Below are 461,373 nucleotides of genomic sequence, written 5' to 3' on the forward strand. Positions count from 1 at the left end.
CCATCGCATCCTTGATCGCGCTGTCAGCGAAGATCGCCAGCGACTCGATGGCCCGCTGCCCGTAATGCCGCGCCCGCGCCAGCGTATCGTCGACTGCACGAGTGCGGCGGACCAGATCGATCGAATGCGCGAAATCGGCGTCGCTCGCGCGCCGCCCCTCGACCGCGTCGCGCCAGAACGCCCGCTCCTCGTCGCCGCCGCGCGCATAGGCGAGGATCACCGGCAGCGTCATCTTGCCCTCGCGGAAGTCGTCGCCGGCATCCTTGCCCATCGTGCCCGCGTCGCTGGTATAATCGATCGCATCGTCGACCAGCTGGAACGCGATCCCCAAATTGCGCCCATACGAATCGAGCGCCTGCTCCTCCGCCGCCGGCCGCTCCGCGACCACCGCCGCGATCCGGCACGCCGCCGCGAACAGCGCCGCGGTCTTGGCGTGGATGATGTCGAGATAGCGCTCCTCGGGCAGATCGACGCGCCGCGCCGCGGTCAACTGATTGACCTCGCCCTCCGCGATCACCGCCGAAGCGTTCGACAGGATCTCCAGCGCGCGCATGTTGCCACCCGCCACCATCAGCTCGAACGAGCGCGAGAACAGGAAATCGCCGACCAGCACGCTGGCGGGATTTCCCCAGATGATGTTCGCGGTGCGCTTGCCCCGCCGCAGGTCCGATCCGTCGACAACATCGTCGTGGAGCAAGGTCGCGGTGTGGATGAACTCCACCGCCGCGGCGAGCAAATGGTGACGGTCGCCATCATATCCGACCAGCTGCGCGCCCGCGAGCGTCAGCATCGGGCGCATCCTCTTGCCCCCGCCCGCAATCAAATGCCCGGCCAGCTCCGGGATCAACGGAATCTCCGATCGCATCCGTTCCACGATCACGGCATTGACGTGATCCATGTCGGCGGCGACCAGCCCGATCATCGGATCGAGCGAGGGCGTGTGCCCGGGAAGTCGGTGCAAGGTAGCGCTCATCTGTTCCTGCCCTTAGGGGGAGGCACGCGCGCAACGCAAGCGCGGGCTGCATGACGATTATCGCTTTGACGGGGAAGCCGTGATGACCGACGACGTTCTGAAGAGCTATCGCAAGAGCATCGACAACATCGATGCGGCGCTGGTCTGCCTGCTCGCGGAACGCTTCAAGATCACCCAGGCGGTCGGCACCTACAAGGCGCAAACCGGGCTACCCGCTGCCGATCCCGGCCGCGAGGAGGCGCAGATCGCGCGCCTGCGCCAATTGAGCGAGGATGCCGAGCTTGACCCGGAATTCTCCGAAAAATTTCTGCGCTTCATCATCGACGAGGTGATCCGCCACCACCGCGCCGCCGCCGGGGGCTGAGTCGTTACCCCTCCGACCGCGCGGCGCGACGCACCGTGAGCCGCGCGATGACGGCATCGGCCATCTGCTTCAGGTGCATCTGCTCATACGCGCCGAAGTCGGCACGTGGCGTCCGGTCGAAGACGCAGAAGGCACCGATCGGCATATGCTGGGCGTCGACTAGCGGCGCACCGGCGTAGAAACGCACCTGCCCGCCATCGATCAGCAACGGATTGTCCGCGAAGCGTGGATCGGCGCGCGCATCCTCGACGCAAAAGACGTCGCGCGGCGTGATGATCGCATGCCCGCACAGCGACATGCGGCGACTGTAGGTGCGCGAGGTGACGCCGGACACCGCGATCAGATAGGCCCAATCTTGCGATAGGATCGAGACCGCCGCCATGCCGGTACCCAGCTTCTGCCGCGCCTGTTCGACCAGATCCACCAACACGACGTCGTCGCGCGCGTCGAGCGCGCCGGACGCGATCACCGCGCGTTCGCGCGCCGCTTCGTCATTGGGCGTCGGTGCCGGCGCATAAACGGTAATCCCCATGACCCCGACGTTCCCGAGCCTTCACTTCACTCTCGAAACGACTTTCGCGGTAATGCCTTACGCGTCGTTCTTGAGAATGGAGCTACAATATTCAGCTGTCGCGGGCAACGATCGGCTTGTTTTCAAAAGCGTTTTGTAAGAATTCGCACATGCCTTGCCAGCTGCGTGCGTCTGCTTTGGCATCATAGCCGAATCCTTCATGCCCGATCGGCATGTTGCGATCGGTAAAGGCGTGACCGGCGTGGCCGTAAGCGTGAAGCTGCCAGTCGGCCCGCGCAGCGGTAAATTCCTCGGCCAGCGCGACAACTGCCGATGGCGGCCCCAACGGATCGTCCCAGCCGTGGCAGATCAGCAACGGCACCGTGATCGGATCGACGCTCTGCCAGTGGGGTCGGTCGTACACGCCATGGAAGCTCACTCCGCCGCGGATCGGCAACCCGGCCCGCGCCATATCGAGCACGCACTTGCCGCCGAAGCAGAAGCCGATCGCCGCGACGTTCCCGACATCTACCTCGCCCTGCGCCGTCAGCGCGTCCAGCGATGCACGCAGTCGCTCGCGCAGCAACGCGCGATCAGCGTTGAGTTCGTCCATATAGCGGCTGGCGCCCTCGCCTCGTTGCGTCCGCTTGCCCTGCCCGAACACATCGCAGGCGAATGCGGCATAGCCGAGCGCTGCCAGCGCCTCCGCCTTCAGATTGTCCGATTCCTTCTGCCCCAGCACATTGGGGATCACGAGCACCGCGGGGCGCGCGCCGCTCTGCGCATCGTCCCACGCGAAGACGCCCTCGAAAGGCCCACCCGGTCCGTCATAGACGATGGTACGGCGACGGATCGTCATCGGCGCTCTCCTGTTGTGTCGGTCGCGCCTTTCGCTAGATCGGGTCCATTCGCCGGACAAGCAGCGGGAGGCATGATGCAGATCAGGGAGGACGATCCCGCCGCGCCGCACGTCGTCGCCCTCCTCGCGCATCATCTCGCCGAATTGCGGGGCCATATGGCGGAATTCGCCTTCGCGCTCGACGCGGCGGGGCTTTCCGCGCCCGAGGTGACGTTCTGGACCGCGTGGCGCGACGACGTGTTGGTCGGGTTCGTCGCGTTGAAAGAGCTTGAGCCGCGTCACGGCGAAATCAAATCGATGCGCGCGGCGCCGGCGGCACGCGGCACGGGCGTCGGCCGCGCCCTGCTGGATCACGTGATCGCCACCGCCCGCGCGCGCGGCTATGATCAACTCAGCCTCGAAACCGGCACGGCCGCGCTGCACCAGCCGGCGGTCGCGCTATATCGCAGCGCCGGCTTCGTGCCGTGCGATGCCTTCGCCGACTATCGCCCCAGCCCGCATAACCAGTTCCTGACCCTTATCCTCTGAATGGGAGAACCCGATTGCCAACGCTCGTCCTGATCCGCCACGGCCAGTCCGCCTGGAACCTCGAAAACCGCTTCACCGGCTGGTGGGACGTCGACGTCACCGAAAAGGGCGCGGCCGAGGCGCGGGCCGCAGGCGAGCTGATGGCCGCCAAGGGGCTGGACTTCGACCAGACCTTCACCTCGCTGCAGACCCGCGCGATCAAGACGCTCAATCTCGCACTGGAGGCGATGGGGCGGCTGTGGCTGCCGGTCGAGAAGGACTGGCGGCTCAACGAGCGGCATTACGGCGGGCTGACCGGGCTCGACAAGGCCGAGACCGCCGCCAAGCACGGCGACGAACAGGTCCACATCTGGCGCCGCAGCTTCGACGTGCCGCCGCCGCCGATCGAAGCGGGCAGCACCTACGATCCGTCGGCCGACCGCCGCTACGCCGGGATCGACGTCCCCGCGACCGAAAGCCTCAAGGACACGATCGCGCGCGTCCTGCCCTATTGGGAGGGCCGCATCGCCCCCGCGCTCAAGGACGGGCAGCGCGTGCTGATCTCCGCGCACGGCAATTCGCTCCGCGCGCTGGTCAAGCATCTGTCGGGGATTTCGGACGACGAGATCACCGGACTGGAGATCCCCACCGGCCAGCCGATCGTCTACGAGCTGGACGCCGACTTGAACGCGACCGACCGTTACTATTTGAGCGAGCGCTGACTCTCCGTCGCCCCGGACCTGATCCGGGGCCCCGCTTCTTCTCTGGCACGACAGTGAGAAGGAGCGGGACCCCGGGTCGAGCCCGGGGTGACGGATTATCGTTGGTGGAGCAGCCTCCACCACCCCCTCAAACCGCCGCGCGCACCGCGTCGCAGATGCGGTCGACCACCTGCTCGACCTGCGCCGGATCGTCGCCCTCGGCCATCACGCGGATCACCGGCTCGGTCCCCGACGGCCGGATCACCAACCGCCCGCGCCCCGCCAACTCCGCCTCGGCATCGGCGATCACTGCCTTCACCGCCTCGGTTTCCAGCGGCTTGCCGCCCGAAAAGCGCACGTTCTTCAGCAATTGCGGCAGTGGCTCGAACCGCCGCAGCACCTCGCTCGCCGGCGCACCCGCCCGACAGATCTCCGCCAGCACCTGCAACGCCGCTACCAGCCCGTCGCCGGTCGTCGCGTAATCGCTGAGGATGATATGCCCCGACTGTTCGCCGCCGACGTTATAGCCGCGGCGACGCATCGCCTCGAGCACATGCCGGTCGCCAACCGCGGTGCGGATCAGCCCCAGCCCCTGCGCCTTCAGATGCCGCTCCAGTCCGAGGTTCGACATCACCGTCGCGACCAGCCCGCCGCCCGCCAGCCGCCCGGCACGCGCCCAGCCGGCGGCGATCGTCGCCATCAACTGGTCGCCGTCGATCACCCGGCCCTTTTCGTCGACCACGATCAGCCGGTCGGCGTCGCCGTCCAGCGCAATGCCGATGTCGGCCCGATGTTCGGTCACTGCCGCCGACAGCGCCTCCGGGTGGGTCGAGCCGATCTTGTCGTTGATGTTCAGACCGTTCGGCTGCACCCCGATCTGGACGAGATCCGCGCCCAATTCCCACAAAGCCTCGGGTGCGACCTGATAGGCGGCGCCGTTCGCGCAATCGACGACCACCTTCATCCCGTCGAGCCGCAGGTCGTTGGGAAAGGTCGACTTGGCGAAGTGGATATAGCGACCGCGCGCATCGTCGATCCGCTTGGCGCGCCCGATCTCGCCCGCCGGGGCCAGCGCGACCTCACCATCGATCGCTGCCTCGATCGCCAGTTCGTCCTCATCGGACAATTTGTAACCATCCGGCCCGAACAGCTTGATACCATTGTCGAAAAACGGATTGTGGCTGGCGGAGATCATCACCCCCATATCGGCCCGCATCGACTTGGTGAGCATCGCCACCGCCGGGGTCGGCATCGGCCCCACCAGCGTCACGTCCATCCCGACGCTCGTGAACCCGGCCTGCAACGCGCTCTCCAGCATATAGCCCGATAGCCGCGTGTCCTTGCCGATCACCACCCGGTGGCGGTGTTGCCCCCGCAGGAAGTGTCGTCCGGCCGCCATCCCGACCTTCATCGCCATTTCCGCGGTCATCGCGCCCGCGTTGGTCAGGCCGCGAATGCCGTCCGTGCCGAAATATTTCCTTGCCATCGTGTCTTCCGTTCGCTTGGCCCAGACAGGTCCCATAATCGCGGACGAGCAAAAGGCGAAGATACCGCATGTCGCAAGCTACCCGCATCCTGCTGTCGCTGCTGATCGGGCTGGCCGGCGGCGTCGCGCTTGCCAGCTTCGTGCGCGATGCAGTCCCCGGCACGATCGCGGTCGCGGAGCCGATCGGCGCGGCATGGCTTCACGGCTTGCAAATGACGATCGTGCCGCTGGTAGTATCGCTGCTCGTCACCGGAGTCGCCTCGACCGCCGAGGCGGCACGCGCCGGGCGGCTCGCCGGGCGCGCCATCGCACTTTACGTCACCTTCCTATTCCTCTCGGCGACGATCGCCGCGGTCGCGACTCCCCTGATCCTCGCGATCGCGCCGCTCCCCGCCTCCTCGGCGCAGGCGTTGAGGGCAGCGCTGGTCGGCGCGGGCAAGGTGCCGACCGTCCCGCCGCTTGGCGAGTTCTTCGCCGGCATCGTTCCCACCAACATCGTCCATGCCGCCGCCAGTGACGCCTTTCTGTCGCTCATCATCTTCACGCTTGTCTTCGCCTTCGCGATCGCGCGGATCGATCCCGAGGGGCGTGCCTTGCTCGTCCGTTTCTTCACCGCGCTGCGCGATACGATGCTGGTCGTGATCGACTGGGTATTATGGATCGCGCCGCTCGGCGTGTTCGCGCTGGCGCTGGTGGTCGGGGCCCGGGCGGGCTCGGGGGCGTTTGGCGCGCTCGCGCATTACATCCTTGTCGTCGCCAGCGTCGGGGTGATCGTCACATTGCTCGCCTATCCGGTCGCCTGGGCCGGCGCACGGCTCAACCTTTTGGACTTCGCCCGCGCCGCGCTGCCCTCACAAGCGGTGGCGATCAGCACCCAGTCCTCGCTCGCCTCGGTGCCCGCGATGCTGGAAGGCGCACGCACGCTCGGCGTGCCGGTACGCACCGCGGGCGTGACGCTCCCGTTGGCGGTCGCGATCTTCCGCGCGACCGGCCCGGCGATGAACCTCGCGGTGGCGATCTATGTGGCGACCTGGTTCGGCGTCGCGCTGTCGCCCGCGACGCTCGCGATCGGTGTGGTGGTGGCGACGCTCACCTCGCTCGGCTCGGTCAGCCTGCCCGGAACGGTGAGCTATGTGAGCGCGATCGCCCCGATCGCAGGCACGATCGGCGCCCCGATCGCCCCGCTCGGCCTGCTGGTCGCGGTCGAGACGATCCCCGACATCATTCGCACCGTCGGCAACGTCACGATGGACCTCGCGACCACCGCATGGCTGGGGCGGCGCGAACCTAGGGAGTAGCGCGTCGAGGGCGGCTGCCGAAGGCGTAGAGCGCGCAGCCGGACCAGATCAGCGCGAAGGTGATGATATGCACCCCGCGCAACGGTTCGTGGAACACCAGCACCGCCAGCAGGAATTGCAGCGTCGGCGCAAGATATTGCAACAGCCCCAGCGTCGAGTACCGCAACCGCCGCGCCGCCGCGGCGAACATCAGCAGCGGCGCGGCGGTCACCGCGCCGGCCAACACCAGCAGCAGGTCGACGTGGCCGCGCCCGAACACCGGCTGGGGACTGAGCCACAGCACCGCAAGCGCGGGCCCGACCAGCAACGCGGTCTCCACCGTCAGCCCGCCCAGCGCATCGATCGCCGCCACCTTGCGGATCAGCCCGTAGAGGCCGAAGCTGAACGCGAGCGTCAGCGAGATCCACAACGCCCCGCCCCCGACGATCGCCAACACCGCGACACCGATCGCCGCCACCGCGACCGCCGCCTTCTGCACCGTGCCGATCCGCTCGCCCAGCACGATCGTCCCCAGCGCGACGTTGAGCAGCGGATTGATGAAATAGCCGAGGCTCGCCTCCAGCACGTGCCCGCTCTGCACCGCGAAGATATAGACCAGCCAGTTGACTGCGATCAGCGCGGCGGACGCGCACAGCAGCAACAGGGTCCGCCCGCGCGCCGCCGCCACGATCGCCGGGCCGCGCCGCATCGCGAGCACGATCGCGGCGAGCAGCAACAACGACCAGACCACGCGATGCGCCAGCACCTGCAACGCCGGAACGCCGGTCAGCAGATGCAGATAGAGCGGGAGCAGCCCCCAGGAGACATAGGCGCCCACGCCGAGAAGCAGGCCGGAGCGATGGGAGTTTTCGGTCATGCGCGCCGTGTCGCGGCAGATGCGACGCGATGCAAGCGCGCGCCTACCCATCGCGCCGGGCGAGCAAGGAAACAGTCGCCCTCCCCGCGCTTTGTCCGTACCAGCGTCGCGCCATCATGCTATCCCGCCTCGTCCTCACCGATGTCCGCAATCACGAAGCGCTGTCGATCGCACCCGAAGCTGCGCCCGGCTTCGTCGTGCTGTACGGCCCGAACGGTGCGGGCAAGACCAACGTGCTGGAGGCCGTGTCGCTGCTCGCACCCGGCCGGGGACTGCGCCGCGCCGCCTTGTCGGATGTCGCGCGCAGTGGCGGGCCGGGTGGCTTCGGGGTCGCTGCGACGCTCGACGATGGCGTAACGCTCGCCACCGGTGCGCTGGCGTCCGCGCCCGAGCGGCGCGTGGTGCGGATCAACGGCGCCCCCGCCCCCGCCACAGCGCTGGCCGAGCGCGTAGCGGTGCTGTGGCTCACCCCGGCAATGGACCGGCTGTTTACCGAGGCCGCGGGCGGTCGGCGGCGCTTCCTCGATCGGCTGACGCTGGCGATCGAGCCCGGCCATGCCCGCGACGGCGCGCGCTACGAAGCGGCGATGCGCGACCGCAACCGGCTGCTCGCCGATCCGCTCCCCGACCCCGACTGGCTCGCCGCGCTGGAGGCGCAGATGGCGCAGCACGGCGCCGCGCTCGACGCCGCGCGCCGCCGCACCGTCGCCGCGCTCGACACCGCGCTCGCCGCCCAGCCCGCCGGAGAGATCGCGCGGGCCCGAATCGCTCTGGACGGGTGGAGCGGCGACGCCGCGACGCTGGCCGACGCGCTCCGCGCCGGTCGCGGGCGCGACGCCGCCGCCGGCCGCACGCTCGTAGGCCCGCACCGCGCCGACCTGATCGTCACGCATGTCGACAAGGCACGCCCCGCCGCTACTGCCTCAACCGGGGAGCAAAAGGCGCTGCTGCTCGGGATCGTGCTCGCGCACGCCGAACTGGTCGCACGCCTGACGGGTCATGCCCCGGTGCTGCTGCTCGACGAGGTGGCCGCGCATCTCGATCCCGTACGCCGCGCCGCCTTGTTCGCCCGCCTCGCCCCGCTCGGGCAGGTATGGATGACCGGAACCGAGCGGGCGCTGTTCGACGGGATCGATGACGCCACCTGGATGGCACTACATGACGTCGTTACGCCCACAACATTTTCGCCGCCGCCGCGTTGAGCGATGATTCGCCGCTTTCTCGCCTGGGATATCGTCCGCTGACCGCTCTCGCCGTTCCTGCCGATGACACCCCGCGCACGCTGACCGAATGGCGGCGCGGCTGGCCGGTGGTGACCGCGGCGATGCTGGGCGCGGGGTTCGGACCGGGGCTGTACCAGAATCTCTCCAGCCTTTTCACGCCCGGGCTTGAGGCGACGTTCGGCTGGTCACGCGGCGACATCGCCACCGCCGCCGGCCTCGCGCTGGGCGGAGCGATCGCCGCCCCGCTGATCGGGCGCGCCGCCGACCGCTTCGGGGTGCGCCCCGTCATCATCGCCTCGATGCTGCTGCTCGGCGCCGCCTATCTGTGGCTGGCCGCGATGGGATTGCACGGCGGCCGCGCGATCTGGCGCTACCAGCTCGGCGTCGTGCTGCTGGTGCTGGCACTGCCGGGAACCAGCAGCCTCGCCTATGGCAAGCTGATCGCGGCGCGCTTCGTGCGCGGGCGCGGGATGGCGCTGGCGCTCGGCACCTCGGGGCTGGCGCTGGCAACGATCGTCGCCGCACCCCTTCTGGGCGCCACCATCGCTAACTTCGGCTGGCGCGCGGGGTTCGTCACCTTGGCAGGCGGCTCCGCGCTCCTCGCGTTGCCGCTGATCGTGCTCAGCCTGCGCGCGGTGGCGTTGCCCAGCCGGTCCGATCCGCGCTCCACCGTCTTGCCGGGGACCAGCGCGGCGGCGGCGCGGCGCGACCGGCGCTTCTGGATCATGGTCGCTTCGGCCTGGCTCATCAACGCCGCGACGACCGGCTTCGTGACCCAGCTCGTGCCGATCGGGCTCGAATTAGGACTGCGCCCGGCGCAAGCCGCGCTGCTGCTCACCAGCTTCGCCTCCAGCGCAATTGCGGGACGGCTGCTGGTCGGATGGCTCGTCGATCGGCTGCGCCCGCAACCGGTCGCGGCGGCGTTCGCCATCCTGTCCGCCGCTGCTTTCGTCGCTTTGGCGTTCGCGCCGTCGGGGCTGGCGTTGCTGCTGGCGCTCGTCTTTTTCGCCGGGCTGATGAACGGCGCCGAGAACGACTTGCTGCCCTTCTTCGCCGCGCGATTGTTCGGGCTGCGCGCCTATGCCGAGATCTACGGCACCGCGATGCCGATCGCTTTGTCGGGCACGGCGGTCGGGATCATCGGCTTCGGCCGGCTCCACGATCTGACCGGCGGCTATACGGGCGCGCTGACGCTCGGCTGCGGGGCGCTGCTGCTCGCGGCGCTGTGCTTCCTGATCCTCCCCGATCGCACAGGGGATGACGTCGACGGCGCCGCCCGCTAGCGCGCGTCGATGCTGGACCCCGCGCCCGTTCCGAATCGCAGCGAGTGGCGCACCGGATGGCCGATCGTGCTCGGCGCGGTGATCGGCAGCGGCGCGGGCCCGGCGTTGTTCCAGAACCTGTCGAGCATGTTCGTGCCGGGCATGATCGCGGAGTTCGGCTGGAGCCGCGCGGGCATCGCCGCCGCCAGCGGGCTGGGCTTCGCGGGCAGCCTCGCGGTGCCGTTGCTCGGGCGCGCGGTCGACCGGCTTGGGGTACGCCCGATAATCGTCGGCTGCATGATCGCGCTCGCCGCCGCCTATCTCGGCATGGCGACGATGCGCGGCCAGCTCTGGCATTACCACCTGCTGGTGCTCGCACTGGCGATGACGGTGCCAGGCACCAGTGCGCTCGCGTATGGCAAGCTGATCGCGGCGCGCTTCGTCGCGCATCGCGGTCTGGCGCTCGGGATCGCCACTTCGGGGCTGCCGCTGACCACGTTGCTGCTGCCGATCGTGTTGGCGGAAGTGATCGACGATTTCGGCTGGCGCGGCGGGTTCATCGCGCTGGCAATCTATTCGGCGCTGATCGCCTTGCCGATCGCGATGGTCGCGATCCGCGCCACGGGCCCCGTCACTCATGCCGCGGTCACCGACGCCACGCAGGTTTCCGGCGTCACTGCCCCGCAGGCGCGGCACGATCCGCGCTTCTGGCGGCTGGGGCTGACGGGCTTTTTCGTCAATCTCGGGACGGTGGGCTTCGTCACACAGCTCGTACCGTTCGGGATCGACCACGATCTCACCGGCAAGCAGGCGGCGCTGCTGCTCACCGCGTTCGGCGCGTCGCAGGTCGCGGCACGCGTCACCTTCGGCACGCTGATCGACCGCTTCGCGCCGCAGCGGATCGCGGCGACCGTCGCGTGCGTCTCCGCGTTCGGATTCGCGGCGCTGCAATGGCCCGGGCTCACGCTGCCGGGGCTGGCGGCCAGCGTCTTCTGCGCCGGGCTGATGAACGGCGCGGAAAACGATCTTTTCCCCTTCTTCGCCGCGCGATTGTTCGGGTTACGCGCTTACGGCGAGATCTATGGCACGCTGATCGTCGTCGCGCTGATCGGCAGCGGCGCGGGGATCATCGGCTTCGGCGCGCTGCATGATCGGACCGGCGGGGACGCGGCGGGGTTGGCGGTGGCGAGCGCCGCGCTCGCGATCGCCGGGTTGCTCTTCGCCGGCCTGCGCGACCGCCCCGCGCAGGGCTAGGTTTCGCTTTCGCTACACCGCCCGGCTGCCTATATGCTCCGGCATGGCAGAACCTCAGAATACCAGCGAATACGGCGCCTCTTCGATCAAGGTGCTGAAGGGCCTCGACGCCGTCCGCAAGCGTCCGGGCATGTACATCGGCGACACAGACGACGGCTCGGGCCTCCACCATATGGTGTTCGAGGTGAGCGACAATGCGATCGACGAGGCGCTGGCCGGGCATTGCGACCGGATCGACATCACGCTGAACGCCGATGGTTCGGTGTCGGTGACCGACAACGGCCGCGGCATCCCGACCGGCATCCACCCCGAGGAAGGCGTCTCGGCGGCGGAGGTCATCATGACCCAGCTCCACGCCGGCGGCAAATTCGAGAACACCAGCGACGACAATGCCTACAAGGTCTCGGGCGGCCTGCACGGCGTCGGCGTCTCGGTCGTCAACGCGCTATCCGAATTCCTCGACCTGACGATCTGGCGCGACGGCGAGGAGCATTACATGCGCTTCGCGCACGGCGACGCGGTCGCCCCGCTCAAGGTCGTCGGTCCCGCCGACGGCAAGAAGGGCACGCGCGTCACCTTCCTGCCCTCGCCCGAGACGTTCAAGATCACCGAATTCGACTTCGAGAAGCTTGAGCATCGCTATCGCGAGCTGGCGTTCCTCAACTCGGGCGTCCGCCTGTTCCTGAACGACGCGCGCCATGAAGAGCCGAAGTCGATCGAGCTGTTCTACGAAGGCGGGATTGCCGCGTTTGTGAAATGGCTGGACCGCAACAAGCAGCCGTTGTTCCCCGATCCGATCTCGGTCGCGGGCACCCGCGATCACGTGACGATCGAGGTCGCGCTGGAGTGGAACGACAGCTATTACGAGAACGTCCTCGCGTTCACGAACAACATTCCGCAGCGTGACGGCGGGACGCATATCGCCGCCTTCCGCGCCGCGCTGACCCGCACGCTCAACAATTACGCCGAAAAGTCTGGGCTCCTGAAGAAGGAGAAGGTCTCGCTCACCGGCGACGACATGCGTGAGGGGCTGACCGCGATCGTCTCGGTCAAGCTGCCCGATCCGAAGTTCAGCAGCCAGACCAAGGACAAGCTCGTCTCGTCGGAGGTCCGCCAGCCGCTCGAAAGCCTGATGGCCGACAAGATGGCGGAATGGCTGGAGGAAAACCCGCAGCACGCGCGCTCGATCGTCGGCAAGATCATCGACGCCGCCGCCGCGCGCGAGGCGGCGAAGCGCGCGCGTGAGCTGACGCGGCGCAAGGGCGTCATGGACATCGCCAGCCTGCCCGGCAAGCTCGCCGACTGTCAGGAGCGCGATCCCGCCAAGTCCGAGCTGTTTCTCGTTGAAGGCGACTCGGCCGGCGGTTCGGCCAAGCAGGGCCGCGACCGCCATTTCCAGGCGATCCTGCCGTTGCGCGGCAAGATCCTCAACGTCGAGCGCGCGCGCTTCGACCGGATGCTCGGCTCGAAGGAGATCGGCACGCTCATTCAGGCGATGGGCACCGGGATTGGTCGCGACGACTTCAAGCTCGACAAATTGCGCTACCACAAGATCGTCATCATGACCGACGCCGACGTCGACGGCGCGCATATCCGCACGCTGCTGCTGACCTTCTTCTACCGCCAGATGCCCGAGATCATCGAGGCCGGGCACCTCTATATCGCCCAGCCGCCGCTGTATAAGGCAACCAAGGGCCGCTCGGAGGTCTACCTCAAGGACGATCACGCGCTCGACAATTACCTCGTCGACGCCGGGCTGGGCGCGATGGCGCTGGAGCGCGGTGACGAGAAGCTTACCGGCGCGCACCTGCGCCCGCTGGTCGAGCACGCGCGACGGATGCGCACGCTGATGCGCTACGTGCCGCGCCGCTACGATCCGGTCATCATCGAGGGGCTGGCGATGGGCGGCGCCCTCGATCCCGAAGCGACGCGCGACACCCGCGCCGCTGCCGTCACGGAGGTCGTCCGCCGGCTCGATCAGGGCGACAGCGAAGCGACGTGGAGCGCACGCGTCACCGAAGAGGGCGGCATCCACTTCGAACGGCTGTGGCGCGGCGTGACCGATCACCACATCGTCGAGGCGGCGTTCCTCGCCTCAGCCGAGGCGCGCAAGCTCCACACGCTCGCCGCCGAACAGGCCGAAACCTTCGCCCATGCCGCAAAGCTGGTGCCGGTGAAGACCGCCGCGGTCGAAACACCGGTCGACGCGGTCGCCACCGACGAGGAAGGCGAGGAAACCGTCTCCGTCGGCCGTGGCGAGTCGCTGGTGGCGCGCCCGTCGCAATTGCTGGAGGCGATCCTCGCTTCGGGGCGCAAGGGTCTGGCGATCCAGCGCTACAAGGGTCTCGGCGAGATGAACGCGGAACAGCTGTGGGAAACCACGCTCGACCCTTCAAACCGCACGATGCTCAAGGTCGCGATCGAGCAGGCCGACGTCGCGGACGAAATTTTCACGCGCCTGATGGGCGACGTCGTGGAACCGCGCCGCGAGTTCATCCAGGAGAATGCGCTGAGCGTCGCGAACCTCGACGTTTAAAGCCTACCCTCTCTCCATCGCCCCAGACTTGATCCGGGGCCCCGCTTCTTACCGACCGCGCGAAGAAGAAGCGGGGTCTCGGGTCAAGCCCGGGACGACGCAAGTGGATGACGGCTCACCCCCACCCGTCATCCCCGCGAAGGCGGGGATCCAGACGCGCAGGTTCTCGTAAAGGCCACAGGCGTCAGAGGTTCTGGATTCCCGCCTTCGCGGGAATGACGATAGGTCAAGGTGGCTCCCAGCCGAATTGCCCCCGTCATTGCGAGCGTAGCGAAGCAATCCAGTGCCGGATCAGAACGCGCTGGATTGCTTCGCTACGCTCGCAATGACGGACAAACCTATCCCTCGACCCACGCCCGCAACAACGAATGCGCGATGGCATAGCGCGGCGGTGCACCGAACGCCCCGGCCTCACCCGCCAGCGCCGCGCGCACCTCGTTACGCGTCACCCAGCGCGCATCCTCCAACTCGTTGGTGTCGAGCGTGATCGCATCGTCTTCCGCCTCGGCCACGCACGCAATCATCAACTGCGACGGAAACGGCCACGGCTGGCTCGCAACATAGCGCACCGCCCCAACGCGCACCCCGGCCTCCTCGAAAATCTCCCGCGCCACGGCCTCCTCGATCGACTCGCCCGGCTCCAGAAAGCCAGCCAGCGCCGAATAGCGCCCCGCCGGAAACGCCGCCTGCCGCCCGATCAGCGCGCGCCCGTCATGCTCGGCGATCATGATGACCACCGGATCGACCCGCGGAAAATGCTCCGCCTTGCAATTCGGACAGCGGCGCCCCCAGCCGGCGCGAAACGGCGCGGTCGCGTGCCCGCACCGCGCGCAGAACGGATGCCGCGCATGCCAGTCGATCAGCGCGCGCGCCGCGGCGAACGTCGCCGCCTCACCGCCGCGCAACCGGTCGAGCAACGCGAACAGCGTCGGCGATCGATACGGCGGCGGCGGCATGTCGCCGGGGATGATGGCCGCAAAATGCGCCCGCCCCTCCGCCAGCCCCAGCAACACGAATTCCGCCCCGTCCGGCGCATCGGCGACCACGCCCCACGCCAGCGAGCCGTCCTCTTCCACGACCGGCTCGAACGCAGCGAGCCGCAACAGCCGCGACGTCGGGTCGGCCAGCAACGGCGCGATCGCCGCCGGATCCTGCCGCAACGCGTCGGCGCGATCCAGCGTGCCGCCGGTAAAGCCGGTTTCGATCACCATTGCCCTCCGTGCAGCCGCGCGGCGTCGCGCCGGATCGCGGCATAGGTTTCCTTGCCCAGCGGCCACTTCTCGGCCGGGAAGTAATTGACCATGATCGTGCTGCGGAAGCGCTTCGCGGGATCGACCAGCGCCAGCGTCCCCGCCGCACCCGCCCAGCCATAGCTGCCCTTCGACGCGCCGTTCGGATCGTCGTTCAGATACACGACCCCGCCCGCGCCAAAGCCGCGCTGCTGCCCGTCATTGTCGAAGAACACGCCCGCCGGCATCAGGTTCGACATTGCCAGCCGCGCGGTCTGCTCCTTCATCACGCGCGTGCCCTCCAGCATCCCGTAATTCTGGAGCATATGGAGGAAGCGATCGTAATCGCGCGCGCTGCTCACCAGCCCCGCGCCACCATAAGGAAAGCTCGGCGGCTGCAACCACGGCGAGCGCGCCGCGGGATCGAGCGGGGTCAGCTTCTCCTCGACGAACGCATAATTGGTCGCGAACCGCCCGACGTCGCGCTGCGGCACCTGCCAATAAGTCGAGTTCATCTTGAGCGGATCGAGCAGCCGCGTCTGGACGAAGCGCTCGAACGACATGCCGCTCGCTTTCTCGACCACCGCCGCCAGCACGTCGAGCCCCATCGAATAATGCCACGTCGTTCCTGGCTCAGCGACCAGCGGCGCCTGCGCGACCCGCTCGGCGAAGGCAGTCAGCGACGCCGGGCGCGTCCGCCGCGCCTGCGCCTCGATCTGCGCATTGACGGTCGCGGGGACCAGACCGAGCCGCTCATATTCCTTGAGCAGCGGCCCCTTGGCGTTGATCTGGTAACCGATCCCCGAAGTATGCGTCATCAGTTCGCGGATCGTGATGGGCTTGGCGGCGGCGCGCGTCTCCAGCGAGGTGTCGGGGCTGGTCAGCACGCGCATCTTCGCGAACGCCGGAAAGTATTTCGACAGCGGATCGTCGAGCGACAGCTTGCCGTCCTCGACCAGCAGCATCGCCGCCATGCCGGTGATCGGCTTGGTCATCGAATAGACGCGCCACAGCGAGTCAGGCCCGGCCGCCGCCGCACCGGGGTCGAGCGAGATCTTGCCCGCGCTGACGAACACCGTCGGCAACTCGCCAAGCCCGAATGCGCCGACGATCCCCGGCATCTTCCCCGCCGCGATATAGCCGTCGTACAGCGCCTTGGTCGCGGGCAGCAGCGACGCCGCGGCGGCGGCATCGGGCGTCCGTTGCGCGGGCTGTGGCGCCGACGCGCGCATCTGCGGCTGCGGTTGCTGCGCCGAGGCCGCGACCGTTGCCAGCAGCGCCGCGCCAAGCCCAACAGCCTTCACCGGCTTCATCGTCCACCGCTTCAATGTCATGCCCGTCTCCTCACCACATCTGCCGCTTTCGCGAACACCGTCGGCAATCCTGCTTCGTCGAGCCGATCGACCGGCCACCACTCACCTTCGTTGCTCGCGACGTCCGTGTGCGCCACCGCAATCGCAAGGTCGATCGTGAAATGCGTAAAGCCATGACTCACCGCCTCATCCAGCATCTTCCAGCCTGCGTCGGCGGGCGCATCGACCAGCAGCGGCGGCGCATCGCTCCACGGCCCAGTGGGCAGCGCACGCATCCCGCCGAGCAACCCCTTGTCGGGCCGCCGCACCAGCAGCACCGCGTCGCCTCGTTGCAGCCAGAACAACGTCCCATGCCGATGCGGCCGCGCCGGCTTCGGCTTCTTGACCGGATAGGCCTCGGGCGTCCCCGCCGCCTGCGCCGCGCATGCCTGATTGAGCGGACACAGCAGGCACCGCGGCCGCCGCGGCGTGCAGATCGCCGAGCCCAGGTCCATCATCGCCTGTGCGAAATCGCCCGCGCGCGCGTCCGGGGTGATCGTGTCCGCCGCCGCCCGGATCGCCTTGCGCGCCGCCGACAAGGGCGTGTCGATCGCGAACAGCCGCGCGACGACCCGCTCGACATTGGCATCGACCACCACCGCGCGCCGCCCGAACGCAATCGCCGCCACCGCCGCCGCGGTATAGTCGCCGAAGCCCGGCAACGCCCGCAGCGCCGCCTCCGTGTCCGGCAACCTGCCGCCATGTTCGGCCGCGATCCTCCGCGCCGCCGCCAGCAGATTGCGTGCCCGCGCATAATAGCCGAGCCCCGCCCACGCCGCCATCACCTCGCCCTCGTCCGCGGCGGCGAGGTCGGCGAAGGTCGGCCAGCGCCGCGTCCATTCGGTGAAGCGCGGCCGCACTGTCGCCACCGTCGTCTGCTGGAGCATCACCTCGCTCAGCCACACGCGATACGGATCGGCGACTTCGCCCGCCCTCGCGCGCCACGGCAAATCGCGGCGGTGACGGTCGTACCAGTCGAGCAACGGAGTCGCGATATCGATCCGGTGCTTGGCGTCCATGCCCCGGCTATGGCATGGGCGACGGAATGAGCAAGCGCGCCGGCGATCCCCCTTCCGAATCCCCGCGCCACAATCGCTCGCGGCAGGTCGCCGAGCTGTTGCCGGCGGTCGGCGGTGCGGCCTTCCGCCGCTTCGGCTTCGTGCAGTCGGCGATCGTCACGCGCTGGCCGGAGATCGTCGGCGAGCGACTCGCCGCCGCCAGCACGCCCGAATCGATCCGCTTTCCCGCCGGCAAGAAGCAGGACGGCGTGTTGACGCTGACGGTGCGCGGCGCCCATGCTGCGATGATGAGCCATCTGACGGCCGAGATCATCGAGCGCGTGAACCGCTTCTTCGGCTATGCCGCGGTGGTGCGGGTCGCGATCCGGCATGGCGAGGTCACGCGTCGTCCCGAACGCCGCGCCCCGCCGTCGCTCGTCCCCGCCCCGCCCGAAATGGGGCAGAGCCTGCGCACGATCGCCGATCCCGAGTTGAAGGCCGTGCTGGAGGCGCTCGCCTCCGGCGTCGCTGCCCCCCGCCCTGTGTTGCCGAAGGTCCGATGACGCGCTTCCTCATTCCCCTGCTCGCCGCCGTCGCACTGACCGCCGCCAGCGCCCCGCGTCCGTGGACCGCGGTCGCAACGCCGGTGGCGAGCGGCAGCTATCTGATCGGCAATCCGAAGGCGCGCGTGAAGCTGGTCGAATATGTCAGCTACACCTGCCCGCATTGCGCGCACTTCACGCAGGAATCCGACGCCACGCTCGGTGCGATGGTCCGGTCGGGCTCGACCAGCGTCGAATACCGCAATCAGGTTCACGACGGGATCGACCTCGCCGCCGCGACGCTCGCGCGCTGCTCGGGCGCGGCGGCCTTCCCGCGCGTCCATGCCGCCTTTTTCCGGAAGCAGGAGCAATGGCTCGATCGCGCCGCCGAGTGGGCGCAGGCCAATCAAGCACGCGTCGCGAGCTGGCCGCAACTGGCGCAGCTCTCCGCGATCGCCGACGGGGCCGGCCTGACCGCGATCGCGCGCGAGGCAGGCGCGCCGGCGGCCGCGATCAGCGCCTGCTTCGCCAATGATGCCGCGGTGAAGAAGACGATCGCTGTGTCGGAAACCACGTCGAAGGTCCAGGGCACGCCCGCCTTCGAGATCAACGGGCGGCTGGTCCAGAATGTCGGATGGGCGCAGTTGCAGCCGCAATTGCGCGCCGCGGGTGCGAAATGAGCGACGGAGTGACACGATGAAGCGTATGGCAACCCCCTTGCTGGCGGCGGTCGCGCTGCTCGCCGGCTGCGGCAGCGGCGCGGGCGACGGCAACAGCAGCACGCCGACCGCCCCCGCCGGATCGGTGAAGGCGGTCGCGGCCCCCGCCGGTCAGGACTGGACGCAGGTCGTGTCCGCTACCCCGGCGGGCGGCTATGTCGTCGGCAATCCCGACGCCAAATTGAAGCTGGTCGAATACGGCTCGCGCACCTGCCCGACCTGTGGCGCGTTCGGTCAGACGGGCATGCGCCCGCTCGAGGACAATTACGTCAAGGCCGGCAAGGTCTCGTATGAATTCCGTGACTTCCTGGTTCACGGTCCGCCCGATCTCGCCGCGGCGCTGCTCGGGCGTTGCGCGGGGCCGCAGCCGTTCTTCCCGATCCTTGAGCAGATGTATATCGACCAGCCCAAGTTCCTCGATACGCAGATGAAGATCGCGCAGGATCAGGCGTTCCTGCAACAGACGCAGAACGCCGCCCCCGCGCAGGTCGCCACCGCCTGGGCCGAGAAGATGGGCTATCTGGAGTTCATCAAGCAGCGCGGCGTGCCGGAGGCGCAGGCGCGCGCCTGCCTGACCGATGCGAAGGCGATCGACCAGCTCACCAAGATGATGCAGGACGGCACTGACAAGAACGGCGTCACCGGCACGCCGACCTTCATCCTCAACGGCGCGAAGGTCGACGGCGTTACCTGGGCGCAGGTCGAGACGGCGCTGAAGAACGCGGGCGCGTGATGCCGGCGGGCGTCCGTCGCCACGGACGCCCGTTGCGGGCGGGTGCTGATAGCGCCCGTCCTGCGCTCACCTCGTCATGCCGCCGTTCCCTTCCGTCATTCCCGCGCAGGCGGGAATCCAGAACCTCTGACCTCACCGCAAGAAGCGCGACGTTCGCGCGTCTGGATTCCCGCCTGCGCGGGAATGACGAAGATGGCCGCCCCGGCCTGACGCGATGCGGATAAAGCGCCTCCGCCTCACCGGCTTCAAGAGCTTCGTTGACCCGGCCGACCTCCGCATCGAACCGGGCCTGACCGGCGTCGTTGGCCCCAATGGCTGCGGCAAGTCCAACCTCCTCGAAGCGCTTCGCTGGACGATGGGCGAGAACAGCGCCCGGTCGATGCGCGGCGCGGGGATGGAGGACGTGATCTTCGCGGGCACCGCCTCGCGCCCACCGCGCGACTTCGCGGAGGTCGCGCTGCTCGCCGAGCGCGACGGCCCCGACGGTCCCGAGGAAAGCGAGATCGTCCGCCGCATCGAACGCGGCGCGGGCTCCGCCTATCGCATCGACGGCCGCGACGTCCGCGCCCGCGACGTGCAGTTGCTGTTCGCCGATGCCGCGACCGGCGCGCACTCGCCCGCGCTCGTCAGCCAGAACCGCATCGGCGCGGTGATCGCCGCGCGCCCGGTCGAACGGCGCGCGATGCTGGAGGAAGCCGCCGGGATCGCCGGGCTCCACGTTCGGCGCAAGGATGCGGAGACGCGGCTGCGCGCCACCGAGGCCAATCTCGCGCGGCTCGACGAGCTGCTCGCCGACCAGACGACGCGCATCACCGCGCTCAGGCGACAGGCGCGCGCCGCCGAACGCTACCGCCTGCTCTCGGAACAGATCCGGCTCGCCGAAGCGCGGATGATCTTCGCGCGCTGGCGCGACGCCGCTGCCGCTGCTACCGAGGCCAAGGTCGAGGCGGACGCCGCCGAGGCGGCACTCGCCACCGCCACCGCCGACAGCACCGGCGCACAAGCCGAACAGCAAGCCGCCGCCGAACGCCATGTCGCCGCCCGCGATGCCGCGCTCGCCGCCCGCGATGCCGCCGCCGATATCGCGCACCAACTCACCCGGCTTCAGGAACAGCGCCTCGGCGTCGAGCGCCGCCTGTCCGACACCCGCGCCGCTCGCGCGCGGATCGACGAGGATCGCGCGCGCGAGGATGCGCTCGCGCACGACGCCGCCGCCGCCATCGCGCGGCTGGCGGAGGAGCGCGACGCCCTGAAGCAACGTATCGCTCAGGCCGGCGCGGCGCGCCCCGCGCTCGACGCCGCGCTGACCGAGGCCGAACGCCGCGCGCGCGATGCCGAAGTCGCGCTGGCGCAGGCGATGTCCGCTGAGGCAGCGGAAGCCGCCGAACGCCGCGTCGCGCTCGCCGCGCGGGCCGCCGCGGCGGCGCGCTACGACCGCGCGCGTCGCGAGGCGGTGCAGCTCGCCGCCGCGATCGAGGCGCTCGATGATCCCGCGGCGCTGGAGGAGCAACGCGCCACCGCGCAGGCCGCGCTCGCCGCGGCGCAGGACAAGGCCGAGAAGGCCGCGGCAGCGCTGACTTGGGCCGAAACCAACGAGGCCGAGGCGCGCGAGGAACGCGACCCCGCCGAGGCGAGCCGCGCCGCCGCGATCGCCGCGCTGGCGGCGCTCGACGGCGAACTCGCCGCGCTGCGCCAGTCGACCGTACGCGACGGCGACCGGCTGATCGACGCGGTCAGCGCCGAGCCGGGGTTCGAGCGCGCGCTGGCGGCGGTGCTCGGCGACGAACTGGAAACTGCGCTCGCCGACTGGACCGGCGCGGCGCTCGACCCCACCGATCCCCCCGCCCCGGTCGGCACGCTGCCGCTCGCCGCACGCGTCACCGCGCCCCCCGCGCTCGAACGGCGGCTGTCGCAGGTGTTTCTGGTCGAGGGCGATTCCGGTCAGGTCCTCCAGGTCGGCCAGCGGCTCGTCACCCGTACTGGTCATGTCCGGCGCTGGGACGGCTATGTCAGCGAGATCGGCGGGGTGGCAGCGGCCGAGCGCTTGCAGCGCCTCAACCGGATCACCGCGCTGGAGGCCGAACGCCCCGCCGTAGAGCAAACCGTCGAGGCCGCCACGACCCGCCGGACGCGGATCGACGAGCGAATCGCGCGCGCCCGCGTCGCCGCGCAATCCTCACGCGCGCTGGTAACCGAGGCCGAGGCGGCGGCGCGCGCCGCACAGCGTGACGAGGATCGTGCGACTGCCTTGATCGAACGGCTGGCGGCGCAACAGGCCGATCTCGCCGCGCGCGCCGCTCGCGTCACCGCCGAGGCCGGTGAGGCCGATGCCGAGCAGGCACAGGCCGCGGAAGCTATCGCCGCGCTTCCCGACGGCACCGCCGCCGCAGCCGCCACCGCCCGGCTGCGTGCCGAGGCGGAGGCGGCCCGCGCACATGTGGCGCTTGCCCGCACCGATCGCAGCACGCACGACCGGATGCTCGACGAGGCGCGGGCCCGGGCGGCGGGGGCGAGTGACGAGGCGCTTGGGTGGCGCGCCCGCGCGGGCGAGGCGGCGCGGCGGCTCGACGAAATGGCGGAGCGTGCCGCCGCGCTGGATGTCGAACTCGCCGACCTGTCGGAGCGCCCCGCTGCGCTCGCCGCCGAGATCGCGACGCTGGAGGCGGAGCATACTGCCGCGCGCGCCACCGCCGACGCGACCCACGAAGCCGAGCGCGAGTCGGACGTCGCATTGCGCGTCGCCGACGCCGCGCTGACCCGCGCTGCCGAGACGCTGGCGCAGGCGCGCGAACGACGCGCCGGTGCGATCGCACGGCTCGAAGGCCACGAACTGCGCCGCGTCGAGATGGGGCGCGTCTCGGGCGAGCGCTTCGAATGCCCCGCGCCGACCCTGCCGTCACGCGTCGGGTTCGAGAGCGACTCTGTCGCCAGCCCCGCCGACGAATCCGCGGCGCACGAGCGGCTGGTCATGGACCGCGAGCGTCTCGGCCCGGTCAATCTGGTCGCCGAACAGGAACTCGCCGAATTGGAAGCCGCCGGCACCGCCACCGCCGCCGAGCGCGACGAACTGGGACAGGCGGTCAACCGGCTGCGCGGCTCGATCGGCACGCTCAACCGCGAGGGCCGCCAGCGGCTGCTCGCGGCGTTCGAGGCGGTCGACGGCCATTTCCGGCGCTTGTTCACCACCTTGTTCGACGGCGGGCAGGCGCATCTCGCCTTGGTCGACTCCGACGATCCGCTCGAAGCCGGGCTGGAGATCATGGCGCAGCCCCCCGGCAAGCGGCTGCAATCGCTGACCTTGCTGTCGGGCGGCGAACAGGCGCTGACCGCGATCGCGCTGATCTTCGGGCTGTTCCTGACCAACCCCGCGCCGATCTGCGTGCTCGACGAGGTCGACGCCCCGCTCGACGACGCCAATATCGAGCGGTTTTGCGACCTGCTCGACCGCATGGCGCGCGAAACAGACACCCGCTACCTGATCGTCACGCACAATGCGGTGACGATGAGCCGGATGCACCGCCTGTTCGGCGTCACGATGATCGAAAAGGGGGTCAGCCGGCTGGTGTCGGTCGATCTTCAGGCGGCGGAGCTGCTGGCCGCGGAATGAGCGTCCAGGTCGGCGCGTCATCCTGCACCGCGCCGTGGATCAGCCACAGCATCGCCACCCCGCGCACGATCGCGGCGGCGAGGATATCCGACTGCGTCGCCGACGGCCACGCGCCCTCCAGCCCCGCGAACATCCAGAATTCGGCAAAATAGGCGAGCAGATCGCCGAGCAGGAACAGCGCCATCGCCCGCACCCGCGTGCCGGTCAGCACGATCATCGGCCACAGCCACAGGTCGAACTGCGGCGAATAAACCTTGTTGGTCAGCAGGAACCACGCCAGCACCGGCATGAACAGCAACCACGGCCGCGCGCCATGCCTGCGCCAGCCCACCGCGACGATCGTCGCCGCGCCGCCCGCGAACAGCACGAACGACCAAAAATTGCGTGTCGGAATGTCGGTCGCCCACCAGCCGAATTGCGCCATCAGTTCCCAGACACTCGCCGCCGTCCCGCTCCGCTCGCTGGAGAAAGCATAGAATTCGCGCCAGTTCTCGAACGTCCGCGCGGCAACGGGCACATTGACGGCCGCCCATGCGATCACCGCAACCGCCACCAGCACCCCCGCCGCCGCGATCCGTCGCGGCCAGCGCCAGCCGGGGCGGAACAACGCCCCCAACCCGAACAGCGGCAGCATCAGCACCGGAAACAGCTTTGCCGCGCCGCCGAGCGCCGCCAGCGCGGTCGCCTTCCGCTCGGCCCCGCGCCGCGCCGCCAGCAGCGCCGCGACCGCGAACGTCACCGCCAGCAGGTCCCAATTGTGCCCGAGATACAGCACCAGCGGCGGCGCGAGCGCCCACGCATATTGCCGCCGCACCCCGACGCCCGCGTTTCGCATGAACTCCAGCACCACGAACGCGAGCATCGCATTGCCGAGCGTCACCGCGTTCAGGAAATCGGCCGCGTCCGCGCCGCGCCCGCCGATCACGCGCGCGACCAGCCCCTCGATCCAGATCAGCGCGCCGGTCAGCACCGGATATTCCATCCGCGCCTCGAAGTAGGGAAGCTGCCCCGCCGCGACCCCGCGCAAGCCCCAGAAGGGCACCGCATCGCTATAACAGCCGGTAATATACTGCTCCGAGCCGCTCCATCCGGCCCCACAATGCGCCTTGAACCCCCAGCCGAGCAGGCACGTCAGTGCCAGCGCGAGATACGGGCCGTTGGGGCCAAGCCGATCGATCATCCTTTGCACGGGGCTGATCCATGGCAAAGCGATCGGCCCTCGACAAGCCACCCCGGCGAACATACATCGAACACATGGCGCAACTGGATGTCCGACAGAAGCTGGAAATCCTTGCGGATGCGGCCAAATACGACGCGTCCTGCGCATCGTCGGGCACGGCGAAGCGCAACTCTGCCGACGGCAAGGGGATCGGCTCGACCGAGGGCATGGGCATCTGCCACGCCTATGCGCCCGATGGTCGCTGCATCTCGCTGCTCAAGATCCTGCTGACGAACAGCTGCATCTTCGACTGCCATTATTGCATCAACCGGAAGAGTTCGAACGTCCGTCGCGCACGTTTTACTGCGCAGGAAGTGGTGAACCTCACCCTCTCTTTCTATCGTCGCAACTACATCGAGGGGCTGTTCCTGTCGTCGGGGATCATCAAATCCTCAAACTATACGATGGAGCAACTGGTCGAGGTCGCGCGCAGCCTGCGCGAAGAGCATTACTTCCGCGGTTACATTCATCTCAAGACGATCCCCGACGCCGATCCCGAGCTGGTGCATCAGGCCGGTCTCTATGCCGACCGTGTCTCGATCAACGTCGAACTGCCGACCGTCGGCGGTCTGAAGCGGCTTGCACCGGAGAAGGACAATGGCCGCATCGAAGGCGCGATGGGTGAGATGAAGGCGGCGATCGTCGACACCGCGGAGGCGCGCACCAAGTATAGATCCGCGCCGCGCTTTGCGCCCGCTGGCCAGTCGACGCAGATGATCGTCGGCGCCGATGCCGCCACCGATGGCGATATCGTCACCAAAGCCTCGACACTCTACGATCGCTTCGGTCTGCGCCGCGTCTATTATTCGGCGTTCAGCCCGATCCCGGATGCGTCGAGCGTACTACCCTTGCAGCGTCCGCCGCTGATGCGCGAACACCGGCTGTACCAGTCCGACTGGCTGATGCGCTTCTATGGCTTCCAACCGCGCGAAGTCGTCGCGGCGACCGACGACGCCACCGGCATGTTGCCGCTCGATATCGATCCCAAACTGGCGTGGGCGCTCAAATTTCGTGACCAGTTCCCCGTCGACGTCAACCGCGCGCCGCGCGAATTGCTCTGGCGCGTTCCCGGCCTTGGCACGAAAGCGGTCAAGAGTATTCTCGCCGCGCGCCGCTGGCGGCGGCTGCGGCTCGACGATGTCGCGCGGCTAACCGTGTCGATCGCGCGCATCCGCCCGTTCATCGTCGCCGAGGACTGGCGACCGGTGACGCTCACCGACCGTGCCGAACTCAAGCCGCTCGTTGCGCCGCGGCCCGCCCGCCAGCAACTGGAATTGTTCGGCGCGTGAGAATGAATCGCGGGTGAAACGGCGTGACGCCTCATGCGCTTCGGCCTCGAAGGAGATCGATATGGCGCACGCAGAAATCTACGCGGACCTGAAACGAGATCACGACAAGCAACGCGATATGCTCAAGCGCCTCGACGGCATGGACGGCGATAGCGCCGACCGTCGCGAGCTGTTCGACGCGTTCCGGCTCGAAGTGCAGAGCCATGCCGCTGCCGAGGAGGAATCGCTCTACGCGACGATGCTCGGTCGCCCCGACCTGCGCGACGACGCCCGCCACTCGGTTGCCGAGCATAAGGAAGTCGATGATCTGATCGGCGAGTTGCTCGATATGGAATTCGGCTCGGACGCGTGGGAGCAGAAGTTCGCGCACATGCGCCATCGCTACGAGCATCACATCGACGAGGAAGAGGAAGAGATGTTCCCCGCTGCCGAGCAGAAGCTCGACGACGCCACCGAGCAGCGGCTCGCCGACACTTACGAGGAGCGCAAGCCCGCCGAGCTGGAGCTGGCGCGCGACAACCCGCCCGGCGGCGACGAGCGCGAGTAATCACGGTCCATGCGCGTCGCCACGCTTTCCGCGCCCGATGATATGGACGCCTGGCGCGAGGCGGCGCGTGCGCTGATCGCCGCCGATGTGCCGCCCGACCGCGTCGTCTGGCAAGTCGGCGCGGCCGCGGAGGACTTGTTCGCAACCGGGGCAGAGCCCGCCCCGACGTCGCCTGCCAACGCTTCGCCGCTGCGCGTGTCCCGTGCGTTCATCGCGCTGGCGGGTGATGCGATCCTTCACCGTGACCCGGAACGGTTCGCGCTGCTCTATACCCTGTTGTGGCGGCTGCGCGAGATGCCGCGGCTGGTCGAAGACCATGCCGACCCGCTCGTGCGCCGCCTAGAAGGTTTGGCGAAGGCCGTGCGTCGGGACATTCACAAGATGCGCGCCTTCGTGCGGTTCCGCACCGTGACCGACGACGACGGCGACCGCTATGTCGCGTGGTTCGAGCCCGAGCATCATATCGTCCGCGCCAACGCCGCCTTCTTCGTCAACCGCTTCGCATCGATGCGCTGGTCGATCCTCACACCGGACGTGTCGATCCACTGGGACGGCGCGCGGCTCAGCGAAGGGCCGCCGGCGGTGCGCGGCGACGCGCCGGAGGGCGATCCGGTCGAGGAAGTGTGGAAGACCTATTACGCCAGCATCTTCAATCCGGCGCGCGTCAAGGTGAACGCGATGCTCAAGGAGATGCCGCGCAAATACTGGAAGAACATGCCGGAAACCGCGCTGGTCCCGCAATTGCTGGCCAGTGCGCAGGCACGGGAGAGCGGAATGATCGAGCGGGCCCGCGGCCGTGAGGAAATCGGCGGCAATGCGCAACTCGCCTGGGAGGCGCTGCGCGACGAGGCGGCGGCATGCACGCGCTGCCACCTCCACAAACATGCGACGCAGACGGTGTTCGGCGAAGGGCCGGTGTCGGCGCCGATGATGTTCGTCGGCGAACAACCCGGCGATCAGGAGGATCTGGCCGGTCACCCGTTCGTCGGGCCCGCCGGACAGGTGTTCAACCGCGCGCTCGCCGCGGCCGGGATCACCCGCGAGCAGACCTATGTCACCAATGCGGTCAAGCACTTCAAATTCGAGCCGCGCGGCAAGCGCCGCATCCACGCCAAACCCGACGCTGGCGAGATCGAGGCATGCCGCTGGTGGATCGAGCAGGAGCAATTGCTCTTGCGCCCGAAGGTCACCGTGGCACTCGGCGCGACCGCGGCGCGCAGTCTGTTCGGCAAGGTAATGACGATCGGTCGCGAGCGGGGTCGCGAGCAACGTCTGCCAGATGGCGGCGCAGCATGGATCACGGTGCACCCCAGCTATCTGCTGCGGCTACCCGACGAGGATGCGCGCACGGCGGAGTTCGCGCGGTTCGTCGACGATCTGAAGCTGGCGCACGCGGCTTTAGGCTGACGCTCGTCATTGCGAGCACAGCGAAGCAATCCAAGCCCGGATCAGGACGCCCTGGATCGCTTCGCTGCGCTCGCAATGACGAACAATAAGGTCCCGACTCCCGCCCTTCACATCTCCCGCGGATCAGGCCCCATCCGCCCGTCGGGATCGTCCATCGCATCGATCGCCGCAATCTGCTCTTCCGACAGCCGCACGTCCCGCGCGCCCCAGTTGCTGGCGAGATGCTCCAGATCCCCCGCCTTGGGAATTACCGACAACCCCTTCGCCAGATGCCAGGCGATGATGACCTGCGCCGGCGTCGCCCCGACCTCATCGGCGATCCGCACGATCCGCTCGTCCTTCAGCGTCGCGCCCTGCCCCAGCGGGCTCCAGCTCTGCGTCACGATACCGTGCGCGCGATTGGCGTCCTGCACATCACGCTGCTGGAAGGTCGGGTGCAACTCGATCTGGTTGACCGCCGGCACCACCCCGGTGGCTTCGACGATCGCTTCGAGATGCTCGGGCAGGAAGTTCGACACGCCGATCGACCGCGCCAGCCCGCGCTCGCGCAATTCGATCAGCGTCTTCCATGCATCGACGAACCGCCCGCCCGCGGGATGTGGCCAGTGAATCAGGTACAGATCGACCTGTTCGCGCCCGAGCAGCGCCAGACTGGCGTCGAGTGCCGCAGCGGCATCGCCATGCTGGTCGTGCCACAATTTGGTGGTCACCCAGACATCGTCATGCCCGAGCCCTTCACCGACGCCGCGCTCATTATGGTAGAGCGCGGCCGTGTCGACGAGGCGGAAGCCGAGATCGAGCCCGGCGCGGACCACCGGCGCGACCTGCGCATCGGGAATTTGGTAGGTGCCAAGGCCAAGCTGGGGCATGGTGCGGCCATCGTTCAAGGTCAAATCTGTCATCTGCGACGAACCATTGCTGTCCCAACGCGGTTCCCGGATTCCCGCTTCCCTTTCTTGCCGCAGTGCCGCAAGCGCAGCGCATGGTCGAGAAGATCCTTGCCGCCCTCGCGGGCTTTGCCATCGCCGTCATCTCTGCCGGCGGTTACTGGGGTATCGCGCTGCTGATGGCGATCGAGAGCGCGTGCATCCCGCTGCCCAGCGAGATCATCATGCCGTTCGCAGGCTATCTGGTGTCGACCGGCGAGCTGAACCTGTTCCTCGCCGCGACCGCGGGCGCGCTCGGGTGCAATCTCGGCTCGATCGTCGCTTACGAGATTGGGCGGCGCGGCGGGCGGCCGATGGCGGAAAAATTCGGACGCTACGTGCTGCTCGGGCCGGGCGAGCTGGACCTCGCCGACCGCTTCTTCAATCGCTGGGGCGCGTGGGCGATCCTGATCGGGCGAATGCTGCCGGTGATCCGCACCTTCATCGCCTTTCCCGCCGGGGTCGCGCGCATGAAGCTGATCCCGTTCCACCTCTATACGTTCATCGGTTCGTGGCCGTTCTGCCTGTTGTTGGCGTGGATCGGCATGACGCTCGGCGACAAGTGGAACAGCGATCCGCGGCTCAAGGCGTTCTTCCACCGCGCCGACGCCGCGATCGGCGTCGTCCTGGTCGCGGCGATCGCCTTCTATATCTGGCACCGCGTCAAGGGGATGAAGGCGAAGGGCTGATCCTCGTCGCCGGGAAGTCGCGGACTTCTATAGCTCCGGCGTCTCCCGCTTCGCTTCGGCGCGGCGTTCCTTCTTCCACCGCGTCGCGTTCTGCGTGACGCAGCCGGTCGCGCTTGCCGCGCCGACCGTCGAGCAACTCCCGACCCCGACCGTCCCGACATCGCGATTGGCCTGCTCGCGCGCCGCCCAATTCTCGTTCTCGGGCGTCACCTCGAAATTGCGCAACTCCTTGGGTATACGGAACTGCTCCTCGGCCGGCCGGCGGGTGCAGACCACCACCTCGTTGCCGTCATTGTCGGTCGGGCAGCGTTCGTTGCCGTACAGCACGATCACGCCGTTCACCGGCGCACTGCGCGACACGCCCTCGGCCACGGTGACCTTCGGCACGCGGGTCGTGCTGGCGGGCGGACCGACCTGCGCCACGGCGGGCGTGGCGCACAGCGTCAACAGGATCGGCGAGAGGCGACGACGCATCGAACAGACCTTCTACAAACGTTTGGCAGTGGCGATCGCAACACGGCACCCAAGCCGGATCGCCGCCGACAGCAAGGGATAGGCCGGCGCATTCTCCGCGCCATTGGCCAGCGCGGTGTCGCGATGCTCCAGTTCTTCGGCCTGAAACTCGCGGATCGCCTCGGACAGCTCGGGATCGCTGTCACCCAGCGCGACCAGCTGCTCCTCGTAATGTTTGTCGATCTCGGTCTCGACCGCGGCGGTGCACGCCATCGCCGCCTCCGGTCCGATCGCGGCAGTCACCGCGCCGAGCGCGAAGCCCGCGACATCCCAGAACGGCTGGAACAGCGTCGGCCGCACGCCGCGCTCGACGATCATCCGGTCGAAGAACGCGCGGTGCTTTTCCTCCTGCAACGCCATCGCGGAGATCTTGCGCGCCATCGGCGAGCGCTGCCCCATGATCGCGAGTTGCCCCGCATAGATGCGGATCGCCCCGAACTCGCCGGCCTGATCGACACGAATCATCGACGCGGACGGATGCGGACGGTCACCGGGCTTCCAGGTCATCCACGCCTCCTCAATTGCGTCGCGATCAGCAAAGCGCCGACCAGCGAGATCACCGCATTCCACCCGGCGAGCGACACGCCGAGCAACGACCATTGCGGCGCATCACACCGGACGATGGGGGCGGCGAGCAGGTCCTTCAAGGCCTGATCGGTCGACAGGCCCGACAGGTTGGTGGTCTGCGTGCAGGCGGTGATCCCCTGCCACCAATGATATTCGACCCCGGCGTGGAAGACGCCGATCAGCCCGGACACCGCGATCAGCGCCGCCGCACCCGCCACCAGCGTCGCCTTCACACGCGGCCCGCCGGTCACGAACGCCAGCACCGCCATCGCCAGCGCGCCATAATGCGGCCACCGCTGCCAATGGCACATTTCGCACGGATACAACCCGCCGATCAGCTGGAACGCCCACGCCCCGCCCAGCAGCACCGCCGGGATCAGCAGCGCGAGCAGCCGCGCGTTGCGCAGGCCGGTTGCCATCACTTCTTCACCGCCGCCGGCGTGGCGGTCGCGCCCGGCTTGACAGTCATCGCCTGCGTCACCGCCGTGACCTGCGTCGCGCCACCCAGCCGCGCGATCGTCTTGAGCGCATACCAAAGCTGGAAATCCTCGATCCCCTGCTTCTTGAGCGCGTCGGGCGAAGTCGCGAAGCGCGGATCGTCTTTCACATCCTCTTCCAGCACCGCGTTATCCGGCGACTTGATCTCGTTGATCAAATGCCGGCGCAGGTCGGCCTCGCGGAACACCGGGCGCGACTTGTAATCGGGGTCAGAGATCTGCGGCACCTTGATATCGGGCTCGATCCCGCCCTCCTGCACGCTCCGCCCAGAGGGGGTGAAGTAGCGCGCGGTGGTCAGCCGCAGCGCGGTGCGCGGCCCCAGCTGCAGCAACGTCTGCACCGATCCCTTGCCGAACGTACGCTCACCCATCACCAGCGCGCGGTGATGATCCTGCAACGCGCCCGCGACGATCTCGCTGGCCGAGGCGGTGCCCGAATCGGTCAGCACGATGATCGGCAGCCCGTGCGCATCGTCGCCCGGCCGCGCGAAATAGCGCTCGATATCGTCCTTCTCGCGCCCGCGCTGACTGACGATTTCGCCATGATCGAGGAACGCGTCGGACACTTCGATCGCCTGCGTCAGCAACCCGCCGCCATTCTCGCGAAGGTCGACGACATAGCCGAGCGGACGATGCCCCAGCGACTTGTCGATCGCCATGATCGCGGCGCGCGTGTCCGCGCCGGTCTGTTCGGAGAAGGTGTTGATGTTGATGTAACCGACATCGCCCTTCACTTCCCATTTGACCGGGCGCTGCACGATCACCTCGCGCACCAGCGTCACCACGATCGGCTTGTCGCGACCGGAGCGGATCAGCGTCAGCGTCACCTTCGTGCCCGGCTTGCCGCGCATCTGCGCGGTCGCCTCGTCGAGTGTCCCGCCGTAGATCAGCTTGCCGTCGATATGCGTGATGAAGTCGCCGGACTTGATCCCGGCGCGTCCGGCCGGCGTATCCTCCTGCGGCGCGATCACCTTCACTGCGCCATCCTCCATCGAGACGGTCAGGCCCAGCCCGCCGTAATTGCCCTCGGTCTGGATGCGCAGATTGTCGAAGTCGGAGGCGTCGACATAGCTGCTGTGCGGATCGAGCGCCGCCAGCATCCCGTCGATCGCGCCCTTCATCAGTTGATCGTCGGTGACCTTGTCGACGTAATCGGCCTTCACGCGATTGTAGACGTCGAGGAACTTGTCGAGCTGGCGATAGGTGGCGGTGTCCGACGCGGCCATCGCCCCGGTGGCGACCGGCACGGTGGCGATGGCGGTGACCAGCGCGACGGCCGGGAGCAGCTTTGACTTCATGACGGGCGAAACTGTTCCTGCGAATGGACGATCCCGCGGTGTAGCGGAATTTGCCGGGACGATCAAAGCGCCCGCGCGGCTGAATGGTGGCTTAGCGCGCGGCGCGCTCACCCGACGAGCTGCGCGATATCCACCGGGCGTCCCCGGCGCCGCAACTCGACCGTAACGCGCGCGCCGTCGACCTTGGGCGCGGCCCCCAGCGGCGCACCCGCCGCGACGCTCGCCCCGGCCTCCACCGCGACGGTGCCCAGCCCCGCGATCAACGATGTCCAGCCGGCGCCGTGATCGACGATCACGATCCGTCCGAAGCTGCGGAACGGCCCCGCGAACCGCACCCGCCCGCCCGCTGGAGAGACGATCGCCGCGGCGGCGGGCACCGCCAGCGTCAGCCCGCGCGCGCGGACGCCATTGCCCGACACCTCGCCCATGCCGGTCACCAGCCGCCCCGTCACCGGCAGGCGGTAGGCGCTGCCCTTCGCCGCCGGCACTTCGTGCGGCACCGGCGGCAGCGGCAGCGCCATAAGATCGGCGAGCACCGCCTGCTCGCTGCCCAGTGTCGTCAGCCGCTCGGCGGTATCGCGAACCGCTTCTTCCATCGCCAGCGCGCGATCGTCATCGCCGCCGGTGACCGCCGCAAGCTGCTCGCGCGCCTCGACCAGCCGGGCGCGGGCGGCGCGCAGCCGGCGCTGCGCCGTCGCCGCACTCGCCTGCATCACGCGGCCATGCGCCACCGCGCGGCGCAACGCCGCCGATCGCGCGCGCAGCACCGGCAGGATCGCCGTCGATACCGCCTGCGCATGCACGATATCCGCGACGCTCCCCGGCTGCGCCAGCGTCGCGATCGCGGGCCGGCGGGCGAGCGCGGTCAGCGTCGCGAGCAATCGCGCGACCGGCGCCTCACGCGCGGCGAGCAGCGCACGCTGCGTGGCCAGCCGCCTGTCGATCACCGCCGCCTGCGCCTGCAAGATCGCAAGATCGGCCTCCGCCGCCGACACCCGCGCGGCAACCGCTGCCTCGCGCAGTTGCGCGCGCTGTGCCGGGTCGGCGATCGTATCGGCGCGCTCCTCCAGAGATTGCGCGCGCCGCTTGGCGACCACGCCCGGCTGCGCGGTGGCGAGCGCCGCTACCCCGCACAGGCCGACCAGCGACACCGCCGTCCATGACGATCGGCGCGACATCATCCCTCGCGATGATAGGGGTGATTCGCCAATATGCTGGTCGCGCGAAACAGTTGCTCGGCGAGCATCGCGCGCGCGAGCAGATGCGGCCAGGTCGCCCGCCCGAACGACAGCAGCATGTCGGCCTCGCCACGTTCGGCGTCGGAGAAGCCGTCGGCTGCCCCGATCAGGAACCGCGCCTCGCGCACGCCATCGTCGCGCCACCGCCCGATCCGCTCGGCAAAAACCGTCGAGCCCAGCACCTCGCCCTTCTCGTCGAGCAGGATACGGCGACCCTGCACGGGCCGATCGGGCTCACGCCCACCACGATCGGGCAATTCGCTGACGCGCGTCGGCCACGCGATCCGCTTGAGGTAGCGATCGACAAGTTCGGCCTCTGGCGACCGCCCGATCCGTCCCCGCGCAACGATGTGCAGCAACATTGGCGCTCTCTACCAGAACGAGCCGACGCGAAGCACCGCCCAAACCCTTCTACCATCGTCGCCACGGACTTGATCCGGGGCCCCGCTTTTTCTTGGCGATGAAAGAAAGAAGCGGGATCTGGGATCAAGTCCGGGACGACGACCGACAAAGCGACGCGTCGGCCCTGAAGCCGCGACCGAACCTCAGTTCGGCGCACCACCCGGCGCCGGCGCATCGCCGAACGACCACATTCGCTCCAGATTGTAGAAGCTGCGCACCTCGGGGCGGAACAGGTGGACGATCACGTCGCCGCCGTCGATCAGCACCCAGTCGGCATTGGGCAGCCCCTCGATCCGCGCGGGGCGGCCGGTCTCGCCCTTGATCCGCTCGGCCAGCTTCTGCGCCATCGACGCGACCTGCCGGGTCGAGCGCCCGCTGGCGATGACCATATAGTCGGCGATCGACGATTTGCCCGCGAGCGGGATCGAGATCGTGTCCACCGCCTGATCGTCGTCCAGCGATTGCAGGACCAGACGATGCAGCGCCTCGACATCCGTGGAATCGGGCGAGCGGCGGGCGGGTTCGGTGGCGGGCAAGGTTACTCCTGGGGTTGCCGCGACGACGACGCGGCGGGGGTTGAGGTCACAGATATCGGGTTGGCGTAGCGAACATGCCAGTCGGGATCGACGGCGCGCAATTGCGTCGCGGATGTCCGGTCGGGGCGGAAACGCAGCAGCACCAGGGCTGGCACACTCCACTCGGCCCAGTTCGTCGCCTGGCGCGCGGGCCGCCGATAGCGCCGCAGCCAGCCCATCGCGGGACCCGCGAGAGCGCCGTCATCATAGCCCGGACGGGTCAATACCGCAATCGGCATCGTGCGCGCGATCGTCCGCCACCGTCGCCACTCATGAAATTGCGCGAGATTGTCCGCGCCCATGATCCAGATGAAGCGATTGCGCGGATAGCGCCGGACGATCGTGCGCAGCGTGTCGACGGTGTAGCGGGTGCGCAGCCGCGCCTCCAGATCGGTCGCGCGGATCGGCGCGCGCCGCGCCATCGCGCGTGCCGAGGCGAGCCGCGCGGCAAGCGGCGCCATGCCCGCGCGCGGCTTCAACGGATTGCCCGGCGACACCAGCCACCACGCCTCGTCCAGCCCCAGCAGCCGGATCGCCTCCAGCGTGACGTGCCGGTGCCCGCGATGCGCGGGATTGAACGAGCCGCCGAGCAGCCCGATGCGCCGGATCGTCAACCGCGGATCTGCCCGCTGCCGCGCCCCAGCCACTTGTAGGTGGTCAACCCTTCCAGCGCGACCGGCCCGCGCGCATGGAGCCGCCCGGTGGCGATCCCGATCTCCGCGCCCAGCCCGAACTCGCCGCCGTCCGCGAATTGCGTCGAGGCGTTCCACAGCACGATCGCCGAGTCGACGTCGCGCAGGAAGCGTTCGGCAACCGCGCGATCCTCGGCGACGATCGCATCGGTATGGTGCGATCCATGCGCCGCGATATGCGCCAGCGCGCCGTCGATTCCCTCCACGATCGCCACCGACGCGATCGCATCCAGATATTCGGTGTCCCAGTCGGCCGGCTCGGCAGCGTCGATCGACGGCACCAGCGCGCGCGCCGCCTCGTCGCCCCGCACCGCACAGCCCCGCTCAGCCAGCGCACCGATCAGCGACGCCGCGTGCGGCCAGTCACGGTCGACCAGCAACGTCTCCATCGCGCCGCAGATACCCGTCCGCCGCATCTTGGCATCGAGCACGATCTGCTTCGCCATTTCCGCCTCGGCGGAGCGGTGGACGAAGACGTGATTGATCCCGTCGAGGTGGGCGAGCACCGGGACGCGCGCCTCGTTCTGGACGCGCTCGACCAGATTGCGCCCCCCACGCGGAATGATCAGGTCGATCGCACCGGCCGCCGCCAACAGCGCGCCGACCGCGGCGCGATCGGTGGTCGGCACGAGTTGCACGGCGTCGCCCGGCGCCCCCGTCGCCTCCAGCCCGCGCACGAACGCCGCGTGGATCGCGCGGTTGCTCTCCACCGCCTCCGATCCGCCGCGCAGAATCACCGCATTCCCCGACCGCACGCACAGCGCCGCCGCGTCGGCGGTCACGTTCGGCCGGCTTTCGTAGATGATCCCGATCACCCCGATCGGCACCCGCACCCGGCTCAACACCAGACCGTTCGGACGCTCGGCGCTGTCGATCACCTGCCCGACCGGATCGGACAGATGGGCGACGGTCGCGACCGCGATAGCAATCCCCTCCACCCTGGCTTCGTCCAGCCGCAAGCGATCGAGCATCGCATCGGACAGACCGTCGCGCCGGCCACGCTCCAGATCGAGCGCGTTGGCCGCCAGGATCGCCGGGCTCGCCTGACGCAGCGCTTCCGCCGCCGACAGCAGCGCCGCCGATTTCTGCGCGTCGCTCAGCCCGGCAAGTTGATGGGCAGCGGTGCGCGCACGGCGCGCGAGCGTGGCGATCAGGGTGGTGGCGTCCTCCGACATGCGCGCGCCGTAGCACGCACCGCGCCTGACGCCCAGCCGCAGGTCAGCTCGGCACCTCGACCGGCTCGCGCCCCCGCGACGATATTCCGACAATCCCGGCGGACGCGCCCGCCCCATCGTCCGATTGGCCTGAACCGCACCCCCGGGTTCCGGCGCTGGCGAATTGCGCAGTCGTCACCATATCTGCGGGATGAACGATGCAGCTCTCGACCGCCGCCGCTTCCTCGCCGTTGCCGGCAGCGGCGTTCTCGCCACGACCTTGCTCGCGTGCGGATCGCGAACAGCAGACGCGGCGGAGCGTTTCCCCGTCACCCGCACCGACGCGCAGTGGCAGGCACAACTCGGACCAGCTGCGTTCGAGGTGCTGCGTCGCGAAGGAACCGAACGTCCCTACAGCAGCCCGCTCAACAACGAGCATCGCAACGGGACGTTCGCGTGCAAGGGCTGCACCCAACCGCTGTTCTCATCGAAAACGAAGTTCGAAAGCGGCACCGGTTGGCCCAGCTTCACCGCGCCGCTGCCCCGTGCGATCGGCTATCATCGGGATTCGACGCTCGGGATGGTACGGACCGAGGTGCATTGCAGCCGGTGCGGCGGGCATCTCGGCCACGTCTTCGACGATGGGCCGCGCCCGACCGGAAAACGCTATTGCATGAACGGCGTAGCGATGACCTTCCGCCCCGCCTGACCAAAACTCAGCGCGCGGCGGGCACCGCGCCGCCGACCGGCACCACTGCCGAGGTCGCGATCGTCAGCGGCGCCAGCGGCGCTTCGCTCTCGATCGTCGTCGGCGCCTTGCCGGCATAGATGAACCCGGCCAGCGGGTAGCTGCTCGTGCCCAGATCGCCGATCCCGGCGAACCACACGCGCACTTCGCTCCAGTCACCCGCTGCCGAGACGTCGACTGCGCGAACGTCACGCTCGATCCCGCCGCGCCGCGACCAATTGGCATGGGTCAGCAGCACTTCGCGGCCGCTGACGACCTTGCTGACCATCGCGACATGCCCGACCGGCATCGCACGCGTCGCCTTGAACGCCATCACCGCCCCGACCTCGGGCGCGGTGCCGCGGTCGTAACGGCCCGCCGCCTGACCCCACCAGGTGTTGGCATTGCCGTGGATGTCGATACCCGACACTTCACGCGCGAACGGCGCGCACTGCAACGAGCGCGCCTGCGCCGGAGCGATGCCCATCAGGGCGCACGAAACCACCAGCGCAAATCGCGCTGTCCATACCTTGGCGTTCACGGGTGACCCCCCGGTCAACAGGATTGATGACCGTCGGCTAACCAGAAAGATCTGAATCAACAAATGCCGCGGGAACCTTTTCGGATGAACCGAAGATGACTGACGACGAACCGAACATCGCCCCGAAAATCATGTCAGTGATGCTGCCGCTGAGTCTTACCGGGGTCTTAAAATCAGCTCCAATCGAGCGAGACCATCGATTCGCGGGCATGAACCGTCCGCATTTCAGCGATGCAGTACGCCGGATGCAGTTAGCCGCGCACCGGCTTTCGAACGTCGAGTATCGATTGTCGCTTGCCGATCCTTTGATCGGCATTTAAGCCGACCATCTGTCCGCGCGAAGGAAGAGACGGAAGCTATGGCGCTGGATTCCGACACGTTCGATGCCCTTATCGCCGCCGTCCGGCGCTTCGTCGCGGAACGGCTTCGCCCGCTGGAAGCGCAGGTCGAGGCCGACGATGCGGTCCCCGATGCGGTCATCGCCGAGATGCGCGACCTCGGGCTGTTCGGCCTGTCGATCGACCCGGACTACGGCGGCCTGGGGCTGACGATGGGCGAGGAAGTGCGCGTCGCGATCGAACTCGGCCGCACCACCCCGGCGTTCCGCTCCGCGTTCGGCACCAATGTCGGGATCGGCAGCCAGGGGTTGGTGATCGCAGGCAGCGCCGAGCAGAAAGCCGCCTGGCTGCCGCGGATCGCTAGCGGCGAGATCATCACCAGCTTCGCGCTCACCGAGCCCGACGTCGGCAGCGATTCGGGCAGCGTCACGACCCGCGCGGTGCGCGATGGTGACGTCTATCGGCTGACCGGCACCAAACGCTACATCACCAATGCCGATCGCGCCGATCTGTTCACGGTGATGGCGCGCACCGGCGAGGAAAAGGGCGGGCGCGGCGTATCGGCCTTTCTCGTGCCGCGCGACCTGCCCGGCGTGACGGTCGGCGCGCCCGAGAAGAAGATGGGCCAGAAGGGCGCGAAGGTCGCCGATGTCGTGTTCGACGACGTCCCCGTCCCGGCCGCGAACCGGCTGGGGGCGGACGGCGATGGTTTCCGCATCGCGATGCAAGTGCTTGATCGCGGGCGACTGCACATCGCCGCGGTCTGCGTCGGGGTCGCCGAGCGCCTGATCGCCGACGCGGTCGCCTATGCCACCAGCCGCCGCCAGTTCGGCAAGGCGATCGCCGAGCATCAGCTCATTCAGGCGATGATCGCCGATTCCAAGACCGAGGCGCTCGCCGCCCGCGCGCTGGTGCTCGATACCGCCGTGAAGAAGGATGCCGGCGAGGACGTCATTCTCGAAAGCGCCGCCGCCAAATATTACGCCAGCGAGATGGTCGGCCGCGTCGCCGATCGCGCGGTGCAGATCCTCGGCGGCGCCGGCTATATCGCCGATTACGGCGTCGAGCGGCTGTACCGCGACGTGCGGCTGTTCCGCATCTACGAAGGCACCAGCCAGATCCAGCAATTGATCATCGCCCGCGAGACGTTGAAGCGCGGCGAATAAGGGAGAGGATTGATATGGATACCGGCAAGCTGTTCCGGCTCGACGGCCGCGTCGCGCTGGTCACGGGGGGCAGCCGCGGAATCGGCAAGATGATCGCGGCTGGCTTCGTCGCGCAGGGTGCGCGCGTCTATGTCTCCAGCCGCAAGGCCGAGGCGTGCGCCGAAACCGCCGCCGAACTGGGCGAGAAGTGCATCGCGCTCCCGCAGGATATCTCGACCGTCGACGGCTGCCGCGCGCTCGCCGCAGCCTTGGCGGATCGTGAGGAGCGGCTCGACATCCTCGTCAACAATGCCGGCGCGGCCTGGGGCGTCGCGTTCGAGGAATTCCCGGAAAGTGGCTGGGACAAGGTCATGGACCTCAACGTCAAATCGCCATTCTTCCTGACCCAGTCGCTCCATGCGCTGCTCAAGGCTGGCGCTCGCGCGCAAGGCCCCGCCAAGGTCATCAACATCACCTCGATCGACGGGCTGCGGCTCAACCCGTGGGAGACGTACAGCTATCACGCCTCCAAATCGGCGCTGATCTACCTGACCAAGCGACTGGCGGCGCGGCTCATCCGCGAGGGCATCAACGTCACCTCGATCGCCCCCGGCGCCTTCCCGAGCGAAATGAACCGCGCCGCGCGCGACCACGGCGATTCGGTCGCCAAGGCGATTCCGGCGCGCCGCATCGGCACCGACGAGGACATGGCCGGCACCGCGATCTATCTCGCCAGCCGCGCGGGCGATTACGTCGTCGGGGAAACGATCGCGGTGGACGGCGGGCTGGTCCACGCCGCGCTGGGCGGCAGCATCGACGGCTAGGCGGCGGCCCCCGCCCCGTCATCCCGGACTTGATCCGGGATCTCGCTTCTACCGACGGTCGCGAAAAGCGGCCTTCGAATAGAGTTCTGACGAAGGAACGCCCTCATCCGTCATTGCGAGCGCAGCGAAGCAATCCAGAGCCGGACCAGGACGCCCTGGATTGCTTCGCTACGCTCGCAATGACGAGCCGATGTGCCGTCATCCCGCCCAAGCCACGGGAACGGCGGCACGATACGGTCCGTTGATCTGCGCACGAGGAGACGATCCGATGACCGAAGACCCAATCCACCCGACCACCGAGACCAAACGCCCCAACCTCTCGACCGAACATCAAAAGGAAGGCGACGCCCGCCGCCCCTCCGATCAGCTCGACAAGGGCCAGCCAAACGAGGAAACAATCCCGCGCAAATCGTCGCTGCTCGGCAACGACTGACACCTGCGACGCAAATGGTAAGTGGGGAGCTTCTGTTGCCCGGTGCTCCCCGTACCGCTGGAATCCCCTTCTGTTGCCCGGTGGGGTCCAACCGCGCTATTTTGGTGTAACGTCAGGCCGTTAGGCCCTCAGTTACGCCGCAATCGCGAGTGCTTCGTTATCGTTGGCACTTGTGTAATGGGCCGTTGCGGTGGTCCCATTCCGAGCGAAAACAGCGCCTTTCAACACACGTCGATCCTGGTTCGGCCCCGTCAGAAACGGTGTCCAGATACACCACCACTTATGGTGGAGCCGCCGGGTACTGCCCCCGGGTCCGCTGCGTCTATTTTACGCCGCAGTTTATCGCCATAGCCGGGTAGAACCCGACAGAGGGTGATATAGGGCGCCCGAAGCATTTGGAAAAGGGGCGATCGGCCATTTGCCCGCCACAATATCCCTGTATATAGTGGGTCATGCTTACCCAGCGCTCCCGTTATGCCCTGCGATCGATGCTGTTTCTGGCCACCGCCCCGGCTGGTGCGCCGCCGACGCCGATGACGCGCATTGCGGCCGAGGCGAATGTTCCGCGCAAATTCCTCGAGTTGATCCTCGCCGACCTGCGCGACGCCGGGTTGCTGCACAGCTATCGCGGCAAGATGGGCGGCTATGTCCTGTCGCGTCCTGCGCACCTGATCTCGCTCGGCGAGGTGATCCGCGTGATCGAGGGGCCGCTCGCACTCGTCCCCTGCGTCAGCCGTACCGCCTATCGCCCGTGCAAGGATTGCAAGAGCGAGGCGGAATGCGCGATCCGGCTGGCGATGATGCGCGTGCGCGATGAAACCGCGCGCATCCTCGACGGCACCAGCCTCGCCGATGCGACCGCGGAGAAGCTCGCCGCGGCGTGAAGTGATGGACGCTGGCGCGCGGGTTTTCTAACCCGGTGCGATGACCGACGCGCCGCTGCCCGAGAACGACACCGCCGCCGCTGCCGAGCTGGCGCGGCTGGCCACCGAGATCGCCTACCACAACCAGCGTTACCACACCGAGGACGCGCCCGAGATCAGCGACGCGGCCTATGACGCGCTGGTGCGCCGCAACCGCGCGATCGAAGAAGTGTTTCCCGCGCTGATCCGCGACGATTCGCCCAGCCGCCAGATCGGTGCCGCCCCCGCCGCGCATCTCGCCAAGGTCGCGCACGCGCGCGCGATGATGAGCCTCGACAACGCTTTCGCCGACGAAGGGGTTTTGGAGTTCGTCGCGCGCGTCCGCCGCTTCCTCCGGCTCGGTGCCGAAGAGCCGGTCGCGCTGACCGCAGAGCCCAAGATCGACGGCCTGTCCTGCTCGCTGCGCTACGAAGACCGCCGGCTGGTGCAGGCGCTGACCCGCGGCGACGGTGCTGTCGGTGAGGACGTCACCGCCAATGTCCGCACGATCGCCGACATCCCCGCCACCCTCCCCGCCGACGCGCCCGACGTCTTCGAGGTGCGCGGCGAGGTCTATATGGAAAAGGCAGCGTTCGCAGCGCTCAACCGCCGGCTCGCCGACGAGACAGCGGCCACGGGCAAGGAGGCGCGCCAGTTCGCCAACCCCCGCAACGCCGCGGCCGGCTCGCTGCGCCAGAAAGACCCCGAGGTCACGCGCGCGCGCCCGCTCCGCTTCCTCGCGCACGGCTGGGGCGAGGCGAGCGCGATCCCCGGCGACACGCAGGCGGCGGTCGTCGCGGCGCTGCGCGACTGGCGCTTTCCGATCGCCGAGGCCTTCGCGCGCTGCGACGATGCGGCGGGCGCGCTGGCGGTGTATCGCGCGATCGAGGCGCAGCGCGCCGATCTGCCCTTCGACATTGACGGCGTCGTCTACAAGCTCGATCGTCTCGACTGGCAGGAGCGGATGGGCAGCGTCGGCCGCGCACCACGCTGGGCGATCGCGCACAAATTTCCCGCCGAACAGGCGCAGACCACGCTGGAGCGGATCGACATCCAGGTCGGCCGCACCGGCAAGCTTACGCCCGTCGCGCGGCTCACCCCGGTGACGGTCGGCGGCGTGGTGGTCACCAACGCCACGCTCCACAACCGCGACGAGATCGCGCGGCTCGATGCGCGCGAGGGCGACCGCGTGATCCTGCAACGCGCCGGCGACGTCATCCCGCAGATCGTCGCGGTGCTACCGCGCACCGCCAACCTGCCGCCGTTCGCCTTTCCCGATCACTGCCCGATCTGCCACAGCGAGGCGGTCGCCGAGGAGGGCGAAGTCGATGTACGCTGCACCGGCGGGCTGGTGTGTCCGGCGCAGCGGCTCGAACGCCTCAAGCATTTCGTCAGCCGCGGCGCACTCGACATCGACGGGCTCGGCGAGAAGACGCTCGTCGAACTGCTCGATCTCGGCTGGATCAAGGAACCCGCCGACATTTTTCGCCTCGCCGCACACCGCGACGAACTGGTCGGGCGAGAGGGCTGGCAGGCGCGCTCGGTCGACGCGCTGCTGGAGGCGATCGAAGCGCGCCGCGCCCCCGACGCGGCGCGCCTGCTATTCGGGCTCGGCATTCGCCACGTCGGGATCGTCACCGCGCGCGATTTGCTCAAGCGTTATGTCACGCTCGACGCGCTCGCCGACAAGGCGCGCGAGGTTATTTCGCTGCGCGACGCGTCACCCGCGGTGATCGGCGAGACACCGGAGCGCCACCGCACCCGCCTCGACAAGGCGATCGCAGAAGCGATCGGGGTCGAAAATGTCGGCGCGGCCGTCGGCCACGCGCTCGCCGACTTCTTCCACGAGCCGCATAACCAGTCGGTATGGGACGACCTGCTCGCGGAAGTGACCCCGCCGCCGTTCGTGGTCGAGACGCGTGGCTCGGAGGTCACGGGGAAGACGGTGGTGTTCACCGGAAAGCTCGAGACGCTCAGCCGCGACGAGGCGAAGGCGCAGGCCGAACGGCTCGGCGCGCATGTCGCGGGTTCGGTGTCGAAAAAAACGGACCTGCTCGTCGCCGGCCCCGGTGCGGGATCGAAGGCGACCAAGGCTGCGGAGCTGGGGATCACCGTAATCGACGAAGCCGGCTGGAACGCGATCGTCGCCGGCGCGGGCGAGTAACGCTTAACCCCGGTGTCATCCTTTCTCCCATGTCGTGAGAAGGATGTAGCTCCCACCTAGCCAGACTCCGTCATCCCGGACCTGATCCGGGATCCCGCTTCTTCCTTCCTGCTGCCCAAGCACAAGGAAGCGGGGCCCCAAATCAAGTCCGGGGCGACGAAGGTCACACCTTCAATAACGACGCGACACCAGCAGCCCGCCTGTCGCCGTCTTTGCGAGCGTAGCGAGGCAATCCAGAGCGTTCTGGTCCGGCTCTGGATTGCCTCGCTGCGCTCGCAGTGACACCCCTCCCCCACCCCGCGCGCACAAAAAAAGAGGCGACCCGCAGGCCGCCTCCTTCTTCACCCATCAACCGAAGAAATCACGCCCCGGCAGGCGACGGATTCCCGAACGGCCCCGATGGCCGCTTGGTCTTCGGGATCGACGTCCCCACCGCCGGCATCAAAGGCGTCTTCGGTCCCTGATCGCGCCGGTCGAGCTCCTCGCCCGCAATCAGTCGCTTGATCTCGTCACCACTCAGCGTTTCATATTCGAGGAGCGCTCCCGCCAGCGTGTGGAGCTGGTCGAGATGATCGGTCAGCACCTGCTTGGCGCGGTGCAGCCCGCCCTCGACGATCGCCTTGATCTCGTCGTCGATCAACTGCGCGGTCGCGTTCGACATCCGCACCGGCTGGCTCGACGAGTAACCGAGGAAGCTCTCGCCTTCGGGCTGGGCGTATTCCACCGGACCGACTTTGTCCGACATGCCCCACTTCGTGACCATGTCGCGCGCCAGACCGGTGGCATACTGGATGTCGCCGCTCGCGCCGCTCGACACCTTGTCATAGCCGAAGATCACTTCCTCGGCGATCCGCCCGCCCATCGCCACCGCGAGGTTCGCGTACATTTTGTCGCGGTGATAGCTGTAGCTGTCACGCTCCGGCAGCCGCATGACCATACCCAGCGCGCGACCGCGCGGGATGATCGTCGCCTTGTGGATCGGGTCCGACGCCGGCTCGTGCAGCGCGACGATAGCATGGCCCGCCTCATGATAGGCGGTCATCCGCTTCTCGTCCTCGGTCATGACCATGCTGCGACGCTCCGCGCCCATCATGACCTTGTCCTTGGCCTCTTCGAACTCGGCGTTCGCGACCAGACGCTTGCCCTTGCGCGCCGCCATCAGCGCCGCCTCGTTGACGAGATTGGCAAGATCGGCGCCCGAGAAGCCCGGCGTGCCGCGCGCGATCGTACGCGCATCGACGTCGGGGGCCAGCGGCACCTTCTTCATATGCACTTCGAGGATCTTGACGCGGCCATCGATGTCCGGCCGCGGGACCACGACCTGCCGGTCGAACCGGCCCGGACGCAGCAGTGCAGGGTCGAGCACGTCGGGGCGGTTCGTCGCCGCCACGATGATGATGCCCTCATTGGCCTCGAACCCGTCCATCTCAACCAGCAGCTGGTTCAGCGTCTGCTCGCGCTCGTCATTGCCGTTGCCGAGCCCGGCGCCACGATGGCGACCGACCGCGTCGATTTCGTCGATGAAGACGATGCACGGCGCGCTTTTCTTGGCCTGTTCGAACATATCGCGCACGCGGCTCGCGCCGACGCCGACGAACATCTCGACGAAGTCCGAGCCCGAAATGGTGAAGAAGGGCACGCCCGCCTCGCCCGCGATCGCGCGCGCCAGCAGCGTCTTGCCGGTGCCCGGCGAACCAACCAGCAGCGCGCCCTTCGGGATCTTGCCGCCCAGTCGCGCGAACTTCGTCGGGTCCTTGAGGAAGTCGACGATCTCGGTCAGCTCGGCGCGCGCCTCGTCGATGCCTGCGACATCGTCGAAGGTGACCTTGCCTTCCTTCTGCGTCAGCATCCGCGCGCGGCTCTTGCCGAAGCCCATCGCACCGCCCGCGCCGCCGCCCTTCTGCATCTGGCGCAGCACGAAGAAGGCGATGCCGAGGAACAGCAGGAACGGCAGCGACTGGTACAGCAGCACCATCCACACCGACGGCCCTTCCTCGGGCTTGCCCGCAACCTCGACACCCGACTTGCGCAGCCGGTCCATCAGGCCAGAGTCCTGCACCGGATAGGTGCGGAACTTGTCACCGCTCGAAAAGCTGCCCGAGATCATGTCGCGGCTGACGTTGACGCTCTTCACCGTGCCTTCGTCGACCTTGTCGAGGAAGGTGGAATAAGCGATCGTATTGCCCTGCGCAGTGCTCGTCCGGCCATCGAACAGCGTGACCACCACCGCGAGCGAGAGCAGCACGCCGACCCAGATCAGCAGGCTCTTCATCCACGGATTCGGACCGCCCGAACCGTTATTATCGTTGCCGCCGTTTCCGGGCTGCCTGTCGTTGTCGTTCATCGGCTACCTTTCCGTCGGCTATAATGTAGGCTCGGACAGGTTAATGGCAATGGAACAACGTCGGTCAGAGTGATCGACGCGGCGGCGCTGTAGAAAAGACCCACCCTTTCGGGCCGGCACGCACGATAATCCCGGCCTGGGTCGCACTTCGCCCCACCTCCAGCGCGTTGAGCAACGCCTCGACGTTGGCCGAATCACGCTCGAATGCCGGCAGGATAACTCCGAGTCGCGATCGCGTTTCCGCCAGCGCGCGGCGAACCAGCCGCCGCCGCAGATCGCGCGGTTCGTCGGCGATCGACAGGCCGCGATCCGGTCCGTGCCATCGCTCGGCCCATAACCGCTCGGCTTCGCGGGCGAGCACCTCCTCCGCCTCGGCGAGATATCCGGCCGACGCCGCCAGCGCGACCGGGTCCAGCGCCGGCGTCGCAGCAAGGAGCGCGCGCACCCGCGTGCGATCGTGGCGCGGATCGTCGTTCGAGGGATCGTCGACGAACGGCGTCGCGCTCTTCGCGACTAGCACCCGCAATTCCGCGCGCCGCCACCCCAGCAGCGGCCGCAGGACGACACCGAAATTGTCCAAGCGCACCGCGCGAATCGCCGAGAGCCCCGACAGCCCACAGCCGCGCTGCAACCGCATCAGCATCGTCTCTGCCTGATCATCGGCGTGGTGCGCGGTCAGCAGGAACGACAGGCCCTCCGCACCTGCCCACTCGCCCATCGCGGCATAGCGCGCTTCTCGCGCCCGCATCTGGACGCTGTTGCCGGCGATTGGCGCGGAGGGGGCAAGAATGTGATGCGGAACGCCAAGCGTCACGCAAACCCGGCCGACCATCGCCGCCTCGGCGGTTGATTCCGGGCGGAGCCGATGATCGAAGGTCACGGCGACCATCCGTCGCGGGAAAGCCGCCGCGCCCAGCCGCAGCATCGCCATGCTGTCCGCACCGCCCGACACGGCCAACGCCAGCCGCGCCGCCTCCGTCAGTGTCGCGTCGCCGGACCCACGCGCCACCAGCCGCTCGACATCGGCGCGAAACCTTGCGACCGCCGCCTCCGGCAGCGGGCGCAGCGTCACCTCACTTGCACTTGGCGGCGGCACGGGCCTTGACGATGTCGGCTTTCATCTTGGCGGAAATGGTCGCGCCATAAACGTCGCTCAGCTCGCCATAGACCTTGCAGGCATCTGCGGCCTTGTCGAGCTTCACCAGCGCGCTGCCCAGATAGAACAGGCTGTCCGGCGCACGTTCGCCATCCGGCATCTTCTTGTAATTGTCGTAGAAGGCGATCGACGCGAGGCTCGGCTTCCCGTCATCCAGATAGGCGCGCCCGATCAGGTTCTGCGCATAGCTGGCGCGGCGCGACTTGGGATAATCGGCAACGACCTTCTTGAGCGCCGTCACCGCCTCGCCGTAGCGCTTGGCCTCCCACAGCCGGAAGCCATAGAGATAGCCGTCCTCGGCCGCATCACCCGTGCTCGGCTTCGCGACCGCGGCGGTGCCGGCGGCTTTGTCGGCCGGCACAGGCGCTTCGGGAACGGTCACGTCCGGGCCGCCGACCGGCGCAGCCGGAGTGGCGACCGGCGGCGCGGCGAGCTTGGCGTCGGTCGCCTTACGGTAATCGGCGAACTGGCCCTCCAGCTGGCGCAGCCGATATTCGTTCTGCTCGATTTGCCCGGTCATCGATGCGAGCTGCTGTTCCAGCGACGTGACGCGCGACGTCAAGTCGGTGATCGCGCCCGATGCGGGCACCCCGGCGGCCTCGACCGGCGTCGGCGCGCTCGGGGCGATCTGCGGCTCGACCATCATCCCCGCACCGCCCGGGAACACCTTGCGCTGCACCGCGCGCATCTCGCTCTCGAGCTTGCCGACGCGCGCCTCGACCGGTGCGTCGCGCTGCGCCAGCGCGGGGCTGGCGAGAGTAAGGGCGATCGCCGCGCCTGCTAGAAACTTGGTCATCTTCTCGTCCCCCGATGCATCGGCACCGGATAATGTTCTGGATTATCACTGCTGTCGCCAGCCTTAAGCGGGCGACACCAATACGTCATCCGCCGTTGTTCTGGAACGCGGGCGGCACCGTCGCACCACCCGCCGCAGTCGGCGGGCTGGTGACGGCGGACGGCGTTGCGGCCGGGGCGGGCGCACCTGCGAAGCGCGCGGTGAGCGCCTCGGCGCTGACGCCGACGTCCTTCATCGCACGCTTGCCGTCGCCCAGCGGCGGCAGCGCGCGGCCGTCGACCGTCACCTGCAACTGGTCCGGTCGCCCGATGTTGAGCATCGGCCGCTCGGTGCCCGCAGGTACCTCGAAGGTCTGCCCGGGCTGCAACGTGCCAGTGAACAGCGTCTTGTTCGTGCCGTCATAGACGCGCAACCACACCTCGTTCTTGGCGGTCAGCACCACCTTGCCCGTCGCCGGCGTCGGACTTGGCGGCGGCACCGGCGCACTGCGCGCCACCGTCGTCGGGCTGGCGGCCGCTTCCGGCGACTCCTGCGTGCCGCGGAACATGCCGGTCGACAGCCACAGCACGCCGAGGATCAACAGCGCCAACGCGACCCCGGCCGCGACGATCACCGTTCCGCGCGATGGCCCGCGTGAAGGATCGGCGATCTCCTCGATATGGTGCTGCCGCATCGGCATCGCACCGCGCGCCAGCTCGCCGCGGATACCACGACCGATCTCGGCCTGGTCGAGCCCGACCGCGCGGGCATAAGCGCGCGCAAAGCCCGAGGCGTAGGTCGGCGACGGAAGCAGATCGAGCCGGTCGTCTTCCAGCGCCTCCAGGAAGCGCTGCGTCACGCGGGTTCGTGCCGCTACCTCGGCCACCGACAGCCCCTGCGCCTCGCGAGCGGCCCGCAGACGGGCGCCGACCGTGCCGGGCTGCGGAGCGCCGCTCGGCGACGTCGCCTGCGCCGGATGCTCGCCTTCGCTCATTATTGTCTCCGACCCCTGCGTTTCCCGCGATGCACACATCGTCTTTCAAAGCGTCACGGACGTGTCAACACGCCGCGCCGTCAGACGCTGACTCGATTCGTCGGATCGCTATGCCAGTTCGACGCCCTGATCCGCCGCCCAGCGCGCCAGCGCGCCCCGCATATCGCGCGGCGGATGGGCGAGCAGCGTTTCGATGAACGCGGTCAACGCACCGCGATCGAGCGAGCGGATCATCGCCTTGACCGGCCCGACCGCAGCGGGGGTGATCGACAGCCGGTCGATGCCGATCCCGATCAGCGCCATCGCCTCCAGCGGCCGCCCGCCCATCTCGCCGCACACGCCGATCGGCACCCCGGCCTGCGCCGCCGGCACCGCGACCCGGCGCAGGAAACGCAGGATCGAGGTCGACAGCCAGTCGTAGCGCTCGGCCAGTTTGGGGTTGGCGCGATCGGCCGCGAACAGGAACTGCGTCAGGTCGTTGGTGCCGATCGACAGGAAATCGACCGCGGGCAGCAACAGATCGAGCTGAAAGGCCAGCGCCGGCACCTCCAGCATCGCCCCGTACTTGACCTCCAGCGGCAGCCGCTTGCCGCGCGACGCCAGGAAATCGCGCTGCTTTTCGAACAGCGCGCGCGCCTCGTCGAACTCCCATGCCTCCGACACCATCGGGAACATCACGTTCAGCGTCCGCCCCGCCGCCGCCTCCAGCAACGCGCGCGCCTGCGCCTTCATCAGCCCGTCGCGCTCCAGCGCCAGCCGCAGCGCACGCCAGCCCATCGCAGGATTTTCTTCATCCTCGGCATGGATCAGATACGGCAACGCCTTGTCGCCTCCGATGTCGACGGTGCGAAAGATCACCGGACGCGCGCCCGCCGCATCCAGCACCTCGCGGTACAAGCGCTGCTGCCGCTCGCGCTGCGGCAACGTTGCGGAGACGAGGAACTGGAATTCGGTGCGGAACAGCCCGATCCCGTCCGCCCCGGTCACATCGAGCGCGGCGACATCGTCGCGCAGCCCGGCATTGACCATCACGGTCAGCCGGTGCCCGTCCTTCGTGACCGGCGCGACATCGCGCAATGCGGCATAAGCGGCCCGGCGCTTTTGTCGCGCGGCGAGGCTCGCCTCGAATGCCTCCTCCATCGCGCCCGTCGGGCGGACGGTCAGCGTGCCTTCGGTGACGTCGAGCAACAGCAGGTCGCCCTCCGCGATCAACCGCCGCACGTCGCGGACGCGCCCCAGCACCGGCACCCCCATCGCGCGCGCGACGATCGTGACGTGCGCGGTCAACGAGCCCTCTTCCAGCACCACGCCCTTCAACCGGCGGCGATCATATTCGAGCAATTCCGCCGGCCCGAGGTTGCGCGCGATCAGGATCGTGTCCTGCCGCAGCCCCATTTGCGCCGCCGTCCCCATCTGGCCGGAGACGATCCGCAGCAAACGGTTCGACAGATCCTCCAGATCGTGCATCCGGTCGGCGAGCAACGGATCGTCGATCTCGCGCATCCGCTGGCGGGTGCGCTGCTGGACGCGCTCGATCGCCGCCTCAGCGGTGAGGCCGCTGTCGATGGCCTCGTTGATGCGACGCGCCCAGCCCTCGTCATAGGCGAACATCTTGTAGGTGGCGATCACCTCCTGATGCTCGTCGCCCACGCCGAACTCGGCCTCGCGCGCGATCCGGTCGATCTGTTCGCGCATCTTGTCGAACGCGGCATAGACGCGGTGTCGCTCGGCCTCCGTATCCTCGGCAACCGTGTGCTCGATATGGATGCGCGGCTGGTGGAAGACGGCACAGCCCACCGCCATGCCGTCGACCAGCTTCTGCCCCGCGATCCGCGTCGGAGCGGTCGATTGCGGCCGGTCGCGCGGCCCTGCCTGGTCGATCAGCCCGGCATTGGCGATCAACTCGCTCAGCACCATCGCCACGGTCTGCAGCGCTTCGATCTCGACATCCTCGTAGCGGCGCGGATCGGCATGCTGCACCGCCAGCACCCCGACCGCGCGCTCGCGCCGGATGATCGGGACACCCGCGAAGCTGTGGTAGCGATCCTCGCCGGTCTCGGGCTTGTAGGCAAAGTCGGGGTGGCTGGCGGCCTCGTCGAGATTGAGCACCTCGTTATGCTGCGCGATCGTGCCGACCAGCCCCTCGCCCAGCGCCAGCTTGGTGACGTGGACAGCGGCGGGATCGAGCCCGCGCGTCGCGAACAGCTCCAGCACGCCTTCGCGCAGCAGATAGATCGAGCAGACTTCGCTATCCAGCGCCTCGCCGATGATCTCGACCACTGAGTTCAGCTTGGCCTGCGCATTCGATCGCGCCGCCATCACGTCGTGCAGATTGACCAGGATTTCGCGGGCGGAGCGGGCGGCGGACACGGGCATGGACGCGTGGCTATCAGACCTGTGGCTTGGGTGCCACGCAGCAATTTTCTTTTATACGTGGCGCCCGACCGCCGACGTGCTCGGCAACCCTTCCCCTGAGACAGTCCCGCCCGATATTTACATTCTGATGGCCGCCGGAACCTTTACGGCTAACATCTATTTCACGCGATTATAAACGGTGGGTGAGGTTACGATAATGCTGGGGAAGATAGCTGCACGTCGCATCACAGTAGCTATCCTTCTTTCTTCTATTTCGGTCGTGCCTGCTGTCGCAGAACCAGGCGCCGTTCAATTCAGCAAGGCTGTCATCGACCCCGCGATTCCTAAGGAAAATCAGAAGGTAAAGGGCGGAACGATCTGCCTGTTCTCCGCGCCACCCTTAAACTTCGGTGACAACCAACGGTCCGTAAGCTTCGAGAGGTACGAACGACTGTTCGCCAACACGATGCAGCGTCGAAAGATAGACGTCGTCCCCATTTCATCAAAGATGTTCGAGGACGGTGCCGACAAACGTAGCGCCGATTATCTTGTCGCTGTGACACTCCGTCCCGAGCACGTCGACGTCTGCGACTCGATCAAGGGATTCAAGGGTAAGATCTCCATCGCCGTAGATTGGCAAATCTATGACCGTAAACAGCATAGGGTCGCTGCGACCACGACCACGCGCGGTGTCGGTCAAGTCGACAAATTCAACGACAACGGCTTGTTTATGATGCTGTCACGAGCGTTCGAGGCCGCAACCAACGCCCTTGTTGACGAGGGGACATTCGAGCCTTTCTTCCGGAAGACCATAGCCGCAGATGAAGCAGCTTCCTGAGCGACGCCCCTCGTCAGTCAAACAACCCGTCCTGCGATCCCGCGGGCGGGTTGAGCCCCAGATGCTTCCACCCGCCCGCATTCAGCACGCGCCCGCGGGCGGTGCGCGCGACCAGCCCGAGCTGGATCAGATACGGCTCGATCACTTCCTCGATCGTGTCGCGCGGCTCGCTCAGTCCGGCCGCCAAGGTCTCCACGCCGACCGGCCCGCCCCGATAGATGTCGGCGATCATCGTCAGATAGCGGCGATCCATCGCATCGAGCCCGAGCTTGTCGACCTCCAACCGGTTGAGCGCGCGATCCGCGACCATCGCATCCACCACCGGCGAGCCTGCGACATTGGCGAAGTCGCGCACGCGCCGCAGCAATCGACCCGCGATCCGCGGGGTGCCCCGCGCACGCCGCGCGATCTCCATCGCGCCGTCGCGCGCGATACCCAGATCAAGCAACTGCGCCGCGCGCGACACCACGCGCTCCAGTTCCTCGACGGTATAGAATTGCAGCCGCACCGGAATGCCGAAGCGATCGCGCAGCGGCGTAGTCAGCAAGCCCTGCCGCGTCGTCGCGCCCACCAGCGTGAAGCGCGGCAGGTCGATCCGCACGCTGCGCGCCGAGGGCCCCTCCCCGATCATCAGGTCGAGCGCACGATCCTCCATCGCCGGATAGAGCACTTCCTCAACGGCGGGTTGCAGCCGGTGGATCTCGTCGATGAACAGCACGTCGCCGTCCTCGAGATTGGTGAGCAGCGCGGCCAGATCGCCCGATTTGGCGATCACCGGCCCCGATGTGGCGCGGAACCCCACGCCCATCTCGCGCGCGACGATCTGCGCCAGCGTCGTCTTGCCCAGCCCCGGGGGGCCGAAGAACAGCACATGATCCAGCGCGTCGCCGCGCCCCTTCGCCGCCTCGATGAACACGCGCAAATTCTCGCGCGCCGCCTTCTGCCCGACGAAATCGTCCAGCGTCTTGGGGCGCAACGCGGCATCGACGTCCTCGACGCGGCGCGCGGGCGAGATCAGGCGGTCGTCATCGGTCACGCTTCGTTCCGTAGCGAAGCCGGCGGCGGGGGCAAGTCCCGACGCGTTCCGGCGCCTGGGGCCAGACGGTAGATCCTCGCCGGACATCCGTCTTCGTTCGTCATCCCGGACTTGATCCGGGATCCCGCTTCTTCGTCGACAGTCGCGCGGAGGCGCGGAGCGCGCAGAGATGTTGCGCTCGCCGCACCGTAATCTCAGCCGCTCGCGATTTGGAATGACAGGCCGCCGCGTGCCTCACACGGCACGAATCCACGTGCTCAGCGCCTCGGCGTAATTCCAATCTCTTCTTACGGTCAGCGTGCCGACGGTGAACCTCGACCGAGCCTAGGCCAGCCGGTCGACGATCTGCCCGGACTGGCCAACGCTTGGCCGCCCGCCGTAGGTCACGGCCCCCGACGACATGCTGTTGCGCAGCTTCTCCATGACGCGGTCGAACTGGTCCAGTTGCTCGCTGGCGGTGCGGATCAGACTTCCGGTCGATTCGTCCGCGAGTACCGTCGTGGCGGGCCTGGCGGGCGTCGCGACAGCAACCTGCGCGACCGACGCCGCCTGCGCGCGCGCGATCGGCATCGGCCGCACGCTCGGCAAAGGGCTGGCAATCGGCGACAGGCTGCTCACGTCTACGTTCCTTCGGCAGCGATCATCGGCTGCCGTCCGGTCACGTCATACTCACCCGAACCTTGCACAAAGATTGAACCGCCGAAACAATCCGCAACATCGGGTGAAATATTCGCCTGACCGCGGCTCAGCGCGTGGCGTTGTACCGAAGCTGATCCTGCGTGAGCTGGAAGCCGATCAGCGCCTCGAACGATGACGAGGCGACCGCCTGCCGCACCTTCGGATCGGCGAGCGGATCGACCGCGGCATCCTCGTCGCCCGCCTTGCGGCGGCGCGTCAGCCGGTCGCGCACTTCCTGCGGCAACGTCGCGGCGCTGCGCGCCACTGCGCTGCTCGCCTCCGCGCTGGTGCTGGCCAGCCCCTGCCCAGCATCGAAATGCAACCCGACCTGCGACACGCGTTTGGCGACCACCTGGCTGCCGCCGCGCGTGACGACGATGAAATACGGCAAGGTCACGTCGCGCGCACCATCGGTGCGGGTGCGCCGCGCGCGGACGTCGAAGGTGACGCGCGTCGTCACGTCAGCGCCCTGATCGTCGCAGGTCGACCGCACGTTGCTGATCGTCGCGACCACGTCGATCGCGCTGGCGGCACGGCTGGCGGGCGGATCGAACAGCGTCACGTCGCCGGTGCCCGCGGGCACGCCGACCGTCGGACAAGCGCTGCGGACCGCGGTGATGCCCGCACCCCCGCCGGATACATCGATCTCCCCGCTCTTCGCGCATCCACCCACGAGCAGGAGGATCAGCGGAGCGGCGATTTGGCGAGCGTTCACAAACACAATCCCGGGCAATGGGCACAGATGATACGGCGCCGCGAAACGGCCCCGGGTCGTCGCCAGCATAGGAACCGTCTATCGCCGGAGCAAGCATTCGCGTAGAGCCGCCGCATGGCCGATCCCGTCACCGACCCCGCCGCCACGCCCCGCCGCCCGCTGGAATTGCTGATCGCCGCGCCGCGCGGCTTCTGCGCTGGCGTCGACCGCGCGATCCGCATCGTCGAGCTGGCGATCGAGAAGCACGGCGCGCCGGTCTATGTCCGGCACGAGATCGTCCACAACAAGTTCGTCGTCGATTCGCTTAAGGCGAAGGGCGCGGTGTTCGTCGAGGAGCTGACCGAGGTGCCCGATGGCGCGCCGGTCGTCTTCTCCGCCCACGGCGTCCCCAAGTCGGTCCCGGCCGAGGCGCAAGACCGTGGGCTCGACTATCTCGACGCGACCTGTCCTTTGGTGTCGAAGGTCCATCGCCAGGCCGAGCGGCTGGTCGACTCCGGCCGCCATATTCTCTTCATCGGCCATGCCGGTCACCCGGAGGTGATCGGGACGTTCGGACAGGTGCCCGAAGGCGCGATGTCGCTGGTCGAGACGGTCGGGGACGTCGACGCTCTGGTCGTTCCCGATCCGCAGAACCTGTCGTTCCTGACCCAGACGACGCTGTCGGTAGACGACACCGCGGCTATCGTCGCCGCGATCCATCGCCGCTTCCCCGCCGTACAGGCGCCGCGCGGCGAGGACATCTGCTACGCCACCTCTAACCGCCAGGCAGCGGTCAAGGCGATCGCCGACGCGTGCGACGCGGTGTTGGTGATCGGCGCGCCTAACTCGTCGAATTCGGTGCGGCTGGTCGAGGTGGCCGAGCGGCAGGGCATCCGCGCCGCGCTGATCCAGCGCGCCGCCGATCTCGACTGGTCGTTCCTCGACGGTGTCGGCACGCTCGGCATCACCGCCGGTGCCTCCGCGCCGGAATTGCTGGTGCGCGAGCTGGTCGACCGGCTGGCGACCCGCTTTGACGTGACCGAGCGCGAGGAGGAAACGACGCGCGAGACGATCGCGTTCAAGCTGCCGCGCGGGCTCGACGCCGCCGCCTGACGCACGAACGATGGCCGTCTACACGCACGTCTCCGCCGAGGCGCTCGCCGCTTTCCTGCTTCGCTACGACGTGGGCACGCTCGTCTCCGTCAAGGGCATCGCCGAGGGGGTGGAGAATTCCAACTACCTCGTCGACACCACATCGGCGCGATTCATCCTGACGCTCTACGAGAAGCGCGTGGCGGCGGACGATCTGCCGTTCTTCATGGCGCTGCTCGATCATCTCGCCGCGCGCGGGCTGGCGGTGCCCCCGGCGATCCCCGATCGCGACGGCGCGGTGATCCAGACGCTGGAGGGCCGCCCGGCGTGCTTAATCCGCTTCCTGACCGGCGTCTCGGTCTCGCACCCGACCCCCGCTCAGGCACAGGCGGCGGCGACGGCGATGGGCGAGATGCACGCCGCGCTCGCCGACTTCCGTCAGACCCGCGTCAACTCGATGGGCATCGCGACATGGCGGCCGCTGCTGGAGAAATGCGGCTGCGACCTCGACACGATCCAGCCCGGCCTGTTCGACCGCGTCAATACCGCGCTGGCAGCGGTCGAGCAGGCATGGCCGCTCGACCTGCCGGTCAGTGCGATCCACGCCGACCTGTTCCCCGACAACGTCCTGATGCACGGCGACGCGGTCACCGGGCTGATCGACTTCTATTTCGCCTGCACCGACACCCGCGCCTATGATCTGGCGGTGATGCACTCGGCATGGACGTTCGACGCGAAGGGCGAAAATCCTGACGCTGCGATTGGCGCGGCGCTGCTGGCCGGCTATACCTCCGCCTTCGGGCTCAGCGATGCGGAGCGCGCCGCGCTGCCGCTGCTCGCGCGTGGCGCGTGCATCCGCTTCCTGCTCAGCCGCGCATGGGACTGGCTCCACACCCCGGCCGACGCGCTGGTGATGCGCAAGGACCCGCTCGCCTATCTCCGCCGGCTCGACTGGTACGAAGCCCACCCGGAGGCGTTCGCATGACCGAGCTGACGCAGGTCGAGCTGTTCACCGACGGCGCGTGCAAGGGCAATCCCGGCCCCGGCGGCTGGGGCGCGGTGATCCGCGCCGGCAAGCACGAGAAGGAGCTGGCCGGCGGCGAGCCGCTGACCACCAACAACCGCATGGAGCTGACCGCCGCGATCCAGGGCCTCAACGCGCTGACCCGCCCGTGCCGCGTCACGCTGTCGACCGACAGCCGCTACGTCATGGACGGGCTGACCAAGTGGATCCACGGCTGGCAGAAGAACGGCTGGAAGACCGCCGACAAGAAACCGGTCAAGAACGCCGACCTCTGGCAGGCGCTGCTCGAAGCGGCGCGGCCACACCGCGTCGACTGGAAATGGGTCAAGGGCCACGCCGGCCACCCCGAAAACGAACGCGCCGATCGGCTGGCGAGCGACGCTGCGGTCGAGGCGGGACGGACAAGGGCTACGGTCTGATCCGGCACCCCGAACCAAGCATCCTCGTCGTCCCGGACTTGATCCGGGACCCCGCTTCTTCCCCACGCACGCGACGTAAAGCGGGACCCCGGATCAAGTCCGGGGCGACGATCTAACCCACCGCCGCCGCCGCAAGCCCGCGCACGTCGACCCGCGCCTTCAGCCGCGCCGCCAGCAACGCCGTTCCGCTCACCTTGCGCTGAACGAACAGCGTCTCGACATGCGGGACGTGCCACGTGGCGCGATCCGCGATCATCGCCTTGGCCTCCTCGCGCACCACCGGCACGAACGCACGGTCGCCGAAGTCGAACGGACCCGGCCGGTTGAGCGCATCGTCGATCGCCGTGATGATACGGTCGATCGCGGGACGGTGCGCATCCGCCGCCGCCGCACCGACGAACCCCACCTCCACCGCCGTCTCGCGGATCGCCTCGCGGTCGCGCGCCAGCCCGGCCTCGATCAGCCGCCGATAGCCCGCCGCCGTCTCCGCCGGCACGCGCCGCGCCGCGCCGAAATCGAGCAGCACCAGCGCGCCCGTTTCCGGCTGCCAGCGATAATTGGCGAAATTCGGGTCGGTCTGCATCACCCCGAACTCGAACAACTCGCGCAACACCAACGTAATGAGCGACGTCATCGCCACATCACGCTCGTCCTGTGACGCCTCGGCCAGCGCCTCAATCGGCCGCCCGGCGACAAACTCCATCGCCAGCACGCGCTTCGTGGTCAGCGCCTCCTCCAGCGCCGGCACGACATAGCGCGCATCCCCCGCGAGCCGCTCGCGATAGGCGCGCAGTTCCGCGCCCTCGCGGACGTAATCCGCTTCCTCAGCAAGCTGCCGCTTGGCCTCCGCCAGCAACGGCTTGAGGTCGAGCGTCGCAGGCAACAGCCCCGAGACGCGCAACAGCGTCGCGACATTGTCGACATCCGCCCCGATGCTGTCCGCAACACCCGGATATTGCACTTTGATCGCCAGCAGCCGCCCGTCGGGCAATGTCGCGCGATGCACCTGCCCGATCGACGCGGCGGCAACCGGCGACGCCTCGAAATGCCGAAAGCGCCGCCGCCAGTCCGCACCCCATTCCTCCCGCATCACGCGGTCGAGCTGTTGCGGCGGCATCCGGTACGCCTGATTGCGAAGCTGCGCGAGGATCGTCTGCAACTCGGGGGGCAGCACGTCGCCCGCGTCCATCGAGATCATCTGCCCCAGCTTCATCGCCGCGCCGCGCAGATGCGAAAGCCGGTCGGCAACGCGCGCGGCATTGCCGGGCGTGAGGATCAGGTCGCCGACCTTCGGGCGCTCGCCCGCCGCGAGCCGCCGCGCGCCCTCGGCGAGCATCCCTCCCGCGACCCCGCCCGCCAGCCGCCCGAACCCGCCGAGCCGCGCCAGCCGCCCGCTCGGCACCGCGCGGTGGCGGGCCTTGGAAAGATCATCATCCTGCATCCCGGCAGAGCGCGGGAGACGGGCGCACGGTTCCCGCCCCTACCGTCATCCCGGACTTGATCCGGGATCCCGCTTCTTCTTACCCGGACCGCCCGAAAGAAGCGGGGCCCCGGATCAAGTCCGGGGAGAAGAATTGACCCTAAACCCGCGCCAGCAACCGCCGCGCCTGCACGAGATGCGGCGCGTCGATCATCTTGCCGTCAAGCTGCAACACTCCCGCCCCCGGCGCCGCCTCGAACGCCGCTACCACCGCTCGCGCGCGTGCCACCTGCGCCTTAGTCGGCGTGAAGGCGGCGTTGATCGTCGCGACCTGCGCCGGGTGGATCGCCATCATCCCCGTGAACCCATCGCGCGCCGCCCGCGCCGCATAGCCCGCCAGTCCCACGTCATCCCGAAACGCCGGATAGACCGTCTCGATCGCCGCCACCCCCGCGGCATGCGCCGCGAACAATGCCAGCGACCGCGCCAGCTCATAGGGTGCGGTGAACCGTCCGTCCTCCTCACGGCTGGTCGCCGCTCCGATCGCGGCAGGCAGATCCTCCGCGCCCCACGTCAACCCGGCAAGCGGCACCCCGCACCCGGCATAGCTGCCAAGCTGAAAGATCGCCGCCGCCGTTTCGGTAGCGATCGGCAAAACCGGCGCGTCGATCCCCGCCGCCGCCAGCCGCGCCGCGAGATCGCGGACGCTCTCCGCCCCCTCTGCCTTCGGCAACACCACCGCATCCGGCGACAATCCGCCGAGTGCCGCCAGATCCTCCTCAAGCAACGCCGTCGCTAACGGGTTGACCCGCACGAACACCGCCACGTCTCCACGCGCCGCGAGCAACCGCGCCGCCACCGCCGCGCGCGCTGCCGCCTTGGCCGCAGGCGCGACCGCATCCTCCAGATCGAGGATCAGCGCATCCGCCCCGCTCGCCGCGGCCTTGTCGAACCGCTCGGGCCGATCGCCGGGCACGAACAGTAGCGAGCGCAGCCTCATGCCGCGCGCCGCTTGAGCAATGCGGTGCGCAGGCACTGGCAGACCACCTCGTCACGCTGGTTGAGCAGCCGATGCGTAAAGGTGACGATCCCCGCCTCCGGCCGCGAGCGGCTGTCCTTCAGCTCCTGCACCTCGGTCTCGGCACGCAGCGTGTCGCCGATGAACACCGGCTTCGGCATCACCAATTTGTCGTAGCCGAGGTTGGCGACCAGCGTCCCGAGTGTCGTATCCCCGACCGACAGCCCGACCATCAGCGCGAAGGTGAAGGTCCCGTTGACGAGAATCTGGCCGAACTCGCTCGCCTTCGCCGCCTCCGCGTCGAGGTGGAGCGGCTGCGGATTGTGCGTCATCGTCGTGAACAGCAGATTGTCGGTCTCGGTCACGGTACGGCGAATGTCGTGAACGATCCGGTCGCCGACCTGCCATTCGTCATAATGCCGCCCGGCCATCATTCGTCTCCCGCGCTGATCCGCGCCAGCAACATGCCCTCGGTCACCTGCGCACCCTCGACGACCTTCAGCTCGGCGACTACCCCGTCGAACGGCGCGAGCAGCGCCTGCTCCATCTTCATCGCCTCCAGCACCAGCAACCGCTCGCCGCGCGCGACACGTTGCCCCTGCGACACCGGCACCGCGATCACGCGCCCCGGCATCGGCGCGAGCAACGCGTCATCGCCGTCGGTCGCCCCGCCGAGATGATCCGCACGCCGGGCGTCGAACGGCCACGCCTCGCCGCCCGCGAACAGCACGCCGCCTGCGACTTCGGCACCCGGCAACAGCGCTGGCTCCGCGACATACGGCCGCCCCGCCACCTCGACCGCCACCTGCATCGCCGGCGCGGCATTGGTGCGGAATCCGCGCAGCGCCGTCCACGGCGTCGCACCCGCCGCCGGCAACAGCGCCGCCGCCGCCGCCGCGACCACCGCCGGTGATGGCTCGGCCGCCGCGATCAGCGTGTCGGCATGACGCGCGATGAACCCGGTATCGACGCGCCCCGCCACGAAGTCGGGATGCGCCGCCGCGCGCGCCAGAAACGCAGCGTTCGTCCGCACCGGCCACACCTGCGTCCCCGACGCCGCCGCCGCCAGCCGCTGCGCCGCCTGCGTGCGCGTCGCGCCCTGCACGATCAGCTTGGCAATCATCGGGTCGTAGAAAGGCGTTACCGCCCCGCCCTCCTCGACCCCGCTGTCGACGCGGACGCCCTCAGGAAAGCGCAGCCGCTCCAGCGGCCCGGTCGACGGCAGGAACCCGGTCGACGGATTCTCGGCATAAAGCCGCGCCTCCATCGCCCAGCCATTGATCGCCAGTTCGTCCTGCGTCTTCGGCAACGGCTCGCCACTCGCGACGCGCAACTGCCATTCGACCAGATCCTGCCCGGTGATCGCCTCGGTGACGGGATGCTCGACCTGCAACCGCGTGTTCATCTCCATGAACCAGATGCGATCAGCGCGCAGGCCTTCGGAGGCGTCGGCGATGAACTCGATCGTCCCCGCCCCGACATAATCGACCGCCTTCGCGGCACGCACCGCCGCCTCGCACACCGCAGCGCGCGTCGCCGCGTCCATCCCCGGCGCGGGCGCTTCCTCGATCACCTTCTGGTGCCGCCGCTGGAGCGAGCAATCGCGCTCGAACAGATGCACCACCTGTCCGTGCGTATCGCCGAACACCTGCACCTCGATATGGCGCGGCGACAGGATGTATTTCTCGATCAGCACGCGGTCGTCGCCGAACGACGCCGCCGCCTCGCGCTGACAACTCGCCAGCGCCTCGGCGAAGTCGCCCGGCGCATCGACCTGCCGCATCCCCTTGCCGCCGCCGCCCGCGACCGCCTTGATCAGCACCGGATAGCCGATCGCGTCCGCCTCGGCCCTCAGCCGGTCGGGCGACTGGTCTTCGCCCAGATAGCCCGGCGTTACCGGCACTCCCGCCGCGATCATCCGCGCCTTGGCGGCGTCCTTCAGCCCCATCGCGCGGATCGCCGCGGGCGGCGCGCCGACCCACACCAGCCCGGCCGCGACTACCGCCTCGGCGAACTCGGCATTCTCGGACAGGAAGCCGTAGCCCGGATGGATCGCCGCCGCGCCGGTCGCGCGTGCCGCGTCGAGCAGGCGGTCCTGCCGCAGATAGCTGTCGGCCGCCGCCGCCGTCCCGATGCACATTGCTTCGTCCGCCTCGCGCACGAACGGCATGTCGGCATCCACATCCGAATGCACCGCGATCGTGCGAATGCCCAGCGCCCGCGCGGTGCGGATGATCCGCCGCGCGATCTCGCCACGGTTCGCGATCAGCAGCGAGGCGATCATGGCGCGCATCCCTCGGTGCGCGCCGAATAGCTGACGTTGAGGACCTTCCACCCCGCCGCCCCGCGCACCACGTTGAACAGGTTATAGCCGCATTGCACCGGCTTGCCGGAAACGGTGACGGTGTACGGCGCCCAGACCATCGCGACATTGTCGTCGATCTCGATCGCCGGCGTGCCCTGCCTCTCAACGACCGGCCCCGCCTCGGGGGTCAATTCCGCGGCCCACTCCGCCCAGCGCAGCGTGCGCCGTTGCGGCGTGCCGTCCGGCCCGGCGCGCGTCGCGGTGATCGTCCCCTCTGGCAAGGTCGCGGCTAGCGCGGCGGCGCGGTCGCTCGTCTCGATCGCGCGCAGCAACGCCTCGACCGGCGCCATCACCTGCGCCTCTTCGCTGCCCGGCGGCGGCAGCGCGGTACCCTTGACGATCGGGGCGACGGGGGTGGTCTGCGCCAACAGCATTAGCAGGATCATCATCGTCTCCCCGATCACATCCGGAATAGGCCGAACTGCGCAAGCTCGGGCACCGGCGCGTTCAGCGTCGCGGCGAAGGCCAGCCCCAGCACGTCGCGGGTCTGCACCGGGTCGATGATCCCATCGTCCCACAGCCGCGCGGTCGCGTAATAGGGATTGCCCTCATCCTCATACTTCTGGCGGATCGGCGCCTTGAAGCGCTCGGCCTCCTCCGCCGTCCACGTCTCGGCATCGCGGTGCACCGTCGCCAGCACGCTCGCCGCCTGCTCGCCGCCCATCACCGAGATCCGCGCATTCGGCCAGCTGAACAGGAAACGGGGAGAATAAGCGCGCCCGCACATCCCGTAATTGCCCGCGCCGAAGCTGCCGCCGATCAAAACAGTGATCTTCGGCACCGAAGCAGTCGCGACTGCCGTCACCAGCTTCGCGCCGTTCTTGGCGATCCCCTCCGCCTCATATTTCCCGCCGACCATGAAGCCGGAAATATTCTGGAGGAACAGCAACGGGATGCGTCGCTGGCACGCCAGCTCGATGAAATGCGCCCCCTTCAGCGCCGACTCGCTGAACAACACGCCGTTATTGGCAAGGATCGCGACCGGCATCCCCCAGATATGCGCAAAGCCGCACACCAGCGTGGTGCCGTACAGCGCCTTGAACTCGTGAAAGTCCGAGCCGTCGACAATCCGCCCGATCACCTCGCGCACGTCATAGGGCGCGCGCACATCCTGCGGCACGATCCCGTACAGCTCCTGCGCGTCGAGCGAAGGCGCGCGCGGCTCGGCGAGCGCCACGTCGGGCACCCGCGGCTTGCCCAACGTCGCGACGATGTCGCGCACGATCAGCAGCGCATGTTCGTCATTCTCCGCGACATGATCGACCACGCCCGAGCGCCGCGCATGCGTCTCCGCCCCGCCCAGTTCCTCGGCGGAAATCACCTCGCCGGTCGCCGCCTTCACCAACGGCGGTCCGGCGAGGAAGATCGTCCCCTGATTGCGGACGATCACGCTCTCGTCCGACATCGCCGGCACATAGGCGCCACCCGCAGTGCAGCTCCCCATCACGCACGCGATCTGCGCGATCCCCTCCGCCGACATCTGCGCCTGGTTGAAGAAGATCCGCCCGAAATGCTCGCGATCGGGGAACACCTCGGCCTGGTGCGGCAGGTTCGCGCCGCCGCTATCGACCAGATACACGCACGGCAGCCGGTTCTCGCGCGCGATCTCCTGCGCGCGCAGATGCTTCTTCACCGTCATCGGGAAGTACGCCCCGCCCTTCACGGTCGGGTCGTTGGCGACGATCATGCACTCGCGCCCAGACACCCGCCCGACGCCGGCGATCATGCCCGCGCCCGGCGCACCGTCATCGTACATGCCGTTCGCCGCCAATGCGCCGATCTCCAGAAACGGCGCGCCCGCGTCGAGCAGCCGGTCGACCCGCTCGCGCGGCAGCAGCTTGCCGCGTGCGACATGCCGCGCGCGATGCTGCTCGGACCCGCCCAGCGCGCTCGCCGCCGCCTTTTCGCGCAACGCCGCCGCCAGTGCGCGATTGTGCGCGTCATTGGCCGCGAACGCGTCCGACCCCGCGTCGACCAGCGAGCGAATCGCGGTCATTGCGCCCTCGGCGCGTCATGCCCGATCAGCTCGCGCCCGATCAGCATCCGCCGCACCTCGTTCGTCCCCGCGCCGATGTCGAGCAACTTGGCGTCGCGCCAATACCGCTCGACCGGCCAGTCCTTGGTATAGCCCGCGCCGCCCAGCGCCTGGATCGCCTCGCCCGCGACCTTCACCGCACTCTCCGACGCCAGCAGGATGCACCCTGCCGCATCGAAGCGCGTCGTCCGCCCCGCATCGCACGCCCTCGCCACCGCATAGACATAGGCGCGCGCCGAATTGAGCGCGACATACATATCGGCGACCTTCGCCTGCATCAGCTGGAACTCGCCAATCGCGCGCCCGAACTGCTTGCGCTCGCGAACATAGGGCAGCACCGTGTCGATACACGCCTGCATGATGCCCAGCTGGATGCCCGACAGCACGACGCGCTCGTAATCGAGCCCCGACATCAGCACCTTCACGCCGCCGTTCAGCGGCCCCATCACCTGTTCGTCGGCGACGAAGCAATCGTCGAACACCAATTCGGCGGTCGGCGAGCCGCGCATCCCCAGCTTGTCGATTTTCTGCCCGATCGAGAAACCCTCGAAGCCCTTCTCGATCAGGAAAGCGGTGATCCCCTTCGACCCCGCCTCGGCATCGGTCTTGGCATAGACGACCAACGTATCGGCATAGGCCGCATTGGTGATCCAGAACTTGGTGCCGTTCAGCCGCCACCCGCCCTCGACCTTCGTCGCGCGCAACTTCATCGACACGACGTCCGACCCAGCGCCGGCCTCGGACATCGCGAGGCTGCCGACATGCTCGCCAGAAATCAGCTTCGGCAGATATTTCGCCTTCTGCTCGGCCGAGCCCCAGCGCCGGATCTGGTTGACGCACAGGTTGGAGTGCGCGCCATAACTCAGCCCGATCGCTGCCGAGGCGCGGCTCACCTCCTCGCACGCGATCACATGTTCCAGATAACCGAGCCCCAGCCCGCCATCGACTTCCTCGACGGTGATCCCGTGCAGCCCGAGCGCACCCATCTCGGGCCACAGCTCGCGCGCGAAGCGATCCTCGGCATCGACCTCGGCCGCGATCGGCGCGATCCGGTCGGCCGCGAAACGTCGCACCGTGTCGCGGATCGTATCCGCCATCTCGCCCAGACCGAAATCGAGGTCCATCGCTCTCTCCTATGCGTCGTTGCCCGCCATCCTAGAGCGTCGCGGCACCCCGGCAAAATTGAAACGCACCGAAGCTGGGTATAGATATCGTCTATGATCGACCGCTATCACCTGCGCTATTTCCTCGCCGTGGTCGACAGCGGCAATTTCTCGCGAGCCGCCGCCGCATGCAACGTCGCGCAGCCCACGCTGTCGGTCGGCATCGCCCGGTTGGAGGCGTCGCTCGGCCGAACGCTCTTCAACCGCACCAACCGCCGCGTCGCATTGACCGAAGCCGGTGCGAGCCTGCTCGCCCACGCCCGCGCGATCGAAAGCGGGTTCGCCGCCGCCGAGCGCGCGGTCACCGGCGCCGCCTCCGCCCCGCTCCTGCGGCTCGGCGTCCTCACCACGATCCCGCGCCACTGGATCGAGCACTGGCTCGCCGCGCGCAGCGGCGACCGCGTCGAGCTGGTCGAGGGCAACGAACGCGACCTGCGCGCACGCCTCGCACGCGGCCGGATCGACGCCGCGCTGACGATCCTGCGCGACGGCGACGATCGCAGCGCCGGGCAGCATCTGCACACCGAGGGCTATGCGCTGGCGATCGGCGCGTCCCATCCGCTCGCCGGACGCGCCTCGCTCAGCGCCGAGGAAATCGCGCACGAACCGATGATCGTCCGCCGCCATTGCGAGATGCTGTCGGAGACCAGCCGCTTCTTCACCGCACGCGGCGTCCGCCCGTTCTTCCCCGCCCGCACCACCAGCGACGACCGCGCTTTGTCGCACGTCCGCGCGCGACTGGGGATCACGGTGATGCCGGACAGCTTCCACGCCGCTGGCGTCGCGCGCGTGCCGCTGGAGGATTTCGACGCCACCCGCGACGTCGGTCTGGTCTTCGCCGCGCACGCCCCACCCGACGCCGCACTGATCGCCGCCTTGCGGGAAGCGCTGACCTGATAATCCGTCATCCCGGACTTGATCCGGGATCCCGCTTCTTCTTTCTCCTCACCAGCAACCGGCAACGAACAAACCCATCCGTCATTGCGAGCGGAGCGAAGCAATCCAGTGCCGGATCAGGGCGCCCTAAATTGCTTCGCTACGCTCGCAATGACGACGAAAATCGCGACGCCCTACCCCGACGACCTACCGTTTCCCCCGCGTCATCAGGTCCGGCTTCCGCGGCGGCTTCCACCCCTCCGGCGGCACCACCTGCTGGCGACTGGTCCCCAGCCCCATTGCCCCGGGCCGTTGCCGCGTCAGCCCATCCACCGCCGCCGCGTCCGCCACCGAAGCACCACTCTGCAACAGGCTGATCCGATCCCGCAATCGCCGCGCTTCCTCGAAATCGAGCGCCGCCGCCGCCGCCTCCATCTGGGCTCGCAACGCGCGGATCACGCTCGCCTGTGCTTCACCGTCTCCCATCCCGAACCAACCGGTCGACCCGCCCGGCGTTCCGCTCAATCGATCAAACCGCGCAACACCTGCCGCAACTTCTCGCCATACCCATTCTGCGGATCGAAGAAGGCAGCCCGCAACGGCTCCGCCGCCGCCACCTTGCGCGCATACAGCGACGGATCGGTCGACAGCGCGCGCAACGCCGCGACATAGCCCGCGACATCGTCGGGCTCGACCTCGATCGCCGCCTCATGCACCAGTTCCAGCGCCGGGCAGACCCGCGACGTGACCACCGGCCGGCGTGCTATCACGCCCTCGGCGACGATCATCGCAAAGCCTTCCTCGAAATCGCTGCGCGTCGGCACCACCACCGCGTCACATTCGTCCAGCCGCCGCGACAGCGCGTCGCGGTCGCAGAAACCGTGGAGCAGGAAGCGATCGCCCATCCCGCTCCGGTCCACCGCCTCCTGCAACGCCTCGCTCGCGGTTCCTTCGCCACAGATGTGGAACACGATCCGCGGACCGCCGTCGTCGCGCAGCCGCCGGCACGCCTCCAGCATGTCGAACACACCCTTGTTGTGCTCCACCCGCCCCGCGAACAGCACATGGAAGTCGTCGCGCACCGCCGGCACCGCCTCCGGCGGCGCGATCGCCGCGAATTGCGCGGGCGTATAGGTGGGCAGGAACAGGATCGACTGGATCCGCCCGCCGGACAGCGCCGCGACCTGCTCGACGATCAACGGCGACGCGGCCAGCGTCGGGTCGGCAAAGCGATAGTGGAACCACCCCAGCAAGCGCACCAGCACGCGCCGGGTCAACGGCTCGCGCGCCGCCGGGCGCTGGATCGAACAATGCAGCGCGTTGACGAACCGCACGCCGCGCCACCGCCACGGCACCAGCGCCCACCAATGGTACATCGCATCGGTCAGCACGATCACCCGCGCGCCCGCCGCCACCGTCTCGCGCACCCTGCCCCACAGCCACGCGACCTCGGCCAGATGATAGCCGAGCCCGCTCGCCGCGCGCCGCGGCCGGTTCATGATGTGGACGCCGGGACGCACGTCGTCATAATGCGGCTGCGCGGCGCTGGTCGTAACGATCAGGTCCTGCCCCAGTTCGTCGGCGACGTCGAAGAATTGCAGCAGATAGCTGGTGCCGAAATAGCCGAGCGGCACCCCGCTCCGCCAACTATCGTGCACCACCCGCGCGTCGACGGGGCCGCTTATATAGCCGATCTTCGCCTTGTCCTGCCGCGACACCGCCCGCCCCTTCAGCAACGACGCATCGCGCCGCGATCGTCCATCGTCGCTGCGCGCGCCTGCGTCAAATCGCGTCGTCGCTGCGCAGCCGATAGCCCACCCCCAGCTCGTTCGCGATCACGCTGCCGACCGGTGCCGGCGCTTCCAGCTTCTGGCGCAGGTTGCGGATCACGATGCGCAGATATTCGATCCGCGCGTCCTCATCCCCGCCCCAGCAGGCGTCGAGCAACTTGTCGTGCGTCACGATCCGCCCGACGTGCCGGACCAGCATCGCCAGCACGTCATGCTCCTTGCGCGTCAGATGCACCTCCACGCCGCCGCGCCGCACGATCCTGCGATCGAGATCGATGTCGAGGTCGCCGCGCGTCACCACCTTCTGCGCCTCGACCGGCGGCCCGCGATGCCGCAACGCCACGCGCAGCCGCGCCAGCAATTCCTCGGTATCGAACGGCTTGCCGACGAAGTCGTCCGCGCCCAGGTCGAGTGCGGCGACTTTCTCGTCGACCGCATCGCGCGCCGAAACCACAAGGATCACCACCTCGCCCCCTGCATGGAGCAGCGGGATCAGACTTAATCCGTCGCGGTCGGGCAAACCGAGATCGAGCAGGATCGCCGCCGGATGCTCCGCCGCCGCCTGCTGCAACGCGTCCCGCGCGTTGCCGGCCTCGACCACCTCATAGCCCGCGCGCGCCAGCGTGTTGCGCAACAATCGCCGGATCGCCGGCTCGTCGTCGACGACAAGGACCTTGGCCGGCATCAGGACCGCCCCTCGACCTCGGCATCGCGCACGATCGACGCCGCCGGAAACACCAGCGCGAATGATGCACCGGCTCCGTCGCTCCGGTTGCTCGCCTCGACCATTATTCCCATCGCCTCCGCAAACGCCTTGACGATCGCCAGCCCCAGCCCGGTGCCGCCGATCGCGCGATCCGACCCTTCCAGCCGCGTAAAGGTCTCGAACACCTCCGCCTCGCGCCCCGGCGGCAGGCCCGGGCCGTGGTCGAGCACGGCGAGCCGCAACGCGCCGAACCGGTGCCGCCCCTCGATCACGATCTCGCTGCCCGGATCGCCATAGCGCCCGGCATTGTCGAGCAGATTGAGCAGGCAATGGTGGAGCAGCTGCGGATCGGCACGCACCAGCGGCAGGTCGGGTGGCACGTCCAGCCTGACGCCATGCCCCTCCAGCGCCCGTCGCGCGTCATGCGCCGCGCCCGTCACCGCATCGCTCAGGTCAATCGCCTCGACGTTCAGCCGGATCGCCCCCGCCTCGACCCGCGCCATGTCGAGCAGGTTGGCGACGAAGCGGTTCAGCCGCGCCGACTCGCCCTTGATCGTGCCGATCAGTTCCGGCGTCGCGCCATGGTCGAGCTGGTCGGCGGCGGCCATCACCGCGGTCAGCGGCGTGCGCAAATCGTGGCTGACCGACGACAGCAGCGCCGCGCGCAGCCGGTCGCGCGTCCGCACCACGTCCAGATCGCGCATCTCCGCCTGCAACCGCAGCCGCTCCAGCACCAGCGCCGACTGGTCGAGCAGGCTGCTGAGCAACGGCAACTGGTCGGCGCGCACCGGGTTGGTGCCGCCATCGTTCGCGACCCCCAACACCCCCAACGTCCGTGCGCCCGCCTTCAGCGGCTGGAACAGCCATTCGGAGGCGGTCAGCGTCCCCGATCCCTTGCCTGCCGCGCTGCCGGTGTCGAACGCCCAATTGGCGGCGGCATTGTCCATCGCGTCCAGCCGGTAGCCGGGATCGCTCGCCGCCAGCACCTCCAGCGCACCGCCCGCCGCCGCGCCCAGCAGCACGACATGCACGTCCAGCAGCCGCCGCACGTCGTCGCAGATCATCCGTGCCGCCTGATCGACGTCGTTGACCGCCGCGATCTGGCGCAGGAACCCGGCGAGCGTCGCATTGGTGCGCGCGCTGGCGGCGGCGAGATCGGCCTGCGCCCGCACCCGCGCGGTCAACTGGCTGGTCGCGAACGCGATGCCGAGCAGCACCACCACCGAGATGACATTTTCGGGATTGTTGATGCTCAGCGTCCCCACCGGGGGCAGGAAGAAGAAATTGTACGCCAGCGTCGAGGCGAACCCCGCGAACAGCCCGGTGCGCAGCCCGTAGAGGCTCGCCGCCGCCATGACGGGGAGCAGATAGAGCAAGGCGACGTTGCCGAGGTCGATGACATGGACCAGCGCGCTCCCCGCCGCCGTCACCCCCGCGACCATCGCGCCTGTCACCGCATAGCCCGACGGCGCCCCCCACCGCGCCGGCCGCCGCGCGCCACGCTCGCTCCGCCCCGCCGCCACCGGCAGGACGTGCACGGTCACATCGGGCGTATCACGCACCAGCCGGTCGACCACCGATCCGTGCCGCAGCTCGAACCAGCGCGAGCGCGGCGACTTGCCGAGCACCAGTTGCGTCGCACGCGCGTCCGCAAGAAACCCCTGTATCCCCTCCACCACATTGGTCGCCGGCACGGTCGCGACCGCCGCCCCCAGCTGCGTCGCCAGCGTCATCGCCGCCGCGACGCGCGCGTGCTGCGCATCGGTGAAGTGCGCGGCGCGCGGCGTCTCGACGAACAGCGCGGTCCACGGGCCCCGCAGGCCATCGGCGATCCGCTTGGCGGCGCGCACCAGCACGTCGCTGCCGGGCAGCTCGCTGATCGCGACCACGATCCGCTCGCTCCCCGCCCATGTCCCGCCGAGCCCGAGCGCGCGCACGTCGTCGAGCATTCGCGCATCGACCGCCTGCGCCGCGCGCCGCAGCGCCAGCTCGCGCAACGCCGACAGGTTCGAGCGCGAGAAGAAATGCCCCAGCGCGCGCGTCGCCTCCGCCGGCAGATAGACCTTGCCCGCCTTCAGCCGCTCGATCAGCTCGTCGGGCGGAATGTCGACGACCTCGATCTCGGCGGCCTCCAGGATGCTGTCGGGCACCGTCTCGCGCACCCGCACCCGCGTGAAGCTGGCGACGACGTCGTTGAGGCTCTCGACATGCTGGATGTTGATCGTCGAATACACGTCGATCCCGGCGGCGAGCAGTTCCTCGACATCCTGATAGCGTTTCGGATGCCGGCTGCCCGGCGCATTGGTGTGCGCCAGCTCGTCGACCAGCACCAGCCGCGGCGCGCGCGCCAGCACCGCGTCGAGATCCATCTCGTGCAGCACATGCCCGTCGTGGTTGACCGCGCGCCGCGCGACGATCTCCTGCCCGCGCGTCAGCGCCTCGGTCTCGGCGCGGCCGTGCGTCTCGACGACGCCGACCACCACATCGACCCCGTCGCGCCGCCGCGCCTTGCCCTCGGACAGCATCTCATAGGTCTTGCCGACGCCCGGCGCCGCGCCGAGGAAGATCTTCAGCCGCCCGCGCCCCTCCTGCGCGGCGGCGCGCAGCAGGGCGTCGGGATCGGGCCGGGCGTCGCCGTTTGGCGGCATCAGCGCGCGGCGGCGTCCAGCGCGCGGTTGAGCGCCAGCACGTTGACATGCGCGTCGCCCAGCAGCGACGTCTTGATCTGCGTCGTCACCAGCGCCCGCACGCGATCGACCGGCACGCCCCGCACCCGCGCGACCCGCGGCGCCTGCGCCAAAGCGGCCGCGGGCGACAGATCGGGATCGAGCCCCGACCCGCTCGCGGTCACCAGATCGGCGGGCACCGCCCCCGTCACCCCCTCGCCACGCCGCGTCGCGACGTCCTGCGTCACGCGCTCGGCCAGCGCCCTGCTGGTCGGCCCGAGGTTCGACCCCGACGACGACAGCCCGTCATAGCCCTTGCCCGCCGCAGACGGCCGCGTCTGGAAATAGCGTTCGGCGACGAACGCCTGCCCGACCACGGTCGAGCCGATCACGCGCCCCGACGCATCGCGGACGAGGCTGCCGTTCGCCTGCGCGGGGAAGATCATCTGGCCAATGCCCGTCATCGCAACGGGATAGACCAGACCGAGCAGGATCGCGAACAGGATCGTCATCACGATCACGGGACGCACGGCGGTCTTGATATCGGTGTTCATCTCTGTTTCCTCTCTCTCCCCTCCCCCTCGGGGGAGGGGCTATGATCGTCACGCCAGCCCCAGCCCACCGACGACGAGATCGATGATCTTGATCCCCACGAACGGCGCGAGCAGCCCGCCCAGACCATAGACCGCCAGATTGCGCGCCAGCAGCGGCCCGGCCGCCATCGGCCGGTACGCCACGCCCTTCAGCGCCAGCGGCACCAGCAACGGGATGATGATCGCGTTGAAGATGATCGCGCTCAGGATCGCCGATTGCGGCGACGCCAGCCCCATCACGTTCAGCACCCCCAGTCCCGGATACAGCGCGACGAACATCGCGGGGATGATCGCAAAGTACTTCGCCACATCATTGGCGACCGAGAAGGTCGTCAGCGCCCCGCGCGTCATCAGCAATTGCTTGCCGAGCCCGACCACCTCGATCAGCTTCGTCGGATCGCTGTCGAGGTCCACCATATTGCCCGCCTCGCGCGCCGCCTGCGTGCCGGTGTTCATCGCCACGCCGACATCGGCCTGCGCCAGCGCCGGCGCGTCGTTGGTGCCGTCGCCGCACATCGCGACCAGCTTGCCGCCCTGTTGCTCCTTGCGGATCAGCGCCAGTTTGTCCTCGGGGGTGGCCTGCGCGAGGAAGTCGTCGACCCCCGCCTCGGCGGCGATCGCCGCGGCGGTCAGCGGATTGTCGCCGGTGATCATCACCGTGCGGATCCCCATCGTCCGCAGCTCGCCGAAGCGTTCGCGAATGCCCGCCTTCACCACGTCCTTCAGGAAGATCCCGCCCAGCAACCGCCCGTCGCGCGCCACCGCCAGCGGGGTGCCGCCCGCGCGCGCGATCTCGTCGGTGATCCGCCGCAACTCGGTCGCCGCCGCGGTCGCGCCGCTGCCGTCATTGGCGCGCAGGATCGAATCGACAGCGCCCTTCTGGATCAGCGCGCCGCCGGTCTTCACGCCCGAAATGCGCGTCTGCGCGGTGAACGGGATCACCTCGGCATCGTCGGCCAGCCGCGTGGTCGTGACATGGAACGTCTCGCGCGCCAGCACCACGATCGAGCGGCCCTCGGGCGTCTCGTCGGCAAGGCTGGCGAGCAACGCCGCCTCGGCCAGCTCGGCCGCGCTCGCGCCGCCGACCGCGCGGAACTCCGACGCCTGCCGGTCGCCGATCGTGATCGTGCCGGTCTTGTCGAGCAGCAGCACATCGATGTCGCCTGCCGCCTCGACCGCGCGCCCCGACTTGGCGAGCACGTTGAACCGCACCAGCCGGTCCATCCCCGCAATCCCGATCGCCGACAGGAGCGCGGCGATCGTCGTCGGGATCAGCGTGATGAGCAGCGCGGCGAGGATCGCGACCGGGATGCTGCCCCCGGCATAGCGCGCAAAGCCCGGGATCGTCGCGACCGCGATCAGGAAGACGATCGTCAGCCCGACCAGCAACAGCGTCAGTGCGATCTCGTTCGGCGTTTTCTGCCGCTCGGCGCCCTCGACCAGCGCGATCATGCGATCGAGGAAGCCCTTGCCCGGCTCCACCGTCACCTTGACGCGGATCTCGTCGGAGATGACGCGCGTCCCGGCGGTCACTGCCGAGCGGTCGCCGCCGGCCTCGCGGATCACCGGCGCACTCTCGCCGGTGATCGCGGCCTCGTTGACCGAGGCGACCCCCGCGATCACCTCCCCGTCGGACGGGATCAGGTCGTTCGTCTCGACCAGCACCAGGTCGCCAATCTTCAGCTGGCTGGCGGGCACGTCGTCATATTCGCGCCCGTCGCGCTTCAGCCTTTTGGCGGTCAGCTCGGCCTTGGCGGCACGCAACGAAGCCGCCTGTGCCTTGCCGCGCCCTTCCGCCAGCGCCTCGGCGAAGGTGCCGAACAGCACCGTCAGCCACAGCCAGATGACGAGTTGCACCTTGAACCCGGTGCCGAGCCCGTCGTGACCGATCACCAGCAGCACGGTCATCAACGCCGCGACCGCGGCGGTGACGAACATCACCGGATTGCGCACCAGCTGCGCGGGGTTGAGTTTGAGGAACGAGGCCGAGATCGCCGGAAGGACGAGGTCGGCGGTAAAAAGGCTTTTGGTCTGCTTGGCCATGATGCGCCCGATCAGAAGAGCTGGCCGCGGATCATCGCGAGATGATCGGCGATGGGACCGAGCGCGAGGCTCGGCAGGAAGGTGAGGCCGCCGAGGATCAGGATGATGCCGACCAGCAGCCCCACCCACAGCCCGCCGGTGGTCGGGAACGACCCCGCGGTTTCCGGCGTGTATTTCTTGGCGGCGAGGCTGCCCGCGATCGCCAGCATCGGCACGATGATGAAGAACCGCCCGACCCACATCGCGACGCCCAGCAGCCCGTCGTAATAGGGCGTGTTGGCGGTCAGCCCGGCAAAGGCGGAGCCGTTGTTCGCGACCGCGCTTGTGAAGGCGTACAGGATTTCGCTGAACCCGTGCGGCCCCTTGTTCAGCGGCCCTGCCAGCCCCTGTTGCAGCACCGACGATAGCGCGGTCAGGCCGAGGATCATCAGCGGCAGCACCGCGATCGCCAGCACCGCCAGCTTCACTTCGCGCGCCTCGATCTTCTTGCCGACATATTCCGGCGTCCGCCCGACCATCAGCCCGGCGACGAACACCGCGAGGATTGCGAACAGCAGGAAGCCGTAGATGCCCGCACCGACGCCGCCGATCACGACCTCGCCCAATTGCATGTTGAACAGCGGGATCATTCCGCCAAGCGCGGTGAAGCTGTCGTGCATCGCATTGACCGCGCCGCACGATGCCGCGGTGGTGACGACGGAGAACAGCGCGGAGGCGGCGATGCCGAACCGCACCTCCTTGCCCTCCATGTTGCCGCCGGCGACGCCCAGCTGGTGGAGCACCGGATTGCCCGCCGCTTCCGCCCAATAGGTGACGGTCGTGCCCGCGAGGAACAGTATCATCATCGCCGCGAGGATCGCCCAGCCCTGCCGCGTGTTGCCGACCGCCTTGCCGAACGTCCACGTCAGCCCGACGCCGATCACGAAGATCGACAGCATCTGGATCAGGTTGGTCAGCGCGGTCGGATTCTCGAACGGATGCGCCGAATTGGCGTTGAAGAACCCGCCACCGTTGGTGCCGAGCATCTTGATCGCTTCCTGGCTGGCGACCGGGCCGAGCAGGATGGACTGGCGCGCGCCTTCCAGCGTCTGCACATCGACGACGCCGGCCAGCGCCTGCGGCACGCCGCTCGCGACGTAGAAGAGCGTCAGCGCGATGCAGAGCGGCAGCAGCAGGTACAGCGTGATCCGCGTCACGTCGGCCCAGAAATTGCCGACCGATTTGGCCTCGCGCCGCGCGAACCCGCGGAACAGTGCGAACGCCAGCCCGATGCCCGTGGCGGCCGACAGGAAATTGTGGATCGTCAGCCCCACCATCTGGCTGAGGTTCGACATCGTGCTCTCGCCACCATAGCTCTGCCAGTTGGTGTTGGCGGTGAAGCTGATCGCGGTGTTGAACGACAGATGCTCGCTCGGCGCGGCCAGTCCTTGCGGATTACCCGGCAGCACCGCCTGCAACCGCAGCACCGCATAGGTGAACAGCATCAGCGCCGCATTGAACAGCAGCATGTGCACCGCATAGCGCCGCCAGCCCTGCTCCTCGGCGGGGTCGATGCCCGACAATCTGTAGAAGCCGCGCTCGACAGGGCCGAGCACGACGTGGAGCGGCGTGCGCCGTCCTTCGTACAGCGCGAACAGCCACAGGCCGACCGGCTTGGCGAGCGCCAGCAGGATGCCGACGAAGGCAAGGATCAGGAACCAGCCCTGAAGTGTCATGGGATCGCCTCCTTCTAGAAGCGTTCGGGGCGGATCAGCACCGCCACCAGATAGATGAGCAGCCCGGCCGCGGTCAGCGCGGCGAGCCAGAGGTCGAGGGTCATCGCGTGGTTCCTCAGGCGTTGTCGCACAGCCGGACGAAGGCGAGCGTCGCCGCCACCAGCCCGATCATGATCGCGATCCACAGCAGATCCTGCATGGTGTCGGCTCCCGGTTCAGAAGGCGGCGGTCAGCGAGGCGACGACGGTGCCCCCGGCGATCGACCCGGTCCCGTCCTGCCCCTCGCTGAAGCTGGGTTGCAGGTAGCGCGATGCGCGACGCGTGATGTCGGTGTCGACATAGCTGACGTTGAGGGTCAGCCGGTCTAAGGTGACGTCCGCGCCCAGCGACCAGTCCCAATAGGCGCCAGTCGGCGCGACGGCGGTGGCGTTCGGCCCCAGCCCGTCCTGTCCCCAGCTATGTCCGACATGCGCCTTGGCCGTGACGGGCGTCCCCGCAACCGCCACCGCGCCGTCGCCCCACAGATAGAGGTTGTCGTCCTTCGCGCCCGGACCGGTGTAGGTCCCCGCCGCGGCGTCCGCGCCGGTCGCATACCATTTGCCGATCGCCTGTTGTTTGGGCGCATAGGCCGCGCCGGCGGTCAGCGTCGCCGGGCCGGTCATGCCGCTCAGCTTGACATAGGGCTCGGCGAAGTCGGTCTTCGCCGCACCGCCCGGATACATGTACCAGGTGAGACCGACGTCGATCGTTCCGGTGTCGGAGAGCTTCGCTTTGTACCCCGCGATCAGATCGAGCTCCATATTCGCGCCGCCGAACGTGCCCCATCCCGCCAAATTCGACGCCCAGGTGCCGATATAGACGCCGCTTTTGTGCGCGATCGTGATCCCGCCCTGCACCGCCATGTTCCGATCGGTCTGCGAAATGCCCCGGAACCGGTAATCCGACGCGACCGTCACCGCCCCGCTCACGGTCACCGCAGGTGCTTGATCCGCCGCTTCATTGCTCTGCGCCGCCGCCGGCGCGGCCACCAGCGCCGCCCCGATCGCGACATAACGGAAGTTCATTCTCGCCCCCTTGGAGGTGGCAACCACCCCACGGCGGCGCCTTCAAGGGAGCGCGATTAGGCGCAGCTTGCGTAGCAATTCGAGAGCGATTCCAAGGAACTGCATATAGCGCGCGTATAGCGCGCGACTTTCGCGTCGCGCGCGGCGGCCACGCCGCCGGCTCGATCCGCCGGCTGTCCCCCGCCTACGCCGCCCCGCCCGAAGCAAAGGCAATGCCGCGCTCCAGCCCGCGCAATTCCGCCAACCCGCGCATCCGTCCCAGCAACGAATAACCGGGATTCGTCTCGCGGTTCAGATCATCGAGCATTTGATGCCCGTGATCCGGCCGCATCGGAATACTACGACCTTCCCGCACTGACAGGCGATAGACTGCCGTAACGACCGCCGCCATCTCCGCATTGCCGCCCAGATGCTCCGCCTCGTGGAAGGCACCATTTGGTTCTCGCCGTACCGAGCGCAGGTGGAGGAACCCGACTCGGCTTCCCAGCCGGTCGATCATCCCCGGCAGATCGTTGTCCGCACGCACTCCGAACGACCCGGTGCACATGCACAAGCCATTGGAACGATGGGGAACGCGCGCGAACAGATCGGCGACATCGCCCTCCGTGCTGACGACGCGCGGCAACCCGAAGATCGGAAACGGCGGATCGTCGGGATGGACGACCAGCCGAATGCCCAATTCGTCCGCCACCGGGCAAACCGCCTCGAGAAAAGCGACATGATGATCGCGCAGCCGTGCCGCATCGATGCCCGCATAAGTGTCGATCGCTGCTAGGAATTGTGCCGAGGTGAACCCTTCCTCGCTCCCCGGCAACCCGGCGATAATGGTGCGCTCCAGCTTGTTACGCGCCGCTTCGTCCATCGCCGCATAGCGCGCCTCCGCCGCCTCGTGCGTCGCCGCATCATAGCTTTCGGCCGCACCCGGTCGCCGCAGGATGAACAGGTCGTACGCCGCGACCGCCACCGCCTCGAACCGCAGCGCACGCGCGCCATCGGGCAGTTCCCACGCCAGATCGGTGCGCGTCCAGTCGAGAAGCGGCATGAAGTTATACGTCACGACGTCGATCCCGCACGCCGCCAAGTTGGTCAGCGATTGCCGGTAATGATCGATCAGCCGATCCCAGTCGGCGGATCGCGTCTTGATCCCCTCATCCACTGGCAGGCTCTCGACGACGCGCCACTCGAGCCCCGCCGCCTCGATCTCGGCCTTGCGCGCGGCGATCGCCTCGCGGGCCCAGACCGCGCCGTTCGGCACCTCGTGCAACGCCGTAACGATCCCCGTCGCGCCCGCTTGCCGGATGGCGTTCAACCGAACCGGATCGTTCGGCCCGAACCAGCGCATCGTCTGCGTCATCAACACGTTATCGACCTTCCTGAACTGTGCGCCCGCCGCGCGATTCGGCGCGAAGCAGGCTCCACAACACCACCGCCGCAAGCAGATCGAGCGCGGCGAGCGCGGCGAACAGCGGATCATATCCGAACGCGTCGGCGCTCTGCCCGATCAGCAGCGTGAACAACATGCCGCCGATCCATGCCGACGTGCCGGCCATGCCGCTGGCGGTCCCGACGGTGCGACTGTCGAACATGTCCGCGCACAGGGTGATGAGCGCCCCGCTCAGCATCTGATGCGCAAAGCCGCCGATACAAAACAGCGCGATAGCCACGCCCGCCGAGCCGGCCAGTCCGATGCACGCCGGCCCGATCATGCACAGCGCGCCGATCGTCATCGTGATCTTGCGAGACGCGACCAGCGGCACGCCGCGCTTCATCAGCCACGATGGCAACACACCGGCGGCGAGGCTGCCGACGTCCGCGGCGAGAAACGGCATCCACGCCCACAGTGCGATGCTCTTCAGATCGAGCTTCCACACCGACACGAGATAGAGCGGGATGAAGAAGTTGAACGTCTGCCATGCCGGCTCGGCCAGGAACCGCGGCACCGCAATGCCCCAGAAAGCGCGGCTTTTCAGCAGGTCGCCGCGCGTCGTCGGCTTGGCCGACACGTCCTCGTCGCGCGCCGCAGTGATCGCGCGGCGCTCGTCATCGCTCAGCGCCGGATGCTCCGCGGGGCTGCGATAGCTCCAATACCACAGCAGCGCCCAGGCGAGACTCAGGCCGCCCGTGACGATGAACGCCGCCTGCCAGTTCCACGCCAGAATACAGAAGGCGACCAGCGGCGGGGCGATCATGTTGCCGACGCTGGTGCCCATCTGAAACGCGCTGGTCGCCAGTGAGCGTTCGCGCGGCGGAAACCATTCGGAGACCGCCTTCGCCCCCGCCGGGATCGCCGCGGCCTCGCTCGCGCCGAGCAACGCGCGGAACGCCGCGAGGCTCGGCCATCCCGTCGCCAGCGCGTGCGCCATGTTCGCCAGCGCCCAGCCGACCGCGAACAGGAAGAAGCCGAGCCGCGTGCCCAGAACGTCGAGCACCCCGCCCGCCACCGTCTGCATCACCGTATAGCTCGCCTGGAACGCGAGCACGACCCAGCTGTAATCCTCGGTCGTCATGCCGAATTCGGTCTTGAGCTGCGGCGCCGCGACCGACAGCGTCGACCGCGCGAGATAGTTCAGGATCGTGCCCAGCGTGACCAGCCCGATCAACCGCCAGCGCAGCGGAATGCTGCGCCAGCCCCGTGGGGGCGGGGTCGTCATCGCGTGATCTCGATCCCGGAGACGATCGCGTCGCCTTGCACGGGCACGAACGACAATCGCAGCGCCCCGTCGGAAACCTGAACCGGAATGCGGCGCGTCACCGCCTTCAGCACACCGCCCGCCGCCGCAGCGATGTCGAACGACGGCAAGACGCGCTTGCCGTTGGCGACCACGTCGAAGCGGCGCGCGCCCGCGGCGAGCGAGGGTTCGACGAACGTCAGCGCCACCGAATAGCGCCCGTTCGCCACCGGCACCTGATAGGAGAAGCGTCCTTCGCGATAGGTTTCGACCACCCCACCTTCGCTCGTCCCGGCAACCACCTTCGGTGCGGGACGCGGACCATAGCCCGACCATGCGTTGATCTGGCCGGCTTTGCCACCGTCGAAGAAGTCATCCGAGCCATAGCGCTTGCCGGCCACGTCGGCGGCGACCAGCGCGCCGCTGTCGATGCGGATCGTGCGGAGCGCCTCGGGGGCCAGCTGCCAGACGGCTGTATCGTCCTGCGCTCCGTCCGGGAACAGGCCGCGCGCGACAACACGGTTGGTGCCCGCGGCCAGCGCCACCTTCGGCCAGACGCAGGTCATCTGCGGACAGTGCGCCATTGTGCCCACGAGGCGGTTGTTGACGCGCAACTCGGTGCGCGGAGCGTTCGAATAGACCCGCACATCGGTCGCCGAATAGGCGCGATCGACATAGCGGCTGCCGTTGACATGGACCGTCGGCGCTTCGTTCCAGTTCGCCTTGTAAAAGTAATAGGCGTCCTTGCGGATCTTGCGGTCGTAGGTCGCCAAACCCTTGGTGTTGATGTCGATCCCGTCGCCCTCTCGACGTACGGTCGTCGCAAAGTCGAACGAATTCCACAGCCACGTACCCCATAGATACGGCTTGGCCGACAGCGTCTCCCACGCGCGTTCGTGGATGTAGCTCTCATATTCCTCGGGCTGGTTGCGCCCGCGCTGGTCGACGCGCCCGCCCAGCGGATTATCGGTGTGGATCGTCGTCGCCCCGCCCGCCCCATATTCGGTTACCGACAGCGGCTGCGCAGGGCGCTTGGCGTGCAGTTCGTCGAGGTGCGGCCCAAGGTCGGCGGGTATCCCGAAATACCAGCCGAAATAGCGGTTCGCGCCGCCCAGATCGGCAGCGACCGCGGTGATCGGCACTTCGGAGGTCGGGCCGATATCGCGTTCGCAACACGTGGCGAGCGCGGTCGGCCGCGATGGGTCCTCCGCCTTGGCGAACGCGTCCAGTTCGCGCAGCAGCGGCAGCGGATCGGGTGCCTCGCCGCTCTTGGCGGTGATGAAAGCCGGGATCGACTTGCCGAAATCGACCTCGTTGGCGATGCCCCAGCTCACCACCGACGGGTGGTTGCCGTTCTGCCGGATCAGCTCGCGCAATTGCTGTCGCGCATTCTCGCGCAATGCCGGGCTGGCGGTCATCGCCTCGCCCTGCGTCCATTTCGACACCAGCGGGATCTCATCCCACAGCACGATGCCATAGCGATCGGCGAGGTCGTGGATGGTCTGGCCATGCTGGTAATGCGTCAGCCGGATCGAATTGACGCCCATGTCGCGCATCATCGCGACGTCCTGTTCGATGTCGGCGGGCGTAGTGGCCCAGCCCTTGCCTTCGCGATCCTGATGATAACCGACGCCGTGCAGCCGCAACGGCTTATCGTTGAGCAGGAAGCCGCGCGCCGGGTCGGCTCGCATCGTGCGAATGCCGAACGGCTGTTCGACACGGTCGAGCACCGCGCCCGCCGTCGAGGCGATCTCGACGACCAGCCGATGCAGATAGGGATCGGCGACACTGTTCCACAGATGCGGGCTGGCGACCGTCAATACCTGCGCAGTCTCTGCCCCGCTGCCGGCCCCCAGCGTGACGCGGCGTGTCTCGGTCGCGACGGTCTTGCCGCCGGCATCGACGAGGCGAACGACCACCTGACCCGCCTGCTTGCGCTGCCCGTCGTTGCGGACCTTCACCCGCACGTCGATCCGCGCCGATCCGCCGTCGATCGACCGCGTCGTCGCGAGGATACCGCTGCCGCCCGCATCGAGCATGTCGATGTGCATCGCATCCGTGCCGATCAGGCTGACCGGCCGGTACAGGCCGCCGTGGACGAAGAAGTCACCCGCGAGCGGCAGCACATCGGCGGTCGAACTGCCCGCGTCGGGTTGCGTGTTGTCGACCTTGACCAGCAGCACATTGGCCTGACCGGGACGCAAGGCGCCGCTCGCATCGAGGCGGAAGCGCGAAAAGCCGCCGCGATGCGCGCCCAGTCGCTGTCCGTTGAGCCAGACCTCGGCCGTGCGGCTCGCCGCATCGAACTGCAACCACGCTCGTCGCTTTTCGAAGCCGGGCGCCGGCGTGAAGGTCAGGCGATACCAGCCGATCCCCTGATATTTGTCGATCGTTTCGGCGCGGTTGATGTGGTCCTGCGGATTGGGGACGTAATAGCCGACGCGGTTCCAGGTATGTGGAACGGAAACCTTTTCCCAATGGCGATCCGCGGCGCGCGTGACCTCGTCGGGCATCGCCCCGCCACGGCTGAACTCCCAGCCGTCCGCCAACGGCAGCACCTGTCGATCGGCCTGTGCGAAGGCGGGCGCGGCCAGCAGCATGGCAAGCGCGATCGATCCGAGCCGAACCTTCATCTCTCTCTCCCTTGCCCTTTCCTAACTCCGGTAAATCGGCCTGACCAGTTTTATTATGAGGCCGCCGGAACTGGTATGACAGGTGGAGGGGAGAAGTAGTTGTAGGGCTGGTCCGGGCTATGCTTGCACCGTCGCGAGCACCAGCCGTTCCAGCACGACATTGTCGTCGATGCGCAGGATTCTGATCGTGTGCCGGCCGGCGCGTAGTGGTCCGAGATCGGTCGAGAGCCGCACGACATTATCGCGCACCGCCTCGGCCCAGGCCTGCTTGGCCGGCGTATCCTGCGCGCCGCCGGTCGCCTCCAGCCGCGCTTGCAACGGCCGGGCCGTGCCGCCGTCGATCGCAACCGACAGCCGCACGCCCTTCCCCCCCGTCGTGTCGAGTGACGGCGCGAGTTCCACGGTGAGCTGCGTGTCGCCGCCGGTGGCGAGCGTTACGTCGTAATCGAGTGCGATCTGGTCCTCGGCGCGGGTCGCGGGGCGGCCCTGCGGCAGGGCGACCATCGCGCCGCGGGTCTTGCCGAGGTGCGGGATCGCGGTCCAGCGCACGCCGCCGGCGGCGCGGGTCCGGTCAAACGCGGTTGCCTCGACCGAGACGACGCCCCTCGGTGCGGCGGGGGCGGCGAAGCGCGGCTGAATATTTCGTTTGAAATCAGGCGTGTCGGCGGCGACGCGGGTGATGCTGGGCATGGATTGCTGCGTCGGATCGTTCCAGGTGACGTAGCTCATGTGGACCTGCGCCATCATGCCGTCCCACTTGCCGCCGTTGATTTCGTGATATTCCTTGGTCAGCTCGGCGTCGCGGCGGAAGGTGGCCTCGACCTGATCGGCGAAGTAATTGGCGCGCGGATCGTTGCTGCTGGTCAGCCGCTGGTTCCACGCCGCGGCGTAATATAGCCGGTACAAATTGGCCATCGCGGCCACCGGGTGCGCGACAAGCTGGAAATAGGCATCGTGGGTTGCAGGCGGTAACGCTGCGCGCGCCGCGAGCATCCGCCACTCCAGATCGTCCCATTCTGCAACCATCGCGCCGAACGCGCCGCCGTCGAGTTCGGTCGGAGTGACGCCGCCCAGCGGAAAGCTGTTCTGGTCGATCAGCTCGGGCTTTCGCCGCGCGGCGTAGCGGCCGTAGTCGGTGACGATCGCGCCGATCGCCGCCGCCTGCGCCGCCCCGAAGGTCGCCGCCGCCCACGCACGCGGATAATCGGCGAGCGCCTGCGGGGTCATCGCCTCCGGGTTCCACGCCATCTTCAGGAAGAAGCCGAGCGGATATTCCATCGGCTTGATATCGCCGACGTTGACGATCCACATGTTGCGGACGCCGTGCGCGTAGGCGAGGTCCATTTGCTGCCAGACCTTTTCGATCTGGTTGGTGTTGATCCATTTGTAGTTGCGCGGCACCCCGACGTAATCGAAGTGATAATAGATGCCGTAGCCGCCCTTGCGCGGTGCCGCTCCCGCATCGGGAAGCCGGCGGATCTGTCCCCAATTGTCGTCCGAGAACAGCAAGGTGACATCGTCGGGCACCTTCATGCCCTTGTCGTAATAATCCTGCACTTCCTTGTAGAGCGCCCACACCTGCGGCGTCTCACTGGCGGGGCGGTGCGTGACCTCGGCAATGATCGCGCGCTGATCGGCGACGACGCGTTCGAGCAGCTCGGTCGCGGTGCCTTCCGCCATCGCCTCGTCGCCGTCGCCGCGCATTCCGACGGTGACGACCGACTCATAGCCCTTGCCGTCGCCCTTCGCCATCATCCGCTCGATCCCGCCGCGCCAGAAGGTGCGCAGGTTGGCGGCGTTCTTCGTATAGTCCCACGCGCCGCCGCGCGCCGTATCTTCCTTGTGGCGATGCCATTCGGCCTGCGCGCGCAGCATCGGTTCGTGGTGCGAATTGCCCATCACCACGCCCATCGCGTCCGCGAGCACCATGCTCTTCGGATCGTCGTCGGCGAACGCCTTGCCCCACATCGCGGGCCACAAGTAATTGCCCTTCATGCGCAGCAGCAGTTCGAAGACGTGCGCGTACATCGCCGAATTGACGCCGCCGAACTTCTTCGTGGCCCAACCTTTCAGGCACGGGTCCTCGTCGTTGATGAAGAAGCCGCGATAGCGCACCTTCGGCTGGTCGCGGTGCGATCCAGCGGGGAACAGCACCTCCGTGCGGCGCGCCACCGGCACGTCGGCGAACCAATGCCACGGCGAGACGCCGATCCGTTCCGACACGTCATAGCTGCCGAATACCGCGCCGCGCCGGTCGGCGCCGACGATCACCAGCGCGCGCGGGACGTTCGGCCACGGGCGCTCGACGACGATCTGGCGGAAGGCTTCCCATTCGCCGCGCAGGTCTTCTACGGAAATCTTGCCGGCGGCGATCAGCGCGTCGATCGTCTCGCTTTGGCCGAGCACGCCGATGATAACGACGGGCCCGCGCGCGCCGTCGATCTGTTGCCGGACGGGCTGCGCGCGGGTGCCGGCGACACGGGCGAGATCGCCGGCGAGGCTGGCGGCGACACGCTGGACCGCGCTGTCGGCGCCGCGGTCGACGATGACGGTGGCGACGCGGCCGTTCTGGATCAGCGGGAAGGCGGTGCGGTGATCGAGCGTTTCCGGTCGATCTTCCGCGGCGAGGCGGGCTGGGGCGGTGGCCAGCATCGCGCTGAAGGCGGCGGCGCCGAGCATCGCGCGCCGTGACACCGCATCGTCGATCGCGCTCATGATGGGGTCCTGATTGTTCGTGTTGTCTCGCGCCGACCATCACCCTTCTTCGTCACCCCGGACTTGATTCGGGGTCCCGCTTCTCACTTCGGCTGGTAAGAAGCGGGGCCCCGGATCAAGTCCGGGGCGACGGTCTGAAGAAGGCGAAATGGCTTCTAGAACGTCCCGCGCAGACCGATCAGGAACTGGCGACCGGGCTTGTACTGCGTGAAGGTCGCGTTCTCGAACTGGAAGTACGAGCGCAGCGTGGCGTCGGTGAAGTTGGCGATGTTGAACGTCAGCTGCGGCGCGTTCGGAATGCCGAGCAGCTTGTCGAGATCGAACGACGAGGAGAAATCGTAGGTCGTATAGTCCGTCCCGTACAGCGCCGCGGCCGGGATGCCGTTCTGCGCCGCGCCGCTGTTCTGCGAACCCTCCCGTGAGGTGGTCGAAACGCGCAGCATCACGCCGTTCTTCTCGTAATAGCCGGTGATATTGTACGTGAACGGCGCGACGCCGAACGCCACTGCGGGTCCGTCGCTGCGCTGGTCGACGATCGTGGCATTGGCGTTGAAGCCGAAACCGGTCACGCCGATCATCCGGGTCAGGAAGTCGAGCGGCTGCACCCACTGGAATTCCAGCCCGTTGATCGTCAGCTTGTTGGGCACGTTGACCTGCGACGTCACCTGCACCTGCGCCGCGGTCGGCCCGCCGCGCGAATTGATCGCGATCTGCTGCGTCGGGTTCAGGGTGTCGTAGGTGATGCCATATTGCGCCAGGTTGGAGAACGGCACGGTGTTGATCTGGGTGGTGGTGAACCCCTCGATCGACTTGCGGAACGCGTTGAAGCTGACCACGCCTTCGCGCCCGGTGTAATATTCGAAGCCGAGGTCGAGGTTCGTCGACAAATATGGCGCCAGCGCCGGATTACCGATCGACGCCTGATCCGCCGACGGCGCGCCGAAGTTCACGCCCGGCAGCTGCGCCGAGGGATCGGGACGCGTCATCGTGCGCGACCCCGCGACACGCACCACCGCATGTTCGCCGACGTCATAGGCGAAGGTCGCCGCCGGCAGCCACTTGGCATAGACGTTGCGGGTCGAGACGATGTTGACGATGTTTGGATAACGGCTGCCGTCGGGCAGCGACGCACCGTTCGCGCCGGTATTGCGCGGATCGGGCAGCGACACGCGCCCCGCGATCGTCTGGATCGTGTTGACGTAACGAACGCCGACATTGAAGCGCAGCATGTTGCCGCCAAGCTCCTGCGCCCCGTTGACCGTGGCGAAGGCGGATTTGACGACTTCACGGATCAGACCGCCGCTGGCCCCGGTGGTCGAACCACCGCTCTCCGGCGCATTGTCGTGATATTGCGCATAGTTGGTCGCGGCGGCGAACGCCGGGAAGTCGACGGTGACGAAGCCCGCCGGACCGGGGCGCAGATAGGTCGGCGCGGCGCTGTTGGGCACCAGCGACCCGCCATAGGTCAGAGGCCCCGTGACGCCCGCGCTCGAGCCGGTGCCGAGCCCCGGATAGGTCGGATAGCCCGCCGGGGCGGCACCCGGCGCGTTCAGCCCTTCGCACGGCGGCTGGGTGTTCGGCGACGGCAGCGTGACGCTCGGGTTGTTACCGCAGACCGCGTTCTGATAGGCCTGTGTATTGTCGAAGCCGCGGATCTGGCGCGAGACGTCGTCGTAGGCACCGCCGACCTTGAGGTTGAGCGACTTGTCACCCCACACCAGATCGCCGCGGAAGCCCTTGTTCTCGTTGACGCGGCGCTCGTCGTTCACACTGACACGGCTGCCGCTGTACCAGCCGAAGTTCTTCGGATCGTTGAGGTCGAGCCCGCTGGTGATCGTCGGGATGCCGCCGTTGTTCTCGAAGGTGACGGTGTTGCCGACGCCGAGCGGCGTGGTCATGCCGACGGTCGGGTTCTCACGATGGAAGGTCGACCGCGCGTAATTGCCCTGCAGCGTCAGCTTCAGGCGGTCCGAAACCTCCCATTCGCCACCCGGATTGACGCTGACCAGCTTCGTCGTTTCGGTATAGGGCCGGAATTCGTTGAAGAACTGCACGTTGGCGAAGGTGCCGCCGGTGACGGTGCAGCCCGCGCTGCAATCCGATTTGTCGAAGGTGAGGTTGGTCGGGATGATCGCGCCGTTGCGCACGATCCACGCCATATTCTCGCGGATCAGCTCGTTCTTCTTATAGCCGTACAGGCCGTCGATGTAGAAATGCAGCGTGTCGGACGGCTGCCATTCGGCACTGACGATCGCGTTGACGCGGTCGCGCGGGCCGCGGATGCTGGTGAAGCGGCCGAGGCGGGGCAGCAGCCCGTTATCGATCTGCTGGATCGTCGCGCCGGGATTGTTGGCGAGCAGGAACGCGCGGTCGATCGTCGTGCCGGCGACCAGCCCGGCGCCCGCGCCGACCGGCACCGTCGAGGGGATCGTCCAGTTGCCGCCGCCGGTAGTGTTGCAGCCCGAGGTCGCACCGCACTGTGCGGCGGTGAGCGCCGGGTTGGTATAGCCGATCGTCTCGAACCCGCGCGTGTCGGTGAACAGACGCTGCGCCGAAACGCCGGCAAGGATGCCGACCGTCTCGTTGCGCCAGCTGCCGATCAGCGAGCCGCGCGCGCCGATCCGGTCTTCCGGCGACTGCTTCGTGCCCTGGATGTTATAGGCGAGGAACCCGGTCTGGCGATCGAACGGGCGTGCCGAGCGCAGGTCGATATTGCCCGCCGCGCCGCCTTCGAGCAGGTCGGCGGTGTAGCTCTTGTTGACGGTCAGCTTGGTGAACAGGTCGGTCGGGAAGAAGCTGAGGTCGACCGAACGATCGGTGCCCTGCGCGTCGGTCGCGCCCGACGACGCCACCGCGATCGTCGCGCCGTTCAGCGTGACGTTGGTGAAGTTCGAGCCGAGCCCGCGGATCGCGACGTTGGTGCCCTCGCCGGTGACGTCGCGGCTGATCGTGATGCCGGGGATGCGGTTGAACGATTCGGCGATGTTGGTGTCGGGGAACTTCCCGATATCCTCGGCGAAGATCGAGTCGGTGAAGCCGGTCGAGGCGCGCTTCGACTCCGTCGATTTCGCCAGCGACGAGCGATAGCCGGTGACGACGATGTCCTCGGCGATTGCGCCCTGCGTGGCGTCGGTCTGCGGCAGCGGCGGGGTGGAAGGGCCATTGTCCTGTCCGTCGGCGGGCTGCTGCGTGCCGGTCGGCGGCACGGCCTGTGCGAGCGCAACCATCGGCACCGAGGCACCCAGGAACGTCGCGGCCATCAGGAACGCGCGGCTCGTACGAGCGCGATGCTTCATCATCATCCTCTCCACCCTCTCCTAAGCCGTACCGGCTTTTCCTGACGCGTTCCGACGAACCCCGGGGTGCTTCGGACACACCCTCGCAGCCGCCGGACGACGCCACTTCATTGCAACAGTCGGTGATCTTACGGCTGGTAAGCAGCACCAGCTTTGTTAGCGCTATCTTGATCGATTGGCCTTACTTGTCAACTGCCTTATGTCAGGCCAATGATTGCACGCCGGTGGCAAACGATTGCGCTGAGAGGCGGAGCTAGGGCGACGCCGTCCGCGCCCGATCGTCGGCAATGCCGGTCAGTCGATCGCCAGCCCGTTGCGCGCCATCACCGTCGCCAGTCGCGAGTCGCGCCGCATCAGCCGGGCGGCGGCGAACAGCCGGGGCGTGTTTTCGGCGAACCAGGCGCGACGCGGACGCCAATCGATCATCACCGCCGCATAGCAATCCAGTGCGGACGGCTGCTCGCCCAGCAGGTACGGCCCGACCACCTGCGCCTCGAGCCACCGGTACAGGCGTTCGCGATAGGCATTGGTCGCGGCGACCAGTTCGTCGGCGGCGGAGGGCGCCCAGCGCGCCGGATAATCGCCGTAGGTGAAGGTCGGATAGACGTTCGCGACGATCCAGATCAGCAAGCGCAGGAAATGGCGATGCCCGGCCGTTCCCGACGCCGGCGCCAATCCCGCGTGTCGGTCCGCCAGCCACAAGGCGATCGCGGCGGTTTCGGTCAGCACCTCGCCGTCGTCGAGCACCAGCGTGGGCACCTGCTGCAGCGGGTTGATCGCTGCCAGCCGGTCCTGCGCCGCGCCCGGCCGATCGAAGCCGTCGACGTCGATATAGTCATAGGGTTCGCCGACCATCGCCAGCATCGCCTCGACGATCGCCGATCCCCATCCGGGCACCCCGTACAGCTTCATGACCTGTCTCCGCTCTCCGCTGCATCAACGCGGTCGCGCGTCTGTTGGTCCGATGCGCGGCGTCGGACGTTCGAGGCTCCATGAAAACGATCCGCTTTCCCGACGGCACGGCCGTCCCCGCGCTCGGCCAGGGCACCTGGATGATGGCCGAAGATGCCGCCCGCCGATCGGACGAGATCGCCGCGCTGCGCGAGGGGCTGTCGCTCGGCCTGACGTTGATCGACACCGCCGAGATGTACGCCGACGGGGAGTCCGAACGCCTCGTCGGGGAGGCGATCGCGGGCAGGCGCGACGAGGTGTTTCTGGTCAGCAAGGCCTATCCCCAGAACGCCTCGCGCGGCCGGCTATCGCGCGCCTGCGAGGCGAGCCTCGACCGGCTCGCCACCGACCGGCTCGACCTTTATCTGCTCCACTGGCGCGGCACCGTGCCGCTGGCGGAGACGGTGGACGCGATGGAGCGGCTGGTCACGGCGGGCAAGATCCTGCGCTGGGGCGTCAGCAATCTGGATGGGGACGATATGGCGGAGCTTGTCGAAAGCGGCGGCGCGCGCTGCCAAACCGATCAGATCCTCTACAACCTGACCCGGCGCGGCCCCGAATACGACCTGATGCCGTGGCTCGCGCGGCGGGGGATGCCGGTGATGGCCTATAGCCCGGTCGAGCAAGGACGGCTGCTCGCCCATCGCGGTCTCGCGGAAATAGCTGCCGCGCGCGATGCCACCCCGGCGCAGATCGCGCTCGCGTGGTTGCTGGCGCAGGACGGCGTCCTGCCGATCCCGAAGGCCGGATCGGTGGCCCATGTCCGGGAAAACCGCGCCGCGGCGGACCTCACGCTGTCCGACACCGAACGGCATCTTCTGGACGAGTTGTTTCCGCCGCCATCCGGTCCCGAGCCGCTGGCGATGCTCTAATCCGACGTCGGGTCGCCTCCGCGCGAACACCCCTTCCCTTGCGCCTGTTCGCGAGCCGGAAAGTCGATCGATACCAGTTAATCAGCCAGCCCGGTTCGCAAGCACCGCGTCGAGCAAACCGGGAAAGCGCCGATCGAATTCCTCGCGGCGCAGCGTGTTGATCATCTCCCGCCCGGCCTGCGTCGTCTCGATCAGCCCGGCGGCGCGCAGCAGCTTCAGATGGTTGGACAAGGTGCTCTTCGGAACCGACTCGCACGGCGCGGCGTCGGCGCAGCTCAGCCGCTCGGTCTCTGCCAGTCGCGCGACCATGCCCAGCCGGTTGAGATCGGCCAGCGCGTGCAGCGCCAGATCGAGCGGAACGTCGTCCAGCCGGGGATGGGTGAAACGGGGCATCCACCGGATATAGGGCACCGCAACAAATTTAATAGTTCGGGAATATTGAACCATCGGACCGTCACCCCATCTCCACGCCTGCCGGCTGCGCACGATGGCGTGATCGCGGGCCCGATTTTTGGAGAATGCTCATGTCACTCGCACGCAAGACAGCGCTCGTTACCGGTGGGTCGCGCGGGATCGGTTCGGCGATCGCCAGGCGGCTGGCGGCGGACGGCTCGGCGGTGGCGATCACCTATGGCGGCAACAAGGCGGCCGCCGACGCCACCGTGGCCGCGATCGAAGGCGCAGGCGGCACCGCCTTTGCGTTCCAGGCCGATGCCGCCGACCCTGCCTCGCAGCGCGCGGGCGTCGAACAGGCCGCCGCCGCGCTGGGCGGGATCGACATTCTGGTCCACAATGCCGGCGTCGCCGAATTCTCAACGGTCGCCGACGATACCGACGAGACCTTCGACCGCCAGTTCGGCGTCAACGTGAAGGGGCTGCACGTCGGCACCCGCGCGGCGCTGCCGCATTTGCGCGACGGTGGGCGCATCATCCTGATCGGCAGCATCTCGGGCGAAATGGCCTTCCCCGCGACCACGGTCTACAGCGCGACCAAGGCAGCGGTCGCGGCGCTGGCGCGCGGCTGGGCCAAGGATCTCGCCCCGCGCAACATCCTGGTCAACACCGTGCAGCCGGGCCCGATCGACACCGACATGAACCCCGCCGACAGCGACTTCGCCGCACAGGTGCTGGGTGCGATCCCGCTCGGCCGCTATGGCAAGGTCGAGGAGATCGCGGGTGCGGTGGCGTTCCTCGCAGGCCCCGATGCGAGCTACATCACGGGCACGACGCTCAACATCGATGGCGGCGCCACGGCGTAAGAAGAAAGGTTTCTCACGCGGAGGCGCGGAGGACGCGGAGACCGTTTGCACCGACAGGCAGTCCTTGTTTCTATCACGCTTCCAGAGCGGAATGCCGTCAACTTGATCCGTCATTGCGAGCGTAGCGAAGCAATCCAGGGCGTCCTGGTCCGGCTCTGGATTGCTTCGCTGCGCTCGCAATGACGGGTGAGCGTTGCCAACCCGCGTCATCCCTGGTCCGATGGCGACAACGTACCGAGCCAGGCGACGAGGAACAGGATCGTCAACCCGACGCACAGCTCCAGCGTCAGGCTGCGGAGCAAGGCGCGCGGCGCATCGTCGTCGCCGCGGTTCAACGCGTCACGGAACCGCGGGACCGACACCCAGCGGTGGCGCGCACCGAACGCGAGCATCACCGCGAACAGCGCCACCTTCGCCACCAGCAACCAACCGTAGCGCGTCGATCGCAGGATCGCCCATCCCTCCGCACCGACGATCATCCACCCGTTCACCACGCCCGTGACGACGATCGCCGCGACAAGCGCCGAGCCCGTCAACGCAAACCGATGAAGCGCCGCGAGCGTATCGCGGAGCGCGGCCGGATCGCGCCGCGCCGCCAACAGCCTCAGCGATAACGTGATGATCGCGCCGATCCATGCCGTGCCAGCGATCAGATGCACGATGTCGGCGGCGAGATGGACCATGCCGGCGGTCCCGTCCTGCATCGCGCCGTGGCCGGTCCATGCCACGGTCGCCAGCGCGACGCCGCTGCCCGCACACACGATCATCGTCGCGCCACGGCCACTCCATCCGCACGCGACGACCGCCAGCGCCAATGCCGCGAACCGCACGAGGAACGCCGCGCCGACCGGCGTCTCGCCAAGGACGATCCGCAGCACCTCCCGATCGACGGGCAGGATCGCCGTTCCCGCCATCGACGCGACCAGCACCAGCAGCGCGACGATCGACGCGATCAGCGCGCTGCCCACGATCGCGATCAACCACCGGCGACGGATCCGCCACCGGTCGATCGATGCCTGCAACGGAACGCCGAACGCCGCGGCCAGGGTCACGTAGACGGCGAAACGCGCCGCGATGACCGCCCAGCCGCTCACCGATCAGCGAACGGAAAAGGCGTAGCTGCCCGCGATGCGGTGCGTGTCGGCGGACACGACATGCCAGTCGACGCGGTAGCTGCCGGCGGTCAGCGGCTTGGCGGGAACGACGGTCAGCATGCTGCCCTCCGCCGTGGTGGTGCTGGCGACCGGCATCGGCGCGTGCTTCATTCCGGCCATCCCGGTCATCATCAGCGTCACGCCCGACAGCTTCGGCATCAATTTCTCGCTGAACCGCAAATCGATGCGCGACGGCGTGGCGACCGCCGCATCGGCGGCCGGCGTGGCGGCAAGCAGCTTCGGATGCGCCAGCGCGGACGGCGCAAGCAACAGGGCGGTGGCGGCACAGACGATGCGGAACATGAAGACGACCTCCCGGTGCGGATGATGCCTGTTGTTACGCGGCGACGCATCCGCCCCCTCACCCGGCCCGACAAAAAAAGCTGCGGGGTTGCGCGACCGCGTGCGTATGGCAGCATGAGGATGGAAAAAGCGATGCACGACCCCGTCGAACAGGGACTGACGCGACTGACGGCCCTGCGCGGACCACCGGCGCTTGATGCGATCGAGGCCGAGGTCTTCGCCACGTTGGACGAACAGGCGCGTCAACGCGGCGCCGGGCGTGCCGCGGGGCTGTGTTCGGTCGCGGTGGCGCTCGCGATCGGGCTGGCGGGCGGCACGATGCTGGCGCAACCTGCGCTCGCCGCCGGTCCGCTCGGCATCGATGCGGCGCTGGCCCCCTCCACCCTGCTGCTTGGTCGATGAGCGCGACCGTGCGCCGCCTCGCGCTGACGATGGTGCTGGCGTTCCTCGCTGCGCTGGCCGGGGTGTGGATCGGCTGCCGGCTGATGACGACACGGATGCAGCACGGCACCGAAGTTCACGCGCTGCTGCACGGCCAGGTCGCGCTCGACCGGCAGCAGGAAGCCGCGCTCGACGTGCTGGAGGCGCGGTTCGCGGTGCGCCGCCGCGCGCTGGAGGCGCAGATGCGTGCCGACAATGCGCAACTCGCCGCGGCGATCGAGCGCGAGCACGACAACGGGCCGGCGGTGGCGGCGGCGGTCGATCAGTCGCACCGGACGATGGGCGCGCTGCAAAAGGCGACGCTGGAGCATGTCTTCGCGATGCGGCGGTTGTTGCGGCCCGACCAGACCGCGGCCTTCGACCGGATCGTGGTGCGGGCGCTGACCCCCGCTTCGTGAGCGCCGGGCTCGACGCGCTGGACGATGCGGGGCTGGTGGCGCTGCACCGCGCCGGGCAGCGCGCGGCGTTCGCCACGTTGATGGCGCGCCACAAGCAACCCTTGTACCGCCTGATCGTCGCGCAGACCCGCGATGCCGAGGACGCGCTCGATCTGTTGCAGGAGACGTTCGTGGCCGCGCATGGCGCGCTGGCGCGCTTCGACGCCGATCGCTCGCTACGCGCGTGGCTGGCGCGGATCGCGATCAACAAATGTCGCGACTGGCAGCGGCGGCGACGCGTGCGGCACTTTCTGGCGCGCGTACTGCCGATCGAGGCGGGGGAGCGCGTCGCCGATCCGGGGGCGGATGCCGAGGCGCAGGCGATCGACCGCGACGAACTGGCACAGACGCTGGAGGCGATCGCGCAGCTGCCCGCGGCCTTGCGCGAGCCGCTGCTGCTGTGCACCGTCGACGAGCTGAGCCATGCCGAGGCGGGCGAGGCACTGGGGATCACCGCCAAGGCGGTCGAGACGCGCATCCGCCGCGCCCGCGCCTCTTTGTCGGGACAAAGCGGCGAATCGTGAGGGGATCGCCCGAAGCATGCGTATGTAAGGCATGATCGACGCCCCGCCCCGCCTTACACGACGCCAATTGCTCCGCGATGCCGGTCTTGCCGGGGGTGTGGCGGCGCTGCCGTGGTTTCCCGCCTGGGCGCAGCCGGTGTCCGCCGGGATCGCGACCCCGCTACCGACCGTATCGGGCACCGACATCGCGCTGACGGTCGGGCATCAGATGACGATGATCGACGGCAAGCCGCTCCACACGATCGGCGTCAACGGCACGGTGCCCGGCCCGCTGATCCGGCTGCGGCAGGGCCAGACCGCGCGGCTGACGGTGAACAACACGCTCGACGAAGAAACGTCGATCCACTGGCACGGTTTGCTGGTGCCGTTCCAGATGGACGGCGTGCCGGGGATCAGCTTTCCCGGCATCGCGGCGCGATCCACCTTCACCTATGAATTCCCGGTCGTGCAGGCCGGGACCTATTGGTATCACAGCCATTCCGGCCTGCAGGAGCAGATGGGGCATTACGGCCCGATCGTCGTCGATCCCGACGGCACCGACCCGGTCGCATCGGATCGCGAGCATGTGATCGTGCTGTCGGATCACAGCCCGCTGCATCCGCACACGATCTTCCGCAAGCTCAAGCAGCAGGGCGGCTATTTCAACTACCAGAAGCAGACGCTGGCCGGGCTGCTCGCCGGGCGCGATCAGCCCGCGAAGGACCGCGTCGCATGGGGCGGGATGCGGATGGATCCCACCGACATCTCCGACGTGACCGGCTCCACCTACACCTATCTCGTCAACGGCCACGGCCCGGCCGACAACTGGACCGCGCTGTTCGCGCCCGGCGAGCGCGTGCGGCTGCGCTTCGTCAACGCCGCGGCGATGACGATCTTCAACGTGCGCATTCCGGGGCTGAGGATGACGATCGTGCAGGCCGACGGGCAGAACGTCCGCCCGGTCGCGGTCGACGAGTTCCAGATCGCGGTCGCGGAGACCTATGACGTGATCGTCGAGCCCGCCGAGCCGCGCGCCTATACGCTGGTCGCCGAAAGCTGGGACCGCTCCGGCATGGCGCGCGCGACGCTCGCGCCGCAGGTCGGGATGGTCGCCGCCGTACCGCCGCTGCGCCGCCGTCCGCTGGCGACGATGAAGGACATGGGGATGGGCGACATGGGCGCGATGAACCACGCCGAGGCCCCTGCCCCCTGCGCGCCCGAACATGCCGCGATGGGGCATTGCACGCCCGGCGCCGCCGCGCCGATGGCGATGGACCACAAGATGCGCGACTTCGCCAACGCCCCCGGGCTGCCGCGCACCCCGACGGTGCAGACGGTCGCGCCGATGCCGATGGACCGCACCGGCGAGCCGCCGCAGGGGCTGGCCGACGCCGGGCACCGCGTGCTGGTCTATCGCGATCTGGTCGCGCTGGAGAAGAACCCGGACCAGCGCGCACCCTCGCGTCAGCTGCGCATCCACCTGACCGGCAACATGGAACGCTATATGTGGGCGTTCGACGGCGTGACGCTGAACGAGGTTAAGGAACCCATCCCGTTCCGCGCCGGGGAGCGCGTGCGCGTGACGTTGGTCAACGACACGATGATGGCGCATCCGATCCACCTGCACGGCCATTTCTTCGAGCTGGTGACCGGGCATGGCGACCACAGCCCGCGCAAGCACACGATCAACGTCGCCCCCGGTGGCACCGCCACCTTCGACCTGACCGCCGATGCGGTCGGCGACTGGGCGTTCCACTGCCATTTGCTCTATCACATGCACGCCGGGATGATGCAGGTCGTCACCGTTCGCGCCGACGACGCGACGGAGGCGGCGGCATGAGCGCGCTGGCGATGACGCTGTCGGCGCTGCTCGCGGGCGGGCAGATGCACGACATGGCGAACATGCCGGGGATGCAGATGCCGGCCACGCCGAAGCCCGCCGCCGCGGCGCGCAAGCGCCCCGCCCGGCGCGCGGCGCCGGCATCGCACGCGCCATCGATGCCGGGCATGGACATGACCGCACCGGCCGCGGCCTGCCCGCCCGAACATGCCGCGACGGGCCATTGCAAGCCAGCGACGCCGACGCCCGCGCCCGAGGCGAGCGCCGCTCCCTGCCCGCCCGAACACGCCGCAATGGGCCATTGCAAGCCCGCGACGCCGACGCCCGCACCCGAGGCGAGCGCCGCCCCGTGCCCGCCCGAACACGCCGCAATGGGCCATTGCAAGCCCGCGACGAAGCCGGAACCCGACGCCGCCACCCTCGCCGGCACCGATCAGCCGGCGGGTGATGCCCCGCCCCCCGCCGCCCCCACCACCCGCGCGGCGGCGCGCTTCTACGACCCCGCCGCGATGGCGCAGGCCGACCGGATGATGCGCGACATGCACGGCGGGATGCGGTTCAGCCAGATCCTCTTCAATCTCGCCGAGGTGCAGGTCCAGCGCGGTCGCGACGGCTATCGCTGGGATGGCGAGGGCTGGTTCGGTGGCGACATCCACCGGCTGGTGGTCAAGACCGAAGGCGAAGGCGGCTTCGGCGACCGCGTCGACACCGCCGAGGTGCAGGCGCTCTACGCCCGCGCACTCGATCCGTACTGGAATCTGCAGGCCGGCGTGCGGCAGGATCTGGGGGCCGGGGCGCGGCGCACCTATGCGGTGGTCGGGGTCGAGGGCCTCGCGCCCTACTGGTTCGATGTCGAGGGCGCGGTGTTCCTCTCCGACAAGGGCGACGTGCTGGCGCGTGGCGAGGCGTGGTACGATCAACGGATCACGCAACGCGCGATCCTGCAACCGCGCGTCGAGCTGAACCTCGCCGCGCAGGACATGCCCGACAGCCGCATCGGTGCGGGCCTGTCGTCGGCGGAGTTCGGCGTGCGCCTGCGCTACGAGCTGCGTCGCGAATTCGCGCCCTATGTCGGCGTGTCGTGGGAACGCCGCTATGGCGCGACCGCCCGCTATGCGCGCAACGACGGCGAACGCACCGGCGGCATCGCGCTGGCGCTTGGCGTTCGCGCCTGGTTCTGACGCGCGGCGCGCCATCGTGCCGCGGTGGATTGTGCCGCGGATCGCGCGGCGGCCCCACGATCGTGCGCGCCGATACCGGCAAAAGAGACAATCGCACTGACCGATCCTCCTAAGCTGGCGCTCTGCCAACTGTCGGAGGATCGCCATGCGACACCTGAAACATCTTGCCGCCGCAGCGCTGATCGTCGCGATCGCCGCACCGCCCGCCGGGGCACATGGCATCTGGTTTGCGCAGCGCGCGCGGCAGGTGGCGATGATCTACGGGATCGGCGCGGACGATCTCGACATGGTCAAGCGCCTTCCGCTCGTCGAAAGCGTCGGCGCGTTCGATGCGAGCTACAAGCCGGTCGCCGCGACGCTGCGCACCGCCGGCCCGGTGGTGATGGTCGATGCCGAGGAACAGCCGACGCTGCTGGTCGCGGTGCTCCAGAACGGCACCTGGTCGCGCAAGGGCGCGGGCGAGTTCGAGAAGAAGGGCCGCGACGAGATGCCCGACGCGACGCTCTCCGAAAAGACCGTCAAATACGCCGTTGCGATCCAGGGTCCGCTCGACAAGCCGATTCCGGCGCTGCCGACGCAGATCCTTCAGGTCGTCCCCGCCGGCGCGCTGCCCGCGACGCTCGGCACGCCTATGACCTATGTCGTGCTGTTCAACGGCAAGCCGGTGCAGGGCGCGCGCGTGATCGCGGACATGGTCAACGATCCCGATGCGAAGGAGATCGCGACCGGCGCCGACGGCCACGTGACGATGCCGGTCCGCAATCAGGGGCTGAACGTCATCCGCGCGGTCTACAACGGGCCGACCGACAATCCGAAGAAGTACGATCGCATCGAACACACCGCGACGCTGGCGTTCACGCTGGCGCACGCCCCCGAATGACGCCTGCCGCTTTCCCTTTGCCGTCATCCCGGACTTGATCCGGGATCCCGCTTCTTCTCTCGTCCGCCAAGAAGAAGCGAGGCTCCGGATAAAGCGCGGGGCGACGAAGAAGGGAAGCAGTCCGATCACCAAAATGGCCGATCGCCCACAAGAACCTGGCCCTCGATCTGCCGCAGGGAGAATGCCCATGAAGACCTTCGTGATGATCGTGGCCGGCGTCGCGCTCGCCACCGCCGCGCCTTCGTTCGCGCACGGCAACATGGCGCCGCAGCATGGCGGCGTGGTGCAGATGAGCGGGGAAACCTTGTTCGAGCTGGTCCGCGCGCCGGGTGGCGTGGCGATCTACGTCACCGACGATGACGAGCCGCTCGCCTCCACCGCCGCGACCGGCAAGCTGGCGGTGACCGCCGGTGGCCAGACGCGCAACGTCGCGCTGACGCCGGGGCCGGGCAACCGCTTCGACGCCGCCGGGCTGAAGCTGCCGGCGGGGGCGAAGGTCGCAGTGCAGGTGGTCGAGAAGGCGACGCAGGCGCGGCTCGGCACGACGTTCGTCGTCAAGTGACGCGGCTCGGCACCGCGCTGTGGCGGGCCGGCGTGGCGGCGGCGCTGCTGGTCGCCGCGCACCCGGCGCTGGCGCACGGCGTCGCGGAAAGCGACAAGGCCAACCCCGGCGTGCACGTCGGCCCGTACGTCTATCTCGGCGCCAAGCATATGGTGACCGGCTACGATCACCTGCTGTTCCTGTTCGGCGTGATCTTCTTCCTGTACCGGTTGAAGGACGTCGGGCGGTACGTGACGCTGTTCGCGATCGGGCACAGCACCACGCTGATCCTGGGCGTGATGGCCAACGTTCACGCCGATCCGTTCGTGATCGACGCGATCATCGGCCTGTCGGTCGTCTACAAGGCGCTCGACAATCTCGGCGCGTTTCGGACGGTGCTGGGGTTCGAGCCCGATCCGAAGGCGGCGGTGCTGATCTTCGGCTTCTTTCACGGCTTCGGCCTCGCCACCAAGCTACAGGAACTGGTGGTGTCGCGTGACGGGCTGTTCGCCAACCTCGTCAGCTTCAACGTCGGGGTCGAGATCGGGCAGTTCATGGCGCTGTGCGCGATCCTGATCGCGATGACGCTGTGGCGGCGCACGCGCAATTTCGCGCGCAGCGTCGTGATCGCCAATGCGCTGCTGATGGGGGCCGGTTTCGTCGTCGTCGGCTATCAGATGACCGGCTTTGCGATGGAGCGTTCGGCATGACCGCCACCACCCCCCCCATTCCCTATCGCGCGAGCAACGCCACGCTGGCGCGCGCGTCGCTCGCCGCGCTGGCGGGCGCCGGCGCGGTGCTGGCGCTGTTCGTGCTGCCCGCCGAATATGGCGTCGATCCTACCGGCATCGGCGGCGCGCTGGGCCTGACCGCGCTGAACGGCGAGGTGGAGGACGCCGCCGACACCCCCGCTCCCACTACAGCGACCACCGCAGTCACAGTGCCGGACCAGACGCAGGCGACGATCGCCAAGGCGACGCCGTGGCGCACCGATACGCAGACGGTGACGATCCCCGCGCATGACGGCGTCGAACTGAAGGCCGAGATGAAGACCGGCGACGCCTTCGTCTTCCGCTGGACCGCCAGTGGCCCGGTCAAGATGGACATGCACGGCGAGACGTCGATGACCGCCACCAGCTTCTCGACCTATTGGAAACAGAAGGGGCTGTCCGCGGCACAGGGCAGCTTCACCGCGCCGTTCGCGGGCATCCACGGCTGGTACTGGCGCAACCAGGGCGAGACGCCCGTCACGCTGACCGTGAACACCGCCGGCTTCTACGCCCGGCTTTTCCGGCCCAAACCCGACTAAGAGGATCGTACGATCATGGCGCTGAAGCCGAAATACATCACCTTCGATTGCTACGGCACGCTCATCTATTTCGAGATGGCCCCGGTCGCGCGCCGCCTCTACGCCGATCGCGTCGCGGAAGCCGACATGGACGCCTTCTGCGCCGACTTCTCCGCCTATCGGCTCGACGAGGTGCTGGGCGCGTGGAAGCCGTACCGCGACGTCGTCGAGGGATCGCTGCGCCGCACCTGCGCCAAGTGGAAGATCCCGTATCGCGACAGCGATACCGACACCGTCTATGCCGCGGTGCCGACCTGGGGGCCGCACGCCGACGTGGTCGAACCGCTGAAGCGCGTCGCCGCCGAATTCCCGCTGGTGATCCTGTCGAATTCGATGGTCGAGCTGATCCCGCACAGCGTCGCCCGGCTGGAGGCGCCGTTCCACGCCGTCTACACCGCCGAGGAGGCACAGGCGTACAAGCCGCGGATGCAGGCGTTCGAATATATGTTCGATCGGCTGGGTTGCGGGCCGGAGGATGTGCTGCACGTCTCCTCCAGCTTCCGCTACGACCTGATGACCGCGCACGATCTGGGGATCGTCGACAAGGCGTTCGTCAATCGCGGGCACGAACCGGCCAATCCCTATTACGGCTATCACGACATCCCTAACATCGGCGGGCTGCCGGGATTGCTGGGGCTGTGAGCGTCCGCTCGTTCGTCGACCTGCGCGCGTTCGCCGCGCAGGCCGCGGAGGGTGGCGACCTGCTCGGCGGCACCGCGCTTGCGCTGCCCGACGGGCCGGTGTCGATCGCCGCCGCGCGTCTCTCCGGGGGCGGGCACGTCGCGGCGATGCCCGCCGACCGGTTCGTCGTCGTGCTGTCGGGCGCGCTGACGATCGACGGCGCGGTGCTGGCGCCGACTGGGTCGATCGTCCTGCCCGCCGGCGTCGCGCTCGACTGGCAGGCAGCGCCGGACACGCTGATCGTCGCGATGCAATGCACCGGCGGGCCGGCGGGTGCGGATCGGCCGGTTGCGATCGACCACGACGCGCCGCTGGAGCCGTCGGGCGCACCGCTCGCTGAATTGCTGATCGGTGCGACACCGGCGTGCCGCAACCACACCGATTACCGCTCCGCAACCGGCGAATTCCTGTGCGGAACGTGGGATTCGACCCCGTATTTTCGGTTGCCCATGCGCTACCGGCACTATGAATTGATGCACCTGCTGGACGGTGCGGTGACCTTCGTCGACGAGGCCGGCCGCACCGCCACCTTCACCGCCGGCGACATCTTCCTGGTCGAACAGGGCGCGGAATGTTCGTGGGAAAGCCAGACGTTCGTCAAGAAAGTCTACGCGATCTACCGCCCCGCCTGATCACCTGCGCGCGGCGCGTGTCCCGATCACCGCCGCCGCATCCTCCAGCCAGCCGCACCGCAAGCTCGGCACCGACGCCATCAACAATTCCGTATAGGGATGATGCGGCGGTGCCGACAGCGCGGCGCCCGGGGCCTGCTCGACGATTTGCCCGCCTTTCAACACGATAACCTCGTCGGCGATCGCCCGGACGATGTTCAGGTCGTGCGTGATGAACATATAGGCGAGCCCCAGTTCGCGCCGCAGCTCGATCAACAGGTCCAGCACCTGCTCGGCGACGACCGGATCGAGCGCCGACGTCACCTCGTCGCACAGCAGCAGTTCCGGCCGCGCGGCAAGCGCGCGCGCTAGATTGACCCGCTGCTTCTGCCCGCCCGACAATTCGCCCGGCAACCGCTCGGCGAGCGCCGCCGGCAATCGCACCAGATCGAGCAGCCGCGCCACCTCCGCCCGCAGTGCACGCCCCCGCAATCCGTGGAAGAAGGTGAGCGGACGCCCGAGCGCCTGCGCCACCGAATTGGCGGGATTGAGCGCGGTATCAGCGCTTTGGAACACCAGCTGGATGCGCCGCAGCTGATCGCGCGTCCGCGTCGCGACCGCGCCCGACAGCGGCACGCCGCACAGATTGACGTAGCCCGAGGCGGGCGGATGCAGTCCCGCGACGACCCGCGCCAGCGTGCTCTTGCCGCACCCGGACTCGCCGATCACCCCGACGACCTGCCCGCGCAGGATCTTCAGATCGATCGCGTCGACGATCCGCGTCGCCGGCAGGCCGTCACCGTCGACGCGACCATAGCCGGCCACCACCTGCCGCAGCTCGAGCAACGGCGGCTCGCCGACGTCCAGCGCGGGCAGGTCGACCGGCGGCGCGGGGGCGCGCGGCGCCGCCGCGGCGACGAGCGCCTGGCTGTACTCGTGCGCCGGTGCGTGGAGGATCGCCTGCGTCGTACCCTCCTCCTGCACCGCGCCGTGGCGCAGCACCACGATCCGGTCGGCGATCTGCGCGACGACCGGCAGATCGTGGCTGACATAGACCGCGGTGGTGCCCAGATCGCGCACCACCGCCTTGAAGGCCATCAGCACCTCGATCTGCGTCGTGACATCGAGCGCGGTGGTCGGCTCGTCGAAGATCACCAGCGCCGGATCGGTCATCAGTGCCATCGCCGCCATCAAGCGTTGAAGTTGCCCGCCCGACACCTGATGCGGATAGCGGTCGCCGACATGATCGGGATCGGGCAGCGCCAGCTTGGCGAACAGCGCTCGCGCCTTGGCCTCGGCCGCGGGGCGGGTCATGACGCCGTGGATCAGCGCCGGTTCGATCACCTGCGCCATGATCGGCAAGGCGGGGTTGAACGCCGCGGCGGCGCTCTGCGCGACATAGGCGACGGTGCGACCACGCAGCGCGCGCAAGGCAGGCTCACCGAGCCCGTCGAGCCGCTGCCCGGCGACGGTGATCGCGCCCGCGGCGATCCGGCAGCCGGCGCGGGCATAGCCGAGCATCGCCAGCGCGATCGTGGTCTTGCCCGATCCGGACTCGCCGATCAGCGCCAGCACCTCGCCCGCTGCGACCGACAGCGACACGTCGTGAACGATCGGAAACTCCGCACCATCCTCGCCGCGCGCGACGATGCGGAGACCCTCGATCTGGACCAGCGCGATCATGCCCGGCCCCGCTTGGGCAATGCGTCGATCACCAGATTCACTCCGATCGTCAGCGAGGCGATCGCCAGCGCCGGGAAGAGGACCGCCCAGGCGCCAAAGCCCAGCCCGGCGATGTTCTCGCGCACCAACGCGCCGAGATCGGCGTAGGGCGGCTGCACGCCGAGCCCCAGGAAGCTGAGCCCGCTGAGCAGCAACACGACGAACACGAAGCGCAAGCCGAAATCGGCCAGCAACGGCCCGCAGACATTGGGCAGGATCTCGCGCACTACGATATACGGCAGCCGCTCGCCGCGCGCGCGCGCCACGGTGACGAAGTCGAGCGCGTTGACGTTGAGCGCCAGTGCGCGCGCGGTCCGGAACGCGCCGGGCGTGTAGATCAGCGCCAGCGTGCCGATCAGCACCGGGATCGACGCGCCCAGCGACGCGATCACCACCAGCCCGAGCATCAGGCTGGGGATCGCGATGATCGTGTCGAAGACGCGGCTGAGCAACAGATCGAGCCACCCGCCCGCCGCGGCGGCGAGGCCGAGCAACACCCCCGCCCCGGCGGCGAGCGTCGTCGCGACGAACGCGATCGCGACGGTGTAGCGCGCGGCGGAAAGCACGCGGCTGAGCATGTCGCGCCCGAGGTAATCGGTGCCGAGCGGAAAGGCGCGGCTGGCGGGCGAGAAGACGTCGAGATCGACGACCGCGCCGACGTCGTGCGGTGCGAACAGCGGCCCGATCGCCGCAACGCCGATCCAGAAGAGGACCAGCACCGCCCCCACGATGCAACTGATCGCGAAACGCCGCGGACGGCGGGGTGCCAGGGAGATGCTCATCGGTGGCCCAACCGCGGGTTGGAGAGGATCGCCACCACGTCCGCGGTGGTCACCAGCAGCAAATAGGAGGCGGAAAAGATCATCGCGACGCCCAGCACCAGCGGAATGTCGCGCGTGGCGACCGCATCGACCATCAGCCGCGCGACCCCGGGATAGTTGAAGATGATCTCGACCACGATCACCCCGCCCAGCAGCGTCGACAGGCTGAGCGCGACCGCATTGGCGATCGGGCCGATCGCGTTGGGCAGCGCGTGCCGCAGCACCAGTCGGGCGGGCGACACGCCCTTCAGCCGCGCCGCCTCGGCATAGCTGCTGTCGAGCACGTCGATCACCGCGGCGCGGGTCATGCGCAGCATCTGTGCGATCACGACGCACGCCAGGCTGAACACGGGCAGCGCATACATGCGCGCGAGCGCCAGCGGCGACTCGACGTCGCGCATCGAGGACAATGCGGGCGCCCAGTGCAGCGTCACCGCGAACAGCATCACCGCCAGCGTCGCAATCAGGAATTCGGGCACCGACACCACTGCGATCGTGACGAGCCCGATCGCGCGATCGAACATCGTGCCGCGCTTCACCGCCGCGACGATGCCGAGCGTCAGCGCGACCGGCACCGAAATCAACGCGGTGATTCCCGCGAGCGCTAGCGAGTTGCCGAGCCGCGCGCCGATCAATGCCGCGACCGGCGTGCCGGTAATCAGCGAATGCCCCGGATCGCCGCGCATCATGCCGCCCAGCCACACCAGATAGCGGGCCCAGGCGGGCTGATCGAGGTGCATCGCGGCGCGCAAGCCCGCCAGCGCCTGCGGCGTGGCGCTCTGCCCCAGGATCGCCTCCGCCACGTCGCCCTCAATCAACAGCGAAGTGGCAAACACCGCCAGCGACACCAGCCACAACGTCCCGAGCGCGACCAGCACGCGGCGCGCGATCAGGCGCAGGAGCGGCGACGCCGTCATGCCGCGTCGTCCAGCCAGACGTGCGCGGCGAAATCGAACCCCATCAGCCCGCCGGTCGGCATCGGCCGCAGCCCCTTCACGCGCGGGCTGTGGGCGTCGAGCAGGCTGAGGAACAACGGGATACCAATGCCCGCATGATCGTGGATGCGGTGCTGCATCTCGCCGTAGATCTGCTTGCGCAACCCCTCGTCGGTGGAGCCGCGCGCCTCCAGCAGCAGCCGGTCGAAGCGCGCGTCGTGCCAGCCGCTTTCGTTCCAAGGCGCGTCGGAGGAGAAGAATTGCGTGAAGATGATGTCGGCGGTCGGGCGCGCGTTCACGTTGCCGAAGCCGAGCGGCACCTTCATCCAGCTGTTCGTCCAATAGCCGTCGGGCGGCACGCGACGGATGTCGAGCGTCAACCCGGCACGGCGCGCGGCATCCTGCAACAGCACGCCCATGTCGTCGGACTTCTCCGCCGCGGTCGAGGTGACCAGCGGCATCGTCGCCCCGAGCAGCCCGGCCTTGGCGAAATGGTGGCGGGCGCGCTCGGGATCGAACGCGCGCTGCGGCAGGTCGGCGGCGAAATACGGGTTGGTCGGCGGGATCGGCTGGTCGTTGGCGATCGTCGCATAGCCGCGGAAGATCGCGTTGCGCATCGTCTCGCGATCGAGCAGCGCCTTCATGCCGGCGACGAAATCGCGGTTGCGTCCCGGCGCCCGGTCCAGCCGCATCACCAGATCGGTGTAGCCGCCGGTCTTCGATTCCATGACCGCGAAGCCCGCGCGGGTCAGCTGGCGGACGATGCGGGGGTTGATCGCGTTGATCAGGTCGACGTCACCCGACAGCAGAGCGTTGATCCGTGCGCTGTCGTCCGCGATCGCGAACAGCTCAACCTCGCCGAGCCGCACGGGGCCGCGCCAATACTCCTCGTTGCGGGCCGCGACGGAGCGGATGCCGGGCTGGAATTCGGTGCAGCGGAACGGGCCCGTGCCGTTGGCGGTGGTGAAGTCCCGGGTATCGGCGCGCAGAATCTGGAATTGTGGGATGCCCAGGATCACCGGCAGATCGGCATTGGCGCCGGTCAGCGTCAGCCGGACGGCATCGCCGCCGACCGCACGAATGTCAGCGAAGCGATCCGCGAACACCTTCACCTTGGAGGCCGTCGCGGGATCGGCGTGGCGGCGTAGCGACCACACGACATCGGCGGCGGTGAGCGGCCGTCCGTCGTGGAAACGGACGCCGCTGCGCAACTTGATCGTCCATTCGCGCGCGTCCCGCGTCTCGATCGCCTCGGCCAGTTCGAGTTGCGGGCGCGAGGCGGCGTCGAGGCGGGTCAGTCCGTTGTAGAACATGTTCCCGCGGCAATAATCGGTGACCACGGACTGTTTGGCAGGATCGAGCGTATCGGCGGTCGAGCTGGCCGCGGTCGCGACGCGCAGCCGCCCGCCCTTCACCGGCGGGCGCGGCGCGGGAAAGCTGCACGCCCCCAGCCCCGCGCTCACCGCGCCGCCCGCCAGCATCCGCAGAATATGCCGGCGATCTATCAATGCCGCCGGCCCCGTCGAGGCGATCCGAACCCGTTCATCCTATCTGCCCACCCCCGATCAACCTGCCCGCATCCTTGCCGATCGCTTCGGCATTGTCCGCGTTTGCGATGGCGCCGCGAAGCGCTTTCTGCCGTTCATCGCCCCATTCCCGCATCGTAGCGCGGCGATGGCGGCAGCAAGTATCGCATCGTGGCGCTTTTCCGGCGCGATCGCATCGAACGACGCGGCTGCGCGGCACCCGCTGCTTTCCCGACGCGTCTAGAGAAGGCAGAAGGTGGCGCGGACCGACCATGCGGCCCCGCGATGATAGAAAGGATTCAGGGCATGGCGACGATGCCGGACAATCGGCTGGCGCTGCGGCCGATGCAGGACAGCGACGTGGCGGCCGTGCACGCGCTTTCGAAGGCGGAGCAATGGCCGCACCGTGCCGAGGATCTGCTCGACATGCTGACGGTCGGCCACGGTGTCGTGGCAGAAATGGGCGGCGCGATCGTCGCCAGCACGATGTGGTGGCCCGCCGGGCCGGCGTGCGCGACGCTGGGTATGGTGATCGTCGCGCGCACGCATCGCGGTGCGGGGCTGGGCCGGATCATCATGGAAGCCGCGCTGGACGGCATCGCCGAACAATTCGGTGCGGACGCGACGGTGCTGCTGAACGCCACCGAAGAGGGGTTGCCGCTGTACCGCAAATTGGGCTTCGTCGGCGTCTCCGAGGTGTTGCAACATCAGGGCGCGTCGTTTTCCGCGCCGCTGATCCCGCTGGGCGAGGGCGAGCGGATCCGGCCGCTGGGCGAGCGCGACGCGCCGCTCGTCGCCGCGCTGGTGGCGGCAGCGACCGGGCTGGAGCGCCCGGCGATGATGGGCGTGCTGCTGGACCGCGCGCACGGGGTCGTGCTCGATCGTGAGGGCGAGCTGGACGGCGTGGCGCTGTTCCGGCGCTTCGGGCGCGGCTATGTGATCGGGCCGGTGATCGCGCCCGACCGGACGCGCGCACAGGCGCTGATCGCGCAATGGCTGGGATCGCGCAGCGGCGAATTCACGCGGCTGGACATCACGGGCGACAGCAAGCTGGGCGACTGGCTGGAGGATCTGGGCATCATTCGCGTCGGCCGGGTGGTGACGATGGTGCGCGGCACCGAACCGGTCTGCAGCGATCGCGCGCGGTCGTTCGCGATCGTCAGCCAGGCACTGCTGTGATGGCGCGCGAGGGCGACCTGCTGGTCGAGGCGATGCTGATCGACGGCGCGTGGACGGCGGCGCGCGGCGGCGACACGCTGGAGGTGACCGATCCGGCGACCGGCGCGGTGGTCGGGACGATCCCGTCGGGCGGCGCGGCGGAGGCGGAGGCGGCGATCGCCGCGGCGGCGCAGGCGTTCCCGGCGTGGCGCCGGCGCACCGCCGACGATCGCGCGAACGTGCTGGAGGCGTGGCATGCACTGATCGTCGCGAACACCGCCGAGCTGGCGCGGATCATGACCGCCGAGCAGGGCAAGCCGCTGGCCGAAGCGACCGGCGAGATCGCGTACGCCGCATCGTTCGTCAAATGGTTCGCCGCCGAAGGACGCCGCGTCGCCGGCCACACCATCGCCGCCCCCACCCCCGATCGGCGCATCCTGGCGCTGCGCGAGCCGGTCGGCGTCTGCGCGGCGATCACGCCGTGGAATTTCCCGGCGGCGATGATCACCCGCAAGGTCGCGCCGGCGTTGGCCGCCGGATGCACGGTGGTGGTCAAACCCTCCGAGCTGACCCCGTTTACCGCGCTGGCGCTCGGCAAGCTGGCGCAGCAGGCGGGCTTCCCGGCGGGCGTGCTCAACATCGTCACCGGCCTGCCCGACGGCATCGGCGGCGCGCTGACCGCCAGCCCCGTCGTGCGCAAATTGTCGTTCACCGGCTCGACGCGGGTCGGATCGCTGCTGATGCGGCAGTCGGCCGACACGCTGAAGCGGCTGAGCCTGGAGCTGGGCGGCAACGCGCCCTTCATCGTGTTCGACGATGCCGACGTCGATCTGGCGGTGGCGGGCGCGATGGCCAGCAAGTTCCGCAATGCCGGACAGACTTGCGTGTGCGCCAACCGGTTGCTGGTGCAGGACGGCATCCACGATCGCTTCGTCGCCGCGCTGGGCACGGCGGTGCGTGCGCTGAAGGTGGGCGACGGTCGCACCGAGGGTGTGACGATCGGCCCGCTCATCAACGCCGCGGCGACCGCCAAGGTCGCCGCGCATGTCGACGATGCGCTGGCGCACGGCGCGACGATCGCCGCCACGCCGGACGGCGTGACCGGCGACGACCGCTTCGTGCGCCCGGTGCTGCTGACCGGCGCGACGCCCGACATGCGTCTTGCCAGTGAGGAGACGTTCGGCCCGGTCGCACCGATCTTCCGCTTCGAGCGAGAGGAAGAGGCGGTCGCCCTCGCCAACGCCACGCCGTTCGGGCTGGCGAGCTACTTCTACACCGACGACCTGCATCGCGCTTGGCGCGTCGGCGAGGCGCTGGAGTTCGGGATGGTCGGGCTCAACACCGGTTCTATCGCGATGGAAATGGCGCCGTTCGGCGGGATCAAGGCGTCGGGGCTCGGCCGCGAGGGCGGACGCGAGGGGATCGAGGAATATCTGGAGACGAAGGCCTTTCACTGGGCCGGACTGAAGGGGTTCGGCGCATGAGCGGGCGGTCGTACAAGGTTGCGGTGATCGCCGGCGACGGCATCGGCACCGAGGTGATGCCCGAGGGCGTCCGCGCGCTGGAAGCCGCAGCGGCGCGGTTCGGCTTTGCCGTGGAGCAGCAATGGCACGATTTCGCCTGCTGCGACTATTATGCGCGGCACGGCCAGATGATGCCCGACGACTGGAAGGATCGGATCGGCGCGGTCGACGCGATCTTCTTCGGTGCGGTCGGCTGGCCGGAGACGGTGCCGGACCATATCTCGCTGTGGGGATCGCTGATCCAGTTCCGGCGCGAATACGACCAGTATGTCAACCTGCGCCCGGCGCGGCTGATGCCCGGCGTCCCCTGCCCGCTCGCGGGGCGTGGGCCGGGCGACATCGACATGATGATCGTGCGCGAAAATACCGAAGGCGAATATTCGGCGATCGGCGGCACCGCCTTCCCCGGCACCGATCGCGAGGTGGTGCTGCAGGAAACCGTGATGACCCGCTTCGGCACCGATCGCATCCTGCGCTACGCGTTCGAACTGGCGCAGACGCGGCCGAAGAAGCACCTGACCTCCGCCACCAAATCGAACGGGATCGCGATCACGATGCCGTGGTGGGATGCGCGGGTGGAGGAGATGGCGAAAAACTATCCCGACATCCGCACCGACAAATATCACATCGACATCCTGTGCGCACAGTTCGTGATGAACCCCGACCGCTTCGACACGGTGGTGGCGTCCAATCTGTTCGGCGACATCCTCTCCGATCTCGGCCCCGCGTGCACCGGCACGATCGGGATCGCGCCGTGCGGGAACATCAATCCCGACCGCTCGGTCCCGTCCTTGTTCGAGCCGGTGCACGGATCGGCCCCCGACATCGCCGGACAGGGCATCGCCAATCCGGTCGGGCAGATCTGGTCGACGGCGATGATGCTCGACCATCTCGGCGAACGTGACGCCGGCGCGACGATCGTCCGCGCGATCGAAACGGTGCTGGCGACCCCGGCGGGGCGGACGCGCGATCTGGGCGGCACCGCCTCGACCGCCGACTGCGGCCGCGCGATCGCCGCGGCGATCTAGATCATGATGACGGCAGGTCGAACATATCGTTCGTCATTGCGAGCGTAGCGAAGCAATCCAGGGCGTCCTGGTCCGACCCTGGGTCGCTTCGCTACGCGCGCAATCACGGATCAAGTTTATGTCATCACGCGCCAGATCGGATCACCTGCCTTTCTCAGTCATCCCGGCGACGACGATGACGGTATAGCGATCGGGACCCCGGGGTTTCGCAAGATCGAACGCGCGGCATAATCTGCTGCCCTTCGCGCGACAACGGTAGCGTCGGGCGAATGTCGGCCACGGTTCGGGACGGGCGCGCGCCGCCTGCCGCTAGGATCGTCACCGTAACCTACGGGACGATCCATGCAGCTGAACTCTCTGATCGACAGCGATCGACGCCACCTGATCCATCCGGTCAGCGCCTATCGCGCGCACGAGGCGCGCGGTGCGACGGTGCTGACCGGGGGCAACGGCATGTACCTGACCGACAGCGAGGGCAACCGCTTGCTCGACGCCTTCGCAGGCCTGTGGTGCGTCAACATCGGCTATGGCCAGGACAGCGTCGTCGCGGCCGCCGCGGAGCAGATGCGGCGCCTGCCCTATGCCACCGGCTATTTCTCCTTCGCCAGCGAGCCGGCGATCCTGCTGGCGCAGCGGCTGGCCGAGCTGTCACCGACGGGGCTGGAGCGCGTCTATTTCACGCTTGGCGGGTCGGATGCGATCGACTCGGTGGTACGGTTCGTCACGCATTACTTCAACGCGACCGGGCGGCCGAACAAGAAGCAGATGATCGCGCTCGACAAGGGCTATCACGGCTCGTCCTCGAACGGCGCCGGGCTTACCGGGCTGCCGGCCTTCCACCGGCAGTTCGACGTGCCGCACGCGTGGCAGCATCATATCCCCGCCGCCTATCCCTATCGCAGCGCCGCCGGTGACGATCCGCAGGCGGTGATCGACCTGTCGGTGGCGCAATTGCGCGCCAAGGTCGCCGAACTGGGTGCGGAGAATGTCGCGGCCTTCTTCGCCGAGCCGGTACAGGGATCGGCGGGCGTGATCGTGCCGCCGAAGGGCTGGCTGAAGGCGATGCGCGCGGTTTGTACCGAGCTGGACATCCTGCTGGTCGCCGACGAGGTCATCACCGGCTTCTGCCGCACCGGGCCGCTGTTCGCGTGCGAGAGCGAGGGCGTCACGCCGGACCTGATGACCGTCGCCAAGGGGCTGACCGCCGGCTACGCGCCGATGGGCGCGGTGTTGATGACCGAGCAGGTCTATGCCGGGATCGCGGACGGCCCGGACAATCACCTGCCGATCGGCCACGGCTTCACCTATTCGGGGCATCCGGTCAGCGCCGCGGTCGGGCTGGAGGTGCTGCGGCTGTATACCGAGGGTGGGATCATGGCGAACGGGCTGGAACGCGGGCCGCAACTGGCCGCGGGGCTGGCCGCGCTGGCGGATCATCCGCTGGTCGGCGACGTGCGCAGCGCCGGGATGCTGGCGGGGATCGAGCTGGTCGCCGACAAGGCGAACCGTACCCGCTTCGACACCGCACTGAACATCTCGGACCGGCTGTCACGCGCCGCTTACAAAAATGGCCTCATCTTCCGTGCCTTTGCCGATGGTACGATCGGGCTGGCACCGGCGATCTCGTGCGATGCCGACGATATGGAGCAGCTGCTGACGCGGCTGGGCAAGACACTTGACGATGTGCTGGCGCAGGATGAGGTACGCGCTGCAATCGTGTAGAACGATCCCGTCCGCCTGCTGGAGACATATGCGACGATGAGCCTGGCACCGAAACTCGACCGACTGGATTTCAAGATCCTCGCGCATTTGCAGCGCAACGGACGGGTGACGAACGTCGAACTGGCCAATGCGGTGGGATTGTCGCCCAGCCCGTGCCTGTCACGGGTCAAGCGGCTGGAGAACAGCGGCTATATTACCGGCTATGGCGCGCATATCGCGCTCGCCAAGCTGGGCTCGACGTTGACGGTGTTCACCGAGGTGACGCTGAAGGACCATCGCAGCGGCGACTTCTCGCGCTTCGAACAGCGCGCGCGCAACGTCCCCGAGATCGTCGAATGCCATCTGGTCAGCGGCGGCTACGATTATCTGGTCCGCTTCATTGCGCGCGACGTCGGCCATTATCAGGAAACGATCGAGGCGATCCTGGAGGCGGACTTCGGAATCGAAAAGTATTTCAGCTACATCGTCATCAAGTCGCCGATCATCAAACGCTACGATCCGATCGACAGCCTGTTCGTCGACCGCTTTTCCTGATCAGCGCGGAGCCGTACATGCGGATCGACACGACCCCGATCGATGCCCTCCTGCCCGACCTGATCGCGCTGCGCCGCGATCTGCATGCGCATCCCGAACTGGGGTTCGAGGAGCATCGCACCGCCGGGATCGTCGCCGATGCGTTGCGCGCGATCGGGCTCGAGGTGACGACCGGCGTCGGCGGCACCGGCGTGGTCGGCACCTTGCGCAACGGCGCCGGGAACGGCGCGCTGGGGTTCCGGGCCGATATGGACGCCCTGCCGTTCGCGGAGCAGACCGGCCTGCCCTACGCCAGCACGCGCGCGGGCGTCTTCCACGGCTGCGGCCACGACGGGCACACCGCGACATTGCTGGGCGCGGCACGGCATCTGGCGGCGACCCGCGCGTTTTCGGGCACGGTGCACTTCATCTTCCAGCCGGCCGAGGAGGGTCTGGGCGGCGCGGGCGCGATGGTGCGCGACGGGCTGTTCGAACGCTTCCCATGCGACCGGGTGTTCGCGCTGCATAACTGGCCCGACCTGCCGCTGGGCGCGGCTCGCACCCGCGCCGGGCCGATCATGGCCTCGGCGGACAAGTTCGAGATCACGCTCACCGGTCGCGGCGGCCACGCCGCAATGCCGCACCAGACCCCCGACGCGATCCTGGCGGCGAGCGAGCTGGTCCAGCAGCTCAACACGATCGTCGCGCGCCGCGTCGAGGCGACCCAGTCCGCGGTACTATCGGTGACGAAAATTGCGGGCGGTCATGCGCATAACGTGTTGCCGGCATCGGTTTCGATCATGGGAACGGTGCGGACGTTCGACGCGGCGGTGCAGGACCGGATCGAGGCGTCGATCCGCGCGATGGCCGCGGGAGTGGCGCTGTCGAGCGAAACCGAGGTCTCGGTCGACTACATCCGTTACTATCCGGCGACGATCAACGACAGCGCTGCCGTCGACTGCGCGCTCGCGGCGGCGCGCGCGGTGTGCGACGATGTCGCGGTGTCGCCGGTCCCGGCGTTCACGTCGGAGGATTTCGCGTTCATGCTGCGCGAGCGGCCGGGCGCCTATCTGTGGCTGGGGCAGGCCGACGCCGAGCATCGCGCGCCGCTGCACCACCCGTCCTACGACTTCAACGAGCGGGCGCTGCCGCTGGGGATCGCGTGGTTCACCGCGCTGGCGGAGCAATTGCTGCCGCGCGAGTGACGCGGCATTTCATGCGTCGGCGCGCTTCATTTCATTTCCGCGACAGTCCCGCACCGGCGCCATTCGCAACAAAATGCTTTCGGCGGCGCGCATAGTGGTCAAGCCGAAGACGCTCCTTCGCACAGCGGACCTTCAGACGCTTCCCCACGGGGAAAGTTCCGAACAGAGTTTCGCGGCAGAGCGGGCGCAGGAGGACGGCACGGCCACCACTTTCCCTGGGGGAATATTCGATGACCTACCGCAACCTGCTCCTGCTCGGCGCCGCACTGGCCGCTACCGGGATCGCGATGCCCGCCGCGGCGCAGGAGCTGCCCGCCGCCCCGCCGCAGCGCGACGTGACCACCACCGCCGACACGACCGGCGCGGAGGCGACGCAGGCGGACGTGACGGTCACCGCGCAGCGCCAGCAATATGTCAGCCAGGTGCCGACGATCGAGGTGCCGCAAAGCATTCAGGTGCTGTCGGGCGAGACGCTGCGTGCCGCCGGCATCACCCGGCTCGACAATGCCCTTGATTTCGCCAGCGGCATTTCGCGCCAGAACAATTTCGGCGGGCTGTTCGACAGTTTCGCCTGTCGCGGCTTTGCGGGCGACGAGAACACCGCCAGCAACTATCTGGTCAACGGCTTCAACGCCGCGCGCGGCTATGGCGGCGCGCGCGATACGTCGAACATCGACCGCGTCGAGATCCTGAAGGGCCCGCAATCGGCGCTGTTCGGACGCGGCGAGCCGGGCTGCACGATCAACATCGTATCCAAGAAGCCGTATTTCGAGGCCGGCGGCAGCGCGACGCTGTCGGGCGGCAGCTTCAACACCTTTCGCAGCGAGGGCGACGTCAACGTGCCGCTATCGCAGCATCTGGCGGTGCGCGTAACCGGTGCGGCGGAATCGGGTGACAGTTTCCGCGACACGATCAGCACCAAGAAATACACGATCACGCCATCGGTGCTGGCACGGCTGGGGTCGGACACGTCGCTGTCCTACGAGCTGGAATATATTCATCAGGACGTACCGTTCGATCGCGGCATCGTCGCGGTGAACGGCAATCTGAAGACGATCCCGCGCACGCGCTTCCTCGGCGAGCCCGGCGACGGCCCGATCCGCATCCGTGCGCTGGGGCATCAGGCGCAGTTGCAGCACGATTTCAGCGACGCCTGGTCGCTGATCCTGGGCGTCGGCTACCGCGACACCGAGTTCAAGGGCTTGTCCAGCGAGGCCGAACTGGCCGCCGGCCGCCAGAAGATCTACAGCGACGGGCAAACGCTTTCGCGCATCCGGCGCCGGCGCGATTACAGCACCACCGACCTGACCGTCCGGGGCGAGCTGAGCGGAAAGTTCGAGACGTTCGGGATGACGCACCACATGATCGTGGGCGCCGACTGGGACGATTTCGAGATGACGGTGATCCAGGGACGCTACCGTCCCCCAGCGATCGCCGCGCAGACGAGCGCGACGATCGGCAACAGCATCAACATCTTCGCACCCGCCTATGGCAAATTGCCGACGACGGTCACCTTCCAGAACTACACGGAACGCCAATATTCCTACGGCCTGTACGTGCAGGACCAGATCGACGTCACCGATCAGCTGAAGCTGCGCGCCGGGGTCCGCTACGACGATTTCGAGCAGATCATCGACAATCGCATCAACGCCACCCGTACCGGGCAGCAGAAGACCGCCGTCAATCCGCAGGTCGGCATCGCCTTCGTCGCGTCGGACGCGGTGTCGTTCTACGCCAATTACGGCGAGGGCTTCCGCCCGAACACCGGCACGTCGTTCACCAACGACCCGTTCACCCCCGAACAGACCAAATCCTATGAGGTCGGCGTCAAGGTGGCGCTGCTCGACGGGCATCTGACCGGCACGCTGGCCGGGTTCAAGACCGACAAGACCAACGTGCTCAGCGCCGATCCGGTCAATTCCGGCTTCTCGCTCGCCGTCGGCAAGGCGCGCAGCAAGGGCATCGAATTCGAGATGTCGGGCAAGCTGCCCGCCGACTTCCGCGTGCAGCTGAATTATTCCTACATCGACGCCGAAGTGGCGATGGATGCGCTCGACCCCAATTTCGGCTTCTCGCTGCGCAAGGGCGATCCGCTCATCAACATCGCGCCGCACAGCGGCAGCGCGTTGCTGTTCAAGGATTTCGATCTGGGCGGCGCGGCGGTGACGCTGGGCGCGGGCGTCAATTACGTCGGCAAGCGGCTGGGCGAAACCGGGTTCAAGTTCGCGGACGGCTCGTTCTTCTACCTGCCATCCTATACGCTGACGCGCATCATGGCGTCGATCTCGCCGACCGAGCACATCAAGCTGTCGGGCGAAGTGACCAACGTCTTCGACAAGGAATATTTCGCCAGCTCCTATTCGCGGCTGTGGATCGCGCCGGGCGCGCCCCGCCAGTTCATGCTGCGCGCGGGCTATACGTTCTGACCGGTCAGGCCCCCGAGGTTCTGCTGCACGTCGGCAGCCCGGCGCGCGGCGCGCGGTGGCAGGAACTGCTGCCCACGCTGGTGTCGGGCCTGATCGTCCGACAATGGCCCGACGTCGGCGACCCGGCCGCGATCCGCTACGTCGCGGCCTGGGCCCCGCCCGCCGGCCTGCTGGCATCGCTGCCGCATCTGGAGGTCGTCTTCTCGGTCGGCGCGGGCGTGGACCATCTCGATCTGTCGGACGTCCCCGCGCACGTACCGGTGGTGCGGATGATCGAGCCGGGGCTGGTGCGCGGGATGGAGGAATATGCCGTCTTCGCGGTACTGGCACTGCATCGCGGGATGTTGGGGCATATCGCGCAACAGCGGCAGGGAGCGTGGGGCGACGCCGACCCGGTCACGGCGACCCCGGCGCGTCGCATCGGCATCTTCGGGCTGGGCGCGATCGGCGGCGCGGTGGCCGCGCGGCTCGCCTCGTTCGACTTCGCGGTGGCGGGCTGGAGCCGATCGCCCCGCAGCATCGACGGCGTCGAAACCTTTGCGGGTGACGCGACGCTCGCGGCGTTCCTCGCGCGCACCGACATTCTGGTGAACGTGCTCCCGCTGACGGACGCGACGCGCGGCATCATCGGCGCGGCGACGCTCGCCCGGCTGCCGCGCGGCGCAGGGCTCGTGAACATCGGGCGCGGCGGGCATGTCGACGAAGCCGCGCTGCTGTTGGCGCTCGACAGCGGGCACGTCGGCGGCGCGATCCTCGACGTGACCTCGCGGGAGCCGCTGCCTGCCGGGCATCCCTTCTGGCAGCATCCCCGTGTCCTGCTGACGCCGCACATCGCCGGGACGACCGACGTGAGCGGCGGCGCGGCGGCGATCGCCGAGCAGATCCTGCGCCACCGACGCGGTGACGCGCTGACCGGCGTCGTCGATCGACAGGCGGGCTATTGATGGCGCCATCTGCCTTGCTGCACCGCCGCACATCCTTTAGTCTGTCGCTCGTGACCGCGCGTCGATCCCGATCCGCCCTCATGGCGGCGCTGCTGGCATTGCTTGCGATGCTGGGGGTGGCCGCGCTGTCGGGCTGGGATGGCGCCACCTTCCACGCCGACGATCCGATCCATGCCGCATCGGTGCGCCACGACCGGATCGACGACATCCGTCGCGATCCCGATGGTGCGGTGCATCTCGCCGCGCATGCGACCGGACATGGCATCGCGATCCCGAACGATGCCGTAACGCCGACGCCGCCGCTCGAAACGCAAGTGGCGTGGACCCCGGGCGTCGCGATCTTCGGGCCGGGGCTGACCGACGCGTCGCTGTTGCGCCCGCCCCGCGGCTGAGCCGGCGCGCGCCGCGTGACGGCGCGCCGGTTCACTCGGGCAGGACAATCGACATGAACGGTTTTACGGGCCGGCGCGGGTTTGCGCTGGCCGGCACGCTGGCGGCGCTTGCGCTGGCCGGCACGGCGGCGGCGGACCCCGCCCCGCCCTTTGCGCAACTGCTGCGCCGCGCGGCGGAAACGCCGCGGGTGACGGCGCTGGAGGCGGACGTCGCGCAGGCCGAGGGCTTGGCCGCGCAGGGTGGCGTGCGCCCCAATCCGACGATCAGCGTCTATGGGGAGAATTTCGGCGGCTCGTCCCCCTATGGCGGGTTCGCGCGCACGGAGACGACGCTGCAACTCAACCAGCCAATCGAGTTGGGCGGCAAACGCGCAGCACGGATCGCCGCGGGGCGCGCAGGCATCGCGGCGGCGCAGGCGTCGGGCCACGCGGGGCGGCTCGCCTATGCCTATGATCTCGCGCGCGCTTACGGTGCGGCAGAGGTTGCGATCGGCCGCATCGCGCTGGCGCAGGACGAGGTCGAGGAATCCACCGCCGTCCTGTCGGTCGCGCGTGCGCTGGTCAGCGCCGGCAAGGAGGCGCGGCTGCGGCAATTGCAGGCCGAAACCGAAGTCGATGCGATGCAGGCGATGCTGGAACAGGCCAAAGCGGAAAGCGTCGCCGCGCTGGCGCACCTGTCCGCGCTCGCGGGATCGGAGACGAGCTGGACCGCGCTGTCGGAATCTTTGCTCGACCGGCTCGACGCGCGTCCGCGCACCGGGCCGCTCGATCCGATGCAGGAGGCCGGCTACCGCGCCGCGGAGGCCCGCCGCGAGGCTGCCGCGCAACGCGTAGTGGTGGAGCGGACCCGCGCAGTGCCCGATCTCAACGCGCAGATCGGGGTGCGGCGGCTGGAGGCCGACAATGCCACCGCGCTGGTCGCGGGCGTGTCGTTGCCGCTGCACGTCTTCGATCGCAACCGCGGCAACATCGCCGCTGCGCAGGCCGAGCTCCGCGCTGCCGAGGCACGCGCCGCTGCCGCGCGGCTGGAGGCGCAGGCGCAGACGCGCGCCGCGCAGGGGCTGGTCGACGCCACCGACCGGCGCGCTGCCGCGGCGAAGCGGACGATGGCGACTGCGGAGGAAACCTACCGGCTGGCAAGGGTCGCTTACGAGGCCGGCAAGTCGCCGCTGATCGAACTGCTGAACGCCCGCCACGGGCTGGGTGCGGCGCGCGGGGTCGTGCTCGACGCCGCCGCCGCCCGGCTGGAGGCACGCGCCACTCTCGCCCGTTTGTCGGGCACCACGATTACCGGAGAACCGGTCCAATGAACGACAAGAACCGCCTGTATGCCGGCGCCGCGATCGGACTGGTCGCCGCCGCCGCGCTCGGGTTCGGCGCCGCGCGCCTGACCACCCCCGCCCCGCCCGCGCCCGAGCGCCCGGTCGAGGAAGCCAAGGCGCCCGACAACGCCGTCGCGATCACCGCGCAAGGGATCGCCGCCTCCGGGATCGCGGTCGCGCCCGCCGCGTCGGGAGAACTCGACGCCGCCGTGCCCGCCGCCGCGACCGTCGCCGCCACGCCCGATGCGGAGGCGGTGCTCACCGCCCGCGCCGCGGGCACCGTCACGCGCATTCTGAAGCGGATCGGCGACAGCGTGGGAGCCGGCGAGACGATCGCGCTGGTCGAAAGCCGCGACGCCTCGACGATCGCGGCGGATCGCAGCGCCGCCGCCGCGCGCGTGACGCTCGCCGCGCGGCAACTGGCGCGCGAACGCGGCTTGCTCGCGCAAGGCGTCAGCCCGCGCGCCGATGTCGAGGCCGCGCAGGCCAATCTGGCGATGGCGCAGGCCGAGGCGGGACGCGCCAGCGCCGCCGCCGGGGCCGCGCGCGTCACGCGCGACGGACGATCGGTGGCGGTCGTCGCCCCGATCGGCGGGCGGATCACCGCGGCCCCCGCGCACCTCGGCCAATATGTCGCCGCCGAGACAGAGCTGTTCCGCGTCGCCGATCCGCGCCGCGTGCAGATCACCGCCAGCCTGCCGCCTGTCGATGCCGGCCGGGTGCGCGATGGCGACCGGGTGGAGCTGACCACCAACGACGGCCGCGTCGTGGCCGGGCGGGTCCGCTCGGCGACCGGCGTGGTCGACCCCGAAACGCGCGCGGCGACGGTGGTGATCGTGCCGACCGGCGGCGGCAGCACGCTGGCGCCGGGTCAGTCGGTGCAGGCGCGGATCTTCGCCAGCGGCGGCGCGCGCCACGACGGCGTGATGGTGCCGCAGGAGGCGGTGCAGACGATCGGCGACCAGAGCGTCGTCTTCGTCCGCACCGCCGCCGGCTTCCGTGCGCAGCCGGTGCAGGCCGGCGGGCGCAGCGGCGGGATGGTCGCGATCACCAGCGGCCTGCGCGCCGGCACGGTGATCGCCACCGACAATGCCTTTCTGCTGAAGGCCGAACTCGGCAAGAACGAAGGGGGCGAGGAATGATCGCCCGCATCATCGGCGCATCGGTCCGCGGCCGCTGGATCGTCGCCTTCCTCACGCTGTGCGTCATCGCGTTCGGCGCGTGGCAGATCACCAGATTGCCGATCGACGCGGTGCCCGACGTGACCAACCGCCAAGTGCAGATCAGCACCTTCGCCCCGACGCTGGGCCCGGTCGACATCGAGAAGCAGGTCACCTTCCCGGTCGAAACCGCGCTGGCCGGCATTCCGGGGCTGGAGATGACGCGATCGCTGTCGCGCAACGGCTTCAGCCAAGTGACGGCGGTGTTCACCGACGCGACTGACATCTATTTCGCGCGCGCGCAGGTGACCGAGCGGCTGGCGCAGGCGCGCGACGCGCTGCCCGCGAACATCCAGCCGCGGCTCAGCCCGCTCGCCACCGGGCTGGGCGAAATCTTCATGTATTCGGTCGCGTTCCGCCATCCCGACGGCAAGGGCGACGAGCATCGCCCCGGCAAGGCTGGCTGGCAGCCCGACGGCAGCTACCTGACCCCGGAGGGCGAGCGGCTGCGCACCGAGCTGGAGAAGGCCGCCTATCTGCGCACCGTGCAGGACTGGATCATCCGCCCGCAGATGCGCGCGGTCGACGGCGTCGCCGGGGTCGATTCCAACGGCGGCTATGTGAAGCAATATGTCGTCGAGCCCAATCTGAACGCGCTGGCGACCTATGGCCTGTCGGTCACCGAACTGGCCGACGCGCTGGAACGCGCCAACCTGTCCGCCGGGTCGAACTACATCCGCCGCGCGGGCGAGAGCTTTCTGGTGCGCGCCGACGCGCGGCTGAAATCGGTGTCGGACATCGAGGACGCGGTGGTCGCGACCCGCGGCGGCAATCCGGTGCGCGTCCGCGACGTTGGGCAGGTGGTGATCGGCGGCACGGTGCGCACCGGATCGGGCAGCCTCATGGGATCGGAGGCGGTGATCTCGACGATCCTGATGCTCACCGGCGAGAACAGCCGCATCGTCGCGACGCGCGTCGCCGACAAGCTGGTCGAGATCAACCGCGCCTTGCCGCCCGACGTGATGGCGGAGCCAGTCTATAACCGCTCCAAGCTGGTCAACGCGACGATCGCGACGGTCGAGAAGAACCTGATCGAAGGCGCGTTGCTGGTGATCGTGGTGCTGTTCCTGCTGCTGGGGAACGTGCGCGCCGCGCTCATCACCGCGGCGGTGATCCCGATCACGATGCTGATGACCGCATCGGGGATGAACGCGCTGGGCGTATCGGGCAATCTGATGAGCCTGGGCGCGCTCGATTTCGGGCTGATCGTCGACGGCGCGGTCATCATTGTCGAAAATGCGCTGCGCCGGCTGGCCGAGCGGCAGGAACATCAGGGCCGGCTGCTGACCCGGCCCGAGCGGATGGAGGAGACCACCCTCGCCGCGCAGGAGATGGTGAAGCCGACCGTCTATGGACAGGCGATCATCTTCCTCGTCTTTGTGCCGTTGCTGACCTTTCAGGGCGTGGAGGGCAAGACCTTCGCGCCGATGGCGATCACGCTGATGGTGGCGCTGGCGTCCGCCTTCGTGCTGTCGCTGACCTTCGTGCCGGCGATGATCGCGCTGGTCATCACCGGCAAGGTCAGCGAGACCGAGGTCAGGCCGATCCGCTGGTTCAAGGCGCGCTACGCACCGCTGCTGGTGCGCGCGGTGGCGCGGCCGGCGCCGTTCATCGCCGCGGGTGCGGGCGTGTTCCTTGCCGCGGTGCTGCTGTTCGGCGCGCTGGGGGAGGAATTCATCCCGCAGCTCGACGAAAAGGACATCACCGTCACCAATTTCCGCATCCCCTCCGCATCGATCGATCAGTCGACGCAAATGCAATTGCGGATCGAGGATGCGCTGAAATCGCTGCCTGAGGTAGCGTTGGTCTTCTCGAAGAACGGCAACGCCGATCTCGGCACCGATCCGATGCCGCCCAACGCCTCCGACACCTATGTCATACCCAAGCCGCAGAGCGAATGGCCGGCCGGCGTCGACAGCAAGGCCGACGTGCTGGCGCGGATCGAGGCGCGGATGAAGCCGCTGATCGGCAACCGGACCGAGATCCAGATGCCGATCCAGATGCGCTTCAACGAGCTGATCGCAGGCGTCCGCTCCGACGTGGCGATCAAATTGTACGGCGACGATCTGGAAGCGATGACGCAGGAGGCGGCGCGGATCGCCGATACGCTGCGCCGCATCCCCGGATCGGCGGACGTGCAGGCCGAACAGACCGATGGCGCGCCGACCTTCGACATCCAGGTCGATCGACAGGCGGCGGGGCGCTACGGCCTGCCGGTCGAGGAGGTGGCCAGCACCGTCGCCGCCGCGCTGGGCGGGCGCGCGGCGGGCGTGCTGTTCGAGGGGGATCGCCGCTTCGACGTCGTCGTGCGGCTGCCCGATGCGCAACGTGACGATATCGAGGCGCTGGGCGCGATCCCGGTGATGCTCCCCGCCGAACCGGGCCAAGCCGCACGCTCGATCCCGCTGCGCGAGGTGGCGCGATTCCGCTATACCGAGGGGCTGAACCAGATCAGCCGCGAGAACGGCAAGCGGATGGTCGTCGTGCAGACCAACGTCCGCGGGCGCGATCTAGGCGGGTTCGTCGCGAAGGCGCAGGACAAGGTCGGGCGGCTGAAATTGCCGCCGGGCATGTACGTCGACTGGGGCGGCACGTTCGAGAGCCTGCAATCGGCGCGCACGCGGTTGCTGATCGTCGTGCCGATCTGCTTCGTCGGTATCTTCGCGCTGCTGTATCTCGCCCTTGGCGGATGGGTGCCGGCGGCGATCGTGTTCAGCGCGGTGCCGATGGCGCTGGCGGGCGGCGTATTCGCGTTGCTGCTGCGTGGCATCCCCTTCTCGATCACCGCCGCGGTCGGGTTCATCGCGCTGTCGGGGGTCGCGGTGCTCAACGGACTGGTGATGATGAGCGCGATCCGCAAACGCCGCGACGATGGCGAGGAAGAGGATGCCGCGATCGTCGGCGGCGCGATGGAGCGCGTCCGCCCGGTCCTCATGACCGCGCTGGTGGCGAGCCTCGGCTTCGTGCCGATGGCGCTGGCGACCGGCACCGGCGCGGAGGTCCAGCGCCCGCTGGCCACCGTGGTGATCGGCGGGCTGATCACCTCCACCGCGCTGACCCTGCTGGTGCTGCCCGCGATCACCGCGGCGATGAGCCGGATGGCGCGACGGAAGCGACCCGCCTCGATCATGATGACGTAAGGTGCGTAATATGGTTCGTCATTGCGAGCGTAGCGAAGCAATCCAGGACGTCCTGGTCCGGCGCTGGATTGCTTCGCTACGCTCGCAATGACGGATCGAGTTGACGTTATCACGCTCGAGAATGTGATCCGTCCCTGCTGAAGCGCCACCCCCGGCAAGCCGCGTGGATCAAACGCCGGGATCGACCATGCGGCAGCTTGTATCGCCGCCGCACGCTTCCGCCGCATGACTTCGTGCGGCAAAGGCGTGATACGGCCGATGTTGCCACGGGTTCAGCATCATAAGAACAGGGTCGGCACCGATCGTCGAGCAGGGGACCAAATATGGGCGCAACTATCGCCGCCACGCCGATAACGACCGGGCGCGCTTCCGCCACGCCGGCCGCCGCGACGCGGCCGCGCTTGCAGAGCATCGATGCGCTGCGTGGGTTGGTGATGGTCGTCATGCTGCTGGATCACGTCCGGGAGACGTGGTTCCTGCATGTGCCGGTGGCCGATCCGATCGACGCGCACACCGCGCCGGTGGCGTTGCTGATCGCGCGGCTGCTAGTTAGCATCTGCGCGCCGGTGTTCGTCGCGCTGACCGGTCTGGGCGTCTATCTGTATCGCGCCAACCACACGCTTGCCGAGACGACGCATTATCTGCTGACCCGCGGCCTCATCCTGATGGCGTTCGATGTCCTCTACCTCTCGGAGCTGTACTGGGGGATCACGACGCCGACGCTGTGGTTGCAGGTGATCTGGTGCATCGGCGTGTGCATGATCGTGCTCGCCGCGCTGATCCGCTTGCCGCACCGGGTGCTGATCGCGATCGGGCTGGTCATCGTGTGCGGGCACAACCTGCTCGATCCGATCCGCTTTCAGCCCGGCGATCCGCTGTTCATCCCTTGGGCATTGCTGCATCAGCGCGACGCGATCGTGCTGCCGATCGGGCTGACCTTGAAGACCACTTATCCGGTGCTCGCCTGGATCGGGGTGATCCTGCTCGGCTACGGGATCGGACCGTGGTTCCTGCCAAATGTGGACATCCGCACGCGGCAACGTCGCTTGCTGCGACTGGGTGTCGCCATGCTGCTGGCGTTCGTCGCGCTGCGCGCGATCAACGTCTACGGGGACAAGCCGTGGTTCGTCGTCGCGGACAGCCCGGTGCGGACGGTCATGAGCTTCCTGTCGATGACCAAATACCCACCCTCGCTGCTGTTCCTGCTGCCGACGCTCGGCACGGGCGTGTTGTTGCTGGTGGCGTGCGAGCGGTTCCGCGACGCGCGGATCACGCCCGCGCTGGCGGTGTTCGGCGCCGCGCCGATGTTCTTCTACCTGTTCCACCTCACCATGCTGCGCATCCTGTATCACGGCGCGCTGGCGATCTTCGGGCCGAACCAGGGGACGGTGTTCGGCGTCGGCAACTATGGCTGGGTGCTGCTGTGGTACGTCGCGCTGATCGTGCCGCTGTACATCCCGACGGTATGGTTCTCGCGCCTGAAGAAGCGGCGGCGCGACATTACCTGGCTGAAGTATTTCTGATGCCGGGGACGACGCTGGATGCGATCGCCACGCCCGCGCTGATCCTCGACGTCGCGCGCGTCGATCGCAACGTCACCCGGTTGCGCGCGCATCTGACCGATCTCGGCGTGGCGTTCCGTCCGCATTTGAAGACCGCCAAGTCGGTCGACGTCGCGCGGCGGCTGTTCCCCGACGGCTGGGGCCCGATCACCGTGTCGACGCTGGCGGAGGCAGAATATTTCGCCGCGGCCGGCGCAACCGACATCACCTACGCGGTCGGCCTCGCCCCCGACAAGATCGCCCGCGTCGGCGCGTTGGTGGCCGGTGGTGTCGATGTGACGGTGCTGATCGACACCGTCGAACAGGCGCAGGCGCTCGGCGCGGCGGCGCGCGACGGGATCGCAATGCCGGCCGTGCTGATCGAGATCGACTGCGACGGTCATCGGGGTGGCCTGCTGCCCGACGATGCGGTGGTGATCGCGATCGCCGAGGCGTTGCGCGCGGGCGGGATCGAAGTGCGCGGCGTGCTGACCCATGCCGGCGAATCCTATGCCTGCCGCGGCGGCGTCGGTCTGCCCGAGGCGGCCGAGCAGGAGCGCGCCGCAGCGGTCGCGGCGGCGGGCCGACTGCGCGCCCGCGGTTTCGCCGCGCCGGTGGTCAGCGTCGGCTCGACGCCCACCGCGCATTTCGCGCGCATGCTCGACGGCGTTACCGAGGTACGCGCCGGAGTGTTCATGTTCTTCGATCTCGTCATGCACGGCATCGGCGTCTGCGCGGTCGACGATATTGCGGTGTCGGTACTGGCGACGGTGGTCGGCCACCGCGCCGACAAGGGCTGGATCCTCGTCGATGCCGGCTGGATGGCGATGTCGCGCGATCGCGGGACGCAGCGGCATCCGGTCGATCAGGGATATGGGCTGGTGTGCGATATCGACGGCACGCCCTACGGTGACCTGATCGTCGCGGACGCCAGCCAGGAACATGGCATCGTCACCGTTCGGCCGGGCAGCGACGCTACCCTGCCCATGCTGCCGATTGGCACGCGGGTGCGGATCCTGCCCAATCACGCCTGTGCGACGGGCGGACAGCACGATGCCTATCGGGTGGTGGACAGCGGCGGGCGCGACGTGATCGCGACGTGGCCGCGGATGCGCGGGTGGTGACGATGACGGACGCTATCGAACGGATCGCCCCCGCCGGGCTCGCGCCGCCCGCCGGGCACTACAGTCACGCCGTCCGGCACGGCGGGCTGATCCTGACTTCGGGGCAGCTCGGCGCGCGCGCCGACGGCACGCACACCGCCGACCTGCCGTTCGAGGATCAGGCGCGCCAGGCGCTGTCGAACATGCTGGCGGCGGTCGCGGCCGGCGGCGCGGGGCCGCACGACATCCTGAAGGTCACCGCCTATATCGTCGGGGTCGAGAATTGGCCGCGCTTCAATGCCGTCTATGCCGAGTTGCTGGGCGACGCGCGACCGGCGCGCACCGTCGTGCCGGTTCCCGAGCTTCGCTACGGCTATCTGGTCGAGGTCGATGCGATCGCGGTAACTCGCGCATGAAGATGCAATCCTACTGGATCGACACCGCGACGCCGTTCGCCGCCGGGATCGACGCCGGGCCGCAGGGCGAGGCCGACGTGGTGGTCGTCGGTGCGGGCTTCACCGGGCTGTCGGCGGCGCTTGCGCTGGCGAAAAAGGGCGCGAAGGTCGTCGTGCTGGAGGCGGGCAAGGTCGCCAATGCCGCCTCCGGGCGCAACGGCGGCATGTGCAACAACGGCTTCGCGCAGGATTACGGCGGCATGTGCGCGCGGCTGGGCACCGAGCGCGCGAACCTGCTGTACCGCGCGTTCGACGCCGGGGTGGACAAGGTCGAGGCGATCATCGCGCAGGAGGGGATCGACTGCGATTTCCGCCGCGTCGGCAAGCTGAAACTGGCCGCCAAGCCCGCGCATTTCGACAAGCTGGTCCGTTCGCAGGAATTGCTGGCGCGCGAAGTCGATCCCGATACGCGGATCGTCACCCGTGCCGACCTGCGCGACGAAATCGGGTCCGACCGCTATTTCGGCGGGCTGATCTACGAAAAGGGCGCCGGGCTCCATATGGGCCGCTTCGGCCAGGGCATGGCCGAGGCCGCGGCCCGCCACGGCGCGGTCATCCACGAGAACAATCCCGTCACCGGGTTACGCCGGCTGTCCGGTCAGGTGCACGAGGTGGTCACGCCGAAGGGTGCGATCCGCGCAAAGCAGGTGCTGCTGGCGACGGGCACGTCGCGCGTCGGGCCGCTCGGCTGGATCCGGCGGCGCGTCATCCCGGTCGGCGCCTATTTGATCGCGACCGAACCGTTGCCGACCGACTTGCTCGATCGTTTGACCCCGCGGCGACGGATGACCACCGATACGAAGAATTTCGTCGCCTATTTCCGCACCACGCCCGATAATCGCCTGCTATTTGGCGGCCGGGCGCGGTTCTCCAGCCGCTCCGATGCCGCCTCGGATGCACGCAGCGGCGCGATCCTGCGCCGGACGATGGTCGAGGTGTTCCCCGAACTGGCCGATACGCGGATCGATTATTGCTGGGGCGGCATGGTCGACATGACGAAGGACCGCCTGCCCCGCGCCGGCGAACGCGACGGCCTTTTCTATTCAATAGGTTACAGCGGCCACGGCACGCAAATGTCGACCTATATGGGCGCGATCATGGCCGAGGTGCTGGATGGCCGTGCCGAGCTGAACCCGTGGCGCGACTTCGACTGGCCGGCGATCCCCGGCTATTTCGGCCGCCCGTGGTTCCTGCCGATCGTCGGCGCCTACTATCGCTATCAGGATCTCGTTCGATGATCGACGGCGCCGTGCGGCAAGGGCTTTATATCGACGGCGGGTGGCAGGAAGCGTCGGGCACCACGACGCTGCCGGTGGTCGACCCGACCACCGAAGCCGAGATCGCGCAGGTGGCGGCGGGGACGAGCGCCGATCTCGACCGCGCCGTCGCTGCGGCGAAGGCGGCGTTCCCGGCGTTCGCCGCTACGCCGGTCGCCGAGCGCCAGGCGATGCTCGAGCGGATCCACGCGCTGATCCTCGACCGGGCTGAGCCGCTGGCCCGCGTACTGACGCAGGAGATGGGCGCGACCATCACTCATGCGCGCACCGCGCACGTCCCGCTCGCCGCCGCGCATGTCCGCGTCGCGGCCGACCTGCTCGCCGATTATCCCTTTTTGACGATGCAGGGTTCGACCGCGATCGTGCGCGAGCCGATCGGGGTCTGCGCGCTGATCACGCCGTGGAACTGGCCGCTGTACCAGATCACCGCCAAGGTCGCACCGGCGCTGGCGGCGGGCTGCACCGTCGTGCTGAAGCCGAGCGAATTGTCACCGCTCAGCGCGTTGCTGTTCGCGCGGATCGTCCACGACGCCGGGGTGCCGGCCGGTGTCTTCAATCTGGTCAACGGCACCGGTCCGGAAATCGGCGCGGCGATGGCGGCGCACCCCGATGTCGACATGATCTCGATCACCGGATCGAACCGCGCGGGCGTGCTGGTCGCGCAGGCGGCCGCGCCCACCGTCAAGCGCGTCACGCAGGAGCTGGGCGGCAAATCGCCCAACATCCTCCTGCCCGATGCGGACTTCGCGCGGGTCGTCCCGCTGGGGGTGATGACGGCGTTCCGCAACGTCGGCCAGTCGTGCAGCGCGCCGACGCGGATGATCGTCCCCCGCGCGCGGCTCGCCGAGGTGGAGACGCTCGCGCGCGAAACCGCAGCAACGATCGTGGTCGGCGATCCCGCGAACGAGACGACGATGCTCGGCCCGATCGCCAACGCCGCGCAATATGCGCGTGTGCAGGCGATGATCGCCGCCGGCATTGCCGAGGGCGCGACGTTGCTTTGCGGGGGACCGGGTCGCCCCGACGGGCACGAACGCGGCTATTTCGTGCGGCCGACGATCTTCTCCGATGTCGCCACCGCCATGCGGATCGCGCAGGAAGAGATATTCGGCCCGGTGCTCGCGATCCTGCCCTATGACGATGTCGACGAGGCGGTGGCGATCGCCAACGACACCGTCTTCGGGCTCGGCGGGCATGTGCAGGGCACCGACCTCGCCCGCGCCGTCGCGCGCCGCATCCGCACCGGGCAGGTGCACATCAACCATCCCGCCTGGGACCCGCACGCGCCGTTCGGCGGCTACAAGCGATCGGGCAACGGCCGCGAATATGGCGTCTTCGGGTTGGAAGAATTCCTCGAAACCAAGGCCATCCTCGGCTTCGCCTGACCGCCGCCTCCTCTCACACGAGTTTCCTCGATCATGCCCGCACCGCTGCGCATCCTCGCCGGCTCCCCCACCCTTCCCGCCGAGGCCGACGCCGTGGTTATTGGCGCCGGGATCATCGGCAGCTTCGCGGCCTATTATCTGGCCGAACGCGGGCTGAAGGTCGCGCTGGTCGAAAAGGGCGTCGTCGGCGGCGAGCAATCGAGCCGCAACTGGGGCTGGTGCCGCCAGCAGAACCGCGATGCGCGCGAGCTGCCGATCTCCACCAAGAGCCTCGACCTGTGGGAGAAGTTCGAGGCCGACACTGGCGAACGGACCGGCTTCCGCCGCTGCGGCCTGCTCTATCTCAGCGACAGTGAGGCGGAGCTGGCCGGCTGGGCGCGCTGGGGCGAGTTCGCGCGATCGGTCGGCGTCGAAACGCACATGCTGACCGGCGCGGAGGCGACCGCGCGCGCGGCCTTTTCGGGCCGCGCATGGCGGGGTGGCGTCTTCTCGCCCACCGACGGCATCGCCGATCCCGGGCTGGCGGCCCCCGCAGCGGCGGCAGCGCTGATGGCCCGCGGCGGCACCGTTCATCAGGGGTGCGCGGCGCGCGGGATCGAGACGAGCGGCGGCGCGGTCAGCGGCGTCGTCACCGAAAAAGGCACGATCCGCACGAAGATCGCTATCCTGTCGGGCGGCGCATGGGCATCGTCCTTCTGCCATCAACTCGGCATCCGCTTTCCGCAAGCGGCGGTGCGCCAGTCGATCATGGCGGTCGCCAGCGGGCACCTGCCGCTGCCCGACGCGCTCCATACCGCGGCGGTGTCGATCACGCGGCGTGGCGAAGGAGTTCACTCGCTCTCGATCAGCGGACGGGCGCGGGTCGATCCGACCGCGCAATTCGTGCGGTTCAATCGCGAGTTCCTGCCGATGTTCCTCAAGCGATGGCGCAGCCTCGCCCCCGGCGGCTTGCAGGCGATGCGCGCCGGGCACGAAGGCGTGCGGCGCTGGCGCCTCGACCAGCCGACGCCGATGGAGCAGAGGCGCATCCTCGATCCCACCCCGGACATGGCGGCGCTACGCCTGACGCTGAAGCGGGCCATCGATCTCTTCCCGGCGCTGGCGGACGTGCCGGTCGTCGGCCGCTGGGCCGGCTATATCGACAGCACCCCCGACGGCGTCGCGACGATGAGCGAAGTGCCCGCCCTGCCCGGGTTCATCCTGGCGGCGGGCTTCAGCGGCCACGGCTTCGGCGTCGGGCCGGGCGCCGGGCACCTGCTGGCGGACATGGCGACCGGGCAGCAGCCGATCGTCGCTCCGCGCCCCTATGACCTCGCGCGCTTCGATCGGCGCGGGGCGGTCGACGTGGCGAACTTCTGAGCCACTCGACCGTCCCCAATTTCACCCATCGATCGCGCCGCCGCGCTCAGCCGCCGCGCGCCACCTGAAATCCGGCGAAGGACTGGCTCACCGGCATCAACTCAAGCCGATTGATGTTCAGATGCGGCGGCAGCGTCGCAATCCACAATATGGTGGCGGCGATATCGTCGGCGGTCATCGGCGAGGAGCCCCCGTACAGCGTGTCGGACGCCTGCTGGTCGCCGCCGGTGCGCACCAGCGTGAATTCGGTTTCCACCATGCCCGGCTCGATGGTGCTGACCCGAACCCCGGTCCCGTGAAGATCGGACCGAAGGTTCAGCGAAAACTGTTCCACGAACGCCTTGGTGCCGCCGTAGACGTTGCCGCCGGTGTAGGGATAGCTGCCCGCCACCGACCCGATGTTCACGATCGCGCCCTTGCGCGCGATGATCGCGGGCAGCAGGCGGTGCGTGATCGCGACGAGCGCGGTGACGTTGGTGTCGATCATCGTGCGCCACTGCGCGAGATCGGCCTTCTGCGCCGGAACGGTGCCGAGCGCGAGGCCTGCATTGTTCACCAGAAGATCGATGCCGCGGAAGTGCTCGGGCAGCGCGTCGAGCGCGGCGTCGCGCGCGGCATCGTCGCGGACGTCGAACGGCGCGGCGTGCACCCGCTCGCCATGTTCCTCGGTCAGCGCCGCCAGCCGGTCCGCGCGGCGTCCGGTGGCGATCACCTGCCATCCCGCATCGACCAGCGCCTTCGTGGTCGCGCGACCGATGCCCGATGTCGCGCCGGTGACGATCGCTGTCTTCATGGACGATGTTCCTTTTTCCTGGGCGATTCCGCGCCGCCGATGTTGCCGTCGAACCTTCGCGGTGCAAGCGTGACGATCTCGTCACGGTTCGGCGTCCGGACGCGTGACACGCCGGTTCGATCCTGTTGGCGCTTCTCCGAAACAATGTAATGGCTCGGCGAAGTCGGCGGCATGGCGCGGCGCTTACCGTGGACGCTGCAACAGCGCGGGAAATGGCGCTTGCGCCGGCCCCGCCGGATCGCGCAGCGCATTGCGAACTCCCGCGTCGGCGCTGAGCGGGATCGCCATACCATCGGTCTTTTCCAGCAGCGCAAACAATTTGCCGCTCATCCGCTCGGCCAGTTCCTCGTGCCCGGGACGCGCGATCAGGTTGTTGGTCTCGTGCGGGTCCTCGGCGAGATCGTACAACTCGTCGATGTCCCAGATGCCGTGGAAGTGCATGTATTTGTAGCGATCCTCACGCAGCGCATGGACGGTCGGCGTCTGCGGGAAATTGCGCTCCCAATAATATTCGTACAGCAATTCCTGCCGCCACGGCGCATGCGCGTCGCGCGCCAGCGGGAGCGCGTTGCTCCCGGCCATGCCCGCAGGCGCGCGCAGCCCTGCCGCCGCCAGCAAGGTCGGTGCGATATCGATATTCGCCACCACCTGCTCGACGACACTCCCCGCCGGGAACAGCGCCGGACATCGCGCGAGCATCGGAATGCGCATCGATTCCTCGTAAGCGGTGCGCTTGTCGATAAGGCCATGCTCCCCGAACATGAAGCCATTGTCGCCGAGATACAGGATCAGTGTGTCGTCCAGCTCGCCGCGCTTCTCCAGCAGATCCATGATCCGCGCCAGCCCCTCGTCGACCGCCAGCAGCGTCTCCATGTAGCGCTTGTAGTAATCGCCGATGTCGAGCGTGCCGTGATACGGAAAGCCGACCCCGTGCCAGCTGTTGCGCTGGTTCTCGACCCACATCGGCCGCCCCGGCGCGCCCGGCTGCATCGACGCCGGATAGCGGAAGGTTTCCTTGTCGTACCGCCCCTTGTGGCGTTCGGCCGGGATGAATTCGGAATGCACCGCTTTGTGCGCCAGATGCATCATCCACGGACGCCCCGCGGGGCGCTTGCCGATCCAGTCGATCGCGTAATCGGTCAACTCGTCGGTGATATAGCCCTTCTGCGGCACGCGCCGCCCGTCGACGTTCAGCCCGTCGGCGCTTGGTAGATAGCTCCCCTGCCCCTTGAAGCTCACCCAATGGTCGAAGCCGGGCTGCGGCGCGTCGCCCTCGTCGCCCATATGCCATTTGCCGATGAACGCGGTGTCGTAGCCGGCGGCCTGCAGATACTCGGGATAGAAGACCAGCCCCGGCGGGATCGGATGGTTGTTGTCGACCACCTTATGCTGGTGCGCGTACAGCCCGGTGAAGATCGACGCGCGGCTCGGCGAACACAGCGCCGTGGTGACGAAGGCGTTGTGGAAATGCGTGCCCTCGCGCGCCAGCCGGTCCAGCGTCGGCGTGTCGCCGAAATCCTGTGCCTTCATGAACCCCATCGCGTCGTAGCGATGATCGTCGGTCAGCACGACAAGGATGTTGCGCGGCTTCACGCCCGGCAGTCTCGCCAACCGCCGCGAGCGGCGCGGCGCCGCCGCCGCGCCCGCCGCCATCGAATAGAGCCCGAATGCACCGCCGGTCCCGGCCAGCAGCACCCCGCGGCGCGTCGTCTCCTCGCTCATCGTCAGAAATCCTTGCGCAGCAACAGCCCGGCATAGCGCTTATCGTCGCGCGGCACGAACCGCACCGTCCCCGCGAACGTGCCGTTGGTCAGGAAGCTGGCATAGGGCGTGTCGGTGATGTTCTTGACGTAAGCGCGCAGCTGCCATCCGTCGCCGGGATGGAGCAGCGCGACGCTGGCGTTCCAGATCGCATAGGCCGGCTGGACCGTATTCGGGGTCTGCGCCAGCGAATATTGCACCTTGCTGCTGAACGTCACGTCGCTTTGCAGTTCCAGCGACAGGGCGTCGGACAAGGCGAAGCGGTAGGTCGCATTCTCGAACAGCCGCACCTTGGGCGCATAGGGCAGCGGCTGGCCATTGATGTTGCAGCTGACCGGCGCGCCGACCGGGCAGTTGAAGTCGCGCACCGTCGCATCGGTATAGGCGCCCGACAGGTCGAAGGTCAGGCCCTGCACGGGGCGCAACGTCACGTCCGCCTCGACCCCGCGCGACCGCACCGACCCGGCATTGATGAGCCGCGTCACCGGCGCGCCGCCGACCGAATCCGTGAAATTCGCCTGATAGCCATCGAAGTCGGTGGTATAGACCGCCACCGCATAGCTCAGCGCGCGGTTCGCGGTGCTGCCCTTGATCCCGCCCTCATAGGAGTTCGACGTCTCCGGGCTCAGCGGTACCTCGTCGAGCAGCGTCGTCGCGTTGAGCGAGCGCATGTTGAAATAGACGTTGTACGCCGGCCCCTTATAGCCGCGCGAATAGGTGAAGTACGTCTGCGCATGCTCACCGAGGTCAAGCTGCACCCCAAGGCGATAGCTGTCGCCACGCGCATCGGTGCTGCCCGCGGCATTGTGGTACGCGCGGATACCGGGGCGATCGAGCGACGCCGCACCGCTGTTGGTCGGGTCGTTGCTCGACGTGCGGACGTGATGGAAATCGAGCGAGTCCCACGTCGATCGATAGCCCGCGATCGCGCGGAAATGCTCGGTGAAATTGACGTTCGCCTCGCCGAACAGCGCATAATTGTGGTTGGTAACGCCGTAGTTCGCGATGCCCGTGGTGGAGGTCTGCGTCGTTCCCGCCAGCGTCGTCAACGCGCGCTGATAACGCTCGTCGGTCTGCGCGCGCAGGTAATAGGCACCGAGCACGTAATCGATCAGCCCGCCGCGCGGCGACGTCAGCCGCAGTTCCTGCGAAAATTGCCGGCTGTCGACGCTGCCGTCGTCCACACCCGACGGGAAGGTCGTGGTCAGCTGCGCCAGCTGGTCATAATCCTGCTGCTGGTGGTTCAGCCATTGCCGCCACGCGCTGATCGACGTCAGGTGATAGTCGCCCAGCGACAGGTCGGCGGTCAGCGATCCGCCGTAATTCTCGTCGCGGACGTTGGTATCGAGGTTCGTCCCCAGCCGGCGATTACCCGGCCCCGCTACGATCCCCTGCGACGCCAGCGCGGCGCCAAGCGGCGCGGAACTGGTGATCGCGCGCGTCGGATAGGCGATCTGCTGCGTCGACTGATAGACGCCCGCCACCGTCTCGCGCGTGTTGAGATAATCGCCGATCGCGGTCAGCTTCAGCGCATCGAACGGCGTAACCACCAACTTGCCGCGCGCGCCGTAGCGCCGCGAGCCATTGGCGTCATGTCCGGTCACGACGTTGCGCAGATTGCCGTCGAAGTCGCTGTAGAGCCCGCCGATCAGCGCCTGCACCTTGCCCGGCACGATCGCGCCCGACACGCCGGCCTTGATGCGATATTCCTGATCGGTGGTCGCCCCCGCCTCGCCGAACGCGTGGAACTCGTCGGTCGGATTGCGCGTAACGATGTTGACGACGCCCGCCGAGGCGTTCTTTCCGAACAGCGTTCCCTGCGGGCCGCGCAACACCTCGATCCGCTCGACCTCGCCCAGATCCAGCGTCGACTGGCCGGGGCGCGTCAGCACCACGCCGTCCAGCACCGTCGACACCGACGGCTCGACGCCGGGCGAGGTGGTGATCGTACCGATGCCGCGGATGAACACGGTACGGTCCTTGTTCGACGCCCCGCTGCGGAAACCGACCGACGGGATCGATGCCGCGATCCGCTCGAGATTGTTCAACTGCCGCTCTGCCAGCGACTTTCCGTCGACGGCCGTGATCGCGATCGGCACCTGCTGGAGCGATTCGTTACGGAAGCGCGCGGTGACGACGACCTCGCCCTCGCCTGCCGGCGGGGTGGCGGGCGCCGCTGTTGAAGTTGAGTCCTGCGGCGCGGGCGCATCCTGTGCGGTGGCGGGCGTGGCGAACAGCGAGAGAGCAGTAGTAGCAAGCAGCACAGGCAGGCGTCGATCGATCATCGGGTCCCCTTTCAGATCGCGGCGAACGCTAAAGCCTAGTTCATAGATCGGGTATAAAGAACCGTATCGCACGGACACAGGCCGGCTTTAGGGTCGATTGTCACCGGACACGCGCAGCGCGAACAAAGCGAAGCGGAGCGTACCCCATTCCGTCGCCCCGGACTTGATCCGGGGCCCCGCTTCCTGCCGAAGGAAGGAAGAAGCGAGATCCCGGATCAAGTCCAGGATGACGGAATGAACCACGATCGACCGGTTCTACCGCTCCGCCTCCACTGGCGTCAGCCGTGGCAACAACACCTGGATCCACCCCCATGCCGCCAGATAGGCGACGCTGGCGAACACCAGCAGCGGCAGATACCCCAGCCCCGCCGCCAGCGTCAGCCCGGCGATCTTGGCGATCGCCACCCCACCCATATTGCCGCAGAACGATCCGAACGCGGTGACGCGCCCCACGCGCGCCTGCGGCGTAATATCGGCGATCATCGCGAAGACGTTGGTCGAAAACGCCTGATGCCCTGCCAGCGCCAGCGCCATCAGCGACACCGCGATCGGATAATTGTCCGTCAGCAGCGCGAGCGGGATCGGCATCACCGCCAGTGCCGCGCCCAGCAGCACGCCCTTGCGCACACGGTTCAGCGATGCGCCGCGCCCCAGCAACCGCGTGGGTATCACCCCGCCCAGCAAAGAGCCGATTGCCGCTCCGCCGTAAGCCAGCGCAAGCGGCATGCCGAGCGCAACCCCCGACAGCCCGAACTGGCGGTGGAAGAAGTCCGGCAGCCAGAACAGCAACAACCACCATGTCGCGTCGGACAGCAGTTTGGCGCCCGCGATCGCCCAGGTTCGCCGGTCGCGCAGCATCGGTACCGAGGGCACCGGCGACGCGGTATCGGCGACCTTCGGCGCGGCAAAGGCAATCCCGCGCGCCGCAATCAGCCACGCCAGAGCCCATAGCAACCCCGCGATGCCGACCGCCACGAACGTCCCGCGCCACCCCAGCCACAGGCCGAGCAGCGGGATCGCGAGCGGGGCGAGGATCGCGCCGAGGCTGTTGGCGGCATTGCCCGCGCCGAACCCGGTCGAACGCCACCGCGGTGGTAGCACCGCGGCGATCGTCTTGATACCGGTCGGCGTTCCCATCGCTTCGGTCGCACCCAGCGCGACGCGCACCGCGATGAACTCGGTCATCGAGCGTGCCCAGCCGTGCAGCAACGCCGCGACGCTCCACGCCGCGACACCGACCGGATTGGCCCAGCGCACGCCAAGCCGGTCGGCGATCCAGCCGCTGAACAGGAAGCCAACCGCCGCCCCGCCCTGGAACCATGCCGCCAGCGTCCCGTAATCGTCGTCGCTCCAGCCGAGATCGACGGCAATCACCGGCTTCAGCACCGCGATGACCTGTCGGTCGACCAGATTGAGCACGCCGGCGGTGATCACCAGAGCGAACAGCACGCCACGGTGCCGCGCGCTCAACTGCGAGACGCTTCTCATGCGATCAGCACGGCCGCAGGGAGACCGTGAACGCGAACAACATTCGCCATCGCGCCGCCAGCTCGCTCACAGCACCAAAGGCGCATGGTCGATCCGCGGCAGAACGTGGCGCGCGAACAGATCGGCCTCGGCGGCATGCGGATAGCCGGACAGGATGAAGGCATCGATCCCGGCGGCGCGATACGCCTGCAACTTGGCGAGCACCTGATCGGGATCGCCGACGATCGCCGCACCGCAGCCCGATCGCGCGCGACCGATGCCGGTCCACAGGTTTGCCTCGGCATAGCCGTCGTCGGCTCCCTCGCGCAGCTCAGCCTGCCGCCGAACCCCCGCCGATTGCGAGTCGAGCGATCGCGCCCGGATCGCGGCCCCGGTCGCATCGTCCAGCTTCGACAGCAGCCGCTCCGCCGCCGCCCGGGCCTCAGCCTCGGTCTCGCGCACCACGACATGCACACGATAGCCGAAGCGCAGAGTGCGGCCATGCTTCGTGGCGCGCGCGCGCAGGTCGGCGACGATCGACTGCACACCATCCATCGTGTCGGGCCACATCAGATACACGTCCGCGCCCTTCGCCGCCGCCTCGCGCGCCGCCTCGGACAGCCCGCCGAAATAGAAGGACGGGCACCGCCCCGACAGCGTCGTCACGCGCGGGGGATCGAGCTTGAGCTTCCAGAACTCGCCGTCATGATCCAGCGGTTTGCCGTCCAGCAAGGTGCGCAGGATGTGCATCGCTTCGACGGTACGCGCATAGCGCGGCGCGCTGTCCAGCGTCTCGCCGGGCAGGTCGCTGGAAATGATGTTGACGGTCAACCGCCCGCCGAGCATCCGGTCGATCGTCGCGATCTGCCGCGCCAGCTGCGGCGGCCAGCTTTCGCCAATCCGCACCGCCATCAACAGCCGCATCCGCCGCAGCAGCGGCGCGACGCCCGCGGCGAAGGCGGTCGTGTCGATCCCCAGCGCATAGCCCGACGGCAACAGGCAATTGTCGTAGCCCGCGCTCTCCGCCTGCACGACGATGTCGCGGCAATGCTCCCAAGTTGACTGCAACGCCGGATCGGGAACGCCCAGAAACTCATAATCGTCGTCGCACAGCGCGGAGAACCAGCTGATCTCGCAAGGCCCCGGGGTCGTCGTCACGGCATTGCTCTCCATCAACCTGTCCGGCGAGGCTCATGCCAGCACGTGAGGGCGCTCGCCAGATGTCGCGGCTTTGCCCCCGCAAAGCTTTGCCCTCTTGTCGAACAATGGTGAACGGCAGGAAAGCGCGACGCAGAAGCGAAGGCAAGGACCGACGATGACGGCAAAAATCCGGTATGGCGTGGTGGGCACGGGCATGATGGGGGTCGAGCACCTGCGCAACATCGCGCTGCTCCCCGATGCCGAGGTCGTCGCGATCGTCGACCCGGTCGCCACCTCGCTCGACTGGGCGCGGGAAGCACTTGGCGACCGCGGCGGCGCGGTCGAAAGCTTCGACGATGTCGCTACATTCGCACGTACGGCGCGGGTCGATGCGATCGTCGTCGCCTCGCCCAACCACACCCACCGTGCCGTGCTTGACCCGCTGTTCGGGATGGACGCCGCGATCCTCTGCGAAAAGCCGCTCGCCACCACGCTGGCCGACGCCCGCTGGATCGTCGAGCGGGCCGCGGCGCATCCGCGCCCATTCTGGACCGGGATGGAATATCGCTTCATGCCCCCCGCTGCCGCGTTCATCGAACAGGTTCATGCCGGGCGGGTCGGCAATTTGCGCATGTTGTCGATCCGCGAGCATCGCTTTCCGTTTTTGCCCAAAGTCGGCGACTGGAACCGCTTTTCGTGCAACACGGGTGGCACGATGGTCGAGAAATGCTGTCACTTCTTCGATCTGATGCGCCTTATTATCGGCTCCGAAGCGGTACGCGTCTATTGTTCCGGTGCGACGGACGTGAACCATCTCGACGAACGATATGACGGAAAGCGCCCCGATATCATCGACAACAGCTTCACCACCGTCGACTTCGCCAACGGAGTCCGCGCAATGCTCGACCTCTCCATGTTCGCCGACGGTGCCGAACATCAGGAAGAAATGAGCGCCACTGGCGACAAAGCCCGCCTCGACGTCCTGATTCCGCCCGGAGAACTGGTATTTAGCCCCCGCGTCGGCTTCCAGAACGATAAGCGCGTCGAACGCACGCGCATCGCGATCGACCCCACCGCCCACGCCGCCGGCAGCCACGAAGGCGCCACCTACTTTCAACATCTTGCCTTCGCGCAAGCGGTGCGCGGCGAAGGAGAAGTGCAAGTAACGGCTTTGGACGGGCTACGGGCTGTTCAGATCGGAGTTGCCGCAGAAGTGAGTGCCCGTGAACATCGCGTCGTCGACATCGAGGAACTGGAAGAAGACTATCGAGGTAGGTAGGATTGTGGGCGTTGCCCGGCCGTTCGCGATAAGAATTCAGGTGAAAGACAATCAGGAGAGAGCATGCGCATAGCCCTAATCGTGGCAGCCATTATTATGGTCGGTGCGAGTGGCACCGGCGCTGCTTCGCCGCCCCCGAAAACGGTCTCGAAACACGCGTCGTCGCAGCTTCAGGGCCCTTTCGAACTTCGATCACGCATCTATCCCGGCACGGTGCGGCGCTACTGGGTGTATGTTCCAGCAGACTACGACCCTGCGCAACCGCCGAACCTGCTGCTTTTCCAAGACGGGCAGCGAGCGGTGAACCCGAGCGGAACCCTCCGGGTGCCGGCGGTGCTGGACGAACTGATCCGCCAGCGCGCCCTACCATCGACGCTGGGCATCTTCGTGACCCCCGGTCATCGGGCCGACCATTACCCCGCCGATCTCGGGATGAACAATCCTGATCACCGGGTCGAAGAGTATGACTCGCTTTCAGATGATTATGCACGATTGACGCTAAATGAATTACTGCCGACCGTCGCAAAACACTGGCGCTTTACAAATGATCCAAGGCGTCGCGCAATTGGCGGGACGTCCAGCGGCGCAATGGCGGCGTGGACCGTAGCGTGGCGCCATCCCGATGCGTTCGGGAACGTCCTGAGCTTTATCGGAAGCTACACGTCGATTGGTCTGACATTGGGGCGGGACGGCACGCCATTGACCTACGGCGGCGACACATATCCTGGCCTGATACGAAAGTCGCCGATCAAGCCGTTACGCATTTTCCTGCAGGACGGTCGCAACGATCTCGACAACGAACACGGCAACTGGTTCCTCGCGAACCAACAGATGCTGAAGGCGCTCGAATGGGCGAACGAGCACACTGAAGCACAAGGCAAAGCGGGGCCTCGCTACGACATCAATCACGTTTGGACCGACGGGGCGCACTCGGATGCGGACGCAGGTTCCCTGCTTGCCGATGCCCTCCGCTGGATCTGGCGCGACGCAAGTCCCGCCAAGCAACAATAGATGAGACGCTTTGGCGAACCGAATATCGTCGTACCAAGTCAAGCCTAAGCTCGATGAATCTCGGCATGCTGCTGATCGACCTTGTGACTTGTTCGCAGTTGAAATTGCAATGGCCAATGCATCTGAATGCTTGTGTAATCGTTTAGCCCTTATCTTCCATAATTAAAACTAATTCGCCTGCCAGCGATAAATCAGAGCATTTAGATTGAGGGCCAGTGTTGCGACGACCGGCGGGTTCATCGGCTCAATCGTCGCCGCCTTCTTCGTGTCAGGCGATATCCGACAGTGTGGCTGTTGCTGTCTCGCCTGTGCTGCATCGTGCCGGGCGCGACACGGTGCGCAGCCCGGGCGACGGACAGCCGAACTCGCACGGCAAGACCTATGCCTCGCAGGTATGGCCCGACGTGCTGCTGCGCCCGCGCTTCGCCCCCTAAATCGACCGGATCACGATGCCGCCCATGCCGTGATTGGCCGACGATTACCTTAAACGAGGCTTAACTCATGCCGGGCTAATTCGCTGATGCGCAAGCCAAGGAAAAAACATGACTTTTGCCAATCTCGCCATCCCACGTAAGCTCGCTTTGGCGTTCGGCTCCTTGGTGGCGACTTTTACGATCGTTAGTGCCGTCGTGTTCGTGAATGTCATGCGACTGCACGAGGTCGCCGTGCAGCGAGACCAGGCAAAGCTCGCATCCGATCATGCCGACGACATGCTCACCGGGGTCGTCGAGGGGCAAAGCGCCGTGCGGGGGTATGTGCTGCTGGGCAAGCAGGCGTTCCTCGAAACGCATGAGGAGAATCGACAGGCGATCATCGACGCCGCGGCGAAGCTGAAGCAGAGTGCGCCGCGATCGGACCAGATCAAGCGCGTGAACGCCTACCTTGCGGCCGTGGCTGAATGGCAGAGGTCGAAGGTCGCTCCGACACTTTCCGCCTACGACAATCCGGCAACGCGAGAATATGCCCGCGAACTGGCGGGCGCCAAGCAACTGGGCGCGATGCGTAAGATCCACAAAGAGATCCAGGAAGCGCAGGAGGCGTGGGTCGCGCGGCAGGATGCCGAGCAACAGCATGCGGAATGGATGGTCAAGCTGGCGCTCGGGCTCGGGGGGCTCTTTGCCGCGACGCTCGCCGGTGGCCTCGGCTGGCTTCTGTCGCGATCGATGGCGCAACCGGTCGTCAGGATGGCCAGGGTGATGGCGGACATGGCCGAGGGTCGTACCGATGTCGACGTGCCCAGCACCGACCGGAGCGACGAGATCGGCCACATCGCGAAGGCGGTGCTCGTATTCCGCAACGCCGCGGTCGAGAAGCAGCGCGACGACCGGGAACGGCAAGCCGTGATGGACGAAGTGGCGGCCGGTCTGCAGCGGCTCGCCGACGCCGATCTCACCACGCGCTTCTCCGGCTTCCCTACAGCGTTCTCGCGTCTGGAGGTCGACTTCAATCGCGCGATCGAGTCGATGGCGCAGGTCATGTCCGCGGTCATGCGGGCTTCCAGAGACATAGACAGCGGCGCCTCCGACATTCGATCCGCGTCCGACGATCTTTCGCAGCGCACCGAGCAGCAGGCCGCCAGCCTCGAGGAAACCGCCGCCGCGATGGAGGAGATCACCAGCACGGTACGTCGGACGGCGAACGATGCGGTCGAGGCGGACAAGATCGTGTCCGCGGCGAGCCGCGAGGCGGCGGTCTCCGGCGACGTGGTGCGTCGCGCCGTGGAAGCGATGAGCGGCATCGAGCGTTCGTCCGGCGAGATCGGCGAAATCATCAGCGTGATTGATGCCATTGCCTTCCAGACCAACCTTCTGGCGCTCAACGCCGGGGTAGAGGCGGCACGCGCGGGCGACGCCGGCAAGGGCTTTGCGGTTGTCGCCTCGGAGGTGCGCGCGCTGGCGCAACGCTCCGCCGACGCGGCGAAGGACGTCAAGGCGAAGATCACCACCTCGACCGAGCAGGTCGACCTCGGGGTCGGATTGGTGGCCGAAGCCGGCGCGGCCTTGCAGACGATCAACAGCCGGATCAGCGAGATAAGCTCGCTGATGTCAGGCATCAGCGCCGCGGCCGAGCAGCAAGCGATCGGGCTGCAGCAGGTCAACACCGCCGTCGGCGAGATGGACAATATGACGCAGCAGAATGCGGCGATGGTCGAAGAAGCCACCGCCGCCGCACGCAGCCTTGCGAGCGAAGCCGACGAACTCTCACGCCGGGTTTCCCGCTTTATCGTCGATCCGAACACCGCCTCGCCCCAACACGCCCGCCTGGCAGCATGAAAAAGGAACCGGCCATGTAACGCCGGCAGCTTTTCGGCGACGACTGTCCTGACGGGGCCTCGCTTGCCGTGTCGCATCCGATTTTAGGTCAATAGATTAGCATAAAGTTGGCCAGCGCTCGGCACGTGCCCCCTGCCCTCGCTACGATGCCGCTTTCCCCATCCGCGAAACCGCGTTGGTCGCCGCTGCGTGACTCGTCGGCAATCCACCGATATTTCGTCGAGGGTAGCAGGATCGGTGGCATGGCGAATGGTGACAGCGGCGGCTCATTTTGCGTCTTCGTCGTCGAGGATGACGACGACATGCGCGAGGCGATCAGAACCTTGCTCGAAATGTGCGGGCATCAGGTCCGCGCCTATCCGAACGGTATCGCGCTGCTGGCCGACCTGAGCCGATCCCATGCCGGATGCATTGTCATGGACGTTCGGATGCCGGAGGTCGACGGCCTCGCCTTCCAGCGCCGCCTGACCGAAGCAGCGATCGCGCTGCCGGTCATCATGATCTCAGGCTATGCCGATGTCGCGCTCAGCGTGAAAGCGATGCGGCAAGGCGCCTTCACGTTCCTGACCAAGCCATTCCGCGATCAGGATTTGCTGGATGCGGTCAGCGATGCGATGCACAACGAGCGCGCCGCCCATCCGCGGCGGATCGAAGGTCTGGCGGCGCGCGCCGCGTTCGACGAACTGACCCCGCGCGAGCAGCAGATCATGACCGAGATGACGCACGGCGAACCCAATAAGCTGATCGCGGCGCGGCTGGGGCTGAGCGAGGCGATGGTCAAGGTGATCCGCGCCGGCATCATGCGCAAGATGCGCGCCGCCTCGCTGCCGGCCCTGACGCGGCTGGCCGAGCGCCACGGTCTTTGCTGATCCGCGTGGCGAAGGTCGCGCGTTCCGATCCGTGGATGGTCGCCGGCGTCGCGATCGTGGTGGCGCAACTGCTCGCCGCGTCATGGGCCGAGCCGTTCGTCGACACCATCTCGGCCGGCATGGCGCTGCTGGCGATCCTGTGCGCCGCCCGCACGATCCGACTGACCCCCGCGGTCGGCGTTCCCGATCGCTGGCGGTGGCAGGCGGGCGGCCTCGCCTGGCTGCTATGGGCCGCGCAGTGGATCGCGAATGCGGTGCAGGACAGCCTGCTGCGCCACGATCAGTTGCTGGCTAAGGGCTTGTCGGAGGCACGACTGGCGGTGCTGGTCTTCGCGCTGATGCCGCTCGCCGCGCCGGACGACGATCGCCGGCTGCGCTGGCTCGATGCGATCTTCTCGCTCGCCTTCGCGGTGCTGATGACGATCCTGTCGTGGCCGGACCTGTTCGATGCCGATCCGAAAGGGCCGGACAACACGTTCCTGTACCTCGGCTATGTCGCGATGGCGCTTTTTGCCGGGCTCAGCGTGATCGGCAACCCGGCGCGGCCGTTGCGCCGCATGTCGCGCGCGTTGTTCGTCACCCTGTTGGCCTATGCCGTCGTCGGCATCTCGAGCCGCGAACTGATCGAACATGGCTGGCTGGGGATGGACGCGCCGGTCTTCGCCTACGGCGACCTGCCGTTCCTTGCCTATCTCTGGCTGATCGGACGGGCGACCCCCGGTGGCGATCACGGCAACGCGCCCGAATACCGGCGGGTGCTGCTCGCGCGGCTCGTGCCGCTGGCGGTGACGATCCTGATCGTCGCCCTGTCGTTCATCGTCGCCTGTTCGCTGCCCGGCAACGCGCTACCCGCCGGGATCATGGCGCTGACGATCCTCGTCGTCTACGCCGCGCGCGCCGCGCTGATCGAGGCATTGCACCACCAGCGTCGCGAAGCTGCCTTCGTCCGCGAGCAGGCGCGCGCGACCGGGCTGACCGACCTGATGCACGAATTGCGCTCCCCGCTCGGCGCGATCGCGCTGAACGCCTCGATCGTGCGCCGGACGGTCGGCGCGCAGCCGGCGCTCGACCGCGCCGCGGCCGCGATTGAAAGCGGGTGCATGACGATCTCGCGCCTGCTCGACGACGTGCTCGCGCTCGAACGGCTGGAGGCCGGGCTAACCCCGCCCGCGATCGCGCGCCACGATCTCGCCGCGCTGTTGCGGGAGGTGGTGGCGATGCTGTCGGCGGAGGCGGAGGCATATGGCGTCACGCTGACCGCGCATCTCGTCCCTGCGGAGGTCGCTGTCGACGCGGCAGCCGTGCGGCGGATCGTGACCAACCTGATCGACAATGCGCTGCGCTTCACGCCGCGCGGCGGGCGGGTGACGTTATCGCTGGCGTACGGCCACGGGCAGTATCAGCTGACGGTGGCCGATACCGGGGCGGGCCTGTCGCCCGAGGTGCGCGCGGCGCCGTTCCGCCGCTTCGCCTCGGTCGCGCGCCCGCTCAACGGGCGGCGCGGATCGGGCCTGGGACTCGCCATCACCCATGCGCTGGCGCAGACGATTGGCGGCACGATCAGCGTCGACCCGCCCGCCGCCGGCGGTGGCACCACCTTCCGCCTGCTGCTGCCCGAGTGAGTACAGACGCTGGCGATTATACCAAGGTATAACCGCGTTAGACCACGGCACCGGTTGCAAAGTTAACCGGTGTTACACCATCATGACCGGCAGACGCTCGATGCCACGGGGGAACGAGCGACACCATACGACCGGCCACGGGGGCCGTCGCATCGTGCGGGCTGTTGCCGCGCGTCGAGCGCCTGCGCGTGCCTGTCGATCCGGGAAGGAACCTCATCATGGCCGTCTCTTCACGACCTGTCACCGCCTTGACCGACGATCTGCTCGCTTCCGTCCGCAGCGCCGATACGCCGTTCCAGACGGGCATCGGCAAGGCGCACGACGTGTCCGTCGGCTTCACCACCGCGTTGCAGGACTTCCCGGGCCAGACCAGCGGCTACGCCGCCGGGGGCATGTCGACCTTCCTGGCAGAGAGCACCGCGCTGCAAGGGCCGACGGCGCCCAGCTACAGCCCGCTGGCGCTACGCGCCGCGGCCAACAACCGTGCGATCGCGGCGGGCATCGAGGATCCGATCGCCGCCAAGCAATGGCACCTGGGCTACCTGGGCGACATGATGAAGGTCTGGCAGGACTTCGATGGCAGCGGCGTCAGCTTCGGCATCTATGACTCGGGGATCGACAAGCGGCTCGACGCATGGGGCGACCGCTATGACGCCAGCAAGGAAGTGGTGGTCGGCGGCAAGACCTATGACGGCGATTACACGCCGCTCTCGGGGCCGCATGGCACCGCGGTCGCGGGTCTGATCGCGGCGGGTCGCGACGGCGACGACACGATCGGCGTGGCGTACAATGCGACGATCACCGGCGTGAACATCTTCGATCCCTACTCAGGCGGCGGCCGCAAGGAAGGGATCTACATCAACGCCGAGAACAACGCCCCCTTCTTCGATGCGATCGCGCAGTGGAAGGACTTCGACGTCGTCAACAATAGCTGGGGTCCCAGCACGCCGTCGCACGGACCCAACGACAACCGGCTTTACGAAGGCTCGTTTGCCTATGGGCTGGCCCAGGCATTCAAGATGGCCACGGACGAAGGGCGCGACGGGTTGGGCACGCTCGTCGTCAAGTCGGCGGGCAATTACGGCATGGTCCGCAACAGCACCGCAAACCTCTACGCCGTCGACGGCGCACTGGACTCAGCCAGCACCGACCGGCACGTCATCGCGGTCGCGGCCTATCGGCAGACCGATGGGAATGCGACCTCCTATTCGACCCGCGGCGCCCATCTGCTGATCAGCGCCCCGTCCGGGGACTATGCCGAATTGGGCGGCAGCGGCATCTGGACCACCGATCTGAAGGGCAAGGAAGGCTATAACATCCAGGACGACCCCAGCGGCAAGCTCGACTATACCGATGGCTTCGGCGGCACCTCGGCGTCGGCACCGATCCTGAGCGGTGTGATCGGGCTAATGCTCGACGCGAACGCCAGTCTCGGCTGGCGCGACGTCAAGAACATCCTCGCCACCTCCGCGGTGATGCCGGTCGATTTCAGCACTGGCGAAACCGCCCTCACCTACAACGGCACGCGCTACTATCTGAACGAAGACCGGTTCCACCTGACCGGCGATGGCAGCGCCGCCCGCATCAACGGCGGCGGTTACCACTTCAGCACCGATTACGGCTATGGCGCGGTCGACGCGTTCAGCGCGGTGCGGATGGCCGAAGTCTGGTCGTTGTTCGGTGCGGCGAAGACCTCGGCGAACGAAAAGGTCTATACGGCCGGCGGCACCTTCAATCGCATCATCGCCGATGCGGAATATAGCAACGGCGGCATTCTGACCAAGCCGATGGTCTTCAACATCGGCGTCGGCAAGGATGTCGATATCGAGCATCTCGACCTTCGCTTCACCTATACGACGCAGGCGAACGGCTACGACGACTTCGACTATTCCGCCGCCTTCCGCATCACGATCCGGTCGCCCGACGGCACTACGTACCAATCGACGCTCGACGGGATCGGCTACGCCTATGGCGAAAACAACACGCTCATCACCGAAGCGGTCGGCTTCGCCGGCTTCCGCGGGGAATCGTCGGGCGGCAACTGGACGATCACCTTCGAGGATGTGACGCCGGGGCTCGTCTCGATCGTCAAGGACATGCGGCTCGAATTCTCGGGCAGCGAGCTGACGCGCAACAACGTCTATCACTACACGCAGGAATCCGTGACGATGGCCGCGATCGATGGCCAGTCGGGCCGGACGCAGTTGCTCGACAACAACGGTGGCGAGGACTGGCTGGACATGGCCGCGTTGACCGACCGGGTCGAACTGAACCTTTCGGGCGGCAAGGTCTATTTCGGCAATCCCGGCTAGGGCGACAATCCCGGCGCGCTGACCCTGATGAACGGGAGCATCGAAAATGTCGTGTCGGGTGACGGCAACGACTATCTGATCGGCAGCTCACGCGCCAACAAGATGTATGGCATGCGTGGCAACGATCGTATCCTCGGCATGGATGGCGATGACATCATCAGCGGTGGACAGGGCAACGACATCCTCGACGGGGGTGCCGGCGCCGACACGTTCGTCTTCAACATGGCGGAAGACACCGGGCGCGACAGCATCCGCAACTTCGAGGCACGCGATCGCCTCGCCTTCAACCAGAAGCTGGCCGATCCCGACGGCGACGGCAAGATCGAGCTGCAGGTCTTCGAGAATTATGGGGTCAGCAGCATGCTGCGGCTCGACGATCGCCTGAACGGCGACCGCATCACCTTCGAGAACATCAAGATCAAGGCGCTCTACCTGATCGAGGAAAAGGACGGCATGTTCGTCTACGGCATGAACGCCCCGGCCAAGACCGCCGCACCGACCCTGGACAGCGGCTTCGCCCATGCCGAGCCGGCGGTGTGGACGACCGGGTTCGACGCCGGGAGCCTGCATCAGACGAGCCTGTTCATCGCCTGATCGCGGCGGTCACATCCAGGCCGCTTTCTACTGCTACGATCGTGGACGTGGGGCCGCACCAAGAGACCGGGACTGGCGATGCCGACAGCGTCGCCAGTTTCCTACAGTGGCCGAGACGCCGGCGCAGAGGCAAATCCACAAGCGGACTTTTGTCGCGGCGACGCCCGCCTCAGCGGGTTCTGGACCTTGCCAGCCATCGCTGCCCGCTCACCAAAGCGTCGATACGAATGCCGCATATGCAACTGTGCAGGCGCTCAAGCAGAGCCGCGCGGGGCGACGGGCGGAGAGTAGGCGGGGAGAAACGATCAAGCGCGCGCAACAGTGGCGGACCGACACGGGTATCTATCGAGGCGCAGACGGCCGGGATATTATTGTTGCCGGCATTCGCGGCCCAATTAATCCGCACGGCTCGCAAGCGCAACTCCAGTGATCGTCACAGCATCTTTTCGGAAGACGCGGGCAAGCTACCGGACGATAATGTGCCCGAGGCACTCGCGCGGGTTCCCGGCATCATTATCGTGCGGAAGCAGAGGGAGCGCAACGCGGTGGTTCCTTAAGCGCCGAGCATACAAAACGTAGCCGCCGATTGGTGCAAGTCGACGTCGAACGGATACGCGATCTCGACCCATTGCGCTTCCGCGTCCGACGTGCCGGCGTAGAGCCGCGTCGTGCCATCGACATGTTCAATCCCGGACGAGAACACGACGTCGATCAGGTCCGGGCGCTTGGCCGGGCCTGCCGCGAACTGATCACGCGCGGCGATGATCCGATAGTCGCGCCACCGGCGCGTCGCGGGATCGAAGATGAACGATACAGCATAGTAACGCCGCTTGCCGTAGAGGATGTCCTGCTCGAAATAGGCGGCATGTGCGATCACGCCGATCTCGCCCGATGCCAGCAGATGCGCCTCGTTCGCGCCGCCCCAATCGAGCGGGTGGAACATGTCGTCGAGCATCGGCGCCGCCTCGATCGCGTCGATGGTCAGCGCGTCCAGCCCCGCGACTTCGGTGTAGCCGATCGTCCCGCGGCCGCCCTTATCGCCGCGCGGCCGCGTGAAGATCGCGACCCGCCCGTCGGCCAGTTCGCACAGCCGTATGTCCTTCATCCCGATCGGCCCGGCGAAGAACAGGCGAAGGTCGAAGACGTCCGTACCGCGGTAGAAGACGGTGTGCCAGATCGGCTGCGCCGGCCGCAAGTCAACCGCCACGCCGCCGAACACCAGCTCGCCGGCGATCTCGGTGACGAACGGGTCCTGTAGCTGGAAGCGCGGTGCACCCTCGATCGGGCACCATATGCCGTCCTTCTCTTCGAAGAAGACGGTCGTGGACTCCTCGCTATCGCGCGGCTCCACCCGCCCCGCGATCACGCGCCGGCCGGCAGAGTGGAAGGGCGCAGAAATATTGTAGACATCGCACTCCCCCACCCCGGTGAAGCGTAGTTTGCCTGTCGCCGGTGCCTGGCCCGCCGTATCGGCGGCAAAGGCGTCGGCCAGCGTTTTGACGCGAATGATGCTCTCGCGAGTCACAACGATCTCCTGAAATCCCGTATGCTCTGGCGTCACACGCCCATCGCTGCCAACAGCTCGTGCAAAGTCACGGTGCCCAGCGCCATCACGCGGTCGGCCGCGCCGTAATAGACGTACAAATCCTCCCCCCTGATCGTCGCGCCACAGGTGAAGAGGACATTGTCGAAGAAGCCGGCCAGTTCGTATGGTTCGGCCGGTCGGGCGAGCGGCCGGTCGAGCCGAGCGCGAACGATCCGCGGGTCGTCCAGATCAAGGAGCAGCGCGCCCAGGCTGTAGCGCTGCTGCGCATCGACCCCGTGGTAGATCTGGAGCCAGCCCTTGGTCGTTTCCAGCATCGGCGCGCCACCGCCGATCTTGCTCGCCTCCCAACCGCCGGCGACCGCCCCGGCGAGCCGCTCATGCCGTCCCCAGTGCAGAAGATCGGGCGAGCGCGCGATCCAGATTTCCGGTTTGCCAAGATGCCGCGGCGCCGGCCGGTGGAGGCACCAATAGTCGCCGCCGATCCGGCGCGGGAACAGGCACACGTCGCGATTGTCGGGCGAAAAGATGAGGCCGAGCCGCTCAATGCCTTGGAAATCGTCGGTCACCGCCAGCCCGGTGGCGATGCCGAGATCGGACACCGCGGTATAGTTGATGTAGTAGCGCCCCTCGATGGCGGTGATCCGCGCGTCCTCGCACCCGAACCGCTCGTAGCGCGTGGACGGAAACAGAAAGGGCTCGTCGTCGATCGTGAAGTCGATCCCGTTCGTACTCCGCGCGAGGCGCAGGTGCGACATGGAGGTGAGATACACCTGCGCCGGGTCTGCCCGCAGCACAGCCATGCGCGGATCGGCGAAGTCATAGGCCGGATCGTCGAGGCGGAGGTTCTCGACGGTGCACCGCCAACCGTCGCCCTCTTCGGTCAGCAGCGGCACGCGCAGCTCGCCCGGCGCAGCGCCAGCGACGCTCTCCGCGATGCGCACCAGCATGATCGTCTCGTCCCCGACCTGCACGACGCCGGCATTGAAGGCACAGTCGACCCGCCAGTCGGGCCGGCTCGGCCGCACCTGCTCCGGCGCGATCAGCGGATTGGCCGGCGAGCGCTTCAGCAGATCGGATGGGGTATCAAAGGTCATGACACTCACTTCAGGCTCAGCGCCATGCCTTGGAGGAACTGGCGGCGGAAAAGGAGGAACAGCACGGCGAGCGGCAACGTCTGTAACACCGCACCCGCCATCACGGGCCCGGCATAGCCGCCATATTGCTTGCTGAACGTCGCCAGCAGCACGGACAGCGGCATCCGATCGGCTTCGGAAATCGCGATCAGCGGCCACAGGAAATTGTCCCATGTGCCGGTGAAGGTGAACAGCGCCACGATCGCGATGATCGAGGTGTTGAGCGGCATGACGACCTTCGTCACCGTCTGCCACAGGCTGGCGCGATCGAGCCGCGCTGCGTCGAAATATTCCTCGGGCATCGACCGGAACGACTGCGACATCATGTAGATGCCCCAACCGGACATCATGAACGGGAGGACCAACGCCGCCAGCGAGTTGAGCAGCCCCAGTTCCTTCACCAGCACGAACAGCGGCAGGATGAACATCGTGGTCGGGATGACCATCTGGAGCAGCAGGAAGTCGCCGAACAGCTTGCGCCCGGGGAAGCGCAGCCGTGCCAGCGCGAAGGCGATGAACGCGGAGGTGACCAGCACCGACGCTGTCACGCTCACGGTCACCAGCGCCGAGATCCCCAGCGCAGCGAGGAACGGCCGGTCGAGCTTGTCGGCAGTCGCCAACAGGAAGCGAAAGTTGTCGAGCGTCCAGTTCCCCGCGAACAGGCCGGTGGTGTAGATCTGCGCGGTCGGCTTCAGCGACGCGGTCACCATCCACGCGAAGGGATAGAGCCAGGTGAGCGCAAGCGCGTAGATGGCGATCGTCACCAGCCAGCCGCCGGGCGTCTTGGAACGGAGCAGGGCCGACAGCCGCGTCCTCATGCGATCACCACCTTCTTCTCGAACAACCGCCGCGCCAGCACCACCAACAGGTATGAGCCGAGCGAAATGATGATGCTCATGGTCGCCGCGTGGCTGGGTTGCAGACGCCGGAAGGCGGTTTCGTAGATGATCATCTGCGGCGTCGCGGTGCTGTCGGCGGGGCCGCCGCCAGTGATCAAATACGGCTCGGTAAACAGCCCGAACGCGACCAGGATCGCGAAGGTCAGCACCATCATCAATTGCGGGTTGAGCATCGGCAGCGTGATGCGGACGAGCCGCGTCCACCGCCCGGCATGATCGAGCCGCGCGGCGTCGTAAAGCTCGCGCGGGACGGTCAGCAGCCCCGAATAGACGATCAGCCCGTAATAGCCGACGAACTTCCACGCGACGACCAGCGCGATTGCCAGCATCGCCAGCGTCGGCTCGTTGGTCCACGGGATACGGACGCCGATCGCGGCGTAGAGCGAGTTGTTGAGCGGCCCGGTCGAACTGAAGATCTTGAGGAAGACCAGCGATAGCGCGACCCCGGACGACACATTGGAGAGCAGGAAGCACAGCGCCACGAACGCCCTCCCCCGCCCGACATGCTGCAACCCGAACGCGACCAGCAGCGCGCCGCCGAACGCGATCGGCAGGTACAGCGCCAGGAAGCGGACCACGTTCCACAGCGCGCCCAGGAATTGCGGGTCTTGCACCGCGCGAACGAAATTGCGCACACCGACAAACGTCGGCTCGTCGAAGAACCGCCACTGCGTGACCGACAATTTGGCCAGCCAGAAGAACGGATAGGCCCAGAACAAGGCGGTGAAGACGAGATAGACGCTGACGAGCGAAAGACCGACGATCGCCTCGCGCGACAGCCCGCGCCCACCGTTCAGCCAGCGGATCATGCCTGCGCCTCCAGCATGTCATCGGTCCGCTGGACGGCGGCGGTCAGCGCGGCGCGCGGCGGCTGCTGACCGGTCATCAGCGGTTCGATCAATTGCGATCCCATGATCTTCTGCACGTCGATCGTGTACTCGGACAAGGCCGGGGGACGTGCGCTCACGACATGCTCCGCATAGGCGCGGCCGATGGCGCTTGCGCGATAATAGCCGGCGAAGCGCGGGTTTTGAAGCAGGTCGCCGCGTGCCGGGGAAAGCCCCGTCCGCTCGAGCCAGAGCAGGTTGAGCGCTTCGTCGCCCAGCACCCAGGCGAGAAAGTCGAACGCCTCGCGTTTGACCCGGCTGTTCCGGAAGACGACCACGCCCTTGCTGTCCGAGAACGTCGAGGCCGGCCCGGTGGTGGGTGTGGCGGCGATCATCGGCCCGACGACGATCCGCGCCAGCGTGTCGGGATAGATGTTGGCGAAGCGCTCGACGTCCCACGGCCCGCGCACCGCCCCCGCGGCGAGGCCGGTGACGAGCGGCTCCTCCGCGTCGAAGTCCATCGCGGTCCAGCGTTCGCGGAACATGCGGCCGATGAAGGTCGCGACCTGAAGCCCGGCCGGGTTCGCATAGAGCGCGCGCGCACCGTTCAGGTACGGCTGCCCGCGCGACGCGGCGTAGTAGAAGGAGATGAAGTCAAACCAGCGGTCCTGCCACGAGCGCCCCGCGATCACCTGCATGCCGTAGCGCGACTGACCCTTTGCGCGTCCGTAGCGGTCGGAGAAGGCGTAGACCTCGTCATAGGTCCGGGGTGGCGCGGACAGGCCGTGCGCCTCCAGCAGATCGGCGCGCCACCACAGCAACGTCGGGCTCGAATAGATCGGCAGCGCGAAGACGCGGCCATTCTGCGTCCAGCCGGGCATGATGGCGCTCATGTGACGGCGTTCGACCAGTTCGGCATAGCCCGGCAGCGCGGCCAGATCCTCGACCTGCCCGAGTGTCGCAAGCTGCACCGCGAAGCCGGAGAAGATGTTGGTCGACAGATCGGGCTCGGTTCCGGCGACCAGCGCCGACAGGACCGTGTCCTCGGAATTCCCCGCGGTCGGGATGGTGGTGAAGGTCACCGGCAGGCCGCGGCCGAGGGCGTTCCAGCGCGCCACCGCGATCTTCCAGAAGCCTTCCTCCGCCGCGTTCGGCCCGACCCACAACCGGATGCGATCGGCGGCCCGTTCGCTCGCCCGCGGCGTACAGCCGGCCAGCAGCGCCGCCGCGCCATAACGGAGCAGGTCGCGCCGTGCGGTCACGGCAGCGGCGCACCCTGCACCGCGGTGAGCGCGAGCAGCGTCTCGACCGTCGATTCCGCCCCGGCGTTCCTATTGACCTTCGTCGCGTCGACGATCCCGTCGTAGGTGCGGCCGGTCGCCGGGTCGTACATCCGCTGGCGCGCGGCATTGTCGCCCGCGAACCATGCCGAAAGCCGGTGGGCGAGATCGCGGTAGCGGGCCTCACCCGTCGCGCGATACGCCTCGTCCGCGGCCAGCACCATCGGGCTGATGCCATAGGCGATCTGGGGGAAGCGTGCGACGTCATACGCCTCCAGCCGCTCGCCCGTTCGCCGCAGCGCGAAGCTCGACATCATGCCACTGCGGAGCAGGTGCGGGTAGAAACCGTCGATCTCGGCGAGCGCGCTCCGTGTGAAATCCCGTCGCCCGAGCAACGCACCGGCGCGAAGCAAGGCATAGGCCTGCGCATTGCCCCACGCGTGCCATTGGTTTCGCCAGCTGAGATGCGCGCCGTACGGAAAGCTCTGCTTGTCGCCCGCCTGCATCGCGACGAGCCCCTCGCCGGTCCGTTCGATCAAGGCGCGCGTGCCCGCGTCGCGGGTCCGCCGATAATGCGGCATCAATCCGAGCAGCGCAGTCGAGGCAGCGTCTGCGCCGGAGCCGAACGGCAGCCAGTCGGGCGTGGCGATGCCTGCGACACTGGCCGTCCCCGCACGATGGACCGGCAAGTCGCGCTTCAGGTTCTCGACCAATCGATCCGCCGCTGCCCGAGTGCGACGCGCCGTCTCGGACGTCGCCGGCAACTTCCGCAGCGCCGCCTCCAGCCCCCAAAGCGCGCGCAGGGACCACCAGTTCAGCTCGGCCAGCGAAGTCCGGTACTCGCGATTGATCCTCCCGCCGGCCCAGATGAAGTTATGGAAATAGCCGTTGTCGGCCTGCATCTTCAGCACGAAGCGGGTCATGAGGTCGAGTTGCCGGGCGCGTGACGGCGTCAGTTTAGGCATTGCCGCCAGCAGCACGATGCCGCGGGCGACATCGTCGACACAGGCGTAGCCTTCGTTCGGCTCGATCGCGAAGCGGTAGTCGGGCGCCTCGCTATAGATGCGCAGCACCCCTACCCGCTCGCCACCAACCACAGCCTCGGCAAACAAATGATCGAAATGGGCGAGATCGACCGTTTGCCTGGCCGATGATATTGCGCGGACGTCGACCGCTGCCGCTTGCGACAAGGCGTGCGCGGGCAGAGATGCGGTCGCCACGAGCGTGCCGGCAATGCCGAACAGAGTCCTGCGCAGGCTTGTCACGGGTGCGATCCACCTCCCAGATGCCGATCTTCCCGACGGCTGGGTTTATCGATAAACATCGGCGGTTGTAGGTGTCAACCCGGACCGCTAAGGACCGGCAAACGGCGGCGGAACCGCGGGAGAGGATTATGGCGCGGGCGAAACGGGCCACATTGAAGTCGATCGCGTCTGATCTGGGCGTCACGCACACGTCGGTGTCGAACGCCTATAACAACCCCGCGAAAGTGTCGAAGGCGCTGCGCGACCGCATCATCGCCCACGCGAGGTCGGTGAATTACGAGGGGCCGAACCCGGCGGCGCGGTCGCTGCGCACCGGGCGCTGCGGCGCAATCGGCGTGCTGTTCAACGACCAGTTGAGCTACGCCTTCACCGATCCGCACGACATCGCCTTCCTCCGTGGCATCTCGTCGGTGTGCGAGGAAGAAGGTGCGAACATCGTCCTGATCCCGCTGCAGAACAAGCGACCGGAACAACGCGACCAGCTTGCCGCGATTGTCGACGGCTTCATCCTCAACGCGCCCTATCGCAGTCACCCCACCATCCGGCAGGCGCTGGCGCGCGGATTGCCGACGGTGGTGGTCGACTTTGACGCACCCGAGCTTTCGAGCGTCCTGACCAACGATCGCGCGGCGATGCAGGCCGTGGTGGCGCATCTGCTCGCGCTCGGGCACCGGCATCTCGCCATCGTGACCTTTCCACGCGAGGAAGGCACCGGCGAGATCCGCTCGCTCGAAGACGACTTCTCGGATGAAAGCTACGTCGTGCATGAACGGATGGAGGGATGCCGCGACGCCGTGGACGCGGCCGGCGTCCCGCGCAGCGCCGTGCTGGTCTGCGAAACCACCAATTGCGAGGACGGCGGACAGCGCGCCGCCGCGTGGCTGCTACGGTGTCGGCCGGAATTAACCGCGCTGGTCTGCTTCTCCGACCGGCTGGCCTATGGCGCACTCGCGGGCGCTGCAAGCATCGGCCGGCAGGTGCCCGGCACGCTTTCGGTCACCGGCTTCGACGGCATCGATCCGCCGGGCGGCATGTCGCCGGGACAGCGGCTCACCACCGTTCGCCAGAACGCCTGCGAAAAGGGCCGGCGCGCGGCCGAAATCCTGCTGTGCCCCGACAAGGAGGGAACGACTTCAATCGCGATCGAGGCCGAGTTCGTCGTCGGCGACACCAGCGGCGCGGCACCGGAGGCGGGCAAGCAATGAGCGCCCTCACCCTTTCCGACCTTCGCAAATCCTATGGCGGCGTGGACACGATCCGCGGCATCGATCTGGAGATCGCGGACGGCGAGTTCGTCGTGCTGGTCGGCTCGTCCGGCTGCGGCAAGTCCACCGTTCTGCGCATGATCGCCGGGCTGGAGGACGTCAGCGCCGGGACCATCCGCATTGGCGACCGCGACGTCACCCGCGTTCCCGCGGCGTCGCGCGGGGTCGCGATGGTGTTCCAGTCCTACGCGCTCTATCCACACATGACGGTGCGCGAGAACCTCAGCTTCGGCCTCCGCAACATGCGCACGCCGCGTGACGAGATCGCGCGACAAGTCGCCCATGCGGCAGCGATCCTCGAACTCGACGCGCTGCTCGATCGCCTGCCTGCGCAACTATCGGGGGGGCAGCGACAGCGCGTCGCGATCGGCCGCGCGATCGTCCGCGAGCCCGCGCTGTTCCTGTTCGACGAACCGCTGTCGAACCTCGACGCCGACCTGCGCGTCCGGATGCGGCATGAACTCGCCAGTCTGCACAAGCGGCTGGGCGCCACCATGATCTACGTCACCCACGATCAGGTGGAGGCGATGACGTTGGCCGACAGGCTGGTCGTGCTGGATCGCGGCCAAATCGCGCAGGTGGGCACGCCGCTCGACGTCTATCATCACCCGGCGAACGTCTTCACCGCCGGCTTCATCGGCAGCCCGCGCATCAACCTGCTCGACGCCACCGTACTGAGCAAAGACGGCGCCGAAGCGCTGATCGAACTGACGGGCGGGACGCGCTTCGTGGCGGCGGCGGACAGGGTTGCGGCGGGCGACCGGCTGACGGTCGGCCTGCGACCCGAACATCTCGGCCTGACGGCCAATGCCGGGTGGATCGCGCTTGAGTTGCGCGCCGATGCGGTCGAGGCGCTGGGTCATTCGACCTTCGTCTACGGCACGATCCCGGGCGCGGGCGAGTTTCGCGCCAAGTTCGACGGACACCATGCGGTCGCGGTGCCCGGCACCCTGTCGCTCTTCGCCGATCCAGCGCGCGCTTTGTTGTTCGATGGTGCCGGGAAAGCCATTGCCCGGCGGCAGGTTGATCGTTAAACAAACTTCATAATTACGTCTGACGCTCACTCAAGATGGGCCGGACAGCATATGGGAGAGGGCAGGATGGCAAAGGCTTGGTCACGCGCGTGCATGACGGCGTTGGCGACGATCTTCGTCGCGGTTGGTACGAGCGGCGCGCTGGCGCAGGAGCGTCGCGCCGGGCCGGAAGACGCCCGGATCAAGGATCAACCAGCCGCGGCGGACCAGACCGAGCCCGCAACGCTATCGACTGACGCAGGTGCCGAGGACATCGTCGTTACCGGTCTGCGCGAAAGTCTTCGCCGCGCGACCGACATCAAGCGCGCCGCCCCCAACATCGTCGACTCGATCGTTGCCGATGACATCGGAAAGCTGCCCGACCAGAACATCGCCGAGGCCATTCAGCGCATTCCCGGCGTCACCATCTCGCGCGACAATGGCGAGGGTCAGTTCATCACCGTCCGTGGTCTGGGTCCGGCGTTCAGCACCGCGCTGTACAACGGCCGCGTGCTGGCGACCGAGAACCAGGGGCGCGAATTCTCCTTCGACATCCTGCCTGCCGAGCTGATCAACCGGGTCGACGTATCGAAGACGCCGACCGCGGCGCAATTCGAGGGCGGCATCGCCTCCACGGTGGACATGTACACCGCGCGGCCATTCGACTTTGGCAAGACCCGCGCGGTGCTGTCCGTGCAGGGCAATTACGACAAGCTGCGCGGTCAGGTGTCGCCACAGGCGTCGGGGCTGTTCAGCACGACCTTCGCCGACGACACGTTCGGCGTGCTGGCCGCCTTCTCCTATCTCGATCGCAAGATCGCCGGGCAGCGCATCTTCACGGACGGGTGGGAGGCGAACCAGAGCCTCGATCTCAACAAGGATGGCCGGAACGAATTCACCGGCGTGTCGCTGCCGACCTATGTCGAATATGGCGTCAACAGCACCTCGCGCAAGCGGTTCTCCGGGATCGGCACGCTCCAGTGGCGCCCGTCCAGCACATTGCTGCTGACGGTCGACGGGCTATATTCGAAACTCGACGTCAACGACGACAACAAGGTGTTCTTCGTCTATGGCGGTCCGGGCGACATCACCGCCGCGACGGTCGACGCGAACAACACCATCACCAGCTACACCGGGATTGCGTCCGGCCCGTTCATCACCAACCAAATCCGCCCGCGTCTCGCGCAGACCTATCAGGTCGGCGGCAATCTGGAGTGGAAGCCCGGCAACGGGTTCTCGGGGTTCGTCGACGTGTCGTGGTCGCGCGCATCCGATGACACCGGCGGCAATCAGGCGTGGTTTGAATCGAACCTGTCCGGCGCCAATTACTCGCCCGCCGCGACGCAGTTCAGCCTCAGCTCGAAGGGGCTGCCGGTCTACAGCAATCTCGGCGATTTCACCGACACGTCGAACGCGCGTCTGGGCTACATCACCTACGAGGGGGTGAGCGTCGACGACGAAATCTTTCAGGTCAACACGCAGGCCAAATACGAAAGCGCGGGCGGCCTGCTGCGCGGCGTCAGCGCCGGCCTGAACTATTCGGACCGGACGAAGGGGCGCGAGTCGACCAAGACGCCCGATGCGCTGCAAAGCGTCTTCGGCGGCGTCCGCGTCCCGCAGAATCTGTTCGGCAAGTCGGCCGATGCGCGTGACTTCCTCGGCATCGACATGTTCCCCAATGGCTTCCCCGCCTATGCCGCGGGCGACGTCGCAGCCTATCTGTTGACCGATGCCGCCATCAACCAGACGCGCGATCCCACCGTGACCCGCGCCGCGCTGGCGGCGAACGGCGGCACGCTCGACGTCGTGCTGGTGCCCAGCAACAGCGGCACCGCGCGGGAAAAGACGATCAGCGCCTTTGTCCAGGGGTCGTTCGGCGGCGAGCTGGGCTCGCGCAACTGGTCGGGCAATGTCGGGCTGCGCTGGACCAGAACCAACGTCACCTCGACCGGCTTCGGGCAGGAAATCCTCAGCATCGACCAGCCGGGCCCGGGGCTCGATCCGGTCGTCAACCTCTCGCCGGCGCAGCCGCTGGAGGAAAAGGGCAATTACGGCCAGTTCCTGCCCAGCGCGAATGCCAAGATCGACGTCGTTCAGGACGTCATCTTCCAGGCGGCGGTGGCGCGGACGCTGACGCGCCCGACGCTCAGCGACCTGCTGCTCATCCGCAACATCAACCCGCGTCCGCGCGAGCGCGCCATCACCGATGGCAACCCCGGGCTGTTGCCGCTGATCGGCTGGAACTATGACGTCGCGCTGACCTGGTACATCGATCGCGCCAGCTATTTGAGTGTCGCCGGGTTCCAGAAGGACCTGCGGAACCTGACGGAGTCGGTCACCACCAATATCCAGATCCTCGGGCTGGATTTCCGGCGTACACGGCCGGAAAACATCGGCAACGACCGCATCCGGGGCGTGGAATTCTCCGGCCAGTACACGTTCAGCGGCCTGCCCGCGCCGTTCGACGGCCTGGGCGTACAGGGCAATGCCAGCCTCGTCGGCGAAGAGGGCAACACCTACAACGTGGTCGGCTTCTACGAAAAGGGGCCGCTGCAGATGCGGCTCGCCTACAATTACCGCGGTTCGTACGAGTTGACCGAGCGCGGCAATCGCGGACAACCGGTTAATGTCGCGGCCTATGGCATTGCGGATGCGAGCATCAATTATGCGCTGACCCCCAACGTGACGCTGTTTGCGCAGGGGCTGAATATCTTCAACGAGAAGACCTTTAACTACTCCGTCTTCTCTGAACGGGTCATCACCTACGAGACATACGGCCCGCGCTATGCGCTTGGTGTCCGGGCCACTTTCTAGGTGCCCGGCAGGCGAGACTTGGATCAAGGTTAGTATCGCCCCCCCGCTGCGCTAGCTTGTGCGCCGGGGGCATGGGGCGCGTCGTGCAAGCCGTCCAGCCGCATGCCGCGCCGCCATCAGGACTTGCGCTTAGGAGCGAATGCCAGGCGTCTTGCGTGCGGCACCGAGCGCGGCTTAGCGAGGCGACGTTCTACGGGTGGCACAGGAAGTATGCGGGGCTTACGTCGTCGGAGATGCGGCGCGACATCGACGTAGAAGCTGTGAACGGCCAGATGCTGCGGGGTGGCGACGGTCAGGAAATAGCGCGGATCGTCACCCTGCAATTCCTCCAAAAATGCGGTAGCGAGCGTGCCGGTCACCCGGCCCTCGGCCTTTAGAAGCTCCTTGCCCCGGATCGCTGCCATGCCGATCGCCTGCGTCGCATCGCCGGCGCGCGCGAGGCCGGGCAGCCCCTCGTAGGCGGGCAAGTCGAGCCGCGGATCGATAGCGCAACGTTCTGCGGTTAAGCGTCATGCCAAGCAGCGAGACGCGGCATGGGTGACGACGGCCTCCCTCAGCAGCATGATGAGCCCTCCTGCCCTGTCGAACGACCCGGGCGATCGGCGACGCTTGGGTCGCGCTTCGCTACGCCAGACTGTTGCCGTATCCGATGACGATGGTGGCACCGACCAGCAGGGCGATGCCTGCCCATACGGTGGCTTGCACCGCACGCGGCGTGCCGCGCCATTCGCGGAACGCAAATCCCCACAGCGTGCCAAAGATGATGATCGACGCCATGTGCAGCGTCCACGACGAGAAGCCGAGCCGGCCCATCTGGCTCTCGCCCATCGTGTAGAAGAAGAACTGGAAGTACCACAAAGTCCCGCCCAGCCCGGCGAGCAGGTAGTTGCGCGCGAGCGCCGGGCGCTCAGCCGTCGCGGCGCCGGCCCGCCCGAGCCATTGCCCGGCCGAGTGATGCCGCACGATCAGCGCCGCGCACCAGAGCGCGTTCGTAAGCAGACCGCCGAACATGACGAGGCACAACACCGGCAGCCCCGTCCACAGCGGCCCCGTTCCCGCCGCCGCGGACAGCGCCCTGACAGGCTCACCCGCGAACAGCCCGAACGCGAAGCACGATGACATGATGCCCGAGAAGATTGCCACGCCGACGCCCTTGCGGAAGTCGAACTCCGCCACCGCATCCGCCGTTTCCGAGCCACCCGGCGCGGCATTCTTTCGCGCGCCCGCCGCCGCGACCACGACGATCCCCGCGAGCGTCACCAACAGCCCGCCCAGAATGACCCGCCCGCTGGTCGTGTCGAGCAACTTCGCAGAGAACTCGCCCTGAACGATCGGCGGAATGAGCGTCCCGAAGACGGTGCATAGCCCCAGCACCACCGCCATCCCCAGCGACAGCCCCAGATAACGCATCGTCAGCCCATAGGTCAGCCCGCCGAAGCCCCAGAGCGCCCCGAACAGAACGCACAGCCCCGCGGTGTGCGCAGGCACCTGGGCCAGCACGCCGGTCAGGTCGTGCGTCATCACCCCCGCGAACAGCCACGGCGCGACCAGCCACGAGAACAGCCCGCCGGTCAGCCACAGCACTTCCCAGTTCCAGCCGCGCACGCCGCGATAGGGGACGTAGAAGCTGGCCGAAGACAGCCCGCCCAGCCAATGGTAGAAGACGCCGATCAGGGGATTGGGCATCGGGGTGCTCCGGGTTCAGATGATGGTATCGAGCCGCGGACCCAGCCCAAGGCGATAGAGACGATCGGCATTGCGGCCCCACATCGCGCGCCGCTCGTCCTCCGAAAAGGCAGCGGTCGCAGCGGCGAGTACGTCCAGACAGCGGTCGAAGGGCGCGAACAATGTGTCGGTCGGCGTGTCGCTCGCGATCAGGCAGCGCGCCGGGCCGAACAGGTCGATCGCCTCCGCCAGCAGCGGGCGCACCAGCGTGTCGGTCCAGTGGCGATCGACGAAGCCAAGCCCCGACAGCTTGATCGCGACGTTCGGCAAGGCGGCCAGCCGCCGCACGCCCGCGCGCCACTGCGCCAGCCCGTCCGGGTCAGACAGCACCGGCATCCCGAGATGGTTGAGGACGACCGTCACGTCCGGGTGCCGTGCGATCAGCGTGGCCAGTCCGGGCATCTGACCGGGATAACATTGCAGGTCGAACGACAGCCCGTGCCGCGCCAGCCGCGCGAACCCCGCCTGCCACGCGGGCGATTGCGTCAGGTCGTGCGGCTGATAGCTGCGCCGCGGATCGGGGTGCCAGTTGACGATCTGCCGGATGCCGCGCACGTGCGGATGCGCGGCCTGTGCCTCCAGCAGCCGCTCGATCTGCGGATCGTCGAGCGGCGCGAAGGCGACGATCGCGGTCGGCAGCCCGTCCGCGTCGGTGACCGCCTCCAGCCACCGGGTTTCGTCGAGCGCCTGCGCCGGGTCGGCGCCGGCATCGACATGCACCGCGCCCACCATGTTCCACCGCGCCGCCTGCGCCCGGTAATCGGCGATCGTGAAGGTCCGCGCGATGGCCGCGACGCTGCCGTTCGGCCCGTCGTCGGCGAACGGCGGCATCAGCCACGAATAGCGCAGCCGCTCGAGATCCCAGAGATGGATATGCGCATCGACGAACGGCACGCGCGCCGCGGCCTCTCCGCCGCGCGGCGCGCCTGCCGTCGAATGCGAGGGCTCGCGCATCAGTAGGTCGTTCGCCCGCCCGAGGTGTCAAACGTCGCGGCGGTGGTGAAGCTGCACTCCGTCGAGGCCATGAAGCACACCATCGCCGCCGATTCGGTGACCTCGCCGAGCCGACCCATCGGGATCTTGCCCTTCATATAATCGACCTGGCTCTGCGGCAGCTGCGCGAGGATCGGGCTTTCGAAGGTCGCCGGGGTCAGCGCGTTAACGATGATCCCCTTCTCCGCGACCTCCTTGCCCAGCGACTTGGTGAAGCCGAGCACCCCCGCCTTCGACGCCGAATAGGCCGAGGCGAACGGATTGCCCTCCTTGCCGGCGACCGAGGCAATGTTGACGATCCGGCCGTAGCCGTTCGCCAGCATGTACGGCACGATCGCGCGACAGCAATAGAACAGGCCGTTCAGGTTGACCTCGATCACGCGCTGCCAGCTGTCGAGCGGATAGGATTCAACCGGGGCGGTCGCGCCGGTGATCCCCGCCGAACAGATGAGGATATCCACCTTCCCCAGCAGCGCGGCGCTTTCCTGCGCCGCGGCGGCGACGGCGCCTGCGTCCGCGACGTCGATCGCGCAGGTGCCCGCCGCGCCGATCGCCGCGGCCGCTTCGGCCAGCGCCTCCTCCTCGCGATCCCACAGGCAGACGCGCCCGCCCTCGCGCACGATCCGTTCGGCGGTGGCGTGGCCCAGCCCCGACGCACCCCCGGTGACGATCGCCGCCCGCCCGTCGAACCGCCCGGTGAATCCGGTCATCCCAGCCTCGCGCGGTCGAACGCGACGACCTGCTGGCGCTGCGCACCCAAGCCGTCGATCGCCAGTTCCATGACGTCGCCGGGCTTCAGGAAGATCTTCTCGGGCTTCTTGCCCTCGCCCACCCCCGGCGGCGTGCCGGTGATCAGGAGATCGCCGGGCAGCAGCGTGACGAAGCGGCTTACATAGGCGATCAGCTCGGCGACGCCGAAGATCATCGTGCGCGTGTTGCCGGTCTGCATCCGCGTGCCGTTCACGTCGAGCTGCATGTCGAGCGCCTGCGGATTGCCGATCTCGTCGGGCGTCACCAGCCACGGGCCGACCGGGCAGAAGGTATCGTGGCCCTTGCCCTTCGACCATTGCGTGCCGCGCTCCTTCTGGTTGAAGCGTTCCGACACGTCGTTGGCGAGCACGTAGCCCGCGACATGATCGAGCGCGTCGGCTTCCGCGACATAGCGGCACGTTTGCCCGATCACGACGCCCAGCTCGACCTCCCAGTCGCCGTGCGTCGCGCCCTCGGGCAGCATCACGTCGTCATTGGGGCCGGAGAGGCTGGTGACCGCCTTCATGAACATCATCGGCTCGGTCGGGATCGGCAGGTTCGATTCGATCGCATGGTCGCGATAGTTGAGCCCGATCGCGACAATCTTGCCGACGCCCGCCACCGGCACGCCATAGCGCGCGCCCTCGGGTGCGAGCGGCAGCGTCTCGGGATCGATCGTGGCGAGTTGTGCGAGCCGGTCGACGGTCAGGTCCGGCACCTGCGCGGACAGGTCGCGCACGCGGCCCTGTGCGTCGATCACGCCGGGCTGTTCGGCGCCCTTCGCGCCGAAACGACAGAATTTCATCGGCAAGTCCTCAATGGGTATAGGGACGGTGAAGCGGAACGTCGGGATTCAGGTCGACCCCGAAGCCGGGGCGATCGAGCGCCGACGCACGGATGCGGCCGTTCACCGGCACCGGCTCGCCCAGCAGTTGCGGCGCGAACATCGGCACCACTTCGGTCGGCCCGGGATGCATCATCAGGAATTCGGCGAACGGCGAATTGTGGCGCGTCACCACGAAATGATAGCTGTACACCGACGAGCCGTGCGGAATGACCATCGCACCGCGCGTGTCGGCATAGTTCGCGATCTTGATGAGTTCGGTGATGCCGCCGCACCAGCCGACATCGGGCTGGATGATGTCGCAACATTCCATGTCGAGCAGCATCCGGAAGCCCCAGCGCGTCGCCTCATGCTCGCCGGTCGTCACCAGCAAGCCGCGCGGCGCATTCTTCTTCAGCTGTGCATAGCCCCAGTAATCGTCGGGGCTCAGCGCCTCCTCGATCCACTTCAGCCCGCATTCGTCCCACGCACGCTGCGCCAGTCGCGTCGCATAATCGACGTCCAGGCTCATCCAGCAATCGTACATCAGCCAGAAATCGTCGCCGCACTTGCCGCGCATGTCGGCGAGCAAGGCGATGTTCTTCTCCAGACCCTCCAGCCCCTCGGCCGGACCGTGGTGGAGCGGCAGCTTGCCACCGATGAAGCCCAGCTCGCGCGCGATGTCCGGCCGCGCGCCGGTCGCATAGAATTGCAGCTCGTCGCGCACCGCGCCGCCGAGCAAATGGCACACCGGCTCGCCGCGCAACTTGCCCAGCAGATCCCACAGCGCGAGGTCGACGCCGGAAATCGCATTGATGACCAGCCCCTTGCGCCCGTAATATTGCGTCGAAAAATACATCTGGTCCCACATCTTCTCGACCTCGACCGGGTCGCGCCCCTCGAGGAAGCGCGCGAGATGCTTCTCGACGATATAGCAGGCCGGCTCGCCGCCGGTCGTCACCGCGAAGCCGACCGTGCCGTCCTCCGCCTCGATCTCCACCACCAACGTGCCGAGCACGTTGATGCCGAACGAACGCCGCGACTGGCGATATTCGGGATAGCGGCTCATCGGAGTCGCGATATGATCGTCGATCCAGTGCGCGCCCTGCTGATCGTGATAGTCCGCGCCTCCGCCTGACGCGGTGAATGCGCGGACGTGCTTGATCTTCGACAGTCCCATCGCCCACCCTCCCCGATCAACAACACCGGGCCCGCGCCCTAGATTGTTTTGCCACATGATGAATTTGCTGCTTATAAAATGGAAATGATCTCGTCAATCGAACCGCGCCGAATTGCCATGGAGCCGCGGGGACCCGCGGAACACGCGACAGGGGGATGGAATATGTTGCTGGAAGGAAAACGCGTTCTGATCACAGGCGGATCGCGCGGGATCGGGCGTGCGGCCGCCATCGAAGCCGCCCGTCAGGGTGCCGATGTGGCGATCAACCACTTCGACGATCACGTGCACGCCGACTCGGTCGTTGCGACGATCCGCGATCTGGGCCGACAGGCGGTTGCCGTCGAGGGCGATGTCGCCGCGCCCGCAAGCGCCACCGCGTTCGTCACCGGCGCGGCCGAGGCGTTGGGTGGCGTCGACGTCTTCGTCAGCAACGCCGGCATCTGCCCCTTTCACGCCTTCCTCGACATGCCCGCAGAAATGCTCGAACGCACGCTGCGCGTGAACCTGCATGGCGCCTTCTATATGGTGCAGGCCGCCGCCAACCAGATGGTCCGCCAAGGCAACGGCGGCGCGATCGTCGCAGTGTCGTCGATCTCGGCGCTGGTCGGCGGCGAGTATCAGACGCACTATACGCCCACCAAGGCGGGGGTGCACTCGCTGATGCAATCGGCGGCGATCGCGCTGGGGCGGCACGGCATCCGTTGCAACTCGGTGCTGCCGGGCACGATCCTCACCGACATCAACAAGGACGACCTGTCCGATCCCGATAAGCGGGAGCGGATGGCGAGCCGCATCCCGCTCGGCCGGCTCGGCGAGCCCGAAGACCTTGCCGGCCCGATCGTCTTTCTGGCGTCCGACCTCGCGCGCTACGTCACCGGCGCGGCGCTGCTGGTGGACGGTGGCGCCTTCGTCAATCTGCAATGAGCGAGCCGGTGGCGACGCGGAGTACCTCGCCGCCGCCGCCTTCATCAGTCCGCTGCGTTGCTATACTTGATTTGACTGGCCGACGGGCAGCGCGACAAACTCGGGCCTTGAGCGGTCCTGAGATCCGGCGGTCTGCCCAAAGCTCGACCCTGCGCTAACGACACCCCGAAAACCGCCGTTTGAAGAAGCGCCAGCGGAAGCTGGAGAAGTGACGCGACCGGCACGAGCGGTCCCTAAACCCTTCAACGTGAACGCCAATCCATGCAGTGCCGATGCTGCGAATTCAAAGAAGATGCCTTATAACAGCCATCGCTGCGCATGCATTGCTGCCGACGCTCACCGCGATGCACCAATATAGTTCGCCTATACATCAATATCATATTATATTTAGCAACACTCGTTTGACACCGCCCCGGCCTTATTACAAACTAACACTAACAGGTCGGTCAGAGCGCCGATCATCTGTTTTGCAGGCGGGGGCTTCATGAGCAGCGTTACGATCACAGACAATCTGTTCTCGTTCGGCACGGCCGGCGATACCGGTGCGGTTGCGGGATGCGGCTGCGCCTTCTGCGCGGCGATGGCGGGCAGCGGTGCGGTCACACCGCATGTCACGAGCGACGCGGCGATCGCCCGCAGCGGCGCGGAAATGATCACCCAGCACTATTCGGACCAAGGCTTCTACTACTACAGCGGCGACCGGAACATCGACGCGGTCCTGATCGGCTCGCGCTGGACCGCGACCACGCTGACCTTCTCGTTCCCTGGCAGCGGCAGCGTCTACGGCGCCAATTACGATTCGGGGGAGAACACCCTGCACCTGCCATTCAACGACGCGCAGAAGGCGGCGGCGCGGCAGGCGTTCGATCTCGTTTCGGGCTACACCGGGCTGAAATTCGTCGAGGTGGCGGCCGACGGCCCCGAGCGTCCGACGTTCCGCCTGTCGTCGACGGCGGCGGCCAACGTCGGGTCGGCGATGGGCTATTTTCCGCACACCACCGAAAATCTCGGCGGCGACATCTGGTTCGGCCGCACCGCCCAACCTTATTACGAGACGCCGCAACGCGGCAACTGGGGCTTCGTCACGATCATGCACGAGATCGGGCACACGCTCGGCCTCAAGCATGGCCATTCGGACTATACCGACGAAGATCTCGGCTCGTTCTTCGGTCTCGACGAAGCGTTCCACGGCACCCGCGCGCTGGAATATGATCGCGACGGACAACCGTGGTCGATCATGTCGTACACGACCTCGCCCAACACCTCGTCGGTCTTCAACGGCGATCAGCAGAACCAGGCGCAGACGTACATGATGTACGACATCGCCGCGCTTCAATATCTTTATGGCGCCAACTACACGACCAACGCCGGCGACACCGTCTACCGTTGGGACCCGAATACCGGGGCGCTGTCGGTGAACGGCGTCTGGCGCGACGCACCCGCCGGCAACAAGGTGCTGGAAACCGTCTGGGACGGCGGCGGCAACGACACCTATGATTTCAGCAACTACACCGGCAACCTGTCGATCGATCTGCGCCCGGGTGAGTTCTCGACGCTGTCGAGCGCGCAGGTGGCCAACGCGCTCGCGTATGTGGACGGCGATGCCCCGATGATCGGCAACGTCGCCAATGCGCTGATGTATCACGGCAACACGGCCTCGCTGATCGAGAATGCGATCGGCGGCAGCGGAAACGACCGGATCGTCGGCAACCAGGCCAACAACCGGCTGGAAGGCGGCGCGGGCGACGATCTGCTGGCTGGTGGCGCGGGCAGCGATATGCTGATCGGCGGCGCGGGCAACGACGTCGCAGATTTTTCAGATGCCAAGTCCGCGATCAGCATCACCTTCAACAACAACACCGCCGACATCATCGTCGCGAATGGTGACGATCGCGACGTGCTGCGTCAGGTCGAGGGCGCGATCGGCACCGCGTTCAACGATACGCTGATCGGCGACCGTTCGGACAATTTCCTTTCGGGCGGTACCGGCGGGAGCGACTATCTGAACGGCGGCGCCGGTAACGATACGCTGGTCGGCGCCAGCGACACGATCGTCTATACCGATCGTCCCGACCTGATCGAAACCACACCCTGGAACAACCAGTACGCCGAAGCAGCGCTGAACCTGGACGGCTCGTTCGATCTGGTTCACGCGAACCTTGTCACGCAGTCCACCGTCCTTCCGCATGCGACGGTGCAGGCGAACGGCCCCGGCGGCGGCGCGGACTATTACAGCTTCACCGCCATCGGCGGGTCGAAGCTGATCCTCGATCTCGACAACGTGCCCCCCGACTGGACGGGCATCGAACTGCTGGACGCGCAAGGCAACGTGCTCGCGGGCAATTACGGCGTCGACCGCACCGACGCCGGCAGCCGTTCGGGTGGCGCGCCGTGGCTGGAGGCGCTCATCCCCTCCGATGGCGTCTTCTACGTGCGCGTCGGCGGTGTGTACCGCAACTATACGGCCGACGGGACGGAAGTCGACGAGGTGGGCGGTTTCCCGCGCGACATGCCCTATATCCTGAACGTCTCGCTGGAGAATGCGGCGGTCGACGCCAAGGTCACGGCAGCAGGCTCGGGGCGCTTCTACGGCGGCGATGGTGACGACCTGATCGTCGCGGCGACCGGCGACGACCTGATCGCGGGCGGCGCGGGCGTGGACACCCTGTCCTATGCCAAGGCCCGCGCCGGGGTGACCGTCGACCTGAACGTGGCCAAGGCGCAGAATACCGGCGGCTCGGGGATCGACACGATCAGCGGGATCGAGAACCTGATCGGCTCGCACTTCAACGACGTCCTGACCGGTACGGCCGGCAACAACGTCATCGCCGGCGGCGGCGGGCACGACCGTCTGAACGGTGGCGCCGGGCGTGATACGATCTCGTTCGCGGGGCTGGATCGCGGCGTGTCCTTCAGCCTGGCCGCACAGGGCAGCGACCAGTTCCTTCAGCCGGGCTCATCGGTGATCGCGACCGGCTTCGAGGATATTCTCGGCAGCGCCGGCAACGACAGGCTGACCGGCAACGCAGGCGCCAACCGGATCAACGGCGGCGCGGGCGACGACGTGATCGTGGACAGCGCCAACGGCCAGTCGAACGGCACCGACACGATCGACGGTGGCGCCGGCTTCGATACGCTCAGCTTCAACACCCATGCCGAGGGCATTTCCGCGATGCTGACCGGTGGCGGCAGCGGCCGGGTCATGTCGAATTATGGTGCGATGCTCGCCACCTTCACCAACGTCGAGGCGGTCGAAGGCGGTCGGGGCGACGACATGCTGATCGGCGATGAAGGCAACAACACGCTGAGCGGCCGCGAGGGCGCGGACATGCTCGTCGGTGGCGGCGGTGCGGATACGCTGGAGGGCGGTTTCGGCGACGACATCATCGACGGTGGCGAGGGCAACGACACCGCGGTGTTCAGCGCCGCGGTCAACCATTACGTCGATCTGGCGCGCTTCGACCGATATGACACCGGCGAGGGAACCGACTGGCTACTCAATATCGAGAATCTGCGCGGCGGGGCCGGAAACGACAGCTTCTTCGGCAACGCCGGGGACAACGTCTTCTACGATGCCGGTGGTGACGACCTGTACGTCGGGCGCGGCGGCAGCGACACGGTCGACTATTCGAACACCACCCGTCTGCTGCGGGTCGACCTGACGAACGCGGCGCAGCAGGATACCGTGGGCGGCGGCTCCGACACCTTCGACGGGATCGAGAACATCGTCGGCGGCAATTACGGCAACGTGCTGATGGGCACCGCCGGCGCCAATCGTCTGGGCGGCGGCAGCGATGTCGACGCGCTGGTCGGCGGTCAGGGTGACGATCGGCTGGAAGGCGGCGACGGCGACGACATGCTGATCGGCGACGAAACCGGGCTGATCACCACCGCGCTCGCTGCATCAAACAACGACACGCTGATCGGCGGCCGTGGTGCGGACAGGCTGATCGGCGGCGAAGGCGATGACACACTGATCGGCGGGTCGGGCAACGATATCCTGATCGGCGGGTCTGCGCGGGTGGTGCAGGCCGGCAACAACTTCAGGATCCAGGGCCTGATCCTGATGGACGGCGGGTTCGACACGCTCGATGGCGGCGAGGGCAACGATCTGGGCGTCCTCTATTACGACGGCCGCAAGGAGGCGATCCGCCTCGACATGCACGATACGCAGGCCCGGAACGTGGTCTATGCCGACGGCGTGGAGCATGGATCGGTCACCAGCGTCGAGACGCTCCGCTTCTATGGCGGCGTCGGGAACGACTGGGTGGAAACCGGTGCCGGCTATGATGTGCTGCAAGGCGGCGCGGGCAACGATCACCTTGCGGCGGGTGCCGGCGACGATATCGTCAATGGCGGCGCGGGCGACGACTGGCTGGACGGCGGCGTCGGCGTCGATACCATCAGCTATGCCGGCGCGACGTCGGGCGTGACGGTCGACCTGCGACGCACCGATGCGCAGGATACCGGCGGCGCCGGGATCGACACTATCAGCAATTTCGAGAACGTCACCGCCAGCGCCTTCAGCGACACGATCTACGGCAATGACGGCGCCAATCTGATCCGCGATGGCGTGGGCGGCGACGATCGCATCTACGGCATGGGCGGCGACGATATCCTTGGGATCGCGCGCACCTATGGCCAGCCGGCGCAGACGGTGCTGATCGACGGCGGCTCGGGCGACGATCTCGTCGAATATTTCTCGATTCCCGTCTACAACCGCTTCACGTTCCCACGCTTCTATCGCCAGACGGACACCGTGACGCTGATCGGTGGCGACGGCGACGACCGGATCAACATCTCCGGTCAGAAGACGGGCTATGTCGATGCGGGTGCGGGCGACGACATCGTCGCGATTGGCGTCGGCGGGCTCAACCCCTCGACCCTCGAAGTCACGCTGGGCGCCGGACGCGACATCCTGTCGTTCCTCTACGTCGACAATTTCGTCGGCGAAATGGACCGCGTGAATATCGTCCATGATTTCGAGACGGGCGCCGGTGGCGACAAGATCGACCTGACGCGCATCCTCGGCGGATGGTACACCGGGGTCAATCCGTTCTCGATCGGCCAGATGAAGCTGGTTCAGGACGGCGAGAACGTGTTGCTGCAGGTCGACATGGATCGCGGCGGCACCTACTTCCAGTGGCGCACGATGATGACCTTCGAACATACCAAGGTCGAGGATTTCACCGCCGACAACTTCTATCGCGTCGACGGCGACGGCATCTTCACCCCCTATGTCATCGTCCCGTTCGATCCGAAGGGCGGCGCGGCCGCGCCGAGCGAGTCGATGAACGGCATCCTGCCGCTCTCGAACGCCGTGCCGGACCTTAGCGCGCCGACTGACGGGTTCGACTCGGCGGCCGTGACGATCGGCCCCGACACGGCTGCCCAGACCTCCGGCAGCCCGCTGGTCGACGCGTGGCACGACCTTCCCGCCCCCGCCCCCGCCCCCGCCCCCGCCCCCGCCCCGGCGGCGCCTGCGGCCACCACCGCCGGGTTCGACACCGGCGACGTCGCGGTCGAGCCGGTGTTCGAGCATGTCAATCAGTGGAGCCGCTTCGCGCTGGACCTGCACAGCCAGCTGCACATGGCCTGACCGCAGAGCGACACGGTCGAAAGGAAAGACGCCGCGACAGCAATGCCGCGGCGTTCTTCGGCTCCATCTATTGGGCGGGCGGTGCCGCTAACATAGCGCCGTCATCACGACGCCGGGCGGCTAACGCACGCGCATCCTGTCGAAGGTGATGCATGCCCAAAGCTCGCTTACGCTTCACGCGTTCTTCCTCGCGACTTCCTTCAGCACCGTATTTTCGAGCATGGTGCCCGCCAGCAGCGAGAGCAACGGCGGAGAAGATCGTGGGTAGCGATCGCAGCGGGTGGCGGCGCGAAGGCGCAACCACTCAAACAGCGCGGCGATATCCGTGTTGTCGATAACCGGGCGACCCGAGGCTCATTGCGTCACGTAATCGCTCGACCTGCCCTGCAACTTCAAACACGACGTTATTAGTCGAGCGTGAACCCCCTCGCTCCCATGGACTCTGTCGAAACCGACCAACCGCACGCGCTCGCCGCAGCCGTGTTCCCGGTTCTCCCGCTACTCGGCGGGAGAGTGGCCTTGTTCCTGAGGGTCGGCCGGCTTCTCATCCAAGGCGAGGGCCAGCTTCCGGCGCTCATTTGGCCGCGATCTGCTCCCCGGTTTGCCTCGTCTCCTTCATATCCAGCTCCTTGCCCGCATGCCCATGCACGACCAGAGGTAGCGGAGCATGATCTCGTGCCACTCTAGCGGGCGTCAGGCGTTCAGCTTTCATGCGGAAGAACAAGGGCAGCGGCGCCTCCGACGAATACTCGCACGGTCGACGCGACGGACTCAGATTGGCTCTCGCGGTGCTGGCTGCCGAGGAGGCTAAATGGGCATCGCTGCTCGGCGAAAGCAGTTCTTGGCGGACCAACGCCACACGCGAGGTACGGCACAAAACGTTGCAGGTCGCACAGACCCGATTGCGCACCGCACTGAACCGGATCACGCCGAAAGGCGATGTGTCGATTGTGGATGAGGAACTAGCCGGCGCGCTGAAAGAGATTGGTCTCTAGCCGGATCATCACCGACTGCCTGTCCCACGATCCAAGTCTCGTCTACTTGGCGAAGTGCGGCTTCGAGGCTGCAGCAACTCGGCCTCGGACGCTCATGGTGCGGAGAGCGCTTCTCAACTCCGGACGTCCGTTTATCCGCGACGTAAAAACTACTGATGCCAGCGCTAGTGTGGGTAACGAAACGCAATCTCGTACAGGCCGATGGCCACCTCAAAAGCGATGAGCCCAATTACGGACAATTCAAGACGCAACGAGCGTTTGTCCTGCACCAAGTCCAGCAACCACTCGGCTGAATCGCCGAGCATCTCGAGCTTGCGCTCGATGGTGCGCGTGCGATCGCCCAGCTCATATTCGGCTTCGAGGCGTCCATAAAGACGGTCGAGCTCCGGATGCTCCCAGAGCAGATCCGGCTTCTCGCCGATCCGCGCGCGTCCGACGACGCGGTGCTGAGCGGAGAGGACGCTGCCGATCTGGCGCATGATCTGACGGATGGGAAGATGGGCGCGGCCATGCTCCCGCATGTCGGTGAGAAGTGGCTCGATCCGGTCGAACGCGTCCTCGATGCGCATCTCGTCACGCGCGAGGACCACGGAGCGCGCGAGAACAGTGGCTGCGAGCAGCAGCCGCTCTGGCGTTGCTTCTCGCAGCCGGATACGTCCGTCGGCGGATACGGTTTCCTCACCTTCGTCACGCAGTTCGATGCGGGCAGTCTCAATCTCCGGGGTCGCCGGCGGATCGACGGCGTGTGGCGCGACTTGCGCAAGGATCAGCGCCTCCTCCGCAGGCGTTGCGCCGACAAGGACGACGGCGCCGTAGCGGAAGACAAACGCGCCTGCCCCCTTCAGCTCGACCGTCTCGGGATCGCCGAAACCGGCGAGCGCGCGCATATCGATACGCGTGCCCAGAAGATGCGCGCGCATCTCGACCTGGTCCCCTCTTCCGGGCAGCGGTGCGACGAGCGCCTCCGGCACCCCGGTCGGACGCAGCGTCTGTGTGTCGGTCACGAGCATATCCTCTTTATCGAGCAACTCTCGAGAGCGTCTATGTTCCCGACGATCCGGCGCAGTCACGCCCCCGTCAACGACGATGTTGATATGCCGCTAAGACCAATGAACCACATCCGTCATGCCTCGTTGAGAAGGCCTAAGCGAAACAGTGAGTTGGCGATGATCGCCGACGCGTACATCGCCGGTCGCGGAGGGCCACATGACTGAGCTGACGTTGCACGAACTATCGCGGAAGATGGCGAAGCTCGATTTTGCCATGCTGGCCACGCGTTCCTCCGCTGGCGCGCTCACGGCGCGGCCCATGAGCAACAACGGCGACGTCGAGTACCGGGGTGACAGCTATTTCTTCGCCTACGACGATTCACGCAAGATCTCCGACATCCGCGATGACCCCGCGGTGACGCTGAGCTACACCGGTGCCGCCGGGATGCTCGGCGGTCCGCCGCTGTTCGTCGCGGTCGAGGGACAGGCGGCGCTGATCGAGGACAAGGCGCAATTCGAGGCGCATTGGACCAAGGACCTCGACCGCTATTTCCCGGATGGGATCGACACCCCCGGCGTCGTCATGATCGTCGTCCGAGCGGATGTCATCCGCTATTGGGACGGCAGCGACGAAGGCGAGATCGCCGTTTGAGCCACGTTGCGGGGGCCGACGATGCACGCCCAACCTCGCGATCTGCGTGCCCGCTCGTGACGAGGCGGCGCGCCTGCCGAAGTTGTTCGAGGCATTGGAAAGTCTCCCTGTACCCCTAGACCGGTCAGCGCACATCTGCCTGCTGTTCGACGGCTGTACCGATCGGAGTGCCGCACTCGCCGCCGCCTATTCGCGTGACACCGCGCCATTAGCGGGCCGAGCGCCGTATCCACAAAGCGGTCTTTCGTTCACATCGACAGCGGAATCGCTTGGGTCTGGTCGCCCGCTTAATCGCGCTTGGAGCCCATGCCCCGCTCGCGACCCCAGACGACGGCTCCGCTCCGGCGACTGGTACCGATCTTGGCGTAGATGCGCGCAACATGATTGCGTACGGTGTTACGTGAGATCGAAAGGCGATCTGCTATGGCCGCATCGTCGAGATCGTTGCAGATCAGGTCCAGGATCTCCCGCTCGCGTGGGCTAAGCTCGACGGGTGCCGGATGCGGTGCCGGCTTGCGCAGCGTCGCCAGCCTGTCCAGGATCGAGCGGCTGAGCCAGCTCGCGTCCTTCAGCACCTCGTCGATCGCCGCGCCGAGTTCGGCGTCGCTCCTGCGACGCTCCGTCACATCCTGATAGACCCACAGAACGCAGGGACTGCCATGGACGTTGATCGTCTCGGCGGAGATCAGGCAATCCACTGGCACCTTGGACCGGGACACCAGGCAAGCTTCGCAGGCGCGAACCGATCCCTGCTCCGCCACCTTCCTTTCTGTCGCCGCGCACTGCTCCGCGTCGTCCCACAATCCAAGCTCGTCCGCGGTGTGGTCCAGAGCTGCCGCATCGTCGTAACCGCTCAGTTCGCGGAACGCGGCGTTGACGCTGACGATGCGGTGATTCCCATCGCGGGTGATCGCCATGGCGACCGGCGCCATCTCGAACACGGCCTGCAGGTGGCGCTCACTGGCGGCGAGCGACTGCTCGGCCTCGCGCCTGGGTTGAAGATCGGCAAAGGTGAGAAGCAATACATCCTCATCGGTGACGTCGATCGGCTGGCCGGCAAAGAGCACCAGCCGCCTCGATCCGTCGGCCACCAGCAGCTCTGCATCGGTTTGAGGCACGACCTCGCCCGCTTCCATCTGCCGTCGCACGGCCGCGCGATCGGGCAAGCAGCCGAGCAGGTCGAGGCCGAACAGCGATCGCCCTACGAGCTGCTCCGGCATGAAGCCTGTCAGCGAAACGAAGCCGGGGTTTGCGGCGGCGACCCTCATGTCGTGCTGTCGGACGATAATGGCAGGCGCAGGATTCGCCCGGAACATGGCGCTGAATCGCGCCTCTGCATCATATTGCCCGGACACGTCGCTGAGCACCACCGCCAGGTAGTCCGGCTCACCGCCATCGACGTCCATAGTGACGTCGCGCACCTGATGCATCCAGCGCGCCTCGTCCTCGCCGGCTGGCGCAACCTCCACCACCATATCAGGGATGCTCTCGCCGGCCAGAACCTTGAACAGCGGATAGTCCCGGTGCTTCAGCCGGTGATGATCGCGCGTCCACAGCGTGAAGCGTCGGGCATAATCTTCCGCGCTGGTGCCCAGCTCCTCCATGGTTGTGACGCCATGCATCGCAAGCGCGGCGGCGTTGGCACTCAGGATTATACCGGTGGGGTCGAGCAGGATCACACCGTCGAGCAGTTGCGCCATGAGTTGCTCCAGGTGACGCAACGTGGGCTGCTGGGACGTGGAGGTACGGGTGACGGTCATGCGGGCTCAACCCGGGACCCAGGGCCCACGTTCCCACGAGTGATACTAAGCATACTGGTGCTGACGCACTAGGTGCTTGCTGCGCTGGGCCCCGCCTTTTTGAACATCCCTGATGACGCTCCGTTGTAGCCATATCATTCACCACACGGAAGGACGGCCATGGGCCTCATCATTCTTCTCATCGTCGGCGGCCTGATCGGCTGGGTCGCCAGCATGATCATGCGAACCGATGGCCAGCAGGGCATCTTCCTCAACATCGTCGTGGGGATCATCGGTGCCGTGATCGCCGGCTTCGTCGTCACCCCGCTGATCGGCGGCGCGCCAATTACCAGCGGCGAGATTAGCATCCAGTCGGTGGTTGTCTCGCTTCTCGGCGCGATCGTGCTGCTCGCAATTATCAACCTCTTTCGCCGCGGCGCGGTTCGTTGAACAAAGGAGAGACAAGCATGAACACGCAGACGGCTTCGGCCATCTTCGACACGCAGGCCGAGGCGCAGCGCGCCGTCGGCGAGCTTCGACACGCGGGCGTGCCCGACCAGGCCCTGTCGGTCGTCACCCAGCGCGGCGGCACCATGACCACTGCGGACGTCGCCGGTGACGTCGTCGACGAGGAACACGGCAGCGTCGCACGCGGTATCCTGGGCGGGGGTGCCCTTGGCGCGGGCCTCGGTGTCGCGGCGCTGGCTATCCCGGGCGTAGGTCCGCTAGTTGCCGCCGGCGCGATCGCCGCCTCGGCCGTCCCGGGGGCGATGGCGATCGGTGCCGCTGCAGGCGCGGCCGCGGGCACGCTGAACGAGACTCTCGGAAAGCACGGGATCGACCCGGACGACGCCGACTACTACGGCAGTCGTCTAGGCAACGGCGGCGTGCTCGTGACTGTCGATGCGAACGCGGGCGGCATCTCGTCCGACGAGATCGCCGACGTTCTCTACCGGAACGGTGGCCACAACTCGCGCCGCTCCCCCGTATCATCGTACTGAGGGCACGCGAACCCAAGCGAGCCGGGGCTGCCTGCGCAGCTCCGGCCGTTTGGCGTCAAAATCCTGTCTGCATGTTACAGCAAGATGCGATACCAAGCCGTCGCAAGACGTCTTGACGGTGCCCCTCCACGATCTGTGAGATCGACCGTGCAGTGACGAAGCGTTCACTCGCCGCCGGGAGGTGCTGCTGCGACGGCTCCCTTGATCGATCATCGTTGGCGCTCGAATGATTACCGAATCTCTTGGGGGCCGCCAGAGCTTAGGAAGCAATCTAAAGCCACGCCTGATTGCCCTCCGAATTACGGAGCGCTGTTTCGCGGAACTTGCATATTCTATAAGCAGCTCTATATTGGAATTGCTGAACGTCGCCTGCGACGGATGATGGGCCGCTTCGGCTCTTCCCTTTGTCCTTTCTAGCTTCAAGACGCCGGGATGTGCCGCTTTGGCGCATGCCCGACACCCGTGGGACAAGGAAATTCTCATGATCACTGGCACCGTAAAATTCTTTAACAATGACAAGGGTTATGGCTTCATCGCGCCGGAAAACGGCAACGGCGACGCTTTCGTCCACATCTCGGCCGTAGAGCGCGCGGGCATGACGACGCTCAACAAGGACCAGCGCGTGTCCTACGAGCTCGAGACCGATCGTCGTGGCAAGACATCTGCTGTGAACCTGCAGGACGCCTGACAGTCTGCGGCGGGTGCTTCGCATCCGCCGCTTTCTCGGCTCGCGCATACCCAAATTGTTCTACCAGGCCGCTCGGCTACGTGACGCCTAGAGCGGTGGCAGGCTCCGCCGGCTATGAAAGGCTGTTATGTCCAGAAAACTCGTCGCACCATTTCTGATCGCCAAAGACGCGGACGGCCAGTTTCGAATCACCATCCGCGACACGCGCTACAATTCGCAGAACTACCCGATCGTAACATCCACCCTGCAGCCCGAGATGTTCAAGAGCGCCGTTGCCGCCCGTGCGCACGCCAAGCAGCAATTCGGTGCAGAGGCCGGACAGTTCGCTTCCAAGTGAATTCGTCCCAGCCTCCCGCGGATGACATGCGCAAAGTGTTCATATGAGCGGGGGCGTGCCCCGCAACCAATGAGGCTCGCATGACGCAGCAGGAACATGATCTGACCGCGCAGCAGTTACTGGAAGCCCAGCAAGCGCTCGACGTGGCAGCGTTCAACGGGATCCTGAGCTTGGCCATCGTGCTGCGGAAGCGGAACCTGCTGACCGACGTCGAGACAGAGGGGCTGCACGACATCATGAGCAAGCCGCTGTTGCTGGCGGGCAACGCGGATAACCCGGTCGTGCAGGACGCCCAGCACAATCTGGATCAGTTATTCGCGCTACTGGTCGATCACCGCTAAACAACGCCAGCGTAGATCCCGAGCGCTCGCAAGCTGCCGTTCCGAGGCGCGCTATGGCGCGATGATCGACCAACCCGACCCGCGACCACTCACAAGCAGCGTTCCGGTCTGACGCGGCCACGTGGAACAACATCGCCAAAACGCTTGAAGTTTGGTCCACTACGACAGCCACTTGGTTGGATACTGGACCAGCACGAGTTCTGCGAAGCAGTGCCTATTCTACCGTCCATGATGTGCCGAAAAGGTAGCAGAACCGCTACAGTTTGCCACCGTTCGGCTGGACATGGATGAACAGGCTCCCGCTGTCCGAGCGCTTGTAAGGGCGATCGGCGGTCTAAAGCGATTTTATCGCGATGTTGATACGTCGAGCCTCCGAAACAGGTTCGAATCCCGCGACGCCAGAATCTGCTGGTATGGCTGGTGAAGCTACCAGCAAACGGACCAGCAGTTGGGTTGGGCTGCAACGGTCGCCCGTGGAGCGTCCCCAGAGGCAAGCCAGCACCAAGTAGCTGACCAACCAATGATTTTGTGGATCCTCTGCGATGCCGTGGAACATCCTGGAAAATCGGACTGGCTGGGGCGGCAGGATTCCCATCCCGACGCATCTGCGAGCTAAGTATTTGATTCCACCAGCGTGCAGGCACCGCCTGCACAGCCCATTGCTACAGTGCATTGGCACAATTTTCAATTGCGATTTGGACGGTATTGGGCGCCAGCAAGAGACGTGTCGGCGCAGTGGTGCATGCAGGAAGGCTTGTCCGTCGACGGCTGGTCCTTCCTGGCCGAAACAGCGAGGCAAGCGGACCGAAGCGCGGTTTAAAGTTCAGCGGTTCGTCCCGGCGCCTAAGCCGGCAAGAGCCCAACCGTGCGGTAGCTGGCGATCATCGTGTCGAAGAGTGCGATGTCCGATCGGCCCCTTGCGAAGAGCTGTGCGCCGGCGACCGCTGCATAGATTGCCTTTGCCCTCGCTTCGCCTTCACCCGCTTCGACGACCTTGGCATCGACGAGCAGCTTGCCGAGCCACGCGACGTTGACCTCGGCGAAGCATTGCACCTCGGCCTTCACTGGATCGGGAAGATCGTCATATTCCGCCGCCATGAAGCTGGACAGGCAGATGCGGTTGTCGTTCGACAGCGAGGCTCGGAAAATCTCAGGGTAGCGGCGTAGTGCGGCAAGCGGGTCGGAAGCTTCGTCCTCGATCGCATCGAGTTGCGCGACCGTGTCTTCCCAATAGCGCCGTGCCACCGCCGCGCCGAGATCGGCCTTGGTTGCGAAATGATGATGGATGCTGGGCGCCTTGATCCCGACTTCAGCCGCGATGTCACGGAAGTTGAGGCCGTTATAGCCACGCGCCATCGCAGTCCGCCGTGCGGCGGCCAGCACCGCTTCCCTGGATGTTGAAACCGCCACTGCTCCACCCGTCTCGCCAACCCGACCAAGTGGTAGATAGACCTTGACGCCCATCACGCAAGCGCGCACTTGCCGGCCTACCGATCACTTGGTAGGTCAAACTATGATCTCGCAATCCCCGCCGCCGCCGGCCACGAAGCTCCGCCTGTTCACCTCTCCCTCGGCGTTCCCCAATCCCCAGCGCCTGCGCATCTTCCTGCACGAGAAAGGCATTGCCGACCGTTTCGACGAGCAGGTCTACAATATGTCGCCGATGGGCGAGCAGCGGCAGTGGAAACACCTGAAGATGAACCCATGGGGTGAAACCCCGACGCTTGAATTGGCCGATGGCAGCTTCATCTCGGAAACTGCCGCCGTCGCGCGTTATCTCGACCAGGCATTTCCGGGGCGCCGGATCATGGGCGAGACGGCCGAGGAGCAAGGGCTCGACGCCATGTGGGACAATCGCATCTGGGTGCACATCCTCTACCGCATCACCACCGCGTTCCACGTCCTGCACCAGGGACTCGGACCCAAGCTCGAACTGACCTCGAACCCGGCATGGGGCGAGCATTGCCGCAAGGAAGCGCTGGCGCATACCACGCTAGTCGACCGGCATCTGGCCGATGGCCGCGACTGGCTGCTCGGCGGTGCGGAGCCGACCTTTGGGGACATCACGCTGGCGACTGCTATCGCCTTTTCCAAGTTCGAGGTGAACGCGATGCCGCTCGACGAGCGCTATGAACATATCGATGCGTTCTGGCAGCGGTGGCAGCGCCGCCCAACGTTCCTCGCCGCCTATGCCGATCGCAGCAGTGGCGTGCCAGAACTGGATAACCGCGCCTAGCAACCGCGTGCCCCGGACGGGGTTTGTGTCCGTTTGAGAAATGCCCTGAACAGGAGAGAATGACGTGCTGTTTCACACGATGGTCGGATCGAACGACATTGAACGATCGAAGCGCTTTTACGACGAGGTGCTGGGCACGCTCGGCGTCGGCGAACCGGCGCGGAATATAGCCGACAGCGGCCATGTCCGGCTCATCTACAATAACGGCAACGGGACCAACTTCATCGTTAGCCAGCCGATCAACGACGAACCGGCGACTGTCGCGAATGGCAGCACGGTCGCCTTTTCATGCGACTCGCCCGAGCAGGTGAAGCAGCTTCACGATACGGCGATCGCCAATGGCGGCACCTCGATCGAAGCTCCGCCCGGCCCGCGTCAGACTGCGTCCATGGGTACGATCGAGCTCGCCTATTTTCGCGACCCCGACGGCAACAAGCTGTGCGGGATTCATTTTCCGAAATAATCGAGCGCCTCGTATCGTGGCGCGCCCGTGTTGCCCGTCCCTATCATGGACGGGCAGCGCTTGGTCGATCTGGTGCGGCGAGGATCAGAAGAGAACGCCGGCCGGGTCGATGGCTCCGGTCAAGCGCAGCAATGCTTGTACTTCTTACCCGATCCGCAAGGACACGGATCGTTGCGGCCGATCTTTGCCCCCACAATCGCATCCACGGCAATCGGCTTCGCCTCGCCGCCGCCTGCCCGGGCCGCGTAGAGGCGCTGGACCGTGTCTGTCAGCTCGGACACCGCACGGTCCTGGAAGGCGTTGATCTCGACGCTGTCGAGCTCGCTTTCGCCCCGCGCGATCGCGATCAGTGCCAGCAGGCGGTGCCATGGATCGGCCCATCCGGCATTGGCCGCCGCCGCGTCCCACGCGTCCGGGCGCAATGCGACCGCGTCAGAAAATCCGTCGATCCAATATTCCCACAGGACCTCGCCATCCCGCTCGTCGACGTCGAGGATCGGCTGCAACTTGCCGCGGGACAGGTCGCGCGCGATCTCGTCACGGCGCGCCGCGACCGCTTTGACGAACCATTGTACGTCGAGGGGATCGTCGAAGGGCGGAACGCCATCGCCCTCGACGCCCCATATGACCGTCATCCACTCATTCGTAGGGATCGGCTCGGGACAGACGATAAGCCCGGTCAGGAAACCGTCGAGCTCGGTGAGCAGCATCGGCTCTTCGAACGGCAGGTCGGCCAGTGCCCCATCGAGACGCCGGAAGCGGGACGGCATTTTCCTCACAGGCTGAGGCCGCGCCGACGCATCTGATCCTCCGCCATGACACGCAGCGGCGTCTGATCGCCCGCGGCGAAGATGTCGGCGAAGTCGAGCAGATCCTCATCGCCCAACGCGGCCACCGCCGCCTCGATGGCAGCGAGGCGCTGAAGCTCGTGTTCCGTCCTGGCGGCGATGCGCTTCATGCGGGTTTTCAGCATAGCGGTCCGTTAACAGGATCGGTCTGCTTTGACACCGCTCCATTGTTTGACACCGCCCCATTGAATGTCCCCAGGCATGATCTTGACGGACGTGGACCGGATACCGACGTCCATCGGCGTCAGGAGACGCATGATGGTGGAAGCACGATGGAACGGCGTACGGATCGCCGATAGCGACGATACGGTCATCGTCGAGGGCAACCACTATTTCCCCAAGCAGAGCGTAGACACCGCGCTTTTGCGACCGAGCAGCACGACAACGGTCTGCCCGTGGAAGGGAACGGCGCATTATTACAGCCTGCACGTCGCGGGCGCCGACAATCCCGACGCCGCCTGGTATTACCCCGATCCCAAGGTCGAAGCCGAGAATATCCGCGGACGCATCGCCTTTTGGAAGGGAGTCACGGTCGCCTGACTTGGCTGAGCCGCAACGGCTGCGCGCGGCGGCACGAACCGGAAGTTGGCCCGATGCACTGGGTCGAACGTTAATCGCCGCATGAAGACGATCCGCTTTCCGGACGGTACGACCGTCCCCGCGCTTGGCCAGGGCACCTGGATGATGGCGGAAGACCCAGCCCGCCGATCGGACGAGATCGCCGCGCTGCGCGAGGGGCTGTCGCTCGGCCTTACCCTGATCGACACCGCCGAGATGTATGCCGACGGCGAGTCCGAACGCCTCGTCGGCGAAGCTATTGCAAGCATGCGCGACGAGGTGTTGCTCGTCAGCAAGGCCTATCCGCAGAATGCCTCACGCGACCGGCTGCCCCGGGCGTGCGAGGCGAGCCTCGAACGGCTCGGGACCGATCGGCTCGACCTATACCTGCTGCATTGGCGTGGACGCGTGCCGCTGGCCGAGACGGTTGAGGCGATGGAGCGGCTGGTTGCGGCGGGCAAGATCCTGCGCTGGGGCGTCAGCAACCTCGACACCGGCGATATGGACGAACTCGTCGCGAGTGGCGGCACGGCGTGCCAGACCGACCAGATCCTCTACAACCTGACACGGCGCGGTCCGGAATATGACCTGATCCCATGGACGGCGCGGCACCACATGCCGGTCATGGCCTATAGCCCGGTCGAACAGGGGTGCCTGGTGGCGCATCCCGGTCTCGCCGCCATGGCCGCCGAACACGCCGTGAGCCCGGCGCAACTCGCGCTCGCCTGGCTGCTGGCGCGGCCCGGCATCCTCCCCATCCCCAAGGCCGGTTCGGTCGCGCATGTGCGGGACAATCGCGCCGCACTGGACCTCAAGCTGTCTGAGGGCGATCTGCGGCGGCTCGACGAGCTGTTTCCGCCGCCGCGCGGCCCCGAGCCGCTTGCGATGCTCTAACCGCGGATGAAGTCGAGGAACGCGCGCAGCGGCGGCGGTACCAAGCGGCGGCCGGAATAATAGAGGAACGGACCGGAAAAAGGCTGCCACCAGTCGGGCAGCACCGGTTCCAGGGCACCGCTGCCCAGTGCGGGCACCAGCCAGTCCTCGAACAGATGGATGATCCCGCCGCCCGCCACCGCGACATCTACCAACAGATCCACCGCGCCAGCGACGCTCGCGATGAGCGGGCCTTGCGGCTCGATCCGCACGATCTCGCCGTCGCGCTCGAACTCCCAGGGGCTGGTCAGCACGCCGCTGGTGAAGCGGCCGCGCAGGCAGGCGTGATCGAGCAGGTCGCGCGGGTGCGCCGGCCGGCCGCGCGCCTCAAGATAGGCCGGCGCCGCGGCGGTCGCGAAACGCTGAACCCGCGGACCGATCGGCACCGCGATCATGTCCTGCTCCAGCCGTTCGTCATAGCGAATGCCCGCATCGCAACCGGAGGCTACCATGTCGACGAGGATGTCCTCGGCCATGATCTCGACCTGAATGTCGGGATAGGCGGCGAGGAAGCCGGGCAGGATCGCCGGCAAGACCAGCCGCGCCGCGCTGACCGGCACATTTAGCTTGAGCGTGCCGGCCGGTGTGTCGCGGAACAGGTTCACGACGTCGAGCGCCGCCTCCACCTCGCCCAGCGCCGGTGCCAGCCGCTCGATCAACCGCATCCCCGCCTCGGTCGGCACGACGCTGCGGGTGGTGCGATGGAGCAGGCGGACGCCGAGCCGCGCCTCCAGCCGCCGTACCGCTTCGCTGAGCGTCGAGGCACTCGATCCTGTGGTTCGGGCTGCGTCGCGAAATCCGCGGGCCTGTGCGACCGCCAGGAACGCGTTGAGATCGGCAAGGTCCGCCTTCATTGTTCTGTTTTCCGTACAGCCCGTGCGGATCACTCCGGCTTATCGCGATGATCCGCAAGCCATATCTGGGGGCCAGCACAGGAGAACAAAAATGACGATCGACCAGGCAAGCACCTATTCCTTCGCCAGACGCGCCGTGAAGCGGCTCGGCTATGGCGCGATGCAGCTCGCCGGGCCCGGCGTGTTCGGCCCGCCGCGCGACCATGATGCGGCGCTCGCCGTACTTCGCGCCGCTGTCGATGCTGGCGTCAACCACATCGACACCAGCGACTTCTATGGCCCGCATATCACCAACCGGCTGATCCGCGAAGCACTGTCCCCCTACCCTGACGACCTGCTGATCGTGACCAAGATCGGTGCGCGGCGTGGTGACGATGCATCCTGGCTGCCCGCATTCGCGGCGGACGAACTGGCCCGCGCGGTCGAGGACAATCTGACGAACCTCGGGCTGGAGACGCTCGACGTCGTCAATCTGCGCCTGATGTTCGATGTCCACGGGCCCGCCGAGGGATCCCTCGCCGCGCCACTGAAAGCGGTGGCGGATCTCCAGCGCCAGGGGCTGGTGCGCCATATCGGGCTGAGCAACGTGACGCCGACGCAGTTCGAGGAAGCCCGCGACATCGCCGAGATCATTGGCGTCCAGAACCAGTACAACCTCGCCCATCGCGACGACGATGCCTTTATCGACGCGCTGGCAGCGGAGGGCATCGCCTATGTTCCCTTCTTCCCGCTTGGCGGATTCAGCCCGCTCCAGTCGGCGGCGCTCTCCGACGTGGCGGAACGACTCAAGGCCACGCCGATGCAGGTGGCGCTCGCCTGGCTGCTCCAGCGCTCGCCCAACATCCTGCTCATCCCGGGCACCTCGTCGGTCGCGCATCTCCACGAGAACCTCGCTGCGGCATCGCTGACGCTGCCCGAGGATGCAGTGGCCGAACTCAATGCGATCGGCGGGTAATCAGGCCGGTCGGTTGGCGAGCACCGCGTCAAGCAGGCCGGGAAAGCGCCGGTCGAATTCGGCGCGGCGCAGCGTGTTGATCATCTCGCGCCCGGCCTGGGTCGTCTCGATCAGTCCCGCCCCGCGCAGCAGCTTCAAGTGGTTGGACAGCGTGCTTTTCGGGATGGACTCGCACGGCGCGGCATCGGTGCAGCTCAGCCGCTCGGTCGCGGCAAGCCGCGCCACCATGGCCAGCCGATTGGAATCGGCCAGCGCATGCAGCGCCAGATCGAGCGGAACGTCTTCCAGCCGGGGGTGGGTGAAGCGGGGCATGCGCCAGATATAGGGGACAACAGTTAATTTAATAATTCGGTTTTATTGAACTGTTGAAGCGTCACCCCATTTTCTGCCTGCCGACAGCGCACGATGCCGTGATCGCGGGCCTGATTTTGGAGAATGCACATGTCCCTCGCACGCAAGACAGCGCTCGTCACCGGCGGATCGCGCGGCATCGGCTCGGCAATCGCCAAGCGCCTCGCGGCCGATGGCGCCACCGTGGCGATCACTTACGCGGGCAACAAGGCCGCAGCCGACGCCACCGTGGCGGCGATCGAGAGCGCGGGCGGCACCGCTTTCGCCTTCCAGGCCGATGCCGCCGATTCGGCCTCGCAGCGTGCCGGCGTCGAGCAGGCCGCCGCGGCCCTGGGCGGGATCGACATCCTGGTCCACAATGCCGGGGTGGCCGAATTCTCCACGGTCGCAGAGGACACCGACGAAACCTACGACCGCCAGTTCGGCGTCAACGTGAAGGGCCTCCACGTCGGCACCCGCGCCGCCCTGCCGCATCTCCGCGACGGCGGCCGCATCATCCTGATCGGTAGCATCTCGGGCGAGATGGCCTTCCCCGCGACCACGGTCTACAGCGCGACCAAGGCCGCCGTGGCAGCGCTGGCACGCGGCTGGGCCAAGGACCTCGCGCCGCGCAACATCCTGGTCAACACCGTGCAGCCGGGCCCGATCGACACCGACATGAACCCCGCGGATAGCGAATTCGCCGGACAGGTGCTGCAAGCGATCCCGCTCGGCCGCTACGGCAAGGTCGAGGAGATTGCAGGTGCCGTCGTCTTCCTCGCTGGGCCGGATGCGAGCTACATCACCGGCACCACGCTCAACATCGATGGCGGTGCGACGGCCTGACGGGTAGCATCGGCGTGCCGGCCGCAAGAGCCGGCACGCCGATGGCTTTACATGTCCGCGGCAGTCGGGCGGACTATGACCTCGTTGATGTCGACACCCTCGGGCTGTTCCAACGCGTAGCGAACCGCCCGCGCGATCGCATCCGGGGTCAGCGCCTTCTTCCGCCATCCCGTCAGCGCCGTGGCCACTGCTGGATCGGTGATGTCGTGGCCCAGTTCGGTTGCGACGACACCCGGAGAGATCAGCGTCGACCGGATCTCGTCATGCTCCTGCCGCAACCCCTCGGTGATGGCGCGCACCGCGTGCTTGGTGCCGCAATAGACCGCAGCGGTGGGCATCACCATGTGCGCAGCGACCGAGGCAACGTTGACGATATGGCCGCCCTTTTGCGCCACGAACCGGGGCAACACCGCCGCGATGCCGTTGAGGACGCCGTGGATATTGACGTCGACCATCCGTTTCCACTCGTCCCGCTTCAGCGCGGCGAGCGGCGACAGCGGCATCACGCCGGCATTGTTGACCAGCACATCGACGCGCCCGAACCGCGCCTCTGCGGCTTCCACGAAGGCGTCGAAGTCGGTGCCGTCCGTCACGTCGAGCGTTCGCCACGCGACGGTTTCGCCCAGTTCCTCCGCCAGTGCCTGCAAACGATCCCCGCGCCGCGCGCCGATGAAGAGGCGCGCGCCGGTCGCTGTCAGTTCGCGCGCCGTCGCCTCGCCGATTCCGCTAGAAGCCCCGGTGATGAGGACGACCTTGTCGATGCTGGCTGTCATGGTGCTATCCTTGCCTTGAAGTGACAGCCAGCAAGATGATGCCGCAGCGTCGGGCAGCGGTAGAGCGATCGTCCAGACGCTTTGCATGATCCTCCAGAACCCGCTCTACTCGCTTGCGCATGTCGACGGGCTGACGGATGACGGTCGGCATGGACCGGATCACCGAACTTGCTGCCGTCATCGATCGTCATGTCACCGGATCAGGTATTTGCGCGACTGCGATGCCGCATGTGTCACTGATCCGGGCCGATCAACCGAGCACCCCGACGCCGGCTGTCTACGAGGCATCGCTTTGCCTGATAGCCCAGGGATCGAAGCGCGTCTCGATCGGCGACCATAGCGTCGTCTACGACGCCGCGCATCATCTCCTGGTCTCCGTCGACCTCCCGCTGGTCGGCCACGTGATCGATGCCAGCCCCGATCGCCCGTATCTCTGCTGCAAGATCGACCTCGATCCCGCGATGCTGTCCGACCTGATGGTGGCGGAGGGCGGCGCTGTGCCGCACACCGACCTGCCGGTTCTAGGCGTCTATCCCAGCGACCCCGACCTGATCGACGCCGCATGCCGGCTGGTCGGACTGCTCGACCGGCCGGACACGATCCGCGCCCTGGCGCCCCTGATCGAGCGGGAAATCCTCTACCGGCTGCTCACGGGACCGCACGGACCGATGCTTCGCCACCTCGTGACAGCAGGTAGTCACCTCAACCAGATCAGCCGCGCCATCGCCGTGATCCGTCGCCGGTTCGACGCGCCGATCCGCATCGACGAGGTCGCCGCCGAGGCGGGCATGAGCCCCTCCTCGCTCCATGCGCATTTTAAGGCGATCACGCGCATGACCCCGCTCGAATATCAAAAGCAATTGCGCCTGCAGGAAGCGCGCCGGCTGATGCTGGTCGGCGGCGCCACGGCGGGCACGGCAGGCTTCGCGGTCGGCTATGAAAGCCCGTCGCAGTTCAGCCGCGAATATCGCCGCCTGTTCGGCGCACCGCCGCGCCAGGACATCGAACGGCTGCACACCGCCCCTTCGGCAGGAATCGCCCTCTGATTTTGACCGACGCTAGCAATTATTCATCGCGGTGGTTGCGCCGAATGAGGCGCTCCGCTGGCGTTTGTCACCGCACAAGCAGAATGACCCATAAGCCGCCCCTCAGCGCGAGCGCGGCAAACTCCATTTTCGGACGTTCGTTCGGATATATCGATGTGCATCTTTTGACGGATCATGCGCCACAGCAGAAATCCATCATGGACGATCGGTTATGGTCGCCTAATCTCAGTTCATGCGGATTTTCATCAGCTCGCTAATTTCAGACTTTGAGCCCCAGCGCGCGGCAGCTCGTCGCGCAGTAATTACCCTGCGCCACGAACCGGTAATGGCCGAGGACTTCGGTGCCCAGCCAAGCTCTCCACAGATCGCCTGTCTTCAGGGGCTGCGCGGATCGGACATTGTCGTCCTGATCCTTGGCGAGCACTACGGCTTTGTGCCTCCGGGCTCATCCCTTTCTGCAACACACCAAGAATATCGCGAAGCGCGGGAAACGAAGCCAGTCCTTGCGTTTGTGCAGCAAGGCATTTCTCCCGGGCCAGAGCAGGCCGCTTTCATTGCCGAAGTTCAGGCTTGGGAAGGTGGACTCTTTCGCGGCGGCTTCGTTGATGTGGACGACTTGCAAGACGGGGTGACGCGCGCGCTACACGACGTGACCCTGGCGAACGCCACAGCTCCCGTCGACGAGCACGAAATGTCTGTGCGTGCCACGGCCATGCTCGCGCCGGAAAATAAGAACCAGGTGACATCGGCAATGCTCGACCTCGTTGTGGTCGGCGGCCCGCGCCAGCGCATCCTGCGGCCAGCGGAACTCGGGGCGCCAGTTCTCGCCGAGCAGCTAGAGCAGTCTGCACTCTACGGCGATAGTCGGCTGTTCGACCGGATGCTCGGCACCGCCAGCGAACTTGACGGCTCTGATCTCGTCTTGCGTCAGGAGCGTGGAGCATCCATTCGCCTTACCGAGCAGGGTTCAGTTTCGCTGCGACTGCCGCTGGACGAACCGCGTCCTCTTGGGCGAGGCTTTGATGCAATGAGCGGCATGGTCATCGTCGAGGAGGTGGTGCAGGAGCGGCTCGGTACTGCGCTCGACTTTGCAGCGGGTGTCATCGATCGCGTCGACCGCACGCAACGGCTAACGAATCTTATCGTAATGGTCCGCCTGTCTGGTGTTGAACACCGTGGATGGCGAACGCGCGCCCAGCATGCGTCGAACCCTAATTCAGTCCAGATGGGGCATGGTGGTATGAGGGAACGCCCACCGATCACCCTTACGATCCGTCGAGCAGCGCTCGGCCTTGATCGTACCGCTTTGATCGAAGACATCCTCGTTCCGCTTCGGCGTCAGTTCCCGATGGCAAGCTAGCAGGGTCAATGAAGAGAAAAGCTGCAACAGGCGACCTGACTAAGCGTGAGTTCGACGCCCTGCGCACGCTTTCAGGAGGGTTGATAGAAAGTCGAGGTGGTCTTCATCCTGCCGGAGAAGGAACCATCGCGAGAATGCTTGCCGAAGGCTGGATAGAGGAGGTTCCCGAAGGGGCGGTTGGTCGGCAGATGGGCTACCGCATCACTGAGGCAGGCGAGGCGGCGTACAAGATCGGCCGACCGCCAAAGCCTCCGCGCCAGCCGACCCGCCTGAAGGTTTTGGCGCCACGGATCAGTCCCTTGAGGCCGCGCTTCGGAAAGCTCGACAGATAAGGAGGCCTGACGAAGCGGGACCTGTTGCGATGGCTTGTACAGGCATCGTTGACCCATAATCTGCCGTTCAGGAATGAATTGCTGCTTCCTGACACTAGACGTTCGTTCATCTCAGGGATGCACACTCGGCTAAGCAAGAGAGACGCGATCACCTGTGATTCCGTCGCCACCGCCGCGCGAAGTCCCTTATCTCGGAACGAAAATGATCGCCGCGCCAGCCGTGGCCTCGTCGTCCTCACCGAAAACCTTCTCGAAAACCGCGGCCCAGCGCTCAGCGTCTCTGTCCTCGAATGAGGTGAACTGCCCAAGGTCGCCCAGGAACGGGTTCTCATCCTCCGCGCCGAGCTCGACAGGTTCCGACGTCAGCCAGCGGCGGGTCGGATGTATGTGAAGGTCGTGATGTCCGACGCCCCCGTTGGGCATAGCAATCTGAGATGGGCGGATCCAGGCGGTGTGCGGCGGCACGAGGAGACCTCGACGGTAGTTCTGGATGTGCTGCAACGACGTGAAGCGGGGTAGCCCGTAGCGGACCGCCACCCCGCTCGCCTCGAGCAGCTGCAGCTTACGGTGTTGGTCGCGATTTGCGGTCCGGTTAAGCTCGAAACGGTGTCCTGGCGCCTCGTCATGTGCGCGCTTGAATTGCACGTAGATGAAGCGGCCGTTGATCCCGTAGGCCGCGTCGAAGCCCAGCGCGCCTCTTGGCGAAGAGTCGGCCCCCAGGCGAAGGCGGGCCGCCCGTGCTGCGAGTAGAGGAAATTCGCGAACTCGATCGACAGGTTCAGCTCGACGGTCTTCTCGCTGATGATGCCGGGCGCGCCCCCGGCAGCGAGCGCATTGATCGCCACAGCTCCCTCCTTGGATTGGGTTTTGCCTTCCACTGCGACCAGCTTTGGGACGGCCGGACCCAACGGGCCATAATCGTAGCGTCGCCGCCCAGCGGCCCGAGGTCAAGGACGAAGGCGCTCTCCGGGCGTTCGAGTTCGGAACTGCCGACTCCACGCAGACTGGCATCCGCCTTGGGAACATCCTCTCCGACCGGATCATCCGCCACGAACTGCCTGCCGTGCACATCTACGAGGTCAATGACGCCGTGCGTTTCCGGTCGCCTGCCCTGCCGCAACGACCCAATCCCGGCCATTCGCGACATATTTATCGCTTCCCAGCTGCGGTCATTCGTTCATCTCAATCTCCACTGCTCGTCCGATTTTGAGGACGAACCGATGGCGATGCGGACTGTTCGAGCAGCCACTGAGGTCGCCCTAGGCGCCATCGTCTACGCATCTTAGGATCAGAGGCCGAGTAGGCGCCGATACTCCGCCTCGGCGAACCCGTATGTGTCGCCAGCGAGCAGCAGCAGCCGCTCCCTGTCGCGTACGATCACGCGCCCGCGTACGGAGCGGACAGCCTCATCCTCTTCAAGCTTGTGCAGGGCGTCGGTGACGCTGCTGCGACGGACGCCGAGCATGAGCCTGAACTCCTCGTGCGTCATGCAGATGTCGTCCTCCCGCACACGATCGTGGTAGAGCAGGATCCAGCGTGCCATCCGCCGCTCGATCGAGTGCGCGAGGGACGAGACGATAGTCCTCGACATCTGGGTCATGACCACGTCGACGAAGCGGAGCAGGACGGTTCGGATCGCCGGACGTTCGGCCAGTATCTCGTTCAACGCCGCAGCCGACAGCCGCATCGCCGTGCCGTGTTCGGCCCTCATCACCACGTCATGCGACCAGCGCCCGTTGCCAAGCAACAACTGCCAACCGATGAACCCTTCGCTTCCGACCAGCGCGACCGCGTAGCGGCGGTCGCCCTCGAGCGAGTCGAGTATCGCAGCGATCCCGGTCAACGGGAAGCAGATGCTGTCGGCCGCATCGCCGGCGCGTGCGATCATGTCGCCGTTGCGAAACGGCACCAGTTCCAGATGTGGCGTGAGGGCGGCGCGGTCAGCGTCGTTCAAAAGACGCAGCAGCGCATTCGCCTCACAGAGCAGCGCGTTGGACCTGCGCGTCCCATCCACCATCGAAGCCATATCATCCATTCCGCCGCCCATACTGCCCAACCTCGCTGCCCAAACGCTTGGGTCTACTTTCGTACCGAAACGCTGAAGGTCGCCCAATGGTTGGGAAACGGATAGTTACAGGAGGAATATTTGCGCAGAACCATCTCCATGCTGATCGCCGCGTCGACCGCGATCGCGGGCGTTCCGGCTCTGGCCCAGTCAGCCCGCTCGATCACTGCACCTCCTCCGCCACCGCCTCCTGCGACATCAGTGCAGCCCCCGAAGGCCGCACCCGACATGCAGTCGGTCCTGGACGCGCTCGCGTCGCTCGGCGGCAAGCCGATCGAGACGCTCACGCCTGCGGAAGCCCGTATGCAGCCCTCGGCTGCGGACGGAGCCAAGGCGGCGATGCAGAAGAAAGGTATGTCGACCGCGCCTGATCCGTCGGTCACGACGCGGGACCTGCCTTACGGCAGCGACCCCAAGCAATTCGCGCGCATCTACAAGCCGGCCCGTGCGCCAGCCGGTGGCAAGCCGATGCCGGTCATCGTCTATTATCACGGCGGCGGCTGGGTTATCGCCGACGTCGATACCTACGATGCCGCGCCGCGTGCCATGGCCAAGGCGCTCAACGCGATCGTCGTCTCGGTCGAGTATCGTCACGCACCCGAGTTCAAGTTCCCGGCACAGCATGACGATGCGGCCGCTGCCTATCGCTGGACGCTGCAAAATGCGGCGAGCTGGGGCGGCGATCCCGCACAGATCGCCACGGTCGGCGAGAGCGCCGGCGGCAACCTTGCGGTCGCGACCGCGATCTACGCGCGCGACAACCGACTGACGCTGCCGCGACACATCGTCTCGGTCTATCCGATCGCGAACAGCAGCATGACGCTGCCCTCGCGGAAGGATTCGGCGAACGCGAAGCCGCTGAACACCGCGATGCTGCCGTGGTTCGGCTACTACTATCAGGCGAGCAAGGCCGATGCGCAGGATCCGCGTCTTAATTTGGTCGCCGCCAACCTGCGTGGTCTGCCGCCGACGACGATCATCAACGCGCAGATCGATCCGCTGCGCTCGGATGGCGAGACGCTCGCGGCCGCGATGCGGGCGGCCGGTGACAAGGTCGAGCAGAAGACCTTCCCGGGCGTGACCCATGAGTTCTTCGGCATGGCCAAGGTCGTGAACGGCGCGAAGCAGGCGAATGATCTCGCTGTCGCACGACTGAAAACAGCGTTCGAGGCGCCTGCGGGCCGCCGCTGAGCGTGACGGCGGCGGCGTCTAGCCGCCGCCTCCTTGCCGGAGAGGACCAACGACCATGACCCAGACCCCCGTCCTTTATACTCCCGACGTGGAGGATGTGAAACCCGACGAAGCCGAGACGATCACGAAGCTCAATGAGACGTTCGACAAGATCCTCAAGACGACAGCGGAGGATCACGGTCACGCGGTCCGTTCGGTCCATGCCAAGGCGCACGGCTTCCTTGAGGGGGTGCTGACCGTCAATGACGGACTTCCCCCCGAGCTGGTCCAAGGCCTGTTCGCCACCCCGGGCGAGCACAAGGTCGTCATGCGCTTCTCGACCAACGCGGGCGACATCCTGCCCGACACCATCAGCCTGCCGCGCGGTTTGGCGCTGAAGGTCATGGACGTCGAAGGCGAACGCCTGCCCGGTGCCGACGGACGGACGCAGGACTTCGTCATGGTCAACGGTCCGGTCTTCCAGAACAAAACCGCCGACCAGTTCCTGGGCAACCTCAAGCTCCTGGCCGGCACCACCGACAAGCTCGAGGGTACCAAGGAGGCAATGTCGAAAGTGCTGCGCGGCGTGAACACCGTGCTGAGCGCAGTCGGTATCGAGAGCCCAAAGGTGCAGACGCTCGGCGGCGCACCCAACTCCGATCCGCTCGGCGAGACCTACTTCAGCGTCACGCCGTTCCGCTATGGTGACTATATCGCCAAATTCGCTGTCTTCCCGGTGTCGAAGGATCTCACCGATCAGACCGGCACGACGATCGATGCCAGCACCCGCCCCGATGCGCTGCGCGACGTCATCCGGACAGAGGCACAGGTGCTTGAGATGGAATGGGAGGTGCGGGTCCAACTCTGTCGCGACCTCCAGCAGCAACCGGTCGAAGATCCGACCGTCGAGTGGAAGCAGGACGAGGCGCCCTTCCAGGCCGTGGCGACCATTCGAGCGGCCAAGCAGGACAGCCTGAGCGAGGACAAGTTCCAGCAGATCAACGAGGAGATGCGCTTCTCGATCTGGACCGGGCTCGCCGCACACCGGCCGCTCGGGAACATCAACCGGGCCCGCAACGAGACCTACCGACACTCCGCCGATTTTCGGGTTCGCGTGAACGGCTGCCCCTACCACGAGCCTGCTGGCGGTCGTGCCTGACGGGCGAAGGTGGCGTGCAATCCTAAGACGCTGAACGTTGGCAGGTCGGCGCGGAGATTAACGGGGCGCTGGCCGTTCTGACCGTGGTCCTGTCGGTGCATCCAAAGCATTGATGAAGCCGCAGGGTTCACCCCCGCACGCAAAAGATTGGACCGCCAGGAGGCTGACGAATGCCGATGATTACCACTGGCGACCTGAACTTGGAGGTGTCGCTTTACGGCGCGGAGCAGGGGCAGCCGTTGCTCCTCATCCACGGCTGGCCGGATGACGCGTCGACATGGGATCAGGTGGCACCCGCGCTGGCCGCGGAAGGGTTCCGCGTCATCGTCCCGAAGTTGCGTGGGTTCGGTGCCACGCGCTTCCACAACGACGACGCCCTGCGAACCGGCAACAGTGCGATACTCGCGATCGACATGATCGCGCTGCTCGACGCACTCGGCATCGACCGCTTCATGGTCGCCGGACACGACTGGGGATCAAACACCGCCGAGGCCTTGGCCGTCGGGTGGCCCGATCGGGTGGAGCGGATGGCGATGCTGTCGACCCCGCCCCGGCTCGGCGGCATGCCGACGCCACCATTCGAGCAGACCCAGCGGCAATGGTATCACTGGTTCATGGCGACCGCGCGCGGGGCGGAGGCGGTACGTGCAGACCGGCGCGGGTTCACCCATCTGCATTGGGTCAACTGGTCGCCACCGGGATGGTTCGACGAGGCCACGTTCGACCGTGTCGCCCGGTCGTTCGACAATCCCGACTGGGCCGACGTGACGCTCCACAGCTATCGCGCGCGCTGGGGCGAAGCGGAGCCTGATCCACGAAGCGTCTGGCTGGAGGACAAGGTCAAGGCGACCAATACGTTGTCGCTGCCAACGCTCTACATCCACGGCGATGCCGACGGCGTGAACCCGCCCTCGACCGCGAAGGACGTGCAAGCGAAATTCGCCGGGCCGTTCGCGCGCATCACCATGACCGGGGTCGGCCATTTTCCGCAGCGGGAGAACCCGCAAGCGGTGGTGCGCCACCTCCTTAACCTCTTCGCCGGCGACCCTGCCGCGCTCACCGATACAATCGACAGGAGCCTGACCATGAAGAAAGCCGCCCCCTATGCCGCCGGGATCGCCGCCATCGGCCTGGTCGCCGCTGCTGCAGCCGGCGTTGCCCACGCGCAAGGGCGCAGCTCGCAGCTGACCCAAGTGGCGCAGTTTGATCATCAGGTTACCGGCATCGCCGTAACTGAGGATGGCCGGCGCTTCGTCAATTTCCCCCGCTGGACCGACGACGCGCCCATCTCGGTTGCCGAGGTGATGAAGGACGGCAGCTTGCGTCCCTATCCCGACGCCAAGTGGAACAGCTGGCGCAACGCCCGCGCCAACGAACTGCCGGTCGGCGACTATTTCGTCTGCGTGCAGTCGATCGTGCCCGACGGCCACGGTAATCTCTGGGTCCTCGATCCTGGCGCGCCCGGCAACGAGAAAATCCTCGAAGGGGCACCCAAGCTCGTCCGCATCGATCTGGCATCGAACACGGTGACGAAGACGATCCTGGTCCCCGGCGACGTGGCGTTGCAGGGCACCTACCTCAACGACATCCGCTTCTCGCCCGACGGCAAGACCGGCTACATCACCGACAGCGGCACGCGCGGCGCGATCATCGTTGTCGACCTGGAGAGCGGCAAGAGCCACCGCGCGCTCGACGGGCACGCCTCCACCCAGATCGACAAGACGGTGAAGGTCACGCTCGACGGCAAGCCGCTCGTCCGCCCCGATGGCCGCCAACCCGCCTTCGCCGCCGATGGCATCGCCATCTCCAAGGACGGCAAGACGCTCTATTATCAGGCGCTGACCGGCAAGACACTGTACGCGATCGACACCGCCAAGCTGCGATCGGAGGTCAGCGAGGCCGACCGAGCGGCAGCGGTCAGGACGGTCGCGCAGACCCACGTCGCCGATGGCCTGTGGATGAGCAAGGCGGGCGTGCTCTATCTCACCTCGCCGACCGACTATGCGATCAAGCGGCTGAACGGCGCGACCGTCGAGACGGTGCTCACCGACCGGCGGCTGCGCTGGCCCGACACCTTCTCCGAAGGGCGCGACGGGACGATGTACGTCACCGCCAGCCATATCCAGGACACCAATTGGTTCACGCCCGGCGCACCGCCGTCGATTAAGACCCAAATGTTCTCCTTCGCGCCCGCCAAGTGATCGGACATCCCATGACCTATCTGCGCTATTCGCCCGACATCGAAATACGAGAGCCCGACGAACAGAAAAGCATCGACGGCATCATCCAAGGCATGACCCAGGAAAGCCAGACGGTCGAGAAGCGTGACGGGCACGCGGTACGGGCGAGCCATGCCAAGAGCACGGCTTGCGTGATCGGCAAGCTCATCGTCGCGCCTGGGTTGCCGTCCGAACTCGCCCAAGGCCTCTTCGCGGAGCCGGGCACGTTCGACGTCGCCGTCCGCTTCGCGCAAGGACCCGGTGAAAAGCTCGGCGATCGCGTCTCGACGCATCGCGGCATGTCGATCAAGGTGTTCGGCGTCGAGGGCGCGAAATTGCCTGGCCATAACGCGCCGACGCAGGACTTCGTCCTCGCCAGCGGTACGACCTTCCCGGCGGGCACCGCTGCGGGCTTTCTCTCGCAAGCCAAGAAGATAGGCTTGGCGGTTCCCATGCCCGAGGGCGTGAAGAGTGCGGCCGCCTCTGTCGCCCGCAACATTAATAAGGTGCTGAACGCGGTTGGTGCGGGTCCAAGTCCGACGCTGGACTTCTATGGCCATCCCTTCAGCCACCCGCTGGTCGAAGAATATTTCAGCCAGTGCCCGGTTCGCTTCGGCGACCACGTGGCCAAGATCGGGGCCTTTCCTGTGGCCGCCGGGCAACGGGCGCTCGCCGATTGGCAGCTCGATCCGCATCAAGATGAGGATGGCTTCCGCCATGCCGCGGTCGATTACTTCGAGGGCAAGGATGCGGTGTTCGAGTTGCGGGCGCAGCTTTGGACCGATACCGAGACGCAGCCCATCGAGGACACCTCCGTTGACTGGCCGACGAGTGAGAGCCCGTATCGCACCATCGCCACGATCCGGCTGCCGCGACAGTCAGCCTATGGTTCCAACCGCGTCCACTACTTTGACGAGGTGATGACGTTCCGTCCGGCCCATAGCCTGGAGGCCCATCGCCCCCTTGGCGGCGTGATGCGCGCGCGCATGCAAGTCTACCAGGCACTCAGCAATTTTCGCCACCGCGAAAACGGCATCACCGCCGCGAACACTGCCGACATCCGAGACATTCCAGCCTAAGCTGGAACGCCAGTGCCGATCATAGTGAGAGGCCAATCATGAAGCTGGAAGGCAAACACGGCGTTCAGGCAGAGAATGCGTGAAGACCCAGAAGCAGACATCTACGATCCATTCCCCGCTTCCGAACTTTTGCCATTCGTTCATGTCGACCTTCCAGCATCGTCATCGCATAGCGCGGTGATCGGAAGGTCGCGGCTGCGATCGGTGCGGCACGAGGTAATTTGATGGTTCCAGCCGACCTCAAGCCGGCTGGAGCACCTTGTCAAATCTGCGCTAGGCCACCGTCGGTAAACAGCTCGCTGCCCGTCATGAAGCTGCTGTCCGATGATGCCAGGAATGCAGCAGCGGCCGCGACTTCTGACGGCTCGCCGACATGTCCGATTGGCGTCGTCGCCCCCATTTCGATCATGGCATCACGGCCAACGACCTCGGCGGCAAGCTCGGTCAAGGTCGGGCCTGGTGACAAGACGTTGACCCGGATACCCGTGCCCCGCAGATCCTGCGCCCAACTGCGTGCCAGATTGCGGACCGCCGCCTTGGAGGCGCTATAGACGCTGAATGCCGGCGTCCCCATGACGCCCGTGGTCGAGCCGGTAAGGATGACCGAACCGCCGGCCTCCATCAGTTTCAGACCTTTTTGAACCGTGAAGATCGTTCCCTTCACATTGACGTCGAACGTCGCATCGACATGGGCGGACGTGATCTCGGACAAGGGCGCCAATGCCCCCGTGCCGGCATTGGCGAACAAGATGTCGAGCTTGCCCTGCTCCTGCTTCACCGTGTCGTACAGCCGGTCAAGATCGCCAGCATCGGCAACCGATCCCGGAACCGCCCGCGCATTGCCGCCGAGCGCCGCCACTGCAGCTTCCAGCTTCTCCGCCCTACGTCCGAACAGGTACACGAACGCCCCTTCGGCGATGAACCGCTTCGCTGACGCCAAGCCAATCCCCGTGCCACCCCCGGTAATAACAGCGATCTTCCCATTCAGTCTGGCCATAAGTGCCTCCATTCATTGGTTGCACGCAGTTGGCTTGCAGCCTACCTAAGGACAAGTATGCACCTTTTAGTAAGTACCTATAATGTCTGAAATGCCACTGGTCGACGATGCCGTTATCGCGCCCATCGCGCCTGCCTTCACCTGCGGGCTAGACGCCACGCTCAAGGTCATATCGGGAAAGTGGAAGCCGCTTATCCTGTACTTTTTGCTACGTGGGCCCACCCGCTATGGGGAATTAAAGCGCGCCATCCGCGACGTCAGTGACAAGGTGCTGATCCAGCAACTCAAGGAACTTGAGGCGGACGGCGTCCTGCGCAGGAACGACTACAAGGAAGTGCCTCCGCGGGTCGACTACACGCTGACCGAACTCGGCCAGAGTCTCGCCCGCGCGCTCGAGCCGTTATGCCAGTGGGGCACCGACAATATGGTCGTAATGCAGAAGCTATTCGCTGAGCGTGACGGCTGGGGGCGTGAGCGCGATTGACTGGCAGGCCGTTGGGCCTGACTCGACGAGCATCGCACCCATCGCTTCTGGATCAGCCTGGCCCGAAGTCGGCCGTTCGCATCCCTCTTTCCGCTTCCAAGAGCTGGCCAATCGTTCGTCTCTGTGTACCGAGCGCACCGGGATCAGTCAGCCAGACCGCTCACGCCCTCAATGCTCCGATCAGCGCATCGCGCGCCAAGGCAACGCGGGGGTGGCGCAAGGAGGATTTGGCCCAGACAAGATAGTATGCGTTGGTCGGCACGCGGATAGGCGCTGCAGTTTCGACAAGGGTGCAGGCCGTACGTTCGGCCCTGGTGAGATAGCCGGGTAGAACCGTCCAGCCCAATCCCGCGCATAGGCCAGAGCGCAGGACGCGCAAATCCGGTGCGGTCAGGGCCGGAAGCCGCGCTACCTCGATCTGGTTCGCCTCCAGCCAGTTGCGTACCAATGGCCGGTCGAGGTCATAGGCAAGATAAGGCACCGTATTAAGCGCTTCACTGAGCGGCATGCGCGCCATTTGCTCGGCTACGACGGGCGCGGCCACAGCTCGCAGGTCTTCCGAGCCGATCTCCTGATAGGCAAGCCGTGCATCCGCGGGCCGGGATGCCGTGATGCAGAGGTGCACCTTGTCATCAAGCAGCATGGCATAAAGGGCTTCGCGCCCACCAATATGCAGGCGCAGATCCAGCCCGGCGTTGAGAAGCGGCCCCAGTCTTGGCGTGATCATTTCGCCGAGAAGGTCGGATGGCGCGGCAATATGCACCGTCCCGGACATTTGAACCGACCGCGCCCGTGCCGATGCCAATGCGGCTTCGGCCCGGTCGAGGCTGCCACCAATTGAAGCGGCGAAATCGTCCGCGATCGCCGTGGGACGGACGCCGCGCGAATGGCGATCGAAAAGCGGATGGCCGAGTTGCGCCTCGAGCGAGGCGATGTGCTGGGACGCCGCAGGCTGCGTGATGCCGAGCGCGCGCGCTGCGTCGCTCAATGACCGACGGCGATAGACTTCGATGAAGGTGCGCATCTGTGGAAGAGACATTATGTTTCCATAAACTGATTTATGGATGACGGCCATTCCCGTTGGGTTTCATGATGAGCGGTGACGCCTATCTGATCCAGCATCGACGGATCGAACAGACGCATGATCGATGCTCGATCCTGACGGGCTTTGGTGCCGGCCATCGCCGCGACGGCATCGTCACTCGCCCGCCTCCACGATCCGGCACGCAAAGGAGCCAAGCCGATGACACGCATTCTTATGATCGCCACGTCAGCCGACCGCATGACGCCCGGCACCGAGCCGACTGGCGTCTGGCTCGAAGAACTGACCACACCCTACTACGCCTTCCGCGATGCGGGCGCCGACGTGACCTTGGCCTCGATCAAGGGCGGCGCGATCCCGGTCGACCAGCGCAGCGTCAACGCCGATGGCGAGAATGATGCATCGGTCGAGCGCTATCTGAAGGATGAGGCGCTGAAGGCGGAGGTCGCCGACACGCCCGTTTTCACCGGCATCGACATTTCGGGTTACGACGCGGTGTTCCTGCCCGGCGGGCACGGTACGATGTTCGACTATCCCGGCAACGAAGACCTTGCGCGACTGGTCGAGCGGTTCGACCGCGAAGGCAAGATCGTGGCCGCCGTCTGCCACGGTCCCGCCGGACTTGTTTCCGCGAAGAAGCCCGATGGCACGCCGTTCGTGGCGGGACGCCGGGTTTCCGCCTTCACCGACAGCGAGGAACGCGCAGTGGGCCTCGATCAGGCCGTGCCGTTCCTGCTCGAAACCCGCATGAAGGAGCTGGGCGCGCATCATGAGGGCGGCCCCGATTTCCAGCCCTTCGCTCTGCGCGACGGCAATCTGGTGACCGGACAGAACCCCGCTTCGGCTACGCGCACCGCGGAGCTGGTCATGGAAGCCCTCACGGCAAAGCGGGCCTGATCATGCGCTATCTCCACACCATGCTGCGGGTTGCCGACCCGCAGGCGACGATTCGCTTCTTCGAGCTGCTGGGCCTCAAGGAAACCCGGCGGATCGAAAACGAGCAGGGGCGCTTCACCCTTATCTTCCTCGCGGCTGACGAGGATCATCGCGGCGAGGGCAAGCCCGGCCAGGCGGAGGTCGAATTGACCTATAACTGGCCGCCCGAGGATGGCAGCCCGGCCGAGACCTACACGGGTGGCCGCAACTTCGGCCACCTCGCCTACCGCGTCGAGGACATTTACGAGACCTGCGCAAGGCTGCAGGCCGGCGGGGTGACGATCAATCGCCCGCCGCGTGACGGACATATGGCGTTCGTCCGCTCGCCCGAAGGTATCTCGATCGAACTGCTCCAGCAGGGCGAACACAAGGCTCCTGCCGAACCATGGGCTTCGATGCCCAACGTAGGAGAATGGTAATGGCCAAGCTTTTCGAACCCCTGGACGTGGGCGGCCTGTCGCTGAGCAACCGCATCGTGATTGCGCCCATGTGCCAGTATTCGGCCGAAGACGGTGCGATGACCGACTGGCACCTGATCCATCTTGGTCAGCTGGCCATGTCGGGCGCGGCCGCTCTGACGATCGAGGCGACGGCGGTTACGACCGAGGGGCGCATCACCTATGGCGATGTCGGATTGTGGGATGATGCCACCGAAGCGGCGATGCAGCGCGTCGTCGATGGCGTGCGCCGTTGGTCCGACATGCCGTTGATGATCCAGCTCGCCCATGCCGGACGCAAGGCGAGTACGGCAAAGCCCTGGCATGGAGGCGCTCAGATCGCGCCCGATGCCGAACATGGCTGGCAGACCCTTGCGCCGAGCGCCCTGCCGTTCGAACCAGACGAGCATCCACCGCGCGCGCTCGATCGCGATGGCCTTGCGCGTATCCGCGATGCCTTTGCCGATGCGGCACGGCGCGCCGCCCGGATCGGTCTGGACTCGATCCAGATCCATGCCGCACATGGCTATCTCCTGCACGAATTCCTCTCGCCCCTCTCCAACACGCGCGAGGATGAATATGGCGGCGATCTTGCCAATCGGATGCGCTTCCCGCTCGAAGTGTTCGATGCCGTGCGCGCGGCCTTCCCGGCCGACAAGCCGGTGACGGTTCGCGTCTCGGGCACGGACTGGGTCGAAGGCGGCTGGACGGTGGACGAGACCGCGATCTTTGCGGCAGAACTCGAAGCCCGCGGATGTGCCGCGATCCATGTGTCCAGCGGGGGACTTGACCCTCGCCAGAAAATTCTGGTCGGTCCATCCTACCAGGTGCCGCTCGCGAAGGTGGTGAAGCAGGCCGTGTCGATGCCGGTCATAGCGGTCGGTCTCATCACCGACCCGCATCAGGCTGAGGCTATCCTTCAGGATGGCGATGCGGACGCGATCGCGATTGCGCGCGGCGTGCTGTGGGACCCGCGCTGGCCTTGGCATGCGGCTGCTGCTCTCGGCGCATCGGTGGATGCACCACCACAATATCTGCGGTCCGAGCCGCATGAGGCCGGGCGTATTCTAAAGGAAATGGATCTGGCCAAGTCAACACCACGCTGCTGATCGCTTACCACCAAGGCTCTCTCACTCCGCTTGAATTCGTCGAGTGGACGGATGCGGAGTGAGGGAGCGCGCCGTAACTTTGTGGGGCGGTCAACACTATATCGAACGACCGCTAGGTGCCAGGGATTACCTCTTCCGGTCTAAGTGGGGTATCGTCCGTACGGATGCTCACCAGCAGGCCGCTGAGGTGGCCGAGACCCAACGTCGGCCATTCAACGGCGTGCGGCTCCCTCCTGAAAGCGGACGCACGTTAATTGCAGCCTGGCCGCTGTTTGCTCAGCTAGCATCACATCATCGATCCGCATTTGTCAGCTCTTCGATGACGATCGGCGGCCCGTCCGGAGACCAGGGCGAAACCTTGTGCATGATCCCTCCGAAGAGATTGGAAGCGAGATGATCGGCGAGCCATGGCTTCAGCCGTGGCAAAAACAAGTCGTCGAACCACGCTCGATCGACCCCGGCGAACTGCCTTACGAAAGGCATGATGGCGGCATCCGTCAGACCCGCCTTTGTGCCGCCGAGTTGACCGCCAACCCCGATCCGCATCTCCAGATCTTGTAGAAACTCGAAGCCGAGATCACGATGCCGGGTTGGGTCCGAGCCATAGCGATCAGAATATTTGTATCGGTCGAGGTGGTGCTTGAACACTTCGTCATTGGCTGCGATCAGCGCGGGATCGTCACGAGCGAGCCAATCTTCCGGGTCCCGAATACGCAGCGCCCAACGCATGATCGCGAGGCTCTCGTCGAGCACGACACCTTCTGCCGTCACAAGCACCGGCACTGTGCCCTTGGGCGACGCGGCGAGCAGTTCCGCAGGCTTGTCGGAAAGCCTGACCTCCCGAAGCTCATGGCGCACACCACCGATGCCCAGTGCCAATCGCGCCCTCATCGCGAACGGACAACGACGAAAGCTGTACAGAATATGGGCGGCCATCATCCTGGCATACTGCCTATTCCTTGCCACAGAAATTCCCTCGACAGGGGGACGCTGAACGGCGCGCTCCAGATAAGTGGATTGTCGTAGCCGGGGGGTAATGGAATGATGCGACGATGCGGATATCAAAGTTAGTCGTCCTCGCCCTGCTCCTGGCAGGTCCCGCGAACGCCCAGATCGTCGCCCAGCCTTCGGCCGGCACCTACCCACGCGCGGTGGCGGCCGGCTAGAAGGCCGCACTCTATTGCTCGGGCCTCTTCAACGCCGGTCGGACCCCGGCGCAGATCGATGCCGACGAACTGACCGGCATCTATCCCGAATATGACAAGATCGTGCCGACGCTCACCGCGCAGATCGACCGCGCGCATGGGTCCGTTGCCGTCGCCTTCGACCCCGCGCTGCAACCGCGATACGCGATCTGGCGCGATGGCCGTGGCTGCGTGACGCTGCCGATCGGCAGCAAGGCGCCGGCGGGCAAGGCGTCGGCAGCACCGCCACCGATCGCGAAGGCGGATCCCCGCCCATGGCCGCAGGGCGATGCCGGCATCGCGGCGCGCCCTTCCGCGCTGCTGACCGGAGCCGTCGGCAAAGCGTTCGCCGGTGGCTATGGCGCTGGCACGAAGACGGTCGGCGTGATCGTCGTGAAGGACGGCAAAATCGTTGCAGAACGCTATGGCAGCGGCTTTGGGCCGTACGTTTCGAACAGGACCTGGTCGGTCGGCAAGTCGATCGCCGGAACGCTGATAGGCCTTGTCGATGCCGGGGCGCTCCAAGGGCCAGCCGTTGTGCCGCAGTGGAGCGCCGGTGACCCGCGACAATCGATCACGCTCGACAACCTTCTGCGTATGGCGTCAGGCCTTCATAGCGACACCGCGGGCAACCGCACCGACGCGATCTATTTCGGCGGCACGGCCGTAGATGAGCAAGCGGTGTCCTGGCCTCTGGAGGCCCAGCCCGGCACACGCTTTCGCTATGCGAACAACGACATCCTTCTCGCAGTCTATGCCACACGGCAGCGGATTGGCGAGGACCGGTATCGCACGTGGCCGAACAAGTTGTTCGGCGAGCTCGGCATGGCGCATACGGTCGCGGAGACGGATTGGCACGGCAATTATGTCCTCTCCAGCCAAGTGTGGTCGACCGCCCGCGACCTCGCGCGGCTTGGATTATTCTGGTCCCAGGACGGCGTCTGGACGGGCCAGCGCCTGCTGCCGGCGGGCTGGTTAGGCACCATGACGACGCCGAGCGGCCCCCAGCCGCCGAGCGGCCCCGGTTATGGCGCGACGATGTGGCTGTTCGGCCCCCGACAGGGGCTGCCGGTGGGCACTTTTGCCGCACAGGGTAATCGCGGGCAATATGTGATGGTTATCCCTGCGCAACGTCTGGTGATCGTGAGACGCGGCGAGGATCCTGGCGCAGCCCGTTTCGACATCGCGCGCTTTGCCGCCGATGTCGCCGCAGCGCTGCCCTAGCGCCACGCGCCCCTCGCCTGGCGTGTTACCGCTTCGTGAACACCACTTGCGCAGCGTCTCCTCAATAGGCCAGCGCACAGCCGTCGGCGCGCATTTCGCTCGCCGCGGCATAGACGCGGGTCGCGCCGTCCATGCGATGCTCCACGCATTCGTAGCGGCCGAAGCCGCCATCGGGCTCGCCGATCGTCCAGCCGATGTCGACAAGCCGCTGCCGCGTCGCCATCGGCACGCCAGTCTCCAGCCGCAGCAGGCCACGTGGGCCCAGTCCGGCCGCGTCCTCTCCCATCGATTGCGACGAGCCCTCATGGTGCCAGCGCGGCGCATCGCCCGCAGACTGGATTTCAAGACCATAGTCGACACGGTTGACGATGATCTGCGTCTGCCCCTGCGGTTGCATATCCCCGCCCATCACGCCGAAGCTCATCCACGGATCGCCCCCGCGTGTGGCGAAGCCGGGAATGATCGTCTGGAACGGTCGCTTGCCGGGCGCATAGATATTGGGATGGCCATCCTTCAAGCTGAACAGTTGCCCACGATCCTGGAACATGAAGCCCAATCCGTCGGCAACCAGTCCAGACCCCATGCCGCGGAAGTTCGACTGGATCATCGACACCATCATGCCGTCCTTGTCGGCACAGCTGAAATAGGTGGTGTCGCCGTGGCTCGGTGCCTGCCCCGGATAGACGGGATCGAGGATACGCCCGGGCCGGATCAGTTTCGCCCGTGCCTGCGCATATTCCTTCGAGATCAGCCATTCGACCGGCACCTTGCTGAAATGCGGGTCGGCGTAGAAGCGCGCGCGGTCTTCGTAAGCGAGCCGCTTCGCCTCCGCCTGCAGATGAATCGAAAATGGCGACTGGAAGCCGGCATCGCCCAGATCGAAGGTCTCGAGGATGTTGAGCATTTGCAGCGTAGCGATGCCCTGCGTGTTCGCGCCAAGCGCGTGCACATCCACGCCGCGATAGCCCGTTCGGTGCGGTTCGACCCATTCGGAGCGATGCGCGGCAAGATCCTCGTACCGAAGCCAGCCTCCGATACGCTTGAAGTAACGATCGATGACGCGCGCGATGTCGCCGGCGTAGAAGGCATCGCGTCCGCCTTTCGCAATGGCGCGATAGGTGCGCGCGAGGTCGGGATTTCGAAACACCTGCCCCGTTGCCGGTCCCTTGCCGTCGGCAAGGCCATAGGTCCGCAGCGCGTTCGCCGTCTCCTCGATGCCGTTGCCCGGCCGGCGGAACGCGGTCATGCTGCGCCGGATATAATAGGCGATGATGTCGGGCACGGGCGCTCCCGCCTCGGCATGGGTGATCGCCGGTTCGAACAACTCCGCCCAGGGGAGTCGGCCATAGCGTTGATGCATGGTCCACCACGCATCGACCGCACCGGGCACCGATACGGTGACCGCGCCCAGCGGGGGCAGCGCGCCCGCGCGGGCGCGCGACCGCACCGTTTCCAGGCTGAGGCTTCGCGGCGATGCGCCCGATCCCGCCAGCCCGACGACCTTGCGCGTCTTCGGATCCCAGATCATCGCATAGGCATCTCCGCCGATGCCGCTGGAGGTGGGCTCGAGGAAACCCAGGCAGGCGTTTATCGCGATCGCTGCATCCACCGCCGACCCGCCCCGCCGCAAGATGTCGATACCGGCCTGCGTCGCCAGCGGATGCGCGGTCCCCGCCGCCCCGTTGAGGCCATAGGCCGCCGTCCGCGACGCGAAGCTCGCGCCGACCGGCCGGTCGCCGGCGGTGACGTCGGGCCGCACAAAGCGATCGGCCCCGGCCGCCCAGCGTTTCGGATGGTCAGCCGTCGCCGGCTGCGGTGCGCCGCCCTGCCCCGGGCCGGGCGCGCCCTGCCCACCGGATACACGCGTTCTACCCTGCTGTGGTTCCGCGATAACCGAACCTGGCAAAAGCGCCGCCCCCGGCACGGCGGCAAGAAAAGTTCGACGACGCATGATGGCTACTCCGCGGTTTTGATGCGCATCCTCACCAAGGTCCCGGACAAGTACAAGGCGCATCAACGCGTTTCGGGTCTGCCGTTCGTTCAGCGTACCGGCTTTGCCCCGTTTGCGCTTGATCGTCGCCCGCCAGCTGAGAATCGCACTCGAATGGCAACGAAACTGGTAGGCCTCTATCCTGCGACAAGCGCATTCAGCATGCCGGTCACTCGTTCTCGTAAATCTGGCTCACGCGTGATTTCGAGCATCGCGGTAAGGCTGGCGCGAGCGGCGGTTACGTCATTGTCGATGAGTTCCAGTCGGGCACGCTCCCACCAGGGATGGGGATAGTTGGGCGCAATCGACGTCATCCGGCTGTAAAGCACCAGTGCCCGCCGACCTTTGCCAGCTTTCTCTGCCCGGGTTGCCTGATTGAGCAGCAGCCGAACAAGAATCGCCCGGTTCTCCATGGTCGCTACGTGCCGCACTGCGGCCGAGGCGCCGCCTTTTGCCGAGGCCAGCAACGCGGTGATCTGTTCGACACCAACGACAGCGCCCCCGCGGAAGGGATCGATGATGACAGGTTTAGCCTCATGCCCGACCATGACTAGCACATGTCCTGGCACGTTAAGTATCTCGGCAGCCCAGCCGATGCGTCGAGCCGCGGCAACGTACAGGATCGACAGGCTGATCGGCAGACCGCGCAGACGGTCGATAACGCGGATCAAGTCGGCATTGTCAGGATCGTCGTACGTCTCCGCGTCACCTGAAAAGCCGAACTCCTCGGCAAGGACCTGTGCGAGGCAGCCAGCACGCTCCGAAGGATCGACAACACCGGCACCTACCCCGTCGAGCCGCGATGCAATGTCAGAAAGCACGTCCTCATATGGGCCAATGTCGATCTTGTCGTGATCGAGTAGCGCCAGCGCGAGCGCGGCTTCGTCCAGGACGATGTCGTCATCGTCTACCAGACCCAGGTCTTCGAGATTATCCATGCCTTCCAAGATGGTGTTCGCTTTAGTTTGCGCAAAGGGGGGCAGGCTTCCAGCTGCTATCGGTCAGCCACACGGACACCGACCCACTGCCGGACGTTCAAGCTCCCTTTTCTGTTCACCAACGTCGGACACTCGTTCATCGCATCAAGAGATAGGTCTGCCGACCCGCGTCTTGTCCGCGATTGTCCGAACTCGCTGGACAGCTGCACTAGGCACGCGTGCAACCATCTGTATCATAAGACAATGTCTCACTCACCTCTGCGCTCCCCTCCCAACCCGGCCAATGCTCCCAGCGCCCGCTTCTTCGGCGACATCGGCATAACTCCCGGTGCGCGGGTACTCGATGTCGGTTGCGGCAATGGTGACCTCAGTCGGTTTGTGGCCGGGCTTGCCGGGCCAAGCGGCGAAGTCGTGGCGATCGACCGGAGCGAACAGGCGCTGGCGGTAGCGCAAGCGACCGACACGGACTTGGGTGTCGCGCACATCCAATATCGCGCGGTCGATCTTTCGGGTGACTTGCCCGATCTCGGCCGTTTTGACGCGATCGTCGGCCGTCGCGTTCTGATGTACCTACCCGATGCCGCCAAGGCACTGGAGCGGCTAGCGACGATGGCCAATCCGAATGCCGTTTTGGCATTTCAGGAACATGCACGCACCGCCCTTCCCGCAGGACTTGGGCACCTCGCGTTGCACCGCCAGCTTTATGACTGGAACTGGAGCACAGTTGCAGCAGAAGGAGGGGATGTGGGGTTAGCGCTACGGCTCGCCGAACTGATGCAGCAATTGGGGCTTTCGGTTGAGGAGGCGCGCGGCGAGGCCATCCTGATCAATCCCAACCAGCCCTCCTTCCTGCCAACACTCACGCAGGCGATGCTGCCGCGAATAGTCGAGCGAGGTATTGCGACCGTGGAGCAGATCGACCCGGACACGCTGGCGGAGCGGATAGAGGAAGAGCATCGCGCTGCGGGTGGTGTGATCGTTTGGGACCTCGCCTTCTTAGTCGCGGCTCGCGCCCAACCGGTCGCTCGCTGAAAAGTCCGCGTTGAGGCGCTGGAAGCGAGCTGAACTAGGAGAGTATGCAGCGCGACCTGTCCGGCAGACTTGCGGCCGCGACGACCCACAACCAGACGTTCGCGCCCCCTTTTCCGCTGCCTAACTTCGGCCGTTCGTTCATCTCCGGGTTATGACCACTTTTTGCATCCAGCGCGTCTGCTGTGGATGTCGTAACCTGCATCACAGCGGATGAGCGGCTTTTAACAGCAACCGTTCGACAGCTAACGTCGTATCTGCTGCCACTCCCGGTAGCCCATTACGGCTAGGCCGATCATCACCGCATAGAGGCCCGCAGTCAGGATCAGTCCCTTCAGAACGAACATCCCGACATACACGACGTCTACCGCGATCCAGAGCAGCCAGCTCTCGCGGTGACGGCGGGCCGTCCAATATTGCGCGACAAGGCTGAAGCTGCTGAGCATCGCGTCCAACCATGGTAGCGCCGCGTTGGTATGGCGACTGGTGAACCACCCGATCGCAAGCCCACCAAGCAGGCCAGCGGTCAAGCCAGCCAAGGCCCACAAACGCCGCAGCGGCATCACGACCACCTCGCCGGTATCGTGCCGGTCGCGGCGCCAGACGATCCAGCCATAGAGGATGCCGATCCCGAACAACGCCTGCAGCACCATGTCCGCATAGAGGCGCACATCAAGAAACAGCTTGAAGTACAATGCACAGGCGATGAGGTTCAGCGGCCAGCACAGCAGGTTGCGCCGCGCCGTCAGCCAGATCGCCAGAAAGCTGGTTGCGACCGCGGCGATCTCTAGTGGCGACATCAAACGCGGCGATCGACGCGAAGGTGAGAGAGGAAAGCCTGCCCCGACGCCGAGAGGAACCAGTCTGCGTGGCCGAGGAGATACCCCTCCCAAGCCAGCGATGCCGCGTCGAGATCACCAACGATCCCGGCGAAATAGTCGATTTCGGACAAGGCGAATTCGACATGCACCAGCGGCAGCAGCCTGATGACCGTGTCGATCTCATCCCGGTCCAGCGGGCGGATCGTCGCATAGCCGGCGATCAGCGACCGCGCGGCTCCGGGGTCCGCGATGGTATCGTCCCGCCCCTGCCCGAGTTCCAGCCATGCTACCGCGGTCCGCTCGATCGCGATCACCAGATCATGCACGGCGCAGGTGCGATCGGCCAGGCCGAAGTCGAACACGGTCGCGACCATGCCATCCGCGGACCAGAGGAGATTGGAAGGATGCCAGTCGTTATGCGTCCATAGCGGCTGCCGATCGGCGATGCGCTGCGCCAGGCCATCGCCCAATGCGGCGAAAAGCGACGACAGCCGGCGCCGCCACGGCCGCCCCGCCAGAAATGCGGCCAGAGCCGGCCTCGCCTCGACATAGGCTTCGGCCGCGATCAGCGGAGCGGTCGCGGACAGGATCCCGAGGCTGGCGACGAGCGGCTGCGGGACGCGGACCGGCGCATCGAAGCCGGATGATGCATGATGCAGTCGCGCCAGCGCGACGCCGGCGGCATGGGCATGAGCGTGGGACTGGAACGGCGTCCATGACGGCCGGTCGCGATAAGCATCGTCCCCCGGCCCCTGGCGATGGAGTTCATAGGTCCATTCGCCCACCGCGACCGCGCTGGCCCCATCGGCGGTTCGCATGACGTCGGAAACCGGAGTCCCCGCCCCGGCGAGATGGGCGATGAAGCGATGTTCCTCCGCCAGTCCCGCGACCGTGCGGACCCGGCGATCGTGCCGCTTCAGGATCAGCGCACCGTCCGTCGTGTCGATCAGCGTCGCGGCCGAGAACGGGCGCGGTGAATGCCAGCGCGGCGCCGCGATCGGGGTGGCGGCCGGAAAGCGGGCCAGCACGGCCGCCGCCTCGCCTTCCGTGATCGCGGGCCAGGTCGGTGCCGCCATGGCGAGGCCCATGCCATGCACGCGGTGACCGGTCGTCGCGTTGTCCGCCCCACCCATGATCAGAAGCCGCGCGACACGGTCGCAACGACCGCGGCGCCGCTGCCGACATAATAAGCCGGCGCATAGCCGGCGACGACCGTACCGCGTCGGCCGATGACATCGCCTGCATTGGTGCTGACCGCCTGGACGCCCGCCAGGACATGCGGGTCGGTCACGTTGATCGCGTTGACGCGCAGGTCGGTGCGCTTGCCGCCGAACCAGTCCGCCATGTGCAGGCCGATGGCGACGTCCAGCGTCGCGTAACCCTTGATGCTCTCGTCGTTCATGAACGTCGCATATTGGCGCCCGACATATTTGCCGGCGATGCTGCCGAACAGGCGGCCGTCATCGTACGTGCCACCCCCACCGATCTGCACCACCGGGCTCGACACCGCACGCTTGCCCCGCGTCGGCAAAAAATCTGCGCCGACCGGCAGATCGTCGTCGATCCGCGCGCGCAGATACTCGCCCGAGATATAGACGCTGACGCCATGGGCCGGGCGATAGTCGATCTCGGCATCGACCCCGTAGGAGGTCTGCCCACCCACGTTCAGCGTCGAGTTGACCTGCGCGCCGCCGGCATCGACCACGGTCGCCAGCTGGCGGTTGCGGAACGTGTAGTGGAAGCCGGTGATCGATCCCGACAGATTGGGGCCGATGTAGCGATAGCCCAGTTCCTGCGACACCGAATATTCGTTTTTCAGCGCATCGGTGCCGCGGGTCGCCACGACCCCGCCGACATAGCTGTCGTACAGCGTGAACTCGTTAGGCGTCCGGAAATTGGTCGTGATGTTGGCGAAGATCTGCTGGCGGTCGTCCAGCGCATAATGGACCGCGGCGCGTGGCAGGGGGATGACGCTGTCGCGGCGGACGCGGCTCTGCGGCCCGGGCAGGTAGTTGCGGCCGTTGCGCAGCAGCCCGACGCCCTTGATGCCGACATCGATCGTCAGGCGCGGACCCAGCGCGATCCGGTCGGCGAGGAAGACGGCCTTCGTCACGGTCACGGTGCGCTGGTTCTCATAGGCGAGCAGGCGGCCATCGGCGGTGCGGATCGCCTTGCTGCGATATCCCCACCGGTCCGCCGGTCGGCCGTCGCCATCGACCGCGGTGTAGGTCTGCGTAACGCGGTCGGTGCCATAATCGAACCACAGCCCGGCGGTGATCCGGTGAATGCCCGCCTGCACCGTCAGCTTGCTGACATTGCCCGTGCGCATCTGGTCGCCGGTGTAGTTGCCCAAGACCGTCGCGACCCCATCGACCGCGCCGGGCAGGGCGATCGGCTGCGTCAGTTCCTCGTTGCCCAGGAAGTTGCCGGTGGTGGCGAGCTGCGAGCCATAGGGCGAATTGCCATAGCCGAACTGAAGATAGGTGGTGGTGTCGAGCGTCAGCCGGTCAGTCAGCATGATATGCACCGGCGCGGAGGCGTAGAGGTTGCGGAACGGCGCCCGATAGAGCTGCCAGTAATTGGTGTTCCCGGCGGAGTATTGCGCATCATAGTTGAACGCGCGGCCCTGGGCCTGCCACTCGGCCAGTGTCGGGCTGGGATAGCTCGCCGAATTGGCGTCGTTGTAGGACAGCGCCAGGCTGGCGCGGTTGCCGTCCCCCCATTCGCGCAGCAGCTTGGCGTCGACATGCTGGCGGGTGTCGTAGCCGGCCCCGCGCCAATTATCGGCGCGGGTGTTCGAATAGGACAGGAACGCCTTCAGCCCCGTCGTGCCGATCGTTCCCGTGTCGACCCGGGCGAACACGCGGCGCAACGCATAGGACCCGAGCGACAGATCGACCAGCGCCCGCCGCGTCGCCTTCGGATCGTCGAGCGTCAGCGACAACAGCCCGCCCGCCCCGGTGACCGTCGGCGAATCGAGATCGACCGATCCCGGCGCCAGCGCGATCTGTCGCACGTTGCCGGGATCGGCGAACTGCGACGGATAGGCATAGTAATAACCGATGTCGTTCTGCGGTGCGCCCTCCAGCAGCACGCCGATCTGGTCCTGCCCCAATCCCCGTAGCGTCAGGCTCGAACTCGTCGACAGGCCATAGGGGTCGCTGGAGGCGACGTTCGCACCGGGCAGCAGGTTGACGAGTTGGAACGCGTTGAGCGTCGGGGCCTGTTTGACGATGAACTCGGAGGAGATCGCACTGACCGCCTTCGGCTCGGTCTGGTCGGGCAGCAGGCCTTCGGGATCGCGGTGGCCGACGACGCGAATATCATTTGCGAGCCCGGTGGCCTGTTGCGCCGGGGCGGCAGCGGGCCAAGCCATAAAGCCCGCCGCCAGCGCCGCGGTGCTGCACCGGATCATCATGGGAGGACGCGAAATCATAGCCGGCATCGTCTCGGGCCCACTCCACACGGAGGGACGACGGAGCCGCGACCCTCCCTACGCCGGTATGACCCGGATCAGGTTCAGCGGGTCACGGGCTGCTGCCCACATCTCAGCCGCGCGTCAGCGGCCCCCCGGGGATGACGTCGTCTAGGCGCTTATGTTGTCTGTGCAAGCGGTTATCGTAACTAGTGAGAACGACCCACTTATGGACGCTCAGCCCTCTTCCTGCGCTTCCCAACTCCGGACACTCATTCATCGGTTCGCGATTGCCCTGCAGCGCCGCTCGAATGCACACCAGACGTCACCGGCGAACAACGGGCCGAACCTGTTCCACCAGAGCCTTACCGTCTCATGGCAGATATCAATTCCGCGCTCGAACAGCGGGTCTTCCACATTCCGCGATGACAGCGGGAAGCGCATGTACGTCAGCATCACCAGCCGGATCAGCTCCGGCAAGGAGTAAAGTAGCGGAACGGCCAAGCAGGTTTCCGCCGGCGGGGCATGGGGACGCCACTACCCTGCCTCCTTACCACCAGGTGCATTTGGTTTGACGAAGCCCTCTAATTATCTAGCCCCCCGCGATGCCAACTGTCCACGCGAACGGACGGTCTGCGTCGCACCGAGCCTCCATCAATCCTCAGCTTCGATGGCCATCCAACGGTGCTGTCAGTCTAAAGCGAACCGCTCTCTACACGATGCAATTCGGTCTTTGACGGCGGTGTTCAGCTGACAAGCGCCTGCCACTCCGCCAGCGCGGCGGAGCGTCTTTCCCGGTAAGTCTGTCGGTCGATGAGGTGGCGTTCCAGGCTGAAGTGGTTGTGGACGTTGGCGTGGACGGATGCGAACTTCTGCAGCGTCTTCATCTGCCGGAACCGCAACATCGCTCGCTCCCGTCGTCGGAATGGCAGATGGCTGTTCTCCACCCGATTGTTCGCCCAGCGGCCCACCTCCTGCTTCTCGGCATTGCCGAGCTCGTTCATGGCGGCACGGTAGCTGCGCAGACCATCGGTGGTAATCGCCTCGGGTGAGCCGTGGCGCTTCAGCGCCTTCTTCATGAACGCGAGTGCGGCAGCCTTGTCGCGGGTGCGGGTGACGTAGCTTTCCAGCACCTCGCCTTCATGATCGACCGCGCGCCAGAGGTAGACCATCTCTCCATTCAGCTTCACGTACATCTCATCCAGATGCCAGCGCCAGTGACGAAAACCGCGCATCCGGCTTACCCGCTGACGGCGGATGTCACCGGCAAACAGCGGACCAAACCTGTTCCACCACAACCGCACCGTCTCATGGCAGATGTCGACCCCGCGCTCGAACAGCAGATCCTCTACATTCCGCAGGCTCAGCGGGAAGCGCACGTACATCAGCACTACCAGCCGGATCACCTCCGGCGAGGAGTTGAAGTAGCGGAACGGCGAGACTGGCTTGCGCGGGCGGGACATGCCCCCGCCCTACCTCACCATCACCCGATTACCAGCAGGTGCATTTGGTTTGACGGAGCCGGTCTCAGCCCTAGTAAAAGTTTGTGTGCTGCGGGAATATGGCTTCTACGCAGCACACGAATCCTTATCTAATTTCAGAAGTTGAAGCTCGCGCCCGCGCTGAAGTTGCGGCCGACGAGGCCGGCGTAATGCCAACTGCTCAGATAGTTCGGGTTGCTGGTGTAGGCCGCCGATGCGAGTGGTGCGCGCGCATTGGTCAGGTTCTGAACGTTGAAGAAGAACCGGAAGTCATCGTTCACGCGCAGCGCAACATTCAGATCGGTGTAGATGAACGGACGGATGTAGCAGTGATTGCCGGGGTCGCTGCCGGCGACGATCGGCGCCAGCGTGTTCTTGCATGACAGGTCGATCTCGCCGTTCACCGGCGTGATCCGGTCCGCCGCGACCTGCTTGATACGACCGACGTAATAGGTGGTCGCAGTGAGCGAGAAGTTGCCCACTTCCAGCGCGTTCTGCCAGTTGCCGCGGATGCGCGGCGTGCCGCCACCCGACGACAGCTCGTACGGCCCGAGCGTCCCGGCATATTTCTGCACCACGCCCTCCGGCGTGACCAGATCGAGCCGCAGCACGCGGGTCACGTCGACGCGGCTGATGAAGCGGACGTCGTCGCGCAGCTTGACGTTGGCGGTCGCCTGCATGTCGATGCCCGAGCTGACCTGGTAGTTGGCGTTGACGTAGGGCACGTCGAACACCAGCAGGCGCGGCAACGCATTCGGGTTCGACGGATCGGGCGCGTCGACGACGTTGCACTTGTAGCCTGGGCCGACCGCCGCCAGTGCCGCGCAGCCGTCGGTCGCGTTGCTCTTGCTGTAATAGGCGTCGATGGCCGCCGCGCGCAGCGGGCCGCTGACGATCAGTGCCGACTTCTTGATGTTGTAATAGTCGGCGGTCAGGTGGAACCAGCGCGTCGGCTTCAGGATCGCACCGGCGGTGAAGCTGCGCGACACCTCCGGCTTGATGTCCGGGTTGCCGGTCGCGCCGCTGCCGATGTTGTACGTGCTGGTGTAGGCGGCATTGCCCGGGTGCGCGGCGATGAAGGCCGCATTCGGGGTGAAGGACGAGAAGCCCGAATAGCTGCTCGCGGGATTGTATTCGGCGAAGGTCGGCGCGCGGAAGCCCTGCGAATAGGTCGTGCGCAGCGACAGCGCCGGCGTCGGCGTGAACTTCAGCCCGACCTTCGGCGAGAAGTGGCTGTAGCCCTGCGAATAATGATCGTACCGGCCCGACACGTTGAGGTCGAGCTGCTCCAGCACCGGTGCGTCGATCTCGAAGAAGCCCGCGGTCACGGTCTGGCGACCCTGCGCCGAGGAGGTGTTGAGCGCGTAATAGCTGAGGTCCGCATTCTGGTTGCGGTTCATCAGCGTCTCGCGACGGATCTGAAAACCCGCCCCGACATTCAGGTCGCCGCCGCGCAGCTCCATCAGCGACTTGATGAGCGAACCGCCGATCGTCGCGACCGTCGAATAGGACGGCGTGGTGCGTTCGGGCGAGATCTGGTTGCGCACCGCCGCGCTGTTCTGCGACGGATCGACGAAATTGTACGCGCCGGTGTTGATCGCGTTCAGCAGGCCCTGGATGTTGATGAAGCCGCGCTGCGTGACGCTGAAATTGTCGCGCGCATAGACGCCGTTCAGACGGAACTTGAACCCGTTGCCGAGGTCGCCCGAGATACCGGCGGTGGTGCGGAACACGTCGACGTAGCGGTCGCTGCCCGCCGGGATGTCGCCGAACAGGTAATAGATGCGCGCCGCGCCGTTCGCCGGGGTGTTCGCATTGGCGGCGGCATACGGGTTGTTCGGGTTGAGCCGGCGATCCGCCGCGGTGGCGCAATTGACGCCCGCCGCGCAGATATAGACCGGCAGCACGATCCCCGGGCTGCTCGATGCGAGCGCGGCCGATCCACCGAACGGCTGCGTCTGGCGGATGCCCTGTGGCGCGCCGACGATGCTGACCTCGGAATGCGAATAGCTGCCGCTGGCGAACGCCTCCAGATTGTCGCTGAGCCGCACGGTCAGGCGGCCGGTCGTCGAATACCGCTGCTGGCGCGGCTGGAGGATGAAATACTCGGCGGGCAGGTTGTGCGAACAGCCGGTGCCCTGCGCCGCGCCCGAGGTGACGGTGAACGTGCCGTATGGGCACGAATTCGGATCCAGCAGCTGGTAGCGGTTCGTCAGCGGTGCGCCGACCTGCCCGGCGAGCGGGTTGTTGAGGTCGGTCTGGCGCACCTGCGTCACCACCGCCTGCGGGTTCGGCGTCGTCAGCGAATCGTCGTTGCGGTTGCGGTCGGTCAACCCGCTGGCGCGCAGGTCGAGCGTGTTGAACGGATAACCGCGCGCATTGTTCGTGATATACCCGTCGTAGGTATATTCGCCGTTCAGGTAGAAGTTGAAGCCTTGGCTTGGATAGTCGCCGAAGCCGGCAGTCAGCGTGGCGCGGTAGTGCGAACCATCAGCCTTCTCGGTCGTGCCGCCCTGCACCGAGCCCTGCACGCCCTGCACGTTCTTCTTGCTGATCAGATTCACGACGCCGCCGATCGCATCGGCGCCATAGGTGGAGGACGCGCCGTCCTTCAGTACTTCGATCCGGTCGATCGTGCTGAACGGGATAGAATTCAGGTCGACATAGGCATTGTGGCCGTCGTCGTTCAGCGGGAAATTGGCCGAGCGCAGGCCGTCGATCAGCACCACCGTCGACGACACGCCCAGACCGCGCAGCGACACCGCCGCGCCGCCGGCCGAAAAGCCGTTGCGGAAGCCGGTCGAGATCGACCCGGCGCTGTCGGCAGAGACCGAGCGGATCGCGTCCTGCGCCGTGGTGATGTTGGCGCGTTCGAGCGTCGCCGAGCCGAGCACCGTCACCGGCGAGATTGACGTCGCGTTCGAATCACGGAAGAGCGTGCCGGTGACGACAACGGTCGCGCCCTGTGCCGGCTCGGCCGGCGCGGCGGCAGGCGCATCGGCAGCGGTGGCGGCGATCGGCGTGTCGGTCTGGGTGGCGTAGTCGCTCGCCGGCGTCGCCGCAGTTTCCTGACCATGCGCGGGGGCGATCATCGCACAGGCTAGGGCGAGTCCGGATATGCCCGTTCGGAACATACCATAAGCGGCATTTGTCGTATTCACGAAGATGACCCCTTCTTTTTGCAGGCGCGACATTCGTCGTCATCTACCCGGCCAGAAATCGGTCGAGCGCTGCGGAAGGGCCGCTAACAGGGAAGCTGTTACCGGGTTGTTAAGCGCGTCGCACCCGAGTCCCCGGTAGGTCTGTATGGATGGCCACCAAAGCCATAGTCTGGCTGGGCCTCTTGCGCACGCCAGCTTCGGCGACCGGGCTGCTGGCGGTTGCCGCGGGACTGCTCTGGCTTGCGGGTTGTCGCGCGGGCTCCAGGGTGACGCAGGTAACGGCTATGCTGCTGATCGAACTGCGCGCAGGCCTGCCCGGGGTGCTGTCAAAACAACTGCACATGGCCAATTGAAGGCGAGCTTCTTGCCCGTCTGCCTGCTGTTTGGCAGGCAAACGCGGGCCGACCTCGGGAAATACCAAGCAAGCTCGCAGCACTGACAGCGGAGCCAGCGTAGCTCAGGCGAGCGAAAACACCAACCCTGCGCGGCTCTCGAGCGAGCCGGTACGTTGGCTCGACAGTACCTGGCACGCCATCAGCAGGTGCATAACGTGCGTCCAGCAATCTCCACCAACGATCATTAGCCGCATAGCTTGGCGATCTGCGATGGTCAGAAGCGCTGCCGCTCCTGATGAGGCGGGCAACGTGACCATCGTACCATCCTGACGAGGGCCGATTGCCCTCCTACGCCGTCCATTGCAAGTCGCGGTGACAGGTCGTTCGAGCGCTGTTCCCAGCGCAGTTCGCGGCCGAAGAGCAGCCGGCAGCGGCCGTCTACGGCATCTTCAGCAACGAGTTCGCGCTATCGTTGCTCATTTCCCCAACGCCATCGAGGAGAGCATTTTTTCCAACCTACGGCCGCGGTGTGACTTGTCCGACACGGTCATGAATTATCTTTAGGAGGTCAGCCTTTGTGAGTTTCACCCCCGCGAAGTCGTGACTAATGTCGGACTAATAAGCGGAAATTCCCGCGTGGAGAGGTTCATGCTGTACCAGCGGTTTGTGCGCTCAGGCGCTTCTATGTCAATCCTAGCAGTCCTGTTGCTGGCGCAGCCCTCCACGGCGCAGAACGCAAGCGGCACGCCGGCTTCGCGCAGCGGAGCAGTGCAAGCCATCACCCCCGCGAAGCAGGACGCCAACACTGGCGCCGACGCCACGACCACAGTGGAGGCGACACCGCCTGAGAGCGGAACGGCCGCTGACGACATCGTCGTGACCGGCGTTCGCGCCAGTCTAGCGTCCGCACAGGCGCTGAAGCGTAACGCGACGCAGATCGTAGACTCGATTGTCGCCGAAGATATTGGAAAATTGCCCGACAACACAGTTGCCGACGCACTCCAGCGTGTGACCGGCGTACAAGTGACGCGCGGCGCCGGCGAAGCAACCGGCGTGCTGATCCGCGGCCTGCCGAACGTCGCCACGGTGCTGAACGGGCGCGAGGCGTTCACCGGCGTCGGGCGCGGCTTCTCCTTGCAAGATATCCCGGCCGAGCTGATCGCGGGCGTCGACGTCTATAAGACCAGCACACCCGACCTGGTCGAGGGCGGAGTGGCCGGGTTGATCGACGTGCGGCTGCGCCGGCCGTTCGACTTCGCCGGACGCCAGATCGCCGCCAGCGGGCGCGCGGTGTACAGCGACCAGTCCGACAAATGGGGCTATATTGGATCGGCGCTGGTCAGCGATCGCTGGGAAACTGGCATGGGTGAGATGGGCCTGCTGCTCGCCGGGTCCTATAACAAGCGCCTCTATCAGGATCAGACCGCGTTCGACTTCGTGTCGTCGGGCACGCCGGTGGCGACCCCCGACACCGTCGGTGGGCTCTATACCGCGGGCGACCGGCGCCGAACCGCGCTGAACGCCTCGTTCCAGTGGCGGCCGTCGGCGGAAGTCGAATTCTACGCCGACGGCGTGTTCACCCGCTACGAGAACCAGATCGCGGTCGATTTCTTCATCGGCCTGCCCAAGGCGGGCACGCTGACTCAGGTGACGCCGAACGCCACCTATCCGATTCTTGCCGACAGCAGCAGCACGACCAACGCCTACACGCTGACCAGCAAGCAGGCGTTCCGCAACCGTACGGACAATTACCAGGCGGTCGTCGGCGGCAAGTGGACACTGGGCCAAGCGGTGCTGAACACCGAAATAACTTATAACTACAGCAAGGTGCCCAACCGCAACGCGATCCTTGACACGTCCTTCAACGTGCCGCGGCTCGACATCGACTATGACGTCGGCGGCACGCCCCGCGTCGGGCTGACTGGCGTCGACCTGACCGATCCCAGCATCTACACGATTCGGACGCTGTTCGATAACAACGGGCTGGACACCAGCGAGCAGGTGGCGTGGCGCAACGACCTGACGATCAAGCCCGACAGCGGCGTGATTCAGATGCTGAAAATCGGCACGCGCTATACGCACCGTACGGTCGAGTCGCAGGCGACGGCATCGATCCCGCTGGCGTTCCCGACCGCGGCCGGTGCGCCGCTGACGTCGATTCCGAACTTCGCGAGCCTGTCGCCGAGCGGGCTCGTGAAGGGGCGCCTAGGCGTCGACCGATTCATCACCGCCGACACCGACTTCCTACTTAACAACACCGACCAGATCCGCGCCCTGTTCGGTCAGCCAGCGGGGCCGCGACCCTATGAGCCGAACCTGGCCTTCTTCAACACCGAAGACACCTATGCCTTCTATAGCCAGGCGGGGTATCGCTTCGACATCGGGGGAATGCCGCTCGACGGCGTGATCGGCGCCCGCGTGGTCAACACGGTTGAGCAACTCAACGGAAACAACGTGTCGAGCCGGCAAAACTATCTTAACGTCCTGCCCAGTATCAACGCGCGGCTCGGGCTCACCGACAAATTGTTCGCGCGCGCCGCGGCGGGGCGGACGATCACCCGGCCCGAATTCGCGCAGCTGAACCCGCTGGTTACGCTGGTGCCCAGCGGCAGCACGGGGACGCAGCAATATATCGGCACCGGCAGCGGCGGGAACCCGGGGCTCCAGCCGATCAAGTCATCGGCGTATGATGCGTCGCTGGAATGGTACATCGCGCCGAGCACGTCGCTGACCGCGGCCGGTTTCTACCGCGACCTGTCTGGGTACATCCAGACCTACTCGCAGCCGGAGAACTTCGGCGGATCATATCTCGTCAGCCGGCCGCGCAACGCGGGCGACGGCTTCCTGGCAGGCGCCGAAGTCGCCTATCAGCAGTTCTTCGACTTCCTGCCAGGCGCGTTCAGTGGGCTGGGCGTGCAACTCAACGGCACCTTCACTGAGGGCAAGACCGACGATCCGATCAACGGCGGGCGGCAGCGGATCGTCAACGTCTCGAAATGGTCGTACAATGCGGTCGCGATCTACGAGAAGGGCGGCGTGTCCGCGCGCTTGGCGTACAACTGGCGGTCGAGCTACGTCGACAGCTACAATTCGGGCGGGGTGCAGGCGAGCACGATCCTGGCCGAGCCGGTCGCGCGGCTCGACTTTTCGGGGAGCTTTTCGCCGACGGACTGGCTAACGCTGACGTTCGATGCGACGAACATCCTCGACGACGTCTATCAGGATCGCTTCCGCGGGCTGAACTCGCTTAACGGCGTCTATTACGATTCGCCGCGCGACACCCGCACCTACGACCGCACGGTGCAGATCGGCGCGCGCGTCAAGTTCTGAGACACGGCGCCGGTGCCCGGAATCTGACGAGAGGGACGACCATGCCTCTGCTCCTCACTGCGCTGGCCATCGCGGCGGCATCGGCGCCGCTCGCGGAGGCGGCGCCGCAGGACACGCCCGCCGCGGCACCGGCGGGCGGCTTCAACGCGCGACTTGTGGGCGACATCGCGCCGGTCCACGATCCGGTCGTCATCCGAGAGGGCGACGTCTATTACGTCTTCTCGACCGGGATCGGCGAGGGCGGGCAGCGCATCCTGTCGTCGCGCACCTCGCGCGACCTCGTGACCTGGACCCGCGGGCGCGCACCGTTCGAGCGGCTGCCCGAGTGGGCGACAAAGGCGATCCCTGGCGCCAAGAACATGTGGGCGCCCGACATCAGCTACGTCAACGGCCGCTACCGGCTGTATTATGCGGTGTCGACGTTCGGCTCGAACCGCTCGGCGATCGGGCTGGCGACCAGCGCCACGCTCGACCCCTCCAAGCCCGGCTACGGCTGGCGCGACGAGGGGCTGGTCGTGATGTCGGACGTGAAGGACGATTTCAACGCGATCGACGCCGCGTTCGTCGCCGATGCGCAGGGGCGCCACTGGCTGTCGCTCGGCAGCTTCTGGAGCGGGCTCAAGCTGTTCCGGCTCGATCCCACGACCGGCAAGCTGCTACACCCCGCCGAACGGCCGCGCGCCATCGCGTCGCGCAAGGTGCCGGCCGGCGCGCCCTCGATCATCGAGGCGCCCTATATCTTCGCGCACGGCGGCTATTACTGGCTGCTCGCCTCCTATGATTACTGCTGCAAGGGCGTGAACAGCACCTATTACACGGTGGTCGGCCGTTCCAAGGCGATCGAAGGCCCGTATGTTGGCAAAGATGGCAGCGCGATGCTGCAAGGGGGCGGCACTATGCTGCTACGCGCCGACTTGCGGGAAGAGCAGCGTTTCCGTGGTCCGGGCCACGCAGGTCATTTGCGTGACCGTGATGGAACCGACTTCCTCGTTTATCACGCGTACGATCGCGAAAAGAGCGGGGTGCCGACACTGCGCATAGTTGCGTTGGAATGGGGCGCCGACGGATGGCCGATCGCGAAAGGCCAGTGACATTAACGACTCCGCCGATCCTCTAGGGTCAGGACTGTTGATCATAGCCAGAAAATGACAGTGGCCGCGAGTGCGACGGCGGAGAAGAAGGCAGTCGGGCAGCGGTCGTAGCGGGTGGCGATCCGGCGCCAATCATTGAGACGGCCGAACATGATCTCGATGCGGCTGCGGCGCTGATATCGGCGCTTGTCGTACCGGACCGGCTCGTGCGCGACCTGCGGCCGCCCGGGATGCAGGGCTGAATGCCTTTGGCCTGGAGGGCGTCCCTGAACCAGTCGGCGTCGTAGCCGCAGTCGCCGAGCAGCCACTGCGTCTTGAGCATGTCATCGAGCAGTGCTGCCGCGCTGGTGTAATCGCTGACTTGGCCGACCGTCATGAAGAAGCTCAAGGGGCGGCCGTTCGCATTGGCGACGGCATGGAGCCCTTCGACAAGCTCAGGAGAGCCTTGGTGTTCATGCGGCCTTTGATTCGCCCGATCAGGCGACCGACATCCCCTTTTTAACCCGCAGGCTCGATGCCGTGCGGTGCGCCTTGAGGTAAGTCGCGTCGATCATGACGGTCTTGGGTCGGCATCGTCTGCAGCCGGCCCCTCCATCATGCGCGTGAACACACCACGCTCGCCCCAGCGCTTCCACCGGTTGTACAGCGTCTTGTGGGCGCCATAGGCGCTCGGAGCTTCGCGCCAACGCTTTCCGTTGCGGTTGACGAAGACGATGCCGCTCAGCACCCGCCGGTCACCGGCGAGTTCAACCAGTACGACACGCCGTTCGACCGTGGCATTCCGGTGATCGACGGCGATGCCAACGCGTTGCCGCTTTCGAGCTATTACGGTGAACCATCGAACGGCATCACCAAATCACGACAGGACCAGCATCAGGTGACCGGTCTGGCGGAGCTCGGCGGAAGCTGGACGCTAAACGGCGGTTTGGTCTGGCGGACGGGAACGCTGAAGGGCCTATCCGCCGACCAGTCGCGCATCGTCGGGAACGCCTTATGGCGACAGCGCCGATCACGTGACTTCAGCGTCGATGATCTGTCAGCCCGCTTTGAGCTCGCCGGACAGATCGGCCGGCACCGGGTCAGCGCAGGCGTGAAAGGCTATCGCTTTTTCTACGGCGAGCGTTGGTTGCGCATCAACCCTTCGGCCGCCGTCGCCTATATCGGTGATCGGGCGGGATCGCTCACTGCCAATCCGGTGCTGCTGCCCGAATATGTGAAGGTAAAGGCGGCGATCGAAGCGCCGCTTGTCGAGGGGGTTCGCTTTCGCCTCGAAGCCGACAACCTGCTCGATCAGCGCTATGCTGCCAGCTCGTACAGCGCCCTGTGGATCTATCCCGGTGCACCGCGGACAGTGCGGGCTTCGCTTCGTCTTGAAATCTGACTCGGATACGTTGTCGGGGGTCGCAAAAAGGAGTTAGCCGAGACGGTCACGGGAATTGGTGCCAGCGCCGCGCCAATCAGCCTAGACCTGCCGCGAATGGCCGAAGAAGGATTGTTGAACAAGGAAACTGTCCACCACCGAAACCTTTCTCCAAGGCATCATCAGAAACTACCTATCAGATACAGCGTCCAAGCTGGGTGCCACTAACCCCATCGAAGCAGAGCAAACGGCACACACGAACGGGTGACTCAGGCTTAAGTGACCCACAATCGGTCATTCGCGGCCAGTTTCCGCACCCCCGACTTCTGCCGTTCGTTCATGCTGGCAGCAGAGCAGCCCGAGAGACGGCCCAAACCGCCGTTCCTCAGGTTGATGTCCGCGTCTACTCGCCGCAGTTTGCCGCTTGTAAGCACCATTGTGCGTAGATGAACCTACACGGGCATCGTGCTCAGATCGTCTTTGTCGATCCACAAGCGGCCATTCGGAGCCACTTCCCAAAACTCGAAGCCAGCCGCTTGCTCGGCTTGCGATGGAATTCGGCAAGAGCGAGCAAGGCGTACTATGGCGGGTCGAATGCGCTCCATCACTCAGAGCGGTTGTCGTATAGTTAACGGCTTGTCTCGTGCAAGAGACACTATCAACTCTCCTAGAAGTCCGTTAGCCCAAGCAAACCATGGGCGGGTGAAGCGTGTTGGATCATCCTTATGGAATGTCTCGTGGATGAAGCCGGTATCCGCGTCAGTGTCGCGGATAGACTTGAGGCAGGCGCGGATCAGCGCATCGTCGCCGCTGGAGGCGGCGCGAACCAGCGTCGCCATCGGCCAGATCAGGTCGAAGCCTGCATGCGGTCCGCCCAACCCCTCGCCGGCGCGGCCGCGGACGAACCATGGGTTACGCTCGCTCCACGCCGCCGCTTCGGTATGGCGCCACAGCGGATCGTCAGGCGCGGCGCAGCCGAGGAAAGCGAGACCCGAGAGCGACAGCTCGCAGCAATCGTCCATGAAGAGCGCATTGCCGAAGCCGTCGACCTCGAATGCCCAGACCTCGCTCCCGTCCGCCAGCCGCATGCGGCCGTGCGCAGCGAGTGCAGCCTCGATCTCCGCCGCCAGCGCGGCGGCGTCAGTAGCGAGCGCGGTGTCGCCGCGCGCCTCAGTCGCGACCACGGCTAGTTCACGTAGCGTGCGCGCGGCGAAGATGTTGGCTGGGATCAGGAACGGCAGGATCGTCGCATCGTCGGATGGGCGAAAGCTCGAGTGGATCAGGCCTACCTTCCGCGTGGGATTGCCGATGCTCCAAAGCTGCGTTTCGGTAGGCTGCACACTGCTGCGCTGGAAGCGGTATGAGCCAGAGTCGTCTCGGCGCTGCTGCTCACGGAAGGTGCGGACAATGGCGCGCGCCGACTGTGCCCACTCCGCGGTGAAGGGGGCTCGGTCCTTGGTCGCCCGCCAATAACTCGACGCGAGCCGGAGGACGTAGCAAAGCGAGTCCACCTCCCACTTCCGCTCCGCTACTCCGGGCTTCATTTCCGTCTGGTCGTGCTGTGACGAGTCCAAGTCGGTGCGCGCGGTCGGATCCTGCAGGAAGGCGTTGGCATATGGATCGATCAGGACGCAGCGCGCCTGCCGCGCGATCAGCCCGCGAAATAGCTTGGTCAGCGCCGGGTCGCTGGCTGCGAGATGGAGGTAAGGCCGCAATTGCGCCGAAGAATCGCGCAGCCATAGGCACGGAATATCGCCGGTGATGACGAAGGCATCGTCGTCGGTAACCGTTAGCACTGTCGTGTCGAGCGTGTTCGGATAGCAATTCTCGAACATCCACGCGAGCTTGGGGTCTGCGATCAGCCGCTTTACGCGCACGATTTCGCGCTCGACCGCGGCGCTGTGGAAGCGCCGCTCTGATGGCGGCGGCCGCTTGGATGGCCGCACCGGTGTCGCCGCCCAGGCGGGGAGAGTGGCGAGAGTGGCGAGTGTGGCAGGGGCGGCCAAGAGGGTACGCCGGCCGATGCTCGTCATTCCACTTGGCCCGGTGCCGTGTCGATCGTCCATGCTTCACCCTCTCGTCTGCCGACGCCCGCTACATCGGCGCGCGCCGTCCTCGAAAGCACTAGCGTAGTTCCTTCGCAATATTCCACCTACTTTCTTTTTTATTGTTGCGTTTCTGGCCTCGTGCCATATCGCACCCCCACAGGCCGATCGTTGCATCATAAGGCGGCATAGGAGAGAGACATGCATCCGACGCGACGCGCCGTAGTGAAAGGCGCTGCCGCGCTGACGGTGAGCACACCCCTTCCCGCCGCCGTTCCGGTCAACTTTAGCAGCCAGCGTCCGCCGTTGGCGAAGCGCCGGTTTGTCAGCGCCGCGGTGGAGCGCGAGCTCAGTCGTATCAAGGCGCGGATCGCCGACCCGGAACTCGCGTGGATGTTCGAGAACTGCTACCCCAACACGCTTGATACCACCGTTTTCACCGGCACGATCGACGACAAGCCCGATACGTTTGTGATTACCGGTGATATCGACGCGATGTGGTTGCGTGACAGCGCGGTGCAGGTTGAGCCCTATCTCCATCTGGCCCGAAGTGACCGGCGACTGCGTGAGATGCTACACGGGCTGATCCAGCGGCAGGCGCGCTGCATCCTGATCGATCCTTATGCTAATGCTTTCGTGCGCGATCCCGGCGCGCGATCCAACCTTGATTCTGCCACCCTAGATGACACCGAGATGCGGCCCGGCGTGGCGCAGCGCAAATGGGAGATCGACTCGCTCTGCTACCCGATGCGGCTTGCGCACGATTATTGGGCGACTACCCGCGACCGCGCGCCGTTCGACGAGCTGTGGCGCCGCTCCGCCGCGCTGATCGTCGACACGTTACGCGTTCAGCAGCGCAAGGATTCGCCTGGCCCGTACCGATATCAGCGGCTCACCAAGATCCCGACCGACAGCCTGATGCTCGACGGCTATGGCCCACCCTCGAACAAGGTTGGGCTGATCCACTCAGCCTTCCGCCCCTCCGATGACGCCTGCGTTTACCCCTTTCTCGTACCCGCCAATTTGTTCGCGGTGTCGAGCCTGCGCCAAATCGCGCGCGTTCACCGCGAGGCGCGCGGCGACGTCGCCGCCGCGCGGGACGCGGAGGCGTTGGCGAACGAGGTTGAGGCGGCGCTCCGCAAACACGCGATCGTGCCCGACGGACGAGGCGGGCAGGTCTGGGCCTATGAAGTGGACGGATACGGCAACTGGCTGTTCGCCGACGACGCGGGCATCCCCAGCCTGTACGGTCTCCCGCTGATTGAGGCGGCGTCGGTCGACGACCCTCTCTACCAACGCACCGCCGCGCTGGCGTGGAGCCCGCGTAATCCCTTCTTCGTGCAGGGCAGCGCTGCAAGCGGCATCGGCAGCCCGCACATGGGGCTCGACAAGGTGTGGCCGATGGCGATCATCGCTCGCGCGATGGTGACGCGCGATGAGGGCGTGGTGCGCGGATGCCTGCGCACGCTCAAGGCTACCCACGCCGGCACCGGCTTTATGCATGAATCCTTCCACAAGGATGATCCGGCGCGCTTTACGCGTGCCTGGTTCGCCTGGGTGAACGGCATGTTCGGGCAGATGATCGGCGCGGTTGCCGCGCGCTACCCGCAGCTGCTCGCCGAGCGCTTCTGAGGCGCGCGACTCAGTCGTTAGCGGAGAGGAAGACGAGATCGTTGAAGGGCAGGATCGCTGCGCCGACCGCGGGTGCATCGGCGGCGAGCTGCGCGGTCAGCACGGGCGCGGCGGGCACTACCGGATCGTCCACCGCGTCGCGGTGGCGCTCGATCGCTTCGGCGAGTTCGTCGATCAGCGGCACCGGCAGCCGTCCGCCGATTACGATCGCCCCGGGATCGATCAGACAGCTGATGGTGGCGATTGGCCCTGCCAGCGCCGCCGCGGCGCGCTCGATCCAGTTCCGGATCACCGCTCCCGCCGCGGCATCGGCGCTCGCCAATTTAGCAGGCGCGATCGGCGCGATACCGTGCGCGGCGAGATCGGCCTTGAGCGCCAAAAGCGAAACGACAGACTGGAGGGGCGCGCCGCAGCGGTCGTTCAGGAAGCCGATCCGCCCGGCGCGGCCGGTCGAACCGGGGTGGTAGTTGCCGGCCACGACCATGCCGCCACCCAGCCCTGCGGAGAGCAGAACGTAGAAGAAGCTTCGGTGCGTCAGCCCGCTGCCGAAGCGTGCCTCGCCGATCGCCGCCGCGGCCGCGTCGTTCTCGGGGATGATCGGCCATGTGCCGAGCGGCGCGAGAAGCGTGGGCAGGTCGACGCTGTCCCACTCGGCGTAGGCGCTCGGCAGGCCGGGCAAGTCGACGTGCCCCAGCCCGCCCGGCAGCGCAACGCCCATGCCGAGCACACGGTCGCGCTCGATGAGTCCTTCAGTCGATAACGTGGCGATGGCGTCGCCGATGAAGGCGGTGACGGTCCGGGGCGCAGCGAAGTCGATCTCCTGCGTGTAGCGCGCACGCACCGCGCCGGTGAGATCGAGCGCGACGAACGTGACATGGTCTCGGTCGATGTTGACGCCGTAGCTGAAACAGCCATCGGGGTTCACCGCGAACCGGATCGCGGGCATGCCGCGCACGCCGGTGCGCCTCCCCTTCTCGAACACGAAACCTCGATCCGAGAGCCGCTGGGTTATGTTCGCGATCGCCGCAGGTGACAGGCCGGTCTGCTCCGCCAGCTGGAGCCGCGTCGACTCGCCCGCACGAAGGATCGCCTCGAGAACGAGGCGCTCGTTGCGCTCTCCCGCGCGCGCCGGGTTGGTGCCGTGCAGCGCGCGCTGGTCCGCCCCGTTCGCTCCCGTCGCATGAGATGGCAGGGGCAAGCAGTGTCTCCAAAAATCGGTTCCGGGGCTCGGGGAGCTTTCATTGGTAAACAGCGCGAGCGTCACGCACAATCACCCGCCTAATTTAAACTTCCACCTACTTTCTTTTTTTATTTGACGCCTACGCTGCTTCGGAGGAAAGGTCCGTCACTGCCCCGATCGCGGCGCGCCCCTAAAAGGGGTGACACAAAGCGCGACACGGCGAGGCAGGAGGGAGAGGGCGTCGCGATCGCACCGCGTCGCTCCTGGTTGGGGAGGAGCGTGCCATGAGCAGAGTAGCGCTGCGACCGCGCCTATTGTTCTCCGCTTTCGTGATCTCGCTCTCCGGGCTGCTCTTCGGCTTTGACACTGCGGTGATCGCCGGCGTTACTACCGCGTTGCGCGCGCAGTTCGGCCTTTCGCCCGCTGCGCTCGGCGCGACGGTATCGTCCGCGCTGCTCGGCACGATGGTCGGCGCCGCGGTGGCAGGCGTATACGGCGACCGTCGCGGCGCGCGCGCCGGGCTGCGGCTCGCCGCCGCGCTCTACCTCGTCTCGGGCCTTGGTTGTGCATTGGCGTGGGACTGGGGTGCGCTGATCCTGTTCCGCGTCATGGCCGGCGTCGCGATCGGCGCCTCGTCGGTGCTCGCGCCGGTCTATCTCGCGGAGGTGGCTCCTCCCGCGCACCGCGGCGCCATCGTCGGCACCTTCCAAGTCAGTATCGTCACTGGCATCCTGCTTGCCTACGCCAGCAACGCCGCAGTAGGCGCGTTGCTGGCGGACGCGGCGACGGCGTGGCGGTGGAAGCTTGGCCTTACCGCTATTCCTGCCGCACTGTTCCAGTTGTTGCTCGTCGCGGTGCCCGACAGCCCGCGCTGGTTGATGCTGCGCGGTCGCCGCGATGAGGCTGCGATCGCAGCGCTGCTGCTCCACGGCGACACTGCGGTGGATGTCCCCCCTGTCCCAACGGTCCGGGCAGTGTCGCTGGCGTCGCTATGGCGCGAGGCGCCGCGGCCATTGATCCTCGCGATCGTTCTGGGTGCGCTCAATCAGCTCACCGGCATCAACGCCATACTCTATTATCTGAACGACATCTTCGCGGCGGCCGGGTTCCGCCAGGTCTCTGCTGACCTACAGGCAATCGCGGTCGGTGCGTCCAACCTTGTTTTCACGCTAATTGGCATGGCGCTGATCGACCGGCTGGGCCGCCGCCCCCTTCTCCTTGTCGGCAGCGCCGCAATGGCGATGTTGCTGCTCGCGGCGACCGCGATCATGCTCGGCCTCCTGCCGCGCGCGCTGATGCTGGCGGTGCTGGTCGGCTTCATCGCCGCCTTCGCTACCTCGCAAGGCGCGGTGATCTGGGTGTACCTAAGCGAGATCTTTCCGGCCCACGCGCGCGCCGCAGGCCAGGCCCTAGGCGCAGGCACGATATGGTTGTTCGACGCCCTGGTCGCCGCGATCTTTCCTGTCGCTGCCTCTTCGTCGCCGGCTGCACCCTTCATGTTTTTTGCGGCATGCATGGCAGCGCAGTGCTTGCTGGTGTTCCGCTGGTTCCCTGAAACACGGGGCGCATCACTAGAGCAAATCGAGCGACAGATGCGCGGCCACGCGGAGCCGGTGCGATGACCGCTTATCTCGCGGTCGACGTCGGCGGCTCTCATATCGCTTGCGCGCGCGTGCGCAGCGGCACGATCGAGGGCCGACGCGAGATCCGGCTCGCTGCGCCGACCACGTTGGCAGCCGTGCTGCCAGTGCTGGAGGCACATCTGACGGCGCTGCACGGGAGCGAACTCGCCGCGGGCGTTTCGATCGCTTTCCCCGGCCTGGTCGACCCGCGCTCCGGGCGCGTGGTCTCAACCCCGGCGGGCAAGTTCGAAGACGCGGTCGGCTTCGATTTCTCCGGTTGGGCGAGCGAGCGGCTGAGCCTCCCAGTGCGACTTGAGGTCGACGGCCGCATGGCGCTGCTTGGTGAGCATCATTACGGCGCGCTCCGTGATGCCGACGACGCGGTGCTTCTCAGCCTTGGCACCGGGATCGGGTCGGCCGCGCTGATGCAAGGCGCGGTGGTGCGCGGGCGCAGCGGGCATGCCTCGGTGCTCGGCGGCCATCTTACCGTTGCGATCGACGGCCCGACTTGCCTCTGCGGCAATGTCGGCTGCGCCGAGGCGCTGGCGTCGAGCTGGGCGCTGCCGCGACTGATTGCGGCCCTGCCGCGGCGCGGCGCGCTCCACGACCTCGCCGCGACCAACCTTAAGGCGGTGTTCGACCTTGCACGCGGCGGGGACGAGGGTGCAGTCGCGGTGCGCGGCGGCTGCCTGGCCGCCTGGGCGGCGGCCGCGCTCAACCTGGTCCACGCTTATGACGCAACACGCGTGCTGGTCACAGGAGGGGCCGCCGCGGCACCGGAGGTGGTGCCATTTATTCAGGCGCATCTGCGGCACCACGCCTGGTGCCTAGGCGAACCGCCGCTGGTGCTTCGCGGCGCGCTCGGCGCTGAAGCCGCGCTGCTCGCCGCCACACCGCTGTGGGAGACCCATCGTGACCAACTATGACAAGTGGCCGGTCGTTCGCGTCGATGACGCGGCGGATGCCTGCATGCTCGGGTGGGACGTCATCCTGCCGCACCTCGCCGCTGCGGGCGATCTCTGCGTAGAATGCTATCCCGGCGCGCCCGTCGGGGCGATCGTCGCGGTGCTGCGCGGGGCCTGGCCCGAGGCGGACGTGGTCGACACCGCCGTGCTGTTCCGCGATCCCAAGGTGATCGACGCGGAGATCGACGCGTTGCTCGGCGACGATCCGGTTTTCGCTCGCTTCCCGTCCGTCGGCATTGCCGACTTCCTTGACGGGGCGAAGGTCGCGGCGTGGCGCGCGGGGCGCGTGCCGGGGCGTCGCACGGTCCTCGTCGGCCCGGGCGCCGCGACCGTCCTGCCCGCGCGCGACCTGCTGGTCTATGTCGCCATGGCGCGCTGGGAGCTCCAGCAGCGCCAACGCCGCGGCGAGATCGCCAATCTGGGCGGGAGCGACCGCGGAGCGCGCGCGGCAGAGCTCTACCGCCGCGCCTTCTTCGTCGATTGGCGGGTCGGTGACACGGTCAAATATACGCTGCTTTCCGAAGCCGACTTTGTCATGGAGGCGAATGGGTCGGTGCCGCGGATGATCGCGGGTTCGACCTACCATTGCGCGCTCGACGAGGTTGCCGCGCGCCCGTTCCGCGTTGTGCCCTTCTTCGACGCCGGACCGTGGGGCGGGCAGTGGATGCGGCGTACCTTCGACCTGCCCGAGGGCCCACCCAATTATGCCTGGTGCTTCGACTGCGTCCCCGAGGAGAACAGCCTGCTGCTCGGCTTCGGCGAGGAGGCTTTCGAGCTCCCTGCGCTCGACCTCGTGCGCCTCCGCCCTGACGCACTGCTCGGCGCCGACATAGTCGCGCGCTTCGGTGCCGAATTCCCGATCCGCTTCGATCTGCTTGACACGATGGAAGGGGGCAACCTCTCGCTCCAGGTCCACCCGCGCGCCGACTATGCGCGAGCTGCCTTCGGCCTGGCCTACACCCAGGACGAGAGCTATTACCTGCTCGACGCGGGCGCCGACGCCTGCGTCTATCTCGGGCTTACCGACGCGGCCGAGCCCGACGCCGTCGCCGCCGCGCTCACCGCGGCACAAGCGGGTGGGCTCGCGCCGGACGTCGACGCTGTGGTCAACCGCGTGCCCGCGCGGGCGCACGACCATTTTCTCATCCCTGCCGGCACCGTCCACTGCTCCGGGCGCGACGCGATGGTGCTCGAGATCAGCGCCACGCCATACATCTTCACCTTTAAGCTGTGGGACTGGGGCCGCCTCGGGCTCGACGGTCGCCCGCGCCCGATCCACCTCGAGCACGGCCTCGCCAACATCGACTGGACGCGGCGCGAAGCGGTGACGCGCACCGAGCTGGTGAACCAGCTTACCCCGGTCACGCACGGGAGCGACTGGCGCCGCGAGCGCACCGGGCTCCACCCGCTCGAGTTCATCGAGACAGAGCGCGCCTGGTTCGAGACGAGCGTCGAGCTGGACACAGCAGGCACGCTCAACGTCCTCAATCTCGTCGCCGGTGCCGCGGCGGTAGTGGAGAGCCCGAGCGAAGCGTTCGCGCCATTCGAGGTACATTATGCCGAGACCTTCGTCATTCCGGCGGCGCTCGGCCGCTACCGGCTGCGCTCGCTTGGACCGCCGGGCGCTGCCTGCGCGGTGATGCGCGCCTGGGTGCGCCCGACTGATCAATAAGACGATAGCAACGACAAGAAAGCAGGGGAGGATAATGATGATTCAGTTGAACCAGCTCGCGCGGACCTCCGCACTCGCGCTCGCTGCAACCTCGCTATGGCCGGCCGCGGCCGTGGCGCAGGAGGCGCCGCCCGCGGTGCCGCAGGGCCAGGCGCCGGTTGAGGCCGGGCCGCCGGCCGCGGCGGACGGCGCGGTCGCCGCGGCGCCGAGCTCGGACGACATCGTCGTCACCGGGCTACGCCGCAGCCTCCAAACCGCACAGGCGCTCAAGCGTGACTCCGACCAGATCGTCGACGCGGTGGTCGCCGAGGACATCGGCAAGCTGCCCGACAACAACGCCTCAGAGGCTTTGGCGCGGATCACCGGCGTGCAGGTCAACCGCAGCAGCGACGAGGCCGGCGGCGTGCAGGTGCGCGGCCTGCCCAATCTCACCACGACCTACAACGGCCGCGAGATGTTCACCGCCGAGCTGCGCAACGTCGCGCTGCAGGATTTCCCCGCTGGCGCGCTTGCCGGACTGGAGGTGTACAAGACCACGAGCGCCGATCTGATCGAGGGCGGCATTGCCGGCCTGATCAACGTGCGCTCGCGCCGCCCGTTTGACTTTGACGGCTTCCAGATCGCAGGCGCGGTGCGCGGTACCTACGGCGACCAGGCGCGCAAGTACGACCCTAACTTCAACGTGCTGGTGACCGACCGCTGGGACACCGCAATCGGAGAGCTGGGCGCGCTGGTCAACGTGTCCTACACCCAGCTCCACTATTTGACCTCGTCGCGCTACATCAACGGCAACATCGTCAGCCCGGGCGCGAACCAGCTGGTGGACGGCGCGCGCGACTTCGTGCTGCCCGAGAGCGCCGGCGTCTATTACGATCGCGGCAAGCGCTGGCGGCCGTCGGTCAACGGCACGCTTCAGTGGCGGCCCGCCCCCAACCTCGAATTCTACGTCGATGGCCTCTTCCAAGGCGCACGGACGGACGTGGCCAACGACTTTGCGGGCTTCAACCTGGTCGCCGACAATCCGGCGCTGAGCAACATCCTACGGAATGTCGCTGAGCCGGGGACACTCGAGAGCGTCACCGTCACCCCGGATTTCGCCAACGGCCGGGGCATCGACTTCTCGCGCAGCACGCGCGCGGGGCGCACCAACGCCTATCAGGGCGCGATCGGCGGATCGTGGAAGACAGGCCGCGCAACGCTGACGACGGATTTCGCCTACACCGACTCCAAGGCCGAATATACCGACTATAACATCGACTTCGCACCGGCGACCGCACAGTCCGCCAACCTCGTCTTTGACATCGGCGGTCAGGACGGTGGCGCCCAGTTCGGTCTGCCCGGCTTCGCCGCCAACGATCCCAACAGCTATATCCTGCGCGGCATCTACGACCGCCGCTCGCTGGCGACGGGCAAGGGCATCCAGTGGCGCGTCGACCTCAAGCTCGACACCGAACTACCCGTGATCACCCAGCTCGATTTCGGATTCCGCCTGACCGATCGCGACGCGCGCCTGCAGAGCGGCGGCCGCTACGCCACGCTGCGCCCGCTCCGCCTGCGCCTTTCCGACATTCCCGGCGGTGACACCGGCACGCCGATCGACCGCGGCTTTCGCGGCGGTCAGGCTCCTGGGCTAAGCCAATGGTACGCGCCGACCCGTTCAGGAATCGTCGACAATATCGAGGCGTTGCGCGATCTCGCCCGCAGCGGGCTGGAGCAGATCGGCACCCCCGCCGCGCTGACTGAGCGAGCGCTGTGGAACTCCGACATCCCCGCCTACGTCCAGAACGAGCGGCTTGACGCGTTGGAGAAGTCCTACGCCGTTTACGGCCAGTTCCACTACGGCTTCGACTTGGGCGGCGTGCCGATCGACGGCGTGGTCGGCGCAAGGATCGTCAACACCAAGGCGCAGCTGACCGGCAATGCGCTGGTCGGCGGCTTGCTTGAGACAACCACGTCGCGGCAGAACTATGTCGACGTACTTCCCAGCGCCTCATTCCGCGCCAAGTTCACCGATCAGCTCCAGCTGCGCCTCTCGGCGACCGAGACGCGTACCCGGCCCGAGTACAACCAGCTTAACCCAGCGACAACGATCGCGAACCCCGGCGCTTCGCTGATCACCGGGAGCAGCGGCAACATCAACCTCCAGCCGATCCTGTCGACCAACTATGACGCGTCGTTGGAATGGTATTTTTCCAAGACCGGGTCGCTAACCGGGGCGATCTTCCGCCGCGACGTGCAGGGCTTCATCACCAATCTTAACAGCCAGGTCGACCTTGGCTATCCCACGCTCGTGACGGTCAACCGGCCCGAGAACGGCGGCAAGGGCCGCTTGCAGGGGGCGGAAGTGGCGTTCCAGACCTTCTTCGACTTCCTGCCCGGCGTGCTGAGCGGCTTCGGCACCCAACTCAACGCCACCTACATCGACGCGTCGCAGGCACTGCCGCTGGTGCTCGGCGACACCGGGCAGGACAGCGACATTCCAGGCGTGTCGAAGTGGAGCTACAACGCGGTCGGGATCTACGAGAAGGGTCCGGTGTCAGCGCGATTGGCTTACAATTGGCGCTCTCGCGTGACCAACTTCTTCGCCACCGACAACGCCGGCCAGCTGATCGGCGCCGAGTTCAACCGCCCGATCGAGCGGCTGGACTTCTCGCTGTCAGTCGCCGCGATCGAGGCGGTGACGCTGACCTTCGACGTCAGCAACATCACCGGCTCGCCCTATCGTGCGCTGCGCGCGGTACCGGGGCTGGCCAACGCGAGCTACCCGCGCGACGTCCGCTATGAGAGCCGTGTCTTCGCGCTCGGCGCGCGGTTCCGCTTCTGATGGCGGCGCGACCCACGCGCCGAGCGTTCGTCGGCGGCGCGCTGGCGCTCGCCGGCGCGCGCGGGACGGCGGCGCCCGTATCTGCCCCCGCCCCCAGCGCGCGCGCGCTCGCCTGGCACGCGGCGCTGGAGAAGGCCTTCGCGGTCGGCGACGGCACCGGGCTCTACCGCGAGTACCACCCGCCCCGACCCGGCGACGAACGTTACTCGACCGAGTGGCCCTTCTCGCAGGCGCATGTCGCGCTCCTCGACCTCGCGATGATGCCGGGAGCCGCGGGGCGACGCTTCGTACCCGCGCTCGCCAAGGTGCGCGCGGCGCAACAGCGTTACTGGTCGACGACCTCGACCACCGGGGTCGCCGGTCACCTCGCCAAGGTGGTGGCGCCGCTCGGCCACGGCGACGACCTCTATTACGACGACAACATGTGGGTGGGGCTCGCCGAGGTGCAGCACCATCTCTTCCGCCGCGACGCCGAGTCGCTGCGCCGCGCGCGCGCGATCTTCGCGCTGATCCGCTCGGGCTGGTCCGAGGAGAAGGGACTGCCCGCGCCCGGCGGGGTGGTGTGGACGCAGAAAAGCGACAACGGCGACCGCAACACCGTGTCGAACATGCCCGCGGCCGAGCTCGGCGTGCGGCTGTACCTGATCACGCGCGAGCGCGCCTATCTCGACGACGCGTTGCGCTACTATCGCTGGACTAACGCGACGCTGCAGCGCCGCGACGGCCTCTACGCCGATCATATCAAGCGTGACGGCACGATCGAGCCGCGCGTGTGGAGCTACAACCAGGGCGTACCGGTAGGCGTCAACGTGCTGCTGTGGCGCGCCACCGGTGAGGCGCTCTACCTCGTCGAGGCGCGTCGCATCGCCGAGGCGAGCCGTGAGCAGCTCGTCAAGAGCGAACAGGTCGACGATCAGCCGCCGCCCTTCAATGCAATCTATTTCAAGAACCTGCTGCTGCTCGCCGACGCGACGCGCGACCGCCGCGACCTCGACGCGATGCGCGGCTACGCGGACCGCATGTGGCGCCGCCGACGCAACGCCGCCGGGCTCGTCCAGTTCGCGGGCCGCCGCGCCGAGTTGATCGACACTGCCGCGCTCGTACAGGTGGAATCTGTGTCGGCGTGGCGGCCGGCTGATTGGGCATCGCTGTACTGATGCGCGGCGCCGTTGCGCTGCTCGCGCTCGCCGCCGCCCCCGGCGCGCTGCCCGAGGGCTCGACCTATGTGGCACTCGGCAGTTCCTATGCGGCTGGCGCGGGCATCGGGCCGCTCGCCCCGTCGGCGCCGGTACGCTGTGGCCAGACGGTCAACAACTACCCCCGACTGGTTGCTGCGCGGCTCCACCTCGACCTCGTCGACGCGAGCTGCGGCGGCGCCACCACCGAGCATCTGCTTCACGCCTGGGACGAGTTACCCGCGCAACTCGACCGCCTCACCCCGACGACCAAGTTGGTGACGGTAACAATCGGGGGCAACGACGTGCATCTCGTCGGCGATCTCGCCCGCGCCGAGTGTGCAGTCAGGCGCAATGGGGCAGCCGTGCGTTGCGGTCGCCCCCCTGCTCCGACCGCGACGGAATGGACCCGCCTTGAACGCAATTTCGCCGAGGTGGCATGGGAAGTGCGGCGCCGGGCGCCGAGCGCCAGGCTCATCGTAGTCGATTATCTCGACATGCTTCCAACGCGACCCTGCGCCTCCATCCCCTATGACGCGACAGCGCTCGCGAGCGCGCGCGCGACCTTCCGCCGCCTCGCACGAGTGACCGCCGAAATTACACGACGCGAGCACGCGACGCTGCTGCGCGCCGGAGCGCTGTCGCGCGGGCACGATTCCTGTGCGGCCCAGCCCTATGCAGTCGGGCGCCCGGCAGTTGGAACGTCGTGGCACCCGACGGCTGCGGGACATGCCGCAGTAGCCGCAGCAATCGTACGCCTTCTTGTTGAAACGACCTGACTTCAACGCGTGATTCAAACACGCACATTCCCGAAGCGGAATTCACAGGTCTACTTGAGTCCAACCAGAGGGAACAGCAAAACGACAGCCATCCGTGAAGGTGCCAGAACTTGGATCCGCAAAAATTTGCACTAAGCCGCTGCACGGCAGTGGTGCTCGCAATGAGGTGGCGCTTCGGCACTGAGGTTTGGTCCTGTGACAATGAAGGCAGACGTCTGGGTTCCTTCAGCGTGAGGAAAAACAGCTACCATCCTTCTCGTCATCGCCAATTGAGGCAGCTCACTCTCGCAATGGTCCCATGTTCGTTCAATCTGATCTAAGGTTATTTCAATCGGACGCGAAACTTCGAAAAGCGTAAAAAGAGAGGAATGATATGAGGAAGCTCGCGATCGTAACTGCAGCGTTGGCTGGAACATCGGTAGGACCGTTGACTGCTGCGCAGACGATGCCCTCAACTCCGACAGCCAGGATCTACACCAGCGATCTTACCACCCGCTGGGGGCGGGCCGTCACGCCGGACAACGCATGGCGGAGCTATCCTAGACCGCAAATGAAGCGCGCTAAGTGGCAAAATCTTAATGGCATGTGGGAGTACGCCGTCAGGCCCAAGGCCGCCGCTCAGCCAACTCAGATGGACGGTCGCATTCTGGTACCCTTCGCCGTTGAATCGCGACTGTCGGGGGTTGCACGGCCGGTCACCCCTGACGACCGACTTTGGTATCGTCGCAGCTTCGAGGTCCCTGCCGACTGGGGCGGTCAGCGCGTGCTCCTACACTTTGGCGCGGTCGACTACGAGGCCACGATCTCAGTGAACGGTGGTGTCGTCGGATCGCATCGCGGCGGGTCTGATGCATTTAGCCTTGATGTGACCGACTACCTCAAGGCCGGTTCAAACGAGCTGGTCGTGCAGGTCACCGATCCCACCTCCACGGGCGCGCAGCCGCGCGGCAAGCAAGTACTGAAGCCGAACAGCATCTGGTACACGCCGGTCACCGGCATCTGGCAGACGGCATGGCTGGAACCGGTGCCCGCGCTGCATGTCGAAGACATGAAGATCACGCCCGATATCGACCGCGGCACACTGTCCGTCGATGTCGCATTGAACCGCAGCGCGGCGGACGACGACGCGGTCCGGATCACCGCATTGCAAAAGGGACGAGCGATCGCGACGACGTTGGTGCGTGGCAATCGAGCGGCGACGCTGCCGATCCCGAACGCGCAGCTATGGTCCCCGGAGAACCCCTTCCTCTACGATCTGAAAGTCGAATTGGTGAAGGTGAAGAGCCCCTATGTCGGCCCGGACAACAGCCCGCATCGTGAACGGGGCGACAAGATCCTGACCGCGCAGGAGGCGGCGGCATATCGCGACGCCGTGGTACAGGGCGCTCCGCGCGACACCGTCGATGCTTATTTCGCGATGCGCAAGAGCTCGATCGGGATCGGCACGATCCCTGGTCAGCCTGTCATGATGCTCAACAACAGGCCGCTCTTCCAGAACGGTACGCTTGATCAGGGTTGGTGGCCTGACGGGCTGCTCACCCCTCCCTCCGAGGAGGCGATCCGCTTCGAGATCGACTATCTCAAAAAGTCGGGCTTCAACATGCTTCGCAAGCACATCAAGGTCGAACCGGCACAATACTATTATGAGGCCGACCGGATGGGCATCCTGATATGGCAGGATATGCCGTCGGGCGCGGAGGACGAAAGCCTCGACCAATTCGTGCGCCCCTCGTCACAGGCAGAGGCGGTGATGCCGCAGGAGACCATCAATGAGTTCGAATACGAGTTGACGCGAATGGTTGCGGACCTGCGCAATCACCCGTCGATCGTCACATGGGTCGTCAACAACGAGGGCTGGGGTCAGTATGCGTCAACGCGCCTCGCCAAGATGGTCCATGATCTGGATCCCTCTCGTCTGGTCAACAAGGTGTCGGGCTGGCTGGACACGGGCGATGCCGGGTCAGACATTTACGACATCCACACCTACGAAGACGTGCCCAGAGCCCCGACCTACCAGGCGCATCGGGCGATCGTGATCGGCGAGTTCGGTGGTATCGGCTTGCCCGTACCCGGACACCTCTGGTTCCCGGCGAAGAACTGGGGGTATCAGACCGCCAAGGACAAGGCGGACTACGAGGCGCGCTATCAGCGGAAGTACGCAGAGGTGATCCGTCAAGCGCGCGAGATCGGCCTGAGTGCGGCGGTCTACACCCAGACCACCGATGTCGAAGGCGAGATCAATGGCCTCCTCACCTACGATCGTGCGGAGAGCAAGCTCCCGCCGGCCACATTTGCGCGCATCCATGCTCCACTGAGAGATGCTCAGCCTGGCTCGGGGCACTAGCCGGCACGAGTGAACGCCGTCCAGCTTTTCGGCAGAGCTGGTGTTCTGTCGGAACCGGGCGGCGTTTACCTGCATACCTTGTAGATTGGTCGCATAAACGGCGCTCATGCCCGAAGACCCACAAGCGGTCATTCGTGGCTCCATTGGAGCTTCCCGGAAGCGGTCGTCCATTCATGTTGCTGCAATGCCACGAGACACCGAATGGCTTTCACATCGATCGGGGCGGGTTGATGTCGTCAACAAATGTGTCCACCCAGCAATCTTGGATCGGGAGATCGACGATGTCGGTGAAGATAGTTGCTTTTGTATCGGTGAAGCCCGGACAGGAACACGCCTTCGTCGAAGCGGCCAGGGTCTGCGTCGCCGCTTCACGCGCTGAGGCTGGCGTGCTGCACTATGACCTGTGGCGCGAAACCGAGGGCGAACAACGTTACTTTTTCAATGAGCTCTATGTCGATGATGCCGCCGTTGCGGCGCACATGGCTTCGGATCACTTCAAGGCTTTTGGCGTGGCCGCGCGCGACCTCGCCGCAGCGCGACCGCTCATCATCAAGACGCTCGCCATCGACGTCGCAGATTGATTTGGCCCTTTCGTCACACTCCCTGGAAAAGACGTAAAGGCGCTCACCGCACCGGCCTGCCCTCCTGCCAAATCGGGCCGCTTGTTCCATGCTTGAGATCGCTTGGCGGCATGGCGCACTGTCATCGTTTCATGATGCTGTGGCTACGGACTCACCGTCAGGCGTGCACATTAAGAACCTGTCGAACCAGCACTAACCGGATCGGCACCGCGCACGGCAGATGCGCCAGCGTCGCCTGGCATCGTTATCCCGGCAGGCTAAGCGGCCTCGCCCTCGTGGAGCGCGCCCATTGCGAGACGTCGGCGGTAAGAAGTTCGGCGGTCCGCCGGATCATGCGGCGAAGCCCGTCGAACCCCGGCGGCTCGTCCTGAACGATCCGGCGCAGCTCGACCAGATGGCTGGCCAGCGCCGCGTTACGCTCGGCCGATCCGGCGAAGTCTCCCTGCATCCGAATACCATAGATGGCGGCACCCATCGCGGGCAGCGCGGCGCTGACCACCGTCACGCCAAGCGGCAGGCTGTGGTGCGATCCCGCTTCGCCATGGCTGAAGAAGGTCCACACCATCTCGATCCCCAGCACGACCGCACAGATCAGCGCGGTGATCGCGAACAACGTGCCGCCAAGGCGATGCAGCCGGTGCTCCAGCTGGTGCATCCGCCCACTCTCGCGCCGGACGTAGCCGATCTGGTCGTCGAGCAACGCCGCTAGGCTTGCATGTGCCTCGCCGAGATAGGCCGCATCGACGCGCGCCGACGGCAGGCCGATCCGTCGCGCGATGTCGCGCCGTTTGCGTCCGGCGGCGTCGCTCCCCGCCGCTCGCGCACCACGCAGGAACAAATCCCCGAGCGGAGCCGAGACCGCGAGGCAGCGAAGCTCCTCGGCCAGCGTCCGGTGATCCAGCCAGCGATCGTGCCACCGTGCACGTGATCCCCACCGCGTGATGATCAGGATCATCGCGATCGACGCGAACTCGCCGGCAGCAAGCACCGGCTTCGCGCCGACCGGCACGACGAGCCCGAGCAGCGCGAGGATGACGGCAAACGACGCAAGTCCGAAGCTGCTGACGAAGGCACTGCGAAACAGCTGCGACGCAAGGCTGGCCTTGCAATCCGCCGTATCGAATTTTGGCCAGAGCTGCGTATCGATGCGCGACTGGAGCGACAGGGTCGGCGCGGTGCTCGGCACCCGCGGCGTCGGGCACGGCCGCCGCAGGTCGGCACGGCGGAATGCCCGGACACCGGTCATCGCGAGTAACAAAGGATAGGCTATCGCGAACAGCGGCGGCGCATCGAATACCGTCCGTCGCCTTCTGGTCTTCGCGCCCGCCGCAGCTCCCGTGTCGGCGCCGCCCAGCCGCGCCATCAGCATCGGCAAATCCGCGACGTTACCCTTCGCGACCGTGTCGACCGCCTCGGGGCCGGACTCATGCGCGTTGAGCCCGCTCCACAACAGAACCGCCTCTCGCGCGGGATCAGGGTCGAGGACCAGCACCGGGATCGCATGGGCGACGGCTTCGGCAACGATCTGCGCCGCCCCGCCGCGCCCGCGCGCAGGCTCGCCGTCCCACACCGCCAGCAAAAGGTCACTCTGGGTCAGGACGACCCGGCCCGCGCGCTCATAGGCGGCGGCTTCCCCGCCGGCTTCGTCGCGCCGTCCGGGCAGTTCCAAGACGTTGGTCGACGCGTCGATCCGCGAGCGCAGCCCGATGGCGGCGGACTCATCGAAGTCGCGGGCATATTCCTCGGCATGGAAGGGCAGCACCGTATCGACCTGCCACCCACGTGCGAGTGCCGCATCCGTCGCCATCATGTCGGCGCCTTCGGCCAGGCTGCCCACCAGACGAAAGCGGCTCGTCGGCGCAGCCCCCGCGATCGCGGACAGCACCGCATCGATGCGCGCGCGCAGCGCCGCAAGATCCACATCGCTGAGCCGCGCCAACCGATGGCCGGTGATCCCGATCGCGATCGGCGCTCCGTCCGCGGAGCCAGCCTCATCGGTCATCGTCGCGCCGCCCGCCGGGCTGTGGCGTGCCGAACCACCTCCGGTGACCTACGCGCCCCGGCGCCCACCGCTTCATGCACGTCCAGCTTTCGCATCTCGCCCCCCGATTCCGCGTGGTTAACGGTAGAAGCGTCCTCCGCCGCCGCCAAGTGTCACGCGACATTTGCCGGCGGTCACGCGATCGATGTGCCGCGTCGATCGCCTCGTCGCTCGCGAAGCCCGAAATATTCTAAACCCTTGCGAAACCTCACAAAGCGACCGAACGTCACGCCGGGGCGGCGGGGGCGCTCCGCTTCGCAGGGGCGATTCGTGAGCCGCTACGCCGCTTTCATCAGCTACAGTCATTCCGACGACAAGGTCGCGCGATGGCTGCATCGCGCGCTGGAAGGCTATCGCATCCCGCGATCGCTGATCGGCAAGGCGTCGCCGTTCGGTCCGGTGTCGCGCAAGCTGCCGCCGGTGTTTCGCGACCGCGACGAACTTCCCGCCAGCGGTGATCTCGGCATCGAGCTGCGCGGGGCGCTTGCCGAATCGCGCTTCCAGATCGTGATGTGCAGCCCCAAGGCAGCGCGTTCGCACTGGGTGAACGAGGAAATCCTCGCGTTCAAGCGCACCCATGGCGAGCATCGGACGCTCGCCGTGATCGTGGCGGGCGAACCCAATGCCGGTGATGACGAATGCTTTCCCCCGGCTCTGCACTTCAAGCTCGCGCCCGACGGCACGTTGGGCACCGAGCCAGCCGAGCCGATCGCCGCCGACCTGCGGCCGGGCAAGGACGGACGTCGTCTCGCGCTGCTCAAGCTGGTGGCGGGGATCGCAGGGGTTCCCCTCGACGCGCTTGCCCGCCGCGACGCCACGCGGCGACAGCGCAAGCTGATCGCGGTCGCGCTGGTTTCGTCGGCGATCGCCGTGGTGACGATCGGGCTCGCGGTCTATGCCGAAGCGCAGCGGCGCGTGGCGGAGCGGCAGCAACGCCTCGCCGACCGAAGCCTGCAATTCCTCATCGGCACCTTCGAGATCGCCAATCCCGCGACCGAAAATCCGCGCACGATCACGGCGTTGACCATCCTGCAACGCGCCAGCCGCCGCGCGGCGGTCGACCTTGACGACGAGCCGGCGGTAAGCGCGCGGCTGTTGCGGGCGACGGGCGAAATCTACGCCAATCTCGGCCTCGCCACGCAATCGTCGCACGATCTTCAACTTGCCTTGTCGCGCTTGCCCCCGACCGGCGCGGAGCGCGCCCGCATCCAGCTGGAACTGGCCCGCCTCGCCTATATTCGTCGGGACGCGCTAGCAACTGAACGGGCGATCGATGCCGCCCAGGCGAGCTACAGACCACGCGATGCCGATGCCAAACTGCTCGATGCCAAAGTTGCGGATTGGCGTGGACGTGCCGCCGTCCTGACCGGTGATTACGCGCGTTCGGCGACGCTGCTCGGCGAGGCGGGCAGACGCTATGCGCTCCTTGACGGCGATTATAGAGGGGAGATCGGCACAACCCAGCTTGATCAGGCAACGTCGCTTCTCCGGCTGCATCGGCTTGCGGAGGCGGATCGCATCTATGCTGCTGCGACCCGCAATTTCATTGCCAAGTTCGGCTTGAACCATGTCTCGACCGCCAGCGCGATCAGGAACCGTGCGCTGTCGGACTTCGAAGGTGGTCGGCTTCCGTCAGCCGAGCGGCGGATCGAGGCGGCGATGGCGATCTATCGACGCGTACTCGAACCGGATCATCCGATCTTCCGCGACGCGTTGGTCATGCAGGGGCGTATCCTGACCGCGGCCGGCCAGACGGATCAGGCACTCGCGGCGCTGGCGGACGCACGCGCGCTGACGGTTAGATTGTACGGTCCCACCAACTCGTCGGTCGGCGACGTGGATTTCTACACCGCCGAGGCCGAGGCTGCCGCCGGTCGGCCGGATGCCGCGCTCGCGCGTGCCGATCGGGTCAAGGCGATCTACGACGCCAGCTATGGCCCCAACGACCCCGATCAAGCGGAACTGCTCGCATTGCGTGCGCGCATCTTCGCGGGCGCGGGTCGCCAGCAAGCGGCCGCGTGGCAGTGCGACCTCGCCATCGCCTTGCGCGTCCGCCTCGCTCCCGACGACCGCGCCTCGCGATCGCGCAGCGATTGCGCACCGCCCAAAAGGGAATAATTTCCAATGAATTTCAAGAACAACCCTTTACAACCTTTAACCATCTTGGGGGTGATCATGGTGAAGACAGGCAAGATTCTGCTGTTGGCGACGGCTGTCGCCTTGCCGGCTGCGACGCCGGCGCGCGCCGCTGTCGTCGTCGAACGCGCGATCGCCAGCAACGCTTTCGGCTATTTCGTGCAGGACAGCGGGCGCGCCTCTCTGGACAGCACCGACGCGACCTCCGGCAACGAGGGGCAGCATTTCACCTTCTTTAATGCCGCGGGCAGCCTCGACGGCTACACGCAGACCGGTTTGCAATTCACCGGTTACGCCAATGAAGCGGACGGCGGATTTTTCTTTCTGCACAACAACTTTTGCGTCGGCATGTGCGCCGTCGGATCCAGCACGCGGATCACCTTCGACATTTTGAACGATAGCGCGGAGGCGGTCGATCTCCGCTTCGATTCGCTCATCACGCCGGGCCATCTCGCCAAGCTTGGGCAGAGCAGCTTCGGAGAGGCCGGGTTCGACTTCTCGGTCAGGCAGGACCCGAACACCGCAAACGGGCGAACGCTGTACAGCGCGTCGGGCGTCGTCAACGACCGCCAGATCGCGGTAACAACGTCGGACGGCGTCGCCTTCAACGGCCTGACCAACGTGATCCGCGAGGACAATTGGACGGTGCTCGATTGGGGCGCGACCAACCTCAACCTCGGTCTCGGCCTTCTTGGTGCCGGGCAGCGTACGACTGTCATCTATGAGGCGACCTATTATGCTGGAACCTTCGACTCGTGCCTTGATCTGACCGCCTGTTCGGGCGTGCAGGTCGTCTTTGGTGATCCCCGGACGAACGGCGGCGGCTCAAACGCGCGGATGGCGCTCGGTGGCCCGACCAGCGTGCCTGTCTATCCGCCGCGCGACGCGATCAACGACGATTACGTCCCCTATACCGCGGGCTTCGCCGTCAACCTGGCGAGCGATCCCCTCCCTGGTCCGCCGCCGGCGATGCCGGTCCTGACCTACAACAACGGGTTCACGCCCGCGACCAGTGCAGGGGCGGTGCCGGAGCCGTCGACATGGCTGACGATGATCCTGGGCTTTGGCGCGATTGGCGCAAGCCTGCGCGCACGTCGACGTCACGGTCGCATGCCACTCGAGCGGGCGTCACGCGTTCAGCTTTGATGCGAAAGACAAGCGCAGCGGCAGCACCAACGACTATTCGCACGGTCGACGCGACGGGCTCAGATTAGCCCTCGCGATGCTCGCTGGCGAGGAGGCCAAAATGGGCATTGCTGCTCGGCGAAAGCAGCTCCTGCCGGACCAACGCCCAACGCGAGAGACGGCACAAAACTTTGCAGATGGCGCAGACCCGTTGCGCACCGCACTGAACCGGATCACGCCGAAAGGCGGTGCCTCGATCGTGGATGAAGAACTAGCCGGCGCACTTAAACAGATTGGTCTCTAGCGCGGGCCATCACCGACGGCCCATCTTACGATTCGAGCGTCAAGTCTGCTTAGCAGAGTGCGGCTTCAAGGCTGTGACGACCCAACACACGCCATTTAGCGGCAGCTGCACGCTTCCCCAGAGCCGCCGTTTGTTCATGTGACCCCCGCCTACGTCAATCAGTTGACCGCGATATCGGGAGAGATTTCCATGTCACTTCTCAGCGGCATACGCCTTCGTTAGCTTCTGGTGATGACCAATCTACCAGCCCATGCTCTCGAGTTCCAAAGCTCTAAGGATCTGGCTTGTTGGCTTGCTGAGCACCACGCGGACAGTGGGGAGCTCTGGGTTCGCATCTACAAGGCGGGATCTGGCCAGCGCTCGGTCACGTGGTCCGACTGCGTCGTAGAGGCGATCCGCTTCGGCTGGATAGACGGCTTGAAGCGTTCCGGCGACGGGCGCTCCTACCTCCAGCGTCTGACGCCGCGCCGGGCGGGATCGAGTTGGTCAACGAAGAACCGTGAACATGCCGATCGGCTGATCGCTGAAGGGCGCATGACCCCCGCCGGACTCGCCCATGTCGAGGCCGCGCGCGCTGATGGACGTTGGGATGCCGCCTACGAGGGCTCGGCTACCATGGTCATACCGCAGGACTTCCTAGACGCGCTAGCGTCCCTGCCCGAGGCCGAAGCGTTCTTCCGGACGCTCGACCGCAAGAACCTGTACCCGATCTACTACCGCCTGCAGACAGCCAAACGGCCGGAGACGCGCGCACGCAGGATGGAGCAGATCCTCGAGCAGCTCAGTCGAGGTGAGCGCTTCCACTGAGACCCAGAACCAGACATCCGAGGCCGCCCTCCCTCGTCCCGTTTCCCGCCGTTCGTTCATCCGGAAGATGGCGGGTTATCGGATACTAGGATCGATGATCCGATGTCTGACCTGGAGGGAAGCGGCCGCTGGCGCACGGAGTTGGGTTTCAGCAGGTGCGCCGGGTGCTGTCAGTCTAATGCGAACCGCTCTCCAGTCGATGCAAATCGGCCTTTTGACGGCGACGTTCAGCTGACAAGCGCCTGCCACTCCGCCAGTGCAGCTGAGCGTCGTTACGGTAGTTTTGTCGGTCGATGAGGTGGCGTTCCAGGCTGAAGTGATTGTGGACGTTGGCGTGGATAGCTGCGAACTTCTGCAGCGTATTCATCTGCCGGAACCGCAACATTGCCCGCTCCCTTCGTCGGAACGGCAAGTGGCTGTTCTCCACCCGGTTGTTCGCCCAGCGGCCTACCTCCTGCTTCTCGGCATTCCCGAGCTCTTTCATCGCGGCACGGTAGCTTCGCAGACCATCAGTCGTAATTGCCTCGGGAGACCCGTGGTGCTTCAGCGCCATCTTCATGAACGCGAGTGCGGCTGCCTTGTCGCGGGTTTAGTAACGTAGCTTTCCAGCACCTCACCCTCATGGTCGACCGCTCGGCACAGGCAGACCATCTCACCGTTTAGCTTCACGTACATTTCGTCCAAGTGCCAGCGCCAGTGACGAAAACCGCCCATGCGGCTCACCCGCTGGCGGCGAATGCCGCTGGCGAACAGCGGACCGAACTTGTTCCACCATAGCCTGACCGTCTCGTGGCAGATGTCGATCCTGCGCTCGAACAGCAAATCCTCGATGTTCCGCAGCTCAGCGAAAAGCGCACGTACAGGTGCTGTCAGTCCAATGCGAACCGCTCTCCACACGATGCATGTCGATCTTTGACGGCAACGTTCAGCTGACGAGCGTCTGCCACTCCGCCAGTGCGGCGGAGCGTCGTTCCCGGTAAGTCTGTCGATCGATGAGGTGGCGCTCCAGGCTGAAGTGGTTATGGACGTTGGCGTGGACGGATGCGAACTTCTGCAGCGTCTTCATCTGCCGGAACCGCAACATCGCTCGCTCCCGTCGTCGAAATGGCAGATGGCTGTTCTCCACCCGATTGTTCGCCCAGCGGCCCACCTCCTGCTTCTCGGCGTTGCCTAGCTCGTTCATGGCGGCACGATAGCTGCGCAGACCATCGGTGGTGATGGCCTCGGGTGAGCCGTGGCGCTTCATCGCCTTCTTCATAAACGCGAGTGCCGCAGCCTTGTCGCGGGTGCGCGTGACGTAGCTTTCCAGTACCTCACCCTCGTGATCCACCGCCCGCCACAGGTAGACCATCTCGCCGTTCAGCTTCACGTACATCTCATCCAGGTGCCAGCGCCAGTGACGAAAGCCGCGCATCCGGCTGACCCGCTGGCGGCCGATGTCACCGGCGAACAGCGGACCAAATCTGTTCCACCACAGCCGCACGGTCTCGTGGCAGATGTCGATCCCACGCTCGAACAGCAGGTCTTCTACATTCCGCAGGCTCAACGGAAACCGCACGTACATCAGCACTACCAGCCGGATCACCTCCGGCGACGAGTTGAAGTAGCGGAACGGAGAGGCTGGCTTGCGCGGACGAGGCATGCCCTGCCCTACCCCACGATCACCCTATTACCAGCCGGTGCATTTGGTTTGACGGTACCCGTCCAGGTGCCAGCGCCAGTGACGAAAGCCGCGCATCCGGCTCACCCGCTGGCGGCGAATGTCTCCCGCGAACAACGGTCCGAACCTGTTCCACCACAGCCTGACCGTCTCATGGCAGATGTCGATCCCGCGCTCGAACAGCAGATCCTCGACGTTCCGCAGGCTCAGCGGGAAGCGCACATACATCAGCACCACCAGCCGGATCACCTCAGGCGAGGAGTTGGAGTAGCGGAACGGCGAGGCTGGCTTGCGGGTGCGGGGCATGTCCCTGCCCTACCTCACACTCACCCGTTTACCAGTAGGTGCATTTGGTTTGACGATGCCGTCACCTACCATATCGCTGGATTGCGCAGCGCCTGATCGAACAGGGGGCTGAAGTCGATGAACCTAATCGACCTTAGGCAACATGCCTGTAGTGATGAAGGCATTGTGGGTGGGCACCCCCGCAAGTGCCCACCCCACCAACTTCAGAAGCCGTAGCTTACCCGTGCGTATCCGAAGCGGCCTGGCACATCATATGTGGTCGGATCGTAGTTGTTGAGGCTGCATGAGAAGCATGCAGGCGGATCAGTGTCGAAGACGTTGTTGATGCCCAGCGTCAGGCCCACGCGGTCTCCGACCCAGCTTGGCCGGAACATCAGTTGCACGTCGCCGTAAAACCGACGGTCCATCGCCCGGCCATTCTGGCTTTCGATGATGTTGTCGATGTAGCGGCCGGTGAACGCCGCCGCGACCGGGCCGATGTCCCAATCGATCGTCGCCTGCCCCTTGAAATGCGGATAGGCCTGATCTGGGCTCCCCCGCTCGGTGCCGGTGAAGTTGATCGTGGTGGTGCCGGTGGTGGCCGGCACGATCTCCTTATAGGCCAGCAGGTAGTTGCCGCTGACCGACAATCCGAAGGAACCCGCACCCGTCTGGCGGGTACGCAGATTGAACGTCGCGTCGACACCGCGGGTCTGTATCCCACCGGTGTTCAGCAACAAGCCATTGATTGCTGAGATGAACCCGTTCGGCGTCCGTTGTACTGCGGCGCACGACAGCGAGTCACCGCTCTGTGCGCAGCGGTTCAGGAGCACGTTGGCCGGGATCGACGCGATCGCGCCACTCACCTTGATGTTGTAGTAATTGACTTCGAGGCTGAGCGCGCTCGCAAAGCCCTCGCGCGCCCACGCGGGGCTGTATACGCCGCCGAACAGCCACGTCTTCGCCGTCTCAGGAGCGAGATCGCGGTTGCCGCCGGTCAGGACGCTGATCTGACCGCCCTGAGGCTCCACATAGCTTCCGTTCGTAGGGACGCCGTTGGCAATGCAGTTCGCGCGCACCGTTGGATTGCTCTGGAACAAGCCGCCCGCCGCGCTCGTGCACGGATCGTCGAGGTTCGCATCGAAGCGCGATTGGGCGCCGAACAGCTCGCCGATCGAAGGCGCGCGGTAACTTTCGGCATACTGGCCACGCAGCAGCAGGTCAGAAACCGGTTTCCACAACACGCCGCCAGTCAGCGAGGTGTTGCTGCCAGAGATCGAGAAGTTGGAGTGGCGCACCGCGCCGTTCAATTCCAGCAATCGCAGAAGCGGCACATCCCGGATCAGCGGCAAGCGCAGTTCGCCGTAGACTTCGTCGACGTCGAAGCTGCCGGAGGCCGCCTGCGCCGGGATGTCTGCGCCCAAGCCAGCCTGGATGATAGGATCTGGGGTGAAGCTACCCTGCTGGTAGCGATGCTCATAACCGGCCGCGATGCCGACCGGACCGCCTGGCAGATCGAACAGTTCGCCCGACAGATTGAAGGTGTAATCGCGCAGCTGCTGCGAGCTGCGGGAGCGCTCATCGAAGCCGACGAAGGCCAGCATCGCCGGCGTAATCGATCCCTGTCCGCCGAAGATGTTGAATGGTACGCACTCGCCAGTGCACTGACCGACCGGACCGAGCGCCTGCGCCAGCCGAGCGGCGTTCAGATTGCCCGTGAACAGCTGATGCGCGTCGTTCACGCCAAGCACAGCATTGGCGTCGTAGTACCAATTGCGGCCGAACAGCTGGAACTTGCCGTCGATCGTACCAGTGACGCTGAACGTGTCGACGGTCTGGCTGTAGGTGCGTTGCCCCGCCTCAATCAGGCGTCGTCCGATCAGCGAATAGGTAGCCGGCTGACCGTTAGTGCCTGAATTTAGCGTGATGCCGAACGGATTGTACGGGTTGGTGGCGTCGATCGAGATCGTGTCGAGCAGATTGCCATTTCCCGCGTCAGGACCGAGGTTGAGGGGGAGGAACGCCGCCTGATTCTGGGACTGGCGATGCGCCCAGCTGGCTTTCACGCGAACGTTGAACAGCTCAGAAAACTCGGCGCGCGAGTTGATGAAGGCGCCGTAGCGCTCATTCGGTGTCAGAAAATAATTATACGGCGCGAAGTTGAAGCGATCCGCCGTGGTGAAGGCGCGGAAGTCGCCGCCGACCAACGTCGGATCGTACACGCCGCGACCATTGAGGGGAGCGTTCCGCACGGTGATCGTGCCGCCGGCTGGGAGCGAGGGATTGCCCGGTGCAAAGACGACACGTCCGTTAAGCGCGGCCCCCGAGCACCCGCCGATCGCGTCGGTGCAGCTCGTCTGGCCCGGATTGGGAAATTGCGAGATGGTGCGGTCGCGGGCGCTGACTGGGTCCTGTTTGGTGTAATAGCCGCCGAGGTCGAGATGGATACGGTCGCTGCCGCCACCCCAACTCAACTGGTAGTTCTGCGTGCCACCATCGTTCTCGCGGAGGTACTGCCCGTATTGCGCCTGAGCGCGAAAGCCATTCTGCCCGGAACGGGTAATGATGTTGACCACGCCGCCAATCGCGTCCGAACCGTACAGCGCTGAGGCAGCGGATTGCAGCACCTCGATGCGCTGGATCATTACGTCGGGGATCGAGTTAAGGTCGACTGTGCCGGGAATGCCGCTCGCGCTGGCGCCATTCACGTAGCGAAGCCCGTCGACCAAGACGAGCGTGCGCTTGGCGCCGAGGTAGCGCAGGTCGATCGCAGCCGACCCAGCGCCAACGCCGCCGCCATCCGGCGGATTGCCCAGATTGCCGGAGTTGTTGAACTTGCTGTTAAGCCCGCCCGACGACGCAGGCAGACGCTGCAACACGTCGGCAACCGACGACAGGCCGGTTTTCCCTATTGCCGCCTCGTCGATCGTCACGACTGGTGAGGGATTGTCGAGCGGATCGCGACGGATGCGCGAGCCGGTGACGACGATGTCACCACCTTCAGCGGCAGCTGTTTCTGTTGCAGCCTGTTCGGGAGCTGCTTGCGCATGCGCACCAGTTGGGGAGACCGCCGCGACGATGAGCGCGATAAAGCTGGTACGTTGAGCAAGAAGCTGCCGCATATGGTTCCCTGTTTGAAGCGCTTACGTGAGCACCTCACTCAAGGATGAACGCCGACGGAGGGTCGGTGCAAGATTGTTAAAGCTCCTGCGAAGCCAAAAGAAGCTTTATATCCGCAGGTGTGGTTAATCTGACACATTTCAGTGATTGCTCTAGTGAACAAGCTTCCGCTCTGACAGCTATGGTTGAGAGGGCCTGACAGACGCATGTGCAACCGCTACCGCATGACCGAGGCGCAGATTGCACTGGCCGCCCGCTACGGCATTGAAGCACCTTTTCCGCCCGATCACACGATCCCGCCGCCTGAGCTATTCCCCGACAAGCCGGCCTACGTCGGGCGCCAGAAGGACGGCGCCCGCACGCTCGACGTCATGCGCTGGGGCTTCCCGCGGAAGGTGCCGGGCAAGCGCATCGACAAGGTGACCGGCGAGCCCATGCTGCTCGACACGAAAGTGACGAACGTCAGGAACTACACGTCGCCGTTCTGGAAGTCGGCGCTGGCAAACCCCGAGCGGCGGTGCCTCGTCCCATTCACCAGCTTCAGCGAGTACGGTCCCGGCCCGACCGGCGAGCGCCCGCTGTTCTGGTTTGACGTACCCAGCCAGCCGATCGTCAGCTTCGCAGGCGTGTGGCGGCGGGTCGAGGGCGGCGCAGTATTTCCGTTCCTGACGACCGATCCCAACCCGCTGGTGGCACCGATCCACCCTAAAGCCATGCCGGTGCTGCTAGACGAGGAAGATGAGGAGCGTTGGCTGACGCACTTGTTTGACGACGCTGTCTCGCTCGCCAAGCCCTTCCCGTCGCAGTTGATGAAGGCCGAATCTGATGTCTCTGTGGGCATGAACCACGATAGCCTTGGCTCGCTATTCGACTGACCCATCTGCAAGTGAACATTCGCCTCGTGAAGATGGGGCAGACTGCACCAAGCACGCGAAAGGCCGTAGGATGACTCCCCGGCTTTCGCCTACACGATCAACGATAGGATCAGACGAGCTGCAATGCGGGCTTGCGACGCATTGCGTATCCTACAACACCAAAGCCGAGGATCATCATCACCCAAGTTGCGGACTCCGGAACTGCAGACTTCACTGCCGTGATCGTGACAGCGACCTGCTTGCTACCCCCAGAAATACCCGGATAACCAATCAGTGGGATCATGCTACAACCGCTAGTATCTCCGCCGCAGGTTCGGCTTGCGAACAGGTTATATGTTCGTGTGGCAGTCTTAAAAAGCAAACCGTTCTCATCAATCATCGGTTTCGTGCCAGTAGGATAAATTAAATTCGACGCGAAGTACGGCCCTTTCTCCGGATCTGCTGCTACAAGTGAAACGGATAGGCCGCCGAATTTGCCGGTCATCGAAGTTACGAGATAGCCTGGAACGCTTTGGCCGGTCGGGGGCTCGTCGATATTATAAGCGTAGGGCTGATCGGTTGCCGTCAGCGTGCCAGACCCGGAGAATCCCCCCGTGATCTTCCAGTCGAAGACGGCAGCCTGCGCCGGAAGCGCTAACACACCAAGACAAAGCACAAGCACTGCCTTGCCGATTTTCTTCACCATATATCTGTTCCCCACGTGACTTGTTCCTGAGACCTAATTCATCGGCCGCGTGATGCTCGCCGTCGCCCTCGCTCCAGATGGCTCGACCGTTAAGGGACTGCGTATGGCAGGTCGCGGGGAATTTAGATGGTTGGGACGCGCGGCATCCATCCACGGGATTCCAGGTTTGCCAGGTGAGCCAGGTCGAGGCGATGGCCCTTAGAAACCCGGCTCATTCCCTCTTTGCCGCCCCAATCCGCGACTTGCGTGAAGCCTTCGCGTGGGAGACAGAGTGCTCGACGATCAACTTTCTTGGATCTGCAATGCCCATCGATTCGCGCAGCTCCATTCCAAAGATCGTCATGGATACATCGACCCTGCCCGAGGCCGAGCAATTCGCGTACTGGGCCGCGCATTCGCGCGGCGCGCGGCTGCGACAGGTTGCACCGGGGCCTTTTCTCGCGCGTGGTGACCTGTGGAGCCTCGGCGGACTGCAAATCACGCTGGTCGACATTGATCCGTTCGTGGCGGTACGTGATCAAGCGTTGGTCAATGCAGTCGAGGCAGACTATATTCAGCTCGTTCAACTGATCGAGGGCGCAATCACCTTCGAAGCTGGTGGCGTGACGATGGACTTGGAAGCGCCCGTCTCGTTCGTCCGCGACTATGGACAGCCCAGTACCGCGACATCAACCCGCATGCGCTGCTTGATCCTCTATTTTTCCCGTGACTTCTTGGAGGAGGTGGTGGGCCCTGTGAACATCCAGCGAGCGCTTGTCCCGGTTCCCGAACTTGATCTGCTGCGAGACGTGGCGATGGACCTGATCCGCTTCTTTCCTGCGGCGGTGGCGAGCAGCGCGCCGCTTTACGCAACGATCCTGCGCGACCTTGCCGCAGCGGCGTTGCTGCGTGCAGGAGTGGGCAGGCACGGTGACCAATTGTCGTTGCTGGCCAAGGCAAAGGCCTATGTCGCGACACAGCCGCCGGGGTCGCTTTCCGTTACCGAAGCCACCGCCGCACTGACGATCTCGCGATCAGCCCTGTACAGGTTGTTCGAGCGCGACGGCGGCCTGCTGGCGTACGATCGCAGGCGCCGGTTGCGCGCTGCGCACCGTGCGATGTGCAACCCTCTTAACACAAGCACCCTTGCCGAGATTGCCAGGCGCTACGGGTTCCGCGATCAGGCCGCTCTGGTGCGCAGCTTCCGCAAGGCATTTGGCCGATCGCCGAGCGAGATACGTGAGCAGCATGCTCGGCCCGAGACCGTAGTGACCATGACGCAGTCAGATGAGATCCGAGAGGCTATTGAGAGCATCGGCTAACCCCGTTCATGCCAAGATCGATGCAACCTGCGCCTTCTTCGCTTGTAGACTGTTATTGCTACGAAGAGGACAGCCATGACGACCTACCCGCTAAGCGAGCCTGCCACGATTTACGGAGATGAGGGAGGCGCTGAGGTGCTAGGCAAGGGCACGCTGGCCGAATGCGCCGACATAGTCCGCGGCCTGTCTGACGAAGCTCGATCGTCGGCTGCGATCAAGATGGATGATCTCCCACTGACGTATGGACCTGCGGAGGTCAGCGAACTGGTCCACTTTCTCAGGAATGAAGACGAAGGCCTGTCCGACAGGGACATCGCCGACATCGCCGGCTCAATCGAGTAATTACCCCATATGTTGTGGATCACCTGCGCCACTGAGGATCTGCGTTATGCCCGACGGCGCCTTCATCGACGATCCCCGCGAAGTCATGCGGCAGCAGATCGCACTCGCCGTCGCTTCGCCCATCGAGGAGGTACGCGCGATCCACATTCGCGCGGCCGAGCATCATGCTCAAATTGCCAAGGGCAGCGATCTTTCATTTGACGATCTGGGCGTCGTGCCGCCGCGTCGCTCGGGTCACAGAAGGCAACAGCGCGACTAGATACTCGACCAAGGAGAAGACTGATCGCCCATGCCACCAACGTCGTCCATTGCGACGGTCCAAACAGCCCTCACGCGTTCGACATCATCCCGCTGCAGCCGCGGAATGGAACGCTCGATGCCAAGTGCCCGATCTGCAAGGGACACGGGCAGTGGAACACCGAGATCGATCTCGTGAGTTTCCGGTGCAAGCGAGCAGTCTGCGACTGTTGCAAAGGGGCTGGCTGGATCGAAACTGGCAACGACCCTGTCGGCCACGCTGACATCGTCATGTCCCCAAACGGCTACCCGCAGTGGGTGGTCGCATTCGAACCGCGCCAAGATTCAGAGCATGCGGTCGCTGATCCCACGGCGCCGTTATCGCCGGAGCAGTTTGACAGATAGAAGAGCACCCAGTCCCGAGCTCAACCGGTATAGCCCGCGTAACGGGGTGAGAGCCACGATCGGTGCTGTCAGTGTAATGCGAACCGCGCTCTACTCGATGCACCTCGGTCTTTAACGGCGACGTTCAGCTGACGAGTGCCTGCCACTCCGCCAGCGCGGCAGAGCGTCGCTCCCGATAGGTCTGTCAGTCCGTGAGATAGCGCTCGAGGCTGAAGTGGTTGTGGACGTTGGCGTGGACGGAGGCGAACTTCTGTAGCGCCTTCATCTGCCGGAAGCGCTGCATCGCCCGCTCCCGTCGTCGGAATGGCAGATGGCTGTTCTCCACCCGGTTATTCGCCCACCGGCCGACCTCCTGTTTGCCCCGATTGTCGAACTCGTTCATCGCAGCGCCGTAAGAGCGCAAGCCATCGGTGGTGATTGCCTCAGGTGAGCCATGCCGCTTGAGCGCCTTCTTCATGAAGCGAAGTGCCGCATCCTTGTCTCTGGTGCGAGTGACATAACTCTCGAGGATTTCTCCCTCATGGTCGACCGCTCTCCACAGGTAGACCATCTCGCCGTTCAGCTTCACGTATATCTCGTCCAGGCGCCAGCGCCAGTGCCGGAATCCTCGCATCCGGCTCACCCGCTGACGGCGCACCTCGCCTGCGAACAGCGGTCCGAACCTGTTCCACCACAGCCGCACCGTTTCATGGCAGATGTTGATTCCGCGCCCTTGAGCGTGATGACCTGGCAACCAGGCCATTGCTCGTCATCGCGCGCGAGCGGCTTTGAAGACCCACAAGCAGTCATCAAGCCCTGAAATCGTTTTCCCCTTCCCGATGCTTGTTCGTCTTCTTTTGTATGTTAGTACGGTGCCGCGCGCACGCTTATCGCCGGTGGCTTGCAGGTCTGACGAGTGATGCCTCCGGTGCCGTGCTGATCTCTGAGGCGGCGATCATATATACGCGCGATGCCCACCAATTCGACGCCCTGCGTGCTCGCGCTCGGAGACAGCCTGACTGCCGGCTATGGCCTGCCGACACGCGCCTCGTTTGCAGCAAAGCTCGAACAGGCGCTGCGCAACCGTCACCCGGGCGCGACCGTGCACAACGCCGGCGTGTCGGGGGATACCACCGCCGACGCGCTCCGCCGCCTGCCGCGCGTGTTGAGCGGCCTTGCGTGCAAACCCGATCTCGCCATTGTCGAACTCGGCGCGAACGACCTGCTGCGCGGTGTTGCCCCTGCACGCACCAGGGCGAACCTGGCCGACATTCTCGGCACCTTGACGTCGTGCGGCATTGCGACTTTCCTGACCTCCTTCGAGGTGCCGCCGTTCCTGCGCGCCCATGCCCCGTCATACGACGGCATGTACGCCGATCTCACGGCGCGCCATGGCGCCGATCACGCCCCATTCTTCCCGCCCGGCGTCATGGGCCACCCGCGGCTGACTCTCCCAGACGGCCTCCACCCCAACGCGCGCGCGATCGAGCTGGTCGTCGCGCATCTCCTGCCCGCGATCATCTCGGCGCTCGGTCGCCAGCCCGCCCCGCTCACCTGATTGCGCCGGTCGGAACGACCACGTCCTTGGATCGTCGGGCTCCTGTCGAGTGGAACGAGGCGGCAAGTATGACAGGCAGAGCGGCAGCGACGCGGGTGGTCATCACCGGCGCATCAAGCGGGATCGGCGCAGCGACCGCTCTCGCCTTCGCCCGGCACGGGGCGCATCTGGTGCTCGCCGCGCGGGGTGCCGCCGGGCTGGAGGATATCGCCGCGCGCTGCCGGGCGGCGGGTGGCGAGGCGCAGGTGCAGACCGTCGACGTGACCGATGCCGGCGCCGTCGCGCAACTTGCTTCAGCGGCGCGCGACCTTCTCGGCGGCATCGACCTATGGTTCAGCAACGTCGGCGTCGGCGTCGTCGGCCGCTATCAAGACGTGCCCATCGAGGATCATGCGCAGGTCGTCGCCGCCAACCTCATCGGGCACATGAACGATGCGCACGCGGTGTTGCCGATCTTCCTTGCGCAGGATCATGGTACGTTCGTCAACATGATTTCGGTCGGCGGTTTCGTCGCGACGCCCTATGCGGCAGCCTATGCCGCCAGCAAGTTCGGGCTGCGCGGCTTCAGCGAGGCGCTCCGCGGCGAATTGTCGAAGCACCCGCGCATCCACGTCTGCGACGTATACCCGACCTTCGTCGATACACCCGGCATCGACCATGCCGCCAATTACACGGGCGCGAAGCTGTCGCTTCCGCCCGGCGCGCTGGCGCCGGAGACGGTGGCCAAGGCGGTTGTCCGGCTTGCCGATCATCCGCGGAGCACCACGGTGGTCGGCGCGCCTGCCATAGCCATGAAGCTCGGCCAGTTCTTTGTCCCGAACCTTTCGGCAGCGATGATGAACGGGTTCATGGATCGCTGGAGCGACAAGGCGGAGGCCCGTTTGGACAGTAGCGGCGCGCTGTTCGACCCGCCCGCGAGCGTCAGCGGGATCGAGGGCGGTCGACGTCATCCCGACCGGCGGCGCAAGGCAGCGGCGGTCGGCGTCTTAGCCACGGCCGGGCTGGCTGTTTTGGGTGTGCTGCGGTGGCGGCGGGCATAAACGCGCCCCTCACCACGCCCGACGCGCGCTACATCATCGTGCGCGGGCGGTTATGGCGCCGGAGCAATCCGTCGCTCGCGCCGCACCTGCGACAGGCGCTGGTCGACGAGCTCATGTCCGCCCGCCGCGCCGTGCGGGTTGCGTTGCGGAGCGACGACAAAGCGTTGCTCCGACAAGCGCGCGAGCGCGTCGATGCCGCCAAGGTCGGGCTCGGTGAGCGTGGGCCGGTTTGGTGGACCGACGGAACGCCGGACCTGAACCGCCATATGGCGCGAAATACCGGCTATGCGGAGTCGTATGCGAACTTGGAGAAAGGCCAGTGAACGTGTTCCTCGACTTCGAAGCCTCTTCGCTGGCGGATCGAAGCTATCCGATCGAGGTGGCGTGGGTGTTCGAAGACGGCCGATGCGAAAGCTATCTGATCGCGCCGGCACCCGGCTGGAGCGACTGGGACCCGGACGCCGAACGAATCCATGGGATCGCGCGCGAGACGTTGGTCCACGAGGGCACCGCGCACGAGATTGTCGCGGGCCGGATGGTGGAAGCGCTGTCCGACCATGCGCTTTTCGCCAGCGCGCCGTCATGGGACGGCAAGTGGATGAGCGCGGTGCTGCGGGCCGCAGCCCTTCCCCGCCATGCCCTGCGTCTGCAGGACACCGACGTGGCGCTATGCGAAACCGCGGCCGCAATCCTGCGCGAGGTCGTTCCGGCAAACGGGCTGACGACGACGGTCCGCGACCTTGTCGCGCGCGTGAATGCGACCAAGAGCGACGCTCCCGCGCACCGCGCGCTGGCCGATGCGAAGGCGGAATGCGACCTGTGGCGAAAGGTGCGTGACGACGCCTTGTCCTACGCTGCCGCGCGCGCCGGCGCATGAGCCGCCCTACTGCTCGCGCACGCATGGCCGTGCTGCTCGGCGCGCTTGTCGCAGCCTGCTCGCCGTTGACCACCTTCGACGCATTGGTCCCGAAGGACCGAGGCGGCCTTCGCGTGGCGCGGGACGTTACTTACGGCCCCGACCCACGCCAGCGCCTCGATGTCTACGCGCCGCGTGCCTCGTCGACGCGACCTCGCCCGGTGGTGGTTTTCTTCTACGGCGGAAGCTGGAACAGCGGCACGCGCGCGGGCTACGCATTCGTCGGCCGGGCGCTCGCCGCGCAGGGGTTCGTCACGATCGTGCCGGACTATCGCCTGGTCCCCGCGGTCCGATATCCCGCGTTCGTCGAGGATGGCGCAGCGGCGGTGCGATGGACGGTCGCGCACGCCGGCGAGCACGGCGGCAACGGCAAGGCGGTGGTGCTGATGGGGCATTCCGCCGGCGCCTATATTGCGGCGATGCTGGCGGTCGATCCGCGTTGGCTCGGCGACGAACGTGCGGCGGTGAGGGGCCTCGTCGGGCTCGCCGGACCCTATGATTTTGCTCCCTTCGACGTCGCCGCGAGCCGCGCGGCGTTCGGACGCTGGCCTGACCCCTCCGATACGCAGCCCGTCAAATGGGCTGGTGCGGGCGACCCGGCGGCGCTGCTGCTGTACGGCACCGAGGACACCGTCGTGCAACCGCGCAACAGCCGGGCGCTGGCAGCAAAACTGCGGGCGGGCAGCGTGCCTGAAGAGGTCCGCGCCTATTCGAAGCTTGGTCACGTCGGCATCCTGCTCGCGCTCGCCCGCCCCTTCCGGGGGCGTGCGCCGGTATTGGCGGATGTGTCAGCCTTCGTCAGGCGCGTGACGGAATAAGCGCTGCCGTGGCGGATCCGGGGCGATGCGCGTCGATCAGCAGTGAAGGATCAGGGCGCGACAAGTTCGCCGTTCTTGAGAACGAGCCGGACGGCACGCAGCGCAGCGACGTCAGTCGTCGGATCACCGGCAACGGCGATCAGATCGGCGAGCATGCCGGGCCTTACCGATCCGAGCCGATCGCCGATCCGCATCCAGCGTGCGTTGCCGGAGGTCGCCGCAACCAAGGCCTGCGACGGCGTCATGCCCGTCGCGACCATCAGCTCCAGCTCGCGGACGTTGGTGCCATGCGTGAAAACCCCGACATCGCCCCCCATGCAGATCGGCACACCGGCCCCGAGCGCCCGGCGAAAGCTCTGCCGGCTGGCGCGTACGGCGGCCGGCGCTGGCTCCGCCCCGTTCCATCCTCGGTAGCGGGCACTTGCGTCCGCAGCGGCGAGCGTCGCGCATAATGCAATGCCTTTCGACGCCATCGCCGCAAAGATCGCGGGCGTGCCATCATAACCATGTTCGATCGTATCGACGCCCGCTTCCACCGCGCGACGCATGCCCACGGCGGTCGAGGCATGCACCGCGACCGGCCGCCCGGCATCATGCGCCGCCGCCACCGCGGCCTTGATCTCCTCGATGCTGAGCGTCGCCCGCGCGTCCTCTCCGGCGCGCCAGCGATAATCCGCATAGAGCTTCACCCAATCGGCACCAGCGGCGATCTGCCGCCGGACCGCGGCGACCATCTGCTCGGTACCCGACACCTCTTCCGCGCCCTGCGGGATCGCGACGCCGGGCTCGAAACCTTTGGGACCATAGGCACCGAGCGCGACGATCGCGCGCGTGGCGACGCTCAGCCTCGGCCCCTCGACGATCCCCTGATCGATTGCCTGCCTCAGGCCGACATCCGCATAGCCGGCGCCCTCCGTGCCCAGATCACGCGCACTGGTAAAGCCGGCGCGCAGCGTCGCGCGCGCATTGGCGACCGCGCGCGCGGTCCGCAGCGCGAGCGGCTCGTGAAGAACCTGATCGTCCCAGCTCGCCTCGTCGTAGGGGTGGAGGAAGAGGTGACCATGCCCTTCGATCATCCCGGGCATCAGCGTGTCGCCGGCAAGCTCGATGACACGGGCACCCGCCGGGATCACAAGATCGGGGCCGACCGCCACGATGCGGTCGCCACGCACCAGCACCTGCCAGCCGCTATGGACCTTGCCATCCACCCCGTCGAACACCCGGGCCGGTCGCAGCACGATCGGCGCAGCAGCCGGCGCGGTTTCCGGCGACGACGCGTTCGCCCCGCACAGCAGCAGCATCGCCGCGATCGTCAGCCAGCGCATGGCCATTGCTTTCACCCCGTCCTAGACCGCGTCATGGATAGGCTTCTGCAACGTATGCGCAATCCGCTCTGCCTAGCGATGATGCTGACCTCGGCGGCCACCGCGCCCGAAACGGAGCCCCGTCGCTGGCAAACGGAAGCGGCGCGGGTGACGATCACGCGCGACGATTGGGGCATCCCGCATATTCACGGACGAAGCGACGCCGATGCGGTGTTCGGCATGTCCTACGCGCAGGCCGAGGATGATTTCGCGCGCGTGGAGGCGAATTACCTGACCGCGCTCGGGCGGACGGCCGAGGCGGACGGCGAGGAAGCGGTCTGGGCCGATCTGCGCCAGCGGCTGTTCGTCGATCCGGCTGACCTGCGCGCGCAATATGCTGCCAGCCCCGCATGGCTGCGCGCGTTGATGGACGCCTGGGCAGACGGGCTCAACTACTACTTGGCGACGCATTCCGGGATGAAGCCACGCGTGATCACACGCTTCGAGCCATGGATGGCGTTGAGCTTCACCGAGGGCAGTATCGGCGGCGACATCGAGCGGATTTCGCTGTCCGACCTGAAGACCTTCTACGGTCAACCAACCCCGCCGACCCCCGAAGAGCGTGGCGCGATCCCGCGCGAGCCGTCCGGTTCGAACGGGATCGCGATCGCGCCCAAGCTGACGCGTGATGGCCACGCGCTGCTGCTGATCAATCCGCACACCAGCTTCTATTTTCGTTCCGAGGCGCAGGTATCGAGCGATGAGGGCCTGAACGCGTACGGTGCCAGCACCTGGGGACAGTTCTTCGTCTACCAGGGCTTCAATGCGCATGCCGGCTGGATGCATACCTCATCTACCGTCGACAACGTCGACGAGTTCGCAGAGGCCGTGAGCCAGCGCGGAGGCAACTGGATCTATCGCTATGGCAGAGAGCTTCGACCGGTCACGGCCGGCAGGGTCACGATCCGCTTCCGCAATTCCGATGGCAGCATGGGCGAGCGCCGCTTTACCACGTGGCGAACCCATCATGGCCCGATCGTGGCGGCAAAGGACGGTCGCTGGATCGCGACGGCGCTGATGTGGCGGCCGATCCTGGCACTCGAACAGAGCTGGCTGCGCACCAAGGCGACCGACCTTGCCGCTTATCTCAAGATCGCCGAACGCAGGGCTAATTCGTCGAACGACACGCTGTTCGCTGACGACAAGGGCGAAATTGCGTTCCTGATGCCGCAGTTCATGCCGGTCCGTGACGATCGCTTCGACTATACGCGCCCGGTGGACGGCAGCGATCCAACGACCGACTGGCGCGGCCTGCACGCGCTTTCGACGTTGCCCAGCGTAATCAATCCGCGCGTGGGCTGGGCACACAATACCAATGACTGGCCGTGGAGCGCCGCCGGCCCTGACAGCCCGAAGGCGAGAGATTACCCGCGCTACATGGATCAGGTCGGCGGCAACGCCCGCGGCGAGCATGCCAACCTGTTGCTGACGGGCAAGCGCGGCTGGACGCCGGAGCGGCTGCGCGCCGCCGCCCACGATCCGTATCTACCCGCATTCGCGCGGCTGGTGCCGGGGCTGGTTTCGGCGTGGCAGTCTCTGCCGACAACGGACCCGAGGCGGCGCGCACTGGCCGAGCCGATCGCGGCGCTGTCGCGCTGGGACTATCGCTGGAGCTACGATTCTATCGCCACCAGCCTCGCGGTTTTCTGGGGCGATCAGCTCTGGCGCGATGTCGGCAGCTTCGCGCAGGCGGAGCGGATGAACGTGCCGGACTATATCGCCACGCGCGTCGACGCAGCCACCCGGCTTGCCGCGCTGGAGGCCGCCACCGCCCGCCTGTCGCGCGACTTCGGCACCTGGCGAACACCGTGGCGCATGATCAATCGCTTCCAGCGGCTGGATGACGCATTACAGCCGCACTTCGACGATGCGCGGCCTTCGACTGCTGTCCCTTTCACCTCGGCGCAGTGGGGCAGCCTTGCATCATTCGGCGCCAAAGCCTGGCCGGGCACCAAACGCTATTACGGCACCAGCGGAAACAGCTTCGTCGCGGTCGTGGATTTCGGCCCGCGGGTGAAGGCGAGCGCGGTCATGGCCGGGGGACAAAGCGGCAATCCGGCGTCGCCGCATTTTGCGGACCAGATCGACCGCTACGCGACAGGCCGATTGCGTCCGGTTTACTTCCACACAGACGAGCTCGCGGGGCATGTAGAGCGGCGATATCACCCGGGGTCGAACTACGGCTCGGGTCTGTGATTTCGGCTATTTCGACCAGTTGCGGACGTTCAAACCTCTAACCGCGCTTCACGGTAGCGGACGTTCGTTCATCCGCCCGAGCGGCTTGCTGAAGGCCAGTCTCCGTCGCATCACAACCCAGCGTACCTACGCGTTAGAGCCGTATTACCGCCAGTTCCAATCCTTGGCATTCGCTCGACATCCGCCTAGCGCGCCGTCCCGGTACGCGCGGCCGCGCACCACGCGCCCGGTGTGGGCACCGGTCGGACGACCATCGCGCAACGCGACTCGCCCGTTCACCAGCACGTCGCTCACCCCGGTGGCGAGCTGCGCGGGGCGCTCATAGGTCGCCCGGTCGGCGATCGTTTTCGGGTCGAACACCACCACGTCGGCGTAAAGGCCCGCGCGCAGACGGCCGCGATCCGCGATGGCGAGATTGTCGGTGGGCAGGCTGGTCAGCCGACGCACCGCCTCTGCGAGCGTGAGGTCGTGCGTGTCGCGAACATAATGGCCCAGCACACGCGCGAAATTGCCGTAGGCGCGCGGGTGATCGCGGGTGCGCAGGAACACGCCCTCCGGCGCGGGTGCGGCCTCGTCCGAGCCGAAGCTCATCCACGGCTGGCGGATGCCCTTACGCACATTTTCCTCGTTCATCAGGAAATAGGCGATGCCGACGCGCGAGCCGTCCTCCACCACCAGGTCCATCGCGGTCTCCTCGGGCGAGCGGCCACGGTCGCGCGCCACGGCCGCCAGCGTCTTGCCGGCGAGCGGCTTGAGCGTGGGGTTCTTGAAGCCGAGCAGCAGCGTCCCGTCCGCGCCGGCGCCCGCCAGCAGGTTTTCCCACGTCGGAGGGTGCGGGTCACGCATCTCCGCGGCGACCTTCGCGCGCGTCGCCGGGTCCTTCAGTCGCGCTATCCACGCGCCGAGCCCGCCGGCCTGCACCCACGGCGGCATCGCCGCGTCGAGCCCGGTCGCGCCGGCGGTGTAGGTGTACATGTTCGCAGAAATCCGCACGCCGCGTGCGCGTGCCGCATCGATCGCCGCGATCACGCGGTCGATCTTGCCCCAATTGTCGCGACCGGCCTGTTTGAAATGATAGATTTCGGCGGGTGCGCCGGAGGCCTCGGCGATCGCGATCGTCTCCTCGACACCCTCTTCCAGCCGATCGCCTTCGCTACGCATATGGACGGTGTAGATCCCACCGCATGCCGCCGACACTTCCGCGAGCGCGATCAATTCGGGCGTCCTGGCGAAGGTGGCGGGCGTGTAGATCAGCATGTCGGTCAACCCGAGCGCGCCCTGCTCCATCGCCGCGCGCACCAGCCCGCGCATCTGCTCGAGCTGCACTAGTGTCGGCTGAAGGTCGTCGGCACCGAGCACCGCCTCGCGCACGGTTCCCGCGCCGACGAACGAGGCGACGTTCGGCGCGATCGCGCGGCGCGACAGCACGGCGAGATAGCCACCCAGCGTCGTCCACCTGACGGGATAGCGCAGGTCGCCCTGTTTGCTGATTATGTCGCGTTTCATCGCCGGGCTGAGCGGCCCCATCGAGAACTCGCCCAACACCTCCAACGTGACCCCCTGCGCCAGATCGGACAGCGCGCGACCATCGACCAGCAGGCTCTCCTCGGGATGCGCGAGCATGTTGACGAAGCCGGGGGACACCGCCTTGCCGCGCGCTTCCAGCTCGGTCGCGCCGCGCCCGTCAACGTGTGGCGCCACCGCCGCGATCCGGTCGCCAGAGACGGCGACGTCGCCGACGTAAGGCGCGCCGCCCGAGCCGTCGTAGATCGTGCCGCCGCGGATCACGACGTCGTAGCGCGGCGGCGACGCGGCGCCCGCGAGCGGGAGCGGCGCGAGCAACAGGGCGGCGAGCGGTATCAGGCGCTTCATGGCGGCTCCTCAGCGGGGGCGGGTCAGATCGGCAGCTCGGACGTGGACTTGATCTCGGACAGCGCGACGGTGGAGGTGATCTCCTGCACGCCAGGCAGGCGGCTCAGCTTGTCGAAGAAGAAGCGCTCATAAGCATCGATGTCGCGCGCGACGATGCGCAGCATGAAGTCGGTCGTGCCCATCAGCACATAGGCGTCGAGCACCTCGGGGAAGCCGCGGATCGCCGCGGCGAACTCGTCGAGGTTGGCGCGGCCGTGCGCGTTGAGCCGCACCTGCGCGAAGATATGCGCGCTGAGCCCGACCTTGCGTCGGTCCACCAGCGCGACGCGGCCGCGAATCACGCCCTCGCGCTCGAGCCGGTCGATTCGGCGCCAGCACGGCGAGGCGGACAGGCCGACCTTGGCGGCAATCTCGGCGACAGTCTGCTGCCCGTCGCGCTGCAACTCTCGGAGGATGCGGCGCTCATATTCGTCGAGCGGGGTCATTCGTACCGCGCTCCGGCACGTTTCGGGTAAGTCATGCCCGAACTTAACTTTAGTGGCGCGGATGGGGAGACCTTTTCCGCCGCGCCGCTGTCATCCTTCGCGCCCTCGATCTGACGAAGGCCCATCCGCATGACCGTCCACTTCCTCGTCGCCGGTGACGCCTCGCCCGACCTGCCGCTGCGCGTGCTCAACCTGCTCGCGCTGCGCTCGATCGCGTTCGACGCGGCGTCGGTGGAACGCGACGGCGACACGTATCGCATCGGCGTCGCGGTAAGCGGGCTGGACGATGGTGTCGCCGAGCTGCTCCTCGCCAAAATGCGCGCCCTTGTGATGGTTGAAAGTGCCACGCTCAGTAGTTGAGGCTCCAGCCGATCAGATGCGCCATCGCGGCGACCCACAGCAGCCCGAGGAATGCCAGCGCGACCAGCGCGGCGCGCAGCCGCACGCCCCAGTCGGAAGCGCCGCGGAACGCCTCCACCATGTTCCACGCGCCGACCAGCGCCGCCGCGATCGGGATCACCGCGGCCACCTGAAGCAGCCGGATCGTGCCGTCGAGCGTGGCATTATAGGCGTCGACCTGCTGGCTCAAGATCGGCACGACGACGGTGTACCAGCCTGCGACATAGGCGAGGTCCGCGATGGCGGCGACGCGTACCAGCAGCCGCGCACGCGCGGCGCGCCCGGGCGCTACCGGCGGCGCGGCGTAGCGGCGACGGATCCACCAGCCGGCGGGCCAGACGATCGCGGTCAACAACAGCACGAGCAACGACAGGCCCGCGATCGACTGGAAGATCGTCGAGTTCCGCGCCGCCGGCACCGCCTGGAGCACGCCCACCGGGTTCTGGCTGTCGACGATGGTGCGGCGCCCGCACAGCTCGGTCACGCGCAGCAGCCGCGTGCCGTCGATGGCGCGCCACAGGCCGGGTGCGATCTCGCGGAAGCGTTTGCCCTCGATCGAGGAGACGCTGATCGTGCCGTCATCGTTGGCGCTGACCACGTCCTGCTGGAGCAGGTAGAACAGGCTGATGAAGCCGGTTTCGACGCGGCGCGAGCTCTCGTAATGGCCCGCCAGCGCGCGCGCGTCGGCCGCGGCGTTTGCGATCGCGGCCGGCAGCGGCGCGGGCTGCGCTGGGAAGTAGCGGTCCATGAAGAGATCGAACAGCCGCTCGCGCACGCCATAAACCGCGTCGCGCTCGCCGCGGCTGCTAAAGCTCATGAACAGACCGACGTTCTTCTCGGGCAGCAGGGCCAGATCGGTGTGGAAGACGATCGTGTCGCCGCCGTGGCCGATCACGGTCGTGCCGTTGCGTCGCATCCAGAAGAAGCCGTGCGCCATCGTGTCGAAGCCCGGGGCGGGCGGCGTCGGCGGGCGGTGCATGAACGCGACCGTTTCGGGCCGCAGGATGCGCGCCCCGCCGTAGCTGCCGCCACCCAGATGCGCGAGCATGAAGCTCGCCATGTCGTCCGCGGTGGAGGCGACACTGCCCGCGGGCGCGGTGCCGACCAGCTCATAAGCGTGCGGCGGACCGTCGCTGGTGTCATAGCCCTTTGCCGCGAGCGGCGCGAGCGCGGGCGGCAACGGCTGGACGAAGGTGGTGTGCGCCATGCCCAGCGGGCCGGTGATATGGCGCGCGACATAAGCCTCGAACGGCTCGCCCGACACGCGCTGGACGATATAGCCCGCCAGCGCGACGCCGTAATTGGAATAGGCCGGCGTCTCGCCCGGCCTGAACAGGAACGGGCGGGTATTCTCCTTGAGATAGCGCTCGGTCGTCTTGAGCAGCTTCGGATCGCTGGCGAGCAGGTCCTTGAGTCCCTCCTCGAAGCCGCCGCGATGCTGCATCAGATCGTTGATCGTCACCGCTCGCCCGGGCGGCGTGATGCGGAAGTCGAGGTAGCGATTGACGTCTGCGTTGAGGTCGATCTTGCCCGCTTCCACCAGCTGCATCACCGCGGTCCAGGTGAGCAGCTTCGACGTCGAGCCGATCCGCGTCAGCGAGCGGCGCGGGTCCATCGGCGTCCTGGCGGCGACGTCTGCATAGCCATAGCCTTTCTCGAGCAGGATCGCGCCGTCCTTGACGACCGCCACCTGCGCGCCCGCGATCTTCCCGGCCTGAAGCGCGGCGGGCATAAAGCCATCGAGCCAGGCACCGACGTCCGCGTCGGTGAGCGGCGGCGTGGTCGCGGGCCGGGCGGGCGCCGGGATGGCGCCCCCGGCGGGTGCCGCGGGCGGTGCGACGGGCGGGCGTTGCGCCGGCGTCGCGGCGACCAGCAGCGCAGGGAGGAGCGCCAGCAGAAGCGTCTTCATCGTCATCCTCTCACCTCACGGGCTCGGGCTCGAACAGCAGGTCGGCGTAGTCGAAGCTGAAATCGGCGATCGGTGACACCGGCTGCGCCGTCACGCGCGCCACCTTGCCCGCGGCGTCGAGCGCGAAGGTGAGATAGGCCGGCTCGATCGCCGGATCGTCGAAGCGCGCGACGAACGTGTCATATTCATAGTGGTCGAGCCGCCCCGCCATGCGCGGGGTGGGCACGAAGCGCACCGTCAGCCCGGCGGCGTCGCTACCGATCTCGATCGCGCCGTACCAGCGATCGACGTAGCGCCCGGCGTAGCGTGCCAGCGACAGCGACGGCCCGGCCTTCGCTGGGGGCGCCGCCTTGGCGCGCACCGCCGCCTCCGCCGCGGCGATCCGCTGCGCGCGATATTGCGTGAAGCGCGCCGGCCAGTCCTGCCGCTTCACCCCGAGATAATGGTCGATCAGCTCCCACATCAACCCGTGCCGCGGCGCGGCTTCCTCGCTGTTCAGCTCGATCGCGAAGCCGACATGGCGCGCGGGGATCAGCACCACCACCGAGGTCATGCCGAACAGACCCCCGGCGTGCCACACGATCCGCTCGCCGCGATAGTCGCGCACCTCCCAGCCGAGCGCATAAGCGTCGAAGGTCGGGGTGGTCGCGGCGACCGGCTCTGGCAGCGGCGTGATCGGGATCGGCGTCACCGGCGTCCACATCTCCCGCCCCGCCGCGGCCGAGAAGACTCGCGTGCCGTCCGCCCCGACACCGCCACTCAGCTGGACCCGTAGCCAGCGCGCCATGTCGGTGGCGCTCGCTGCGATCAGCCCGGCGGGCGCTGCCGCCTGCGGCAATTGATCGCGCTCATCAAGCACGCGCATTTCGCCGGTACCGCGCACGATCCCGCCGAACCGCGCATGCGGCATAGCCCGATTGGCCATCGCCCAGAACTTCGCCAGCTCCCCTGTTGCCCCGGCCATGCCGCTGGGTTGAAGGACGTTCGCCCGAACATACTCCTCCCAGCGCTGCCCGCTGACCCCTTCGATCAGCTGCCCCGCGACGGTGTAGAGGATGTTGTCATAGGCATAGCCGCTGCGAAAGCTGGTCGCAGGCGCGATGTAGCGCAGCCGCCGCACGATCTCGGCACGCGAATAGCTGCCGCGCGGCACGTACAGCAGGTCGCCTGCTCCCAGGCCAAGGCCGCTGCGATGCACCAGCAGGTCGCGCACCGTCATCTCGCGCGTGACCCAGGCGTCGTACATCTGGAAGCCGGGAAGATGGTCGACGACGCGATCGTCCCAGCCGAGCTTGCCCGCGTCCACCAGTGTCGCGATCGCCGCCGCGGTCATCGCCTTGGCGGTCGAGCCGATCAGGAAGGCGGTGTCGGCGTCGACCCGCTCGGCCGCGCCCTGCCGCCGCACTCCATAGCCCTTGGCGAGCGTGACCTTGCCGTCCTCGACGATCGCCACCGCCATGCCCGGCGTGCCCGACGCGCGCATCAACCGCTCGACCCGCGCGTCGAAGCCCTTGGGCGGCGCGGCGGAGGCGGGCGCGGCGATCAGCGCGGCGAGCAGCATGGGTGCGGCGTATCTCATACGATCGGCTCCGGCTCCGCCGGTACGCCGCGCCCCATCAGAGTGAGCAGCAGCACCGGCACGACGTAGATCAGGATCAGCAGCGCCGCGAGCAGCCGGTAACCGCCCGCGATCAGCCCGACGAGCCCGATGCGTTCGGCGAGCAGCATGCACGGCGCGAGCAGCGCCAGCGCAAGCAGCGCCCGCGCCGCGGGCGACAGCGTCTCGCGGCCACGCGCGCGCGCGACCCGCTCGTTCACCGCGTGCACCGCGCCGGTGCCGCTCTCCAGCAGCGCGGCGAAGATCATCAGCTGGAAGCCGAGGTGAAACAGCGGGTGGCCGAGCCGCGTGAGGATATAGTCCGACGGCAGCACCGCCACGGCGATGTCAGGCAGGAAGGCGGCCATGGTGACGAAGAACAGCAGCGCGGGCAGCATCGCCAGCGGTGCCGCGAGCACGCCCGCGATCACCGCGTCGCGGCCCGAGCGGAAGTGGCGCGTCACTGGCAACACGATCACCGCGCCGACGATATTGTACCCTGCATAGGTCAGGCCGCCGAGCGCCCAGCCCGGCGACTGCGGCTCCGCCGCGGCGAAGGTATCGGCGATCCGATCGCCCATGCTCGTCAGCGCGAGCAGCAGGAACAGCGCGTAGGTGGCGTAGAGCAGCACCGAGACCCAGAGGAAAACGCGCTCCACCCCGGCATTGCCCCAAGCGACGCAGGCGGTAATGCCGACGAGCAGTGCCAGCGTGCCCGCCAGCGGCGGCAGCCCCAGTGTCGCCGCGCCGATCTCCCCCGCCGCGGCACCGAAGACCGCAAGCACGACGACGACGAAGAGCGCGTAAGCGCCCTCGAACAGCATCCAGTAGCGACCGAGCAGCGCCTGGAAGAAGGTGCGATAGTCGCGCGCGCCGACCGCGTGCGCGAGCCGGAAGGTGGCGGCGGCGACCACGCCCCAGACCAGCGTCGCAAGCGCCATCGCCAGCACCCCGCCCCACGGGCCCGCCGGCAGGAAGAACTCGGCCAACTCGCGCCCGGTGGCATAACCGCCCCCGATGACCACAGCCTTGAAGGCGAGCCCGGGCAGCACGAACCGCCGGAAGCGGTCGGCTGCGGCGGGGCTCAGGCCGCGCATGCGTCGAGCAGCCGCTCGAAGGCGTCACCGCCGCGGATCGGGTCGGCCGTGGGCAGGCCGAGCCGTTCCGCCGTGCGCGCGATCTCCGTCGCTCCCTCCCCTTCCGTCATGCCGGCGGTATTGAGGCTGACACCGGCGCAGCGGATCGCGGGGTTGGTCAGCCGCCCGACCGCGATCGTCTGCTGGATCACCGCCTCGATCAATGGGACGCGATAACCCGGCGAGCCGAGGATCTGCGCGCGCGTCGGCTGGTGGCAGACGACGAACAGGTCGGGCTGGCTGCCGTGAAGCAGCGCCAGCGACACCGCGGCGTAGGAGGGATGAAACAGCGAGCCCTGTCCCTCAATCACGTCGAGGTGCGTCGGACTGGCGTCGGGGCTGAGCAGTTCGGCGGCGCCAGCGGCGAAGTCGGCGACCACCGCATCAATCGCGATTCCTTCGCCCGCGATCATGATGCCGGTCTGTCCGCTGGCCCGGAACGCCACATCCTGCCCGCGCGCGTGAAGCCCGCGTGCGATCGCAAGTGCGGTGTATTTCTTGCCAAGCGCGCAATCTGTGCCAACGGTCAGCAACCGCCGCCCGGTTCGCCGTGCGCCGGTGGCGATGGGCAAGGCGGACGGTGGCTCGCGCACGTCGATCAGCCGTGTGCCCGCGCGCAATGCGGCGTCGCGCAGCGCGGGAATGTCGCCGAGCCGGGTATGCAGCCCGGCGACGAGGTCGAGCCCCGCCGCGATGGCGGCGAGCAACTCGGGCATCCACGCCGCGGGGATCACGCCACCCCGATTTGCCACGCCGATCACCATCGAGCGCGCCCCTGCCGCCGCGGCGGCTTCCGGGGTCATCGGCGGCAGGCCGGCTGAAATGGTCGCGGCGGGAAGCGCGTGTTCGGCGAGGCACTTGTCGGCGGCCCAGTCGCGCAGCCCCAGCGCGGTCTTGGCAAAGCCGCGCTCGGTCGCATCGCCGAGGAACAGCAGGTACGGTGCCGCGAGTGCGTGCACCCCGGCGCGGGGGGGAGAAGCGGAGGCGTCGCGCACGGTCAGAACCCGACGCCCAGCGTCGCGCCGATCGTGCGCGGCTGGATCGGGCTCACCTCGATCGCACCGTTCGGGCGCGTCGGGAACGTCCCCGCCGAAACGAGACCGCGCGAATCGCCGATGTTGCGCGCATAGACCGACAGATCGAACCGCCCGAGCGACACGCCCGCGCGCAGGCTGGCAGTGGCATAGCCGTCGAAGGTGATGCGCTGGCCGAACAGGTCGCGATAGGCCGTGTTGAAGTTGCCAAGCCGGTCGCTCACGGCCGAGACGTCGACGCCGACATAGGGCCGCGTGCCGTCCCAGTCCCAGCTATAGTCGGCCGAGACGTTGGCGTTCCAGGTCGGCGCGAACGGCAGCTGGTCGCCGTCGCGCCCGCCATTGGAAGTGTCGCCGCGCAACCGCGTGTGATTGTAGGCGACGGTGGTGGTGACGGTGAAGCCGCGTGTCGGGCGCAGCGTCGCGGTCGCCTCGACGCCGTAGCTGCGCGCGCCCTTGCCGTTGGCGTCAGCCGAGATCGGGCCCGCGTCGGTCTGGAAGGTCGCGACGATCAGCGTCTTGTCCCAATCGAGATAATAGCCCGACAGGTCGATGCCGAAGGTCCGGTCGGCAGTCTCGGCGCGGATACCCGCCTCGTAGCTCATCAGAGTGTCGGCGTCGGTCTGCAAGGGATAGTCGGCGCCGGCGCCGGGGGGCACCACGTTGGGGCCGCCGGGCCGGTAGCCTTTCGCAACCCGCGCATAGACCGCGCTATGCGGCGCAAACTCATAGCGCGGCGACACCGACCAGGTGAACACCCCCTCCTTCGAGGTCGCGCGGCTCTGCGACGGGCCACCGAACAGCGCGCCGTCGAGCGTCTGCGTGGTGCGCTGATCGTTGTGGCTGTAGCGCCCGCCCGCGGTAAGGTCGAACTTGTCGCCGAGGTGCAGCGTCGCGCTGCCGAACCCGGCATATTCCTTGTAGGTCGAGTCGAGCTGCGCCAGCACGAGGCCATTAAAGCCGGGGATCACCGGCACCGGGGTGATCGGGCGGCCGGTCGCGGTGTCGAACGGATAATAGCGCTGGTACAGCTGCCCCGGCTCGCGCGTGTAATAGCCGCCGATCAGCCACTCGAGCGTCTTCGACCCGCTGGAGGCCAGCCGAAGTTCCTGCGTGAATTTCTTCTGCGTCGAGCGATTGGGGTAGAAGATGCCATAAGCGTCGGCCGGGACGCCATAGATCGCCGAGGACGCATATTGCGCCAGCGTAATCCCGCCCAGGTCATTGTACGAGACGTCGCTGCGGTCGGTCGCCACCTGTCGGCTGTAGCTGGTGACCGAGTTGAAGCTCGCGAAGCCGAGGTCATAGTCGAGCGTGCCGGTGTACAGGCGGTAGCTCACCTCGTTGCGATCGGGAAAGAGCTGGTAGCGGACCTCGCGCCCGCCGGTGCCGGCACCGGTAAAGGGGTCGGCGGTGATAGGGCGCAGCGTCGCCGGGTCGGCGTCGAAGGCGTTGCGGGAGTCGACGTTGATATTCTGCACTACCGCGGTGAGCCGCAACGACAGCCGGTCGACCGGTTTGAGCAGCAGCGAGGCACGACCGCCATAGCTGCGCGCGCGGTTGACGTCCCGGTCGGCGATGCCGATCGCGTCGATATAGCCCGCTGTGCTGCGGTAGAAGCCGCTCGCGCGCAGCGCCACGGCGTCGCCAAGCGGCACGTTGACCACCGCGTTGCCGTAATAGCCGGTATCGCCGTTGCGCACCATCTCGACGCCGCCTTGCCCGCGCGCCTCCCACTCGCCCAGCTTGGGGGCGACGGTGACATATTTGACGACGCCGCCAAGCGAGTTGGCGCCGTACAGCGTACCCTGCGGGCCGCGCAGCACTTCCAGCCGCTCGATGTCGAACGTATTGAAGTCTCCCGCTAGGGTCGCGCCGTTGGTCTGGCCGGTGCTCGATCCGAACGGCGTGTCGTCGAGATAGACTGCGACGGTCGGACTGGCGCCGCCGGCGTTGATGCCGCGCAACACGACGCGGGTCTGGCCGGGATTGCCCGATTCGAACGACAGGCCCGGGACCAGCGCGGCATAATCGGCGATGGTGCGGGCCTGGCGCTGCTCCAGCGCCTCGCCGCCGAGGACCGAGATCGACTGCGGCACGTCGGACAGCAGCTGCTCGCGCTTCTGTGCTGTGACGATGATGTCGCCGATCTGCGCGGCCTCGCGCTCGGGCGGCGCGGCGTCTGGCGGCACCTGTTGTGCCGCCGCGGCTCCACCGAGGAAGAGCGCGAGCGCACTCGCGACCGACGCGCTACGACGAATATCCCTCATCGCTTCCCCCATAATATTGCTAATCAGGATGCTAATGTCCTGATCGGAGAATAGTCAACAAAATTCAGCGTCGCTCGCCTGTTCTGATTACTGCCAGAGATGCCGGGTCGATCGCCGCCAGCAGCGCGGCGGCAAGCGCGGCAAGCCCGGCGAGCAGCAGGAAGAAGGCCCCGTGACCCAAAGCAGTCCAGGTGGTGCCGACCAGCCCCGCGGCGAGGCTGCCGGCGAAGGTGGCGAGGTACCAGGCTGCCACGGTCGTCGCGCCCAGCCCTGTTGGTGCGAGCCGCGCGAACAGCCCCAGCCCGGTCGGCAGGATATGCAGCTCGCCGATGGTGAGCAGCGCGAAGAACAGCGCAAGCCATAGCCAGTGCGATGCGCCATCCCGCGCCGCCAGCGCAGCGAGCAGAAGATAGGCACCCGCGACGATCAGCGCCCCCACCGCCATCCGACGCACCGGCCGCTCCGCGCCGCCACGCGCCGATCGACGCCGCCAGCGCGCCAGCAGCGGCGGGGTCAGCGCCATCACGAACAACGGGTTGAGCGACTGGAACCAGGTCATCGGCACGATCGCATCGCCGGCGCGACGGTCGACGCCCGTATCGGCCCACAGTGCCACGGTGTTGCCGACCTGCTCATAGGCTGCACGGAAGACAGTGACGCACAGCGCCACCGCGACCAGCAGCAGCGCCACCTCACGCGTGAACCGGCCGCGCGGTGCGGTACGGGTCGCGGGCGCAGCGCGCGCTGTTGCGGGCAGGTGGTGCTGCCCCCACAAATAGATACCCAGCCCCGCCACCATGCCGACGCCGGCCGCGCCGAAGCCGTAATGCCAGCCGTACAGCTCGCCCAGCGTCCCGCACAGCAATGGCGCGAGGAAGCCGCCGATATTCACCCCGACGTAATAGACGTTGTACGCCCAGCCGACGCGAGGGTCGCCGGGTTCGTAAAGGTCGTCGATCTGGCTCGGCAGGCTCGGTAGGAACAGCCCGTTGCCAATCGCAATCGTCACCAGCGCGACGTAGAACAGCGGTTCGAACGTCATCATGAAATGGCCGAGCGCCATGATTGAGCCGCCCACCACGATCGCGCGCCGCTTGCCGAGCAGCCGGTCGGCGATCAAGCCGCCGACGATCGGGGTGAAATAGGCACAGGCGGTATAGACGCCATAGACCAGCGACGCCTGTGCCTGCCCCAGCATCAACTGCTTGGTCATGTAATAGACCAGCAGCGCACGCATTCCATAGTAGGAGAATTGCTCCCACATGTTCGTGAGGAACAGCACGGTTAGCCCGCGCGGCTGACCGAACCACGTCCGTGCTGCCGGCACGGCGGCGCTCACCCGCCCCATACCTCCGGGCCGGCGTGGAGCAGGCCATCGTCGTAGCGGACGCTCGGCACGCGGTCCTCGGCCAGGAAAGTTGGGCCATCGAGGTCGACGAGGTCGGCGAGCTGGCCCAGCACGAAGCCGGGCGCGGTGGCGAGGCTGGTGCCGATCATCGTCCCCACCATGACGCCCAGCCCAAGCCGGCGCGCCGCGGCCGCCATCAGCAGCCCCTCGGTAAGCCCGCCGCACTTGTCGAGCTTGATGTTGACGACGTCGAACCGGCCCTTGGCGCCCGCGACGTCGTCGAGCGTCAGCAGGCTCTCGTCACCGGCGATGGCGATGGCGGAGCGATAGCCGTCGAGTTCGGCCTCCGCGCCGCGCGCGAGTGGCTGCTCGAGCAGCGACACGCCGTGCGGCAGCAGGCCCGCGACCAGTGCGTCGAGTTCGCCGCGCGCGAAGCCCTGATTGCCGTCGACGCCGAGCCACACATCGGGGCGCGCGGCGCGGATCGCTGCGACGCGCGCGAGGTCCAGCGCCAGCTCGCCGGTAAGCTTCACCTTGATCGAGCGCGCCCGCGCGTAACCGCGCGCCACCGCCGCCATCGCCTCGGGCGTGTCCGCACTGACGGTGAAGGTGGTGACGATCGGGGGCGGCGGCTCGGCCAGCCCGGCGAGCTGCCATACCGGCGTGCCGCAGCGCCGTGCCTCCAGCTCCCACAAAGCGGCGTCGACCGCGTTGCGCGCCCCGCCTGCGGGCATCAGCGCGCGCAGCTGCTCGCGCGTCGGCCCCACCTCGATCGCCGCGCGCGCCGCGGCCACGTCGGCGAGCATCTTCGTCAGATTATCGCCGAGGTAATAAGCCCCCGCGCCCTCACCGCGTCCCCGGTGCGTGCCGTCGTCAAGCGTGACGACCAGCACCTCGGCGGTCTCGAAGACATAGCCCGAGATGCGGAACGGCTGCGCCAGCCGCAGCGTCGCGGCGTCGGTGGAGAGCCGCAGCATCAGTAATGCACCGTCAGCGCGAGCAGGTGGAAGGCCGCGGCAACCCACAGCACCACCAGCGTGGCGAGCAACAGCAGCACCGCCCATAGCTTGCGCGTCCACGGCCGGTTATCACGCACCGTCACAAGGGTGTTCCAGCCCGCGACGCCGACCGCGCCGACGAACACGACGATGCTGGCGAGTTGCAGGAGCGTCAGCCAGCCGTCGCCGGGCGCAGAGTCCCCGAACAGCACCGAGATCAGCCAGAACCAGCCGCCCAGCACGAGCAGCGCCGCCAGCGCCATCACCCGCGCCGCACGCGCCGCGCGCAGCGACACTCCGGCGAGCGGCGCGATGCCCTGGTAGCGGCGGCGCAGATACCAGTTCGCCGGCCAGTACAGCGCGGTCAGCAGCAGCACCGCGAGGCTGGCATAGAGTGCCGGCAGCAGCCAGGCGGCGTTGCGATGGGCGGGCACGCGGTCCCACACCATGAAGGGCGAGACGAGGTCGAAGCTCCACCGCACCGGCTGCCCGTCGACCAGCTGCGCCGCCAGCCGGTCGTGGCCGGCCGGGTCGCGCCAGACATAGGGCGCGACCTCGACCCAGGCGATCGGCACGCCGTTGGCGCCCTTCACCGACGGGATGACCAGCCTGCCCTGCGCGTCGGCTCCTACCTCCGCCTGACCGAACAGATTGGCGATGTCGACGAAGTTGGTGAAGGACGCGCGGCTGACCTGCCAATGCCCTGCGAGCGCCGCGGCGTGCCGGCGCGCAGTGGCCGCATCGACGCGGCCCGCCGGGAGCGTCGCCCCGGGGAAGTAGCGGTCGGCGAAATCCTGAAACAGCTGCCCGCGCGCGACATGCGCCGCGCCATCGCGGCCGGCCGAGTTGAATGAGACGTACAGCCCGGTGCGCTCCGCCAAAAAGAGGTGGAGCGAGGTATGCATTTGGTTGGTGTCGCCGAGGTGCGCGATCACGCGGCGACCGTTGATGTTGGTCTCGAAGAAGCCCAGCTCCATGCGGTTGAGCGGCGGGATCAGCGAGCGCGGGTTCACCTTGGCGAGCGGACTGCCGTGCATCAGCGCCGCCGTTTCGGGGCGCAGCACGCCGCGCCCAACGTCGAGGTGCGCGATCATGAACTTGGCCATGTCCAGCCCGGAGGCGGACAGCGATCCCGCCGGGCCGGGCACAACGATCTCGAACGGCTTGGGCTCGCCCGAAGCGAGTGGATAGCCCTTCGCCACCAGCGCACGCAACCGCGGCGGCAGCGGCTGGCGGAAGCTCGCGGTGCGCATGTCGAGCGGGCGGAAGATGCGCTGCTCGACATAATCATCGAACGGCATGCCGCTGACGCGCTCGACGATATAGCCCGCCAGCGTCGTCGCCCAGTTGGAATAGGCCGGGGTCGTGCCCGGCGCATGGACCCGCGCGGGTACGTGGCGCTTCAGATAGGCGCCGATCGGTTCGACGTCGTGCGCGTCGTAGGTGATCAGCTTCTTGTTCGCTTCCTCGAATCCGGCGGTGTGGGTCATGATCTGGCGCAGCGTGATCGGCTGGCCGCGGTACGCAGGGATGGTGAAGTCGAGGTAGCGGTTGACGTCGGCGTCGAGGTCGAGCCTGCCCGCCTCGACCTGTTGCATCACCGCCGTCCAGGTAACGAGCTTCGACACCGAGCCGGGGCGGAACAAGGTCAGGCTAGGATCGACCGGGCGACGCTTCGCGATGTCGGCATAGCCGTAGCCGCGCGCCGCGATCACCCGGCCGTCGCGCACCACCGTCACCACCGCGCCCGCGATATCGCCGCTGTGCAGCGCGTAGGGCATGTAGCCATCGAGCCAGGCGGTGACGTCATCACCAGTCAGCGCGCGGGGACCGGTCGACGCTGCCGGTGCTGCGGGCGCAGCCGCCTGCGCCACCGTCGGGGCGCCCGGCTTCGTCGGCGCCTGTGCCGGCGCGAGTGCGGCGACCGCCGCCGCGCCGATCGCCGCTGACAGCCACGCGAGCATCCGTCTCATCCCCATTGCCGGCGCCTCCGCTTATCGTTATTCTCAGACACTCTCCTGATCAGGACAACGTTATCCTGTTTAGGCGCTTCGTCAATGCCTCATGGAGGACGCCGCCGTGCCGACATCGCCGCCAACCTTGGGCGCGCTCCTGAAGGGGCTTCGCGCGCGCGAGAGCTGGACGCTCAAGGAAATGAGCGCCAAGTCCGGAATCCCGGTCTCGACCCTATCCAAGATCGAGCACGACCGGCTGACGCTCACCTACGACAAGTTGCAGACGCTGGCGCGGCGGCTCGGAATGCGCATGACCGACCTGTTCGCCGAGGAGAGCGAAGAATCGACACAGCCGGTGACGGCACGGCGCAGTATTGGCGACGTGGCGCAATCGGTGCGGGTCGAAACTTCCAACTACGATTATTATTATCTCTGCACCGAGCTGCGACGGAAGCGGATGATCCCGGTGATCACCAAGATTCGCGCGCGCTCGGCCGAACAGTTCGGCGAGCTGGTGCGCCACTCGGGCGAGGAGTTCCTGTACGTGCTGAGCGGTCGGGTCGAGGTGCAGACCGAATTCTACGATCCGGTCACGCTGGAGCTCGGTCAGGCGATCTATATCGATTCGAGCATGGGCCATGCCTATCTCGCCGCGACCGGCTGCGAGGAAGCCGAGGTGCTGGCGGTGATGTCGAGCGCCGAGGAAGAGTTGATGCAATCGCTGCTGATGCTGCACCATGGCCAGGGTGGCGTTGGCGCGGAAAACGAAAATGACCCACCCGCCACGTCGCGCCGCAGCGGGCGGGTGCGATGAAGGCGGTGATGCTCGCCATGGTCGCGCTGCTCGTGGCCACGCCGGCCGCGGCGCAGGATGTTAACGCGCGGGTGGCGCACGTGCTCAAGCTCACGCCGCTGATCGACGGTCACAACGATTGGCCTGAAGCGTTGCGCGAGCGCGAGGGCGAGACGCGCTGGACGATAAACCTGCGCGATCTGGGCGCGCGCCGGCCGGCCTATAACACCGATATAGCGCGGCTGCGGCGCGGCGGTGTCGGCGGGCAATTCTGGTCGGTATGGGTGTCCCCCGACCTGCCCGGCAAGGAGCAGGTGGAGCAGACGCTTGAGCAGATCGATCTGGTCCGCTCGCTGCCGGACCGGTACCCCGACACGTTCGCGCTTGCGCGCACCGCCGCCGACGTGCGTCGCGCGCATGCCGCCGGGCGGATCGCGTGCCTGATCGGGGTCGAAGGCGGCGGCCAGATCGACGGTAGCCTCTCGGTGCTGCGGGCCTATGCCGCATTAGGTGCAGGCTATCTCACCCTCACCCACTCGCGCACGATCGACTGGGCCGATTCCGCCACCGACGACCCGCGGTACGGCGGGCTCACCGCCTTCGGACGCACCGTGGTGCTCGAACTCAACCGGCTCGGCATGCTCGTCGACCTGTCGCACGTCAGCGAGAAGGTGATGCGGGACGCGCTGGCGGTAACGCAGGCACCGGTGATCTTCTCGCACTCCGGCGCGCGCGCGCTCAATGACCACCCGCGCAACGTCTCGGACGACGTGCTGCGGCTGGTGGCGCGCAACGGCGGCGTGGTGATGGTGGACTATGCGCCCGGTTATGTCTCCGACGCCTATCGTCGCTGGTCCGCCGACTCGCTGGCGGAGAAGGCGCGGCTCAACTCACCGCCGTACAACGGGCTGGATATCGGCCAGCCGGACAAGGCGGCGGCGGATTACGCTGCCTGGCTCCGCGCCCATCCGGCCCCCAACGTGACGCTCGCCGAGGTGGCGGACCATATCGTCCATGTCGCCAAGGTTGCCGGTGTCGACCATGTCGGGATCGGCTCCGACTTCGACGGCGTCGGCGAGACGCTGCCCAGGGGGCTCGGAGACGTGTCGACCTATCCAGCGCTGCTGGCCGAGTTGATGCGCCGCGGCTGGTCCGATGCAGACGTCGCCAAGCTGGCCGGCGGCAACGTTCTGCGCGTGATGGAGGCAGCCGAGCGGGTCAAGGCGCGGCTTGCTGTCAAATCGACATCTGTGTCGAAGAGGCTTGTCCACGAACAAGATTGATGACCCAATTGCGGCCACTCGGCGCGGTTTAAAGGCTTTCCAAAAGCAGTCGTTCGTTCAGGCGAATAGCCCACCTCGTCGACCTAATTGTGCTAGCGCATGACAGGAAGCGATTTAGCCGGCCGTCGCTGTTCGTCGGCCGCCCGCAAACGATGGTGTTTCAGCACATTCGACGCCATCTCCCGCCATGGCATTTCACCAATCCGCGCCAAGAGCCGGCAGTGTTTGCGCCAGGAAATCGATCCACGCCCGCGTCTTGGCGGCGGGCCGCCTGGTCGGATGAGTGATGGCATAAGCCGCGCCCAGCGTCATGGGCGGCTCGTCGAGTTCAAGCTCGACAAGCTGACCGGCTCGCAGCGCCTCCGTCGCAATGAAGCGTGGCCCATAGACCAGCCCCTGGCCCGCGATGGCGGCGCGAACCAGGGCCTCGCCCATTGTCGCAACACATCGATCCCGAGATCGGCACCTTGATCGTTCCGTCTTTGCCGAACGCCCATGATGTCGTTCCTGCCAGCGACGCATTGGTGTGACCGAGACAATCGTGATCGCCGAGATCGGCCAGGCGGGTGGCCGCGACGCCGCGGCAGGTGATCGACCAGGCGCGATCGAACACGTCGCCGACGCGCGCGTCGCGCCAGTTGAGCGCCGCCACGCACGGCTCGCCGGTCGCGTCGCGGCCCAGCACGAAGCGTCGGGCAAGGCGGCGCTCTCCTGGATCCGCACCGGCGCGGCCGCCATCGCGGCGGGGGCGGGCAGCAGCGCCGCGACCAGCATCAGCATTTCGATTGCGCGGCGCATCGTCACGGCCTCCCCGCCGGCGTACAGGCGGCGCGCTCGGTCCGGGACACTTCCTCGGGACTGGTCAGCCCGCTGTTGGTGCAGACCGCGGTTTCGGCAATGTCGCTGAACAGCGCCTCGTTGCTGGTGCTGATGAGCGGATCGAACGGCAGCGTCAGGTCGTCGCCGGCGCGGAACACGTCGATGCGGCTCGAATCGAAGATGTTGAGCACGGGTAGCGCCAGCGACGCGGACAGGCACCCGCCCCCCGCGGCACCGATCAGACAGCCGTTGGCGCGGCTGTCCGCGCGCGCCACGCCGTCGCCGACGACCAGCGTGTCAGTCCTCAGCAGCGAGGTCGCGGTACCGCCGATCCCGTCGATCGTGCCGAACAGCGCGACCGTATTGGCGGGCGCGGCGACATAAAGCTGCAACGCGCCCATCCCCGCCGACTGGCCCGGAGCCGTGCCGCCGATCACCACGCCATCGGTCGTGCCCGACAGGCCGGTATTCTGGAACAATGCGAACCCGCCGTAGCGGACGATCACCCGCCCGGCGCGCACCGTCGTGCGGTCGGCATAAATGCCCTGCGCCCCGAAGCGCGCCGCATTGTACAGCGCCGACGTCGACTGCGCGACATAGGTCGAGGCGGCGGTGCCCGGCGCGATCGGAGCGCCGCCCGCGGTCAGCCCTAACTCGCGCAGGAACCCGTCGTCCAGCCCGACCCCGATCGCATCGGCGCGCAGATCAAGCGTCGCGTCGCCGACCAGCAATCGCCCGCCCGCGCCCGAGGTCGTCGCGACGCGCAGCTGCGTGGCGCGCGTCGCCGCGTCGCTGCCGCCGCCCAGTACGATCGTCCGCGTGGGGGGCGATCCGTCCGCCACGAAGCGCCCGAGCACGTCGATCCGCCCGCGCGTGCGGAGCGCGAAGGTGGTCGCGCCGGTCGCGGGCTTCAGCGCGAGCGCACCGAGCGTCACCGCGCCCTGCCCGGCGTCCACCACGACCCGCGCCGCATCGACCAAGGCGAATTCGGCGCCGCTCAGGTTTAGCCGCGCGGCGGCCGTGCCATATTCGGTGGCATTGTCGCCGGGCGCGTCGCCCAGTCGCATGCCCCGGCTGGCGTCATAGCCGGTGATCGCCACCTCCCCGGCGACGACCGGTGCGGCCAGCGCGAGGTCGCCCGCGCGGATCGCCACGGTGCGCGTCGGGTTGGAGACGCTGCCGAGCCGCGCGACGCCGGTGGTGGTGATCGCGAGCGCGCCGCCGCTGGTCAGCGTGGTCGCGGGGGCCAAATCGACCGCGCCGCCGCTGCTCTCCGCCGCGATCGACAGCCCGCCGCTGCCCGCGGTCAGCGCCAGGGCGCCGCGCGACGCGACCGCGCCTTGCGTCGCGGTCAGCGCGATGCCGCCCGCGCCCTGCGCCACCGCACCGTCGCCGCCCAGCACGATCGCGCCAGCGCGCACGTCGTGCGTACCCGCGGCGGTCACCGCGCCGGTCAGCCGGGCAGTGCCGCTGGCGCGCAGCGTCGTCGCGGCGGCCCGCAGGGTGCCGAGCGACAGGTCGCCCGCGCTCGCCATCGCTGCCAGCGCGCCTTGCGTGCGCACCGTATCGACCGCGACGCCTTGCCCGTGCAGCTCGCTGTACCCCGTGGCATCCCAGGTGCGCGCCGACAGGGCCCCACCGGCAACGACGCGTGCCGCCCCGCGCGCGGCCAGCGTGCCGATCGTGGCCGCGCCGCCCGACTGGACGCCGATCGCCGCGGCGTCGACCGTGTCGAGCGTCGCGCTCCCGCCCGTCTCGAGCGACAGCGCACCCGTCGCCGCGACCCGGCCCAGTGTGGCCGCGCGTCCGGCGGTCAGGGTCGCCGCCCCGCCGACCGTCGCATCGCTCACTCCCAGGTCGCCGCCCGCGCGCAGCGTCGCGTCGCCCGCCGTCGCCAGAGTCCCGATACCCAGCGTGTCGCCGGCCGCTACCGTCGCCTGTGCGCCCGACCCGCGGTCGAGCGTCGCGCCCCCGCCGGCCGTGATCGCCAGCGCCTCGGTCGCGGCGATTTGTCCGATCGTCGCCCCCTGCGCGGTGGACAGCTCAGCGGCCCCGCCGATCGTCGCATCCGCCACGCTCAGCGCGCCGCGCGCATCCAGTGTCGCGCTGCCGGTCGCGGTCAGGCTGGCGACGCGTTGCGCGCCTCTCGACCGCACGACCACATCGCGCGCTGATACCGTCCCCAGCGTGGCGTCGCTGCCGGCATTGACCACCAGCGTATTCCCGGCCGCGAACTGGCCCAGCGCCACCGTGCCGGCACCGTTGATCGTCGCCGCACTGCCCACCGTGCCGTCGCCGGCCCGCAGCGCATTGCCCGCACCAAGCGTCGGGTCGGCCACGACCTGCGCGGTCGCCCCATCGAGCCCACCGCCCGCCACGACCGAAAGGCCCCCCGCCGATACCGTCGCACCGCTGCCGGGGTCGAACGCCGGCACGCGGGTCGCCGCTGCGCTGACCTGCAGCGCGCCGCCCGCATCGATCGCCAGTGCCCCATTGCTGCTTACCGCCTGCCGCACGTCGACCGCGTCCGTTGCGGTCAGCGCGGCGTCGCCCGCGACCAGCGCGTCGTCGACCGATAGCGCCCCCGCTCGCGCGGTCATCGTCAGCGCCGCGCTATGCAGCGTCGTCACCGCAATCCCGCGCCCCGCGATCGTCGTCGCACCCGCGCTCGTCGCGTTCGCCACCTGCACCGCACCGCCGCCATCCACCGCCAGCGTACTGCCGCTGTCGAGCAACCGCGCGGTCACGTCCGACGTGGCCGCCAGCGTCAGCGCACCCGCGGTCGCGGCATCGTTGACGCCGAGAGCACCCCCGCGCGCCGTCGCATCGAGCGACCCGGCCCGCACCGTCCCGAGCGTCACGCCCGCGCCACCGATCGTCGCCACACCGGCCGTCACGATCGACTGGAGCGCCGCGGCGCCTCCCGCCTCCGCCACCAGCGCGCCGCCGCGGCTGACGATCGCTTCCGCGTTCAGGCCGCGCGTCGCCCGCAGCGTGACGTCGCGCGCCGCCGTCGCGGTGCCGAGCGTGATCGCGTCCGCATCCACCGCCAGCGTGTCGGTGGTCAGCGTGCCGAGCCCCGCCGCGCCACCCGCGGTCACGCGCACGGCGCCGCCCGCAACGGTCCCGGCGGTCGCGGCACCGCTGGCGTCGATCGCGACGTCGCCGCTGCCGCGCGCGACTCCCAGCGACAGAACGCCGCTCGTGCTCGTGAGGGTCAGCGCAGCGCCGGTCGTCGACCCCAGCGCCACGATCCCCCCGACCACCGCGACCGAGCCACTGGCCGACGCCTCGGTCACCGTCAGCGCACCATCGCTGTCGAGCGTTAGCGCGCCGCCCGCGATCGTCCGCGTCGCGTCCAGCGATCCGGCGACCGAACGCAGGTCGCGCCCGGCGGTGACCTCTCCGGCCTGGATCGCGCCCCGCACCGTCAGCGAGAGGTCGCGCCCCGCCGTCAGTTTCGAAAGCACGCCCTCCCCGCGCGCGCCCAGGCCGGCCGCATCCACCACCGTCAGGTCGCGCGCGGCGCTCGCCGTATCCAGCGCCAGCGCGCCGCCGGCAGCCAGCGAGATATCGGTGCCCGCAGTCACTTGCCGCGCGGCCAGCGCCCCATCGCGCGCGATCAGCGTCATACCCGCGTCACGGCTCGCCGCGCTGTCGAGCCTGACGCTCGCCCCGCGCGCGACGCCCGCGCCGATCGCCGCCAGCCGCGTCAACGCCACGATGGCACCGGCGTCCAACGTCGCCACCCCGCCCACGCTGACGGACCCGCCGGTCAGGTCGCCGCTCGCCGCGGTCAGTGTCACGTCCGCCGCGCCGGTGAGGTCGCGCAACGCCAGCGCGCTGCCCGCCAGCGTCGCCGCGCCCGCCGCCCCCACATCGCCGCCATAGGATTGCCCCGCCGTGCTGCGCACCGCCAGCGTGCCGCGTGCGGTCAGGCCGCCGGTCAGCGTCACCGTCGTGGGCAGGACGCCGCCCGTGCCGATCGCGACATTCTGCGCCGCGACGCTGCCCAGCGTCAGTGTGCCGGCCTGCGCGACGGTCAGGTCACCCGCCGCGACGATCGCGCCCGTCACCTGCGCGCCGCCCGCCCCGGCCAGCGTCACCGCACCATTCCGCGCGGTCAACGCCGCCGCCTGCGTCCCGCCCGCGCTACGCAGCGTGATAGTGGTCGCGGACGCCGCGCCGGTACCCACGCCCGCGCCGCTGTCGAGCAGCAAGGCGCCGCCGAGGTCGACCGCACCGACCGACACCGCCGCGTCGCGCACGATGCCGGTCGTCGGTGCGGCACTTGCCCCCACCGCGCCCAGCAGCTCGCCCGACACGACATCGCCCAGCGTGACCGCGTTCCCCACGGTGCGCGAGCGTACCACCAAGGCGGAGCCCGCCGCGCGCGTCGCGCCGGCCTGCACCGCCCCACGCAGCGCGATCGCCCCCGCGCTGTTGCCGCTGGTCGCCAGCAGCAGTTGCTCGGCCCCGGTGCCGTCGGCGTTCGCGCGCAGCGTCGTGCCGAGGCCGCCGACGATGTCGCCATCGGCCGCGCGGATCGCGACCGCGCCATCGGCACGCTGCACCACCAGCGCCGCGCCGTCGCCCAGCGTCACGCCGCGCCCGCTCACCTCATAGTCGCCGCCCGCCGTCACCGCGCCGCGCACCTGCGCCGCACCGCCGGCCTGCACCGTCACCGCGCCCGCCGCCTGCGCCCCACCCAGCGTCGTTGCACCGCTGGTGGTCAGCGTCGCCGCACCTCCGGTCGCGACCACCTGCGCCACGTCAAGCGTCGTCGCCTTCGCGTCGATCGTCGCGCCGGTAACCGTACCGATCGCGCCCCTCCCCAGCGCCAGCGCCACATCGCCGCCCGCGTTCAGGTCCGTGCGCCCGCCCATGCCCGATCCGGACAGCGGTCCGGACAGTGACCCCGCGCTGATCGTGATATCCGCACCGGCACCGCCGTTGCCCAGCAGCACGTCCGCCGCATCCACCGTCAGAGCGGTCGCGGCCTGCAGCGATCCGGCGTTCAGCTGCCCCGTCGTCACCGACAAGCCGCTTACCGTCGCCGTTAGGAAATCGCTCACGTCCAGCGTCGTCGCGGTCGCATCGATCGTCGCGCCGCTCGCCGAGTCGAGGCGCCCCGTACCCAGCGCCAGCGTCAGCGCACCGTCCGCGAACAGGCTGGTCCGCCCGCCGATCCCGATGCCCGCCAGCGACCCTGCGCGGATCGTCATAGCCCCGGCGGCGATCCCGCGGCCCAGCGACACGCTCGCCGACTCCACCGTCAGCGCGCCCGCCGCCTCGAGATTTCCGGCGGTCAGCGTTTCCGTGATCCTGAGGGTCAGATCGCCACTCGTCGTCGTCGCGCTCGTCACGTCCAGCGTCGTCGCGGTCGCGTTGATCGCCGCGCCGCTCACCGTGCCGAGCGCTCCGGTCCCTCCCAGCGTCAGCGCCAGCACGCCACCGGCGCTAAGGTCGGTCCGCCCGTCGGCGCCGCGCCCCGCCAGCGAGCCCGCGTCGATCGTGACGTCCCCGATGCCCCCGACGCCGCTGTCGAGCCGCACTGCCGCCGCATCCACCGTCAGCCCGTTCGCCGCGGTCAGCGACCCGGCGTCCAGCGTGCCCGTCGTCGTCACCAACAACGCGCCGCCGGTCGTCGTCGCCGACGTCACGTCCAGCGTGCTTGCCGTCGCGGTCAGCGTGCCGGCCTGCAGCGCGCCCAGCAGGCCGTCGCCGAGCGTCAGCGTCGCCGCGCCCGCCGAGGTCAGCGCGGTGCGTGCGCCCGTGCCGCGCCCGGCCAGCGTCGCGGCGGTCACCGCCACGCTGCCGCCGCTGATCGTGTCGACCGACGCCGCACCCGCGCCGGTCGCGATCGACAAGGCTGTTCCCGCCGAAACCGATCCGGCGTTCAGCGTGCCGGCGTTGGTCGTCACCGTCGTCGCCGCGTTGCGGCTGGTGATAGCGCCCAACACGATCGCGCCGTTGCTGGTCAAGCTGGTCGGCCCGTCCGCGCTGACCACCGCGTCCGCCCCAGCAATCGTGGTCGCGGCGTCCAGCGACAGCGGCGCGCCCGCGGTTACGATCTGTATGCCGCTCGTCGTCAGCCCGGCACCGGTGCTGCGCGCCGTTAGCCCGCGCGACAGCGACAAGGAGCCGAGCCCGATCGTGCCGCTGCGTGTGATCGTGTCTGCGAAGCCGCCGCCCGCACGGTCGCCCTGCAACGCCAGCGCTGTGACGGTGCCCAGCCGCACCACCCCCCCGGCATCCGCCGACAGGATCCGCACGACGCTTTGTTGCGATGTCCCGCCCGCCAGCCTCGCCGCGACGGTGTCGATCGTGCGCGCGCCTGCGCCCAGCGTCTGGATCGTCAGCGCATCGGTGCCGGTGCCCAGGTCGTTCGCGCGCAGCAGCACTCCGTCGCGCGCCAGCACATTACCGGTGCGCGCGGTCACCGTCACCGCCCGTCGCGCGCGTTGCACCGCGCCGGTCACGCCGCCCAGGGTCACGCCCGCGCCGGTCACCGTATAATCGGCGCCTGCGGTGACCGCGCCGGTCACGCTGACCGCGGTCGGCCCGCTGACCACGACGGCGTCGTTCGAAGCGAGGGTGCCCAATGTCACGGCACCGGTACCACGCCCGGCGATCGTCAGCGCCGCTCCGGCCGTCTGCGTCACCGACGTTGCGCCGATGCCGTCGCCCCTCAACTGGACGCGCCCAGCGGCGTTCAACGTCGCCAGTTGCAGCGCCGCATTGGTGTCGAGCGTCGCCGCCCCTCCGGCGGTGATCGCACCGCCATAGCTTTGCGCACCGTTGCTCGAGATCGCAACCGCGCCACCGGTGCCGGCACTCGTCGTGCCCGTCACGGTCAGCGCCGCGCCGCGCACGTTCTGCCCGATCGCGATGCCGCCGGTCCCCGACAGCGACGCGGCCCGCAGCGTTCCCGATCGATCGACCGTCAGGACGCCGCCCGCCGCGATCGCGCCCGCTACGCGCACATCGCCGGTGCCGGTGATCGACACCGCGCCGCTCGTTCCGGTCACGCTGGCCGCTACGATGTCGTCCGGGGCGCTCAGCGTCGCGCTGCTTGCCGACAAGGCGCCCGTGGTCAGGCCGCCGCCCGCGCTGTCGATCGTCAGCGCGCCCGTCGCGGTCACGTCGCCCAGCGTCACCGCGGTCGCCGTCGGGGCGGAGCTTATGTCGACCGCGCCTCCGCCCAGCAACGTCGCCCGGCCCAGCACGATTTCCCCGTCGTTGGGGGCGGTCGCGGTCGTCACCGTCAGGGGTTGCGCAACGACGGTCTGCAACGTCACCGCGGCGCTGCCGGTCGTGATCGTGCCCGCGTCGGCGGTAATGGTCACCGCACCGCCCTGCGATACCTGCGTCACCGCCGTCGCCCCGCCCAGCGTCACGTTGCGGCCGGTGACGGTATAAGTGTCCGCGGCATCGACGCTGGCCGCGACCGTCGCGTCGCCCGCAGCATCGATTGTCACCGCCCCCGCGCTCGTCGTCACCGCCCCCGCCCCCGCGCCGAGCGACCGCGCGCCGATCGCGACGTTTCCGCCGGCCGAGGTCGACAGCGCCGCGGTGCCGCGCGTCGCCAGCGAGTCGATCGTCAGATTGCCGGCGACGTCGAACGTCGCGGCGTCCAGCGTCGCCGAACCGATCGTCAGGTCGCCCAAAACGTTCAGCGTGGTGCCCTGCGCCACCGTGTGATTGGCGTCCGCCGCGGTGATGCCGAACGCCGCGACCTGACCCAGTGCGATCGACCCGGCGCTGCGCACCTGCACCGCATAGGACTCCGGTGCGGGCACACCGGTCGTCAGCCGCGCACTGCCCAGCGCGATGCTGGCGCCGTCCATGAAGATCCCGCGGCTGATCGCTGCATCATAGCCGAGCTCGGCGCGGTTCGACGTGAGCCGCAGGTCGCCCAGCCCGGTGATCGCGCCGGTCGCGGTCACGTCGATTTTGCCGAACACCTGCTGCGCCACCGTCGTGTTGGCGGTGCCCAGCGTCACGCTCGATCCGCGCGCGATATAGTCGGCACCCTGCGACAGGACGGAGCCCGCGACGGTCACCGCGCCGCCCGCGATCGCGCGCACGGCGCGCGCGCCGCGTAGCGCCGCGGCGCTCGACAGCGCGGTGTTGCGCTGCACGTCGGTCGCGGTCGCGCCCGCGGCATAGGTCACGGCGGGATTGCTCGCCTCGCCCGACGGCGCACCGGCGCTCAGCACTATGCCGCGGTCGGTCGCGGTCGCGCCGGTCGCGGTCAAATCGCCCTTCACCGACAGCAACTGGTCGGTCAGCGCGCCTTGCGTGGCGAGCGCCAGCGTGACGTTGCGTCCCTCGATCGTGCCGTCGACGCTGAACGCCCCGGCCACGGTCGTGCCCTTGGCGATCGTGATCGACAACGGGCTGCCCAGGCTGGTGGCGACCGTCACGTCGTGCGACGCCACCAGCGCGACGTCGCCGCTTGCCTTCAGCGTCGCGGGCAGATCGCTACCCGTCGCGGTGGGCACCTGCACGCTGGCGCCGATCAGGACGAGGTTGCTGAGCGCCGTGCCCCCGACCACCTTGGTGCCGGTGGTGGTCAGCGTCGCGCGCGGCGACACGGTGATCCTGCCCGCGGTGCCGCCGGTTTCCAGGCGGAAGCGGTTGCTGGCGCCCGTCGCATCGAAGGCGGTGTCGGGCAGGTCGATCGCGCTGGCGATCAGCGCGCCGACATTGACCGCGCCTGTCGGGCCGAAGGTGATCCCCGACGGATTGACCAAATAGACCGCGATGTTCGCGTCGGATTTCAGCGCGCCGTTGATGACCGACGGATTGCCGACGTTGCCGGTCACGCGGTTGAGCACCGCCAGCGGCAGCGTGCCCGGCGTTGCCGTCGCGTCATTGAAGGCGATCGTATTGCCCAGCGGAATGTCGAAGCGGTTCCATTCCACCACCGCCCCGCCCGCGCTGCTGACGCCGACGTCGATCCGGGTGTTGTCGGCGGAGATCGTCGGCGTGGTGGTGCCGCTGTGGCTGGCGATGTCGGACAGCGTGACGCCGGTCTGCGCCTGCGCGCCCGCGACCAGCAGCGCGCCGTTCAGCGCGGTGGTCAGGGTCAGTGCCCGTCGCAGGTTCATCTTTCGCATGCTCGCCCCCCGGATGTCATCTTAGCGTGCCTGCGGCGCAAATTGCGCGGTCAGCGATATCATCAGCCGCCCCGGCGGCCGCGCCTTGTCGAACGACAGCGCGCGGTCCAGCGGGCGCGCATAGCCAACCTCCAGCACCGCACGCCCCGGCAGCGTCACGCGCACCCCCGCGCCGTACGACCGCAAACGCCGCTGCGCCTCGGTGGTGTTGCAGTCGAGGTTCCACAGCCAGACGGTGTCGTTGAACGCGAACACCTGTACCGGTGCGCGCGACGTGGCGGGCAGGTCGACGCGCACCTCGTTCTGCACGCCCACCGCGCGGTCGCCGCTGTTGGCACCGGGATCGTAGCCGCGCCCGATCGACAGGCTGCCGACCGAGAATTCCTCGAAATTGAGAAGCGCGTTCCTCGCCCATTGCCCGCGCGCCGCACTCGCCACCGAAATCGCGCCGCTGCGCACCACGCCGTCCAGCGTCCCGCGGATCACCAGCGCCTGCGGGTTCGCCCCGAACCGCGACGGCGTATAGCCGTAGCCGCTGCGCGTCTCGCCGCGCCTCGTCGCATCGAACAGCGACAACCCGCGCCGCAACTCCAGCGTGCCCGCCAGCGAGCCCCATTCGCTGCCATCGGGCTGGCGCGCACGCACGCTGCCCGCACCCCGCACGAACAGCACGCGCAGCTTGTCGCGGTTCAGCGGACTCGACGTATCGCGCGCATAGATGCGCGTGTGCTGTTCGATCAGCTCGGCGCCGGTGCCCAGCGTCAGGTTGCGCGACAGCGACCGGATCACCGGGACCGTCACGTCGAACCCCGCGATCAGCGAGTTGGAACGCAGGTCGAGCTGCCCCAGGTCGGGCCGCGACAGCGCGTAATTCGCGCGCAGCCCGAACGTCGTGCCTTGGCTGCCGACGCCGGTCAGCCACCCGACCTGCCCGACCAGTTGCTCGTCCGATCCGATCGTGGAGGACACGCCGACATAGGCGGTGTCGCTAGCGGTCAGCAGCCCGTACCCCTCGGCGCGCGCATAGCCGATCTCGCGCCCGATCTGCCGCGAGCCATAGTTCTGGATGTTGGCGAGCAGCGCGAAGCGCCGCCGCACGATCGTCAGGTCGCCGATCACCGCCCCCGGCACGGTGCCGGCGGGGCGCAGCGCCAGCTGGACATCGAGTCCCGGAATGTCACCCGCCAACAACAGGATACGCTCGGCGGCGCGCTCGTTAAGCGGGTCGAGCTTCTGCAATTGCGCGATTCGTGCAAGCAATGCAGCGCGATTAGGCCCGACATCGCCGCGCACGCCCACCTCGGTGATGTGCGCCAGCACCACGCTAAGCGTCAGCTTTCCGCCGGCCAGCTCCTGCGGCGGCACCTGCACCAACGCGACGTAACCCGCCGCGCGCAGCGCAGCAGTCGCGCGGTCGCGGACCCGACAGACGACTCCAATCGGCTGCTCGCCCGGCGCGCCAGTGCCGACCCCAGCCAGCACTGCGGTGATCTCCTCGGGCAGCGGGCGCTCGTCCGCGGCGACGAACGCCACCGTGGTCAAGGTCGTGCGCAACGGCGAGGTGTCGAGCGGGCACAACGCCGCCTCGGCTACGCCCGATGCGTCGACGCGCACCTGCGTGGCATCGCCGGTGCGGGCGTCGGGGATTGGCTGCTGGATTTGTTCGCGGCTCGGCAGGCTGTCGGGTGTGTTGGGCCGCTCCTGCGCGACAGCGGATCCCGCGCTGCCGACGAACGCCACCGCCCATAGGCCACGCGCAATTACAAATCGAACGATGCGCATGATCCCCCCAGACGGCGGCGCCCCCGACGCAATCGCACGCACTGGTTAATACAACCTTTATGCAGCGACAGTACTTCGTTTAAATGCCATGACAGCTGAGCGATCACCCTTGCGCGGCGGCGCTACTAATTGACGTGCCTGACGCTCAAATAATGCCCGCAACAGCAGCTTCGATGCCTACGGGATTTATAGACGCTCTTTAGACCAAGTGCCTCCAAAGTTCAGGACTGCGTTTGTTCCCAACAGGCCGTGGAGGTGCGGCAGCACTCAAATTTCCGCTACGAAGGAGTGCCAAAAAGGGGCCGCCGCCGAACTTAGGTCGGTACCCGCGTCGTAACCGGGGGCAGGAGCAGGAGTTTTTCGGCCGGCTTCCTCTTCCACAGCCCGGGAGCGATCTGCGGCACGCCGTTTCGGATCAGGACATCGGCGACGTGGATGGCCGGGACGAGCGGCGTGTCAGGTCGAAAGTGGTGACCCCTGCGGCGGCGCGCTCGAGCATCCGATGCACCGGATAGCGCTTCTTCCTGACACTCTCCTCGAACGGAATGCCGTCGAGCAGCTGCGAAGCGCTGGGGTTGAGGGCGTCGCTCCGCACCGCCGCTCACTGGCCCGATCCGAGTTCAGGAGAGACACATGACCTTGCGTGCCGAGGTCGACCGCATCGCAGCGGCCGGCGACGCGAACGTGCGCGTCCTGCATCCGCTACGCCTGCTCGAAGGCCCGACCGGCGTTGGTGTCGGTCGCGGACTTCACGTGGGCGTCGCGATCGACGTCGAGACAACCGGACTCGACCAAGACACCGGGTAGGTGATCGAACTCGCCATCCGCCGCTTCCGCTACGACGCCGATGGCGTGATCACCACCATCGACGAGGCGTTCGAGTGGCGGCAGGATCCGGGAGAGCCGCTCGCCGCCGACATCAGCGCCCTGACCGGCCTGACGGATGCGGACCTAGCTGCCGTTGCGAGCTTCATGAACGAACGTCCCCTTACGCCATCTGGTTGCCCGAAAGCGGACCGGCAGCTCTCCACCCAGATCCGACGACATGCCTGCCTCACCAACCCCAACGACTGGATCAAAAGGTTAGATCGGGGTCAGCGCATAAAGGCCTTCGCCAACATATCGAACACTACACGGCATCGCCTGATGCGCTTCAGATCCTCATGCATCACGATCCATATAGGCAGCGGCAGATCCAGCGCATCGACCAAAATCCGCACAAGCGCCGGATCACGCTCTGCGACGACAGTCTGGCAAATACCGATCCCGAACCCCGCCTGGATAGCCGCGAACTGTGCCGCATCGCTGTCGACCCGCAAGGCGAACGCGGACCGGTCGATACTTGGCAGGTGCCGCATGGCCGCGCGGATGAAATCCGTCTCGGTGTCGAAGCCAATCAGGTCGTGGCCGGACAGATCGGCCAATGTGTTCGGCACGCCGCGCCGGTCGAGATAATCGCGGCGTGCGTGGAAACCGAGACGAACATCCCCGACGTGGCGGGCAACCAACGCTTTCTGGGTCGGCTCGAACATCCGCACCGCGATGTCGGCATGGCGTTGAAGCAGATCGTCGGGCTGATCAGACAGCGACAATTCGATCGTCAGCTCGGGATGCGCCCGGCGGAGATCCGTCAGGATCGGCGGCAGGTGCATGACGCCGACTGCATGGCTGGCGCTGATCCGCACGACGCCGGATACGGCATCCGGACCGCCGCTGCCCGATCGCCGTAGCGCCGCCGCGGCGGCCACCAGCGCATCGGCATGGGGGCGAAGCGACAGCGCATGATCGGTCGGCGACAGCCCTCGCTGAGTGCGAACGAACAGCGTGCCATCGACCGCTCGTTCAAGCGCATCGATATGGCGGGCGATGCTCGGCTGCGTCATGCCGAGCGCCCTAGCCGCACCGGACAAGGATCCCTCGCGCAGTACGACGGCGAAACTTCGATAGACATCCCAGCTTGGTTCGTTGCTCATAGATTTACGTATAGTGGCTTGCCGGTTTTCAGCAATTTTCGTTTCACTGAACTGCCATCATCATCGTCGTTGTCACGATGGAGACGATGATGACACAGCGAACAGCACTAATTCTGGGTGCCAACGGAGGGATTGGCGGGGCGATGGCCCGGCGACTGCTCGCAGGCAACTGGACCATCCGGGCACTGACCCGAAGCGATACCGCGCGCCTGCCCGAGGGATGCATAGGCGTGAGGGGCGATGCGCTGGACCCGGCTGGCGTGATTGCCGCAGCGACAGGGGCGGACGTCATCGTCCATGCCGTGAACCCGCCGGGCTATCGCGACTGGGGAAAGCTGGTCCTGCCGATGCTCGACAGCACGCTGGCGGCGGCGAAGGCGAGCGGCGGGCGGATCGTGCTGCCGGCGACGGTCTATAATTTCGGCGCCGATGCCTTTCCGTCGATCACCGAGGATGCCCCCCAGCATCCCCGCAGTCGCAAGGGCGCGATCCGCGTCGAATTGGAACGACGCCTGGAAGCTGCGGCAGACACGGGCGATGCCAAGGTTCTGATCGTCCGCGCGGGGGATTATTTCGGCCCGGGCGCCGCGAACAACTGGTTCGGCCAGGGACTGATCACGCCCGGCTCCCGGCCCCGCGTGATCCGTAATCCCGGAAAGCGCGGCGTGGGTCATCAATGGGCGTACCTCCCCGACGTCGCCGAGACGATGGCGCGGTTGCTCGACCAACCCGACCTGCCGGCCTTTGCGCGTTTCCACATGGACGGTCATTGGGATCCGGACGGCCGCCGGATGGTCGAGGCGATCGCCCGCGTGCTCGGCGATCCGGCCGTGCCGATCCGCCCCCTGCCCTGGTGGCAGCTTCGCCTGGCCGCGCTGTTCGCCACGACGCCACGCGAGTTGACGGAAATGCGCTATCTCTGGGAGCAGCCGGTGCGTCTGGCGAACGATCGGCTGGTGGCGGAACTCGGGCAGGAACCCCGTACGCCGCTGGACGACGCAGTGCGGGTGGCGCTGGCGAGCCTCGGCTGTCTCTGACGGCGGGTGACGTGGGGGCCGCCATCGGCTATACCAGTGGCGAGACCGAAGGAGCCACGACCATGAACGACCGGAAGATCAGCGCCACCCGCCCTGCCCTTTCCGTCCGCCACGGTGTTCATGTCGAACTTCCTCACTCTCTCCAACCTTTCCGCCGCCACGCCTGACGGCCGACCGCTCTTCCATGATCTGACCTTGTCGGTCGGTGCCGAGCGCATCGGCTTGGTCGGGCGCAACGGATCCGGCAAGTCGACGCTGCTGCACATCATTGCGGGCGAAGCGCTTCCCTTGTCCGGCACGGCCCACCGCGCGGGCACGGTCGACCGGCTTGCCCAGCTGTGGCATGACGGGGATAGCGTCGCCGAGGCACTCGGTGTCCACCGCTCGCTGTCGATCTTGGCAAGGATCGAAGCCGGGGATGGCACCGCGGCAGACTTCGACGCCGCTGACTGGACACTGCCGGCGGCGATCGATGCCGCGCTCGCCGATGTCGGCCTCGGCGGCATCGCCCTGGAGCGCCCGATGGGAAGCCTGTCCGGCGGCGAGCGGACGCGGGTCGGCATGGCCCGGCTGGCGATCGCCAAGCCCGACCTGTTGCTGCTCGACGAACCGACCAACAATCTCGACGCCGAAGGCCGAACCGCCATCGAACGCTGGATCGCAGGCTGGCGTGGCGGCCTTTTGGTTGCCAGCCATGATCGCGCGCTGCTCGGAACCATGGACCGCATCGTCGAACTCAGCCCGATCGGCAATCGCATCGTCGTCGGCGGCTGGTCGGCCTTCGCAGCGGCGCGCGATGCCGAAAGGTCCCGTGCGGAGGCCGAACAGACCCGCACCGATGCCGCCCTTCGCACCACCCGCCTGACCGCTCAGTCCGCGCGCGAGGCCAAGGACCGACGCGACAAGGCCGGGCGCACCTTTGCTGCCAAGGGATCGGAGCCGAAGCTCCTGCTCGGTGCCCGCGCCGAGCGCGCGGAGAACAGCGGGGGACAGGCCCGCCGCCTCGCCGAACGACAGATCAAGGAGGCTGTGCAAGCCCGCGACGCTGCACAGACGCGGGTCGAGGTGCTGACGCCGCTGACGATCGATCTACCGGCCACCGGTCTGCCGTCACAGGCGGAGGTGCTCGCGATCGAGCAAGCGACCGTCGCATATGGCGACCGACATTTCGGACCCTGGTCCCTGACCATTCGCGGCGCCGAGCGTGTCGCGCTGATCGGCCGCAACGGCGCCGGCAAATCGACCCTGCTCCGCCTCGCCAAGGGCGCCATCGCGCCGGCCAGCGGTACGGTTCGCCGACGCGCCGATCGGATCGCCATGCTCGACCAGCATATCGGCCTGCTCGACGCCGCCGACACCATCATCGGCAACCTGCGCCGCCTCCACCCCACGCTGGACGAAGAGGCGGTCCATGCCGCCTGCGCGCGCTTCGCCTTTCGCAACCGTGATGCCCAGCGGCTCGTCGGCACGCTGTCGGGTGGGGAGCGGCTGCGGGCAGGATTGGCCGCCGCGCTCTCCGGACCGCAGCCGCCTTGGCTGCTGATCCTCGACGAGCCGACCAACCATCTCGATATCGAGTCGATCGAGGTTCTGGAACGCGCGCTGCAAGGGTTCGACGGGGCGCTGCTCGTGGTCAGCCACGACGCTCGCTTCCTGAACGCGATCGGCATCGAGCGGTCCGTGGCCGTCAGCAGCATCAAAGAGGATGCCGCCACGCCCGAGCCCGGTTAGGCCGGCGCGATGCAGCGTCTTCATATCGCCATAGCGGGCTGTGGCCCGGCGGGTCTCGCCACGGCGTTGCTACTGCATCGCGACGGCCACCATGTCACGCTGTTCGAGCGGTTCGATGCGCCCCGCCCGGTGGGATCGGGGCTGATGATCCAGCCAACAGGCTTTGCCGTCCTGCGCGAACTCGGGCTGGCCGACGCGCTGCTCGACCACGGTGCGCGCATCGATCGCCTCCACGGCGAGGCGGGAAGCAGCGGCCGGGTCGTCCTCGACGTCCGCTATGCCGCGCTCGGCAAAGGCGCAGGGTTTGGCATCGGCGTCCACCGCGCAACCTTGTTCGCCGTGCTGCACGAAGCCGTCGGTGCCGAGCGGATCGCGATCGAAACCGGCTGCGGGGTGACGGGAAGCGAGATGGCAGCAGACGACCGCCGCTTCCTGCTGCTGGAGGGCGGTCGCCGCGTCGGGCCATTCGACCTGATCGTCGACGCGCTCGGCACACGGACGCCACTGGCGCCACCCTGCGGTCGCAAACTGGCCTATGGTGCGCTCTGGGGCACGTTGGACTGGCCCGCCGATGCCGGTTTCGATCCCGGCGCACTTGAACAGCGCTATCGGCGCGCGAGCGTGATGGTTGGCGTCCTGCCCATCGGGCGGTTTCCCGGCGCCCCACGCCAACAGGCCGCGCTGTTTTGGTCGTTGCGCGCGGATCGGCTGCCAGATTGGAGGATGGCCGGGCTCGACGTCTGGAAGGCCGAGGTATCCGCACTATGGCCAGCAACGCGAGGATTGCTCGACCAGATCCGATCGGCCGATCAACTCACCTTCGCCCATTATGCGCACCGCACGTTATCGACGCCCGCGGAGACGGGCATGATCCACATCGGCGACGCCTGGCATTCGGCCAGCCCGCAATTGGGCCAGGGCGCGAATATGGCGTTGCTCGATGCCTATGCCCTGGCGCTGGCGTTGCGGCGATCACCGGATGTCGCGGCGGCACTCGGTTCGGCGATCGCGATGCGCCGGCGGCATGTCCACCTGTACCAGGCGCTGACCGCGCTGTTCACCCCGGTCTACCAGTCCGACAGCCGGGCGATCCCGTTCGTGCGCGATCGCATCGTCGGGCCGTTGTCGAAGCTTTGGCCAGCCACCCGCATCCAGGCGGCAATGGTCAGCGGCCTCATCGGCAATCCCCTGAAGCCGCTGTTCGGTTAGCGGACGGGCGCGCATCGAAATAGCCGAATGCAACGTGTGCCCTTACACCAACCGTCGGCCAGCGCTCACAACGACCGCTGCTCCGAGGGAAGAAAGGGCTTTCTCATTCCCTATACGGGCAAGACGGCGTATTCGGACACAGACGGCGAAAATATATCCGCGGCTGTCCGAATTCGCTGGCTCGTCCGTATAGGGTGATAGAGCTCGACCCGGATCAGTCAGGCTGCCTGCGCCCGCAGCGTGCACTGGGCGTCATCATACTGGACATTGGGCCGCATGACCTGCCGGGTCAGCCAGGCGCTGGCGCGTTCGATGCCGTCGCTCAGATCGTCGGCGGGCTTGCCGTCGATATGCACGATCTCGCGCGGCGCGAGGCGGAAATGGCCACGCACATGCGCCTGCGGCAGGATCAGCCCCCGGTTGCCCGCCTTCGACAGCCACAAGTGACAACCGCTCTGGATGTGGCAGCGACCATCGCGCGGCAGGAACAGCGCGATCCCGGTCAGCGCCGGGGTCGGACGGTTGCGAAATTCGAGGTGCAGCAGATCGGAACTGGTTTCCACGGCATGGCGGCCCACCTCGATCTTGTCCTCGATGCCGAGCGCATCGCCGCCGGTGATGACGACGCCGGGCTTGAGCTTGCGGTTGCCGAGCAGCAGCTTGACGATGGCGCGGGTGACGGCGGCTTCGAAGATCGTGTTGGTCATCATTCTATCTCCCTGTTTCATCCCCGCATCGGGGCCGTTCATCGTCTCGTTCATCTCAAATCTGGTTCTCGCTCCGGCAGGCGCGCACGATCTGGGCGGCGGCGCACTCCAGCCCGGCAGCGCGGTCCCACAGGCAGTTCCAGGGCAGCCGGGTGCCGATCTCGACCCCGTGGCGGCCGAGCTTCACCGACAGTCCGCCACGAGCGGGCACCAGATGCAGGCCTTGGTCGCGGTCGCGAAAGAAACTGAGGTCGGTGAGCAGCAGCGGTCCGGTGATCGAGCGCAGCGCGACATCGACGCGGACGGGGTCGATCGTCTCGGGGTGGAAACCGTGCCGAATCAACAGCGTATCGCGACGCCGCGTGGCGGCACAGCGCAGCAGCGCCTGATCGAACAACGGCTCGGTGACGGGGGTCATCGCGATGATGACGTTATGGTCGAGGCATTCGACCGCCCCGGGCAGGCCGGAGTTGCCGAAGAGCGGCGCCGGTTCGTCGCAGCGGAGTTCGCCGAGGACATAGTTCATCAACGCGACCGAGGCGGTCGGCAAAACATCGTGGATCATGGAGGACATGGAGCCTTTTCAGGATAAGCGTGATCCCCGGACCGGCTGGTCCGGTTCAGGCCCCTTCGATTTTCATCTCTCGTCAGGGCTTCGCTCGGCCCCGGCCAATCTTCCCTTCCTCACGCGGCAGCGGTCGCGGCCATCGCGAAAGATGGCGTTGCCGATCACGGCATAGCCCCAGCTATCGAATGTGCGGGCGCTATCCGCGATGGTGCCGGAGCGGTGGATGGCGGCGGCCGGGCAATACACCTCGGCGATGGCCAGCACCCAGCCAGCGATGCTGCCGGCGGGCTGGCGTTGCCACCATTGTCCGGCGATCAGAGCGGTCAGCAGCAAGACGGCGCTCACGCGGAACATCAACGGAAAGCGGCGGCGCTTCATTTTCTTTCCTCCAGCAGATTGTCGCTGCCGGAGAGAGTAAGCATCTAGAAATGCGTCAGATTGTTCAGGCGGAAGCAGCCCAGCTTGCCGCATGTTGCAGCAACCCGAACGTCATTCCTGCACGGCAGGACTTGGTTCGTTAACCGGTCCGGCCTACACCAGCCACGTTCGCCAGCAGGCGGACCGGGGCGTGAGAACCCCGCGATTAGTAGCCGAATGCCCGGCCCGAACCAGTTTCGGCCGGGAGGCGCACGCGTATGTCCAAGGCCTTCGGGTCCAAAGGCGTGCGCGCTCGTCTAATCGCGAGTTCTCAACTTCCGGCTTTCGGGCCGGCATCGCCTCGTTTCACGGGGCGGTGCCGCCGGCTGGGGAAGCCGATGCATCGCCCGACACGGGGGTGCGTATGGTTGCGGGACACAGCCGCCAGTGGCGGAAAACATTTCAAACACCATCGGTGATTTCAGCAGCCATGCTGCTCGCGGCCTGTGGCGGTGGAGGTGGCGGCGTCGCTTCGTCAGGGTCGATCCCGACGCCTGCACCCACGCCGACGCCGAGCCCGACACCGACGCCATCACCCACACCGACCCCGCCGCCCAGCGCTGCCGATAGCGCCGAGTACGAGGCGTCTGGCGCTGTGGTCGGCGCGAAGGCCGCCTATGCCTATGACAAGGGCATCACTGGCAAGGGCATGACCATCGCTGTCATCGATACCGGGATCGCCACCACCAGCGCCGAGTTCGCCGGCCGTATCTCGCCCGACAGCAAAACGTTCGAAAGCAAGATCGCGCGCTGCGCCACCTGTGCGCCGGAGACGGTGACCTTCCCGCTGGACGATGTACAGGGCCATGGCACCGAGGTCGCCTCAGTCGCGCTCGCCGCGAAAAACGGCTCGGGCGTGCACGGCGTCGCCTATGACGCCACACTACTCGCCCTCAAGATCGCCGCCCCCGATCTCGAAGGCGTCACCGCGACCTCCGTCATCAAGGAGGCGGACAGCGCTAATCCGATGAACATCGCCGCGGCCATCGCCTATGCGGTGGAGAAAGGGGCGTTCGTCATCTCGATGAGCCTGAACGGCGGGGCAGCCGGTCAGGCGGCGACCGACCAACGCAACGCCATGGACGGCGTCGTTAAAGCCGACCGGCTGCTCGTCCAGTCCGTCTCGAACTTTGTCGACGACAAGAGTGCAGCATTAGGCACCATCACCCGCAATTTCGTTGGCAGCAATCTGGAAAACAAGAACAATTTCTTGTTCGGCATCCGCGTCGACAGTGCGCTGCGACCGCCCAGCGGCAATGGCCTGCCCGGTGATCTCGCCGACCGCACGCTGGCGGTGGTCGCGACGGACGTCAGCGTCGTCGGCAAGGACGGGCAACTGACCACCGTCACCGGCAACAGCTTCGCCGCCCCCGCCATCGCCGGGGCGGCCGCGCTGCTCAAGCAATACTGGCCGCAACTCGGCGGCAAGGCGATCTCGCGCATCCTGCTCGATACCGCCACCGACCTCGGCGACAAGGGTGCCGACCAAATCTTCGGTGCCGGTCTGCTCAACATCGAGGCGGCGATGAAGGCGCAGGCACCGGCCAGCGCCTTTACCGCCGCCGACATGGTGCTGGCGCGCTATTCCTCGCTCAGCCTGTCGGCCCCCTTCGGGAGCGGCGGGCAGCTATCCGATGCCGTGACCCGCATGACGGTGTTCGACCGCTATGGCCGTGACTTCGCCATGACCAGCAGCGCCGCACCATGCAGCCGGGGATCGGGGTTGCTGGCAGGCGCGATGCTGGGGACGATCGATCCGCCGTGGCTGGCCACCACGGCCAACGACCCCAAGCTCGGTTTCACCTCCGCCGCCACCGGACCATGGGCCGCGGCGCGTTCCGGCCGCCCGGCCACCTTCACCTTCTCGCCTGCCGCAGGCCAGACCGTCAGCTTCAGCGCCAATGTCGGGATCGGGCAAGGTGCGGGCATCGCCGGTTCTGCCCTGCGCGGTGTCGTCGCCGCGCCGGTCGGTACGTCATCGTCGTGGAGTGGCGACGGTTGGTCGGCAGGCTTTGCTTCCGGCGCATCGCGCGACGGCCGCTCTGCTTTGCGCAGCGTCACTTTCGCATCGCCGATGGGCCTCGGTGTCGAACTGTCCGACCTGACTGAACGCGGTCAGGTGCTGGGCTTGCGCGGCCCCGCTGGCTTTGCCCTCTCCGGCAGCCGGACGACGCTGGCCACGCTGACCGCCAGCCGAACCGTTGCTGGCGTGCTGCTGTCGACACGGGCCACGGCCGCCACCACCCGGGTCTATGGCGGATCGGACATGCTGCGCTTTACCGGGCCGATGACCGGGACGGCGTTCGCGCTCGACGCCGCGCATCGCCTCGGCGGCGGCACCGTGACGCTTGGCTTGTCCTCGCCGCTCCGGCTCGAGCGCGCCCGCGCAGTGGTCGAGGCGCCCATCACCTACGACCTGATAACTGGCGTGCTCGCCACCCGTCTTACCAGCGTCGACCTGACACCGACCGCACGCGAGATGGATGTCGAGCTCGGCTGGTTGGCTGCGCTGTCGCCCACCTCCTCGCTGCGGCTCGGCGTCGCCCATGCCTTCGACGCCGGGCACGTCGCCGGCGAGCAGGACACCGCCGGCTTCCTCAGCCTGACCCTCCGCTGATCCCGCATCACCACAAGGACATAGCCATGTACGACAGAATGATATTCGCAGCGGTTGCAGCCGGACTGCTCACCTTCGCCGCACCCGCCTATGCCGCCGATCCGGCAACCATGGACGTGGCTGGCATTCGGCTCGGCGACACGCCGCAGCAGGTGAAGGCAGCCCTGCAGCAGGCCGGATACAGGGTGACCGAGACGCGCAAGACCGCGTCCTTCGCCCAGCGCGTCGCGGTGGAAGTGGCGAACCGCAAGGGTACGGCGGCACCCAATCCAACCTATGCCGGGATCGCCGAAATCATTGCCATGGGACCACACCAGGAGCGTGCCGACATCCAGTTCGCCCAAATCGCCGGGGGCGACAGCGTGTCGCGCGTCGAGGTCACCATCCCAGGCACCACGATGGGCGAAGCGGCGATGAAGGCACAGCTCTCCGCCAAGTATGGCAAGCCCGATGCGGTGAAGGATCAGGGGCTTACCTGGCACTGGTGTGCGCCGCAGGCGGCGAAGATCTGCGGCATGACCTATACCGGTGGCGAACTCGATACGGCGTGGCCGACGCTGCGGAGCAGCACCGCCATGGGCACCAATTCCATCATCCTGGAAGCGGGCACCGATGCGGATCGCCGCCTCAAGCAGGCGTTCGAGGCCGCCGTGCTGGCCCGCGCGCCGAAAACCGATAAGGCAGCATTCTGACGATGGACGGGGTGGCAGCAGCCACCCCGTCCATCGGATCAAAAGCCAAGTCGCACCGATTGGCCAGGCTTCACGGCTACCTCCGCGCGCAGCCGTTCAACCAGTTCCAGCGCATCCGCCGCTGGCCAGTGACGCAACTGGCGCGCGACCACCGCGAAGTCGCCGGGAGTCAGCCCCTCTACCATGCCAAGGCATGTCGGGGCGGGCTCTCCGAAAAAACGCAGGAAGGCGGCGGCGGCGCGCTCTGCCCCGAGCGGTTTCAGCCGGAGTTTAAAGACGAACCGCCGCAATGTCGCCGGGTCCAGCCCCGCCTCATGGTTCGTCGCCGCGACGACCGGCAACGGATGCAGGTCGAGCCACGTCAGCAGTTCATTGACCTGTCCCACTTCCCAACTGGTTCGCGCCGTACTGCGGTCGAACAGCAGCGAGTCCGCCTCGTCGAACAACAGCACGACCTCCCGCCGCCGCGCCTCGGCAAAGGCGTTGGCGATCTGCGCCTCGGTCTCGCCGACCCATTTGGACAGCAGGTCGGATGCACGCTTGACCAGCAGCGGCCGGTCGAGCGCCCGTGCGAGATGATGTGCAAATGCCGTCTTGCCGGTGCCAGGCGGCCCCGTCAGCAGCAGCGACACGTCGCTTGCCCCGCCATCTGCCATGGCCGCGAACAGGCGGTCGACCGGCCGATCGGTTTCGAACAGGTCGAGATCGAACGCCGCTGGGCCAGGGGGCGGCAACGTGCCGCCACGCAACGCGCACACCAATGCCTCGGCTGCGACGGTGCCGCCATCCGTCTCGCCCGCCAGCTTACCCGCACGCGCGGCCATGCGCAGGACGGTCGCCGCTTCCGGCGCGGCGTCGAGCAGGGTGGAATAGCCCGGACCGGGCGTCACCTGCTCCTCCCGCGCCACCCGGTCGAGCATCGCCGCCGCCGCCGCGCGCGACGGCAGGTCGAGCCGCAGCACGAAGCTCATCCGCCGCAGGATCGCCGCATCGACATTGCCGATCGCGTTGGTCGTCCAGATCACCGGCACCGGATTGGCCTCCAGCAGCCGGTTGACGAAGACCTTGCTGCCCTCGCGCCGACTGAACCAGTCGCCACCCGCGGACGGGCTGGCATCGCCGATCAGGTCCTCCATCTCGTCGAACAGCAGCACCGCCGTCTCCCGCCCGCCGAGCAGACGCTGCGCCAGGGCGAGCGCCGCGACGCGGTCCCACCGGCCGGGTTCCTCGCCGTCCTCGTCCGCCTCGCCGACGCCGTGAAGCACCGCGCCTGCCGCAGCCGCCAGCGTACGTGCCAGTTCGGTCTTCCCGGTGCCGGGCGGGCCGTAGATCAGGATGTTGACCCCCGCCGCCGCCTCGCCCAGCGCACCGCGAAGCAGGCGGACGAGGAAGTCGATCGGTTCGAGATGCGCAAAGGCGTCGAGCCCCAGCGTTGCCGCCTGCCGCCGACCGACCAAAGTGTCGAGCATGGCCTCCTCGCTCGCCGGAGCACGGTCGAGCAGACGTTGCAAGGTCCAGCGGATCTCGACATCCGCCTCATTCTCGCGCGTCGCAGTGAAACAGGCGAGGCCAATCCGCGTGACCGCTCCTCGGCGTGCCGCACGTTCGGCATCCTCGGCGCTGGCACCGGCCATTTCGCCGAGGAGTTGCGGCAGGTCATGCCCATGGCGACTGAGCAAGCGCGTCAAAACACCGATGCGCGGCAGTCGGTCGCACGCGACCATCAGGCGCAGCAGCGCCGCATCGATCGGCGACAATCCTAGCAACCGCGCCAGCGTACCCGCGAGTTTGAGCGCCTCCGCCCGCACCGGCTCCCCACGCGGAGCAGCCAGACCGGCGAGTAAGCCTTCCCAGTTCCATTCGCCTTCCACGTCGGGCAGCAGCCAGGGCCGATGCGGCTCCGCCCATTCCAGCAGCGCCTTGGCGAGCGGTGCCGTGGCGGGCAACGCGCCCGCCGTCCGGAGCATCAGGCCCCGAACGATATCCAGTTCGTCCATGTCGTATCCACGAGTCTCTCAGGCCGACGGCGCAGAGGCGCGCGTCGACGTCATTCCTGTCGAATGGGTGAGGTGCGGCGGGGGCGGATGCCGGCCCGCCGCCAACGTCGTGGGACGTTTACGCGAAAGGCCGGAGACCGCCGACCCGTGCACCGCAATAGGCGGCAAGGTCGAACACAGCATGTCTCCGTATGGCCCGCGCAGTTGGTGCGGGCTCGCGGGGCATATAGCAGAAAGTCGTTACGCTCGCAATCCGTCAGGCGATCGTCACGGCATGCGCCCCTCCCGCCTGCTGCTCGAACCGGGTGCGTCGCCCTGTGAAGCACTCGATCACCATCGCCGCCGTGCGGGCATGCTCGCTCGGCTTGACGGTGGTGAACACGCCGCCGCCCGCCAAGGCCATCGGCAACAGCAACTGGTCGGCGAGATACGGTCCGGCAAAGGCCTCGCACGCCAGATAGCCGCGCATCCGCCCCACTGCCTTCTTCGCGACCCGCTCCGCCGTCACGCCCAGTTGCGCAAAGCCGCTCACAATCTCGGTGACATGCTCGAACTGTGCTTCCAGCAACAGGATGTTGCCCGGGCCCTGATCAGCCGGCAATTCCCGCATGAAGCATTCGCGCTCCAACCAGCCGAGCGCCTTGCGAACCAGTGCGATCTCCCGCTCGGCGATTGACATGGGCAATCCGGCGAACAAGGCGCAGGCGGAAACGCCGAGCGCCTCGCCCCGCGCAATGTACTCGACCGACCGGAGCGGGCCGGGGGTGATATCCACCTCGATCCGCCCGCCGCCGCGCGGGTAGAAGCCGTGACGGATAAGCCGTGCCTCCACCTGCCCGCCCATCCGCCGGACGATCGGAAGGAAGCAGCGCTCGATGAACTCGAACGGCGGGGCCAGCATGTTGTGGGTGCCGCCCTCCAGCACCAGCCGCGACGGAGCGTCGGCGAGCAGCAGCGGCATGAGGACCGTCTGCAACACCAGCCCCGTCGACCCCGCCGTTCCGACCGAAAATCGATAGTCGCCAGCCTTTACCCGGCCGGGACGAAAGGTCAGGTCGGACGACCCGACGACCAGCCCCTCGCACGTCGCGCTGCCGATCGCGCACGCCGCCTCGATCGCGGTGACGTGCTGGCGCATTAGCCCCGGCTTCGACCGCCTGGCGCGGACATTCGTGATGCGGACCGGCTCCCCGGTAACAAGCGACAGCGCGCACGCATTGCGTACGACCTGTCCGCCGCCTTCGCCCTCGCTGCCATCAATCTCGATCATGATATTCACTCTGACCAGTGGTGTGCGTCGTCCACGGCCGCCTTGGCGGCCGGTGAAGCGGGGCAACAGGCCCCCGGCCTGTCGCTGTCTCCCGCTTCACCCTTTGACGCACACCACCTGTTTCAACGTATGGACGATCTCCACCAGATCGGCCTGGGCGGCCATCACGGCTTCGATCGGCTTATAGGCCTTGGGCGTCTCGTCGATCACGCCTTCGTCCTTCCGGCATTCGACGCCCGCCGTATCGGCGATATGCTCGTCCAGCGTCACCAGCTTCTTGGCCGCCGTTCGGCTCATCACCCGGCCCGCGCCGTGGCTGCAGCTATCGAACGAGTCCGGGTTGCCAAGGCCGCGGACGATGAACGACTTGGCGCCCATCGATCCGGGGATGATCCCCATCACGCCCTTCGCCGCGCGCACCGCGCCCTTGCGGGTCACCAGCACGTTCTCGCCGAAGTGGTTTTCACGCGTGACGTAATTGTGGTGGCAATTGACCGCCTCCAACTCCGCCTCGAACGGCTTGGCGATGACCTTGCGCATCGCGGCGATGACGTTGGTCATCATCATCCGCCGGTTGAGCGCCGCATAATCCTGCGCCCAGCCGACCGCCTCGACATAATCGTCGAAATGATCGGTCCCTTCCGGGAAGTACGCCAGATCCTCATCGGGCAGGTTCAGGTGCCATTTGCGCATGTCCTGCTTGGCCAGCTCGATGAAGAAGGTGCCGATGGCATTGCCGACGCCACGCGACCCCGAGTGCAGCATCACCCACACCTGCGCCTCTTCGTCGAGGCACAGTTCGATGAAGTGGTTGCCGGTGCCCAGCGTCCCCAGATGCACGAGGTTGTTCGTGTTCTTGAGCCGTGGGTGCTTCTCGCAGATCCGGTCGAAGCGCTGGACCAGCGTCGCCCACGCCGACACGATCGCAGGCGGCGGGCTGCCCCAGCTGCCATTGTCGCGCTTGCCCCGGCCGACGCTGCGACCGTGCGGCACCGCCTGCTCGATCGCCGAGCGGACACCCTCGAGATGGTCGGGCAGGTCGCTCGCCATCAGCGAGGTGCGCGCCGCCATCATGCCGCAGCCGATATCGACCCCGACCGCCGCCGGAATGACCGCGCCCTTGGTCGGGATCACCGAACCCACGGTCGCGCCGATTCCGATATGGACGTCGGGCATGGCGGCGACATGCTTGAAGATGAACGGCATCTGCGCCGCCCGCGCCAATTGCGCCCGCGCGCCGTCCTCAACGGGAACGCCCCGCGTCCAGGCCTTGATCGGCACGCCACCAGGGACCTCGGTGTATTCGTAAGCGGTGGCGGTCATCGTCTAACTCCTCGGACTTACCTTTGAGGCGGCCGGCCTATTCCGGCCGCCTCTGCCGCGTGTCGGACCGTTCGATACCATGCGATCCGACGAACATGGCTTTGCGAGGAGCGTGCCAAATGCCGCCCGACAGTCGAGAAACTGGTTATCTACCTCGTAACATACGCTTCTCCTGACACCTCGATCATGAGCAGGTTGGTCCACACTCCGAGCAGATACGATCGACAAGGATCGTAGTTTATCTTATCGTATCGAAATGAAGCCCACTGTCGCTATCGGTTTTCTCGGCTCGACGCTCGATGCCGCTAAGTTCGACGCCGGGCGGTGGAGCCGATGGCGGCCGACGGTCGGCCTCACCATGCACGAAGACTTGCGGGTCGACCGGCTCGTCCTGATCCACGGGACCCAGCATGCGCGCCTTGCCGCATTCGTAGCGCTCGACATCGCCTCCGTGTCGCCGGAAACGCGGGTCGAGATGCAGGTGATGGACTTCGCCGACCCATGGGACTTCGAGGAGGTCTATGGAAAGCTGCTCGACTTCGCGCGGGCCTATCCGTTCGATCCGGATGCGGAAGACTATCTCGTCCACATCACGACCGGCACGCACGTCGCGCAGATCTGCCTGTTCCTGCTGACCGAGGCACATTATCTGCCGGGTCGCCTACTCCAGACACAGCCCGCCCGTGGGTCTGGCGGCGCGGCGGGGACGTGGAACATCATCGACCTCGACCTGTCGCGTTATGACAGCATCGCCACACGCTTCGCCGCCGACAGCGCCGAGAGCACCAGCTTCCTGAAATCGGGCATCGACACCAGCAACGCCGCCTTCAACGCGATGATCGACGAGATCGAGCAGGTCGCGGTCCGCAGCCGCGCGCCCTTGCTGCTGATGGGACCGACCGGCGCGGGCAAGAGCCAGCTCGCCCGGCGCATCTATGAGTTGAAACGGGTCAAGCGACAGGTGAAGGGGCCGCTGGTCGAGGTGAACTGCGCGACGTTGAAGGGTGATAGCGCCATGTCGGCCTTGTTCGGCCACCGCAAGGGCGCCTTCACCGGCGCCGCTGCGGACCGTGCCGGGCTGTTGCGCACGGCGGACACCGGCGTGCTGTTCCTCGACGAGATCGGCGAACTCGGCCTTGACGAACAGGCGATGATCCTGCGTGCGATCGAGGACAAGCGCTTCCTCCCCGTGGGCGCCGACCGCGAAGTCGACAGCGACTTCCAGCTGATCGCCGGCACCAACTGCGACCTTGCCGCCTGCGTGGCGGCGGGGACGTTCCGCGACGACCTGTATGCGCGACTCAATCTCTGGACCTTCGCGCTGCCCGGCCTTGCCGAGCGCCGCGAGGATATCGCGCCCAATCTCGACTATGAACTCGACCGCCATGCCGAGCGCGAAGGCGACCGCATCACCTTCAACAAGGAAGCGCGCGACCGTTATCTCGGCTTCGCGACCAGTGCCGAGGCACGCTGGCCAGGTAACTTCCGCGACCTCGCCGCCAGCGTCACCCGAATGGCGACCTTCAGTCCGTCGGGACGGATCAACGTCGACTGCGTCACCGCCGAGATCGCGCGGCTCAAGCGCCTTTGGACGGGCGGGGCGGACGCGCCCGATGCACTGGCCGATCTGCTGTCAACCGAGCAGTTAGAGGCGCTGGACCCGTTCGATCGGGTCCAACTGGCGCATGTCGTCGCGACATGTTGGGCCAGCCGCTCGTTGTCCGACGCTGGCCGGACCCTTTTCGCCGCCTCTCGCCGCCAGCGTAGGTCGACCAATGACGCCGATCGATTGCGCAAGTACCTCGCCCGCTTCGATCTGAGCTGGTCCGACGTGATCGACGGCCGCTGATCCTGTGTCATACGGGGCGGCCGATGCCGCCCCGTGCCGCTCAGGCCGCCGCCGTGATCCTGCACCATCCCGTGCGGAAGGCACTGATCTCGTCCGCCCAGAGTTGATGGGCCGTGTCGACGAGATCGGGATGCTCGCCGGCCCATCCGCTCGGCAGATGCTGCCGCGCCAACACGCAGAGGTGAACATGCTGCCGGGCGGTGCTGAGTCCGTCACCGGGCACGTGCAGCACTGCCATCGTCGACAGGCGACGACCGCCTGCCAGATGAACCGCCGCATAGGCCGACGCCATGTCGAGCAGGTCATGCGAAGGCATGTCATACTCGCCTTTGATGGTCAGGATCGCGGCGAGCAGCCGCTGATGCGGCCGGACGTTCGCATCATAATCCTCCAACAGCCGCCACAGCGGGGTATCGGGCGCCCCCTGCGCCAGGATCAGCCGATGATCGCGGGCCGTGACGGGCAGACCGCACGATGTCCGCGGCGCATCGGCTTCCGGTTTGAACGGCGCCAGCTTGCTGCCGAACACCGCCATGACGTGGTTGACGCTCTGCCGGGATCGCGGGCGCAGCAGCGCATAGCCGACGGCCTCACAGCCGGGTTCGCGCACGTCATAGATCATGTCCATGACCTCGGCCGGGCTGTGCCAAGGTACCACAGCCGCATTCTTGGTCTTCATTGTCTTTGTCACTCCGGCGGCGTGGGCTGCACACGCGTCGCCTTCTTTTTCACCCTGACGGTACAGCCGCCAAGGCGCACTCCTGCTTCGCTTCTTCTGCATCGGGCGCTCTACTAGCGCCCGGCCTCCCGTCCGCGAGGCGGAAAACCGGGTGGAAAGTCTATATCGTTCGGACCTTTGCTCAGGCGGGGTGGGTTCGCATCACGCGCTTTTCGGCGCTTTCTTTGGTCCACCACGGGCAGCGCCAAGTCCGGCTCAGTCGATGCCAGTGGAAGCACCTTTGCATGCGGTACGGGCTCAGGCATCGCCGTTGCTTTCGCGACGGGCATCGGTCATTTGATCACGTTCACCGATGGTGATGCCGCCACAACAGACTCGACCGGGCTTGCAGGCACATCGTCCTTCGCACCTTGGACCGGTAGCGCCGGCGGGAGGGGCGAAAGCGATGGACCAACCGCAGCAGCGGCCGGTAGGGCAACTCGCTCAGCGAGAGCATCATCTGGTCGCGGGAGTGACTGCTGAAGCGCACGCCACCGCTCCGCCAGATCGGGGTCCGCCAGTGCATCGGCGAGGCCATGTCTTACGGCCATGGCGTAGGTCCGCTCACGAAATTCGTGATCGCCCGTCACAATCACGCGGCCGTCCGATTTTTGAACGGCAAGACGAAACGCAGCGCGCATGGCCGCCTCGTCCCGTGCGATCACGTCGATTGCCTCACCCCTGTCGAGGAAGGCCGTGGGACCATCGGCTTTCCGGGCGTAGCGGACGCCGTCCGAGCAGGGATAGGCATGAAATCCATCGATCGACGGCAGATCGGCCGGGCGCTTGCAGCTCCCCACTCCGAAACTGGGGAACGCCCTTGCGCTATGGCGCTGACGCCACGCTTTGGCAAAGGCACCTTCCCCCTGCTCATAATACCAGCTTTCCAGATTTGGAGCGGGCCGTTTGGGCGCCTTTTGCCTGGCGAGGGCAGCCGCGCGTGCACGATCGGTGGCATGCTCTGACGATGCGGCGTCTCGCTTGGCTTTCTGCCACCTTTTCCACCGCTCGAGCTCGCCGCGATATTCATCAGCCCTGAAGGCCTTCGCTAGCCGATTCCCCTTCGCGTCACGGGCCGCGATTTCCACAGCGGCCGCCCGCGGGACGAAGTCCCCAAGGCGCTTTTCCAAGCGCACGAGGGTAATCGACCGATCGACGGCCGATGCTCGTACCTTCTCGTTTCCAACCGACAGGATTACGCCGTTCGTCCCGATGGTGTCATAGCTGATACCAACCTCGGCGAGCGAGCGATGCAACGCGTCCCACGATCGCGCCGCCCGGATCAGGGGCACGGCTTCCTCCTGGGCGATGCGGTGCGCGGAACGATAGCCCGTCCGGGTTTCGAACGCCGCGGCCTTCTGCGAGATCGGTTTCCGATCCGCATCGACGCGCGCCGCTGCCCCGGCACTCATCACCATCCGACCATCGACCACCTGATAGCGAGCATCGGCTTCGGCCTGCCAGCCGAACCGATCGACGATCAGGGCAACCGCCTGATGCGCTGCCTCGAGCGTGAAGCCGTCGTTGATCTCGATCATCCGCCGGGCAAGCGGATCATAGCGGTTGAGCGCGATATGGACGTGACGATTGTCGGTGTCGCCATGGCAAGCATAGATGCACGGCTGGTCGCTGACGCCGAGATGCCCGAGGAACATGCCGACCGCTTCGTCGATCTCGGCGGGCGTCGGCAACTCGCCCTCACGCCAACTCAGCAGCCAGTGGTCGATGGGATTGGGAGTGCGGGTTGCCGCCTGCGCAACGGCGATCATCTCGACGCGTTGCCCCTCGATGGCGGTGCTGACGAAGTTGCGACCACCGATATGGAACAGGCGCTCGCCTTTCGTGCCACCGAGCTTCTCGCTCAGCATATAGGCGACCTGATAATCCTTCTCCTCGCTCTGCTTCTCGGGCTGCCGGAGATAGTCGACGAGGTTGCGGGCATGCCTCGCCCGCTCCGTGGTAGCATTGCGCCCGGCCGGGCGCGCCGGGATGCGTTTCACGATCACGGGGCGTCGGCCTTTTCATCGCCATCCACCACATCGTCCAATTCGTAGACCAACCCAAGGATCGCGGTGCACACGTCGCCGAGCGTCGTGGCGATCACGAACTCGTCGACATCGTGCGTCTCGGCCAGCTTCTGGACGCGGCGACCCGCGACGTGCAGCGCTGCGATCTTGCGCAGGGCATCACGATTGCGCACGCCGCCACCGAACAGACGGGCGCGAACGTAGGTGGAAATTCCCACTTCGCCGGCCTCGCTGATCAAGCGCTGCCGCTCCTCGGCAGTCACCCGGAAGACGATGCGGTCGCCGGAATCCTTCCTCGGCGGACGCTTGCCGCGCGCCTTCCGAGGAGCTCGGCCCGCGTCATTCTGGCTCACGCCGTTTCTCCTGCGACAAGCCGTCGGCGCGGAGCAGGCCCCGCTGCGCGGCCGGTGGTGTCATACACCACCCATCCTGCTACCCTATTTCCTCCTTCTTCAGCGCGCAGGCGAGAGCCGGAGCGCGTGCTCCTTCTCACCTGGGTGCGCACCCTCCTTCTTCTGACTTGCCCAGGCCGCCGGTCGGGCTTGGGGCGCGTCATGGGCGGTCCCCCTTCGCGCGCGTCGGGCGCGCCTGCCGCAGTTTCTGCGGCAGAAGGCAGATGGTCCGCTGGTCGGACAGATGGCCGGTCACGATCGAGATCTTCGCTACCGTAGCCTTGAGCTTCTCGAGCGAGGCACGGCCCGGATAGCGGGTCATGCCCTCGCCACCGGTCCCCTTATGGCCGAGCAGATCGTTGCGGAACTCGATGAAAACCTCCTGGTCCTTCAGCTCGTCCGAGACGGTATGGCGGGGGGAGTGCATCGCCTGACCGCGCTTCCGGTCGGGCACGCTCGGCGCGATATAGATCCACCACAGCTTGTAGAAGACGTCGCCCAGCTTCCGCTTGGTATCGCCGCCGGGCACGAATTCGGGGAACAGCAGTTGCTCCCCGGCCGCGCGCATCGCCTTGACATAGCGCAGGAAGCCAAGCCGGATCAGTTCGTCGGCAATGACGATCACGCGCCGGGCAGACTTGTTCTTGATCCGCCCGGTGATGGTCGGGCGGATCAGCAGATAGTCGATGCCATGCCGCTCCTCGACATCGTCGAGCATCAGCTTGGCCAATTCCTCGCGGCGCGCGCCGGTGTACCAGACCAGTAGCAGCAGGTAGTACAGGCCGTCGTGGATGACCTTCGGGCCGGGCTTCAGTCGCTCCTCGACGCCGACGCAGCCGGTCCATGGCGGCAGGCGGAAGATCGCCTCGCCCTGCTCACGTGTATAGCGCAGCCGCGCCTCGCGTTCGTCCTTGTCGATCGGAGCCGTGAACTCACCGAAGTCGATCGGCTCGGCGATGGGGACCGCCTTGCGCGTGAAGCTGTGGATCTGGCCCAGCTTGTTGAAATGCTTGTTGGCGGTCCCGGTGGACAAGCCGATCTGATCCATGGGCACATCGCCATTCTCGACCCGATCGGCGAACACGGCTGCGGCCTGTTCCAGGCTTTGCCCGAGGTCGTGGTCGCCAGCCGCCTTGCCGAAGTTGACGGAGAGCTGATCGAACCATTTGTCGAGCTTGACGATGTCCGCCTTGGTAACTCGCCACATCGGCGTTCCAGGGGGCAGGGACTTCTGCAGCAGCACGGCGGCCCAGCGGATCTGGCGTAGCGTCTGCTCGCCGACGCTATCCTTCTCCCGCTTGCCGCCCTTGCGATGCTCCAGCAGGCGGGGCGTTGTGGCGATCATCCGTTCCGCCGCCTCGACGGCGGTGCAATGCAGCCAGTCCTCTGGCACCCCCGGAGCCGTACCGACCGGCGCAGGATGAACGCCAGCGACGGGCAAAGGCGACGGCTGCGCCGGTGCAGGCGTGGCCGAATTGCCAGGCGTCACCGTCCTGGGCGTGGCCGCACTTCGAAGCTGCGCCTCTGCGGCGGCATAGGCGTCGCGGTAGGCCGGATAGAGGGCTAGCTCCAGCATCCAGCGCAGCCGGTCATCGACCGCGAAACCGGCGGCGGCAAGATGGCGATCGATCTCGTCCTGCCGGATCGGGTCGATCCCTTGCTCCTCCCGCATGGCGATGATCCTGCGCAGGTCGGCGATCCGCTGCGCGCTCCAGCCCTCCGCCTCCAACTTCCGCTCTTCGGCCGGCAGGAAGGACATGCGACCGCCCTGGTTTTTCAGGCGCTCGAAATAGTCGACGAACGCCAGATTGGCGGCCGAGTGGTCCTCGACATCGTACGGCGTCGATCGCTGCAGGGTGCATACCTCCGCCAGCCGCTCCTCGTACATCGCCTTGGCGATCGTCTGGAGCTCCTGCTCGGTGATACCGGTATTCTGCTTGGCCCGCCTGTCGAGCATCTCCAGCACCCTCGGCGTCACCGCCGTGAGCGCCGCCCCCATGTTGCGCGCTGCCTTCCGGTCGGTGGTCCGCAGCGACAGCCGGACATCTAGGGTGCTATTATCCAATAAACGGTGAATTCGGCGCCACCAGAAAATGTGTCCGCGCCGATATACATGTTGAAGACAGTCCAAAACCGCGGCCTTCCCGGCCAGCGCATTGGCACAATCCGATGCACAATTGTGCAGGTGCCAACGGCCGACCCTGATAGTCAGCCAGCATCTTCAAACACTTAGCAGCCAATTGGCTGGGATTTCAGGCAGATGGCTGGGGCGGCAGGAGGCGGAGCAGAGGGGTTCTCAAGCACCTGAATTTGCAAGAAATGATTGTTTTCTGCGGGGTTGCGCCCCACAGAGCTGCCCCACAAACCTGCCCCACACGCTCCTTCAGGACCCCTCATGGCCGCCATCCGCCCACGTCACAATCGCTTCGAGGCGAAGGTCCGCATCCCCCTAGCTCACCGCCCGCACCATGACGACCGGGAGTTTCTGTATCGCACGCTGAAGGCCACCAGCCGCAAGCTCGCCCAGATCGAGGCTGACCAATGGGAGAACGCCTTAAGGGTACAGTGGGCAGAGCGTGAGGGGCTGGCGCAGGACGCTCGTTCGACCCTGCGGCGCGTGTACGAGGACACCCTACAAGCGGCGGCGGCGGGCCGCTTTCAAGTTCACACCATCGGACAAGAGCCCGTTGATGCGGGTATCGATTACGAGATTGAGAAGATTGCCGAGGCCACGCCCCATGAGGAGGAGCCGTCCCCTGAAGCGGCTGCGAGATTGGCAGCTCTCCATGACGCACGAACGACCCTCCTTGGCCGCAAGCCTGACGTGCGGCATGAGTTCGAACCGTCGTTCAGCCAGCTTGCTAGCGACTACATGAAGCTGTGGAAGACTCAGACGGGCCTGAAGGAAAGCAACACCGAGCAGCAGAAGCGCGCCACCTTCGCGCTGTTCGCGGGCTATTGGCGGGATAAGCCCATTCGCGGTATTGGCCGCCCGGACGCGGCGCGGTTCATGGACGCCTTGCGCCACCTCGACAGCGCGTGGGCACGTTCCTCGGCAGCACGGGCCATGACGTGGGACGACCTTCAGGACGCCTTTGGCGGCCGGGACAAAGGCCTGTCGGACGCAACGCGTAACCGCCACGCCGCGACCCTTCAGGCGCTATGGGAATGGGCAAGCGAACGCGGCTACGCCGAGGGCCGGAACCCCTTCAGCGGTCATCGCACCCGTCTGCGCGCCGGGGTCAACGTTAAGGGATACCGTCCCTGGGAGCCCGAGGAACTTGAGCGCCTGCTGAACCCCGGTCCAAAGCGATCCGACTTGCGGGAGGTGATGCTGGTTGCCCTGTTCAGTGGAATGCGTCTGGATGAGATTGCGAGCCTGACGTGGGCGAACCTAAAGAAGGTCGACGGCATCGATGTATTCGATGTGAGGGACGCGAAGACGCCTGCGGGTAACCGGCAGGTGCCCGTTCACCCGAGCCTATCGTGGTTGGTCTCGCGGACGCGAGGGAAGCCAAAAGACCGCCTCTGGCCCGGCTTCAATCCCGAAGGACCGGGGAAGAAGGCGGGTGCTGATGCCGGGAAGGAATTCACCCGGTTCAAGCAGTCGCTGGGATTTGCTGACCGGCAGGCGGCATTTCATTCCTTCAGAAAGAACGCGGTGGCGCAGTGGGAGGCGGCGAGCGTACCTGAAACCGAGGTTGCCCAGATCGTTGGTCACGAAAAGAAGGGCATCACCTTTGGTGTGTACGGGCGTGGCGTATCGATCCAGCGCCGGGCACAGATCGTCTCTATGCTGAAATATCCGGGCGTAGCTGACTAACCACATCCGCAGGCATCGATCATTCTCGCCGAGGGGCCTTATATGCGCCACACTGGCGGGAGGACGCTCGTAACGGGGCGGCGATAGAGCGCCTCCAAGCTTGCCGATCAGGCGGGATCGATGAAGCCCGCACAGTGCCAGGACGATTCCCCTGCAGACGCCTCCGCAGCGCTATAGATTACCTCGATGCGAACTGGTGTCCATTCAAGAAGGAAGGACGCCAGGTTGGCGGCGATGAGATCCACCAGTTCTCCCTCGTCGCGAGCCTCTCGGTCCGTTTGCAGTAGGCGAGGCAGGAACCACCTGCTGGAAAGAGTGTATGGGTCAATTGCCGCAGCTTTCAGCGTATCCCATGACCAGCGGAAGAGCTTCTCTCGATATGTAGAGACCGCTTTGCCCCAACGTAATTCCGGCACCGTCTCGGTCGCCCTCATTGCAGTGAGCATGAGAGCCGCATCGAGTTCTCCGCTGCCCGCCCTTTCTGCATCAAGCCACATGCGAGCAGTTCCACTCTCGCCGGGCGCAGCCATTCGGCCGGAATGAAGTGTTACATGGGTGATGAAGTTCGCCGCGATGGCATTCTGCACTTTGACCGTGTTGCCGACAACCTCATCCCGCAGCCACCAAGTGAACCACTCGCCGTCTGAACTTGGGCTATGCGCTCGTACCTCAACGAACAGAGGATCAAGCTGCGCGCCGGCCCCTTCCAGCTTCTGCCGGAACTTCGCTCGAACGCTGCGCCACTCCTCCGCCTCACGCTCCTTCTGCGCCTCACGCTCGGCCTGACGCTTCTCAAAACCCCTCATGATCACCTCGATTACCCAAAACGCGAGCTCGCAAAAAAGCAGGCACAGGAAGACGGACGGTCAAACCTACGCGGCGCCCTCAAGCGCGCGGTAGACACTCCCTCGGCCGATCTTGAGGCGTCTTGCAATGTCAGCTGGACGGACACCTTCGGCCCTCAGGCGGCGAACCTCCTCGACTGGAACCGATGGCTTGCGCCCCTTGTAGGCCCCCGCCTCCTTCGCCTTTGCGATGCCCTCCATCTGGCGTTCGCGGCGGATCGCCGTCTCGAACTGCGCGAACACCGCGAGCATCTGGAGAAAGGCGACGCCTGCGGGCGTGGACGTGTCGATGGGCTGTTCGGTCGCTCGCAGGAAGGCTCCGCGCTCCTTCAGAACTCCGACGATCTTCTCAAGGTCCGCCACTGATCGGGCTAGACGGTCGATGCGCGTGACCATCAAGGTGTCACCAGAGCGGATGAAGTCGAGCAGGGTCTCCAACTCCTTCCGGCCCTCCGTTGTGGTACCGCTCATCTTCTCACTGCGAACGATGTCGCAGCCAGCGGCGTAGAGTGCCGCTTCCTGGATGCTGCAGTCCTGATCGTCGGTGCTGACGCGACCGTACCCGTAGGTCTTAGAGGTCATCGAAGTGTCCCATTAGGTTCTAGACCATGCCTGAATGCGTGTCCTAAAATCAAATGTCAACCCTATTGGGACGGATGTGCTGTTCGATGCCGGTGTTCGATCCAAGTATACCCGACTGGGACACCACCATGCGAAGGGCCGACCGAGGTTGTGGCTTTCGGGTGGTGGCGAGTTCGCCTGTCCTTCGACGCTCCTAGGCATGCTGAGCGCTGGCCGCTCACGCCTCACCGCCACCAGTTTCAGAGCCCAGCAATGGTTGGTGATTGCGGAGGCAGGCAATCGTGGAGGAGGGGGTAAGGGGGGGCGGTGGCGACGGTCCATCCTCGCTATGGCGCTTCGGATTTTTGAGCCAGAACCATTCGACCACTGCCCCCAGGCCACGCGCCTAGGTCACCTGAGCGCTCACACTACTAAAAAGGGGAAATGGGTCGGCCGGCGATCATGCGAACATGTACGTCGCCCCTCGCACGGTCTGGAGGTCGAGTTCACCGACGGCGGGTAGCGGCGGCAGAGTGGCAATCAGTTTGGTGTGCGGTTCCAACTGCTCCAACAACGCGGCCCTGAACCGCGCCAGCGGATCGGCCTCGTACATGGCGACGAACGTCTCACGCAGGATCGCCGCGAGGCGGTCCGTGTCAGCAGCATGGGTGCCGAAGCTGTCGTGAATCACCGCCAGGTCGCAAATTCCTGCGTCATGCGCCGCCACGACTGTGAGCATGAGGTGTGCGGCGTCGAGCGAATGAACGAAGTTGGGAGCGATCCCCGCCTGTGCCTGCCGACCGTCCGTTGTCGGAACGCGCTTCTCATCGATCCATTCGGCGAGTGTTCGGGCTCCCGCTTCCTCCGCGATCTGGAGCTGCAGCCGCTTGCCGCGAAACGTCGTCTCGATGCGTCCTGCCTTCGTGTTCGGATATCGCTGCAGGACAGGCAGGCCAGCCGGCGTCGTCCACCACAGCGGCAGGTCGAGCGCGCTGATCGCCTTGGCTGCCGCTTTGAGCCACTCCATCGCGGCGCGAGCTGCGGGCACTGTATCACCGATCAGGCAATAGAGCCGCGTCGCGAGCCACGTCGCCGATGCGAAGTTGTCCGCGCCTCCGAGGTGGGGCGGCTGGCCGTTGCTGGCTGCGGCTTCGTCGAGGCGGGCCAGCTCGGCTCTGATCTGGTCGCCCATCCCGCGCGCCGTCGCGGAATAGACGTAGGTCATGCAGGGTCGCTTCACTATCCCGCGCGTGATCTTGCCGTCTTTCCAAGGAGCCGCGCCGGGGTCCCGCGAGGCATCGGCCATCACCTGCGCTTTTGCCGCGACGAGTGCGTAGATGTCGCCTGGGCTGTCACTGGGCGTCAGATTTACGTGCGGAGCCGCCTGGGCGTCCCGAAGCAACGCCGTGAGATGCTGGAGGCCGGAGTTCGACCCATCGATGGCGATTGGCAGGTGCGAGACGAATGCTTCGCCATGCTGGAGATAGCCCGCCCATTCAAAGCATGCGGCGAGCGCCGCCCAAGGCTTGTCTGCGGTCGTCCAGAAGCGGGCGCCGTCCAACGGGTCGCTGGCGCTGTCGAGGATTTCCGCCCGGTGCTGCTCGACCCAGGCGATACGCTCCTCGAAGCGGAGCTTGTCGATTCCGAACACATTAGCGACGTGGATCGCGAGCCAGCGCGCACCCGAGGGCCCCAGCGGCTTCCCACGAGCGAACTCGATCAGGGAGCGACCGATGTCGCCTGCCTGCGGGTGAGGGCCGCCCTGCGGGACCGGATAAACGCGCCCCCGGAAATCGAGATCGTGCGGGAAGTAGATGGCAGGGAAGTCGGCCAGCTTTCGTGCGACCCAGAGCTGTTGGGCCAGCGCCAGACGTTTGCCACGTCCGGCTGCGTTGCGTGCATGAACCTTCGCGGCATCCCGCTTCCAGCGCTCGACTGCCTCGGGCTCGTCCTCTCCCAAAGGGCGCGCCGGGATCGGCTCTGGATCGCGCGGTGGAACGCCGGCCAGGGCGCCGCCCTCGGTCTCGAGGCGTTCCAAGACCTCCAGCAGCGGCCGGTTCACACGCCAGCCAGTCGCCTGCACTGCGTTCACGGCCCGATAGACGATAGGCATATCGACGCTGCTGAGTTCGTCGCCGTAGGCTCGGCTGTGCGATCCTACTAGCCGCGTCCCAATGGGCGGCGTGAGGTATCCGCCGTCGCTCGGGGTCGTCCACGGACAAGGCGGAACCACCATCGGTAGAGGGATCGGGTCCAGCAGCTCGCAGCGCTCGTGCTGCGTTTCGAGCCAGTCGTGCATCGTGTCCGTGAGGCACAGCCTACGTTCGCGGCGGATTTGCTTGTCGACATTGGTCTGAATCAGTTTCAGCTCGAACAGGCCGGTGGCCTCTATGGCGAGTTCGATCAGCTTGAGCCCGACCGTCACCAATTCGTGCTGGGACCAGTTGAGCGCGACGCCCTCGGCATCCTGTATCGCTTCGATGGCCCGCTGGCGCTTCTGGCTTACCGTTGCGCGCGCCGCGAGGCTCTTTTGCAGCCCCTCTGCGCCCTCTGGGTTGAGCCGGGCGAACTCCTCGGCTCGAAGATGGTCGAGCACCGCATTTCCGATGGCCTTCGCCACACCCTGAGCGCGAACTTCGCGGGCTCCTGCCTGGATGGCGCAGCGCAGGGTGAGGTAGGCCAGGGGCTCCGGCTCTGCTTGCGCTTGGTCGAGGAGATCAAAGGCTGCGTGTCGCCGTCCTGCTCGACCCGCCCTCGCGTCCGTCAAGAAGGCGCGGATTGCGTCTGCGGTCGGCTTGAGCGTCCGCCTGAGCATCGCCCGGCCAGGTGGTAGCGCCGCCTCATCGTGTTGGGGGCCGATTGCGTCGACCCAATGTGCGTTGCGCTTGTTCCGATAGCGCGCCTTCCCGAGCGCTCGGGATTCGTCTTCAAGGTCCTGCTGGATCTCGATCAGATCAACGTCGGTGATGATGGTAGTCGTCCTAGATGCTTGGCCGTCCGATAAGGTGGATCAACCGGCGGCTATTTCCTCTTCGACGCGGCCTTCGCCCTTCCGCAGTGCCTCATAGAGCTGCCCAGGGCCCAGTAGGATGTCCTTCAGCCCCGCGCGCACCTTGTCCGAGCCCAGCGCTTGCTGGCTCATCTTCTGGTGCGCGTCGAGCGCGTCGATGATCGCGCTCAGGAGCTCGTTGTCCAGCGTCGGCGAGGCAGCGAACTGCGCCTTGCTGTTGTTCATCGCTTGCATGGCGAGTTCGTCGGACTCCAGCAGCTTCCCCTTGATCACCTCGTTCACGTAGACGAGCTGATCGCCGTCGGTCAGCTCGCCATCGAACAGGTCGTTCACGCGCTGGATGATCTCGCGGAGGAGCGCCTTCTGCCTCTCCTGGATCGAACCGGAGCCGGCCTCGCCCATCGGCGGAATCTTTGGGGCCTCGCCGCCCATCAGCATCGGCTGCTTGTCCATCTTCTTCAGTGCGTGGTGCGTGAGCTGCAGCTGTGAGACGTCCACCGCCACGCGCTCTCGCCCAAAATCGAGCAGCCGCACGAGGTATTTGAAGAACAGGAAGCGCTTCTCGATGTCCGTGTTGCCGTAGTCGAACATCTGGCTGAGGAAGGTGTAGATCCGGATGAACGTCTGCGCGTCGGTCTTGAAGAGCGTCAGCGTGCCCATCTCGTCGCTTGCCGTCTGCGCAGCCTTCTCGTCCTCAAGCGCGTCAGCAGCCTCCTTGGCGGCCTTGGCTGCGGCGAAGCGCTTCAGCAGGCGATCCGCGACCGGCCCCAGCGCCCCCGCAAGATCCCCCTGGGTGGACTTCGGGTCCATCGCGACGGCCGCCACGCGGTCCACTTCGAAGCTGTCATACCAGCCGCCAGCATCCAGCTTGGCACGCATGTCGTAGACGAGGTTGGCATCGGTGACGCCTTCGAGCTCTGCCGTCTCATAATAGGTCCGGAACGCGGCCAGCACCTCCTGGGAGCTGTTCACGAAATCGAGAATGTAGGTCGTGTCCTTGCCCGGATGGGCGCGGTTGAGGCGCGACAGCGTCTGCACCGCCTGTACGCCCGCCAGGCGCCGGTCAACATACATGCCGCACAGCAGCGGCTGGTCGAACCCGGTCTGGAATTTGTTCGCCACGAGCAGCAGGTGATAGTCGGTGGCCTTGAAGGCGTCGCGAATGTCGCGGCCCTTCAGGTTCGGGTTGAGCTCCTTGCTCACCTCGCTCAGCGGCTCCGGCGACGAATCGGGATCGTTCACCTCGCCCGAGAAGGCGACGAGCGTGCCCAGCGGGTAGCCCTTGCCCTTGATATAGCGGTCGATGGCGAGCTTCCACCGAACCGCTTCCTTGCGGCTCGCCAGCACCACCATGGCCTTGGCCTTGCCGTCGAGAAGGGGCTGCACGTTCTCGCGGAAGTGCTCGACGACGATCTGGACCTTCTGCGCGATGTTATAGGGGTGCAGGCTTACCCACTGCATGATCCCCTTCGTCGCTGCCGAACGCTCGACCTCGGTGTCCTCCAACTCCTTGCCGTCGTGCGCCAGGCGGAACGCCAGCTTGTAGGGCGTGTAGTTCTTGAGCACGTCGAGGATGAAGCCCTCCTCGATGGCCTGCCGCATCGAGTAGACGTGGAACGGCTCCGGCAGGCCGCCCGGTTGCTTCACTCGCCCGAAGAGCTGGAGCGTCTTCGCCTTCGGGGTTGCCGTAAAGGCGACGTAGGTCACGCCGGTATCGCTCGCCCGCGCCGCCATCTGCGCCGCCAGCAGGTCTTCGGTGTCGATCTCGCCGCCGTCCTGGAGCTCTGCAATCTCCTCTGGCGAGAGCACTTCCTTGAGCTTCGCCGCTGCCTCGCCCGTTTGCGAGCTGTGCGCCTCGTCGGCGATGACCGCGAAGCGCTTGCCGTCGGTCGCCGCCAGATCCCGCACCGCCTGGAGCGCGAAGGGAAAGGTCTGGATGGTGCAGACGATGATCTTCTTGCCGGCCTTCAGCGCGTCGGCCAGCTGCGCGCTCTTGCTGCCGCTCTCGCTCTTGATCGTCTCGACGACGCCCGTGGTCCGCTGGAAATCGAATAGGGCGTCCTGAAGCTGCCCGTCGATCACCCGTCGGTCGGACACGACGATCACCGTCGAGAATAGCTTCTCGTCGTTCGCATCGTGGAGCTCGGAGAGAAAGTGCGCGGCCCAGGCGATGGAGTTGGTCTTGCCCGATCCCGCCGAATGCTGGACCAGGTACTTGGCGCCGACGCCCTCCTGAAGGATCGCGGTCTGGAGCTTCCGCGTCACGTCGAGCTGGTGATAGCGCGGGAAGATGATCGACCGAATGGCCTTCTTGTCGTCGCGCTGGGTAACGAGGTAGCGGCCCAGCAGCTCCAGCCAGCTGTCGCGCTGCCAAACCTGCTCCCACAGGTACGACGTGGCGTGGCCGAAGGGCTGCGCGGGGTTGCCCTTGCCGCCATGATCGCCCTGGTTGAAAGGCAGGAAGTGCGTGGCCGGCCCTGCCAGCTTGGTCGTCATCATCACTTCGCGGTTCGAAACGGCGAAGTGCACCAGCGCGCCCGACGGGAAGCTCAGCAGCGGTTCGCGTTCGTGCCCCTTCTGCTGCGGTAGCCGGTCGTGCTTATATTGGTCGACTGCGTCCTGCACCGACTGAGTGAAATCGGTCTTCAGCTCTACCGTCGCGACGGGGAGGCCGTTGAGGAACAGGACCAGGTCGATGCAATTCTCGTTGGCCAGGCTGTAGCGTACCTGGCGCACCACCCGCAGCCGATTGGCGCTGTAGCGGGCGACGATATCCGGGTTCATGCCCATTGCCGGCTTGAACTGGGCGAGCTGGATCGTGCCGCGCACGCCGATGGTGTCGACGCCGTTGCGCAGCACGTCGAGCGTCCCGCGGTCGTCCAGCGACTTGCGCACACGGTCTAACAGTAGCGGCTCCGCTGAGGCGCCGTGGAGCTTCGTCAGGCTCTCCCACGCCTTTGGCTGAGTCTCCTGTATCCAGGCGACCAGATCGGCCGGGAACAGCGCGCGCTTGCGGTCATAGGCCTGCGCGTCGCCGGCCTGATACAGCCAGCCCTTGGACGCGAGGATGGTGCAGACCTCGCTCTCGAAGCTGATCTCCTGGTGGAGGCGGTTCATGGCTGAGACCCTCTCGACGCTTGCAGCTGGCTCTGCTCCCAATCGCGATAGGTGAACCCGCCGGGATCGGTCTTCCACTCAACTTGCCCGTTGGACGGACGTCCATTCACCGCCGCAGCAGCGGCGCTAGGGCTCCGGAACGCATAGTCTTCCGCAAAGCGGCGGTGATCGCCCTCGGGTGAGAGCACTCCGCTACGGATAAGCTCGGCATGGAGATCGGCGTAGTTGTGTGACGCTGGCCCAACCCAGCTGCCCCGCGCGATTGATCCCGCTTCCACGATGAACTCGCCATCTTGCAGGACTGCGGAAGCGCGCAGACCATGTTTGCGCGTCTCCAGGACGAAACGAGGGTTGGGGGCCATAGCGTCGGCAATCGTGCTGGCGGGAAGCACGATGTCAGGAGTCGATGTCCTCGTTGCAGGCCGGGTACGCCTGATGAACATGTCCACCCGGACCGCGGGAAGGACGATGAAGAGGTTCTCCAGGAACGCCTCCATCTTCGCCACGTCAGCTTCGCTTAGCGCAGCCGGTACGGGGCTGGTGCCGTTGTCGAGCGGCACGCGGCCGATAGCCCGTGCCTCGGCAATCAGCCGGGCCTCCAGATAGCGGACATGGGCCTTGTTGAGCTTGTTGGCGGCTGCGGTGATCAGGACCGCGCTCGTCCACCATTCCTTGCGGACATCGTGGCTGCGGATGCGGGCGGAGATGTCCTCGCCCTCGCCGACATAGGCGCGTAGTTCGCCCTCCTGCTCGCCGATCAGCAGGTAGACCCCGGCATAGCTCGCCTCCGGTCGCGCTAGCGCCTCGGCGATCTGGGTGCGCGGCGCCATCAGGACGTGGCCGGTCCAGTTGAATAGCTCGGCTGTCAGCATGCCGTCGGGCCGGCCGTCAATGTAGTAGAGCTCCAAAGAGCGCCCAACGGTACTTGTCATGCGGCCTGGGCCTGTTGGAGCGACGCGCTGTGCACGTCGATCTTGCCGGTCACGGCGGCGGAGATAAGGGCGGAACGGCGTTCTAGCAACAAATCCGCCGCCGAGCTCGCCTCCATAATCAAAGCCTCCAACTTTGTAGTTTCTGCGACAAGATCCTCAGTAATTTCAGTCTGTTCTTTGTGTGGCGGAACAGGGATTCGCATTGAAGAAAGGGCTCCCATATTGAGCACGCGCTGCGCTGTTCCAACACAGACCATATCGACGAAGTGACTGAACAGTGAACTCCTGAGAATCCATCTGAGATAAGGGGCGGTAATGCTCTCGTTGGTTTGCATCCTTGCGACCGCTCGAGAAAGATTTACACCGGCAAGTTCCCGGTTGACGATAAGGCTCTCCCCAATCGTACCCACAACCGAAAGCAACAAATCTCCCTCAGCGACTATTGTGCGCTGATATTGGTCCGACAGCTGTGTCGAAATTGTCACGAGTTCGCCGCGTTCTGCTCTTCCTTCAGTCATGTCAGTGATGCGTAGCATCGGAATACCGCCGGCAGCAAAGTCTGGGACGAGCACTCCGTAGCATGGTGGCTGCCGGAGAAGGCTGCCAATTGGCTTAACCTCCCAATGAGCCGGTACATGGCCCAGCCATGCCACGCCGGATGTCTTTGTTGGCGCATTGGGGTTCAGGCCCTTGGTAACCGCGTGGGAGATGACGGCCTGACGCTTCTCCTTGAGCAGCTCGATGAGCCGCCGCTGCTCCTCCACCAGCGCATCAATCTTGGCTGTCTCGCGGTCGAGGAACGCGGAGATGGTCTGCCGCTCCGAGGCTGAAGGCCATGGGACCGGGAAGTCAGCGACGAAACCATCGGGGACGCGTTTGAGCCCGCCTGCGCCGAGCATCTCTCCCGAACCTGGGCCTCGGAAGAGATCTGAAAAGATCAGCCAGTGAAGGAACTGAGCATCCGCCGCCACATGAGGGCGCAGAACCGTAAGCTCTGTCGTCCCGAACCCGAACCCACCGAGCAATCCTTCGATCAGCGCACCTTTGCCGTTCTCGAAGCAGGGCGTCACCTTCGCGAACACCAAATCACCGTCAGCAAAGTAGGTGTAGCCGTTCTTCAGCTCCGCGAAGGGGCGCGTGCGGGTGACATCGATTTTGCCCGTCTCACCGATGGCCTCCATGGGTAGGAATGTCACTTCCCTGCCATCCGGCAGGCTCGCAACTTCCGATTTGGACGGATTCAAGGTCACAAGGTGCCTGAGCCGCTCCAGTCCCCAATGGGCGGGGATGGTGCCGAACCAATCGATCCCGCTCTCGCGGTAGCTAGGATAGCGGGGGAAGCTCATGCCGCGATGCCCGCAACTTCAGCTATGATCCGCGCTGCCTCCCAAAGGTTCTTGGGCTGATAGCGGATCAGGTCAGTGTTCTTGAAGCCAGGCTCGCGGAAGAGATTATGGTTCGGCTTGCTCTGATCAAAGGTCGAGTGATCGAAATATGCGTCTTCGCAGTCGCGCAGAAGGTTTCGCCGAACGCTGTCCGCCCGCACCCAGATGTTCGCCACCGTTTTTCGCTGGGGCTCCGTGGCCATTGGAATCCCGCTCTTAGTAACGTAGAGGTGGCAATGCGCGGGATGTCGATCACCGCTTGGCCAAATGGAAGGGTGCGCCTCGACCATCGCCGTCACCGCAGCCACGAAAGACTCATCGTTCACGCCGCAAGCCCCTCGATCATGGTCTTAATTCGGTCTGTCACCTGCTTCAAGTCGGCGTCGATCTCCGCCAATGGCCTTGGAGGCTTGAAGACGTAGAACTGGCGATTGAACGGCACCTCATAGCCGACCTTGGTCTTGCTCTCGTCGATCCACGCATCTGGCGCGTGCGGCAGCACCTCGCGCTTGAAATAGGCGTCGACGTCCTCGGCCAGCGGCACGTTCTCGGTATCACGCAGGGCGCTGTCCGCCTGCGGCTTGCCCTTGTTCTTGCCGCGCTCGCCCAGGATGATCTTGCCCGCCGCGTCACGCAGCGGACGCTCCACCGTGATCGCGCGGTAGCCGAAGGTGCTGTTGGGGAAGATGCGGGAGAGCGGCGCCAGCTTCACCTTGCCGCCCTGCGGTGCCTCCGGTGCCTTCTCACCGGCCCACACGATCTCGCGCGCCACTTCCTTGCCTTCGGCATCGAGCACGGTGGCAATATCAGCGGCTTCCGCGCGGCCGAACAGCTCGGTGATCTGCCTGATATGCTCCCCGCCCAGCTCCTTGCGCTTGGAGCCGAGCGACTTGCGCATCTTGCGCCAGAAGCTGGAGCCATCGATCAGCTGGACCAGCCCCTTGCGGCCGGCCGGCTTCCGGTTCGAGACGATCCAGAGATAGGTCGCGATGCCGGTGTTGAAAAACATGTCGGTCGGTAGCGCGATGATGGCTTCGACCAGGTCGTTCTCCAGCACGTAGCGCCGGATCTCGCTCTCGCCGCTGCCCGCGCCGCCGGTGAACAGCGGAGAGCCGTTGAGGACGATGCCGAACCGGCAGCCGCCCTCGGTCGCCGGGCGCATCTTCGCCAACATGTGGAGCAGGAACAGCATCGAGCCGTCCGAGACGCGGGGCAGGCCGGGGCCGAAGCGCCCATTGAAGCCCTGCTGCTCATGCTCGCGGCGGACTTCCTTCTCGACCTTCTTCCACTCGACGCCAAACGGGGGGTTGGCCAGCATGTAGTCGAAGGTCTTGCCGGGGTGCCCGTCCTCAGACAGCGTGTTCCCGAAAGCGATGTTGGAGACGCTCTGCCCCTTGATGAGCATGTCCGCCTTGCAGATCGCATAGGACTCCGGGTTGAGCTCCTGGCCCGAGATGGTCAGACGGGCGCCGGGGTTCAGCTCCGCCAGACGCTCTTCGGCAACCGAGAGCATCCCTCCGGTGCCTGCGGTGGGATCGTAGATCGTCCGTACCACGCCGGGCTTGGACAGCGCCGCGTCATCCTCGACGAAGATCAGGTTGACCATCAGGTTGATCACCTCACGCGGCGTGAAGTGATCGCCTGCGGTTTCGTTCGAGGCCTCGGCGAACTTGCGGATCAGCTCCTCAAACACCAGCCCCATCTGGCTGTTCGGCACCTTGTCCGGGTGCAGGTCGATCCCGGCGAATTTCTCGGTGACCAGGAACAGCAGCTTGGCGCGGGCGAGCTTGTCGATCTGGTTGTGGAACTCGAACCTCTCGAAGATGTCCCGCACCTCTTCCGAGAAGCCCTGGACGTAGGACGTCAAGTTCGCGGCGATATTGTCCGGGTCCCCCAGCAGCTTCTGGAGGTCCATCGGCGAGGTGTTGAAGAAGTTCGTCTCGGCCTTGCGGCGCAGGAACGGCTCCGGGTTCAGGCCGGACTTCTCCCGCAGCTCCAGTTCGGCCAGCACGGCCGTCTTGGTTGGCTCCAAAACGCAGTCGAGGCGCCGCAGGACCGTGAAGGGGAGGATGACGGAGCCGTAGTCGGCCGGCTTGTAGTCGCCGCGCAGCAAGTCCGCGACAGACCAGATGAAAGCCGACAATGCCTGGTGGTTCAATGCGTGTTCCCTATCGTGGAAGCCAATGGCCCAGCCAAGGGCCACCGATCAGCCCCCGCTGCGTACCTGAGGGGCGTTCGGTCGTACAAGACGAATGGGTACCGCGTGAGACGTCAGTGTGTATGCTGACTCTTGGACTGTGAGGCCACACAAACCTGCCCCACACACCTGCCCCACAAGGCAGGCGATTGAGCCCATAAGCCGTTGTAAAACCACGTTTTTCGAAAACTGGCTGGGGCGGCAGGATTCGAACCTGCGAATGCCGGTACCAAAAACCGGTGCCTTACCGCTTGGCGACGCCCCAACGAGCCGCGCGCCTTAGCCGGGCGCGCGGCAAAGCTCAACCGATACGATGCAACCAGCCGTGCGAATCTTCGGCACGGCCGCGCTGGATCGCGCTCAGCCGCTCGAGAAAGTGCGCGGTGAGCTGCCCGGTGCCGCCGCTGCCGATCGTGAACGCGTAATCCGGCCCGGCGACGCGACCGATCGGTGTCACCACTGCGGCGGTGCCGCACGCGAAGCTCTCGACCAGCCGGCCGCTGGCGGCATCGGCGCGCCAGTCCTCGATCGCATAGGGCTCTTCGTGCACCACCAGCCCCTGATCGCGCGCGATCTGCAGGATCGAATCGCGCGTGATGCCGGGCAGGATCGTGCCCGTAAGCGGCGGGGTACGCAGGGAGCCATCCGCGAACACGAAGAAGATGTTCATGCCGCCCAGTTCCTCGATCCAGCGCCGCTCGGCCGCGTCGAGGAACACGACCTGATCATAGCCGCGACGGATCGCCTCCTGCTGCGCGATCAGGCTGGTGGCGTAATTGCCGCCGCATTTCGCCGCGCCGGTGCCGCCCGGTGCCGCGCGCGTATAGTCGTGGCTGACCCACAGCGACACCGCACGCGCGCCGCCCTTCCAATAGGCGCCTACCGACGAGGCGAGCACCATATAGAGATATTCAGCCGACGGCTTCACGCCGAGAAACGCTTCGGACGCGATCATGAACGGACGCAGGTACAGCGAGCCGCCCTCGACGGTCGGCATCCACTCGCGCTCGGTCAGCACCAGCTGCTCGACCGATTCGAGGAACAGCTCCTCGGGCAGATCGGGCATCGCCATCCGCTGCGCCGAGGCGTTGAAGCGGCGGGCATTCGCCTCGGGACGGAACAGCGCCAGCCCGCCGTCCTCAAGCCGATACGCCTTCAGCCCCTCGAAAATCTCCTGCGCGTAATGGAGCACCGACGAGGCCGGGTCCATCGTCAGCGGCATCCGCTGCGAAATCCGACCGTCGTGCCAGCCGCGCCCTTCCGAATAATGCAGCACCGCCATGTGATCGGTGAACACGCGCCCGAATCCGGGATCGACCAGCCGCGCGGCGCGCTCATTGGCGGAAACAGGCGACGGATGCGGTTCGAACGCGAAGTTCACAGGACCTCCAGAGATCGCAGGCACGCGACCATTGGTCGACGCACCGGGGTTGCAGCGGCCTAGGGCCGATGGCAAAGCGGGTCAACATGGCTGCCTCAACGCATTCCGCCTCGCCGCTTTTCCTGCGCGAAACCGAGATTCGTCGCGGGCTGGAGCTGCTGTACTTCGGCAATGCGCACATCACGCGCTCGATCGATCGCGGGCTCGCGCGGCAGGGATTGGGCCGCGCGCACCACCGCGCGCTCTATTTCATCGCGCGTAAGCCCGACATGCCGGTCAGCGACCTGCTGGCGCTGCTGGCGATCACCAAACAGTCGCTAGGGCGCGTGCTCAACGAGCTGATGGAGCGCGGGCTGGTGGAGACGCGCGCGGGCGACCGCGACCGGCGGCAGCGGCTGTTGCGGTTGACGCCCGAGGGGGTGGAGCTGGAAGGCAGCCTGTACGAAGCGCTGCGCGAGAAATTGTCGGCGGCCTATTCGCGCGCCGGACAGGGCGCGGTGACGGGGTTCTGGGCTGTGCTGGAGGGATTGATCCCCGACGACGAGATCGCACGCGTCGAGGGGCTGCGCGGGTAAGTAATCCACCCGCAGTTCGTCGTTGCGACCCCGGCGAAGGCCGGGGGAAGCAATCCAGGGCGTCCTGATCCGGCTCTGGATTGCTTCGCTGCGCTCGCAATGACGGGTCAGCATCCTGCGCGCACAGCTTCGGATCTGCTCTAGCGGAGCAGCGAAAAGCCCCTACCCCTTCGCCATTTCCGCACCGCGCATCGCCGAAGCCGATAGCGTCCGCTCCAGTAACGGCACCAGCCCGCCCGCCTCATCAAGCACATTCAACCCCGCGCGAGTCATCCCGCCGGGACTCGCCACCGCATCGGCCAGCGCCGCCGGTGAGCGGTCGCTCGCCGCCACCATCGCCGCCGCGCCCTCGACGGTCGCGAGCGCCACCGCCGCCGCCTGCGCCGGATCGAGCCCGATCGCGACGCCGCCCGCCGCCATCGCATCGACGAAGCGAAACAGGAACGCCGGCCCACAGCCGGACAGCGCCCCCGCGGCAGCGAAGCGAGCCGCATCGTCGAACCACTCGACCAGCCCGAGCGGCGCCATCAGCCGGTCGACCGTCGCGTGCGCCGCGGCCGGCGCTTCGGGCGCGTGGATCGCGACCACCCCCCGCCCCAACTCGACCGGCAGGTTCGGCATCGTCTGGATCGCGACCGGCCCCGGAAATGCGGCCGACAGTCGCGCGGGATCGGGGCCGGCGAGCATCGACACGAGTAGCGGCGCTTCCCGCACCCGCTCCCGGTGCACCGCGGCGACCTCATCGAGTTGCTGCGGCTTGATCCCCAGCACGACCACGTCGGGCGGCGGGCCATCGGGCAAGGTCCGCGCCTGCCGAACATGGCCCGGCAGCGCGCGGTCGTGCCGGTTGACGACGTCGACGTCCGCCGCGGCGACCACGCCGCTCTCCAGCCAGCGGTGCAACATCGCCGAGGCCATGTTGCCGCACCCGATCATCCACAACCGCATCGCCGCGTCAGGCCTCGCCCTGCGTTTCGACCATCGCCGCGGCGATCGCCTCGGCCGGGGACTTGCCGCCCCACAGCACGAACTGGAACACGGGATAGAAGCGCTCGCACTCGTCGATCGCCGAATCGATCAGCAGATCGGCGGTCGTCAGCGACATCGTCGCCTCGCCCTCGCGCGTCTCGATCGCGGTCGCACAGCGATAAAGGAGGATCCCGCTCGACGACCACATCTCGAAATGGCCGAGCCACAATTGCTCGTTGATGAGCCCCAGCGTCTCATAGATCTTGCCGCGCCGCCCCTCGGCGACCTTCACGTCCGGGAACGCCAGCAACTGCACCACGCCATCCTCCTCGCGCCACAGCGCGCGGAGTTCATATTCGGTCCAGCTGCCCTTCACCGTCGCGGTGATCTCGTCCTCGTTCCGTTCGCACGGCCAACCGTGTGCGAGGAAATAGGATTCCAGCATGTCGAGCGGCGCTTCGGGCTCGGAATATTGGTCGGCTTCGTCAAGCATCATGATCTTATCGCACGACCGTGGTCGCGCGTCATCCCCGGCAGCAGTTTCGGCAGGCGTCGGGTCAGACGGTCGGGCGCGCGGCGAGCGCCGCCTCGAGCTTCTCGATCCGCGCGCGCAGCGCGTCATTCTCGTCACGCGCGGCAACCGCCATCGCCTTCACCACCTCGAACTCCTCGCGCGCGATGAAGTCCAGCCCGCCGATCCATTCGCGGGCGCGGGCGCGCGCATTGGCCTCGGCCTCGCGGCCCATGCCAGCGATCGTCCCGGCGGCGCCGTTGAACAGCTTGGCGACGTCGCCGAACAGAGGATTTTCGGATTGCATGGCGAATCGTCCTGCGAGAGCAAAAGGGTCAGCGGATCACTTGGGATGCCGCGGGCGCTTGCACAACCCGTTCCGCATCCGGGTTGAGCTGGCCGATCTGCCAGTTGAGCGCGCCGGCGATGCACAGCCACGCCATATACGGCACCATCAGCCATGCCGCGGGGCGACGGATCTGCGCGAAGACGATGGTGGTGAGGATCGACAGACCGAGGATCGCGACGATCAACAGGAACGCCGCCGCGACACGGTGCGCGCCGAAGAACAAGGGTGTCCACGCGAGATTGCCCGCCAGTTGCGCGATGAACAAGGCAATGCCGAGCCCGCGCAGCCGCGCCCCGCGTGCGCTGAGCACCAATGCCAGCGCAAGTCCGAGCATGACGTAGAGCAGCGACCAGACGACCGGGAATGTCCAGCCCGGCGGCGTCAGCTCGGGCTTGGCAAGCACCGCATACCAGCCGTTCTGATCGCCCGACGGCACGGTGCGCCCCGAAAGAAAGCCGAGCAGCAGCACCGCCGGGACCGTCACCACCGCATAACGAAGGAACGACGCCCGCAATTGTTCTCTCGATGCCAGCTCGCCCATGCTCACTCCTTCGCCATGCGGTCCCACACCAACATGCCGCAAAGCGCATCACCGCGCGACGGGTTCATCCGCGGTGCGCCGCGAGGAGGAATTCGACATTCCCTTCGGGCCCGGTGATCGGGCTTTCGGTCACGCCTTCGACCCGCCAGCCGCCCGCAACGAACCAGTCGGACACCTCGCCGCACACCCGCGCGTGGATCGCGGGATCGCGGACTACTCCGCCCTTGCCCACCTCGGTGCGCCCGGCCTCGAACTGCGGCTTGACCAGCACCAGCGCCCGCCCGCCGTCGCGGACGAAGCCGAGCGGTACCTCCAGCACCTTGGCGAGCCCGATGAAGCTGGCGTCGCATACGACCAGATCGATCGGCTCCGGGATGTGCGTGGCGGTGAGGATGCGCGCGCTGGTCTGCTCGTGGACGATCACGCGCGCGTCCTGCCGCAGCTTCCACGCGAGCTGGTTGGTGCCGCTGTCGACCGCGTATACGCGTGCCGCGCCGCGCGTGAGCAGCGCGTCGGTGAAGCCGCCGGTCGACGACCCGACGTCGATCGCCACCGCGTCGGCGACGGTCCAGCCGAAATGGTCGAGTCCGTGCGCCAACTTGATCCCGCCACGCGACACCCACGGATGATCGCGCCCGCGAACATCCAGGAGGGTATCGATGGCAACCGGCTGCCCCGGCTTCTCGATCTTGCGGTCGCCCGCGAACACCAGCCCGGCCATCACCAGTGCCTGCGCGCGGGTGCGCGACTCGACGAGCCCGCGATCGACCAGCAACTGATCGACCCGCTGTTTGGTTGGCGCTGACATGCCCGACGCTATCGCGCGCGCCGCGGCGGGCCGCAAGCATCGGCAACGCTCCGTCGCATCAGCCGCTCGCCCCATGCCGATTGCTGCAGTGCACGATTGCCTATCGGCTTAATAGGGATTACCTGTGCAATCGAGGCCGCGGCACGCCCGACCCCTAGACTGGGCCGCGGCCTCGCCCCGATTGCACGCAACAGGAGGTACGTCATGGGACATGCCAACTACGATCTGTCGGTGCAGCCGACCGTGCTGACCGTTCCCGGGCTTGGCGGATCGGGCCCTGCACATTGGCAGACGTTATGGGAGCGCAGCCGCCCCGATACGGCACGCATCGAATTGGGAATGTGGGACCGTCCGCATCGCAACACCTGGGTCACCAAGATCGATCAGGCGGTCGCGTCGGCCCGCGCACCGGTGATCCTCGTCGGCCATAGTCTGGGCTGCATCGCGATCGCGTGGTGGGCCTCGATGAGCCCGCAGCCCTATGGCTGGCCGGTCGCGGGCGCGTTGCTGGTGGCGCCGGCCGATGTCGATCGCGCCGGCGTGGCGAGCGAACTGGCCCCCTTCGCCCCCGCGCCGAAGATCGCCCTGCCCTTCCCCTCTATCCTTGTCGCCTCCAGCGACGATCCGTGGGTGTCGATCGAACGCGCGCACAGCATGGCGGTCGATTGGGGCAGCCATTTCATCGACTATGGCGCGTACGGGCACCTCAACGCCGCCAGCGGGCTGGGTCAATGGCCGGAGGGGCTGGAATTGCTCGACCGGGTGCTCGCGGCGGCGGGCGGCCCGCATGGCGAGGTCCGCTCGCCGGGCGACGCGCGCGCGATCCTCTCGCGCGGCACCGGCGACCAGCGTCCCCTGCACGCCTGACGGTCTAGCAGAACCGCCAACAATCACTTCGTCGCCCCGGACTTGACCCGGGGCCCGCTTTATTGCCGGTACTTCAGACCGAAGCGGGCCCCGCATCAACTGCAGGGCGACGGTAAGCACTCAGCGCGTGAGCGCAGCGACCCCCGGCAATTCGCGGCCTTCCATCCACTCCAGGAACGCGCCCCCGGCAGTTGAGACGAAGGTGAAGGAATCGCCCGCACCCGCCTGATTGAGCGCGGCAACGGTGTCCCCGCCGCCCGCGACCGACACCAGCCCGCCTTCCTTGGTCAACGCCGCCGCGGTCCGTGCCAGCGCCACCGTTGCGGTATCGAACGGCGGCGTCTCGAACGCACCCAGCGGCCCGTTCCAGACCAGCGTGCGGCAATTCTTGAGCACGTCGCCCAGCGACTCGGTCGCAGCCGGGCCGACGTCGAGAATCATCTCGTCTGCGGCAACTTCGTGAACATTGACGGTGCGCGTCGCTGGGTTCGGCTTGAATTCCTTGGCGACGACAACGTCATACGGCAGGTGGATCGTGCAGCCGGCCTGTTCGGCAGCGTCGAAGATCTCGTCGGCGGTGCCGGTCAGCTCATGCTCGCACAGGCTCTTGCCAACATCGACGCCGCGCGCCGCGAGGAAGGTATTGGCCATGCCGCCGCCGATGATCAGGTGATCGACGCGCGTAACCAGATGCTTGAGCACCGCCAGCTTGGTCGACACCTTCGCGCCGCCCACCACCGCGGCCACCGGATGCTCCGGCTTGCCCAGCGCCTTTTCGAGTGCGTCCAGCTCCGCCTCCATCGCACGACCGGCGAAGGCCGGCAGCCGGTGCGCCAGCCCCTCGGTCGAGGCGTGCGCGCGGTGCGCGGCGGAGAAGGCGTCGTTGACGTACAGGTCGCCCAGCGCCGCGAACCGCTCGACCACCGCCGGATCGTTCTTCTCCTCGCCGCCGAAGAAGCGCGTATTCTCCAGCACGCCGATGTCGCCGGGCTGGAGCGTGGCGATCGCGTAAGCCGCGCCTTCCCAATCGATGTAGCGCACGGGACGACCCAGCACCGCCTCATAGGGCTTGACGATCTGCGCCAGCGACAGCTCGGGCGAGGGCACCCCCTTCGGCCGGCCGAAATGCGCCAGCACCAGCACGATCGCGCCCTTGTCGGCCAGCTCCGCGACGGTCGCCACCGTCGCACGCAACCGGGTGTCGTCGCTGACTTGCCCATCGTGAAGCGGGACGTTCAGATCCTCCCGGACCAGCACGCGCTTGCCCGTGACGTCGCCGATATCGTCGAGCGTGCGGAACGACTTGGTCATGCTTCCTCCATCCTGATCTCGTCGCCGACCGCGATCCGGCCGCCGTGTATCACCATCGCGCACGCGCCGCCGCGCCAGTCGGGCGTCATCGCGGCGCGCAGCCCCTCGGCCAGCGCTTCCATCCTCTCGCACGGATCGCATTCGCGCGTAATCTCGAGCACGACGTCGGCACCGATCCGCACGCGGACGCCAGCGGTCTGCGGCAGGTCGAGCCCGTCGACCAGCAAATTGGCGCGGCGCTCTTCCCAGCCGATCGTATGCCCGACCTCCGCCATCGCTGCGGCCCAGTCGCCGCGTTCGATCAGCGTGACCTGCCGCTTGTAGGGCTTGCCGCGCATCGCACCGCGGAAGTCACCATGGATGCCGCCCTCCACGGTGACCTCGACATGATCAACCAGCTCCATCGGCGCGCGCGACCGGGCGTGTCGCGCGATCCCGAGCAACACTCCCGTCATCCGCGCGCCTCCCGCGATCAGCCGAGCTTGGCCATCACCGAGGCGGTGTCGACCATGCGGTTCGAGAAGCCCCACTCGTTGTCGTACCAGCTGACGACGCGCACCAGCTTGCCGTCGAGCACCGCGGTCTCGAGGCTGTCGACCGTCGACGAGTACGGCGTGTGGACGATATCGATCGACACCAACGGCTCGTCGGAGAAGTGCAGCACACCCTTCATCGGGCCGTCCGCCGCCGCCTTGAGCAGCCCATTGACCTCCTCCTTGGTCGTCTCGCGCCCCGGCATGAAGGTCAGGTCGACCAGGCTGCCATCCGGCACCGGCACGCGCACCGCCGAACCGTCCAGCTTGCCCTTCAGCTCCGGCAGCACCTCGCCCACCGCACGCGCCGCGCCGGTCGTGGTCGGGATCATGCTCATCGCCGCCGCCCGCGCACGACGCAGGTCCGGGTGGATCTGGTCGAGGATCTTCTGGTCGTTGGTATAGGCATGGATCGTGGTCATCAGACCGCGTTCGATGCCCAATGCATCGTTCAGCACCTTGGCGACCGGCGCGAGGCAGTTGGTGGTGCACGACGCGTTTGAGACGATCGTGTGCCCCGCCTCCAGCTTGTCGTCGTTGACGCCGTAGACGACGGTGATGTCGACGCCCTTTGCGGGTGCGGAGATCAGCACCTTCTTCGCGCCCGCATCGATATGCTTCTGCGCGCTGGCGCGGTCGGTGAAGAAGCCTGTGCATTCCAGCACGATGTCGACGCCCAGTTCCTTGTGCGGCAGATTAGCGGGATCGCGCTCGGCGGTGACGCGGATGCGCTTGCCGTCGATCACCAAGTCCTGCCCGTCGGCCTCGACGGTGCCGGCGTACTTGCCGTGGACGCTGTCGCGGCTGAACAGCCACGCATTGGATTTGGTGTCGGCCAGATCGTTGATCGCCACCAGCTCCAGCTCGCTGCCGCGCTCCAGCAATGCACGCGCCACCAGCCGACCGATGCGCCCGAAGCCGTTGATCGCAACCTTCGTCATCGTCAATCCTCCGCCAATTCCGTCCAGATGCGGCGGCTTTTGCGCAGGTGGATGCGCACCCGTCAACCGCCCCGCTGCAGAGACCATCCGCCGCGCAAGCTACTTGTCGCGCCGCGCGCGCGATCCTATCGCTTCGCCATTATGGACAATCCCGCGATCGCCCGGCTGGACGCCGCCATCACCCGCGTCGAAAACGCGATCGCCGCGCGGCGCGCCGCCGACGCGCTGCTGGAGCGGCGGCACGCCACGCTGAAGGCGACGATGGCTCAGGCCGTCGCCGCGCTCGACACGATCATCGCCAATAGCGCCGAGCCGGAGGTGAAGGGCTGATGGCGATCGTCACGCTGCGCATCGGCGACACCAACTACGATCTGGCCTGCCGCGATGGTGGCGAGGCGCGGTTGCAGGAGGCCGCCGCGCTGATCGACGAGCGCTGGGAAATGGCGCGTCGCGCCGCCGGGGCTGGCGGCACCAACCGCCAGATGCTGCTCGCCGCCCTAATGGTCGCCGATGCGCTGATCGACGCGCGCAACGCGCCGCCGCCCGAGACACCCGAAGGCGTGGCGCTCGATCAATTGTCCGAACGCCTCGAATCGATCGCCGCGGCCCTTGAGCAAACGCTGCCGAGCGCCTAGGTTGGTGACGGCGGGTTCTGCCCGGTACGAGCCTAGAGAAATCCCTGAGGCTATTCATCATCCAAGGGGGTTGTCCCTGCCCGGGCCCTGGCCCGACGCACATGATCCCCACCTGACGTACTGGGCGTCAGTGGATAATCCGGCAAACGACCACGGCGGTCCCGCCACCCGCCCCCCTTTGCGGTCCGATGTAATCCGATGAGCGACAAGACCAGCTTGCGCGCCGCGGCGCGTGCCGCCCGCGCCGCCTTCGTCGCCGCGCCGCATCCGCCGATCCGGGTCGATGCTCGATTCTTGGCATTGCTGACGCCCGGCATGATCGTGGCCAGCTACGTGCCGATCAGCGGTGAGGCCGATCCCGCCCCGCTGGAGCAAGCCGCGCTGGCCGCCGGGTGCACGCTTGCACTGCCGCACGTCGTCGATCGGGCGACGCCGCTCTCGTTCCTGCGCTGGTCGCCGCGCAGCCCCTTGCAGAGCGGCCCCTTCGGCCTTCGCCAGCCCGTACATGACGGCGCGCCGGTCGCGCCTGATGTGGTACTGACCCCGCTGGTCGCGTTCGACCGCGCGCTTAACCGGCTCGGTCAGGGCGCGGGGCATTATGATCGTGCGTTCGAGAGCTTCCCGCAGGCATGGCGGATTGGTGTGGCGTGGAGCGTCCAGTTGATCGATGGACTGACCGCCGATCCGTGGGACGTGCCGCTACACGCCGTCGCGACCGAACTGGAGTGGATCACTGCATGACACCTTCATGGCGCAAGCCCGCCGGGATGCTGATCATCCTTTTGCTAATTCTGGTATGGTGCGTCGGCATCGCCTCGCTGTCCGCGACGATCGGCCGCTGGCACGGTACGGTGCAATTGCTGTTCTACGTCGTGACCGGGATCATCTGGATCGCACCGCTGAAGCCATTGCTCCGCTGGATGGAGACAGGTCGCTGGCGCTGAGTTTCAAGCCACTGACAAGTGGCGCGAGTGACGGGGCTCGAACCCGCGACCTCCGGCGTGACAGGCCGGCGCTCTAACCAACTGAGCTACACCCGCATTCCTGTACGCGTTCCATGCATCGACAAGGCGCATCGCCCTCGAACCGCATGTTTCGCGTCATCTCACGACAACGATACGCCAATCCCGAGAGGGATGGCGCGAGTGACGGGGCTCGAACCCGCGACCTCCGGCGTGACAGGCCGGCGCTCTAACCAACTGAGCTACACCCGCTTGTAGAAGCGTGAGGCGCGCCAACTAGGCGGCACGCCTTACCCTGTCAACGACTATCGGCGACTTTTTCGACGACGGCGATCTGCTCCTCCTGTCCGCGCATCAGCGTGCCGTCTTCGAAGAGGAAACCGGCAATGTCGGGGCGGCCCGCGGCGGACAGGATCGTCTGGACGATGATGAGGATCGGCACCGCCAGCAATGCGCCGACCGTGCCCCATACCCAGCCCCAGAAGCTGATCGAGATGAGGATCATGACCGGATTGATCGTCAACCGGTGCCCGACGATCAGCGGGGTCACGACATTTGCCTCGATCAGATGCGCGCCGTACATGATCGCGGGCGCCGACAGCGCGGTCCAGACGTCGGAGAAGGTCATCAGCCCGCCGATCGCGAGCAGCAGCGCCGCGACGACCGGACCGAAATACGGCACGTAGTTGAGCAGCGTCACGATCCCGCCCCACATCAGCGGGAACGGCATGCCGAGCAGATGGAGCGCCCCCGCGACAACGGCGCCAAGCGCAATGTTGATGATCGTGATCGTACCGAGATACGACGAGACCGCGTCGACCATCTCCTGCAAGACGCGCGCGGTCGTCATTGCGCCGCCGAAGCTGGCCCGGCCGGTAATCATCCGCTCGCGCATCCGGGTCCAGCCAGACAGGAAGAAGAAGGCGACAAGAATCGCATAGAACGTCTGAACGATCACGGCTGGTGCCGAGGTAGCGGCCAGCTCGACGATCGAGCTGGGCGGTGCGACCGCGGCGGTCGCCGAGGGCTTGACCGGTGTCGTCGCGATCTGGCGCAGCGTGCGGTTCGCGTAGCGCTCGAGGCTGGAATAAAGATCGAGGATCGGGGCGAGGTTCGCCTGGATGCGGTGGATGCGGCTGGGCAGCAGTCGGAAGAATTCGGTTGCCGGAACGACGATCGCCGCCAGCGCGACATTGGCGATCACCAGGAACAGGATCACGCAGAATAGCGCCGCGATCGGCGACGGTAGCCGCCGCCGCTCCAGCCATTCGAGCAGCGGGATCAGCGCCAGCGACACGACCAGCGCGATCGCGGTCGGCATGAAGAACTCCGCCCCCGCCTGCAACGCGAACGGCAGTCCGAGCATCAGCCCGATTCCGGCCGTCAGCGTCAGGCCGGCGAGCAGGCGGTCGCGCCGCATCGGCGGGTCGATTACGGCCGCGGTGGGTGCCGGGATGAAGGGCTCGGCGGACGAGGGCTGATCGGACATATCCGTCACCTACGGCCATTTACCATCCGCGGCCAAGCGCCTTCGCGTTCGGATCAATCGTCGCGGTTCCAGGTGCCCGTTTCGAGGTACAGATAGTCGGGATCGAACTCGCCCAAACGGGCAAGCCGGTCGTGATCGGTAATCCGCACCACGCCGCGCGCAAATTCAGCCATCCCGCCCTCGCGCAGGCGCCGCAGCATGCGGTTAACGTGCACGCTGGTAAGCCCCAGCGCCTCGCCGAGATCCTGCTGCGTGAGCGCGAAATCGAAGGCGTTGCCATCCGCGGCCCCGACGGCGCGCAGGCGATGATAGGTTTCAAGCAGGAAATGCGCGAGCCGCCCCGCTGCATCGAGCCGACCGATGCGGAAAATCCACTCCCGGTGCAGTGCGGCGTCGAGCAGGGTTGAGCGCCAGAGCAGCCGTGCCAGATGCGGGTGGTCGATCAGGATCTTGTCGATGCGCGCATGCGGGATGATCGCGACGCGCGCTTCGGTCAGCGTACCGACGTCGTGGTCGAGGCGGCGCAACGGATATCCGTGCAGATCGACGAAATCGCCGGTCAGCTGCAACGCCACCAACTGCCGGAAGCCGTCGCGTGCATCCATATAGCGACACATCACGCCGTCGAGCAGCAACGTGCTGTTCGTCACCGGCTCACCCCGGCGCGTGACAATGCGGCGTGCGGGCAGGTGCTCGATCCGCTCGACCGCGCCTTCGAGCACGTCTTTTTCGGCCTGCGTCAGTCCGTTGCGGCCACGCCCGCGTAGAAAGTCCTTCGTCACGCGCATCGAGTTGCCGTCCCCGTTCGTCTCTTTTCGAGCAGCAGGATTAGGCGGGGAAGCGTCGTGGGGACAAGCCCGGCCCGGAGGCACCCTGCCAAGAGCAAGTAATGCCACGCGATCGTCGTCGCGGTTCGCAGAAGGCCGATTGCGTTTCCCTCCACCCGCGCGATAGACAGAACACCGATTCGAAATAACGGTATGCCCGAACGCAGGAGAGTCGCCGATCATGACGTCGCAGAGCATCGAGCAGTCGGGACCGATCCGCGTCGAGCGGGACGGCGATATCCTCCAAATTACCAGCGACTCGCCGCCCGTGAACGCGCTTGGTGCGGCAGTGCGCGACGGTCTTGAGGCCGCGGTGAAGGCGGGTGTCGCAGATTCGAGCATCACCGCGATCGTGCTTCGCTGCGACGGGCGGACCTTCTTCGCGGGGGCCGATATCAGCGAATTCGGCAAGCCTCTGCAGGGCATTCCGCTGCCGACGCTGGTGGACCTGATCGAAGCAAGCCCGAAGCCCGTCATCGCCGCGATCCACGGCACCGCGCTGGGCGGCGGGTGCGAGGTGGCGCTGGGGTGTCATTATCGGGTCGCCGTCCCCTCCGCCAAGCTGGGCACCCCCGAAGTGAAGCTGGGGCTGCTGCCCGGCGCGGGCGGGACGCAGCGGCTGCCGCGGCTGGTGGGGGTCAAGGCTGCGCTGGAGATGATCGTCCTCGGTAACCCGGTGTCCGCGAAAGCCGCGGCGGACATGGGGCTGGTCGACAAGGTGGTCGGCGAGGACACGCTGGCCGCCGACGCCCTCGCCTTCGCGCGCGAGGTAGCGGGCACGCGCCCGATCCCGCGCGTTCGCGACCGTGTCGTTGCCCCCGATCCGGCGGCGGTCGAGACGTTCCGCAAGACGCACGGGCGCAAGCTGCGCGGGTTCGATGCGCCCGAGGCGTGCATCACCTGCGTCGTCGCGGCGGCCGAACGGCCGTTCGAGGACGGGCTGGCGGTCGAGCGCGAACAATTTATGGCGTTGATGAACGGCAATCAATCGGCGGCGCAGCGGCATCTGTTCTTCGCCGAGCGCAAGGCCGCCAAGATCGACGACATCGATCCCGCCACCGCGCTGCGCGCGATCGGCCGCGTCGGCGTGATCGGCGCAGGCACGATGGGCGGTGGGATCGCGATGAACTTCCTGTCGGCGGGCGTGCCGGTGACGATCGTCGAGATGCAACAGGAAGCGCTCGACCGCGGCACCGGGGTGATGCGCCGCAATTACGAGGCGAGCGCCGCCAAGGGCCGGCTGCCCGCCGACGCGCCCGACAAGGCGATGGCGCTGCTATCCCCTACCCTGTCGCTCGACGACCTCGCGGATTGCGACCTCATCATCGAGGCCGTCTATGAGGACATGAGCGTAAAGAAGGACATCTTCACCAAGCTCGACGCGATCGCCAAGCCGGGCGCGATCCTGGCGAGCAACACCAGCTATCTCAACATCGACGAGATCGCCGCGGTGACGAAGCGGCCCGGCGACGTGCTGGGGATGCACTTCTTCTCGCCGGCGAACGTCATGAAATTGCTGGAGGTGGTGCGCGGCAGGCAGACCGCGCCCGACGTGCTATCGACGGTGATGGCGCTGGCCAAGAAGATCCGCAAGGTCGCGGTGGTCGCGGGCGTGTGCGACGGGTTCATCGGCAACCGGATGCTGATGCCGCGGCAGGTCGAGGCCAACAAGCTGTTGATGGAAGGCGCGACGCCCGAGCAGATCGACCGCGTGCACGTCGCGTTCGGGATGCCGATGGGGCCGTTCCAGATGGCCGATCTCGCCGGGGTCGATATCGGCTGGCATCGCGATCCCAGCCGAATCGAGAACATCCGCGACGCGCTCGCCGCCGAGGGGCGTTGGGGGCAGAAGAAGGGCGCGGGCTTCTACGATTATGACGAAAAGCGGAACCCGACGCCGTCGCAGCGCGTGGCGGAGATCATCGACGAATTCCGCGCCAAGGAGGGCGCGACCCCGCGCGACATCAGCGACGAGGAGATCGTCGCGCGCACGCTCTACACGATGGTCAATGAAGGCGCGCTGATCCTTGAGGAAGGCATGGCGCAGCGCGCGTCCGACGTCGATGTCGTGTGGGTCTATGGCTATGGTTGGCCGGTCTATCGCGGCGGGCCGATGTTCTGGGCGCAGAGCGAGGGTGCCGACAAGGTGGTCGCCGGGCTCGAGCGTTATGGCTTCCCGGTCGCCAAGGGGCTCAAGACCGGGGAGGCGTTCAAGTGAGCGATCTCGACACCTTTCGCGAAGAAACCCGTGCGTGGCTGGACGCGAACTGCCCGCCCGAAATGCGCGCGCCGATCGTGTCCGAAAAGGACGTGGTGTGGGGCGGGCGCGACCAGTCGCGGCTGACCGCGCCGCAGAAGACGTGGCTCGACCGGATGGCGGCACGCGGCTGGACGGTGCCCGACTGGCCGAAGGAGTATGGCGGCGGCGGGCTGAGCGCGGCGGAAACCAAGGTGCTGCGCGAGGAAATGGCGCGGATCAAGGCGCGCAATCCGCTCAACAGCTTCGGCATCTCGATGCTCGGGCCGGCGCTGCTGAAATACGGGACCGAAGCGCAGAAGCTGGAGCATCTACCCCGAATCGCGCGCGGCGAGATCCGCTGGTGTCAGGGCTATTCGGAACCCAATGCCGGGTCCGACCTCGCGAGCCTTGCGACCAGCGCCGAGGATGCCGGCGACCATTTCGTCGTCAACGGGCAGAAGGTGTGGACCAGCTACGCCGATCAGGCCGACTGGATCTTCTGTCTGGTGCGCACCGATAAGACGACCAAGCAGGGCGGGATCAGCTTCGTGCTGTTCGACATGGCCTCGCCCGGCGTGTCGACCAAGCCGATCCTGCTGATCAGTGGTTATTCGCCGTTCTGCGAGACGTTCTTCGACGATGTTAAGGTGCCCAAGGCCAATCTGGTCGGCGAGCTGAACAAGGGCTGGGACGTTGCGAAGTACCTGCTCGGGCATGAGCGCGAGATGATTTCGGGCATGGGACTGTCGGGTGGCGGCGATGCTTTGGTCGAGGGCGCGCTGGCGACGGTCGGGGTCGATGCCGAGGGGCGGCTCGCCGATCCGTTGTTGCGCGCGCAGATCGCGTTGTACGAGGTGCGCGCGCTGGCGTTCGCGGCGCAGAGCGAGCGGTTCATCGACGAACTGAAGGCCGGACAGGCGCATCCCGCGCAGCCGAGCATGATGAAATATTACGGCACCGAGCTGAACAAGGCGCGCCACGAGCTGGCGATGGCGGCGGGCGGGTCGGATGCGGCCGAGTGGGAAAGCGAGCGCTCGGGCGGCGGGCGCGCAGCGCGGGCGTGGCTGCGGACCAAGGCGAATTCGATCGAGGGCGGGACGAGCGAGATCCAGCTCAACATCGTGGCGAAGCGGGTTCTGGAATTGCCGGGGTGATCGTCGCCCCTGCGCAGGCAGGGGCCCATGGCTGCCGAATGGAAGTGCAGCGGTGGCTGTGGGCGAGTGCGGTGCGTGTGTCAGATGATCCGGCACACGACAGAGACATGGGCCCCTGCCTGCGCAGGGGCGACGGTGGAGGTGGGGCGGTCGATCCTGATGGAGACGTCACGCGCATTTCCTTCGTCGCCCCGGACTTGATCCGGGGTCCCGCTTCCTTTCAGCCGCAGCGGAAAGGAAGCGGGGTCCCGGGTCGAGCCCGGGACGACGGGTATGTAGACGATAGAGCCCTCCCACATGGGCCTGAACGGAGGATGCGATGCCGCTTTTCCTGAATGACGAGCAGACGATGCTGCGCGATACCGCGCGTGATTTCGTCAGTGAGAATGCGCCGGTTGCGCACCTGCGACGGTTGCGCGATGCCGACGACAAGACCGGGTTCGATCGCGCGCTGTGGAAGCAGTTCGCCGAGATGGGCTTCACCGGCATCCTGATCGGCGAGGATGCCGGCGGGCTCGGGCTCGGGCATGTCGAGGCCGGAGTGGTGCTGGAGGAGATCGGGCGCAACCTGTCGCCCTCGCCGTTCCTCACCACGGCGGTGGCAGCGGTGGCGGCGCTCGACGGCACGGCGCAGGCGGCGCGCTGGTTTCCCGGCATCCTGTCGGGCGAGACAATCGCGGCGCTGGCGATCGACGAGGGGCCGAAGCATCGGGACCGGGTCGCGTTGCGCGCGGAGCGCGCGGGCAACGGCTTCCGCCTGAGCGGCGCCAAGCAGTTCGTAACGCACGGCCATGTCGCCGACCTGCTGATCGTCGCGGCGCGGACCGCCGACGGCGACGACGATGCCGAGGGCGTGACGCTGTTCGCGGTGCCCGCCGATGCGGCCGGTCTCACCGCGACGCCCGAGCGGCTCGCCGACAGCAGCATCGCGGCGCGGCTGACCTTCGAGGGGGTGGCGGTCGATGCGGATGCGGTGATCGGCGAGGTCGATGGCGGGCGCGCGCCGCTCGACCGGCTGCTGCGCGCGGGGCGGACCGGGGCGTCGGCGGAGCTGCTCGGCGTCGGCGGTGGCGCGATGGACATGACGGTGGCGTATCTGAAGCAGCGCAAGCAGTTCGGCGCGCTGATCGGCAGCTTCCAGGCGCTGCAACATCGTGCCGCGCATCTCTATGCCGAAATGGAAGTGGCGCGCGCGGCGGTGCTGAAGGCGCAGCAGTTGCTGGACGCGGGCGATGTCGCGGCGGATCAGGCGGTGTCGGTGGCCAAGGCGATGACGGGGCTTGCCACGACGCTGTCGGTGCAGGAAGGCGTGCAGATGCACGGCGGAATCGGCATGACCGACGAATATGACATCGGCTTCTTCATGAAGCGCGCGCGGGTGCTCGCCGAGATGTTCGGCGATGCGAACTTCCACGCCGATCGCGTGGCGCGCGGGCGCGGCTATTGAGCGACGCGCCCTCCCCTGCGGCGCTGGTGGCCGATCTGGTCGATCTGCTCGACGTCGAGGAGATCGATACCGATCTGTATCGCGGGCGGCGCTCGACCGGCGGGGTCGGGCGCGTGTTCGGCGGGCAGGTGATCGCGCAGGCGCTGCAGGCGGCGCAGCGCTCGGCGGGCGAGACCGACAAGGTCGCGCATTCGCTGCACGCCTATTTCATGCGCGCCGGATCGGAGGAGCATCCGATCATCTATCGCGTGGTGCGCGATTTCGAGGGGCGCAGCTTTGCGACGCGGCGCGTGATCGCGATGCAGAAGGGCACGCCGATCCTCAATATGGCCGCGTCGTTCCAGCGTCCCGAGGAAGGGCTGTCGCATCAGGATGCGATGCCCGACGTGCCGCCGCCGGAGGCGTTGCAGGACGAACAGACGCTGCGCGCGGCGGTGGCGGACAGGATACCGCCGCAGCTGCGCGAGCAATTGCTCCGCCCGCGCGCGATCGAATATCGCCCGGTGACGCCGCGGCACTGGACCGAGCCTACCCCTGCCCCGCCGGTGCATCATTACTGGTTCCGCGCGGTGGCCCCAGTCGGCGACGATCCGGCGATGCACCGCGCGGTGCTCGCCTATGCCAGCGACATGATGCTGCTGGGGACGTGCATGTTGCCGCATGGCGTGACGTGGATCACGCCGGGGATGCAGACCGCCAGCCTCGATCATGCGCTGTGGCTGCACGAGCCGGCGCGCACCGACGATTGGCTGCTCTACACGATGGACAGTCCGTGGGCGGGGCATGGCCGCGGCATGAACCGCGGCCGGATCTTCACCGCCGACGGGCGGCTGGTGGCGAGCGTCGCGCAGGAGGGGCTGGCGCGCATGCGCGGCTGAGGCTCAGCCGGGCTCTTGGATCGGGCAGCGGTTGACGCGCTGGCGATAGTCCGCCGAGTGGCGATAGGTGTCGCGGCGCGCGCGGTTGATGTTGCCGAGCGGCTGATGCGCGGCGAGGCCGGTCCAGACGCTGAAGCGTAGGTGGTCGTTGACCTGTTCGACCCGCGATTCGTCCCAGCTGTCCTGCGCATCGGTGCGGATCGTGGCGACGCGGACGAAGGGCGCCTCCGCCTCGTCCCATTCGACCGTCGCGTCCTCGACCGGCTGGCGGGCGAGATCGCGGGCGAGCTGGACGCGGAACTCCCATTCGCCGGGGATCGAGCGTAGCTCGTCGCGGACGGTGTGGCGGATCGCGTCGCGGTCGCCCGCGGTGTCGATGATCGCGCCGGTGCGCTCGGTCAGGCCGGGGGCGAGGGGCGCGAGGCTGAACTTGGCGATATGGTCGCCGTAGCGGAACGGGGTGGCGCTGTAATAGGTTTCGCCGACCGGATCGACGTTCGGCGCGCCGCCGAGCGTGTTGATCGTCGCGCTTTCGATCCCGACCGCGCCCAGCGCGCTGCTCACCCCGCGCAAAACCGCGGACAGCGCTTTCTTGCCGCCTTCCGCCTTGTCGGTGGTGCGTGCCAGCAGCTTGAGGTTGCCGAGGAACTTGTCGGCGGTTTTGGCCTGGAACGCGGTGGCGTTGACCATGATGAAGTCCTGCGAACGGCCCTCCGCGCCGGGCAGCCGCTCGCCGTCGACGTCGAAGACCTTGATCGCGAGGCCGCGCGGGAGCGAGATCGCGTCGTCGAGGATGTCGCCGGGGTTGGTGGAGAAGCGCATCAGCACCTTGTGCTCGCCGGGTGTGGCGAACAGGCCCTGCGCCAGCTCGGGCGGGAGATCGGCGTCGATCGTCAGCGTGCCTTCGAGGATCGCGTGCGCCTTGGCATGGACCGCGCGGACGGCATGGCCGTAATCCCGTGCGGTGGTGTCGAGGACGATGTCGAATTGTTCGTTGAGCTGGGCGATCGTTGCGGCCTCGTCGGGCTGCGGCTGCTCGATGTCGGGGGTGTAGCGGACGGGGACGGGCATCGGGCGACTCTCCTGTGGATGGAGGGTCAACACAGGTTAGCTGCGGGCGTTCCGCCTAGACCGCGGTCTTGCCGTAGTCCTGTCGCGTTACCGGATGGCTCGACGACAGGCCGCCGTCGGCTGCGAGCGCCTGGCCGTTGACGTAGCTGGCGTCGTCGCTGGCGAGGAACAGCGCCACGCGCGCCAGTTCCTCCGCCTTGGCGCCGCGGCGTAGGGGATTGAGGCGGCCGATGCGGTCCAGCTTGCCGGCCTCGCGGGCGTAATCGAAGGTCGGTTGGGTCATGCCGGTTTCGGTGAGCCCGGGGCACAGCGCGTTCACGCGGACGCCCGAGCCCGACAGTTGCTGCGCGGCTGTCGTCGCGAGGTTGATGACACCGGCCTTGGATGCCGAATAAGCCGGCGAGCCGGCGCCCGAGCGCAGCCCGGCGACGCTGGCGGTCAGCACGATCGCGCCGCCGCCGCGCGCCGCGATCAACGGCGCGGCGTGCTTCACCGCCAGCCACGGGCCGATCAGGTTGACGCGCAGCACCTCGGCGAACAACGCGACGTCCGTATCGAAGATGTTCGCCATCCCGCCCGAGATGCCGGCGTTGGCGAACATCACATCGAGGCCACCAAAGCGATCGACCGCGAGGGCGACGGTGCGCGCGACATCGCCTTCGTCGCCGGCATCCATGCGGATCGCCGTCGCCACGCCACCCGCGGCGACGATCGTCTGCGCCGTCTCCTCTGCCTGATCGGTGATGTCGGCGGCGACCACCTGCCCGCCCTCGGCCGCGAACAGCAAGGCCGCCGCGCGACCGATCCCCGAGCCGGCGCCGGTGACGACGATCGACTTGCCCGCGAAGCGCATCATGCCCCTGCCCGCTCGGCGAAATGCCATGCGGCGTCGACCAGCCCGCCCATCCGCGCCGCCGTCTCGTGCGCGCGCGGATTGGCGGCGGTGCCGGTGACGATCCGCTTCTTGATGCCCTGCACGATCCCGGCGAGGCGAAAGAGGTTGAACGCGAAATACCAGTCGAGCGCGATCGGTGCGCTGCGCCCGGTGCGCGCGCAATAGCGCTCCAGCATCTCGGTCATTTCGGGGATGCCGGTCGCCGCGCCGGTGCAGCCGAGCACGCCCGAGCGGCCTTCAGGTTCGGTGACCCAGCTCATCAGGAAATAGGTGAGATCGGCGACTGGATCGCCGAGCGTCGACAATTCCCAGTCGAGCACCGCCGCGACGCGCGGCTCGGTGCCGGGCGCGAAGCGGAGGTTATCGACGCGATAGTCGCCGTGGACGATGCTGGTCCGCTCCTGCGCGGGGACTGTGCGCGGCAGGAAGTCGATCAGCCGTTCCATCGCCGGCATCGGCTCGGTTTGGGCGCCGCGATATTGTTTCGTCCAGCGCGCGACCTGTCGCTCGAAATAATTGCCGGGGCGGCCGTAATCCTCGAGCCCGATCGCGACATGGTCGGTGTTGTGGAGATCGGCGAGCGTGTCGACCATCGCCTCGTAATGCGCGCGGCGCTGATCGGGGGTGAGATCGGGCATCGTCCCGTCCCAGATCGTCCGCCCCTCGACCATCGCCATGACGTAAAAGGCCGAGCCGATCACGGCATCGTCCATGCACAGGCCATAGGGGCGCGGCACCGGGAACCCGGTGGGATAAAGCGCGGCGATCACGCGATATTCGCGGTCGACCTGATGCGCCGACGGCAACAGCGCGCCGACCGGCTTGCGGCGCAGCACGTAACTGCCGTGGGCGGTATCGATGCGATAGGTCGGGTTGGACTGCCCGCCCTCCAGCCGCTGCTCCCCGGTGATCGCCCCGGCACCGGGGACGTGCGCGGCCAACCAGTCGCCGAGCCACGCGGTATTGAGGTCGCTCATGCGTATTTGCCGAACTCGTGCCGCGCGATCGCGCGGGCGTGGACTTCGTCGGGGCCGTCGGCAAAGCGCAGCGTCCGCATCGACGCCCAGGCGTGCGCGAGATCGAAGTCGCTCGACACGCCCGCGCCGCCATGCGCCTGCACCGCATCGTCAAGGATGCGCAGCGCCATGTTTGGCGCCTGGACCTTGATCATCGCGATTTCCTGTTGCGCGGCCTTGTTGCCGGCCTTGTCCATCATGTCGGCGGCCTTGAGGCAGAGCAGTCGCGTCATCTCGATGTCGATCCGCGCGCGGGCGATCCGTTCCTCCCAGACGCTGTGATCGGCAATGCGCTTGCCGAACGCGGTGCGGGTGACGAGCCGGCGCGCCATCGCCTCGATCGCGCTTTCGGCGACGCCGATCGTGCGCATACAATGGTGGATGCGCCCCGGCCCGAGCCGCCCCTGCGCGATCTCGAACCCTCTGCCCTCGCCGAGCAGCATGTTCTCGATCGGCACGCGCACGTCGGTAAAGCTGACCTCGCCATGGCCGTGCGGGGCGTGATCGTAGCCGTACACCGAGAGCATCCGCTCGATCCGCACGCCCGGCGTGTCGAGCGGGACCAGCACCATGCTTTGTTGCTTATGCCGCGCCGCGCCGGTGTCGGTCTTGCCCATCAGGATGCCGATCCGGCACCGCGGGTCGCCGATCCCCGACGACCACCATTTGCGGCCGTTGATGACATAATGGTCGCCGTCGCGATCGATGCGCGTCTCGATATTCGTCGCGTCGGAGGAGGCGACGGAGGGCTCGGTCATCAGAAAGACCGAGCGGATCTCGCCGTTCATCAACGGACGCAGCCATTCCTCCTTTTGCGCCAGCGTGCCGTAGCGGTGCAGCACCTCCATGTTGCCGGTATCGGGGGCGGAGCAGTTGAAGCATTCGCTCGCCCAGTCGATGCGGCCCATCTCCTCGGCGCAGAGCGCATATTCGAGGTTCGACAGCTGCGTGCCCTCGAACGCGAACGTGTCGTCGACATGGGTTTGTCCCGAGTGCGGGGGCATGAAGAAATTCCACAGCCCGGCGGCCTTCGCCCGCGCCTTCACGTCCTCGATCACGGGCAGCACCTTCCACGGATCGCCGTCATGATGCTGGCGGTCGTGCTCGGCGCGGCGCGGCGCGATCTCGCGGGCGATGAAATCGCGTACCCGATCGCGGAAATGCGTCTCGCGCTCGCTCAGGGTAAAATCCACCGCGCTTCCTCTCCGTGGCTGTCAGTTGCGTGATGTAGGCCATACCCGATGTTCGGTAAAGCTGCAGATCGCGCCGCTCACGCCTTGCGAGAAAAAGGACTGCATCTTCGAAACGGACCATGCTAACGCTACGTCATGGGGGAAATGACAATCGAAGAGACCGGCAGCACGCGGCGCTTTCGCGAGAAGCGTCAGGCGATCCTCGCCGCCGCCGCCGATGCGATCAACGAACAGAGCGCGAAGGGGATGACCTTCGCCGATGTCGCGCGCCGCGTTGGGCTGAACACGACCAGCGTGACCTACTATTTCAAGCGCAAGGAGGAACTGGCCGCCGCCGCGTTCGAGCAGACGCTCGACAGCCTGATGGCGATGCTCGACGATGCCGCGCGCGAGGCGACGCCGCAGGCGCGGGTCGCGCGCATGGTGACGCTGAACGTCGAGCGGCTGATGCGGATCGAGCGCGGCGAGGAACGCGCGCTGGCGGTGCTGTCCGACCTGCGCGCGATGGACGAGCCAATGCGCGCGACGTTGATGAACCGCTGGCGCGAGGTGTTCCGCCGGACACGCGCGCTGTGGGGCAGCGGATTGTCGCGCGAGGCGACCGATCTGGCTGGCGCGCGGGCGCATGTGTTGCTGGAGAACATCTTCTGGCTGCCGTTATGGCTGCCGCGCTACGAGGTCGATCAATATCCCCGCGCGGCGGCGCGGTTGATCGCGTTGCTGCGCGACGGGCTGGCGGTGGATGGTGCGCACTGGGCACCGGCGGCGGTCGCGCTGCCGCACGACGATCCGGTGCCGGGGCGGGAGGCGTTCCTGCTGGCGGCGACGCGGCTGATCAACGAGCTGGGGTATCGCGGGGCCTCGGTGCAGCGGATCGCGTCGGAGCTGAACGTCACCAAGGGCAGCTTCTACCACCATCTCGATGCGAAGGACGATCTGGTCGTCGCCTGCTATCGCCGCAGCTTCGACACGATCGCAGCGGCGCAGCGGCTCGCCGACGAGCGCGGTGGGACGCATTGGCAGCGGCTGTGCGATACGGTCGCAACGCTGGTGGCGGTGCAATTCTCGGAGCGCGAATCACTGTTGCGCACCACCGCGCTCAGCGGCCTGCCGGCGGGCGAGCGGCAGCAGATGATCGACCGCTCGACCCGGATCGCGCGGCGCTTCGCGGGGACGATGATGGACGGAATCGCCGAGGGCACGGTGCGGCCGGTCGACAGCCTGATCGCGTCGCAGGCGCTAATGGGGATGCTCAACGCCGCATTCGACATGCGCAAATGGGCGTGGAGCATGGATCGCGACCGTGCGATCCGCTTCTATGCCTCCACATTGATGTTCGGGATGTTCGACGACCGCGCGCTGGCGGGGTGAGCCACGTCGTCATTGCGAGCGTAGCGAAGCAATCCAGGGTGTCCTGATCCGGCGCTGGATTGCGTCGCTACGCTCGCAATGACGGAAGTGCTTGCTACACCGGCGTACCGAATGCCTGAACGCGCGCCATGATCGCGACCTGATTGTGCGGACCACGGCGGCGAGTGAACTCGCGCACCGAGCAGCCGAGGAACAGATGGCTGTCGCGCAGGAAGTGCGACCGGTCCCAATAGCCCGCCGCCTCCAGCGCCGCCGGGCCACCCTCGGGGTCGGTCAGCACCGTCGTCACCGCGCGCAGGAAGCGTGTACGGCGCAGCAGCAGCTTTGGCGTGAAGCCGAAGTTGAAGCGCGTCAGAGCCGCCAGCGCGCGGGGCGACATATCGAGCGCCTCCGCCACCATCTCGATTCGCGTCGTGGCGGGGTCGCGCAGCATCTCGCACAGGATTTCGATGCGGGGATCGGCGGGCGGGCGCCGGTCGAGCCGCGCCTCCAGCCACGATTCGAACGCCACGTGGAACGGCTGATCGCCCTCCAGCGCCTCGTGCAGCATGTTTGCGCCGGGATCGATCTCCTCGAGCGCGATGACGCGATTGGCGTAGCGCGAGACATCACCGCCGAAAATCTGCGCCCAGCCGAGCGGCAACAGGCCGACCCCGACCAGTTCGCCCCCGTGGCAGGTGAGATAGCCGGCATAGCTGGTGGGGCCGGTCAGCGCGACCGCAGGCATCGGATCGATATGGCGGCTACCCAGTTTCAGCGACCACGACGGGCTGTTGTGCAGCGAGACGCGGATCGTCGCGACGCTGGGGAAAAAGGCGTCACGCATCTCGCGCGTCGGGCAGACCGGCGCGGCGAACCGATGATAACCGGTCACATAGCGCGCCAGCCGCTCGCCAGGCGGAACATAGCGCACGTCGACCATTGCCGCCCCGTTGTCTTTCCCCGTCACGTCGCCCCCCAGCAACTGCTTGCCGCAGGTTCATAATCTTTTGTTGCGGCGCTGCAAGCTTGTGTCGCTTTTCAGCATCGTTTCGGCGCGGTTTGAGGAACGCACCGAAGCGCCGGTGCGATAAGCGTGGCGCCGCACACAGGAGTTGCAAGCCATGATCGACCTTCATTACTGGCCGACCCCGAACGGGCACAAAGTGCTGATCTTCCTTGAGGAAGCGGGGCTCGAGCATCGGATCCTCCCCGTTAACATCGGGGCCGGCGAGCAGTTCAGGCCCGAATTCCTGGCGATTTCGCCCAACAACCGGATGCCGGCGATCGTCGACCACGCCCCCACCGACGGCGGTGCGCCGATCAGCGTGTTCGAGAGCGGGGCGATCCTGCTCTACCTGGCGCACAAGACCCGATCGTTCGGCGGGCGCGATCCGCGTGCGCATGTCGACGTGCTGCAATGGCTGATGTGGCAGATGGGCGGGCTTGGCCCGATGCTCGGGCAGAACCACCATTTCACGCGCTTCGCCCCCGAGAAGGTGCCGTATGCGATCGACCGCTACGTCAAGGAGACCGCGCGCCTGTACGGCGTGCTCGACCGGCAGCTCGATGGGCGGACGTTCGTGACCGGCGAGGACTTCACGGTCGCCGACATGGCCTGCCATCCGTGGATTCTCCCCGAAGCGCAGGGGCAGGACATGGCGAACTTCCCCAATGTCGCACGTTGGCATGCGACGGTCGCGGCGCGCCCGGCGGTGGCGCGCGCCTACGAACGCGGCAAGGCGATCGCGCCGCCCAAGTAATCCTTGGCGGCGCGATTGATACAAGTCGCGACAGTTTCCCCCCGCGCCCGACATGTTCCCGCGACGCCCCGGCCGCACAACGCGTTGGCCGGGGCGCTGCTCGCCCGTTTCGGCTGAAGGGGAAATGCGATGAAGACGTGGATGACCGCCGCTGCGCTGGGCGCTGCGATGCTGGGCGGGCTCGGTGCCGCCAGCGTACAGGCGCAAACCCCGCCGCCTCCGCCCGCGCCTATGCAAACCCCGGACGCCGATGGCGACGGCGACCGTGTGGTGACGCGCGACGAGGCTGCCGCCGATGCCGACCGAAGGTTCGCGGCAATGGACGCCAACCACGACGGCAAGCTGACCCGCGACGAACGGCACGCGTGGCGCGAGCAACGCCGTGCGCCGCCGCCCGGCGACCGCGCGGGTGGGGCCGATCGCCGTCCGCGGCGCGACATGGAGCAGACGCAGGCCGCGTTCCGCGACCGCGCGCTTGAGCGCTTCGACCGGATCGACACCAATCATGACGGCCGGATCGACGCCAAGGAGCGCGAGGCGATGGTGCTGATGATGCGCGCCCGCCGCGTCGGGCACGATCGCCCGCACGGTGGCGACATGCCGCCGGCCGACGATGCCGCGCCGACCGGCTGACCTCTTCCCGCAGAACGACGATTGTGTCAGGTGCCATGATCATGGGCGAAATGCCGCACCTCCTGCTGGTCGATGACGAGCGGTCGATCCGCGAGCCATTGGCCAGCTATCTGACGAAGCAGGGCTTTCGCGTCACCCAGGCGGGTGATGCGGAGGCCGCGCGGACGCGGCTGGCGGCCTATGCGATCGACCTGATCGTGCTCGACATAATGATGCCGGGGGAGGACGGGCTGTCGCTGTGCCGCCATGTCCGCGCGACCGGCGAGACGCCGGTGATCCTGCTGACCGCGAAGAGCGAGGAGACCGACCGGATCGTCGGGCTGGAGATGGGCGCGGACGATTATGTCGTTAAGCCCTTCTCCCCGCGCGAACTGGCGGCACGGATCAAGACGGTGCTGCGGCGTACCGCGGGTGGCGGCGGGGTGCGGCACCATGCGCCGGAGAGCGGCTCCTATGCCTTTGCCGGCTGGGTGCTGAAGACCGGCGAGCGCGCTTTGGTCGACCGCGAGGGCGTGTCGGTGCCGCTGTCGACCGGAGAATACAACCTGCTTCTGGCGCTGGTACAGCGTCCGCGGCAGGTTTTGACCCGTGATCAGCTACTCGACCTGACGCAGGGACGCGAAGCCGCCGCATTCGATCGCGCGATCGACAATCAGGTCAGCCGCCTGCGCCGCAAGATCGAGCCCGACCCCAAAAACCCCGAGATCATCAAGACGGTGTGGGGCGGCGGCTATGCACTGTCGACGGATGTGACGCGGCTGTGAAGTGGCGGATGCCGTGGCCGCGCAGCCTGGCGGGGCAGATGGCGTTGCTGGTCGCGCTGGCGCTGTTCATGGCGCAGGCGATCAACCTGGCGCTGCTGCTGCGCGAGCGCGGCGCGGTGCGGATGGCGCAGATCACGCGGCCCGCCGCCTATCGCATCGCCGATGCGCTGGATCAGGAAGCTGCCGGGCGACCGGTGGTCGCCGATCGCGGACGCGTCCGGCTGGTCCCGCAAGACCCGATCACGCGCGCGATGGTCGCACAGCCCGCGGTAGCGCGCGAGTTGACGAGCCAGCTCGCCGACATGGGCGTCCGGGTCGCGGCGGTCGATGTCGCGATCGCGAAGCCGTGGCAATATCGCATCCCGCTCAGCCGGTTCGAGCGGCGGATGGCGGCGCGTGCAGCGCGTGACGACGGCCCGCGCGACTCGATCGTCATCGCGGTGAAGCGCACCGACGGGCGCTGGATGGCGCTGGCGGGCGGGCTGCCGCGCGACGACCTGCGGCTGTTCTGGCGGCTGCTGGGACAGACGTTGATCCTGTATGTCGTGGTGCTGGCGCCGGTGCTGTGGGTCGCCCGACGGATCTCGCGTCCGCTGCGGGAGCTGGCGGCGGCGGCACGCGGATATACGCCGACCGCAAAGCCCGAGCCGCTGGAGGAGAGCGGCCCGCCCGATGTGTGCGCGGTGATCGCGGCATTCAACGCGCTGCGGCTGCGCGTCACTGCGATGCTCGATGAAAAGGACCGGATGCTCGGCGCGATCGGGCACGACCTGCGGACGCCGCTTGCCGCGCTGCGCGTGCGGATCGAGTCGGTCGAGGACGATCAGGATCGCCTGCGGATGGCGGACACGATCGCGGAGATGAACCGCACGCTCGACGACATCCTGTCGCTGGCGCGGCTGGGTCGGCCGAGCGAGCCGGAAACCGAGGTCGATCTCGCCGCCCTGGTCGATGCGGTGGTCGAGGATTTCCGCGATCTGGGCGAGGCGGTGACGTTCGAGGAAGCCGACCGGTTGCGGATGCGCCTGCGCCCGTCGCTGATCCGGCGCGCGGTGCGCAACCTGATCGAGAATGCGGTGAAATATGCCGGCGCGGCAGAGGTGTCGCTGGCGTCGGACGCGCGCGGCGCGGCGATCATGGTCGCGGATCGCGGGCCGGGCATCCCGCCCGAGCGGCTGGATCAGGTGTTCGATCCGTTCTTCCGGCTTGAAAGCTCGCGCAACCGGCATACCGGGGGAATCGGATTGGGGCTCGCGCTGGCGCGGGCGATCGTCGAGGAAGCCGGCGGGCGGATCGTGCTGGCCGCTCGGGAGGGCGGCGGGTTGGTGGCGACGATTACGTTGCCGCGGGGATAGGTTTTGCGGTTCGTCATCCCGGGCTTGAGCCGGGATCCCGCTTCTTCCTCCTTATGGTGCGAGAAGAAGCGCGGCCCCGGATCAGGTCCGGGGCGACGGTAGAGGGTGTCAGCGTCTCTTTTTGGTCGCAGGCGACCAGCGTCATTGCGAGCGGAGCGAAGCAATCCAGAGCCGGATCAGGACGCCCTGGATTGCTTCGCTACACTCGCAATGACGGGAAGGTCAGCGCAGCGCTTGCGCAACCATCTTGTGCAGCTTGTTGTGCAGCGCGTCGTTCGCCGCGAGGAATTCGTTGCGTTCGATCGCGCGGTCGCCGCCGCGGAAGTCGGTGACGTAGCCGCCGGCTTCCTTGACCAGCAGCATTCCCGCCGCAACGTCCCACAGCTTCAGGTCGCTTTCCCAATAGCCGTCGAACCGCCCGGCCGCGACCCAAGCGAGGTCGAGCGCCGCTGCGCCGAGGCGGCGAATGCCCGCGACCTGCGGCGCGACCGCGCCGAAGATGCGCGTCCATTGCACGAAATCGCCATGCCCCATGAACGGGATGCCGGTGGCGATCAGCGCCTCCGACGTTTCACGCCGCGACGACACGCGCAACCGCTGGTCCTGCAACCACGCGCCGCGGCCCTTTTCGGCCCAGAAGCTTTCGTCGGTCAGCGGTTGGTAGACGAGCGCGGTCGTGATCTCGCGCTTGCCGTTGGGCATCGGCTCCTCGACCGCGATCGAGATGCAGAAGTGCGGGATGCCGTGGAGGAAGTTCGACGTGCCGTCGAGCGGATCGATGATGAAGCGCGGCTTGTTCGGATCGCCCTCGATCGTGCCACCTTCTTCCATGACAAAGCCCCAGTCGGGGCGCGCCTTCGACAGTTCGTCGTACAGCGTCCGCTCGCAGCGCTGATCGGCCTGGCTGACGAAATCGGCCGGGCCCTTGCGGCTGACCTGAAGGTGCTGAACCTCGTTGAAGTCGCGACGCAGCCGCGGCGCGGCCTTGCGTGCCGCGCGTTCGATGACGGTGAACAGGCCGGAATGGGATGGCATTTTCAGTCTCCCCCCTCCCTTTCAAGGGAGGGGATGGGGGTGGGTTAGTGTCCGGGTGGTACGGTTTCCGCTTTGGGTGCGGCTGCCGTATCGCGAGCACGCTACCCCTCACCCCGGCCCTCTCCTCAAGGGGAGAGGGAGTTTCCGCAAAGCCCGCGTCGTCGGACGCGCGTCGCGCGCCGGCCGGGCGGCCGCCTGTGCGAATAGCTCTCGCTATTCGTCTCAGTCGGCGCGCCGAACGTACGTTTGCTCATAAACGTCGACGACGATCCGCGTGCCGCTCGAAATATGCGGCGGCACCATCACGCGGACGCCGTTGTCGAGGATCGCGGGCTTGTAGCTCGACGAGGCGGTCTGCCCCTTCACCACCGCATCGGCCTCGACGATCGTCGCCTCGATCGTGTCGGGCAGCTGCACGCTGATCGGCTCTTCGTCATGAAGCTCCATGACGACATCCATGCCGTCCTGCAGGAAGGCGGCGGCGTCGCCGAGCAGGTCGCGCGGCAGCGTCACCTGATCGTAGGTTTCCTTGTCCATGAAGACCAGCCCATCGCCCTCGGCAAACAGGAACTGGAAGTCCTTGGTGTCGAGGCGGACGCGCTCGACCGTCTCGGCAGAACGGAAGCGGACGTTGTTCTTGCGACCGTCGCGCAGGTTCTTCAGCTCGACCTGCATGTACGCGCCGCCCTTGCCGGGCTGCGTGTGCTGGATCTTGACCGCGCGCCAGATGCCGCCTTCGTACTCGATGATGTTGCCGGGACGGATGTCCACGCCGCTGATCTTCATGGGGCTTCGCCTGTGTAAAAAGAGCCGCGGCGCCGGCGGTAATCCGCGGGCGCCGATCGCGGCGGCTTAGCGGTTGGCGCGCGTTTCGGCAAGAAGCGGAAAGGGATCGATCGCCTGCCCTTCGGACCAGCCCTGCGTCGGCGTGGTGCGCAAGACCGAGAAATGGAGGTGCGGCGCGGCGGCGTCGGCGTTGCCGGTCGCGCCGACCGTCGCGATCGGCTCGCCACGGCGGACCACCTGCCCTTCGGTCAGCCCGTCGCGGTAACCGTCGAGATGCGCGTAATAATACATGGTCGCGCCGTCGGTAGAGCGGACGTAGATCGTGCGGCCGCCCGCGGCGCTGTCGAACAATTTGTCGACGCGGCCATCGGCGGCGGCGACCACCGGCGTGCCGCGTGGCGCCATGATGTCGATCGCCTCGTGATGGCGTGCGCCGCCGTCACGCGGCTGGCCGAAGGTGTCGACCAAGGCGTCGCGCGTCACGCCGGCGACCGGGACCAGCAACCGACCGCCGCTTGTCGTCGGCGGCGCGGACTCCGCAGAGAGCGGCGTCGGCGCGGCGACGGGTGTGCGCGACCCGATCGACACCATCGACGCGAAACCCGCCCCGAGCAGCAGGATGATCGCGAGGATCGACCAGCCGAGCTTGGTCATGTCAGGCCTGGAACAGCACCGGGGTTCCCCCCTTCACCATCAACGCCACGCGCGCCGCATCCCAGTTGGTCAGGCGCACGCAGCCGTTCGACTGCGCACGGCCGATCTGCTCGGGCTCGCTGGTGCCGTGGATGCCGTAATGTTCCTTGCTGAGATCGATCCACACCACGCCGACCGGATTGTTCGGGCCGGGCGGGATGATCTGCGCCTGCTTGCTGTCGGGCACGCCCTTGAGAATTTTCGGGTTCATCTTCCAGTCGGGATTGGGCGAGACGTGCAGCACCTTCCAGTTGCCGAGCGGCAGCGGATCGCGCGACGAGCCGATCGTCGCGGTATATTGCGCGACCAGATGGCCGTTGCCGTCGAGCACGCGCAGGATGCCGTCGGACTTGTCGACGACGATCTTCGCCGCCTTCGGCACCGCGGCCTCGACGTTGAGCGAGGCGAGCGTCGCGCGCCATGCCGGCGTCGCGTCGGCGGGATAGGCGCGCGAGGTCGGGAAGGTGTTGGGCACGGTGATCTTCGTGCCGACGCCGATCGTGGTGACGCCGGGGTTCAGCTCGGCCAGAACCTTGGGCGTGGTGTGGAAGCGTTCGGCGAGCTTTTCGAGCGGACGGCTGTACGCCATCGACGGCAGCTTGGCCTTTTCCGCATAATCTTCCGGCATCTGCGGCACATACGGCCCGCGCATCGCGGCGGCGTCGAGCGTCACCTGCATCGTCGGCTGGACGTTGCCGAAGCGGCGCAGCGCGTCGAGCGTGGCGCGATCAGGCTTGCCGGTGACCGTGAAGCCACGGCTCTCCTGAAAACCTTTCAGCGCATTGGTGAGCGACTGCCCGCCGCGCCCGTCGATCACGCCGGGGCCGAAGCCGAGCTTGTCGAGCACAACCTGCATCCGCAGCACCGCCGGGTCGAGCGGTGGGGTCGCGCCGTTCTGCGCCGGGGCGGCGGCGGTGAGCGTCAGGCCGATGAGGCTGGCGACGACGGGGGCGATACGCTTCACGGGCACCTCTCGTATTTCGGTGCCGTAACAACGCGGATCGGGGCGTGCGGGTCCCTGCATCCTCGTCATTGCTTCGCTACGCTCGCAATGACGACGGGGAAGCGTTTATCGCTTCAGCACCGCATCGAAGGCGCGGATCGCGGCTGCCTCGTCCCCGCCCCACACCGCATGGCTCGCGGCGATGAAGTCGGCACCGGCGGCGATCAGCGGCGCGGCATTGTCGGGGGTGATCCCGCCGATCGCGACCGAAGGCAGCTCGAACAAGGCGTGCCACCACGACAGGATCACCGGCTCGGGATGATGCTTCACGTCCTTGGTGGTGGTCGGATAAAAGCTGCCGAACGCGACATAGTCGGCGCTCGCCTCCCCGGCCTCCATCGCGAGATGGCGGCTGTCGTGACAGGTGACGCCGATCTGCACCGCCGGGCCGAGCGCGTCGCGCGCCTCGCGCGGGTCGCCGTCCTCCTGCCCGAGATGCACGCCGTCCGCGCCGAGCCGCTTGGCGAGGCTGACCGAATCGTTGACGATGAACGCCACCTCGCGATCGGCGCAGATCCGCTGGAGCGGCTCGGCAAGGCGGGCGGCGGTGTGCTGGTCGACGTCTTTCACGCGGAACTGGAAGGCGGCGACCGGCGCGGCGTCGAGCGCGTTCTTCAGCCGGTCGGCGAAGGTGCCGGTTACGTCGAGGGGCGAGATCAGATACAACTGGCACGGCGGGCGGCGGTCGTCGCGCTTGAAGTTGGCGCCGAAATCGGGGTCGAGCGGGCCGAGCGGGTCTTCAGTCATGCGCGTCGGTTAGCGGGCTATGGCTGCGAGGACAACGCCGCAGCGAACCCCGCCGGATCGTCGAGGCGATGCGCGACCGCAACGATGCGGCGGCGGCGGCCGGTCGCCAACGGCTCGGCGAGATCGATCCAGACGTTCGGAAACGCGATGAGCGCGAGGTTGAGCACCTCGCGTGCGCGCGTCTCGGCATGGGTCCACTCGGTCGCCCGCAACCCGGCGATGCGCGCACGCTCTACCGTCACGCTGCGCAACCGGCCGGCGCGCAGCACCAGCCGGTCGCCGTCGATCAGCACGGGCAGGTGCTGGAACGAGCGGATCGCGCGGACCAGCCACGCCATCGTCCCGAGCGACACCAAGGTCAGCACCAGCGCCACGCGCGGCCACCAGAAGGCAGCGCGTGGACGACCAGCATCTCCACCGCCATCAGCGCCACCAGCATCCACATCATCGGTGCGATCGCACGATGATAGGAGAAGGCGGCGCGCATCGGCGCCTATTCTTCGCCCTTGTAGATCGACACCAGCTTGTCGAGCATCGCCAGCGCCTCGCCGCGCTCGCGCTGGAAGGTGTTGCGGCCGATGATCGAGCCGTTGCCGCCGCCCGCGAGGATGTCGCGCGCGTCCTGATAGACCGCGTCGGTGCCCTTGGCCGCGCCGCCCGAGAAGACGACGATCCGGCGGCCCGCGAAGCTCGACTGGACGACGTGGCGGACGCGATCGGCCTGGTTCGACCAGTCGGTGCCCTCGTAGCTCTTCTGCGCCTCGGGCTGTTCGATGTGCGCGCTGGGCAGCTTCACCTTGATGATGTGCGCGCCAAGCAGCGCCGCCATGTGCGCGGCATAGGCGCCGACGTCGAGCGCGAGTTCGCCGTCCTTCGACAGCTTGCCGCCGCGCGGATAGCTCCAGATGACGGTCGCGAGGCCTGCGGCCGCGGCTTCCTCGCGCAGCGCGCGGATCTGCTCCATCGACGCGAAAATGTCGTCGGCGCCGGGATAGATGGTGAAGCCGATCGCCGCGCAGCCGAGCCGCAGCGCGTCCTCGACGCTGCCGGTCTGCGCCTGCGCGATCTGCGTCGCCCAGCTGTTCGAACTGTTGACCTTCAGGATCGTCGGGATCTGACCCGCGAACGTGTCGGCCCCCGCCTCTAGCGCGCCGAGCGGCGCGGCATAGGCCGACAGCCCGGCGTCGATCGCGAGCTGGTAATGGTAATGCGGGTCATAGGCCGGCGGATTGACCGCGAAGCTGCGCGCCGGGCCATGCTCGAAACCCTGATCGACCGGCAGGATGATGAGCTTGCCGGTGCCGCCCAGCTTCCCCTGCATCAGGATGCGCGCGAGATTGGCCTTCACCGCCGGGCTGGTGGCTTCGTACTTGTCCAGAATCGACTTCACGATCGGCGTCATGGTTTCTTCCTGTCCTGTTGATCTACAAAGCGAGCCAGCGGCGCAGCGCCTGATCGACCTGCTCCATGCGGGTGGCGGAGGCATGGCCGATCACCTTGACGATGCGATGACGGCGGATGCTGGTGATGCGGTCGACCTGCACCTCGCACTCGACGGTGAGGCCCGTATGTTCCTGCGGCGAGATCGTGACGCGGAACAGCACCTCGCCGCCGACGACGGTCGTCAACGGGCAGAGCGTGACGGTCGCGTGACTTTCGTTGAATAGATCCGCCTGCACGACGACGCACGCGCGCGGACCGCCGCTTGCGCCGTCGGGCGCATCGACCAGCACGATCGCGCCGTGGCGGATCTCGGGGGTGTCACTCACCGCCATGCGGCATCCTCGCGCTCGGCCTGTTCCCAGAAGGCGTAATCCTCATGGGTGTCGCGGCGCGAGGCGCGTTGCGACTGGCGGCGCGCCTCGCGGCGGAACGCCTCGTCGTGAAGTTCGACGTAGCGGCGCACCGCTTCACGCGCGATATCGCTCTTGCTGCGCCCCTGCGTGCGCGCGACATTGGCGAGCCGTTCTTCGAGTTCCGTATCGAGCCTGACGCCGAGCACCTGCCCCTCCGTTTAACACGTTCAACGTAGGGCTTGTCTGATGATTGCGCAAGCGGGATTATGGTCGGGGGTGTGGGTGGTCATTGCGAGCGTAGCGAAGCAATCCAGGGCGTCCTGGTCCGGCTCTGGATTGCTTCGCTACGCTCGCAATGACGATAGGTAACGGACCACCGCCGCGACGTCGGGCAGGTCGGGGAGCGCAGGACCGGGCGGCGGCAGGTCGGCGCGCGCTGCGGCGTTCGTGACGAGGTCGTCCACCTCGCCGCGGTCCATTTTCAAGAAGCGTTTGAGCGTGTCCTCGGGGCGCGGCACCACCCCCTCCCCATACCACGGCGCGATCGCCGCGCGCACCGCGGGGGCAAGGCGCGGATCGAGGTCGGCGAACACCGCGTCGAAATCCTCGGCAGTCCATGCTGCGCGCGCCGCGACGGCACCGCGGACGCGACGGACCATCGTCCAGTTCACCCACAACATGCCGATGACGTAGAACGCCGTCAGCGCGGCGACCTTCTGCCAGCCGGTCACGCGCGCGCGATGACGCCCGCTTCGTTGTAGCGCAGCGCCTTGAGCACCGTGTCGACGATCGCATCGGCGTCGAGCCGTGCCTGCGCATATTGCACCTCGGGCTTGTCCTGATCCTGGAACAGATCAGGCAAGCGCATCGTGCGGATGCGCAGCCCCGCATCGGTCAGCCCCTCGTCCGAGGCCATCGTCAGCACATGCGCGCCGAGCCCCCCGATCGCATTCTCCTCGATCGTGATCGCCACCTCGTGCGAGGTGAGCAGGCGGCGGATCAACGCCTCATCGAGCGGCTTGGCGAAGCGCAGATCGGCGACGGTCGTGCTCAATCCCTTGGCGTCGAGCGTGTCGGCGGCCTTGAGCGCTTCCGTCAGCCGGGTGCCGAGCGACAGGATGGCGACCTTCTTGCCCTCACGGACGATGCGGCCCTTGCCGATCTCCAGTGCCTTGGGCGTGTCGGGCAGCGCGACGCCAGTGCCGTTGCCGCGCGGATAACGCACCGCGATCGGACCCGAGTCATGTTCGATGCAGGTCTGGACCATATGGACCAGCTCGGCCTCGTCAGCGGCGGCCATCACGACGAAATTGGGAAGCGTCGCCAGATAGGTGACGTCGAAGCTGCCCGCATGGGTCGCGCCGTCCGCGCCGACCAGCCCGGCGCGGTCGATCGCGAAGCGCACCGGCAGATTCTGGATCGCGACGTCGTGGACGACCTGATCGTAGGCGCGCTGGAGGAAGGTCGAATAGATCGCGCAGAACGGGCGCATCCCCTGCGCCGCCAGCCCGGCGGCGAAGGTGACCGCGTGCTGCTCGGCGATGCCGACGTCGAAGAAGCGTTCCGGATGCGTCGCCGCGAACCGGTCGAGCCCGGTGCCCGACGGCATCGCGGCGGTGATCGCGCAGATCCGGTCGTCGGTGTCGGCGGCCTTGCTCAGCGCCTCGCCGAAAACGTTCTGATACGCCGGCGGTCCCGGCGGCGCCTTGGCCTGCGCACCGGTGATGACGTCGAACTTCTGGACGCCGTGATATTTGTCGGCGGCGTTCTCGGCCGGGGCATAGCCCTTGCCCTTCTTCGTCACGACATGGACGAGGATCGGCCCCTCCTCGGCATCGCGGACGTTCTCGAGCACCGGGATCAGATGGTCGAGGTTATGCCCGTCGATCGGGCCGACATAATAGAAGCCCAGCTCCTCGAACAGCGTGCCGCCCATCGTCAGCCCGCGCGCATATTCATCGGTCTTGCGCGCGGCCGATTGCAAGCGGCGCGGCAACCGCTTGGCGACGCGCTTCATGATCTCGCGCACGCCCAGGAACTCGCGGCTCGACACCATCCGCGACAGATAGGCCGAGAGCCCGCCGACGGGCGGCGCGATCGACATGTCGTTATCGTTGAGGATCACGACCAGCCGGTTGCCCGCCGCCTCGGCATTGTTCATCGCCTCATAGGCCATGCCCGCCGACATCGCTCCGTCGCCGATCACCGCAATGCCCTTGCCGGGCTTGTCGGCGAGCTTGCTGGCGGTCGCGAAGCCCAGCGCCGCGGAAATCGAGGTCGAGCTGTGCGCCGCGCCGAACGGATCGTATTCGCTCTCGCTGCGCTTGGTGAAACCCGACAGCCCTCCGCCCTGCCGCAGCGTGCGGATACGGTCGCGTCGACCGGTGAGGATCTTGTGCGGATAGCATTGGTGGCCGACGTCCCAGATAAGACGGTCGGTCGGGGTGTCGAAGACATAATGAATCGCGACGGTCAGTTCGACCACCCCCAGCCCCGAACCGAGATGGCCGCCGGTGACGCCGACCGCCGAGATCGTCTCCTGACGCAGCTCGTCGGCGAGCTGGCGTAGCTGTTCCGGCTTCAGTCGGCGGAGATCGGCGGGTGTATCGACGGTGTCGAGCAACGGCGTGTTCGGGACTTCAACCATCTGACCCGAATAGCTGAGCAGGATCAGTGTGTCGATTGCCCGCTTTGCGCGCGTGCCGTCGCGGCACAGTCGGCGCAGCGCCCGCGCACCTCCACCACCGGCCGCTCCGCCACGAACCCCGCGGCACCGGCGGCGGCGCGTAATCCGCCGGTGAGCGAATCGTCGTCGAAATGCGTCGTGTTCCCGCAGCCATCGCAGACGAGGAAGATGCAATCATGGCGACAGCCGGGATGCGCGTTGGCGACATAGGCGTTGGCGCTTTCGACACGCAGCGCGAGATTGGCGGTCACGAACAGATCGAGGATGCGATAGATGCTGTTGGCCGCAATCCGCCGCCCCTCGCTGCGTGATAGTGCTTCCGCGATGTCATAGGCCGAGGCGGGTTTCGCGAACCCGGAAAGCGCCGCATAGACGTTGGCGCGCATCGCGGTCCATTGCTCGCCCGAGCGCTCCAGCGTCGCCTTGGCCGCGGCAAGCAGGTCGTCGCCGTGCGGTTCGTGATGTGCATGTCGCGCCATGAATGCGATCTAGGCGTCGCACCGGGCCGCGGCAAGTTCGGGCGCGGGTCGAGGGGTGTTGGTCACCGGCCTAAAACGGTCATCCCGGACTTGATCCGGGATCCCGCTTCCTACCCCGGTAGCAGAAAAGCGGGGCCCCGGATCAAGTCCGGGGCGACGGAGCGAAAACGCCGATCGAAACGTTGCCCCGCTCTAGCGGTGCGCGTGCCGGTTGACCGCATGTCCCGCCGCGAGGACCGCGACCCCGACGATCGTCAGCGCCGATTCGACCAGGTGCCCGCCGGCATGAGCGACGACCAGCGCGGCCATCATCAGCGACAGTCCGGTCGCGCCGAGCAAAATCGGCAGCACGCGACGATGCGCGACGATTCCGCGCCCGAAGGCGACGCAGCCGAGCGCGATGGCCAGCACCAGCCCGGTTTCGTGAATCACCGGGCTGCCGAGAATCCCGCCGGCGGTCGACAGCACCGCAACGAGGATCGCGGTCGCAAGGCAGTGTACGACGCACGCCGCCGACAACCACATCGCGACGCGGTCCAGCCGGCCGATCTTGCTGTCATCCGTGAGGTTGCGGGCCGTCATGCCAGCAAGTTAGGCGGATCGCGCTGATGTTACAATATCTCATTCCACTTTTCTTGTCGCGTGACGGCACGCCCCCGGTCGGCTACAGCGCGCGGGATGCGCCATGTCCTCGATGTCGAGCGCTCGATCCTCGGCCAGCCCTGGCGCTGGCGTGCGCTGGCCGACGACCAGCGCGACGGGTTCGCGCCTGACGATCTGCTCACCCAATTGCTGCTCGCGCGCGGTTGCCCGCGCGACGCACTCGATGCGCACAAGCTGCCGTCGATCCGCAGCTTCATGCCCGATCCGTCGATCTTCCGCGACATGGACACCGCCGCCGCACGGCTTGCCGACGCCGTGGAACGCGGGGAATCGATCGCGATCTTCGGCGATTACGACGTCGATGGCGCGACCTCTTCGGCGCTGCTGGTGCTGTTGCTGCGTGCGCTGGGGCGCGAGGCGCGCGTCTATATTCCCGACCGGCTGACCGAAGGCTATGGCCCCAACGCCGCCGCGCTGACCCGGCTGGCCGACGAGGGCGCGACGTTGATCGTCACCGTCGATTGCGGTGCGCAGGCGTTCGAGGCGCTCGACGCGGCGCGCTGCGACGTGATCGTCGCCGACCACCACCAATGCGCGACGCAGCTGCCGCGCGCGGTCGCGGTCGTGAACCCCAACCGCCGCGACGAGGGCGATGGCGCGCTGCACGGGCATCTCGCCGCGGTCGGCGTGTGCTTCCTGCTCGGCGCGGCGCTGCTGCGCACGTTGCGGACGCGCGGCTATTTCGCGGGGCGCGCTGAGCCGAAGCTGCTCGACCTGCTCGATCTGGTGGCGCTGGGCACGGTCGCGGACGTCGCGCAATTGCGCGGGCTCAACCGCGCGTTCGTCGCGCAGGGGCTCAAGGTGATGGCGCAGCGGCGCAACGTCGGGCTGACCGCACTGGCCGAGGCGGCGCGGCTGACGCGTGCACCGACCGCGAGCGATCTCGGCTTTGCGCTGGGGCCGCGGATCAATGCCGGCGGGCGCGTCGGGCGCGCCGATCTCGGCGTGCGGCTGCTCACCACCACCGACCCGGTCGAGGCACGCGCGATCGCCACCGAACTCGACCGGCTTAACGAGGAACGCCGCGCGATCGAGGCAATGGTGCAGGAGGGCGCGGAGGCGATGCTGTGCCACGACCGCGCGGTGTGCGTGGTCGCGGGCGCAGGCTGGCACCCGGGCGTGATCGGGATCGTCGCCGGGCGGCTCAAGGAAAAGCTCGGCCGCCCCGCGATCGTGATCGCGCTCGACGAGGAGGGCATCGGCAAGGGCTCGGGCCGGTCGATCACCGGGGTCGATCTCGGCGCGGCGGTGCTGGCGGCGCGCGAACAGGGCTTGCTGATCGCGGGCGGCGGCCATGCGATGGCGGCGGGGCTGACGATCGCCGCAGATCAGGTGAGCGCGTTCGCCGACTGGCTCGACGCCCGTTTGTCCGGTGCGGTCGCGGCGGCGATGGCGGCGCGCGCGCTGCTGTTCGATTCGGTGGTGGCGCCCGGCGGCGTGACGCCGTCGCTGGTCGACGCGCTGGAGGCCGGTGGGCCCTATGGCACCGGCTGGCCCGCGCCGCGCGTTGCGGTCGGCCCGGTGCGCGCGGTGAAGGTCGATGTGGTCGGCAACGGCCATGTCCGCGCGATCGTGGCCGGTGACGACGGCCGCAGCCTCAAGGCGATGGCGTTCCGCGCCGCCGACACCGCTTTGGGGCAAGCGCTGCTCGCGGCGGGCCCGACGCGGCGGCTGTGGCTGGCCGGCCGCGCCAAACGCGACGACTGGAGCGGGCGCGACGTGGCGGAACTGCACCTCGACGACGCCGCCTGGGCAAATTGATCGCGCGAGACGCTTGACCGCCCGACACAATCCGCCTAGGCGGCTCGGCACCGCAACGAGGCCCCTTCGTCTAGCGGTTAGGACGCGGCCCTTTCACGGCTGAAGCACGGGTTCGATTCCCGTAGGGGTCACCAAGCGAAATGCTTGACGTAGCTTGCAGATGTTGTGTCACGTGGAATCACGTGGCCGCGATCCCCAGCTAATTCATAGAAAAGCGGCCGCTTTGCGTGGCACAACGCTGGTACGGGTGTCCCGCTCTGCCCACGACGGGAACGCCTAAACTGGATCGATGCGGGAGGCTGTAACCCAGAAGTCGAAGCTTGGTTAGCCGATGACACACGGTAGGAAGTTATCGCTGGCTGTTCGGCAGCATGCGGCTCAGAAGACCAATTGCGGACACTCGGCAGTTTCCCCACGCTTCACGATGGCTGACTTCTAATTCTACTGCTTCCGAGCAGCTGACCTTGAATCCTCAAGCGGCCTAAATTGAGAATTTCCTGCCGTCCGGGCCGGCGCCTCAAGCGGCAGGATTTGCTTCAAGCGGACCGTGTGGTCCTTCGTCTGACATGACAGAGTGAGAGCGAGTTCGTGAGAGGCGTGACGGTTGGCATTGTAGCCACTGGGCCCTTGAGCAAGCATTTGGGTGACCTGCTCCCCAAAATCATGCCATCGGTAAGATAGCCAGCCCGCCATGCTGAGACGAGCGATGCCGCAAGGCCTGTTTACTCAAGTCAGGTGTCGCCGAGCTCGTTTATGCAGCCCGCAGCTTCGCAGGCCATCGATAGTGATTGCGTCGGATTAGCCGTGACGCGTCAGCGCCTCCTCCATGAAGGCACGCAAGTCCGGAAAACGTAGCTTCCCAGCAACTCTCCTTCATGGCCCCGCGCTAGAGGTGGACCATCTCGCCATTCAGCTCCACGTACATCTCGTCATTGTGCCAGAGCAGTGACAAAAATCGCGTCCGGCCTACCCGCTGGCGGAGGATGTTCCTGACGAACAGCGGACCGAACTACTTTCACCAACCGGCCTATCTCGTGGCAGATGTCTATCCCGCGATCTCACAGCAGAGCCTCTACACTTTCGCAGTCTCAGCGCAAATCGCAGGTACTTCAGCACTACTAGCCGTATCACCTCCGGCGACGAGTGAAAGAGCGAAACGGCGAGGTCGGCTCGCGCAGACGAACTCATGAGCGCGCCCTACCCTACCTACGCTACCCTCAACCGATTACCAGCAGGTGCATTTGCTTTGACGGAGCACGTCAGGCCAATCACCTTCCGATCTCGTGCGCCGCGTCACCGGCGCGGCGTTACCGTTGGACGGAAGCGCGTCCGTTGACCTGCAATAGCTTGCCATAGGTCAAATCGGCGGGGCAATCGCGCCCCGCCGATGAAACTCGACTAACTTACGGCGTTACTGTATTTGATGGTGCCGTTCACCCCGCCGGGGAAGAAGCCGCCGCTGGTTACCGCCGTTTTCGACGCATAGGCGATGTTAAGCACCAGGTCGGGAGTTCTGGCCAGCAGAGCTCCATAATTCGCATTGTTGGGAACGTTGTCGAGCACAACGATGGTTGGCGATGCAGCGCTTCCTACCCCGCATTCGTAATTCGCCAGCAGATAAGTGCCGTCACCGCCGTTCAGCTTGTTGCGCGCGAGCACCATCTTGTTCTCGGTGTCGTAGAGCGCGCTCTTGCTGAGCCCGGCGCGCCACAAGGCAAGCCGGAAGAAGGTGTCGGCATACGCCTTTCCGCCAAGAATCGCAAGGATCGCATCGCGATTGCCGGCACTGTTCAGCCGGAACACAATGCCCCGCGCGGCCGAGGTGCAGAGATAGCTGAGCGCACTGGCGCCAAGCAGATAGTTTTCAAGCGACGCATAGGGGTCAAAGGGCGTACCGCTGGGAAAAGCGTCGCGCGACGCAATGGCGTCGAAGGGACTGCCGCTTCCCCCGGCGATACTGATTGCAGGCTGCGCCGTGACGCTCGCCCCGATCAGCGAGCGCAGCCGTTCCAAACGCGCGACCTCGGCAAGCGCTACTTCACGCAATCCCTGCATAAACAAATCGTCGGCGAACTGTACCTGCGCGCCGCCGGCAATAGCGCCGGCACTTCCCGCCCCTGTCACCAGCGAGGACGCAATCGATCCACCGAACGCCGAGCGCCAGAAGAAGCCGGCCGTCAAATACTGGATTTGCAGCAGAAAATTGAGGTAGTCGGTGTCGGTTGCTGTATAGCTCGGCGCTGCCGTAGGCGCCGGCGCGGGCGTCCCCTGCACCGCCTCCGCGCCATATTTATCACTTCCGCAACCGGCCAACATCACCAGCGAGCCGACCGTGGCCGCGCCGCCGCAATATCTCAGAAAGGCGCGACGCGCATGCGCGCGCTCCGCGATGTCATCCTTATCGATCATAATCCTTCCCCTCCCCAGGCGCTCAGGCGGCGCTATTCTTGATGGCGCCATTGACCCCGGCCGGGAAGAAGCCCCCGGACGTCGCCACGCCGCGTTTGATGTAGAAGATGTTCAGCGTCTGCGCGGGCGAACGCGCCGCGACTGAGCCACTGACGTCCAGCGACGCGTGGCTGGCCACCGTTACGCCGTTGACGCTCGTCGCCCGGATGCCGGTCGCAATCGTTTGACCGGACAGAGTGTTGAAGGCTGCCGCAATCTTGTCAACCCAGTCGAGCACGGCCGGCGTGGTCTGCGCCGAGCGGAGCAGGGCCTCGCGCAGAATCCCGGAATAATAGCTGTGCGTGCCGAACAGACCAGTCAATGGTTCAAGCAGCATCGCATCAGATATGCCGGGAAGGATGCTGCGCAATACACGGTGCATCTCCTCGCCGATAATATAACCGCCAACCAGGAAGTTCAAATCTGACGCATAGGGATCAAAGTTCTCTGCTGCGCCGACTATCCCAGCGTAGCGTGCGAACTGCGTGAACGCACCCGTCTCATCGCCTGCGAGGTTCATCGCTGGCTGCGATACAATATCAGTTTTCAGGATTGCGCGGAGCAAATCGATATGACCGCCCTGCTGGTAAATAATTTCCGTCACAATCGGTTTGATCGTGCTGCCGGCGGCGAATTTGACCTGGCGACCGCCGGTCGGCAACCCCGGCGTGCCCGTGCCGCTGGTTCGGGCCGCCTCCAACGACTTAATTCCCAAAACCCCCATTCGATAATATTGATTGAGGAGATATTCGAGGTTCAACGCAAAATTCAGGCTGTTGGCCGCCTCGCTGGACAATGATCCTGCGCCCTGAGTTTGCGCGACCGCCGTGTTGGTCGCCATCGAAAGAACGGCCGCCCCGACGAGGCCACCGGCCAGAAGATGGCGGCGAGGCACTTGAGGAACGTGCGCGCCCGTCACCTTGATTCCGGCACCGATATCATCTGTCATCACTTACCCCCTCCTTGTTGCGCCTGCTTGAAAGCGCAGTTCATTTTTCCCGACGCCATCCGGACGGCCTCAACCGTTTTAGGGCGGCGAGTCCGCAGGATTGGAACCCTCCCCTGACCGGCTGGCCATCCTGACTTCAAGCATTCACAAACTCAATATGTGGGCTATAATTTATATTGTGGCAGCTTGGCAAGGCTGATACGCACGGTTGTGCTCACGTCGGGGCGGAGCAGCCACAATCGAAAAGAGGGGGAGGACTGATGAACGTTCGATCGTCTAAATTATTGAATAGCGCGGCCATGACGTCGCTTGCGGTGTCGCTAGTTGTCGCCACGCAGGCTCGTGCGCAGGATTCGCAGGCCACTGACGCGCTTCGTGTGGATGCTGGGGCCAAACCGACCGCAGTTTCCACTACTGTCGACTCGGATAAACCAGATGCCGACGCTCAGGACATCGTCGTGCGCGGTCTACGTGCTTCGCTCGCGAAGTCTCGCGACCAGAAGCGGCGCGCCGCGCAGATCGTCGATGTCATCACCGCGGACGACATTGGCAAGCTACCCGATAAGAACGTGGTCGACGCGTTGCAGCGCGTTCCCGGAATCATCATGGACCGCACGCGCGGCGAAGGCGGGGACTTCTCGATCCGTGGCCTGTACGGCGTGATGACAACAGTCGACGGTACGCCGACCTTCTCTGGGATCAACCGAACTACCAATCTTGCTGATATGCCAGCCGATCTCGTCTCCGGTATCCAAGTCTACAAGACGCGCACGCCCGACCAGATTGAAGGCAGCAAGTCCGGCGTCGTCAACCTGACGCTGCGCAAGCCGACCTACTTCAAGAGCGGATGGACGGTCGCTCTAAACACCCGCGGGGATTATTCGGACCAAGTCAAGAAAATCAATCCGTTCGTCAGCGGTGTGGTCAGCTATAATACCGATACCGGTCTCGGCAAATTCGGGCTCGTGCTAAGCGGATCGCACAATTACGTTCGTTATAATGAATCGATGCGTGGAAACTCCAATCCTGTGCAGCTACGCTCGCCGCGACAAATCGTCGAGCCGACAACGACACCCGCGAACCTTTATGTCCCTTCGAGCTCAAATTTCTTTGCTCGCGCCGGCTATAATCAACGGGATTCCTTCAACACCTCAATCCAGTGGCGTCCCGACGATCATTGGAGCTTCAGCAGCGACTTCGCGATCAGTCGCGCAGATCGTCCCAACTACGACGACGATTTTGGGTTTCCAGTGCGTGATACCTTTTCGGCGTATCCGGCGCCTCGACTCACGAATCTCGTGATCGGTTCGGACGGTCGGTCAATCTCGTCATTGACGGTCGAGACGCGTCAGCCGCTCGGGCCGGGGAAAAATTACGCCGACGCCACTTGGAACAATAAGTCGGCTAAGCAGACGATCGAATATTCCGATGACGTCGCGCATCTGATCGTCTCTCACAACTATGCGGTTTCCGATTACAAGGTGGATCAAATCTACCACAAGATACAATTCGCCAACAACCCGATCTACGACATGGTGTTCAACACCGACAAGGATCCGCGCGGAGGCGTCGCGGTCACGCTTCGCGGTATCGACCTGAGCGATCCGGCGAACTATTCGAACGTGGCACGGGTGACTCAAAGCCGCTGGTGGTCCGGCAGCACGGAGCGCGAGATCAAGTTCGATTTACAGCTTCAGACCGGTTGGCCACTACTCGACTTTTTCAAGTTCGGCGGACGTCGGGCCAAGCGCTCATTCCGCAGCAGCTATGCGGATCGCGGAACGGATGAGTCGCTCGGGATCCCGATCTCCACGCTGAGTGGCTATAAGCTGGTTCCGATCAGCACTGCACTACAGGGCTCGGGCGACGACATGAGTTGGATGATCGGTGACGCCAACTCGATCACAAGCGTCTGGAGTACGCTTCGGCCGCTCATCGCGAAGCGCTTTCCGGACTTCGCCGTCGGTGATTGGCCGGTTGTCGAACCATATAACAGGGTAAATGGCTTTGAAACGAGCTACGCCGCTTACGGCCTTGCTCATTATCAATTCAAGCTGCTGATCCCCTTTGAAGGCATCGTCGGCGCCCGCGTCGTCCACGCCAAAACGGTCATGAACTCCTTCCAGTACACTTCCAATCCGAACGGCGACGACATCATCGACCCGGTGCAGGGCAGAGGCAACACGTTGGACGTGCTGCCGAGCGTCAACGCGATCGGGCATATCACCGATGGGCTGCAACTCCGCGTGTCATGGACCAAGGACATGCAAAAGCCCGCCCTCGACAACCTTAATGCGCATGTCAGCTTGGATTCCCCGACTTCGACCAATCCTGCGGGCAGCGGCGGCAATGCGAAGCTGCGACCGGTATACCTGAAAAAATCGACGCTTCGCTCGAATGGTATTTTGGAAAGACTGGATCGCTGTCAGTCGCATTATTTGACTGGCGCGAGGAAGGAACAATCTTCAACGATTTCCGGTACGAGTCGCTGCCTGGATACACTGTGCCAGTGCGTGTCACGCGTCCGTACAACGGCGGCCGCAGCAAATATCGCGGCATCGAATTGCAGGGGACGACATTCCTGCCGATACTGCCGTGGCTCTTCAAATATGTCGGGGTGAACGGTAACTTTACGCTTTTTGATTCGAAGGTTCAGTATCCGATCTTCGATGAGGCAACCAAGACAACGAATTGGTACGAGAGCCAGCAATTCTGGCAGTCGAAATATGCGTTTAACGCTGCTGTGTTCTACGAGCATGCCGGGCTGAATGCACGCGTGGCCTATAATTGGCGCAGCAAGCGGGTTGACAGCTTGGATCCGAATAACCGCTACCGCAACCTATTCACCGATCCGACCCAGCGGCTCGACGCCTCGATCAACTACGACATCAACGAGCATTTCTCTGTAGGCGCTGAGGCCACGAACCTGACCCGCAAGGGAGATCGTAACTTCTGGGGTTATTACACCTTCCCGCAGGAGATCACCTATTTTGCACGCACCTTCGCACTGACCGCACGGGCCCGCCTCTAAGCCGTTCCTCGAAGCCGTCGCCTTCCCCTACTGGCGGCAGCATGTGCCTCAAGGCGTTCCATCTCTAATGGGACGCCTCTTTTTTTGAACAGCATCACATCAAGGATGGCCTTCCGCTTCGTCGCCTCGCACCTCCCGGTTCGGGCGGCGAAGTCACGGATGCGCACGTTTGCAACCCTTGCCGTTCGCCGCCGTGTCGCCGCGCGAGGTGGTAAAGCCGATGATGGTGCCTTTAGGTGCGCAAACTGATGCGAGGCCGAGCCAACATCCTTCGCGCTAGCGGCACCGACGAGGGCGAGCTCCGGGAGGCGCTCGGCCGGACAGGTCGAAAGTAGGGCGAGCCTCCACGCGGCTGGCTTCGCGTCGCCTTGGACACGCGACGCGAACTCGTGCCCACTCCCCGGAGTCGCCAAGATTGCTCCCCCCGTCTCGGAACGTTTCACTGGCAGCTTTGGTCGGGAGCGGCCGCCGTCCTCTCCTGCCGCATTGCCCCAAACCCGGACATACGCCCCCCCCTTTCCGCTTCCCAACTTCAGACGTCCATTCAGTTTTTTGCCTTTTAGCTTGCGGCATAAAGCAGGCGAGACAATCGATGCTGCATTCGGAACGGTATCGACAGGGAAGTGCGAACATTATCGCGGCAGCAAGGCAGCTTCGCTATCGGCATCGGCTACGCAGCATTTCGCCGCAGTCCGCCACCTGGTTAATACTTAACAGGCTTCTGCAGCTGGAACAAACGCAACTAAAGCCCGCTAATTGCGGGCTTTTGTTGGTTTCGAAGACCCGCACCGAACGATGTCACATCTCACCTGCAACAGCGATCTGATATCGGCTGATCGTCCGTAAAGAAGCGGCATTTCCGCCTCGTGCCGATGACATCAAATCGTCTATCATCAGACATAGCCAGTGAGCGGGTGATCCTGCGATCACCCGCTCGTTATTGTCAGAACTTCACCGCGATCCGCGCATAACCGAACTGATCGGGCAGATCGTAAGTGGTCGGATCAAACCCGCCACAGCTGAGGCAGTCAGGCGCCCGCTTGCCGAGGATATTGTTAACGCCCAGCGTCAGCGTCATGCGATCGTCCCACATACTCGGCGTCCAGCCAATCTGCGCGTCGACATAAAGCGTCGGGCTCATGACGTTGTCGTCATACGCCGGCTCGATCACCCGCCCGATATAGCGGCCGGTGATCGACGCCATGAACGACGGACTGGACCAGTCGATCGTGGCATTGCTCTTGAAGCGCGGATACGCCTGATCGCCACGCTCCGTCCCCTGACGCTTTACGGTCTGGCTACCTGTCGCCGTCGGCAGCGTGGTCGAATATTCGAATAGGAAGTTGTTCGACCATAGCAAGCCAAACGTCCCCGTCCCGACCGATGGCGAGCGCCAGGTCAGGATCGCGTCCAGACCTTCGCTCTTGAGCGAGGCGATGTTCTGGAGCAGCCCGCGAATCTGCGTGATCGCGCCCGACGTGGAACGCGTGATCGCACCGCACGCGATCGGGTCATTGGTCTGCGTGCAATTCGCGAGCAGAACGTCGGCGCCGATCGACGAGATCGCATTGTCGACCTTGATCGTGTAATAATCGACTTCGAGCGACAGGCGACCGACGCCGCTGGCCCACGACGGGCTGTAAACGCCGCCGACGATCCAGCTTTCCGAGGTTTCCGCCTTCAGCGCGCGATTACCGCCGGTGAGGATCGGCAACTGCTGATTGGTCTGCACGTAGCCGGCAGGAACGCCCTGTGCGGCGCAATTCTGCCGCACCGTTGCCGACGTGCCGCTGGCGTCTGCGGAACACGGATCGATCACGCCGCCGTCGAAGCGCGACGGGGTGCCGAACAGCTCGCCAATGGAAGGGGCGCGGAAACCTTGGGCCCATGTGCCGCGCAGCCGCAGGTCGTCGATCGGCTTCCAGCTTACGCCCGCCTTCATCGTCGTGCGGCTGCCGCTGGTCGAATAATCCGAATAGCGCGCCGCGAACGATCCTTCGAGTAACTGGAAGAACGGCACATCCTTGAGCACGGGGATGCTCAGTTCGCCGTAAACTTCGTTGACGTCGAAGCTACCCTGCGTCGCCTGCGCGGGAATGTCGGAGCCGAGCCCTGCGGCAACGATCGGATCGGGAGTGAACGAGCCGGACTGGCGACGATATTCGTAACCGGCCGCCAGCCCAAGCGGCCCCGCCGGCAGTTCAAAGAGCGTACCGGTGACGTTGAGGGTGGCGTCCACCATCGACTGCTCGCTACGGTCACGCTGGCGGAAGGTGACGTAATCGATCATCGCCTGCGTGATCGAGCCTTCGCCGCCGAAGATGTTGAACGGCACGCATGCCCCGGTGCAGTCGGCGACCGGACCGAGCGCGCGCGCAAGATTGGCGGCGTTGACGTTGCCCTGCACCACCTGCTTGGCCGTGTTTGCCGCATAGATGACGTTGGCGTCCCAATACCATGTCCCGTTGCCGACCTGGACCTTCCCGTCGAGGGTCGATCCGACGTACATTGTCTCGACCTTCTGGCTGTAATGCCGCGGGCCATTCTCGACAAAGCGCCGTCCGATAAAGTCGTAATTGCGCGGCAATCCGGCATTACCCGTCGCCAGTGTCACGCCAAAAGGATTGTACGGGTTGGTGGCATCGATCGAAATCGTGTCGAGCAGATTGCCGTTGCCCGCGTCGGGGCCGACGAACAGCGGCAGCGGGGCCGCCTGATTGTCCGACGTGCGACGATTGTAGATCATCCGCGTCGTCAGCCGGACGTTCTCTCCGAGATCGCCTTGGAAGTTAACGAAGGCGCCGAACCGTTCCTGCGGGGTGAGCAGATAATTATAGGGGCGGAAGTTGAAACGATCGGCGACCGTGAACGCCTTGAAATCGCTACTCGCGCCCGTCGGATCGGCGGGATCGAAGCGTGGGCGGGTCAGCGGGTTCGACTTCAGCGTGAGGTTCATCCCCGCGCCGGTGACCGGATTGTTGATAAGGAAGCGGCCATTGGGGGTGCCTGAGCTGCAACTGGTCGTGCAGGCGGTCGCGCCGGGATCTGGAAAGGCGTAGTGACTGCGGTCGCCCGCGAACACCGAACCCTGCTTGATGTAATTCGCGCCGGCCACGAACGAGATGCCCGCTTCCTCGTCGCGATGGCCCCAGCTGAGCTGATAATTCTGCGTGACGCCGTCACCCTGCGGATAGGCGCCGCCCTGCACCGAGGTGACGAAGCCGTTCTGACGTTTCTTGGTGATGATATTGACGACGCCGGCGATCGCATCGGACCCGTAGATGGTCGATGCACCGTCGCGCAGCACCTCGACGCGCTCGATCATGCTGTCGGGAATCGCATTGAGATCGACCGCACCGGGCACGCCGCTGGCCGCGCTGCCATTGATGAAGCGCAAACCATCGACCAGCACCAGCGTCCGGCGGCTGCCGAGATAGCGCAGGTCGATCTCCGACGATCCAGCCCCCACGCCACCGCCATCGGGCGGGTTTCCGTTGTTGCCCGAGCGATTGAAGCGCGAATTGAGGCCACCCGCCGCGCCGGGCAGGCGTTGCAACACATCGGCAATCGACGACAGCCCGGTCCGCGCGATATCGGCGCCTTCGATCGACGTGATCGGCGCAGCTTGCGCGAGCGGGTTCTGGCGGATGCGCGAACCGGTGACGACGACCGTCTCGCCCTCGCCCGGATCATTGGCCGGATCCGCGGCGGTCTGTGCACCAGCCGGAAGCGCGGCCAGCATGGCGCACCACGCGACGCCGATAATGGCGTGCCGCCGCACGTTGTGGCTTTTCCTGATCATGTCGACTGTCCCCTTCGTCGTTCGTTTTCCCTGTTCCTGCTGCGGTTATCGGGGGCGCACCTCTTTTACGGGCCGCCTTTCCCGAATCTTAGTTGGCGTGTTCCTCGGCATCCAACGCGCGTTCGACCAGCGACAACGGCATGATGCCCGGTTGCGCAAGGGCGGCGAGCGTGGCGGCGGCGTCGAACGGGCGGCCGGCGCGGCTGGCGCGTTCGGACTGGCGGGCAAGCAGGTCGTCGAGCTGGATCTTGCCGACGATGTAGCTCGCACCGTAACCCGGCTGCCGCAGGTAAAGGAGCTGCTCGAAGCCGACGAGGCGGCTATCGGGGTCGGACCAGCCGCGCGGCGTCCAGCGCGCGTGGAAACGCCCCGCCTCCGCCAGCGTCATGCGATTGTCCTGTACGTAGAGCGAGGCGAGGCCGCGCGCGGCCCGGTTGGCGAGCATGATCCACACCAGTTCGCGCCCGCGCGGAAGATCGTCGTAGAGCCCGGCCTGCATCGCCAGTTCCTCCATCGCGGTGGCGAAACCTTCGGAGCGATCCTGCCAGATGTTGAAGGGCAACGGTCCCTGACGGACCGGATCAGGATGCGGTTCGTGCGCCATCCGGGCCAGCTCCATCCAGTGATAGAAATGGCTGTAGAGCGGCAGTGGGTCCTGCGCGACGACATGGCCGAAGAAGTCGCGCTCCGTGGGAGGGCGCCATTTTACCAGTTGAGCCGGTATGGCGGCGCGATACCAGGGACGATCGGGTACCATGCCACGATCGATCAGGAATTGCGTGAAGCGTTCGGCTTTGGCCAGTGACGCCTGATTGAACGCGTTTGCGCTCTGCGGCATCGCCAGCGGCGGCAGCGTCCGATTGCGCACTTCCTCCAACGCAAGCCCCGCCCAAGCACGCGACAATTCGCGCTTGAGCAAGATCTCTTGCGCTGCCCAGTCATAGGGAGAGAGATAGACGTGGCGCGCGGCCCAGTCGTAATCGGCGCGTCCGATCCCCGACGGACCAGTGCGCCGCGGCGCTTCTGCCTCGATCCAGGCGGCGAACCTCTCGGTGGCCACCCGCGCGGCGCGGATCACCGGGCGTAGACGCTGGCCCTCCCCTGACAGATCAGCGCGACGGCGACCTTCAAGCGACCGCAGCTCGAGTGTCCCGGCTTCGAGCTGCGCTAGTACGTCCGCCTGATCGTGAAAAGCGCGCGCGCCATACGCAAACAGATCGTGCGCCTGGCTGCCAGCGAGATTGACGCGCGCCGCGTCAAGAAGCGCGGGGATCGCCGCGAGTTGCTTCGACAGCCGTGTCGAGTCGGGCGCGGACAGTGGATACGCGTATCGCCACAAGTCAATCACCGGAGCGTTCGGCCCCTCGTGCGCCGGTACGTCACTCTGTTCGGACCAGACGGTAGCGTAATAGCCTGGATCACGTGCCCACGGGCGGAGCACGCGCAGCTGGAAGTCGAGACCGTTCATTTCGGCTTCGATCAAATCTCCGTTGATCTGATCGGTGGGCGTCAAATTACGACGGTCAATTGCCGCCAGCCTTGCCCGGGTGGTCGTTAGCCTTTGTTCTAAGATCCTTAGCCCAGCGGGAGAATAGTCGGGAACGCCCGTGGCGGCGCTTGGCTCGATCATGGCGCGCCACTCAACGACGACGCGGGCGAAAGGCGTGAGCGGTCGAGCGATCGCGGGCGCAGCGAAAGCCAACGCACTCACAATCATGATTGCACGAGAAAGAGCTTTGCTCATCGAGTGAGGCTGATGGTATAACAAATAATTGTCAATGAGCCGGTCCGCAGATAGATGATGCAGCTCTGAACTCGTCACTTCTGAATGCCCGCTTTCGGCCAATTTCGTTGCACCCATTCCGCACAAGTGCTCCTTCAAACACACGTGAAGGCTGCGCGGGCGGTCCTTTGTCGGCGTCTAAATGCGACGCCCGCGCAAAAAGGAGCGTCACGTGAGATACAGTTTTCTCGTCAAAGCGGTCTTTGCGGCGGCGCTGGTCACCGCGTACGATCGGCTGACAGCGACATGGCGGGTACGGTCGCCGGTGCCTTCGGTACGAAATGGCTGATCGGGCTGGTCGCCGCCCCTGCCGACGTCCGGCGCGACCATCGTGCGGGTATCGCACTCGTAGCGGCAGCGTTGTTCGTCACTTCGCTGATCGACGATCCCCGCCCGCTCGGTTGAGCGCCTGACGGCGGCGGGGTATCAAGCGGTCGGGTTCGATCACTTTGCCAAACCGGACGATCCGCTGGCGCTGGCGACGGCAAGCGGCGCGCTACGCCGCAATTTCCAGGGCTTCACCGATGACCCCGCCGACATCCTGATCGGCCTGGGTGCCAGCGCAATCAGTGCGTTTCCCGACCGCCTGCTTCAGAACGCCAAAAAGGCGGGCGATTGGCACCAAGCGATCAGCACCGGTCGGTTCGCGACCGCGCGTGGTATCCGTCGGACGCCGCTCGACCGGCGGCGCGGCGCGGCGATTGCCGGGATACTGTGCCAAGGAGTCGCGGATACCGGAGGCCTGCCCGAGCGGGACGCCATCCGAAGCCGGCTTTCCCGCTTCGAGCTGGTCGGACTGCTCGGCTGGGAGGGCCATCGCCTGCGCCTGGCGGCAGACGCACGGCCCTATGCGCGTAGCATCGCCGCTGCCTTTGACGCCTGGCGCAGCGAGGACGATAGGCGCTTCAGCCATGCCGTCTGATCTGCCGCCGCGATGCGCCGCCGGTGTGGCACGCCGCATGGCGTCGTACGGCTGGCTTGAGTAAGCGGCATTGGCCGCGCTTCACCGGATTGGTCGTCGTAGCCGATTGGGTACCGAACAGGCATCCGGCTGGAACGGCGATCCGGCTAGCGGTTGCGCCAATCTCGTCTCGGGCGTGCTCAAGGTGTCGTGCATAGAGGCAGATAGCGGCGTTCAGATCGTCGGGCTGCTCTACTCCGGCGATTTCGTCCGCGCGCTTCTTTCCGCCCGGTTCGTTGATGCGGCGCAGCGTTGAGCGAGTCCGATCTGTGCGTTCAACCGCGCGCGGCGCTGCAGGCGCTACCGGCCCGCCATCCCCGGCTGGCCGATTGCTGCTGCGCCGGACGATGGCGACCATGGCCGAGGTTCGACGCTGGATGCCGATGCTGGCGCGTGAGCCGGAGCACGGGCCGTCGGGTCGCTGCTCGACATGGCGCGTTGGTTGAGGTGGCAGGGGACGAAGCGTTCCGCCTGCCGCTGTTGCGAGCTGCCATGGCGGAGGCGCTGGGTCTACTGGTCGAGACGGTGAGCCGTCACATGAACGCGTTCCAGCAGGACGGGCTGATCGCAATATCCGGGCTGCGTGGCGTGCGCCTGCTTAACCGCGCACGCCTGGGCCTGAATCGCGGCTCAGGCGGCGGATCGGCAGGTTCCGCCATCGGCCACCCATTGCCGATCGCACAGGGCCGAGAGCACCGGGCGGTGGCTGATCAGGATCATTCCCTGCCCGGTTCGCTTCAATCGCGCGTCCATTCGCCGCGCGACCTGCGCCGCCACCGCCGCATCCAGCCCCTCGCCGGGTTCGTCGAGTAGCAGCCAGGGCGCATCCGCCAGATAGGCGCGCGCCAGGGACAGCCGCCGCCGCTCGCCCCCCGACAATCGCGCCCCGTCCTCGCCCAGCCACGTGTCGAGTCCCGCGGGCAAGGCGCGCACCACGTCGTCGAGTGCGGCGTCACGCAACGCCTGCCACAGGCGGTCCTCGCCGGCATGATCATCGGCCAGCCGCAGATTGTCGCGGACCGTACCCGCCATCAACGCCGCGTCCTGCGGAGCCCAGGCGAAGGTCGCGCGCAAGGTTGCGGGCGCGAGAGAGGCGGCATCCCGCCCTCCGATGATGACCCGGCCGGGTGAAAACGGACGGAGAGCCAGCAATCCCTCGACCAACGTCGTCTTGCCGCAGCCCGATGGCCCGGTCAGCGCGATCCGCCAGCCCGGTGCGAACGAAGTGCCGTCGATGATCAGGTTCGCGTCGCACGCCCCATCGGCAGCCGGGCGCTCTTCCGCCGCCGCGAACAGCGTTTCCAGCCGCGCTTCCGCCTCGCGAAGCCGCCCACGTTCGGTCATCGCGCGCAGGATCGGCGCCGTCGCATCGGCCGTCATCGCTGCCGCCAGCGCCGCCAATGCCGCGATCGGCGCGCCGGCACCCGCCGACAGGACCAGCGCCGATGTTGCCGCCAGCGCGACGCTGATCGCATGGAGCGCCTCGAACCGCGCCGCCACCGCCGCTTGCTGTGCCTGCGCCTCGGCCAGGCGGTCGCTCACCGCCGCGATCCGGGTGGTCGCCCAATCCTCGAGTGCGAAACACCGGAGTTCGGCCGCCGCGCCGCCCATCGCCGCCACTTCCTCGCGGAGCGCGCCCGTCGCCTCTTGCACCGCACGGCCGGGCTGTTCCAATTGGTCCGCCCAGGCATGGGCCAGACCGAGGGCTCCCCCGACACATGCCAGCGTAGCGACCATGGACAGCCATCCACCGAGTGACGTTAGCACCGCGCCCGACACCAACGCCGCCGCGACACCCCAGGGTCCCGACAGACGGACGAAGCGCCATTCCACCGCATCGACATCGCCGATCAGCCGCGCTGTCGCCTCGCCGCGGCCGAGCGCCAGTGCTATAAAGGGCGGCGCGGCAGTAACCGCGCGATAGAGCGCAGGCCGCAGCCGGGCGAGCGCGCCGAAGGCCGCGCCATGGCTCGCCAGCCGCTCGCCATAACGCGCGCCGGTTCGCGCGATCGCCAGCAACCGGATCATGGCGGAGGGCAGCATATAGTTGAACGCCTGCGCGGCGACGATCCCCGCCCCGCCCGCCAACGCGGCGGCGGTCAGGAACCAGCCCGACAAGGCCAGCAGCAGCACCGAGGCGATCGCAATCGCCGCGGCACAGACACCCGCCTGTCGCAGACGGCGGCGTTCCCGCCGACGTTCGGCGGCGATCAGCCTGTGCAGTGTCATGCGGTGTGTTCCAGATGAACGACGCGGGTCGCGATGGCGGCCAGAGCAGGGCTGTGCGTGGCGATCAACGTCGTGCGCCCTTTCGCAGCCCGCGCGATAGTGGCGATCAGCGCGGCTTCGGCGGCGTCGTCCAGATGCGCGGTCGGCTCGTCGAGCAGCAGGAAGGGCGCAGGGGTAAGCAGCGCTCGGGCGAGCGCGAGCCGCCGGCGCTCACCCCCCGACAGCCCGCTGCCCCGCGCATCGAGCGGTGCGTCGAGGCCACGCGGCCGGGCCGCGAGCATCGGCCCCAAACCCGCCGCCGTCACCGCGCGCTGGATGGCCAGATCATCCGCATGGGGATGAGCGAGCATCAGATTGTCGCGGATCGTGCCCGCGATCAGCAGGGGATGCTGGCCGGCCCAGCTCGCCTGTCCCGCCAGCGAGACCAGCGGGATGCCGCAAGCCTCCACCGTGCCCGCCGATAGCGGCGCGAAGCCCAGCAGCAGGTGCAGGACGCTAGTCTTGCCGCTGCCCGAAGGGCCGAGCAGCGCCACCATTTCGCCCGCTTCGATCCGCAACGACAGGTTCGAAACGGCCGCCGCGTCGCTGCCCGGGTACTTGATAGCGACATTGCGCAGGACCAGCGGAGCGGTAACCTGGGCCGAGAGCAAAGGCTCCGGCTGGGCCAGGGGCATCAGCGTATCGGCGGCCGTCTCCGCCGCCTGCTTGTCGTGATAAGCCGCGGCGAGGCGGCGCATCGGCGCATAGTATTCGGGTGCAAGCGCCAGCACGAAAAAGGCCCGGCCGAGGGTCAGCGTTTCGGGCGCAGCGAAAGGCAGCAGGCCCAGCAGCGCGAAACCGCAATAAACCGCGACCAGCGCAACCGACAGCGCCGCGAAAAACTCCAGCGCGGCGGAGGACAGGAACGCCACCCGCAGGACGCGCATGGTCCGCTCGGCCAGTTCCTGCGCGCCTGCGCCGATTGCCTCGGTCTCGCGTGTCTCGGCCCGAAAGGCCAGCACGATCGGCAAGCTGCGGACCCGGTCGGCAAAGCGGGCCGACAAGCGGTGCAGCGCGATGAATTGCCGCCGCGACTCGTCCGCCGCGGCGCCACCCGCCAATATCATCGCGGCCACGAACGGCAGCAGGGTGGCCGCGAGAATGACCGCCGCCACCCAGCTGGCGCAGGCGGTCGCGGCGAGGACCAGCATTGGCGCGATGGCGGCGGCGCGGCGTGCAGGCAGAAAGCGCGCGACATAGCCGTCCAGCGCCTCGACCGCATCGACGGCCTGGCTGGCGAGCAGGCCGCTGTCGATCGGATCACCGGGCTTCCGACGCAGCGTTGCGGCAACGGCACGAAGCCGCAGCGTCCGCTTGACCACTCCCGCCCTCACGGCGCCCCGCCGCAAGGCCAGCGATGCGAACACCCCACGCAACGCCCCCGTGCCGAGCATCAGCATGGCCCAGGGCAACACCGTTCCCTGCCCCTCCACCGCCGCCACGCCGCCCGCGACACCCGCCGCGAAACCGATCGCCGCCAGCGTATCGAGGAGCAGCAGGCCCGCCACGCTGTCGCACCGCCCGGCCGCATCCTTTAGCCAGAAGTTTCGTGCCTTACGCGTCGGGGAAGCATGGGCGATCGTCGTCATGCGGGGACGGTCGCCCCAACCGCCTCCATAGTCTTTGACCGCGGTCAATGGCGGCACAGCGGAGCGGACCTACCGAGTCGGCCGACAAGGAGCCGGGGCGCGGCTCCTTTTATGGAGACATGCTATGGACCCCGGGGTCGTCGACCTGTCGCGGCTGCAATTCGCGGCCACCGCCTTGTATCACTTTCTGTTCGTGCCGTTGACGCTGGGCCTGTCGATGATGCTGGTCATCATGGAATCGGTCTATGTCATGACCAACCGTCCCGAATGGCGCGTGACCACGCGCTTCTGGGGCAAGATCTTCGGCATCAACTTCGTGCTGGGCGTCGCCACGGGCCTGACCATGGAGTTCCAGTTCGGCACCAACTGGTCCTACTTCTCGCATTACGTTGGCGACATCTTCGGTGCGCCGCTGGCGATCGAGGGGCTGATGGCGTTCTTCCTGGAGGCGACGTTCGTCGGGCTGATGTTCTTCGGCTGGGATCGCCTGTCGAAGCTCGGCCATCTGATCGTCACCTTCATGGTCGCGCTGGGCACCAATTTGTCGGCGCTGTGGATCCTGATCGCCAATGGCTGGATGCAAAACCCGGTTGGCGCGAGCTTCAATCCCGATACGATGCGCATGGAGGTCGCGGATTTCGGCGCGGTGCTGTTCAATCCCGTCGCCCAGGCCAAATTCGTCCACACCGTCAGCGCGGGCTATGTCTGCGCCTCGGTCGTGGTGCTGGGCGTGTCGGCCTTCTGGCTGCTGAAGGACCACTTCCTGCCCGTCGCGCGCCGGTCGATGACGGTCGCGGCGGCGTTCGGCCTCGCCTCGTCGCTGTCGGTCGTCGTGTTGGGCGACGAGAGCGGCTATGCGCTGACCGACAACCAGAAGATGAAGCTCGCCGCGATCGAGGCGGTCTGGCACACCGAGCCCGGACCTTCTGGCCTGACCCTGTTCGGCTATCCCGACACCGTCGCGCGCGAGACGCGGTACAAGGTCGAGATCCCCTGGCTACTCGGCCTGATCGCGACGCGCAGCCTGGATGGCACTGTCACCGGCATGTCCGAGCTGGTGCTGAAGGCGCAGGAACGAATCGCGTCGGGCGTGATCGCCTATGACGCGGTCCAGCACTTGAAGGCGAACCCGCAGGACGTGGGCCAGCGCGCCCGGTTCGAGGCACACAAGCGCGACCTGGGCTATGCGCTGCTGCTGAAGCGCCAGATGGCCGATCCGCGCGCGGCGACGCCGCAGCAGATCGAGGCGGCCGCCTGGGACACGGTGCCCGATGTCGGCCTGCTCTTCTGGAGCTTCCGCATCATGGCCGCGATCGGCTTTGGAATGATCGCGCTTTTTGCCGCCGCCTTCACCTTATGTTCGCTCCGGATGCACATGGATTCGCGCTGGTTCCTCCGCCTCGCAGTGGCAGCGATCCCGCTGCCGTGGATCGCGATTGAACTGGGCTGGGTGGTCGCAGAGCTGGGTCGCCAACCCTGGGCGATCGAGGGCGTGCTGCCGACCTTCCTGGCGACCAGCTCTCTGTCGCGGGCTGCGCTATGGACCACGCTGGCGGGCTTTACCGTGATCTACGGCGTACTGGCAGTAATCGAGGTTCGGTTGATCCTCGCCGCCATTGCGCACGGCCCGGAAGAGCGGGAGGACCAGCCCTCCCCCGGCCCGATCCCCGCCGCCATTCCCATCACCGCCTGAAGGGGCCCAAGACATGTTCGATTATGTGGTGTTGCGCCTGATCTGGTGGGCGCTGCTGGGTGTGCTGCTGATCGGCTTCGCGCTGACCGACGGCTTCGACCTGGGTGTCGCGGCCCTCCTGCCCTTTGTCGCGCGCAACGATGCCGAGCGGCGGATGGTCATCAACTCCATCGGGCCGACCTGGGAGGGAAACCAGGTCTGGTTCATCCTGGGCGGCGGTGCGATCTTCGCCGCCTGGCCGTTCGTCTATGCGGTCAGCTTTTCGGGCTTCTACCTCGCGATGTTCCTGGTGCTGGCCGCGCTGATCCTGCGGCCGGTGGGGTTCAAATATCGCTCGAAAAAGCCCGATCCGGCCTGGCGCACCCGCTGGGACTGGGCGTTGTTCGTGGGGGGACTGGTGCCAGCCCTCGTCTTCGGGGTCGCGGTCGGCAATGTGCTGCTGGGTGCCCCCTTCCGCTTGGATGGCGACCTGCGTGCCTTTTACGACGGCACTTTGCTCGGGCTGTTCACGCCCTTCACGCTGGTCTGCGGGCTGTTGTCGGTGGCAATGCTGGTACTGCACGGTGCGGCATGGCTGTCGATCAAGGTCGAGCATGGTCCAGTCCATGGCCGGGCAAGGGCATTCGGGACGGTGGCGGCGATCGCCTCGATCCTGTTGTTCGCGGTTGGCTTCGCCTTCGTCGCATGGGGCGATATCGGCTACCGGATCGTCGGGACGGTCGATCCGTTCGGCCCGTCCAATCCGTTGCGCATGACGACGGAGCAAGCGGGCGGCGCATGGCTCGACAATTACGCGACCTATCCGTTGATGATGGCGCTGCCCGGGCTCGGCTTCGCCGGAGCGGCGCTGGCGCTGGTCGGCATCCGTTCGGGACGTGAGGCGCTGGCCTTTGCCGGATCGTCGCTCGCCACGACGGGGATCATCGCCACGGTGGGTTGTTCGATGTTTCCGTTCATCCTGCCGTCCAGCATCGATGCGCATAGCAGCCTGACGGTGTGGAACGCCTCGTCCACGCAGAAGACGCTGGGCATCATGCTCTTCGTCACGCTCGTCTTCCTCCCCATCGTGCTCGCCTACACCGCCTGGGCCTACCGGGTGATGTTCGGGCGCGTGACGGCGGAGGCGGTCCGCACCAACCCCGACTTCTACTGACGAAAAAGGAACGGCCGATGTGGTATTTCTCCTGGGTCCTTGGCCTCGGTCTCGCGATCGGCTTCGGCATCCTCAACGGCATCTGGCATGAATTCCATCTGCCGCAAGAGGATGACGTGTCGCCGCGGCACTGACAGATAGACAATACTTCCCACGACAGGGGATCATGGCCGCGTTATACGGCAGGGCCATGATCCCGAAGGACATCTGTGCCGATTGCGCGGTGCGCGACCGGGCCTTGTGTGGCAGCCTGGACGACCAGGAGCTGCTCGCCTTGAACGCCATCGGGCAGCGCCGCCAGATCGCGCGTGGCCAGACCGTCGCCTGGGCGGGTGACGAGGCGGTGATCTGCGGCAACCTGCTGACGGGCGTGCTGAAGCTGGTCGCCGCGACCGCCGATGGTCGGGAGCAGACGGTCGGCCTGCTCTACCCCGCCGACTTCTTCGGACAGCCCTATGCGGGAGATGTCGGCTTCACTCTGACCGCGCTGACCGAGGCGGAGTTGTGCGTCTTTCCGCGCGCCGCCTTCGAACGGGTGCTGGAGCATCATCAGCGCATGGAGCGCCTGTTGCTCCAGCGAATCTTCGAATCGCTGAACGAAGCGCGCGGGCGGATGCTGGTGCTGGCGCGCAAGTCGGCCGGGGAAAAACTGGCCGGCTTCCTGCTCGACATGGCGGCGCGGGCCGGGGCCAGCGGATGCCGGGCCAGCCGCGACGGGCCGGTGACGTTCGATCTGCCGCTGACGCGCGGCCAGATTGCCGATGTCCTGGGCATGACGATCGAGACGGTCAGCCGCCAACTGACCCGGATGAAGCAGAGCGGCGTGATCGGCCTGCCCGGTGGCCGCGCCATCACGATCAGCGACCGTGAGGCGCTGGCGGCGCGCGCCGAAGCCGCCTAGGCCACCAGACTTTTCGTCAGCGCATCGACCAGCAGGCCGCGCGCCTCCGGGGTCAGCCGGTGCCCAGCCAGCGCGATGATGACCAGTTGCTCGAAATCGATCGCGCGACGGCATCCGACGAAAAAACTGCGCAGCATATAGCCAAGCGTCTCAGGTGCGGCGCAGGCATCCGCCTCGGCAAACGTTGCGACCAGTTCGCGCGCGGCCGCCGCATCGGTCCTGTGCCGGTGCCGGACGTGGTCGAGAAGTGTGTCGGTGAGCGGATCGGCCCGCCCGTTGGACAGCATCGCCTCCAGATAGACGCCGTCGGTCTGCTCGCCCTGCGTCACCAGCGTTTCGAGCGCCTGCAGGAACAGCGTCATGGTCGGAGCGTCTGGGCGATCGGGCAAGGCGTCTGCCATCGCCTCTGCCTGCTCGCATAACGCCAGCCGCCGGCGATGCTCCTGCACCAAGCGAATAAGATCGATTTCCTGAATGACGTGCCAGCGCCGCGCGAACGGCACGACGCTGCCTTGAAGCCGGTTGCGATCCATCGCGGGTCTTCTCCTTCGCCTCCTTGCTGACGAAGGGACGCGCCCTCAGCATTGACGATGATCAAAGCGCCGCCCCACCGCGTTCAGCACTGCCGGGCGAGATGCCGATGAATGGTGCTGCGATGGACGCCCAGTTGCCGCGCCGCCGCCGAGACATTGCCGTCGTGCGCCGCCAGCGCCGCGTCGATCGCTTGGGCCCGCTCGTCGGCCAGCGGGCGCGCGGCCACGGACAGCTCGACGCCGCCGCCCCACCCCTCGGCATCCCAGCCGCCGATCAGGGTCGTCCCGCTGGTCAGGCGCAATCGGCCCCGCGACGCCTGCTCCCTCATGTCCACCAATTCGCCAAGCGCCGCATCGTCCAGCGCCTCCCAGCTGCGCCCGACCAGCGAAAGCCCGCGCCGGTTGGCGGCGACCAGCCGCTCGTCGCGGAAGACCAATATACCCTCGCGCGCGGTGCCCAGCATCGCTGCATCGTCATGCATCCGCAGCACGCGGCAATCGGCAAACCGGTCGCGGAACAGCCGATGCTCGATCTGATCGACTGCCAACCGGATCAGCCCCAGCGCATGACCGTGGCCGTTGGCAGATGGTCCCGAAATGTCGAGAGCGCCGACGATCGCACCACGTGGATCGAGGATCGGCGTCGCCGCGCAGCTCAACACCGCATGTTCGGCGAAGAAATGCTCGAGGCCGTGGACGGCGATCGGGCGACGCTCGGCGATAGCGGTGCCGATCGCGTTGGTGCCGGTGCTCGCCTCGGTCCACGACACACCGGGCCGGAGCGCCACCTGGGCCGCGCGCGACAGGAAGCCGGTGTCGCCGATGCTGTCCAGGATCATGCCATCGGCATCGGCCAGGATCACCACGCTGCCCGTCTCGCGCGCCTCGCCTGCCAGCATCTCCATCTCCGGCCGGCATAGGCGCCGCAACCTTTCGCGACGCTGGCGCAGGGCATTCAGTTCGCTGTCAGTCAGCGGCCCGTCACCGCGCAGCCGGCCTTGCACCAATCCCATGTCGGTGCAGCGCAGCCAGGAGCGCAGCACAGGCTGGCGCACGCGTTCGATCGGCAATCGCCCCTCGTCGAAATAGGCGTGTCGCCCCTGTTCTACCCCGGCGCCGTCCATCGCCGCATCCTTCTCCAACTGTCGCACATTGCGACACTGGCGCGGCTTTGGCGTCGCGCCTTGCGACAGATGCTACGCCTCGGCCCCCGAAAGTCCACTCCATCCCATATCGTTCGTCGCGGATCGGCTTGTCCGGCGCGTCGCAAAGGCAGAGCCTTGGCCCATAACAGATCAAGGAGAGAGCCCGTGACGATCCAGGAAGCCATCAAGCCGCGTACCGCGCCGTTCAAACAGCGTTATGCCAATTTCATTGGCGGTCGCTGGGTCGATCCGGTCGATGGACGCTGGTTCGACAACCGATCGCCCATTGACGGCCAGGTCATCTGCCAGGTCGCGCGAAGCCAGATCGCCGATGTCGAACTGGCGCTCGACGCCGCGCACAAGGCCAAGGACGGCTGGGCCCGCACCAGCGTCGCCGAGCGCGCGCTGATCCTCCACCGCATCGCCGATCGGATGGAGGAGAACCTGTCCCTGCTCGCCACCGCCGAAACCTGGGACAACGGCAAGCCGATCCGCGAGACGACCGCCGCCGACCTGCCGCTGGCGATCGATCATTTCCGTTATTTCGCGGGGTGCATCCGCGCGCAGGAAGGCGGCATTTCGGAAATCGACCACGATACGGTCGCCTATCACTTCCATGAACCGCTGGGCGTGGTGGGGCAGATCATCCCGTGGAACTTCCCCCTGCTGATGGCCTGCTGGAAACTCGCACCCGCGCTGGCGGCGGGCAATTGCGTGGTGCTGAAGCCCGCCGAACAGACCCCCGCCTCGATCATGGTGTTGGCCGAACTGATCGCCGACCTGCTGCCCGGGGGCGTGCTGAACATCGTCAACGGGTACGGCATCGAGGCGGGCAAGCCGCTGGCGCAGAACCCGCGCATCGCCAAGATCGCCTTTACCGGCGAGACGACGACCGGCCAGCTCATCATGTCCTATGCGTCCGAAAACCTGATCCCGGTCACGCTGGAGCTGGGCGGCAAGAGCCCCAATATCTTCTTCGCCGATGTCGCGGCCGAGGATGACGACTATTTCGACAAGGCGATCGAGGGGTTCGCCATGTTCGCGCTCAACCAGGGCGAGGTTTGCACCTGCCCCAGCCGCGCGCTGGTGCATGAGTCCATCTACGACCGCTTCATGGAAAAGGCGGTCGCCCGAGTCGAAGCGATGATCCAGGGCGATCCGCTCGACCCCGCGACCATGGTCGGCGCACAGGCCTCGCAGGAGCAGATGGACAAGATCCTAGGCTATCTCGACATCGGCCGCGACGAGGGTGCCCGGGTGCTGACCGGCGGCACGCGTAATCGGCCCGAAGGCTTGGAAGGCTATTACGTCAAGCCAACCGTGCTTAGCGGCAACAACAAGATGCGCGTGTTTCAGGAAGAGATTTTCGGCCCCGTCGTCTCGGTTGCGACCTTCGGTACCGACGAGGAGGCCGTCAGCATCGCCAATGACACGCTGTACGGCCTGGGCGCTGGCGTGTGGACGCGCGACGGCACCCGCGCCTATCGCATGGGCCGCGCGATCCAGGCGGGCCGCGTGTGGACCAACTGCTACCACGCCTATCCGGCCCATGCGGCGTTCGGCGGCTACAAGCGGTCGGGCATCGGGCGCGAGACGCATCGCATGATGCTCGACCATTATCAGCAGACCAAGAACCTGCTGGTCAGCTACTCGGCCAAGAAGCTCGGCTTCTTTTGATCCCCGTCAAAGCGGGGGCGGTCGATCACGCACATCCCCGCTCCATCATCATCCGAGAGGAACGTTTCCATGGCCAAGACCATGAAGGCAGCCGTCGTTCGCAAATTCGGCGCGCCCCTGACCATCGACGAAGTCCCCGTGCCAGAGGTCGGCGACGGCTTGATCCAGGTTGCGATCCAGGCATCGGGCGTCTGCCATACCGACCTGCACGCCGCCGAGGGCGACTGGCCGATAAAGCCGAAGCCGCCCTTCATTCCGGGGCATGAGGGCGTCGGCTATGTCTCGGCGGTCGGCAAGGGCGTGAAACACATCAAGGAGGGCGACCGGGTCGGTGTGCCCTGGCTCTACACTGCGTGCGGCCATTGCGTACACTGTCTGGGCGGGTGGGAGACGCTGTGCGAGAGCCAGCTCAACACTGGCTATTCGGTCAATGGCGGCTTTGCCGATTATGTCATCGCCGACCCCAATTTCGTCGGCCATCTGCCCGCCAATATCGGCTTCACAGAGATCGCGCCGGTGCTGTGCGCCGGGGTGACGGTCTACAAGGGGCTGAAGATGACCGATACCAAGCCGGGCGATACGGTCATCATCTCCGGCATCGGCGGGCTGGGGCATATGGCAGTGCAATATGCGGTCGCCATGGGACTGAACGTCGCGGCGGTCGATGTCGACGATGCAAAGCTGGAACTTGCCCGGCGGCTAGGCGCAAAGGTCACGGTCAATGCGCGCACCGAGGCGGACCCCGCGGCGGCGATCAGGCGCGAGACCGGCGGCGGCGCGCAGGGTGCACTCGTCACTGCGGTCAGCGAAAAGGCGTTCGCCCAGGCTATCGGCATGATGGCGCGCGGCGGAACGGTGGCGCTCAACGGCCTGCCGCCGGGCGACTTTCCGCTCAATATCTTCGGGTTGGTGCTGAACGGCATCACGGTGCGCGGATCGATCGTCGGCACCCGATTGGACCTGCAGGAATCGCTCGCCTTCGCCGCCGACGGCAAGGTGAAGGCGACCATCGCCACCGCCCCACTCGCCGAGGTCAACCAGGTGTTCGACCGGATGCGCCGAGGCCAGATCGAGGGCCGGGTCGTCCTCGACCTCGCAGCCTGAATACGCGGCGGCGGTGGCTCCGGCCCACCCGCCGCCCTTGAGAAACAATGACCGACCGTATCGCCGGCACCGCTCTTCGTCCGCGTAGCACCGATGCCGACACCGCCGCCGCCTTGGGCCACCCCTGCGAAACGGTGGCAGGCCGGAGTGTCCACGCGCCTGGCCGGGACATGTTCATGCCGAAGATGAAGTGGAGCCTGCATCCAGGATCGGTTCGCTTGCTTGGGGATGAAGTGCCCCCGGATCTTGTCGTGGTCGTAGCGGGCATCAACCCGATGATCGGGTCTTGCTCCCGACGGGCACGCCGGTCGCCGCGCGGGAGCGTCGCAGGGCAAGCAGAGCCTCGCGCCATATCGAAGCCAGCGAACCCGCCCCGAAAGAGGGTGGAGTTCGGTTCCCCATGCATGTCGGGTGAGAGTGCGGGACAGCCTTCGCTACCCTTTGTGGCCGTCCCGCATTTCCGCCACGATCGGCGCCCCGCCCCGCTCGTCCGGTGCGCCACGCCCGAACGGATCATCGCCGTCGGACCGGGGCACCAGACGGCGAGGTCAGTCCATTAGAATTTGGCGCGCACACCGAAATTGTACCGCGCACCGGTTTCCTGCTGCAACAGATAACGATCCTTGATCACCGACCATTCGTCGATGAACTGGTTGGTGACATTCACGCCCTGAACATAGACCTGGAAATTGGGCGTGAAGTCGTAGGAAACGTTGAAGTCGAGCTGCCCATAGGACGAGCGGTTGCGCGGGCGCGACTGGCTGTCGCGGCAGTTGCGCAGATAATCGGAGCGCCAGTTATAGGACACGCGCGCCGAAAGGCCGTATTTCTCGTAGAAGACGCTGCCGTTCGCCGAGTGCGGCGAAAGGCCGTTGTAGCCGCACTGGAAATCGGCAAGCGTCTGGTCGCGTTCGGCGCTGCTGGCGACATAGGTATAGTTGCCGGTCACGCCGAAGCCGCCGATGAAGCCGCCCAGCGCGTCGAACGAATATTGCCCGCCGACCTCGACGCCCTTGATCTTGCCGCTCTGCCCGTTGCGCGTGCGAGTGTCCTGATAGATCCGTCCGAACCGCTCGACCGGCAGCGTCTGCAGCTCGAGGAAGTCCGACAGGTCCTTATAGAAGCCGCCGACGCTAATGTAGCTGACGCGCGACAGATACCATTCCAGCGACAGATCGTAATTGGTGGAGCGGAACGGCAGCAGGCTCGGATTGCCGCCCGACGACAGCGGCACCGCGATGCGCCCGCCGTAATCGTTGTTGACGCCCAGATCGGTCAGCGTCGGCCGCGTGATCGTCTGCGAGAAGGCGCCGCGCGCGATCAGTTTCTCGGTCAGGTTGTACTTCAGATTGGCCGAGGGCAAGGCGTTGACGTAGCTGCTGCGCACCGCGATTGCGGTCGCCGGGCCATAGCTATATTGCAGCGTATCGTCGCCCGGCGTGTTGGCGATGCCGGTGACCGGCGTGTCGAAGCCGGAGGACAGCACCTGCGTGCGGATCACGCGCACGCCGGCGTTGCCGGTCCAGCGTTCGCCGCCGAACTGCATGCTGATATAGCCCGCGGTCAGCCGCTCCTGAACGTTGACGGTGCCGCGCAGCTGCTCGCGCACGCCGAACGGGCCACCGGGCAGCGCCTGCACCTGCGCCGCGAACGCCGCCTGCTGCGCGGCGGTCCGTCCGTTCGACGGAATGTTCAGCGTCGCGGGATCGTTGAGATAGGCGAGGAACGCTTCCGGATCGACCTGGAACAGCGACGGCGGGATGTTCTGCCCGCCGCCCAACAGGTCACCCCATTCATACGGCTGAAGCAGTCCCGACGCGATCGGCACCTGATAGCCGCAATAGGTGCAATTGGAATCGCTGTTGTTGAACTGGCGGTTGATCTTGCGCCGCTCGGTATACGAACCGCCCAGCGTGACCGCGCGCAGGATCGAATTGTCGACGGTCCACTTGGTGTCGAAATGATATTCGGAGCCGCGATCGCGCGTGCGATTGGCGTCGATCCCCATATAGTGCAGCCGCATCAGATCGGGGTTGTTGATGACGTTGTTGTCGTAGGAGATCGCCGGAATACCCTTTCCGCCGTCGAGCGAGAACTGGTAGCTGTAGGGCAGCAGCGCACCATAGACGAGATAGGCGTTGGGCGACGTGCGGTTGGCGCCGGTTGTCGAGGCATCGAAGCGCAGCTCGACGTTGTCGGTCGGGTTCCACTTGATGTTGCCGCCGATCTGATAGCTGTCCGACTTCCGGTTGGTCGTGTTGTAGACGTGGTCGACCTTGGCGTTGACGCCGTTGTTGGTCAGCCCGGGGTTCGCCGCCAGGAACTGCGGGTTCTGCGCGATGAAGTCGCGGCCCAGCATCGTCAGGCTGGTCGCGGTGTTGTTGCCGTCGAAGGTCGGCTCGAAATACGGCGCGGCCATGAAGTTATCGAGCCGGCGGGTGACGCCCGAGATATTGAAGCGCGAGTAGATGCCGTCGACGGTGATCTCGAGATTGTCGGTCGGCCTGAACTGCACCGCACCGGACACGTTGATGCGCTCGCGCTCTTCCTGCGCGCGCTGGTAATAGACGCTCTGCGGCAGGTTGGCGTTGCCGGTCACCGGATAGCGGGGATCGTTGCCGGTGATGAGCGTCGGGACGCCGCCGATCGTCTGGACGATGTCGGGACGGCCGTTGATCCAGCCGTCGATCGCGATCTGGTCGGTCTGGCTCTTGCGCTTCGTATAGGAGCCGGCGAGCAGCACGCCGAACGTCTTGTCCGGATTGGCATAGGACACGGTGCCCGCGAGATCGGGGGTGACCTTCTCGCGCGAGCGGTCGTAGATGCCGCCGATCTGTGCCGCGGCGTGGAGGCCGGTGCGCCCCTCCAGCGGGCGGGCAGTGATGATGTTGACCGTCGCGCCGATCCCGCCTTCCTGCAGCTCGGGCACCGGCGACTTGAAGACGTCGGTACGCTGGATCATGTTCGACGACAGGACGTCGAACGAGAATTCGCGCCCGGCATTGTCGGTGGCCATGACGCGGCCGTTGACCAGCACGGTGTTGAACTCCGGCCCCAGCCCGCGGACGGTGATGAACTGCCCCTCGCCGCCCGACCGGTCGATCGCGACGCCGGTGATGCGTTGCAGCGACTCGGCGATGTTCGCGTCGGGGAATTTGCCGACGTCGACCGCGGTGATCGAATCGACGATCTGGTTGGCGTTGCGCTTCACCTGCGCGGACGAACTGAGGCTGGCGCGGATGCCGGTGACGACGATGTCGCCGCCGACCGCGGGCTCGCCGGCGACGGTTGCGGGCGCTTGCGGCGCGCCGGCAGGTGCGGTGTTCGGCGGCCCGGCGGTCGTATCAGCGGCGGGTGCCTGATCGGTCGGGGGCGTCTGCGCATAGGGCGTCGACCCTGCCGCCTGCGCCAGCGCCATCGTCGGCAGCGAGCATCCGGCGCCCAGCGCCGCCATCATCAACCACGACCTCATATTCCTCTCCCGAGCGTTTTTTCAGACCCACCGGGAGAGAAGCGTCGACTGATTCTGGCGACGTCGTTGCGCTACTCTCCCTGCGCCGGGGAGCGAAGCGCTTTTGATAAGACTTATCAACCACTTTGCGATGGATGTGTCGTGAGGTACGGTTTCGTTGCATCGTGGCAACAACATGACGCACCCCCCCGATCGTGCGACGCGCGAATGATCCGCGGTGCGTCAATGGGACGACGGATCACCTCGCGCGACAAGTTGAAGTACCTGAACCCTAGTGCTGGCTTACGCGGACGGGGCACTTGCCTCCGCTACACTACCGTGATGGCCGGCCGGTGCATTTGAATCGACGGTGAAATCTGGTTCGCCAACGCCCATCAATAAGCGTTGAAGGTGAACGGGATGCGCAGCGTGGTGCGGACGTCGGCGGCATCGTCGGTGGCGCCGACCTCGACGTTCCAGTTGAGCGTCGTCGTCGGGGAGGTGCGATAGCTGACGCCGAACAGCAACCGGCCGATCTGGAGGTCGCGGCTCTCGGCGGTCATCGGATCGCCGAGCGCCTGCGTGGTCTGATTGAGGGCGCGGATGCGCGTCTTGGTGCCCAAGGCCCATGTCTGGGCATAGCCGAAGCTGATCGACGTGCGCGGATTCAAGGCGATAGCGATACCTGCGCTCGCCGAGGGCTGGCTGCCCGGTGCGACGCGTTCGATGAAAGCGGCGCCGATCTGGCGGTTTATGGTGCGCGCGAAGTTGTACGTGTAGCCCAAGGTCGCGAACAAAACCGCCGGATCGCTGGGTAGAATTGCGGTCAGGTTCGGCGTCAGCGCCCAGAATCCCGCGCCCGTTGCGCCCTTCAGCGCATTGCCGAGCGCATCGCGCGGCACACGGAACGGGTCGGTACCGGTTGGTGCCACCGCCTGCACGCCCGCGATCAGATACGGCGCGCCGTTGTTGCCGTCTGTGAATTGGTAGCGGAGGCCGAAGTCGATATCGCCGATGTTCGCCCCGCTGACCGGGCGATCGAGCTGCCCGGCGTTCGGCTCGGTCGGGTTGGCGACGGGGGCGAGCACCGACTTGTCGGAGCGGTAGACGAACGGCAGCCGCCCGTTGATCTCCAGCCGGCTGGTCAGCCCGAGCCGCCCGACCGCACCGACGGTCAGCACGTCCTGCCGACTCTGGTTGATGTCGAAGACACCGATCAGCACCGCCTCGGGAATTTGCACGCCGCGGAACACCACCTGATTGCGGTCGGCGCGCGCATATTCGAAGTTGACCTCAACAGTCGCGCGCCCCGCCTTGGTGATGATCCCGCCCTGTTCGGAGAGCACCGCGACCTGCACCTGCCGCTGGTCGGACGGCGCCTCGCCGACAGTCTGCACCTGCGTACCGGCGGACGGGGGCGCGGGCGGCGGTGATGCCGGGAGCGGTACGCCGCCCGGCGGCAAGGCGGTCTGCGCGACCTGCGTTGCCGTCTCGCCCGATAGCCGCGCCTCCAGCCGGTCGATCCGCGCGCGCTGTTCGTCGAGCGCGCGCTGCTGGCGGTCCAGCGCCTGCCGCTCGACCGCGAGCGTGCGGCGCAGCTCGTCGCGATCATCCGCCGCCGCCGGCACCGCCGCGGTTGCGGGCGACACCGGCTGCTGCGCCGCGGCGGGCGCGGCGAACAGACCGAGGGAGAGAAGCGCGCTGGAGGCCGCAGGTCGCATCGATGATTGTCCCCTTTCCCGATTAGCTCAGCGCGGTCCGGCCGCCTCGGTCGCAATCCGGTTGACCAGCAGCATCCCGTTCATCAGCCCGGCGGGCAGCCCGACCAGATTGACGTTGACGGTGCTGACGGTGTCGATGACGCGGTCGTTGCCGGTGTTCGAGATCACCGCGCCAGTCGCCTGCCCGACCAGATGCCGGATCTCGGTGGTCGGCGTCAGCAATTGCACCTGGCTACCGCGATCGTCACTGGTCAGCCGGATGCTCCCCGAGCTGGCGTCGACCGCCGGACCGTTCGCGACCACCGGTACCGGGATCTGCCCAGACGCGTCGAGCCAGCCGGTGATCGGGCCGGAAACAATGTTGACGCTGGCGGGCGCGTCGCTGGAGGGCGCCGTCACCGTGGTGCCGGTCGGCGTGCGCGACACCGAGACGGTCGGCCAGCTCGGGTCGCCCGTCTCCACGGTGACGGTGCCCGGCACTTCACTGGGGCTGGTCCGCCCATCGGTGAAGACGCGCACGCCCTGCGCCTCGCTGGAAAAGATCGTGTGCAGCGCCAGCACGCCGTCGATCCGCGTCTGGATGTCGATACCGATCGCGACGTTCAGCCCGTTGGGGAGCATCAGGCCGCCGCGCATCGTCGCCAGTTCGCGATCGGGAACCCGCACCGGTGCGTCGCCGGCGGGCACGTCTGGGGCAGCGACCAATGAAGCGGCGATCAGCAAGGCGATCGGCATGTCAGAACTCTCCCAGACGCGGGCGGGTGAGCGCGAGTTGCGCGCTTTCCAGCGGATCGGCGGAAAGGAACGGTCGCCCGCGCGGCGCGCGCGCCAGATCGACGGGCATGTTGAAATGCGATTGCCCGACCGCGTCGCGCCCGCTGATGACGAAAAACACGCCATTCCATTGTTTCGAGAAGCGTCCGATCGTCTCGCGACGCAGGCCCAGCGACGGATCGCCGAGCAGCAGTGTCTGATCGTCGATCCCCTTCACGACGACGAAGTGGCGATAGCCGTCGAAGTCGATCAGCGCGATGCCGGGCACGCCCGCCTGCGCGATCTGCGCGATGCTGACCTTGAAGCCATCGGCGGCGATCCCGCGCGCCGCGAGGTAGCGCTTCATATCGAGCAACGAGAAGCCGAGCCGTCGGATTTGCGCCTGATCGCCGTCGCGGAACATGCCGAGGAACACGCTCTGCTCGTTCTGCGGATCGTCGTAATGGAAGCGCAGCAGCGTCGCGAGCGCCGCCGATCCGCAGCTGAAATCATATTGCTGCCGCACCACCGTCTCGAACCGCCGCCCGATCAGGCTGGTCACGGGAACGGCGAAATTGAGCGTCGGCGAGAAGTTGGTGACATTCCCGCCCTCGGGCAGCGGCATCGCGGTACAGCCGGCGGTCGCCAGCAGCGCCGCCGGCAGCCACCGGGCGAGGCGGAGCGGCGCGCGCATCGTTACTGGTTGATCGCGACGTTCACGTTCAGCGACGAATTGATGGAAACATTGTTTCCGGTGTTCGCGCTGAGCAACGACAGGCCGTTGAGGTTCTGGAAGGAATTGGGGTCGAAGCTGATCGTCCCTGTTTCCGAATGGCCGTTCACGCTGTTGCCGCTGACCGTGCTGGTGTTCTGCGCGCGGATCACCTGCGACAGATCCGACTGGCCGGTGACCGCGCCGAGCTGCGCATTGTCGACCGGTGCAGCGGCGCCGAACGGACTGGCCTGAACCGGCGACGCGGCCGGCGCGGTCTGCGCAACGGCCGAAACCGGCACGGCGGCGGCGAGCAGCGCCGGACCGATGAAGAGGATACGCATGTCCCGATCTCCCGATCGATCAGAGAAAAGGAGGAGGGGCGGCACCGCCACCCCTCCCCGCCCCCTTGGCCTTATTGACCGCCGCCGAGGTTGATCGTGCCGGCCGCGACGCTGACGTTCACCGCCGAATTCTGCGATGCGCCGGCGCCGGTGTTCATGTTGAGCGACTGCAGCCCGGCGAGGTTCTGGAACGCGCCGTCGCCGGTCGTCAGGCTGTTGTTGACCGAGTTGGTCGCGCCGCCCGGGGTCTGGCTATAGTCGACCCGCACGCCGGTGACGTAGCTGGCGAGCGTCGCCGACGAGACCACTGCACTGGCCCCGAAGACATTCGAGGTCGAGGCTGCGCCGGTACCCGCCGACGCCATGCCGGTGCTGCGCATCGAGCTGTCGGCGTAGCTGGCATCGCCATTGGTCGCGACCGAGCCGCGGCCCGAGTTGCTGGCGGTGTTGCGGCGATCCGAATTGTCGTTGGTCGACTGATCGCGGCTGTCCGTGGCGTCGCCATTGTTGGCCGCAACCTGCGCGCCGTTGGCCGAGCTGGTCACCGAGCGGTTAGAGTTATCCGAATTGTCGGTGGTCGACTGGTTGCGGCTGTCGGTGGCGTCGCCATTGTTCGCCGCGACCTGTGCGCCGCTGGCCGAGCTGGTCCGCGAACGGTTCGAGTTGTCCGAATTGTCGGTGGTCGATTGGTTGCGGCTGTCGGTCGCGGAGCCACTTCCGTTGTTCGCCACCTGTGCACCGCTGGCCGAGCTGGTCCGCGAGCGGTTCGAATTGTCCGAATTGTCGGTCGTGGACTGGTTGCGGCTGTCGGTTGCCGAGCCGCTGCCGTTCGAGGCGACCTGGGCGCCCGACGCCGAGGTGGTCGTCGTGTTCGTGGTGGTCGACTGGTTGCGACTGTCGCTGGCGTTGCCGCCGCCGCTGGCCGCGACCTGTGCGCCGCTCGCCGAATTGTCGGTATTCGTGGTCGTCATCCGCGAGTTGTTCGACTGATCGCGGCTGTCGGTTGCCGAGCCACCGCCATTGTTCGCGACCTGCGCGCCCGACGCCGAGGTGGTGGTCGACGTGTTGGTGGTCGATCGGTTGGAATTGTCATTGTTCACGGTCGAGCGATCGGCATTGTCGTTGTAGGTGTACGACCGGTCGGCGTTGTCGGTGTTGGTCACCGATTGATTACGATTGTCGCTTGCGGTGCTGCCATTGTTGGCCGCCACCTGCGCGCCATTGGCCGATGAGTTTGTCGTGTTGGTGGTGGTCGCCGTCGAACGATTCGAGTTGTCCGTCATCGACCGATCGGCATTGTCCGTGTTGGTGGTCGACTGATTGCGACTGTCGGTCGCGCTGCTGCCGTTATTGGCCGCCACCTGCGCGCCCGACGCGCCGCTGCTGTCGGTGTTCGTGGTGGTGTTCGTGCGCGAGTTATTGGAATTGTCGGTGGTCGAGCGGTTCGATTGATCGGTCCACGTCGAGGTGGCGGTGTTGTTGCTGTCGTTCGTGGAGTTGTTGGTCCGCGAATTGTTCGAATTGTCCGTCGACGATCGGTTCGAGTTGTCGGTCCACGAACGATCCGACGAATCGGTCTGCGTGTTGGTGGCAGTGTTGTTGCTGTCGTTGGTCGAACTGTTGGTGTTCGTGGAACTGTTGGTATTGTCCGTGTTGTAAGCGCTGCTCGCCACGTCGTTGCCGGCGGCGTTGCCGGTGTTGGTGTTCGTGGTGGTGTAAGTGTTCCCGGGCTCGGTGGTCTGGGCGGACACGGGGGCGGTCCACGCCAGCACTGGGATCGACGCTGCGATCAGAAGACGCGATTTCATGGTGAGGCATCCCTTGTTGGCCGGTTCAGCCGGCGGTGTTTTCCAGCCCGGCAATCCTGCGGACCGAGCCGAATCGGGAAATACCGTTAATCATCCATTCACCATTCCCCCCCTTTGCGGGCGACCGCTCCTCCCGTTTGGCCGCGCCCGCCACCCCCAAATGAGGGGGTACAAATGACTGGTTTTTCCCTTGTCTCAAAATGGGATACATCGGATCGAATGATGTGACGGTCGGTTGGCGTAGAAGAGGGAAACCCGACGCAGGGAATCGGGAACCGAAGGTGGAGAGGTAGTGCATTGCTGGCAGACAAGGATCTGCCCATGCTCTTCCGCGGGGCCATTGCGCGCGCCAGTGTGGTGGCGGAGCACGATGGCGGGAGCGTGCGGCATTTTGTTCAGGGGTGGCCGCCGTTGCGCGATGCGCGGGTCACCTTCCACGACACGTACGACGACGCGATCTTGGTCGGCGACGACGTCGCGGTGGTCACGGGTCATTTCGCCAGTACGCTGGGGGCGGAGGCGTGGGCGCTGACGAGTACGCACGATCAGGGCGCGTCACGCTGTCTCGCATCGCAGGGTCTGGACGATCTCACCGGCGCCGCGCTGGCGCAGGTGGCCGATCGGATCGAATCCGGTTGCGGCTATCATGCGCCCGAACCGGTCTGGTGCGACCGCGTGTCGACCACCTATCCCGCCGCGGCGCTGGTGATACCCGTCCAGCGGACGCCCGGGCAGCCCGGGACATTCGTCAATCTCATCTTCAGTTCGGCCGACGATGCGGCACGGCGCGCGGTCGAGGCGCACTGCCGGCGCGAATGGCCCAGCGTCGCGGCCTATTTCCGGTTGTGGGAAGCGGCGCGGCTGGCCCAGCGGCGCACTGTCGGGATCGAAACCGGGCTGAACCTGGTGGCGATCGGCGTCGTGCTGCTGTCGGGTGACGGGCATATCGCCTTCGCCAACGAAACAGCGCGGCACCTGATGGAACGACACGACGGGATCCGCGAGCATCGCGGACAGGTGCAGGCGACCGATCGCGGCGATGCCACGGCGCTGTCGGCTGCGATCGGCTATGTGCTGGCGCAGAGTGGCGCGGACGGCGCCGTCGACCGGATGCCGTTGTTGATGCTGCGGCGGGAAAGCGGACCGCCGCTGGTCACCTCCTTCGCGGCGATGCCGCGGTCTGCGGACGGGGACGATCATGGCGACGGGGCGCTGCTGTTCTTCGTCGATCCGGGGCTCGACATCCACCAGCTCGCCGAGCCGGTATGCAAGCTGTTCCGGCTGTCGCGGGTCGAAACCGAGCTGACCTGCCTGCTGGCGTCGGGCCAGACGCTGGCGGCCGCGGCGCAGGCGCTGCACGTCAAGCTCGGCACCGCACGCGGTTATCTGAAACAGGTTTTCGTCAAGACCGGCAGCAACCGGCAGGTCGATCTGGTCCGGCTGATCTTCAGCAACCTGATCCGCGCCTCGACCCACGACCATCTGCCGCGACGCTGATCTGACGCTGCGGCGCATCCGCCGGGCGTCCGGCGACGTATCTTCGCGAAACGCATTGCGGAGACGCAATTGGAGAGATTATCGCCAATACCCGGGCGGCGCGCGCCCTCCCCGTCACCCGACGACCTCGTCGCCGGCTATGTCGCGCGGACGCCGATGTCGGGCGGGCGCGGCACGATCGTGTTGCCGGGCGGGCCACGATTATACGTGCTGGTCGGTGGCGAAACGGGCGCACGGCTGACGATCGGCCGTCGGACGAGCGCGCCGCTGCCGCGGATCGGGTTCATCGGGCCGACGACCAGGATCGCGCAGCTTGACCATGACGACGCGACGCTGCTCGGGCTGCGGCTGCGCGCAACCGCCTGGCCGCTGCTGTCCAATCTCGACCTCTCCCGCTTCACCGACCGCATCGTGCCGCTGACGAGCATCGACCCGGATGCTACGCCGAACACCTGGAACTCCGGCGTCGACGCCGCGGCGGCGTTCGCGCCGTGGCTCGCCGCGCAACGTGCCGCCGGCCGCGCACGCGATGGCACGGCGCAGCAGATCATCGCGCTGATCGACGCCAGCCCGCGCGCCGGCGTGGGCGATGTCTGCGCGACGCTCGGCATCACGCCGCGACAATTGTCGGCCATCTGCCTGCAGGTGTTCGGCCTGCCACCCAAGCGCTTGCTGATGCTGCGGCGGTTCCTGGGCGTGCTGCGGCGCCTGCTTCCCGATACGCGCGGTGCCGGCCGGGTGCTGTGGGAGGCGGGCTATGTCGATCACTCGCATTTCGCGAAGGATTGCCGCCGCTTCCTCGATTCAAGCCTCCATGGCTTTCGCCAGCGGCTCGGCGACGGCGGCGATCCGCTGTGACGAAAATCGCCACGCGCTTTCGGGACGCCTCGCGCATGCCGCCCGCGATGCCCAGTTCGGCCCGATCACGACGCTGGCCGCGTCGCTGAGCAGGAGAAAGGCGGCGGCCATCACCCCGTAGCAGTCCGCCATTTGGCCGAGCGAGATGGGCGCGATCGGCTGCTGCCCGCGTGTCGGTCGAGCGCCGGGACCTCGTCGAGCAGTTCGAGGAGGAGGAGCGGCCCCGGAAGGCCGCCGCCACCTTCCAGCTCAGCGATCCTCGGTCCAGCCAAAGGCGGCCATCATGATCTCGAACAGCCGGGTATTGGGAAAGAAGCCGTGCAGCCGTTCGGCACCGGGACCCGATGCGGTTGCGATGACCTCCTCGCCGGTATGATCGTCGGTGACGCTGATCACCGGGTTGGATGCCACGGTCGCGCCGGGCTGGGCGGCTGCCGCTTCGACCTGCCGGGCCAGGGGACTTGCGCGATCACCGCCGCTCATCCGCAACCCAAAGCTATGGTCGGCGGTGAAAAGGATCAGCGTATCCTTGCCCGCAACCGCGCTGATCCGGCGGATCAGATCGTCCATCTCCACGGCGTGGCGCAGCCCCTTTAGCGGATTGGGGGTGTGCATGTCCCATTCCACCATAAGGAAGTAACCCTTGGGGTTGCGGTCCAGCTGGCGGACGGTCGCTTCCACGGTGGAAACCGGCGAGAAATCGGCATCGCGCAGCACGGCGACACGGCCATGCTGGCCGACGAGCGCGGGATCGTTGCCGAAGCGATAGCCTGCTGCGGCAAAGGCGTGTTCGGGACTGGTCTGCCGCGCGGCGAAGGCGGCCTCGGCGTCCGCCCTTCCCTTGCCGATCAGGATGTCGACGCCGTTCCCAAAACGCGGGGCGAGCATCTGACGGAAAATGTCGCCTTTGTCCTTGCGCGAGGCGACATGGGCGAAGCAGGCGGCGGGCGTCGCATCCCAGATCGGCATGTTGGTCACGACGCCGGTCGAGAGGCCATGCGCCTCCGCATATTCGAGCAGGGTCTTGACCGGTTTAACCCCGCCGCCGCTGCCGTCGGGCACGACCGACACCATTGAGTTGTTGGTCTTTCGCCCGGTCATGATCGCGGTCATCCCTGCCGCGGAGTCGGTCACCCAGCGGTTGCTGGACGAGGTGTCGGACAGGCCGAGATGCGGCATGCTTTGCAAGAACAGCGCTTGTGGCCTGTCATGCGCCAGGATGCCGGCGGCGCTGATCGTCGGCAGACCACCGGCATCGCCGAGGAAGAGGATGATGTTGCGCGCATGGGCCGGCCGGTGCTGAGCCCGGTGAGCGCGTTGCGCCGCGGCGGGACTTCCCGCCATCATCGCGGCGGCCATAAGACACGCCACCCGCGCGCAGAGGGCGCGGAACGGGCGCAAACGGGTCGCGTGGCGATGTCGACCCGGACAGTTCAGGAGTGCCTTGATCATGGTGTTCGTCCTTGATTTTAAAGAAATTCGTTAGCGGCGGGCTGGCGCGCCAGGATAGGGCGTGCGCGCAACCCCGGCGCATTGTCTTCGAGTTGCAGTCTGCCGCCGTTGAGCGAGGCCACCGCCTTCACCAGCGCGAGGCCAAGGCCGCTGCCCGGCGTGCTTCTCGCGCTGTCCAGACGGCCGGAGCGGCGAACCGCCTCCTCTCGCCGCTCGGGCGGGATACCGGCGGCCCGGTCGCAGACGCATATATGGATTTTCCTATCTCGCCGGGCGGCCTCCCGCACCACCTCGCCGCCGCCCGTGCCGTATTTGAGCGCGTTATCGACCAGATTGGCGACGGCCTGCACGATCAGTGCCCTTTTCTGGGCGCAGGTACACGATCGCGACACAATGACGTGTCGCGCTGTTCTCGATGCAGATGCTGACAGCCACCCCTTACCTGCCGCAGCGCAGCTAGGTGAGGGCACCTACATTTCTGTGACAATCGGGCAGATTAGAGGGATTTAAGGCTGCTCACCGTCATATTCGCTGACCTGACACCCCCTCGCCTCTTACCGCGTCCTTCTGAAAGCGGTCGCGCGAACGCCGTCATCTGTGCAGCCATCTACGCTGCGCCGGGTCACAACGCGCCTATCGCGGACAATGAGCAAGGACCATTGGAGCGCGAAGCTGATATTGTGAGTTATCCGCCCGGAACCGATAAAGCCTGCCATGCTGCACGAGCCGGCGTCGTCAAGAAAACGCGGGCGATCTGGGGCAGCATCGCAGAGCACGAGGCTCCGTCAGGCTTTTGGCGCGACAACAGCATCGGAGCCCCGAACGATGAGTTCATGCGACATCATCAAATGCTTCGCTGTCCGATTGCCCGCCTCGAATGCCTTTGCGAGATCGGCGAGCATCATAACGCAGTGGACCGCCATATCTGCGATCGGTTGTCGGATGGTCGTCAACTCGGGATAGGTGCTCGTGGCGATCCAGCTGTCGTCGAATCCGCACACGGTAAGTTCTGACGGTACGTCGAGCCCCAGCCGGCGCGCCGTCATGACCGTCGCTGCGGCCATATCGTCGTTGCTCGCAAAGATCGCCGTCGGGCGGTCCGACAATGCAAGAAGGCGGTCCGCGGCCTGGAGCCCAGAGCGATAGGTGAAATCGCCCTGCACGATGAGGGCGGGATCCAGGGCAACGCCCGCGGCGTCGAGCGCCTCCACGAACCCGGTCTGCCGCGCATAGCTTGCGGCGAGCGCCGGCTCGCCGGCGATGAACCCTATGCGACGGTGCCCGAGCGCGAGCAGATGCTGGATCATCTCGCGCGCCGCGGTGGGTTCGTCGATGAACACCGACGAGATCTCCGTCCCGCCCGCGTTCGTGGACACCAGCAGTCCGGGCAGATCGCAGCCGCGAACCAGTTCCTGAAGGAGCAGCGAGTCGCAAAGCGGCGGCGTTAGGATGATCGCATCGATGCCGCTGTTGATCAGGCTGTTCAGCACATCCGCATCGTCTTCGCCCAGCCGGCACCCGCGCGCGATCAGTTGCACGTCCATCAGCGAGGCTTGCTCGATCGCGCTGATCAAAAAGTCCATGATGTATGAACTGCGGGGATTGTTGTGCAGCAATCCGAAGCGCAGCTGGCGCGCGCCCGACAGCATGCGCGCGGATCGGTTCGGGGTATAATGCAACTCGGTGATGATGCGCATCACCCGTTCGCGCGTGTCCTCGCGTACCGTCAACGGGGCGCTCAGCACGCGCGACACCGTCATTTTAGAAACGCCTGCCTTTTCCGCGATGTCGGCGATGGTCGCAGCGCCGCGATGGCGGGCGCTGTTGCTTTTGGGTTTCCGTGAGATGCCAGCCATTCGCCCCGCATCGGCGATTTTCGTGCCTTAGGTCAATAATCAACCATTGCATGTTACCGGTATCAGTGTTACCGGTAATAACGATCGGTGAATCGGCCGGTCGCCAGGAGGGGATTACGAAGATGCGCGTTCGCATGTGGGAGGCGTTTGCCTGCTCGACATCGGTGATTGCGGTGGCCATCGGGGCGCCGTGTGCAATGGCGCAGACCGCCACCGGGGCGCAGGCCGGTGCGCCATCCGAAGCGGCGCAGGGCGTCGAAACCGATGCCGAAACCGCGCAGGACATCGTCGTCACCGGCGTGCGCGCCAGCCTTGATCGCGCGATCAGCATCAAGCGAAATTCGAACGGCGTGGTCGACGCGATCAGCGCCGAGGACATCGGCAAATTCCCCGACACCAACCTGGCCGAGTCGCTGCAGCGCGTGACGGGCGTCTCGATCGACCGCGTCAACGGCGAAGGTTCGCAAGTGACGGTGCGCGGCTTCGGGCCTGGCTTCAATCTGGTGACGCTGAACGGACGGACCCTGCCCTCCGCCAGCGTCGGGGCGATTGGCGCGGGAGACGGGGCCGATTTCGCGACCGGCACCAGTCGATCGTTCGATTTCTCCAATCTCGCATCGGAGGGCGTCAACACGCTGGAGGTCTACAAGACCGGACGTGCGGCGGTGCCATCGGGAGGCATCGGCGCCGCGATCAACGTCATTACGCGACGCCCGATCGAGGCGCGGGACACGGGGTTCAGCGGGACGATCGGCGCGAAGGCGCTGTACGACACCAGCGCCGACCTGCGGCTGGACAATGCCGCCAAGGTGACGCCGGAAGTGTCGGGGCTCACCAGCTGGACCAACGATGACCGTACAGTCGGCATCTCGCTGTTCGGCAGTTATCAGAAGCGTAACTTCACGACGCGCGGTGCGACGGTGGCGTACTGGAATATCCGCAGCTACGACCAGTTCCGCGATCCCGGCAACGGCTTCATCAATTCGCAGACCAAGATCACCAACGCGCCGGCGAACGGCAGCCAGTTGGTCGCGGTACCCAACGACAGCAGCTTCTTCTATTCCGAGGGTCAGCGCGAGCGGATCAACGGCGCCGCCACACTGCAGTTCAAGCCGATCCAAACCGTCACGATCACCGCCGACGCGATGTTCGCGCAAAATCGCCAGCGCGACGTGCGCACCAACCAGGGCAATTGGTTCAACCGCCCCTTCGCACAGGTGACGTTCGACCAGAACCCCGTCGTCGCCACGACCGAGTTCCTGCAGGAGACGATTTCGGGCGTGAAGGACGCCGGCTTCGCGCAACAGGATCGCGCGTTGAAGAACCGCCTGCAGGATTATGGCGGCAACATGAAGTGGGAGCTGACCGATCGCGTGACGCTGTCGGTCGACGGTCATTGGGGCAAGGCGGACAGCCTGCCCGACAACCCGAACGGCAACAGCTCGAACATCACCACGATCGCCGCGCCGGTCGTCGCGGCGCAGACCGCCTCCTACACCGGCTATATCCCGGTGCAGACGATCACGCTGAACGACAAGCTGCGCGGGAACGGCAATGGCGTGCTCGACGTCGGCGATGTCGGCACGCAGATGTCGCGCTTCATCCGTTCGTCGCAGAGCCAGTCGATCAAGGAAATCCGCGCGGATCTCGGCTGGCAGCTCGATGAAGCTGGCAGCCGCCTCGACGTCGGCGGCGACATGCGCAACCAGACGCTCACCCAACGCGCCAACTTCAGCCAGCAGGTGCTCGGCGATTGGGGCGTCAGCAATCCGGGCGATATCGAGCGCGCCGCACCCGGGCTGCTCGAAGAGTTCTGCCTGACCTGCAAGTTCCGCCACTTCGATGCGGGAGCGGCCGGCGCGTCGCTGGTGGCATTCCGGGCGCCGGGCACGGCGCTGATCAACGCGATGTCGCCCGTCTACGCCGCGCGCGGCAACAACATCTTCTCGACCGGGCAGCAGGACAATCGCGTCCGCGAGAAGATCACCGCCGCTTATGCGCAGGTGACGTGGAAGGCGGATCTCGCCAACCGCCCCGCAACCCTGGTCGCCGGGCTACGCTACGAAAAGACCGACGTCTTCTCCTCCTCGATCGTCGCGGTGCCGGCGGCGATCATGTGGACGGCGGACAATGACTTCACCCTGACTGTCTCGAACCAGAAGCAGCTGGTGACGCAGACGGGCAGCTACGAGAACCTGCTGCCATCGATGGATTTCCAGATCGAGATGGCGAAGAACCTGATCGGACGCGTGTCGTTCAGCCGCACGATCGCGCGCCCCGATTTCGGCAATCTGTTCTCGGCCAGCTCGGTCAGCATCCCGAGCCGCGCCACGGCAGTCGGCGGCTTCGCGCCGGGATCGACCGGCAATGCCAATCTTTCGCCGCTGATTTCGGACAACGTGGATGTCTCGCTCGAATGGTATTACAAGCCGTCGAGCTTCATCTCGTTCGGGTTCTTCGACAAGCGCGTCCAGAACTTCGTCGGTACGGGGCAGACAAGCCAGAATTTGTTCGGCCTGCGCGACCCGGCCAGCGGCGTGGCCGGCACCCGGTCCGGCACGGCGAAGGCCGCGTTGCAGGGGATCGGCGCCGACATCAGCGACGTGAACCTGTTCACGATGACCGCGCTGTTGCAGCAAACGGGGAACATCGCCGCCGCGACGCAGCAGTTCCAGGCCAATCGCGTCAACGGCGCGCTGACCCAGTCGTTCATCGACGACACGCTGAAGGCCGTCGACATCATCGCGAACGCAAGCGATCCGCTGTACCAATTCTCCGTCACGCGCCCGATCAACAATCGGGAAGGCAAGATCCACGGGTTCGAGGCGGCGTTCCAGCACTTCTTCGGCGACACCGGCATCGGCGTGGCCGCGGCCTACACCTATGTCCGCGGTGACGTGGGTGTGGATGTCGGCGCCAACCCCAGCGTCGATCAATTCGCGCTGCTGGGGTTGAGCGACACCGCCAACGCGACGCTGATCTACGACAAGCACGGCATCTCGGCGCGGCTGGCCTACAATTGGCGTGATCGCTTCCTGCAGGCGACCAACCAGGGCGGCGATCGCAATCCGCTGTTCGTCGAGCCGTTCGGCCAGCTCGACATGAACGTCAGCTACGACATCTCGCCCAACTGGTCGGTGTCGCTGGAGGGGATCAACCTGACCGAGGAAAACATCCGCACCTATAATCGCTCCAGCCACAACCTGGCCTACGCGCAGGAACTGGACCGGCGCTTCCTGCTGGGCGTGCGGACGCGCTTCTAGGCGATGGGCAGCACGGTTCTTCTCAATCAAGTCGATCATGGCGAACTGCGCATCGCAGTTCGCCATGAAGCGGCATTTGGCGACGCGGTCAACCAGATGCTGGTCGTCCCGACCGAGTTCATCGCCGCGCAGCGCGACTATCCGATCCTGTTCCGCTTCGCCCCGGAGACGCAGTGGACCGCCGTCGTGCTGCTCGGACTGGATCGCGACGAAAACCTCTTTCTCGAACGGAGCGGCTGGGCGGATGGTCGCTACGTTCCCGCCGTGCAGCGGCGCGGCCCGTTCGTGATCGGGGTCGCGACCGACGACACGACCGAACCGACGATCCGCGTCGCGCTGGATGATCCGCGGGTCGGCGACCCTGGCGGATGGCCGTTGTTCCTGCCTTATGGTGGCGAGGCGCCGTACCTCACGCATGTTCGCGACGCGTTGTCGTGCCTGCACGCCGGCGTGAAGATGGCCCCGGCGATGTATCGCGCGTTCAGCGAGGCGGGCTTGCTGACGCCGGTGTGCATCGATGTCACCGTCGAAGACGACCGGCGCTATCTGATCGAGGATTGCTGGGCGATCGATGGCGAGCGGTTGGCGACGCTCGACGACGCGACGCTCGGACAGCTCAACGAAGCCGGGTATCTCGCGCTCGCCTTCGCGGCCTTCGCCTCGCTCGACAATGTCCAGCGCCTGATCGCCTTGAAGAACCGTGTGTGCGCCGGGGGTGCCGGCGCTGTGCACCATGACTCTCCCGCAACTCCTCGCGCGGACGTCGGCACCCCGTCGACCGCATCCTGATCCCCCGAGCTTTATCAAGGATTTGATCATGGCATTCTTCAGCCACCACCGCTCCTTCCGTAAGGCGCTGCTGCTCGGCGTGACGCTCAGCGTGCCGTCGGCGACCATTGCGCAAGTCTATAAGGACCCGGACGCGCCGATCGAGAAGCGCGCCGAGGATCTGGTCTCGCGGATGACGCTGGAGGAGAAGGCGCGGCAGATGCAGAACGCTGCACCGGCGATCCCGCGGCTCGACCTGCCGGCCTATGACTGGTGGAACGAGGGGCTGCACGGCCTCGCGCGCGCCGGCGAGGCGACGGTGTTTCCGCAGGCGATCGGCATGGCAGCGACCTGGGACAAGGAGCTGCTGAAGGCCGAAGGTCGCGTGATCGGCACAGAGGCCCGCGCGCGCTATAATCAGGCGCAGCGTGAGGGCAACGTCGACCGCTATTTCGGGCTGACGATCTGGTCGCCCAATATCAACATCTTCCGCGATCCGCGCTGGGGGCGCGGGCAGGAGACGCTGGGCGAGGACCCGTATCTGACCGGCACGCTTGGCACCGCGTTCGTGGAAGGATTGCAGGGTGACGATCCGCGTTATTTCCTGACCGTCGCCACCCCGAAGCATCTGGCCGTCCACAGCGGCCCCGAGCCGCTGCGTCACACCTTCAACGTCGATGTCGCGCCGCAGGACCTGACCGAAACCTATCTTCCCGCCTTCCGCCGCACGATCACCGAGGGCGGGGCCTATTCGCTGATGTGCGCCTATAACGCCATCAACGGCAGCCCGGCGTGCGGCAGCACGATGCTGCTCAAGGATTTCGTCCGCGATGCCTGGGGGTTCAAGGGCTTCATCACGTCGGATTGCGGCGCGATCGACGACTTCGTTGCGGGCCACAAGACGCAGAAGAACTGGGAGGAAGCCTCGGCGGTCTCGGTCAAGGCCGGTACGGACACCGGCTGCAACTTCCGCGACGAGTATCTCGCTATCCCCAACGCTGTCCGCCAGGGGCTGCTTCCCGAACGCGACGTGGACACCGCCGTCAAGCGACTGATGACCGCGCGCATCCGGCTGGGGATGCTCGATCCGGCCGATCGCGTGCCCTACGCTTCGATCGCTGACGCCGAAAACCACAGTGCAGCGCATCGCGAAGTGGCGTTGCGTGCGGCGCGTGAGTCGATCGTTCTGCTGAAGAACGACGGCGTGCTGCCGGTCGCTGCAACGGCGCGCCGCGTGCTGGTGGTCGGCCCCGCCGCCGCTAGCCGCGAGGCGCTGAATGGCAATTACAAGGGCACCGCCGTCGGGCAGGCGTTGCCGGTCGACGGGATCGCGGCGGCGCTGGGCGCGGAGCGCGTGACCTTCGCGCAAGGCGCGCCGTTTATCGAGCAGGTCGCGGTCACCGTACCGCGTACCGTGTTCGGCACGCAGGGCGTCACCGCGCGCTTCTGGAACGGCATTGGCTTCGCCGGCCCGGTGGTCGCGACGCGGACCGAACGCGAAATCGACAACGACTGGAACGGCATCGCGCCTGCCCCCGGAGTCGACAAGACCGCCTTCTCCGCCGAATATGCCGGCACGCTGACGGTGCCGGCCAGCGGCGACTATGTTTTCGAGATCGGCGATCGACGCTGCGACTGGTCGGAGGACCAGCAGACCTATGTGCTGAGCATCGAAGGGCAGCCGGACGTCCGCGCGACCTCCAAATGCTTTACCGGCGTGCCCCTGTCGACGCCGCCGATCCGCATGGAGGCGGGCAAGCCGCGCGCGTTCCGGCTCGCCTTCACCCACCACTCGCCGCGTCTGGGCGCTGGGCTGACGCTGACGTGGAAGCCGCAACCCGAAGCCTTGTTGCAGGAGGCGGTGAAGGCGGCGACCCACGCGGACGTGATCATCGCGATGGTCGGGCTGACCGCCGGGCTGGAAGGCGAGGAGATGAAGGTCAACGCGCCGGGCTTCGAAGGCGGCGATCGCACCACCATCGCGCTGCCCGCGGTGCAGCAGCGCTTGCTCGACGCGCTCGTCGCGACCGGCAAGCCGGTGGCGATCGTCGGCGTCTCGGGCTCGGCGCTGACCTATGGCGCGGCCGGCGCGCAGGCCAAGGCGGTGGTGCAGGCCTGGTATGGCGGCGAGGCCGCAGGTCAGGCGATCGGTGAGGTGCTGGCAGGGGCGATCAACCCGTCGGGGCGGCTGCCCGTGACCTTCTATGCCTCGCTCGATCAGCTTCCGGCGTTTGCCGATTATTCGATGAAGAACCGGACCTACCGCTACTTCGACGGAACGCCTGAATATCCGTTCGGCCACGGGCTCAGCTATACGCGGTTCGCCTATTCGGGCACGGACGTGCGCCCGACGATCCGCGCCGGGCAACCGACCAGCGTGGCGGTAACGATCCGCAATACCGGCGCGGTCGCGGGTGACGAGGTGGCGCAGCTCTATGTCCAGCCCGTCGGCCGCCCCGATCTGCCGAAACGGTCGCTCAAGGGCTTCCAGCGCGTGCGGCTCGCACCCGGCGAGGCTCGGCAGGCGCGGTTCACGCTCGATCCGCGCGACCTCGCCTTCGCCGATGCGAAGGGCGTGATGCGCGTCACGCCCGGCCGCTATTCGCTGTGGATCGGCGGTGGGCAGCAAGGCACCGGTGCACCGGGCATAGCCACGGAGATCCGCGTCATCGGCGGCAAGGTGCTTCCCAAGTGACCGGGCCAATGGAGTAACGGCCGCTCTTTTGGCCGGCTGCCCGCTTCTAGGGGGTGGCTGGCAGCAATCAGGCGCCCACATGGTCATGCGCTCGCCTGACCCCGGCCAGTGATCAGACGAGCCCCCTTCTCAGGCTCAGCCGCCCGACCTAGCGAGCGTCCTCGTCGAGTGCCTCGACGACGACGCTCGCCTCCATGCCCACGAAATCGGCCGCATCGCCCAGAAAGCCGCCGACGACGGGCAGCACCGCCTGGCTGGTCACGCCGACTGCGGTTGCGATCAGGCCGGCGCTGCCCATGCGGCGCTGGGTAGGGTCGAAGGCGATCCAGCCCGCCCCCGGGAGGAAGACGTCGCACCAGGCATGGGTTGCGCCGACGTCGCCCGCCACGCTCCCGGGATCGAACAGGTAGCCCGACGTCGCCCGTGCCGCGAAGCCCAGCCGCCGCACCGCCCAGAGGAACAGCGCCGCCAGGTCGCGGCACGAACCGCTGCGCAGCGCGAGGGTACGGGATGGCGACTGGGTGCCTTCCTCCTCGCGGGTGCGATAGGCAATGGCGGTGCCGACCGCCTCGTTGAGCGCGTTCAGCAGCATCAACGTGTCGTCGGGTGCGGTCGCGCGGAAAACGGCGAGCCATGCTGTCACGGCCGCGTCGTCTTCTGCCTCGGGGTTGAGCAGCGCGGGGCCGAACAGTGCCAGATCACCGGGCGCGTAGGCAAACGGATGGCGGTACGCGGCCGACTCAAGCCGTAAGATCGGATAAGCCTCGCCGATGTGGAGCACCTTATGCTCGGCAAGGATCGTCAGCGCCGACGCCTGGCCGGGAATCAGCGCCAGCGCAGCGGTGTTGCCGGCGGCGTCCTCGCTCCAGACCAGCTCGGCGGCCGGGTCGATCGTCACGGACGACGAGATCGTGGTCACGTCCCGGCTCGACCGTGGGGTGACCAGCAGGTGATGGTCGAGGAAGCGGACGGGCCGAGCATAGCGGTAGGTGGTGCGATGCCGGATGCGCAGCCTCACTGCCTCATCAGCCCGGCCGCGCGCAGCGCCTCGCTGATCGTCGCCGCCGGGTCTAGGCGCGGCGGCGACGCGGGCGCGGCGGCGGACGTCTCCACCGGCCGGGGCGGCGCCACCGCGGGAACGATGCCCCATGCGGCCGCGATGCGGTAGGTGGACGAGATGCCGGCGTCGAGCATGTGCGGCCCGGGCGATCCGCAAGCCTCATCGCCGTGGGTCGCCAGCGGAGTGCCGTGTCCCATGCCCGCGACCACGTACTCCTCGATCACCGCGCGGCCGGCGGCGTCGCGCCAGGTCCGGTGGAGATGCCCCGCAACCCGCTCGGTCGTATCCGGTTCGCCGACGCCGTGAAGCCCGCGCCATTGGTCGACGATCATCGCGGCGTTGACCGCATCGACCGTCGGGTCGCTGTTGCCGTGCCAGACCGACACGACAGGCCACGGCCCACGATGCGGCGAAGCCGCCAATACCCGCTCGCCAAGGCTTGCGCGATCATGCCCGCGCCCGCGCATCCGCTCCAGCGCCTCTGGCACCCCGCGGGCGGTGCCGAACGGCAGCCCCGCGATAATCGCCCCGCCGGCGAAAAGCTCGGGATGGCACGCCAGCATCGCCGAGGTCATCGCCCCGCCCGCCGACAGGCCGGTGACGAACACCCGCGCGGGATCGAGACCGTGGCGCTCGACCGTGGCGACGACCATCTCCCGGATCGACTCCACCTCGCCGCTACCACGCCGCGTGTCCTCGGGCGAAAACCAGTTGAAACACAGATTGGGATTGTTCGCCCGCTGCTGCTCCGGGAACAACACCGCGAAGCCGAACCGCTCGGCGAGTTCGGACCAGCCCGATCCGTGATCGTAGCCCTTCGCAGTCTGCGTGCACCCGTGCAGCACAACGACCAACGGGGCATGGGCGGGGAGATGGGCCGGCACGTGCACCAGCGCGCGCAAGGCGCCGGGATTGCTGCCCCGACCTTCCATCGGCGTGAGATTGCTGTTTCCACCGTCGGCGCCAAGCGCGGCCGGCGACAGTTTGCGAAGGCGAGCGATCGTGTCGGAAATCGGGCGCATGACGGTGCTCGTTGCGGCAGTGAGGAGCAACAGACCGGCCTGCGACTGCCGCGCAAACGATCATTGTGCGTTGCAGCATAGTTGGGGTGCCCGCGATGATCCTGCAAGTGTGACCAACTGCAATCGGCGAAATCACGGCCTCGTTCTGGCCGCCTCTATCGTCATTGCGCCGCCGCAAAAGCATCTAGTCTGAAGCGCCGCTCGCATACGGCCGTCAGCGGCGGCCGTCCCATTCGGAAACGATCTTCTCACCCCGCAAACGAGTTAACAAAAACATAACCAATCTGGAACAAGCGCGTCACCAAACAAGACCAAAGCGTGCCCCAACGCTGGATGGACCGGCTTCAAAAGGGGATTCGAGAGATGACGAACGACGACGACCGCGGCGCAGGCCGCGTCGCCGACCGCCGGGCTGTGCTTCGCAACGCAATGGGCCTGTCGCTGCTGCCATTGGGCGCGGGAATGTTGAGCGGGTGCGGCGCGGATCAGGCCAGCGGGACCGCGACGGGCTCCACCGGCGTACTGACCGCGCAAAGCGGCGCGGCGAGCTTCTCGGGGCTGGCGACCACCAGCTTCACGATCGCGGTGCTGCCCGACACGCAATTCTACTCGCGCTACGCCACGGCGGCCGAGAACAACCAGTTCATGCGCAAATACGGCAGCGAGCCGTTCAACGCGCAGACGCAGTGGATCGTCGACAATGCGACTGCGGCGAACATCCCGTTCGTCATCCACCTCGGCGACGTCGTCGACCAGGTCGGCAAGCCCGACCAGTGGAAGGTCGCCGATGCGGCGATGAAGAAGCTGGAAGACGCGAAGATCCCCTATTCGATCCTCGCCGGCAATCATGACGTGCTGGTCGATTACGAGTATCGCGGCGCGTGGGATCAGGCGTCGGGCACCGATGCGCAGCGCGACCTGAAGGCCGAGCCGTATCTGCAATGGTTCCCCACCAGCCGCGCCGCGCAGCAATCGACGTTCCGCGAGCGCGACGGCAGCGGCTTCCACGAATATCACACCTTCACGAAGTTCGGCGTCACCTTCATGGTGCTGTCGCTGTCGTGGCGGATTTCGGACGCCGGGATCGCCTGGGCGCGCGACGTGATCCGCCGCAATCCGACGCTGCCGGTGATCCTATCGAATCACCAGTTGCTCAACATCGATGTCGACGCGATCAGCCCGCTCGAGACCGAGTACGGCAAGATGCTGTGGGAGAAGCTGATCCGCGACAATGATCAGATCTTCATGACGCTGAACGGCCATCACCACGGCGCGGCGCACCTGACCAAGACCAACGATTTCGGCAATCCGGTCGAGGAGATGGTGGTCGATTACCAGATGGCCTATCAGGGCGGCAACGCGCTGATGCGGCTGTACGAGTTCGATTTCACCAACAACAAGATCGACGTGATGTCCTTCTCGCCGTGGGTGGTGCAGAAGCCGGCGAACACGCTCAACCAGTTCGATCGCGCGGTGCTGACCGAGGCGAACGAGCAATTCTCGATCGCGATGAACTTCAAGAAGCGCTTCGCGGGCTTCACCAGATGGAAGCCGGCGATGGCGTCCAGCGGCGCGCCGATCCTGCCCGCGGTGCAATCGCGGCTGCTCGCCAATTACACCGATCCGGTCGTCGTGCCCCCCGTTCCGCCGCGCGACGCCGACGATTACCCCAAGCAGACTGACACCTACGCGCACTGGCGCCCGGCCGGAGTCGCAGGCGCGATCGTGCAGGTCGGCGACGTGCTGCCCGACGCGACCGGCCAATTCCCGATGAAGCGCGTGCCGCTGGTCGCACCGGCGCAGGTCGAGGACGTGGTATGGTCCGACGACAAACATTATCTGTCGTCCGCGGCAGGCAGCGTGCGCTTCCTCAACACCGACAAGGTGACGGTCCGCAACAGCAGCTTCTCGACCGACGTCGGCGCGGCGATCAACAACCGCAGCTTCTGGGACGGCTATACCGTCGAGGCGTTCATCAAGGTCGACCCCGACTGGACGCGCGAGAACCACCGCTGGGGCAATATCCTTGGCCGCGTGGGCAATCGCGGCAACCTGCCCGGGTTCAAGGGCGGCGACCGACAGGCGTCGTCGGTGCTGTTCGCGATCTCGTCGCTGCGCGAGGTGCAGTGGGAAGTCGTGCCCGCCAGCAACGCCACCTACCCGCAGACCAACTGGTCGGGCGAGATCATGCGCAACACCTGGTATCACGTCGCGATCGTCTGCGATCCCAAGACGCGCGAGACGACCATGTACGTCGACGGCGCGCCGGTGCTGCGCAACGTGATCGGAGAGATCGGGATGCGCTCGCAGGGGCTCGACAAGCCGTGGATCCTCGGCGCGTCGTGGTGGGACGGGCTGCGCAAGGACGGCTTCTTCGGGTGGATCGGCGAGGTCCGCCTCGTGCCGCGCCCGCTGACGCCCGACCAGTGGTTGACCGCGCGCCGCGCGTCGTAGCGACGATCGCACCGCCCCTCCGTCATCCCGGACTTGATCCGGGATCCCGCTTCTTCTTCGACGCTCGCCAACAAGAAGCGGGGCCCCGGATCAAGTCCGGGGCGACGAAGGAGGAGCAGATGATTGTCGATCCGGCCTGCCCCTTCCCCTTTCTTACGGACCCAAAACCTATGAAACTCTATCTGATCGCTGCGAGCGCCCTGCTCGCGGCCGGCACCGCCGAGGCGCAGCAGTTCGACGCCTCGCCCGGCATTTTCACCGGCAGCGGCTATGCCGCCAGCTACAACGGACCGGGCGGCAACGTCCAGCCGTCGAACAAGGCGCTCGGCTCGGTATGGGGTGGCGGCGCGGACACGTTCGATGCGTTCGGGTGGTACAACACCGGCACTGGCGGGCTTGCGCTGACGCGACAGGTCGAGCTGCTGAGCGGCAACACCTTCCGCTTCTTCGATACGTTCACCAACAACGGCAGCAACGTCCCGAACGTGACGGTCAATTTCTTCGGCAACCTCGGTTCGGACGGCGACGAGCTGGTCAGCTACGATCAGGGCGGCCTGATCGTGTCGTGCGAGGACGACGGCGCGGGCGCGTGCACCGACGATGCGGTGATCGCGCTCGTTTCCGGCAACAACGGGCTCGGCAAGGCCGCGATCACGCCGGACCGCTACAATGCCAGCTATCTGCTCAACGTGTTGCCGGGGCAGAGCGTCAGCCTGCTCAACTATGCGTTCCTCGCACGCGACGTGAACGGCCCGACCGCCGACGATGTCGCGCTGGCGACCAGCACCGGCCAGGCGTTGCTCGCCGCGCCGCGGCTCGAGGGGCTGTCCGACGCGCAGGTGGCGCGGATCGTCAACTTCGCGGCACCGGTGCCCGAGCCGAAGACCTGGGCGATGATGCTCGCCGGCTTCGCGCTGGTCGGCGTCGCGCTGCGTCGTCGTCGCTCCGCTATGGCAACCGCCTGACATGCACGCGCGCGTCGCCGGTCGTCCCGCCACGGCAATCGCTGCGGCACTGGCGCTGGCGGCGTGCGGCGGCGGTGGGGGCGTGGTCTCATCTGGGACCATCGCGCCCCCGGTCCCTGCTCCCTCGCCATCCCCCTCGCCCGCCCCTTCTCCGACGCCAGTCGCTTCGGCCGCCGACAGCGCCGAATATCGCGCGTCGGGTGCCGCGGTGCTGGCCAGGACCGCCGCGGCGCTCGACCGCGGGATCACCGGACGCGGGGTGACGATCGCGGTAATCGACAGCGGCATCGCGCGCACGTCGAGCGAGTTCGCCGGGCGCATCTCCGCCGACAGCACCGGCTTCGCGCAGACCATCGCGCGCTGCGACACCTGCGCGCCCGAAACGGTCGCCCCTTATCCGATCGACGATCGCGTCGGTCATGGCAGCGCGGTCGCCGCGGTCGCGCTGGCGGCGCGCGATGGCGTGGGCGTGCTGGGGGTCGCGCCCGAGGCGACCTTGCTCGCGCTCAAGATCGTCGCGCCCGATCTGTCGGCGCGCGGCTCCACCTTGCCCGAAGGCAGTGCGCCCAATGCGTTCCTGGTCCCCACCGCACTGCGCTACGCCGTCGGCAAGGGCGCGTTCGTGAGCGTACTCGCGCTCGATGGCGAAGCGACCGGAGCGCTCGCCACCGACCTGCATGGCGCAATGGACGATGTGCGCGCCGCCGACCGGCTCGTCGTGCAGGCGGTCCCCAACAGCGACGACGCCAACGACGGCGGGATCGCGCAGGCGCTGGTCGGCACCGATCGCGGCAATGCCCGCTGGTTCCTCTACGCAGTCGCGCTCGACGCCGGTGGGACCCCGCGCACCGGAAACGGCACGCCCGGTGCGCTCGCTGACCGCACGCTCGCCGCGGCGGGCAATGCGATCCGCGCCATCGACGCGAACGGCGCGGGCGTGACGGTCAGCGGCAACAGCTTCGCCGCGCCAGCGGTGGCCGGCGCAGCGGCGTTGCTCCGGCATTACTGGCCGGGCCTCGGCGGCGCGGCGATCGCGCAGATTCTGCTCGAAACCGCCGACGATCGCGGCGCGCCCGGGGTCGACCAGATCTATGGCGCGGGCGTGCTCGACATCGCGCGCGCGATGCAGGCGCAGGCGCCCGCCAGCGCGTTCGTTGCCGCACAGACCGTGCTCGCGCGCTTCACCTCGCTGTCGCTGTCGGGACCGTTCGGCGGTGCGCCGGATCTTGCGCGTCGCGTCGGTGCGATGACCATCATCGATCGCTACGGTCGCGACTTCATGCTGCGCGGCGCAGGCGTGCGCAGCAGCGCTGGCGGATTGCGCGTCAGCGGGCTGACCGCGTCATGGCTGCCGGATACGCCCGCGACCGGCGCATGGGCGGGCTTCATACCGATGCGCCCCGCGGCGATCACGGTCGGTCCACACGCAACGATCGCCGCGAACGTCTCGGTCGACGGTGGCGACGGCCTGCGTGGCGGGACGTTGCGGGGGCCGGCAATGAGCGGCATCACGGCGGCATGGGAGGGCGCGGGCTGGTCCGCCACGATGGCGGGCGGACGCGCACGTGACGGGCGTGCCGAGTTGCGCCGGGTGTCGCTGAACACTCCATCGGGCCTTGGCACCGAATTGGCATTGCTCGATGAGCGCGCGCAGCTCCTCGGCGCGCGTGTCGGTGCGGCGGGCGCGCGCACGATGCTGCTGACCCTGAGCGGCGCGCACACAATCCGGGGCATCGCCTTGACTGCGCGCCTGACCGCGAGCCGCACCGCGCCGCGCGGCGGATCGGCGCTGCTCCGGCTCGATCGCCCGCTGACCGGAAGCGCGTTCATGCTCGAAGGTAGCACTTTGCTGTTCGGCGGGCGCGCGACCCTTGGTGTATCGTCACCGTTGCGGCTCGACCGCGCATCGGCGATGGCGAAGGTGCCGCTGTCGTTCGATCTGATCGGTGGCACGCTCAGCGAAGCCGTTCGGCGCGTCGACCTGACGCCGCGCGCGCGCGAATGCGACCTCGAGCTGGGGTGGTCGGTGCGCGTCGGAACGCGCGGCCTGGTTCGGCTCGGCATGGCGCAGGCGTTCGACGCCGGGCACGTCGCAGGCGCGCGCGACACTGCAGGTTTCGTAAGTGTCGCGATACGTTAGCCAGGGTGGATGCCAGAGCCGCAGCGTCGAGGTGACGCCGGCCTTCCGAATGGGGCCGGCATGGACGCTGAACGACGGCTACATGCCCTATCATGCCACCTGTGCCGGCACCGCAAAACCGCCCAAGACGACAATCCCGCGTGGCAGGCTATCAACCCGCCGCGTCATACGTGGGTTCTGGCGGCGGGCCAGGCGCGCTCGATCTACGAGCCGGGCGGCACGACCAAGCTCGTGGGCCATTGCTTCATCGATACCGCCGGCACCGCGCTCGCAACTGGCTTATGGGACGGTTCCTCGTCAGGATCGAGGCAGAATCACCCGGCGCCGTTCGCCCGCAGGAAAACGGTGCCGTGCGCGGGAACGCTGAACGACTGCGTCGCTGGATCGACATCGGCCGCCCGCCACACGTCCCGCAGCTTGCCGAAGCGCGCGAGGCCGACGTCCTGCGGCGTCAGCGTCATCGCCGCAGGCTGCTCGCTGCGGTTGAACAGCGCAATCGCGATGCCGCCGTCCGCCAGCCGCTTGGTCCAGATTTCCTGCTGCCCGGATACGACCGCTGCCTTGCCCTGGACGCCCGCGGAATCCTGATCGATCGCGATCGCCTCGCGGTTGGACAGCAGCGTCAGCGCGGCCGGGCTCGTCGCGCGCAGGTCATGCCCCATCATGAGCGGCGCCGCCGACATCGCCCATAACGTCATGTGGGTGCGATATTCGTCTTCGCTCATCCCGCCGTTGCCGATCTCGAGCATGTCGGGATCGTTCCACCCGCCTGGCCCGGCATGGCCGAAGCGTGGATTACGCTCGAACCCGATCTCGCTCATCTTGGCATAGTCGTCGGTGATGTCGCCGGTCGTCCGCCACAGATGCCCGCCGACCGCGCGCCCCCATTCCGCCACGTCGAACCGCCCGTATTCGCACAGCGAATAAATGATCGCGCGCCCGGTCGCCTTCAGCGCCGCCCCCATTTCGTAATAGCTGCGGCGCACGGTATCGGCGCTGTCATATTGCCACTCGCCCGAGCACAGATCGTATTTGAGATAGTCGACGCCCCAACGCGCGAAGGTCCGCGCATCCTGCGCGACATGGCCGTAACTGCCGGTATAGCCCGCGCAGGTCTTCAGTCCCGGCGAGCTGTAGAGCCCCAGTTTCAGCCCGCGCGCGTGGACGTAATCGGCCAGCGCCTTCATGTCGGGGAACTTGGCATTCGGGCGCAATTCGCCATCCGCGCCACGCTCGCCCTGCCAGCCGTCGTCGATATTGACGTAGCGATAGCCGGCGTCGCGCAAGCCCGTGGACACCATCGCATCGGCGATCGCGCGGATGGTCTTGTCGTCGATCCGCTCGGCGAATTTGTTCCAGCTGCTCCACCCCATCGGCGGCGTCGCGGCGAGTCCGTCCGGCGCGATCGTCCCGAGCGGCGGCAGCGGTACCGCATGATGCGCCAATGCGGCGGCGCGCGCCGCGCCGACCGGCCTTCCGGTCTGCCGCACCTCCGAAAACCAGACTCCGCCGGTCAGCACCACCCCCGCCGGGGTCAACCGTGCGGTCCAGCGTCGCACGGGCACGTCAGGGGTGTTGATGTTGCGGATATCGAAGCTGATCGCCTCGCCGCGGCGCACGACGTTGCGCATCGGCATCGTCCCATACCAGTCGGAGGTAAGCTGCCCTTCCCATCCACGCCCCGTCCGCGTCAGCTCCATCAGCCGCACACCCGGGCGCGGGTCGCGCCGATCGAAGGCCACGCGCAACGTCTTGCCCGCTCCCGGCAGCGACGGCGCGATCGGACGCGCCAGCCCGGGCGAGGCAGACAGGGTCGCCGCTGCGATGACGGTCGTTGCGATCGAGAACCTGTACATCTTGCCTCTCCACCTAGGTCGACGATCGTGAGGAAGGGCCAAGGCTGCCTTCGCCACTCTCCCGACAGAATCATTTGCGAATTCGCAAATATCGTATACGGTTTTTATGTCCGAGTAATGCGGATGGATCAATAGGAGGATTTTGGATGCCGGCCCTCACCCGCCGCTCGCTGATGACCGGAGGCGCCGCCGTGGCGATGGCGAGCGTCCTGCCGCGCGCGGTCGACGCCGCCTCCCCCGCCCGTCTGCCGGCTCGCGCGGCGCCATTGCCGCTTTCCGACGTCCGGCTCGCCCCCTCCGACTTCGCGACGGCGGTCGAGGCGGATCGCGCCTATCTGCTCGAACTCAGCGCCGACCGGCTGCTTCACAATTTCCGCAAATATGCCGGGCTGCAGCCCAAGGGCGAGATCTACGGCGGCTGGGAGAGTGACTCGCTCGCCGGCCACACGCTCGGCCATTACCTCACCGCACTGGTGCTCATGCATCAGCAGACCGGCGACGCCGAGTGCCGCCGCCGCGCCGATTATATCGTCGCCGAACTCGCCGAGGCGCAGGCGAAGCGCGGCACCGGCTATGTCGGCGCGCTCGGCCGCAAGCGGAAGGGCGAAACCGCGATCGTCGACGGCGAGGAAATCTTTCCCGAGCTGATGCGCGGCGAGATCCGTTCGGGCGGGTTCGACCTCAACGGGTCATGGTCGCCGCTCTACACGGTGCACAAGCTGTTCGCCGGGCTGCTCGACGTCCATGCCGCCTGGGGCAATGCGCAGGCACTGACGGTCGTGCTCGGACTCGCCACCTATTTCGAACGCGTGTTCGCCGCGCTCGATGACGAACAGATGCAGAAGGTGCTGGGCTGCGAATATGGCGGGCTGAACGAAAGCTATGCCGAGCTTTACGCGCGCACGAAGGACCCCCGCTGGCTCGCAGTCGCGCGACGCATCTACGATCGCCGGGTGCTCGATCCGCTGGCGAACCAGGAGGACAAGCTCGCCGGCTTCCACGCCAATACGCAGGTCCCCAAGCTGGTCGGCCTCGCGCGGCTATACGAGCTGACCGGCGACCAGCGTTATCGCACCGCGTCGCAATTCTTCTGGGACCGCGTGACGAAGCACCACAGCTACGTCATCGGCGGCAATGCCGATCGCGAATATTTCTTCGGTCCGGACCGCATCGCCCGCAATTTGAGCGAAGCGACCTGCGAGCATTGCAACACCTACAACATGCTCAAACTATCGCGGCAGCTGTTCGCGCAGACGCCCGACGGCGGCTATTTCGACTATTACGAGCGCGCGCACCTCAACCACACGCTGTCTCAGATCAACCCGCGCACGCGTGGCTTCACCTATTTCACCCCGATGCTGTCGGGTGCGGCGCGCGACCATGCGCCGGCCGGTCAGGAAGGTTTCGTCTGCTGCGGCGGCAGCGGGATGGAGGCGCACGCCAAGCACGGCGACTCGATCTTCTGGGAGGGCGACGGCATGTTGCTGGTCAACCTCTACATCCCCGCGCAGGCGCAATGGCGCGCACGCGCCGCGACGCTGACGCTGGCGACCGGCTACCCCTATGAGCCCGAGGCGCGGCTGACCTTCGCGACGCTCGGCAAGCGCGGTCGCTTCCCGGTCGCGCTGCGCGTGCCCGCATGGGCGGCGGGCCGCGAGCAGGTCACCGTCAACGGCGAACCGGTCGCAGTCGACCATGCCGGCGGCTATGCGATTGTCGAGCGCCGCTGGAAGGCCGGCGACACGCTCGCGATCACGCTGCCGCTGGAGCTGCGGACCGAGAACGCGCAGGGTGGCGGCCCGGTCGCGGTGCTGCGCGGCCCGCTGGTGCTCGCCGCCGATATGGGCCCGGCCGAAACGCCGTGGCAGGGCGTCGAGCCCGCGCTGGTCGGCGACAACGTCCTCGCCGCCTTCACGCCGGTCGCGGGCGCGGCGGGCACCTTCGCCACCAAGGGCGTCGGCCGCCCCGGCGACCTGACCTTCGTCCCCTTCTATCGTCAGTATGAGCGCCGCAGCGCCGTCTATTTCCGCGAGTTCACCGAGGGCGAGTGGCGCAAGGAGGAAGCCGCCTTCCGCGCCGAACAGGCGCGCCAGCAGGATGTTGCGGCGCGCTCGATCGACGTCATGCACTTCGGCGAGATGCAGCCCGAACGCGACCACAATCTCGAAAGCGAGCAATCGTGGCCGGTCAGCTATCGCGGCCGCAATGGTCGCGACGTGCGCTCGGGCGGCTATATGGCGTTCACGCTCAAGGCGCGGCCCGGCCCCTTGGTGCTGCAGGCGACCTATTGGGGCGACGACAGCAATCGCGGCTTCGACATTCTGGTCGACGACGTGAAGGTCGCCAGCGAATTGCTCAAGGGCAGCGCACCGGGCCGCTTTGTCGATGTGGACTATCCGCTGCCGCAGGCGCTGACACGCGGCAAGACGTCGCTGCGCGTCCGCGTCGTGCCGCATCAGGGGCAAACCGCCGGCCCGCTGTTCGGGGCACGGCTGCTGGCCGAAAAGGGAGCCGCCAAGTGAGCCGTTTCATCATCGCAGCCGCACTCGCCACGGTCCCCGCCGCGCTGCTCGCGCAGGACGGCATCCCCGTCGTCGCGCCCGGCAATCCGATCCTGGCCGATGGCCGCTATTATTCGACCGACCCCGCGCCGTTCGTCGACGGCGACACCTTGTGGATCCTCGCCGGGCGCGACGAGGCCGCGCCTAACGTCAACGACTTCATCATGAACGAATGGCAGTTGCTGTCCACGAAGGACCCGGCCTCGGGTCGCTGGCGGCACTATCCTGCCATCGCGCGCCCTGAAGCCGTGTTCGCCTGGGCGGAACCGGGCCGCGCCTATGCGGGGCAAATCGTCAAGGGCCTCGACGGCCGCTACTACATGTACGCGCCGGTGCTGGAGCGGAACAGCGACGCGCAGGACCGGTTCGCGATCGGCGTCGCGGTCGCCGACCGGATCACCGGGCCGTGGCGCGACGCGCATCCGTCCGGGCCGATCATCTCGCAGCGCGTCGGCGTTCCCAACAACATCCAGAATATCGACCCCACCGTGCTGATCGACGACGACAAGCGCGTCTATCTCTACTGGGGCACGTTCGGGCAGTTGCGCGGCGTCGAACTGGCGCGGGACATGCTGACGCCGAAAGGTCAGGCGATTAGCGTGAACACGCTGACCGGCTTCTTCGAGGCACCGTGGCTGATGAAGCGCAAGGGCACCTATTACATGCTCTACGCAGGCAACAACGCCGGGCCGAACTCGCCCTGCACCCCCGCGGTGTATCACGCCTGCATCGCGTACGGCAGCGCGCCCTCGCCGCTCGGCCCGTGGACCTATCGCGGCACCGTGCTGCCGCCGGTCAGCTCGACCACCGACCATTCCGGCGCGGTCCAGTTCAAGGGGCAATGGTATCTCACCTACCATACCGCCGATGCGGTCGGCGGCGGGCATTTCCGCCGCAGCGTCGCGATCGACCGGATGGACTGGGACGACAGCGTCACCCCCGCCGCGATTCGCCCCGTCACGCCGACCCGCCGGCCGCAACCCCCGGCCGCGCCGACGCGCAACATCGCGCTCGCCGCGCACGCCGCGGCGTCGAACGAGCCGATCCCGCTGCAATATTGGATCAGGTCGCTCAACGATGGCGTGGTCAAGGATAACCCGCTGCCGCCCGATCTGTGGGGAAGCTGGTCGCCGAACAACCCGCCGCAGCAATGGATCGAATATCGCTGGCCAAAGCCGGTGACGCTGGACGGCAGCCGCATCCGTTTCTGGGGCGATCATCCCGTCGGCGCGGACGAGGGCGTCGCCCCGCCGCGCGCCTGGCATCTCGAATTTTGGCAAGGCGGGTGGAAGCCGGTGCCAGGCGCCAGCGGCTATGGCACCGCCGTCGACGGCTGGCAGGCGGTGCGCTTCCCGGCGATCACCACCCGCTGCCTGCGCGCGGTGTTCGATGCCTCCGGCCACCCCGGCAAATACGCCGGCGTAGCGGTGCAGGAATGGGAAGCGCTCGCCCCGCGCGGGGCGGTGCCGGCAAAGACGAAGCCGCCGGGCGTACAGGGCTGCGACGCATCAAAGGGTTAAGTACAGCGCCATCTGTCGTCGCCCTGGGCTCGACCCGGGGACCGCTTCTTCACCACGGGCGATGTAAAAAGCGAGCCCCGGGTTCAAGTCGAAACCTCTGCGAACGCCAGAAGATGGCCCCCAACACGTCGTCACCCCGGACGTGTTCCGGGGTCCACTGCTCCGCAAGAGCGCCCGCTTCTGCGCTCGCGGAACGGTGGATGCCGGAACACGTCCGGCATGACGGATGGAGTGTCGCAGAAGTCTCGATCAAAACCGGGGTGATGACGGTGAGCAAGTGCTGAACGTTTGTCGGCTGTTCAGAACGTGCTTCACCAAAGTCGACGCGTGACCCCAGCGGGGATCAAACCGCTGCGCTGGCTTCCCGACACATAAAGAGCCGCCTCAACACACCTCGGCGGTCGCCACCGGCGGCGCGCCCGCGGGTGCGCCCGGCCGCACCCGCGCCGGGTGCATGTAGAAGACATCGCCCGACAGATGGTGGTTGCTGCCATAAACCTCCGACAGCACGTTATAAAGCGCCGGATCATAGCGCAGCAGGTCGGCATCGTTCAGGATCACCTGCCCGTCGACCACCGCCTGCATGTTCGAGTTGAACCAGGTCTGCGTGCCCTCCGCCCAATATTCCTGCAGCGTGGTCATCGCATATTCGCCCTTCCACATGCCGCGCGCCGCCGCCGCTGCATAGGCGCGCTCGACCCGCGCATAGAGCGCCGGATCGGCGACCTCGACCGCGCTCAGGATGCCGTGCGAGAATTCGTGGACGAAGATATGCTCGCCGAAATAGCGCTCGCCGGGGATGCCGAGCAAATTCTCGGCTCCCGCGCTGATCAGCTGCCCGCCGGTGCCGCGCGCGCGACCGTTCCAATATTGCGCATCGGTCAGCCGCCCGATCCGCTCGTCATAATGTTTGCGTTCGCAGATCGTCAGCCGCGGATCGTCACGCGTCGGCTTCTTCCAATCCCGCTGCTCGGGCAGGTCGACCGTCCCCTCCTGCACGCCGAGGATCGCGACGCGGATATGCTGCGCGATCATCGCATGCCGCACGTCCGGCCGCTCGATCAGCATCTCGGTCACGATGTCGCGCGCGCGCAGCAACGCGGCATCGGGCACCGCCGCCGACGACGTGATCGGTATACCCACCGCGTCGACATAGCGTTTGTAGAATGGATCGAGCTTCCATTCCGCGGGAGGCGCGCCGATCGCGCGCGCCGCATAGTCGTCGACCGGTGCCTGCGCCGCGGCGACGCTCGCCACGCCGGCCGCCGCGAGCAACAGCGCACGGCCGATCGTCTTCATCGCGCGCATCTCAGGCCTGCCCCTGCGCAATCCAAACCAGCGAATGCGGCGCCGGCTCCCGGCGCCGCACCTGCGCAGCCGTCTGCTGCGCACCACCCGCGCTCACGCTGCCCGGCGCATATTGAACGTCCGAGCGGCCCGGAAATTCGGGGATCGCCCAGCCGGTGCGGTTCATCCGCGCATAATTCGGGATCGCGGTCAGCGGCGAGCCATCCGCCCAACGCCCGCGGATCGCCACCACCCCGCCCAGCAGGTCGCCGCGCCATTCCGGCACCAGCGCACCGCTGCCGATCGGCTGATCGATCCGCCGCTGATCGGCCTTCTCGACGTTGTAAACCAGCGGCCCATATCGAAGCGCGACCTTGCCGCGCGTCGCCTCGATCCGCTCGTCGGCGGTGACGCGCTGTACCGCCAGCGGCAGCTCCAGCTCGACCTTGTCGCCCTTGCGCCATTCTCGCGTGATGACCGCATAGCCCTTCTCGATCTGCGGCGTCACCGCCTTGCCGTTGACCGCGAGCCGCAGCAGCCCGCCCACCGCCGGCTCGGCATGATAAAGCGCGCTGGTCTTGCGCTGCGGCACGCGGATGCGCAGCGCGAAGCGGCGCGTCTCCTGCGGGTTGACGGTGATCGCCACCGCACCCTTCCACGGATAATCCGTCTCCTGCACCATCTCGACCGGCGTCCCCGCGACCTCGCCGACCTGGATGCGGCTGCCGACGAACAGATTGACGTACAGCCCGTCGTTGCCCTTCACATAGGTCCAGGTCGGCATCATCAGCAATGTGCGCGGGATATTGCCGACGCAGCACGGGCAGGTGTGCCAGCGCGCGCGTTCGGTATCGACCAACGGATTGGTGTAGCAGAAGCTGGTACCCGCCAGATCGGTCGCCCCGAGCAGCGCGTTGTACATCGTCTCCTCGTACAGATCGGCATATTTGGCGTCGTGATACGCCAGGTTCAGCTTGTACTGGAAGAAGATCAGCCCGCAGCTCGAACAGGATTCGCAATAGGCATTGTTGCGCAGCGCGTAATTGCCCCCGAACCCTTCGGAGGTATCGCCGCTGCCCACGCCGCCGGTGACGTAATACTTACGGTTCACCATATTGTCCCAGAGCGACATCACCGCGCTCTGGTAATCGCGATCGTCGGTCTCGGCGGCAATGTCGGCCATCCCGGAATAGAAATAGACCGCGCGCACCGCATGGCCGACCGCCTCATATTGCTGCTCGGGCGGCAAATGGCTCTGGTCGTACTCCGCCCCGCCCTCACGCGAGTCGAGCAGGAAGCGCGCCAGCTTGATGTACGCGTCGCCACGCCCGTTACCTTCGACATCGTTGACGAACCGCCCGAAGCGCACCAGCGCCTGTTCCATCTCCTGATGCCCGTCGAACCACGGCTTCTTGCCCGGACCGATATGCGCGACCCAGCAATCCGCCAGCTTCTTGGCCGCATCGTACAGCCGCAGGTCGCGCCCGCCGGTCAGCGTGTGGTGGTTGATCGCGGACTCGATGAAATAGCCGGCGACGTAACCTTCATGATCGGCGCGATGCTCGGGCGACCAGCGCTCGGGCCAGTTGCGGCGATCGGCCAGCGTGTAGGCGGTGTGCAGATACCCGTCGCGCTCCTGCGCGGCGAGGATGATCGGAATCCACCGCTCCAGCGTCGTCCGCATCTTCGCCTGGGCCTGCGCGATCTCGGCATCGCCCTGCGGATCGACCATCAGCGCGATGCACATCGATTCGACCGTCTGATGCACCCAGGCGTTGGAGAAGACATAGCCCTTGTGCGGCGCATGCGCCTCGCCGCGCAGCGCCTTGCCCGCTTCAATGAAATTGTCGATCCCGCCCTGCCCATCGGTCAGGTCGGTACGCTCGCAATAGGCGATGCAATGCGGAATCCAGTTGACGATCAACGCCTTGGCGCGCGCATTCCACAGCGGACTGTGGATCGCGTAGGGCGTGGTGTAGACGACGTCGAGCCGCTTGGCGGGCGGCGGCGTTTCGGCGTGCAACGCCAGCGTCGACTCCGATGTCTTGCCCTGCGCGCTCGCCGCCAACCGCAGCACATAATCGCCCGGCTGCGTCACCATCGCGCGCGTGGTCGTCGCGCCGGCATCGGCGAACACCACCTTGCCCGGCCCGCTCACCTGCGTCCAGCGGACGGCATCGCCGGGACGGCGTTGCAGCCACTCGGCCTTGCCGGCCAGATAGGTCTGTCCGCCGACCACCACCGCCCGGTCGACGCCTGCGCCTACCACCGGCGCAAAGGCCGGAACCGGCCCGGCATTATAGACCTTCCATTGCAGCACGCCGACCGACTTCTGCCCGTCGCCGACGAACGCCAGCTTCAACTTCTGCGTGGTGACGCGATCGAAGGTGGTGCGGTTGAACCGATCCCCCGCCACCCCGCCGCCGCGCGCGTTGCGGACCGGCACGAACGCCTTCCCGTCCCAATAGGACAGCTGCGCCGAGGTCGGCAGCGCGATCCCCTGCCCGTCCTGCCACCAGTAAACGTCGACGCTGTCGGTCGACACCGGCTGCTCCCATTCATAGACCACCCACTGCGCCCCGGTCTGCGGCCACGTCCCGTAGGCGCCGCGCGCGGTATCGACGGAACTCTGCGGCTCGGCCCCATTGTTCAGCGCGGCATAGCTCGTATCCCCCGACACGAACCCGCCGCTCGCCTTCGCGACCTTGGCCAGATTGACCGGCTCACTCGCCGGCGCAGCCTCGGCGATCCGCGGCGCGAGCGGCATTCCGAGCCCGGTCGCCAGTCCGGCCAGCACCTTGCGCCGACCCGGAGCGAAATCGCCCGCTGCCCGCCCGCCGCTCTTCAATTCGTCCATGCCGTCCGCCTCTCGCAATGCTCGGCGACCGATCCCCGAGCGATGAGGAGCGACATCTCTCCCTTAACTCTTGTCGGCGGTCGCCGCCCGCTATCCAGAAGATCGTATACGAAATCATCAGCGCAGGCCAAGCGGAAATTGGAGCAATACGCCGCTCCTGGATTTCTACTGCTCGCACCCCATCCCCGCTTGCAGGAACCTGTCTCCCCCCTAGATCGCTGATAAGGAAAATCACCCATCGTCCGTCTACAGGTGCGATGACGTGCGCCGCACCGGCGGCCACATTGGGGGGAGAACAATATTGCCTTCTTTCGCGACGGACGATGCCTTCACCGGCACCAGCGGTCTCGACGATGTCCTCAACGGCGGCTTGGAACGCGCACGGACGTTCCTTCTCGAAGGCAGCCCCGGCACCGGCAAGACGACCATCGCGGTGAAATTTCTGGTGACCGGAGCGGCCGCTGGCGAACGCTGCCTCTACGTCACGTTGTCGGAAACCGAGGACGAGCTGCGCGCCACGGCGAAGGCGCATGGCTGGGACCTGTCGGGGATCGACCTGTACGAATTGATCCCGCCGGAAAATCTGCTCGACGACGACCAGCAGCAAAGTCTGCTCTACTCCTCCGATCTGGAACTTGGCGAGACGACGAAGCGCATCTTCGAGGCGTTCGAGCGGATCAGGCCGGAACGCGTCGTGATCGACAGCCTGTCCGAGATCCGGCTGCTCGCGCAAAGCTCGCTGCGGTATCGGCGCCAGATCCTGGCGCTGAAACACTATTTCGCGAAGAGCAACGCCACGGTGCTGATGCTCGACGATCTCACCACCGACACCAATGACAAGACCGTCCATTCGGTGGCACACGGCGTGATCCGGCTTGAGGAGTTCGCGCCCGAATATGGCGCGGAGCGCCGGCGGCTTCGCATCATCAAATATCGCGGGCGGCGCTTTCGCGGCGGCTATCACGATGCGACGATCGAAACCGGCGGGGTCCATGTCTATCCGCGGCTGATCTCCTCGGAACATCACACCAGCTTTGCCCGCGACGTGGTGACGACCGGGTCGGCCGAGCTGAACCAGTTGCTGGGCGGCGGGATCGAACGCGGGTCGAGCGTGCTGGTGCTGGGCCCTGCTGGCACGGGTAAAAGCTCGATCGCGCTCACCTTCATCCGGACCGCGATCGCACGCGGCGAAAGCGCCGCCATGTTCGTGTTCGACGAGGAGATCGGCCTGTTGATCCAGCGCGCGCTGGGGCTCGGCGTCGATCTTCAGGCGATGATCGACGACGGCAAATTGTTGCTGAAACAGGTGGATGCCGCCGAATTGTCGCCCGGCCAATTCTGTTCCCATGTGCGCCATTGCGTCGAGGGATATGGCGCGAAGACGGTCGTGATCGACAGCCTGAACGGCTATCAGGCGGCCATGCCGGGCGAGCAGGCGTTGATCCTGCACATGCACGAGCTTCTGCAATATCTGAACCGGCAGGGCGCGACGACCTTCCTCAGCGTCGCGCAGCACGGGCTGGTCGGCGACATGAAGTCGCCGGTCGACGTGACCTATCTGGCCGATACCGTCATTCTGCTGCGCTATTTCGAGGCGCTGGGCCAGGTGCGCCGCGCCATCTCGATCGTGAAGAAGCGGACCGGGCCGCACGAGAACACGATCCGCGAATTCCGGATCGGCGGCGACGGCATCACGCTGGGCGAACCGCTGACGAAGTTCCAGGGCGTCCTGCGCGGCGTGCCCACCCTGCACGCCACCAGCGACCTGCTGAACGGTGAACGGGCGTGAAGCGAACGACCGTCTCGGAACGGGCGCTCGTCCTTGCCCCGCGCGGTCGCGACGCGGCGGTGGCGAGCGAAATTCTGGCCGAGGCGCATCTCTCAACCGCCATCTGCGCCTCGCTTGCGCATCTGGTCGCCGAGCTTGACCGCGGCGCTGCGCTGGTCGTCCTCACCGAGGAAGCGATCGCGACCGCCGACCTGTCCGCCCTCTCGGCCTGGCTGGCCAGTCAGGAGGAATGGTCCGACCTGCCGTTCATCCTGCTAACGCGAAGCGGCGGCGGGCTGGAACGCAATCCGGCGGCGGCCCGGCACCTCGAGGTGCTGGGCAATGTCACCTTTCTGGAACGCCCCTTCCATCCCACGACGCTGATCAGCATCGTGCGCTCCGCCGTGCGCGCACGCCGCCGGCAATATGAGGCACGGGCGCGGTTGATCGCCTTGCAGGAAAGCGAGGCGCGTTACCGCACGCTGTTCGAGAATATCGAAGTCGGCTTCTGCATCATCGACATGATCTTCGACGACGCCGGCCAGCCGATCGATTATCGCTTCGTGGAGGCGAACCCGGCGTTCGAGCGTCAGGCCGGCTTCCATCCCGACGGCCGCCGGGTACGCGAGATCGTGCCCGGTCACGAACAGCATTGGTTCGATTTCTATGGCGAGATCGCGCGGACGGGCGTTCCCGGGCGTGTCGAGGAAGGCTCCGCTGCGCTGTCCCGCTGGTGGGACGTCCATGCCTTCCGCATCGGCGGGCCGGGCAGCAACCGGATCGCGGTGCTGTTCAACGACATCACCGCCCGCCGCGACGCCGAGTTGCGCTTGCAGGAGATGAACCAGACGCTGGAGTCACAGGTCGCCGCCCGCTCGGCCGAGCGCGACCGGCTGTGGAATCTGTCGCAGGATATGCTCGCGCGCGCCGACTATAGCGGGATGATGTCGGCGGTCAGCCCGTCGTGGCAGTGGGTGCTCGGCTGGAGCAGCGAGGAACTGCTGTCGCGCGGCTATGCGACCTTTATGCACGCCGACGACGAAGCGCCCACCCTCGCTGCGATCGGGGCGATGGCGCAGACCGGGCAGCCGAGCCGCTTCGAGAACCGCATCGCCACCCGCGACGGCGGCTGGAAGTGGATCGAATGGACCGTCGCGCCCGAGCCCGATGGCGAGAATTTCATCGCCGTCGGTCGCGACCTGAGCCACGCCAAGGCGCGCGAGGCCGAGCTTCAGGCGGCGCAGGAGGCGCTGCGGCAGAGCCAGAAGATGGAGGCGATGGGCAGCCTGACCGGCGGTGTCGCGCATGACTTCAACAATCTGCTGACCCCAATCGTCGGGTCGCTCGACCTGTTGCACCGCAAGCGCCTCGGCTCGGAGCGGGAACAGCGCCTGATCGACGGCGCGCTGCAATCGGCCGAACGCGCGCGAACGCTGGTCCAGCGCCTGCTGGCGTTCGCGCGCCGCCAGCCGCTACAGGCGATGGCGGTCGACGTGCCGCACCTCATCCGCGGTTTGCTCGACCTGATCGGGTCGACGCTGGGGCCGACGATCGAGCTGAAGGTCGAGGAAGCGCCCGATCTGCCCCCGGCGAAGGCCGATCCGAACCAGCTCGAGATGGCGTTGCTGAACCTGGCGGTGAACGCGCGCGACGCAATGCCGGACGGCGGCACGCTGACGATCGCCGTCACCCGCGAATCCGTCCGCGAACCGCGGGCCGGGCTGACGCGCGGACATTATGTGTGCGTCGGCGTCCGCGACACCGGCACCGGGATGGACGAGGACACCCGCGCTCGCGCGGTCGAGCCGTTCTTCTCGACCAAGGGGATCGGCAAGGGCACCGGGCTGGGTCTGTCGATGGTGCACGGTCTCGCGGCGCAGCTCGGCGGCGCGCTGACGATCGACAGCGCGATCGGCAAGGGCACGACGGTCACGCTCTGGCTGCGCGTCGGCCACGACCTGCCCGAAGCCGAGCACCGGCCCGCGCCACCGGTCGAGCATCGCGACGCGCTCGGCGTCGCGCTGCTCGTCGACGACGAGGATCTGGTGCGCATGAGCACGGCGCACATGCTGTCCGACCTCGGCTACGAGGTGGTGGAGGCGGCGTCGGGCGAAGCGGCGCTTCAGCTCGTCCGCGACGGACTGTCCCCCGACCTGCTCGTCACCGATCATCTGATGCCGGGGATGACCGGTGCGCAACTGGTGGTCGCGCTGGGCGAACTTCGCCCCTCGTTGCCGGCATTGATCGTGTCCGGCTATGCCGAGGCGGAGGGGATCGATCCGTCGGTGCCGCGCATCACCAAACCGTTCCGTAGCAGCGAACTCGCCGAAACCCTGTCGGAACTCCTGACGTAGCGGGCGCTACCGCCCGATCGCGGTGAGGACCGGATCGCCCTCCAGCGTGCGCTCCGCCTGCGTCAGGTAGAGCTGCGGGCGATACGCCTCGCGCGGCAGCCCGGTGACGGTGAAAAGCTGCTCGGTCCCGATGTCCACCTGCGCGGCCGAGCCCTCGATCGTCTCGTTGCTCAACGCACCGAGCAGGTGGGCGAGATCGGTGCCCACCGTCGTCGCGCCGATCGCGTCGAACCCGATCATCATCCCCTCGCCCATGCTGCCGGTCCAGTGACCGCCAGCGACATACACCTTGCCCGTATAGCGCTGCCCGAACGGCGCGACATATTCGACGAACTTGCGCGTCGGCCCCAGCACGCGCGTTTCATACGGGATGACGTGCATCTGATAGGGGCGGTCGTGATCGACGAAATGCCCCATGATCCCGCGCGCCACGCTGGTGTTGCCGCCGCTGGGCGTGTTGCGCAGGTCGATCAATACTGCCTCGCTGTCCGCCAGTGACGCGAGCGCCGTTGAGAAGGCGCCGATCAACTGCTGGTTGCCGAGCGAATTGTTGATGCGGATGATCCCGAGCGTGCCGCGCCGCTCGGTCTCCAGCAGCGGCCCGTCCTCGATCCGCGCCGCCTGCGCGTTCGCCGCGGCCAGCGTGTAGATACGGCGACGACTGCCATCGCGCACCTCGATCACCCGCGCCTGCCGGCGATGCCCGGCCAGCGCCATGTCGAGTGCGAACCCGATCTGCACCGGGCTCAGATCCGCGAAGGCGCGTCCGGTGATCGCCGCGATCGCCGCCTGCGGCGACAACCCGTCGATCCGCGCGATCGCCATGCCGGGCCGCACCCCCTTGGCCGCCGCGTCGCCGCCGGCGCGGACCTCTGCGATCAGGAACGCCTTGCCGTCATACCGCCCGGTCATGTCGGACGCGGTCGGAAACACCGACCAGTCGCCGGCATCCAGCGGCCCGACGATAAAGTGCGGATCGGCGAAATTGTGCGCCACCAATTGCAGGACGTCGATGAAGTCCTTGTCCGATCGCGCCGCCTTCGCCCGGTCCGCGAACGTCGCAAGGATGGCGTCGCCATCGACGCCGGCACGCGCGAAATAACCGTAATTCTCGTGCAGCAGCTTCGCGAACGACGCCCAGCCCTTCGCCGCGTCGAACGCGGCCGTCGGCGGTGCCGCGTTCTGCGCCGCCACCGGCGCCGCGACGATCAGCGACACGGCGGCCAGCCATGCGACACAAGGGGCTTTGGTCATGGCTACTCCATCCGCGACTGACGCGCGGCTTGTGACCGAGCGCAGGGGTTGATCAAGCAGCCATCCCGCGCATGCAACGCCTGCATGCCAGCTTGTCCGTTTTGACGGGAAGCGAACCGGACGTGCGGGCGTTCTGTGCTCGCATCCGGGTCGAACGCCCGCCCCACAACACGGACCACATGCCATGAGCAAGACGATCGCCGACCTCCTGAACGATACGCTGGTCGAAGCGGGGGTGAAGCGGATCTGGGGCGTGACCGGCGACAGCCTCAACGCCTTCAACGACAGCATGCGCCGCTCGGGCGAGATCGCGTGGATGCACGTCCGCAACGAGGAAGCCGGTGCCTTCGCGGCAGGGGCGGAGGCCGCCGCCACCGGCGCGCTGGCGGTCTGCGCCGGCAGCTGCGGGCCGGGCAACCTGCACCTCATCAACGGGCTGTACGATTGCCACCGCAACCACGTCCCGGTACTTGCGATCGCCGCGCACATCCCGTCGAGCGAGATCGGGCTCAACTATTTCCAGGAAACGCATCCGACCGAGCTGTTCCGCGAATGCAGTCACTTCTGCGAGATGGTGCAGGACGCGCGACAGATGCCTGAGCTGCTGCACCGCGCGATCCGCACCGCGATCGGCCAGCGCGGCGTCGCGGTGCTCGTCATTCCCGGCGACGTCGCGCTCCAGAAGGCGCCGGACACCCGCGCCGTCCCCTTCCCCGCGCTCGCGACCCCGCGGCTGGTGCCCGACGAGGCCGCGCTGCGACAGGTCGCCGATCTGGTCGACGGGTCGAAAGCGGTGACGCTGCTGTGCGGCTCGGGCACCGCGGGCGCGCATGACGAGGTGGTGGCGCTCGCCGCCGCGCTGAAGGCGCCGATCGTCCACTCCTATCGTGGCAAGGAATGGATCGAATACGACAATCCCTATGACGTCGGCATGACCGGGCTGATCGGCTTTTCGTCGGGCTATCACGCGATGATGGAATGCGACACGCTGCTGATGCTCGGCACCGACTTTCCGTATCGCAACTTCTATCCCGAAAAGGCCCGGGTCGTTCAGGTCGACCGCGATCCCGGCGCGCTCGGCCGGCGCGTGCCGCTCGATCTGGGCATCGTTGCCGACGTGAAGGAGTTCGCCACCCGGCTGACCGCCCTCGTGCGTCCCGACCGCGACGACCGTTTTCTCGACAAGGCCCGCGCGCATTATCGCGACGCACGCAAGGGGCTCGACGATCTCGCGACCCCGCGCGACGGCGAGAAGCCTCTGCATCCGCAATATGTCGCCGCGCTGGTCGATCGGCTGGCGGCGCAGGATGCGGTCTTCACCGCCGATGTCGGTACGCCCGCGGTCTGGGCGGCACGCTATCTGACGATGAACGGACAGCGGCGGCTGATCGGGTCGTTCAACCACGGCTCGATGGCCAATGCGCTGCCGCAGGCGCTCGGCGTGCAGGGTGCCTTTCCCGAACGACAGGTGGTGTCGCTGTCGGGCGATGGCGGGCTGGCGATGCTGATGGGCGACATGCTGACCGCGGTGCAGATGGATTTGCCGATCAAGATCGTCGTCTTCAACAATTCGACGCTCGGCTTCGTCGAGATGGAGCAGAAGGCGGCGGGCTATGTCGACGCCAACGTGTCGCTCAAGAACCCCGACTTCGCCGCGATCGCGCGCGAAATGGGCTATTTCGGAGAGCGCGTCACCCGCTCCGATGCGCTTGAGGCGGCGCTGAGCGCGGCGTTCGCGCATGACGGCCCGGCGCTGATCGACGTGGTGACGGAAGGGCTCGAACTCATCATGCCGCCCAGGATTCAGGCCGAACAGGCCAAGGGGTTCAGCCTCTACGCCGCCCGCGCGGTGCTCAGCGGCCGCGGGGACGAGGTGATCGAACTCGCCAAAGCGAATCTGTTCCGCTGATTCCGTCCCGCCCGGTCGAAGGACGCGGACGATGAACCCCGTCTCCCTTCGTCCGCTCTCCGCACTGACACCAGCGCTTTGCTGCATCGCACCTAAGTAATTGAATAGATCATCTATTCGAATGATTATTGATCGGCATCAACTACCAAGAAGCGGAATTTATTTATGTTGTCGATGCAACCTCCTGAAATCATCGTCGAAATTGCGAGTTCAGGCACTCTTGCCCTTATGAAGAGGTCTGGCAGCAGCTTCTGCAAACCTCATCCGTAACACATTACAAAGACATACTTTTTCCCGGAGAATGAATTTACAGAAACAATCAAGCAAAGGTTTGAAGAGGTTAAGCTTAAGAATTCCGCAAGAAAAAACACCGACATGCCGTGATGTGAATTGAGATCGCGGGATGGGAAATTGATCATGGCACTGGCGAAACGAACTTCTGTCGGTCGCGTTACGAACGAACAAAGCGCTGAGATCATAACGGCGACGCGTGCGGTGCGCGTCACGGCGGAAGCTGAGAAGCGAAAGGCACGCACCTTCGCACGCCAGCAGAAGGCAGCCGAACGTATCGCCGCTGCAACGACGCAATTGTCCGGGGGAATTACCGAAGCGTCGTCGGCGGCCGAGGAACTGCGCAAGTCTTCCGAGCAGATCAGCGTCGGTGCCGAACAGGCGTCCAGCGCCGCGCAGCAGACGATGAAGTCGATCAGCCAGACCGACGGATTGTTGCGGGACGCCAGGGAGCGTGCCGACACTTCGCTGAAGCTGACGCAGACGCTGTCGGACCTCATCGGGCAGACCAGCGTGGACGTCACCAACTCGATCAACGCCATTTCGCGCGCGTCCGAGCGGCAGGAAAGCTCGGTCAAGATGGTTGAGGAACTCGATCGTCAGGCCGCCGGGATCGGCGAAGTCGTCAAGGCGGTCGCACGGATCGCCGACCAGACCAACCTGCTCGCGCTCAATGCCGCGATCGAGGCGGCGCGCGCCGGGCAGCATGGCAAGGGCTTCGCGGTCGTCGCCGACGAGGTCCGCACGCTGGCCGAAACCAGCGAGAAGTCGGCCCGCGACATTCAGGAACTGATCGTTCAGGTCCAGCAGGACGTGAAGGAAGTCGCGCAGGGGATCGATCATTCGGCCACCAGTGCGCGCAACGAAGTCGCAAAGGGCATGGTCGTCACCGCGCAGCTCGATCAGATCCGCACGGACATGACCGACATCATGCGTGGGTGTGAGGAAATCGCGCTGGGCGCGGAAACCGCCGCCGTCGCCGCCAACGAGGCGCTGAAGGGTGCCGAGGTGATCGCCACCGCCGCCGAGGAGCAGGGCGCCGCCTGCCAGGAATCGAACACGACGATCGAGCAGCAGGCCGCCGCGCTCCAGCAGTGCGAACAGGCCGCGCAGGAATTGTCGGAAATCGCCGAGGAGCTGAAGAACAGCACCAACATCGGCAAGAGCGCCGAGGAAGTCGCCTCGGCCGCCGAGGAACTGTCGAGCGCCGTCGAGGAGATCAATCGCGCCTCGACGCAGATCTCGACCGCGCTGGAGCAGATCAATCGCGGCGCGCAGCAGGCGTCGACCGCCACGCAGCAGTCGGCCGCCGCGATCAACCAGATCGAGGGCAATGCGCAGACCGCCGCCCGGCTCGCCAACAATGCCGTGGAAAAGGGCAACGCGATCGCTGCGCTGCTCGTCGAGAACAAGACGCAGGTCGAGGCGCTGATGAGCGGCGTCGCGCAGTCGGTCGACGCCGGCCGCGCCAGCCGCGACCAGATCGCCGCGCTGGAACAGGTCAGCCGTCGCATCGACAAGATCGTCGACGCGATCACCACCGTGTCGATCCAGACCAACATGCTCGCGGTCAGCGGCTCGGTCGAGGCGGCACGTGCCGGTGAGTTCGGCAAGGGCTTCGCGGTCGTTTCCACCGACATCCGCAACCTCGCGCGGGACTCGGCGGAGAATGCCGACCGCATCAAGGATACGGTGAAGGAGATCCAGGACACGATCGCGCGCGTGCGCGGCGACCTGCAGGAGATCGCCGACTCCGCCTCGGGCGAGGTCGAGAAGAACCGCGCGATCGTCGCCGGGCTGGAACAGATCGCCCGGGATGTGGGCGACGTGGTCGGCGGCAACGGCGCGATCGCCACGGCGGCTGAGGACATCGCCCGGCTGCTCCAGGAAACGCAGGTCGCGATCGAACAGATCTCGGCGGCGGCGCAGCAGGCCACGCATTCGTCGAACGAGGCGAGCGGCGCGGCGCGCGAGCAGGCGCAGGGGGCCGAGCAACTGGCGGCGGCGATCGAGGAAATCGCCTCGCTGGCCGACGAATTGCAGGCCGCCTGATCCTTTTCCTCCTGCGCCGAGGAGTGCGCTCATGGCCAAGACCAATCTCTCCGTCGCGGCGGCCGATCCACCGGCCGCCGCCCGGACCCCGGACGCTCACGAAAACGACACCGGTCGCCAGTTCGTGATCTTCCACAGCGCCGGCGAGATGTTCGCGGTGCCGCTCGCGGAAGTGAAGGAAATCATCCGCGTGCCCGACGTCGTGCGGATGCCGCTCAGCCCCCCGGCGCTGCTCGGGCTGGCGAACCTGCGCGGCACGGTGCTGCCGGTGCTCGATCTGCGCCGGCTGTTCAATCTGCCCGAGGTCGAGGTCGACGACGCCAGCCGCGTCGTGGTGCTCGATCAGGGCCAGCCGGTCGGGCTGATGGTCGACCGGATGGCCAATGTCGTCACCGTCGACGCCGACCGCGTCGAACCGGTCGACCGCGTGAAGGCGACGATCGACACCGATCTGCTGACCGGCATGATCAAGGACGCCGACGGCAAGACGATCGTGATGATCATCGACGTCGCGCGCACGATCGGCCGCAATTTCGAGGTGGCCGCCGCCACCGCCGCGGGCGCCCGGCCCGACGCGGTGCCGCTGGCAACCGGCGCGGACGTGGTCGCCCCGTCGGAGGTCGCGGACGAGGAACAGCTCGTCAGCTTCATGGTCGACGGGCAGGAATATGCCTTCCCGATCGGCGACGTGCAGGAAATCGTCCAGCTGCCCGAGGCGATCACGCCGGTGCCGAACGCGCCGGGGCATGTGCTGGGCGTCACGACGCTGCGCAGCCGCATCCTGCCGCTCGTCTCGCTGCGCGCGCTGTTCGGGATGCACGACCAGGCGCTGTCGGACGCCAACAAGGTCGTGGTGGTCTCGGTCGCCGATGGCGAGCGCAACCGCGTCTCGGTCGGCGTGGTCATGGACATGGTGAAGGCGGTGCTGCGCGTGAACCGCGCGCTGGTCGAGCCGGTCCCGTCGACGCTCGGCCAGTCGGGTGGCCACGGCGACATCCGCGCGATCTGCCGGCTGGAGGACGGTCGCCGGCTCGTCTCGGTGCTGGCGGCGGAGGGGATGTTCGATCTCGACGTGCTGCGCGCCGTCCGCGGCGACGACGATGCCGCGGCGCATACCACACAGGAGGACAGGGTCATGGCAGGCGAGATCGCCGACGACGCGCAATTCGTCGTGTTCCGGCTGATGGACGAGGAATATGGCGTGCCGGTCGAAGCGGTGCGCGAGATCGTGCGCGTGCCCGACCAGCTCACCCGCGTGCCGCGCTCGCCCGCGTTCGTCGAGGGCGTCATCAACCTGCGCGGCACCGTGCTGCCGGTCATCGACCAGCGCCGCCGCTTCGGGCTGGACGAGGTCGAACGCTCGGATCGACAGCGGATCATGGTGTTCACGATCGACGGCCGCGACACCGGCTTCATCGTCGACAGCGTGTCGGAGGTGCGCCGCATCGCCACCGCCGCCATCTCCCCCGCCCCCGAATTGTCGGGCGAGCGCGGCCGCGTGGTGCAGGGGGTGGCGAACCTCCACGACCAGCGCCGCATGATCCTGCTGCTCGACATGGCCTGCCTGGTCGAGCCCGAGGAAGACGAGGCGCTGTCGCATTTCGAAGAGCGGCTGGCGGCCTGAAGGAACGACGAGAATGTCCGTGGTCCGCGTATTGGTGGTCGACGATTCCGCGCTGATGCGCCGGCATCTCGTCCAGTTGCTGCAAGATGAGCGGGGGCTGGAGGTCCAGTCCGCGCGCAACGGCGAGGAGGCGCTGACGCTGGTCGACAGTTTCGACCCGCACGTCGTCACCCTCGACGTCAACATGCCGCAAATGGACGGGATCACCTGTCTGGCGCGGATCATGGTCGGCAGCCCGCGCCCGGTCATCATGGTCTCGTCGATCACCGAGGCGGGCGCGGAGGCGACGTTGCAGGCGCTCAGCCTCGGCGCGCTGGACTATGTGCAGAAACCGGGCGGCACGATCTCGCTGTCGATCGAACAGGTCGCGGCCGAGCTGATCGCCAAGATCCGCATGGCCGCCAAGTCGGGCCGGCGCGGCGGCCGGGCGCTCGCCGCCCCCGCGCCGGCACCGATCGCCCCCCGCCCGCGTGCGGTAACACCAGCCCCCGCGCGTCCGGCACCGCGCGCCGCGCGGATCGGCGAAGACCCGCCCGGCCTCGTGCTGATCGGCGTGTCGACCGGCGGACCGCATGTGCTGGAACAGATCCTGCCCGCCCTGCCCGCGGGCTTGCCGTGGCCGGTGCTCGTGGCGCAGCACATGCCGCGCAGCTTCACCGGCGTCTTCGCGCGCCGGCTCGACAAATTGTGCGCGCTGTCCGTGTCGGAAGTGACGACGCAGACCGACCTGACGCCCGGCACCATCCATATCGCGCGCGGGGATGCCGACATGCTGGTCGTGCGCCGCAACGGCGGGCTGTTCGTCACCTCGGTGCCCTCCAGCGAGGCGCACGCCTGGCACCCCAGCGTCACGCGGCTGGTGGAGAGCGCCGCCGAGCATGTGCCCGTCGATCGCCTGCTCTGCGTCCAGCTGACCGGCATGGGCGACGACGGCGCGGAGGCGATGGCGACGCTGAAGCGGCAAGGTGCGCGCACGATCGCGCAGAACGAAGACACCTGCGCCGTCTTCGGCATGCCCAACGAACTCATCCGCCGCGGCGGCGCGACGGCGGTGCTGCCGACGGGCGCGATCGCCGCGCAGATCACCCTATGGCTCAACCCGGCATCGCTCCGGCGCGCAAGCTGAATTGAAAGGGACTTCCATGCCGCTCATCAAGGCCCGCTCGCACCCGGCCGACGACGATCTGGTCGTGCACGACGCCACCGATCCGGCCGAAATGGAGGCCGCGCTTGCCGCGCCGACCGCCAGCGCGCGCCGCGCCGCCGTCCACCGGCTGGAGGATAGCGCCGACGGTCAGGCCGCGTTATGCCGCCGGCTGGCGGAGGAAACCTCGGCCAGCGTGCGCGAGGCGATCCTCGCCGCGCTGATCCGCCATCGCTCGCCCGCGATCGCCGCCGCGCTGCTGCCGTTGCTGCGCACCGAGGACGCCGCGCTGCGCAATGCCGCGATCGAGGCGCTGGCCGAAATGCCCGACGAGGTCGCGCCGCATATCGACGCGCTGCTCGCCGACGCGGACAGCGACGTACGCATCTTCGCCGGCAACATGCTGGGCGTGCTGCCGCACCCGCGCGCCGCCGAATGGCTGTTGAAGGCGCTCGCCGACGACCACGTCAACGTCTGCGCCGCCGCGATCGACGGGCTCGCCGAGATCGGTGACCCGGCCACCGCCGCGGCGCTGGAGGCCGTGCCGGCGCGGTTCCCGGGCAACAGCTTCATCGCCTTCGCCGTGCGCGTCGCGGTTCGCAGGATCCGCGGATGCTGAGCGTCGCCACCGCCCCGGGCGACCCCGCGCCCGCCCCGCCAATCCCGCGCGAGGACTATGACCGGTTCTGCGAGTTCTTCTATCGCAAGACAGGGATCATGTTCGGCGCGAACAAGACGTATTTTGTCGAGCGCCGGCTTCAGGAACGCATGTCCGCGAACAGGAGCGCGACCTTCCGCGACTATTTCACGATGGTCCGCTTCCAGGCGTCGGGCGAGGAGATGCAGAGCCTCGTCAATGCGATGACGGTCAATGAGACCTATTTCTATCGCGAGGATTATCAGTTCGACGCGCTGGTGCAGCATCTGCTGCCGGAGATCGCACGCACGCGCTCGCCCTCCGATCCGATCCGCTTGTGGTCGATGCCGTGCTCGACGGGCGAGGAACCCTATTCGATCGCGATGCAGATCCTCGAGAACTGGGCGCAGGCGGACGAATATTCGGTCGAGATCCTCGCCTCGGACATCGACAGCCGGGTGATCGCGGAGGCGAAGCAGGGGCTCTACACGGCGCGCTCGCTGCACCGGCTGACCCCGGCACTGAAGCGCCGCTATTTCACCCCGGTCGGCGAGGATTTCCGCATCTGTGCCGAGCTGCGCGGCTCGATCGACTTCTCGGTGGTCAACATCACCGATCCGCTGCCGATGCGCCGCTTCCGCCATCTCGACGTGATCTTCTGCCGCAACATGCTGATCTATTTCGACGACACTTCACGCCGTCAGGCGGTCGAGGCGCTGTACGAAAGCCTGCGTCCCGGCGGCTACATCTGCCTCGGCCATTCCGAGAGCATGAGCCGCATCTCCTCGATGTTCCGGCCCCGCAAGTTCGGCGCCACCATTCTCTATCAAAGGCCCGTGGACAATGACTAAGCCCCATGTGAACGGCAAGCGCGTCCTGGTGGTCGACGACGGCATGACCACGCGGCTTTACTATCGCGACGTGCTGGAGACCGCCGGCTTCGGCGTCGAGGAGGCGGTGAACGGCGTCGAGGGGCTGGAGCGCGCGCTGATGGGCGCGTTCGATCTGCTGATCGTCGACGTCAACATGCCCAAGATGGACGGGTATGAGATGATCGCGCAGGTGCGGGTCGACCCCGCGCTGCACGACATCCCGATCATCACGATCAGCACCGAGGCCGGCGAGCGCGACGCGGATCGCGCCTATTCGGCGGGCGCCAACCTGTACATGGTCAAGCCGGCCGACCCCGCATTGCTGACCGAAACGGCGCAGATGCTGACCGGCGTGGAAATGGCGCGATGAACGCCGTCCTGCTCGAACGGTTCGTGCAGGAGGCGCGCGAGCTGTTGCAGACGTCCGCCAGCGGACTGCTGACGCTGGAGCGCGATCCCACCGACGCCACCGCGATCAACGAGGTGTTCCGCGCGGTCCACACGCTGAAGGGCTCGTCGGGGCTGTTCGACACGCCCGCGCTCACCCGGCTGGTCCATGCCGGGGAGGACGTGCTCCAGCAGGTGCGCACCGGCGCGATGACGCTCGATTCCGGCGTCGTCGACCTGTTGCTCGACAGTCTCGATCAGGTCGGGGCGTTCATCGACCAGCTCGATCGTGACGGCACGCTGTCGGGCGATGCCGACCGGATCGCCACGCATCACGCCGGTGCGCTGCGCGCGCGGCTTGCTGGCGACACCGAAGCCGTCGTTGCGGTGATCGACGCCGTGCTGGCCCCCGCACCCGCCGAATGGCTGGCGGGCTTCCCCGTGGCCGAACGTGAGGCGCTGCTGGCGCGCGCCCGCGGTGGCGAGGCGGTGCTGGCGGTGCGCTACACCCCCGACGAAGGCTGCTTCTACACCGGCACCGATCCGCTCGCCGCGATCCGCGACGTGCCCGATCTGCTCGCGGTCGCCGTCGCCCCGCGCGCGCCGTGGAGCGCGACCACCGACGATTTCGATCCCTATCGCTGCAACATGGTCTTCACCGCGCTCACCACCGCCTCGCGCGAGGCGGTGGAACAGGCGATGACCTATGAGCTGGACGCGGTCGAACTGCGCACGCTCGCCGATGCCGCCGCGCCAGAGGCCCCGCCCCCACCCCCGCACACGCCGCCCGCCGAACCCGCGACGCTGCTCGGCGAGGCCGGTCGCCACATCGTCCGCACCCAGCTTCGCGTGATCGCCAGCGGCTATGACGCGGTGCGCCTGCGCTCGACCGGCGCGCTGATCGGCAACCTGCTGCGCAGTCTGCGCCAGGACGACCTGCGCGATCATTGGGAGATCGCGCTGGCCGAGGCGATCGCACAAGAGGATTGCGCCCCCGTCGCCGCCTTCCTCGCGCGGCTCGACGACGCTCCCGTCGCTACGGCGCCCGCCGCGCCGGTCGTCCCGCTGCTCGCCGCCGACCCTGCCCCGCAATCGTCGGCACCGCCCCCGCCCGCCGCCACCGGCGAGCCGCGCCCAGCCAGCAAGACGCTCAAGGTCGATCAGGGCAAGATCGATCTGCTGATGAACCTGATCGGCGAGCTGGTCGTCCAGAAGAACGCACTCCCCTTCCTCGCCCGCCGTGCCGAGGAAGTGCACGGCTCGCGCGAAATGGGTCGCGAGATCAAGGAGCAGTTCGCGACGCTCGACCGGCTGACGCAGGAGATGCAGGGCGCGATCATGCAGATCCGCATGCTGCCGGTCGCCGAGGTGTTCGAACGCTTCCCGCGGCTGGTCCGCGACATCGCGCGCCGCCTCGACAAGCAGGTCGAGCTGGTCATGGAGGGCACCGACACCGCCGCCGACAAGACGATCGTCGAGGCGCTGGGCGATCCCTTGCTCCACATCGTCCGCAACTCGCTCGATCATGGCATCGAGGAACCAGCGACGCGCGTCGCGGCGGGCAAGCCGCCGGTCGCCACGCTGCGGCTGCGCGCGTGGCAGGACAATGACTGCGTCGTGATCGAGATCGCCGACGACGGCCGCGGCATCGATCCGGCGCGCATCCGCAGCGTCGCGGTCGACAAGGGCGTGGTCACCCGCGAACAGGCCGACGCGCTGTCGGATCAGGAGGCGATCAACCTCATCTATCGCCCCGGCTTCTCGACCGCGGCGGAGGTGTCCGACCTGTCGGGCCGCGGCGTCGGAATGGATGTGGTGCTCAGCACCGTGCAGAAGCTGGGCGGCCGCGTCTCGGTCAGCTCGCAGCTCGGGCACGGCACCGTCACGCGGCTGTCGATGCCGCTCAGCATGGCGGTCACCCGCATCATGGTCGTCGACATCGGCGGCAGCCTGTACGGCATCCCGATCGATCATGTCGTTCAGACGACGCGGCTCGACCCGACCGTGATCCAGCGGATCAAGCATCGCGAGGTGTTCGTGCTGCGCGACGAGGTCGTGCCGCTGATCCGCATGACCGCGCTGCTCGGCGGCCAGCCCGCGGCGGTCGACCCCGGCCGCGGCGAGGCGGTGCTGGTGTGCCGCGTCGAGGGCCGCACCATCGGCCTGGTCATCGACGATTTCCGCGAGGGGATGGACGTCATCCTGAAACCGATGACCGGGCTGCTCGCCGATGTCGGCGGCTATTGCGGCACCACGCTGCTGGGCGACGGGCGCGTCCTGCTCGTCCTCGATCTGAAGGAGCTGTTCTGATGGCGATCCGCTTTGCGCGCACCCATGCGCATTTCGAGGGGCGCTGCGCGGTCGAGGAGGCGCTGGCGCTGGTCGAGTTCCTCCGCAAGCATCCGCGCGGCAAGGTCGCGCTCGGCAAATGCACCAGCATGCACGGCGCGTTGTTGCAGGTGATTCTGGCAACGCGGCCGATCGTGTCCAGCTTGCCACCGGACCCTTTACTTGCGGCGCTGATCGCCGCCGCCGTGACACCCGACCTCATTTCTGCCTGATATTTTGAAGGACCTATTGTGGCTGATACGATCCTGATCGTTGACGATTCCCCCTCGATGCTCATGAGCGTCTCGATCGCGCTGCGCCCCACCGGCCTCGACGTGAAAGAGGCTCCCAGCGCCGAAGCCGCGCTGGATCACCTCGCTAACGGTCTGATGCCACGGATGATTTTGACAGACCTCAACATGGACGGGATGAGCGGCATCGATCTGGTAAAGGAAGTCCGCAAGCGCCCAGGGATGACCTTCACCCCGATCGTCCTGCTGACGACGGAATCGCAGGAAGACCTCCGCCAAACCGCCAAGTCGGCGGGCGCAACTGGTTGGCTTGTAAAGCCTTTTGACGCCGCCAAGCTGGTCGCGCTGGTCAAGAAACTGGTTCCCTGACGGGCCGCTTACGGCGTGGGCCCGGCCGGGTCGCCATACATGATCCCGCGGCCGTCGCTCCCGACGTAAACCCTTCCAAACACACGCGGATCACCGCTGATGACGCGCAGCCGCAACCCCCATTGGTGCGCGTCGTCGTTGATCCGCGTCCAGCGCGCACCGCCATCGATCGACCGATAGATGCCGCGCTGCGCGCCCACTGAACCGATCGCATAAAGCGCCGGCCCGTCGGCGCCAGCCACGCCCTTGCCGAGCCCAAAGCGCGTGATGGCAATGCCTTGCGAGGCACGCGCCCAATGCTCGCCGCCATCGGAAGAACGATAAAGGTCTGTTCCGACCAGCAACCACAAGGCACCGGCGCGCCCCGGCACCGCGACCAGCGGGTTGGCCGCCTCCCGCCCGACCGCCCGCGCGCCGGACAAATCGGCCGGCAACCCAATGCCACCAACCTTACGGAACGTCACTCCACCGTCGTCGCTACGCAAGACGCGCCCGCCGTCCGCATCGACCGCATAGAAACGACGCGCGTCCTCCTTGTCGGCGGTTACGCGCGCGGGGGTCGGCAAACCACTGACAGTGATCCAGCTTTTCCCCCAATCGCGCGTCAGCAATTGCTGTTCGGTCTCGACCAGGAAGGTGGCCCCATCCGCCGAAACCGTGATCGCCGCACTCCCGGTTTGCGCGCGCGACGGTGCCCCGCCCGCTCCGGCCTGCGCCGGCACACGCAACGGCTGCCACGTCTCGCCGCCATCCCCCGACCACGCCAGCGAGGTGTCGGGCACGACCGGCTTGTGCGTGTTGCCGCTGCGCACCAACACCTGCGGCGCCGTGCCGGCATAATCGAGCGAATTGGTGTTGGTAAGCATCGGGTTACGATGCACATGCGAGGGCGAGCGCGTCAGGTCGTCATGCCGGAACCCGCCGAGATCGCCGAAGCCGGACACCAGCGGCGCGCCGCCGGTCGGGCTGACGAACGTGATGATCGCAGTCTGCTCGATCCCGCGCGTCCACGGCGCCCAGCGCATCGCACGCGATTGAGCGAAATCGTCGGTGGCATAGATTGTCGCGCCGGTGACATAGGCCGCGTGACCGGCGTCGAACGGGTCGATCGCCAGCCCCGCAATCCAATGCCCGAAGTTCGCCTTGCCGTCGAAATCAAGGAACGGCGTGGCCGAGACGTCGCGGACGCTGTCGCGCGCCAACTCGCGCCACGTCCGCCCGGCATCAGCCGAGCGCCACACCGTATCGCCGGGGCGATAGCGGTTGACCGTCGCGACCGCGATCACCCGCGGATCGTTTGCGGCGACCGCCACGCCCATATAGCCGCCGGGCACCACTGCCGCGCCCTTCAGCGGCGTGACGTCCCGCCACGCGCCGCTGCGCGGATCGAACCGCCACACTGCGCCACGCGTGATTCCGTTGGGGCCGATCGCGTCACAATAGGTAAGCGTCAGCACACCGTCGGCGCCGATCACGCCCTTGACCGGCAACAGGTCTGCCGTCGGGCCACCCGGCACCGCCTGCCACCGCGCGCCGCCGTCGTCGGAGCGGAACAGGTGCCGCTCGCCCGCGTCGGCGCTGGCGACGAAAATCCGCCCGCGCTGCGTCGGGTCGAACAGCACGAACGACAACCCGCCGTGTGTCATGCGTGGCCGGTCGGGCCGTCCAAGCCCTGCCAAGGGGAAGCTGCCCACCTTCGTCCAGCGCGCGCCGGCATCGTCGCTACGCCACAGGCCGTCGTGGCGTGATCCGAACAACAGCGTGGCGGTATGATGCGGATCGATCGCTAGCCGCTCGCCCAGCCCGCGTCCGTCCTCGTTGCCGCCCATCGCGAACGGCACGATCGTCTTGCGCCAATGCGCGCCGCGGTCAGCGGAGCGGAAGATCGCCGCCGGGCCACGCGCCGACATGCCAGCCGCCAAATAGACGACGTCTGCGTCATGAGGATCGGGCGCAATGCTCTCGATTCCCATGAAGTTCGACTCGGCCTCGTCATCCTGCAACGGCAGCCAGCGGCGAGTGCGCGCGTCCCAGCGATATGCGCCACCCATGTCGGTGCGCAGATAGGCCAGCCCCTGCTCGACCGGGCTGAACACGATCCCCGGCGCGAACCCGCCCCCGCCGACGACGACATTGTGCCAACGATACGGCGTCGCCGGCGGCGCGGCACCCGTGCAGGCGAGCATCGCCAGCGCGATCAGGAACGAGCGTCGCATATCGTCAGCCCCGGCTGGCGCTGGCGCAATGCCGCGCGATGAAGGCGGCATGATCGGGCATTGCCGCCGCGGTCTGCGCGATGACGCCGCGCAGGTGGCGGAGGAACCGACCCGCCTCCTCAGCGGGCAGCGCGTCCAGCAGCGGATCGAGCGCGCGCGGCGGCGCCTCCTGCCCCGCCATCACCGCGACCCAGCTATCGTCGGTGAACAATTCACCCGGCTCGGGCAGCACCCGCCCGCGTTCGCGCCACAGCGCCAGCTTCTCGGCGAGCGTGTCGGGCGGCGTCATCGTGCGGCAATGCTGCCAGAAGGGTGAATCGTCGCGCGCGGTGGCGTGATAATGGAGGATGATGAAGTCGCGGATCTGGCGATACTCGGTACCGAGCAGGCGGTTATAGGTGTCGCGTTCGACGGTGGCGTGCGCCTCGCCGGGGAACAGGCTCATCAACCGCGCAATCCCTGACTGGATCAGATGGATGCTGGTCGATTCGAGCGGTTCCAGGAACCCGCCCGCCAGTCCGATCGCAACGCAATTCCGCTCCCACAGCCGCTCGCGAACGCCCGCGGTGAAGCGCAGCGCGCGCGGCTCGCCTAGCGCCGCACCGTCGAGCCCGCCGAGCAGCGCGTCCGCTGCCTGCTGGTCGTCGACGAACGCGCTGGCATAGACATGGCCGTTGCCGACGCGATGCTGGAGCGGGATCCGCCAGCGCCATCCGGCGGACTCGGCGGTCGCGCGCGTGTACGGCAACAGCGGGGTGGTGGAGGCGCTCGGCACCGCCAGCGCGCGGTCGCACGGCAGCCAGTGCTGCCAGCTGACGAACGGCACGCCCAGCGCCTCGCCGAGCAGCAGCGAGCGAAACCCGCTGCAATCGACGAAGAAGTCGCCCGCGATCCGCCGCCCGTCCGCCAGCACGACCGCCGCGATATCGCCGCGCTCGGGGGCCAGCTCGACCGTGCCGATCCGCCCCTCGATGCGGGTCACGCCCTCACCGGTCGCCCGGTCGCGCAGAAAGGCCGCGTACAGCCCGGCGTCGAAGTGGAAGGCGTAGCGCAGCGACGACAACACCGCCGCCGGGTCGCGCGAGGGTCGCGTGAAGCGCGCCTGCCGCGCCGCGACCGCGGTCAGGCAATAGTCCTCCAGCGCGCCCACGCCGTCGCCGTCACGGTCCGCGCGTGCCCAGAGCTGGTGAAATTTGACGCCCTGCACGTCGCGGCCGAACGTGCCGAACGGGTGCAGATAGCGTTCGCCGATACGCCGCCAGTCGACGAACTCGATCCCGAGCTTGAAGGTCGCGCCCGTGGCTCGGACGAAGGCGTCTTCGTCGATGCCAAGTCGCTGATTATAGTCGTGTAACGACGGGATCGTCGCCTCGCCGACGCCGACCGTTCCGATCTCTTCGGACTCGACCAAGGTGACCGAAATGCCCGCGTCGGTCAGCCGAGCGAGGACCGCGGCGGTCATCCATCCGGCGGTGCCGCCCCCGACGATGACGACCCGCTTCACGCCGCGCCGAACCCGCGAACACGTGCGTAATCAATCAGTTGCCGGTTGCTCGGCAGGTTGGCAACCGCAAACGCCGCCTGCCGCTCGACCTCCGCGAACGCGCGCCGCGCCTCGTCGGCGTAGCGATAAGCACCTGCGCGGGCGGACAAATCCGTTTTCCAGCCCATGCCGTACAACACATATTGCCAGCTGGCGTCGGTGAAGATGTCGACATTGGCGTCCATGTCGATCTCGGTCGGGGGACGGAAACGCCAGCGTTCCAGCATGTCGTGGACGCTGTCCGGGATCGAAGATGCCGCGATATTATCACGCCAAAAATCGGAATCGCGCCGTTCGGTGATGCAATAATGCAATTTGATGAAGTCGCGTGCGCGCTGGTACCGCTTCAGCATGTTTGCATTGAACTGTCGCGCGGAGGTCTCGTAATCGCCACCCCACGGGAACAGGTTCGCGACCATCCCCGCCGCTACTTCGGAAAAGACGATCCCGGTCGCCTCCAGCGGTTCGAAGAACCCGCTCGACAGTCCGATCGCGACGCAGTTGCGGTGCCAGTTGACCTCACGATAGCCAGCCTCGAAGCGGATCTTGCGCGGCTCCAGATCCTGCCCGGTGTAGGCGCGCAGCAATTCCGCCGCGCGCGCGTCGTCGGTGTGCGCCGACGAATAGACGTGCCCGACCCCGCGGCGGCGATCGAGTCCGATGTCCCACATCCACCCCGCCTCTTGCGCGGTGGCGACGGTGTAGCTGACGATCGGCTCGCGCTCGTCGCGATACGGCACCTGCACCGCCAGCGCGGTGTCGCAGAACAGCACGTCGCGGCACGATCGGTACGGCATCCCCAGCGCCTTGCCGATCAGCTCGGCCCGGAAGCCGGTACAGTCGATGTAGAGATCGGCTGTCAGCGTGCCGTGACGATCGGTGACGACCCCGGCGATCGCGCCATCCTCGCCGACCGTCACGTCGTCGACGCGCCCGTCGAGATGCGTCACCCCGCTCGCCACCGCCTTGTCGCGCAGTAGCGCGGCGAGCGCCACCGCGTCGAAATGGAAAGCGTAATTGAGCGGCGCGACATAGTCGGGATGGCTGGGCAGCTTGGGCGCGCGGTGCGCGTCTGCGGCCTTTTTCTGCGGGCTGCACACCGCGTCCCAATTGTCGGCGCCGCCGTGGCCGAGCAGCCAGTACGGCAACAGCTCGACGCCGTTCGCCGCCTCGGCGACCTGAAACGGGTGGGTGTAATGGTCCGGCCCGGCCGTGCCGGGGGTGAAGCGCCAGTGCGCGAACTTTGCGCCCTGCTTGAAGCTCGCGCCGCAATGCCGGACGAGATCGGCTTCGCTGATCCCGATCGTCGCCAGCGTGTTGCGGATCGTGGGGAAGGTCCCCTCCCCCACGCCCAAGATGCCGATGTCGGTCGATTCGATCAGCGTGATCGCGGCCCCGCCGGGCAGGTCCGCGCTCAGCCGTTTCGCCAAATAGCCGGCGGTGAGCCAGCCGGCGGTCCCGCCACCGACGATCAGGACGCGCTTCTTCATCACCGACTCCTTCGCAGGCCCGCCCCTCCGGGCGAGCCTGCGCATCCTATCAGAACGACAGGTTGATGCCGGTACTGATCCGACGATCCGCCTGGAACCAGCTGCGCCCGACCAGTTCGCCGCCGGGATAGCCGCCCATCACCGTCCGCTGCGTCGCGGCGGTCAGGTTGGTGCCCTGAATACCGAACGAGAAGTTCTCGGTCACCTTGAAGCGGACACCAGCGTCGAGCGACCCGTAATTGTCGCCATAGACCGGAAGCGCGATCTGGATCGGCGTCGAGGTATTAGCCGCCGTGAAGTAATTGTACGTCGGGTTCGTGCCGTTGCTGTTGGTCGACTGCAGGTAGCGCGAGCGCCACGAATACGCGACGCGGAAGGAGATTGGATTGCGTTCGTACAATAGCGCGGCGTTGAAGTTGTGCTTCGACAAGCCCACCAGCGGCGCGTCACTTTTGATGACGCCGTTGATGTCGCGATAGAGGTCGCCCGGATTCTTGCTGTCGATGAAGGTATAGTTACCGTCAAAGCCAAAACCGCTCAACCAGCCCGGCAGCATATCGAGGAAGAAGCGGCCGCCTACTTCGACACCCTTGATCGTCGCCGCCTTCGGCGAGTTGATATAGTCGGACGCCGCAATATTGGCGACTTCGGTAGTGCCATCCGAGAAGACGATGCTTACCTGACGCTGGGTCAACGAGAAGATCGGCAGATCGGTCAACCGCTTGTAGAATGGCGCGATATGGAACGCCGTACCGGGCTTCAGATAATATTCGAACGACAGGTCGAAGTTGTTCGACATCGTCGGCTTCAATAACGGATTGCCGGTTTCCGTCGTGAAATTGGTGAAATTCGGCAGTCCGCCCGGGGTGCTCGCCGGAGTCGTCGCCACCCCGACCGTACCCGACGCGCGCAATGCGTTGAAGCTCGGCAGATCGAGCGTGATGTTATAGCCCGCGCGAATCTTGCTCCGCTCGGATGGCGCGAATTCGAGATTGATCGACGGCAGCACGCGCGTGAACTCGGCCTTGCCGCCACGCGGCACGGCATCGTTGGTCAGCGTTGCCGTAGCGCCGTTGCGGATGAAGGTCGTACCGTTCTGCCGAATGTAGCCGCTGCCCTCGTTCGTGATGTTGACGACGCGCACGCCGACGTTGCCCGAGATACCCGGCGCATCGCCCTGTGGACCGAAGCGCAGCAACGCGTAGGCCGCCAGATTGCGGGTCTGATTGTCAACGCGGTCGTCGGGCAGGACGAAACGGACCGGACGGATACCCGATGCGCCGCCGTAGCCGCTACCAGCCGGCAACGCGCCCGACGACGAGCAGTTCGACCATTGCGGATTCGAGATCGTCGCGCCCGGATTGGCGGGATCGGGGATGGTCGCCGGGCCGCAGAAGCCGGTCGGCGGCGACTGCACCAGCCCGGTCCGGTTGGTGTTGTACCGCGATGCCAACGCTTCCGATGCGAACATCAGATTGCCGGGCAGCGTCGTCTCGCCGCGGAAGAAGTCGTTGAAGGCGTGGTACGAGATGTCGCCGGGTGCCGCATTGGCATAGGTTAGCTGCGGGTCCCCGTTCCATCCACGGCCCAGCGCGGTCCAGTTATAGCCGTTCGAGAAATCACGTTCGGTCCGCTTGGCAGCGCGACCGCCGATCTTCACCGAACGGAAGAAGCTGTCGTCGAACTTGTATTCCGCGTCGAGCTGCGCGGTGTCGAGCCGACCCTTGTTATCCTCATTGTGCGGCATCGAGGCCGACCAGAAATAGCTCGACGGATCGGCGAACGACGCCTGCGTCGACGACCCGACCGTGATGCGCGGCAAGTCCCCTGTCAGGTCCATGCCGAAGCCCTGACCAAACCCGATCTCACGGAAGATGTCGATCCGGTCGTAGATCTGCTGGGAATCGACGCGCTGCAGCGCGCCCTTGATCGACAACGGACTGTCATCAGGCGCCCAAGCGAACGAAAGCGAATAGTCGCGCGTGACAGTGTTGCTGGTGACGTAGCCCTTATTGCCGCTGCTGTTCACCTGCCCGCTGCTCGGCTGGAAGGTGCCAGTGTCGCGATTGAACAACGAGTTGGTCTTGAGCAACAGCCCGTTTTCGTCGAACTCGCTGGTCGACGGATCGACCGCCAGCGTCTGCGACGACACCTGCGCGCCATAGTCGCTCGACGTGCTCTTGTAGCGCGACTGGAAGAAGCTGCCGGTGAAGGTCAGCGAATCCGACGGCGCCCATTGCACCGCGCCGTAGATACCATAACGGCGATACTGGAACGCCTCGTCCCCGTACGTAAAGCCGCCGGGGATATAGTAATCGTTCGAGTTGATGCGCGTCTTGAAATAGGGCTCGGTACGGATGAACTGCGACAGCGAGCTGAACTGGCTGTACGCCACGTCCGCCAGCACGCCAATCCGTCCGATGCCGGTGTCGAACGACTTGGTGACCAGCACCGAACCCATCGGATCGGCCTTGTTCGCCATGTCGCCCAGGCTCAGCTCGCCGGTGCCGGCGACATGCCAGTCGCCGTTGAAGTCGAACGGCATCTTGGTGCGCAGGTCGATCTGCCCGCCGGTGCCGCCTTCGATCAGATCGGCGGTGGACGCCTTGTAGACGTCGACTGCGGCCATCAGCTCGGGCGTCACGTCGCTCCACAGGATCGCGCGGCCGTTGTTCGCGCTGAAGATCTCGCGGCCGTTCAGGCGCGAGGCGACGCCGGTCAGGCCGCGGACCTGCACGCCCGAGCCCTGCACCGAATAGTGATCGGGATCGCCCAGCGCGGCGAAGCGGACGATCGACACGCCCGAGACGCGCTGCAGCACTTCGGTGATCGAATTGTCGGGGAGCTTGCCGGCGTCGTCGGCGACGATCGAATCGACGATCGTTTCGCTGCGGCGCTTGCGCTCGTCGGCGGCCTGCAATGCGGCGCGGCGGCCGGTGACGACGACGTCGCCCGCTCCTGCGTCCTCACCGGTGGCTTCCTGCGTGGTGCCGACGGTGCCCTGCGGTTCGATCTGCGCCTGCGCCGATGTGGCGAACGCGACCGCGGCCAGGGCGATCGTCGATGCGCTACGACGAAGCGCGCGCGAGTGATGACGGTACGAAATCATATCCCCCCCTTAAAATCCACCTGCGCTTAGCGCTTTGTCGGTAGCGCTCCCAATAAGCCTACTTTTTCTCAAAACAAAGCATTTTGTAGTATTTGGTGGCGGAGCTGAATTCGAGGGCAGTAGCGCCACGTTCCAGGTGTTCAGAACATGTGAAGGGAATGTTAGCGCCAACATAGACGGATAATCGATCTGCTCCAGTGCTTTGCAAACGATCTACATTCGGCCGCGCTTACGGGTGCGCTTTGGCCCCGCTGACGATGATAGCCTGTCGTTGCATCGACGACGCTTCGGGCACCGCAGCGAGCGCGGCCGCCTTCGCTCACCCCACCGGCCGGTTCGCTCCGACCCATCCAGTGCCACCGGGCTCGTACCCTCTTCCAACGGCCGATTCGGCCATCTACGACACCGGAAACTGTGGCGAGGGAGAGCGGACGGCGTGACAAAGACGGGAATCAATCGACGTCAGGCGCTTGTCGGCGCGACGGCAGCAGGCGTGACCCTCGCGCCGGGCGCGCGCGCTGCGGTATCGACCGCGCTGCTCGCGCCGCGGCCGCCGATGGGCTGGAACAGCTGGAACAGTTTCGCGACGACGATCACCGAGGCGCAGGCGCGCGAAACCGCCGCGATCATGCGCGCCCGGCTGCTGCCGTTCGGCTACGACGTCTTCACGGTCGACATCCAATGGTATGAGCCGCAGGCCTCGAGCTACACCTACAATGCCGATCCGCTGCCCGCGCTCGACGGCTATGGCCGGGTGATCCCCGCGCCAAACCGCTTCCCGTCGAGCGCCGACGGATCGGGGTTCACGAAGCTCGCCGCCGACATCCACGCGATGGGGATGAAGTTCGGCATCCACGTCATGCGCGGCATCCCGCGGCTGGCGGTCAAGAAGAACCTGCCGATCCTGGGCACCAAGTACCGCGCCGCCGACGTCGCCGACACGAACAGCATCTGTTCGTGGAACCCCGACATGTACGGCGTCGACATGACGAAGCCGGGCGCACAGGCCTATTACGACAGCATCTTCCGCCTCTATGCCGACTGGGGCGTCGACTTCGTCAAGATGGACGACATGAGCCGCCCCTATGACGCGCATGCGCCCGAGATCGAGGCCGCGCATCAGGCGATCGTCAACAGCGGACGCGCGATCACGCTTAGCCTGTCGCCCGGCGAAACCCCGGTGATCCGCGGCGACCATGTCCGCCGCCATGCGCAGATGTGGCGCATCTCCGACGATTTCTGGGACGATTGGGGGATGCTGGAGGCGCAGTTCACCCGGCTGGAGAACTGGAACCCGTGGCGCCGCCCCGGCGCTTGGCCCGATGCCGACATGCTGCCGCTCGGCCGGCTCGCGCTCGGCAAGCGCGACACGAAGTTCACCCCTGACGAGCAGCGGACGCTGATGACCTTGTGGTCGATCGCGCGCTCGCCGCTGATCATGGGCGGCGACCTGCGCCACCTCGATGCGCCGACGCTCGCGTTGCTGACCAATCGTGCGGTGCTGGCGGTCAACCAGGCCTCGACCGACAACCAGCCACACTTCGTCGCCGATGGCGTGCGGATCTGGTCGGCGAAGCCCGAAGGCGCGCCGCGCGATCGGTATGTGGCGCTGTTCAACACCGGCAACGCACCCCGCGACGTCGGCATCGCACTGCGCGCGCTCGATCTGCCCGGCACGGTGCGCGCGACCGACCTGTGGAGCGGCGCGGCGCTGGGCACCATCACCGACCGGCTCGTGCAGCCGCTGCCGCCGCATGGCGCGGGTCTCTACCGCTTGCAGGCATGACGCTCTCCCCGACTGACCCCCGGCCCGAACCGCGCGGGTCGGGCCGGCGGATCCGCGGCGCGGTGCTGCAGGCGCTGGGCCGCTCGATCCTCGCCGGCGACTACCAGCCAGGCCAGGCGCTGCCCGGCGAGGTCGCGCATGCGAGCGAACTGGGCGTGTCGCGCGGCGCGTATCGCGAGGCGGTGCAGGCGCTGATCGCCAAGGGGCTGGTCGAGAGCAAGCCCAAGACCGGCACGCGCATCCTGCCGCGCGGACGCTGGAACATGCTCGACCCCGACGTGCTCGCCTGGGCGTTTTCGGGCACGCCCGACATGCGCCTGCTGCGCAGCCTGTTCGAGCTGCGCGCGGTGATCGAGCCGTTCGCCGCGCGGCTGGCCGCCGAGCGGCGCAGCGACGAGGATCTGGCGATCATGGACCAGGCGCTGCACGACATGGACCGGCTGACGCTGGCCGACGAACAGGGGCTGGCCGCCGACCGGCGCTTCCACGAGACGATCCTCAACGCGTCGGACAATGACGCGTTGATCGCGCTCAGCTCGGGGATCGCGGCGGGCGTCGAATGGTCGACGCGCTTCAAGCAGCGCAAGCGCGCGCTGCCCCGCGATCCCGTGCCAGAGCACCGCCTCGTCTATGACGCGATCGCCGCCGCGGACGCCGACACCGCCAGCCAGCGCATGAAAACGCTCGTCCAGAACGCGCTCGACGACACCTGGTTCGGGATGGGCGGCGGCGCGATCCGGTAAACTGAGCCCGGGCGGGGAGGCGCCGCAATCACCAGCCGTCACATTGACTTGCCCGGCAAAAGCGCCATATTTCCAGCATGAACGCGGCTGTTCTTCATCAGCGCTTTCGCGACCACGCAGGCCAGCTCGCCGCACGCGGCTAGCCCGGGTCCGGCGGCGTGCCGCTCGGGCTCGGGACCTCTTCGCCATGACCGGCGCGGCGTGCCTCTCGCCGCCGCGCTCCCGAGCCAGCGGAAGCCCTGCCATGACCGATCACCCGATGCCGCCCGATGCCCCACGTCTGCCCGTCGCCTCCCCATTCCCCGACGTCGCGCCGGCCCGCCCAGCGACCGGCAATGCGCTGGCGATCGGGCTGTTGCTCGCCATCCTGCTGTTCGGCATTCCGCTGCTGACCTATTGCGTCCTCACCTCGGGCTGAGCCGCGCGCAACGCGTGGACAGCGCCCGCGCCGCTTGGCAGAAGGCGGGCCTGTTTCCGCGGAGTCTCGTTCATGCGTTTGCGTCTTGCCGCCTTGCCCCTCCTCGCGCTGGCGAGCGTCGCTCCGGCGCAGACGATCGTCGCGCCGGTCGCGCCGATTTCCGAGCAGACGCTGAAGGACGTGACCAAGGAGCTGTCGTCGGACGCCTATGAGGGCCGCGCGCCGGGCACCGCGGGCGAGGAGAAGACCGTCGCCTATCTGGCGAAGCGCTTCGCCGCCGCCGGGCTGAAGCCGGGCAACAAGGGCAGCTGGTACCAGGACGTGCCGCTGGTCGAGCTGACCGCGAAAAACGTCTCGCCGCTGGTGTTCACCGGCGCAGGCGCTCCGATCAGCCTTGCCTATGGACCCGACATGGTGGTCGGCACGTGGCGGATCACGCCCCGGGTAGAGGTGAAGGATTCGCCGGTCGTCTTCGTCGGTTACGGCATCAACGCGCCCGAGAAGGGCTGGAACGATTATGCCGGGCTCGACGTGCGCGGCAAGACGGTGCTGATCCTCATCAACGATCCCGACTGGCGCACCCCCGGCCTGACCGGCACATTCGGCGGGCGCGCGATGACCTATTACGGTCGCTGGACCTACAAGTACGAGGAGGCCGCGCGACAGGGCGCGGCGGCGGCGATCATCGTCCACCAGACCGAGCCCGCAGCCTATGGCTGGAACGTCGTCCAGTCGAGCTGGACCGGCGCGCAGCAGGTCGCCGACGCCGCCGACAATCATGCCGGGGACAGCGCGGCGATCGGCTGGA

At 66.8% G+C, this 461,373-nt stretch carries 379 protein-coding genes, 4 tRNA genes, 1 other RNA gene, 7 pseudogenes and 1 riboswitch (2 of these 392 running past the window's edge); of the genes and pseudogenes, 189 read left to right on the plus strand and 202 right to left on the minus strand.

The features are described 5' to 3' along the window. A protein-coding gene (locus tag SPHPH_RS0107435) for a polyprenyl synthetase family protein (protein ID WP_028966138.1) crosses the window boundary here: on the minus strand, positions 1-973 show its 5' portion. It extends 38 nt beyond the left edge of the window; the window shows 973 of its 1,011 coding nt (coding positions 1-973); it begins with the start codon at positions 971-973; the stop codon falls past the left edge of the window. 82 nt (positions 974-1,055) lie between these two features. On the opposite strand from SPHPH_RS0107435, the gene SPHPH_RS0107440 reads away from it, so the two are divergent. Continuing rightward, a complete protein-coding gene (locus SPHPH_RS0107440) occupies positions 1,056-1,337 on the plus strand; it encodes a chorismate mutase (protein ID WP_028966139.1) in 282 nt (93 codons plus the stop codon). Between the two features lie 4 nt (positions 1,338-1,341). Here the strand turns inward: SPHPH_RS0107440 and SPHPH_RS19120 are convergent, their stop codons facing one another. Together SPHPH_RS19120 and SPHPH_RS0107450 are read right to left on the minus strand one after the other, a co-directional pair. Continuing rightward, positions 1,342-1,869 carry a GAF domain-containing protein gene (locus SPHPH_RS19120; protein WP_051272890.1) on the minus strand — a complete coding sequence of 176 codons (528 nt, stop codon included), beginning with the start codon at positions 1,867-1,869 and terminating at the stop codon, positions 1,342-1,344. Between the two features lie 91 nt (positions 1,870-1,960). Beyond that, the gene (locus SPHPH_RS0107450) at positions 1,961-2,707 is read right to left on the minus strand and encodes a dienelactone hydrolase family protein (RefSeq protein ID WP_028966140.1); all 747 of its coding nucleotides are present in this window, start codon (positions 2,705-2,707) and stop codon (positions 1,961-1,963) included. Positions 2,708-2,779: 72 nt separating this feature from the next. Between SPHPH_RS0107450 and SPHPH_RS0107455 the strand changes: the two genes are divergently transcribed. Together SPHPH_RS0107455 and gpmA are read left to right on the plus strand one after the other, a co-directional pair. After that, positions 2,780-3,235 (plus strand): GNAT family N-acetyltransferase, encoded by a 456-nt coding sequence (locus SPHPH_RS0107455; RefSeq protein ID WP_238302941.1) that lies wholly within the window; start codon positions 2,780-2,782, stop codon positions 3,233-3,235. Positions 3,236-3,249: 14 nt separating this feature from the next. Then, positions 3,250-3,936 carry a 2,3-diphosphoglycerate-dependent phosphoglycerate mutase gene (gpmA, locus tag SPHPH_RS0107460; RefSeq protein ID WP_028966142.1) on the plus strand — a complete coding sequence of 229 codons (687 nt, stop codon included), beginning with the start codon at positions 3,250-3,252 and terminating at the stop codon, positions 3,934-3,936. Between the two features lie 127 nt (positions 3,937-4,063). Here gpmA and glmM read toward each other — a convergent pair whose 3' ends face one another. Further along, positions 4,064-5,401 carry a phosphoglucosamine mutase gene (gene glmM / locus SPHPH_RS0107465; protein WP_028966143.1) on the minus strand — a complete coding sequence of 446 codons (1,338 nt, stop codon included), beginning with the start codon at positions 5,399-5,401 and terminating at the stop codon, positions 4,064-4,066. A gap of 68 nt (positions 5,402-5,469) precedes the next feature. On the opposite strand from glmM, the gene SPHPH_RS0107470 reads away from it, so the two are divergent. Next, the gene (locus SPHPH_RS0107470; RefSeq protein WP_028966144.1) at positions 5,470-6,699 is read left to right on the plus strand and encodes a dicarboxylate/amino acid:cation symporter; all 1,230 of its coding nucleotides are present in this window, start codon (positions 5,470-5,472) and stop codon (positions 6,697-6,699) included. On the opposite strand, the gene rarD is transcribed toward SPHPH_RS0107470, so the two are convergent. After that, the gene (gene rarD / locus SPHPH_RS0107475) at positions 6,689-7,555 is read right to left on the minus strand and encodes an EamA family transporter RarD (RefSeq protein ID WP_028966145.1); all 867 of its coding nucleotides are present in this window, start codon (positions 7,553-7,555) and stop codon (positions 6,689-6,691) included. The two genes, SPHPH_RS0107470 and rarD, sit on opposite strands and share 11 nt — an antisense overlap. 116 nt (positions 7,556-7,671) lie before the next feature. Between rarD and recF the strand changes: the two genes are divergently transcribed. Genes recF through gyrB form a run of 4 tightly spaced genes read left to right on the plus strand, consistent with a single transcriptional unit; the run spans position 7,672 to position 13,830 of the window. After that, on the plus strand, positions 7,672-8,757 hold the full coding sequence (gene recF / locus SPHPH_RS19125; protein WP_037488255.1) for a DNA replication/repair protein RecF: 1,086 nt from the start codon (positions 7,672-7,674) through the stop codon (positions 8,755-8,757). Beyond that, entirely contained in the window at positions 8,754-10,061 is a 1,308-nt protein-coding gene (locus SPHPH_RS0107485) for an MFS transporter (RefSeq protein WP_028966146.1), read from the plus strand. Before recF ends, SPHPH_RS0107485 begins: the two co-directional genes overlap by 4 nt. Positions 10,062-10,070: 9 nt before the next feature. Next, positions 10,071-11,294, plus strand: a complete 1,224-nt coding sequence (locus SPHPH_RS0107490; RefSeq protein ID WP_028966147.1) for an MFS transporter — start codon at positions 10,071-10,073, stop codon at positions 11,292-11,294. A 43-nt stretch (positions 11,295-11,337) separates the two neighbouring features. Then, the gene (gyrB, locus tag SPHPH_RS0107495; RefSeq protein ID WP_028966148.1) at positions 11,338-13,830 is read left to right on the plus strand and encodes a DNA topoisomerase (ATP-hydrolyzing) subunit B; all 2,493 of its coding nucleotides are present in this window, start codon (positions 11,338-11,340) and stop codon (positions 13,828-13,830) included. A gap of 338 nt (positions 13,831-14,168) precedes the next feature. On the opposite strand, the gene nudC is transcribed toward gyrB, so the two are convergent. The 3 genes from nudC to mutY are packed head-to-tail and all read right to left on the minus strand — an operon-like array spanning position 14,169 to position 17,430. Beyond that, positions 14,169-15,041, minus strand: coding sequence for an NAD(+) diphosphatase (gene nudC / locus SPHPH_RS0107500; RefSeq protein ID WP_202900647.1), 873 nt, complete (start codon positions 15,039-15,041; stop codon positions 14,169-14,171). Beyond that, on the minus strand, positions 15,035-16,393 hold the full coding sequence (locus tag SPHPH_RS0107505; RefSeq protein WP_238302943.1) for a serine hydrolase domain-containing protein: 1,359 nt from the start codon (positions 16,391-16,393) through the stop codon (positions 15,035-15,037). The genes nudC and SPHPH_RS0107505 overlap by 7 nt, the downstream gene beginning before the upstream one ends. Further along, positions 16,390-17,430: an A/G-specific adenine glycosylase gene (gene mutY, locus SPHPH_RS0107510; protein ID WP_028966151.1), complete on the minus strand. Its 1,041-nt coding sequence runs from the start codon at positions 17,428-17,430 to the stop codon at positions 16,390-16,392. The genes SPHPH_RS0107505 and mutY overlap by 4 nt, the downstream gene beginning before the upstream one ends. Positions 17,431-17,456: 26 nt before the next feature. Between mutY and SPHPH_RS0107515 the strand changes: the two genes are divergently transcribed. From SPHPH_RS0107515 to smc, 4 genes are all read left to right on the plus strand, one after another. Continuing rightward, entirely contained in the window at positions 17,457-17,972 is a 516-nt protein-coding gene (locus tag SPHPH_RS0107515) for a DUF721 domain-containing protein (RefSeq protein ID WP_238302945.1), read from the plus strand. Next, positions 17,969-18,631 carry a thioredoxin domain-containing protein gene (locus tag SPHPH_RS19130; protein ID WP_051272891.1) on the plus strand — a complete coding sequence of 221 codons (663 nt, stop codon included), beginning with the start codon at positions 17,969-17,971 and terminating at the stop codon, positions 18,629-18,631. The genes SPHPH_RS0107515 and SPHPH_RS19130 overlap by 4 nt, the downstream gene beginning before the upstream one ends. 16 nt (positions 18,632-18,647) lie before the next feature. Beyond that, positions 18,648-19,403, plus strand: a complete 756-nt coding sequence (locus SPHPH_RS0107525; RefSeq protein ID WP_238302947.1) for a thioredoxin domain-containing protein — start codon at positions 18,648-18,650, stop codon at positions 19,401-19,403. Between the two features lie 214 nt (positions 19,404-19,617). Further along, the gene (gene smc, locus SPHPH_RS0107530) at positions 19,618-23,010 is read left to right on the plus strand and encodes a chromosome segregation protein SMC (protein WP_028966154.1); all 3,393 of its coding nucleotides are present in this window, start codon (positions 19,618-19,620) and stop codon (positions 23,008-23,010) included. Here the strand turns inward: smc and SPHPH_RS0107535 are convergent. Continuing rightward, positions 22,955-24,190 (minus strand): hypothetical protein, encoded by a 1,236-nt coding sequence (locus SPHPH_RS0107535; protein ID WP_028966155.1) that lies wholly within the window; start codon positions 24,188-24,190, stop codon positions 22,955-22,957. The genes smc and SPHPH_RS0107535 overlap by 56 nt on opposite strands. A 74-nt stretch (positions 24,191-24,264) precedes the next feature. Here SPHPH_RS0107535 and SPHPH_RS0107540 point away from each other — a divergent pair, with 74 nt between their 5' ends. From SPHPH_RS0107540 to SPHPH_RS0107550, 3 genes are all read left to right on the plus strand, one after another. Then, positions 24,265-25,518, plus strand: coding sequence for a putative DNA modification/repair radical SAM protein (locus tag SPHPH_RS0107540; protein WP_028966156.1), 1,254 nt, complete (start codon positions 24,265-24,267; stop codon positions 25,516-25,518). A 61-nt stretch (positions 25,519-25,579) separates the two neighbouring features. Then, entirely contained in the window at positions 25,580-26,065 is a 486-nt protein-coding gene (locus SPHPH_RS0107545; protein WP_028966157.1) for a hemerythrin domain-containing protein, read from the plus strand. 9 nt (positions 26,066-26,074) lie between these two features. Continuing rightward, positions 26,075-27,472 (plus strand): UdgX family uracil-DNA binding protein, encoded by a 1,398-nt coding sequence (locus tag SPHPH_RS0107550; RefSeq protein WP_028966158.1) that lies wholly within the window; start codon positions 26,075-26,077, stop codon positions 27,470-27,472. Positions 27,473-27,579: 107 nt separating this feature from the next. On the opposite strand, the gene SPHPH_RS0107555 is transcribed toward SPHPH_RS0107550, so the two are convergent. After that, positions 27,580-28,374: an aldo/keto reductase gene (locus tag SPHPH_RS0107555; RefSeq protein ID WP_028966159.1), complete on the minus strand. Its 795-nt coding sequence runs from the start codon at positions 28,372-28,374 to the stop codon at positions 27,580-27,582. Between the two features lie 80 nt (positions 28,375-28,454). Here SPHPH_RS0107555 and SPHPH_RS0107560 point away from each other — a divergent pair, with 80 nt between their 5' ends. After that, complete coding sequence (locus tag SPHPH_RS0107560) at positions 28,455-29,087, plus strand: DedA family protein (RefSeq protein ID WP_028966160.1); 633 nt, start codon at positions 28,455-28,457, stop codon at positions 29,085-29,087. Between the two features lie 27 nt (positions 29,088-29,114). On the opposite strand, the gene SPHPH_RS0107565 is transcribed toward SPHPH_RS0107560, so the two are convergent. The 9 genes from SPHPH_RS0107565 to SPHPH_RS0107605 form a co-directional block, all read right to left on the minus strand. Then, positions 29,115-29,561 (minus strand): hypothetical protein, encoded by a 447-nt coding sequence (locus SPHPH_RS0107565; protein ID WP_028966161.1) that lies wholly within the window; start codon positions 29,559-29,561, stop codon positions 29,115-29,117. A 12-nt stretch (positions 29,562-29,573) separates the two neighbouring features. Continuing rightward, positions 29,574-30,107 carry a demethoxyubiquinone hydroxylase family protein gene (locus tag SPHPH_RS0107570; RefSeq protein ID WP_028966162.1) on the minus strand — a complete coding sequence of 178 codons (534 nt, stop codon included), beginning with the start codon at positions 30,105-30,107 and terminating at the stop codon, positions 29,574-29,576. Continuing rightward, positions 30,104-30,586: a disulfide bond formation protein B gene (locus SPHPH_RS0107575; RefSeq protein ID WP_028966163.1), complete on the minus strand. Its 483-nt coding sequence runs from the start codon at positions 30,584-30,586 to the stop codon at positions 30,104-30,106. The genes SPHPH_RS0107570 and SPHPH_RS0107575 overlap by 4 nt, the downstream gene beginning before the upstream one ends. Beyond that, positions 30,586-31,962, minus strand: a complete 1,377-nt coding sequence (locus tag SPHPH_RS0107580) for a S41 family peptidase (RefSeq protein WP_028966164.1) — start codon at positions 31,960-31,962, stop codon at positions 30,586-30,588. The genes SPHPH_RS0107575 and SPHPH_RS0107580 overlap by 1 nt, the downstream gene beginning before the upstream one ends. 107 nt (positions 31,963-32,069) lie before the next feature. Next, the gene (locus SPHPH_RS0107585) at positions 32,070-33,140 is read right to left on the minus strand and encodes a murein hydrolase activator EnvC family protein (RefSeq protein ID WP_037489292.1); all 1,071 of its coding nucleotides are present in this window, start codon (positions 33,138-33,140) and stop codon (positions 32,070-32,072) included. Beyond that, the gene (locus SPHPH_RS0107590) at positions 33,140-33,562 is read right to left on the minus strand and encodes a 23S rRNA (pseudouridine(1915)-N(3))-methyltransferase RlmH (RefSeq protein ID WP_028966166.1); all 423 of its coding nucleotides are present in this window, start codon (positions 33,560-33,562) and stop codon (positions 33,140-33,142) included. Before SPHPH_RS0107590 ends, SPHPH_RS0107585 begins: the two co-directional genes overlap by 1 nt. Positions 33,563-33,745: 183 nt before the next feature. Then, positions 33,746-34,138 (minus strand): ribosome silencing factor, encoded by a 393-nt coding sequence (rsfS, locus tag SPHPH_RS0107595; protein WP_028966167.1) that lies wholly within the window; start codon positions 34,136-34,138, stop codon positions 33,746-33,748. A 2-nt stretch (positions 34,139-34,140) separates the two neighbouring features. Further along, a complete protein-coding gene (locus SPHPH_RS19135; protein WP_051273242.1) occupies positions 34,141-34,785 on the minus strand; it encodes a nicotinate-nucleotide adenylyltransferase in 645 nt (214 codons plus the stop codon). A 2-nt stretch (positions 34,786-34,787) separates the two neighbouring features. Next, positions 34,788-36,044 (minus strand): glutamate-5-semialdehyde dehydrogenase, encoded by a 1,257-nt coding sequence (locus SPHPH_RS0107605; RefSeq protein WP_028966168.1) that lies wholly within the window; start codon positions 36,042-36,044, stop codon positions 34,788-34,790. Between the two features lie 190 nt (positions 36,045-36,234). Here SPHPH_RS0107605 and msrB point away from each other — a divergent pair, with 190 nt between their 5' ends. Next, positions 36,235-36,732 carry a peptide-methionine (R)-S-oxide reductase MsrB gene (msrB, locus tag SPHPH_RS0107610; protein WP_037488258.1) on the plus strand — a complete coding sequence of 166 codons (498 nt, stop codon included), beginning with the start codon at positions 36,235-36,237 and terminating at the stop codon, positions 36,730-36,732. A gap of 7 nt (positions 36,733-36,739) precedes the next feature. Here the strand turns inward: msrB and SPHPH_RS0107615 are convergent, their stop codons facing one another. Then, the gene (locus SPHPH_RS0107615; protein WP_081668546.1) at positions 36,740-37,237 is read right to left on the minus strand and encodes a CHAP domain-containing protein; all 498 of its coding nucleotides are present in this window, start codon (positions 37,235-37,237) and stop codon (positions 36,740-36,742) included. Positions 37,238-37,386: 149 nt separating this feature from the next. Here SPHPH_RS0107615 and SPHPH_RS21080 point away from each other — a divergent pair, with 149 nt between their 5' ends. The 4 genes from SPHPH_RS21080 (at position 37,387) to SPHPH_RS21395 (ending at position 40,031) form a co-directional block, all read left to right on the plus strand. Then, on the plus strand, positions 37,387-37,611 hold the full coding sequence (locus SPHPH_RS21080) for a hypothetical protein (protein WP_156025880.1): 225 nt from the start codon (positions 37,387-37,389) through the stop codon (positions 37,609-37,611). A 38-nt stretch (positions 37,612-37,649) separates the two neighbouring features. Beyond that, the gene (locus tag SPHPH_RS0107620; RefSeq protein ID WP_028966171.1) at positions 37,650-38,795 is read left to right on the plus strand and encodes an acyl-CoA dehydrogenase family protein; all 1,146 of its coding nucleotides are present in this window, start codon (positions 37,650-37,652) and stop codon (positions 38,793-38,795) included. Positions 38,796-38,809: 14 nt separating this feature from the next. Further along, on the plus strand, positions 38,810-39,598 hold the full coding sequence (locus SPHPH_RS0107625; RefSeq protein WP_028966172.1) for an SDR family oxidoreductase: 789 nt from the start codon (positions 38,810-38,812) through the stop codon (positions 39,596-39,598). Between the two features lie 268 nt (positions 39,599-39,866). Further along, positions 39,867-40,031 carry a hypothetical protein gene (locus SPHPH_RS21395; protein WP_202900648.1) on the plus strand — a complete coding sequence of 55 codons (165 nt, stop codon included), beginning with the start codon at positions 39,867-39,869 and terminating at the stop codon, positions 40,029-40,031. 59 nt (positions 40,032-40,090) lie between these two features. Here the strand turns inward: SPHPH_RS21395 and ssrA are convergent. After that, positions 40,091-40,438: a transfer-messenger RNA gene (ssrA, locus tag SPHPH_RS20735) on the minus strand. Between the two features lie 45 nt (positions 40,439-40,483). Here ssrA and SPHPH_RS0107635 point away from each other — a divergent pair. Both SPHPH_RS0107635 and ligA read left to right on the plus strand, forming a co-directional pair. Continuing rightward, entirely contained in the window at positions 40,484-40,915 is a 432-nt protein-coding gene (locus tag SPHPH_RS0107635; protein WP_028966173.1) for an RrF2 family transcriptional regulator, read from the plus strand. A 40-nt stretch (positions 40,916-40,955) separates the two neighbouring features. Continuing rightward, on the plus strand, positions 40,956-43,097 hold the full coding sequence (gene ligA / locus SPHPH_RS0107640; protein ID WP_028966174.1) for an NAD-dependent DNA ligase LigA: 2,142 nt from the start codon (positions 40,956-40,958) through the stop codon (positions 43,095-43,097). A gap of 361 nt (positions 43,098-43,458) precedes the next feature. Here the strand turns inward: ligA and ftsH are convergent, their stop codons facing one another. The 5 genes from ftsH to ptsP all read right to left on the minus strand — a co-directional run bounded on the left by ftsH (position 43,459) and on the right by ptsP (position 50,742). Beyond that, on the minus strand, positions 43,459-45,441 hold the full coding sequence (gene ftsH, locus SPHPH_RS0107645; RefSeq protein ID WP_028966175.1) for an ATP-dependent zinc metalloprotease FtsH: 1,983 nt from the start codon (positions 45,439-45,441) through the stop codon (positions 43,459-43,461). A 64-nt stretch (positions 45,442-45,505) separates the two neighbouring features. Next, positions 45,506-46,513 carry a tRNA lysidine(34) synthetase TilS gene (gene tilS, locus SPHPH_RS0107650; RefSeq protein WP_051272892.1) on the minus strand — a complete coding sequence of 336 codons (1,008 nt, stop codon included), beginning with the start codon at positions 46,511-46,513 and terminating at the stop codon, positions 45,506-45,508. 1 nt (position 46,514) lies between these two features. Next, complete coding sequence (locus SPHPH_RS0107655) at positions 46,515-47,393, minus strand: tetratricopeptide repeat protein (protein WP_028966177.1); 879 nt, start codon at positions 47,391-47,393, stop codon at positions 46,515-46,517. Between the two features lie 85 nt (positions 47,394-47,478). Beyond that, positions 47,479-48,366 carry a helix-turn-helix domain-containing protein gene (locus tag SPHPH_RS19140; RefSeq protein WP_051272893.1) on the minus strand — a complete coding sequence of 296 codons (888 nt, stop codon included), beginning with the start codon at positions 48,364-48,366 and terminating at the stop codon, positions 47,479-47,481. Positions 48,367-48,474: 108 nt separating this feature from the next. Next, on the minus strand, positions 48,475-50,742 hold the full coding sequence (gene ptsP / locus SPHPH_RS0107665) for a phosphoenolpyruvate--protein phosphotransferase (RefSeq protein ID WP_028966178.1): 2,268 nt from the start codon (positions 50,740-50,742) through the stop codon (positions 48,475-48,477). A gap of 196 nt (positions 50,743-50,938) precedes the next feature. Here ptsP and SPHPH_RS0107670 point away from each other — a divergent pair, with 196 nt between their 5' ends. Further along, positions 50,939-51,559, plus strand: coding sequence for a hypothetical protein (locus tag SPHPH_RS0107670; protein ID WP_156025882.1), 621 nt, complete (start codon positions 50,939-50,941; stop codon positions 51,557-51,559). 13 nt (positions 51,560-51,572) lie between these two features. Here SPHPH_RS0107670 and ruvB read toward each other — a convergent pair whose 3' ends face one another. From ruvB to SPHPH_RS0107685, 3 genes are all read right to left on the minus strand, one after another. Further along, entirely contained in the window at positions 51,573-52,595 is a 1,023-nt protein-coding gene (gene ruvB, locus SPHPH_RS0107675; protein ID WP_028966180.1) for a Holliday junction branch migration DNA helicase RuvB, read from the minus strand. Between the two features lie 324 nt (positions 52,596-52,919). Then, a complete protein-coding gene (locus tag SPHPH_RS0107680; RefSeq protein WP_156025884.1) occupies positions 52,920-53,213 on the minus strand; it encodes a hypothetical protein in 294 nt (97 codons plus the stop codon). A 127-nt stretch (positions 53,214-53,340) separates the two neighbouring features. Further along, positions 53,341-53,997, minus strand: coding sequence for a hypothetical protein (locus SPHPH_RS0107685; protein WP_420329301.1), 657 nt, complete (start codon positions 53,995-53,997; stop codon positions 53,341-53,343). A 105-nt stretch (positions 53,998-54,102) separates the two neighbouring features. On the opposite strand from SPHPH_RS0107685, the gene ispH reads away from it, so the two are divergent. From ispH to rnhA, 3 genes are read left to right on the plus strand one after another with little or no spacing between them, the layout of a single operon-like run. Then, entirely contained in the window at positions 54,103-55,080 is a 978-nt protein-coding gene (gene ispH / locus SPHPH_RS0107690) for a 4-hydroxy-3-methylbut-2-enyl diphosphate reductase (RefSeq protein WP_028966183.1), read from the plus strand. A 10-nt stretch (positions 55,081-55,090) separates the two neighbouring features. Beyond that, on the plus strand, positions 55,091-56,044 hold the full coding sequence (gene thrB / locus SPHPH_RS0107695; RefSeq protein ID WP_028966184.1) for a homoserine kinase: 954 nt from the start codon (positions 55,091-55,093) through the stop codon (positions 56,042-56,044). Continuing rightward, entirely contained in the window at positions 56,041-56,502 is a 462-nt protein-coding gene (rnhA, locus tag SPHPH_RS0107700) for a ribonuclease HI (RefSeq protein ID WP_028966185.1), read from the plus strand. Before thrB ends, rnhA begins: the two co-directional genes overlap by 4 nt. Before the next feature lie 112 nt (positions 56,503-56,614). Here the strand turns inward: rnhA and SPHPH_RS0107705 are convergent, their stop codons facing one another. The 7 genes from SPHPH_RS0107705 to SPHPH_RS0107735 all read right to left on the minus strand — a co-directional run bounded on the left by SPHPH_RS0107705 (position 56,615) and on the right by SPHPH_RS0107735 (position 64,464). Further along, positions 56,615-57,943, minus strand: a complete 1,329-nt coding sequence (locus SPHPH_RS0107705) for an ABC1 kinase family protein (RefSeq protein ID WP_028966186.1) — start codon at positions 57,941-57,943, stop codon at positions 56,615-56,617. 139 nt (positions 57,944-58,082) lie between these two features. Next, positions 58,083-58,922 (minus strand): HpcH/HpaI aldolase/citrate lyase family protein, encoded by an 840-nt coding sequence (locus tag SPHPH_RS0107710; protein ID WP_028966187.1) that lies wholly within the window; start codon positions 58,920-58,922, stop codon positions 58,083-58,085. Further along, a complete protein-coding gene (locus tag SPHPH_RS0107715; RefSeq protein ID WP_028966188.1) occupies positions 58,919-59,371 on the minus strand; it encodes a MaoC family dehydratase in 453 nt (150 codons plus the stop codon). The genes SPHPH_RS0107710 and SPHPH_RS0107715 overlap by 4 nt, the downstream gene beginning before the upstream one ends. After that, positions 59,371-61,224 carry an acetyl/propionyl/methylcrotonyl-CoA carboxylase subunit alpha gene (locus SPHPH_RS0107720; RefSeq protein WP_028966189.1) on the minus strand — a complete coding sequence of 618 codons (1,854 nt, stop codon included), beginning with the start codon at positions 61,222-61,224 and terminating at the stop codon, positions 59,371-59,373. Before SPHPH_RS0107720 ends, SPHPH_RS0107715 begins: the two co-directional genes overlap by 1 nt. Beyond that, positions 61,221-61,691: a hypothetical protein gene (locus tag SPHPH_RS0107725; RefSeq protein WP_238302951.1), complete on the minus strand. Its 471-nt coding sequence runs from the start codon at positions 61,689-61,691 to the stop codon at positions 61,221-61,223. Before SPHPH_RS0107725 ends, SPHPH_RS0107720 begins: the two co-directional genes overlap by 4 nt. 14 nt (positions 61,692-61,705) lie before the next feature. Then, a complete protein-coding gene (locus tag SPHPH_RS0107730) occupies positions 61,706-63,301 on the minus strand; it encodes a carboxyl transferase domain-containing protein (RefSeq protein WP_028966191.1) in 1,596 nt (531 codons plus the stop codon). After that, positions 63,298-64,464 carry an isovaleryl-CoA dehydrogenase gene (locus tag SPHPH_RS0107735; RefSeq protein WP_028966192.1) on the minus strand — a complete coding sequence of 389 codons (1,167 nt, stop codon included), beginning with the start codon at positions 64,462-64,464 and terminating at the stop codon, positions 63,298-63,300. Before SPHPH_RS0107735 ends, SPHPH_RS0107730 begins: the two co-directional genes overlap by 4 nt. A gap of 93 nt (positions 64,465-64,557) precedes the next feature. On the opposite strand from SPHPH_RS0107735, the gene SPHPH_RS19145 reads away from it, so the two are divergent. Continuing rightward, entirely contained in the window at positions 64,558-65,400 is an 843-nt protein-coding gene (locus SPHPH_RS19145; RefSeq protein WP_037488262.1) for a LysR family transcriptional regulator, read from the plus strand. A gap of 186 nt (positions 65,401-65,586) precedes the next feature. Here SPHPH_RS19145 and SPHPH_RS0107745 read toward each other — a convergent pair whose 3' ends face one another. The 15 genes from SPHPH_RS0107745 to SPHPH_RS0107820 form a co-directional block, all read right to left on the minus strand. Continuing rightward, positions 65,587-65,865: a UvrB/UvrC motif-containing protein gene (locus SPHPH_RS0107745; protein WP_037488264.1), complete on the minus strand. Its 279-nt coding sequence runs from the start codon at positions 65,863-65,865 to the stop codon at positions 65,587-65,589. A gap of 35 nt (positions 65,866-65,900) precedes the next feature. Further along, complete coding sequence (locus tag SPHPH_RS20415) at positions 65,901-67,097, minus strand: glycosyltransferase family 4 protein (RefSeq protein WP_156025886.1); 1,197 nt, start codon at positions 67,095-67,097, stop codon at positions 65,901-65,903. A gap of 64 nt (positions 67,098-67,161) precedes the next feature. Further along, positions 67,162-67,854, minus strand: a complete 693-nt coding sequence (locus tag SPHPH_RS0107755) for a response regulator transcription factor (RefSeq protein ID WP_028966195.1) — start codon at positions 67,852-67,854, stop codon at positions 67,162-67,164. Continuing rightward, positions 67,854-70,523, minus strand: a complete 2,670-nt coding sequence (locus SPHPH_RS0107760; RefSeq protein WP_028966196.1) for a sensor histidine kinase — start codon at positions 70,521-70,523, stop codon at positions 67,854-67,856. Before SPHPH_RS0107760 ends, SPHPH_RS0107755 begins: the two co-directional genes overlap by 1 nt. Continuing rightward, on the minus strand, positions 70,523-71,095 hold the full coding sequence (gene kdpC / locus SPHPH_RS0107765) for a potassium-transporting ATPase subunit KdpC (RefSeq protein WP_028966197.1): 573 nt from the start codon (positions 71,093-71,095) through the stop codon (positions 70,523-70,525). The genes SPHPH_RS0107760 and kdpC overlap by 1 nt, the downstream gene beginning before the upstream one ends. Positions 71,096-71,143: 48 nt before the next feature. Then, on the minus strand, positions 71,144-73,177 hold the full coding sequence (kdpB, locus tag SPHPH_RS0107770; RefSeq protein ID WP_028966198.1) for a potassium-transporting ATPase subunit KdpB: 2,034 nt from the start codon (positions 73,175-73,177) through the stop codon (positions 71,144-71,146). A gap of 11 nt (positions 73,178-73,188) precedes the next feature. Next, positions 73,189-74,892 (minus strand): potassium-transporting ATPase subunit KdpA, encoded by a 1,704-nt coding sequence (kdpA, locus tag SPHPH_RS0107775; protein WP_028966199.1) that lies wholly within the window; start codon positions 74,890-74,892, stop codon positions 73,189-73,191. A gap of 14 nt (positions 74,893-74,906) precedes the next feature. After that, complete coding sequence (gene kdpF / locus SPHPH_RS19155) at positions 74,907-74,996, minus strand: K(+)-transporting ATPase subunit F (RefSeq protein ID WP_037488267.1); 90 nt, start codon at positions 74,994-74,996, stop codon at positions 74,907-74,909. A 111-nt stretch (positions 74,997-75,107) separates the two neighbouring features. Next, entirely contained in the window at positions 75,108-75,956 is an 849-nt protein-coding gene (locus SPHPH_RS0107790; protein ID WP_028966200.1) for a TorF family putative porin, read from the minus strand. A 184-nt stretch (positions 75,957-76,140) separates the two neighbouring features. Beyond that, on the minus strand, positions 76,141-77,310 hold the full coding sequence (gene uxuA, locus SPHPH_RS0107795; RefSeq protein ID WP_037489301.1) for a mannonate dehydratase: 1,170 nt from the start codon (positions 77,308-77,310) through the stop codon (positions 76,141-76,143). Between the two features lie 7 nt (positions 77,311-77,317). Then, positions 77,318-78,607, minus strand: a complete 1,290-nt coding sequence (locus tag SPHPH_RS0107800; RefSeq protein WP_037488270.1) for an MFS transporter — start codon at positions 78,605-78,607, stop codon at positions 77,318-77,320. After that, on the minus strand, positions 78,604-81,258 hold the full coding sequence (locus SPHPH_RS0107805; RefSeq protein ID WP_028966203.1) for a glycoside hydrolase family 2: 2,655 nt from the start codon (positions 81,256-81,258) through the stop codon (positions 78,604-78,606). Before SPHPH_RS0107805 ends, SPHPH_RS0107800 begins: the two co-directional genes overlap by 4 nt. 117 nt (positions 81,259-81,375) lie before the next feature. Next, on the minus strand, positions 81,376-83,973 hold the full coding sequence (locus SPHPH_RS19160) for a glycosyl hydrolase 115 family protein (protein WP_037488272.1): 2,598 nt from the start codon (positions 83,971-83,973) through the stop codon (positions 81,376-81,378). Positions 83,974-84,128: 155 nt separating this feature from the next. Next, positions 84,129-87,269 carry a TonB-dependent receptor gene (locus SPHPH_RS0107815; RefSeq protein ID WP_028966204.1) on the minus strand — a complete coding sequence of 1,047 codons (3,141 nt, stop codon included), beginning with the start codon at positions 87,267-87,269 and terminating at the stop codon, positions 84,129-84,131. A gap of 294 nt (positions 87,270-87,563) precedes the next feature. Next, complete coding sequence (locus SPHPH_RS0107820; RefSeq protein WP_028966205.1) at positions 87,564-88,181, minus strand: glutathione S-transferase family protein; 618 nt, start codon at positions 88,179-88,181, stop codon at positions 87,564-87,566. 80 nt (positions 88,182-88,261) lie between these two features. Here SPHPH_RS0107820 and SPHPH_RS0107825 point away from each other — a divergent pair, with 80 nt between their 5' ends. After that, positions 88,262-89,092, plus strand: a complete 831-nt coding sequence (locus tag SPHPH_RS0107825) for an aldo/keto reductase (RefSeq protein WP_028966206.1) — start codon at positions 88,262-88,264, stop codon at positions 89,090-89,092. An 81-nt stretch (positions 89,093-89,173) separates the two neighbouring features. On the opposite strand, the gene SPHPH_RS0107830 is transcribed toward SPHPH_RS0107825, so the two are convergent. After that, the gene (locus tag SPHPH_RS0107830) at positions 89,174-89,485 is read right to left on the minus strand and encodes an ArsR/SmtB family transcription factor (protein WP_028966207.1); all 312 of its coding nucleotides are present in this window, start codon (positions 89,483-89,485) and stop codon (positions 89,174-89,176) included. A 131-nt stretch (positions 89,486-89,616) separates the two neighbouring features. Here SPHPH_RS0107830 and SPHPH_RS0107835 point away from each other — a divergent pair, with 131 nt between their 5' ends. Next, positions 89,617-90,351 (plus strand): SDR family oxidoreductase, encoded by a 735-nt coding sequence (locus tag SPHPH_RS0107835; protein WP_028966208.1) that lies wholly within the window; start codon positions 89,617-89,619, stop codon positions 90,349-90,351. Positions 90,352-90,557: 206 nt separating this feature from the next. Here the strand turns inward: SPHPH_RS0107835 and copD are convergent, their stop codons facing one another. Continuing rightward, on the minus strand, positions 90,558-91,445 hold the full coding sequence (gene copD, locus SPHPH_RS0107840; protein ID WP_028966209.1) for a copper homeostasis membrane protein CopD: 888 nt from the start codon (positions 91,443-91,445) through the stop codon (positions 90,558-90,560). A 3-nt stretch (positions 91,446-91,448) separates the two neighbouring features. Further along, positions 91,449-91,808, minus strand: coding sequence for a copper homeostasis periplasmic binding protein CopC (copC, locus tag SPHPH_RS0107845; RefSeq protein WP_028966210.1), 360 nt, complete (start codon positions 91,806-91,808; stop codon positions 91,449-91,451). A gap of 132 nt (positions 91,809-91,940) precedes the next feature. Between copC and SPHPH_RS0107850 the strand changes: the two genes are divergently transcribed. From SPHPH_RS0107850 to SPHPH_RS0107900, 11 genes are all read left to right on the plus strand, one after another. Continuing rightward, positions 91,941-92,210: a hypothetical protein gene (locus SPHPH_RS0107850; RefSeq protein ID WP_028966211.1), complete on the plus strand. Its 270-nt coding sequence runs from the start codon at positions 91,941-91,943 to the stop codon at positions 92,208-92,210. Beyond that, positions 92,207-92,647 carry a periplasmic heavy metal sensor gene (locus tag SPHPH_RS0107855; RefSeq protein ID WP_028966212.1) on the plus strand — a complete coding sequence of 147 codons (441 nt, stop codon included), beginning with the start codon at positions 92,207-92,209 and terminating at the stop codon, positions 92,645-92,647. Before SPHPH_RS0107850 ends, SPHPH_RS0107855 begins: the two co-directional genes overlap by 4 nt. Then, entirely contained in the window at positions 92,644-93,210 is a 567-nt protein-coding gene (locus SPHPH_RS0107860; RefSeq protein WP_028966213.1) for an RNA polymerase sigma factor, read from the plus strand. Before SPHPH_RS0107855 ends, SPHPH_RS0107860 begins: the two co-directional genes overlap by 4 nt. Before the next feature lie 31 nt (positions 93,211-93,241). After that, complete coding sequence (locus SPHPH_RS0107865; protein ID WP_028966214.1) at positions 93,242-95,029, plus strand: copper resistance system multicopper oxidase; 1,788 nt, start codon at positions 93,242-93,244, stop codon at positions 95,027-95,029. Beyond that, on the plus strand, positions 95,026-96,210 hold the full coding sequence (locus tag SPHPH_RS0107870; RefSeq protein WP_037488280.1) for a copper resistance protein B: 1,185 nt from the start codon (positions 95,026-95,028) through the stop codon (positions 96,208-96,210). The genes SPHPH_RS0107865 and SPHPH_RS0107870 overlap by 4 nt, the downstream gene beginning before the upstream one ends. A 145-nt stretch (positions 96,211-96,355) precedes the next feature. Next, positions 96,356-97,090, plus strand: coding sequence for a DUF4198 domain-containing protein (locus tag SPHPH_RS0107875; protein ID WP_037488283.1), 735 nt, complete (start codon positions 96,356-96,358; stop codon positions 97,088-97,090). 187 nt (positions 97,091-97,277) lie between these two features. Continuing rightward, complete coding sequence (locus SPHPH_RS0107880) at positions 97,278-97,652, plus strand: hypothetical protein (protein ID WP_051272895.1); 375 nt, start codon at positions 97,278-97,280, stop codon at positions 97,650-97,652. After that, positions 97,649-98,341: a HupE/UreJ family protein gene (locus tag SPHPH_RS0107885; RefSeq protein ID WP_081668550.1), complete on the plus strand. Its 693-nt coding sequence runs from the start codon at positions 97,649-97,651 to the stop codon at positions 98,339-98,341. Before SPHPH_RS0107880 ends, SPHPH_RS0107885 begins: the two co-directional genes overlap by 4 nt. Next, the gene (locus SPHPH_RS0107890) at positions 98,338-98,940 is read left to right on the plus strand and encodes a hypothetical protein (protein WP_028966219.1); all 603 of its coding nucleotides are present in this window, start codon (positions 98,338-98,340) and stop codon (positions 98,938-98,940) included. The genes SPHPH_RS0107885 and SPHPH_RS0107890 overlap by 4 nt, the downstream gene beginning before the upstream one ends. 15 nt (positions 98,941-98,955) lie before the next feature. Continuing rightward, a complete protein-coding gene (locus SPHPH_RS0107895) occupies positions 98,956-99,621 on the plus strand; it encodes a haloacid dehalogenase type II (RefSeq protein ID WP_037488285.1) in 666 nt (221 codons plus the stop codon). Continuing rightward, positions 99,618-100,292, plus strand: a complete 675-nt coding sequence (locus SPHPH_RS0107900) for a cupin domain-containing protein (protein ID WP_238302954.1) — start codon at positions 99,618-99,620, stop codon at positions 100,290-100,292. Before SPHPH_RS0107895 ends, SPHPH_RS0107900 begins: the two co-directional genes overlap by 4 nt. On the opposite strand, the gene SPHPH_RS19165 is transcribed toward SPHPH_RS0107900, so the two are convergent. Genes SPHPH_RS19165 through SPHPH_RS0107920 form a run of 4 tightly spaced genes read right to left on the minus strand, consistent with a single transcriptional unit; the run spans position 100,293 to position 105,257 of the window. After that, positions 100,293-101,954, minus strand: a complete 1,662-nt coding sequence (locus tag SPHPH_RS19165; protein ID WP_051272896.1) for an ABC transporter ATP-binding protein — start codon at positions 101,952-101,954, stop codon at positions 100,293-100,295. Next, positions 101,951-102,775, minus strand: a complete 825-nt coding sequence (locus SPHPH_RS0107910) for an ABC transporter permease (protein WP_028966222.1) — start codon at positions 102,773-102,775, stop codon at positions 101,951-101,953. Before SPHPH_RS0107910 ends, SPHPH_RS19165 begins: the two co-directional genes overlap by 4 nt. After that, on the minus strand, positions 102,772-103,731 hold the full coding sequence (locus tag SPHPH_RS0107915) for an ABC transporter permease (RefSeq protein ID WP_028966223.1): 960 nt from the start codon (positions 103,729-103,731) through the stop codon (positions 102,772-102,774). Before SPHPH_RS0107915 ends, SPHPH_RS0107910 begins: the two co-directional genes overlap by 4 nt. Then, the gene (locus SPHPH_RS0107920) at positions 103,728-105,257 is read right to left on the minus strand and encodes an ABC transporter substrate-binding protein (protein WP_238302956.1); all 1,530 of its coding nucleotides are present in this window, start codon (positions 105,255-105,257) and stop codon (positions 103,728-103,730) included. The genes SPHPH_RS0107915 and SPHPH_RS0107920 overlap by 4 nt, the downstream gene beginning before the upstream one ends. A 324-nt stretch (positions 105,258-105,581) precedes the next feature. On the opposite strand from SPHPH_RS0107920, the gene SPHPH_RS0107930 reads away from it, so the two are divergent. The 18 genes from SPHPH_RS0107930 to SPHPH_RS0108015 all read left to right on the plus strand — a co-directional run bounded on the left by SPHPH_RS0107930 (position 105,582) and on the right by SPHPH_RS0108015 (position 128,988). Beyond that, the gene (locus SPHPH_RS0107930; RefSeq protein WP_028966225.1) at positions 105,582-106,454 is read left to right on the plus strand and encodes a GNAT family N-acetyltransferase; all 873 of its coding nucleotides are present in this window, start codon (positions 105,582-105,584) and stop codon (positions 106,452-106,454) included. Continuing rightward, a complete protein-coding gene (locus SPHPH_RS0107935; protein WP_028966226.1) occupies positions 106,454-107,917 on the plus strand; it encodes an NAD-dependent succinate-semialdehyde dehydrogenase in 1,464 nt (487 codons plus the stop codon). Before SPHPH_RS0107930 ends, SPHPH_RS0107935 begins: the two co-directional genes overlap by 1 nt. Beyond that, entirely contained in the window at positions 107,914-108,984 is a 1,071-nt protein-coding gene (locus SPHPH_RS0107940) for a tartrate dehydrogenase (protein ID WP_028966227.1), read from the plus strand. The genes SPHPH_RS0107935 and SPHPH_RS0107940 overlap by 4 nt, the downstream gene beginning before the upstream one ends. A 342-nt stretch (positions 108,985-109,326) precedes the next feature. Continuing rightward, on the plus strand, positions 109,327-110,706 hold the full coding sequence (locus SPHPH_RS0107945; RefSeq protein ID WP_028966228.1) for an aminotransferase class III-fold pyridoxal phosphate-dependent enzyme: 1,380 nt from the start codon (positions 109,327-109,329) through the stop codon (positions 110,704-110,706). Between the two features lie 36 nt (positions 110,707-110,742). Beyond that, positions 110,743-111,240: an Lrp/AsnC family transcriptional regulator gene (locus SPHPH_RS0107950; protein ID WP_028966229.1), complete on the plus strand. Its 498-nt coding sequence runs from the start codon at positions 110,743-110,745 to the stop codon at positions 111,238-111,240. A 17-nt stretch (positions 111,241-111,257) separates the two neighbouring features. Further along, complete coding sequence (locus SPHPH_RS0107955; protein WP_028966230.1) at positions 111,258-112,424, plus strand: M20 aminoacylase family protein; 1,167 nt, start codon at positions 111,258-111,260, stop codon at positions 112,422-112,424. Positions 112,425-112,654: 230 nt separating this feature from the next. Then, positions 112,655-114,850 (plus strand): TonB-dependent siderophore receptor, encoded by a 2,196-nt coding sequence (locus tag SPHPH_RS0107960; RefSeq protein ID WP_028966231.1) that lies wholly within the window; start codon positions 112,655-112,657, stop codon positions 114,848-114,850. Then, positions 114,793-115,794, plus strand: coding sequence for a 2-hydroxyacid dehydrogenase (locus tag SPHPH_RS0107965; protein WP_156025888.1), 1,002 nt, complete (start codon positions 114,793-114,795; stop codon positions 115,792-115,794). Before SPHPH_RS0107960 ends, SPHPH_RS0107965 begins: the two co-directional genes overlap by 58 nt. An 80-nt stretch (positions 115,795-115,874) precedes the next feature. Continuing rightward, a complete protein-coding gene (locus tag SPHPH_RS0107970) occupies positions 115,875-116,186 on the plus strand; it encodes a hypothetical protein (RefSeq protein WP_028966233.1) in 312 nt (103 codons plus the stop codon). A 53-nt stretch (positions 116,187-116,239) separates the two neighbouring features. Further along, positions 116,240-117,496, plus strand: coding sequence for a TolC family protein (locus SPHPH_RS0107975; protein ID WP_028966234.1), 1,257 nt, complete (start codon positions 116,240-116,242; stop codon positions 117,494-117,496). After that, complete coding sequence (locus tag SPHPH_RS0107980) at positions 117,493-118,650, plus strand: efflux RND transporter periplasmic adaptor subunit (protein ID WP_028966235.1); 1,158 nt, start codon at positions 117,493-117,495, stop codon at positions 118,648-118,650. The genes SPHPH_RS0107975 and SPHPH_RS0107980 overlap by 4 nt, the downstream gene beginning before the upstream one ends. Further along, positions 118,647-121,868 (plus strand): efflux RND transporter permease subunit, encoded by a 3,222-nt coding sequence (locus SPHPH_RS0107985; protein ID WP_028966236.1) that lies wholly within the window; start codon positions 118,647-118,649, stop codon positions 121,866-121,868. The genes SPHPH_RS0107980 and SPHPH_RS0107985 overlap by 4 nt, the downstream gene beginning before the upstream one ends. A 323-nt stretch (positions 121,869-122,191) precedes the next feature. Further along, positions 122,192-123,391: an acetyltransferase domain-containing protein gene (locus SPHPH_RS0107990; protein WP_028966237.1), complete on the plus strand. Its 1,200-nt coding sequence runs from the start codon at positions 122,192-122,194 to the stop codon at positions 123,389-123,391. Next, positions 123,391-124,533, plus strand: coding sequence for an alanine racemase (locus SPHPH_RS0107995; protein WP_028966238.1), 1,143 nt, complete (start codon positions 123,391-123,393; stop codon positions 124,531-124,533). The genes SPHPH_RS0107990 and SPHPH_RS0107995 overlap by 1 nt, the downstream gene beginning before the upstream one ends. 2 nt (positions 124,534-124,535) lie before the next feature. After that, entirely contained in the window at positions 124,536-124,928 is a 393-nt protein-coding gene (locus SPHPH_RS0108000) for a RidA family protein (RefSeq protein WP_051273249.1), read from the plus strand. Beyond that, complete coding sequence (locus SPHPH_RS0108005; RefSeq protein ID WP_028966240.1) at positions 124,925-126,205, plus strand: NAD(P)/FAD-dependent oxidoreductase; 1,281 nt, start codon at positions 124,925-124,927, stop codon at positions 126,203-126,205. The genes SPHPH_RS0108000 and SPHPH_RS0108005 overlap by 4 nt, the downstream gene beginning before the upstream one ends. Beyond that, positions 126,202-127,629, plus strand: a complete 1,428-nt coding sequence (locus SPHPH_RS0108010; protein ID WP_028966241.1) for an aldehyde dehydrogenase family protein — start codon at positions 126,202-126,204, stop codon at positions 127,627-127,629. The genes SPHPH_RS0108005 and SPHPH_RS0108010 overlap by 4 nt, the downstream gene beginning before the upstream one ends. 33 nt (positions 127,630-127,662) lie before the next feature. Next, positions 127,663-128,988, plus strand: coding sequence for an NAD(P)/FAD-dependent oxidoreductase (locus SPHPH_RS0108015; RefSeq protein WP_028966242.1), 1,326 nt, complete (start codon positions 127,663-127,665; stop codon positions 128,986-128,988). A gap of 46 nt (positions 128,989-129,034) precedes the next feature. On the opposite strand, the gene SPHPH_RS0108020 is transcribed toward SPHPH_RS0108015, so the two are convergent. The 5 genes from SPHPH_RS0108020 to SPHPH_RS0108040 form a co-directional block, all read right to left on the minus strand. Continuing rightward, positions 129,035-129,781 (minus strand): SDR family NAD(P)-dependent oxidoreductase, encoded by a 747-nt coding sequence (locus SPHPH_RS0108020; protein ID WP_028966243.1) that lies wholly within the window; start codon positions 129,779-129,781, stop codon positions 129,035-129,037. A 183-nt stretch (positions 129,782-129,964) separates the two neighbouring features. After that, the gene (locus tag SPHPH_RS19170) at positions 129,965-131,503 is read right to left on the minus strand and encodes a sulfatase family protein (RefSeq protein ID WP_202900649.1); all 1,539 of its coding nucleotides are present in this window, start codon (positions 131,501-131,503) and stop codon (positions 129,965-129,967) included. A 2-nt stretch (positions 131,504-131,505) separates the two neighbouring features. Beyond that, positions 131,506-133,827, minus strand: coding sequence for a TonB-dependent receptor (locus SPHPH_RS0108030; protein ID WP_028966244.1), 2,322 nt, complete (start codon positions 133,825-133,827; stop codon positions 131,506-131,508). A gap of 255 nt (positions 133,828-134,082) precedes the next feature. Next, complete coding sequence (locus SPHPH_RS0108035) at positions 134,083-135,297, minus strand: MFS transporter (protein WP_028966245.1); 1,215 nt, start codon at positions 135,295-135,297, stop codon at positions 134,083-134,085. Between the two features lie 84 nt (positions 135,298-135,381). Then, positions 135,382-136,452, minus strand: coding sequence for an LLM class flavin-dependent oxidoreductase (locus SPHPH_RS0108040; protein ID WP_028966246.1), 1,071 nt, complete (start codon positions 136,450-136,452; stop codon positions 135,382-135,384). A 157-nt stretch (positions 136,453-136,609) separates the two neighbouring features. Between SPHPH_RS0108040 and SPHPH_RS0108045 the strand changes: the two genes are divergently transcribed. The 8 genes from SPHPH_RS0108045 to SPHPH_RS20420 all read left to right on the plus strand — a co-directional run bounded on the left by SPHPH_RS0108045 (position 136,610) and on the right by SPHPH_RS20420 (position 146,394). Then, on the plus strand, positions 136,610-137,713 hold the full coding sequence (locus tag SPHPH_RS0108045) for a Gfo/Idh/MocA family protein (RefSeq protein ID WP_202900650.1): 1,104 nt from the start codon (positions 136,610-136,612) through the stop codon (positions 137,711-137,713). A gap of 63 nt (positions 137,714-137,776) precedes the next feature. Continuing rightward, complete coding sequence (locus SPHPH_RS19175) at positions 137,777-138,724, plus strand: alpha/beta hydrolase (protein ID WP_081668552.1); 948 nt, start codon at positions 137,777-137,779, stop codon at positions 138,722-138,724. A gap of 287 nt (positions 138,725-139,011) precedes the next feature. Further along, a complete protein-coding gene (locus SPHPH_RS21305) occupies positions 139,012-139,158 on the plus strand; it encodes a hypothetical protein (protein ID WP_162143921.1) in 147 nt (48 codons plus the stop codon). A 108-nt stretch (positions 139,159-139,266) separates the two neighbouring features. Further along, complete coding sequence (locus SPHPH_RS19180; protein WP_037488291.1) at positions 139,267-140,997, plus strand: methyl-accepting chemotaxis protein; 1,731 nt, start codon at positions 139,267-139,269, stop codon at positions 140,995-140,997. Positions 140,998-141,239: 242 nt separating this feature from the next. Further along, the gene (locus SPHPH_RS0108065; protein WP_028966248.1) at positions 141,240-141,866 is read left to right on the plus strand and encodes a response regulator transcription factor; all 627 of its coding nucleotides are present in this window, start codon (positions 141,240-141,242) and stop codon (positions 141,864-141,866) included. 5 nt (positions 141,867-141,871) lie between these two features. Next, the gene (locus SPHPH_RS0108070; protein ID WP_028966249.1) at positions 141,872-143,488 is read left to right on the plus strand and encodes a sensor histidine kinase; all 1,617 of its coding nucleotides are present in this window, start codon (positions 141,872-141,874) and stop codon (positions 143,486-143,488) included. A 218-nt stretch (positions 143,489-143,706) separates the two neighbouring features. Beyond that, complete coding sequence (locus SPHPH_RS0108075; RefSeq protein WP_156025892.1) at positions 143,707-145,800, plus strand: S8 family serine peptidase; 2,094 nt, start codon at positions 143,707-143,709, stop codon at positions 145,798-145,800. A 27-nt stretch (positions 145,801-145,827) separates the two neighbouring features. Then, on the plus strand, positions 145,828-146,394 hold the full coding sequence (locus tag SPHPH_RS20420; protein ID WP_028966251.1) for a calcium-binding protein: 567 nt from the start codon (positions 145,828-145,830) through the stop codon (positions 146,392-146,394). A gap of 553 nt (positions 146,395-146,947) precedes the next feature. Here SPHPH_RS20420 and SPHPH_RS19190 read toward each other — a convergent pair. The 6 genes from SPHPH_RS19190 to SPHPH_RS19195 are packed head-to-tail and all read right to left on the minus strand — an operon-like array spanning position 146,948 to position 153,344. Next, positions 146,948-147,919: a DUF1861 family protein gene (locus SPHPH_RS19190; protein WP_202900651.1), complete on the minus strand. Its 972-nt coding sequence runs from the start codon at positions 147,917-147,919 to the stop codon at positions 146,948-146,950. A gap of 32 nt (positions 147,920-147,951) precedes the next feature. After that, positions 147,952-149,034: a glycoside hydrolase family 130 protein gene (locus SPHPH_RS0108090; RefSeq protein WP_051272899.1), complete on the minus strand. Its 1,083-nt coding sequence runs from the start codon at positions 149,032-149,034 to the stop codon at positions 147,952-147,954. A 5-nt stretch (positions 149,035-149,039) separates the two neighbouring features. Further along, complete coding sequence (locus tag SPHPH_RS0108095; RefSeq protein WP_037488294.1) at positions 149,040-149,891, minus strand: carbohydrate ABC transporter permease; 852 nt, start codon at positions 149,889-149,891, stop codon at positions 149,040-149,042. Beyond that, the gene (locus tag SPHPH_RS0108100) at positions 149,888-150,781 is read right to left on the minus strand and encodes a carbohydrate ABC transporter permease (protein WP_051272900.1); all 894 of its coding nucleotides are present in this window, start codon (positions 150,779-150,781) and stop codon (positions 149,888-149,890) included. The genes SPHPH_RS0108095 and SPHPH_RS0108100 overlap by 4 nt, the downstream gene beginning before the upstream one ends. Beyond that, positions 150,778-152,061, minus strand: coding sequence for an ABC transporter substrate-binding protein (locus SPHPH_RS0108105; protein WP_051272901.1), 1,284 nt, complete (start codon positions 152,059-152,061; stop codon positions 150,778-150,780). The genes SPHPH_RS0108100 and SPHPH_RS0108105 overlap by 4 nt, the downstream gene beginning before the upstream one ends. Continuing rightward, a complete protein-coding gene (locus SPHPH_RS19195; RefSeq protein ID WP_156025894.1) occupies positions 152,058-153,344 on the minus strand; it encodes a hypothetical protein in 1,287 nt (428 codons plus the stop codon). The genes SPHPH_RS0108105 and SPHPH_RS19195 overlap by 4 nt, the downstream gene beginning before the upstream one ends. A 128-nt stretch (positions 153,345-153,472) precedes the next feature. On the opposite strand from SPHPH_RS19195, the gene SPHPH_RS0108115 reads away from it, so the two are divergent. The 3 genes from SPHPH_RS0108115 to SPHPH_RS0108125 all read left to right on the plus strand — a co-directional run bounded on the left by SPHPH_RS0108115 (position 153,473) and on the right by SPHPH_RS0108125 (position 158,436). After that, complete coding sequence (locus tag SPHPH_RS0108115) at positions 153,473-154,549, plus strand: LacI family DNA-binding transcriptional regulator (protein WP_028966256.1); 1,077 nt, start codon at positions 153,473-153,475, stop codon at positions 154,547-154,549. Further along, positions 154,546-155,643, plus strand: coding sequence for an ABC transporter ATP-binding protein (locus SPHPH_RS0108120; RefSeq protein ID WP_028966257.1), 1,098 nt, complete (start codon positions 154,546-154,548; stop codon positions 155,641-155,643). The genes SPHPH_RS0108115 and SPHPH_RS0108120 overlap by 4 nt, the downstream gene beginning before the upstream one ends. 93 nt (positions 155,644-155,736) lie before the next feature. Continuing rightward, entirely contained in the window at positions 155,737-158,436 is a 2,700-nt protein-coding gene (locus SPHPH_RS0108125; protein WP_028966258.1) for a TonB-dependent receptor, read from the plus strand. Positions 158,437-158,552: 116 nt separating this feature from the next. Here SPHPH_RS0108125 and SPHPH_RS21085 read toward each other — a convergent pair whose 3' ends face one another. The 6 genes from SPHPH_RS21085 to rhmD all read right to left on the minus strand — a co-directional run bounded on the left by SPHPH_RS21085 (position 158,553) and on the right by rhmD (position 163,907). After that, a complete protein-coding gene (locus tag SPHPH_RS21085; protein WP_156025896.1) occupies positions 158,553-158,903 on the minus strand; it encodes a hypothetical protein in 351 nt (116 codons plus the stop codon). 157 nt (positions 158,904-159,060) lie between these two features. After that, complete coding sequence (rhaT, locus tag SPHPH_RS0108135; RefSeq protein WP_028966259.1) at positions 159,061-160,122, minus strand: L-rhamnose/proton symporter RhaT; 1,062 nt, start codon at positions 160,120-160,122, stop codon at positions 159,061-159,063. 15 nt (positions 160,123-160,137) lie between these two features. Further along, positions 160,138-161,115 carry an amidohydrolase family protein gene (locus SPHPH_RS0108140; protein WP_051272904.1) on the minus strand — a complete coding sequence of 326 codons (978 nt, stop codon included), beginning with the start codon at positions 161,113-161,115 and terminating at the stop codon, positions 160,138-160,140. Continuing rightward, positions 161,115-161,864, minus strand: coding sequence for an SDR family NAD(P)-dependent oxidoreductase (locus SPHPH_RS0108145; protein ID WP_028966261.1), 750 nt, complete (start codon positions 161,862-161,864; stop codon positions 161,115-161,117). Before SPHPH_RS0108145 ends, SPHPH_RS0108140 begins: the two co-directional genes overlap by 1 nt. Then, entirely contained in the window at positions 161,861-162,709 is an 849-nt protein-coding gene (locus tag SPHPH_RS0108150; protein ID WP_028966262.1) for a 2,4-didehydro-3-deoxy-L-rhamnonate hydrolase, read from the minus strand. The genes SPHPH_RS0108145 and SPHPH_RS0108150 overlap by 4 nt, the downstream gene beginning before the upstream one ends. 10 nt (positions 162,710-162,719) lie before the next feature. Continuing rightward, positions 162,720-163,907 carry an L-rhamnonate dehydratase gene (gene rhmD, locus SPHPH_RS0108155; RefSeq protein ID WP_028966263.1) on the minus strand — a complete coding sequence of 396 codons (1,188 nt, stop codon included), beginning with the start codon at positions 163,905-163,907 and terminating at the stop codon, positions 162,720-162,722. 162 nt (positions 163,908-164,069) lie between these two features. Here rhmD and SPHPH_RS0108160 point away from each other — a divergent pair, with 162 nt between their 5' ends. The 3 genes from SPHPH_RS0108160 to SPHPH_RS0108170 all read left to right on the plus strand — a co-directional run bounded on the left by SPHPH_RS0108160 (position 164,070) and on the right by SPHPH_RS0108170 (position 171,425). Then, complete coding sequence (locus SPHPH_RS0108160) at positions 164,070-164,831, plus strand: L-rhamnose 1-dehydrogenase Lra1 (RefSeq protein ID WP_028966264.1); 762 nt, start codon at positions 164,070-164,072, stop codon at positions 164,829-164,831. Between the two features lie 484 nt (positions 164,832-165,315). Further along, positions 165,316-170,430 (plus strand): M10 family metallopeptidase C-terminal domain-containing protein, encoded by a 5,115-nt coding sequence (locus SPHPH_RS0108165; protein WP_028966265.1) that lies wholly within the window; start codon positions 165,316-165,318, stop codon positions 170,428-170,430. A 710-nt stretch (positions 170,431-171,140) separates the two neighbouring features. After that, positions 171,141-171,425: a hypothetical protein gene (locus SPHPH_RS0108170; RefSeq protein ID WP_028966266.1), complete on the plus strand. Its 285-nt coding sequence runs from the start codon at positions 171,141-171,143 to the stop codon at positions 171,423-171,425. Between the two features lie 164 nt (positions 171,426-171,589). Here the strand turns inward: SPHPH_RS0108170 and SPHPH_RS0108175 are convergent, their stop codons facing one another. Then, positions 171,590-172,429 carry an RMD1 family protein gene (locus SPHPH_RS0108175; protein WP_238302958.1) on the minus strand — a complete coding sequence of 280 codons (840 nt, stop codon included), beginning with the start codon at positions 172,427-172,429 and terminating at the stop codon, positions 171,590-171,592. 202 nt (positions 172,430-172,631) lie between these two features. Here SPHPH_RS0108175 and SPHPH_RS0108180 point away from each other — a divergent pair, with 202 nt between their 5' ends. Next, entirely contained in the window at positions 172,632-173,066 is a 435-nt protein-coding gene (locus SPHPH_RS0108180; protein WP_028966268.1) for a pyridoxamine 5'-phosphate oxidase family protein, read from the plus strand. A 287-nt stretch (positions 173,067-173,353) separates the two neighbouring features. Here the strand turns inward: SPHPH_RS0108180 and SPHPH_RS0108185 are convergent, their stop codons facing one another. Next, positions 173,354-174,826 carry a helix-turn-helix transcriptional regulator gene (locus tag SPHPH_RS0108185; protein ID WP_028966269.1) on the minus strand — a complete coding sequence of 491 codons (1,473 nt, stop codon included), beginning with the start codon at positions 174,824-174,826 and terminating at the stop codon, positions 173,354-173,356. A 159-nt stretch (positions 174,827-174,985) separates the two neighbouring features. Here SPHPH_RS0108185 and SPHPH_RS0108190 point away from each other — a divergent pair, with 159 nt between their 5' ends. The 5 genes from SPHPH_RS0108190 (at position 174,986) to SPHPH_RS0108210 (ending at position 177,172) form a co-directional block, all read left to right on the plus strand. Continuing rightward, entirely contained in the window at positions 174,986-175,255 is a 270-nt protein-coding gene (locus tag SPHPH_RS0108190) for a GlsB/YeaQ/YmgE family stress response membrane protein (RefSeq protein WP_028966270.1), read from the plus strand. A 17-nt stretch (positions 175,256-175,272) separates the two neighbouring features. Next, positions 175,273-175,806 (plus strand): RNA-binding protein, encoded by a 534-nt coding sequence (locus tag SPHPH_RS19205; protein WP_051272906.1) that lies wholly within the window; start codon positions 175,273-175,275, stop codon positions 175,804-175,806. A gap of 481 nt (positions 175,807-176,287) precedes the next feature. Beyond that, positions 176,288-176,494: a cold-shock protein gene (locus tag SPHPH_RS0108200; protein ID WP_028966271.1), complete on the plus strand. Its 207-nt coding sequence runs from the start codon at positions 176,288-176,290 to the stop codon at positions 176,492-176,494. A 127-nt stretch (positions 176,495-176,621) separates the two neighbouring features. After that, positions 176,622-176,831 carry a hypothetical protein gene (locus tag SPHPH_RS0108205; RefSeq protein ID WP_028966272.1) on the plus strand — a complete coding sequence of 70 codons (210 nt, stop codon included), beginning with the start codon at positions 176,622-176,624 and terminating at the stop codon, positions 176,829-176,831. Positions 176,832-176,911: 80 nt separating this feature from the next. Next, positions 176,912-177,172 (plus strand): hypothetical protein, encoded by a 261-nt coding sequence (locus tag SPHPH_RS0108210; RefSeq protein WP_028966273.1) that lies wholly within the window; start codon positions 176,912-176,914, stop codon positions 177,170-177,172. Positions 177,173-178,015: 843 nt separating this feature from the next. Here SPHPH_RS0108210 and SPHPH_RS0108215 read toward each other — a convergent pair. Beyond that, positions 178,016-178,636 (minus strand): TetR/AcrR family transcriptional regulator, encoded by a 621-nt coding sequence (locus tag SPHPH_RS0108215; protein ID WP_081668564.1) that lies wholly within the window; start codon positions 178,634-178,636, stop codon positions 178,016-178,018. Between SPHPH_RS0108215 and SPHPH_RS0108220 the strand changes: the two genes are divergently transcribed. Together SPHPH_RS0108220 and SPHPH_RS0108225 are read left to right on the plus strand one after the other, a co-directional pair. After that, positions 178,626-179,408 carry a glutathione S-transferase family protein gene (locus SPHPH_RS0108220; protein ID WP_202900652.1) on the plus strand — a complete coding sequence of 261 codons (783 nt, stop codon included), beginning with the start codon at positions 178,626-178,628 and terminating at the stop codon, positions 179,406-179,408. The genes SPHPH_RS0108215 and SPHPH_RS0108220 overlap by 11 nt on opposite strands. Before the next feature lie 64 nt (positions 179,409-179,472). Next, on the plus strand, positions 179,473-179,871 hold the full coding sequence (locus SPHPH_RS0108225) for a VOC family protein (protein ID WP_028966276.1): 399 nt from the start codon (positions 179,473-179,475) through the stop codon (positions 179,869-179,871). Between the two features lie 119 nt (positions 179,872-179,990). Here SPHPH_RS0108225 and SPHPH_RS0108230 read toward each other — a convergent pair whose 3' ends face one another. Then, a complete protein-coding gene (locus SPHPH_RS0108230; protein ID WP_272944240.1) occupies positions 179,991-180,641 on the minus strand; it encodes a UPF0149 family protein in 651 nt (216 codons plus the stop codon). 5 nt (positions 180,642-180,646) lie between these two features. Then, complete coding sequence (locus SPHPH_RS0108235; RefSeq protein WP_028966278.1) at positions 180,647-180,829, minus strand: hypothetical protein; 183 nt, start codon at positions 180,827-180,829, stop codon at positions 180,647-180,649. A gap of 148 nt (positions 180,830-180,977) precedes the next feature. Between SPHPH_RS0108235 and SPHPH_RS0108240 the strand changes: the two genes are divergently transcribed. Together SPHPH_RS0108240 and SPHPH_RS0108245 are read left to right on the plus strand one after the other, a co-directional pair. Next, entirely contained in the window at positions 180,978-181,259 is a 282-nt protein-coding gene (locus tag SPHPH_RS0108240; RefSeq protein WP_028966279.1) for a DUF427 domain-containing protein, read from the plus strand. Positions 181,260-181,340: 81 nt separating this feature from the next. Beyond that, the gene (locus tag SPHPH_RS0108245; protein ID WP_028966280.1) at positions 181,341-182,171 is read left to right on the plus strand and encodes an aldo/keto reductase; all 831 of its coding nucleotides are present in this window, start codon (positions 181,341-181,343) and stop codon (positions 182,169-182,171) included. Here the strand turns inward: SPHPH_RS0108245 and SPHPH_RS0108250 are convergent. Beyond that, positions 182,168-183,064, minus strand: coding sequence for a LysR family transcriptional regulator (locus SPHPH_RS0108250; protein ID WP_028966281.1), 897 nt, complete (start codon positions 183,062-183,064; stop codon positions 182,168-182,170). The genes SPHPH_RS0108245 and SPHPH_RS0108250 overlap by 4 nt on opposite strands. A gap of 91 nt (positions 183,065-183,155) precedes the next feature. On the opposite strand from SPHPH_RS0108250, the gene SPHPH_RS0108255 reads away from it, so the two are divergent. After that, entirely contained in the window at positions 183,156-184,019 is an 864-nt protein-coding gene (locus SPHPH_RS0108255) for an aldo/keto reductase family oxidoreductase (protein WP_028966282.1), read from the plus strand. Here SPHPH_RS0108255 and SPHPH_RS0108260 read toward each other — a convergent pair whose 3' ends face one another. Continuing rightward, a complete protein-coding gene (locus SPHPH_RS0108260; RefSeq protein ID WP_028966283.1) occupies positions 184,020-184,331 on the minus strand; it encodes an ArsR/SmtB family transcription factor in 312 nt (103 codons plus the stop codon). It lies immediately after the preceding gene. 129 nt (positions 184,332-184,460) lie between these two features. Between SPHPH_RS0108260 and SPHPH_RS0108265 the strand changes: the two genes are divergently transcribed. Then, positions 184,461-185,195, plus strand: a complete 735-nt coding sequence (locus SPHPH_RS0108265; RefSeq protein ID WP_028966284.1) for an SDR family oxidoreductase — start codon at positions 184,461-184,463, stop codon at positions 185,193-185,195. A gap of 47 nt (positions 185,196-185,242) precedes the next feature. Here SPHPH_RS0108265 and SPHPH_RS0108270 read toward each other — a convergent pair whose 3' ends face one another. Next, positions 185,243-185,968, minus strand: coding sequence for an SDR family oxidoreductase (locus SPHPH_RS0108270; RefSeq protein ID WP_028966285.1), 726 nt, complete (start codon positions 185,966-185,968; stop codon positions 185,243-185,245). A 149-nt stretch (positions 185,969-186,117) separates the two neighbouring features. Here SPHPH_RS0108270 and SPHPH_RS0108275 point away from each other — a divergent pair, with 149 nt between their 5' ends. The 3 genes from SPHPH_RS0108275 to SPHPH_RS21090 all read left to right on the plus strand — a co-directional run bounded on the left by SPHPH_RS0108275 (position 186,118) and on the right by SPHPH_RS21090 (position 188,706). Beyond that, entirely contained in the window at positions 186,118-187,014 is an 897-nt protein-coding gene (locus tag SPHPH_RS0108275) for an AraC family transcriptional regulator (RefSeq protein WP_028966286.1), read from the plus strand. A 232-nt stretch (positions 187,015-187,246) separates the two neighbouring features. After that, entirely contained in the window at positions 187,247-188,374 is a 1,128-nt protein-coding gene (locus SPHPH_RS0108280) for a DUF4062 domain-containing protein (RefSeq protein WP_028966287.1), read from the plus strand. 8 nt (positions 188,375-188,382) lie between these two features. Further along, positions 188,383-188,706 (plus strand): hypothetical protein, encoded by a 324-nt coding sequence (locus SPHPH_RS21090; RefSeq protein ID WP_156025898.1) that lies wholly within the window; start codon positions 188,383-188,385, stop codon positions 188,704-188,706. 186 nt (positions 188,707-188,892) lie between these two features. Here the strand turns inward: SPHPH_RS21090 and SPHPH_RS0108290 are convergent, their stop codons facing one another. Together SPHPH_RS0108290 and SPHPH_RS0108295 are read right to left on the minus strand one after the other, a co-directional pair. Next, entirely contained in the window at positions 188,893-189,243 is a 351-nt protein-coding gene (locus tag SPHPH_RS0108290; protein ID WP_156025900.1) for a hypothetical protein, read from the minus strand. Between the two features lie 751 nt (positions 189,244-189,994). Beyond that, positions 189,995-190,732 carry a Crp/Fnr family transcriptional regulator gene (locus SPHPH_RS0108295; RefSeq protein ID WP_051272909.1) on the minus strand — a complete coding sequence of 246 codons (738 nt, stop codon included), beginning with the start codon at positions 190,730-190,732 and terminating at the stop codon, positions 189,995-189,997. Positions 190,733-190,870: 138 nt separating this feature from the next. Between SPHPH_RS0108295 and SPHPH_RS0108300 the strand changes: the two genes are divergently transcribed. From SPHPH_RS0108300 to SPHPH_RS0108315, 4 genes are all read left to right on the plus strand, one after another. Continuing rightward, positions 190,871-191,962, plus strand: a complete 1,092-nt coding sequence (locus SPHPH_RS0108300) for an alpha/beta hydrolase (RefSeq protein WP_028966291.1) — start codon at positions 190,871-190,873, stop codon at positions 191,960-191,962. 55 nt (positions 191,963-192,017) lie between these two features. Further along, positions 192,018-193,100, plus strand: a complete 1,083-nt coding sequence (locus SPHPH_RS0108305; protein WP_028966292.1) for a catalase family protein — start codon at positions 192,018-192,020, stop codon at positions 193,098-193,100. A gap of 170 nt (positions 193,101-193,270) precedes the next feature. After that, complete coding sequence (locus tag SPHPH_RS0108310) at positions 193,271-195,301, plus strand: alpha/beta fold hydrolase (protein ID WP_028966293.1); 2,031 nt, start codon at positions 193,271-193,273, stop codon at positions 195,299-195,301. An 11-nt stretch (positions 195,302-195,312) separates the two neighbouring features. Then, a complete protein-coding gene (locus SPHPH_RS0108315; RefSeq protein WP_028966294.1) occupies positions 195,313-196,398 on the plus strand; it encodes a catalase family protein in 1,086 nt (361 codons plus the stop codon). Between the two features lie 262 nt (positions 196,399-196,660). On the opposite strand, the gene SPHPH_RS0108320 is transcribed toward SPHPH_RS0108315, so the two are convergent. Next, positions 196,661-197,395 carry an SDR family NAD(P)-dependent oxidoreductase gene (locus SPHPH_RS0108320; RefSeq protein WP_028966295.1) on the minus strand — a complete coding sequence of 245 codons (735 nt, stop codon included), beginning with the start codon at positions 197,393-197,395 and terminating at the stop codon, positions 196,661-196,663. Positions 197,396-197,486: 91 nt separating this feature from the next. Here SPHPH_RS0108320 and SPHPH_RS0108325 point away from each other — a divergent pair, with 91 nt between their 5' ends. Continuing rightward, positions 197,487-197,879 (plus strand): winged helix-turn-helix transcriptional regulator, encoded by a 393-nt coding sequence (locus tag SPHPH_RS0108325; protein WP_051272910.1) that lies wholly within the window; start codon positions 197,487-197,489, stop codon positions 197,877-197,879. Positions 197,880-198,039: 160 nt separating this feature from the next. Here the strand turns inward: SPHPH_RS0108325 and SPHPH_RS0108330 are convergent, their stop codons facing one another. Together SPHPH_RS0108330 and SPHPH_RS21535 are read right to left on the minus strand one after the other, a co-directional pair. Then, the gene (locus SPHPH_RS0108330) at positions 198,040-198,903 is read right to left on the minus strand and encodes a LysR family transcriptional regulator (protein WP_238302963.1); all 864 of its coding nucleotides are present in this window, start codon (positions 198,901-198,903) and stop codon (positions 198,040-198,042) included. Between the two features lie 14 nt (positions 198,904-198,917). Beyond that, the gene (locus SPHPH_RS21535; protein ID WP_238302965.1) at positions 198,918-199,133 is read right to left on the minus strand and encodes a hypothetical protein; all 216 of its coding nucleotides are present in this window, start codon (positions 199,131-199,133) and stop codon (positions 198,918-198,920) included. On the opposite strand from SPHPH_RS21535, the gene SPHPH_RS0108335 reads away from it, so the two are divergent. From SPHPH_RS0108335 to SPHPH_RS0108345, 3 genes are read left to right on the plus strand one after another with little or no spacing between them, the layout of a single operon-like run. After that, positions 199,123-199,818, plus strand: a complete 696-nt coding sequence (locus SPHPH_RS0108335; RefSeq protein WP_028966298.1) for a type 1 glutamine amidotransferase domain-containing protein — start codon at positions 199,123-199,125, stop codon at positions 199,816-199,818. The two genes, SPHPH_RS21535 and SPHPH_RS0108335, sit on opposite strands and share 11 nt — an antisense overlap. Positions 199,819-199,820: 2 nt before the next feature. Then, positions 199,821-200,276: a VOC family protein gene (locus SPHPH_RS0108340; RefSeq protein WP_037488301.1), complete on the plus strand. Its 456-nt coding sequence runs from the start codon at positions 199,821-199,823 to the stop codon at positions 200,274-200,276. After that, a complete protein-coding gene (locus SPHPH_RS0108345) occupies positions 200,276-201,403 on the plus strand; it encodes an NADH:flavin oxidoreductase/NADH oxidase (protein ID WP_081668566.1) in 1,128 nt (375 codons plus the stop codon). The genes SPHPH_RS0108340 and SPHPH_RS0108345 overlap by 1 nt, the downstream gene beginning before the upstream one ends. Positions 201,404-201,694: 291 nt before the next feature. On the opposite strand, the gene SPHPH_RS0108350 is transcribed toward SPHPH_RS0108345, so the two are convergent. After that, positions 201,695-202,342: a glutathione S-transferase gene (locus SPHPH_RS0108350; RefSeq protein WP_028966301.1), complete on the minus strand. Its 648-nt coding sequence runs from the start codon at positions 202,340-202,342 to the stop codon at positions 201,695-201,697. A gap of 329 nt (positions 202,343-202,671) precedes the next feature. On the opposite strand from SPHPH_RS0108350, the gene SPHPH_RS19210 reads away from it, so the two are divergent. Beyond that, positions 202,672-203,811 (plus strand): serine hydrolase domain-containing protein, encoded by a 1,140-nt coding sequence (locus SPHPH_RS19210; RefSeq protein ID WP_238302967.1) that lies wholly within the window; start codon positions 202,672-202,674, stop codon positions 203,809-203,811. 61 nt (positions 203,812-203,872) lie between these two features. On the opposite strand, the gene SPHPH_RS0108360 is transcribed toward SPHPH_RS19210, so the two are convergent. Both SPHPH_RS0108360 and SPHPH_RS0108365 read right to left on the minus strand, forming a co-directional pair. Next, positions 203,873-205,762, minus strand: a complete 1,890-nt coding sequence (locus SPHPH_RS0108360; protein ID WP_028966302.1) for a gamma-glutamyltransferase family protein — start codon at positions 205,760-205,762, stop codon at positions 203,873-203,875. Positions 205,763-205,938: 176 nt separating this feature from the next. After that, positions 205,939-206,739 carry a transglutaminase family protein gene (locus tag SPHPH_RS0108365; RefSeq protein WP_028966303.1) on the minus strand — a complete coding sequence of 267 codons (801 nt, stop codon included), beginning with the start codon at positions 206,737-206,739 and terminating at the stop codon, positions 205,939-205,941. 243 nt (positions 206,740-206,982) lie between these two features. On the opposite strand from SPHPH_RS0108365, the gene SPHPH_RS19215 reads away from it, so the two are divergent. Further along, the gene (locus SPHPH_RS19215) at positions 206,983-207,771 is read left to right on the plus strand and encodes a class I SAM-dependent methyltransferase (RefSeq protein WP_081668567.1); all 789 of its coding nucleotides are present in this window, start codon (positions 206,983-206,985) and stop codon (positions 207,769-207,771) included. Positions 207,772-208,013: 242 nt separating this feature from the next. Here the strand turns inward: SPHPH_RS19215 and pnuC are convergent, their stop codons facing one another. The 6 genes and pseudogenes from pnuC to SPHPH_RS0108400 all read right to left on the minus strand — a co-directional run bounded on the left by pnuC (position 208,014) and on the right by SPHPH_RS0108400 (position 216,577). Further along, complete coding sequence (pnuC, locus tag SPHPH_RS0108375) at positions 208,014-208,568, minus strand: nicotinamide riboside transporter PnuC (RefSeq protein WP_028966304.1); 555 nt, start codon at positions 208,566-208,568, stop codon at positions 208,014-208,016. After that, positions 208,568-209,665, minus strand: a complete 1,098-nt coding sequence (locus SPHPH_RS0108380) for a phosphotransferase enzyme family protein (RefSeq protein ID WP_238302969.1) — start codon at positions 209,663-209,665, stop codon at positions 208,568-208,570. Before SPHPH_RS0108380 ends, pnuC begins: the two co-directional genes overlap by 1 nt. A gap of 59 nt (positions 209,666-209,724) precedes the next feature. Further along, a complete protein-coding gene (locus tag SPHPH_RS0108385) occupies positions 209,725-211,965 on the minus strand; it encodes a TonB-dependent receptor (protein ID WP_051273259.1) in 2,241 nt (746 codons plus the stop codon). A gap of 97 nt (positions 211,966-212,062) precedes the next feature. Then, positions 212,063-212,172: riboswitch (TPP riboswitch) on the minus strand. A 153-nt stretch (positions 212,173-212,325) separates the two neighbouring features. Further along, positions 212,326-212,531 (minus strand): annotated as a pseudogene (locus tag SPHPH_RS21095) (IS6 family transposase); the annotation flags it as partial. Positions 212,532-212,750: 219 nt separating this feature from the next. Continuing rightward, positions 212,751-213,467, minus strand: coding sequence for an IS6 family transposase (locus tag SPHPH_RS0108395; RefSeq protein WP_028966308.1), 717 nt, complete (start codon positions 213,465-213,467; stop codon positions 212,751-212,753). A 134-nt stretch (positions 213,468-213,601) separates the two neighbouring features. Further along, complete coding sequence (locus SPHPH_RS0108400) at positions 213,602-216,577, minus strand: TonB-dependent receptor domain-containing protein (RefSeq protein WP_238302974.1); 2,976 nt, start codon at positions 216,575-216,577, stop codon at positions 213,602-213,604. Between the two features lie 218 nt (positions 216,578-216,795). On the opposite strand from SPHPH_RS0108400, the gene SPHPH_RS21100 reads away from it, so the two are divergent. The 3 genes from SPHPH_RS21100 to SPHPH_RS0108420 all read left to right on the plus strand — a co-directional run bounded on the left by SPHPH_RS21100 (position 216,796) and on the right by SPHPH_RS0108420 (position 221,402). Continuing rightward, a complete protein-coding gene (locus SPHPH_RS21100; protein ID WP_028966310.1) occupies positions 216,796-216,999 on the plus strand; it encodes a hypothetical protein in 204 nt (67 codons plus the stop codon). Between the two features lie 666 nt (positions 217,000-217,665). Continuing rightward, a complete protein-coding gene (locus SPHPH_RS19220) occupies positions 217,666-220,311 on the plus strand; it encodes a TonB-dependent receptor (RefSeq protein WP_162143922.1) in 2,646 nt (881 codons plus the stop codon). Positions 220,312-220,352: 41 nt separating this feature from the next. Then, the gene (locus SPHPH_RS0108420; protein WP_028966311.1) at positions 220,353-221,402 is read left to right on the plus strand and encodes an arabinan endo-1,5-alpha-L-arabinosidase; all 1,050 of its coding nucleotides are present in this window, start codon (positions 220,353-220,355) and stop codon (positions 221,400-221,402) included. Positions 221,403-221,443: 41 nt separating this feature from the next. On the opposite strand, the pseudogene SPHPH_RS20745 reads toward SPHPH_RS0108420, so the two are convergent. After that, positions 221,444-222,138 (minus strand): annotated as a pseudogene (locus tag SPHPH_RS20745) (IS5 family transposase); the annotation flags it as partial. Between SPHPH_RS20745 and SPHPH_RS0108425 the strand changes: the two are divergent. After that, the gene (locus tag SPHPH_RS0108425) at positions 222,055-222,783 is read left to right on the plus strand and encodes a porin family protein (RefSeq protein WP_028966312.1); all 729 of its coding nucleotides are present in this window, start codon (positions 222,055-222,057) and stop codon (positions 222,781-222,783) included. The pseudogene SPHPH_RS20745 and the gene SPHPH_RS0108425 overlap by 84 nt on opposite strands. Positions 222,784-223,370: 587 nt before the next feature. Here the strand turns inward: SPHPH_RS0108425 and SPHPH_RS0108430 are convergent. Further along, positions 223,371-224,828 (minus strand): glycoside hydrolase family 125 protein, encoded by a 1,458-nt coding sequence (locus SPHPH_RS0108430; RefSeq protein ID WP_238302976.1) that lies wholly within the window; start codon positions 224,826-224,828, stop codon positions 223,371-223,373. 180 nt (positions 224,829-225,008) lie between these two features. Here SPHPH_RS0108430 and SPHPH_RS0108435 point away from each other — a divergent pair, with 180 nt between their 5' ends. Continuing rightward, positions 225,009-226,439, plus strand: a complete 1,431-nt coding sequence (locus SPHPH_RS0108435; RefSeq protein ID WP_028966314.1) for a glycoside hydrolase family 125 protein — start codon at positions 225,009-225,011, stop codon at positions 226,437-226,439. A gap of 10 nt (positions 226,440-226,449) precedes the next feature. On the opposite strand, the gene SPHPH_RS19225 is transcribed toward SPHPH_RS0108435, so the two are convergent. Then, entirely contained in the window at positions 226,450-227,637 is a 1,188-nt protein-coding gene (locus SPHPH_RS19225; RefSeq protein WP_037488308.1) for an ROK family transcriptional regulator, read from the minus strand. A gap of 266 nt (positions 227,638-227,903) precedes the next feature. Between SPHPH_RS19225 and SPHPH_RS0108445 the strand changes: the two genes are divergently transcribed. The 8 genes from SPHPH_RS0108445 (at position 227,904) to SPHPH_RS20750 (ending at position 239,581) form a co-directional block, all read left to right on the plus strand. Continuing rightward, positions 227,904-229,241, plus strand: a complete 1,338-nt coding sequence (locus SPHPH_RS0108445) for a sugar porter family MFS transporter (protein ID WP_051272914.1) — start codon at positions 227,904-227,906, stop codon at positions 229,239-229,241. After that, a complete protein-coding gene (locus tag SPHPH_RS0108450; protein ID WP_028966316.1) occupies positions 229,238-230,167 on the plus strand; it encodes an ROK family protein in 930 nt (309 codons plus the stop codon). Before SPHPH_RS0108445 ends, SPHPH_RS0108450 begins: the two co-directional genes overlap by 4 nt. Beyond that, positions 230,154-231,878 (plus strand): class I mannose-6-phosphate isomerase, encoded by a 1,725-nt coding sequence (locus SPHPH_RS0108455; RefSeq protein WP_028966317.1) that lies wholly within the window; start codon positions 230,154-230,156, stop codon positions 231,876-231,878. The genes SPHPH_RS0108450 and SPHPH_RS0108455 overlap by 14 nt, the downstream gene beginning before the upstream one ends. Before the next feature lie 34 nt (positions 231,879-231,912). Further along, the gene (locus SPHPH_RS0108460; RefSeq protein ID WP_051272915.1) at positions 231,913-234,702 is read left to right on the plus strand and encodes a TonB-dependent receptor; all 2,790 of its coding nucleotides are present in this window, start codon (positions 231,913-231,915) and stop codon (positions 234,700-234,702) included. Next, positions 234,702-235,859: a glycoside hydrolase family 76 protein gene (locus tag SPHPH_RS0108465; protein ID WP_028966319.1), complete on the plus strand. Its 1,158-nt coding sequence runs from the start codon at positions 234,702-234,704 to the stop codon at positions 235,857-235,859. Before SPHPH_RS0108460 ends, SPHPH_RS0108465 begins: the two co-directional genes overlap by 1 nt. Further along, the gene (locus SPHPH_RS19230; protein ID WP_051272916.1) at positions 235,859-236,656 is read left to right on the plus strand and encodes an SGNH/GDSL hydrolase family protein; all 798 of its coding nucleotides are present in this window, start codon (positions 235,859-235,861) and stop codon (positions 236,654-236,656) included. Before SPHPH_RS0108465 ends, SPHPH_RS19230 begins: the two co-directional genes overlap by 1 nt. Before the next feature lie 373 nt (positions 236,657-237,029). Continuing rightward, complete coding sequence (locus SPHPH_RS0108475; protein ID WP_028966320.1) at positions 237,030-239,000, plus strand: glycoside hydrolase family 2 protein; 1,971 nt, start codon at positions 237,030-237,032, stop codon at positions 238,998-239,000. Between the two features lie 281 nt (positions 239,001-239,281). Next, complete coding sequence (locus tag SPHPH_RS20750) at positions 239,282-239,581, plus strand: putative quinol monooxygenase (RefSeq protein WP_028966321.1); 300 nt, start codon at positions 239,282-239,284, stop codon at positions 239,579-239,581. Positions 239,582-239,825: 244 nt separating this feature from the next. Here the strand turns inward: SPHPH_RS20750 and SPHPH_RS20755 are convergent, their stop codons facing one another. Then, positions 239,826-241,583 (minus strand): DUF4231 domain-containing protein, encoded by a 1,758-nt coding sequence (locus SPHPH_RS20755; protein ID WP_051272918.1) that lies wholly within the window; start codon positions 241,581-241,583, stop codon positions 239,826-239,828. Between the two features lie 309 nt (positions 241,584-241,892). On the opposite strand from SPHPH_RS20755, the gene SPHPH_RS20430 reads away from it, so the two are divergent. From SPHPH_RS20430 to SPHPH_RS21545, 3 genes are all read left to right on the plus strand, one after another. Next, positions 241,893-243,740 carry a toll/interleukin-1 receptor domain-containing protein gene (locus SPHPH_RS20430; RefSeq protein WP_051272919.1) on the plus strand — a complete coding sequence of 616 codons (1,848 nt, stop codon included), beginning with the start codon at positions 241,893-241,895 and terminating at the stop codon, positions 243,738-243,740. 57 nt (positions 243,741-243,797) lie between these two features. Next, positions 243,798-244,904 (plus strand): PEPxxWA-CTERM sorting domain-containing protein, encoded by a 1,107-nt coding sequence (locus SPHPH_RS21540; RefSeq protein ID WP_238302978.1) that lies wholly within the window; start codon positions 243,798-243,800, stop codon positions 244,902-244,904. 514 nt (positions 244,905-245,418) lie between these two features. After that, positions 245,419-245,994: a YdeI/OmpD-associated family protein gene (locus tag SPHPH_RS21545; RefSeq protein WP_028966323.1), complete on the plus strand. Its 576-nt coding sequence runs from the start codon at positions 245,419-245,421 to the stop codon at positions 245,992-245,994. Positions 245,995-246,221: 227 nt separating this feature from the next. Here the strand turns inward: SPHPH_RS21545 and SPHPH_RS21770 are convergent. From SPHPH_RS21770 to SPHPH_RS0108520, 4 genes and pseudogenes are all read right to left on the minus strand, one after another. Then, positions 246,222-246,857 (minus strand): annotated as a pseudogene (locus tag SPHPH_RS21770) (IS6 family transposase); the annotation flags it as partial. A 62-nt stretch (positions 246,858-246,919) separates the two neighbouring features. Next, positions 246,920-247,636 (minus strand): IS6 family transposase, encoded by a 717-nt coding sequence (locus tag SPHPH_RS0108510; protein ID WP_028966324.1) that lies wholly within the window; start codon positions 247,634-247,636, stop codon positions 246,920-246,922. A 60-nt stretch (positions 247,637-247,696) separates the two neighbouring features. Next, positions 247,697-247,960: pseudogene (locus tag SPHPH_RS19250) on the minus strand (IS6 family transposase); the annotation flags it as partial. 203 nt (positions 247,961-248,163) lie between these two features. Further along, the gene (locus SPHPH_RS0108520; RefSeq protein ID WP_028966325.1) at positions 248,164-251,061 is read right to left on the minus strand and encodes a TonB-dependent receptor domain-containing protein; all 2,898 of its coding nucleotides are present in this window, start codon (positions 251,059-251,061) and stop codon (positions 248,164-248,166) included. A 204-nt stretch (positions 251,062-251,265) separates the two neighbouring features. Between SPHPH_RS0108520 and SPHPH_RS19255 the strand changes: the two genes are divergently transcribed. Next, positions 251,266-251,934, plus strand: a complete 669-nt coding sequence (locus tag SPHPH_RS19255) for an SOS response-associated peptidase (protein ID WP_051272920.1) — start codon at positions 251,266-251,268, stop codon at positions 251,932-251,934. A 109-nt stretch (positions 251,935-252,043) separates the two neighbouring features. On the opposite strand, the gene SPHPH_RS21110 is transcribed toward SPHPH_RS19255, so the two are convergent. Continuing rightward, positions 252,044-252,619: a PEPxxWA-CTERM sorting domain-containing protein gene (locus SPHPH_RS21110; RefSeq protein WP_156025906.1), complete on the minus strand. Its 576-nt coding sequence runs from the start codon at positions 252,617-252,619 to the stop codon at positions 252,044-252,046. A gap of 173 nt (positions 252,620-252,792) precedes the next feature. Between SPHPH_RS21110 and SPHPH_RS0108530 the strand changes: the two genes are divergently transcribed. The 3 genes from SPHPH_RS0108530 to SPHPH_RS0108540 all read left to right on the plus strand — a co-directional run bounded on the left by SPHPH_RS0108530 (position 252,793) and on the right by SPHPH_RS0108540 (position 254,521). Beyond that, a complete protein-coding gene (locus tag SPHPH_RS0108530) occupies positions 252,793-253,920 on the plus strand; it encodes a helix-turn-helix domain-containing protein (protein WP_028966326.1) in 1,128 nt (375 codons plus the stop codon). A gap of 75 nt (positions 253,921-253,995) precedes the next feature. After that, a complete protein-coding gene (locus SPHPH_RS0108535; protein WP_028966327.1) occupies positions 253,996-254,262 on the plus strand; it encodes a hypothetical protein in 267 nt (88 codons plus the stop codon). Positions 254,263-254,308: 46 nt separating this feature from the next. Beyond that, positions 254,309-254,521 (plus strand): hypothetical protein, encoded by a 213-nt coding sequence (locus tag SPHPH_RS0108540; protein ID WP_028966328.1) that lies wholly within the window; start codon positions 254,309-254,311, stop codon positions 254,519-254,521. Positions 254,522-255,088: 567 nt separating this feature from the next. Here the strand turns inward: SPHPH_RS0108540 and SPHPH_RS19260 are convergent. Continuing rightward, a pseudogene (locus SPHPH_RS19260) lies at positions 255,089-255,613 on the minus strand (IS6 family transposase); the annotation flags it as partial. A 240-nt stretch (positions 255,614-255,853) separates the two neighbouring features. Here SPHPH_RS19260 and SPHPH_RS0108550 point away from each other — a divergent pair. The 5 genes from SPHPH_RS0108550 (at position 255,854) to SPHPH_RS0108570 (ending at position 259,215) form a co-directional block, all read left to right on the plus strand. Further along, the gene (locus SPHPH_RS0108550) at positions 255,854-256,441 is read left to right on the plus strand and encodes an arylesterase (protein ID WP_028966329.1); all 588 of its coding nucleotides are present in this window, start codon (positions 255,854-255,856) and stop codon (positions 256,439-256,441) included. Positions 256,442-256,509: 68 nt separating this feature from the next. Continuing rightward, the gene (locus SPHPH_RS0108555) at positions 256,510-257,481 is read left to right on the plus strand and encodes an SDR family oxidoreductase (protein WP_037488313.1); all 972 of its coding nucleotides are present in this window, start codon (positions 256,510-256,512) and stop codon (positions 257,479-257,481) included. Beyond that, the gene (locus tag SPHPH_RS0108560; protein WP_238302986.1) at positions 257,466-257,804 is read left to right on the plus strand and encodes a hypothetical protein; all 339 of its coding nucleotides are present in this window, start codon (positions 257,466-257,468) and stop codon (positions 257,802-257,804) included. Before SPHPH_RS0108555 ends, SPHPH_RS0108560 begins: the two co-directional genes overlap by 16 nt. Beyond that, positions 257,801-258,358, plus strand: a complete 558-nt coding sequence (locus SPHPH_RS0108565; protein ID WP_028966332.1) for a 3'-5' exonuclease — start codon at positions 257,801-257,803, stop codon at positions 258,356-258,358. Before SPHPH_RS0108560 ends, SPHPH_RS0108565 begins: the two co-directional genes overlap by 4 nt. A gap of 23 nt (positions 258,359-258,381) precedes the next feature. Next, positions 258,382-259,215 carry an alpha/beta hydrolase gene (locus tag SPHPH_RS0108570; protein ID WP_238302989.1) on the plus strand — a complete coding sequence of 278 codons (834 nt, stop codon included), beginning with the start codon at positions 258,382-258,384 and terminating at the stop codon, positions 259,213-259,215. Between the two features lie 50 nt (positions 259,216-259,265). Here SPHPH_RS0108570 and SPHPH_RS0108575 read toward each other — a convergent pair whose 3' ends face one another. Continuing rightward, positions 259,266-260,546 carry a metal-dependent hydrolase family protein gene (locus SPHPH_RS0108575; RefSeq protein ID WP_028966334.1) on the minus strand — a complete coding sequence of 427 codons (1,281 nt, stop codon included), beginning with the start codon at positions 260,544-260,546 and terminating at the stop codon, positions 259,266-259,268. 27 nt (positions 260,547-260,573) lie between these two features. Here SPHPH_RS0108575 and SPHPH_RS0108580 point away from each other — a divergent pair, with 27 nt between their 5' ends. After that, entirely contained in the window at positions 260,574-262,775 is a 2,202-nt protein-coding gene (locus SPHPH_RS0108580) for a penicillin acylase family protein (protein ID WP_028966335.1), read from the plus strand. A gap of 144 nt (positions 262,776-262,919) precedes the next feature. Here the strand turns inward: SPHPH_RS0108580 and SPHPH_RS0108585 are convergent, their stop codons facing one another. Both SPHPH_RS0108585 and SPHPH_RS0108590 read right to left on the minus strand, forming a co-directional pair. Further along, positions 262,920-264,647 (minus strand): N-acyl-D-amino-acid deacylase family protein, encoded by a 1,728-nt coding sequence (locus tag SPHPH_RS0108585; protein WP_028966336.1) that lies wholly within the window; start codon positions 264,645-264,647, stop codon positions 262,920-262,922. Positions 264,648-264,670: 23 nt separating this feature from the next. Then, positions 264,671-265,132: an Lrp/AsnC family transcriptional regulator gene (locus SPHPH_RS0108590; RefSeq protein WP_028966337.1), complete on the minus strand. Its 462-nt coding sequence runs from the start codon at positions 265,130-265,132 to the stop codon at positions 264,671-264,673. 129 nt (positions 265,133-265,261) lie between these two features. Between SPHPH_RS0108590 and SPHPH_RS0108595 the strand changes: the two genes are divergently transcribed. After that, positions 265,262-265,492, plus strand: a complete 231-nt coding sequence (locus tag SPHPH_RS0108595; RefSeq protein WP_028966338.1) for a hypothetical protein — start codon at positions 265,262-265,264, stop codon at positions 265,490-265,492. Here the strand turns inward: SPHPH_RS0108595 and SPHPH_RS0108600 are convergent. From SPHPH_RS0108600 to SPHPH_RS0108635, 8 genes are all read right to left on the minus strand, one after another. Continuing rightward, entirely contained in the window at positions 265,482-267,440 is a 1,959-nt protein-coding gene (locus SPHPH_RS0108600; protein WP_037489364.1) for a serine hydrolase domain-containing protein, read from the minus strand. The two genes, SPHPH_RS0108595 and SPHPH_RS0108600, sit on opposite strands and share 11 nt — an antisense overlap. A gap of 10 nt (positions 267,441-267,450) precedes the next feature. Next, positions 267,451-269,019: a serine hydrolase gene (locus SPHPH_RS0108605; RefSeq protein WP_028966340.1), complete on the minus strand. Its 1,569-nt coding sequence runs from the start codon at positions 269,017-269,019 to the stop codon at positions 267,451-267,453. Next, positions 269,016-270,134, minus strand: coding sequence for a YkvI family membrane protein (locus SPHPH_RS0108610; protein WP_037488315.1), 1,119 nt, complete (start codon positions 270,132-270,134; stop codon positions 269,016-269,018). The genes SPHPH_RS0108605 and SPHPH_RS0108610 overlap by 4 nt, the downstream gene beginning before the upstream one ends. After that, positions 270,122-271,168: an N-acetyltransferase DgcN family protein gene (locus SPHPH_RS0108615; protein WP_051272921.1), complete on the minus strand. Its 1,047-nt coding sequence runs from the start codon at positions 271,166-271,168 to the stop codon at positions 270,122-270,124. The genes SPHPH_RS0108610 and SPHPH_RS0108615 overlap by 13 nt, the downstream gene beginning before the upstream one ends. A 2-nt stretch (positions 271,169-271,170) precedes the next feature. Then, on the minus strand, positions 271,171-273,477 hold the full coding sequence (locus SPHPH_RS0108620; protein WP_028966343.1) for a TonB-dependent receptor: 2,307 nt from the start codon (positions 273,475-273,477) through the stop codon (positions 271,171-271,173). Positions 273,478-273,541: 64 nt separating this feature from the next. After that, on the minus strand, positions 273,542-274,825 hold the full coding sequence (locus SPHPH_RS19265; RefSeq protein ID WP_051272922.1) for a peptide MFS transporter: 1,284 nt from the start codon (positions 274,823-274,825) through the stop codon (positions 273,542-273,544). Further along, entirely contained in the window at positions 274,813-275,802 is a 990-nt protein-coding gene (locus tag SPHPH_RS0108630) for a dipeptide epimerase (protein WP_037488320.1), read from the minus strand. The genes SPHPH_RS19265 and SPHPH_RS0108630 overlap by 13 nt, the downstream gene beginning before the upstream one ends. After that, positions 275,802-277,787 carry a serine hydrolase domain-containing protein gene (locus SPHPH_RS0108635; RefSeq protein WP_238302993.1) on the minus strand — a complete coding sequence of 662 codons (1,986 nt, stop codon included), beginning with the start codon at positions 277,785-277,787 and terminating at the stop codon, positions 275,802-275,804. The genes SPHPH_RS0108630 and SPHPH_RS0108635 overlap by 1 nt, the downstream gene beginning before the upstream one ends. Positions 277,788-277,887: 100 nt before the next feature. Between SPHPH_RS0108635 and SPHPH_RS19270 the strand changes: the two genes are divergently transcribed. Then, a complete protein-coding gene (locus SPHPH_RS19270) occupies positions 277,888-278,592 on the plus strand; it encodes a helix-turn-helix domain-containing protein (protein WP_037488322.1) in 705 nt (234 codons plus the stop codon). Beyond that, positions 278,589-279,854 carry a dipeptidase gene (locus SPHPH_RS0108645; protein ID WP_028966346.1) on the plus strand — a complete coding sequence of 422 codons (1,266 nt, stop codon included), beginning with the start codon at positions 278,589-278,591 and terminating at the stop codon, positions 279,852-279,854. The genes SPHPH_RS19270 and SPHPH_RS0108645 overlap by 4 nt, the downstream gene beginning before the upstream one ends. 195 nt (positions 279,855-280,049) lie before the next feature. On the opposite strand, the gene SPHPH_RS20770 is transcribed toward SPHPH_RS0108645, so the two are convergent. The 4 genes from SPHPH_RS20770 to SPHPH_RS0108665 form a co-directional block, all read right to left on the minus strand. After that, entirely contained in the window at positions 280,050-280,652 is a 603-nt protein-coding gene (locus SPHPH_RS20770; protein ID WP_081668576.1) for a LysR substrate-binding domain-containing protein, read from the minus strand. Positions 280,653-280,654: 2 nt separating this feature from the next. After that, positions 280,655-289,789 carry a filamentous hemagglutinin N-terminal domain-containing protein gene (locus SPHPH_RS0108655; RefSeq protein WP_028966348.1) on the minus strand — a complete coding sequence of 3,045 codons (9,135 nt, stop codon included), beginning with the start codon at positions 289,787-289,789 and terminating at the stop codon, positions 280,655-280,657. A 30-nt stretch (positions 289,790-289,819) separates the two neighbouring features. After that, complete coding sequence (locus SPHPH_RS19280) at positions 289,820-291,580, minus strand: ShlB/FhaC/HecB family hemolysin secretion/activation protein (RefSeq protein WP_156025910.1); 1,761 nt, start codon at positions 291,578-291,580, stop codon at positions 289,820-289,822. A 415-nt stretch (positions 291,581-291,995) separates the two neighbouring features. Next, positions 291,996-292,175 (minus strand): hypothetical protein, encoded by a 180-nt coding sequence (locus SPHPH_RS0108665; RefSeq protein WP_028966349.1) that lies wholly within the window; start codon positions 292,173-292,175, stop codon positions 291,996-291,998. A 38-nt stretch (positions 292,176-292,213) separates the two neighbouring features. Here SPHPH_RS0108665 and SPHPH_RS21405 point away from each other — a divergent pair, with 38 nt between their 5' ends. Continuing rightward, entirely contained in the window at positions 292,214-292,387 is a 174-nt protein-coding gene (locus SPHPH_RS21405) for a hypothetical protein (RefSeq protein WP_202900654.1), read from the plus strand. A gap of 287 nt (positions 292,388-292,674) precedes the next feature. On the opposite strand, the gene SPHPH_RS0108675 is transcribed toward SPHPH_RS21405, so the two are convergent. Then, complete coding sequence (locus SPHPH_RS0108675) at positions 292,675-293,553, minus strand: LysR family transcriptional regulator (protein WP_028966350.1); 879 nt, start codon at positions 293,551-293,553, stop codon at positions 292,675-292,677. An 89-nt stretch (positions 293,554-293,642) separates the two neighbouring features. Here SPHPH_RS0108675 and SPHPH_RS0108680 point away from each other — a divergent pair, with 89 nt between their 5' ends. From SPHPH_RS0108680 to SPHPH_RS0108690, 3 genes are all read left to right on the plus strand, one after another. Beyond that, positions 293,643-294,590, plus strand: coding sequence for an NAD-dependent epimerase/dehydratase family protein (locus tag SPHPH_RS0108680; RefSeq protein ID WP_037489371.1), 948 nt, complete (start codon positions 293,643-293,645; stop codon positions 294,588-294,590). Positions 294,591-294,710: 120 nt separating this feature from the next. Next, a complete protein-coding gene (locus tag SPHPH_RS0108685; protein ID WP_028966352.1) occupies positions 294,711-296,321 on the plus strand; it encodes an ABC-F family ATP-binding cassette domain-containing protein in 1,611 nt (536 codons plus the stop codon). Positions 296,322-296,330: 9 nt separating this feature from the next. After that, the gene (locus tag SPHPH_RS0108690) at positions 296,331-297,530 is read left to right on the plus strand and encodes an FAD-dependent oxidoreductase (protein WP_028966353.1); all 1,200 of its coding nucleotides are present in this window, start codon (positions 296,331-296,333) and stop codon (positions 297,528-297,530) included. Between the two features lie 218 nt (positions 297,531-297,748). Here the strand turns inward: SPHPH_RS0108690 and SPHPH_RS19285 are convergent, their stop codons facing one another. The 3 genes from SPHPH_RS19285 to SPHPH_RS0108705 all read right to left on the minus strand — a co-directional run bounded on the left by SPHPH_RS19285 (position 297,749) and on the right by SPHPH_RS0108705 (position 299,183). Further along, entirely contained in the window at positions 297,749-298,237 is a 489-nt protein-coding gene (locus tag SPHPH_RS19285) for a hypothetical protein (protein WP_156025912.1), read from the minus strand. Between the two features lie 55 nt (positions 298,238-298,292). Further along, the gene (locus SPHPH_RS0108700) at positions 298,293-298,811 is read right to left on the minus strand and encodes a hypothetical protein (RefSeq protein WP_156025914.1); all 519 of its coding nucleotides are present in this window, start codon (positions 298,809-298,811) and stop codon (positions 298,293-298,295) included. 63 nt (positions 298,812-298,874) lie between these two features. Further along, positions 298,875-299,183: a hypothetical protein gene (locus SPHPH_RS0108705; RefSeq protein ID WP_028966355.1), complete on the minus strand. Its 309-nt coding sequence runs from the start codon at positions 299,181-299,183 to the stop codon at positions 298,875-298,877. A 634-nt stretch (positions 299,184-299,817) separates the two neighbouring features. On the opposite strand from SPHPH_RS0108705, the gene SPHPH_RS0108710 reads away from it, so the two are divergent. Both SPHPH_RS0108710 and SPHPH_RS0108715 read left to right on the plus strand, forming a co-directional pair. Then, on the plus strand, positions 299,818-301,839 hold the full coding sequence (locus SPHPH_RS0108710) for a S8 family serine peptidase (protein ID WP_028966356.1): 2,022 nt from the start codon (positions 299,818-299,820) through the stop codon (positions 301,837-301,839). Positions 301,840-301,865: 26 nt separating this feature from the next. After that, positions 301,866-302,531, plus strand: coding sequence for a hypothetical protein (locus tag SPHPH_RS0108715; RefSeq protein WP_156025916.1), 666 nt, complete (start codon positions 301,866-301,868; stop codon positions 302,529-302,531). Positions 302,532-302,569: 38 nt separating this feature from the next. Here the strand turns inward: SPHPH_RS0108715 and SPHPH_RS0108720 are convergent, their stop codons facing one another. From SPHPH_RS0108720 to SPHPH_RS0108730, 3 genes are all read right to left on the minus strand, one after another. Then, positions 302,570-304,528, minus strand: a complete 1,959-nt coding sequence (locus SPHPH_RS0108720) for an AAA family ATPase (protein WP_028966358.1) — start codon at positions 304,526-304,528, stop codon at positions 302,570-302,572. 256 nt (positions 304,529-304,784) lie between these two features. After that, positions 304,785-305,798, minus strand: a complete 1,014-nt coding sequence (rtcA, locus tag SPHPH_RS0108725; protein ID WP_028966359.1) for an RNA 3'-terminal phosphate cyclase — start codon at positions 305,796-305,798, stop codon at positions 304,785-304,787. 96 nt (positions 305,799-305,894) lie between these two features. Further along, complete coding sequence (locus SPHPH_RS0108730) at positions 305,895-307,121, minus strand: RtcB family protein (RefSeq protein WP_028966360.1); 1,227 nt, start codon at positions 307,119-307,121, stop codon at positions 305,895-305,897. A 256-nt stretch (positions 307,122-307,377) separates the two neighbouring features. Between SPHPH_RS0108730 and rtcR the strand changes: the two genes are divergently transcribed. Beyond that, entirely contained in the window at positions 307,378-308,970 is a 1,593-nt protein-coding gene (gene rtcR, locus SPHPH_RS0108735; RefSeq protein ID WP_028966361.1) for an RNA repair transcriptional activator RtcR, read from the plus strand. A 40-nt stretch (positions 308,971-309,010) separates the two neighbouring features. Here rtcR and SPHPH_RS0108740 read toward each other — a convergent pair whose 3' ends face one another. The 4 genes from SPHPH_RS0108740 to SPHPH_RS20440 all read right to left on the minus strand — a co-directional run bounded on the left by SPHPH_RS0108740 (position 309,011) and on the right by SPHPH_RS20440 (position 314,106). Beyond that, positions 309,011-309,751, minus strand: a complete 741-nt coding sequence (locus SPHPH_RS0108740; protein ID WP_156025918.1) for a hypothetical protein — start codon at positions 309,749-309,751, stop codon at positions 309,011-309,013. Positions 309,752-309,981: 230 nt separating this feature from the next. Continuing rightward, positions 309,982-311,694 (minus strand): relaxase/mobilization nuclease domain-containing protein, encoded by a 1,713-nt coding sequence (locus tag SPHPH_RS0108745; RefSeq protein ID WP_028966363.1) that lies wholly within the window; start codon positions 311,692-311,694, stop codon positions 309,982-309,984. After that, on the minus strand, positions 311,691-312,068 hold the full coding sequence (locus SPHPH_RS0108750) for a hypothetical protein (protein ID WP_156025920.1): 378 nt from the start codon (positions 312,066-312,068) through the stop codon (positions 311,691-311,693). The genes SPHPH_RS0108745 and SPHPH_RS0108750 overlap by 4 nt, the downstream gene beginning before the upstream one ends. Positions 312,069-312,267: 199 nt before the next feature. Beyond that, on the minus strand, positions 312,268-314,106 hold the full coding sequence (locus SPHPH_RS20440) for a site-specific integrase (RefSeq protein WP_156025922.1): 1,839 nt from the start codon (positions 314,104-314,106) through the stop codon (positions 312,268-312,270). 396 nt (positions 314,107-314,502) lie between these two features. Between SPHPH_RS20440 and SPHPH_RS0108760 the strand changes: the two genes are divergently transcribed. Beyond that, positions 314,503-315,930: a tyrosine-type recombinase/integrase gene (locus tag SPHPH_RS0108760; RefSeq protein ID WP_028966365.1), complete on the plus strand. Its 1,428-nt coding sequence runs from the start codon at positions 314,503-314,505 to the stop codon at positions 315,928-315,930. 107 nt (positions 315,931-316,037) lie between these two features. On the opposite strand, the gene SPHPH_RS0108765 is transcribed toward SPHPH_RS0108760, so the two are convergent. The 10 genes from SPHPH_RS0108765 to SPHPH_RS0108810 form a co-directional block, all read right to left on the minus strand. Continuing rightward, complete coding sequence (locus SPHPH_RS0108765) at positions 316,038-316,736, minus strand: hypothetical protein (RefSeq protein WP_037488327.1); 699 nt, start codon at positions 316,734-316,736, stop codon at positions 316,038-316,040. Between the two features lie 66 nt (positions 316,737-316,802). Then, a complete protein-coding gene (locus tag SPHPH_RS0108770; RefSeq protein ID WP_028966367.1) occupies positions 316,803-317,357 on the minus strand; it encodes a recombinase family protein in 555 nt (184 codons plus the stop codon). Positions 317,358-317,796: 439 nt separating this feature from the next. Then, positions 317,797-320,151 carry a DNA-directed RNA polymerase gene (locus SPHPH_RS0108775; protein ID WP_051272926.1) on the minus strand — a complete coding sequence of 785 codons (2,355 nt, stop codon included), beginning with the start codon at positions 320,149-320,151 and terminating at the stop codon, positions 317,797-317,799. A 195-nt stretch (positions 320,152-320,346) separates the two neighbouring features. Continuing rightward, entirely contained in the window at positions 320,347-323,463 is a 3,117-nt protein-coding gene (locus SPHPH_RS0108780) for a type I restriction endonuclease subunit R (protein WP_028966369.1), read from the minus strand. After that, the gene (locus SPHPH_RS0108785) at positions 323,460-324,371 is read right to left on the minus strand and encodes a GIY-YIG nuclease family protein (protein ID WP_238303006.1); all 912 of its coding nucleotides are present in this window, start codon (positions 324,369-324,371) and stop codon (positions 323,460-323,462) included. The genes SPHPH_RS0108780 and SPHPH_RS0108785 overlap by 4 nt, the downstream gene beginning before the upstream one ends. A 20-nt stretch (positions 324,372-324,391) precedes the next feature. Further along, positions 324,392-325,741 carry a restriction endonuclease subunit S gene (locus tag SPHPH_RS19295; protein ID WP_051272927.1) on the minus strand — a complete coding sequence of 450 codons (1,350 nt, stop codon included), beginning with the start codon at positions 325,739-325,741 and terminating at the stop codon, positions 324,392-324,394. After that, positions 325,738-326,106: a hypothetical protein gene (locus SPHPH_RS0108795; protein ID WP_156025924.1), complete on the minus strand. Its 369-nt coding sequence runs from the start codon at positions 326,104-326,106 to the stop codon at positions 325,738-325,740. Before SPHPH_RS0108795 ends, SPHPH_RS19295 begins: the two co-directional genes overlap by 4 nt. Further along, on the minus strand, positions 326,103-327,938 hold the full coding sequence (locus SPHPH_RS0108800) for a type I restriction-modification system subunit M (RefSeq protein WP_028966372.1): 1,836 nt from the start codon (positions 327,936-327,938) through the stop codon (positions 326,103-326,105). The genes SPHPH_RS0108795 and SPHPH_RS0108800 overlap by 4 nt, the downstream gene beginning before the upstream one ends. Before the next feature lie 229 nt (positions 327,939-328,167). After that, positions 328,168-328,242, minus strand: a tRNA-Gln gene (locus SPHPH_RS0108805). Between the two features lie 36 nt (positions 328,243-328,278). Then, positions 328,279-329,382 (minus strand): branched-chain amino acid aminotransferase, encoded by a 1,104-nt coding sequence (locus SPHPH_RS0108810; protein ID WP_051272928.1) that lies wholly within the window; start codon positions 329,380-329,382, stop codon positions 328,279-328,281. Positions 329,383-329,444: 62 nt separating this feature from the next. Between SPHPH_RS0108810 and SPHPH_RS0108815 the strand changes: the two genes are divergently transcribed. Further along, entirely contained in the window at positions 329,445-329,933 is a 489-nt protein-coding gene (locus tag SPHPH_RS0108815; RefSeq protein WP_028966374.1) for a MarR family transcriptional regulator, read from the plus strand. Between the two features lie 162 nt (positions 329,934-330,095). Here SPHPH_RS0108815 and SPHPH_RS0108820 read toward each other — a convergent pair whose 3' ends face one another. The 5 genes from SPHPH_RS0108820 to SPHPH_RS0108840 form a co-directional block, all read right to left on the minus strand. Then, positions 330,096-330,881: a pyrroline-5-carboxylate reductase family protein gene (locus tag SPHPH_RS0108820; protein WP_028966375.1), complete on the minus strand. Its 786-nt coding sequence runs from the start codon at positions 330,879-330,881 to the stop codon at positions 330,096-330,098. A 7-nt stretch (positions 330,882-330,888) separates the two neighbouring features. Further along, positions 330,889-331,401, minus strand: a complete 513-nt coding sequence (locus SPHPH_RS0108825; protein WP_475297021.1) for a type III secretion system chaperone family protein — start codon at positions 331,399-331,401, stop codon at positions 330,889-330,891. Positions 331,402-331,459: 58 nt separating this feature from the next. Continuing rightward, positions 331,460-331,720 (minus strand): accessory factor UbiK family protein, encoded by a 261-nt coding sequence (locus SPHPH_RS0108830; protein ID WP_028966377.1) that lies wholly within the window; start codon positions 331,718-331,720, stop codon positions 331,460-331,462. A 28-nt stretch (positions 331,721-331,748) separates the two neighbouring features. After that, positions 331,749-332,303: a TspO/MBR family protein gene (locus tag SPHPH_RS0108835; protein WP_051272930.1), complete on the minus strand. Its 555-nt coding sequence runs from the start codon at positions 332,301-332,303 to the stop codon at positions 331,749-331,751. A 64-nt stretch (positions 332,304-332,367) separates the two neighbouring features. Continuing rightward, the gene (locus tag SPHPH_RS0108840) at positions 332,368-333,111 is read right to left on the minus strand and encodes a TlyA family RNA methyltransferase (protein ID WP_037488329.1); all 744 of its coding nucleotides are present in this window, start codon (positions 333,109-333,111) and stop codon (positions 332,368-332,370) included. A 204-nt stretch (positions 333,112-333,315) separates the two neighbouring features. Here SPHPH_RS0108840 and SPHPH_RS19300 point away from each other — a divergent pair, with 204 nt between their 5' ends. Then, complete coding sequence (locus tag SPHPH_RS19300; protein ID WP_037488330.1) at positions 333,316-333,978, plus strand: RBBP9/YdeN family alpha/beta hydrolase; 663 nt, start codon at positions 333,316-333,318, stop codon at positions 333,976-333,978. Positions 333,979-334,098: 120 nt separating this feature from the next. On the opposite strand, the gene SPHPH_RS0108850 is transcribed toward SPHPH_RS19300, so the two are convergent. The 3 genes from SPHPH_RS0108850 to gap are packed head-to-tail and all read right to left on the minus strand — an operon-like array spanning position 334,099 to position 336,763. Then, on the minus strand, positions 334,099-335,289 hold the full coding sequence (locus SPHPH_RS0108850; RefSeq protein ID WP_028966380.1) for a phosphoglycerate kinase: 1,191 nt from the start codon (positions 335,287-335,289) through the stop codon (positions 334,099-334,101). Beyond that, positions 335,286-335,744, minus strand: coding sequence for an MOSC domain-containing protein (locus SPHPH_RS0108855; RefSeq protein WP_028966381.1), 459 nt, complete (start codon positions 335,742-335,744; stop codon positions 335,286-335,288). Before SPHPH_RS0108855 ends, SPHPH_RS0108850 begins: the two co-directional genes overlap by 4 nt. A 17-nt stretch (positions 335,745-335,761) precedes the next feature. Continuing rightward, positions 335,762-336,763 (minus strand): type I glyceraldehyde-3-phosphate dehydrogenase, encoded by a 1,002-nt coding sequence (gap, locus tag SPHPH_RS0108860; RefSeq protein ID WP_028966382.1) that lies wholly within the window; start codon positions 336,761-336,763, stop codon positions 335,762-335,764. Positions 336,764-336,904: 141 nt separating this feature from the next. Between gap and SPHPH_RS0108865 the strand changes: the two genes are divergently transcribed. The 4 genes from SPHPH_RS0108865 (at position 336,905) to SPHPH_RS0108880 (ending at position 338,342) form a co-directional block, all read left to right on the plus strand. Further along, the gene (locus SPHPH_RS0108865; protein ID WP_028966383.1) at positions 336,905-337,093 is read left to right on the plus strand and encodes a hypothetical protein; all 189 of its coding nucleotides are present in this window, start codon (positions 336,905-336,907) and stop codon (positions 337,091-337,093) included. Next, positions 337,093-337,398, plus strand: a complete 306-nt coding sequence (locus SPHPH_RS0108870; protein WP_028966384.1) for a cell division protein ZapA — start codon at positions 337,093-337,095, stop codon at positions 337,396-337,398. The genes SPHPH_RS0108865 and SPHPH_RS0108870 overlap by 1 nt, the downstream gene beginning before the upstream one ends. A 198-nt stretch (positions 337,399-337,596) precedes the next feature. Beyond that, positions 337,597-338,139, plus strand: a complete 543-nt coding sequence (locus tag SPHPH_RS0108875; protein ID WP_028966385.1) for a 5-formyltetrahydrofolate cyclo-ligase — start codon at positions 337,597-337,599, stop codon at positions 338,137-338,139. After that, positions 338,136-338,342 carry a DUF2842 domain-containing protein gene (locus SPHPH_RS0108880; protein ID WP_028966386.1) on the plus strand — a complete coding sequence of 69 codons (207 nt, stop codon included), beginning with the start codon at positions 338,136-338,138 and terminating at the stop codon, positions 338,340-338,342. Before SPHPH_RS0108875 ends, SPHPH_RS0108880 begins: the two co-directional genes overlap by 4 nt. Before the next feature lie 19 nt (positions 338,343-338,361). Here the strand turns inward: SPHPH_RS0108880 and SPHPH_RS0108885 are convergent. From SPHPH_RS0108885 to SPHPH_RS0108900, 4 genes are all read right to left on the minus strand, one after another. Further along, positions 338,362-338,438, minus strand: a tRNA-Asp gene (locus SPHPH_RS0108885). Positions 338,439-338,535: 97 nt separating this feature from the next. Then, a tRNA-Asp gene (locus SPHPH_RS0108890) sits at positions 338,536-338,612 on the minus strand. A gap of 46 nt (positions 338,613-338,658) precedes the next feature. Next, positions 338,659-339,849, minus strand: a complete 1,191-nt coding sequence (locus SPHPH_RS19305) for an AI-2E family transporter (protein ID WP_081668578.1) — start codon at positions 339,847-339,849, stop codon at positions 338,659-338,661. Between the two features lie 53 nt (positions 339,850-339,902). Further along, on the minus strand, positions 339,903-340,874 hold the full coding sequence (locus SPHPH_RS0108900; RefSeq protein WP_337587819.1) for a Crp/Fnr family transcriptional regulator: 972 nt from the start codon (positions 340,872-340,874) through the stop codon (positions 339,903-339,905). Between SPHPH_RS0108900 and SPHPH_RS0108905 the strand changes: the two genes are divergently transcribed. The 4 genes from SPHPH_RS0108905 (at position 340,858) to SPHPH_RS0108925 (ending at position 346,394) form a co-directional block, all read left to right on the plus strand. After that, the gene (locus SPHPH_RS0108905; protein ID WP_037488333.1) at positions 340,858-342,894 is read left to right on the plus strand and encodes a 3-hydroxyacyl-CoA dehydrogenase NAD-binding domain-containing protein; all 2,037 of its coding nucleotides are present in this window, start codon (positions 340,858-340,860) and stop codon (positions 342,892-342,894) included. The genes SPHPH_RS0108900 and SPHPH_RS0108905 overlap by 17 nt on opposite strands. Continuing rightward, a complete protein-coding gene (locus SPHPH_RS0108910) occupies positions 342,891-344,069 on the plus strand; it encodes an acyl-CoA dehydrogenase family protein (protein WP_028966389.1) in 1,179 nt (392 codons plus the stop codon). Before SPHPH_RS0108905 ends, SPHPH_RS0108910 begins: the two co-directional genes overlap by 4 nt. 319 nt (positions 344,070-344,388) lie before the next feature. Then, positions 344,389-345,516: an acyl-CoA dehydrogenase family protein gene (locus tag SPHPH_RS0108920; RefSeq protein WP_028966391.1), complete on the plus strand. Its 1,128-nt coding sequence runs from the start codon at positions 344,389-344,391 to the stop codon at positions 345,514-345,516. Next, positions 345,513-346,394 (plus strand): acyl-CoA thioesterase, encoded by an 882-nt coding sequence (locus SPHPH_RS0108925; protein WP_028966392.1) that lies wholly within the window; start codon positions 345,513-345,515, stop codon positions 346,392-346,394. The genes SPHPH_RS0108920 and SPHPH_RS0108925 overlap by 4 nt, the downstream gene beginning before the upstream one ends. 3 nt (positions 346,395-346,397) lie before the next feature. On the opposite strand, the gene SPHPH_RS0108930 is transcribed toward SPHPH_RS0108925, so the two are convergent. The 4 genes from SPHPH_RS0108930 to SPHPH_RS0108945 are packed head-to-tail and all read right to left on the minus strand — an operon-like array spanning position 346,398 to position 350,569. Next, the gene (locus tag SPHPH_RS0108930; protein ID WP_028966393.1) at positions 346,398-347,465 is read right to left on the minus strand and encodes a catalase family protein; all 1,068 of its coding nucleotides are present in this window, start codon (positions 347,463-347,465) and stop codon (positions 346,398-346,400) included. A 55-nt stretch (positions 347,466-347,520) separates the two neighbouring features. Further along, the gene (locus SPHPH_RS0108935; RefSeq protein ID WP_028966394.1) at positions 347,521-348,321 is read right to left on the minus strand and encodes an SDR family NAD(P)-dependent oxidoreductase; all 801 of its coding nucleotides are present in this window, start codon (positions 348,319-348,321) and stop codon (positions 347,521-347,523) included. Continuing rightward, the gene (locus SPHPH_RS0108940; RefSeq protein WP_028966395.1) at positions 348,318-349,337 is read right to left on the minus strand and encodes a phosphotransferase family protein; all 1,020 of its coding nucleotides are present in this window, start codon (positions 349,335-349,337) and stop codon (positions 348,318-348,320) included. Before SPHPH_RS0108940 ends, SPHPH_RS0108935 begins: the two co-directional genes overlap by 4 nt. Continuing rightward, complete coding sequence (locus SPHPH_RS0108945; RefSeq protein WP_028966396.1) at positions 349,334-350,569, minus strand: acyl-CoA dehydrogenase family protein; 1,236 nt, start codon at positions 350,567-350,569, stop codon at positions 349,334-349,336. Before SPHPH_RS0108945 ends, SPHPH_RS0108940 begins: the two co-directional genes overlap by 4 nt. Positions 350,570-350,704: 135 nt before the next feature. On the opposite strand from SPHPH_RS0108945, the gene SPHPH_RS0108950 reads away from it, so the two are divergent. Further along, on the plus strand, positions 350,705-351,940 hold the full coding sequence (locus SPHPH_RS0108950) for a TetR/AcrR family transcriptional regulator (protein WP_028966397.1): 1,236 nt from the start codon (positions 350,705-350,707) through the stop codon (positions 351,938-351,940). 94 nt (positions 351,941-352,034) lie between these two features. Here SPHPH_RS0108950 and SPHPH_RS0108955 read toward each other — a convergent pair whose 3' ends face one another. Next, positions 352,035-352,889, minus strand: a complete 855-nt coding sequence (locus SPHPH_RS0108955) for a helix-turn-helix domain-containing protein (RefSeq protein WP_156025926.1) — start codon at positions 352,887-352,889, stop codon at positions 352,035-352,037. 154 nt (positions 352,890-353,043) lie between these two features. Between SPHPH_RS0108955 and SPHPH_RS19310 the strand changes: the two genes are divergently transcribed. The 4 genes from SPHPH_RS19310 to SPHPH_RS0108975 all read left to right on the plus strand — a co-directional run bounded on the left by SPHPH_RS19310 (position 353,044) and on the right by SPHPH_RS0108975 (position 356,434). Further along, a complete protein-coding gene (locus tag SPHPH_RS19310; protein WP_051272931.1) occupies positions 353,044-353,682 on the plus strand; it encodes a glutathione S-transferase N-terminal domain-containing protein in 639 nt (212 codons plus the stop codon). A 129-nt stretch (positions 353,683-353,811) separates the two neighbouring features. Beyond that, entirely contained in the window at positions 353,812-354,315 is a 504-nt protein-coding gene (locus SPHPH_RS20445; RefSeq protein WP_051272932.1) for an EF-hand domain-containing protein, read from the plus strand. 41 nt (positions 354,316-354,356) lie between these two features. Beyond that, entirely contained in the window at positions 354,357-355,079 is a 723-nt protein-coding gene (locus tag SPHPH_RS0108970) for a response regulator (protein ID WP_028966399.1), read from the plus strand. Positions 355,080-355,087: 8 nt separating this feature from the next. Then, a complete protein-coding gene (locus tag SPHPH_RS0108975; protein ID WP_028966400.1) occupies positions 355,088-356,434 on the plus strand; it encodes a sensor histidine kinase in 1,347 nt (448 codons plus the stop codon). Between the two features lie 222 nt (positions 356,435-356,656). On the opposite strand, the gene SPHPH_RS0108980 is transcribed toward SPHPH_RS0108975, so the two are convergent. From SPHPH_RS0108980 to SPHPH_RS0109040, 14 genes are all read right to left on the minus strand, one after another. Continuing rightward, positions 356,657-357,469 carry an inositol monophosphatase family protein gene (locus SPHPH_RS0108980; RefSeq protein ID WP_028966401.1) on the minus strand — a complete coding sequence of 271 codons (813 nt, stop codon included), beginning with the start codon at positions 357,467-357,469 and terminating at the stop codon, positions 356,657-356,659. Between the two features lie 222 nt (positions 357,470-357,691). Then, a complete protein-coding gene (efp, locus tag SPHPH_RS0108985; protein WP_028966402.1) occupies positions 357,692-358,255 on the minus strand; it encodes an elongation factor P in 564 nt (187 codons plus the stop codon). 66 nt (positions 358,256-358,321) lie between these two features. Continuing rightward, a complete protein-coding gene (locus SPHPH_RS0108990; RefSeq protein WP_028966403.1) occupies positions 358,322-358,909 on the minus strand; it encodes a M23 family metallopeptidase in 588 nt (195 codons plus the stop codon). A gap of 1 nt (position 358,910) precedes the next feature. Then, positions 358,911-359,912 carry a L,D-transpeptidase family protein gene (locus SPHPH_RS0108995; protein ID WP_051272933.1) on the minus strand — a complete coding sequence of 334 codons (1,002 nt, stop codon included), beginning with the start codon at positions 359,910-359,912 and terminating at the stop codon, positions 358,911-358,913. Between the two features lie 105 nt (positions 359,913-360,017). Then, positions 360,018-360,698 (minus strand): thiamine phosphate synthase, encoded by a 681-nt coding sequence (thiE, locus tag SPHPH_RS0109000; protein ID WP_028966405.1) that lies wholly within the window; start codon positions 360,696-360,698, stop codon positions 360,018-360,020. Positions 360,699-360,715: 17 nt separating this feature from the next. Next, positions 360,716-361,072, minus strand: coding sequence for a hypothetical protein (locus tag SPHPH_RS19320; RefSeq protein WP_051272934.1), 357 nt, complete (start codon positions 361,070-361,072; stop codon positions 360,716-360,718). Beyond that, the gene (locus tag SPHPH_RS21680) at positions 361,057-361,185 is read right to left on the minus strand and encodes a hypothetical protein (protein ID WP_272944243.1); all 129 of its coding nucleotides are present in this window, start codon (positions 361,183-361,185) and stop codon (positions 361,057-361,059) included. The genes SPHPH_RS19320 and SPHPH_RS21680 overlap by 16 nt, the downstream gene beginning before the upstream one ends. Before the next feature lie 6 nt (positions 361,186-361,191). Next, complete coding sequence (locus SPHPH_RS0109010; RefSeq protein WP_028966406.1) at positions 361,192-362,100, minus strand: class I fructose-bisphosphate aldolase; 909 nt, start codon at positions 362,098-362,100, stop codon at positions 361,192-361,194. A gap of 22 nt (positions 362,101-362,122) precedes the next feature. Continuing rightward, a complete protein-coding gene (locus SPHPH_RS0109015; RefSeq protein WP_202900655.1) occupies positions 362,123-362,473 on the minus strand; it encodes a type II toxin-antitoxin system PemK/MazF family toxin in 351 nt (116 codons plus the stop codon). Beyond that, positions 362,464-362,700 (minus strand): ribbon-helix-helix protein, CopG family, encoded by a 237-nt coding sequence (locus tag SPHPH_RS0109020; RefSeq protein WP_028966408.1) that lies wholly within the window; start codon positions 362,698-362,700, stop codon positions 362,464-362,466. The genes SPHPH_RS0109015 and SPHPH_RS0109020 overlap by 10 nt, the downstream gene beginning before the upstream one ends. Positions 362,701-362,838: 138 nt before the next feature. Next, on the minus strand, positions 362,839-363,225 hold the full coding sequence (locus SPHPH_RS0109025; protein WP_028966409.1) for a hypothetical protein: 387 nt from the start codon (positions 363,223-363,225) through the stop codon (positions 362,839-362,841). Continuing rightward, positions 363,222-365,141, minus strand: coding sequence for a 1-deoxy-D-xylulose-5-phosphate synthase (gene dxs, locus SPHPH_RS0109030; protein ID WP_028966410.1), 1,920 nt, complete (start codon positions 365,139-365,141; stop codon positions 363,222-363,224). Before dxs ends, SPHPH_RS0109025 begins: the two co-directional genes overlap by 4 nt. A 23-nt stretch (positions 365,142-365,164) precedes the next feature. Beyond that, positions 365,165-365,659, minus strand: a complete 495-nt coding sequence (locus tag SPHPH_RS0109035; RefSeq protein ID WP_028966411.1) for a Fur family transcriptional regulator — start codon at positions 365,657-365,659, stop codon at positions 365,165-365,167. A gap of 192 nt (positions 365,660-365,851) precedes the next feature. Continuing rightward, positions 365,852-366,241, minus strand: a complete 390-nt coding sequence (locus tag SPHPH_RS0109040) for a MerC domain-containing protein (protein ID WP_051272935.1) — start codon at positions 366,239-366,241, stop codon at positions 365,852-365,854. Positions 366,242-366,337: 96 nt separating this feature from the next. On the opposite strand from SPHPH_RS0109040, the gene recJ reads away from it, so the two are divergent. Beyond that, complete coding sequence (gene recJ, locus SPHPH_RS0109045) at positions 366,338-368,083, plus strand: single-stranded-DNA-specific exonuclease RecJ (RefSeq protein ID WP_028966413.1); 1,746 nt, start codon at positions 366,338-366,340, stop codon at positions 368,081-368,083. A 59-nt stretch (positions 368,084-368,142) separates the two neighbouring features. Beyond that, positions 368,143-368,217, plus strand: a tRNA-Glu gene (locus SPHPH_RS0109050). 1,264 nt (positions 368,218-369,481) lie between these two features. Here SPHPH_RS0109050 and SPHPH_RS0109055 read toward each other — a convergent pair. Next, a complete protein-coding gene (locus tag SPHPH_RS0109055; protein WP_028966414.1) occupies positions 369,482-370,492 on the minus strand; it encodes a ferritin-like domain-containing protein in 1,011 nt (336 codons plus the stop codon). 22 nt (positions 370,493-370,514) lie between these two features. Further along, on the minus strand, positions 370,515-371,480 hold the full coding sequence (locus tag SPHPH_RS0109060; protein ID WP_081668581.1) for a ferritin-like domain-containing protein: 966 nt from the start codon (positions 371,478-371,480) through the stop codon (positions 370,515-370,517). Between the two features lie 299 nt (positions 371,481-371,779). Here SPHPH_RS0109060 and SPHPH_RS0109065 point away from each other — a divergent pair. Beyond that, positions 371,780-373,837, plus strand: a pseudogene (locus tag SPHPH_RS0109065) (TonB-dependent receptor); the annotation flags it as partial. 65 nt (positions 373,838-373,902) lie between these two features. After that, entirely contained in the window at positions 373,903-374,511 is a 609-nt protein-coding gene (locus tag SPHPH_RS21410; RefSeq protein WP_238303295.1) for a TonB-dependent receptor domain-containing protein, read from the plus strand. A gap of 943 nt (positions 374,512-375,454) precedes the next feature. Here the strand turns inward: SPHPH_RS21410 and SPHPH_RS0109075 are convergent. Then, positions 375,455-378,313 carry a TonB-dependent receptor domain-containing protein gene (locus SPHPH_RS0109075; RefSeq protein WP_037488338.1) on the minus strand — a complete coding sequence of 953 codons (2,859 nt, stop codon included), beginning with the start codon at positions 378,311-378,313 and terminating at the stop codon, positions 375,455-375,457. Between the two features lie 88 nt (positions 378,314-378,401). Next, the gene (locus tag SPHPH_RS19325; protein WP_156025928.1) at positions 378,402-380,174 is read right to left on the minus strand and encodes a DUF885 domain-containing protein; all 1,773 of its coding nucleotides are present in this window, start codon (positions 380,172-380,174) and stop codon (positions 378,402-378,404) included. Positions 380,175-380,342: 168 nt separating this feature from the next. Between SPHPH_RS19325 and SPHPH_RS21115 the strand changes: the two genes are divergently transcribed. Next, the gene (locus SPHPH_RS21115; RefSeq protein WP_156025930.1) at positions 380,343-380,501 is read left to right on the plus strand and encodes a hypothetical protein; all 159 of its coding nucleotides are present in this window, start codon (positions 380,343-380,345) and stop codon (positions 380,499-380,501) included. Between the two features lie 91 nt (positions 380,502-380,592). Here SPHPH_RS21115 and SPHPH_RS21120 read toward each other — a convergent pair whose 3' ends face one another. Further along, positions 380,593-380,913 carry a hypothetical protein gene (locus tag SPHPH_RS21120; RefSeq protein ID WP_156025932.1) on the minus strand — a complete coding sequence of 107 codons (321 nt, stop codon included), beginning with the start codon at positions 380,911-380,913 and terminating at the stop codon, positions 380,593-380,595. A gap of 175 nt (positions 380,914-381,088) precedes the next feature. Here SPHPH_RS21120 and SPHPH_RS21550 point away from each other — a divergent pair, with 175 nt between their 5' ends. Beyond that, complete coding sequence (locus SPHPH_RS21550; protein WP_238303010.1) at positions 381,089-381,313, plus strand: cyclic nucleotide-binding domain-containing protein; 225 nt, start codon at positions 381,089-381,091, stop codon at positions 381,311-381,313. A 236-nt stretch (positions 381,314-381,549) separates the two neighbouring features. Next, positions 381,550-381,612, plus strand: a pseudogene (locus SPHPH_RS21555) (hypothetical protein); the annotation flags it as partial. Between the two features lie 75 nt (positions 381,613-381,687). Here the strand turns inward: SPHPH_RS21555 and SPHPH_RS0109100 are convergent. Then, complete coding sequence (locus tag SPHPH_RS0109100; RefSeq protein ID WP_028966421.1) at positions 381,688-383,286, minus strand: amino acid ABC transporter ATP-binding/permease protein; 1,599 nt, start codon at positions 383,284-383,286, stop codon at positions 381,688-381,690. After that, positions 383,283-384,914, minus strand: a complete 1,632-nt coding sequence (gene cydD, locus SPHPH_RS0109105; protein ID WP_028966422.1) for a thiol reductant ABC exporter subunit CydD — start codon at positions 384,912-384,914, stop codon at positions 383,283-383,285. Before cydD ends, SPHPH_RS0109100 begins: the two co-directional genes overlap by 4 nt. Positions 384,915-385,038: 124 nt before the next feature. On the opposite strand from cydD, the gene SPHPH_RS0109110 reads away from it, so the two are divergent. The 4 genes from SPHPH_RS0109110 to SPHPH_RS0109125 are packed head-to-tail and all read left to right on the plus strand — an operon-like array spanning position 385,039 to position 388,661. After that, entirely contained in the window at positions 385,039-386,607 is a 1,569-nt protein-coding gene (locus SPHPH_RS0109110; protein ID WP_028966423.1) for a cytochrome ubiquinol oxidase subunit I, read from the plus strand. A 13-nt stretch (positions 386,608-386,620) separates the two neighbouring features. After that, positions 386,621-387,760 carry a cytochrome d ubiquinol oxidase subunit II gene (gene cydB, locus SPHPH_RS0109115; RefSeq protein ID WP_028966424.1) on the plus strand — a complete coding sequence of 380 codons (1,140 nt, stop codon included), beginning with the start codon at positions 386,621-386,623 and terminating at the stop codon, positions 387,758-387,760. Between the two features lie 17 nt (positions 387,761-387,777). Further along, on the plus strand, positions 387,778-387,894 hold the full coding sequence (cydX, locus tag SPHPH_RS20785) for a cytochrome bd-I oxidase subunit CydX (RefSeq protein WP_028966425.1): 117 nt from the start codon (positions 387,778-387,780) through the stop codon (positions 387,892-387,894). Between the two features lie 56 nt (positions 387,895-387,950). Beyond that, positions 387,951-388,661, plus strand: coding sequence for a Crp/Fnr family transcriptional regulator (locus tag SPHPH_RS0109125; protein ID WP_028966426.1), 711 nt, complete (start codon positions 387,951-387,953; stop codon positions 388,659-388,661). Here SPHPH_RS0109125 and SPHPH_RS0109130 read toward each other — a convergent pair. Further along, complete coding sequence (locus SPHPH_RS0109130) at positions 388,658-389,194, minus strand: hypothetical protein (RefSeq protein WP_028966427.1); 537 nt, start codon at positions 389,192-389,194, stop codon at positions 388,658-388,660. The two genes, SPHPH_RS0109125 and SPHPH_RS0109130, sit on opposite strands and share 4 nt — an antisense overlap. Positions 389,195-389,277: 83 nt before the next feature. Beyond that, complete coding sequence (locus tag SPHPH_RS0109135; RefSeq protein WP_028966428.1) at positions 389,278-390,318, minus strand: sigma-54-dependent Fis family transcriptional regulator; 1,041 nt, start codon at positions 390,316-390,318, stop codon at positions 389,278-389,280. 186 nt (positions 390,319-390,504) lie between these two features. Between SPHPH_RS0109135 and adh the strand changes: the two genes are divergently transcribed. Continuing rightward, the gene (gene adh / locus SPHPH_RS0109140) at positions 390,505-392,016 is read left to right on the plus strand and encodes an aldehyde dehydrogenase (protein WP_028966429.1); all 1,512 of its coding nucleotides are present in this window, start codon (positions 390,505-390,507) and stop codon (positions 392,014-392,016) included. Positions 392,017-392,085: 69 nt separating this feature from the next. Then, positions 392,086-393,120 carry a zinc-dependent alcohol dehydrogenase gene (locus tag SPHPH_RS0109145; RefSeq protein ID WP_028966430.1) on the plus strand — a complete coding sequence of 345 codons (1,035 nt, stop codon included), beginning with the start codon at positions 392,086-392,088 and terminating at the stop codon, positions 393,118-393,120. A gap of 556 nt (positions 393,121-393,676) precedes the next feature. Here the strand turns inward: SPHPH_RS0109145 and SPHPH_RS0109150 are convergent. The 6 genes from SPHPH_RS0109150 to SPHPH_RS21560 form a co-directional block, all read right to left on the minus strand. Further along, on the minus strand, positions 393,677-396,592 hold the full coding sequence (locus SPHPH_RS0109150) for a TonB-dependent receptor (RefSeq protein WP_081668583.1): 2,916 nt from the start codon (positions 396,590-396,592) through the stop codon (positions 393,677-393,679). Positions 396,593-396,966: 374 nt separating this feature from the next. Beyond that, positions 396,967-398,292, minus strand: coding sequence for a hypothetical protein (locus SPHPH_RS19335; protein WP_028966432.1), 1,326 nt, complete (start codon positions 398,290-398,292; stop codon positions 396,967-396,969). A 27-nt stretch (positions 398,293-398,319) separates the two neighbouring features. Beyond that, on the minus strand, positions 398,320-399,027 hold the full coding sequence (locus tag SPHPH_RS0109160; protein ID WP_028966433.1) for a hypothetical protein: 708 nt from the start codon (positions 399,025-399,027) through the stop codon (positions 398,320-398,322). Position 399,028: 1 nt separating this feature from the next. After that, on the minus strand, positions 399,029-399,739 hold the full coding sequence (locus tag SPHPH_RS0109165) for a C39 family peptidase (RefSeq protein ID WP_051272937.1): 711 nt from the start codon (positions 399,737-399,739) through the stop codon (positions 399,029-399,031). Between the two features lie 2 nt (positions 399,740-399,741). After that, positions 399,742-400,101, minus strand: a complete 360-nt coding sequence (locus SPHPH_RS19345; protein WP_037488350.1) for a hypothetical protein — start codon at positions 400,099-400,101, stop codon at positions 399,742-399,744. 71 nt (positions 400,102-400,172) lie between these two features. Beyond that, the gene (locus tag SPHPH_RS21560) at positions 400,173-401,909 is read right to left on the minus strand and encodes a beta strand repeat-containing protein (RefSeq protein WP_028966435.1); all 1,737 of its coding nucleotides are present in this window, start codon (positions 401,907-401,909) and stop codon (positions 400,173-400,175) included. Between the two features lie 321 nt (positions 401,910-402,230). On the opposite strand from SPHPH_RS21560, the gene SPHPH_RS0109180 reads away from it, so the two are divergent. Both SPHPH_RS0109180 and SPHPH_RS20450 read left to right on the plus strand, forming a co-directional pair. After that, positions 402,231-403,406, plus strand: a complete 1,176-nt coding sequence (locus tag SPHPH_RS0109180; protein ID WP_156025934.1) for a helix-turn-helix transcriptional regulator — start codon at positions 402,231-402,233, stop codon at positions 403,404-403,406. A gap of 69 nt (positions 403,407-403,475) precedes the next feature. Beyond that, entirely contained in the window at positions 403,476-404,264 is a 789-nt protein-coding gene (locus SPHPH_RS20450; RefSeq protein ID WP_156025936.1) for an AraC family transcriptional regulator, read from the plus strand. 249 nt (positions 404,265-404,513) lie between these two features. Here the strand turns inward: SPHPH_RS20450 and SPHPH_RS0109195 are convergent, their stop codons facing one another. The 3 genes from SPHPH_RS0109195 to SPHPH_RS0109205 all read right to left on the minus strand — a co-directional run bounded on the left by SPHPH_RS0109195 (position 404,514) and on the right by SPHPH_RS0109205 (position 407,572). Beyond that, on the minus strand, positions 404,514-405,623 hold the full coding sequence (locus tag SPHPH_RS0109195; protein ID WP_037488353.1) for an alkaline phosphatase: 1,110 nt from the start codon (positions 405,621-405,623) through the stop codon (positions 404,514-404,516). Between the two features lie 110 nt (positions 405,624-405,733). Beyond that, positions 405,734-406,186: an ATP-binding protein gene (locus tag SPHPH_RS0109200; RefSeq protein ID WP_081668585.1), complete on the minus strand. Its 453-nt coding sequence runs from the start codon at positions 406,184-406,186 to the stop codon at positions 405,734-405,736. A 315-nt stretch (positions 406,187-406,501) separates the two neighbouring features. Then, entirely contained in the window at positions 406,502-407,572 is a 1,071-nt protein-coding gene (locus tag SPHPH_RS0109205; protein WP_051272938.1) for a LacI family DNA-binding transcriptional regulator, read from the minus strand. A gap of 197 nt (positions 407,573-407,769) precedes the next feature. On the opposite strand from SPHPH_RS0109205, the gene SPHPH_RS0109210 reads away from it, so the two are divergent. Genes SPHPH_RS0109210 through SPHPH_RS19360 form a run of 3 tightly spaced genes read left to right on the plus strand, consistent with a single transcriptional unit; the run spans position 407,770 to position 414,298 of the window. Beyond that, positions 407,770-410,835, plus strand: coding sequence for a TonB-dependent receptor (locus tag SPHPH_RS0109210; RefSeq protein ID WP_028966441.1), 3,066 nt, complete (start codon positions 407,770-407,772; stop codon positions 410,833-410,835). Between the two features lie 3 nt (positions 410,836-410,838). Continuing rightward, a complete protein-coding gene (locus tag SPHPH_RS19355; RefSeq protein WP_081668586.1) occupies positions 410,839-411,624 on the plus strand; it encodes a SapC family protein in 786 nt (261 codons plus the stop codon). Between the two features lie 28 nt (positions 411,625-411,652). Further along, entirely contained in the window at positions 411,653-414,298 is a 2,646-nt protein-coding gene (locus tag SPHPH_RS19360) for a glycoside hydrolase family 3 C-terminal domain-containing protein (RefSeq protein WP_051272939.1), read from the plus strand. A 148-nt stretch (positions 414,299-414,446) separates the two neighbouring features. Here the strand turns inward: SPHPH_RS19360 and SPHPH_RS0109225 are convergent, their stop codons facing one another. Both SPHPH_RS0109225 and SPHPH_RS0109230 read right to left on the minus strand, forming a co-directional pair. Next, on the minus strand, positions 414,447-415,316 hold the full coding sequence (locus SPHPH_RS0109225) for a transglutaminase family protein (protein ID WP_028966442.1): 870 nt from the start codon (positions 415,314-415,316) through the stop codon (positions 414,447-414,449). Further along, complete coding sequence (locus SPHPH_RS0109230) at positions 415,313-416,380, minus strand: extracellular catalytic domain type 1 short-chain-length polyhydroxyalkanoate depolymerase (RefSeq protein WP_028966443.1); 1,068 nt, start codon at positions 416,378-416,380, stop codon at positions 415,313-415,315. Before SPHPH_RS0109230 ends, SPHPH_RS0109225 begins: the two co-directional genes overlap by 4 nt. 363 nt (positions 416,381-416,743) lie before the next feature. Here SPHPH_RS0109230 and SPHPH_RS0109235 point away from each other — a divergent pair, with 363 nt between their 5' ends. From SPHPH_RS0109235 to SPHPH_RS0109245, 3 genes are all read left to right on the plus strand, one after another. Further along, entirely contained in the window at positions 416,744-418,834 is a 2,091-nt protein-coding gene (locus SPHPH_RS0109235; protein ID WP_028966444.1) for a LamG-like jellyroll fold domain-containing protein, read from the plus strand. A 170-nt stretch (positions 418,835-419,004) separates the two neighbouring features. After that, positions 419,005-419,799, plus strand: a complete 795-nt coding sequence (locus tag SPHPH_RS0109240) for a PEPxxWA-CTERM sorting domain-containing protein (protein WP_028966445.1) — start codon at positions 419,005-419,007, stop codon at positions 419,797-419,799. Between the two features lies 1 nt (position 419,800). Continuing rightward, positions 419,801-421,939: a S8 family serine peptidase gene (locus SPHPH_RS0109245; protein WP_081668587.1), complete on the plus strand. Its 2,139-nt coding sequence runs from the start codon at positions 419,801-419,803 to the stop codon at positions 421,937-421,939. 314 nt (positions 421,940-422,253) lie between these two features. Here SPHPH_RS0109245 and SPHPH_RS19365 read toward each other — a convergent pair whose 3' ends face one another. After that, positions 422,254-423,795 carry a glycoside hydrolase family 27 protein gene (locus SPHPH_RS19365; RefSeq protein WP_051272940.1) on the minus strand — a complete coding sequence of 514 codons (1,542 nt, stop codon included), beginning with the start codon at positions 423,793-423,795 and terminating at the stop codon, positions 422,254-422,256. A gap of 146 nt (positions 423,796-423,941) precedes the next feature. Here SPHPH_RS19365 and SPHPH_RS0109255 point away from each other — a divergent pair, with 146 nt between their 5' ends. Both SPHPH_RS0109255 and SPHPH_RS19370 read left to right on the plus strand, forming a co-directional pair. Continuing rightward, the gene (locus SPHPH_RS0109255; protein WP_238303012.1) at positions 423,942-426,317 is read left to right on the plus strand and encodes a glycoside hydrolase family 127 protein; all 2,376 of its coding nucleotides are present in this window, start codon (positions 423,942-423,944) and stop codon (positions 426,315-426,317) included. Beyond that, positions 426,314-427,876, plus strand: a complete 1,563-nt coding sequence (locus SPHPH_RS19370) for a family 43 glycosylhydrolase (protein ID WP_037488363.1) — start codon at positions 426,314-426,316, stop codon at positions 427,874-427,876. Before SPHPH_RS0109255 ends, SPHPH_RS19370 begins: the two co-directional genes overlap by 4 nt. Before the next feature lie 384 nt (positions 427,877-428,260). On the opposite strand, the gene SPHPH_RS0109265 is transcribed toward SPHPH_RS19370, so the two are convergent. Next, on the minus strand, positions 428,261-429,175 hold the full coding sequence (locus SPHPH_RS0109265) for a glycoside hydrolase (protein WP_238303014.1): 915 nt from the start codon (positions 429,173-429,175) through the stop codon (positions 428,261-428,263). A 10-nt stretch (positions 429,176-429,185) separates the two neighbouring features. After that, complete coding sequence (locus SPHPH_RS19375) at positions 429,186-432,020, minus strand: glycoside hydrolase family 127 protein (protein ID WP_081668588.1); 2,835 nt, start codon at positions 432,018-432,020, stop codon at positions 429,186-429,188. A gap of 301 nt (positions 432,021-432,321) precedes the next feature. On the opposite strand from SPHPH_RS19375, the gene SPHPH_RS19380 reads away from it, so the two are divergent. Further along, complete coding sequence (locus SPHPH_RS19380) at positions 432,322-433,809, plus strand: ATPase domain-containing protein (RefSeq protein ID WP_037488365.1); 1,488 nt, start codon at positions 432,322-432,324, stop codon at positions 433,807-433,809. Next, entirely contained in the window at positions 433,806-436,142 is a 2,337-nt protein-coding gene (locus SPHPH_RS19385) for a PAS domain S-box protein (protein ID WP_051272941.1), read from the plus strand. The genes SPHPH_RS19380 and SPHPH_RS19385 overlap by 4 nt, the downstream gene beginning before the upstream one ends. Before the next feature lie 6 nt (positions 436,143-436,148). On the opposite strand, the gene SPHPH_RS19390 is transcribed toward SPHPH_RS19385, so the two are convergent. Beyond that, positions 436,149-437,396 (minus strand): S41 family peptidase, encoded by a 1,248-nt coding sequence (locus tag SPHPH_RS19390; RefSeq protein ID WP_037488367.1) that lies wholly within the window; start codon positions 437,394-437,396, stop codon positions 436,149-436,151. 184 nt (positions 437,397-437,580) lie between these two features. On the opposite strand from SPHPH_RS19390, the gene poxB reads away from it, so the two are divergent. The 10 genes from poxB to SPHPH_RS0109335 all read left to right on the plus strand — a co-directional run bounded on the left by poxB (position 437,581) and on the right by SPHPH_RS0109335 (position 449,260). Beyond that, complete coding sequence (gene poxB, locus SPHPH_RS0109290) at positions 437,581-439,305, plus strand: ubiquinone-dependent pyruvate dehydrogenase (protein ID WP_028966449.1); 1,725 nt, start codon at positions 437,581-437,583, stop codon at positions 439,303-439,305. 417 nt (positions 439,306-439,722) lie between these two features. Continuing rightward, a complete protein-coding gene (locus SPHPH_RS0109295; RefSeq protein WP_028966450.1) occupies positions 439,723-441,648 on the plus strand; it encodes a methyl-accepting chemotaxis protein in 1,926 nt (641 codons plus the stop codon). A 31-nt stretch (positions 441,649-441,679) separates the two neighbouring features. Beyond that, complete coding sequence (locus tag SPHPH_RS19395; protein ID WP_037488369.1) at positions 441,680-443,272, plus strand: chemotaxis protein CheW; 1,593 nt, start codon at positions 441,680-441,682, stop codon at positions 443,270-443,272. A gap of 13 nt (positions 443,273-443,285) precedes the next feature. Next, on the plus strand, positions 443,286-444,398 hold the full coding sequence (cheB, locus tag SPHPH_RS0109305; RefSeq protein WP_238303016.1) for a chemotaxis-specific protein-glutamate methyltransferase CheB: 1,113 nt from the start codon (positions 443,286-443,288) through the stop codon (positions 444,396-444,398). Between the two features lie 16 nt (positions 444,399-444,414). Beyond that, positions 444,415-445,035 carry a HEAT repeat domain-containing protein gene (locus SPHPH_RS0109310; RefSeq protein ID WP_028966452.1) on the plus strand — a complete coding sequence of 207 codons (621 nt, stop codon included), beginning with the start codon at positions 444,415-444,417 and terminating at the stop codon, positions 445,033-445,035. After that, positions 445,029-445,904, plus strand: coding sequence for a CheR family methyltransferase (locus tag SPHPH_RS0109315; protein ID WP_028966453.1), 876 nt, complete (start codon positions 445,029-445,031; stop codon positions 445,902-445,904). The genes SPHPH_RS0109310 and SPHPH_RS0109315 overlap by 7 nt, the downstream gene beginning before the upstream one ends. Further along, on the plus strand, positions 445,897-446,295 hold the full coding sequence (locus SPHPH_RS0109320; RefSeq protein ID WP_037488371.1) for a response regulator: 399 nt from the start codon (positions 445,897-445,899) through the stop codon (positions 446,293-446,295). The genes SPHPH_RS0109315 and SPHPH_RS0109320 overlap by 8 nt, the downstream gene beginning before the upstream one ends. After that, positions 446,292-448,622 (plus strand): chemotaxis protein CheA, encoded by a 2,331-nt coding sequence (locus tag SPHPH_RS0109325; RefSeq protein WP_028966455.1) that lies wholly within the window; start codon positions 446,292-446,294, stop codon positions 448,620-448,622. The genes SPHPH_RS0109320 and SPHPH_RS0109325 overlap by 4 nt, the downstream gene beginning before the upstream one ends. After that, entirely contained in the window at positions 448,622-448,873 is a 252-nt protein-coding gene (locus SPHPH_RS0109330; RefSeq protein ID WP_028966456.1) for a hypothetical protein, read from the plus strand. Before SPHPH_RS0109325 ends, SPHPH_RS0109330 begins: the two co-directional genes overlap by 1 nt. 18 nt (positions 448,874-448,891) lie before the next feature. Continuing rightward, positions 448,892-449,260 (plus strand): response regulator, encoded by a 369-nt coding sequence (locus SPHPH_RS0109335; RefSeq protein ID WP_028966457.1) that lies wholly within the window; start codon positions 448,892-448,894, stop codon positions 449,258-449,260. A gap of 8 nt (positions 449,261-449,268) precedes the next feature. On the opposite strand, the gene SPHPH_RS0109340 is transcribed toward SPHPH_RS0109335, so the two are convergent. Genes SPHPH_RS0109340 through SPHPH_RS0109355 form a run of 4 tightly spaced genes read right to left on the minus strand, consistent with a single transcriptional unit; the run spans position 449,269 to position 457,618 of the window. Next, positions 449,269-451,476, minus strand: a complete 2,208-nt coding sequence (locus tag SPHPH_RS0109340; protein WP_238303018.1) for a WD40/YVTN/BNR-like repeat-containing protein — start codon at positions 451,474-451,476, stop codon at positions 449,269-449,271. Positions 451,477-451,480: 4 nt separating this feature from the next. Beyond that, positions 451,481-452,980 carry a tryptophan halogenase family protein gene (locus SPHPH_RS0109345; RefSeq protein WP_028966459.1) on the minus strand — a complete coding sequence of 500 codons (1,500 nt, stop codon included), beginning with the start codon at positions 452,978-452,980 and terminating at the stop codon, positions 451,481-451,483. Continuing rightward, a complete protein-coding gene (locus tag SPHPH_RS0109350) occupies positions 452,977-454,509 on the minus strand; it encodes a tryptophan halogenase family protein (protein ID WP_028966460.1) in 1,533 nt (510 codons plus the stop codon). Before SPHPH_RS0109350 ends, SPHPH_RS0109345 begins: the two co-directional genes overlap by 4 nt. A 49-nt stretch (positions 454,510-454,558) precedes the next feature. Then, complete coding sequence (locus tag SPHPH_RS0109355) at positions 454,559-457,618, minus strand: TonB-dependent receptor (protein ID WP_028966461.1); 3,060 nt, start codon at positions 457,616-457,618, stop codon at positions 454,559-454,561. Between the two features lie 493 nt (positions 457,619-458,111). Between SPHPH_RS0109355 and SPHPH_RS0109360 the strand changes: the two genes are divergently transcribed. The 4 genes from SPHPH_RS0109360 to SPHPH_RS0109375 form a co-directional block, all read left to right on the plus strand. Beyond that, positions 458,112-459,404 (plus strand): glycoside hydrolase family 27 protein, encoded by a 1,293-nt coding sequence (locus SPHPH_RS0109360; RefSeq protein ID WP_238303019.1) that lies wholly within the window; start codon positions 458,112-458,114, stop codon positions 459,402-459,404. Then, positions 459,401-460,147 carry a FadR/GntR family transcriptional regulator gene (locus SPHPH_RS0109365; protein ID WP_028966463.1) on the plus strand — a complete coding sequence of 249 codons (747 nt, stop codon included), beginning with the start codon at positions 459,401-459,403 and terminating at the stop codon, positions 460,145-460,147. The genes SPHPH_RS0109360 and SPHPH_RS0109365 overlap by 4 nt, the downstream gene beginning before the upstream one ends. A gap of 244 nt (positions 460,148-460,391) precedes the next feature. Beyond that, positions 460,392-460,565, plus strand: a complete 174-nt coding sequence (locus SPHPH_RS21130; protein ID WP_156025940.1) for a hypothetical protein — start codon at positions 460,392-460,394, stop codon at positions 460,563-460,565. A 72-nt stretch (positions 460,566-460,637) separates the two neighbouring features. After that, positions 460,638-461,373, plus strand: the beginning of a protein-coding gene (locus SPHPH_RS0109375; RefSeq protein ID WP_028966464.1) for a M28 family peptidase. The gene runs 920 nt beyond the window's last position; 736 of the gene's 1,656 nt are visible here — the first part of the coding sequence; the start codon lies at positions 460,638-460,640; its stop codon lies beyond the right edge, outside the window.

It is taken from the genome of Sphingomonas phyllosphaerae FA2 (assembly GCF_000427645.1).
GTDB lineage: Bacteria > Pseudomonadota > Alphaproteobacteria > Sphingomonadales > Sphingomonadaceae > Sphingomonas > Sphingomonas phyllosphaerae.

Coding starts and splice junctions, on each gene's coding strand:
- SPHPH_RS0108020 (WP_028966243.1), bottom strand. CDS start 129,781: ATGAAGACAGCGATCGTCACCGGCGCGACATCGGGCATCGGTCGCGCG.
- SPHPH_RS19170 (WP_202900649.1), bottom strand. CDS start 131,503: ATGAGCGAGGAGACGACGCGCCGCGGGGTGCTGCTGGCCGGGACCGGC.
- SPHPH_RS19215 (WP_081668567.1), top strand. CDS start 206,983: ATGTCTCACTCACCTCTGCGCTCCCCTCCCAACCCGGCCAATGCTCCC.
- SPHPH_RS0108015 (WP_028966242.1), top strand. CDS start 127,663: ATGCCCGCACCGCTGCGCATCCTCGCCGGCTCCCCCACCCTTCCCGCC.
- cydD (WP_028966422.1), bottom strand. CDS start 384,914: ATGACGACGATCGCCCATGCTTCCCCGACGCGTAAGGCACGAAACTTC.
- pnuC (WP_028966304.1), bottom strand. CDS start 208,568: ATGTCGCCACTAGAGATCGCCGCGGTCGCAACCAGCTTTCTGGCGATC.
- SPHPH_RS0108280 (WP_028966287.1), top strand. CDS start 187,247: ATGCGGATTTTCATCAGCTCGCTAATTTCAGACTTTGAGCCCCAGCGC.
- SPHPH_RS19360 (WP_051272939.1), top strand. CDS start 411,653: ATGGCATTCTTCAGCCACCACCGCTCCTTCCGTAAGGCGCTGCTGCTC.
- SPHPH_RS0108575 (WP_028966334.1), bottom strand. CDS start 260,546: ATGGCCATGCGCTGGCTGACGATCGCGGCGATGCTGCTGCTGTGCGGG.
- SPHPH_RS0107800 (WP_037488270.1), bottom strand. CDS start 78,607: ATGACGACCCCGCCCCCACGGGGCTGGCGCAGCATTCCGCTGCGCTGG.
- SPHPH_RS19160 (WP_037488272.1), bottom strand. CDS start 83,973: ATGAGCGCGATCGACGATGCGGTGTCACGGCGCGCGATGCTCGGCGCC.
- SPHPH_RS0107670 (WP_156025882.1), top strand. CDS start 50,939: ATGCTGGGGAAGATAGCTGCACGTCGCATCACAGTAGCTATCCTTCTT.
- SPHPH_RS0108830 (WP_028966377.1), bottom strand. CDS start 331,720: ATGCAATCCGAAAATCCTCTGTTCGGCGACGTCGCCAAGCTGTTCAAC.
- gap (WP_028966382.1), bottom strand. CDS start 336,763: ATGACGAAGGTTGCGATCAACGGCTTCGGGCGCATCGGTCGGCTGGTG.
- SPHPH_RS19285 (WP_156025912.1), bottom strand. CDS start 298,237: ATGACCAACACGATCTTCGAAGCCGCCGTCACCCGCGCCATCGTCAAG.
- SPHPH_RS0108340 (WP_037488301.1), top strand. CDS start 199,821: ATGCGCTATCTCCACACCATGCTGCGGGTTGCCGACCCGCAGGCGACG.
- SPHPH_RS19280 (WP_156025910.1), bottom strand. CDS start 291,580: ATGCGCATCGTTCGATTTGTAATTGCGCGTGGCCTATGGGCGGTGGCG.
- SPHPH_RS0109365 (WP_028966463.1), top strand. CDS start 459,401: ATGACGCTCTCCCCGACTGACCCCCGGCCCGAACCGCGCGGGTCGGGC.
- mutY (WP_028966151.1), bottom strand. CDS start 17,430: ATGGACGCCAAGCACCGGATCGATATCGCGACTCCGTTGCTCGACTGG.
- SPHPH_RS0108835 (WP_051272930.1), bottom strand. CDS start 332,303: ATGGGCGAGCTGGCATCGAGAGAACAATTGCGGGCGTCGTTCCTTCGT.
- SPHPH_RS0108780 (WP_028966369.1), bottom strand. CDS start 323,463: ATGAACCGCCTCCACCAGGAGATCAGCTTCGAGAGCGAGGTCTGCACC.
- SPHPH_RS0107525 (WP_238302947.1), top strand. CDS start 18,648: ATGAAGCGTATGGCAACCCCCTTGCTGGCGGCGGTCGCGCTGCTCGCC.
- SPHPH_RS0108655 (WP_028966348.1), bottom strand. CDS start 289,789: ATGAACCTGCGACGGGCACTGACCCTGACCACCGCGCTGAACGGCGCG.
- SPHPH_RS0108940 (WP_028966395.1), bottom strand. CDS start 349,337: ATGAGCGACCTCAATACCGCGTGGCTCGGCGACTGGTTGGCCGCGCAC.
- SPHPH_RS0108680 (WP_037489371.1), top strand. CDS start 293,643: ATGACACAGCGAACAGCACTAATTCTGGGTGCCAACGGAGGGATTGGC.
- SPHPH_RS0107560 (WP_028966160.1), top strand. CDS start 28,455: ATGGTCGAGAAGATCCTTGCCGCCCTCGCGGGCTTTGCCATCGCCGTC.
- SPHPH_RS0108145 (WP_028966261.1), bottom strand. CDS start 161,864: ATGACCGGATTCACCGGGCGGTTCGACGGGCGGGCGGCGATCGTCACC.
- SPHPH_RS0107505 (WP_238302943.1), bottom strand. CDS start 16,393: ATGACATTGAAGCGGTGGACGATGAAGCCGGTGAAGGCTGTTGGGCTT.
- SPHPH_RS0108365 (WP_028966303.1), bottom strand. CDS start 206,739: ATGGATAATCTCGAAGACCTGGGTCTGGTAGACGATGACGACATCGTC.
- SPHPH_RS0107850 (WP_028966211.1), top strand. CDS start 91,941: ATGCACGACCCCGTCGAACAGGGACTGACGCGACTGACGGCCCTGCGC.
- SPHPH_RS0107835 (WP_028966208.1), top strand. CDS start 89,617: ATGTCACTCGCACGCAAGACAGCGCTCGTTACCGGTGGGTCGCGCGGG.
- SPHPH_RS0108330 (WP_238302963.1), bottom strand. CDS start 198,903: ATGCGCACCTTCATCGAAGTCTATCGCCGTCGGTCATTGAGCGACGCA.
- SPHPH_RS0108460 (WP_051272915.1), top strand. CDS start 231,913: ATGATGATTCAGTTGAACCAGCTCGCGCGGACCTCCGCACTCGCGCTC.
- SPHPH_RS0109055 (WP_028966414.1), bottom strand. CDS start 370,492: ATGATCGATAAGGATGACATCGCGGAGCGCGCGCATGCGCGTCGCGCC.
- SPHPH_RS21100 (WP_028966310.1), top strand. CDS start 216,796: ATGGCCACCAAAGCCATAGTCTGGCTGGGCCTCTTGCGCACGCCAGCT.
- thiE (WP_028966405.1), bottom strand. CDS start 360,698: ATGACTGAAGACCCGCTCGGCCCGCTCGACCCCGATTTCGGCGCCAAC.
- SPHPH_RS0108045 (WP_202900650.1), top strand. CDS start 136,610: ATGACGGCAAAAATCCGGTATGGCGTGGTGGGCACGGGCATGATGGGG.
- SPHPH_RS0108970 (WP_028966399.1), top strand. CDS start 354,357: ATGGGCGAAATGCCGCACCTCCTGCTGGTCGATGACGAGCGGTCGATC.
- SPHPH_RS0108265 (WP_028966284.1), top strand. CDS start 184,461: ATGTCCCTCGCACGCAAGACAGCGCTCGTCACCGGCGGATCGCGCGGC.
- SPHPH_RS0107590 (WP_028966166.1), bottom strand. CDS start 33,562: ATGTTGCTGCACATCGTTGCGCGGGGACGGATCGGGCGGTCGCCAGAG.
- SPHPH_RS0109010 (WP_028966406.1), bottom strand. CDS start 362,100: ATGACGCCGATCGTGAAGTCGATTCTGGACAAGTACGAAGCCACCAGC.
- SPHPH_RS0108385 (WP_051273259.1), bottom strand. CDS start 211,965: ATGGCTTGGCCCGCTGCCGCCCCGGCGCAACAGGCCACCGGGCTCGCA.
- SPHPH_RS0108975 (WP_028966400.1), top strand. CDS start 355,088: ATGCCGTGGCCGCGCAGCCTGGCGGGGCAGATGGCGTTGCTGGTCGCG.
- poxB (WP_028966449.1), top strand. CDS start 437,581: ATGAGCAAGACGATCGCCGACCTCCTGAACGATACGCTGGTCGAAGCG.
- SPHPH_RS0108840 (WP_037488329.1), bottom strand. CDS start 333,111: ATGTCAGCGCCAACCAAACAGCGGGTCGATCAGTTGCTGGTCGATCGC.
- SPHPH_RS0107570 (WP_028966162.1), bottom strand. CDS start 30,107: ATGACCTGGAAGCCCGGTGACCGTCCGCATCCGTCCGCGTCGATGATT.
- SPHPH_RS0107625 (WP_028966172.1), top strand. CDS start 38,810: ATGGATACCGGCAAGCTGTTCCGGCTCGACGGCCGCGTCGCGCTGGTC.
- SPHPH_RS0108310 (WP_028966293.1), top strand. CDS start 193,271: ATGCCGATGATTACCACTGGCGACCTGAACTTGGAGGTGTCGCTTTAC.
- SPHPH_RS0108690 (WP_028966353.1), top strand. CDS start 296,331: ATGCAGCGTCTTCATATCGCCATAGCGGGCTGTGGCCCGGCGGGTCTC.
- SPHPH_RS19230 (WP_051272916.1), top strand. CDS start 235,859: ATGCGCGGCGCCGTTGCGCTGCTCGCGCTCGCCGCCGCCCCCGGCGCG.
- SPHPH_RS0108350 (WP_028966301.1), bottom strand. CDS start 202,342: ATGATGGCCGCCCATATTCTGTACAGCTTTCGTCGTTGTCCGTTCGCG.
- SPHPH_RS0108115 (WP_028966256.1), top strand. CDS start 153,473: ATGGCGCGGGCGAAACGGGCCACATTGAAGTCGATCGCGTCTGATCTG.
- SPHPH_RS0108320 (WP_028966295.1), bottom strand. CDS start 197,395: ATGGCCAGACTGAATGGGAAGATCGCTGTTATTACCGGGGGTGGCACG.
- kdpA (WP_028966199.1), bottom strand. CDS start 74,892: ATGACACTTCAGGGCTGGTTCCTGATCCTTGCCTTCGTCGGCATCCTG.
- SPHPH_RS21680 (WP_272944243.1), bottom strand. CDS start 361,185: ATGCGCGCCGCCTTCTCCTATCATCGTGCGATCGCACCGATGATGTGG.
- SPHPH_RS19325 (WP_156025928.1), bottom strand. CDS start 380,174: ATGGGTGCAACGAAATTGGCCGAAAGCGGGCATTCAGAAGTGACGAGT.
- SPHPH_RS19335 (WP_028966432.1), bottom strand. CDS start 398,292: ATGCGACCTGCGGCCTCCAGCGCGCTTCTCTCCCTCGGTCTGTTCGCC.
- SPHPH_RS0107555 (WP_028966159.1), bottom strand. CDS start 28,374: ATGACAGATTTGACCTTGAACGATGGCCGCACCATGCCCCAGCTTGGC.
- SPHPH_RS0109210 (WP_028966441.1), top strand. CDS start 407,770: ATGGCGCAGACCGCCACCGGGGCGCAGGCCGGTGCGCCATCCGAAGCG.
- thrB (WP_028966184.1), top strand. CDS start 55,091: ATGGCCGTCTACACGCACGTCTCCGCCGAGGCGCTCGCCGCTTTCCTG.
- SPHPH_RS0107865 (WP_028966214.1), top strand. CDS start 93,242: ATGATCGACGCCCCGCCCCGCCTTACACGACGCCAATTGCTCCGCGAT.
- SPHPH_RS0109240 (WP_028966445.1), top strand. CDS start 419,005: ATGAAACTCTATCTGATCGCTGCGAGCGCCCTGCTCGCGGCCGGCACC.
- SPHPH_RS0108450 (WP_028966316.1), top strand. CDS start 229,238: ATGACCGCTTATCTCGCGGTCGACGTCGGCGGCTCTCATATCGCTTGC.
- SPHPH_RS0107440 (WP_028966139.1), top strand. CDS start 1,056: ATGACCGACGACGTTCTGAAGAGCTATCGCAAGAGCATCGACAACATC.
- cydB (WP_028966424.1), top strand. CDS start 386,621: ATGTTCGATTATGTGGTGTTGCGCCTGATCTGGTGGGCGCTGCTGGGT.
- SPHPH_RS0107935 (WP_028966226.1), top strand. CDS start 106,454: ATGGCGCGCGAGGGCGACCTGCTGGTCGAGGCGATGCTGATCGACGGC.
- SPHPH_RS0108395 (WP_028966308.1), bottom strand. CDS start 213,467: ATGTCCCGCCCGCGCAAGCCAGTCTCGCCGTTCCGCTACTTCAACTCC.
- SPHPH_RS0107855 (WP_028966212.1), top strand. CDS start 92,207: ATGAGCGCGACCGTGCGCCGCCTCGCGCTGACGATGGTGCTGGCGTTC.
- SPHPH_RS0108510 (WP_028966324.1), bottom strand. CDS start 247,636: ATGCCTCGTCCGCGCAAGCCAGCCTCTCCGTTCCGCTACTTCAACTCG.
- SPHPH_RS19145 (WP_037488262.1), top strand. CDS start 64,558: ATGATCGACCGCTATCACCTGCGCTATTTCCTCGCCGTGGTCGACAGC.
- SPHPH_RS0107960 (WP_028966231.1), top strand. CDS start 112,655: ATGACCTACCGCAACCTGCTCCTGCTCGGCGCCGCACTGGCCGCTACC.
- SPHPH_RS0108210 (WP_028966273.1), top strand. CDS start 176,912: ATGACGCAGCAGGAACATGATCTGACCGCGCAGCAGTTACTGGAAGCC.
- SPHPH_RS0109245 (WP_081668587.1), top strand. CDS start 419,801: ATGCACGCGCGCGTCGCCGGTCGTCCCGCCACGGCAATCGCTGCGGCA.
- dxs (WP_028966410.1), bottom strand. CDS start 365,141: ATGGTTGAAGTCCCGAACACGCCGTTGCTCGACACCGTCGATACACCC.
- SPHPH_RS0108770 (WP_028966367.1), bottom strand. CDS start 317,357: ATGACCTCTAAGACCTACGGGTACGGTCGCGTCAGCACCGACGATCAG.
- SPHPH_RS0108905 (WP_037488333.1), top strand. CDS start 340,858: ATGACGTCGCAGAGCATCGAGCAGTCGGGACCGATCCGCGTCGAGCGG.
- SPHPH_RS0108295 (WP_051272909.1), bottom strand. CDS start 190,732: ATGGCTTCGATGGTGGATGGGACGCGCAGGTCCAACGCGCTGCTCTGT.
- rarD (WP_028966145.1), bottom strand. CDS start 7,555: ATGACCGAAAACTCCCATCGCTCCGGCCTGCTTCTCGGCGTGGGCGCC.
- SPHPH_RS0107745 (WP_037488264.1), bottom strand. CDS start 65,865: ATGGGAGACGGTGAAGCACAGGCGAGCGTGATCCGCGCGTTGCGAGCC.
- SPHPH_RS0108610 (WP_037488315.1), bottom strand. CDS start 270,134: ATGCGCGGCCTGAGCCCCGCCGCAGCCGACCGCTTCCGGCGGTTCGTG.
- SPHPH_RS19175 (WP_081668552.1), top strand. CDS start 137,777: ATGCGCATAGCCCTAATCGTGGCAGCCATTATTATGGTCGGTGCGAGT.
- SPHPH_RS19270 (WP_037488322.1), top strand. CDS start 277,888: ATGGAGGACGCCGCCGTGCCGACATCGCCGCCAACCTTGGGCGCGCTC.
- SPHPH_RS0108100 (WP_051272900.1), bottom strand. CDS start 150,781: ATGATCCGCTGGCTGAACGGTGGGCGCGGGCTGTCGCGCGAGGCGATC.
- SPHPH_RS0108685 (WP_028966352.1), top strand. CDS start 294,711: ATGTCGAACTTCCTCACTCTCTCCAACCTTTCCGCCGCCACGCCTGAC.
- smc (WP_028966154.1), top strand. CDS start 19,618: ATGCGGATAAAGCGCCTCCGCCTCACCGGCTTCAAGAGCTTCGTTGAC.
- SPHPH_RS0109340 (WP_238303018.1), bottom strand. CDS start 451,476: ATGCGACGCTCGTTCCTGATCGCGCTGGCGATGCTCGCCTGCACGGGT.
- SPHPH_RS0108990 (WP_028966403.1), bottom strand. CDS start 358,909: ATGACCAAGCTCGGCTGGTCGATCCTCGCGATCATCCTGCTGCTCGGG.
- SPHPH_RS0108520 (WP_028966325.1), bottom strand. CDS start 251,061: ATGCGGCAGCTTCTTGCTCAACGTACCAGCTTTATCGCGCTCATCGTC.
- SPHPH_RS0108380 (WP_238302969.1), bottom strand. CDS start 209,665: ATGGCGGCACCGACCTGGCCCGCGATCACGGAAGGCGAGGCGGCGGCC.
- SPHPH_RS0107540 (WP_028966156.1), top strand. CDS start 24,265: ATGGCGCAACTGGATGTCCGACAGAAGCTGGAAATCCTTGCGGATGCG.
- rtcR (WP_028966361.1), top strand. CDS start 307,378: ATGAAGCCCACTGTCGCTATCGGTTTTCTCGGCTCGACGCTCGATGCC.
- SPHPH_RS0107720 (WP_028966189.1), bottom strand. CDS start 61,224: ATGATCGCCTCGCTGCTGATCGCGAACCGTGGCGAGATCGCGCGGCGG.
- SPHPH_RS0109350 (WP_028966460.1), bottom strand. CDS start 454,509: ATGAAGAAGCGCGTCCTGATCGTCGGTGGCGGGACCGCCGGCTGGCTC.
- SPHPH_RS0108720 (WP_028966358.1), bottom strand. CDS start 304,528: ATGGACGAACTGGATATCGTTCGGGGCCTGATGCTCCGGACGGCGGGC.
- SPHPH_RS20750 (WP_028966321.1), top strand. CDS start 239,282: ATGTCGGTGAAGATAGTTGCTTTTGTATCGGTGAAGCCCGGACAGGAA.
- SPHPH_RS0107515 (WP_238302945.1), top strand. CDS start 17,457: ATGAGCAAGCGCGCCGGCGATCCCCCTTCCGAATCCCCGCGCCACAAT.
- SPHPH_RS0109150 (WP_081668583.1), bottom strand. CDS start 396,592: ATGAGGTCGTGGTTGATGATGGCGGCGCTGGGCGCCGGATGCTCGCTG.
- SPHPH_RS0108345 (WP_081668566.1), top strand. CDS start 200,276: ATGGCCAAGCTTTTCGAACCCCTGGACGTGGGCGGCCTGTCGCTGAGC.
- SPHPH_RS0109125 (WP_028966426.1), top strand. CDS start 387,951: ATGATCCCGAAGGACATCTGTGCCGATTGCGCGGTGCGCGACCGGGCC.
- SPHPH_RS0107895 (WP_037488285.1), top strand. CDS start 98,956: ATGGCGCTGAAGCCGAAATACATCACCTTCGATTGCTACGGCACGCTC.
- SPHPH_RS21540 (WP_238302978.1), top strand. CDS start 243,798: ATGGTGAAGACAGGCAAGATTCTGCTGTTGGCGACGGCTGTCGCCTTG.
- SPHPH_RS0108240 (WP_028966279.1), top strand. CDS start 180,978: ATGGTGGAAGCACGATGGAACGGCGTACGGATCGCCGATAGCGACGAT.
- SPHPH_RS0108150 (WP_028966262.1), bottom strand. CDS start 162,709: ATGAAATTCTGTCGTTTCGGCGCGAAGGGCGCCGAACAGCCCGGCGTG.
- SPHPH_RS0107980 (WP_028966235.1), top strand. CDS start 117,493: ATGAACGACAAGAACCGCCTGTATGCCGGCGCCGCGATCGGACTGGTC.
- SPHPH_RS0109325 (WP_028966455.1), top strand. CDS start 446,292: ATGAACGCCGTCCTGCTCGAACGGTTCGTGCAGGAGGCGCGCGAGCTG.
- SPHPH_RS0107545 (WP_028966157.1), top strand. CDS start 25,580: ATGGCGCACGCAGAAATCTACGCGGACCTGAAACGAGATCACGACAAG.
- SPHPH_RS0108005 (WP_028966240.1), top strand. CDS start 124,925: ATGAAGATGCAATCCTACTGGATCGACACCGCGACGCCGTTCGCCGCC.
- SPHPH_RS0107635 (WP_028966173.1), top strand. CDS start 40,484: ATGCTTACCCAGCGCTCCCGTTATGCCCTGCGATCGATGCTGTTTCTG.
- SPHPH_RS0107710 (WP_028966187.1), bottom strand. CDS start 58,922: ATGAGGCTGCGCTCGCTACTGTTCGTGCCCGGCGATCGGCCCGAGCGG.
- SPHPH_RS0107760 (WP_028966196.1), bottom strand. CDS start 70,523: ATGCCGCCAAACGGCGACGCCCGGCCCGATCCCGACGCCCTGCTGCGC.
- SPHPH_RS0107455 (WP_238302941.1), top strand. CDS start 2,780: ATGATGCAGATCAGGGAGGACGATCCCGCCGCGCCGCACGTCGTCGCC.
- SPHPH_RS0108820 (WP_028966375.1), bottom strand. CDS start 330,881: ATGCGGTTGTGGATGATCGGGTGCGGCAACATGGCCTCGGCGATGTTG.
- SPHPH_RS0108275 (WP_028966286.1), top strand. CDS start 186,118: ATGGACCGGATCACCGAACTTGCTGCCGTCATCGATCGTCATGTCACC.
- SPHPH_RS0109145 (WP_028966430.1), top strand. CDS start 392,086: ATGGCCAAGACCATGAAGGCAGCCGTCGTTCGCAAATTCGGCGCGCCC.
- SPHPH_RS0108870 (WP_028966384.1), top strand. CDS start 337,093: ATGGCGATCGTCACGCTGCGCATCGGCGACACCAACTACGATCTGGCC.
- SPHPH_RS0107825 (WP_028966206.1), top strand. CDS start 88,262: ATGAAAACGATCCGCTTTCCCGACGGCACGGCCGTCCCCGCGCTCGGC.
- SPHPH_RS0107940 (WP_028966227.1), top strand. CDS start 107,914: ATGAGCGGGCGGTCGTACAAGGTTGCGGTGATCGCCGGCGACGGCATC.
- SPHPH_RS0108250 (WP_028966281.1), bottom strand. CDS start 183,064: ATGAAGGCGGACCTTGCCGATCTCAACGCGTTCCTGGCGGTCGCACAG.
- SPHPH_RS0107975 (WP_028966234.1), top strand. CDS start 116,240: ATGAACGGTTTTACGGGCCGGCGCGGGTTTGCGCTGGCCGGCACGCTG.
- SPHPH_RS0108585 (WP_028966336.1), bottom strand. CDS start 264,647: ATGAAGCGCCTGATACCGCTCGCCGCCCTGTTGCTCGCGCCGCTCCCG.
- SPHPH_RS19120 (WP_051272890.1), bottom strand. CDS start 1,869: ATGGGGATTACCGTTTATGCGCCGGCACCGACGCCCAATGACGAAGCG.
- SPHPH_RS0107880 (WP_051272895.1), top strand. CDS start 97,278: ATGAAGACCTTCGTGATGATCGTGGCCGGCGTCGCGCTCGCCACCGCC.
- SPHPH_RS0109195 (WP_037488353.1), bottom strand. CDS start 405,623: ATGGCCGCCGCGATGATGGCGGGAAGTCCCGCCGCGGCGCAACGCGCT.
- uxuA (WP_037489301.1), bottom strand. CDS start 77,310: ATGACGCAGACGATGCGCTGGTTCGGGCCGAACGATCCGGTTCGGTTG.
- SPHPH_RS19345 (WP_037488350.1), bottom strand. CDS start 400,101: ATGCGTATCCTCTTCATCGGTCCGGCGCTGCTCGCCGCCGCCGTGCCG.
- SPHPH_RS0108730 (WP_028966360.1), bottom strand. CDS start 307,121: ATGACCGCCACCGCTTACGAATACACCGAGGTCCCTGGTGGCGTGCCG.
- SPHPH_RS0107735 (WP_028966192.1), bottom strand. CDS start 64,464: ATGGACCTCGATTTCGGTCTGGGCGAGATGGCGGATACGATCCGCGAC.
- SPHPH_RS19375 (WP_081668588.1), bottom strand. CDS start 432,020: ATGGACGAATTGAAGAGCGGCGGGCGGGCAGCGGGCGATTTCGCTCCG.
- SPHPH_RS19305 (WP_081668578.1), bottom strand. CDS start 339,849: ATGTCCGATCAGCCCTCGTCCGCCGAGCCCTTCATCCCGGCACCCACC.
- SPHPH_RS0109255 (WP_238303012.1), top strand. CDS start 423,942: ATGCCGGCCCTCACCCGCCGCTCGCTGATGACCGGAGGCGCCGCCGTG.
- SPHPH_RS0107705 (WP_028966186.1), bottom strand. CDS start 57,943: ATGCAGGATGATGATCTTTCCAAGGCCCGCCACCGCGCGGTGCCGAGC.
- SPHPH_RS0108950 (WP_028966397.1), top strand. CDS start 350,705: ATGGGGGAAATGACAATCGAAGAGACCGGCAGCACGCGGCGCTTTCGC.
- SPHPH_RS0108235 (WP_028966278.1), bottom strand. CDS start 180,829: ATGAAGCGCATCGCCGCCAGGACGGAACACGAGCTTCAGCGCCTCGCT.
- SPHPH_RS0108270 (WP_028966285.1), bottom strand. CDS start 185,968: ATGACAGCCAGCATCGACAAGGTCGTCCTCATCACCGGGGCTTCTAGC.
- SPHPH_RS0107755 (WP_028966195.1), bottom strand. CDS start 67,854: ATGCCGGCCAAGGTCCTTGTCGTCGACGACGAGCCGGCGATCCGGCGA.
- SPHPH_RS19365 (WP_051272940.1), bottom strand. CDS start 423,795: ATGTACAGGTTCTCGATCGCAACGACCGTCATCGCAGCGGCGACCCTG.
- SPHPH_RS0108740 (WP_156025918.1), bottom strand. CDS start 309,751: ATGCAGAAGAAGCGAAGCAGGAGTGCGCCTTGGCGGCTGTACCGTCAG.
- SPHPH_RS0108715 (WP_156025916.1), top strand. CDS start 301,866: ATGTACGACAGAATGATATTCGCAGCGGTTGCAGCCGGACTGCTCACC.
- SPHPH_RS19140 (WP_051272893.1), bottom strand. CDS start 48,366: ATGAGCGAAGGCGAGCATCCGGCGCAGGCGACGTCGCCGAGCGGCGCT.
- SPHPH_RS0108675 (WP_028966350.1), bottom strand. CDS start 293,553: ATGAGCAACGAACCAAGCTGGGATGTCTATCGAAGTTTCGCCGTCGTA.
- SPHPH_RS0108645 (WP_028966346.1), top strand. CDS start 278,589: ATGAAGGCGGTGATGCTCGCCATGGTCGCGCTGCTCGTGGCCACGCCG.
- SPHPH_RS0108430 (WP_238302976.1), bottom strand. CDS start 224,828: ATGGACGATCGACACGGCACCGGGCCAAGTGGAATGACGAGCATCGGC.
- SPHPH_RS21115 (WP_156025930.1), top strand. CDS start 380,343: ATGGCGGGTACGGTCGCCGGTGCCTTCGGTACGAAATGGCTGATCGGG.
- SPHPH_RS0109130 (WP_028966427.1), bottom strand. CDS start 389,194: ATGGATCGCAACCGGCTTCAAGGCAGCGTCGTGCCGTTCGCGCGGCGC.
- SPHPH_RS19205 (WP_051272906.1), top strand. CDS start 175,273: ATGAACACGCAGACGGCTTCGGCCATCTTCGACACGCAGGCCGAGGCG.
- SPHPH_RS0108580 (WP_028966335.1), top strand. CDS start 260,574: ATGGATAGGCTTCTGCAACGTATGCGCAATCCGCTCTGCCTAGCGATG.
- recF (WP_037488255.1), top strand. CDS start 7,672: ATGCTATCCCGCCTCGTCCTCACCGATGTCCGCAATCACGAAGCGCTG.
- SPHPH_RS21080 (WP_156025880.1), top strand. CDS start 37,387: ATGACTGACGACGAACCGAACATCGCCCCGAAAATCATGTCAGTGATG.
- SPHPH_RS0108620 (WP_028966343.1), bottom strand. CDS start 273,477: ATGAGGGATATTCGTCGTAGCGCGTCGGTCGCGAGTGCGCTCGCGCTC.
- SPHPH_RS0108630 (WP_037488320.1), bottom strand. CDS start 275,802: ATGCTGCGGCTCTCCACCGACGCCGCGACGCTGCGGCTGGCGCAGCCG.
- SPHPH_RS19220 (WP_162143922.1), top strand. CDS start 217,666: ATGTCAATCCTAGCAGTCCTGTTGCTGGCGCAGCCCTCCACGGCGCAG.
- SPHPH_RS19310 (WP_051272931.1), top strand. CDS start 353,044: ATGATCGACCTTCATTACTGGCCGACCCCGAACGGGCACAAAGTGCTG.
- SPHPH_RS0109015 (WP_202900655.1), bottom strand. CDS start 362,473: ATGGCGGTGAGTGACACCCCCGAGATCCGCCACGGCGCGATCGTGCTG.
- SPHPH_RS0108475 (WP_028966320.1), top strand. CDS start 237,030: ATGAGGAAGCTCGCGATCGTAACTGCAGCGTTGGCTGGAACATCGGTA.
- SPHPH_RS0108245 (WP_028966280.1), top strand. CDS start 181,341: ATGAAGACGATCCGCTTTCCGGACGGTACGACCGTCCCCGCGCTTGGC.
- SPHPH_RS0108435 (WP_028966314.1), top strand. CDS start 225,009: ATGCATCCGACGCGACGCGCCGTAGTGAAAGGCGCTGCCGCGCTGACG.
- msrB (WP_037488258.1), top strand. CDS start 36,235: ATGAACGATGCAGCTCTCGACCGCCGCCGCTTCCTCGCCGTTGCCGGC.
- SPHPH_RS0109160 (WP_028966433.1), bottom strand. CDS start 399,027: ATGCCGATCGCCTTGCTGATCGCCGCTTCATTGGTCGCTGCCCCAGAC.
- SPHPH_RS21120 (WP_156025932.1), bottom strand. CDS start 380,913: ATGGCCCTCCCAGCCGAGCAGTCCGACCAGCTCGAAGCGGGAAAGCCG.
- SPHPH_RS0107790 (WP_028966200.1), bottom strand. CDS start 75,956: ATGAACTTCCGTTATGTCGCGATCGGGGCGGCGCTGGTGGCCGCGCCG.
- ispH (WP_028966183.1), top strand. CDS start 54,103: ATGGCCGATCCCGTCACCGACCCCGCCGCCACGCCCCGCCGCCCGCTG.
- SPHPH_RS0107565 (WP_028966161.1), bottom strand. CDS start 29,561: ATGCGTCGTCGCCTCTCGCCGATCCTGTTGACGCTGTGCGCCACGCCC.
- cheB (WP_238303016.1), top strand. CDS start 443,286: ATGTCCGTGGTCCGCGTATTGGTGGTCGACGATTCCGCGCTGATGCGC.
- SPHPH_RS0108865 (WP_028966383.1), top strand. CDS start 336,905: ATGGACAATCCCGCGATCGCCCGGCTGGACGCCGCCATCACCCGCGTC.
- SPHPH_RS0108300 (WP_028966291.1), top strand. CDS start 190,871: ATGCTGATCGCCGCGTCGACCGCGATCGCGGGCGTTCCGGCTCTGGCC.
- SPHPH_RS0108855 (WP_028966381.1), bottom strand. CDS start 335,744: ATGACGGGAGTGTTGCTCGGGATCGCGCGACACGCCCGGTCGCGCGCG.
- SPHPH_RS0107870 (WP_037488280.1), top strand. CDS start 95,026: ATGAGCGCGCTGGCGATGACGCTGTCGGCGCTGCTCGCGGGCGGGCAG.
- SPHPH_RS0108030 (WP_028966244.1), bottom strand. CDS start 133,827: ATGATCGATCGACGCCTGCCTGTGCTGCTTGCTACTACTGCTCTCTCG.
- SPHPH_RS0109315 (WP_028966453.1), top strand. CDS start 445,029: ATGCTGAGCGTCGCCACCGCCCCGGGCGACCCCGCGCCCGCCCCGCCA.
- SPHPH_RS19180 (WP_037488291.1), top strand. CDS start 139,267: ATGACTTTTGCCAATCTCGCCATCCCACGTAAGCTCGCTTTGGCGTTC.
- SPHPH_RS0109060 (WP_081668581.1), bottom strand. CDS start 371,480: ATGACAGATGATATCGGTGCCGGAATCAAGGTGACGGGCGCGCACGTT.
- SPHPH_RS0109165 (WP_051272937.1), bottom strand. CDS start 399,739: ATGCGCGCGCCGCTCCGCCTCGCCCGGTGGCTGCCGGCGGCGCTGCTG.
- copC (WP_028966210.1), bottom strand. CDS start 91,808: ATGTTCCGCATCGTCTGTGCCGCCACCGCCCTGTTGCTTGCGCCGTCC.
- SPHPH_RS0107890 (WP_028966219.1), top strand. CDS start 98,338: ATGACCGCCACCACCCCCCCCATTCCCTATCGCGCGAGCAACGCCACG.
- SPHPH_RS0108920 (WP_028966391.1), top strand. CDS start 344,389: ATGCCGCTTTTCCTGAATGACGAGCAGACGATGCTGCGCGATACCGCG.
- SPHPH_RS0108420 (WP_028966311.1), top strand. CDS start 220,353: ATGCCTCTGCTCCTCACTGCGCTGGCCATCGCGGCGGCATCGGCGCCG.
- SPHPH_RS0108705 (WP_028966355.1), bottom strand. CDS start 299,183: ATGAAGCGCCGCCGCTTTCCGTTGATGTTCCGCGTGAGCGCCGTCTTG.
- SPHPH_RS0108140 (WP_051272904.1), bottom strand. CDS start 161,115: ATGCGCGAGCCCTCGCATTCGACGGCAGGCGCGCCGCGCGGCGGAGAG.
- SPHPH_RS0108000 (WP_051273249.1), top strand. CDS start 124,536: ATGACGGACGCTATCGAACGGATCGCCCCCGCCGGGCTCGCGCCGCCC.
- SPHPH_RS0107945 (WP_028966228.1), top strand. CDS start 109,327: ATGCAGCTGAACTCTCTGATCGACAGCGATCGACGCCACCTGATCCAT.
- SPHPH_RS0107915 (WP_028966223.1), bottom strand. CDS start 103,731: ATGACGGCGTCGCCGCTCCTGCGCCTGATCGCGCGCCGCGTGCTGGTC.
- SPHPH_RS0107875 (WP_037488283.1), top strand. CDS start 96,356: ATGCGACACCTGAAACATCTTGCCGCCGCAGCGCTGATCGTCGCGATC.
- SPHPH_RS0109230 (WP_028966443.1), bottom strand. CDS start 416,380: ATGCGCCCGATTTCCGACACGATCGCTCGCCTTCGCAAACTGTCGCCG.
- SPHPH_RS0108765 (WP_037488327.1), bottom strand. CDS start 316,736: ATGAGGGGTTTTGAGAAGCGTCAGGCCGAGCGTGAGGCGCAGAAGGAG.
- SPHPH_RS0108205 (WP_028966272.1), top strand. CDS start 176,622: ATGTCCAGAAAACTCGTCGCACCATTTCTGATCGCCAAAGACGCGGAC.
- SPHPH_RS0108760 (WP_028966365.1), top strand. CDS start 314,503: ATGGCCGCCATCCGCCCACGTCACAATCGCTTCGAGGCGAAGGTCCGC.
- SPHPH_RS21405 (WP_202900654.1), top strand. CDS start 292,214: ATGACCTTGCGTGCCGAGGTCGACCGCATCGCAGCGGCCGGCGACGCG.
- SPHPH_RS21110 (WP_156025906.1), bottom strand. CDS start 252,619: ATGGTGAAGAAAATCGGCAAGGCAGTGCTTGTGCTTTGTCTTGGTGTG.
- SPHPH_RS0108595 (WP_028966338.1), top strand. CDS start 265,262: ATGACCGTCCACTTCCTCGTCGCCGGTGACGCCTCGCCCGACCTGCCG.
- SPHPH_RS19265 (WP_051272922.1), bottom strand. CDS start 274,825: ATGGGGCGGGTGAGCGCCGCCGTGCCGGCAGCACGGACGTGGTTCGGT.
- SPHPH_RS0108160 (WP_028966264.1), top strand. CDS start 164,070: ATGTTGCTGGAAGGAAAACGCGTTCTGATCACAGGCGGATCGCGCGGG.
- glmM (WP_028966143.1), bottom strand. CDS start 5,401: ATGGCAAGGAAATATTTCGGCACGGACGGCATTCGCGGCCTGACCAAC.
- SPHPH_RS0108315 (WP_028966294.1), top strand. CDS start 195,313: ATGACCTATCTGCGCTATTCGCCCGACATCGAAATACGAGAGCCCGAC.
- SPHPH_RS20755 (WP_051272918.1), bottom strand. CDS start 241,583: ATGACCGATGAGGCTGGCTCCGCGGACGGAGCGCCGATCGCGATCGGG.
- SPHPH_RS19300 (WP_037488330.1), top strand. CDS start 333,316: ATGGGACATGCCAACTACGATCTGTCGGTGCAGCCGACCGTGCTGACC.
- SPHPH_RS0108605 (WP_028966340.1), bottom strand. CDS start 269,019: ATGAGATACGCCGCACCCATGCTGCTCGCCGCGCTGATCGCCGCGCCC.
- SPHPH_RS0108255 (WP_028966282.1), top strand. CDS start 183,156: ATGACGATCGACCAGGCAAGCACCTATTCCTTCGCCAGACGCGCCGTG.
- SPHPH_RS0108200 (WP_028966271.1), top strand. CDS start 176,288: ATGATCACTGGCACCGTAAAATTCTTTAACAATGACAAGGGTTATGGC.
- SPHPH_RS0109110 (WP_028966423.1), top strand. CDS start 385,039: ATGGACCCCGGGGTCGTCGACCTGTCGCGGCTGCAATTCGCGGCCACC.
- SPHPH_RS19295 (WP_051272927.1), bottom strand. CDS start 325,741: ATGAGCTTCCCCCGCTATCCTAGCTACCGCGAGAGCGGGATCGATTGG.
- ptsP (WP_028966178.1), bottom strand. CDS start 50,742: ATGCCCGTGTCCGCCGCCCGCTCCGCCCGCGAAATCCTGGTCAATCTG.
- SPHPH_RS0108165 (WP_028966265.1), top strand. CDS start 165,316: ATGAGCAGCGTTACGATCACAGACAATCTGTTCTCGTTCGGCACGGCC.
- SPHPH_RS0108305 (WP_028966292.1), top strand. CDS start 192,018: ATGACCCAGACCCCCGTCCTTTATACTCCCGACGTGGAGGATGTGAAA.
- SPHPH_RS0107820 (WP_028966205.1), bottom strand. CDS start 88,181: ATGAAGCTGTACGGGGTGCCCGGATGGGGATCGGCGATCGTCGAGGCG.
- SPHPH_RS19390 (WP_037488367.1), bottom strand. CDS start 437,396: ATGACCAAAGCCCCTTGTGTCGCATGGCTGGCCGCCGTGTCGCTGATC.
- SPHPH_RS0108095 (WP_037488294.1), bottom strand. CDS start 149,891: ATGAGGACGCGGCTGTCGGCCCTGCTCCGTTCCAAGACGCCCGGCGGC.
- SPHPH_RS0108090 (WP_051272899.1), bottom strand. CDS start 149,034: ATGACCTTTGATACCCCATCCGATCTGCTGAAGCGCTCGCCGGCCAAT.
- SPHPH_RS0108600 (WP_037489364.1), bottom strand. CDS start 267,440: ATGAAGACGCTTCTGCTGGCGCTCCTCCCTGCGCTGCTGGTCGCCGCG.
- efp (WP_028966402.1), bottom strand. CDS start 358,255: ATGAAGATCAGCGGCGTGGACATCCGTCCCGGCAACATCATCGAGTAC.
- nudC (WP_202900647.1), bottom strand. CDS start 15,041: ATGGTGATCGAAACCGGCTTTACCGGCGGCACGCTGGATCGCGCCGAC.
- SPHPH_RS0108065 (WP_028966248.1), top strand. CDS start 141,240: ATGGCGAATGGTGACAGCGGCGGCTCATTTTGCGTCTTCGTCGTCGAG.
- SPHPH_RS0109205 (WP_051272938.1), bottom strand. CDS start 407,572: ATGGCTGGCATCTCACGGAAACCCAAAAGCAACAGCGCCCGCCATCGC.
- SPHPH_RS0109040 (WP_051272935.1), bottom strand. CDS start 366,241: ATGACGGCCCGCAACCTCACGGATGACAGCAAGATCGGCCGGCTGGAC.
- kdpB (WP_028966198.1), bottom strand. CDS start 73,177: ATGGCCAAGCAGACCAAAAGCCTTTTTACCGCCGACCTCGTCCTTCCG.
- SPHPH_RS0108360 (WP_028966302.1), bottom strand. CDS start 205,762: ATGCGTCGTCGAACTTTTCTTGCCGCCGTGCCGGGGGCGGCGCTTTTG.
- SPHPH_RS0107910 (WP_028966222.1), bottom strand. CDS start 102,775: ATGAGCATCTCCCTGGCACCCCGCCGTCCGCGGCGTTTCGCGATCAGT.
- SPHPH_RS0109035 (WP_028966411.1), bottom strand. CDS start 365,659: ATGGCGCGACATGCACATCACGAACCGCACGGCGACGACCTGCTTGCC.
- kdpF (WP_037488267.1), bottom strand. CDS start 74,996: ATGACCCTCGACCTCTGGCTCGCCGCGCTGACCGCGGCCGGGCTGCTC.
- SPHPH_RS0107535 (WP_028966155.1), bottom strand. CDS start 24,190: ATGATCGATCGGCTTGGCCCCAACGGCCCGTATCTCGCGCTGGCACTG.
- SPHPH_RS0108980 (WP_028966401.1), bottom strand. CDS start 357,469: ATGCCATCCCATTCCGGCCTGTTCACCGTCATCGAACGCGCGGCACGC.
- SPHPH_RS0108540 (WP_028966328.1), top strand. CDS start 254,309: ATGCCCGACGGCGCCTTCATCGACGATCCCCGCGAAGTCATGCGGCAG.
- cydX (WP_028966425.1), top strand. CDS start 387,778: ATGTGGTATTTCTCCTGGGTCCTTGGCCTCGGTCTCGCGATCGGCTTC.
- SPHPH_RS0107725 (WP_238302951.1), bottom strand. CDS start 61,691: ATGATCCTGCTAATGCTGTTGGCGCAGACCACCCCCGTCGCCCCGATC.
- SPHPH_RS0109310 (WP_028966452.1), top strand. CDS start 444,415: ATGCCGCTCATCAAGGCCCGCTCGCACCCGGCCGACGACGATCTGGTC.
- SPHPH_RS0108850 (WP_028966380.1), bottom strand. CDS start 335,289: ATGACCAAGTCGTTCCGCACGCTCGACGATATCGGCGACGTCACGGGC.
- SPHPH_RS0108260 (WP_028966283.1), bottom strand. CDS start 184,331: ATGCCCCGCTTCACCCACCCCCGGCTGGAAGACGTTCCGCTCGATCTG.
- SPHPH_RS19165 (WP_051272896.1), bottom strand. CDS start 101,954: ATGATCGCGCTGGTCCAGATCGAGGGTCTCCGCATCGTCGCGCGCGGC.
- SPHPH_RS0108935 (WP_028966394.1), bottom strand. CDS start 348,321: ATGATGCGCTTCGCGGGCAAGTCGATCGTCGTCACCGGCGCCGGCTCG.
- SPHPH_RS0108570 (WP_238302989.1), top strand. CDS start 258,382: ATGGCCGTGCTGCTCGGCGCGCTTGTCGCAGCCTGCTCGCCGTTGACC.
- SPHPH_RS0107970 (WP_028966233.1), top strand. CDS start 115,875: ATGGCGGCGCTGCTGGCATTGCTTGCGATGCTGGGGGTGGCCGCGCTG.
- SPHPH_RS0109075 (WP_037488338.1), bottom strand. CDS start 378,313: ATGATCAGGAAAAGCCACAACGTGCGGCGGCACGCCATTATCGGCGTC.
- SPHPH_RS0108635 (WP_238302993.1), bottom strand. CDS start 277,787: ATGCTCGCGTGGCTGTCAGCGGCGATCGGCGCGGCGGCGGTCGCCGCA.
- SPHPH_RS21560 (WP_028966435.1), bottom strand. CDS start 401,909: ATGAAATCGCGTCTTCTGATCGCAGCGTCGATCCCAGTGCTGGCGTGG.
- SPHPH_RS0107985 (WP_028966236.1), top strand. CDS start 118,647: ATGATCGCCCGCATCATCGGCGCATCGGTCCGCGGCCGCTGGATCGTC.
- SPHPH_RS0109180 (WP_156025934.1), top strand. CDS start 402,231: ATGCTCTTCCGCGGGGCCATTGCGCGCGCCAGTGTGGTGGCGGAGCAC.
- SPHPH_RS0107575 (WP_028966163.1), bottom strand. CDS start 30,586: ATGGCAACCGGCCTGCGCAACGCGCGGCTGCTCGCGCTGCTGATCCCG.
- SPHPH_RS0108900 (WP_337587819.1), bottom strand. CDS start 340,874: ATGCTCTGCGACGTCATGATCGGCGACTCTCCTGCGTTCGGGCATACC.
- SPHPH_RS0107950 (WP_028966229.1), top strand. CDS start 110,743: ATGAGCCTGGCACCGAAACTCGACCGACTGGATTTCAAGATCCTCGCG.
- SPHPH_RS0107585 (WP_037489292.1), bottom strand. CDS start 33,140: ATGTCGCGCCGATCGTCATGGACGGCGGTGTCGCTGGTCGGCCTGTGC.
- SPHPH_RS0109330 (WP_028966456.1), top strand. CDS start 448,622: ATGGCGATCCGCTTTGCGCGCACCCATGCGCATTTCGAGGGGCGCTGC.
- SPHPH_RS0108075 (WP_156025892.1), top strand. CDS start 143,707: ATGGCCGTCTCTTCACGACCTGTCACCGCCTTGACCGACGATCTGCTC.
- ligA (WP_028966174.1), top strand. CDS start 40,956: ATGACCGACGCGCCGCTGCCCGAGAACGACACCGCCGCCGCTGCCGAG.
- SPHPH_RS0108930 (WP_028966393.1), bottom strand. CDS start 347,465: ATGCCCGTCCCCGTCCGCTACACCCCCGACATCGAGCAGCCGCAGCCC.
- SPHPH_RS0108120 (WP_028966257.1), top strand. CDS start 154,546: ATGAGCGCCCTCACCCTTTCCGACCTTCGCAAATCCTATGGCGGCGTG.
- SPHPH_RS21130 (WP_156025940.1), top strand. CDS start 460,392: ATGACCGATCACCCGATGCCGCCCGATGCCCCACGTCTGCCCGTCGCC.
- SPHPH_RS0107990 (WP_028966237.1), top strand. CDS start 122,192: ATGGGCGCAACTATCGCCGCCACGCCGATAACGACCGGGCGCGCTTCC.
- SPHPH_RS21535 (WP_238302965.1), bottom strand. CDS start 199,133: ATGCGTGTCATCGGCTTGGCTCCTTTGCGTGCCGGATCGTGGAGGCGG.
- SPHPH_RS0108535 (WP_028966327.1), top strand. CDS start 253,996: ATGACGACCTACCCGCTAAGCGAGCCTGCCACGATTTACGGAGATGAG.
- SPHPH_RS0108190 (WP_028966270.1), top strand. CDS start 174,986: ATGGGCCTCATCATTCTTCTCATCGTCGGCGGCCTGATCGGCTGGGTC.
- SPHPH_RS0107715 (WP_028966188.1), bottom strand. CDS start 59,371: ATGGCCGGGCGGCATTATGACGAATGGCAGGTCGGCGACCGGATCGTT.
- SPHPH_RS19130 (WP_051272891.1), top strand. CDS start 17,969: ATGACGCGCTTCCTCATTCCCCTGCTCGCCGCCGTCGCACTGACCGCC.
- kdpC (WP_028966197.1), bottom strand. CDS start 71,095: ATGAACACCGATATCAAGACCGCCGTGCGTCCCGTGATCGTGATGACG.
- rhmD (WP_028966263.1), bottom strand. CDS start 163,907: ATGGGACTGTCGAAGATCAAGCACGTCCGCGCATTCACCGCGTCAGGC.
- SPHPH_RS0107450 (WP_028966140.1), bottom strand. CDS start 2,707: ATGACGATCCGTCGCCGTACCATCGTCTATGACGGACCGGGTGGGCCT.
- SPHPH_RS0107730 (WP_028966191.1), bottom strand. CDS start 63,301: ATGACCGCGATTCGCTCGCTGGTCGACGCGGGGTCGGACGCGTTCGCG.
- SPHPH_RS0108875 (WP_028966385.1), top strand. CDS start 337,597: ATGAGCGACAAGACCAGCTTGCGCGCCGCGGCGCGTGCCGCCCGCGCC.
- SPHPH_RS0107580 (WP_028966164.1), bottom strand. CDS start 31,962: ATGAAGTCAAAGCTGCTCCCGGCCGTCGCGCTGGTCACCGCCATCGCC.
- SPHPH_RS0108700 (WP_156025914.1), bottom strand. CDS start 298,811: ATGTCCTCCATGATCCACGATGTTTTGCCGACCGCCTCGGTCGCGTTG.
- SPHPH_RS0108555 (WP_037488313.1), top strand. CDS start 256,510: ATGACAGGCAGAGCGGCAGCGACGCGGGTGGTCATCACCGGCGCATCA.
- SPHPH_RS19255 (WP_051272920.1), top strand. CDS start 251,266: ATGTGCAACCGCTACCGCATGACCGAGGCGCAGATTGCACTGGCCGCC.
- SPHPH_RS20420 (WP_028966251.1), top strand. CDS start 145,828: ATGAACGGGAGCATCGAAAATGTCGTGTCGGGTGACGGCAACGACTAT.
- SPHPH_RS20770 (WP_081668576.1), bottom strand. CDS start 280,652: ATGCGCCGCGCAATCGAAATGCTGATGCTGGTCGCGGCGCTGCTGCCC.
- SPHPH_RS0109100 (WP_028966421.1), bottom strand. CDS start 383,286: ATGACACTGCACAGGCTGATCGCCGCCGAACGTCGGCGGGAACGCCGC.
- SPHPH_RS0108880 (WP_028966386.1), top strand. CDS start 338,136: ATGACACCTTCATGGCGCAAGCCCGCCGGGATGCTGATCATCCTTTTG.
- SPHPH_RS21545 (WP_028966323.1), top strand. CDS start 245,419: ATGACCAATCTACCAGCCCATGCTCTCGAGTTCCAAAGCTCTAAGGAT.
- SPHPH_RS0107655 (WP_028966177.1), bottom strand. CDS start 47,393: ATGACCAAGTTTCTAGCAGGCGCGGCGATCGCCCTTACTCTCGCCAGC.
- ftsH (WP_028966175.1), bottom strand. CDS start 45,441: ATGAACGACAACGACAGGCAGCCCGGAAACGGCGGCAACGATAATAAC.
- SPHPH_RS0107830 (WP_028966207.1), bottom strand. CDS start 89,485: ATGCCCCGTTTCACCCATCCCCGGCTGGACGACGTTCCGCTCGATCTG.
- SPHPH_RS0107620 (WP_028966171.1), top strand. CDS start 37,650: ATGGCGCTGGATTCCGACACGTTCGATGCCCTTATCGCCGCCGTCCGG.
- SPHPH_RS19395 (WP_037488369.1), top strand. CDS start 441,680: ATGGCCAAGACCAATCTCTCCGTCGCGGCGGCCGATCCACCGGCCGCC.
- SPHPH_RS0108400 (WP_238302974.1), bottom strand. CDS start 216,577: ATGATCGCCCCCGCGCATGGTCAGGAAACTGCGGCGACGCCGGCGAGC.
- SPHPH_RS0109355 (WP_028966461.1), bottom strand. CDS start 457,618: ATGATTTCGTACCGTCATCACTCGCGCGCGCTTCGTCGTAGCGCATCG.
- SPHPH_RS0107930 (WP_028966225.1), top strand. CDS start 105,582: ATGGCGACGATGCCGGACAATCGGCTGGCGCTGCGGCCGATGCAGGAC.
- SPHPH_RS0107615 (WP_081668546.1), bottom strand. CDS start 37,237: ATGGGCATCGCTCCGGCGCAGGCGCGCTCGTTGCAGTGCGCGCCGTTC.
- SPHPH_RS0108010 (WP_028966241.1), top strand. CDS start 126,202: ATGATCGACGGCGCCGTGCGGCAAGGGCTTTATATCGACGGCGGGTGG.
- SPHPH_RS20440 (WP_156025922.1), bottom strand. CDS start 314,106: ATGGGGGCGGCGCTCACGGCGGTGACGCCGAGGGTGCTGGAGATGCTC.
- SPHPH_RS0108445 (WP_051272914.1), top strand. CDS start 227,904: ATGAGCAGAGTAGCGCTGCGACCGCGCCTATTGTTCTCCGCTTTCGTG.
- rtcA (WP_028966359.1), bottom strand. CDS start 305,798: ATGATCGAGATTGATGGCAGCGAGGGCGAAGGCGGCGGACAGGTCGTA.
- rnhA (WP_028966185.1), top strand. CDS start 56,041: ATGACCGAGCTGACGCAGGTCGAGCTGTTCACCGACGGCGCGTGCAAG.
- rhaT (WP_028966259.1), bottom strand. CDS start 160,122: ATGCCCAATCCCCTGATCGGCGTCTTCTACCATTGGCTGGGCGGGCTG.
- SPHPH_RS0107815 (WP_028966204.1), bottom strand. CDS start 87,269: ATGAAGCATCGCGCTCGTACGAGCCGCGCGTTCCTGATGGCCGCGACG.
- SPHPH_RS0109135 (WP_028966428.1), bottom strand. CDS start 390,318: ATGGACGGCGCCGGGGTAGAACAGGGGCGACACGCCTATTTCGACGAG.
- SPHPH_RS0109295 (WP_028966450.1), top strand. CDS start 439,723: ATGGCACTGGCGAAACGAACTTCTGTCGGTCGCGTTACGAACGAACAA.
- SPHPH_RS21090 (WP_156025898.1), top strand. CDS start 188,383: ATGAAGAGAAAAGCTGCAACAGGCGACCTGACTAAGCGTGAGTTCGAC.
- gyrB (WP_028966148.1), top strand. CDS start 11,338: ATGGCAGAACCTCAGAATACCAGCGAATACGGCGCCTCTTCGATCAAG.
- recJ (WP_028966413.1), top strand. CDS start 366,338: ATGCGCCATGTCCTCGATGTCGAGCGCTCGATCCTCGGCCAGCCCTGG.
- SPHPH_RS0107470 (WP_028966144.1), top strand. CDS start 5,470: ATGTCGCAAGCTACCCGCATCCTGCTGTCGCTGCTGATCGGGCTGGCC.
- SPHPH_RS0107805 (WP_028966203.1), bottom strand. CDS start 81,258: ATGAAGGTTCGGCTCGGATCGATCGCGCTTGCCATGCTGCTGGCCGCG.
- SPHPH_RS0108185 (WP_028966269.1), bottom strand. CDS start 174,826: ATGACCGTCACCCGTACCTCCACGTCCCAGCAGCCCACGTTGCGTCAC.
- SPHPH_RS0108590 (WP_028966337.1), bottom strand. CDS start 265,132: ATGACCCCGCTCGACGAATATGAGCGCCGCATCCTCCGAGAGTTGCAG.
- SPHPH_RS0108335 (WP_028966298.1), top strand. CDS start 199,123: ATGACACGCATTCTTATGATCGCCACGTCAGCCGACCGCATGACGCCC.
- SPHPH_RS0107605 (WP_028966168.1), bottom strand. CDS start 36,044: ATGTCGGAGGACGCCACCACCCTGATCGCCACGCTCGCGCGCCGTGCG.
- SPHPH_RS0107995 (WP_028966238.1), top strand. CDS start 123,391: ATGCCGGGGACGACGCTGGATGCGATCGCCACGCCCGCGCTGATCCTC.
- SPHPH_RS0109320 (WP_037488371.1), top strand. CDS start 445,897: ATGACTAAGCCCCATGTGAACGGCAAGCGCGTCCTGGTGGTCGACGAC.
- SPHPH_RS0107490 (WP_028966147.1), top strand. CDS start 10,071: ATGCTGGACCCCGCGCCCGTTCCGAATCGCAGCGAGTGGCGCACCGGA.
- SPHPH_RS0108465 (WP_028966319.1), top strand. CDS start 234,702: ATGGCGGCGCGACCCACGCGCCGAGCGTTCGTCGGCGGCGCGCTGGCG.
- SPHPH_RS19355 (WP_081668586.1), top strand. CDS start 410,839: ATGGGCAGCACGGTTCTTCTCAATCAAGTCGATCATGGCGAACTGCGC.
- SPHPH_RS0107955 (WP_028966230.1), top strand. CDS start 111,258: ATGCGGATCGACACGACCCCGATCGATGCCCTCCTGCCCGACCTGATC.
- SPHPH_RS0108170 (WP_028966266.1), top strand. CDS start 171,141: ATGCGGAAGAACAAGGGCAGCGGCGCCTCCGACGAATACTCGCACGGT.
- SPHPH_RS0108230 (WP_272944240.1), bottom strand. CDS start 180,641: ATGCCGTCCCGCTTCCGGCGTCTCGATGGGGCACTGGCCGACCTGCCG.
- SPHPH_RS0109265 (WP_238303014.1), bottom strand. CDS start 429,175: ATGAAGACGATCGGCCGTGCGCTGTTGCTCGCGGCGGCCGGCGTGGCG.
- SPHPH_RS0108550 (WP_028966329.1), top strand. CDS start 255,854: ATGCCCACCAATTCGACGCCCTGCGTGCTCGCGCTCGGAGACAGCCTG.
- SPHPH_RS0108180 (WP_028966268.1), top strand. CDS start 172,632: ATGACTGAGCTGACGTTGCACGAACTATCGCGGAAGATGGCGAAGCTC.
- SPHPH_RS0108775 (WP_051272926.1), bottom strand. CDS start 320,151: ATGCTCAGGCGGACGCTCAAGCCGACCGCAGACGCAATCCGCGCCTTC.
- SPHPH_RS20445 (WP_051272932.1), top strand. CDS start 353,812: ATGAAGACGTGGATGACCGCCGCTGCGCTGGGCGCTGCGATGCTGGGC.
- SPHPH_RS0109235 (WP_028966444.1), top strand. CDS start 416,744: ATGACGAACGACGACGACCGCGGCGCAGGCCGCGTCGCCGACCGCCGG.
- SPHPH_RS0108325 (WP_051272910.1), top strand. CDS start 197,487: ATGCCACTGGTCGACGATGCCGTTATCGCGCCCATCGCGCCTGCCTTC.
- SPHPH_RS0108125 (WP_028966258.1), top strand. CDS start 155,737: ATGACGGCGTTGGCGACGATCTTCGTCGCGGTTGGTACGAGCGGCGCG.
- SPHPH_RS21395 (WP_202900648.1), top strand. CDS start 39,867: ATGACCGAAGACCCAATCCACCCGACCACCGAGACCAAACGCCCCAAC.
- SPHPH_RS0108815 (WP_028966374.1), top strand. CDS start 329,445: ATGGCTGCCTCAACGCATTCCGCCTCGCCGCTTTTCCTGCGCGAAACC.
- SPHPH_RS0107550 (WP_028966158.1), top strand. CDS start 26,075: ATGCGCGTCGCCACGCTTTCCGCGCCCGATGATATGGACGCCTGGCGC.
- SPHPH_RS0108215 (WP_081668564.1), bottom strand. CDS start 178,636: ATGGGCGTCAAGGTCTATCTACCACTTGGTCGGGTTGGCGAGACGGGT.